We start from the raw sequence: 454639 nt of genomic DNA on the forward strand, positions 1-454639 counted from the left end.
GACTTCGACAAGCTGTTGAGCGTGGCGGTACGCTCGGCCATGCCTGGCAAGCTGCCGGGGCTGATGTGCTCGCCTTGATACAGCAGCTCGCTGTAGACCTCGTCGGAAATCAACCACAGGTCATGGGCAATACACAATTCGGCCAAAGCCTCCCAGGTCGCCCGGGGCAGGCTCGCGCCTGAGGGGTTGTGCGGGCTGTTCAGGGCCAGGGCGCGGGTACGCGGGGTAATGCGCTCGGCCACATCGCGCGGGCACACACGAAAGCCGTTCTCCGGCTTGACCGGCACCGGCACCACCGTGGCGCCGCAAGCGCCGAACACCGCCTCGTAGGTCACGTACATCGGTTCGGCGACGATCACTTCGTCGCCGGCTTCCAGCACACATTGGGCCACGCAGTACAACGCGCACTGCGCCCCCGCCAGCACCGTCACCTGGTCGGCATCGACGGCCTGGCCGCTGCGCTGCCGGTGGCGGTTGGCGATGGCCTGGCGCAGCGCCAGCTTGCCGCGTACATCGGCGTAGTGGGTATGGCCCGCGCGCAGGCTGTCGACGGCCGCCTCGACGATCGGCGCCGGGGTGTCGAAGTCCGGGTCCCCCACCGACAGCAGCAAGATGTCCTTGCCCTCGGCCTGCATGGCCAGGGCGCGGTAGTGGATGTCCCAGGCGGCAGCCCCGTCGCCGGCAATGCGTTGGGTAAGCTTGGCGTAGTGCATGGCAATCTCCCTTAAATGGCGGTTTCAGTCGACGAGGATCTTCGGGTTGGAACTGCCCCATACGGTGTACAGGTCGGCCAGCAGTGCGCCGTTGATTTCTTCCATCTCGGCCTGGGTAATTTCACCCCCGGCCTGCTTGCCGAACAGCACGGCTTCGTTGCCATCTTTAACGTCGGGGAAGTCGGTGACATCGACCATCAACGTGTTCATCGACACCTTGCCCACCACCGGCACCCGGTGGCCGTTGATCAGCACATGGCCTTTGTTGGTGAATGAACGGCGGTAGCCATCCGAGTAGCCGACGGTAATGTTGGCCAGGCGCGAATCGCGCGCCAGGGTCAGGGTGCGGTCGTAGCCGACGGTGTTGCCGGCCGGATAGCTGTGCACGGCGGCCACGTGCGATTTGAACTGCATCGCGCGCTTGTACTCGGTATGCGCCGGCACGGTATCGCCGAACAGGGCACCGCCGGTGCGGACCATGTCCAGGCGTGCTTGCGGCACCTCCAGGGTAGCGAACGAGTTGGCCGCGTGCAGGGTCAGCTGGCTGCGGTCGAGCCTGGCATGCTTGATCAGCCAGTCGGTCTGTTGGTTGAACGCCGCCAGGCCCTTGCGCACATCTTCCTTGTCTTCGACGGCAAAGTGGGTCATCAGCGCGACCAGTTTGAGGTGCTTCTGGTCGGTGATCTGCAGCGCCTCGCCACGCCCGGACCAGGTCGCCATCTCTACCCCGTTGCGGCTCATGCCGCTGGAGTTGAGCGCCATGTGGATACGCAGGATCTTGCCATGCCGCGCGGCGATCGCATCGGCCTGGCGGGCGAACTCGGCACTGCCGACCAGCTCTTCCATGTCGTACTGCAAGGCTTCTTCCAGCTCGCCGAGGCTGGCCAGGCGCACCCGCACCAGTTGCCCGGTGAAGCCGCTGGCGCGGACCACGCGGGCCTCCTCGTTGCTGGCCACGGCCACGCAAGGTACTCCCTGGGCGATGATCGACGGCATCACCAGGCCGATACCGTGGCCATAAGCATCGGCCTTGAGCACGGCACATAATCTGGACTTGCCGCCCAGCTCGGCCTGCAGGGTGCGGATGTTGTGTTGCAAGGCGCTGGCACTGACTTCGACCCAGGCGTTGCTGTTCTGCACGGTCATGGCGCTGGTGCCATTGTCCATTGATAGCGGCGGTGCAGCGTACAGCGGCGCCTGACCAGTGATCAGCAGGGCCAGGGAGGCGGCCAGAAGGGTACGGCGAAATGGCATGGTGTGTTCTCTTGTTATTGTCGTTGTGTGCGGCTTAGCAGACGCAGGTATGTTTGAGTTCGATAAAGGTCACCCCGGGGGTGGCAAAGCCACTGGCGAGGTCAGCCTGCAGGGCATCCAGGTCGCGTGGCTGGCGCACCGCACAGCCGAAGGCGCGGGCCAGGCCGATGAAGTCCGGGTTGCGCGGCAGCACGCCGACCGGCTCGATGTCCAGGCCGAGCATGTCGTCGCGGATCTGGCCGAGGGCGTCGTTGTTCCACAGCAGCACGACCAGCGGGCGATCCAGCTCTTCCACGGCAGTAGCGAGTTCCTGAGCGGTGTAGAGGAAACCACCGTCGCCCACCAGCACCAGGCCTGGGCGGTGATCTGTGGCGAACATGCCACCAATGCCGGCCGGCAAGCCGTAGCCGAGGGTGCCGTAGCCGGTGGGGTGCAGCCAACTGCGCGGCGCCCGGCTGGCGAAGGCATAGTTGCCGGTGTAGGCCAGCTGCGTCATGTCGCTGCTGATGAACGCGTTGTCGGGTAGCACGGCAGCAATGCGGTCGAGAATCGCCTGGTGCGTGGCCTGCAACGGCGCATGCCCATTGCGGATGGCCTGGCGCAAGTTGGCCACTGCTGCGCTGGCCTGGGCCGGGTCACGGTCGAGGTCTGGCAGCTGCTCGAGCAAGCCGGCCAGGGTTTGCCGGGCATCGCCGTGCAGGGCCATGGCACAGGGGTAGAAGTCGTTGAACTTGCGCGGGTCGATATCCACGCGCAGCAGTTCGCCAGTGAGCGGCAGGCGTTCGCGCCAGAAGTCGGTGTCGGCCATTTCGGTGCCCACGGCCAGCACCACGTCGGCCTGGCTGATCAGCTGCCAACCGGGCTCCACGCACAGGCTCGACCCGGCATTCAGCGGCGCATCCACTGGCAGCAGGCCCTTGCCGGCGACGCTGGTGAACAGCGGCGCCGCCAGCCGGGTACTGAGTTGCTGCAACTGCTCGGCGGCTTGCAATGCACCACCGCCGGCGATGATCATCGGCCGCTTGGCGGCTGCCAGCTTGCGCGCGGCCTGGTCAAGCAGCTCGCGGCATGGCTGACCCCGCCCAGGGCGGCGCACGACCTCGGCGCTCCAGTCGCGGCTGACCGGCGCCGCCAGCACGTCCAGCGGCACCGAAATATGCACCGGGCGTGGCCGCTCGCTGTCGAAAACCGCCCAGGCACGGGCGATCAGCTCGGGCAGGTCGTCGCCGCGCAGCGCCACGGCAGAAAACGCCGTGATCGGCGCAGTCATGGCGCGCTGGTCCTGGGTTTCGTGCAGGCAGCCCCAGCCCTTGCCCAGGCTGGCGGTGTGGTTGACGCTGGAAACCACCAGCATCGGGATCGAGTCGGCATAAGCCTGGCCGATAGCGGTGGCGGCGTTGGTCACGCCAGGGCCGGTGATGACAAAACACACCCCCGGCTTGCCACTGACGCGGGCATAACCGTCGGCCATGAAACCGGCACCCTGCTCGTGGCGGGTCAGTACATGGCGGATGCCACTGCCGGGCAGGCCGCGGTACAGCTCCAGGGTGTGCACCCCGGGGATGCCGAACACCGTTTCGACGCCGTAGTTGGCCAACAGGCGCACCAGCGCCTGGCCGGCGGTGAGGTTGTTGTCACTCATGTCGTTCTCCTTGCGCCTGGCCGAGGCGGATCAGCGCATCGACCGCGGTGGTGCCGTGGGCACCCACCATCAATGGGTTCACATCCAGTTCCAGCAGCTGCCCGGCGTTTTCGCAGGCGTAGTCGGCCACCGCACGGATGGCCGCCACCAGCCCATCGAGGTCGGCGGCCGGGCGGCCCCGAAAGCCTTGCAGCAGGCTGGCGCTGCGCAGGCTCAGCAGCGCCGCACGAATGGCGCTGTCGGTGGTGGGCAGCAACAGGTTGACACTGTCCTTGAGCAGTTCCACCAGCACGCCGCCGGCACCGATCACCAGGGCCAGGGCAAAGTCCGGCTCGCGCTTGATGCCGACGATCAACTCGGCCAGCGGCGGTGCGGCCATGGGTTCCAGTAATACCCGGTCGAACGCCACCTGCGGGGCGTAGGCGGCGATACGCTGGCGCATTTGCACCAGCGCGGCGTCGAGGGCGGCGGCATCGCGCAGGTTCAGGGCCACGGCACCGGCTTCGGTCTTGTGCGGCAACTGGGCGCTGACTGCCTTCAGTACCAGCGGGTAACCCACGCGAGCCGCGTCTGCCACAGCGCGCTCGGGGGTGCTCAGCACCCCGGCTGGTACCGGCAGGCCGAACGCGCGCAAGGCTTGCTTGGATTGCCATTCATCCAGCAGCTGACTTTCGCCCGCAAGCGCTTGCGGGCACAGCGGCAGCCGTACGGCCTCGCCCTGCTCCAGCAAGCGCTGGCGGTTGCGCTGGTAGGCGACAATGCGGCCCCAGGCCGCCAAGCCATCCTCGACACCCTGCAATGCGGCGATACCCCGTGCATGCAGGCGCTCGCGGGCGCAGGCGGGCAACAGCTCGGGGAACGCCGAGGTGACGAAACCGACCTTGCCGTGGCGTCCCAGCGCATCGCAGTACAGCGCCAGCAGCAGGTCGCATTCCTTGCGTTCGCCGGTAAACGCCGCCGGGTAGTCCAGCACCAGCATGGCCGCGTCGGCCGCCCCGCTGAGGGTGCTGTCGAGCATGCGTTGCAGGGCCGCTGCATCGCCCCAGATGGCAGTGGTGAAGTCCAGCGGGTTGACCAGGTTGGCGTAGGCCGGCAGCACCTCGGCCAGTGCGCTGACCTGGGCGTGCTCCAGCTTGGGCAGGCTCAGCTGGTTGCGCTCGGCATAGTCGGCGATCAGGCCGGCATCACCACCCGAACAGGCCAGCGCGATCAGCTCGCCGTCGGCAGGCAAACGCCCGCAGGCGGCAGCCTTGAGGGTCTCGACAAAACTCACCGGGCCGCTCACGCGGATCACCCCCAGGCGCTGGAACAGGCTGTCGTACAGGGCATCGGAGCCGGACAGCGAGCTGGTATGGCTGAGCGCCAGTTCGGCGCCGATCTGCGACACCCCGGTCTTCAGGGCGATGATCGGCGTGCCCTGCAGCAACGCCTTGTGGGCGGCGCGGGCGAAACCCGGCACGTTCTTCAGGCCTTCCAGGTGCAGGCCGATGGCGGTCACACGGGGGTCATCGAGCAGCACGTCCATCAGCTCGGCCACGCCCAGCTGCGCCTGGTTGCCGACCGAGGCCATGTAGGCGACCGGCAGCGAGCGGTCGCTCATGGACAGGTTGTAGGCGAAGTTGCCGCTCTGGGTAAGGATCGCCACGCCCTTCTCCACCTGCTTGCCGCCATGGGCCACCGGCCACAGGGCGGCGCCGTGCAGGTAGTCAAGCAGGCCGTAGCAGTTGGGACCGAGCAAGGCCATGCTGCCAGCGGCATCGAGCAGGCGCTGCTGCAGCTGGCGGCCTTCTTCACCGCTTTCGGCAAAGCCCGAGGCATAGCAGATGGCGCCACCGGCCCCGCGTGCGGCCAGCTCGGCAACGCACTGCAGGGTCAGCTCACGGTTGGTGGCGATGAACACCGCGTCCGGGGCGCAGGGCAAGTCGGCCACCCGCGCCACGCAGGGGATGCCTTCCAGGCTGTCATGCTGCGGGTTGACCAGCCACAGCTCGCCGCCAAAGCCGCCTTCGGCGCAGCGCTTGAGCGCCCGCGCCATGCTGCGCCCGCCAACGAACGCCAGGTGCCGGGGCGCCAGCAAGCGCTTGAGGTTGTCACGAATCGATTGCGACATAAGGGTTCTCCAGGGCGATCAACGCAGCAGCGGGCGCAGCAGTTCGCGGGCGATGATGTGCCGCTGGATTTCCGATGTGCCCTCCCAGATCCGCTCGATGCGCGCATTGCGCCAGATGCGCTCCACGGGCCCTTCATCCATCAGGCCCATGCCGCCGAATATCTGCACGGCTTCATCGGCCACCTTGCCCAGCACTTCACTGGCAAACAGCTTGGCCATGCCGGCCTCGCCATCGGTCATGCTGCCCTGGTCCATCTTCCAGGCAGTGTGCAGGGTAAGCATTTCTGCGGCGCGGATCTGCGTGGCCATGTCGGCGAGCTTGAACGATACGCCCTGGTAGCTGCCGATCGGTTGGCCAAACTGCTTGCGGTCGGCTGCCCATTGCAGCGAAAGGTCCAGGGCACGCTGCGCCTGCCCTACGCAGTTGGCAGCCACCATCACCCGGCCAGCGGTGAGCCAGGCATTGGCCACTTCCCAGCCCTTGCCGACCTCGCCCAGCACTTTGCTGGCCGGTACCCGGCAGTCGTCGAAGAACAGCTCGTAGGTGTGGTAGCCACGGTTGCTTACGCACTTGGGCCCGCGGCGGATGGTCATGCCCGGGGTGCCGCGGTCGACCAGCAACGCCGTCACGGCATTGCGCTTGCGGCCGTTGTGCTCGTAGGTGTCGGTGACCGCGAAGACGATGGCGAAATCGGCGTGGCCGGCATGGCTGATGAAGTGCTTGCTGCCATTGATGACAAAATCATCGCCCTGGCGCACGGCGCGGGTCTTGATGGCATTGGCGTCGGAGCCGGCACCCGGTTCGGTGAGGGCGAAGCAGTCGGTTTTCTCTCCCTGCACGCACGGCAGCAGGTAGTCGTTGATCTGCTCGTCCTTGCAGGCCATGAGAATTTTCGAAGGCCGCGCGACGAACACGTGCAAAGCCCAGGACACCTTGGACAGCTCGCGCTCGATCAGCGCCTGCGACAGGTAATCCAGGCCGCCACCGCCGACTTCCTCGGGCATGTTGAAGGCATAGAACCCGGCGGCGATGGCCTTGCCGCGGATGTGCGCGGCAAGCTCGGGCGACACGGCATCGGCGCGGTCCACCGCTTCCTCATGGGGCAGCAGCTCTTTGGCAACAAAACTGCGTACCGCTTCCACCAACATTTCTTGTTCTTGGGTCAGTTGGAAATTCATCTGCGAAGGTCCTGATAGGGTCGGGTATCGGGTTACTGGCCAGTGAAACGTGGTGCGCGGCGTTCCACCGAAGCCTGCAGCGCCTCGGCGCCGTCCTGGCTGCGGCCGCACAGCAGGCCGGCGTGGCGCTCGGCTTCCAGCTGTTCGGCCAGGGTGCGGCGGGCGCCGTCGCGGATCAGCCGTTTGGTCTGGGCGAAGGCGAAGGTCGGGCCGTTGGCCAGGCGCCCGGCCAGTTCGGCGGCCACTGCGGGCAGTTGCTCATCGGCACACACTTCGCTCACCAGCCCGGCGGCCAGGGCCCGTTCAGCGCCCCACAGTTCATCGAGGAACAGCAGGCGCTTGGCCTGCTCGCTGCCGATCAGCCGCGGCAGGTGCCAGCTGGCCCCGGCGTCGGGGCTGTAGCCCATGCTGGTGTAGCCGGCCTTGAACCGCGCCGAGGCGGCGGCTATGCGCAGGTCGCAGCACAGGCTGAGGTCCATGCCCCCGCCCACGGCGGTGCCGTTGATGGCGGCGAGGGTGGGTTTGTCGAGGCTGTGCAGGCGCAACATCACGGCGTGCGCGGTTTCGGTCCAGCCGTAGGTTTCCAGGGTGCCCTGGGCTTCGGCTGCCGCCCATTCGGCGAGGTCGGCGCCAGCGCAGAAGCTGCGGCCGCTGCCGGTCAGCACCACCACCCGCACGGCCGGGTCGGTGTTGCAGGTGTCGAGCAAGGCGTGCAGCTGCTTGAGGGTGGGAATGTCCAGCGCATTGCGCTGCTCGGGGCGGTTGAGGGTGATCCAGGCAACGCCGGCTTCGACCTTGCTCAACAGTGAGGGCGACGGGGTGGTCATGGGGGCCTCGGTGGTGTTGTGATGGTTTTGGGAGAGCTGGCAAGGGAGATACTAAACGAGTGTTCAACAAGCTGGGATGGGGTGTTACAACTTCGTACAAGTCGGGTTGGCGTTACAGGGTTGGGGTGGGAGGTGGGTTCAGGGGGTGTTCGCCGCAGCAGTGCAGCGCCTGAGAGAGACCAAGCGCCGCGCGGGCGGCGCTCGATCTCAGAGGCGATAAATATCCAGCGACGGACACTTCCGCCCACACCCCGCAACCTCAAACCCCCGGCGCACTCGGTGCAAAAGCCCCCTGCCGACGCCGGTTGACGACGTAATACGCCGCATAGCACAAGGCAATAAATCCGAAGCCCCAATACAACGAAGGCCGCTGGGTTTCATCCAACGCCAGGAACACGAACAGCGAGCTGCACAGGGTGATGCACAACAGCGGCACCAGTGGATACAGCGGCGCCCGGTATTTCAGGTCGTGCAATTGCCCACCCTCACGCAGATAAGCCTTGCGGAAGCGATACTGCGCCAGGGCAATAACGATCCACGTCACGGTACCGGACATGCCGCTAACCGCCATGAGCACCATGAACAGCGTGTCCGCCGCCACGAAACTGGTCATCAGCGAGATCAATGCGAAGCACAGGGTGATGCTCAACGCCCGCAGCGGCACGCCACGCTTGCTCAGCGGCGCCAGACTCTTGGGCGCCATGCCGGTCTTGGACATGGCCCAGAGGATGCGGGTCGAGGCATACAGCCCAGAGTTACCCACCGAAAGGATGGCAGTGAGAATGACGAAGTTCATCAGGTCGGCGGCGTAAGGTATGCCGACCAGATCGAACACCTGCACGAACGGGCTTTCCATCAACCCGGCCTGCTCGTAAGGCACGATGGCCGACAGCACGGCAATCGCCAGCACATAGAAGATCAGCACCCGGAACACCACGTTGCGCACCGCACGCGGGATGCTCTTTTCCGGGTGCTCGGTCTCACCCGCAGCCACACCCATGATTTCGCAGCCTTGAAAGGCGTACACCACGGTCATCATCACCGCGAACACCGCGGACAGGCCGTGGGGGAACAGCGATTCGCCCATCAGGTTGTTCAGCATCGGTGCCGGCGCCCCGCTATTCAGCGGGATGGCGCCGAAGATCACCAGCACGCCAATGACAATGAAACCGAGAATGGTCGCCACCTTGATGCCCGAGAACCAGTACTCGGCCTCACCAAAGGCGCGGGTGGCCAGGGCGTTGAGGCCGAACAGCACGACCACGAACAATGCCGACCAGTACCAGATCGGCACCTCCGGAAACCAGCGCGTCATCAGCATGCCGGCGGCGGTGAATTCCAGGCCCACGGTGGTAGCCCAGCTCATCCAGTACACCCAGCCGATCATGAACCCCGTGGCCGGGCCGATGAACCTGGTGGCGTGGGCCTGGAACGAGCCGGACACCGGCATCTGCACCGACAGCTCGCCCAGGCACACCATCACCAGGTACATCAGCAGGCCCGCCACCAGGTAGGCCAGGATCGCGCCCACCGGGCCGCCCTGGTTGATGGTCACGCCCGAGCCCATGAACAGCCCGGTGCCGATCACCCCGCCCAGCGACAGCATGAAGATATGCCGGCTTTTCAGGGCCCGGGTGAGCTGGATCTTTTCGCTGGAGTCAGTCATGGCGCACCTCGCCATCGCGGCCGGTGCAACGCCACGCGGGGGTGCCGCGTGGGGTGGTATCGAGGAGGGGCTGAGCGCTACGGCATGTCATTATTCTTGTCTCCAATAAGCCTCATGGACCGCGTGCAACACGGTTGCCATGGATTATTGAAAACGGATGTAAGGTGCCGTTGTACGAACGGATCGAAGATGTAAAAAGTCGTAAGTTTTTTGTACGTCAGCGCTGGATCAACTGTTCCAGGGTGATGCGGGCCTGGTCAAGCCGGGTGGCCAGCGGCTCGCCAAGCGCTTGCAGCGCCTGTGCATCATGCTGGCGGGCGGCGTCTTCCAGCCCTCGCAGCAATTGCGCCAACCCGGAAAAGCCCAGCGAATCGCAGCTGCCCGCCAGGCGATGAGCCAGGTGCAGCACTTCGGTAAAGTCCTGGGCCGGCAGCGCCTCGGCCAGCGCCACGGCATGCTGCTCCAGCGACTGGCGCAGCACTTTCAGCAGGCCTTGCAGCTTCTGTTCGCCCAACAGTGAACGGTGGGTGCCCAGCAGTGCCCAGTCCATGTTTGCATCAGCGCCGGCCACTTCAGCAGGCGACGCTTGGGCCAGTGCCTTGCGCAGGTTCTCCAGCCGCAGCGGTTTCGCCAGCACCCCCTGCATGCCAGCGTCCAGGTACTCCGGCACTTGCCCTGGTTGCACGCCGGCCGTCAGCGCCAGGATGCGACTGTGGCGATTAGGGCCAGGCCTGGCGCGAATCTGCCGGCACAGCTCCACGCCGCTCATGCCGGGCAGGTGCACGTCCAGCAGGATCAGGTCGAAGCGCCGCTGCGCGCAGCTTTGCAGCGCCTGCGCGGCGTCTTCGGCAAAACTGACCCGGTGGCCGTCACGCTGCAGCAACCCGCCAGCCACATCGCGGTTCAGCGCCACGTCCTCGACCACCAGGATCTCCAGGCTTGCCAGCGGCGACGGTGCGCCTGGACTGACCGGCAGGTGCTGCCCGCGGGCCATGTCGAGCTCGAACCAGAAGCGGCTGCCCTGCCCTTGCACGCTGTCCAGGCCAATGCTGCCGCCCAGCTTTTCCACCAGGTGCTTGCACACTGCCAGGCCCAGGCCGGTGCCGCCGTAGCGCCGGGTCACCGCCTCGCTGGCCTGGACGAAGCGGTCGAAGATCCTGGCCTGCACGGCCGGCTCGATGCCGATGCCATCGTCGATGACCGCGATGCGCAAGCGCTGGGAGGTTTCGCTGCTGGCGAGCACCTGCAGCGTGAGCCGCACCTGACCACGCTCGGTGAACTTGATGGCATTGGCCAGCAGGTTGCTCAGCACCTGGCGCAGGTATTGTTCGGCGCCGTGCTGGTATCCGGCCAGTTGCTCATCGATTTCCAATAGCAGCGTGTCAGCGTTTTCCATGGCCATGGGTTCGAGCAGCGCCAGCACTTCCTGGCACAGCTGGCGCAAGGAAAAACCGACCAGCTCGGCGCGGCTCTCGCCCTCCTCCAGCCGGGCGAAATACAGCACTTCGTTGAGAATCGCCAACAGCCCCTCACCGGCCTTGTACAGGGCCTCGACGCGCTGGCGGTCGGCGGCTTCCAGCCGGCCGCCGCGCAGCAGCTCGGCCATGCCGAGGATGCCGTTCAGCGGTGTGCGCAACTCATGGCTCATGGTCGCCAGGAAGCGCGACTTGGCCAGGTTGGCAGCCTCGGCCTCATCCTTGGCCCGGGCCAGGCTGGCCGTGCGCCGTTCGACCATGGCCTGCAGCTCGTCGCGTTTGTCCTGCAGCACCAGGCGATCGCGCTCGCGGCGTTCGATGTCGCTGAGGATAGCGCGGCGCATGTCGTCCAGGGCGTGCGCCACCGTGTCGATTTCATCGACGCGCGCCGAGCGCCTGCGGGCCAGGCGCAGCGGCTCCTGCCACTGGCCGGCGCCGATACGCCGGGCGAACTCGGCCATCACCTGCAGATGGCGGGTGACCAAGCGGTAGAAGAGCCCGGACAGCGCCACCGCCAGACCACAGAGGAACACCCCCATCCATAGCAGGCTGGCCAGGCCGGTGGCGTACAGCCGACGATGCACTGCACCGAGGTCGATGCTGACTTCCAGCTCACCCAGGTGCCTGGCCGGCCCGGAAGGCAGCTGGTAGTCGAGCGGAAAGCGTTCGATGCGCAGCGGGCCTTTGGGCTCGGCCTCACCGCGCAACAGCTGGAAATCGTCACTGACCAGGCGTACCCGCGCCACATCGGAAAAGTCCACCAGGCCGCGCAATTGCACATCCAGCTGCGCCTCGTCCAGGTCCCACAGGCTGCGCTCCAGGCTGGCCAGGTAGCCGGCGCGGATCAACGCCATGCGCGCCTCGATGTCGCGCATCTCGCGACGGTACTCGAAGTACAGCTGCACCGAGCTGGCCAGCACGGTGAAGCACAAGCTGAACAGCAGGATGAACAGCAGCAGGCGGCGCAGCAGGCCATCGGTTCGCAGGCGGATCATCGCGCATCCACCGGCAGCTTGATCATGTCGCGGTAGGTGACTTCGCTCTGCTCCAGCCAACGCTCGATCTCGCCAGCCTGGGTCATGCGCCGCAGTTGCATGTCGATTTCATCCATGTGCCGGCTCAACGGTGATTGCCGCGAGACCGCCACGCGCAGGTAGTCCACGCTCAGGGCCGTGGGCAAGACCCGGATGTCCTGCGCGCCGGGCAGGTGCTCGATGAACAGCTGGCCGGTGCGCCGCTCCTGGATCACGTAGTCGATGCGCCCGCGGATCAGCTTGCCGAAGTTCTGCTGGCTGGACGACACCCGTTCGATGTTCTGGTGGCGGGCGACGAAGCGGTCGAACTCGGCGCCATAGCTCTCGCCGTACAGCAAACCACCGCGGTAGCCGGCCAGGTCTTCCAGTTGCCGGAACTGCACGGGCCGCAGGCGGTTGTAGAACACGGCCACTTCCTCGCGCAGCACCGGCACTGTGGAAAAACGCATGCGCTGGTCACGCTGGTCGCTGTTGTAGGCCAGCACCACGTCCACCCGCCCGGCGGCGGCGTCCATCAGGCAGCGCTTCCAGTTGCCCAGCACCACGGTCTGCACCGGGTAGCCCATGCGTGCGAACAGCTCGCGCACCACCGTCGGCGCCAGGCCACGTACCTGGTGGCCGTCGCTCCAGGAAATTGGCGGGTACACCGGGTAGTCGCAATAGCGCACCGGCTCTGCGGCCCCAGCGGGCGCGGCGAGCAGCGCCATGGCCAAGGCCAGGGCCCAGGCACGATGGTTCATGCCGCCACGCTGGCGGTGAACAGGTAGCCGGTGCCGTGGATGGTAATGATCAGCTGCGGCTCGGCCGGGTCGTCGTGCAGCTTGCGCCGCAGGCGGCCGACCAGTACGTCGATGGAGCGGTCGTTGGGCACCCATTCGCGGTTGCGGATCTGGTCCATCAGCTGGTCACGGCTGAGGGTGTGACCACTGTTACGCAGGAACACGCTGAGCAACTGGAACTCGCCGTGGGTCAGCAGGGTCTGGCTGCCACGGGCGTCGATAAGGCGCCGACGGTCGGTGTCCAGCGCCCAGTCGGCGAACTGCTTCAGCGACTGCGCGCAGGCCGGCGTCGGCAGCACTTCGCGGGCATGGCGCACGCGGCGGATCAGGTTTTTCGCCCGCGATACCAGCTCACGCGGGTTGAGCGGCTTGATCACGTAGTCGTCGGCGCCGCATTCCAGACCGACGATGCGGTCGATGTCGTCGTTGCGCCCGGTGATGAGGATGATGCCGACCTCCGAGCGCACGCGCAGCTCGCGGGTCAGGGTAAGGCCGTCCTTGCCGGGCAGGCGGATGTCCAGCAGCACCAGGTCGACATCCTGGCTGCCAAGCAGGGCTTCGGCCTTTTCCGCCGTGTCGGCGCAGTGCACGTCATAGCCTTCCTGGGACAGGTAGGCCTGCAGCAAGTCACGAACAAGCGGATCGTCGTCGACGATCAATACTCGAGGCGTCATTGCGTGTTTCTCTTTTTTATTGGTGTTGTGCTACACACTCGCGACAGCAGCGTACTCGCTACTGAACGGGTGATCAACAGCCCTTGGGCAGGCTGAAGCGCAACCGGCCACCGGCCTGCAGGCCATCGACCCAGGCCTCGCAGATGATCACGCCCTGATCGGGGGTGAAGGTGCCGGGGTTGAGCCCCGACTCCAGCCACAGGCCATCGAGCAAGGCACTCAGGCTGATGGCCGCAAGGTCGGCATCGAAGCCTTGCCAGCCCTCCTCCTCGGCCAGCGTGGCCAGCAACCGGCTGAGTTCGTTGCGGTACTCGCCGTAGGAATGGTCGTGCACCTGGTTGATCGCATCGGCGGTCTTCACCGCGCCCCAGAACGCCAGCCACGCATCGAGCAATTGCGGGTCAAGCAGCTCGGCGCAGAACGACGCGCGAAAGAACGCCGACAGCCGCTCGCGGGCATTGGGTGCAGCCTGGGCCATGGCCTCGCGCAGCAGGCCCATCACCCGGCCGGTGACCGCCAGGTAAGCGTCGGCTACCAGCTCGTCCTTGCCCGCATAGTGATGGCTGATCAGCCCTACCGATACCCCGGCTTCGGCGGAGATCTTGCGAATCGACGCGCCCTGGAAGCCATGGCGCTTGAGGCACACCAGGGTCGCTTCGACCAGGTTGGCTTTGCGCAATTCCGGCAGCATGCGGTGGTAGCGGGCTTCCTGGTTCATCGGCGGCTCTCTGGTCGGGGGGTGGGGCCCAAGGCGGGACTGAACGACTGTACAACAAGCCGGACGGCATGATAAACCCTTGTCACCTGCCCCCATGGGCCCGACCACAACAACAAAAGCGGCTGCCATGAACGACCTGATCACACGCGACCTCGACCAGGGCCTGCTGACCCTGGCCTTCAACCGCCCCGACAAGCTCAACGCCTTGAACACCACCATGTACCAGCAACTGGGTGACCTGTTGCTGGCGGCCAGCGAAGACCCGCAGGTGGAGGTCGTCCTGATTACCGGCAACCCGCAGTGCTTTACCGCCGGCAACGACCTGCGCGACTTCCTCGACAACCCGCCCAGCGACCTGGACAGCCCGGTGTTCCGCCTGATGCGGGTGGTCATGGGCGTGGACAAGCCGCTGATCGCCGCGGTCAGTGGCGCGGCGATCGGCATTGGTGCGACCTTGCTGCTGCATTGCGACCAGGTGTTGGTGAGCCGGTCGGCCAAAGTGCGCATGCCGTTCGCGCCGTTGGGTGTGTGCCCGGAGTTTGGTTCCAGTCTGTTGCTGCCGCGCTTGCTCGGCCAGGCACGCGCGGCGCGGCTGCTGCTGGCTAACGAGTTGCTCGACGGCGAGCAGGCGGTCGCCTGGGGGCTGGCCAATGAACTGCACGAGGACGGTGAACAGTGCCTGGCTGCGGCGCGCAAGCTGGCGCGGCAGCTGCAGCGTTACCCGCAAGCTGCGCTGCGGATCAGCAAGCGGTTGTTGAAGGACAGCCAGCGGGCCGAGCTGGAGGCGACGGTGGCGCGGGAAAGCCAGTTGTTTATCGAGTGCCTGCGGACGGAAGAAGCGCGGGCGGTTTTGAGGGGGTTGATCAAGGATTGAAGAAACTCGGGCTGATTTTTGGTTTGTCGCCGGCAAGCCCGCAGGGAGCGCGTCAGGGACTGATAGGTGCTTGTCACAACCCCATCAAGGCTGACAGGTACTTGCCGCAAGATATGCAGCGCCCGTGAGATCGAGCGCCGCCCGCGCGGCGCTTCGCGGGTAAACCCGCTCCCACATTTGTTGCAACGTACCAAACCTGTCAGGCCATGGTTGCCAGCCTTGTCGGCTTGACTGGATTTCTCGGTTGGCCGCACTGCAGCCTCACCAGGCTCAAGCCATGCACCAAGACAGGCAACCCCTCTTCCACAGGCATGGCCACGTTGCAACAAATGTGGGAGCGGGTTTACCCGCGAAGCGCCGCGCGGGCGGCGCTCGATCTCACGGGCGCTGCATATCTTGCGGCAAGCACCTGTCAGCCTTGATGGGGTTGTTGTGGCGTGCACCTGTCAGCCCTGATGCGATCCCTATGGCCTTACCGACAACGAACCGCAAAATCGCCGAATCCCCCCCTAATACCCGGTCATCTCCAAATACCCCCGCCCACCCCCACTCCCGCTCAAACGCACCGGCCCCTCCCAATACGGAAACCGTGTCTCCATCCAGGCCTGTGGCTCCACTGCATCAACCTTCATATCCACGCCATGCCCCGGCACCCGCACCCGCCATTGCGTCGGCACCTTCTTGCCGTTCTTCTGCCGCGCCCAACCCAGTGCCTGCAGCTGTATCTGCGCCCCCTGCAGCGACACAACCTCGCCGTCCGGGCCAACCCAGGTCCCGGCCCGATACGCTTCACCCTGCGCCTCGCGTACCTGAAACAGCATCAGCTTCGCCCCACTGTCCAGGTGCAACGAAAACCAGTCCCAGCCGGTTTGCCCAGCAGCCAGCGGCTGGCTGCTCCATTCCCGGTCCAGCCACGCCTGACCGGTGACGGCTATGCACTGACCACCACGCTCCACCTCCCCGTGCACACGGTAAAAGGGCTGACTGTAATAGTACGAAGCCTGCCCCTTGCCGGACTTCTCGCTATAGCCCTTGTCACCATGCAACACCAGCGCAAGATCGCTGTGCAGTTGCAAGCGATAGCGAAAACCGGTGCCACCCGCGACCATCTGCAGGTGCTCGATCCCCGTGCCCTGCAGCGACCAATCGTTGATCCACGCCCGAACCGGTTGCGCCTGCACGCCGGCCTGGCCAATCCCGCCCCGCGCCAGCGTTTCAGCAAACTGGTGACCACCCGGGCCGGTCAGCGCCGCGTGCCCCATCCACAGGTTCGGGCTATCCCAGCCGCTGGTCTCCGGGCCAGGCCGCAGGGCCGAACGGAATAAAGTCCACTGCGCGCCCCAGTCACGCCCCTGGGCGTCCTTGAGATTGCTGGTGACATACCACCATTCGATGCGATAGCCATCGTGGGGGCCATGGTCGTGTGGAAATTGCAGCGTACGGCCGCGCGTCACCTGGCTGAACGCCCCCGCCTGCTGCCCAAGCCCGGCATAGCTCTGCGGTGCGGGCTGATCACAGCCGCACAACAACCCGCACAGCACCAGCCACGCATTACGCTTCATCGGCAAAGGGCCTCAACAGTTCACGGGGCTGGCGCCGCGCCAATTGCCACACGGGCCAGGCGCTGGCCAGCAGGATGGTCAGCATACCCATCACGGCCAGTTGCAACAGTTGCGCGGGGAACACGTAAAGCGGCAAACGCCAGCCGAACGCCTGCACATTCACTACCGCAACCAGGCACCAAGCCAGCAACAACCCCAGCGGAATCGCCAGCAGCACGGTAAGGCTGCTCAACATGAGCGACTGGCCCAGGCTCAACCAGACCAGATGGCTGCGGCGCACCCCCAGCGCCCATAACGGCGCCAGCTGGCCCAGGCGGGACTGGCCCAGGGTCAGCAGGTTGATGAACAGCGCCACGCCGGCCACGCCAAGCGTGAGGCTGTTGAGGGCGGCCGTGGCGGCAAAAGTGCGGTTGAACACCTCGGTCGACCAGCGTTTCAGGCGCGCTTGCTCCACCACTCGGTTGTCGTCCAGGGCAAAGCGTTGCTGCAGTGCCGCCTTCATGGCCTGCCGCTGCAGGGGAAGCAGGTCGACACTGACGCCACTCAGTGTTGCCTCTGGCCAATGGGCTCGCAGCCAACCTTCGTTGACCAGCACATGGCCTTTGGGGTTGCCATAATCCGCGTAGATCCCCACCACAGCCAGGCCCGGCGAGTCGCGGCCAGGCAGCCTCAGGCTATCGCCCAGTTGCACGTTCAGCCGCCTGGCCAGCTGTTCACTGAGCATCACGGCGTGCCCGCTGGCCAATTGCTCCCAGGCCTGCTTGTGCTGCGCCAGCAATGGCCAGCGGCTGCGATAGACGGGGTGATCGACAATGCCCTGAACCTGCACCGGCCAGTTTTGCAGCCTGGTTTCCACACGCCAGCCGGGCAGTACCATAGTGACCGCCGCTTGCTGCCCCAGCCACTCGATGATCTGCAAACCTTGGGCAGTGTCGCGAGGGGTCACATACAGGTCGGCCGACAATCGCTGGTCCAGCCAGCCGACAAAGGTCTTGCGAAAGCCCTCGGTCATACTGCCCACGCCGACACTGGCAGCCAGCGCCAGCAACAGCGCCATCAGTGCCAGGCTCAATGCCGGCAGTTGCTGGCGGCTGTCGGCGACGAACCATTGCGACAATGGCCGCCGACAACAGCGCGACAACCCGCCTAGCAGCCGATCGAGCAAGGCCGGCAGCAGCAGCGCCGCCGCCAGCAGCAAACCTGCCAACATGCCGAACGCGCTGGGCAGGCTGTCGCCCAGCATGCCGCAAGCCAAGGCCAACAGCAGCAACACGCCCGCCAGCATGGCCTGACGTTGCAACCAGGGCCCCTGCGCCAATCGCCACGCCTGGGGTTGCGCCAGCGCCAGCAACGGCAAGCGTGCTGCCCGCAACACGCTGCCCAGTCCCGCCAGCAACGCGCCCAGCACACTCACCAGCACACCGGCCAGCCACCAGCCTGCGGGCAGGCTCAGCGTGCCAGCGACTTGTGCGCCATAAAGGCCGCGCAAGCTGGCGGCCACATCGGGCAGCAACCACGCGGCCAGCCCATAGCCGCTGGCAACCCCGGCCAATCCACCCAGCAGCGCGAACAGGCCCAGCTCCAGCAGCAGGGCACACAGCAGCACCTTCAGGCTGACGCCACAGGCGCGCAGGTTACGGATCAGCCCGCGCCGCTGCTCCAGGGCCAAGCCAATCGCGGCATGGGTGATGAACAGACCGACGATGAATGCCAGCAAGCCAAGTGCGGTCAGATTGAGGTGAAAACTGTCGGTCAGGCGCTGCAACCCGCCGTCGTCCTGCCGAGGTTGCAGCTCGAGCAAGGGCGCGATATTCGCAGGGAGTGCCCCGGGTGCATCAGCCACCAGCAATCGGGACAATTGCCCAGGTGCGTGCAGCAGTGCCTGGGCGTGGCCGATATCGACCACGATCACCCCTGGCGCCAACGCTGGCTGCAAGCGCAAAGGTGGAAGCCGCTGCCCTTCGCTGTCGACTGCCGGATCGCCAGGTTTTGCATTCATTTGACGCAAGGTGTCCGGCCCGACCCAGGCTTGCCCGGGCGAGCCGATAAAGGCTTGCAGATCGAATGCCTGCGGCTGCACCCCAGCGATGCTGCTGGACGGCGGCAGGCTGAGTGGTTCGATGCCGATCAGCTGCACGTTGCGCGTCGGTTCGCCCGGCAGGCGCAAGCGCCCTTCCAGCACCGGCGACACCGTCCAGCCCAGCCTGCGCAGCTGCACATACAGCGCCTGGTCGAAGCGCTCGCCATTGCGCGGCAGCACTTGCGCCTGCAACGGCCCGGCCAACACTGCGCTGGCCCGGGCATAATCGCTGCGTGCCTGGCTGTTCAGCGCCTGCACTCCGGTCCACAGCGCCGTGGCCAGCCACAGCCCGGTAAAGATGCTGAAAAACTGCACCCGATGGCGCCGCCAGTGGCTGAGCAACGCCAACAATGCCAGCGACAAAAGCCTCATCAGCGCTGCTCGGCCCGCACGCGCCCGGCCTGCAGGTAACAACGCCGCTGCAACCGCGCCGCCAGCCGCGGGCTATGGGTAACCATCAGCACACCGCTGCCGGCTTCCGCGACCAGTTGCAGCAGCAGGTTCAGCACCTCATCGCTGCTGGCTTCATCCAGGCTACCGGTGGGTTCGTCAGCCAGCAGCCAGGCCGGGCGCCCGGCCAAGGCGCGGCCGATGGCGACCCGTTGCTGCTGGCCGCCGGAGAGTTGCTCCGGGTAACGCGAAAGCAGGTCCGCCAAGCCCAAGCGTTGGGCAAGATACGCAACCCAGTCGGGGTCCTGCCGCTCGGCCAGCCTGGCCTGAAAGGCAAGGTTGGCGCCCACATCCAGGCTACTGATCAGGTTGTACTGCTGGAACACCAAGCCAATCCCCTCCCGTCGCCACTGCGCAAGCGAGGCCTCGGAACGGCTGTCGAGCGGGACGTCGTCGATCAGGATGCGGCCACTGTCGGCACGGTCCAGGCCGGCCACCAGGTGCAACAAGGTGCTCTTGCCACTGCCAGACTCGCCCATCAGCGCCAGGCTGCTGCCGCGGGCCAGGCGCAAGTCGACACCTTGCAGCACCGGGAGCGGGCCTTGGGGGGTGGGGAAGGATTTGTGGAGGTTTTCGATGACCAGCATCGAGGGGCCTTGGTGGAATGCATGTCTTGTTAGGAATAGCAGGTTTGGAGCAACACGGGCGCCCTGTGAGAGCGGCAGCGGAACAATCGTGGGTGGAAATACAGGCAACCTATAATGGATCCACAGATAATTCGATAATCGCCCAAAAGGCGATTAAATCCCTGAATTATAGGTTGACCATCGGTGCAGCGGACCGCTCTAATGGATCCATTAAATAAAAACAAAACCCCGGAGAGCCTCCCATGTACCCCAAAAACACCTGGTACGTCGCCTGCACCCCCGAAGAAATCGCCAGCAAGCCGCTGGGCCGGCAGATCTGCGGCGAAAAGATCGTGTTCTACCGCAGCCACGAGAACCGAGTAGCCGCCGTGGAGGACTTCTGCCCGCACCGTGGCGCGCCGTTGTCGCTCGGTTATGTGGAGGACGGCAACCTGGTATGTGGCTACCACGGCCTGGTCATGGGCTGCGACGGCAAGACCGTGTCGATGCCAGGCCAGCGGGTCCGGGGCTTCCCTTGCAACAAGACCTTCGCTGCAGTCGAGCGTTATGGCTTCATCTGGGTCTGGCCCGGCGACCAGGCGCAGGCCGACCCGTCGCTGATTCCGCACCTTGAATGGGCGGTGAATGATGAATGGGCCTACGGCGGCGGCCTGTTCCACATCGGCTGCGACTATCGCCTGATGATCGACAACCTGATGGACCTGACCCACGAAACCTACGTGCACGCCTCCAGCATCGGCCAGAAGGAAATCGACGAAGCACCGCCGGTAACCACCGTCAGCGGCGACGAAGTGGTCACTGCTCGGCATATGGAAAACATCATGGCCCCGCCCTTCTGGCGCATGGCCCTGCGCGGCAACGGCCTGGCCGACGATGTGCCGGTGGACCGCTGGCAGATCTGCCGCTTCACCCCGCCCAGCCATGTGCTGATCGAAGTCGGCGTGGCGCACGCCGGCAAAGGGGGCTACCACGCCGAGGCCCAGCACAAGGCGTCGAGCATCGTGGTCGACTTCATTACCCCCGAGAGCGATACCTCGATCTGGTACTTCTGGGGCATGGCGCGCAACTTTGCCGCGCATGACCAGGCTTTGACCGACAACATTCGCGAGGGCCAGGGCAAGATCTTCAGCGAAGACCTGGAAATGCTCGAGCGCCAGCAGCAGAACCTGCTGGCCAATCCCCAGCGCAACCTGCTGAAGCTGAACATCGATGCCGGCGGCGTGCAGTCGCGCAAGGTGCTGGAGCGGATCATCGCCAAGGAAGGTGCGCCACAACCACAACTGATCGCCACCAGCGCAACCCCTGCCTGAGGATTCGCCAACATGATCGATGCCGTAGTGGTATCCCGTAACGATGAAGCGCTGGGCATTTGCAGCTTCGAACTGGCGGCGGCAGATGGCAGCCTGCTGCCGGCATTCACTGCCGGCGCGCATATCGATGTGCACCTGCCTGGTGGGCTGGTGCGCCAGTACTCCCTGTGCAATCACCCCGAAGAGCGCCACCGTTATCTGATCGGCGTGCTCAACGACCCGGCGTCACGCGGTGGTTCACGCAGCCTGCACGAGCAGGTGCAGGCGGGGGCACGGCTGCGCATCAGTCCGCCGCGCAACCTGTTCCAGCTGGCCGAAGGCGCGCGGCGCAGCGTGCTGTTTGCCGGCGGCATCGGCATTACCCCGATCCTGTGCATGGCCGAGCAGCTGTGTCACCGCGGCCATGACTTCGAGCTGCACTACTGCGCCCGCTCCAGCGAGCGCGCGGCATTTGTAGAACGCATTCGCAATGCGCCTTTCGCCGAGCGCCTGTTCGTGCATTTTGACGAACAACCGGAAACTGCCCTGGACATCGCCACGGTGCTGGCCAACCCGCAAGACGACGTGCACCTGTACGTGTGCGGACCGGGCGGTTTCATGCAGCATGTGCTGGACAGCGCCAAGGGGCTGGGTTGGCAAGAGGCCTGCCTGCACCGCGAGTACTTTGCCGCGGCACCGGTGGACGCCAGCACCGACGGCAGCTTCTCGGTGCAGATCGGCAGCACCGGGCAGGTGTTTGAAGTGCCGGCAGACCGCACAGTGGTACAGGTGCTGGAACAGCACGGCATCGAAATCGCCATGTCATGCGAGCAAGGCATCTGCGGCACTTGCCTGACCCGGGTACTGCAAGGCACACCGGAGCACCGCGACCTGTTCCTGACCGAAGAAGAGCAGGCCCTGAACGATCAGTTCACGCCTTGCTGCTCACGCTCGAAAACGCCGATGCTGGTGCTGGATATCTGAACCGCTCAGGACGAAGGCAGGATCACTTTCATGCCCGCGTCCGCCGCTGCCCCGCCGAAGGTTTCGGCATAGCGCAAGGTGGCATTGGCGTGCTCGCGCATGATCGCTTCGGCGCGGGCACCCTGGCCGTTGGCCAAGGCATCGAACACCGCATGGTGCTGCATGTGGGCAAAATTGAAGCGCCGGTATTCGCGGGCCAGGTCATGGCGGTCCACGGCCAGCGCGGTGACCGAGGCAAACGGCAGATGGTCGTTGCGCGCCAGGGCATCGGCGATGGCCGGGTTGTGGCTGGCCGCGACGATCACTTGGTGAAAACGCATGTTGAGGTCGTGGTAGGCCTGCAGGTCTTCTTCGGTCACAAAGCCTTTGTCGAACAGCTGGTCGCCATCCACCAGGCACTGTTGCAGTGCCGCGCGCGCTTGCACTGACAGCCCGCGTTCTGCCGCCTGGCGGGCAGCCAGACCCTCCAGTACGCCACGCACCTCCACCGCACCGGCGATGTCATCGGCGCTGACCGAACGCACCTGAAAGCCCCGGCCGCCAAAGCGCACCAGCAGGCCTTCCTGCTCGAGGGTACGAAACGCCATGCGCACCGGCATGCGCGAGACGCCGAACAGTTCGGCGGTGGGCACTTCCATCAGGCGCTCGCCAGCCGCCAGCTCGCCCGAGGCGATCATTTTGCGCAGTGCCACCAGCACCATTTGACCGGGTTTGCTCATCCAGGCAGCTTCCAGAGACATGAGCGGGCATCTTAGCGCAAGCCGGGGTGGTTGCCTTGCAGAAATAGCGTCAAGTCGACGGCCCTGCAGGAGCAGGCTCTTCGCAGCACAAGGCTGCTCCTACAGAAGGTACGCACTTGCCACGAGCACTCGTCGGCGTTGCTGAAGTTGCCGATGCGCGCCTGGACATCTCGGCACCGGGAGCGGGCCTGGGGGGGGGTGGGGAAGGATTTGTGCAGATGTTCGATGACCAGCATCGAGGGGCCTTGGTGGGATGCGTGTCCTCTTAGGAATAGCAGGTTTGGGGAAATACGGACTACCTGGGGACCTGGCATTTTTGCCAGGTGACAAAGTTTCCAGCTGCCCAGAGACTGGCACTAGCCCAATCAAACCACGCCACGCAATTGAGTCAGCCGCGAATTTCTGGAGCGCAAAATGAGCCATTTCTCAGGAATAACAGTTGAAGGCTACAACAGAAGCATTATTGAAAAGGCCGGGTTGAAAGCAGGACAGAAAATCAAGGTCAACAATGACAGTGCCTGGCTGATAAGCATCCACGACAACTACATTGAAGTTGACTATAGTCGCCAGGACGGTTCGCTGTCAGTTGTAATATTTTATGAGAGCCGTGACGAATTTAGGTTCATCGAATCCATCGAGGGGGTCGAGAAGGAAACAATTGCATTAACCAGCCAAAACAAGGCATATTACGACGCTCTCGAAGAAACACTCGACAACGCATTTGACATACTCATCAGCCAAGGCGCACGTGAGCTGCACGCAGAAGAAATACCGCCATTCCCGCTTGCACCATCACTGGTAATGATTGAGTACACGGATGGTCGCGGCTTCTTCGGTCCATATTCCAGCTGGGATGGGAGTCAACCCAAGCACCCCTGCGGGATCATATGTGCCGTTGAGAGCTCTGAGCTAATGAAGCACTCCGACAAACTGGTGGTCTCAAGGAGCACTGTGCTGGATGAAGTTCTGTGTTACCTGAACACCGAGCTCCAACGAAGCGCCCCCTTGGAACTCACCTGCTGGACGAATTATTTTACACAACCGTCACAGCTAAACTCAGGGTATATATCCAAGGATGCAATTCGCACCATTTATGACCTCACAGGGCTTGACATTGTAAAAGCCGCGTTTGAAAAAAACGACAGCCTGGCCAGCATCACGAAGAAGTTGGTTAACCATAATGCCCAGCGCATGGGAATTGACGCTATAGCAGATGCAGCAACCATCCCCACCGACCTTGTAATTATTGAGTTCAACAACCCAATTTCCAGAAATAACAACACCCTTGGATACGGCCTGATCTCAAATGACCAGTTTGGCAGTCTGACCATCACTTGCCCTGAGCAAACTCAGAATGACTTCAAAATCCTGAAAGAAAAGTTCGACTTTTTACCAGACCTTCCCCCGCTGGGAAATTCCAGTTTGTACGACAGCTCTATCAAAGCCATTTACACCACATCCGAGATGCTGGCCGAGCAACCTGTAGCCCTTCAGTTGCAATCGCCATCAACCCCGTACCTGATCTCCAACCAGCCCGACGGCGCCCTTCCCGACATGACCGACTTCTCGCTCGAGCGGGTGGGCAGCATCGACGGCGGCTGGAACACCAGCAGCACCATCAAGGCAGGCCGAGCCCTGGCCGAAGGGGAGGTATTGAGCGCCTTCCTCATCGATCGGCTGGATGGCGATATCCGCAGGCTCGATTATCCTGCGCAGAAGGGCCAACTCTCTGCCACGTCATGGCCAAAAGCCTTTGCCGATCATCTGGCGGCTGCGGGTGAGCCCATCTGCGCCGGAGCCTGGCAAGCTCACAACAGCTTTTCCACCACTGCCGAAACCCTCAGGCTGTGGAGCCCCACCCGCTATCGCACGTTCAGCAACGCGCCGTTTGCCGCCAACATCGTCCAGGCTCTGGCCTGTGACGAATCCTTCAGCCCTGTGGCGGACGAAACACTGTGCCTGCAAGTGCGCGACCTCACCTCCCAGGCGCTGTACGAACACCATTTCTTCACCCCCGCGGCGACGCAAGCCGGCACGCAGTGGGCCAAGGCACTGTGCGAGCAGATCAACCGTGACAGCCACGTGCTGCGTGCAGGCGTCCTCGATGGCAGCACCGTCACCCCTGCCGACAAAGACAATGCCTTCTGGGTGCCGCAGTGCGCCGAGCTGTCCGTGACCCTTACCCAGGTGAATTGGTGGCAAAGCCAGGCTGTAGAGGGTGAACATGCACTCGAAGCAGGGCACACGTTGCAGGCGTGGGTCTACGATGCGTTTTCCCATCGTTTGCTCGCACATCATGAGTGGGTGCCAGGCAAGGCTCAGCGCGCCGCAGGCAAATGGCTGGGCGCCTGGGCCACGGCCCTGAACGCCTCGCCGGTATCGCCCTACCTTCGAGCGGCCACACACAACCCACAGGCTGGGCCGGCCGATGCGAGCAACGACCTGCACCTGTGGCAACGCGGTGATGCGCTGCGTATTTTCACCACACTGCCCGGCGCAGCCAATTACCTGCCGGGGCCTACTCTGCAATCGGCCTGGAGAGCCGACACCGGGCATGCGGTGCTGGCCACAGTGCGGCACCCTTTCAGCCGAAAGTTGCTGCATCGCGCACTGTTCAAACCTCAGGATGCCGAAACGGTCAGTGACCGGGATAGCTGGTTACAGGCCTTGGCCGAATTCCTCAAGGCACAGGCCTGGCCGGAAGTGCAGGTCGGGGCAGCCGCCGAACCGCTCTCCGTGCTGCGCTTCAGCGAATTGCAGGTGCTGCTGGAAAACGTCGGCGATGGCGAGGCCTGGCGCGATGACGACTACGGGAAGTACTTACTGGAGACTGACGACTTGCCTAGTGGCAGGCTGGCTGAACAAGCCCGATTTACAGTGACCGCAGGTACTGCCAGCGTACAGGTCGATGTGCAGTCGTTGAACGGGGAGCTGGAATTCCGCCTGGACAATGTTGCATACGAAAACGGTTATCGGGTCACCGCCTGCGTACCACGCGCCGGTGAGCACCGGCAGTGGCCGGTCAGTGTGACCGACACCAGCATCACCTGGGCAGGGCCGATCGATAATGGCGTCTACGACCTGTACTTCACCTATCCGGGAGACGCTCGCGATGCTAAAGAACTCACTGTGGGTCATATAGGCGGTTTCAACTCGAACCGCTTCTGGCACGACGTGCAGGCCGTCAAATTCACCCCGCCTGCGCCCCTGAAAAAGTATACCGAGATCAGCTTCCTGTGCGAGGACTTCGGCAACACCAGTCACTCCGAACTGTTCGACACCAGCGGCCACGACCGCACGGGCGTGGATGAGCGCAGCGGCCTGTTCCATGCCCATTACCCGATCGCGACCCTGCAAGGCCTGCGTGGGCTGGGCCCGGTGTGCGACCTGACCTTGCACTACTCGGCGCTACGCGGCAACGAAGCGGGCCTGGGCGATGGCTGGGCCTGGCGCTTCTCAAGCATTATTACCAGCGCCATCGAGAAAAACGACCACCGCCGGCTCACTCTCGCCGATAGCACCCAGGTCATGCTGAGCGACGACGAGTGGACCCGGCTGGGCGCAGGCGAATCCATCAAGACCAAGTCCTGCCGGGTGAGCTGCAACAAGGATTACAGCCGGTTCACCCTTGAGTTTCCCAGTGGCCGCCAGGAGATCCTGAGTAAACCGGATGCGCCCGGTAGTGACACGGTTGAACCGAACGACGAGTTTCGCCGGGCCGTGCTCGAGTACTTGCAGGCGATCAAGTCCGGCAGCGCGCCGGACCCACTGCTGATTCCTGAACACTGGACGCAGTGGGCGCTGCTGGTGATTTCCCCCTATGGGTATCTTGTCGGGGGGATCATCGATTACAGAGAAGCCCGCAATGCCTGGAGAAAGCATTCCAACACCAAGGAACTGGACAGGCGTATCGCGCTGTTTCAGCGGCCGTTCGTGCAGCTATTGCCGTCACGCATCATCTCGCAGTTCGGCGAAGCGCTGGATCTACAATGGAAGCGCCAGAACGGTCAATTCCTGCTGATGAGCATCAAGAGCGGCGAAGCCGAGCTGTTCAGCGCGCAATATGTCGACCCTGAGCTCAAGGCCGAGAGCCGGGTAAACATGCACCTGTGGCATGGCACCGGCGATGCGTTCGAGGTCGAACTTACCCTTAAGCAGTACTTGCTGAGCACACTCAAGCGCGTGCAGAAGGGCATCGTTGTGCAGCAGGTGGATTGCGGCTACGACGATGATCCGACCTTGGACAGGGTATTGTGCCGCCTGCAGGAGCAGGACGGTTCTCTCGAATGCGTCCAGTACGTCAAGGAAAGTGCCTCGTTGAACGGACCGTACGCCCTGCCTCGGGTGGCGCTGCACGCACTGCTGCCAGGATGCGGGCAGCAGAATCATATAGACCGCTACAGCTACACGGGCAGCTATCAGTTCAGCGAAGACGCGGTGTTCATCGCAGCCGTGGAAAGCGGTATTCATGCCGCCATCGCGCACGACCTGCACGCTTTCGGGCTGGACCACAAGGGCATGCGCACAGTGCTGCTGCGAGGCTCAGGCTCCTCAGAGGACCATTGGCTTGAGTTCTATCTGGAACATGGGCAGGCCACGACCACCTTCCGCTATACAGGCTGGGGGGATGAGCTGGCCGAGATCACCAGGAGCATAATCGTCAAGCAGGACGGGGCCTCGATAAAAGTCACCGCAAATGCCCCGGCGACAGACCGCCGGCTGGCCGTATTGCAAAGGTTCTGGCGGCAAGATACCAAGAGGCGGAAGCAGCTGTCCCGAGCGATCATGAACATGCTCAGCCTGTCGCCAAAAACAAAGCGCGAACAGTTGGGCAAGACAGTGGACGCCACCACGATCGTGACTGACGCCCAAGGCAACCCCCTGCGCCTGTATACCAACGGTTCGCATTCGATTCATTACTGCTATAACCACGGTGATCAGACGCATAACCAGATCACGGTTGGCAATGTGCAAGCGCTTGGCGCAGTACCGACGCTGGAGTGCCCCTTCGTGCCGGCATACACCAGTGCGCCGCTGATGGCGGAGTACCAGTGTGACGACTATGGCAACCCTCAGGGCCTGAAGCTCTACGGCTATCGAAAAGTCACCCGCGACGACCGAGACTACCTGGAACTGGCCGAAATGGTGATGGTGGATAACATCCGCGGCACGCTGACCAACGACACCCTCGACAAGGACACCACCTGGGAGCTGACCGGCCAGGAAGCGCTGTGGCACCAGATCAGCACCAGCACTGCAGTTCCCGCCAGCAAGAAAACCCCCAGCGGGCAAAGCGAGGTTCAGGAATGGTCGATTACCAGCCGGCAGACGACGCATCGTGACGACCAGAGTATTACGCTGACCACTGTGCAGAAATTTATCGACAACCCCACCCAACCCGGTATCCAGGTGATCGTCAGTGCAACGACGCCTGCGGGCAGTGCCCAGGTCAGTAAGGAAGTCCGTTCGCGCTACAGTAGGCGCGCCCTGCAAAGGGTCGAGAATGGCGTCGAGACACACTGGGAGGAGCGCGATGCCTTGGGCCGGGTAACCAAAGAAACCCGCTACCAGCTGGCACCCGATAGCACCGGCAAGACAGCCAGGCAGGCGGCTGACGAACGCATCGAATCGGTCTACACCGACAGCGAAGTCAGCAGTACAACGGTACAACGCACCTTCAAGGATGGCAGCCAGAGCCTCTCGTGCCTGGATGGCCTGCAACGCGCCTGGCGCACCTCGTGGCGCAGAGCAGATACTGACAGCTATGTACCCCTGGAGGAACACTGCTTCTCAGACCTGGATGAATCGTCGGTATTGGGCAGTTGGGCGTGGGATTACCTGCCAGGTGGCCAGGCTGTGCGCAAAGACACACCTTTACGTGGGTCGCTGGGTAGTCAACCCTGGCTGGCCCAGGAAACGCGGGCGGTGACAGATGAGCCGGCTGCTGTTGAAGCGGACACGCTTATCGCCACGTACGACTATACCAAAGGGAGCTCTACGGGCGTCGAAGTATTTGCTCATCGTATAGTTGAAAAACTCACACGCATGGACACTAAAGATCCACTTTTGCATACCCGTCCAATATTTCCGCTCAAAGGGCACAACTCTACGGTCAATACCATACGAGGCACGTACGAGGACATTATCTTTATAGCAGAAGCACACGAAGTAACGATAGTTGACCACTTTGAGCTAATCAAACACATCCAACACCTTGCCGGACTTACCGACCTGAGCGGGATCGAGGATGCACACAACTGGCTTCAAGTTCCTGATACCTTAAGAGATCCTGAACACATCTCAGACAGCCTGTCGAACTTCGAAGTTTCCAGCGATGATTTTGACATCTTAAACTTGTTCGATTTAGCCAACATCGATGACAACGAAAAACTAAAGACGCATGCGAAATCTTTGTATCCAAATAAACTACCAACCGACAACTTCTGGGCTACCGCTGATTCGGCCGTGCAACTAACCGAACAGCAAGGCCTGGGCGCCCGGTGCCTGTCGAGGCGTACCAGCACCACCACTGCAAAAACCGACGGCACCTTCCAACGCTCGGTGCAATGGGCGGACCACCTCGGCACGCAGCACCTGCGCCTCGATCAGCGGTACGACCCCGCCGGCAATGTCATCAGCCACACCCGCACCTTGGGCGAGCAGACGCTGAACTACACGCTCGAACGCGATGTTCTCGGTAGGGTCACCAAGGTAACCCAACCCGATAACACAACCATCGAGCGCACTTACCACGGCTTCAGCAACCAGGTTTGCACGCTGACCGTGGACGGTAAGGTGGTCGCGAGCCAGGCGCTGAACGAACACGGCAAGCTCACCACACGCACGGTAGGCAGCCGCGAATACCGGTTTGCCGACCAGACCGTGACCTTGCCCGACAAGACCCGGTTGCAGAGGCTTCAGACTGCCAGCAGCGCGCGCTTTGCGGCAGATGACAACGCCCTGTACCGCGAGACAAACTATAACGGATCGACCGTGCTGAGCAGCGCGCCTGGCCCACTGTCCGGTTCAGGCTGGCAACAGCTGATCGCCAGCGCGCAGGTGCCCGGGTGCCGGCGAACCACTGAAAAAACACCGCGAGGTACTGTCAGGCGTGCCGAATGGCAGAGCCTGCGGGGGCAAAACCTTGCAGCGCGACGCGCTGACGGCCGCACGCGGCGGGTGTTCCTCGACAGCCAGGGACGGCTGTTGCGCACCTGCCAGGAGCACGAGGACGTGTTGTACCGCTACGACGAGCTTGATCGCCTGCAGGCGCGCCGGGTGCACGCGCTGACTGGCGCCGGGCAATGGCAGGTGCACAGCGAACATGACGGCTTCAACCGGGAAACCGCGCGCACCTTCCTGCGCAACGGAGCACCCTGCTTCAGCCAGCACATGACCTGGCGTGGCGACGGTCGCCTGGCCAGCAAGGCCAGCTGGCAGGACGGCGAATTGCTGCGCACTGAACACTTCACCTATGACCCGCTCGACCGCCTGGCAAGCTATGCCTGTGACACCTCGCATGCGGCACTCTGCCCGCAGGATGCCAACGGCACACCGGTCAAGGCCCAGACGTTCAGCTGGGACAGCCTGGACAATATGACCCGTTGCACCAGTACCCCATTCGAAGGCGATGCGGTGACGGAAACGTTCGACTATGCAATGGCCTCTGACCCTACGCGCCTGACCTCGATGAAAACCGGCAAGCAGACAACGGCCCTGACCTGGAACAGCAATGGCCAACTGCGCAAGGTCGGCCAGCAACGCACACTGGACTACAACGCCGCCGGCCAGCTCAACAGTGTCAAGGACAGTACCGGCGCCCTGCTCACCCGTTACGAATACGACGGCCTGCAACGTCTGGGGGCGCAATATGACCAGCAGCACCAGACCACCCATGAACTGCGCTACGACGGCGATGAACTGATCGGCCAGGTGTGTTTCGACCAGGCTGGCAAGCCCACCCGACACACCAGCATCTCTCCGGGGCTGGCGCAGTATGACGGCAACCAGGTGCGCTGGCTGATCGACGACCCCCAATCGGGGATCGTCGGCCAGGTCTGCGACGCCAACCTGCAACTCGCCCCGCTGCTACCCTTCGGCGAAGGCGCGGCACTGGAGGAGGTGATCAGCGGCTACAACGGCATGCGCCGCGACCCGGTGATCGGCCAGTATCATGCAGGCCATGGATACCGCTGCTACGTACTGGCCCTGCGTCGTTATGCCCAGCCTGACTGGCTTAGCCCATTCGGCGAAGGGGGTGTCAACGACTATGCCCACTGCCCGGACCCGGTCAACCTGCATGATCCCAGCGGCGCGATCATGATCAGCCGCGAGGAACAGAAACAGACCTTGCGCAGCTATAAAGAGGTCCTGCGTGAGACCAAGCCCATGCAGGTCGGTGGACGCTGGCGTGGCCTGGCGCTTTCGGCCACGCTGACAATATTGGGTATCGTCGCTTCGGTGATGACCGGTGGCGCCGCCTCGGTGCTCTTCGCCGCGATGACGGTCTGCTCGGTACTCTCGTTCAGCTTCGAGGTGGCCTCTGAATTGACGGAGGAGTCCCACCCTGAACTGTCCAGGAAGCTAGGCTATGCGTCGCTGGCGTTTGCGCTGGCGTCGCTTACTGAAAGTGCGGTGGGCCTGATCAAGAAGCTACCGGCCCTGGTCAAGAACGGGATGCGAGCGGTGCGCCAGGTCGGCAAAAGGGTCTTGCACGCCAAGGATCTTACCAGGCCTCCGACCAGCACCGCGCGCTTCAGCGAGTACGCGATGCAGAACCTTAAGGGCGCTCGCACTTCCACCGAGGCAGTGACACCTGCCCGCCGTGGCATAGGGAACACGCTCAAGGCCAAAGCCAGCCAATTGATCGACTACCTGGGCGAGGCAAACTTCAAGGACCTTCGAGAGGTGGAATATTGGAGTTTAAGGATAACGGGGAAAGCCCAGCACAAGCTTTATCTCCTGAACAACTTCGCGATCCTGCCTCGTCGCGGAACAGCAGCCGCCTTGCTAGTAGGTAAGGGGATCGAAACCTACATTGCAACCAGCTCCATCATCGCACTCTCAAGCAATGATGCGTCAGACCCCGTCACGCCATGGGGACGTTACACCGTAAAGGTAGAGCAGATGTACAGTTGGGGCCAAACAGGTCGTGGGCATCTGCTGCAATAATTCCAGGAAGATTATCGCTTGCTACCGATCATGCAACATGCGGCAGACGTGAAAAGCAACAGTACTAAAGTACATTTCAAATGGTCAGCCTTTTTATTGATACCTTAGCGTCAAATCCAACCAGGAGCGATAAACATGAGCGATATAAAGACGGCAAAAGTCAAGATGTACAATGCCTCACTGAAAGCGGGCTTCCTCGACTACGAGATCGAAGATGAAGATGTCATCCTGGCTGAGGAGGCAGTGGGATCGCTAAACTTGAAAAATGGTGACATGGTGAGATTCAAAGTAGTAAAAAAAGGCAACAGGCACTACGCCACCAACGTAGAACTTACGTAATTACGCAAAGCCAGTGTCAGAGGGCAGATCGGCGAACACGCTCGCCGAAGCGCCCGGGCCTGCATTGACAACGTCGCGGCTAATAGTCGCGAGCTGAGGTACCTGGTGTGGTGTTGCGCAAACACCTTGCCAGGTATCCTCGCTTACTCCCTGCCCATAGCCAGATTGTGTAGCCGGCCTACCTGGTCTGCTCCGTGCGATGTTTGCTGCATCTGGTCTCGCTCCCCGCCATGAACAAATCTTCATGTTGCCCGTCAGCGCCCTGATCACGGGCTACCCAGCCAATATCAGGCTGACGCCCCCCGCCACTCGCCTTGAGGGTGCAGTAGGTGTTGCGTAGCATCCCCGGCCCGATCGCGCGCCCGCACGGCGCGATACCTTGCAAAAACGAGCCACCGATGCCGCAACCCATCCCCCTCAAGGACCACGAAAAGGAAAAGCACCTGGTCAACCGCCGGCTTCTCGCCTGCGCCGCCCTGGTGTTCAGCCTGGTCTGTGTACTGGTGGGCCGGCTCTACGTGCTCCAGGTGCTGCAACACGACCAGCAGACCGCCGTGTCGGAAAACAATCGCGTGCACGTGCTGCCCATCGCCCCTGAACGCGGGCTGATCTACGACCGCAACGGCGTGGTGCTGGCCGACAACAAGCCCAGCTTCGACCTGACCATGACCCGCGAGCGGGCCGGCGGCGACTCGGCCAAGGTGCTCGATACCCTGGCGCAGGTGCTGGGCCTGAACGAAGATGACCGCAAGCAGTTCGACAAGGACCTGCGGCGCGGGCGCAAACCGTTCGAGCCGGTTACCTTGATGGTCGGGCTGAGCGAAGAGCAGATCGCCCTGGTGGCAGTCAACCAGTTCCGCCTGCCAGGCCTGGATGTCGAGCCGCAGTTCATTCGCGAATACCCGTTGGCCGAGCATTTTGCCCACTCGGTGGGGTATGTGGGGCGCATCAACGAGCGCGAAACCAAGACCCTCGACAGCACCGAATACCGCGGTACCCAGTCGATCGGCAAGACCGGCATCGAGCACTTCTACGAAACCCAGTTGCACGGCCATGTGGGCTACGAGGAAGTCGAGACCAATGCCCAGGGCCGGGTAATGCGCGTGCTCAACCACAAGGCGCCGACACCGGGGCAGGACATTGTCCTGACCCTGGACTCGCACCTGCAGGTGGCTGCGGAGAAAGCCCTGGGCGACCGCCGTGGCTCGGTGGTGGTACTGGACCCGGCCAACGGCGATGTACTGGCGATGGTCAGCAACCCCAGCTTCGACCCCAACCTGTTCGTCAAGGGCATCAGCTTCAAGCAGTACGCCGCCTTGCGCGACTCCATCGACCGCCCGCTGTTCAACCGCGTGCTGCGCGGCCTGTATGCGCCCGGCTCGACAGTGAAGCCGGAAGTGGCCATCGCTGGCCTCGACAGCGGCGTGATCACCCCGGGCAGCCGGGTGTTCGACCCGGGCTACTACGAACTGCCCAACTACGAGCACAAGTACCGCAACTGGAACCGCAGTGGGGACGGCTGGGTAGACATGTACACCGCGATCATGCGGTCCAACGACACCTACTTCTACGACCTGGCGCACAAGCTGGGCATCGACCGCCTGCACGACTACATGGCCGAGTTCGGCCTGGGCCAGAAGGTCTCGCTGGACATGTTCGAGGAGGCCTCCGGGCTGATGCCGTCGGCCCAGTGGAAGCGCGCCACGCGGCGCCAGGCGTGGTTCCCGGGTGAGACGCTGATCCTTGGTATTGGCCAGGGTTATATGCAGGTGACCCCGTTGCAGCTGGCCCAGGCCACCAGCCTGCTGGCGAGCAAGGGTGTGTGGCACCGCCCGCACCTGGCCATGACGGTGGGCGGCGATACGCCGGTGGACCCCAACCCGATGCCCAATATCGTGCTGCATGACAAGCATGCCTGGGACCAGGTCAGCCAGGGCATGCAGATGGTCATGCACGACCCGCGCGGCATCGCCCGCGCCGCTGCGGCCGGGGCGCAGTACCGGATTGCCGGCAAGAGCGGCACCGCACAGGTGGTGGCGATCAAGCAGGGCGAGCGCTACAACCGCAACAAGACCCTCGAACGGCACCGCGACAACGCCCTGTTCGTCGGATTTGCGCCGGCCGACCACCCCAGCGTTGTAGTGGCGGTGATGATCGAGAACGGCGAAGCCGGTGGCCGGGTGGCAGGGCCGGTGGTGCGCGAGGTCATGGATGCCTACCTGCTGGATGAACAGGGGCATCTGAAGCCGGAGTTTGCGGGCGGGGCAAGCGCAAAGGGCGTGCCGCACACCTAGGGGCGCTCCTCAAGCCGCCCCCCCCCAGCACCCAACCCCCAGCCAAAACATCCCATTCCCCGTCCCTCCCGTCATAGTCCCCCCGCCCCCCCAATGCCATAGTGGAGAAAACAACACGGATAAAAATCCCATGTACAGAAACACCGCTACCCCCGCGGACGACAACGGTTGCGGCTGGTTCCACCTCAGCCCCGAGCGCCAGCCCCGCGCCGCACACCGAGGGCGGAGCGAGGCACGCTGGGTGGTGCTGGGCGCGGGCTTCACCGGCCTTGCCGCAGCGCGGCAACTGGCGCTGCACCACCCCGACGACGAAATCATCCTGGTCGATGCCCAGGAGGTCGGCTTCGGCGCCTCGGGACGCAACTCGGGCTTCGCCATCGACCTGCCCCACGACATCGGTGCCCCCGACTACATCGGTGACCTGGCCACCGCCAGGATGAACCTCAAGCTCAACCTGCGCGCCCAGTCGATCCTGCGCGGGCTGATCAACCAGCACGGCATCGACTGCCAGATCCGCCCGGACGGCAAGTACCAGGCCGCCGTCGAAGACAAGGGCCTGGCCGTGCTGGAAGCCTACCGCAGCGGCCTGGAAAAACTCGGCCAGCCCTACCAGATGATCGATGCCCGCGACCTGCCCGGGCACGTCGGCACCCCGTTCTACCGCAAGGCGCTGTACACCCCGGGCACCCAGCTGTTGCAACCTGCCGCCCTGGCCAAGGGCCTGGCCGAAAGCCTGCCAGGCAACGTGACCCTGCACGAACGCACCACCATCACCCACATCGAGCAGGGCCGCCGCATCACCCTCAAGCACGCCAACGGCGAGATCATCGCCGACCAGTTGCTGCTGACCAACAACGCCTTCGCCTCGCACTTCGGCTTCCTGCCCGGCCGCCTACTGCCGATCTTCACCTACGCCAGCATGACCCGCCCGCTGACCGAAGCAGAACAGGCCCGTCTGGGCGGCAAGGCCACCTGGGGCATCATCCCCGCCGACCCGTTCGGCAGCACCCTGCGGCGCACGCCGGACCAGCGCCTGCTGGTGCGCAACAGCTTCAGCTTCAACGCCGATGGGCGCGCCCACCCGCGCCATATTGCCCGCGCCGGGCGCCAGCACCGCGACGCGTTCGAGCGGCGCTTCCCGATGCTGTCGGGCATACCATTCGAATACACCTGGGGCGGCTCGATGTGCCTGTCGCGCAACCACCTGTCGCACTTCGGCACCCTCGCCCCCAACGTGCATGCCGCGCTGTGCTGCAATGGCCTGGGCATCACCCGTGGCACCGCCACCGGCACCCTGCTGGCCGACTGGCTGTGCGGCGAGCGTGATGAGCTGATCGACTTTCTGCTGGGCTCCAAAGGGCCCAACCGCAACCCGCCGGAACCGCTGCTGAGCGTGGGCGTGAACCTCAACCTGCACTGGGGCCAGCGCCGCGCCGGCCTGGAAAGCTGACAAGGAGACACCATGCACAGCCTGGGCATTCTAGGGGTGGGCGAGCTCACCGAAAAAGTGGTCATCGGCCTGCGCCGCAGCGGTTTCGATGGCCCCATTCTGCTTTCTCCGCGCAATGCCGACCGGGCCGCCATGCTGGCCCGTGAACATGCTTGTCAGGTGCTGCCGAGCAACCAGGCCGTGGTGGACCAGGCCGAGCTGGTGCTGATCGGCGTACGCCCGCATTCGTTGGCCGAACTGGCCGAGGAAATCAGCCTGCGCCCCGGCCAGCGCCTGGTGTCGCTGGCCGCCGGGATCAGCCTGGCGCAGCTGGCGAGCGCGTTTCCCGGTGCGCTCTGCGTGCGTGCGATGCTGTCGTACGCAGCGCAATATAACCAGTCCACCGTCGTGGTCTGCCCGCCCGACGCACTCACCACCCAATACCTGGCGCCCTTGGGCAAGCTGGTGGTGCTGCACGGCGAGCCCGAGTTCGAGTTGGCCACGGTGGCGGCGTGCATGAATGGCTGGTTCTACTTCCTGCTCCACGACCTGCAGCAATGGCTGATGGACAAAGGCCTGCCAGCGGCCGAGGCACGGGCGCTGGTGCTGGGCAATCTGCAGGACTGCGTGGCCAGCGCGGGGCAGCAGCCGGAGTACACGCTCAAGGCCCTTGGACAGGCCATTGCCACCCCTGGCACCTTCACTGCGGATGGACTGGCGGTGCTGATGCATCAGCCGGTGAGCGCGACCTGGGGAGCCGCGTGCGAAGTGGTGCTGGATGCACTGTTGACCCGTTCGCAGTTGGCTGGATCGAAGTAGAGGCCAGCTCTCAGCCACGCAACTGGTACCAGGTGGTCTTGAGCTGCGAATACTTGTCGAACGAATGCAGCGACAGGTCGCGGCCGAATCCGGACTGTTTACCACCGCCAAACGGCACCGTGACATCCAGCGCATCGACCGTGTTCACCGACACGGTGCCTGCCTTCAGCGCCCGCGCCACCCGGTGCACCTGGTTGAAGTCGTCGCTCCACACCGAGGCCGCCAGGCCGTAGATGCTGTCGTTGGCCAGGCGCACCGCCTGCTCCTCGGTGTCGAAGGCGCTCACCGCCAGTACCGGCCCGAAGACCTCCTCTTGCGCCAGGCTCATGCAGCGCTCGACACCGGCAAAAATGGTCGGCTCGATGTAGTTGTCCGAACCGGCGATGGTCAGCCGCCGCCCACCGCACAGCAACCGCGCCCCTTCCTGCCCGGCTCGAGCGATGGCCGCTTCGATCCGGCCCGTCTGCCCGGCGTCGACGATGGCCCCGGCACGGCTCGCGGGGTCCAGCGGATTACCCGGCAGCCACTGGCGGGCCTTGGCCTGCAGGCGCTCGATGAACTCATCATGGATGGAGCGCTGCACATACAGCCGCGAGTTGGCCGAACACACCTCACCCTGGTTGAAGAAGATGCCGAACGCCGCCTTTTCCGCCGCCAGGTCCAAGTCCTGGCAGTTCTCGAACACCAGGTTGGGGCTTTTGCCGCCGCACTCCAGCCATACCTGCTTGAGGTTGGACTGGGCCGAGTACTGCATGAAGTACTTGCCCACCTGAGTGGAGCCGGTGAACACCAGGCAATCCACATCCGGGTGTAGCCCCAGCGCCTGCCCGGCCTGCTCGCCCAGGCCCGGCACCACGTTCAGTACCCCTTCCGGCAACCCGGCCTGCAGCGCCAGCTGGGCCAGGCGCAGGGCCGAGAACGGCGACTGCTCGGCGGGCTTGAGCACCACGCTGTTGCCGGCGGCCAATGCCGGGGCAAGCTTCCAGGCGGCCATGTCGAGCGGGAAGTTCCACGGTACCACCGCAGCGACCACGCCCAAGGCCTCCCGGGTGATGGTGGCGAGGGCATTGGCTGCGGTAGGCGCTACCTGGTCGTATAGCTTGTCCAGCGCCTCGCCGTACCAGGCGAACACATGTGCCGAGCCCGGTACGTCGATGTTGTAGGCGTCCATGACCGGCTTGCCCATGTTCAGCGAGTCCAGCAGGGCCAGCTCTTCACGGTGGGCCATGATCAGCTCGGCCAGGCGCAACAGTACTTTCTTGCGCTCGGTCGGGGCCATGCGCGGCCAGGGGCCTTGCTCGAAGGCCCGACGGGCGCTGGCGACGGCCAGGTCGACCTCGGCCTGGCCGCAGGCGGCGACCTGTGCCAGGACCTGGTTTGTGGCGGGGTTGATGGCGGCGAACGTTGCGCCGCCCTGTGCGTTGACGGCTTTGCCGTCGATCAGCGCGCAGGCGGGCAGATACAAGTCCGAGGCGCGTTGTTGCCAGAATTCGAGGGTGTACATTTGTACTCCAGGTAACCGCCATCGCGGTCTCTGTTGCTCATAAGGTGCAGTTTTCGTACAGCCCTGTGGAAGCGGGTTCACCCGCGGGCACCAGCAAAGCCGGTGCCACACACCGCGTCGCATTCTTCGCGGGTGAGCCCGCTCCCACAGGGGTGGCGGTGGGCTTGCGGATGGTCAGAGCCTGCCGACCAGGCGCGCGGTACGGTCCACGGCGATGCGGGTCTTTTCGACCAGCTCGTCCAGCTCGCCATGGCTGGCGATCAGCGCCGGGGCCATGATCATCCGGCCGAGGGTGGAGCGAATGATCACCCCTTCCTCGAAGCCGAAGGTGCGGCATTGCCAGGCCAGGTCGTTCTCGTTGGCAAAGCGCTTGCGCGTCGGCTTGTGTTCGGCAAACTGCAGCGCTGCCACCAGCCCGGCACCCTGCACCTGGCCGATCAACGGGTGATCGGAAAACACCTCGCGCAAGATGCGCTGCAGGTACGGCCCGGTGTCTTCCTTCACCTGGCGCACGATGCCTTCGTCACGCAGTGCCTTCAGGTTGGCCACCGCCACCGCCGCCGCCACCGGGTGCCCGGAATAGGTCAGGCCGTGGGCAAACACCCCGCCGCGCTCGACCAGCGCCTCGGCAATGCGCTTGCTCAGCACCAGCCCACCCATGGGCACGTAGCCGCTGGTCAGGCCCTTGGCGATCGACAGCGTGTCGGGCTCGAAGCCGAAGTACTCATGGGCGAACCATTCACCGGTGCGGCCAAAGCCACCAATCACCTCGTCGGCACACAGCAGCACGTCGTACTGGCGGCAGATGCGCTGGATTTCCGGCCAGTAACTTTCCGGCGGGAAGATCATGCCACCGGCACCCTGGAACGGTTCGGCGATAAAGCCTGCTACGTTCTCGGCGCCCAGTTCGAGGATCTTTGCTTCCAGCTGCAGCGCGCAGCGGCGGCCGAACTCGGCCGGGGTCAGCTCGCCGCCCTCGGCGTACCAGTACGGCTCGTCGATGTGCGCCACATCCGGGATCAGCCCGCCCATTTCGTGCATGAACTTCATGCCGCCCAGCGCCGTGGCCGCCAAGGTCGAGCCGTGGTAGCCGTTCCAGCGGCCGATCATGATCTTCTTGGTCGGCTGGCCGACGACTTGCCAGTAGCGGCGCACGGTACGGATCAGCACCTCGTTGGCTTCGGAGCCTGAGTTGGTGTAGATCGCGTGGCTATAGTGCCCGGGCAGCAAGCTGAACAGCAGTTCGGACAGTTCGATCACCGCCGGGTGAGTGGTGTGGAAGAACATGTTGTAGTAGGCCAGCTGGTCCATCTGCGCGGCAGCGGCGGCGGTCAGGTCGCGGCGGCCGTAGCCGAGCTGGGTGCACCACAGGCCCGACATGCCATCCAGGTAGCGCTTGCCCTCGCTGTCCCACAGGTGCAGGCGTTCGCCACCCACGATCACCCGCGGCCCTTCGGCGTTCAGCGCCTTCTGGTCGAGGAAGGCATGGATGTGGTGCGCGGCATCGGCTGCCTGGTAGTCACGGGTCTGGCGTTGCGGGGCGAAAGGCGCATTCATTGTTGGTTTTCCTTTGCGGTGGGGTTGCAGGGCAGCTGGCGCTCAGCGCAGCTTGCCCATGTAGCTTTCCAGCGGGTCCCTGCCCAGCACGCCCTGGGCATTGGCCAGCGCGTCGATGAACAGGGAAAACAGCTCGGACTGGGTACCGATGTCGAGCTTGGCGTAGACGTTCTTGCGGTGCGACTTGATGGTGTCTTCCGACACCCCCAGGCGCTCGGCCAGCGACCTGGTGGAGTGGCCACGCAGGATCAGCTGGGCGATACGGCATTCACGTTCGGTCAGCAGCGAGCTGCCAAAGTTGTTCAGGGCCGCGTGGATGCGTTGCTCGAGGATGTTCTCGAATCGCCCGGCACGGCTGTCGAGCCCGGCAAAGTGCTTGCCGAGCACCGCCAGCACCCAGGGCGTGATGCGCCCGAACAATTCGCGGCTGTGCCCGTCGAGCTTGTCGGTGAACGCCAGCGACACCGCCAGGCTGTGCCCTGGCGCCACCTGCAGGATGTAGTTGAGCTCATCCTCCAGGTGCGAGTGGCGGTAGAACGACTGGTAGTACTCACTGACCTCGAAATGGTCGGGCGCTATGTCGAACAGGCCGTAGCAGCCCGATTCGACCTGCTCCACGCAGGCACCGTAGAACGGGTCGAGCAGGTAGAAGCCGGACAGGTAGCGGCTGACATTGCCTTCGGGTTGCCAGGGCGCCTTGTCGTCCTGCTCGAACAGCGCGCTGGGCATGCCAGCCTGCGGGTACAGGTATACCGTGGTGGCCTGGATAGGCCGGATCACGCCAAGCGCCGCAAACAGGGTGGCGGCAAAGCCCGGCCGGCCGATGGCCTCGGTGACCTTGGCCAGGTGCTCGAACCACGGTTGCGAAAGCAATTGATCAGTCACTTTGGGCCTGCCGTATCAAGTAAGGCACCGCCGCCAGTGCGGTGCGTTGTTGGCCAGATACTCCCATGGCGCCGCGAACACCGAAATCACCCTTTGGGGTGAGCAGCTGCGCTGCTGCCTGGGGCTTCACACAGCTCACCCCAAAGGGTGATTCCGGGTGCCTGCGGGGTGTGGGAGCATCAAACCGCCCCAGCGCTGCGAGCCACCCGCTCGACCTCCTTGCACTACACCCACCGGTAGCGAGCCAGCTCGCGTACTGCGGTGTGCTGCATCCCTTTCCAGGAGCTAGCCATGCATACAACAACAAGTACAGCCCATACCGCCGCCCCGCATGCCCCGTCACTACCCGCCGCCAGCACCGGGCGCTTGCGCAAGTCCATGGGCATGACCGCCCTAGTCCTGTTCGGCCTCGCCTACATGGTGCCCCTGGCAGTGTTCACCACCTACGGGCTGGTCACCCAGATGACCAAAGGGCACTTGCCCACCGCCTACCTGCTGACCCTCGCCGCCATGCTGCTGACCGCCTACAGCTACGGCCGCATGGTCCAGGCCCACCCCTACTCCGGCTCGGTCTACACCTACACGCGCAAGGCCTTCGGCAGCCATATCGGCTTTATTGCCGGCTGGACACTGCTGCTCGACTACATCTTCCTGCCGCTGCTCAGCTACCTGCTGATCGGCATCTACATGTCGGAGTACTTCCCGTCCATCCACGCGTGGGTGTGGGTGGCGGGCTCGATTGCGCTGGTCACCTTGCTGAACCTGATCGGCATCGAGTCGATCACCCGGGTCAACTGGATCCTGGTGGTGGTGCAACTGGTGTTCATCATCGTGTTCGTCGCCTTGTCCATCCACAACCTCAGCGGACAGGCGGAGCCGGTGTCGCTGCTGGCGCCTTTCCATCACGACGGTTTCAGCGTGCCGTTGATCATGACCGGCGCTGCCGTGCTGTGCCTGTCGTTCCTGGGCTTCGATGCGGTGTCGACCATGGCCGAGGAAACCAGCAACCCGACCTACCGTATTCCCGTGGCGATCCTCGCCGTGTCGCTGATTGGCGGCTTGCTGTTCCTGGTGGTGTCGTACTGCGCGCAGATGGTGTTCCCCGACTGGGGCAGCTTCGCCGACCCGGACTCGGCCTCGGTGGACGTGATGCGCCGAGTGGGTGGCGAACTGCTGGTTACCGCCTTCACCGCCACCTACGTGGCCGGTTGCTTTGCCTCGGCCATGGTCTCGCAGGCCAGCGTGTCGCGGGTGCTGTTCGCCATGGGCCGCGACGGAGCGCTGCCTCGGGTGTTCGGCCAGCTGGCGACTAAAAAGCGCGTGCCGGCCACGGCTATCCTGCTGGTCAGCCTGCTGTCGCTGATCGCGTTGGTGATTACCCTGGACACCGTCGCCAACATGATCAGCTTTGGCGCGCTGTTCGCTTTCTCGGCGGTGAACCTGGCGGTGGTCAAGCACTACCTGGTCGACCAGAAGCTGCGTGGGGGCCGTAATGTGCTGCTGTATGGCGCGATTCCGGGCCTGGGTTTTCTCAGCACCCTGTGGCTGTGGAGCAGCCTGACCAGCCTGTCGTTCACCATTGGCCTGTGCTGGATGGGCATGGGCCTGGTGGTGCTGATGGGGCTGACCCGGGCGTTTCGGGTGAAGCTGCCGGAGCTGCAGCTGGCCGATTAGCGCCTGAATAATCCGGCCCTGGGTGTGCGGCGATAACGATTTGTTATCGCCTGATCGGCATTAATCATTATTCAGCCTCCCATGGGTGCCCTACAGTCCCAGCCCAACGACTGTCACTGCCCAAGGGAGACGAAATGTCCATCGAACATCGCCTGAACCACATCGCCGGCCAACTCCGCGGCAACGGTGAGGTGCTGCTGAACAGCGTCGACGCCCACACGGGCGCACCGCTGCCCTTCGCTTTCCATCAGGCCACCGGCGACGAAGTCGAAGCCGCCGTGTTGGCTGCGGAGGCCGCCTACCCGGCTTACCGCGCTACCGGCCCGGCCCAACGCGCCGCCTTCCTTGAAGCCATCGCCAACGAACTGGATGCGCTGGGCGATGACTTCATCCAGCACGTGATGCAGGAAACCGCCCTGCCGCAAGCGCGTATCCGCGGTGAGCGTGCCCGCACCAGCAACCAGCTGCGCCTGTTTGCCGAAGTGGTGCGCCGTGGCGACTTCTACGCTGCGCGCATCGACCGCGCCCTGCCCCAACGTGCCCCGCTGCCTCGCCCCGACCTGCGCCAGTACCGCATTGGCGTCGGCCCGGTGGCGGTGTTCGGTGCCAGCAACTTCCCGCTGGCCTTCTCCACTGCAGGCGGTGACACCGCCTCGGCGCTGGCCGCGGGCTGCCCGGTAGTATTCAAGGCGCACAGCGGGCACATGCTGACGGCCGCCCATGTGGCCGCAGCCATCGACCGCGCAGTCGCCAGCAGCGGCGTGCCGGCAGGCGTATTCAACATGATCTACGGCGCCGGGGTCGGTGAGGCGCTGGTCAAGCACCCGGCCATCCAGGCGGTCGGTTTCACCGGTTCGTTACGCGGTGGCCGTGCCCTGTGCGACATGGCCGCGGCCCGCCCGCAGCCGATCCCGGTGTTCGCCGAAATGAGCAGCATCAACCCGGTCATCGTCCTGCCCCAGGCGCTGCAGGTTCGTGGTGAGCAAGTGGCCAGCGAGCTGGCCGCTTCGGTGGTGCTGGGTTGCGGGCAGTTCTGCACCAACCCGGGCCTGGTGGTGGGCATCAAGTCGCCGCAGTTCGAGCACTTCGTGCAAACGCTGACAGCCCATATGGCCGACCAGGGTCCACAGACCATGCTCAACGCCGGCACCCTGCGCAGTTATCAGACCGGCGTGCAGCACTTGTTGGCACACCCGGGCGTCCAGCACCTGGCCGGGCAACCGCAAACCGGCCAGCAGGCCCAGCCGCAGTTGTTCAAGGCCGATGTAAGCCTGCTGCTGAACGGTGACCCGCTGCTGCAGGAAGAAGTGTTCGGCCCGACCACCGTGGTGGTGGAAGTGGCCGATGCACGGGCATTGGGCGAGGCGCTGCGCCACCTGCAAGGCCAGCTGACCGCCACCCTGATTGCCGGGCCTGAGGACCTGCAGGCATTCGCCTCGCTGGTGCCGTTGCTGGAGCGCAAGGCCGGGCGCCTGCTGCTGAACGGCTACCCGACCGGTGTCGAGGTCTCTGACGCGATGGTGCATGGCGGGCCTTACCCGGCCACCTCCGACGCACGTGGCACCTCGGTGGGGACCCTGGCTATCGACCGTTTCCTGCGGCCGGTGTGCTTCCAGAACTACCCGGATGCGCTGCTGCCGGATGCCCTGAAAAACGACAACCCGCTGGGGATCGCGCGGTTGCTGGATGGAGTGAGCAGCCGCGGGACTGTTTGATATGAGCTGACCTGTACCGGCCTCTTTACGGGTTCACCCGCGAAGAGGCCGGTACAGGAATAGGCCATTGATGAATTTTCCTGGTCGAGATTCAATATACAGCTCGAACACTGGAATCCAGTTCATCAAAAAGGCCGGCCATGTATTCCTCCGAACGCCTCAAAGGCATCGACGTCTTCGTCGCCGTTGCTGACCTGGGCAGCTTCACCGCCGCCGCCGAGCGGCTGAACCTGACCAGCTCGGCCGTCAGCAAGAGCGTGGCCCGCCTGGAGGCTCGCCTGGGTGCGCGCCTGTTCAACCGCACCACCCGCAGCTTGGCACTCACCGAAGCCGGCAGCGTCTTCTACCGCACCTGCACGTCGGTGCTGGCTGACCTGGAAGAGGTCGAACACGCCATCGTCGCCACCGACAACCAACCCCACGGCAAGGTGCGAGTCGAGCTGCCCGCCTCTTACGGGCGCCTGCATGTGCTGCCGCTGATCCTGGATTTCATGCGCCTGCACCCCCTGCTGCAACCGCATGTGTCGTTCTCCGACCGTTTCGTCGACCCGGTGCACGAAGGCATCGACATCGTGGTGCGCATCGGCGGCCCGGATACCTGGCCGGCAGCGCTTGGCCACCAGTATTTCGGGGCTCAGCGCCTGGTGTTCTGCGCCTCACCTGGCTACCTGGCAACGCAGGGTGTGCCGCGCACCGAACGCGACCTCGAGCACCACCACTGTGTAGGCTATGGGAACACCGACGGCGGGGTCAGCCCGTGGTTCTTCAAGGGCCGCCAGCCTGGGGAAATGGAGCGTCGCAGCGTTCAGCCACGGATCGCGGTGGGCGACGGCGAGGGCGAAGTGGCGGCAGTGCTGGCCGGCCATGGCATCGGCCAGCTGCCCACCTGGCTGACCCAGCAACACCTCGATCAGGGGCGCCTGGTCGAGGTGTTGCCAGCGCTGGCGACCGATGGCCTGCCCATGAACCTGGTGTGGCTGAAAAGCCGCGAAGGGCTGCCCAAGGTCCGCGCCTTGCTCGACTACCTGCTACCGCGCCTCGCCCCTCACGGGACGCGGGCCAGCGTACCCGGCTGACGGGTCAGCTTGCCGAGCACTGCCACCAGGCCCAGCCCCGACAGCGCCACGCCTGCGGCCACGTAGCCCAGGTACTCGATACCCAGGCCCGGGATGGTCACGCCACCGATCACCGCGCCCAGGCCAATGCCGGCGTTGGCCGCCGAAACATTGGTGCTGCCCGCCAATGCCTGGGAATGTGTCACCGCACTCATCACGCGCACCTGGCTGATCGGGTACAGCGCGGTATTGGCAATGCCCCACAGCGCCAGTGCCAGGCAGAACACCAGGCCGGCATGGGCCAGCGGCACGATCGCCGCCATGCCGATGGCCAGCAGCACCAGGAACAGCGCGGTTGCCCCGAGCGGCGAACGGTCCACCGCCCGCCCGCCGATCCAGTTGCCTGCCAGGCCGACCGCGCCAAAGCCCATCAGCCACCAGCCGGTATGCCCCGGGGCGACACCTGCAACGCGTTCCAGCATGTCGGCGAGGTAGGTGTAACCAGTGAACATGGCCGTGAATACCACCACCGACAGCAACACGTTGGCGAGGAAATTGCGCTCACGAAAAATACGCGCCTGTTGCTTGAAGTCGACCTTTGCCGTGCGGGTCACCGACGGCATCCACACCAGCATGGCCAGGGCCATGATCAGCGACAAGCCTGCCAACGCCCAGAATGCCGCGCGCCAGCCGATGGCGTTGGCCGCGACGGTACCCAGGGGGATACCCAGCAGCATGGCTGCCGAAATCCCCAGGTACACCTTGGACACGGCCTGCCCCGCCTTGTGCGGCCCGGCCAGCTGCCCGGCTGTTTCACTTGCCGTGCCCCAGAACACAGGCAGCGCCAACGCTGGCATGACCCGGGCGATGGCCAGCACCCAGAAGCTGGTCGAGGCAGCAGCCAGGGCATTGGCGCCGGCGAACAGCAGCAGTATGGCGATGAACAGCCTTTTACGGTCCAGGTGCGATAGCGCCGCCGTCAGGGGCGGGCCGGCAACCATCACCGTGAAGGCGAACAGCGTGACCAGTTGCCCGGCAGCCGAGATCGGGATGCCAAGGTCGCGGGCAAGCGCGGGCAACAGGCCGACGATGAGGAACTCGGTGGTCACGATCAGAAAGGCCGAGAACGCCAGGATGGCAATGCTGACGCCGGCGTTCTGCGCCGTCGCGTCCCCCGTGGCGGTAGGTTGATAAGCGGACATCAAGACAAACTCCAAAAATGATGCCGGCAGTCTATTCGTTATCCTGATTCCGATTACGGGCCAATTTTCCATTGTTTTAAGCCGCAGATTCACCAATTACCGGGCCCTGTATACAATCAAAAGCAACTCTGGTTACATGGCTCTGCGCCTACGACTCCGGCAAACGCCGCTGCGTATTGCGCAGGCACAGGTTATGCCCAAGACTTTATTGGTAAAGAACGCCGAACTTCTGGTGACCATGGACGGCGAACGCCGGGAAATCAAAAACGGCGGTATGTACATCGAAGACAACCTGATCAGGCAGGTCGGCCCCAGCGAAACCCTCCCCCAGCAGGCCGATGTCATTCTGGACATGGCCGGCAAGGTGGTCATCCCAGGCCTGGTCAACACCCACCATCACATGTATCAGAGCCTCACCCGCGTGGTGCCGGCGGCGCAGGACGGCGAGCTGTTCAACTGGCTGACCAACCTGTACCCGATCTGGGCACGGCTGACTCCGGAAATGATCGCGGTGTCGACCCAGACCGCCATGGCCGAACTGATCCTGTCCGGTTGCACCACCTCCAGCGACCACCTGTACATCTACCCCAACGGCTGCAAGCTCGACGACAGCATCCATGCCGCCGCGGAAATCGGCATGCGCTTCCACGCCGCGCGCGGCAGCATGAGCGTGGGCCAGAGCCAGGGCGGGCTGCCGCCAGACTCGGTGGTGGAGAAGGAAAGCGACATCCTCAAGGAATCCCAGCGCCTGATCGAGGACTACCACGATGCCAGCCACGGCTCGATGCGCCGCATCGTGGTGGCGCCCTGCTCACCGTTCTCGGTCAGCCGTGACCTGATGCGCGAAGCGGCGGTACTGGCACGTCAGTACGGGGTGTCATTGCACACCCACCTGGCCGAGAACGTCAACGACATCGCCTACAGCCGCGAAAAGTTCGGCATGACCCCCGCCGAATACGCCGAAGACCTCGGCTGGGTCGGCCACGATGTGTGGCACGCCCACTGTGTGCAGCTCGACCAGCATGGCATCGAGCTGTTCGCCCGTACCGGCACCGGCGTGGCCCATTGCCCTTGTTCGAACATGCGCCTGGCCTCGGGCATCGCCCCGGTGCGCAAGATGCGCGACCACGGTGTACCGGTGGGCCTGGGTGTCGACGGTTCGGCATCCAACGACGGCGCCAGCATGATCGGTGAAGTGCGTCAGGCCTTGTTGCTGCAACGGGTAGGTTTCGGCCCCGATGCGATGACGGCGCGCGAGGCCCTGGAGATCGCCACCCTGGGTGGCGCCAAGGTGCTCAACCGCAATGACATCGGCGCCTTGGCGCCGGGGATGGTGGCCGACTTCGTCGCCTTCGATCTGGGCCACGTGGCCTATGCCGGTGGCCATCATGACCCGCTGGCGGCGCTGGTGTTCTGTACGCCGACGCAGGTGCACACCAGCGTGATCAATGGGCGGGTGGTGGTGAAGGATGGGCAGTTGGCTACGGTCGACCTGCCGCGGGTGCTGGAGCGGCATAACCAGCTGGCGCGGCGGTTGGTTAGCGGCGAGTAGGCCGCCCTGTTGTCGGTAGGGCCCCACAGTGGAAAGCATCTGGGCTGACAGGTGCTTGCCAGCACAGATATACAGCGCCTGTGAGATCGAGCGCCGCCCGCGCGGCGCTTCGCGGGTGAACCCGCTCCCACATTTGTTGCAACGTACCAAACCTGTGTGGCCATGGTTGCCAGCCTTGTTGACTTGACTGGATTGCTCGGTGGGCCTCATTGCAGCCTCACCAGTCTACAGCCATGCACGAAGGCGGCAACCTGTGGCGGTGTTCATCCCGCTCAGTCGCCCAGCCAATCCGCTATCCTGAGCACTCCCCCGCCCCGGACCGCCCCATGGAACTGCACATCCGCCTGGAAGGCCGCAAAGGCCTCGCCGACCAGCTCTACCAGCAACTGCGCGCCGGTATCGACAGCGGCCACCTGGCTGCCGGCACCCAGCTGCCGCCAACCCGCCTGCTGGCCGAGCAACTGGGTGTGTCACGCAAGACCGTGGCCGAGGCCTACTCGCGCCTTACCTACGACAACCTGCTCAGCGGCGTGGTCGGCCGTGGCACCTTCATCACCCCGCGCCTGCCCCTGCGTAGCAGCGAATCTGCGGCCATCCCCCTGGCCGGTGCTGCGTCCCTCGAACGCTGGCAGCAACGCGCGACAGTGCTTGGCCGGCGCCAGCTGGAAGCGCCGTCGCGCTACGATTTCATCGGCGGCGCATCGAGCAAGGCGCAGTTCCCGTTCGACCAGTGGCGCAGCTGCCTGAACTACGCCCTGCGCCGTAGCCAGCGCCACCCCGATCGGCAGTTCCCGGCCCAGGGCCTGCCAGAGCTGCGCGAAGCCATCGCCCACCACATCGCCTATGCTCGCGGCGTGCACTGCAGCGCAGCCGACCTGCTGGTGTGCAACGGCGCCCAGCAGGCGCTGGACCTGATCGCCCGGGTGCTGGTCGAGCCGGGTTGCCAGGTGGCCATGGAAGACCCCGGCTACCCGCCAGCCCGGCAACTGTTCCTGGCCCTGGGCGCACGCCTGCAGTCGGTGCCGGTAGACGATGAAGGCCTGTGCGTGGAGCAGATTGCCGACGGCACCCGGCTGATCTACGTGACGCCGTCGCACCAGTTTCCGCTGGGCATGCCGATGAGCGAGCGGCGCCGGCACGCGCTGCTGGCGCGGGCCGCCGAACTGGGTGCGCTGATCATCGAAGACGACTACGACTGCGAGTTCCGCTACCACGGACCAGCCTCGGATGCGCTGCAGCGCCTGGACCGCCATGGCCTGGTGGCGTATGTGGGGACGTTTTCCAAGACGCTGCTGGCAGAGCTGCGCCTGGGCTACGCCGTGCTGCCCCCCGCCGTGCTGCAGGCCGCCTGCGTGGCCAAACACCTGAGTGACTGGCACAGCCCGACCCTGCTGCAGTGGGCGCTGGCGCGGTTCCTTGGCGAAGGCCACCTGAACAAACACATTCGTCGTTGCCACGAGGTCTACAGCGCCCGCCGCGACCGCATCCTGGCGCGCCTGGGCGGGGACTTGTCTGCCTGGTTCAGCCCCATCCCGGCCAGCGCCGGTTTCCACCTCAGCGCCCTGGCCAAACCTGGGGTCGATGTCGAACTGCTGGCCAACCTTGCGCGCAAGGTGGAGGTCGGCCTGTACTCGCTGGCGCCGTTCTACAGCGAAGCGCCGGTGCGCCCAGGGTTGCTGCTGGGCTTCGGCGCGATCGAGTTGCTGGACATCGACCCGGCGCTGGACCGGGTGCGCGACACCCTGCAACGCCTCAGCTGACCGGTGCGGCCTTGCCCACCAAGGCCGGGCGTGCGATGGCCGCCGCATAGCCGCGCGGGTTGAAGCACGCGGTCACCAGCAGCATCGCCAGCACTGTCACGGTCAGCAGTGCCCACGACGCCTGGAAGTCACCACTCACGTCACGCAGCCAACCGGTGATGTACGGCACGATGCCGGTGATGATGAAACCGATGCCCTGCACGAACGCCGCCAGGCTACCGGCCTGGGCAGGTGTTTTCAGATGCTCCAGGGTCAGCGTCAGGCTCTGGCTGAAGCAGGCGCCCAGGCCAAAACCGATCATCGCCACCCACAACCCTTGCGCCTGGGTCGGCGCCAGCAGCAAGCCGAGGAAGCCCGCCAGCTGGATCGCCAGCGCCAGCCACAGGCCGGGACGACGGTCGGTCCAGCGCCGCAGCAACAGCGGCAGGCCCAGTGCACCGGCCACCTGGAAGATCGTCATCAGGCCCACCAGGTCGGCGCCACCCTGGGCGCTGCCGCCGTGCTCGATGTGATAGGCCGGCAACCAGGCCACCATGCTGGTGTAGCCGCCGTTGATCAGGCCGAAGTACAGGGCCAGCAACCAGGCCCGGCGGGTGCCGAACCAGTGCCCGTCAGCCGCGCCGGCCAGCTTTGGCGGTTGCTGCCGGGGCCGCAGCACGGCCCAGGCGAGCACCGCCAGCAGCGCCGGGATCGCCCAAAGGCCCAGGCCGACCTGCCAGTGGCCAAAGTAGCCGCTGATATGTGGGCCCAAGACGGCAGCCAGGCCGCCGCCGCTCATCAATGCCGCCGAATACAGGCCCATCGCCCCTGCCAGACGCGCCGGGAACCAGCGGTTGACCAGCCCGGGCATCATGCCCTGGACCAGCGCCACGCCCAGGCCGGCGACTACTGCGCTGGCGATCAGCGCCCACGCGCTGTCCAGCTGCAGCCGCCACAGGCAGGCCAGGGCAATCGCGGCCAGGCCGCCCAGCATGCCGCCATGCTCGCTGATCCAGCGCCGCAGCCAGGGTTGCAGCAAGGGCACCAGGCCCATGCACAAGACCGGCAGCGCCGTCAGCAAGGCCGCCTGCTGGTAACCCAGGCCGGTGCTGGCGCGCATGGGTTCGAGTAACGGGCCGATGCTGGTCAGGATCGGCCGCAAGTTCAGCGCCAGCAGGATCACCAGCAACAGGTTCAATGCAGCTCTCATTGTGAATCGGTTCTCTGTGTCAGGACCTGGCCATTATCCGGGCTTGGCGAGCCGTGCAGAAATGAAGAGATTGGATGCGTGGCAGTGGGCAGCTGAATGCACGATTGGCCTCCCGCTTATGTGCGCGATTGGCTATCGGGGTGACCAACGGGCGGCGTTACAGTAACCCCATCCCATCCCACACCCCTTGGAGACAGCCATGTACAACCGTATCGAATGGGCCAAGCACGCCCCCGAAGCCTACAAAGCCATGGTCGGCCTGGAGCAGGCGTTGGCCAAGAGCGGCCTGGAGAACTCGCTGCTGGAGCTGGTGCGCCTGCGTGCGTCACAGATCAATGGCTGCGCCTACTGCGTCAACCTGCACGCCAACGATGCACGCAAGGCCGGTGAGACCGAAGCCCGCCTGCAAACCTTGTGCGTGTGGCAGGAAACCGCCTACTTCACCCCGCGTGAACGCGCCGCGCTGGCCTGGGTCGAGAGCCTGACCCGCCTGCCGGAGCATGGCGCGCCGCAGGGTCAGTATGAAGCGCTGCAGGAACATTTCGAACCGGCCGAGGTGGCCAACCTGACCTTGGCGATTGCCACCATCAATGCCTGGAACCGCTTCGGCGTGGGCTTTGCCATGGTCCCCGCCTGAAGCACGGATGGTGAGTTTTCATACAGCATGAGGTGAGCGCCCTGACTGCGCGGCAGCAGCGGCGTCACTAGGATCGGCACTCCCATCATCCCGTGAGTGCCCTCCAATGCCTGCAAGTCACCCCACCCGCTCTGCGTTGGCCCTTCTATGCGCAACCCTGCTGGCCAGCCCAACCCTGCTGGCCGCGCCGCTGACCCGTGACAACGGCGCTGCCGTTGGTGACAACCAACATTCGCAAACCGCCGGTGCCACTGGCCCGGTATTGCTGCAGGATGTGCACCTGGTCCAGAAACTCCAGCGGTTTGACCGCGAGCGTGTCCCCGAGCGCGTGGTACATGCCCGTGGCACGGGTGCCCACGGCCTGTTTACGGCCTCCGAAGACCTGTCCGGATTGACCTTGGCCCCGCTCTTCACCCCCGGCGAACAGACCCCGGTATTCGTGCGTTTCTCCTCGGTGGTGCACGGGCTGCACTCGCCGGAGACGCTGCGTGACCCGCGCGGCTTTGCCACGCGTTTCTACACCAGCACCGGCAACTGGGACCTGGTCGGCAACAACTTCCCCACGTTCTTCATCCGTGACGCCATCAAGTTCCCGGACATGGTGCATGCCTTCAAGCCCGACCCGCGCAACAACCTGGGCAATGACGCCCGGCGCTTCGACCTGTTGTCGCACATGCCGGAGGCCACCCGCACCCTGACCCTGCTGTACTCCAACCAAGGCACGCCCAAAAGCTATCGGCACATGGACGGCAACAGCGTGCATGCCTACAAGTTCGTCAATGCCAAGGGCGAAGCAACCTATGTGAAGTTCCGCTGGAAAAGCCTGCAAGGCCAGGAAAACCTCGACCCCAAGGCCGTTGAGCAGATCCAGGGCAAGCATTTCAGCCACATGACCGAAGACCTGGTAAGTGCCATCGCGCGTGGTGAACACCCCAAGTGGGACCTGTATATCCAGACCCTGCGCCCCGAGCAGCTGGCAAGCTTCGATTTCGATCCGCTGGACGCTACCAAGGTCTGGCCGGATGTGCCTGAGCGGCGGGTCGGGCAGATGGTGCTCAACCGCAATGTCGACAACTTCTTCCAGGAAACCGAACAAGTCGCCCTCGCCCCTTCCAACCTGATCGCCGGTATCGAGCCTTCCGAGGACCGACTGCTGCAAGGCCGGCTGTTTTCTTATGCCGACACCCAGATGTACCGGATCGGCGCCAACGCTGGCAGCCTGCCCATCAACCAGCCGCGGGCTGCGGTCAACAATGGCAACCAGGATGGCCTGCTCAATCCCGGCCGCACCCAAGGCATGGTCAACTACGAACCCAGCCGCCTGCAGCCACGCAGCAGCACCGAGTCGGCGCGCTACAGCCAGCTGACCTTGAGCGATACCACCCAGCAACAAGGCATCGCCAGGGAACAGAACTTCAAGCAGGCAGGCGACCTCTACCGCGCCTTTTCGAAAAACGAGCAGCGTGACCTGGTCAACAGTTTCGGTCAGTCACTGTCCGTCGCAGATGACCAGAGCAAGCACATCATCCTGTCGTTCTTGTACAAGGCCGATGCCGAGTACGGCAGCAGAGTGGCAAAAATCGCCAAGGGCGACCTGACCCGGGTCAAGGCACTGGCGGCGGATCTGCAGGACTGAAGGTGGCGCAGGTTGCCAGCTATCGCCCGGCCAGCCTGGCGCGATAGCTGCCCGGGCTCTGCCCGGTCCATTTCTTGAATGCCCGGTGGAAGGCACTGGGCTCCTGGAAACCGGCCTGCTCGGCAATCTCGGCAACGCTCAGTACGCCTTCGCGCAAATGCTCGAAGGCCATCGCCCGGCGCACCTCATCCTTGATCTGCTGGTAAGACCGCCCTTCCCGCTCCAGCTGCCGGCGGAAGGTACTGGCGCTGATCCCTTGCTGCTGCGCCAGCGCCGCCAGCGTCGGCCACTGCCCGTAGCGCCGGGCCCGCAAGTGCCGGTATACCTGGGCTACCAGCCCGTTCTGGTTGCGAAAACGGATCACCAGCCCCTGCGGTGCACTGCGCAGAAAGGTTTTCAGGGCCGCCACGTCCTGCACCACTGGCAAGCGCAGGTAAGCACTGTCGAACTCTACCTCGGTGCGCCCGCTGCCCAGACGCAGGTCCGGCCCCCACAACAGCAGGTCGTCTTCCTGGGCCGGGCGAGACACTGCCAGCTCGGTGCGGTCGATGGCGATGCGCCGCCCGGCCAGCCAGCAAAGCATGCCGATCATCAGCACCAGGTAGGTTTCCTCGGCGTACACCCGGGTCAGTGGGTCGGCAATACTCGACTGCACACTGATCAGCGCGCGCCCGCCGCGCAGCGTCAGGTTGCCACGCAGGTCACGCAGGAACAGGCTGAAACCACCCATGCACTGGCGCAGGGCCTTTTCCAGGTTCGGCTCGAGGATCAGGCCGCGGCAGATCAGGGCAAAACTGCCCAGCGGCATGCCATGGCTGTCGAGGCGGAAAAACTCGTCGTCCAGGCGTTGGATCAGCGCCAGCCACAGTGCGGCGAACGCCTTCGCCGGCACCCGTGCCTGGGGCTGCTCGAGCAGTTGCGGGTCGATGCCCACCGCGCGCAACTGGGCATCACGCTCGCCAGGGCTGTCGCGCAGGGCATGGAGCATGGCATTGAGGAAGTACACGGCGACCGAATCGCTATCGCGCATGGCGGTTTTCGCTGTCTATGCTGAGTGGCAAAAAGTGCCAGGTTGTTTGAACAGTTCCGGCATAGGCTGCAACAGAGCCTTTGCCTAGACTCGATCCCACTCCGGGACCGCCGGCCATTCTCGCAGAGCCTGCCCCGGTCCCGCCATGCCTTCGCAATCGGAGCCTCCATGAGCAGCCCAGAAATCTATGTCGTCAGTGCCGTCCGTTCAGCCATTGGTGGCTTTGGCGGTTCTCTCAAGGACCTGCCCCTGGCCGACCTGGCCAGCACCATTACCCGTGCCGCCATCGAGCGCTCGGGCGTGGCCGCCGAGCAGGTCGGCCACCTGGTAATGGGCACGGTGATCCCGACCGAGCCACGGGACGCCTACCTGGCCCGGGTAGCGGCGATGAACGCCGGCATCCCCAAGGAAACCCCCGCTTTCAACGTCAACCGCCTGTGCGGCTCGGGCCTGCAAGCCATCGTCTCGGCCGCCCAGGGCCTGCTGCTGGGTGATACCGACGTGGCCGTGGCGGCCGGCGCCGAATCCATGAGCCGTGGCCCCTACCTGCTGCCGCAGGCGCGCTGGGGCGCACGCATGGGTGACCTGCAAGGCATCGACTACACCGTCGGCGTCCTGCATGACCCGTTCGAACACTTCCACATGGGCATCACCGCCGAAAACGTGGCGGCCAAGCATGGCATTACCCGCGCGATGCAGGACGAACTGGCCCTGAGCAGCCAGCAACGGGCCGCCCGGGCCATCGCCGAAGGCCGTTTCGCCAGCCAGATCGTCCCTGTGGAGCTGAAAACCCGCAAGGGCAGCGTGCAGTTCAGTGTCGACGAGCATGTGCGTGGCGATGTGACCGCCGAACAACTGGCCGGCATGAAGCCGGTGTTCAAGAAAGACGGCAGCGTCACCGCCGGCAACGCCAGCGGCATCAACGATGGCGCGGCCGGCCTGGTGCTGGCCACGGGTGACGCGGTACGCCGGCTCGGCCTGAAGCCGCTGGCACGCCTGGTGGGCTACGCGCATGCCGGGGTCGAACCCGAGCTGATGGGCCTGGGCCCGATCCCGGCCACCCGCAAGGTGCTGGAAAAGACCGGCCTGAAGGTGCAGGACCTGGACGTGATCGAATCCAACGAAGCCTTCGCCGCCCAGGCCTGCGCCGTGGCCCGCGAACTGGGCTTCGACCCGGAAAAGGTCAACCCCAACGGCTCGGGCATTTCCCTGGGCCACCCGGTGGGGGCCACCGGTGCGATCATCGCCACCAAGGCCATCCATGAACTGCAGCGCATCCAGGGCCGCTACGCGCTGGCCACCATGTGCATCGGCGGCGGCCAAGGCATCGCCGTGGTCTTCGAGCGCGTCTGAGGGAACCTGAGAAATGAGCATTGAACAGATCGCCGTGATCGGCGCCGGCACCATGGGCAACGGTATTGCCCAGGTCTGCGCGGCAGCGGGCTACCAGGTGCTGCTGGTGGATGTGTCCGACGCAGCACTGGAGCGTGGCATGGCCACCTTGAGCAAGAACCTCGAGCGCCAGGTCAACAAAGGCACGCTCGACGCCGACAAGGCCACTGCGGCCAAGGCGAGGATCCGCACCAGCACCGACTACACCCAGCTCGGCAGCGCGCAGCTGGTGATCGAAGCGGCCAGCGAGAACCTGCAGCTCAAGCAGCGCATCCTGCAGCAGGTGGCGGCCAACGTTGCCGCCGACTGCCTGATCGCCACCAACACGTCGTCGCTGTCGGTCACCCAGCTGGCCGCCAGCATCGAGCACCCCGAGCGTTTCATTGGCGTGCACTTCTTCAACCCGGTGCCGATGATGGCGCTGGTCGAGATCATTCGCGGCCTGCAGACCAGCGACAGCACCTACGCCCAGGCGCTGCTGGTAACCGAAAAAGTCGGCAAGACCCCGATCACCGCAGGCAACCGCCCAGGCTTCGTGGTCAACCGCATTCTGGTGCCGATGATCAACGAAGCGATCTTCGTGCGCCAGGAAGGCCTGGCCAGTGCCGAGGACATCGACACCGGCATGCGCCTGGGCTGCAACCAGCCGATCGGCCCGCTGGCCCTGGCTGACCTGATCGGCCTGGATACCTTGCTGGCGATCATGGAGGCCTTCCATGAAGGCTTCAACGACAGCAAGTACCGCCCTGCCCCGCTGCTCAAGGAAATGGTCGCGGCCGGTTGGCTGGGGCGCAAGAGCGGCCGCGGTTTCTTCACCTATTGAGGAGCAGGCACCATGCCGCCGGTCAATGCCGCAATGCGCTGTGCCAACTTCGAGGAGCGACGCGACCGGGCCATGGCGCTATTCGCCGAAAAGGGCTTTGGCCAGGTGAGCATGCGCGAGCTGGCGGCCCATGTGGGGCTGACCGCCGGCTCGCTGTACCACCACTTCCCGAGCAAGCAGGACCTGCTGTACGACCTGATCGAGGAATTGTTCGAGGAACTGCAGGCGACCTTGGACCAGGGCCGTCGGGCCATGGCCCGTGGGGCGTCGGCGTTGAGCTGCCTGATTGCCGCACACTGGCAGTTGCATGCCGAGCGGCCGCTGCAGTTTCGCCTGGCAGAGCGGGACTTCTGTTGCCTGAGCGCAGCTCAGCAGGCGCACCTGGGCTTGTTGCGTGCGCGTTATGAGGCGGGGTTGCTGCGGTTGATTGCGCCACAGGCGAAATTGCAGGGCGAGGCCTGGGTGGCCACGGCGCATGTGGTGGCGACGCTGCTGAACCAGTTGCCGGGGTTGTTCAGGGCACTGCCCGAGGAGCAGGGGGTGGGGTTGATGGAGAGCATGCTGGTGGGGGGGCTGGAGCGGACCCTGGGCTAGCCTGTTCCGGTCTTTTCGCGGGTAAATCGGATCGCCGGACCGCTGCTGATGCGGGGGTTGCATCAGGGCTGACAAGTGTTCGCCTAGACATATTCAGCGCCTATGAGATCGAGCGCCGCGCGCGCGGCGCTCGATCTCATAGGCGCTGAAAACGTTGTGGCAAGCACCTGTCAGCCCTTATGCGATCCCCGTCTGGGCTTCACCCGCGATCAGCGCAACAGATCCTGAATCTTCTCATGCAAGGTATCCAGGTCAAACGGCTTGGCCAGGATCGGCGCCGTGCGGGCGATCGGGCTGCCGGACTCGAGAATTTCGGCCGGATAACCGCTGATGAAGATCACCTTCAGGTCCGGTCGCAGCTTCACCGCAGGTTCCGCAATCTCCACGCCGGAGATGCCACCCGGCAAGCGAAAATCCGTCACCATCAGGTCCAGGTGCGGCTTGCTCGCCAGAATGGCAAATGCCTGTTCGCCATCTTCCGCCACCAGCACGTGGTAGCCCTCGCCTGACAGGTAATCACGCAAAATCATCCGGATCGCTGGTTCGTCCTCGACCACCAGCACCACGTCTTGTGCATCTTCACTCATGTTAACGCCTTGAAATTCTTACAGTTGGCCATCAGACCCCAGGCTTACGCAGAGGTTGCCCGAGCCTGGTCGTTTTGTTGTTCACGTGTCGCCAGCGGCAATTGCAAGGTGAAGGTGGCCCCTTTACCCACTTCACTTTCAACCAGTATCCGCCCGCCGTGGGCGTTGACGATCTGTTCCGAAATATACAGCCCCAGGCCCAACCCGCCGCTGGCCTGCTGCGTCGCGACCCGCTCGAACTGCTGGAAGATCCGCTGCTGGTTGGCCGCGCAGATACCGATGCCGTGGTCCTGCACCTGTACGCAGGCCTGGTCGTCCTGGCGGAACACGCGCACGTGCACCGGCTGGCGTTCACCGTATCGCAATGCATTGGACAACAGGTTGGCCACCACTTGCTCAATCCGGAATTCGTCCCACTCACCGCGCAGCGGCTCGCAGCGCTGAATGGCGATGTGCGTGTCCAGCGCCGCGGCCTGGGCAGTGAAGTTTTCCACAAGCCCGCCAACCAGCTGGCTGAGGTCGAACACTTTTGGCCGCAACGATAACTTGCCGGTGCGGATGCGCGAAACGTCCAGCATGTCCTCGATCAACCTGATCAGGCTGTTGATCTGCCGCTCGTCGCGCTCGACCATGGCCTGCAGCTTTTCAGGCATGAACGCCTCCAGATTGCCCCGCGACAGGTGCAGCTTGCGCAGCTGGGTTTCCAGGATCAGGCCATTGAGCGGGGTGCGCACCTCATGGGACACAATCGACATGAAATCGTCGCGCATGCGCACGGCATGCTCCAGTTCGCCCCGCGCCGTCTGCAGCTGGGCCAGCAGCAGCTCCTGCTCCTGGCGGCTGCGTTCCAGCGCCTGCAACTGGCGGTCGAGCACTTTGCGCTGGCGGAACAGGTCGACGAACACCGACACCTTGCTCTTGACCGCCATGGTCTCCAGCGGCTTGTGCAGGAAGTCCACCGCGCCGCTTTCGTAGCCCTTGAAGGCATAGTTCATCTCGCGCCCGGCGGCGGTGACGAAGACGATGGGTATATTGCGGGTCTTTTCCGTGCCACGCATCAGTTCGGCCAGCTCGAAGCCGTTCATGCCTGGCATCTGCACGTCGAGAATGGCCAAGGCGAACTCGTGTTCGAGCAACAGCGACAACGCGGCTTCGGCAGACTGGGCCTGGTGCACCTCGCGGTCCTCGCCCTGGATCAGGGCGGCGAGGGCCAGCAGATTTTCCGGCAGATCGTCGACGATCAGCAGTTTGGCGATGGTGGGGCTTAGCATGCGCTGGGTTCCAGGGCCGCGAGCAACTGCCCGATGCCACTCAGAGAAAGAATATGGTCGGGCTGGTGCAGGGCCAGGGCGGCCTCGGGCATCAACGCCACCTGTGCGTCACGGGGGTCCTGGACGATGGTCCGGCCCCCATTGTTCTTGATATAGGCAAGCCCTTGGGCACCGTCTTCATTGGCGCCTGTGAGCAGCACGCCAAGCAGGCCGGCGCCGTAGGCATCGGCCGCGGATATGAACAGGTAATCGATCGCCGGCCTGGAGAAATGCAGCGCCGGCTCCTGGCTCAACGACAGGCTGAAATCGCGTTCCACAGACAGGTGGTAGCCCGGCCCGGCCACGTAGATCTGCCCGCCGCATAGCGCTTGCTTGTCGCGCGCTTCAACCACTGGCCGGCGCAAGCGGCGTTGCATTACCTCGGCCAGCTGGCTGTGGCGGTCATCGGGCAGGTGCAGCACGCACACCAGCGGGATGGCAAAATTGGCTGGCAGCGCGCCCAGCACGGTGAACAGGGCCGCCACCCCGCCCGCCGAGGCGCCGATCACCACCGCGCGTACACCGTTCATGACTTGCGGTAGATCCGTTCGGGCTTGACCAGCGGCTCGAAGCGCTCGCTGTAGGCGGAAAAGTCCACCGATTCCTTGCTACCCAACACCAGGAAGCCGCGGTGGCACAGCGACTCGTGGAACAGGCCCAGGGCGCGATCCTGCAGCTCCTTGTTGAAATAGATGAGCACGTTGCGGCACGACACCAACTGGGTTTCGGAAAACACGCTGTCGGTGGCCAGGCTGTGGTCGGCGAAGGTCACGTTCTCGCGCAGGGTGCTGTCCATGATGGCGTTGCCATAGGCTGCCGTGTAGTACTCGGAAAAGTCCCGGCGGCCGCCGGCAAGGCGATAGTTTTCGGCATACTCGTGCATGCTCTGCATCGAGTAGATGCCCTGCTTGGCCCTGTCCAGCGAGTGCGGGTTGATGTCGGTGGCATAGATGATGGTGCGCTCGAGCAGGCCTTCCTCACGCAGCAGGATCGCCATCGAGTACACCTCTTCGCCCGTGCTGCAACCGGCGATCCACACCTTGATCGATGGCCAGGTGCGCAGCAGCGGCACCACCTCGTTGCGCAGCGCCAGGAAGTGGCCCGGATCGCGGAACATCTCGCTGACCGGAATCGTCAGGTACTGCAGCAACTGCATGAACATGCCCGGGTCGTGCAGCACGCGCTCCTGCAGCGCCGACACCGTCAGACAATCGAACTGGCGCAGCGCATGCAGGATCCGGCGCTTGATCGAAGCGCCGGAATAATTGCGGAAATCGTAGCTGTACTTGAGGTAGATGGCCTCGATCAGCAAGCGGATTTCGATGTCGGTGTTACGTTCGCTAGTCAAATTCGCTCCAGTTGCGGCAACCATACACGGATCAACGAGAACAGGCGGTCCAGGTCGATCGGTTTGGCGAGGTAATCATTGGCACCGGCCTGCAGGCAACGCTGCTGGTCATCCTTCATGGCCTTGGCGGTCACGGCGATGATCGGCAGCTTGCGCCAGCGCGGTTGCTGGCGGATCAGGCGGGTAGCCTCGAAACCGTCCATTTCCGGCATCATCACATCCATCAGCACCAGGTCGATGTCGTCATGCTGTTCCAGGCGCTCGATGGCCTCGCGGCCGTTGCGGCCGATCTCGACGATCGCGCCCTTGTGCTCCAGGGCGCTGGTCAGGGCGAAGATATTGCGCACGTCGTCGTCCACCAGCAGTATCTTGCGGCCCTCGAACACTTTGTCGCGGCTGCGTGCGGTCTTGAGCATGCGCTGGCGTTCGTTGGACAGTTGCGATTCGACCTTGTGCAGGAACAGCGTCACTTCATCGAGCAGGCGCTCCGGTGAGCGCGCGCCCTTGATGATGATCGACCGCGAGTACTTGAGCAGGTCGGCTTCTTCTTCGCGGGTCAGGTTGCGCCCGGTATACACGATCACCGGCGGGAAGGCGCGGATATCTTCGGCGGTCATGCGCTTGAGCAGCTCGTTGCCGAGCATGTCCGGCAGCTTGAGGTCGATGATCATGCAGTCGTAGATGTTCTCGCGCAGCAGCGCCAGGGCATCCTGGGCCATGGCCACGGCGGTGATCTCGACGTCGTCGTCGCCGATCAGGCGGGCAATGCTCTCGCGCTGCAGGTCGTCGTCTTCCACCAGCAGGATGTGCTTGAGCTTCTGCGTCAGCTTGGCCTCCAGGCGGGCGAACACTTCCTTGAGCTGTTCACGGCTGGTGGGCTTGACCGCGTAGCCGACGGCGCCCATGTGCATGGCGGCCTCGACCCGGTCTTCGACAGAAATGATATGCACCGGAATGTGCCGGGTGCCGGCCTGCTCCTTCAGGCGCTGCAGCACGGTCAGGCCGGAATGGTCGGGCAGGCGCATGTCCAGCAGGATGGCATCGGGGATGTACTGGGCGGCCAGCTCGAAACCTTCATCGGCGCTGTGCGCTACCAGGCAGCTGTAACCCAGTTCGTGGGCCAGGTCGAAAAGGATGCGAGCAAAGTTCGGCTCGTCCTCGATCACCAGGATGCAGCGGTTATCGAACGGCGCGCGCTCACGGTCATCGACAAAGGCCAGCGCCGGGCGTTTCGGCGCCATCGCCACCGGCGACTGCGGCGCGGGTGGCAGGGTATCCACGGCCGGGCGCAGGCTCAGGGGCTCGACGTCTTGCCCGGCGGTCTCGTAGCGTTCTGGCAGGATCAGGCTGAACACGCTGCCTTTGCCCGGGCTGCTGTCCACATTGATCTGCCCGCCCAGCAGATGGGCCAGGTCGCGGGAGATCGACAGCCCCAGGCCGGTACCGCCATACCGGCGGTTGCTGGTGCCATCGACCTGGTGGAAGGCGCCGAAAATGGCCTGTTGCTGGTCGGCAGCGATACCAATGCCGGAATCGCGCACCTCAAACACGATACCGGTACCTGGCTGGTGGCCGATGTTCAGGCTGACCTGGCCACGCTCGGTGAACTTGATGGCGTTGGACAGCAGGTTCTTGAGGATCTGCTCCAGGCGCTGGCGGTCGGTGAACAGTGTGGCTGGCACCTTGGGCTCGGCTGTCACCTGGAAGCTCAGGCCCTTCTGCCCGGCCAGCGGCTCGAACATGCCGCGCAGGCCTTCGACCAGGCGTTCGACCTGGGTGGTCTCTGGCCGCACCTCCAGCTTGCCTGCCTCGACCTTGGCAATGTCGAGGATGTCATTGATGAGGTTGAGCAAATCGTTGCCGGCCGAATAGATGGACTCGGCAAACTTGACCTGCTCTTCGCTGAGGTTGCCGTCGCCATTCTCTGCCAGCAGCTTGGCCAGGATCAGCGAGCTGTTCAGCGGGGTGCGCAGCTCATGGGACATGTTGGCGAGGAACTCGGACTTGTACTTGCTCGAGCGCTGCAACTCGTCGGCGCGCGCCTGCAACTGCTCCTGGGCCTGGACCAGCTCGTCGTTCTTGCGGTCCAGGGCCTCGGTGCGCTCGGACAATTGCTCGTTGGTCTGCTCCAGCTCTGCCTGCTGGGTTTCCAGGTGGGCCTGGGACTCCTTGAGCACACGCGATTGCTCTTCGAGCTCTTCGTTGGCGGTTTTCAGCTCTTCCTGCTGCACTTGCAGCTCTTCGTTGAGCTGTTGAGTCTCCGCCAGCACCTCTTGCAGGCGTTGACGGTAACGAGCGCTTTCGATGGACATGCCGAGGTTGCCGGCGACGCGCTCCAGGAGCTCATCGTCGCGTTCGTGCAGCGGGCGCAGGAAGCCCAGTTCGACCACGCCGTTGATCTGCCCATCCTCGATGGCGGGCATCAACAGCGCGCTGCGCGGCAGGCCGCTGCCCAAGCCGGAGCTGAGCTGGTAGTAATCCTCGGGCAGGTCCTCCAGGCGCAGCAGGCGGCCCTCTCGCACCGACTGTGCCAGCAGGCCATGATGGTCACCAAGCACCTGCTCGCGCCCCTGCTCCTCGGCGCTCAGGCCATAGCAGGCTACCCGCACCAGGCGGCCATGCTCGTCGCGCACGTAAACCGCGCCGACCACACTGCCCAGGTATGTCGCAAAAAACCGCAGGATGTTGTCGCCCAGCATGGGCAGGGTGAGCTGGCCCAGCACCTGCTGTGCCAGCTGAGTCTGGCCATTACGCAACCAGGCCTGGTGCTCCAGCCGTTCGGCGGAGCGCTGCTGGGCCTTGAGGTTCTGGTCATAATTTTCGGACAACGCCAGCAGGTCTCGACGGCCCAGATAGGCCAGCAACGCACTGAGGCCCACAATCAACAGCACGAACGCAGAGATCGCGGTTACCGTGACGCTGCTGACCTTGTCGTTGCGGGCCATGCGCAGCTGCTGCTCGGTGGTGACGAAGCTGTCGAACTCCTTGCGAATTTCGTCGGTCAGGCGTTTGCCGCGGCCATTGCCCACCAGTTCGCGATAGGGCCCTTCATTGCGGCGCAGGGCAATCATGTCGTTGCCGAAATCATTCCAGGCCTGCTGCAGCGCAATCAGCCGGTCGATGCGGTCGACCTGCTGCGGGTTGTCTTCAACCATGCCGCGCAGGCCGTGCAGGCTGCTGAAAATGCGCGGCTTGGCTACTTCGTACGGGTCAAGAAAACTCTCGTCCCCGGTAATCAGAAACCCGCGCATGCCGGTCTCCATGTCGATCGACAGCTTGACCGTTTCGTTGGCATTGCCGATCACCCGGTCGGTGTGTTCGACCCACTGCATGGCCGAAAGCAGGTAGTTGATGACCGCGACAAACGCCACGGCCCCCAGCAGGCCCACGCCCAAGGGCAAGCCGATGTTGCGGCTCAACAGCTTGCGAAAGCTACGCTGGTCTATCGAGGCTGCTTGAATCATGTGAAAACGCCCGAGCAAGAAAAGTCCATTGAAAAGTGTGGCCGATCAATCGTTATTGTTATCTGCCACTGCCGTCCTGTTAAGCGAGTCTAACCAGCTTTGACGGGTCTGGCGGGGCATTTAGCCAGTATTTGAAGGTGGCAGGCGCCAATCGTTCCATCTGATTGCAGGGATCGGTATCCTCGGGAACTTCTGCTGCCATGCGGTGCACAGATTAAAGACATTCATTTTGCACAGGATCCCAACCATGCCCCTTCTGGTAGTCGAAGACGACGACATCGTACGTATGCTGATGGTCGAAGTGCTCGACGAATTGGGCTACGCGGTCATCGAGGCGGCAGACGCTAATGCCGCGCTGACGGTTCTCGAAGACCCGGCCCAGTCGCTGGAGTTGATGATGACCGACGTCGGCTTGCCGGACATGCCCGGCGAAGAACTGGCGCACAAAGCGCGCGAGCTGCGCCCGCTGCTGCCGGTGCTGTTTGCCAGCGGTTATGCCGAAAACCTGAATGTGCCCGAAGGCATGCACCTGATCGGCAAGCCGTTCAGCATCGACCAGTTGCGCGACAAGGTGGTGGCGATTCTGGGCGCACCGTAACAACGGTGCCGCCTGCTTCGCGGGGACTGGGAACAACGCTTACAGCTCCCTGCGAAGCAGGTAGGTATCCATGATCCACCCCTTGCGCTGCCGCTCCCGCTCGCGCACGGCCAGGATCTGCGCCTTCACCCCCTGCAACGGCCCGGCAATCAGCAGTTCATCCGCGGTCCCCAGATACGCGCCCCAGTAGATCACCAACGCCGGGTCATCCAGCTGCGCAAAGGCACACTGCCCGTCGAGCATGACCACCACATTGTCGATAGCCCCCAGCCCGGCCAGGCGCCGCCCGGGCAGCACGACCAGCGGCTCGCCGATACGGTTTAGCGGTACCTGATGGCGCGCCGCCAAGGCCTGCAGGCTGCTGATGCCAGGGATAACCTGCAAGCGCAGCGATACCCCGCGTTCGCGGACCAGGTCGAGGATGCGCAAGGTGCTGTCATACAGGCCTGGCTCGCCCCACAGCAGAAAGGCGCCGGTTTCGCCGGCGCCGACCTCCTGATCGATCAGCTGGGCATACAGCGCCGCACGTTGGCGGTGCCAGCCCTGCACAGCGGCCAGATAGTCAGCCGCCTGGCCATCGCGCGACGGGTCGGCCACCTGTATCAGGCGATAGCCGCCCTCTGGTCGGTAGCGTTGCAGGATGGCCTTGCGCAGGCCCACCAGTTCGTCCTTGTCAGGGCCCTTGTCGAGCACGAAGAACACGCTGGCCTTGCGCAGCGCATCGACTGCCTCATAAGTAATCTGCCGCGGGTCACCCGGGCCGATGCCGATCAACAACAGGTCTTTCATTGCCCTGCCCTTCCAGAACCAGCCGCCATTGTCAGGCGGCTGCCGGTATTTGGCAAAGCGCCCGGTTACAGGATCGAGAAGTTGTAGCTGACGATCACTCGGGTTTCGTCCATGTCCCGCGCCCACTTTTCATAGTTGCTGCGATAAGTGGAGTTTCGCAGGCGCACACTGACGTCCTTGAACGTGCCACTTTGCACCTGGTACTTGAACTCGGTGTCGCGCTCCCATTCTTTGCCTTCGGCGCTGCTGCCCGGCACCTGAATATGGTCACCGTTGATATAGCGGGTAAAGAAGGTGAGGCCGGGTACACCCAGTGCCTTGAAGTCATAGTCATAGCGCACTTGCCAGGAGCGCTCCTGGGCGGCAGCGAAGTCGTTGACCTGAGCGTAGTTGACCAGGTACGGGTTGCTGCCGTCCAGGTAAGGCATGGCGCTGTCGCCATACATGCGCTGCCAGCCTGCACTGAGCTTGTGGCCGCCCAGGCTGTAGCCAAGCATGCCGCTGAAGGCACGGTGGTCGATTGCACCGGCGCGGGCATTGCCGATATCGTCACTCTTGATCACACGCAGGTCGGCCGACAGGCTACCCACCGCCAATGGCTGGCTGGCCACCAGGCCGAGGAAGTGCTGACGGTAGATATTCTCCAGCTTGGCCACCTGGTACTGGGCACTGAAGCGCTCGTTGAAGCGGTAATCGACCCCGGCCAGGTCGAAGTGGTCGGCCTCGGTATCGCAGGCATAGCGCTTGTTCTTGCAATGCACGCGAATGTCCTGGCGGTCGGTGGAGTCCCGAGCAGTGTATTTGTCCAGGCGCCCCAGGGTGAACTTCAGGTCATGCAGTTCTTCGGAGGTTAGCATGGCGCCGTGGAACATGGTCGGCAGCAGACGACCGTCGTTATACTTGACCAGCGGCATATCCGGCATCATTGCGCCGTATTTGAGCACGGTGCTGGAAACCTTGATCTTGGCGGCAAGGCCCATCTTTGCGTACTGGTCGGCGGAGTGGCGTGGGTCGTGCCCGGAGGACGGCAACAGGCCGCTGTTACTGTCGCCGGGGCTGGAGTCGAGTTTGAAGCCGAACATGCCCAGCGCATCCACGCCAAAACCTATCGGCCCCTGGGTAAAACCAGACTGCACATTGAGGATGAAGCCTTGCGCCCACTCTTCGCGCTTGGAAGCGCCTTGGCTGGAACTGCTATGGCCGTCTCGGAAATCCCGGTTGAAATAGACATTGCGTGCTTCGACCTTGGCAGTGCTGTCTTGAAGAAAACCGGCAGCCTGGGCATTGACGCCGGCACACAACAGGAACAGGCCGGCAACACGACGCCCGGGGGCGAGAGGAAAAGGGGCAAACATGCGAGGAAACATCCAGAATCAAGGGCGAGTTAACAACCTGTGGCACACGCTGGCCACGGAACTGCGACAGGGCCGAACATTCGCCGGCCATTATCTGAAATTGTCGCGCAAGGCGTCTGCCACGGGCAATTGGACCATGGTCTAGATCCGCCCGTGGGTGATGCCGCGAAATTCCGAAAGTTACCGCCCGCAAAACTAGGAAAGTTCCCACCCTACTTGCAAAAAGTTAGCAGTTTACCCAGTACCGATGAATGACTACACTCGGTATCAGCGAACAGCGTAACCCACCCGCGTGGCCGGCGTTTTTTTATGCTTCTTCAATGTTCGTCACGCCCTGCCACGACTGACGTACAGGAGTGAATACAGTGTCCAGACTTGCAGAGTTTCGTGCTGCCGAGAAAGCGCTCCAGGAACAGATGGCGCAACTGGAAACGCTTAAAAAGGATGCCGGCCTCAAACGCGAAATCGAATTCGAGCAGAAACTAGTCGGCCTGATGAAAAGCTATGACAAGAGCCTGCGCGATATCATCGCCATCCTCGACCCGAAGGCGGTCAGCCGGGCCCCCAGCGCAGCGCCCAAGCAACAGCGCCGCCCGCGCGTGGTGAAGGTTTACCAGAACCCGCACACCGGCGAGCGGATCGAGACCAAGGGTGGCAACCACCGCGGGCTCAAGGCCTGGAAGGAAGAGTACGGGGGCGCCACCGTAGAAAGCTGGGTACGCTGATGAAACATGCACATGGGCTTCACACTTTTTTCACAACGGCTGGCTCAGTATCGAGACAGCTAAAGGACTAGCGACCCCACGCGCCCGCACATGCGGGCCTCTAATTCCAGCGCCCTGCCTTGTGCAGGGCGCTTTCGTTTGCGCAATCGGCGCACTGCCGTATCATGGCCAGCCTGTCTGTTTTGCCGGTGCCCTGCGCCCGGCCCTGCCTCAGGAGTTCCCATGAGCCTGCACGATCTGCAAACCCTGCCGGGTGTCACCGCACAACCGGATACCGCCACCGCCCAGTTCGTCTTCAACCACACCATGCTGCGGGTCAAGGACATCGAGAAGTCCCTGGACTTCTACACCCGCGTGCTGGGCTTCCGCCTGGTGGACAAGCGCGACTTCGCCGAAGCCGCCTTCAGCCTGTACTTCCTGGCCCTGGTCGACCCGGCGCAGATCCCCGCCGATGACGCCGCACGCCACCAGTGGATGAAATCGATCCCCGGCGTGCTGGAACTGACCCACAACCACGGCACCGAAAACGATGCCGAGTTTGCCTATCACAACGGCAACACCGACCCGCGCGGTTTCGGCCACATCTGCATTTCGGTACCTGACGTGCGCGAAGCCTGCGCACGCTTCGAGGCACTGGGCGTGCCGTTCCAGAAACGCCTGCAGGACGGGCGCATGAACCACCTGGCGTTCGTCAAGGACCCGGATGGTTACTGGGTCGAAGTGATCCAGCCGACCGAGCTCAAAGGCTAAGCGTCAGCGCGGCTCGCTCGTCGGCCCGGGAACTCCCGGCCGCTTGCTGTGGTATATGAAGGTAACTGCTTCACATGCCACAGCGAGGTAAGGACGATGCAATCTCTTCACTGTGAATACCGCAAGCACACCATCACCGCCAGCGTGATGCCCCATCCCGACTCCCCCCTGCCCTATGCCGCGGGCTGTCTTATCACCGCGCCGGACGGGCACACCAGCAAGCGCATGTCGATGCCGATGAAGTTCTTCTCCGACCTTGAGAATGCCCAGCATGTGTCGCTGGCCCATGGCCGGGCGTTGGTCGACCAGCAGCTGGATGACGGGCAGAAGGTATTCTGAGGCTGTTTTTGCCAGCGCTGGCTACTTCGCGGGCAAGCCTTAACTGACTGGCATTCAGGCTTGCCCGCGACAGGGCCAGCTCGGGTAAGTCAGATATCCCGGGCGTAGGCCACCGCCGCATCTACCTGCGCTGATGTCGGCCGCACCCCGGTATACAGCACGAACTGCTCCAGCGCCTGCAGCGCGATCACCTCGAGCCCGGTGATAACCGGCTTGCGCAACGCCTGCGCGCGGCGGATCAACGGTGTCTGCGCCGGCATGGCCACCACGTCGAACACCCGCTCCGCCGCGGCAATGGCGTTTTCGCAAAACGCCAGCTGGTCAGCCTCCGGCCCGCCTGCCATTCCCACCGGTGTCACATTTATCAGCATTGGCGGGCAGCGGTCACCCAGCTCCGCCACCCAACGGTAACCGCAGACATCCGCCAGCTGCCGCCCGGCCTGTTCGTTGCGCGCGACAATGATGCCCTCGGTGAAGCCCGCATCGCGCAAGGCGCTGGCCACCGCCTTGGCCATACCGCCACTACCGCGCAAGGCAAAAGCGGTGCCGGGGTCCACCTGGTGTTGCGCCAGCAATTGGCGCACTGCCAGGTAATCAGTGTTGTAGGCTTTCAGGTGACCATCGGTGTTGACCAGGGTATTGACCGACTCGATGGCCGCCGCAGACGGGTCGATTTCATCGACCAGGGCCATGCAGGCTTCTTTGTAAGGCATCGAGACTCCACAGCCGCGGATACCCAGCGCGCGGATGCCCCCTATCGCCGCCGGCAGGTCATCGGTGCGCATGGCCTTGTAGTAGAAATCCAGGCCCAACTGCTGGTACAGGTGATTGTGAAAGCGCACACCGAAAGTGCCAGGGCGCCCCGCCAGGGAAATGCACAGCACCGTGTCCCTGCTGGGAGTTGTCGACATAACCTGCTCCTTTGTCATGACTGAATCGTTTGTTCACCCTAACAGAGCTAACCGCTGGTCGTCCCTTACACAACCTTTACCGTTCCCCTGTGCTCAGCTTACAGAGACCGGAGTCATAGTAATGAGGCCCCGAGAGTGGGGTTTACTGCGAGGTTGTTCCATGAACCGTCACATTCCCGGAATCCTGCTGCTGGCCGGTGCCCTGGCCATCAGCGGGCCTGCTGCCGCCCACGGCGGCGGCCATGGCGGTGGTGGTTGGTATGGGCCGGGCCCTCTGCTGGGCGCGGCGGTGGTTGGCGCGGTGGTCGGGGCGACGGTTCATGGTGGGCATGACCGCACCGTCTACGTCGAGCGCCAGCCCGTTTATTACGCGCCGCCACCCGTGTACGTGCAGCCGCCACCCCAGCCGGTGTACTACCAGCCGTACTACGCGCCGGCGCCACCGCCGCCCGGCTACCGCCCTTACTATGGCCCGCCGCCGGTGTACTACGGCCCACCGCGCTGGTAACGGTTGATAGAACTAATGACCACTATCGACAGCGTTGATTTCAAACCCGTCCGGCTGCTGCGTATGGTAGGGCCATGTTCTACAGGAGGTCCCCATGGCCACTATCCATATCATGTCCGTTGTCGGCAGCGCTGTCCCCGTTTCATTGCGTGAGCAGGGCCTGCTGGCGTGCTGGTACCTGATGCGCAACGGCGAAGCCGTGAGCGGCCCGATGCCAACCCTGGCCTCGGCCCAGGCATTGGTTGAACAGTTGCAGCCAGGCACTATGGTTGCCTGACCCGAATTTGTTGTGTGTTGCTCCCCAAGCCCTTCTGGCCCGCCCTCTGGCGGGCTTTTTTTTTGCTGCTTGCCGGTAGCCGGTGGCGTGGCTTCAGGGCTGGGAACTGCGGCTCACCTGGCCGGTCAAGGCCACGACCTTGCCCTGCAACCGCCCCACCGTCAGCACCAGCTCGTTACGCTCCCTGGCCAACTGGTCAGCCCTGGCTTGCGCCTCCCGACGCGCGTCGCGCTCGATATCGAGCAGTTCAGTGAGGCGGCGCACCACGGCGATATCCGCAGCGTCCATCGCGCGCTCGGCGGCATCCCTCGACAGCCACTTGCGCAGCCACAAAAATGCACCCAGCAACACAGTGCCTGTACCGCCCAGCCAAGTAACCGTGCCCGGGCCGAGGTCAGTCGGGTCCATGTAAACCTCTTTGCGCATGATGATGTCAGCAGCCCTGGAGAAAAATGTCTCGATGGCTTTCCTTGTTTGCAGGTTTAATTTAGCCTACAGCTAATTTCACCACAACCACCATTTTAGCTTTGCGCCCATTTAGCAACGAGCTAAACACTGGCATGCTTCCACCTATGGATATCTACGAAATTCGCAAGCACAACCTGGTGAAGCTGATCGGCAGCCAGCGCAAGGGACTCTGCGCAGAGCGCTGGGGAATGGCGCCTGCGCACCTCAGCCAGATCCTCTCGGACAAGACCGCCAAGAACCTGGGCGATGACGTGGCGCGGCGCATCGAGGGCATCGAAGGCTTGCCGCGGGGCTGGTTCGACGCGATGACGCCCGCCGGCCAGGCACAGCCAGTGATCGAGGTCGACAGCAAGTTGTCTGCCGCCGACCTGGTCAAACAGATGCTGGCCAGAAGCGGCAAAGGCATTTCCGAGGTAACCCGACAAAGGCTGCTGGCCGCCGCAGAGGAACCGGGCGACGCTGCCCTGGTGAAGGCTGAGCGGGCTCGGCCCGGTCTGGTTGGTGACGAAGTGTGGATCGCGCACTACGACGTAAGGGCGGCCATGGGCGGCGGCCAGATCCCCCACGACTACCCCGAGATGTTCACCGATGTACGGGTCAGCCCAAGCCATCTGCGCGAACTGGGCGTGGCGTTCAGCGAGCACCATCACCTGAAGATGGTCACCGGCTGGGGCCAGTCGATGGAGCCGACCATCAAGCACCGCGACCCGCTGATCGTCGACGTGAGTATCCGCGAGTTCGTGGGTGACGGGATCTACTTCTTCTCCTGGGGTGACCATATCTACATCAAGCGGCTGCAGATTGCGGACGAGGATCACTTCGAGATGATTTCCGATAATACCCGCCACAAGGACCGCATGATTCGCCGTGAAGAGACGTATATCCAGGCCAGGGTGCTGCTGGTGTGGAATGCACACCTGGTCTAGTACGAAGCCCGCCAACCCGACGGGCTTTTGCTGATGATCAGAAAGGCGCCCCTTGGTCGCTGCCCTGCTCGACGATAACGTCGTCGCGCGCTTCTACGCTGCTGCGCTGCCAGCGCACCGTGACGCTGTCATCGTCGTTGAAGGTAAGGTCCAGTTCGGGCGTTTCCGACAGCAGGCCCATCACCTCGTCCCACTCCGCATCACCGTCGGTATCCAGGCGATGGACCAGCACCCAACGCTGTGTCTGTGCGAGCGGATGGTTGATCATCGACGACACCCGCAGACTCAGCCGCTCTATACCGGTCATTTCCTGGCGTAGCTCGGGCGCCGACTTCATGTGATATGACATAGCCTCATCCTGATATCTGTATATTTGTACAGTAGCCAGGGAAAGCTTATCTCACCGCCGAAACCAGCGTAAAGCCCCTATCAACAGAAAATTTGCCAGCGGGCGATTTATCGCCACGCGAAATTATTTTAGCTACGGGCTATTGACGATTATTTAGCGTACGGCTAACTTTTCTAACGCAGCCCGTCCGTGGCCGCTCGCACATTTCGTCGTCCATCCTCCGTATTTCGCAAGGAGCTCCCATGACCGTAGACATCAGCAAACTCACCATCGCCACCCCGGTGGCCGTATCCGCAACCAACCCTGTAGCCCTCGAGCTCAACGGTGCCGAAGCGGTCGTGCGGTTTCCTGGCATCGTCAAGGTGCTCGGCGATGGCTCGATCCAGTTCTCTGCCCCCACCAAAGGCGCTTCCAGCAAAAGCACGCACAGGACTCGCTGCGAGTGGACGGAAACGCAAGGCTGGACACTGTCCAGCGCCCGCGACCACTGGAATCGCCAGACCATGACGCTGACCAAGGTCAATGCAGCGCAGAAGGTGGTCATCGCCCAGATGCACGTGCGCGGGGACGACGGCCCGCCAGTGAAGGTGTTCTGGAACAAGGGCAATATCACCTTGGGGTTTCGGCGCATCTACAACCAGGCCGATCCGGTGAACTCCACGGTGCTGAAAGGCGTAGCGCTGGGGGCAGCGTTCAAGGTCAGCATCCATGTCACGGCCGCAGGTGTGGTCAACGTCACGGCCAGTTGCAACGGCGTGTCTGGCGCGTCTGGCGACCTGCAACTGGACAGCACCTGGGCGCCGCAGTTGTTCGAGTTTCATGGCGGGGTGTACAACCAGCTCGACTACACCGATACCACACCGGCTGATGACGGTTCGATCTGCATCATCAGCGAGCTCTCGCTGATGCATGCCTGAGCCCGGCAAAAGGGGCCGCTGCGCGGTCCCGATCCGGCGGGTATTTCAGGCCAGGATTAAATATCCTTCACCTTGCGCCCTTTAGTCATAAGGCATTCGACACCGTTTGGGCCATACTCCACAGATGTTTTTCGGGGTCTGCCGAGTTTTCGAAAGTGAGCAAAGTCCGTATTTACGGGCCTTCCAGCCCACCCCCACACACTGCTTCCCACTGGAAAACCCAGCCATTGGTACAAAAATTGGTACGAGATGAGCTGTACGTGCATACAGCTAAATTCTCCCCCATGAGCTCGACTGAAATTTATTTTCAGAACTGAGTAAAGAATTCGACCAACCTATCCGAATGGCTTCTTACGAGAAGAGTGTACCGAGAACCGGTCTGCGCTCGTTGTAAGGAGCTTTCATGAACATGATCATCGCGCTGGTTGCGATTTCGCTGTGGTTCGCTGTCACTGCGTGTGTCGCCCCTAAGCAGCGCTTTCTTGTTTGGGCGTTGGGCGCCATCTTGCTTGCCTGGACCCTGTGGCCGCACGTGATCTACCTGGGGGTGCATCCGTAACACCGTCGACGGTTTTCAAGACCGTGGTATGAGCGCCCGATCCCTGCGGCGGCAGCGGCGAAATCGATTCCACAACAAAGACGAAACGGCCCGGCTACAGGCCGCATACCGCAAAGGCCGCCGCTTCGGTTTTGGAATCGATTTTCGCTTAATTATCAGCTCAAAATCGCTATCCCGTGCCACGTAATCTTAAGGGATTAAGTGAATCGGGCGTGATGGCGCTTTAGACCTTTCTGCTGCCGTGGCTCTATATTAAAACGTGGCAAACTCGCCATCCGTCCGATGAAGAACGGTTTCACCAAGAGCTGGGCTGTTCGATCAACAGCGGTGTGCCAGAAAATTGCGGGTATTAGGTTTTAGGAGGGGCCAAGTCTGCGGAGCCGCTTAGGATCACTTCAAAGGTGGTCCCTGATTCGGCCGTTGACTGCACCGCAATCTTACCGCCATGGTTGGTGACGATCTCTGCGGCGATGAACAGCCCTAGGCCCAGACCTGCAGAAGGGCCACTTTCATTATGAGCGTACTCAGAATATCGGCCTTCCGGCTTGAAGAGATTAATCATTGCTTCTGGAGGAATGGGCTCCCCAGAATTGTGTACGCTGACACGGGGGCCATCGGCGTCCTTAAGGATGGTCACAACCACCGGCAGCGATGGGTTTCCATGACGAAGGGCGTTGCCTATGAGGTTAGAGAACACCTGAGCCATCCGTGCAGGATCATATAAACCTTTGACTTGTGCGGCTTCGCGGTAATCGATGTGACACAGCGGAAATGCTACGCGCATCTCTTCTACTACCGAACGACAGACAGTATTCAGATCGGTGCGTTCGAGCTGAACCGGAATGCCTGCGCCCAGATTGCACCGCGCGAGATCCAGTAGATCATGCACCATCGCGTTGGCTCTGCGAGCGCTAGTGCAAACCTGCGCGGCAAGCATTTTGCCTTTCTGATTATCCCCCAGCTGGCGGACTAGCAAATCGCCAGCCATCATAACTGCGCCCAGCGGGGAACGAAGGTCATGCCCCAACACACCTAGTACCCTTTTCCTCGTAGTCTCCACCGCTTTTCCGTAGGCGGCTATCGATTCAACGAGCGCTTGGTCTATCGCCTCATTAAAGCGGATCATGTCGTCAATGTGATAACGCTGATCCATGATTTCTTGCTTAAGCCAAAGCGTCAGCACGCTGGACCGCAATGCTCGGTATTCGGATACCATCTGATCCATGGTAAAACCAGCGATCAGACGAGTGATAGCATGGGTTTCAGCAGCGCTGTCGCTGGCCTCTCCGGGTCCCCTGCCCTGCGCCTTCTCGACCTGTTGAACATCACTCTGAGCCGTCCGCATGTCGGCAGCGACGGTACGCAAGATTTTTTCAGCGTGATTTCGGAGTCTTTCGGCATCCTGAACGGGAGGGTCTGTTTCGACGGACCGCGCAAAATCCTCCCAGGCCTGGAGTATCTGCTCCATGCTGCTTTCAATAAACTGATAAAGTCTCATAGCACTCACTGACTCCCGTCGCGTCTTGGACAGATTAGCGCATTAGCATCGCTGGCAAAGAAACGGCCGGTCAACCTTCGGTGAGCCTGTTGGAACTCCCTGTTATAAGGGCTTACTAATGTAGTTATCAGGAGAGGGTCGGACCATGGGCTCAGCGGTGTTGATTGTGGAGGATGACGATGTGCTGCGCTGGTTGATGGCCGAGGTCGTTACGCACTTAGGCCACACAGTGACCCAGTGCGCTAACGCTGATGAGGCATTTGCGCACCTAAGCCAGGCCGCGTCTCTCGAGCTGGTCATCACAGACGTTCGGATGCCAGGCAAAATGGATGGAGTGGATCTCGCCAAGGCCGTGTGGTCCACCCGTCCGGAACTACCGGTGATCATTGTTTCAGCCCACTGGGTGGTTGAGCCTGGCTTTCTCCCCGATAATGCCCGGTTTATCGCAAAACCCTGTACGGTCGATGCGCTAAGCGAGGCTATTGAAGATCTGATCTAGCCTGATTGCCAAAGGGTGAGCCCCTCCGCATGGGGACGTCTAATGTTCGGAGCACCTACTTGGCAGATGTTCAGGCTGAGTGGATCGACTGGGACGCCGTGGTGTGCCGAGATAGCTCCGCGTGATCGCTAGCAAGAGGTCCTATCCAAACGGAAATCCGCACCAACTGGGTCAGTACAGTTGCGCGGGCTGCGCGGATAGGTGACGAGGGGGCGAGTTGATCGAGGACGAGCTATGACACTTGATCGACACTGAAAGCGGCGTCTGAAAGCTCATGTTCCAATGCCCACATACGACCGGCCTCGGCGAATTCCAGCATGTCCGCCAACTGGTCGGCGTCAACGTCGCTGCGTCGGTGCGCAGACATCGCAAGCTCGGCGAGCACCGCAGCCCTGCCATCGGGATCGGCCACCAAGGCCGACTGGTCATTCAGCTCAGCCAGCCAGGCGGTCGGTATGCCGACCATCATTTTGACCTGCACCACCACGACTGCGCATAGAGCACACCGTCGATGTCCTCAACCCCGTTGATGTTAATCCCAAGCTGGGCCATGCCGTTTACCTTGGCATCATGCAGCCGCGGAATTACGTCCGGCCCAGGCGTCGGGTTAAACACCCAAGCCTGGGTGGCCACTCGGCCCAGTGGCTCGCTGTGGTGGTCGCCGATGTGGATGTCGGCCCGCAGAGGTGCGATCTTCCCAAGCTGACTCGAAGGGATGGCCACACCATTCACGCGGCGGCGCACGAGGAGGAAATACATAGGACACCAATTGCTGTATATCGATACAGTATCGTATAGACGGAGTCGACGTCAGGCAATCGCCGGTCAGCGGATCAATGCAGCGGTGGGAGCTTCTTGCCCCGCACCGTTGCAATCACCCGGAGTTGGTAATCCGATACCGCCTCGCACAGCGACTCAGCCAACAGTCGCAACCGCTCGATCTCTTCCGACGGCGCCCCGCGGTCCTGCGCTTGGTGATACTCCCGCATGGCGTCGACAGCCTGCTGAATCAGCGGCTCGCCGGCCTCGACCATGCCAGTGAAGGTGCACTTGTCCATTGACCGCTCTCGATCATTTGATGAGCGCATTATAGGACGCTTCGCAGAGCAGGCCGGCTATTCGGGCTTGGTCATAAGCTTTCGCCAGCTCTCCCGCTCGAGCATCAGCCCGTGTGAGCAGGTCGGAAAGCACCATGGAGGCGCGGGTGGCTGTCTCGCCTCTGGCGATAGCGGCGGTATCCGTGCTGGGGCAACCGACGCTGGCAACGAGCTGGGTGGCTTCACTGCGCAACCGCTGGCCAGCAGCATCGGCGCCAGCAGCGCCAGCATCAGCAATCGTTCTTTCTTCCTGGGCATGGGCTCTCGCCTCCTCCTGCGCCTTGGCGCGCCTTTGTTCCTCTTGGCGGGCGCCGCGCTCGCCGATAACCTCAGCCAAGCGGTCACCGCTGTCTCGTTCAGCCGATGCCTGGCCGGCTTCTGCCCGCTCTACCGAGCGGCCATGCTGGTAGGCGCCCCAGTGGGACGCCAGCAGCACAGCAACAGCCAATATCGCCCAACCCTTCACACCAGCGCCCTCCGCACGCCCTCATCAATGATTGCCGACGGATAGGGGTTACCGCCGTTCTCGTGGATGATAATGCTGAGCACCATCCCGCGAATCGTGTCCGGGTCCTTAATGTTGATCGGGTCGGTAGTGCGTACGCCCAGACGCTTGGCTACGGCTAAAGCGTACGCTTGGGTGTCGTTCTCGTTGCTCGGCGCCCAGCGGTTTATGGTTTCGAGCACGGTATCGATGCCCTTCCCACCCACGCCGGGCATGCCGTCCTTTCCCCGGTAGTTGATCAGCAGCTTGCCCAGGGCGCGAATGCCGTTTTCAGGATGATCGAAGCGCGCGAAGCGCGGCTTGGCCACGCCCACCTCTATGCCGAGTTGGCCCTGCCAGGCATTGCGCTGGTTGAAGTCGATGTTCCCGGGGTTGTTGTTCCGGACGCCGCGGGGTGCGCCATTCATGCCGGCTCCTCCACCTGCGTTTGTGGCTCGACCTCGGAAGGCTCCTGGGCCGTCACGGTGACTTCGGCCTTGAAGACCTTGAGTACCTTCGCAGTGGACAGGACAACCCTGGGGTTGCTCTGCAGCTCCTGGGTTGCAGCTGTTTCGGCCTCGCCCTCAGTAGCGAATTGGCGCTTGTTGATTGGGTTGTAGTCGTTTGTGGTGTCGATGACGATGAAAGGCATGGGTTTTCTCCAGGCAAAAAAATACCGCCAGGCGGCGGTCGGGTTTTCGGTAGCGCTTTGGCTCAGGCTGGTAGGGCCGGCCATTCAATCGATAATGGATAACCCGGCTGTTCGGGCAGGCGACTTAAAGCGATGCGGTAACGCTTCCATTCTCTGAGAGAGGCAGTTTCGGCCTCGGTGGCTTCGTCCAATTCAACTGCGTCCTGCAGCGGGGCAATTCTCATATCAGCCTCCATTCGCCGCTGTGCTATCTCAGACACTGCAGTTGCAGCCAACTCCTGCTCAGCCGCCTGGGCTTTGTCCTGCTGGGTGATCAACTGGCCCCAATCGATCGCGGCGTAACCCTGAAATGGTGGCGGAGCTTCAGCGTCAGGGATTGGAAGTGAGATGCGACCACCGCCAGTTGAAACAATGTCAGACGGAAACCTTGCCGCCTGAGAGGCATTTTCAGGGATCGGCAGCAACAGGGTTACAACCAGCTCGCCGCCAACTCGCTCTATTGGGCTTATCAGCCAAGGGCAGGAAGTGGCTTGTGCCGGAAGGGTTGCCCCTTCCGGCAGCTGACTGAAATCTAAAGTCAGACCGTTAATAACGAGGCTGTCACCCTGCGTAAAAACGCTCATAGGCTGCGCATCAAAATATACGGGAGACAACTTAATCTTCATCAATACCACCGCCCGATAACAATATAATTGACACTAAACTGTTGGGCGCCGCTAGGGCCATTTCTAAATCGAAGCATACAACCAGTTACAGATTGATTTGCAGCCGAAAGAAAGCCGTACATATCCCAATGATTGAGCGGCTGACCGCTAGCTAACACAACATAAGACGTACTAGGAAACGCAATAGGAAATATCACATTGACATCACCATAGCCGCTTGCAGGTGCGTTATTGGTGACACGCCCTATAGACCAGCACACCTGCGTCCCATCGGCAAATCTTACATACTCGCCGTTTGCGTTACTTCCCCGTTGCAATATCGAGCCACTTGGCACTCCTGCAGCCATAGCGACCGTGCCAACGATGTTTCCTTTCTGATACCCGCTTGCAATGAAAGAATAGATTTCGTCAAAATTTGCAATTGCTTTGAGCCAGGCGCTACGGCGATCGTCGCCGCCCGCACCGCTCGGCGCACTGCCAAGGCTGATTACTTGTTTTGCCATAGGTGCCTCAAAGTGCCTTCATGGGCCTCGACGCGAATAACGTCCGCCCATTGGCTGTAAGTGGATTGATGCCTGATCCGTTGTCGCAGTACATCTGCAGGATCGACCGGTTACCCGGCAGGAACCCCCCAAAGTTTGCGCGCAGTGGTTGGGTGGTCTGGCCAATGTTGGTCACCGAAAACAACGCATTGGCCAGCACATAATCTTGGTAGCTGCCTGTCCAAGGCATTTGCTGACTGGGGCAATAATAGGCGCCGCCGACGATCGGATCCCCCGCCTGAACAAATGAGCTTGAGGATGGCTGACCATTGAGCAGGGCCAAGTTAGCCGTAGTGACAAAGGTCCTACTGCCTGAGCTATTGCGGACCGAAGCCCCATACACTCCAGATGGAGAAGATGGGGTCAGGTAGCTCGCGCAATACCAGTTGATCATCATCGGATAGAGCGCGGTTTCGCCGTGTGCCACTTGATTGTTCCAGGCCTTCAGCCGAAACCCCGTCCAATTCCCAGGGCTACCCTTCACCGAGAAATTACCCACCATCATGTAGTTATCAGCGTTCAGAAAGACCAAAGGCCGCTCGTACGTAGTGATGGGTGCGGCAAAATCCACATCGGCCCATTGAACTTGGTTTTTACTGCCCGGCCCCTGAAATCCAATGTTGAATCGGCCGTTGTAACGGACCGTCAGCACCTGGTTGATCGAATCGATCTGCGTTCGAATATTGTTGTTCGAGGCGCGGATGCCATAGGACCCGGGGGCAGCGAACGGCTCGCCACCCAACGAGAGAATCATCACTTGCCAGGTACGGGTATAGGGCTGCCGCAATTGCAGCTGCCCCGTAGACGCCCAAGCTTGCGGGCTTGTCGTATTTTCACCTCCGTCATATAGCGCATCTACGACCACGAAGGACTGCGCCTGGATCTCCGGTATCGGGATGTACTGGTCGAATTCTCCGTTGCCGGTCACCTGCATCATCTTCAGCGATCGCACAGAGGTGATCGTGGTATCGAGGGTGATGACCCCGGACGCATCCCGCGTCCGAAGTCCATACAGATCAGCCATCAGGTAAGCCTCCCCACAGCCGTACGCTCGATGCCGTTAGCGTCGTAGACATACAGACCAGCGTTGTTCAGTAGCGTCGAGCCGTTGGCATCCTGCCCCCGGATACTCACCGCACCCGTCACAAAGTTCAGCTCCAGCAGCGGCAGCCCCTGCGAGTTCAATGCCTGGGACCGAATCGTCATACCAGCCACGATGTTCTGGATGAACGCCTGGTTGATCACCGCCTGGTTGATGAACACCTGCCCGTTCGAGACAACAAACGGCAGGGTCACCTGCCCAGACGACTCATCGACGATCGCGAAGCGTTGAGCGAAAGCCAGGATCTCCCCTGTCTGCCCATCACTTCCTATCGCAAGGCCGGCCATCACCTTGCGCCCACCCGTGATCGTTTCCGCCTTGATCGTAGTCATGGCTGAGACCCGCCCATCAACACCAGCGATCGTCTCGGAAACCTGCTGAACTGATGCGCTGACCAACTGGACCGAGCCTTGCACCCCATCAACTCGGTTTTGGACGCCTTCGACTTGGGATTGCACGGTATCGACCCGCCTGCCAGTTGCAATCCCGTCCTCTACCCGGCCGGACTGTTCGGCCCAAACGCCGACAAAACTCCCTGAAGCGCCAGCGAGGCCAGTTGAATCACCCTCCATTTCCGGGTTCACCTGGACATACAAGCCATCGAGGCGGCTAGCATGCGCGGTGATCGCCGTCCCTTGCTGGTTCACCGTGGTATTCAGCTGGCTGATGGCCGTGGCCTGGCCACTCACCGCGCGCGCGGAAGGCCCGGCCACGAACGGCGAAGGCATGTTGCTGTCCCCTACCCGCTTCTCGATCATCACCGAGTCGATGATGGCCGTGAGCCCGGAAACGGCGCTCAGGTTGAAGTAGATGGTGATCCCCACCTTCGCGCTGTCCGTGACGGTGACCGGGAAGGTCACCCGAGTACGCGTCGTCGGCAGGGCCAGCGTCGGCCCGTACCGGTGCGTGCCGTTGTACAGCGAGACGCGCCCGTTGGTGGCTGCACTGCATTGGATGTACATCGAGACCAGATACACACCGGGCTCGATACGCACGTTCCAGCCCGCCAGGTTATTGGTCGGGGTCAACATCAGGAAGCTGTTGCTGCTGCTCCCGACCAGGTAGCCAAAGCCGGAGTCCGCCTCGGGTACCGCCACGCCCTCTCGGGCTACACCGCTGCCCACGGCCGTTGCCGGCAGAGTGGCAGAGGTCAGCCAGCTGTAGTCATCCGCCAGCAGGTTTGAGCCACTGCCCCCAATCCCACTGATGGAGCTTTGCAGCTGCGTAACAGCCTGACCTTGCGAGCTCAGCGTGTTGCCCTGCTGGGTCACCGTACCCTGGAGGCTCTGCAGCGCACTGTTGTCCGCTTTGCCCGCCACGGCGTTGTTCAGCTGGGTGATGGCCGATCCCTGGCTGGAGACCGCCCCCTCCGTCACCGAAACGCGGGCGTCAACCGATTGAAGTGCGCTCGCCTGGGCATTGTCCTGGCCGGCGCGCTTGCGTGCGATCGGCGAGGACAGGAACACATCGGAGGCATCGCCTACCGACACGCGGAAGGTCATCGCCATCCGCACGCATCCGGCCGGGACGGTGGCCTGCCCTGTCAGCTTCGTCCAGGTTTGTGCAACGTTAGTGAGGCGAACCCCATCACCCGCAGCCACCACCCAGTTGTGGCCGACGCTTGCACCCTCGAGGTCGTAGAACTGAATCCACAACCCGTGCTGACGCGCCCCCGAGCTGTAGGCATACAGCTCGAAGTCATACACCTCGCCGGCCGCAACCGAGATTTGCGAGGTCACCGCATTCTCGGGAGGCCGGACGTTGAGGGCGCTCTGGAAACCCAGGTAGTTGTTGCCGGTAGACGTTGCCACAGGCCACTTCACCACCCGGGGCGACGGCGCCCCAGATGGCACCGAACTATCATTGCGCGCCAGTACGCTAAACCCTGGCGAACCAGAGAACACCGGACCGTCCGCGAATGCCGGGTTGAACAGCAGGTTTTCAGCCGAAACCACACCGACCGAAGCCTTGATGTTGGTGATCTCGCTTCCCTGCGCTGTGATTGTCGATCCCTGCTGGCTGACCGTGTTGCTCAGGGCCTGGACCGTTGAGGCGTCGGCTTTGGCCGCGACCTGGCTCAGTGCACTCGCTGCGGCGGTGGCGGCATCCGTTGCCACTTTGTCCGTCACAGCTACCCAGGCGCTGCCGCTCCACCGCTTGGGCGTGTTGGCATTGCCCGTGGTATCGATCCAGAGGTTCACCGCAGAACGGTCAGCCGTGGCCGGCGTCGAACTCTGGATGATCACCTTGCCCTTGCCCCCGGCCAAGTCCGAAGCTGCCTGCGCAGCCTGTTGCGCTGCAGTGACGTTCTGGTTGGTGGTAGACAGGCTGTTGGTCAGGTTGGTGATGGCCGACCCTTGCGAAGTCAGCCCTGTCTCAGTCTGCGACACTCTCGAGTCGAGCGCTTGGGTGGCCGAAGCCAGCGCCGCCTCACCCGCGCCCTGCCGGCTGACCTTGAGATTGGCGACCCACATCTTGAAGCCAGCCGGCGCGACCCCCTCAGGCACAACGTAGATCCTGAACCCAGACGCCCCAGCCGGAATCTTGTACTGAGCCGAAAGGAACTGCCATCCGCCAGTGGCTGCGACATACCCCAAGATCCGAATGTTGCCTACGCCCATGGTTTCACCGGCGGCATCGACCGGAGTGATTGCGATCTTCCCAGCGTTGGCCACCGCGTTCTCACAGAACATATGGCACGACAGGTTTATCACATCCCCAGCGTTTGCCCGACTGAAGATCTGGTAGGCATCACCGATTTTGTTGGCCGACAACAGGACATTACCACCCCAGCCGGTATCGGCCGCTTTCTTGAGCCGCCACAAAAGCCTATCTGCAGGAGCATTGGCGGGCACGCCAGAATCAGTGGCGTTCGCATAGTCCATCTGATAAGTCGCGCCGTTCTCAGTCTTGAGTTGCCCTGCCGCGTTCCAGGTCGGATTGAGCAGCACATCCTCTTGAGCCGAATTTCCTAGCGCTGCACTGATGTTGACGATGCTGCTACCTTGCGATGACAAGGTGTTGCCTTGCTGCGTCACCGTCGTTTGCAACGATTGAACCGCCGAGGCATCCGCTTTCGTGGCGGCTAGGGCGTTCGCAGCCGCAGCAGCGGCAGCCGCATCGGTAGCGACCTTATCGGTCACCGCGACCCACGCCGAGCCGTTCCAGCGCTTCGGTGTATTGGCATTGCCGGTCGTATCGATCCACAAGTTCTGCGCAAGGCGGTCAGCTGCGGCCGGGGCAGCAGACTGATACAGCACCTTGCCCTTCACTCCTGCCAGGTCTGAAGCAGACTGTGCGGCTTGTTGGGCCGAAGTCACGTTCTGATTGGTAGTGGTCAAACTGCTCTGCAGGCCTGTCAGGGCAGTGCCTTGGGAGGTCAGGCCAGTTTCGGTCTGAAGCACACGGGCGTCGAGCTGGTTGACCGCATTGGCCAAGGCGCCGACCTGGGCAGCACTGTTGCCAATGCTGAAGGTCGACGGTGTGGTGCCCGTCCCGACCTGCTCCTCGAGCATCACTCGATCGATCAGTACCGCGATACCATCCTTCGGGTTGGGCGACGCAGATATGCACACCACCATCCGGTCAGCCACAAAGGCCGAGCTGGTCAGGTCGAACACGACGCTGTACCGGCCCCACTGATCGGTAATGGCGACATCCTGCCCAGGTGCGAACCTCACGGCACCGTCGGTTGCAATAGTCCGCAGGCTGACCTGCATCTGCTTGGCCCCGGAAGTACTCTTGGCGTCCCAAGCCAGGATGTACTTCTTGTTTTTGAGGGAGATATTTGCCCCCGAGTAGATGTTGCTCGACGCAAAGTACGTGGTGCCACTGCCGGAGGTCTGAAGCAGGCGCAGCACGTAACCGTTGAAGCCATGCGGATCAGCTTCCACCGCAGCTGTCTGCCCGCCACCCATCACCAGCGCGGGAGGCGTGGGGCCAAATACGGCGTATTCCGCCGGCACCAGGTTGGCACCATTGCCGGCGATATTGCCCACCGCGGCCTGGACATTCGTCAGAGCCGTGCCTTGCGCCTCGATGTTGCCTTCCGCACTCGTCACCCGGGTACCCAGGTTGTTCACAGCAGTTGCGTCCGCCTTGGTCTGCGCCACTGCCAGCGCATTTGCCGCCGCGGCAGCCGCATCGGTGGCAACTTTATCGGTTACCGCCACCCAGGCAGAACCGCTCCACCGTTTGGGAGTGTTAGCCCCGCTGGTGGTGTCGATCCACAGGTTTTGCGCCAGGCGGTCAGCCGTCGCAGGGGCAGCCGATTGCACGATCACCTTGCCCTTGCTACCGGCAAAGTCGGACGCTGCTTGCGCGGCCTGCTGGGCCGCCGTGACATTTTGGTTAGTGGTCGTGAGGCTATTCTGCAGACCGGTAATTGCACTCCCCTGGCTACTAACACCTGATTCGGTTTGCGAGACTCGAGCGTCGATGGACTGTACAGTCGAAGCAAGTGCCCCAACTTGGCCAGCCGTTGGACCGGCGACATAGGGAGACGGCGTATTGCTCTCACCGATGCGAGCTTCGACCATTACCGAGTCGATGATCGCGACAATTCCAGCCAGCGCATCTGTGTTTGGATAAATGGTAAGTGATACCAGCGCGCTACCCGTTACCGTCACTGGGAATGTCACCCGGGTTCGCGTCGTGGACAGTGGCACCACCGGGGAGTAGCGGTGCGTCCCATCGTACAGCGAGACACGGCCACGACTCTCCGCACTGACCTGGATGTACATCGAAACCAAGTAGGTACCCGGCTCGATCCGGATGTTTCGCCCGTCCGCGTTGTTGCTTGCTGATAGCATCAAGTAAAGACTGGTGGTCACGACAGTTCCGGCATTGGTGCTGAATCTATAGCCAAATCCGGTATCAGCCTCAGGCACCGCAAGACCGGAAATTGTCGCATGCCCTCCCGACGCAACACCGGGCAGGAGAGCTGAGGTTAGCCAGCTATAAGGCGAAGGCAGCAGGTTGGACCCGCTCCCGGCAAGACTACCGACCGAAGCCTGCACGCTAGTCAGCGCCTGACCTTGCGCAGTGATAGTGTTGCCTTGTTGTGTAACCGTGTTGGATAGCGCGGTCACCGTCGAGGCATCTGCCTTGGTCTGCGCCAAGGCGCTTGCCGCAGCCGCTGCAGCCGCTGCATCCGTGGCCACCTTATCTGTCACAGCCACCCAAGTATTGCCGTTCCAGCGTTTCGGGGTGTTGGCGCTGCTGGTGGTGTCGATCCACAGGTTCTGGGCCACACGGTCAGCTACCACCGGTGCCGTTGCCTGGAACAGTACCTTGCCCTTGCCGCCGGCCAAGTCCGAAGCGGACTGCGCCGCCTGCTGCGCCGCGGTGACGTTCTGGTTGGTGGTGGTCAGGCTGTTGTTGAGGCCAGTGAGTGCCTGGCCCTGCGTCGTAATGGAGTTTCCCTGCTGAGTCACGGTCGTAGACAACGAATCAACCGCCGAGGCATCGGCTTTGGTCTGCGCGACCGACAATGCATTGGCCGCAGCGGCTGCCGCATCGGTCGCCACCTTGTCCGTCACCGCTACCCAGGCGGTACCGCTCCAGCGCTTCGGCGTGTTGGCGTTGCCAGTAGTATCGATCCAGAGGTTCTGCGCCAGTCGATCAGCGGCAGCCGGGGCAGCAGACTGAACAATCACCTTGCCCTTCCCGCCCGCCAGGGTGGACGCATCCTGCGCCGCTTGTTGTGCGGCGGACACGTTCTGGTTGGTCGTGACCAAACTGTTTTGCAGGCCGGTCATGGCTTGGCCTTGCGACGTAATTACGCCCTCGGCATCAGTGACCCGGGTCGACAGGTTGTTGACCACCGAGGCATCGGCCTTGGTCTGCGCCACGGTCAGCGCGTTCGCTGCCGCTGCCGCTGCATCTGTCGCGACCTTGTCGGTGACCGCTACCCAGGCAGTACCACTCCAGCGCTTCGGCGTGTTCGCATTGCCTGTGGTGTCGATCCAGAGGTTTTGCGCCAGGCGGTCAGCAACTGCCGGCGCTGCAGACTGAACAATGACCTTGCCCTTGCCACCCGCTAGGGTCGCCGCGTCCTGTGCTGCCTGCTGGGCTGCCGTGACGTTCTGGTTGGTGGTGGTCAGACTAGACTGCAAGCCGGTGATCTGGGAGGCCTGGGAGCTGGTGGTACCCTCCAGGTTGGTGACCTTGGTCTCCACGGTCTGAACGCGGGCAGCAAGCCCGTTGGCCGACTGAACGACCTGACCGACATCCGTCCAGTAGCTGGTATTGGGCGGCGCGGTGTTTTTCGGTACCGCTTTCGATGCTTGATACAACTTGCCGTCCGTGCCCAACACGGTCTGGCCCGCTGTGTAGGTTTTGTCGGCGTTGTACGGCAGCGACTTGGCGATCTGGCTAACGCCGTCGATCTGGCCCTGTAGGTCCTGGGTGGCCTCGTCGAGATCCTGCTGCACCTGCCGGGCTGCCTCGGCCACTTGGTCAATGGCCTGCTGAGCCTGCTGAGTGGCGGTGTCGAGGTTGGATTGAACCTGCGTGACCGCATCGCCCAACTGGTCAGTGATCTCGGTGACCTGCTCGTCCAGCTCTTCCAGGCGGCTGTTCACCGATCCGGGAAGGTCGGGCGGCCCGGAGATCAGGGCTATTTCTTCTCGCAACGCCGGGGCAAGCTGGCCGTTCTCGATCTTGTCTTTCAATGCATCCAGCATGTTGGCCACGTCACTTGACGTAGAGGCCACCACCTTCAGGAACGCACTTACCCCGTAGGCGTTCTTGGAGCGAACGGAGTAGGCATAGTTGGTCGCAAATGCCAATCCGGTGTGGGTAAGGGTCAAGCCCTGCCCCAGGTACTCGCCCTGCGTTGCCTGCGGGTTGGTCGAGAAGAAGTACTCGTAGGTGCCGCCGTTCAAGCCATGCAGAGTGTTACCCGGGATCAGTGTGATGGTGTCGATGGTGGCCTGAACCACGCACGACTCCGGAATCGGTGGCCCATCAATGCTCACGGCGATGCTGGCCTCACCGGAGCGGGTGAGCGGGCCGACGGCAGCAACGCTCATCGTGTAGCTGCCAGACGGCAGGCCGGAAAGGGGTAGCTGCAAGGTAGTAGCCGGCACTTGCTGGGCCTGAACCGCCGTCGCCCCTTGCCGTACCGTGATCGCATAGCCGGTAACCACGCCATTGGGTGCCAGCCACGACAGGGTACCCTGAACCACCTCAGCGTTGTCCTGGGTAGACCAGCTGAGCTCGGTTGGGCTGCCCAGGCCGCCTGTGGGCAGGCTGATGAAGCCGATAGGGTTGTATGGCTGACCCACGGCATCGTCGAAGATCGCCGGCTCGTTCTGCGAGACCGACACAGTGCAGCCGCTGTCAGCGCTCATGGACCAGTCGGTGACAATGAACTCGCCGACCATGTTCAGCGAAGGCAGGTTGACCTTCACAGATCGGCCCGGCCGGCAGTTGTACCCCGCGAAGTTCATGGGAATCGACAGGGTTCCCCCGGCCCGGCGGCGGCGCAGCTCAATGTTGGCCAGGCGCTGGGCCTGATAAGGGTCGCTGACATAGGAAAACGACAGGGTTTCTGCGGCCTCACCGCCGTCAGCAATCACCCACTCGCTGATCGACACTTCGGGGTAGTCCGTCTCGGCCCAGGCCTGCGTCGGATCAATGAAGGTGCCGCGCACGGTGTTGAGCGCCGAATCGTTGGACGGCTCAGAGCTGCCGGTAACAGTGCCGGTGACCATGTCTTCGGTGATCTCAAAATCATACGGGCCATAGTAGGCCCCGACCTGAAGCATCCAACGGCCACCTACACGGATCAGCTTGCCACCGCAAGCAGCCTCCAACTTCTGCATCACCTGAGTGCGCGACTCATCCGCGCCGATCACACAGCCAGAGCGGTACCGCGGGGCGGTGCTGCCGTCTGCGTTGGCCACCATCTCGTCACATACGCTGGCACTGTTGGCAAAGCTGGCGAACACGATCTCGTCGTCCGGCACACCGCAGCGGTTGCGGAGGAACCAGAGGATATGCAGCGCAGTGTTTTCGCTGTAGCCAGTGGCACCAATCCTCGGGTCGTAGATGTCCCGGCGGCCGCGGATCACGAAGCGCACATCCGGGATGCCGGACGGGTACTTCTCGGCGCTGTACTTGAACGAAACTCGCACGAACGACAGACCGCGACCGATCTGGTTGTCTCGCCAATCGGGGCTATTGGCCTTGAGGAAGGCGTTCACCTGGACAGGATTGGTGATCAACTCGTAGGACGCATGCGCGCCGTAGGCCGCGATCACCTCTTCGCCTAGGAAGATATCCTCCAGCCCGTCGATCTCACCCTCTGACAGCACATAGACCATGTGCAGCCACTCGCCATCGGCCTGATCACCCGCCTGCTCCTGGCCCCAGGCCAACACCCCCCCGGTGCTCACGCGGCCTAGCAAATACCGTGCAGCCGCCTTCGACGAGCGTAGGGTCTGACTGGATGGCTCACTGGCACGCAGCGAGCCGGTATCGAGCTTGTCCTGCTGCGATGACACGTAGAAGGCCAGGGCCGCACCGGCCACGGCCCCCCATGGCCCACCTTGAACGAAGCCGATCGCCGCACCGACAGCGATCTGGGCAACCTTGCTGACTGCTGAACTCATTCAACTCTCCACACCGTCAACGGCTCACACTCGATACGGCAGACTCCCTCGGGAGACACCGACCAAAACTCATCAGCCCAGAACACCGCCACACCCCGGCCGTTTGGCCCGTCGTACAGGGCGATATCGCCCCGCTGCAGCAGGCCTGGCTGAATGCGGGCAAAGCATGCGTCCCAGGCTCCCTCCAGCGAGCCATGCAGCTTCTTCAACAAGCGCTTCGCCCCGGCCTCGGACGAGTAGCGGCCGCGGTAGTCCTCGGCGGGGTCGACACCGCACACAGCCAGGGCGCAGTCGGCGGCAAACAAGCAGCAGTCGAATTCGCCCCATGAAAAAGGCCGCTCAATGGCGGCCTGGATCGTGTGGGCAAGCTGTGTCGTCCAATCGCGTTTACGCATAGCTATGTCTCGTAGGTGAACTTCGGCGCATCCTTCGACGCGCCCCAGTAAATGGGCCAGTCAGCGATCTGGGCGATCGCGAAGAAGAAACGGTCATCCTGGCGGCGCGCCCGGTGGTTTTCGTCGGTCCAGCGCTCGGTACCGGTTCGGTTCCATTCGGCCATCCGGTCGATCAGAGGAACCGTGATGCTGTTACCTGCCTCGCCGTTGCCGGCGTAGGAGAACTTGGCGGCATCCATGCGCCCGCTGAACAGAATGTCAGCCGCGTAGGTGCCATCCTCGTCAAACACAACGAACATCAGCTTGCCGTTGCGGCCGCGGCAGCCCTTCAGTGAGGTTTCGGTGATGATCTGGGTGTCCAGGCCGTTAAGCGTCAGGTCAACGGACATGGGCGATCCCGAGTTGCTGCTTTCCTGCGACTGGCCTACCGCACCGAAGCTGCCAACACCCTGATAGGTGATGCCGTCGATGACCAGGTCGCCGGTACCGGTGTGCGCAAAGACCATCCCATCAGGGAAGTCCAGCTGGCAGGCGTACACCGCCATAAAGTTGCCCTTGGCGATGATGTCGACAACGGTTTGGCTGAAAGGAAACACGCCACTGGCCATCAGAATGCCTCCCGGAATTGCAGGGTCGAGTTCGACACCACCGGCTGGGTGGTCCACTCGTTGGTGTCATCCATGCGGCGCATTTCGCAGTACGGATTCTTGTATTCGACTGGGCTGCCGGCCGGGATCAGCTTGCGAATGCGCTTGTTCACTGATATCACGGCCTTGCCGGCAGCGTTAGAAAGGGCGTTCTCCACCACCTCGAACATTTCGCCCCTAATGGTGATGAGGTCGCCCCGGCTGAACACCTTTCGGCTGGCCAGCAGGCCTTGCAACTGCATGCTGCTAGCCTGGGCGGTTGCTACAGCGACAGTCGGCGCGCCAATATTGTCGGAGCGCGTACGGGTGAGGTACGGGATGTTCACGGTGCCGAACATGCCATGCAGGCGGCCCAGCAGCGAAGTCAGCTCGCGTTCATCCTCCTCGTAAAGGAAGCCGAAGGTCATGGTGCACTTCCAGTAGGAGCCAGGCTGAGCCACGATCTGCTGGGCGTTCGACAGCGAGGAAGTGAACCCCCGATTGTTGTAGACGACGCCCCAGGTGACCTCTGTGGGCTCCAGGTCCTCGGGCCATTCCTCCGCCATTGGGTCACTCCAAAAAGAAAGCCCGCCGAAGCAGGCCAAGGATGGTTACCGCCGCTGCAGCATTTGCCGCCCGGCGCCGTTGGTCTTGAAGTCCCGCAGCATGAGTTCGTAGCCATCGCGGGCGCCCTGCTCTGCTGCCCGCCGAACATCGGCGATAGTGGCTGCATTGGCTTGTCCACCGACCTGGATGTGCTGCGTGATGCCACCGAATGAAAACGATGACTCCCCGACGCCGTCTCCAGCGCCAGCGCCAGCGCCAGCAGCCATGACCCCGAGCGAACCGTCCGGTCCACGGTGCAGAGGCAGAATTGCTTCTGGCCCAGCCTCGGCGAAGATGCCGGCGCCCTTGGCAAAGGCGAACATTTGAGGGCTGTCGTATACACCGCCGGAGTACGCAGACAGGCTGGGCGAGTCGTAAACCCCGCCCTTGGCGTTGGCCACGACTGGAGCAAATGAGCCTTCGCTGAAGCCGGTCATAGTCCCTTTCCCGAGCGCTGCGCTGCCACCGCTCAGGAACCCGAACGCAGAACTCAAGAAGCCGGCTGCGGCCTGGCGCACCTGGATGCGGATGAGGTCCTCGATGATCGCGTCGGCAAAATCTTTGAACGAAGCTTTACCTGTTTTTATGAACTGAACGACGCCATCTTCTAGGTTGTGGAAAGCATTGGTGAAGAGTTCCTGAGTCTGGCCGGCCACATCCGCCGCACTGTCGAGGTAGTTGTCCAGTGCAGTCGTAGCGCCATTCGACCAACTCGACTGCGCCTCATCGACCCTCTGAAAGTAATTTTGCTGGGCTGACAGGCGTTTGTTGAGTTCATCCGAGAGAACCTGGGTCTCTTTTTGGTAGAGCTCAGGTTCGATCTGCCCTGCGTTTCGCTGTTCAGTTAAGGCGTTGAGGTCTTCAACGTGCTTCTGGCGCAAGGCCAGCTCTGCCCGCATACGATCCCGAGACTTGTCGCCTCGTCCGATACCAGCCAAGTCTTGGTCGTAGCCATTGATTGATGCCTGAGTGCCGGTGGCTTGTGCCGCTTTGAAAGCGCTGAGTTTGAGATCGTCCTCGTTGGCCTTCTTGATCTTGTTTAGCGCATCCAGCTCAGCTGCCAAATCGAGCAGACGTTTCTGCTGGGCCTTCGACAAGTTACCGAGCTTGCCCTCCTGCAACTCGAAGGACAGCTTCGCGACTTCGGTCGCATCTTGCTGCTTGTCGCCGGTAGTGTTGATCAGCTGAATTTGCCGCTTGTAGCCTTCCTCGGTGGAATCGAAATCCTTCAGCTGTTTCTTGGCGGACTGCTCGGCCTCAGATGATCCCTTTCGGCGCGCCTTGGTGGCGTCGTCGTCCGCTTTCTTCTGGGCATCTCTTGCCGCCGCAACTGAAAGGATCGCCGCCTCTTCACCTTCCGTAAGGTCGGTTCTTTCAGCGATATAGCGCTTGGCAGCATCGGTATTGGTCTTGTCCTGTGCCGAGGCTAGCTGTTTGAGTTGCTGATCAAGGTACTTCTGGGTTTCCTGGGCGGCGGTCGCCCTGGCCGCCGCGTTCTGCCTTTCTGCCTTCGTATTGGCGTCAGTTTCACCCGTCAGCTCAGCCATGGCCTGCTTGAGCCGGTTGATTACCTCAGCCTTCTCAGTTGCTGCCCCACCACTTTCCTCAAGCGCATCAGCCATTTCGGAGGTGACACCAGGCACCTCCCTGATACGATCAGCGACTTCCTTCCAGTCGACAGCCATTCCAGCAGCCTGATCGGCCGAGGCTTTCTTCACGATGTTCATCGCCGCCTGGAACTCGGCCGGCAGCGGCGCGATGCCGCCCATGAACCCGGAAGCACCTGCTAGTCCCGCATTCGTAAGGCTGCTCTGAAATTCGAACGCAACTGATCCAGCAGCGGTCGCCAGTTCACTTTCTGCGTCCTCAATAGAAGCTTTCAGCTCCCGAAGAGTTACTGACTGGGTAGCACGATTGAGTTTGTTGAAACGCTCGACCAGCTTGTCTATTGGGTCGTTGAGGTCTCCGAGCTTCTCTTCAAGAACGCTCGTGTTATCGCGCAAAGTGAGGAACGCTGCCGCAGCGCCTATCGCCAGGGTAGCGATACCCGCAGGCCCTCCAAGCACGCCCCGGGCCGTCAGGGATGCGCGACTGAGGGTCGTCTGTGCTGCGGCAACCGCATTCGTCGCCCGAGTTTCGAGCATCCTCGCCTCAGCGAGCTGCAGCGACATCTGAGTCTGGACCGCTGTGCCGCGCGCAGCAATGGCCTCTTTCTCGGCCAGAAACACGGCTGTCTGAGCCTTCTGCTGCTCAGCCTGCGCGGCAAGCAACACAGCGGTCGCCTGAGCCTTCCGGGCTATTGCATCCGCTATAGCGCTCTTGGTTGCCGCAACCGACGCAGCTGCACTGCCGACTAGGGTCCTGACGAAGCCAGCGAGGGCCCCAACTGCCACTACACCGGCGATGTTGGCCAGCGACTCGAAGTTATCCCCGATAGTGCTAATACCCTGGGCTAGAACCCCCGTGCCATCTGTAGCTTCGTTGAGACGACCAATATAGACCGAGAAGGCATTGCTGAGGTTTTGCAACGCATCACGTACCGCAACACCCATACTGTCGGCCAGCTCACCATTTGCCTGTGCCGACTTCTGCAACCCCTCGGTAAGGATGTCCAAACTGAGCTTGCCGTCTGCACCGAGAGAGCGGATCTCCTCAGCGCTCTTGCCGGTCGCTTTGGCTAGGGTTTCTACGATGGTTGGCATCGCCGCTAGGATCGACTGCCAACCATCAGCCTCGACCTTACCAGTCTGCAGCGCTTTGGAATATGCATCGATCGCAGAGGCTGCTTTGTCAGTGCTGGCCGAGTTGGTCACAAGCAGGAAGCTGAAACTGTCCATCACATCCAGCGCTTCGCTGGTGTTGTACCCCATGGACTTGAGGCTGCCTGCCGTCCGGATGTAAAGCTCTTGGGCTTCATTGAGGGGGCGATAAGTGCGCTTCGCTGTATCTAGCAACCTGTCCTGCACCAGGTTGTATTCGTTGACGCTGGTGGTCGCCAGCCCCATTCGATCCGACATCTGAGAGTAGGAGTCGGCGACATCGATAATGGAACGGACCGAGGCAGCGCCCACCGCCACCGCTAGAGCATTCTTGATTAGTGCGCCTGCACTTTGGGCGCTCTCCCCCGCCCGATCAAAACTCTCGTCAATTCGAGCAAGGCCGCGGTCTATCGCCGTGGCGCCCTGGGCGACAGTAGACTCAGCTCTGGCAATTTCCGAGCGGAGCTGAGCAGTAGTCGCTTCAATACGGACCAGCATCCCCTGGATATCTGAGTCTGCCATATCGATCTCCAGGCAATAAAAAGCCCGGCATCGCCGGGCTCAAGAACAGTTATGACCGCAATCAATGAGGCCTTTTGTTGGCTCTATTTGCGGCATCGGTAATCTTTTTCACTCTCTTTTCATGGCGCTTCTGCTGCTTAACCGGATCATAGATATGGCGGAGCAGGAGGGTGGCAGAGCCAAGAACTAGAGCGGTTACAACACCAAAAACGACAAATGCAGCGCCTCCAGCGACTACAACAGTCGTAATTACCCCCAACATCCAGGGGGCAATCAAGACGATGATTACTAGAAGCGCCAGTAGAATAAGTAGCTGCATGGGTCCATCCCAAAAACCAAATCTAGGCATAGGATAACTCCCGACACGAACTCAAGCAGCCTTTCTGCCCGTTAGAGCCTGCCTGAGCTTCTCGGCAACCGTCGTAGGTTTCAGCTTTTCCTGTTGGCCACTTGCCTTTCCAGCGCCAAATGGATTGGTCATCTGCACCCACTCAAGCCTGGCGTCCATCGCCATGAATAGCTCCGGCAACGGGGTGACCCAAGCAACATCCGGGGCCCAACCCAGCCACCCGGTGGCGATTGCATACAGCCGGTCGACGTAACTGCCGTCCTCAACGACGCTTACGCCGTCCCGGCTTGATCCTTTCCCTTGTCGACGCCGCGAGGGTTATAGAGTGCGACGACGTATGCATTGAGCTGCGTCGATACCTCTAACACGCCAGCCTGCCAAACCTTCTCGACAATAGCTTCAGCGGCCTTGCCTTCCAGGCCGGCACCGGCGGCTAGGATAATTGCACAGCCCTCAACGCTCAGGGCGCTGATCGTCTGCGATGCGCCGCGCAAGCCACCGAAGCGGCTCTCAATTGCGCGAACTGCCTTGAGAGTGGGTTGCAAGGTGAACTCTTCGTCGCCCAGCTTCATGGTCATGGTGCCGTGCAAGGTGTTGTTCATAGATCAGATCCTGTGTTGCCGGGGCTACCGCCCCGAGCGATCAAGAGGTAGATGGGCCGGCTTCGATTTCCAGCACGTCGGAGTTGATGCCCATGGTGATGTTGCGGCGGACTACGTTGTCTGCGGCACCAGGTGCAACGGTGTTGTTCATCACCTTGACGCGCATGTAGAAAGTGGTCGGATTGATCGCCGGGGTGGCGGTCGGATCACCGTCATTCAGCGTGATCTTGACGTTGTAGTCGCCCTTGCTGCGATCTTTGTGTGCGGTCTTCACTGCACGCTGACCAGCATCGCCATTGTCCAGGCCGACAGTGATCGTCAGGTCACCAGCGTCTGCTGTGCCCTTGTACTTGCGCACACGCCCATTTTTCAGCGATGTGAAGTTCACGCTGCTGAAAGTGTCGCCGAACTCGCCCAGGTCCTCGATCTCGCCCACTTCTACGTAGGTGTCGGCCTTGTAGTCGGTCTCGGTGTCCGCGCCGGTCTTGCTGCCAATGAAGAATCGGCAGCCGGCGGCTGTGTTCAAATTGTCTTCTGCGGGCATGGGTGTTCCTCCAAAGCCACATTGGATAGAGGCCGCGGGGCGGCCGGTGGGTGATTCAGTGGGTGGTGATCACGCGGACGGTGATCGAGCCCTGGTAAGTGATGCCGTCGGCGTCGCGCTGGGCATCGGACTGTTCGACCCGAACGGAAACCGCGCGCCCCACCTCCAGCGGCAGCCGGCGCTCATTAAGGGCGGCGATGATTTCGCCGTTGATGCGTTTGACCTCGGCTTGGCCCACGGCATCGGACCAGACCGACAGGTACAGCAGGCGCGTTTCGCGCTTGCGGCCCGAGATCGGGCTGCTGTTGACCGAAACCTCTCGATCGATGGAGACGTACGGCATTTCGGCGTTCAGCGGCGCGCCGTCGTATATCGGGCAGCTAACCTCCGCCTGAAGCCTGGCAAAGATGGCCTCCTGCAGGGCCAGAGATGGATCAGCCATTGCCTACCCCTTGGCTTGCCTTGCGCAGCGTACGGTTCACGGCGGCTTTGATGTCAGCCATGACAAACTCTCGATTGACTTGGATGGAGGGCCGCAGCCAGGGGTGAGCCGGCCTAGCCGGGATATCTGGGTACTTGCCGAAGAAGTGGGTGCCATCACTTTTGTTGGTAACGCGCCGGTTGCGATCACCGGCCCGCTTGCCTCCGGTATAACCCTTGGTGCCATATTCGATGAAGCGCAGGTAAAAGAACCGACGGTTGTCGCGCTTGCCACGGATGCCGATCTGGGCATCTAAACCGCTGGGCGAAACGTAAACCCTGAGCGCGGCAGCAGCTGCTCCGGTGTCCTTGGGCATCAACTCACGCTGGGTCTCCAGGATGCGGTTAGCCGCCTCTAGCATCGCGGGCTGCAACTCGTTGTCCATCGTCTTGTGGATGTTGCGCAGCGTCCGGCGTAGCCGGATGTCACCGCGAAGGCTCGACCGGCGCGCCATACCCTACTCCTTGGCTGGATCAGCCTTTGCGGGCTTCGCGGCCTTCTCGGTGACCGCTTCGGCGTATCCACGGGCAATCAGGCCTTCGCCATAGGCCTTGTCGACCTCGAACTCTTCGCCCTTCTCCCGCTCACCAGATGCGCCCGTCAGCGGGCCTAGTGCTCGAATTTTCATCATTCACCTCATGGGTTAGGTATCGATGAGCAGAGAAGCCTCATCAAGGAGTTTTCGTTGTCCGGCAAAACGGCCTCAACCTGGTAGGTGATCCCCCTACGTGTCAGGCGCGATCCTGGGACGATATCTGGGCGCGGCCTGCCGATGATTTCGGCGGTTACAACAGCACTCAGCTTTTCAGCAACCGCAATGACCCGACCGCTTGGAGTGCGAACCTCACCCCACATGTCAGGGCGGGCAGCTGGCAACCACGTCACCGTGGCGCCCCCGGATTTATTCCTCACCTCGTGTCGATGAGCCACCTGCAGCCGATGACGCAACGGTCCGGCCCTCATACGCCCCACCCAATCCGGTGCGGGTTCAGGAGCACTTTCGACCCTTGCGGCAGTTCGGTGGCGATCGTCCCGATCACAACGTCCTCGCGGTTGGCGTAAAGATGGCCGAGGATCAACAAGCAGGCAGCCTTGATCTGCTTGTTGCAGACCATCGGCGACTCGCCGGCTTCATTGGCAGCTACAGCAACATCCAGCGCCTGCTGGTCGGCGTAAACGCGGCGGTTCAGGTAGTCCATCGCCTGCCCTTCGGCCGCCTCGATCAGGAGCTCCAGGTACTCGTCTTCATCATCGGGATCTCGAAGATGATGCCGGGCGATGGACATACTGATAACCGGCATCATCTACTCCTTCAGCGGTTCGAGTGATGCCAGATTCCGCTGCACCAGTTCCTCCGCATGCCGTCGCGGCACCGTATATGCGGGACCGCCGCGACGACGAAGCTCACCCTCGTCCATGTACGAACGCAGTGGATAGATCTGAAGAGTTGCAGGGTTGGAGTTGGCCCGATCATCTAGTGCCAACTCATCTGCGCCGGCGCCGATATCTGCCAAGACTGAGGCAGTTTGAGCGACGGCTTCGGCTTCGGATTCGGCGTCGGCAGCGCCCGCCGTGGAGATACCGGCACCCTGCTCGCCTGTGACACCATCCGGCCCAGTGCCAGCGGCTGCCTGCCCTTCTGCCGTCAACAGGCCCGAGTCCTCCGCCGAGCCTGGGGCAGTTACAGGGACGCCCGAATCAGCGGAGTCGCTAGCGTCTGGAACGATCGCTCGGCTAGGCGAAAGAGGCAACCCGGCAGCTTCAGCTGGCCCGCTGCTGGAATCAACGGTTGATATCGAATCCTTCGCATCAGCCGTGGAGGCTGGTGTTTCCTGTTTACGTGCCATTGGATTACTCCATTGCGGCGCCATTTCTGGCGCCGATCTGCGGGATGGTTAAGGCGTGACCAGCGGGCCAGTAACGAACGCTTCGTCGCGATAGATGGCAAAGGCCAGGCGCTCTTCAGCACGAATCGTTGCCATGTTTTTCTCGAAGTCATCACTGTTTTCGGTCGAGATCAGCACTTCAATTTCCATGCGGTCGAAGATCTGAGCTCCGAGCTTGAATGCACCAACCAGGAAGTCGTTCTGGGTCATGGCCTGGGTGGAAACCACCGGACGATTCCACAGCTTCGCGTTGGTGCCTTCTTGCGGTTGACCGATGATGTAGCGACCTTCCCCGTCCTTGGTCAGCTCAATGGCCGCCCAGTCAATCGGGTTGAGCACGATGCCGTCCGATGGAAACTCGGCCAGTTCGGCCTGCAGCAGTGCCAGGCGCAGGCGGTCGATGCGCTGCTCGCCCACCACAGCAACGCCAACCGGGGCGGCGTACAGTTGAGCAACGGTCACGAGGCCCTGCAGGTTGACACCGGTGCCGTTGCCGTAAAGCAACTGAGCCTCTTCAGCCATGTTGAGGCCGTAGCGTGCACGACCGTCGATGTAGCTTTGCAGGGCCTTGGCATCGTCCAGCATCTGCCGACTGGCTTTGAACAAATGGGCGACGGTCCGCACGTTCGCAGTGGTCAGGCCAAAGGTCAGATCGGAGTACGGCTTGGCAGTGGTCTCCGCCACGGTGCGGGCGTTGTTGGTGAAGCCAGTCTCACGGACGTACTCGATGGAGTTCGATTCGGTGGAACCCGGCGCGACCAGATCGCGAACGGTCAGTCGGCGTTGAGCCGGGGCAATGATCCCCGGCAGGCGCTGAGTCTGCACCAGGTCACCGCCGGTTGCGGTCGTGATGGCCGCACGCGGCACGGAGACACGACGAGAGCCGCGGAAGGACGAGTTCATGTCCTTCATTTCTTCGCTTTCGATCACGAGGGCGCCTACCGATTTCTGCGGCGCCTCCTGATGGTTACGATCCCGGCTTGCGTTCACGAGCTTCTGCTCGGCCTCGCCCAGTCGCGCCTGAAGCTCGCCCTGCTTGGTCAGCAGCTCATCAACCTTGGCGCGGGTTTCGGTATTCATTTCGCCGGAGGACTTGATCTGCTTCTCGGTCGCCTCGGCCTGGCTTTTGATCTGGTCGCCAATGCCTTTGAGGCTCGCGTTGAGTTCCTTGACTTGGGCTTCAAAGTCCATGGTCACTTTCCTTTCAGAGAATTGAGGAGATTGGTTGCCGCGCTCAGAGAGGCGGAGAGGTCTGGCGCGACAGCGCGGGGCTTATCGGGCGGGGCAGCGTTGTGCGTACCCCCGCCGGTAGCGCGAGGCATACCGGACTTAAAACTGGCGAATAGTTCGCGGCGCTCGGAGCGAGGCATTCCACCCTTGGCCAGCGCTACATCCATGGCCTTGAGCGCATTGGCCTGCGCGGCGTCTTCGGTTTCGCGCTCGGTTACCTCAGTGGACGACAACAGCCCGGTGGCCAGGCCAAGCTCCACGGCACGCTTGCCGCGAATGTAGGTTTCGTCGTCCATCAGCCCGGCCATATCTTCTGTCGACTGGCCACTGGTCTCTGCATAGAGGTCTGCCATCGCGGCGTCAAACTCCTCCATGTCGTCAGCGATATCGCGCAGGTAGTTGCGATTGCCGGCGAGCCAGGTCCAGCAGTTGTGGATCATGAGGAAGGCGCTGCTGGCCACCTCACGCTTTTTGCCAGCCAGGAAGACAATCGAAGCAGCGCTAGCCGCCATGCCGAGCACCTTGGTGGTGACCTGATGGCTGTGCTCCTGCAGGCGGTTGTAGATAGCAATGCCTTCAAACATGTCGCCGCCTGGCGAGTTGATGTAGACGGTGACATCTCGCTCGCCGATGGCCCGCAGAGCGGCATCGATTCGCTTCAGCGTGACGCCTTCGCCATACCAGTCCTCGCCGATCACTCCATAAACAGTTATGGTGTCCGGGGTGTTCTCGACGGCCGCCTGGATCGCGGGATTCCATTTTTCGAGCGCGCGCGGGCTCATCTCGCTGCGCAGGCCGCGAGACTGGATCTTGTGCTTCATGGATTGCTCCCGTGATTTACTTTTCCGGCTGTTGGAGCCAGTTCATCAGTGCGGCCCTTGCGGCCTGGCTATCGTTTTGCTTGCCCAGCTGGTCAAGTGGCACCAGGTTGGACTGCACGGTCAGTACATCGCCACCTGGCATGCTCGGAAGGTTTTCTTTCCGTCGGCCCTCGTTTCGGGTCATGTAGCCGTTCTGCCCCATCGTGCTGAGATAAGCCGCGCGACCGGTGCTGTCCGCACGCAGGAATGCTTCAAGTGAGTACTCTGCGTAGAACTTGATCCGGTCAACAGCCGTCATGCACCACTTGTTCACGCACTGCTCGATAGGCGCCGTGAAGGACATAATGCAGTAGGTAAGAAACGCGATCTGCTGCTGTTCCAAGCCCGTGCCCCAGTTGCTGCCCTTGTCGGTCTTCATCACCATCCAGGGCGGAACACCGAACCATCGGCAGATCTCTTCGATGCTGTGGCCTCTCGACTCAAGCAGCTGAGCATCGGCAGGGTTGATGCCGATCATCTCAGGCTTCACGCCTTGCTCGAGCACAGGGCTCTTGCCGGCATTCAGCGCCCCGGAAATGGTCTTCACGTATTCACGAAACTCAACGCGCTGGGCTGGGTTGAGCGTCTTGTCCACCGAAAATGCGACCGTGGGCATCATGCCGTTTCTGAACGTGCTGTTGGCGGCATCATCTGCTGACATCGCAGAACCGAACACATCTGCGCCGTAACGTATGGCGGACAGCCCAACCCGGCCATCCAGCGTAAAGGCCGGAATGTGCAGCATGTCCTGCCGCTGGATCTCTCGGCGGGCTCCCTTTCGGGGCCTGAAGAAATACCTGAGCCGCCCATCGTCGTCGAACTCAAGATCGACTCTCGACGGCATCAGGAAGTCCAAGGCGATGACGCGCCCAGCAGAGCGATGGATCTCGCAGTAGGCGTTGCCCCACAACAGCATCGAGGCGACGACTGCCTGCCAGAAATGGAAAGCAGCCATGTCTTCGTTGGGGCTGTTGTGCACAACGTCGTACAGCGGGAAATCGCGAGCACTCTCTCGGCTACCATCGGGCATCCGCCGGTAGATGCTCAACGGCAGGCCGGCTACCGAAGTCGAAATGATACGGACGCATGCCCACACTGTGGACAGGCGCATGGCCTTGTCGACGCTGACTGACTTACCACTACTGGACTGGGCGCCGTTAAAGGCACTCCAGAAACCGCCATCCGACAGTTTGATGGTCTTCCCCAGCCATTCACTCATGCTGGCTGAAGGTTTGGTGGCAGCTGCGCCCAATGCCTGGGATAGGGTTTTAATCACCGACAAGCCCTCTGCGGATGAAGCCAGCAATGCAGAAGAAGCTCAGCGACCCCGCCAGCAAAGCCCAGCCGGTACCAGCCAGCATCCAGACCCCGCTGCATGCCAAGCAGAAAGCGACCACTGCGCAGGCGATGAAAATATGAAATGCGTTCATGCGATCAGTGGGTCCCGAATGCCTGCCATGAAGTTGTCCATTCCCCCGCGGCCTTCAGGATTGAGGCTGATCAGAGAAACGGCGTTGAAAGTAGCCATGAGCGGATCGATCTTGGCCGTGCCCGAGGCCTGCTTGGTGATCAAGAAGGCGTTGGCCGACGGCACACCTTTGGCGTTCCCGCACGACCAGGCCATGAGCGGCTGGCCGCAGTGCAGCAGCGTGCCCTCGGCAAGCTTGCGCTCTGTCGTCTTGATTGCGCCGGTGAGCTTCCAGCCTTGGGAGATGCCGACGATCTTGTCTTCCTCGACCTCAGCATCCGCCAAGGCATCAAGAACGGAGCCAATCCCCGCTGGGTCCAGCCCCACCTTGTCCAGAAGACCTGTGGCATTGACCCGGGCGACAATAGCCGCGAACTGCGCTACGTCGTCACCGATACGCTCGACGATGGTGAGGTCGCCTGCTTTCTCCAAGTCTCTGAGTCGCGGCGCCTCAGATTTGCGCCGCTCAAGAACAGAAGGATGTGCCCAAGCGTGAGCCCAGTGGAACCACCTGCGGGTACCCGCCTCTCGCCCGATTACTGCCAGCCCGAGCAGGTCATCAAGGCCGCCTCCATCACCACCAACATCGATCACCTCGCACCTGGTGAGGATTTCATCAAGGTTCAGCCAAGTAGCAGCTTGAGCCTCCCAAAACTCCGCGCCGACCCATGCGTCCGACATCAGTGCGAGGCCGATCTCGATATTGAGATGCTTGGCTAAGAATCCGCGAAGCTCAGCCTCGCCATCCAGTTCAGCCTGCATGAACAGGCGTTCTAGGGTGGGGCGGTCGACCGAGTATTCAATGTTGGGGTTCACCAAGTGGAAGTTTTCAGGCTTCCGCGCCTCTCCGCTTTTGATCATCTCCTTCGAGAATTCGTAGATGATTGGCAGGAATCGATTGTCGTCGATTCGACCATCCCGCACGCCCCGGGCATAAGTCAGCTTCGACTTGAACACCCCAGCCGGCGGCTCGTTTGACTGGGTCGTGAGCCAGATGATGAAGCCCTCTGGTCGCGACAGCAGACCGCCGGTGGCCTCGCGGATCATGTCAGCCGCTTTCGGGTTCTTGCCGAACAACCAGGCTTCGTCGATCAGAACGCCAACAGCCTTCTTGCCGCCCACCACGTCACTGTCTGCGGCCACGACCTTCAAGGTCGCGCCGGTCTCACGGTGGGTGATCAACCGCAGGTGAGGCTGAACATGCAGCAGCGCTTTCAACTCGTCATCGTTATTGACCATGTCCTTGGCAGGGATGAACGAGTTGTCGGCAATCTCCTTGGTCGGCGCCAGGATTATGAACTCTGCCGAGAGCCGCCAATTGCGGATGAGTGCCGTCAGCATGATCCCTGCGGCAATTGTAGATTTGCTGTTCTTTTTGGGGATGCAGAGCATCACCTCGCGGATCAGACGCTCACCGGTCTCGCTGTTGTAGCTGCCGAAGATGGCTCCGGCGAAAGCCAGAACCCAGGGCGCGCAAGCGGCCTCGATCGTCGGGCTGCCTGGGGCATCGACAATCTTCAGCCCTTTGAACACCTCAAGGCTTGCCTCGGCCTCTTCGGGAAACAACGGCTCGGGGATAATTGATTCACCCGCAGCAAGACACCGCCACCAGTCAGGGCAGGCTGTAGTCCATTGCATAGGTCAGTTCTTCACTACGGTGAGAGGGGGCTTGCCTTGGGAATACTTGCCTTTACCGACCTGCTTGGCGGCCTCGGCCTTCTGTTCTTTCTTGCCCTGGTCGGCGACCTTGCCGTGCACATAAGGCATCAGCGTCTTTGCCGCTTCCAGCCGCATGCGCATGTCAGCGCCTTCTGCGTTCATCAGCTCAGTGAGGAAGGCTCGCGGGTCATCGGTCTCGGTTAACGACAGGTCGTCGGCCTGCTGCTCCTGGAGCTGTTCGGCTTTAACTTTTCGAGTAGGTTTAACCTCGGTGCTGGAAGCCTGCTTTTGCTTCAAGCGGCGTCCGATTTCTGCAAGGACATCGGGGTCCTTCGCAAGCTTGGAGCCCGCTTGGGACGCGGTCTTCTCGGAATATTCAGCGGCGAGCGCCGCCTCGCGATTTGTGGCACCCGACAACAAAGCGTCAACAAACCGCCGCTTCTTGTCGGTTAAAGCCATGGTTAACTTTTCCTGAAACGGGAAAAAATGTGTACGTGGGGTCGGAGGCGGTCTAGCTAGATGAGAATTGCTAGCTTTTGACCCCCTACCCCTTTCGAGGCACGTCACTGGGGTGCTTCTTCGTCGCTCCACCGAGTATCGACGATCCGCTGACACCTCAGGCACCCAGCCCCATTGCCTCCTCGGCCTGCTTGACGGAGTCGTGGCAAATCTTGCAGAGGCTCTGCCAGTTGGCCTGATCCCAGAAGAGAACCATGTCACCCCGGTGAGGAATAATGTGGTCGACTACCCGTGCCGCAGTTGTGCGGCCGTTGCGATCGCAGAAGACACAGAGCGGGTTGTCATGCAGGTACTGCTTGCGTGCCTTTTGCCACTTGTAGTCGTAGCCACGCTGGGAGCTGGTCATGCCAGTTCGCCAGCTCCCCGGCGATACCACTTTGACCCGGATACCGGTGCTTTCTTTGATTCGAGGACCGAGGGTCTTGAGCCGTCCTGCCATTCGTCGACCTTCTATGAGTCAGACTGCGCTTATTCATGATTGCATCTAATACTTAGGTCTCTGCCTGGGGAGGGTCAGACATGCAACCACGATTCGTTATCGTTCCAGCTGTGCCAATCGAAGGCGCATCCTTCCAAATCGGTAATCGGTTCTATGCCGCCACCACTTCGGGCGGCTTTGATATCTATGACAATCAGGAGAAGGAGAGGCGGAAATTCAGCTTTAAAACCAGATCTGCCGCCGCAGAGATGTGCAACAAGATGAATGCCGAGTCACGCAACCCAGCGGAACTGTTTCCCTTGCTGCGTACGGATTGAAGCACTGCGACCTGTCCAAGCCAAATCAATAACTAGGGCGACACTCGATTGAGAGCCTCGTCAGCCTTGTCGGCTGCCTGCGTTGCCGTGGTCGCTGCTGTGGACGCCTTAGTCGCAGCGCTCTCGGTCTTGCTGGTCAGATCGTCCAGACGCTTGTCCCGCTCAGCCATTGCCGCGTCGTAGGCCTTACGGATGTCGCCGACCTGGTTGGCTTGGGTGCTGGCCATAGCCCAGTAAGCTGATTGCCAGCCCAGAACAGCACCGCCCGCGATCAGAAGCGCGGCGATCACCCATACCTCAGCCCGACGCCACCAGCGGCGGGCGATGAATTCCAAAGCGCATTTGTCCATTAGGCTGTACCTCCAAGCTGTGCACGAAGCCGGGAGATCTCGGCGCTCTGCGTGGTCACCTTCTCGGTGAGCTGACCCACCTGACTGGTGAGAGCTTCGATCTTCCCTTCCATCCGGCCCACTGCTGCTGCAAGCTCATTGCGCTCCTTGGCGAACTGGTCTGCGCGAGCCTCGGCCAGCTTCCTGGCTTCACGCTCGGAATCGAGCAGCTCATTTAGGCGCCTGACCGTACCGATGTCGGCGTTGTCCATCGCGCGATCGGCCGCGTCTTTGGAAAGGAAGCGGCGGACCCAGAGAAGCGCTCCTGTAACAACGATGCCACTACCGCCCAGCCAGGTGGCCGTGCCCGGGCCGAGGTCGGTGGGATCCATAAATGCTCCAATTATTTTTGATGTTCAGCTGGCCCGTTACCAGCATTGCCACGCCTATACTTAACGCTTAGTAGGACGATTGATTTTCGGTCTTTAGGGGATACGGAATGTCGAATGGGTCACTTTATGTCGTTGTGTATCAACTACACGGCGAGGCGAAGCGTTTCATTATCCGGTCCGAGGGAATGGACAGCGCCAATGCATGGCACTGGGCTGCCTGTGATGCGGGAGTGGGTGTGATCCCAAAATTTGGCTCTTCCCACATCAAAAAAGTTTCGCGACCGTTGGCGGAGCGCTATGGCGTTACCAATGTTCAATGGAGCAAATCGAGCAGCTCATGAAATACAGAATCGATTACAACCTTAAAGGGCGGGCCCGGTTCTGGGTTTGCGATTGGCCGACGACATTTCGGCAGGATGATGCTTTAGCCGCGCTTATGCGGCTGCACGCTCCCACGGATGCTGTGACAGCGATGCGGGACTCGCTCCCTGCTTCTTATGCTGAGCTAACAGCGGCGGTTGTCGATTTAGGTATTTCCGATGTTCGGATCAAGGCGTCCGCATGACGCCAACAGCTACAAGTTGGTTCCTGCGGCTCGCCGCTTGTACTTGAACAGCTTGAGCAAGTACTTCTAGCGTGATGCACGTATTTTGATGTCCTCAAATGGCGTTGCCGGCCTAGCGATCGTGGGCCTCATCGATCATGCATAACGGTGTGCGACAGCGCCGAGACTGCAGTGCTTTCAGCCTTGCCCACAACCTATGCCTGCAACCCACCGCCCTCGGCGCGGAGACTGGCGATGGTGGCCTGAATTCTCGGGCATATCGTGCTCCAGGTACTAAAAAGGCCCGCCGAAGTGACGAGCCCTTGAATGGGTGCCGAGGGCCGGCGCTTCCCGGCTTGTTGGTCTGGATGGGGTCACATACCCCAGACTCTCATCGCGTAGCCGATCAGGGAGCGCACGGCTATGATCGACGCCACTACCGACTTAACCCAACTGCCTGGGCGGGTCATCCGCAGAAGCGAAAAACCCCAACACAATGGTCGGGGTTCGTCTGTGTCGCGTTGCTTGCAAGCTGGACACGCTGCTATGAAAACAGGTGTTTATCCGCGCGGAAAGCTTTTTATGCAGCCTCGCGCAGTTGTTCCATGGCGCAATCGATCCAGGCCACTCCAGTGTTGATCAGCTCGCGCGCCTTGGCTTCACCCATCTTGTGCTCCCGAGCGATCCGCAGCGCCGGCCACTTAGCACCGAAGTACAGCCAGACGAAGCCGCCCATCTGCGGATTGCGCTTGTTCAGCCTTGCTACGGCGCCGTCCACCGCAAGTGCCAGGTCGTCCGTGATCACGTATTGCTTGAGTCCTCCTTCCGCTGGAGCGTGCTCCTTCATAAGCGCATACAGCGGGCATACATACTGAGGCACACCCATACCATCCATGCGCCACCAGCCCCATTGCTCGAGCATGTAGGCGGTGTCACCAAGGGCCTTGTCTACGTAGGTGCGTTTTTTCATGTCCTTCCCCCTCAATCCCCGGTGTAGTTGGTGCCGCCAGCGCCGCGCTGGTTGCTTCCCTGATATGTAGCCTCAGGCCCGGATGCCTGAGGGTTCTTCAACTGCTCGATCTGCCGGTGCGCCGCCTGTAGCGCCATGCTGAGCTGGGTCACCAGCTCATCCAGGGCCAGGGCCTCGCCAGTTGCAGCCACTACCCAGCCCGAGGCGTTGCAGTGGTCGCATGGCAGTTCGTGAAACACACCCTGAGTGACCGCTCTCCCACGGCACAAAGGGCACTTGTCCAGCTCAATCACGGCCTTCTTGAATGATGGGCCGTGGCTTTTCCTCATGCCGGCACCTTGAACAGGTGACAGATCTCCTCGACCTCAATCTTCGGCGTAGGCACTCCCTTACCGCGGAGTGGCATGAGCTCGGCATCCCCATACGCAACCTTTGCGGACGCGCCCAGATGAGTCACGTACCAGCCAGCGGTTGGAGCTTTCATTTGGCGGGTTTTGCCACCCAATAGCTGCCCCCTCTGAATGCGCTCGACCAGCTCCACTTGGCTGCCCTGGGGGATCTCGGTGTCAAACACGAGGGTCAACGCAAGATCGCCCGACTGCATGTTCTGGCTCATTTCGAATCCTCGCTTATGGTGGATACCGGAAGTCCGTCGAAACCCGCACGCTCTGCGGCCCGCGAGAGAATCCATGAATCTGTTGATCTATCACCGGTCAAGCCGTGAACCCACTCGAAACCCTTCTGATCAAGGTGTGCGTGCCACTTCTCCAATGCCTCACGCTTGCGGGCCATCACGTCGGACTGGATGTACACCTTCACGTTGTGGCCCATGGCGTGGTTGATCAGCAGCTCACCCACCAAGTGGTCGACGCCTAGGTCTGCCCAGCCGGTACGGGCGAGCTTTCGAAGGTCATGGCTGGTCCACTCGCCCTGCCCCATCACGGTGAACACAGCAGATGCCTTTGCCTCGCTCATCGGCTTGCCCTGGCGCCCCGGGAACAGGAACTCGCCGTCATAGCCCTCGTTGCGCTGGATCTCGCGGTAAGCCATCAGCAGCCAGCGCACCTGGTCGGTCAGTGGCAGCCGGTGCTGCACGCTGGTCTTGGTGTGCTCGGCGGGAATGAACCACTCCCGCTCCGCGAGGCTGATGTGGCTCCAGCGGGCCAGCCGGGTCTCGCCCAGCCGGGTGCCATGGCACAGCATCATCAGGGCCAACACGCCATGCTGCGGGCGGTGCGCCAAGGTGCTCTTCATGCGGGTCATAAGGTCCTCAAGGTGCACACCACGCAGGCGCGACGGCTTGACCGTGACCTTGGCCTTGGAGAAGTCACCGAAACGGATGCCGGCCATGGGGTTGGAGCTGATCAGGCCGAGCTTGAAGGCCTGGCGGAACGACAGGGCCAGTAGCTGGAACACCAGTCGCACGTAGTCGATCGACAGCGACTCTTGCAATGGCCACATCAGCTCGCGGTCGAGCAGCGCCTTGTCGATCTGGGCCAGAGGGATCTGGCCAAGGCGCGGCACCAGGTGCTGCTTGATCGCCGACGCCGCCGTGCTCTTGCGTTTGGCCGACAGGTTGCGGTCACGGGACATGCGCTCAGCGAACCAGGCCAGCAACTCGCCGGTCAGCACCCAGCTCGACAGGCTCGATCCCTCACCGGCCTCCAGGCGCAGGCGAATGTCCGGTAGCGCGGCGGCCACCTTGGCAGCGCTCAGCTCGGGGTATGAGCCGATCAGGTTCCACTTGCCCTTGTGGATCAGGTACCAGGATCCGCGCTCGCGGGAACGGTGAAACCGGAAGTACAGGCCGTGGTTGCCCAGGGCGCGCAGGTCACGCACCTGGCCGGCGGCCTGCCGGCGTATCTCTGCATCGCTGATTTTCACAGCGGCGGTATTGGTCATGCTGCAACCTCCGTTTTTGGCAGGGCCAGGTACGCCCTCAGGCACTCCATGGCGTCGAAATGCCCCTGACACACAACGGCCAGGTAGCCTTGGTCGTTCAGCCAGCGAATGCACGCTTGCTGGCTGGAAGAGACAGGCGCCGGGTCTACGGTCGCCTTGAATTCGATGTACAGGCCGAAGTAACCGCCGCGAGCCATGGTCAGGACCAGATCGGGGATGCCGGCCTTCACGCCCTGGGCTTTGAGCTTGAGCGCCACGCCCTTGTGCCGATGGCCGCCATTCGGGACGTGGTAGATCAGCTCGTACACCTCCGGATAGCGCAGCTGGATCTCCTCGAGCAGGGCAGCCTGCTCCTGCCCTTCCCGGTCGACGGGCTTGGCGCGGGCCGGGTTACGAAACGGGGGGCGCTGATTGATCATGCGATCAGCACCCCTTCGTTGAGCAGCAGCGCCTGGGTGCGCATAACACCCTCGGCGTGATACTGGCGAGCGGTGGCGCGATCGACAGCCCGGCTGCGCCCGTCACAGGCGTCGTGGCAGGCGCTGCAGGACCAGGCGCCTTGCATGTCGTGTGGTTTCTTTCCGACGCCGCAGGTGCCCGCCAGGCGGTAGTGCGCAAGGACGGTGGTCTCGGGGTTGCCGTTGCACACGCCGGGAATGCGCACCTGACATTCCCGGCCGCGCGCAGCTTTGGTCAGTTTGGACTGGCGCATCAAACGCCCTCCCGACCACGGTGAGACGACCAATCGAACGGCAAGACGATCCCACCGCCCTCGCGCAAACGATCCGCCGAGCGCTCGCCCATGGCTGCGGGCAGCTCTTTCGCGCCCAGGTTGGAAATCACAATAGTCGGCATCATCCGCTCGTAGCGGCCATTGATGATTGAGAACAAGCGGCTCAGCTCGAAATCGCTTGGGGCCTCCTTGCTCGCCCCGACCTCATCCAAAACCAGCAGTGACGGGCGGATAAGCGCGTCGAGAATGCTCCCCTCAGTCTGTCCTGAAGTGCCGTCGAAAGTCGCACGGATAGCCTGAAGGATGCCTCCAAGCGTCCGGTATGCTGCCGTGTACTGGGTGTTGGCCATGACCGCTTGGGCGATAGATACCCCCAGATGCGTTTTGCCGGTGCCGGGGTTCCCCACCAGGATCAGACAACGGCCGGCGGACAGGTTGGTATCAAACTCGGTGGCGTAACGTTCGCAGCGCGCTTTGGCCTTTTGCTGGCCGTCGCAGTTCACTGCGTAGGTGTCGAACGTCTTGTCCTTGAACCGCTTTGGGATCAGCGAGTCTCCGAGCTTGTACGCCAGATCCACGCGCTGACGCTTGGTGTCTTCGGCCTGGTTTTTGGCGACCTGCGCCGCCTTGCAGCCCGGGCACGGCGAGCGGAAGGTGTGGCTGAGCACCTGGTGGGTGGTCGCCTCATACGGGCCATGCTCTTCGCATATCGCCATGGAGGTCACCTGCGGACCGGCAATGCTCGACAGGTGGACAACTTTTTCAGAACGCATACGAGCCATCCTCCCGTGGAATGAGGCCGTCGTGGTAGTCGCGGTCGTTGAAGCCGTGATGACGGCTGCTTGGCTTGCCTTGGGCGGGCGATTTGGCGATGAATCGTTTGGTGATCCATTCCACCTCGAAGCTGCGCCACCCGCTCTCGATGACGACCTCCATGACCTGGGCAGGCTGGATACCGAAGGTCAGGCACTGGCGAAGCTTGTCGTTCAAGCGCGTCCAAACCCGGGAGCTCATTGGTGCGCCCTTGGACTTGCGGACCGCCAAGTAATCAGCGATCAGGGACTCATCGAGTCCGTGAGGATTGTCGGCCAGCATGGCAGCTTTACCGAATGGCGCCTTGCGGTCGTCCTTGGCCGGAATCGGCTCCGAATCGCTGGGGGGGCATGTAACATCTTCCGAAGGAAGATTTACATAGGGGGTTTCTTTCTTAGAATAAAGAAGGGAGTCGGCGGTTTTGGTCTGTTTCGACTCTGAGCCGATTCGGACCACTTCAGCCGAATCGGCTGTTTTGGTCTGTTTCGGATCAGTCAGGTAAACCCAGTCTTTCGGGTCATTGACGCCAATATCACCCCGGGCACCACCTTCCCGGAACAGGACTCGCCGACGCAAAAGGCTTGAGACCGCCTTGGACACGGTGTCAGGGTGAGCGTGTATGGCTTTCGCGATGTCGGTAGCCGGGATGCGCTGGGCGCCCGCACCGAAGTTGATTGTGGCCTTGGCCACGTACAGCACAATCTTCATCTCCCGAGCTGGGAGATCGATAGCCAGCAGGCCATCCATGAGCTGGTTGTCCATCCGGGTGAACCCCCTGGACTTGTCAAGTGGGACGATGTTTGTCATGCTTAAACCCGTTATGAAGCTGTAGAGAAAGCCGCCCTGCCAGGCGGTTTTTTTTTCGTCTGCGATTCAGGTACTGGATGGATTCGCAGGTGTTTCGGTCATCTACTGGCGCAATGCCAGATCAGCGATGATTTAACTATCAGGCGGCTTCTGGATCTCGAGCCGTTGGCGGAAAGGCATCGTCAAGGCTGCACTCGGCGCCTAACCCGTTCAGCGCAGCGACAATCTTCCGAGCCGCATCAAGGCCGACACATCGTCGACCAGCCTCGTAATTGGCTAGGCGCGACTGGTTCCAGTCGAGCTCCCGGCAAAGGCGGGCTTGGCTTATCCCCGCCGCTACCCGGATCTTGCGGACGTTGTTCATTCGGGGCTCCTCAATGACTAGCAGTCAGGATAAACACGCACCGTGTTAATATCAATCACAATAAGTGAAAGCCGTGTATTTCATTTCGTGATGAAATCCCGCGCATGAATGAATCACTGAGCCAGCGCATTAAGCGCTTGAGAAAAGCGACGGGAATGTCCCAGGCCCAGCTGGCAGATGCTTGCGGCTGGAAATCGCAGTCACGAGTCGGAAACTATGAGGCCGGTACGCGAGAGCCGACGCTGGCTGATATTGCCGCTATGGCATCTGCTCTTGGGGTCGACCAATCCGAGCTACTCCTGAGCTCTGCGGTAGTGAATGAGGCTTCGGCGTCAGCCAAGAGTACGGCTGATCTCGTCAGGCTGATGCTCGCAAAGAGCGGGAAAGGAATTCCGGAGGAGGCCCGTCAACGCCTTCTGGCTGCGGCTGAGGAGCCGAGCGCCAGCAAAGTGGCCGCGGCTGACTTCGTTCGCCCAGGCCTAGTCGGCGATGAGGTGTGGATTGCCCACTATGACGTGCGCGGAGCAATGGGCGATGGGGAGGTAGCTCACGACTTCCCTGAAATGCTGCAAGACATCCGTGTGAGCCCTACCCACCTGCGTGAGATGGGGGTTGAGTTCAAAGAACATTTCCATCTGAAGCTCATAACGGGTGTCGGGCAGTCCATGGCCCCGACCATCAAGAGCCGAGACCCGCTGGTCGTGGACATCAGCATCCGAGAGTTCGTTGGCGATGGGGTCTACTACTTTTCCCACCAGGGTCACCAGTACATCAAGCGCCTGCAGAAGAAAGGCCGCGACCACTTCAAGATGATCTCGGACAACACCAATCATCCGCCTGAAGACATCCGGGTTGATGAGACCTATATCCAGGCCCGGGTACTGTTGGTTTGGAATGCGCACTTGGTGTGACTCGCGGTACAGGAACCGGATCACTGGCTAGGAGTTGGCGAGCCCTACCTAAAGGGGTTGGCGCCACTATCAAGGAAAAGATATGTCACGAAAGATTTTGGCTATTTTTAGCTTAGCGTTGGTCCCTGCGCTCTCGGAAGCTGCAACTCTCCATGTGCCATCCGACCCCAAAGCTACCTACACCATCTTGGCGCGGGATACCTCTGGTAATGAGCGTACGATCACAACTAAGCGTGTCGGATCAAGTGGCACCTCCTATTCTCGCCGTCTCTACAACTGCGCAGATCGCACAGTGAAGTACCTCGGCAGCGGTGAAACCCTGGAGCAAATGAAGGCCTCTCAGCCGGATCCTCGAATGGGGTCCATCGTCAGTGGTTCGATCGCCGATTACGTCGGCGCAGAAGCTTGCCGATAGGTTGAGGTCTTCCCATGCCCCTAACTAAGCCAAACCAGCAGCTGCGCCGAGACATGAAGGATGCTGCCTTCGCCCTGGAAAAGCGCCGCACTGGAGATCTTCCACAACGCCCAAGGCGGTGAGGAAGCCCAGTTCATGGAGGCGATCAAGCGCGTAGGCGAGCTGCATGAGCTGGCTGATCGGTTGGTGGGGTATGGGGATGAGGTGAAGGTGGGAACACTGCGCAAGAATTGAAAGCCCAACTCCGTTTATGCGTGCATTTAATTTTAATTGTTTGCCAATGCGTGCACTTTCAGAGTCTAATGCACGCATACCAACCGAGGAGTTGCACGCATGACTGAGCCAACGGGGAAAGCTAAGGGCGGGGCTGCTCGCGCCAAATCCATGTCAGCCGAGGAGCGCTCCGAGTCTGCCAAAAAAGCGGCCGATGCAAGGTGGGGGACACCAAAAGCACTGTACTCCGGCGAGCTTTCCATTGGCGAGTTGACTATTGATTGCGCAGTCCTTCCGGACGGAACTAGGGTTCTCTCGCAGCGAGGTATTGGTAGAGCACTAGGCAGAGGCTATGGCGGTAACAGCTGGCGGAAAAAGGACGATGAAGATGCCGCTGCAAAACTTCCCTTTTTCATGAATGCAAAACCTCTAATTCCCTTTGTTTCCAATGAGTTGGCGGCGCTGGCAAACTCTCCAATTGAGTATCGCCACGGCCAGGGCGGCGGCGTCGGACATGGGATCAACGCAACTGCCTTGCCGCAGATCTGTGAAGTTTGGCTGAAGGCCAGAGACGCGGGTGAATTGTCTGAGGTCCAGAAAAAAGTCGCTGCCAAGGCCGAGATCATCATGCGCGGCTTGGCTCATGTCGGCATCACGGCGCTTGTTGATGAGGCTACGGGCTACCAGGAGGTTCGCGACAAGCAGGCTCTCCAGGCAATTCTCGATCAGTACCTAAGAAAAGAGCTTGCCGCTTGGGCTAAGCGATTCCCGGATGAGTTCTACCAGCAGATGTTTAGACTTAAGGGCTGGCAGAGAAAAGATCTAAGCTCTCCTTCAAGAAGGCCTGGCGCAGCGGGTATGTACACTAACGACATTGTGTACGAAAGGCTGGCACCTGGGATAGTTCAGGAGCTGGAAGTGAGGAACCCAAAGAACGCTAAGGGTCACCGCAAGGGTAAGCATCACCAGCTTCTGACAGAAGATGTGGGCCACCCTGCGCTCGCACAGCATGTCCACGCTTTGATAGCTCTCATGCGTGCATCTTCTAGCTGGGAGCAGTTCATGCTGCTGCTGAACTCGGCCTTCCCCAAGAAAAACGACACAATGATGCTAGATCTCCAGGTCGAATCCTAACTTGAGTTTCTATCAAGCCCGCCTCGGCGGGCTTTTTTGTGCCTTCACGCTTTATTGACGACCTACCCTGCACAGTGAAGGCTCATCCGCTTCCCTACGTTAGCCCGCATAGCAGTGCGGGCTTTTCTTTGCCTGTGTTTTGCTGATGGCCGCAGGAGCTCTCTGCGGCCGTTCTTGCCTCTAATCAGGCGCGGATCACCTCAAGGCGATCCCGTCCAGCCGGTGTGATGGCGTTCTCCCCTTCATCGCTGATGCGATACCGTCCGGACACCATCTTGGTTATTGAGAACCGGACCAGCCCGCTTTGGGATAAGGCTTCGCCCGCTTCGAAGCTCATTGCCTGCTCCAAGTCGAAGATTTTGATTTCTCCGATTTTGTAGCGGGCGAAGGCTATCAGGACGTTATCCAATTCTTGTTGGCTGATCTTTCGAGCGACTTCCATTCGACCTCCCAGGTCATGAGAGTCCCGGTCCGTGGGATTGGAGGTAACGAACCGGGCGGGTTGTTGAAGGCGGACCGTACTACGCCACCATAGAAGTCGCTACTGGCTTTCCATCCATGATGGATGGGCGGGCAGGCCGTAGACATTTCCCAGTCAGAAAGGTGCCTCCTCCTCGACCCGCTCCTCCTGCCAATCCCTGTCCACGACTAGGTCGTCGCGATCTTCTGGTTTCTGCGCCTCCCACCTAACCGTGACGCTCTCGTCATCGTTGAACGTCAGGTCCAGCTCCGGCGTCTCGGCCAGCAGCCCCATCACCTCCTCCCACTCCATGTCTCCATCCGTGTCCAGGCGATGGATCGTCACCCAACGCTGTGACTGCGCGATCGGGTGATTGATCATCGACGACACCCGCAGGCTTAGCCGCTCTAGCCCGGTTACTTCTTGGCGTGCCCGAGGTGCAGCCTTGTTTTTGTTGGACATGTCGCTCTCCTTGTATATGTATATCCATACAGTATTTTTCCGAGAATACATCACGCCTTGTGAAAGGTGAATCCGCGTAAATGGAAAATTTCTCAACACAGTCTACGGAAAATAAATCACGCTTTGTGTTGACTTTAAAAACACATTACGTGATATTTGCATCCACACGCAGTCACACCGAGGACTGCAGAGGCTCTCACCGGCCGCCGCTCTTTACACAACCAGACGTGACCACCTCGACGCACCCAGGCCATCACCTGGGTCGGGACAAGCTAAGTCGTCGACCACGCAGCCTCTGGATAGCTGCCGGACTCCGTAATGGAGGACGCCAAACCATGCAGCCAGCCGGGAAGAACACCGAACACGAAATGTGTGACCCGGCCAGGTGGGGATAGCCGCGGCAATGAGCATGGTGCGGAGAACAGATTTCACTGGCTGGCCTTGGCGACAGGGCCAGACGGGAAATCAACCAAGGGCAGCGACATGCGTTCAAGACAGTACTACCTCACTCACGATTGCCCGCACTGCGGCGCCAAGGATGCCTTGGACGAATGGGGCGGCGCGCGCATGATGAGCTCGGCATGGGGGCACAGTTTCAGTTGTTGCAGTGACGAATGCGGTTTTGCGCTTGCGAAAACAGTGATCCCCGACCAGCAAACGAAAGCCGGCCGAAGGCGCCTGAAAGCTCTTTGGGAGAAGCTGGCCGGCCAGGCGCAGTACAGGCTTTCCGGCGAACCATATCCTGGTTACCCCTGGCGGTAGCAACAGAATCAACCAGCGCCACGTCAGCCTGACGTTAACTGCCCGATCCACCTGGTTCCCCATCACCAGGCTGCATCGGTGTGTGATCTGAATGCGCAGGCTGATGCGCGAACCGCACCTCGTTCGGCAGCTACTGAGGCACATCGAGTTAGGCGCCAACGCCGGGTATCAGCACCGGCCAGATCACACACCGATGCAGCCCGTAAGGCGCACGCCCGTGCGCTTTACAGCCCGTAACACTCACCACCATCAACCTTAAACGACTGCATTGGTCGTGGCGTTCGCCCTCCCCTGGTCCGGGAGGTACACGGCCGCGAGCGTCACGACCAATGCAGCCCACCGAGGACCCTTCATGGAAACGATCACTTGCGGCTCATGGATTGGCCAGCTCGGCAAGGCGCTGGCTCCTCGTGAGCTGGAAGCATTGTTGTGGGTGGCGCAAGGCCTCACCACCAAAGAAATCGCCCGCCAGATGGCTGTCAGCCCGGGCACCGTGGCCAACCGCATCGAGGCCGCGCTGTTCAAGCTGGAAGCCGGCCGCCGCATCGAGGCGGTCACCAAGGCGATGCGCCAACAGATCATCAGCCCCATCTGCATCGCCCTGGCCGCCCTCATCACCATGCACGCGGTAATCGACGACAGCGACCCAATGCGCCGCGACCGCCGCGCGCCGGAGCGCCGCACCGCCCAAGTTCGAATCGTTCGCAAGGCGGAAGCCTTGGAACTCCATGCCTGACCAACAAGGACCAACCCATGAACGCAGCCATCCGCAATAGCCGTGTGCAATACGCCCAGGTGCAGCAGCAGGCCGAAGCCGCCGCCGCCCAGTTCCGCAGCAACTCCCGGTTCTTCGTCCAGCAGGGCGAGAACAACAGCTGGGCCATCGTCGGCTCCGACGACAACCGTCTTTACGGCCAGCGCCGCCGCTACTTCGATGCGGTGACCTACGCCGAAAGCCTGGAGCGCGCGGTGAACGCAAAGTCGGTACCGGTGCTGAAGGTCAGCCCGCCTGATGACGCCCGCACCCGCTGGGCATCGCTGTGGGCCCTGGTGCTGATAGTCATGGCCGGAGCGTTCTCGTCATGAGCCGCGGGGTGAACAAGGTCATCCTGGTCGGCACCTGCGGCCAGGACCCGGAAGTGCGATACCTGCCCAACGGCAATGCCGTCACCAACCTCAGCCTGGCTACCAGCGAGCAGTGGACGGACAAGCGCTCGGGCGAGAAGGTCGAGCGCACCGAGTGGCACCGGGTTTCGCTGTTCGGGAAGGTCGCAGAAATCGCCGGCGAGTACCTGCGCAAGGGCGCCCAGTGCTACATCGAGGGCAAGCTGCAGACCCGCGAGTGGGAGAAGGACGGCATCAAGCGCTACACCACGGAAATCGTGGTCGACATCAACGGCGCGATGCAGCTGCTCGGAAGCAGGCCGCAGGGTCAGCAGCCCGGACAAGTGCCAGATCGGCAGCCAAGGCAACAACAGCGCCCGGCGCGCCAACAGCAGAACCAGCAGGCGGCGCCACCCGATCACGACAGCTTCGACGACGACATACCGTTCGCGCCCCTCCACCACCTCGCCGGTGCGTAGCCATGAAGCGCCGGCAGCTGGTCCACCCTACCGCGTACTACCTCGGGCGGGCCTGCCGATACAACAGCCAGTCACGCGATGCCCAGCCATACGGCTGGATGACCGTGGACTGCGGCTGGTGGCTTGCCGGCTGGCATGACCGAGACATGGAGCTTTCCGCTTGAAACGCATCACCGCGCGCGTCCGGCACGGCCGGCGCCAGCAGCACATAAATCTGCCGCCCAGCGGCTTGGGAGGTACTGGCGATGGCCGAGGAAAAGACCGGAGTCGCGAAGCACTCTGCGGATTACCGGGCCCGGAAGAAGGCTGTGGCCGAGAAGCTGGGCATCGAGAAGCTGTTCTTCAACATGCCCGCCGGGATCAAGGCTGCCATGGCCGCAGAGATCCAGCACCACGGCTACGACCAGGTGCAGGAGCTCTGGCAGGACCTGGCTCTGTCGTGGATTGCCCAAGACCCTGAAGAGCGCTCGCGTCGACTTGAACGACCTGACGCGCCAGCTTTTTACATCTCGCCAAACCTAGCGCGCCAGTTCGAAGAAGAGAGCTTGCGCGATATCCGTCGCAACCCAGGCGACGAAATCGTACCGCCCGACCTTTAACACCCTTATCTAAATGACGCCGCCATCCGGCCACCGGAGGATCACCCATGCCCATTCGCCACGCAGTGATGCACTTCATCGACAAGAAACCGGACGGCAGCCCAGCGGTCCTGCACCTGGCTAGCTCGGAGCTTCCGGCTAGCGCCGCCATCGACAACCTGCTGTTCGAAGTGAACGGCACCTACAACGCCAAGACCGGCAAAGGATGGGGCTTCTTTCACCCCGTGTCTGGTGCCTACCCACTCAGCGGGTGGTTGGGCAAGGCCATGATCGACGAAATGACGTTCCTTGACTTCACCCGTACTGCGGCGGAGCAACTGACTAAGCTGATGGAGGAGTCGAACCTGTCGGCCGGCGGTCACGTCTTGTTCGCGCTGTACACCCAGGGCATGACCGATTACCTGATGATCGCCGTCCTACAGCAGGTCGAGACGGTAGCCGTCGCCCATGACCTGACCGTGGCCACCTCGCGGCAGATCGATTCCCGAACCTTGCACTTCGCCGCTCGCATCAACCTGAGCGAGTGGAAGAACAACCCGGCGTCACGGCAATATGTATCCTTCATCAAGCCGAAGGGCGGTCGAAAATCCACTGCCTACTTCCGCGACTTCATTGGCGCGCAGGAAGGCGTCGATGCCCCGGGCGAGACTCGCACCCTGCTCAAGGCGTTCAGTGACTACGTCGAGCGTGAAGATCTGCCGGAAGACGTAGCCCGCGAGAAAACCCACACCCTGGTTGAATACGCAGCCGCTCAGACCAAGCTCGGTGCGCCGGTAGCCCTGCAGGAGCTCTCCGAAATGCTCGATGAGGATCGGCCACTGAACTTTGCCGAGTTCCTCCGCGACGCTGACTACGGCCTATCGCCGGAAATCCCAGCGGATAAGCGCACCATCAACCAATTCCGCCGCTTCACCGGCCGCGCCGAGGGCATGTCAATCAGCTTCGAGGCGCACCTACTTGGCAAGCTCGTCGAGTTCGATCAGGACCGCAGCAGCCTCACCATCAAGAACCTACCGACGCAGCTGATTGACCAGCTCAAGCGTTCATCTGCAGCCTGACATCAGCTCAGATTTGGGGGCTCGTCAAGCTCTTCATAGGCAGCAGAAACAGCGACCCGCAATGCGCCGCTAAGGCACAGAGCCTTGAGTTGTTCTTCGGCGCCACGCATAGCGTCGGCGCTGGTTCGGAAATTCTGGGTGGTTGGTATTTGTTTTGACCTGTACTCGGAGCCCGCCTTCACACGGACATTAGCCTCACCCTGCCAGGGGCCTTCGCCGAGTGAAGTTGCAGACAGGAAGTAGTGAACCCCGGCGAACACGCTATCGAACTTCATCCCCTTGCCCTCGCTATCTGGTCTTGATGGTTCTTCGTCATACCGCACCATCAAAGAAAACTCAACCATGCCGCATCCGGCCACGGAGGGCGGCGCATGCATGGAGAAGAACAATGCCACAGCTCAACCGCAGCGCCAGCGTCATCTTCGGTGATGCCGAGATCATTATCCGCGAGCCACACCCCGGTCGTCAGTCGTGGGACCAAGAGAAAGCCTGGGAGCGCGGGTACCGCAACCAGGTGCTGAAGCGCATCGTGCAGACGCTCAATCGCATGGGCTGGACCTGCTCCATGCCTGAGCTGCGCGAGCGCGACAAGCATGACCAGTACGGCATCGCTGAAAACTTCCGCCGCAACGAACGCCTTTGCAGCAAGGGAGACCTCAAGGCCGACCTGAAGCTGTCCGGTGCGACGATCACCTTCGAGATGTTCCAGAATGTGAACGCGCCCGATCGCCCTGACCATGATGGCCGGTACCAGAGCGACAAAGAGAAGCACATGCCCTACATCATGCGCCTGGAGATGGAGCGCACCCGCCGAAGGATCCGTACCTACCTCTGCAACATCTTCAGCGGCTACTACTTCGACACAGAGGCGATGAGGAAATTTGGGAACCAGAAAGTAGGGCCAGGCCACCTCACGGCACTCGCACGGATTCAGTTGTACTACGAGCAGTCTTGTCACTTCAAAGGCGAGAACTGGGAGAAGTACAAGACCGGCGCTGGCATGACCTACAACCTCGACTCAGCAGAGGGCGTGAATCTTGAGCACGGTCAAGCCGTATGGTTTACCGACCGTAAAGGCCGCTGGCAGCGGGGCCAGGCTCTCTACAACATCAACAATATGTGGTGGGTAATCACCGGGCCGTATAGCTACACCAACCTCTGCTGCAGCGAACTTCATACGATTCCGCCTGAACTGCCAAAGATCAAAGCGAACCTGGCTCGGCGGCGCAAGCGCCTTGAGTCGCTTATGTCCCAGGCCGCGGCCAAGATGGACTTCAAGCGCGCTGAAGTGCTGAAGAACATCCTATTCCCACCTCAGGAATCGCTCTACATGATCTGGACAGATCGACACGGTGGTGCCTACTTCGGGCCTAGCTACAGCGGCTACACCAGCGACACGAACAAGGCTGGCAAGTACACCCGCTCCGAACTCAAGCCTTACCTGGGGGACGCCGACGAGAAAGACAGCCTTCGCGCCGTTCCGGTTCACGTAGCAGCCTGACCCTCCCGCGCTGCCCGCCAGCGCCTTCCCCTATTCAACGATAACGCCTCCCCGGCGAGGGCGGCGCCTGCCTGCAAGGACCACAATATGACGTGTATGACCTCCCTCGCCCTGCCCTTCGAAAAGGAGCTGGTCGTCGATCTCTTCGCCGGTGGCGGCGGCGCCAGCAGCGGCATCGCTGCGGCCTACCGGGAGCCGGATGTGGCGGTGAACCACAACGAGATCGCGCTGGCCGTGCATCGCGCTAACCACCCGCAGACCGAGCACTATGTTGCAGACGTTTTTGAGGTCGACCCAATATTAGCCACCAAAGGACAGCCGGTAGCCATTCTGTGGGCTTCACCCGACTGCCGCCACCACAGTAAGGCTAAGGGTGGGAAACCCCGCGACACGAAGATTCGCGGCTTGGCCTGGGTGATCATCCGCTGGGCCTACCAGACGAGCCCGCGCTTGATCTTCTTGGAGAATGTCGAAGAATTCGCCGACTGGGGACCGATTGACGATGAAGGGAAGCCGATCAAGGCATTGAAGGGCAGGACGTTCCAGGCATTCGTCGATGTGCTGGGCAAAGGGATCGCTGAAGATCACCCGGACCTACCGGAAATCCTGGCGGAGATTGGGGAGTATGTTCCGAAGGAGGCCCTGGTGCGCGGGCTTCGGTACAACTTCGAGCACCAAGTGCGTGTTGCAGCGAATCAGGGAGCCCCAACTATTCGCAAGCGCCTATATGGGGTGGCCCGTCGCGACGGTAAGCCCGTGGTGTGGCCAGCGCCGAAGTTCCACAAGCAGCCGACGAAGAGCCAGCAACCTTGGCGCCAGGCGGCAGAGTGCATCGATTGGAGCCTCGAAGGGCGCACCATCTTCCGAGATGCGCCGCTGGTAGAGAACACAATGCAGCGGCTTGCCAAAGGCCTCTGGCGCCACACTCTGGCTTGCAATGATCCGTTCATTGTCCCGCTTCGTGGAACCTCGAAGTCACATACAAGCACCCATGGCATTGAAGACCCCGTATCCACGGTGAGCGGTGGCGGAACACACCATGCGCTGGTCAGTGCTCATGTCACGCATCTCACACACCATGGCGACCGATCAGGCTACCCGGTGACCGATCAGGTGAAGACTGTCACCGGCGCGAACCGCGGGGAACAAGCTTTGGTCTCGGCCTCCCTGGTCACTCTACGCAAAGGGTGCGTGGGCGCTGTAGCGAACGGCCCGCTCAGCTGTATCACGCAGAGCAGCGGCCATCATGCGATTGCATCGGCTCACCTCGAGCAAGCAAACGGCGGGTTCTACAAGGGCGACGGCCGTGCTGCAGATACCCCTTTCTCGACAGTGCTGGGCAAGGGCGCAAACCAGCGCGTAGCTACTGCCTACTTGGTTAAGTACTACGGCGCCGAGAAGGACGGCATCTCTGTCCGAGAGCCAGTGCACACTCTTCCGTCGAAAGATCGAATGGCCGTGGTAGAGGTTGTGCAACTGCACAGCCACACGCTGACGGACGAGCAGTTGGCAGGCGCCAGGAAATGTGCAGCGTTCCTGCGCAAATATCTTCCTCAGCACTTCAGCGAGTATGCCGACGTTGTAATGGTCGGCAGCTACGTGCTCATCGACATTACGCTGCGCATGCTGCAGCCGCACGAGCTCAAGCGCGCACAGGGATTCCGACCGGACTACATCATCGACCGGGGGCTATTCCTCGACATCGTCACCGGCCAGCTCTACTGGAAAGAGGTCAACAAGACCGACCAGGTGAAGCTGATCGGCAACAGTGTTTGCCCCCAGGAAGCAGAGGCGTTGGTCGCGGCCAACGCATCGGACCTTATCGAACTCTATCAGCGCCTGGCGGCCTGACGCCGCCAGCAGGAGACACCCATGCCCACAGAAAACCGATCCAGCAACACCGAGATTGTCAGCGTGCCGCGCGAACTGGCCGAACGCATCCAACTGCGCCTTGATCACGCGGCGTCGGCGTTCAAGGTTGCAAAGCCTGAGCGCGACCAGTTCCGCACCCTGTTGGCCAAGCCGGCCCCGCAGCCCCACGCCGAGCCGATAGCGTGGATGGTTGGTACTGCCTTCTGGTGGACCAAAGAAGAGGCAGACCGGGATGCGGCGGCTACTGGGCTGCCAATGATTCCGGTCGGACCGCTGAGCAGTAGCGCCGAGGCAGATCAACTGCGAGAGGTCATCAAGCACTCTGACGCGCAGATCATGCGGCAAAGCATGCGGACTTCGAATCAACGCGCCCAACTGGCCGAGCGGGATGCGCAACTGGATAGCGCCCTGGACGATATCGAAGGTCTGATTGGCGCCGTAAGGCACTACAACAAAGGTCACCAGCTGCACAACGAAGAAGGCACCCTGCGCAAATACCGTGCAGCCCTGTCCGCCAGCGCAGAGCCTAGCCAAGACCATGTTGTTGAAGCCGACGAAATGGTTCGGCTCGAAGAGCATGTTTGCAAAGGCGCCAATGAACTCGGGAACGCTTGCGGCAGATGCCGGCGCTGCATAGAAAACGCCTGGGCTCGCTAAGAGTACACCTGTACTCCTCCCAACTGTAACCCCGCCCCCTCTATTTCGAGCAGGCTACAAGCTTCTCCGTTTTAGCCAGGCCCTCGGCGGCGATTCGGCGAGCGCGCCCCACACCCCAGACCAGTGCCCTGGTCATCGATTCGCCTGGGCGGGAGTCGAATGCCTCCTCGTGGAGCGCAGCGCCAGCCGGCGCATAGACGCCGATAAACATCTGCGTGCTGCCCGTCCGCGACAGCCTCACCTGAACATCGATAAACGTCCCGTCATCGAGAGTTTCGTCATGCTCCCGGTGGTGGAGTGTGGGATCCGCCCACTGCCAATAAACGTTTCCGCGAATTCGCATGCCGCCTCCTATGACTGACGTCTTTTGTGTATGGCCAAAGACCACCATAGCGAAGCGGTGCAGCTGCACAACCGGAAAAGGCCGAACTGTGAACTGAATCGGACCACCGGCCGAAAAACCTCCACACATCCAATAATTTGTACAACTTATTGCCGCGATATAGCGGCTAAGGACGAAATCGTGCCTGAAGAAAAGCAACTGATTCAGCCGGTAGCCATTGCGCGTGATGAGCACGGCTTCTGGACTCACCCTGCATGGCCATCCACGGAAGATGAGTTGATTCCCTATGCCTGGTTCCATGATCGCGGCCTGGACATAAAGCAGGTTGATTTTGAGTACGACGCACCAGAAACCCTGCAGGGAGCCTGGTATCACGACGGAACGGCAGATTGCACCAGCTGGAACCCTACGCAACCGGCGGGTGATGGCTGGTTCATCTTTTCCATCCATGACACCGAGGACGGGCCGATCTGCGTGTGGGTACGCCACAAGGTGGCAGCATGACCCGCCTCGCCCTATGCCTCCTGCTGCTGGCCACCGGCGCCAGCGCAGATCCCCGCGAAACACGAGGCCTGCCCTATGCATTTCAAGTGTTTCACGACGACCAGCGCGCAGTGACGTGTTGGTCCTACTCAGGCGGCTTGAGCTGCATCCCCGACAGCCAGCTGCAGGGCGGCAACCAGCGCCAGCTCTCCCCGCACGAAACACAACCCGAACCTACACCCGCACTGGCGCCTGGGCGCTGGATTGATGAGAGGTATGAGCTGTGAACCGGACGAAAGAGCGGCTGCGTGCCGCGGTATCCGCAATGAGTCGAACCGGCAAGCGCGATCTTGGGCTTCACCTGTTCATGATTATCTTCTGCCTCATCGTGCTCGCCATCGGCCTCCCCTTCATTTGGCTGCTCCAGTTCTTGCCCGATTGGGCCTGGTATCCGCTCGGGATCGTGTTTCTGATCTGGATGCTTTTCGGCGACACAATAGCGGCAGGCTACCGAGCATACCGAGGTGATCAGCCATGACCGACCTGATCGAAGTGAGGGTATCCAACCTGATCGGCGCGCCGCTGGACTGGGCGGTGGCCATGGCAACCGACGCCGCTGAAATTGGGATCGGTGATCATGGCGTCATCTGCATCTACGACACCCCAGAAGGCGGCTGCTGGACGAACTTCTATCAGCCGTCCATTGACTGGAGCCAGGGCGGCCTGCTGATTGACAGTCATCGGGGCAGCGCACATCACAACCAGCACCTGCAGGACAGCAGCTGCCATTACAGCGCCGGCCCAGCAGGCGCCGGCATCTGGCTATACGGGCCGACAGCATTGGTTGCCTTCTGCCGAACCCTCGTGCTCACCAAACTCGGGGATACCGTCAAAGTTCCGAAGGAGCTGATGCCATGAGAACCCTTGGCGAGATCATAGAGGCCGCGCGATCCGGCGAACGCCCCGACTACGACGAGCTGCGCCTGGCCGTATGCGCCATGGACCTGCTCATGACATTCGATCGCCAGGCCATTTGGAAACTGGCCGAGGGCGAGCAAAAGGGCAAGAAACCGATTCTGGTCTGGAGCAGCCTCTGGCAGCGCGACGAGAACTTCACGCGAGTGAAAAGAGCCATGGCCAAAGATCCAAAGTCATACCTTGGACCCAACTACGACCCCGACAGCCCTGCGGCGCAAGAGCGACGGCGCATGTCGATCGCCATCATGGAAGGTGTTGCACGCCGAGCACAGGAGAAGAACCAATGATCCTGCCCCTGATGTACATGGCCTACCTGGTATGGAAGGCGCCGCGATGAGCAACATCTTCGGAATCACCGATGAGGAGTGCTTCGAGATCATGCGGGCGGCCGACGAAGCGCATACCCAGTACCTTATGGATCAGCAGGCGCGCAATTCCCCTGTGCTAGAAGTGGTAAAGGCGCTGGTAGGTGCTGAGGTGTTCGCCCAGGTCGAGGAAGAGATTGAAGCGGCCGAGAACACCTACGACTACGAGATTGTCGACGAGCCGGCCGGCGCACCTCAGGACAACGGCTTTGCCCTCGGCGACGTGTACGTCGATCAGGAGTGCGGCATGTCCGGCGATGACTTCTCCGGCACCGTAGCCCTCCCCCTGCCTGACGGCCGCTATTTCCAGTTCGCTTTCAACTGCTAACCCCTCCCCCTATAAATCAAGCCCGCCGGCACAGCTCGCGGACGAGGATGACCTATGTCCGCAACCGAACGATTCCACCACACCGCGAACGACTGCCTGGAGCGCCTGGCGGCCGATCTCTGGCCGGAGGCCAAGCTGGCTCTGGTCATTTACACCCCTGGTAAGCCTGAGCTCGACATCGTGTTCAAGGACAGCGGCCTCAACGCAGATGAGGTCGTGAGCACCCTGCGCCGGCGCGGCGGCCTCAGCCTCGATGGCGAGAACGCCTACAAACGGGCTAGATGTGATCGTCGGCGCCATGGCCGGCGGCAAGCACAACAGCAACCCGCCGCCTGCTGATCACTGGGGCCAAGAGTTTTGGGATATCGGCCGGGCCGAGGGCGCACTGCAGGAAGAGCTGATCCAGGCACTCCGCCTGGCTCGCAAAGAACTGGACGCGTGCCAGCGGGTTATCCACTACGCCGGCGGTCTCGATCCGGCGTACGTGAATGATGCCCAGGCCGCGATCAAGCTGGCCGACGCAGCGCTGTCTAAGACCCCGGCCTGACCACCAACCTGCCGCCACCGGCGGCGTGGAGACCATCATGCAAGACGAAGAGCGCCAGCCGGTGGCCTATGTATCTGACAAGGTCCCGGAAGAGAAAATGGCCGAGTTGGTCGGTACGACCAAGCGGGCCCTGGAAGGCAAGCGAAGCCGCGGCGTGATCCCTGAGGGGGTCTGGAAGAAGATCGACGGCCGCATTTTTTACAGCATCAGGAGATACGAAGCGTGGCTGGAAGGAAGCTGGGGCTACCCACTGGAGTCGAATTCATCGGCAAATCAATCCGGATCCGTTTTACTTGGAACGGTGAGCGTCGATCCGAAACTCTCGCGTACCCCCAGACCGTCAAGGGGATCAAAACGGCAGCCGATCTACGCGCTCAAGTAATCAGCCTGGCCAAGCATGGAGTTCTGGACGAAAAGCGGTACGCCGAGCTCTTCCCGACTTCGAGCTATACCGCCCCAGCCAATGAACTCATGTTTGGCGAGTATGCGCAGAGCTGGCTAAACAGCTTGGAAGTGGTGCATGACACCCGGGTCAACTACAAGGGCCTGATGAACAACTACTGGATGCCCCATCTGGCGACTCTGCCGATCAAGGCCGTAACGCCAATGGTGCTAAGGGATGTGGTCGCGAAGACCGAGTGGAAGAGTTCGACAGTCAAACGCGCCGCGATTGCCAGGGTCAAGGCAATGTTTCGAGCGGCGGTCTATGACGAAGTTGTGGATAGGAACCCAGCGGCATCAATCCAGCTGCCGCAGAAAAACAGAAAGCAGATCGACCCGTTCACGGTTCAGGAGGCTGACGCGCTGATCCAGTGGATGTATGCAAACTTCTCCCGAGCCAACCAGGTGTTCGCAGCTTTCTACGAGTTCGCACTCTTTACTGGCATGCGTACAGGCGAAATCATGGCGCTGCGCTGGGATGAGATCGACTTTGAGAAAAAGACCGCCCACATCTGCCGGATCGTGGTCGAGAACCAGGTGGTTGATCGCACCAAGACCAGGTACACCCGTACCGTGATGCTGAACAGCCGAGCCCTGGGCGCCTTGGCCAGAGCGCAAGAGGTGGCGCACTATCGGTCCAAGCAATCACGTCGGGTGTCTACAGAGTCGCCGTACATCTTCCAACCTGCCGGGAAGTCTCCCCACATGATGAGGCCTGAAACGCCGGCGTACCACTTCAATGAGGCGATCGCAGCCCTGAAAATTCCTGCCCGACCGCAGTACAACTGCAGGCATACCTATGCCACGATGTGCCTTATGTCGGGCATGAACCCTGCCTTCATCGCTGGCCAGCTCGGGCACTCGGTTCAGGTACTGCTCACGACCTACGCCAAGTGGTTGAATTCAGCCAACGACTGGACCGAACTGGCGAAGCTGGAGACGAACGTAATTGGTACAGAATTGGTACAGGATTAAATATCGTTCACCTTGCGCCCTTTAGTCATAAGGCATTCGACACCATTTGGGCCATACTCCACAATGCATCGGTTTTTTGGGGGAAAACCCTTGCACAGCCAACGACATACCAACCTTTAGTGAGCCTCAACGTGAAAACATCCCTGTCCATCCTCAGCCTGCTGCTGTTGCTCACAGGTACTGCGACCCTTCCGTCGACCGCTGCTGCACAACCCCCGGCCCAGGTCCAGCGTGACCCCTCCAAGCTGCACCTTGCTTCAGGCAGCGCCTTGCTGATCGACCTGAACAGCAACCAGGAGCTGTATTCGAGCCACGCCGACCGTGTGGTGCCGATTGCCTCGGTGACCAAGCTGATGACGGCAATGGTGGTGCTGGACGCCAAGCTGCCCATGGATGAGATGCTCACCATGACCATTGCCAACAACCCGGAAATGAAAGGCGTGTATTCGCGCGTGCGGTTGGGTAGCCAACTGGACCGCCGCGAAACCTTGCTGATTACCCTGATGTCGTCGGAAAACCGCGCGGCCAATACCCTGGCCAACGCCTACCCCGGCGGCTACCCGGCGTTCATCAAGGCAATGAATGCCAAGGCTCGCAGCCTGGGCATGGCACACACCCGCTACGTCGAGCCGACCGGCCTGTCGACCCAGAACGTGTCCAGCGCCCGCGACCTGGCCAAGCTGCTGATGGCCTCGCGCAAGTACCCGATGCTTAGCGAGCTGTCGACCACCCGCGAAAAGACCGTGGCGTTCCGCAAGCCCAACTACACCCTGGGTTTCCGTAACACCGACCACCTGGTGAACAAGAGCAACTGGGACATCAAGCTGACCAAGACCGGTTTCACCAACGAAGCCGGGCACTGCCTGGTGCTGCTGACCCGCATGGACAACCGTCCGGTGGCCATGGTGATTCTTGATGCCTTCGGCAAGTACACCCACTTCGCCGATGCCAGCCGTATGCGCCAGTGGCTGGAAACCGGCAGCGCCAAGCCGGCGCCGGCAGTGGCCATGCAGTACAAGTCGGACCGCCAGAGCAAGAGCCGGCTGGCGTCCGAGTAGTTGCCCGACATGGCGCCCCTTCAGGAGCGGGTTCGAACCCGCTCTCATAGAACTGCACATAACTTACTGATTTAGCAGGGACCCTGTGGGGTGGCCAGTCAATAGCTAGGCCGTGGCGCTGACCATTCCGCCCGCGCTGCTGCCGCCTTCCTGCTGCAACAGCTCCAGCAACTGCGCGGTCGCTGCGAGGATCAGCCCGTTGAGGGTGGCAATGCTCGCCTGCTTGGCCCCTATCGCGGCCGTCTTGGCAGCCTCGTCCATCTTGCTGTTCTGCAACGCAGCCAGCTGCTTCTGTTCCTCGGCCAGCTGCTTCTGCAAATCCTTGATCAGCTGACGCAGTTCCTTCATCGACTCCGATTCGCCGCTGTCTTCACTGTCTGCAGGTTGCGCCTGGCTACCCGCCGAAACCTTCATGCTGTCGCTACTCACGCTCAACGGGCCCAGTGCCTCACCGGCCTGTCTGGCCTGCTCGCGCTCGGTGGCGGCGGTGGCGCTCAGTGCCTGCGCTGAAACGCCGTTGATCATCAGGTTGCCTGCCGTAATTCCACTCATGTCGATTCCCTGCTTCGAAGTTGGGTCCCTGCCGTAACCCCCCTATCGGCCGCGCCACGCAGTTCTTTAGCCCCCTTAAATTCCCCCGCGGGTGGCTCGTTCCAATCTGTACTTGCGCAGGAGCCGGAGCCCCGGCGGGCGTCCACATTCGACCATTCAGGGAATCGCAGCCATGAGCCAGTCTGCACAGCAGGAAACCATCAAAGATCTGATCGGCGTGGGCTTCGGCCCTTCCAACCTGGCCTTGGCCATTGCCCTGGAGGAACTCGCCGAGTCCCAGGGCCATGCCCTCGACGCGCTGTTCATCGACAAACAGCAGGACTACCGCTGGCACGGCGAGACCCTGGCCACCCAGAGCGAGTTGCAGATCTCGTTCCTCAAGGACCTGGTGTCGCTGCGCAACCCCACCAGCCCGTACACGTTCGTCAATTACCTGCACCAGAAGCAGCGCCTGGCCGACTTCATCAACCTCGGCACCTTCTACCCCTGCCGCCTGGAGTACAACGACTACCTGCGCTGGGCCGCCGAGCATTTCGCCACCCAGGCGGTGTACGGCCAGGAAGTGCTGCGTATCGAACCTGAGCTGCACGGCGGCCGGGTCGAACACCTGCGCCTGGTATCGCGCGACGCACAGGGCCGCGAATACAGCCGCCGTACCCGTTCGGTGGTGGTCGGCAGCGGCGGCACGCCGAAAATTCCGGAAAAGTTCGGCGCGTTCAAGGACGACCCGCGGGTATTCCACCATTCCCAGTACCTCAGCAGCCTCAACAAGCTGCCGTGCAGCGCCGGCAAACCGATGCGCATTGCCGTGATCGGTTCTGGCCAGAGCGCCGCCGAGGCGTTCATCGACCTCAACGACAGCTACCCGTCGGTCAAGGTCGACATGATCCTGCGCGGCTCCGCCCTCAAGCCCGCTGACGACAGCCCGTTCGTCAACGAGATCTTCTCGCCGGACTACACCGACCTTGTCTACAACGAACCGGCCGACCAGCGCAGCAAGCTGCTGGGCGAATACCACAACACCAACTACTCGGTGGTCGACCTCAACCTCATCGAGCGCATCTACGGCATCCTCTACCGGCAGAAAGTCGCCCACCAGCACCGCCACAACGTGCTGTGCCGGCGCCAGGTAGAGGCGGTGGTGGCCACCCGCGACGGGCTGGAGCTGACCCTGCGCGACCTGGCCACCAGCCAGCAGCAAACCCACCGCTACGATGCGGTAATCCTGGCCACCGGCTACGAACGCCGCTCGCACCGCGACCTGCTGGCGCCGCTGGCCGGCTACCTGGACGATTTCAGCGTCGACCGCCATTACCGCGTGCTGGCCAGCCCCGACCTGCAGGCCTCGGTGTACCTGCAAGGGTTCTGCGAGAACAGCCATGGGCTGAGCGATACCCTGCTGTCGGTGCTGCCGGCGCGCGCAGCAGAAATCGGCCAGGCGCTGTACCACGACCTGGCGCAACTGCACGGCAGGCCGCAAGCCGCAGTGGCCATGACCCGCGCCTGACCCCTTCGCCAGCTACCGAAAAGCCGGCCTGACGCCTCGTGCGCAGGCCGGCTCTTGTCGTTTGAAACATTTGCTTGCATTTAAAAAGGCAGGTTTTCGATTCTCATTCGTCCTTATCAGTACAGCCCTCTTTGGTTGGGCACACGCTCGACCACCCATTGCAGAAGACCGTCTGATGGCCAAATCACCGAAAAAATCCAAATCCAGGCTGTGGTTCCTGGTCCACAGCTGGCTAGCCCTGCCGATCTGGTTCTTTGTGCTGATCGTCTGTTTTACCGGCATGCTCGCCGTGGTCAGCCAGGAAATTGTCTGGTTGGCCGACCCGGCCGTGCGTGCCAACAAGCCCGATACCGATGTCCAGCGCATGAGCTTCCAGCAGGTGCTGGAGGCCTTGAACAAGGCCGAGCCGGACATGGTGGTGGAACGGCTGAGCCAGCCGGATGGTTCGCACTTTGCAGTGAAAGCAAACGTGACCCTGCCCGACGGCACCAGCCCGACGCTTTATGTAAACCCCTACACCGGGGCCATCCAGGGCAAGACCCCGGACTTCAACTTCGAGGCTTTCACCCGCGCCCTGCACGGCTGGTGGCTGGTGCCGTTCACCAATGGCTTCAGTTGGGGCTGGTATCTGGTGTCACTGCTCGGCCTGCCCATGCTGGCTTCGCTGGTCACCGGGCTGGTGGTGTACAAGAAATTCTGGAAGGGTTTCTTCAAACCGGTGCGCACCGGCCATGGCGCGCGAATCTTCTGGGGCGACCTGCATCGCCTGGCCGGGGTCTGGTCGATCTGGTTCATTGCGGTCATTTCCATCACCGGCACCTGGTTCCTGATCCAGGCAATCCTGTTCGACAACCACATCACCATTTCCAGCCGGCCCATCGTGCCGGTGATCGCCCGTGAGGACGTACCGCAAACCGCGGACGGCAGCCCGGCACCGCGCATCGACCTGGATGAAGCGGCGCGCATTGCCGGCCTGGCCATTCCGGGGCTGGAAATCAACTTCATTTCGCTGCCAGCCACCGCCTACAGTCATGTCACCCTGGCCGGGCCGGGCTGGTACCCGCTGATGTTCCAGAGCGCCTCGGTGAACCCCTACACCCGTAATGTCGACAGCCAGTTCGAGATCAGCGACCGCTCCGCCCTGGAGTTCGTCACCGAGTCCATGCGCCCGCTGCACACCGGTGACTTCGGCGGTTTGCCGATCAAGCTGGTGTGGTTCTTCTTCGGTCTGGTCCTCACCATGATGGTGTTCAGCGGCTTGCTGATCTGGACCAGACGCACCGCCCAGGCCACCGCCGCCGCCATCAAGCGCAGCGAGCGGGCGCCGCGGGCGGCACGCAGTGAAACCACCGTGGAGATGCACCCATGAGCCAGGCCCAAGCCCTGCCCGCGAGCCCGCTGAAGCAGTTCTGGCTGAAGTGGCGGTTTCACCTGAACATTCTGCTGATCCTCATTCCGCTGGGCTTCATGCCCAAGTACTTCGCCGACGCCAGGCTGTTTCGCGGCGACGCCGGCCTGGGCGCCAACCTGATCAGCGACATCCAGGTCGGCCCCTATAGCCTGAGCCTTGCCGAACTGCGCGACGAGCCGCCACGCGCCGACGGCCCGGCCGGCAACTTCAAGTCGTTCAACGCTGCGCTGTGCAAGGCGTGCGTCAAGGACGTCAAGGCGGCCTACCTGCGCATCGGCAAACCGCGCAGCCTGCGAGCCGCCGGCACGATTTTTTTCGGCGCGCCGTACAACATGGGCACCTCGCTGCCGATCCCGCCGCGCACCAAGCCCGACGCACAGATCTGGATCACCCTGGAAGGCTGGGACGGCAGCATGCACCAGGCGTCGGTCCCGCTCGCCAAGGCATCGCCGGCCACCGTGGCCTGGCTCGAAAAACAAGGAGGCAAGAAATGAAACAGCTGCTACGCACCCTCGCCCTGCCCCTGCTGGCGCTGGCCGCCAGCCCCGCCCTGGCGCACAACCCGATGTGCGAGTGCGAAGAGCTGGCCAGCGGCCAGGTCAAATGCACCGGTGGCTTCTCGGACGGCAGCGGTGCCCCCGGAGTGACCCTGGATGTGATCGGTTACGACGAGCAAGTGCTGGTCGGCGGCAAGCTGGGCGACGATTCGACGTTGACCTTCAAGCGCCCTGACGGCGAGTTCTACGTGCTGTTCGACGCCGGCCCCGGGCACGTGGTGGAAGTCGACTACGCCGATATCCCGCAGCCATGAGCCGCGCCCAGGTGATTCGCCCGGCCGGCGCCGGGCACGAAACCCTGTATGTGCTGCTGGTCAGCCTGCTGATCGTGGTGCTCGCTGCCAGTGTGGTGCTGCTGCGCGGTGAGCGTGAGGATGAACAGGCCATTGCCAGCCACCAGATCGACGCCCGCCGCGACCTTACCGCCGCCGAGCAAGGCCTGTACACCGACCTGCGGGTAGCCTTCGACGAGATCCAGCTGCTGCGCGAAGAAACCGCCGCCACGCCCAGCGTGCCGGCCCTGGCCGAAGAGGGCCTGCCGCCGTTCGTGGTCGATGTCGGCAGCCAGAGCCGCGGCGGGCACCAGTGGTCATGGCTGGATGCCGGCGCCTACCTGGGGCGCAGCCAGGCCCCAGAGGTTGCCGGCAGCCTGCTGTTGATTCTGCCAGCCGACAGCAGCGGCCAAGCCGATGTCTGGCTGCGCCGCGACAGCGCCGCCGTGCCCCCGGACGACCTCGGCCAGGCCGCATTGATCGCCGCCGGCTGGCAACAGGTGGTCAGCCACTACGACGCCGGGGTTACCCGCGAACACCGTCACTGAACCGAAGGACTCTCCCATGTTCCGCTCCGCCCTCGCCCTGCTCGTGGCCCTTGCCCTGCCGACTCTGGTGCTGGCCGACAACGGCAAGCCGCTGCGTATCGGCATCACCCTGCACCCCTACTACAGCTACGTGAGCAACATCGTCGGCGACAAGGCCGAGGTGGTGCCGCTGATTCCGGCAGGCTTCAACCCCCACGCCTACGAGCCACGCGCCGAGGACATCAAGCGCATCGGCACGCTGGACGTGGTGGTGCTCAACGGTGTCGGCCATGACGACTTCGCCGACCGCATGATCGCCGCCAGCGAAAAGCCCGGCATCAACACGATCGAGGCCAACCAGAACGTACCCCTGCTGGCGGCCACCGGCATTGCCGCGCGTGGCGCCGGCAAGGTGGTCAACCCGCACACCTTCCTGTCGATCAGCACCACCATCGCCCAGGTCAACAACATCGCCCGCGAACTGGGCAAGCTCGACCCGGACAACGCCAAGCTGTACACGCAAAACGCCCGTGCGTATGCCAAGCGCCTGCGCGGCCTGCGGGCCGAGGCCCTGGCCAAGGTCACCGAAGCGCCAAGCGCCACGTTCCGGGTTGCCACCATCCACGCTGCCTACGACTACCTGGTACGCGACTTCGGCCTCGAGGTCACTGCAGTGGTCGAACCAGCCCACGGCATCGAACCCAGCCCGGCTCAGCTGAAAAAGACCATCGACCAGCTCAAGGCCCTGGACGTGCGGGTGATCTTCTCGGAAATGGACTTCCCGTCGGCGTACGTCGAAACCATCCAGCGTGAATCCGGCGTGCGCCTTTACCCACTGACGCACATTTCCTACGGCGAATACACCAAGGAAAAATACGAAGTGGAAATGAAGCGCAACCTCGACACCGTGGTCCGCGCCATCCAGGAGAACCGCGCATGACTGCCGCCGCCAACCTGGTAGCAGCCAGCGGGCCACGCATCGAGTTCGCCGACATCGACCTGACCCTGGGCCGCACGCGCATCCTCGAACAGGTCAGCTTCAGCGTGGCCGCCGGCAGCGTGCACGCCATCGTCGGGCCCAACGGCGGTGGCAAGAGCTCGCTGATCAAGACCCTGCTCGGTCAGATGCCCCACCAGGGCCAACTGACCCTGCACTGGCCGGGTGAACGCGAAGTGATCGGCTACGTGCCGCAGGCACTGGAGTTCGACCGTGGCCTGCCGATGACCGTCGACGATTTCATGGCTGCCATGTGTCAGCGCCGCCCGGCCTTTCTCGGCCTGTCCCGGCGCGTGCAACCGGCCATCGATGCGGCCCTGGCGCAGGTCGGTATGCTCGACAAGCGCGGGCGGCGCATGGGCGCGTTGTCTGGCGGCGAACGCCAGCGCGTGCTGCTGGCCCAGGGGCTGATCCCCGAGCCGCAGTTGCTGGTACTGGACGAGCCGATGTCGGCGCTTGATGAAGCCGGCATCCAGGTGTTCGAACAGCTGCTGCAACGCTGGCGCCAGGCTGGCACCACCGTGCTGTGGATCGAGCACGACCTGGAAGCCGTGCTGCGCCTGGCCGACCGAGTGACCGGCCTGAGCCGCAAGGTGCTGTTCGACGCCCCACCCGCTCAGGCCCTGACCCCGGAGCGCCTGCTGGGGCTGTTCTCCGTCCACCCGCGCAGCGAGAGCCTTGCATCATGAGTTTTGAAGCATTCCGCCAACTGGTCCAGGACTGGGCCACCGCCGGCTATCTGCCCGAGGCACTGGCCTATGGCTTCGTGGTCAATGCCCTGCTGGCCGGGCTGATGATCGGGCCGGTGCTGGGGGGCCTGGGCACCCTGGTGGTGGTCAAGCGCTTTGCCTTCTTCTCCGAAGCGGTGGGCCATGCCGCACTGACCGGCGTAGCCGTCGGCATTCTGCTGGGCGAGCCCTACACCGGGCCCTACGGCAGCCTGTTCGGCTATTGCCTGCTGTTCGGCATCCTGCTCAACTTCCTGCGCAACCGCACCGGGCTGTCGCCAGACACGCTGATCGGCGTGTTCCTGTCGGTGTCGCTGGCGCTGGGCGCCAGCCTGCTGCTGATGCTGGCAGGCAAGATCAACGTGCACATCCTCGAGAACGTATTGTTCGGCTCGGTGCTGACGGTCAGCGGCCAGGACCTGGTAGTGCTGGGTATCGTCGCGGTGCTGGTGCTGGCGCTGGCATTGCCGCTGTACAACCGCATCATGCTGGCCAGTTTCAACCCGCAACTGGCGGCCGTGCGCGGGGTGGCGGTAAAAACCCTGGACTACCTGTTCGTGGTGCTGGTGACCTTGGTAACCGTGGCCGCGGTGAAGGTGATCGGGGCGATCCTGGTGGGGGCGCTGCTGGTGATACCCGCCGCTGCCGCGCGCCTGGTCAGCCAGTCGCTCAAAGGTTTTTTCTTCGTCTCGGTGCTGATCGCCACGGTAAGCACCCTGTTCGGCATCCTGCTGCCGATCGTGTTCGACCTGCCGGTGCCGTCGGGCGCCGCGATCATTCTGGTCGCCGGTATCTGTTTCGCCCTGGCCGCGCTCGCGCGCGCCCTCGTCCCCCGCCTGCAAGGAAACCCGGCATGAACCTGAAACGCCTGACCCTGGCGCTGGCCCTGGCCGGCCTGCCGTCGCTGTCTTTCGCCACGCAAGTACTCACCACCCTGCCCGTCACCCACAGCCTGGCCAGCGCCCTGCTGGACGGCACGCCAGTGCAGCTAAAGCGCGCAGCGCCGGCCAACCTGCCAGCCAGCCGCCAGCCGTCCTATTTCAGCGGGCGTGGCGGGGCCAGCCTGGACAAGGCGGCGCTGCAGGCCGATGCGGTGATCGGCGTGCGCTCGATATGGCGTGACGACCCGTTGTACCCGATGGCCCGGCGCAGCAACATCCGCATTGTCGAGATCGATGCCGCACGGCCGGTAGACGGCGCACTGCCCGGCATTGCGGTGAGCGGTGACGATGCCTATGCTGCCTACCCGTGGCTCAACCCGACCAACCTCGGGCGCATGGCGGATGTGGTGGCCAACGACCTGGAGCGGCTGTCGCCGGACGACAAGCCGAAGATCCAGGACAACCTGGCGGGGCTCAAGCGCCAGTTGCTGGAGCTTTCGGCCAATAGCCAGACCCGTCTGGCGAAGGTCGACAACCTGACGGTGGTGAGCCTGTCCGAACGCTTGGGTTACCTGGCCAGCGGCTTGAACCTGGATGTGGTCGAGCAGGCGCTGCCGGCCGAATGGGACGCTGCTGCGCTCAAGGCGCTGGGGGAAAACCTGAAGGCACAGGATGTAGCCTTGGTGCTGGACCATCGCCAGCCGGAAGCAGCGGTGGCTGAGGTGATCAAGGCGGCCGGCGCGAAGCTGTTGGTGGTTGACAGTGACCCTGAGGATGCGTTTGCCGGTTTGAAGGCCAGTGTTGACCAGGTTGTCGGGGCATTGAGCGAAAGCTGATGGTGCCTGTGCCGGCCTATTCGCGGGCCGGCACAGGCAACATGAATCTAACGCTTCAAACACCGTCTATAGCGCTCATCCACCCGCCCGGCAAACCACGCCGTGGTCAGCTTGCGGGTGATCTTCGGGCTTTTCAGTTCAATGCCCGGCAGCACCGCCCTTGGCACCGGTTTGCCTGCCGCAGCATCGGCCAGGGCAAACACCCCGCTGTACAGTTTGCTGTCCTCGAAGGCCAAGCTGTCGCCCTCCTCCAGCTGGCTGCGAATCTGCGGGTGGCGCAGCCCCAACTTCACGCCCAGCTTGCGCGCCGCCAGTTCAGTGGTGCCGGGCATGATCGCTCCGGGTGCAATAAGGTCCCCGTCCAGCGCCAGCTGCACGCCGGTCGCCTTGCTCAGTGCTGCCTGAAACGCCGCATTACGGCTGGCGTACCAACCCGCGTTGAAATCGGCAAAGCGGTAGAGCTTGCGGTCATAGCTGACGGGGTAGCCCAGCAGGTGCGCGATGCCGAAATACAGGCCACCACGCCGGGAGAATACTTCCTGGCGAATGCTGCCTTCGTGGCTGTATGGGTAAGCCTGCGCATGCTGTTGCGCGAAGTCGATGCTGACCTGCATCGGCCCACCGGTGTGCACCGGGTTGAGCCCCCCGAGCAAAGTCTTGCCCAACGGCACACGGGCAATGACCTCGTCGTACAGTTCGCTTAGCTGCCTTTCGCTGCGCACCGCCTGCAAACGCTGCTGGTAGCTCTGGCCGTTGCCCGAAGGCGTTTTCAGCAAACCATCGACAAGCAGCCTGGGAATATTCAGACGCGCAGCGCGGCGGTCGATTTCCTCACGGGCGATACGCCCGAGGTTGGGCACCTGCGGGTCGGCGTTGAAGGTGGACTCCTGCTCGGTCACCGCCAGTACCGCGCACAGGTTGCTTTTGCTCGGGGCAAGGCGCTGGGCCTCGAACGCCACTTGGATGTCTCGCGCCCAGCCCTCGCGGTCCTTGGTTTGGGCAGGCAAAAGCCGCAGCAATTGCCCGCGGACCTTGGCCGGATCCGCTTCAGGGGCCTCCTCGCGACGCCCGGCGCAGCCTTGCAGCAGCGCCAGGGCGATCCAGCCGATAGCCAGTAACCGACCGTTCAGGGCTGTTCACCGACCAGGTAGGTTTTGCTGATGTGGCGGAACAGCGGGTGGCTGGCACTGCCCATCAGCTCGAACAGCACCATTTCGCGGGTCACCACTTGCGCACCTGCAGCACGCATGCGGGCCAGGCCCGCCGCTTTGCTCGCCGGGGTGCGGCTGTCGCAGGCATCCTCGACCACGAATACCTGCTTGCCCAGCGCCAGCAGGCCAAGCACGGTCTGCAGCACGCAGACGTGGGTCTCCATGCCGCAGACGATCACCTGATCACGTGCCATCAGGCTCGCCGGCAGGCACCCGGCGGCCACGCAGGAAAAATGGCTTTTCTCCACCACTTCGGCGGCCGGGGCTGCGGCCAGCAACTCCGCCAGGGTATGGCCAAGGCCTTTGGGGTACTGCTCGGAAATCACCGCCGGCAGTTCCAGCTCGGCGGTCGCCGCCAGCAACCAGCGGGCGCGCGCACGCGTGCCTTCGGCGTCGCTCATGGCGCCGATGAGTTTTTCCTGGATGTCGACGACCAGCAGCGTGGCCTTGAGTGGATCAATCAGCATTGTCAGCCCCTTGCCTGGGAAAAGCCCTAGCCTCCCCCAGGCAAGCGGTGACGTCAATCAGGCGGACAGCCGAAGCGGCTGCAGTGACGCGGTCAGCGCGTCGAGCACGTTGTCTTCATGCTCATGGATGAAGAAGTGGCCACCGGGGAACATCTGCAGCGAAAACGCGCCTTGGGTTTCCTTGCGCCAAGCCTGAAGCTGCTCGTCATTTGCCCGGTCATCGGTGCCGCCCAGTACATGCAGCGGGCACTGCAGCGCAGGCCGCTGGCGGTAGGCGTAGGTACCGCACAGCAGAAAGTCGGCGCGCAGGGTCGGCAGGGTCAGGCTCATCAGCTCGGCATTGCCCAGCACTTCCTCGGGCGTACCCTGCAGCTCGCGTAACTCACTGATGAGCTCCCCATCGCTTTTGGGCTCGCGCCAGTTCTTGCCGTCGTAGTCTTCACGTCGGGTCGGTGCCGCTGTGCCGCAGGCGAACAGCGCCAGCGGTGGCGGACAGCCCTGCGCCTGCAGCTCGTGGGCCAGCTCGAAGGCCAGCAGCGCGCCCAGGCTGTGACCCAGCAGCGCGTAAGGGGCACTGGCCGCCAGGCGCTGTTCGCTGGCCAGTTGCCGGGCCAGCGCCTGCATGTCGGTGTGCAACGGTTCGGCCATGCGCGCACCGCGCCCGGGCAGCTCCACCGGGCGTACCTGCAGCCACGCGGGTAGCTTGCGCCGCCAGCGGCTGTAGACCATGGCGCTGGCCCCGGAATATGGCAGGCACAGCAGGGTCACCGTGGTCACTGGGCGGCGGCTTCGGCCATTTTCTGGCGCAGGCTCAGCGGGCGCATGTCGGTCCAGACCTCGTCGATGTAGGCCAGGCAGTCCTTCTTCAGGCCGCTCTTGCCCACGGCACGCCAGCCGTTGGGGATGGTCTTGTAGTCGGGCCAGATCGAGTATTGCTCTTCGTGGTTGACCACTACCTGGAACTGGATATCGTCGCGGTCGAAAACGGAAGTCATTGCCTGTCTCCTTGAGTGATGAATGCCGCTGCGCGCACTGCGCAGAGGGGCTTTCAGATAGACGTGGGAGGCAGCAGGAAAATTAAGCCGATATGACCGGTTTCGGCCGCCAAGGGCAGGCCTTGCTGGTTCGTCAGGCATCACCCAGCAGGTCATGGCTATCGAGCAGGCGGAAGGCGACCTGCGGGTTGCGTTCCAGCCCACGACGGATCGCGGCGGGGATCGCTTGCCGGGTCTTTCGGCAAAGGCCGGGCTGGTCGTCCAGTTCGATGACGATGCCGCGCATGGTCCGCACTTCGTTGAAGCCGGGGGCGATGTGGACACGGATGCCAAGGTTCTCGTACAGCCGTTGCTGCAGGCGCTGCAAATCATTCAGGTCGCTGATATTTTCCAGGCGTTCGAGCAGGCGCTTTTCCTCCTGACGCGTCAGCAGGAGAATGCGTTGGGCCGCTTGCGGGTGATCGACCAGATGTTCACGGCCGCAATTGCAGGCACCCGGTGGGCAGGGTTGGCGCAGAGAGGGAGGTGTGCTCATGGAGCAAGCATAGCCTGAACACGTCGCGCCGCGATGATTGCAAAGCCCGTCCGCAGTGGCTTTATCCGCCGCCGGGCATGCAGTTCAAAGCTGCACCAGGCGCTCGCGCAGAAAATTCACAAAGCCCTGCACCGGCCGCGCCACCTGGCGGTGCTGCGGATACACCGCCGACAGCTGCAACGCCGGCGGCGTCCACGCGTCCAGCACGCGCAGCAGCCGCCCATCTGCCAACGCCTGGCCAACGATGAACGTCGGCAGATACGTTACCCCCATCCCGGCAATCGCGGCATCGCGCAACAACTCGCCATTGTTCGCCCGCATGCGCCCGGTCACCTGGATCGCCTGCACCTTGCCGCCCTGGCGGAACTGCCACTGCACCTGCCGCGCATGCCCATAGGGCAGGCAGGCATGTCCGGCCAGCTCATCCGGCGCGGCGGGCACGCCCTGGGCCTGCAGGTAGGCCGGGCTCGCACAGTACACTCGCTCGACACCGGCAATGCGCCGCGCGATCAGGCTGGAGTCCTCCAGCGCGCCAATGCGCAGCGCCAGGTCGTATCCCTCACCGATCAGGTCGACGGCGCGGTCACTCAGGTCTACCTCCACATCCACCTGCGGATGCAACTGCAGGAACTCGGTCATCAGGCAGCCCAGGTGCGCCATGGCAAACGACAGCGGTGCGCTGAGGCGCAACGTGCCGCGCAAAGCCTGGGCCTGACCGCTGATGTCGTGCTCCACCTGCTGCACCTCGCCCAGCAGGCGCAGGGCTGACTGATAGTAGTGCTGGCCCAGCGGCGTGGCGTCCAGCCGCCGGGTAGAGCGGTTGAGCAGGCGTACACCCAGGCGCTCTTCGAGTTGCATCAGGCGCCGGCTGACCGATTGCTTGGACATGCCCAGGCGGTCGGCCGCAGCGGTGAAACTGCCGGCCTCCATGACCTGAGCAAAGATGCGCATATCTTCGTAAGGGTTCATTGTCTCGCTCATGGTGACAGTCAAACGCTTTATAGCCGCTTTTTCCCGCAAGTGCATCTGCCTAATCTACGCACAAGTCGCAGCGATGGCCCTGTAGGCCAGGCAAGACGCCCACTTTCAATACTTGCATGAAAAAGGATTCGCTCATGAACATTGTCCACAAAACCCTTACCGCTTCCCTTCTGGCCCTGTCCGTTTCCAGCGCCTTCGCCGCTGGCAGCCCAGGTGTGGAACAACACACCCAGGCCTTCCTCGAAGCCCTGGAACAAGCGGGTGGCAAGCCGCTGGAACAACTCAGCCCGAAAGACGCCCGGGCAGTGCTGACAGGTGCCCAGGCTTCGGTCAAGGTCGACCTTTCTGGTATCGAGGTGAAAGAACACACCATCCAGGCCAACGGTGAGTCGATCAAGCTGCAAGTAGTGCGCCCGGCCAATGTGAAGGGTGACTTGCCGGTGTTCATGTTCTTTCACGGCGGCGGTTGGGTGCTTGGTGACTTCCCGACCCATCAGCGGCTGATTCGCGATCTGGTGGTCGGCTCTGGGGCGGTGGCGGTCTATGTGGACTACACCCCGTCGCCGGAAGCGCACTACCCCACGGCGATCAACCAGGCTTACGCGGCGACCCAGTGGGTAGCCGAGCACGGTAAGGAGATCGGCGTGGACGGCAAACGCCTGGCGGTGGCCGGCAACAGCGTCGGCGGCAACATGGCGGCGGTAGTGGCGCTGAAGGCCAAAGAGGCCGGCACTCCGGCCTTGCGCTTCCAGCTGCTGCTGTGGCCGGTAACCGATGCCAGCTTCGAGACTGCATCGTACAAGCAGTTTGCCGAAGGGCACTTCCTGACTACCGGGATGATGGAGTGGTTCTGGGACAGCTACACCACGGATGCCAAGGCGCGGGAACAGATCTACGCCTCGCCCCTGCGGGCCAGCAGTGCACAGTTGAAAGGCTTGCCGCCGGCGCTGGTGCAAACGGCAGAGTTCGATGTGCTGCGCGATGAGGGTGAGGCGTATGCCCGCAAGTTGAATGCAGCGGGCGTGACGGTGACCTCGGTACGGTACAACGGGATGATTCATGACTATGGGCTGCTCAACCCGTTGAGCCAGGTGCCGGCCGTGAAGGTGGCGATGCGTCAGGCCGCCACGGAGCTGAAAGTACACCTTCAATAACTGTATCTACCCATGCGGCACCGCCATAAACAGGTCTGGCCCTTTCGCGGGTGAATCGGATCGCCGCACCGCCGCTCCCACAGGTTTTGCGTCGCCCACAAGGCTACGCGCTACCTGTGGGAGCCGGCTTGCCGGCGATAGGGCCTTCAGCCATTACCTCAGGGCTCGAACCCTTCGACGATGATCACCTCGGCCTTCGCCACCCCTCGCCGATGGCTGCACGCTTCCTGGTACAACTCGGACTGGTAACACGCCACCGCCTGCTCGTACGAATCGAACTCGATCACCACGCTACGCTGAGGGGTAGGCCGCCCTTCCATCGCCTCGCTGCGCCCGCCACGGGCCAGGAAGCGCCCGCCGAATGCCTTGAACGCAGCCGGGGCGCGCTGGGTGTACTGCTGATATTGCTCGGGGTCGGTCACGTCCACATGGGCGATCCAATAGGCCTTCATGCGCGGGTCTCCTGCTACGGCGATAATTGTGTATGATGGTATACCATAATAATCACCCCACCACAGTGAGCGTGCAACATGGCTTTCAACACCATCGAGGAACTTCTCGAGGACTACCGGCAAGGCAAGATGGTCCTGCTGGTGGATGACGAAGACCGGGAAAACGAAGGCGACCTGCTGATCGCCGCCGAGCGCTGCGACGCCCAGGCCATCAATTTCATGGCCCGCGAAGCGCGCGGCCTGATCTGCCTGACCCTGACCGATGATCACTGCCAACGCCTGGGCCTGGAGCAGATGGTCCCGGCCAACGGCAGCGTGTTCAGCACCGCGTTTACCGTGTCGATCGAAGCCGCCAGCGGCGTCACCACTGGCATTTCTGCCGCCGACCGGGCGCGCACCGTCGCCGCTGCCATGGCCCGCGACGCCCGCCCCGAACACCTGGTGCAACCCGGCCACATCTTCCCCCTGCGCGCCCGCGAAGGCGGCGTGCTGACCCGTGCCGGCCACACCGAAGCGGGTTGCGACCTGGCGCGCCTGGCCGGCTTCAGCCCGGCGTCGGTGATCGTCGAAGTGCTCAACGACGACGGCACCATGGCCCGCCGCCCTGACCTGGAAGTGTTCGCCGCCCGGCATGGCATCAAGATCGGCACCATCGCCGACCTGATCCACTACCGCCTGAGCACCGAGCAGACCATCAAGCGCATTGGCGAACGTGAGCTGCCGACCGTGCATGGCACTTTCCGCCTGGTTACCTATGAGGACCGCATCGAAGGGGGCGTGCACATGGCCATGGTCATGGGCGACATCCGCCGCGAGCAGCCGACGTTGGTGCGGGTTCACGTGATCGACCCGCTGCGCGACCTGGTGGGTGCCGAATATGCCGGCCCGGCCAACTGGACTCTATGGGCGGCGCTGCAGAAGGTGGCCGCAGAAGGTACCGGCGTGGTGGTGATCCTGGCCAACCACGAATCTTCCCAGGCATTGCTGGAGCGCGTGCCGCACCTGACCCAGCCGGTGCGGCCTTACCAGCGAGGGCAGTCGAAGGTGTATTCGGAAGTGGGCACCGGGGCGCAGATTCTGCAGGACCTGGGCGTGGGCAAGTTGCGCCATCTGGGGCCACCGCTGAAATACGCAGGACTCGCTGGATATGAGCTGGAGGTGGTGCAGAGCATTCCGTTCGAGCCCGCGATCCCGGACTGAGCGCCCTGCAGGGACGGAGTGATGGCCGGTCGCCTCGTCCCTCTTGCGAAAAGTTTGGAATACCATAATATGATATCCCGTAGACCTTAGATTTTCTGGCCGGCACCTACAATCACAGACGGCCCCACGACACTTTGTTTTAGCTGCTCCCCGAATACTGTTGGCGGGCGCACCCCAGCCCCGCCTCGAATAACAAAAGCAACGAGGGCGTAACCATGCTGTTGAGCAAACGTGTAACCGCAGTGCTGTCCGCCAGCCTGCTGACCCTGGCATGCCAGGCCGCCCAGGCCGCCGACAGCCTCAACTTCGTCAGCTGGGGCGGTACCACCCAGGACGCCCAGAAAGAAGCATGGGCCGTACCCTTCACCAAGGCCACCGACATCAAGGTCGTCCAGGACGGCCCCACCGACTACGGCAAGCTCAAGGCCATGGTCGAAAGCGGCAACGTGCAGTGGGACGTGGTCGACGTGGAAGCCGACTTTGCCCTGCGCGCCGCCAGCGAAGGCCTGCTCGAACCCCTGGACTTCAACCAGATCAAGCGCGACAAGATCGACCCGCGGTTCGTCTCCGACCATGGCGTCGGCTCGTTCTTCTTCTCCTTCGTGCTCGGCTACAACGAAGGCAAGCTGGGCGCCAACAAGCCGGTCGACTGGACCGCGCTGTTCGACACCAAGACCTACCCCGGCAAGCGCGCCCTGTACAAATGGCCCAGCCCCGGCGTGCTGGAACTGGCCCTGCTGGCCGACGGCGTAACGCCCGACAAGCTCTACCCGCTGGACCTGGACCGCGCCTTCAAGAAGCTCGACACCATCAAGAAAGACATCGTCTGGTGGGGCGGTGGCGCCCAGTCGCAGCAACTGCTGGCCTCGGGTGAAGCCTCGCTCGGCCAGTTCTGGAACGGCCGCGTCTACGCCCTGCAGCAAGATGGCGCCCCGGTGGGCGTGAGCTGGAAGCAGAACCTGGTCATGGCCGACTTCCTGGTCATTCCCAAGGGCGCCAAAAACAAGGACGCGGCAATGAAGTTCCTGGCCAATGCCAGCAGTGCCGAAGGCCAGGCCGAGTTCGCCAACAAGACAGCCTATGCGCCGGTGAACGTGGACAGCGTGGCCAAGCTGGACAAAGACCTCGCCCCCAACCTGCCGACCGCCTACGCCCAGGACCAGGTCACCCTGGACTTCGCCTACTGGGCCAAGAACGGCCAGGCCATCGCCGCGCGCTGGAATGAGTGGTTGGTCAAATGAAAGTCGCCATCAACGCCCTGCATAACGCGCAAGGTGCCCCCAGCGGCACCGGCGCCCCGGGAACGGCCCCTCGCCGCGTCAGCCTGAGCCAGCGCTGGAAAGGCAGCCGCAACCTGCTGCCGGCACTGCTGTTCCTGGGACTGTTCTTCTTCGCCCCGCTGGTCAGTCTGTTGCTGCGCGGGGTATTGGAACCCACGCCAGGGCTGGGCAATTACGAGCAGCTGTTCGCCAACTCGGCCTACGCACGGGTGCTGTTCAACACCTTCTCGGTGGCCGGCGTGGTCACCCTGATCAGTGTGCTGCTGGGCTTCCCGCTGGCCTGGGCCATCACCCTGGTGCCCAAGGGCTGGGGCCGCTGGCTGCTGAACATCGTGCTGCTGTCGATGTGGACGAGCCTGCTGGCACGCACCTATTCGTGGCTGGTGCTGCTGCAAAGCTCGGGGGTGATCAACAAGGCGTTGATGGCAATGGGCATCATCGATGCGCCGCTGGAAATGGTGCACAACCTGACCGGCGTGGTGATCGGCATGAGCTACATCATGATCCCGTTCATCGTGCTGCCGCTGCAGGCGACCATGCACGCGATCGACCCGATGGTGCTGCAGGCCGGCTCCATCTGTGGCGCCAGCCCGTGGACCAATTTCTGGAAGGTGTTCCTGCCGCTGTGCCGTTCGGGGCTGTTCTCCGGGGCGCTGATGGTGTTCGTGATGTCGCTCGGTTACTACGTCACCCCGGCGCTGCTGGGCGGTGCGCAGAACATGATGCTGCCCGAATTCATCATCCAGCAGGTGCAGTCGTTCCTTAACTGGGGCCTGGCCAGCGCCGCTGCCGCACTGTTGGTGTTGATCACCCTGGTGCTTTTCTACCTGTACCTGAAGCTGCAGCCGGAATCCCCGGTCGGCAACGCGAGGTAAACCACCATGCTCCTGTCTCCCAATGCCATGGGCCGCCCGCTGCGTACCGGCCTGTACCTGACCACCGGGGTCATCGCGGCCTTCCTGCTGCTGCCGGTGGTGTTCATCGTGTTGCTGTCGTTCGGCTCGTCGCAATGGCTGGTGTTCCCGCCGCCGGGCTGGACCTTCAAATGGTACGGCCAGTTCTTCTCCAACCCGGAGTGGATGGACGCCGCACTGGCCAGCCTGAAAGTGGCCGTGCTGACCACCATCGCCGCCGTGCTGCTGGGCCTGCCCAGCGCGTTCGCCTTGGTGCGTGGCCGCTTCCCCGGCCGCGAGCTGCTGTACGGGCTGTTCACCATGCCGATGATTGTGCCGCTGGTGATCATCGCGGTGGCGGTGTACGCGCTGTTCCTCAAGCTCGGCTACACCGGCACGCTGTTCGCTTTTGTGGTCAGCCACGTGATCGTCGCCCTGCCCTTCACCATCATCTCGATCATCAACTCGCTGAAGCTGTTCGACCAGTCGATCGAAGATGCTGCGGTGATCTGCGGCGCTTCGCGGTTGCAGGCGATCTTCAAGGTGACATTCCCGGCCATTCGCCCGGGCATGATCGCCGGCGGCCTGTTCGCCTTCCTGGTGTCGTGGGATGAGGTGGTGCTGAGCGTGATGATGGCCAGCCCCGACCTGCAGACCCTGCCTGTGAAGATGTGGACCACCCTGCGCCAGGACCTGAGCCCGGTCATCGCCGTGGCCTCGACCCTGCTGATCGGCCTGTCGCTGCTTGTCATGTTCATTGCCGCCGCCTTGCGCCGGCGCACCGAAGTCAACGCCTGAGCGCGCGGAGAAAACAACAATGAGTGCAGTGATCAACGACAACGCGCACGGCAAGACCCTGGTCAGCCTGCGCGGCCTGAACAAGCACTACGGCGACTTTGCCGCCGTGGACAACCTCGACCTGGAGATCCAGGACGGCGAGTTCCTGACCTTCCTGGGTTCCAGCGGCTCGGGCAAATCCACCACCCTGTCGATGCTGGCCGGTTTCGAAACCCCCAGCAGCGGCGAGATTTTGGTAGAGGGCCAGTCGCTGGTGAACGTGCCGCCACACAAGCGTGATATCGGCATGGTGTTCCAGCGCTATTCGCTGTTCCCGCACCTGAACGTGCGCGACAACATCGCGTTCCCCCTGGCTATCCGCAAGCTGAGCAGCGCCGAGACCAACAAGCGTGTCGAGGCGATGCTCAAGCTGGTGCAGCTGGACAAGTTCGCCCACCGCAAGCCCGCGCAAATGTCCGGCGGCCAGCAGCAGCGCGTGGCGATTGCCCGGGCCCTGGTGTACGAGCCGCGCATCCTGCTGATGGACGAACCGCTCGGCGCGCTGGACAAGAAGCTGCGTGAAGACCTGCAGGACGAACTGCGCCAACTGCACCGCCGGCTGGGCATCACCATCGTCTACGTCACCCACGACCAGGAAGAAGCCATGCGCCTGTCCCAGCGCATCGCCATCTTCAGCCACGGCAAGATCGTTGGCCTGGGCACTGGCTACGACTTGTACCAGAACCCGCCGAATGCCTTCGTGGCCTCGTTCCTGGGCAACTCCAACTTCCTGCGGATCAAGGCCAGCAGCAATGGCGCGGGCAGCTTCGAGGGCCAATCGGTGGCCATTCGCCTGACCGCAGGCCTGGCCGCTGCGCAGGATGCCCTGATCATGGTGCGCCCGGAAAAGGCCTTGGCCCTGACCGTCGAACAGGCGGCGCGCGAGCCGCTGCCGGCGGGTTGGAACGAGGTCAGTGCCAAGGTGGGCGAGGTGCTGTTCCTGGGTGAGAGCCAGACCTGCCATGTGGTGACTGCGGGCGGTACCGAGCTGACGGTGAAGGCGCTGTCGGCTGCGGGGATGCCGATGCAGCCGGGCGATAGCGTGAAGGTGCGCTGGGCGGTGGCGGATGCCTGCATTTATACCGAATGGGCCGAGAGTGACCTGAGCAAATCGGCCGGGGCGCATTGAGATCGCCGGGGCCGCCTTGCGGCCCTATCGCCGGCAAGCCAGCTCCCACAGGAGTAGCGCATGGCTGCTATTCCTGCTGCCTCATCGCTGGCAAGCCAGCTCCCACAGTGTAGCGCATGGCTGAAGGGTAATGCGGTCGAGGTGGGAGCTGGCTTGCCGGCGATAGGGCTGCGCAGCAGCCCCACTAACGCCACTGACGGGCATCAGGCCAAGCCGTCACATTATCATCACGCGACTGTCGTAATCTGCCGGCCAACTCTATGCCACAGGGCCACCCGACATGCCCCGCCTGCTTGTCTTGCTGCTCACCCTGATACCGCTAGCGACCTTGGCCGAACCCAGCCATTTGCGCGTGCAAGGCTCCAACACCATCGGCGCAGCGCTGTTGCCTGCCCTCGTGCAAGGGCAACTCCGGGCGCAACAAGCCACTGCCATCGAACAGCAGCCAGGCAAGCTGGCCAACGAAACCGTGATCACCGCGCGCGATGCGCTTGGGCAGCCGATGCGCATCGATATCGCCGCCCACGGTTCCAGCACCGGCTTCGTCGCCCTCGGCCGTGGCGAGGCCGACCTGGCGGCCGCCTCGCGGCCGGTCAATGACCGCGAAGCACGCCAGCTGCGGGCCCTGGGCGACCTGCGCGCAGCGGCCGCCGAACAAGTCATCGGCCTGGATGGGGTGGCAGTCATCGTCCACCCCGACAACCCGCTGCCGCAACTCACCACAAGGCAACTGGCGCAGATTTTCTCTGGGCAGATCCAGCGCTGGGAGCAATTGGGCATCGCCGGCGGGGCTATTCATCTGTACGCCCGTGACGATCGTTCCGGCACTTATGAAACCTTCAAGGCGCTGGTGCTGGAGCCTCAGCATGAGGAACTTTCGGCCGTGGCACGGCGTTTCGAGTCCAGCGACGATCTGGCTGCAGGGGTGAGCACCGACCGCCAGGCCATCGGCTTCAGCAGCCTGGCCGCAGTGCACGGGGCCAAGGTACTGGCGGTAGCCGAAGGCGACGCGCCGGCCATGTTGCCGCAGCGGGCGCTGGTGGCCAGCGAGGACTACCCGCTGTCGCGGCGCCTGTATTTCTACCTGCCAGCCAACCCCAGGCCGCAGGCCAAGGCCCTGGCCGAGTTTGCCCAGAGCCCCGCAGGCCAGGCGATCGTCGCCCAGCATGGCTTCGTTTCGCAGCAGATAAAGGCGCAGCCTGTGCCGCCCCAGGCCAGCATGCCGCCGCGCTATCGCACCCTGGCGCAACAGGCGCAGCGTTTGAGTGTGAACTTCCGCTTCCAGGAAGGCAGTGCCAGCCTCGACAACAAGGCGCTGCGTGACGTGCAGCGGGTCGCCGAGTACCTGCGCCAGGCCGGCAAACTGCAGAGCAAGACCGTGCTGGTGGGGTTTGGCGACCCCAAGGAAACACCCGGCCGCGCCGCCCTGCTCTCGCGCCTGCGCGCCCAGGCAGTGCGCCGCGAACTGGCACGCGATGGTGTGGCCGTACTGGAGGTGACAGGCATGGGCGATGAGCTGCCGGTCGCCGGGAATGAATTGGAGCAAGGGCGACTGCGCAACCGGCGGGTCGAAGTGTGGGTGTACTGATTTACAAGCCTGCGCACATTCCTGTGTAGGAGCGGCCTGGCAAAGAAATGTAACAGCTCCCCATTCGGCATCATCGGCAAACGGGTCTAGGCTCAAGCTCATGTGATACCGGGCCCCTCTGACGGCTGCCACGCCGTGATGTCGGATCACTGTTGCCATGCAACGTCGACATTCAAGGAGGGGCTCATGACAGCTCTGCAGGCATTCCTCACCACCCCGTTTCTCGGTACCAGCGCCTGGTTGTGGCTGGTGTTCATGGCCATCGTCGTCGGTTTGCTGGTGCTCGACCTGGGCGTGCTGCACCGCCAGGACCGGGAAATCGAAATGCGCGAAAGCCTGCTGCTGTATTCGGGCTATTTCAGCGTCGGCGTGCTGTTCGGCGCCGGAGTGTGGTATCAGCTCGGGGCGCAGTCGGCGCTGGAGTTCTACACCGGTTTCCTGGTCGAACAGTCGCTGTCGATGGACAACGTGTTCGTCATGGCGATGATCTTCAGCTACTTCGCCATCCCCCGCCGCTACCAGCACCGGGTCCTGTTCTGGGGCATCCTCGGCGTCGTGTTCCTGCGGGCGATCATGATTGGTGTAGGCGCTGCGCTGGTGCAGAATTTTGCCTGGGTGCTGTACATCTTCGGCGCCTTCCTGCTGTTTACCGGGGTGAAAATGGCGCTGTCGAAGGAAGACAGCCACCCGGACCTGGCCAACAACCCGATCCTGAAGTTCGTGCGCCGGCACATGCGGGTCACCGACCAGATACACGGCTCGCACTTCTTCGTGCGCCAGACGCCGCCCGGGCACAGCAAGGCGCTGCGCTATGCCACCCCACTGTTCCTGGCGCTGGTGCTGATCGAGCTGGCCGACCTGGTGTTCGCCGTCGACAGCGTCCCGGCGATCTTCGCCATTACCCAGGACCCGTTCATCGTCTATACCTCGAACATCTTTGCCATTCTTGGCTTGCGCTCGCTGTACTTCGCCCTGTCGGCGCTGATGCACCGCTTCGTTTACCTCAAGTATGCGTTGGCGCTGGTGTTGATCTTCATTGGGTGCAAGATTTTCTATCACGGCATGGTGGGCAAGGTGCCAGCATTGCTGTCGTTGGGGGTGACGTTCGGGCTGTTGCTGGGTGGAGTGGTGGTTTCGTTGGTCAAGACGCGGGGGGAGAAGGTGGCTGTCGTAGATCAGGCGCTCGGGCAAGCTACAAATGCCGATCGTAAAGCCGGCCAGAAAGAGGAAGACCCGCAGATGCGGGTCTGATTACCCCTACTTGAACTTGAATAACGCCCATACAATCACCATCCATATGAGTCCGGTCATGTTTAGCCAGGCAGAAATCTTCAACCTGCGTTTAAGCTTTTGCGGAAACGCATTTAACTCACCAGCATCCAGTTGACCCATTCGCAGCGCTAGCCATGGAAATGCCACTAGCCCACTTACCGTACATAGCGTCATCCAGCGCCACTTGAATGACCCAGAACCCCAATAGCACTTGATGCTTTCAAAATAGGGGTTACTGGTGATGGCCGAGCACGCGACATCATAATCTTTGGTCAATGTCGAGACAGCACTAAGGACTAGTCCAGGTATGCTGATAGCAAACGGACTTAATAGAATCGCGACTTTAGCAAGTGGTTGCCAGCCAGTAATGTCAATCACTGGTTGCCTCGTAAATAAACTCGCCTACGGACTCACCGAGCTTCCCGCCCAGCACTCCCCCAGCCATGCCGCTGGCGCCCACCAGCACTATGCCGCATACCGGTGCAGCCAGACCTGCCGAGCCCATGGTAACAGCGGCACAAATTGTTCCGGATACGAGGTTTGCTCCTAAGGTGGCAACTATCGCTCCGGCGGTTCCAGTAGCAAAACCTCCCGTCTCGGTTAGTCTGACCTTTTTACAGTCTTCAGTCTCACCAGCGCGACAAACCTCTTGCACTTTTAAATATGAAGAAGCACCCCCCAACCCAATCGCAGCATACCCACCATATTGAAGGTACTTGCTAAGCCGCGCCACCTTGTCCAGATGCGTTGCATACCCCGGAATCTGCCCCGGCCCGCCGGCCTTCGACCAGTGGTGTACAAGGCTCTTGGTCGAAATGTTCAAACTCTTCTTCAGCCTTTCATAGCTTCCCAGGTTCAGTTGCTTGTTAAGGAATGCCACTTTCAACTGGCCCATCCAGCTGCTGCAGCAACTGTCGACACTCGGGGATAACCACGACTATTCAGTTGGCCGCAGTGCATAAACTCGCGCCAATTCGGACTACTCACCTCTTATAATGAAGTAACCAATCAGCGTCCAGAAAACAGCAAAGAAATTCAGCCACAACCCCACAACCATTTTTCGCTGCAAATATGAAGGAAAGCTCTTTAGCTCGTTTTGGTCAAGCCAGCCCATGTAAATATGGAACGTAGGGAACGTGACCAAAGCGCTCACCACGCTTATAAGCAGGCATCGAGATCTCAAGCCTCCCTTTCCCCAAATGGGCTTCATTTGCTCTAAGTAGGGGTTGCTTTGAATAGCTGACAAGGCAATTTTGAAATCTTGTGACATTGCAATTTGCGCGTTCAGAGCAAGCCCTGCGAACCCACTGACGAACGGGACGATAAGAAATAATAATTTCAAAGCGGGCGGCCAGCTATCGAAGTCAATCATCTGTAATCTCATAAATCTGCTCACCAGCCTTCGTGGTTGCATCACCGTCGACTGCCTGACCTTTTCCTTCCAGGATGACGCGCATGTTCAAGCTCCCTTTGCATGATTCAGGTTGGAAAACCTAACATCACCAAGGGCGCTTCAAGTGCCTGTAAAAGAAATTCAGATGTTTCCTACAAAATTGTTGAGCTTACACTTTAATGCATATCCGTTGGTCAAGATGCGAGCGGAGGAGGCAACATCAAGGACGCTCAACCCAGACAGCCCGCTAATTCCAATGTTGCGTTCAGTAACGAGGCAGATCCGCAAATGCGGGGCTGATCGAATTCGCGCAGAGATCACTTCTTTAGAGGCGTATGCCACCTAGAAGCCGCCCGGATCGAGATTGACCATTCCGCTACGCTCTGGACAGTTCGACTACTGCGGCTGCAACCGCAATCCAGACAAACCCGATAATTGACAACCACGCCGAAATTCCAAGCTTTCGTTTCAGCTTTGAAGGAAATGCCCTCAACTCATCGACATTCAGATTGCCAGAGCGCAAAGCTAGCCCCGGAAATGTGACAAGACCGCCGATACTGCAGACCAACATCCAACGCCATTTCAGGTTTGACGTCCCCCAGGATATTTTTAGCCGTTCCATATACGGATTGCTGGTAATCGCAGAGCAGACGACATGGAAGTCGCGCGATAACGTAATAGAAAGATTAATCAATACACCAAGGAGAGAGACGACAAATGGGGTAATTACAAATAGCAACTTCATTACCACCGGCCAGCTCTCAAATTTCATCATTAGATACCTCATAGATGAATTCGCCGAACGACCCACCCAGCAATTCTCCAAGTTTTCCACCTGCTAGACCACCTGTTCCCGCAACCACGAGACCACAAACTGGCAGACCTATTCCTGCTGTACCTGCGGTAAATACGGCACATAATGTACCCACCGCAGTACCAGCCAATGCCGCCCCCGCTGATGCGCCCCCGACCGCCAAACTGAACGATCCGGTTTCAACATATCGAATCTTTGCACAGGCTTCCGCGTCCCCACTTCGACAGACCTCTTGTACTTTCAAATAGGACGAGGTCCCACTCAGGCCAATTGCAGCGTACCCCCCATATTTCAGGAAATTGCCAAGCCGCGCCACCTTGTCCAGATGCGTTGCATACCCCGGAATCTGCCCCGGCCCGCCGGCCTTCGACCAGTGGTGTACAAGGCTCTTGGTCGAAATGTTCAAACTCTTCTTCAGCCTTTCATAGCTTCCCAGGTTCAGTTGCTTGTTAAGGAATGCCACTTTCAACTGTCCATCCAGCTGCTTCAAGAGCTGCCGCCGTTCAGCGAAGAACCCTGGACTGTTCAGGTGGCCATGGCGCATGAATTCCCGCTGATGCAACTGCTCGATCCTGGTCAACGTGCCACTGACCTGCTTCAAACCCTGGTCCAGCATATCCTTGCCCACGCCCATAGACTGGCTGGCATTGCTGAGCAACCCCGCAATCTCGGCCTGGTGCGCCATCATGAAATCCGCTTCGGCGAAATCCAGCACCGCCAGCGCACGGCGTGCGTGCTGCGCCGCCGCCATCAGCTGGCCTTCCTCGCGAGTGCAGGCGTCACCGTTGTCAGGGTCACCGATGACGAAAATTTCCCCTGCCTTGAACCCCTGTTCGAACGTAGGATTGAGCCGCTGCAGCCGGGAAATTGGTAACGTGGCATCGTGTTCGGCCAGTTCAAGCAGCACCTGCGGGAACGACATGCGCCGCGGAATAACGTAGAACCCAGGCTCCAGAGTACCGGGCATCGCACCTACCGCGGACTGAGAAAAACGTTCGGGGTAGACGGGGGTTGATGCCTCGGCAAAATGGGTAGGCGCATGTCGGGCAACGGAGCGCATCGGCACAAATGCTCCACTCAACGGTGCGACCACGCGATTACTGCCCGGCGGGCAGCCACAGAGGACCAGAGCACCATCCATGGCGACATGCCGGCCGTCAGAGATGACGAAATCCGCCCCTTCGGCGATGATCCCTTCCTGGCCACACAGGGGGCATGGCGTGGTGTGATCACCTTCGCGCAGCACCATTCGGCCCTCGTCGAGATAGCCTGCATCCGTGGCAATACACACCGCCCCCGTTGTGGTTACATCGCCATCTACTGCCTGACCTTTTCCCTCTAGACTGGTGCGCATATGCAAACTCCCCGTGCACGAAGTTGAGGTTAAAACCTAACATCAGCATGGGAGATACAAGTGGCCTGAGTCGAAAATCAGATGTTTCCTACAAATGGGCCAAAGTATGTTTTGCAGAACAAGCCGGGGGTTTTCTTGGCGGAGAAAATCAAATTTCCTACATCACAAATATAATTCATCCGACTGCAGCCAGACGCATACGGCAAGGCCGAAATACGCTCACCTGTAAGAGCGCATGGCTTCAGTCTGACAATGAAGTCAGTAATTCATCGCCCGCTTCGCAACATCTCCACCGGCACATACTTGCCAAGCTCGTACTTGCCAATCGCCGCCCGGTGTACCTCGTCAGGTCCGTCGGCCAGGCGCAAGGTGCGCTGCATGGCATACATGTAGGCCAGCGGGAAGTCGCCGCTTACCCCTGCCCCGCCATGTATCTGGATGGCGCGGTCGATCACCTTCAACGCCACGTTCGGCGCCACCACCTTGATCTGCGCGATCTCGCTGCGGGCGACCTTGTTGCCGACCGTGTCCATCATATAGGCGGCTTTCAGTGTCAGCAGCCGGGCCATGTCGATCTCCATGCGCGAGTCGGCGATCTTGTCGACGTTGCCGCCCAGGCGTGCCAGTGGCCGGCCAAACGCGGTGCGTTCCACCGCCCGCTTGCACATCAGCTCCAGCGCGCGCTCGGCCATGCCGATCGAGCGCATGCAGTGATGGATACGGCCCGGGCCCAGGCGCCCCTGGGCAATCTCGAAACCGCGGCCCTCGCCCAGGAGCACGTTTTCGTACGGTACCCGCACGTTCTCGAACAGGACTTCGGCATGGCCGTGAGGGGCATCGTCATAGCCGAACACCGGGAGCGGGCGGACAATCTTCACGCCGGGCGCATCGGTGGGCACCAGCACCATCGAATGCTGCTGGTGACGCGGCCCCTCAGGATCGGACAGGCCCATGAAAATCATCACTTTGCAGCGCGGATCGCAAGCGCCGGAGGTCCACCATTTGCGGCCGTTGATCAGCCATTGGTCGCCGTCACGCACGGCCGTGGCGGCCATGTTGGTAGCGTCCGAGGAAGCCACGTCCGGTTCGGTCATGGCGAACGCCGAACGGATCTCGCCCCGCAGCAGCGGCTCCAGCCACTGGCGCTTTTGCGCCTCGCTGCCATAACGCACCAGTACTTCCATGTTGCCGGTGTCCGGCGCAGAGCAGTTGAACGGTTCCGGGCCGAGCAACGAACGGCCCATGATTTCCGCCAGCGGGGCGTATTCCAGGTTGCTCAGGCCGGCGCCGTATTCCGATTCGGGCAGAAACAGGTTCCACAGCCCCTCGGCACGGGCCTTGGCCTTGAGCTCTTCCATGATTGCAGTGGGCTGCCAGCGGTCGCCCTCGGCGACCTGGCGCTCGAACACCGCTTCGGCGGGGTAGACATGGGCGTCCATGAACGCGCTGACGCGCTCGCGCAGTGCCTGGACCTTGGGCGAATAGGCGAAATCCATCGGGGCTACCTTCACGGTTCGGAGTACATGGGCCAGAGCCTAGAGCAGCCAGCCCCCATCCACCTAGTCTATTTTCCGCGTGTATAAACATTCATAACCGATATATGATCGGCCGATAATTCCAACAAAGAGCGGCGCCCATGAACCTCAGCAAGGTCGACCTCAACCTGTTCATCGTGTTCGACGCGATCTACACCGAAGCCAACCTGACCCGCGCCGGGCAGATTGTCGGCATCACCCAGCCAGCGGTGTCCAACGCCCTTTCGCGGTTGCGCGAAACCTTCAACGACCCGCTGTTCGTACGCACTGCCCAAGGCATGGTGCCCACACCCATGGCGCAGAACATCATCGGCCCGGTGCGCAACGCCCTGGCGCTGCTGCGCACCTCGGTGCAGGAAAGCCGCATCTTCAACCCCCAGCAGGCCAACAAGACCTTCCGCATCAGCATGACCGACCTGACCGAGGCGGTGATCTTGCCGCCGCTGTTCCAGCGCCTGCGCCGCCTGGCACCGGCCGTGTTGATCGAGAGCTTCCTGTGCAAGCGCCGCGAGACCACCAAGGAACTGGCCGCCGGCAGGCTGGACTTCGCCATCGACGCGCCGCTGAACACCGACCCGCAGGTACGCCACGTCAAATTGATGCAAGACCGCTACGTCTGCGCCCTGCGCCAAGGCCACCCGCTGGCCGACAGCAAGCTGACCCTCGACAGTTATCTGGGCATGACCCATATCCATATTTCCAGCCGGCGCAACGGCCTGGGCTATGTGGACCTGGCGCTGGGCAAGATGGGTGTGCAGCGCAAGGTCGCCCTGCGCTCGCAGCATTACCTGATGGCCTCGCAGGTGCTGCAGCAGACCGACATGGCGATGACCGTCCCGGAACGCTTCGCCCGCCGTCACCAGTTGCGTTACCACCCATTGCCAGTCGAGGTTCCCGCCCTGGAAACCCACCTGTACTGGCATGAAAGCACTGATCAGGACCCCGCCAACCGCTGGATGCGCGAGCAGATCATCGAGTTGTGCGAACGCGTGGTTGCGGAGGAAGAGCGAGTTCTGGAATCAGCATGAGCATACGAGTGAGGGACTTGGCATACCTCTCACCCTCTAGAGAAAAATATTCTACAGAGGACCAGATAAAGGGAATTATTTTTCAAGTCATTTGACGAATTGGCGACGGGTAGTAAAAAACATCTTCAAAGCGGCGGGTACGCTTACTTCGACGATCGCCCCTTTCACGGCGACAGACACGGACCCGCCCCAATGCCCAGCGCCCCGCTCTACTTCGATTACGCCGCCACCACTCCAGTCGATGACCGGGTCATCGAAACCATGCTCGCCTGTCTGGGCAGCCAGGCCAACTTCGGCAACCCGGCGTCCAGTGGCCATGCCTTCGGCCAGGCCGCCCGTCACGCCGTGGAACAGGCCCGCGAGCAGGTAGCCGAATGCGTTGGCGCGCAGGCCGATGCGCTGGTGTGGACCTCGGGGGCGACCGAGTCCAACAACTTGGCACTCAAGGGCATTGCCCAGGGCCTCGGCCAGCCCGGGCACCTGATCACCAGCCAGCTCGAACACAAGGCGGTGCTCGACACGGTTGCCGAACTGGAGCGCCAGGGCTGGGCCGTGACCCGCCTGGCACCCGATGCGGCTGGCCTGATCCAGCCCGCAAACGTGCAAGCAGCACTGCGCGCCGATACGCGCCTGGTCTCCCTGATGGCGGTGAACAATGAACTGGGTACGCTCACAGACGTTGCCACTATTGGCGAACATGTGCGCGCCCACGGTGCCCTGCTGCACGTGGACGCCGCGCAGGCGGTGGGCAAGGTGGCCATCGACCTGAGTACGATGGCCGTAGACCTGATGTCCTTTTCAGCGCACAAGGTATACGGGCCAAAAGGCATCGGAGCGCTCTACATCGGGCCTCGGGCGCGCGCGCTGATGCGTGCGCAGATGCACGGCGGCGGCCATGAGCAGGGCCTGCGCTCCGGCACGCTGGCGACGCACCAGATCGCCGGCATGGGCAGCGCTTTTGCCCTCGCCGGCCAACCTGGCGATAGCGAACATGTGCGCGTTGAACAGTTGGCCAAGCGGCTTTGCGAAGGCCTGCTGGGCTTGCCCGGCGTCTCTCTGAACGGCTGCGCCAGCCAACGCATCGCCCATACCCTGAACCTGTGCATCGACAGCCAGGGGTTCAACAGTGCGGCGCTGGCCAGCGAGCTGGCGCTGTCGACCACCTCGGCCTGCAACTCGGCCAGCAACGCAGCCTCGCATGTGCTGCTGGCGCTGGGCCTGGATGAGCGCCAGGCACGCAACAGCCTGCGCTTGAGCATCGGCCGCTACACCACCGAGGCCGAAGTGGACAAGGCGCTTGAAGTGTTTACCCGAGTACTGGCTTCGGCGTCGGCGGCATTGTGGTGAACAGGCGCTGGAACCGCCGGCTATACGAGGTGTAGCCCCCGCCGCACGTCGGCTTCAGAGGAAAGTGAACACCTGCGAAGCCGGCAACCGCGACTTGCTCAAGCCGGCGTTGAAGTCCGTCTGGCTGCGATAGCCCAGGCTGAGGATCACAACGCTGGTGAAGCCACGCTCGCGCAAGCCAAGCTCGGCATCGAGGATCTGGCTGTCGAAGCCCTCGATGGGCGTGGCATCCAGCCCATGTGCTGCCGCACCCAGCAGGGCAGTACCCAGGGCCAGGTAGGTCTGCTTTTCCATCCAGTGCTGCGCGTCTTTCTGGTCAAAGCGGTGCAGGTCGACATAGTAGCGTCGGCTCTGGTTCTGCGCAGCACGCGCTTGCTCATCGCGGAAGCGGCCATCTGCGGCCTCCTGGTCAAGCACGCCGTTCAGGTGCGCTTCGGTCATTTCGGTGCGGGTGCAAAACACGATCACATGCGAGGCATCGAGCAATTTCGGCGAGTTGTAGGCAAACCGCTCCGCCGTGCTCTTGGCCAGGCGGGCCTTGCCTTCGGCGCTGTCGGCGACGATGAAGTGCCAGGGTTGCGAGTTGACTGAAGACGGGCTGTGGCGCAGTTGTTCGAGCAAGGCATCGACGGTGGCCTGGGGAATGCGGCGCGAGGCATCGTAGGCTTTGGTGGTATAGCGGCGCTTGGCCAGCGAGACGGTATCCATGCAGCAACTCCGGGAATGAACAATAGATGTGCCGCGCATCTTATCTTTCCTGCGGAAAAGAAAAAGCGGCACAATGCAGCAACACTTTCATCGCCGGAGTGAAAATGCTGCGCATCGCTGACCTCGAACTGTTCGCCCGCAGCAGCGTGCTGGGCAGTTTCACCGCCGCCGCTCATGAGGCTGGGTTGCTACCGGGCCAGGTGGCCGCCGCGATCAAGCGCCTGGAGCGCGACCTGGACGTACGCCTGTTCGCCCGCACTACCCGCAGCCTGCGCCTGACCGCCGAAGGCGAGCGCTACCTGCCCACCGCCCTGAATGTGCTGGAGAGCCTGCGCCAGGGCCATGAAGACCTGCATGGCAACCCGGGCACACTGCGCGGCACGCTGCAGGTTTCGGCACCTTCCGACATGGGTCGCAACATGCTGCTGCCATGGCTGAGCGCCTTTCGCCGCGAGCACCCGGCCCTGCAACTGCGGTTTTTTTTGTCCGACCAGATCGCCGACCTGAACCGCGACCCGGTGGACGTGGCCATCCGTTATGGCCTCAACCAGGATGCCAACTACATCGCCCTGCCCTTGGCCGACTGGAACCGCCGGGTACTGGTGGCCTCGCCGGACTACCTGGCACGCCGCGGCCATCCGCTCACCCCCGACGCATTGCAGCAACACGACTGCCTGCTGTACCTGCAGCACAACCGGGTGTATGACAAGTGGCGAGTCGGCAACCGCACCGTGCAGGTGCGCGGGCCGCTGGTCAGCGACGATGCCGATGTCATCCGGCGCCTGGCCCTTCAGGGCGAAGGCATCGTCTACAAGTCGTGGCTGGATGTCAGCGCCAACATCGCGGCCGGCGAGCTGCAAATCGTCCTGCCCGAGTTGCTCGGCGAGCCCACGCCGGTCACCCTGGTGTGCCCGCATCGCAAACAGCTGACGCCTGCCGTGGCGCAGTTGCACCTGTGGCTGCGCGAGCGCTTCGAAGCCTTGCGCAGCCGGGCGCTGAGCAACGGCTGCACAATCGTTCCAGACTGAGCCGGACCATTACGCTAAGGTAGCCATTTACCCCAATGGCACACCCGCATGAGCAACTGGATCGACTTCAAGCAAGACGCCGACACTGGCATCGAGTCGGTGCGGGCGCATTTCGTCGGGCATGCCTATGACCCGCACTGGCACGACAGCTTCCTGGTCGGCGTGACCGAACAGGGCGTGCAGCAGTTCAACTGTCGCCGGGTACGCCACCGCAGCACGCCAGGCCAGGTGTTCCTGCTCGAACCCGGCGACATTCACGATGGACTGGCGCCGACCGACGAAGGCTTTACCTATTCGACGCTGTACCTTGAGCCTGCCTGGCTCGACCAGCAGCTACGGGCGCTGTTCGAGCACGCACCAGGCAGCAGCCTGCCCAGCTTTGCCGATACCCTGTGCCATGACCAACGCCTGGCGCGTGCCACCGCCCTCGCCTTCCGGGCCGTGCATGAGCAGGACTTGCGCATGGTCAGGCAAACAGCCATGGACGACCTGTTGGCCTGCCTGACCCGTCACCTGCACTGGCGCCGGCGTATCAACCCAGACCCGCGTCTGCCGCTGAGCGCGCAACGCGCACGTGATTACCTGCATGCCAACCTTGAACGCGACATTGGCCTGGAGGATTTGGCCCAGGCTTGCGGCATCGACCGCTTCCGCCTCACCCGCGCGTTCAAGGCCGCATTCGGCCTGGCGCCGCATGCCTACCTGATCCAGCTGCGCCTGGCCCGGGCACGGCGCCTGCTGGCCCAGGGCCAGACCCCGGCCGAAGTGGCCGTGGCCCTGGGCTTTGCCGACCAGAGCCACTTGGGGCGCTGGTTCCGCCGCGCCTACCAGCTGACCCCGGCCGACTACCGCAGGCGCTGCTCAAACCTTCCAGACTGACGGGCTGTGGGCAGCGAGCATGGTACTTCGATTTCCGGAGCCCTTGATCATGTCGCACTCGCTGTTGCCCTTCATCCTTTTCGCCCTGGTGTCCAGCATCAGCCCGGGGCCGACCAACCTGCTGATCCTCGCCCACGGTGCCCGCCTGGGCCTGCGCGCGAGCCTGGCGCCCATCGCTGCGGCCTGCGGGGCAGCTGCGGCGATCGTGCTGCTGGTCGGTCTGGGGCTGGGTGAGGTGCTGCTGCGTTACCCGTTGGCGCAACAGATGATGAGCTGGGCCGGGGTGCTGTGGCTGAGCTGGCTGGCGTGGAAGATGCTGCGCAGCGCGGCAGCACCGCTTGAGGCCGCCACGGCGCACGGCTTCAGCGCCGTGAGCGCGGCGGCGTTGCAGGTGGTGAACCCCAAGGTGTGGCTGATGGCCGTGGCGGTGGTCGGCGTATTTGCAGCACCGTCGCTGCCGGTGTGGCAGCTGGCGTTGGTGTTTCTGCTGATTGCCCTGCCGTGCATGGCGGCGTGGGCGGCATTGGGGGTAGGCAGCGCGCGGTGGTTGCAGGGGGTGCAGCGGTTGCGGGTGTTCAATCAGGTATTGGCGGGAGTGTTGCTGGTGTCGGCCTGGGTGGCCATGCTGAGCTGAAGCCGCAGAGGTGAGCCCCCTCCCCAAAAGACCAAGCCAGCCCCCGCCAGCAGGCGGGGAGACCGGCCCCCATCCGCGTACTACTTTAGTACTACCTTTGCTGTCTATCGTCGCATTCACAAAGCACCGCCACTGGCATGTAATGGCTCCATAACAAAAAGGAAAAAACCCATGCCACGTGCCCTGCCCCGGCTCCCATGCCCTCTGCTGGTGGCCCTTTCACTCAGCCTGTCACTGAGCGTGGCCCAGGCCGACACGGCGCCGATGTTCTCCCCCGAAGGCTATCGCACCACCCTCTATCGCAGCCCGACCCCACAGCAAGTCGACGGCGGCCAGGTCATCGATACCGCTGCCCTGCAAACGCTGCTGAGCCAGCAACCCCGGCCGGTGCTGATCGACGTCTACCGCAGGCAATGGCTGCAAGGCCGCTTCATCGAGGACGAACCCCACAGCAACCTCCCCGGGAGCCTGTGGCTGGCCAATACCGGCGACGGCGAATTGAGCCCGGCCTGGCAGGCCTACTTCGTGCGTAACCTGCAGGCAGCCAGCGCCGGGCAGCCGGGGCAAGCGCTGGTGTTTTACTGCCGCGCCGATTGCTGGTTGAGCTGGAACGCGGTAAAACGCGCAAAAGCCCTCGGCTATCACAACCTGTACTGGTACCGCGACGGTCTGGACGCCTGGCAGCAGGCCAACCTGCCGCTGCAGCCGGCCCAACCGGTGCCTTTCCCCTGAATACACTGCCTGCGAACACGTGCCCGCCCTATCCAATAAAAACGAGGTGAAAAGGCCATGTACAAAATTCTGATTGCCGACGATCACCCACTGTTTCGCGAAGCCATCCACAATGTCATCAGCGATGGCTTCCAAGGCAGCGAGGTCATGGAAACGGCCGACCTGGACAGCGCCTTGGCATTGACCCAGGCGCATGAGGACCTCGACCTGATCCTGCTCGACCTGAACATGCCCGGCATGCACGGGCTCAATGGCCTGATCACCCTGCGCAACGAGGCGCCGACCACGCCCGTGGTGATCGTCTCGGCCGAGCAGGAAAAGCAGGTCGTGCTGCAGGCCATTACCTACGGCGCCGTGGGGTTCATCACCAAATCCTCGCCGCGCTCACAGATGATCGAAGCGATCGAGCAGATCCTCAACGGTAACGTGTACCTGCCGCCCGACATCATCCGCGCCCAGAAAAGCAGCACCAGCCGGCGCCTCAACGACACCCCGAGCTTCCCGCCCGAGATGCTCCAGGCGCTGACCCGCAAACAACTGCTGGTGCTCGAGCGCATGACCAAGGGCGAGTCGAACAAGCAGATCGCCTACACCCTGGATATCGCCGAAACCACAGTCAAGGCACACGTTTCGGCGATCTTGCGCAAGCTGAACGTGCACAACCGCGTGCAGGCCATCCTCAGTGCTGGCGATATCGATTTCGCTGACTACCTGCGGCGCTGAGCTGGACCGGCGTACCGGCAAGGCAGCGCCTACATTGGCATGGCCAGCAGGTGGCTCATCGCGGTCTTGAGCTTCATCGGCCGCACCGGTTTGTGCATGAGGGTGTGACCCAGCTCGCGGATCTGCTGCTTGAGTTCGTTGCTGTAGTTGGCGGTGATCATCAACGCCGGTAGGGGCTGGGCGCGGCGAGCATTGATCCGGGCCACGGCGTCGATACCATTGCAGTCATTGTCCAGGTGGTAGTCGGCGATCAGAAGGTCTGCCCTGGCGTGGTAGTTGTCCACCTGGCGCGCCAGGTCTTCTTCCGACAGCGCGGTGACTACCTGGCACCCCCAACCCTCAAGCAATGTGCGCATGCCGGCGCAGATTGCCGCATCGTTATCCAGCACCCACACCCGCGCACCACGCAGGCGTTCGAGTGTGCGTGCGCAGGTCGCCTGGCTTGGCTGGGGGCTGGGTGCTACTGCGCTCAGCGGCACTTCGACGGCGAACACCGAGCCCTTGCCGAGCCACGAGCGCACCCGAATGCGATGGCCGAGAATGCCGGCGATCTTTTCCACGATCGCCAGGCCCAGACCCAGGCCACGGTCCTGGTCCGGGCGCTGTACATCACCGCGCCTGAACTCCTGGAACATCTCTTCCAGATGCTCTTCGGCGATGCCGATACCGCTGTCCCACACTTCGATCCGCAGACCGCCGCGCAGGCGTCGGCAACCCAGCACCACGCGCCCGCTGCGGGTGTAGCGGATGGCATTGCTGAGCAGGTTGCGCAGAATGCGCGCGAGCAGCTGGATATCACTGCGCACCACGGCAGAACAGCCCACGAAGTGCAGTTCAAGCCCTTCGCTGCGCGCCATCTGGGCATATTCGGCGGCGAGGTTGTCGATCAGCTCGCTGAGGGCGAACGGGGCGACATCGGCCTTGATCACCCCGGCATCGAGCTTGGAAATATCTACCAGGGTGCCAAGCAGGTTCTCCACGTCCTCCAGCGAGTTGCTGACGTTGCGTACGAGGTGGGCGCTGTTGTGTGGTTCCCCGCGCTCGAGCAAGGCGCTGGTAAACAGCCGCGCCGCGTTCAACGGTTGCAGCAGGTCATGGCTCACCGCAGCGAGAAACTTGGTTTTCGACAGGTTGGCCTGTTCGGCCTCGCGCTTGGCCTCTCGCAGGCGCGACTCGACCCGGCTGCGTTCTTCGATTTCGCGCAGTAGCTGGTCGTTGAGGGTGGTGAGTTCGGCGGTACGTTCGCGCACCCGCAGTTCCAGGTGCTGATAAGCCTGGTGCAGCGCCTGCGCAGTGTTACGGCGCTCGGTGATGTCGCGGATCAGCACGAAGATACCCACCACCTCGCCACTGGCCAGCCGGTTGGGAACGTAGGAACGCAGCATGTAGCGCTCCTGGCCGTTGCTGTTGGTTTCGGCAAATTCGAAGGTTACGCTCTCCCCCGCCAGCGCTTGCGCCACGTAGCCTTCCAGGCGCCGGTAATGCTGCTCGCTGTGGGCCTGGCGCAGGCTCTGGCCAAGCATCACGCCGCGCGGCCAGCAGTACCATTCTTCATACACCTTGTTGGTGAATTCATAGACCAGGTCGGCGTTCAGGTAGGCGATCAGCGCCGGGACATTGTCGGTGATCAGTCGGATCTGGTGCTGGTGGGCAGTTTCGTCCCGCTGCCGGGCCTCACTGAGCAGCCGGTTGAGGGCCTTGAGCTCAGCCATGGCCTGGCTCAGGGCATCTGTGCGTTCGCGCACCTGTTCCGCCAGCACCACGGAATGCTGGAACGCTGCATAGGGGTCGTTGCCGCGGGTGACGCCGGACTCGATGCGTTCGATCAGCGCGCCATTGATGCGCTGCAGCTTGTGGTTCTGGCGCTGCAGGCCGGTGACCTCGGCCTGCAGTTCAGCGACCGACGGCAGGCCGGGGGCGGGCAATGGCGACCCCGGTGAAGGTCTGGTTGATGTGCATGCCATTGAACTGCTCTCCGTAGGTGTTGAAGCCGATCACCCGCTGCTCGCGCAAGCACGCACCAACTGGCTCCAGGCCATTGCGGCCCTCCAGTTCCAGGCGCCGCAGGAAGCAGTCGCAGCCGATGGTCAGCAGCAGCTGGCCCAGGCGCTGGCGCAGGCCATCGAACAACTGTTGCAGGTTCGGCAGCAGCGGCCCTGGGGTCATGGCCGTGAGCACGATGCCGTTTTCCACCGCGCAATAGAAACTCAGGCTGAGGTCCGGGTGCACCTGCTGGATTGCCCGCACGTAGTACTGGTCGTGTATGCGCACGGCCAGCGGGTGGGCGGCGAACACCCGGTAATCAAGCGCATGCACCGGCACACCGATGTGGCGGGCGTATTCCTCGGCAGCGGGCTCGGCATTCAGTTCGAAAACCCGGCGCTGGGCACTGTCGGCGCCGGTGACCACCAGCTTTTCGTGACGCGGCAGGATGTGGTGCGTGGTGAACACTTCGAAGTCGAGCCAGGTATTGACCAGCACCACCACTGCCGCGCCGTGGTGAAACGCGCCGCCGAAATACACGTGGGTGCGGGTGAGGTAGTTGTCGTCGCCGGCCGAGCCGCCGAAATGCGGGATGTCCCCCAGTGCCGCGCTGAGCGCGGCAAGCACCATTTCCTCGCGGCTGGACAAGCCGTCGAGCAGGGTCAGGGCAAAGGTGTGGCCCTTGATCGGTGCCAGGGTATTGCTGCGGCAGGTGCCAACCAGGCGTTCGACCATCTGCTGCGCGTCGATCAGGCTGAAGCGCTCCATTTCATCGATCAGCCCGGTGGCGATGGAAAAGTGCCGATGATCGAAGCCCACCGCCGTCACGCAATTACGCCCATAGCCCAGCGGGGTGATCTCGCCGGCGCTGGTGCAACCGACCAGGCGGATGCCGCCGAACCCCTGCTCCAGGGCCTCGGCAAGCTCGCGCAAGTCATATTCGGCAGAGCAGAAAAACAGCACGAAGCCCAGGTGCGGGTGCAGCAGCTGCCGCGCCAGCTCCTGGGCTGCCAGCCGCGCGTCGCTGGCCTGGGACATGGCACTGACCACGCCGTCATTGTGAGCCTGCTGCATGGGGGTCTCCGGCGCGGGGTGGCTGAAAGGTCAGTGTACGAAGGCGGGTATGGGCGGCGAATGCTACTTGGGTAGCGGGTGGCCAGTTCCATGGTCCTGATTTCGCCGACCTGTGCACGGCCCTGCCCCCCCGCCACGGCTCACCAGGTCAGCACCGCCCCCACCGCAAAGGTGTCGGTGTCTTCGTTCTGCGCGCTAGTGTCATGCCCGTCGATGGAAAACTGGTTGTACTCCGCGACCAGCTTGAGGTTGTCGTTGACGTCATGGAACAACGCCACCCCGCGGGTCTCGTAGTCGGCACCACTGCCCACCGCGCCGTTGCCATCGTCCTTGGTCTTGCCATAGGACAGCGCCACGCGGTTCTTGCCAACCTTGTACGACCCCTGCAACAGGTAGCCGTCACTGTCGACATTGCGCAACACCGGTTCACCGGCATTGTTGGTGAAGAACGGGTTGATGCCCTTGGCCTGAAACCCCGAACCGGTCAGCGACAACCCGCCCATCTTCGCCTGCACGCCATAACCGACCCCTTTCGAGGTCACCGACTGCACGGTCGGGTCGGTATTGTCGGAGGTCTGGTAGCTGCCGTTGACCCAGCTGTAGACCTGCGCCCCGCCCAGGTCGAACTGGTAGGTGATTTCGCTCTCGGTACGCGGGTTTTCCTGGTAGGCCTTGCCGGTCGGGCTGCTGTCGTTGGTGTCCACCGGGTCCATGATGCCCACCGCCACCCGCAGCCCATCCATCACCGGCGTGCGGTAGGTGATCTGCGAGGTTGGGAACGGGTACGGGTAGCCGCTGCCGATGTTGCCGAAAGACACACCGCCGCCGTCCACCAGTCCCAGGGTGTCACTGACCTGGCCATAGCCTGCCAGCAGCTCGTCGAGCAGGATGTTGGAGCGGGCGAACAGGCCGAAGTCCTTGCCGATCAGCACCTCGCCCCACTCGGGGTTGGCCACGGTGCCGTAGAACTGGCGCACGTCGATGGCGGTGTCGGTACCGTTGGTTTCGCTGTCGTTGATGGTCACCCAGAACGAGGCACGCGCGCCAAGTTTCAGGTCATCCACCTGCTTGCCCATGTTGAAGCCCAGGTAGTTGGGTAAAAAGCCCATCTTCACCCGCGACTGGCGGCGATCGAACTGCTCGCCCTCGCGGTCGACCTTGCTGTTGACATAGAAAGCGTTGATGTAGCCGTCGGTGGAGAACGTCGTCTGGTCCTTGTCGTACAGCATGATCTCGGCTTCGGCAACGCCGCTCAGGCCAAGGGCCGAAAGGCTGGCAATGGCGGCTGCGAGGAAACGAGGCGGCAGGTGCTTATTGTTTTTGTGCATGGCGCGCTCCAAACGGGGACTGGATGTCGGAGGCGATTATCAGAAGCGCGCAGACAACCAGGTACGCTGCTTTGGCGCGGGCTTGCCGGTGCTTTGGGCCGGTGCAGGTGGCGCGATGATTTGGGCGCAACACCGGCTTGGGCCCGGTGCCGGCACTTCGGTTGTAAGCCGCACGGGCGGCCACGGCTCGAGACGTTGGCAGGCGTACGCCGCGCAAACGCTAGTCGAAATGGACGATCCGCAATCACACCGCCGCGCTTATTGTCGTTACAAGGTGGGCAGCTGTCCGCCTCCCGCAGATCGAGGGAGAGCCTATGAAAGTGCTGGTAAGTGTCAAACGAGTCGTCGACTACAACGTCAAGGTGCGCGTCAAGGCGGACCACAGCGGTATCGACCTGGCCAACGTGAAGATGGCCATGAACCCCTTCTGCGAGATTGCCGTGGAACAAGCCGTGCGCCTCAAGGAGCAAGGCATCGCCAGCGAAATCGTGGTGGTATCGGTGGGCCCGGCTGCCGTTCAGGAGCAACTGCGTACTGCCCTGGCCCTGGGTGCCGACCGTGCCATCCTGGTCGAAGCCGCTGACGAACTGAACTCCCTGGCCGTGGCCAAGGCGCTGAAAGCCGTTGTCGACAAGGAGCAGCCGCAGCTGGTCATCCTCGGCAAGCAGGCCATCGACAGCGACAACAACCAGACCGGCCAGATGCTGGCGGCGCTGACGGGCTTCGCCCAAGGCACCTTCGCCTCCAAGGTCGAAGTGGCGGGCGACAAGCTGAACGTCACCCGTGAAATCGACGGCGGCCTGCAGACCGTGGCTTTGAACCTGCCCGCCATCGTCACCACCGACCTGCGCCTGAACGAGCCACGCTATGCGTCGCTGCCGAACATCATGAAGGCCAAGAAGAAGCCGCTGGAGACCGTCAAACCTGACGATCTGGGCGTTTCCCTCGCCTCCACCAACAAGACCCTGAAGGTTGAAGCCCCGGCTGCCCGCAGCGCGGGTATCAAGGTCAAGTCGGTGGCCGAACTGGTCGAGAAGCTGAAGAACGAAGCGAAGGTGCTTTAATTATGAGGAGCCAGAAATGACTATCCTGGTTGTCGCCGAACACGAAAATGGTGCCGTAGCCCCGGCCACCCTGAACACCGTAGCTGCTGCCGCCAAGATCGGTGGTGATGTAAACGTGCTGGTCGCTGGCCAGAACGTCGGTGGTGTTGCCGAATCCGCTGCCAAGATCGCTGGCGTGGCCAAGGTGCTGGTAGCTGATAACGCCGCCTACGCCCACGCTCTGCCGGAAAACGTTGCGCCGCTGATCGTCGAGCTGGCCAAGGCCTACAGCCACGTGCTGGCCCCGGCCACCACCAACGGCAAGAACATCCTGCCACGCGTTGCCGCGTTGCTGGATGTCGACCAGATCTCCGAGATCATCGCGGTCGAGTCCGCCGACACCTTCAAGCGCCCGATCTATGCCGGTAACGCCATTGCCACCGTGCAATCCAGCGCTGCGGTCAAGGTCATCACCGTGCGTACCACCGGCTTCGACGCTGTCGCTGCCGAAGGGGGTTCCGCTGCCGTTGAAGCGGTAGGGGCCGCGCACAACGCTGGCATCTCGGTATTTGTTGGTGAAGAGCTGGCCAAGTCCGACCGCCCAGAGCTGACCGCTGCCAAGATCGTCGTTTCCGGCGGCCGTGGCATGGGCAACGGTGACAACTTCAAGCACCTGTACAGCCTGGCCGACAAGCTCGGCGCTGCCGTCGGTGCCTCGCGCGCTGCGGTCGACGCAGGCTTTGTGCCCAACGATATGCAGGTCGGCCAGACCGGCAAGATCGTGGCCCCACAGCTGTACATCGCCGTCGGTATCTCCGGCGCGATCCAGCACCTGGCCGGCATGAAGGACTCCAAGGTGATTGTTGCGATCAACAAGGACGAAGAAGCGCCGATCTTCCAGGTAGCCGACTACGGTCTGGTCGCTGACCTGTTCGAGGCCGTGCCGGAGCTGCAACAACAGCTCTGAACGTACAGCCCAGACGACAAAAAACCCAGGCCCTCCCCGCACGGAAAGGCCCAGGCAAAAACCAACTCGCAGTCAGGTCATACGCAGGCGCTGCCGTAGCGTTCAGGCATCCTGCAACGCACGTGGGCGGTGGCTGCGCGCTTCGGCGTCCGGCGCCTGGGCTGCCTGCAGATGGAAGTCGAACGCCAGCTCGGCAAAACGCTCGCCTTGCACGCCGCGGTCATGCGCTGCCGCCGCGTCCTCGATAAAGCGCAGGTCGCCGATCAGTCCGTCGCGGGTGGCGTAGGCAAAGTCGTCCCACAGGTACTGGTCACCGGCGAAGTTGATCTGCGTGGTCAGGTGGCGGTGCCCCGGCGCCGAGATGAAGAAATGCACATGCGCCGGGCGCTGGCCGTGGCGGCCGAGCAGGTCCAGGCATTCCTGGGTTGGACCCTGCGGGTCGCAGCCATACCCCGACGGCACGATCGAGCGCGCACGGTAGCGGCCTTCGGCGTCAGTGATGATGCGCCGGCGCAAGTTGTACTCGGACTGGGTCGAGTCAAAGTACGAATAGGTGCCCTGGGTATTGGCGTGCCACAGGTCAACGGTAGCGCCGGCCAGTGGCTTGCCATCGGCATCGAACACCTGCCCCTGCAGGAACATCACCACGCCCGGGTCGGTGCCGTCGTCCATGCGTACCTCGCCTTGCGCCAGCGGCGCCCCGGCAACGTACAGCGGGCCCTCGATGGTGCGTGGGGTACCGCCGCTCAGGCCGGCTTCTGCATCCTTGGCGTCCTGCAGCAGGTCGAGGAAATGCTCGATGCCCAGGCCGGCGGCCAGCAGGCCGGCTTCGTTGCGGCCACCCAGGCGGTTGAGGTAATCAACGGCCTGCCAGAACTCGTCCTCGGTGATTTCCAGGTCTTCGACCAGGCGCGCGGTGTCCTGCAGCACACGCAGGATGATCTGCTTGAAACGCGGGCTGCCTTCGGTGTGGTCCAGGCCAGCCACTTCGTTGAAGAAGGCTTGAATGTCGGCAGTGTGGGAAATTTTCACGGTCATCGCGCTTACCTCATATTGTTCTTGTCGGGTCGACAGGTGCGTCTCAGCGGTCGTCGCTGTGGATCGACGAGGGGTGCCGGCACAGGCCGTCGACCTCGATGTCCATGTACGGGAACAGCGGCAGCTGCATCAGGGTATCGTGCAGCGCTTCGACGCTGGGCACGTCGAACACGCTGTAGTTGGCGTAGTGGCCGGCGATGCGCCACAGGTGTCGCCAGGTGCCTTCGCGCTGCAGGCGCTGGGCCAGTTCCTTTTCGTCGGCCTTGAGCCGGGCGGCCTTGGCCGGGTCCATGTCGACCGGCAGTTTCACGGTCATCTTCACGTGGAACAGCATGATTGTCTCCTTGCTATTGAATCAGCGGCGGGCGAAGCGCGCCAGGCGCTGTTCGTCCAGGGTCAGGCCCAGGCCTGGGGTACGGGGGATGTGCAGCTGAAAGTCGTGGTATTGGGGCGGCTCGTTGACGATTTCTTCGGTCAGCAGCAGCGGCCCGAACAGCTCGGTGCCCCAGGTCAGCTGGCGCAGGGTGAGGAAGGCATGGGCCGAAGCCAGGGTGCCGATCGAGCCTTCGAGCATGGTCCCGCCATACAAGGCGATACCGGCCGCCTCGGCGATTTGGGCGGTGCGCAGCACGGCACGCGGACCACCGTTCTTGGCGATTTTCAGGGCAAAGATGCTGGCCGCGCCGTCAGCGGCCAGGCTGAAGGCGTCTTCGACGCTTTCGATCGACTCATCCGCCATGATCGGCGCCGGGCTGCGCTGGTTCAGGCGCACCTGGCCGCCGCGGTTGATACGTGAAATCGGTTGTTCGATCAGGTCGATGCCATTGTCGCCAAGCACCTGGCAGGCGCGCAGGGCCTGGGACTCGTCCCAGTACTGGTTGACGTCGACGCGCACACTGGCGCTGTTGCCCAGTTCACGCTTGATCGCCACCACGTGCTTGAGGTCCTGCTCCACCGGGTTGGCGCCGATCTTCAGTTTGAATACGCGGTGGCGGCGAATTTCCAGCATGTGCTGGGCTTCGGCGATATCGCGGGCGGTGTCGCCGCTGGCCAGGGTCCAGGCCACTTCCAGGCTGTCGCGCACGCGCCCGCCCAGCAGTTCACTCACCGGCAGGCCCAGGCGCTTGCCTTGGGCGTCGAGCAAGGCGCTTTCGATACCCGACTTGGCAAAGGTGTTGCCCTTGGCCAGCTTGTCCAGCTTGAGCATGGCCGCGTTGATGTTGTCTGCCGGCAGGCCGATCAGCACGGGGGCCAGGTGTGCCTCGATATTGGCCTTGATACCTTCGGGGCTTTCGTAGCCGTAGGCCAGGCCGCCGATGGTGGTGGCCTCGCCAATGCCTTCCACGCCATCGCTGCAGCGTACGCGCAATACCACCAGGGTCTGCTGCTGCATGGTGTGCATCGCCAGTTTGTGTGGGCGAATGGTCGGCAGGTCGACGATAATTGCCTCGATACGTTCAATCAACGCGCTTGTCATTGTTGCCAGGTCCCGTCAGGTCGGGCTGCCAGCAGCAGGCCCGAATGGTGCATTTACTTGATTGGTCAAGGATTGCGCGAGACCCTGAAGCAGTCCAATATCAAATGAATCTCCCACCATACCCTGGAGGTCTGATGGAACTGCGCCACCTGCGTTACTTCAAGGTTCTGGCCGAAACCCTGAACTTCACCCGCGCCGCCGAGTTGCTGCACATTGCCCAGCCGCCGCTGAGCCGGCAGATCAGCCAGCTCGAGGACCAGCTCGGCACGCTGCTGGTGGTGCGCGAGCGCCCGCTGCGGCTGACCGAGGCTGGCCGCTTTTTCTATGAGCAGACCTGCACCGTGCTGCAGCAGTTGCAGAACATCAGCGACAACACTCGCCGCATCGGCCAGGGCCAGCGCCAGTGGCTGGGCATCGGCTTTGCCCCTTCGACCCTGTACGCCGTGCTGCCAGAGCTGATCCGCGAGCTGCGCCAGGACAGCGAGCTGGAGCTGGGCCTTAACGAGATGACCACCTTGCAGCAGGTGGAAGCGCTGAAAAGCGGGCGCATCGACATTGCCTTCGGACGCATTCGCATCGACGACCCGGCCATTCACCAGCAGGTGCTGTGCGAAGACCCATTGGTTGCGGTACTGCCCAAGGGGCACCCGTTGGCGGGCAACCCGCTCAGCCTTGCCCAGCTGGCCGGGGAAGCGTTCATCCTCTACCCTGCCAACCCCCGGCCCAGCTATGCCGACCATGTGCTGGGGCTGTTCGCTCACCATGGCATGAGCATTCGCGTCAGCCAGTGGGCCAATGAGTTGCAGACCGCTATCGGCCTGGTGGCAGTCGGGGTGGGCGTGACCCTGGTGCCGGCGTCGGTGCAGCAGCAGCATCGCACCGATATCGAGTATGCAGGCTTGCTGGACAGTGGCGCGGTCAGCCCGATCATCCTCAGCCGGCGCAAGGGGGATGTGAGCCCGATCGTTCAGCGCTGCCTGGCATTGATTGCGCAGCAGGCTGGATGAGCAGACCCCGCCAGTGGCAGGGGTCTTTGGGGGATTTCATGATTTTTGGTGAATTGCATCAGGGCTGACAGGTGTACGCCGCCGGTAAGCCAGCAGCAGAAACACAAACCACAACGGCATCACGCACAACGCCAGCCGGGTATCCGGCTGCAGCGCCAGCAACACCAGCACAAAGCCGAGGAAGCCAAGGGTAGTCACCGCCATCGGCACCCCGCCCGGCAGCTTGAACAACGAGGCCTGGTGCGCAGCCGGGTTGCGTTTGCGGTAGGCAATGTACGCTGCCAGGATCATCGACCAGGTAAAAATCACCAGAATCGCCGAAACGGTCGATATCAAGGTGAACACGGTCATCACTTCGGGAATGATGAACAAGAGGCTCAACCCGATCAGCATGCACACTCCCGAAAACAGCAGGCTGTACAGCGGTACGCTGAGCCTCGACAGCCGGGCGAAGATGGCCGGTGCGTTACGCCGCTCCGCCAGCCCGAACAGCATCCGGCAACCCGAATACACCCCGCTGTTGGCCGACGAGGCCGCCGACGTCAGCACCACGAAGTTGATCATGCCAGCCGCTGCCGGGAAGCCGGCCAGCAGGAACAGTTCCACGAACGGGCTGCGGTTGGCCGGCACTTCGGCCCAGGACACCACGCTGATGATGCATACCAGCGCCAGGATGTAGAACAACAGGATACGCAGGGGAATGGTGTTGATGGCCTTGGGCAGCGAGCGATGCGGGTTTTTCGCTTCTGCGGCAGTGGTGCCGATCAACTCGATGCCAGCAAAGGAGAACACGGCAATCTGGAAACCGGCAAAGAAGCCGCTGATGCCATGCGGCAGCACCGCACCGGGCGCAACCACGTTGGACAGCGAGGCGACTACGCCATTGGGCGAGGTATAGGAGGTGGCGATCATCACCGCCGCCGTGATGATCAGCAGGACGATGGCGACGATCTTGATGATGCCGAACCAGAACTCCACCTCGCCAAAAATGCGCACCGCCAGCATGTTCAGCCCCAGCAACACGAACAGGGTGAAGAACGCCGGCAGCCAGGCCGGTGCATCGGGGTACCAGTACTGGAAAAACCCGGAGACCACCACCACGTCGCCCACCACCGCCACGCTCCAGCTCAGCCAGTACGACCAGCTCAGCACAAAGCCGGCACGCGGGCCCAGGTAATGGGCGACGATGTCGGCGAACGACTTGAAGCGCAGATCGGACAACAGCAGTTCGCCCATGGCGCGCATGACGAAAAACACAAAGAACCCGAGAATGGCATACACCAGCAGGATCGAGGTGCCGGACAGCGCTATCACCTTGCCCGAGCCCATGAACAGGCCGGTGCCGATGGCGCCACCGATGGAAATCAGCTGGATATGGCGGTTTTCCAGCGTGCGTTGCAGGTGCCCGTCACGGGCGGGCTCTGCCGGTTTGCTTTGCTCAAGGCTTGCGGACATGTCTTGCATGGGCGACCTCTTGTTATTGTTGGTCTGGCTAGTCGTGGTGCGCCGGGCCAGGCCCATGTAAGGCCTGGCCACGGTGTGTGGCGCGGGTCAGCGTGCGGCTTCGAAACCTTGCAGGGTGTTCACGGCATTGATGCCGATTTCATCGACCATGTAGCCGCCTTCCATCACGAACAGGGTCGGGATACCGGCGCTGGCGATTTCGGCGCCCATGCGCAGGAAGTCTTCGCTGGTGAGCTTGAAGTGGCTGATCGGGTCGTCCTCGAAGGTGTCGACACCCAGCGACACCACCAGGAATTCGGGCTGGTGCGCGACGATGCGCTTGAGTGCGTCCTGCAGGGCTGGCTGGTACTGCGCCCAGACCGTGCCTTTGCCCAGCGGGTAGTTGGCGTTGAAACCTTCACCCGCGCCCGCGCCGCGCTCATGGGCATAGCCGGAGAAGTACGGGTAGGAAACATGCGGGTCGCCATGCAGGGAGGCGAAGAACACATCAGGGCGATCGTAGAAGATGTTCTGCGTGCCGTTGCCGTGGTGGAAGTCCACATCCAGCACGGCAACGCGCTTGGCGCCCTGGCCCAGGCAGCGCTCGGCGGCGATGGCGGCGTTGTTCAGGTAGCAGTAACCACCCATGTATTCGCGGGCGGCATGGTGCCCCGGCGGGCGGCACAGGGCAAACGCACTGTCGGCGCCGTCGAGGATGCGTTGCATGCCGGTCAGGGCGACGTTGGCGCTGCTGCGCACCGCCTCCCAGGTGCCAGAGGTGATCGGCGCCCCGGCGTCCATGGCGTAGAAGCCCAGCTTGCCGTCGATGAATCCCGGCTCGCGGTCAATGGCCAGGTCACGTACCGGCCACACCAACGGCAGGGCATCGTGGGTCTTGCCGGTGGCGGCCCATTCGCTCCAGGCGTTTTCCACAAAGCTTACATAGCGCTCGCTGTGCGCTGCCACATAACAGGCGCGGTCGAAGGCCTGTTCGGCAATCACATCGCCCAGGCCGCTGCTTTGCACCCGCGCCAGCACGGTGTCGGCTCGCCGGGGGTTTTCGAACGAGGGTGTGATCGCCCCGTCCTTGAGTTCCGAGCCATGGTGCAAGCGGTGGTTGTTGCTGAAGACAGTGAGCACGCGAATGTCCTTTTCCAAGGGGTTGGCGGATAACCAATTTTCGCGAGAGAGTGCTGAAAATGCTTTGCTTTATGCTCAGCCAAACCGGATGCTTGAGCAAAACATTCACTGGATTGTGCATTCATGAGCAAAGCCTTTGCTATCGAACAGCTGGACGAGACCGACCGCGAACTGCTGCGCCTGTTGCAGGAAGACGGCACCCTGTCCAGCGCGGCCTTGGGCGAGCGCCTGTCGATGACCGTGACGCCCTGCTGGCGCCGGCGCAAGCGGCTGGAAGAGCTGGGCATCATCAAGGACTACCAGGCCAATCTCGACCGCCGCAAGCTGGGCTACGACGTGATGGCGTTTGCCCAGGTGCGCTTTGGCAACCACTCGGCCGAGGCGCCGGACGAATTCGAGCAGGTGATCCTCAAGCTGCCGCAGGTGCTCTCGTGCCACAAGGTGACTGGTGAGGCCGACTATGTGCTGACGGTGCTGGCAAGTGACCTGGAGAGCTATGGCCGATTTGTCGAGGACGTGTTGCGCCGCCAGCCGGGCATCGCCTCGATTCAGTCGAGCCTGGCCCTGCGCGAAGTGAAGGCGGTGTCGCGGATACCCGTACCCTGAAAGGCTGACGCTGATGTTGGAGCGGCCTTGCGTCGCGAAAGGGGCGCAGCGCCCCCGGCTATCGCAAGGCGGACACTGCGATTGGCGCCATCGGCGACCCTGCACTAGCGTTGTGCTACCAGCCAGCCCCTACGTTCATGCGGAGCCTTCACCCATCATGCCGGACCTGCGCCCGAACCCGACGCTGTGCCTGGAGTACCGTGCCGAGCAGCCGATTTTCCACGCTTTTCTAAAGCAGGCGAGCCGCTGCCCGGATGCCACCGCCATCATTGCCCAGCACACCACCTGCAGCTACGCCCAGCTGGAGCAGGTCAGCCGGGGCATTGCCGCCTTTCTGCTGGCAACCGCGGCCAGCAGCGCCGATCGTGTGCTCATCGTCTCCAACCGCAGCCCCGCCCTGATTTATGCCATGCTCGGCTGCCTGCGCGCCGGGCTGGCGTTCAGCGTGGCAGATGCCGCCTACCCCGCCGCGCGCATACAGCAGATCGTCCGCACCCTGACGCCGGCCGTGGTGCTGGGTTGTGGTGACGCTACAATCGACGCCGACCACCCCCTTGCCGTTGCAGTGCCAGAAGGGCCTGCCGAGGCACTGCAGGCGTTCCCCTGCCAGCAAGCCCCGCTGCCGCCGATAGAGCCCGAGCAGCCGGCATACATCACCTTTACTTCGGGCAGCACCGGCGAGCCCAAGGGTATCGTCACCCATCACGCGCCGCTGGTGCACTTCATCGATTGGCATGTACGCCAGCACGGTTTTACCCCGGCCGACACCTTCTCGTTGCTCTCCGGCCTGGGCCACGACCCGGTCTACCGCGATGTGTTCACGCCCCTTTCGATTGGCGCGACCATCGCCTGCCCTACCCAGCCGACCCTGACCGACCCTTCGCAACTGGCCAGCTGGATTCACCGGCACGGCGTAAGCGTTATCCACCTGACCCCGCCGCTGGGCAAGCTGATCGAAACCGGTGCGCGGCTCAATGGCCTGGTGTTCGAGCAACTGCGTTGGCTGTTCTGGGGTGGCGATGCGCTCAGCCCGGCGCTGTACCGGCAAGTCCGCGCCATCGGGCCGAATGCCAGCAACGTCAACTTCTATGGCACCACCGAAACACCGCAAGCAATGGCCTTCCACAGGCTCGATCCGGCCACCGACATTGCCAAGGTGCCCTTGGGCAAAGGCATCGCCGATGCCCAGTTGCTGATCGTCAACCCGGCCCAGCAACTGGCCAGCGAGGGTGAAACCGGTGAAATCCTGATCCGCAGCCCTTACCTGTCGCATGGCTACTGGGGCGACCCGGAGTTGACCGCAGCCAAGTTCATTGCCAACCCGTTCACCGACAACCCGGACGACCGCTGTTATCGCACCGGCGACCTGGGCACCTACCTGGCCGATGGCAGCGCCAGCTTCCTGGGGCGCGTAGACACCCAGGTAAAGATCCGCGGCCATCGCATCGAACTGGCGGAAATCGAGAACGCCATCGGCCGTCACCCGCACATCAGCCAATGCGTGGTAGTGGCCAACCACGACAGTGCGGCGACCCGGCTGGTGGCCTATTGCGTGGCGACATCGCCTGTTACAGCTGAAAAGCTGCGCCGGGCGCTGAGCGGCCAGTTGCCGGACTACATGGTGCCGGCACTGTTCGTATTCCTGCCTGCCATCCCCCTCACCCCCAACGGCAAGGTCGACAAACGCGCCCTGCCGGTGCCATTCGCGCAAAGCGCCGAGCAACCCTTGTCGCCGGTCGCCGAGAAGCTCAGCACAGCTTGGGCGCGGATCCTTCAGGTAACGCACCTGGACGCCAGGTTGAGCTTTGTCGAGCTGGGCGGCGATTCGCTGTCGTTCGTGCAGGCCTCACGGGTGCTGGAGGAGCTGATCGGCCACCTGCCGGAGCGCTGGGAAACCCTGCCGGTGAACCAGCTGGCCGAACTGAGTGCGCCAGCCAAGGGCGCATGGCGGGTGATGGAAATGCCGGTATTCGTGCGCATGCTCGCCATCCTGCTGATTGTGGTCGGGCACATGAGCGAATTCGACCACTGGCTGATCGTTGGCGAAACCTCGGTGCTGTTCCTGGTCTCCGGCATCAGCCTGGCCCGGTTTCAGTTGCAGGCCATCGAAACGCGTGGCGATGCGCGCACACTGCTGCCGTCGCTGGCGGCCATCGTGGTGCCGACCCTGTTGTACACCGCCCTGGTGCAGCTGCTGTTCGACCGGCTGCACTGGCAATCACTGCTGCTGGTGTCCAACTGGTTTCCGGCCAGCGAGGTCAACCTGTTCAACTACTGGTACATCGAAGTACTGGTGCAGATGCTCCTGGTGATCGGCCTGCTGCTGTCGATCAGGCGGGTGCGCCAGGTGCTCGCTGCCGACCCGTTCCGTTGCCTGATCATTGCCAGCTGCGCCATGGTGGCGCTGGATGTCCTGCTGAACCGTTTCGTGTTCGACGCCGGCGCCTTGCTCAATCGGGTACCGCAACACTTCCTGGCAGTGATGCTGCTGGGCATGGCCGTGCACCATGCCACCACCACCGCGCGCAAATGGGTGGCCAGCGCGGTTGCCGTGCTGGTGGTCGGCGAGCTTGACCTGATGGCGATTGCCGGCGTGGGCTGGGAGGCCTTCACCCTATATGTCGACATCGCCCTGCCAGCGATGCTGGCGCTTATCTGGTTCCGCTCGGTGCCGGTGCCCGCGCTGGTGGCAAGGGCCGGCGCCGTGATCGCCTCGTCAACCTTGTATATCTACCTGACGCATTTCCAGTTCCAGTCGCTGGCAAACCGCTTCTACCATCATCCGCTGTTCGAGGTGGCCTTGGCCGTCACCGGCGGGGTGCTGGTGAGCTACTGCTGGAATGCCCTGACGCGCCGGCTGCTGACGCGCTGGAGCACGCGCAAGCAGGCCGCCGGCACAGGAGCCGTGATTGTAAAGCCGGAAGTACGCTGAAAAGGCGGGTTGTAACAAACCTTGTCATAAAACTGTCGTGTTGCCGTCATAGGATTGACCCCAACCTGACATTTTTATTTCATGGAAGAACGTCTCATGCGTCGTGTGGTTTTCAATCAGAAGGGTGGCGTGGGCAAATCCAGTATCGCCTGCAACCTCGCCGCCGCCAGTGCCGCCGAGGGCTACCGCACCCTGTTGGTCGACCTCGACCCGCAGGCCAATGCCACCTACTACCTGACCGGCCTGGTCAATGACGCCATCCCTGCCGGCATCGCCGACTTCTTCCGCCAGACCTTGTCGCCGGTCACCGCCGCCGGCAAGAAGCACCGCGTGGCAATTACCGAAACCCGCTACAGCAACCTGCACCTGGTCACCGCCAGCCCCAACCTCAGCGACCTGCAGAGCAAGCTGGAGAGCAAGTTCAAGATCAACAAGCTGCGCAAGCTGCTGGTTGAGCTGGGCGAGGACTACGAGCGGATCTACATCGACACCCCGCCCGCGCTCAATTTCTACACCTTCAGCGCCCTGGTGGCAGCCGAGCGCCTGCTGATTCCGTTCGACTGTGACAGCTTCTCGCGCCAGGCCTTGCACAGCGTCATGGCCGAGGTCGAGGAGCTGCGCCAGGACCATAACCCGGCCTTGCAAGTCGAGGGCGTGGTGGTCAACCAGTTTGCCGGGCGCACCGCGCTGCACCAGACCCTGATCGAGCAGTTGCGCAGCGAAGGCCTGCCGGTACTGCCGGTGTACCTGAGCAGCTCGATCAAGATGCGTGAATCACACCAGGCCTCGGTCCCCCTGGTGCACCTGGCGCCCCGGCACAAGCTGGCGCTGGAGTTTGTCGACCTGCTGGATGCGCTGGAGCGCGCGGCCTGACAGCAGCTGAGCGACCAGGGATATGCAGATCACCCCATTGCGGGAAAACAGACGACCCGGCTACCATTGAGAACGATTCACACTCACAACCGGATGCCAGGCGTTGGACAGCACCTCGACCCGTAAACTGGGCTTTTTCTTCAGCGACCACCATCGCTGGTTGCTGCAGCACATCCACAAACGCCTGCGCAACCACGCCGACGCCGAGGACACCGCTGCCGAAACGTTCTGCCAGATGCTCGGGGCACGGGTCGACCCGGACAGCATCCAGCAACCGCGTGCCTACCTCACCGTCATCGCCCGCCGGTTGATCTTCGACCGCCATCGCCGCCGCCAGCTCGAGCAAGCCTACCTCGAGCACCTGGCACGGCTGCCTGAAGCGGTAGCGCCCTCGGTCGAGGAACAACTGCTGTTGATCGAGGCCCTGGTGACCATCGACCAAGTGCTGGACGGCTTGCCAGCGGCGGTCAAGGCCACCTTCCTTTATAGCCAGCTCGACGGCATGAACTACGCCGACATCGCCGTCAAACTGCAGATCAGCGAACGCTCTGTGAGTCGCTACATGAAGCAGGCGTTGCGCCAATGCTACCTGAGCGAGATGCAGCCATGAGCCGACCCGCCCTGGACCGCGTCGGCGAGCAGGCCATCGACTGGATGGTTGCACTCAGGGCCGCCACGCCTGACGACGCCCTGCTGCAGCGCGTCAGGCAGTGGCTGCAGCAGGACCCGGCTCACCAACAAGCCTGGAACCGCCTGGAACAGCGCCTTGGCCAGCCGCTAGCCGCCTTGCACGGGCTCAACCAACGGGCCCCCGGCCAGGCCGCAGAGGCGCGCCGCTTGCTGTTGCAGCCGACCCGGTCGCGGCGTGAGGTACTCGGAGCCATGGCCAGCCTGGGCCTGTTTGGCTCTGCCCTGTGGGGCGGCTGGCGCAGCGACACGGCGCAGGGCTGGCTGGCCGACCTGCATACTGCCCGCGGGGAACGGCGCAGCTTTACCCTCTCCGATGGCAGCCGCCTGAGCCTGAACAGCGCCAGCGCAGTCGACGTGCAGTTCGATGCCGGGCAACGGCTGCTGGTGTTGCGTCACGGCGAGCTGCAGATCCAGGTCGCGCGCGACCGGCAGCGGCCGCTGCGGGTGCGCACGGCGCAGGGGCAGGTGCAGGCGCTGGGGACGCGCTTTCTGGTCAGCCAGGAAGATGCCGCCACCCGGGTGGTGGTGCTGCAGCACAGTGTCCGCGTCAGCCTGGTCGATGGCCAGTCAACCGAGTTGCAGCAGGGTCAGGCAGCCCTGCTGCAGGGTCACCACATCGAGCGCCTGACCGACGAACAGCAGCAGCGCGCTGCCTGGCTGGAGGGTCGGCTTGAGGTACTCGACCAGCCGTTGCATAGCGTGATCGACGCGTTGCGCCCCTACCAGCGTGGCTACATCCGGCTGGCCCCGGCAGCGCGAGATCTGCGGGTACAGGGCGTATTTGCGCTGGATCAGCCCCTGCAGGCATTGGCGGCGTTGGCCGAAGCGCTGCCAATCAAGGTCGAGCACTTCGGCCCGTGGCTGATGCTGATCGACCTGAAAACCGCCTGATGCAAATATTTGTAAAAATCATTCGCATTTCTGGCAAGTTTTCCGCGCTCGTCCCACATACCTCCTGACAGCCATCTCATTCGGGAGTAATCCGTGTACAACCCTTGGCCCCGCGCCCTGCCCCTCGTCGCCGCCGTGACCAGCTTCAACGTGCTCGCCCAGGCGCAAACCCTGGCGTTCGACCTGCCAGCCGCCAGCCTGGCGCATACGCTCAACCGGATTGCCAGCCAAAGCGGCCACATCATCGCCCTGGAGCCTGGGCTGGTGCGCGGCAAGCAGGCGCCTGCCGTGGTCGGCCAGATGAGCGCCGAACAGGCGATGCAAGCTGCCCTGGCCGGCAGTGGCCTGGCGTTGCGGGTGTCCGCCGACGGGCATTTCAGTGTGGCGCCCGCCAGCCTGGGGGGCGATGTCATGGAGCTGGGCAGCACCAGCATCACCGACAATTACCTGAATGCCACCAGCGAGGGCAGCGGCTCGTATGCCGCCCGCGCCGTCACCCTCGGCAAAGGCACCCATACCCTCAAGGAAATCCCCCAGTCCGTCACCGTCATCACCCGCAAGCAACTGGACGACCAGGGCATCACCGACCTGCAGGACGCGCTCAACCACACCACCGGCATCGTCGGCGCACAAGGCATCGGCCCTGGCGTGGTGGTGACCTCGCGAGGTTTCCAGATCGATGACTGGCAGTACGATGGCGTGCCGATCCAGCGCAACAACTACTCGCTGGGCAACTGGGCGACGCAAGACCTGGTGTTTTTCGACCGCGTCGAAGTGTTACGCGGTGCCTCCGGCCTGCTGCAAGGCACCGGCAGCCCGGGCGGCGCGATCAACCTGGTGCGCAAGCGTGGCCAGGTGGCGCCGACAGTTACGCTGACGGGTAAAGCCGGCTCCTGGGACCACTACGGCCTGCAAGTGGATGCCGGCGGCCCGCTGACCAGCGATGGCCGGGTGCGCGGACGGGTTGTCGCGGACGAAGACCAGAGCGACAGTTTCATCGATTATGTCTGGAGCAAGAACCATTCGCTGTATGGGGCACTGGACATCGACCTCAGCGACGCAACCACCGTAGGCGGCGGTATCAGTTACAGCCGCCAGCAGTCCAGGCCGATGCTGCGCGGCATTCCACGCTACGCCAGTGGCAAGGCGGTTGACCTGCCTCGGTCGACTTATACCGGGGCCCGCTGGAGCCGTGCAGAAAACGACGTCACCACCTACTACCTGGACCTCGAACACCGCTTCAACGATGACTGGGCCTTCAAGGCTGCTGCCGTGCGCATGGATGAAACCAACACGTCCACCCACCAGCGCGTGCAAAGCACCGGCCAAGGCATTGCAGCAGATGGCAGCGGCATCACCTACGCCGACTGGCTCACCGATTTTCACTCGACCAAGCTGGGCCTGGACATGAACGTGGTCGGCCACTTCGACACTGGCCCCCTGGCCCATGAGATCACCGTGGGCGGCAACTACGCCAAACTGACCTCGGACGACGCCTACTGGCGCAACTTCGACGCCGGCGGCAACATCTTCGATATCGATCATGACCGCCCCGAGCCCAGCCGGGACAGCGTCTTCGACGGCGACCTTGCACGTTCCAACCGGGCCAGCTACGACATTCGCCAGAAAGGCCTGTATGGCGCCTGGCGCGTCAAACCGACCCAGGACCTGACGTTGATTCTGGGCTCGCGCGTGAGCTGGTTCGACTACCGCTGGGACTCGATCGACTTCGACAGCCTGAGCGACCCAGGTACCCGTTACCCGACCAGCCGCATGACCGAATCGGGGCAAGTCACGCCGTATGCCGGGTTCGTTTATGACCTGACGCGCGAATGGGCTTGGTACGCCAGCTACACCGACGTGTTCGTCCCGCAGACCGAACGCGCCGTGGGCAATACGCCACTCAAACCGGTAATCGGTAGCAACTATGAAACAGGCCTGAAAGGCGAGCTGCTCGATGGCCGGGTCAATGCGTCGCTGGCGCTGTTCCGTTATGACCAGGAAAACCGCGCGGTCACCGATGTGGCGTCGGGCTTCGCCTGCGATGACTGGTACTGCTCCACCGCTGCCGGCAAGGTGCGCAGCCAGGGCGTCGAGGCCGAGATCAGCGGCGAAGTGCTGAGCGGCCTGCAACTGTTTGCCGGTTACACCTACAACACCACCAAGTTCCTCGATGACCCGGAGAACGAAGGGCGCACGTTCAGCCAGTGGACACCCAAGCACATGCTGCGCGCCTGGGCCGACTACACCCTGCCGCTGGACGGCCAGCGCTGGAGCACCGGCCTTGGTTTCACCACCCAGAGCCACACCCTGGGCTACGAGCGCACCTATACCGTGCCCGGGTATACCGTATGGAGCGCGCGGCTGGCCTATCAGCTGACCCCGGAAGTGAACGTTGCCGTCAACGCCAACAACCTGTTTGACAAGAAGTACTGGGTTGCCGGGTTCAACCAGCTTAATGGCAGCAACAATTGGGGCGAGCCGCGCAACTTCCTGCTGACGGTGAAGTACACCCCGGAACTCTGACCGGGTTCAGTCCGACAGCGGCCATTGCGCCAGCGGCCAGTACGCGCCCTTGCGCGACTCGTACAGGGTGAAATGGCGGGCCGCGAGGTAGAACTCCGGCGCGCTAGCAGCCTCTGGCGGCTGGCCGTGGTAGTCCCGGGAAAGCGTGAGGTGCGGGCGGTATTCACGGCTGGCCGGTTGCACGCCCAACGGTAGCAAGGCCTGCTGCAGGGCGTAGACCAGTTGCAGCAGGGCCGGTGGTACCTGCTGCGCCTCCAGCACCAGGGCGCTGGCCCGCTGCCACACCTGCAAACGGTCGAGCAGCAGCCGGGGGGGCTTGGCCGGCAGCGCCAACTGGTCGACCGCAGCGCATATCGCTGGCACCTGGGCGGCATCCACATCGCCGAGAAACAGCAGGGTCACGTGGAAATTGGCGGCCGCTACCGGCTTGCCGCTGCGCATACCCAGGCTGCGCCGCCAGTCGGCAAGCGCACGGCGCTGGGCATCACTGACCGGCAAGGCAAAAAACAGCCGCTTGAAGGGGGCGCCGCTGGGGCGGACATCCTGAACCATGTGAACTCCCGTACATGAATCGTTTGCGCAAGACTGTAGGGCATTACACCTAAGTCGCCCCGCACTTTCGTAACAATAAGTACAAACTGCCCCCATGATTGTTTATGCTGGCGGGCTTATGCCATGGCGCATGGCCATTTTTCGACAAGTAAACGTCCATGAAAATTGCACTCGTACTTATCTTCGTTTTCTCGATCGCCTATGTTCACCTGCGCGGCCGGGTGCGTCACAAGCTGACCCGCCAACTGGGTGACCACTCCAGCTTCCTGGCGCCGGTCAACGCCTTCCTTTACCTGTTTTCCAGGCACCCGGCCAAGCCTTACCTGCCGGTCGAAGCCTTTCCCGAACTGAAGCCGCTGCAGGACCACTGGCAGGAAATCCGCGAGGAGGGCCGCCAGCTGCTGCACGTGGGCGCAATCAAGAAGTCCGACAATTACGACGACGTCGGTTTCAACTCGTTCTTCAAGACTGGCTGGAAGCGCTTCTACCTGAAGTGGTATGGCGAAAGCCACCCGTCGGCAATGGCCCTGTGCCCGCGTACCACCGAATTGCTGCAAGACATCGGCACGGTCAAGGCCGCCATGTTCGCCACCTTGCCGCCAGGCGCCAAGCTGGTGCGCCACCGTGACCCGTACGCCGGCTCGTACCGCTACCACCTGGGCCTGGACACGCCGAACGACGATGGCTGCTATATCGACGTTGACGGCGAGAAGTACTCCTGGCGCGATGGCGAGGGGGTGATCTTTGACGAGACCTATATCCACTACGCGGCCAACAACACCGAACACAACCGCATCATCCTGTTCTGCGACGTCGAACGCCCGCTCAAGTACCGCTGGGCCACGGCGTTCAACCGCTGGTTCAGCCGCAAGGTCATGGCCGCCGCAGCAGCGCCCAACGGTGCCGGCGACAAGACCGGCGGCATCAACCGGCTGTTTACCCGCATCTACAAGATCCGTGAGCGCGGCAAGGCGATGAAAAAGCGCAACCGCACACGCTACTACCTGGAAAAGTGGGCAGTGGTCGCCGCGCTGCTGCTGGTGTTCATCTACATCTGACCGGCAACGCAGGCCGTTTTGCCTACGACCTGCGTACACCCACCAAAGTACAAGCCTCACACCTGCCACTCTTCGACTAGCCTGAAAGCTCCACTCGCAACCACCCCAAGGTGAAGACGATGAGCATGATGGACTGGGACGCCTACCGTAAGCAGTTGATGGCCGGCATCGGCGATCTCAAGCAACTCTCCCCCGACACCGTGGCCGGCTACATGACCGCCAGTGGTGCGGGGGCCAAGACCAACCACCTCGACGCCAAGACCCGCGAGCTGATTTCCCTCGCCGTGGCCGTGACCACCCGCTGTGACGGCTGCATCGCCGTGCACTCGCAGCAGGCGGTCAAGCATGGCGCCAGCCGCGAGGAAATTGCCGAGGCGCTCGGCGTGGCCGTGGCGATGAACGCCGGGGCCGCACTGGTCTACTCGGCGCGGGCCATGGATGCAGTGGGCAAGGCCAACGGCTGAGCACAAACGGCGCCGCCACCCTTGCGCGACGGCGCCGCGCCGCCCAGACTGGGCGGCCCAGCCCGCGCAGGAACCCGCATGATCCACATTCGCCCCATGACGCCGGAAGACTTCGAACGTTTCTGGCCGACCTTCCAGGCCACCGTCCAGGCCCGCGAAACTTACGCATTCGACCCCGCCCTGAACGCCGAACAGGCCCGCCAATTGTGGCTGGAGCTGCCATTGCACACGCTGCTGGCAGAGGAGGATGGCGAGCTGCTGGGTTCGTATTACCTCAAGGCCAACGCGGCCGGCCCTGGCGCGCACGTGGGCAATTGCGGCTACATGGTCTGCGAGAGCGCCCGCGGCCGGGGCGTGGCACGCCTGATGTGCGAACATTCGCAGAAGCTGGCACGCCAGGAAGGCTTTCTGGCCCTGCAGTTCAACTCGGTGGTGGCCAGCAACGAGGTGGCGGTGGCGTTGTGGCACAAGCTGGGCTTCGAAACGGTTGGCCGGCTGCCCAAGGCCTATCGCCATGCCCGCCTGGGGCTGGTGGACTGCCTGGTGATGTACAAGTGGCTGGCCGATGAGCCGGTGACAGAGAAACCGCCGCTGCTGATCGGGCGCAAGAACATCGAAGCACGCGTGTCGCGGCGGCGCGGTCGGTAAAGGCCCTGCAGGTGCGTTTGCAGGGCCGCCGGATCAGAAGGCCAGGCCTATCTTGAAGCCGTACTCGTCGCGCTTGAGCTCGGTGTTGTCGGCCAACAGCGTCTCGTCGTCGAGCCGGTATTCGGTGCGGGTGTAGTACACGCCCGCCTGGATCGGCAGGTTGCCTTGCTGGTTCATCAGCAGGGTCACCTCGGCATAAGGGTTGGTGCGGTCTTTCATGTCCGCACTGTCACTGCCAAAGTCTTCCACCTTCAGTTTTACCCGGCCATCGAGGGTTCGCCGTACACCGGCTTCCACGCGCAAGGTGGCCGCATCGAACTGGTGGTTGTAACCCAACGCCGCCTTGGCGAACGGCGCCTTGTAGGTGAGTTCGCTTTCGATCCTGCGGTGCTCGGTTTCAAACCGTGACCACATGTAGCCGCCGCCCACGATCACATCGACGAAGTTGCGCGCATCCACCGCCGCACGCCAGCCCAGGTCCAGCCCTGCCTGCCCCTCCTTGAGTTTGTTGTCGTGCTTCTCGGCATACTTGCCTTCGGCACCCAGCTGGTAAATGAAACCGGACTCTGCGGTCATCTTGTTGCCAAAGCCGGCAAAGATGCCGCCTTCGTCAACGTGTTCGGTCTGGGTTTCACTGCCGCCCTGAAACTTGAATTCGTCGTAGGCGCCGAGAATGCCGACGGTGAACAGAGGGTCGGTGCTGGGTGCGGCATGGGCTGCCAACGGGGTGCCCATCAGGGCAAGGATGCAGGTGTGGCGGAGCAGGTTATGAGTAGGCATGCATCTATGTCTCCATGACATGTAAACGGGTAGCTAGCCCACATTCCGAAACGCCCGGCGGCGCGATAGTTCGAAAAAGCTTCAGCAAATATTCAGGAATTTGCCGTTCATCACGCGATTGCCTGTCAGCCCGATGGTTGACGACCGTGCTGTGCAGTGGTCATATGCGCGCCAGTTTCAGGTGCCCTGCGCCGCCGCGCGCAAGGTGAAACGGGAAGCCGGTGCATCGTGTTGCCCACGACAAGTCCGGCGCTGCCCCCGCAACGGTAAGCGAGCGAACCCTTCGAGATACCACTGTGCTCAGGCATGGGAAGGTGAAGGTTTCATGCCCCTCGCAAGCCCGGAGACCGGCCTGAAGCCTTGTTTGGCAACCCGCGGTGGGCGGGCGCAGGCCGGAATCCGTGCGCGCGCTCGCCTGCACGGCAAGCCTTTGCGTGTTTTCCACCGGGATGCATTCATTCCTGCAGCAGTGGAACGACATGTCCCGTATCTTCAAGCTTCACCCCCTGGCGGCCTGCCTGGCCGTCGCCCTGCCGGCCCAGGCCGATGACTTCGACCCAAAGCCTCTGGCCCTGCCGTCAACGGCCATCACCGACACGTTCGACAACCGCATCCTCGACCTCGCCACCCCGACGACGGCCGGGTCGCGCCTGGGCCTCAGTGCCCTGGAAACACCCGCCAGCACCAGCAGCATCAGCGCCGAGCAGATCCAGCAGCGCAACAACCTCAGCGTGCAGGATGCGGTAACCCGTTCACCGGGCATTACCTACATCGGCTCGCCAGGCGATGGCGGGACGGGGCTTGCAGCTCGCGGCTTCACCGGGCACGGCTCGGTGATGACGCTGTTCGACGGCGCGCGCATGTATGCCGGCGCGGGCACCCAGACATTCCCGGTCGACCCGTGGATGGTGGAGCGCATCGACGTGCTGCGTGGCCCGGCGTCGGTGCTGTATGGCGAGGGTGCAACCGGTGCGGTGGTCAATGTGATCCCGAAAAAGCCCTTCAGCGGCGACATCCGCAATCACCTGCGCCTGGGTTACGGTTCATGGGACCGCCAGCAGCTCGGGCTGGACAGTGGCGGTAGCCTGGACGAACGCCTGAGCTACCGGCTTACGCTGAACCAGCAAGCCGGCAATGGCTGGGTTGACCGCACCCCCTCGCACAGCCTGGCGCTCAGCGCCGCGTTGCGCTTCGACGCCACTGACGACCTCAGCTTCACCCTCGCCCACGAGCGCGGCGATGCCAAGCCTGCCAATTACTACGGCACGCCGCTGATCGACGGCCACTACCGCAGCAGCCTGCGCTACAAGAACTACAACGTGCAGAACGACAAGCAGCACTACGTCGATGAGTGGACCCGCCTGACCACGGACTGGACGCTGAGCGACCAGGTCAGCGCCAGCAACCAGCTGTACTACATGAAAAGCCGCCGCCACTGGCGCAATGCCGAGGCGTACAGCTGGGACGCCGCGCGCCAGCAGCTGCTACGCGGCAGCTACCTGGAGATCAAGCACAACCAGGAGCAGTTCGGCGACCGTCAGACGTTCGCCTTCGATCACAGCCTGTTCGGGCTGGCCAGCAAGACGGTGGTGGGTGCCGAGTACAACAAGGTCCGTTTCAACATCGACAGCAATGCGCCGTACGACGATGTGGGCGGCGACTACATCGACCCGTGGCAGCCGCAACCGGGCGACTTCCACAGCGCCTCGCCGCTGCGACCGCAATCGCTCGCCACCACCGGCACCTTCGCGCTGTTTGCGGAAAACCGCCTGCAACTCACCGATCGCCTGTCGCTGGTGACCGGCGTGCGCCGTGACCAGAACCATATCGACCGCGACAACCTGGGCAATGACAGCCGCAGCGACCGCAGCCTGCAAGGCGGCAACTGGCGCGCCGGGCTGGTTTTTGCGCTGACGGAGGATCTGTCGTTGTACGGCCAGTATTCCACCAGCGAGGACGGGGTAGACAACCTCATCAGCCTGAGCCCGGCACAGATGCACTACGACCTGACCGAAGCGAAGCAGACCGAAGTGGGCCTTAAGCAGCGCTTTTGGGAGGGGCGCGGCGAATGGACATTGGCGGCCTACCATATCGTCAAGAACAAGCTGCTGGTGGACGACCCGCTCACCCACGACAAGCAGCAGGCCGGCCAGCAGACCTCGGATGGCCTGGAGGCGACCCTGGAGCTGGCGCTGGCGCATCAGTGGCAGGTGTCGGTAAACGCGTCGCTGGTGCGCGCCAGGTATGACGACTTTGACGAGACGGTGGGTGGTGTAGCCCAGGACCGCGCGGGCAACCGGCCGGCAAACGTGCCCCGGCGCACGGCCAACCTGTGGTTGAGCAAAGGCTTTGGCCAGCAGGTCGAGGCCGGCGTGGGTGCGCGCTACGTGGATGAGCGTTATGCCGACACCGCCAATACCCAGAGCGCCCCCGGGTATACCGTGGTCGATGCCAATATCGCCTGGCGGGTGTTGCCGGATGTGCGTTTGGGCTTGCAGGTGAACAACGTGTTTGACAGGGAGTATGTGGTGTCGGCGTTCAGTGGTGAGCAGTGGTTGATGGGGATGCCACGGGCCTGGTTTGCGACGGTGGATTATAGGTTTTGAACTGGGTTGCCTGGGTCGGCTTGTTTGGGGCAGGGCTGGCATAGGGATCGCATCAGGGCTGACAGGCGCTGCATATCTGGTGGCAACCACCAGGCAACACAAAAACCCCTACCCATCAAACCCCAATAAGTTATAAGATAACATTCCATTTGACATCCATTCTTGCCAGCGATCCCCCATGACAAGCGCCAGCGCCACCCCTACCCTGCTTACCCAGCGCCTGCAGAGCATCGACGCCCTGCGCGGCCTGGTGATCCTGTTCATGCTCCTGGACCATGTCCGCGAAACCTTCTTCCTGCACCATCAGGTCGGCGACCCGATGGCCATCGACACCACCGAACCGTCGCTATTCGTCAGCCGCACCCTGGCGCACCTGTGTGCGCCCGTGTTCGTCCTGCTGACCGGCCTGTCAGCCTGGCTGTACGGCGAGAAGTACCAGGGCCGTAGCGATGTCTCGGCGTTTCTGTTCAAGCGCGGGCTGTTCCTGGTGGTGCTGGAGTTCACCCTGGTCAACTTCGCCTGGACCTTCCAACTGCCGCCCAGCGTGATCTACCTGCAAGTGATCTGGGCGATCGGCGTCAGCATGATCGCCCTGTCGCTGCTGGTGTGGCTGCCACGCGCAGCCCTGATCGCCGTGGGCGCGATGATCATCGCCGGCCACAACCTGCTTGATGGCCTGCACTTCGGTGTGGAGTCGGCCCTGCACGTGCCATGGGCGATCCTGCATGACCGCGGCTGGCTGGAGTTCTCCGACAACCTGCGCCTGCGCACCTCCTACCCGGTGCTGCCGTGGATCGGCGTGATCGCCCTGGGTTACGGCCTGGGCCCCTGGTTCGCGCGCGGCAGCGAAGCCGGTCGACGCCAGCAGCGCTTGCGGGTGGCCGGGCTGATCGCACTACTGGGCTTTGTCGTGCTGCGCATGCTCAACGGCTACGGCGAGGCGCCCTGGAATGGTTACCCGACCCTCACGCAAACCCTGATGAGTTTCTTCAACATCACCAAATACCCACCGTCGCTGCTGTTCCTGGCCCTGACCCTGGGCTGTGGCCTGCTGCTGCTGCGCGCCTTCGAGCGTGCCGGGCAGGCGCGCTGGATCAGCGCCCTGGCGGTGTTCGGTGCGGCGCCGATGTTCTTCTACCTGCTGCACCTGTATGTGTTGAAGCTGCTGTACCTGGCCAGCGTGGCGCTGTTCGGTCTCAACCAGGGCGACTACTTCGGCTTTGACGGCATCGCCGCGGTATGGCTGGCCGCGGTATTGCTGGCGGTTTCGCTGTACCTGCCGGTGCGCGGGTTCGCCCGCCTGAAGGCGCGGCGGCGCGACATCACCTGGCTGAAGTACTTCTGAAAAGCGTTTTAACCGGCGGCGTGATGGTCTACCATGCGGGCCGCCGGTTTCCACCACGGAAATAATAGGGAATCCCAGGCCTGCCAACACGGGCCAAACGGAACTGCCCCCGCAACTGTAGATGCCGAGCCTGCTCCATCGATGCCACTGGGTGACCGACCCGGGAAGGCCGGAGCCGGGCCATGACGCATCAGTCAGGAGACCTGCCGGCCTGCATTCACCAACCGGCGGGGTGTCCGGGATTGGCTATCAGTGTTGCCCCTGCCGCCAGCGGGGGCTCGGCGATGCCTGTCCGTGCGTTCCTCACCAGAACTGTCCGATAGGAGATCGCCCCGCATGCTGCCCCGCATCGCCACCCTGCTCGCCGGCCTTGGTTTTACCGGCCTGGCCCAGGCCGCCGCCACTCACTACCCGCTGACTGTCGATAACTGCGGCCAGCCGCAGACCTTCGCCCAGGCACCGGAACGCGCCGTCACCATCGGCCAGGCCGGCACCGAAATGCTCTACGCACTGGGGCTTGGTGACAAACTGGCGGGTACCTCGCTGTGGTTCAACAACGTGCTGCCCGAATACCAGGCACAGAACGACAAAGTGCCGCGCCTGGCCGACAACGACCCCAGCTTTGAGGCGGTAGCAGGCAAGCGCCCGCAACTGGTGGCGGTGCAGTTCGAATGGATGGTCGGCGCCCAGGGCGTGGTCGGCACCCGTGAACAGTTCGACGAACTGAACATCCCCACCTACCTGCTGCCCTCGGACTGCGAAGGCAAGGACAACCTGGTGGGCGCAGACGGCACTCGCCTGCAGGCGTTCCAGGTCGACAGCATCTACAAGAGCGTCAGCCAGCTGGCCGAGATCTTCGACGTGCAGGACCGCGGCACCGCGCTGAACACCGAACTGAAAGGCCGCCTGGACAGCGCCAGGGCGCAATTGGCCGGCAAGGACCTGTCGGCGACCTCGGCGCTGTTCTGGTTCTCCAGCGCCGACCTGGACATCGACCCCTACGTGGCAGGCCGCCAAGGGGTCGCCGACTTCATGCTGCGCAGCCTCGGCGTGCGCAACGTGGTCGAGTCCAGTGAGGAATGGCCAACCGTGGGCTGGGAAACACTGGCCAAGGCCAACCCGACCTGGCTGATCATCGCGCGCATGGACCGTCGCCGCTTCCCCGCCGATGACTACCAGAAGAAGCTTGAATTCCTGCGCAGCGACCCGGTTACCCGCAACATGGACGCGGTCAGGCACGACCGCATCATCATCCTCGATGCCGACGCCATGCAGGCGGGTATCCGCCTGTTCCGCGGTGTGCAGACGTTGGCCAGTGCCTTCGCCAGCGGTAAAGCAGCGCCGTGATGAGCCGCCTGCTACCCAGCCTCGCAGTTGCCCTGGCAGCCCTGCTGGCGGCGCTGCTGGCCGGCACCGTAATCGGCGAAACCAGCCTGTCGCCGAGCGCGGTCGGCCAGGTCCTGGCCAACCATTTGTGGCAGGCCGGCTACCCGGTCGACCCGATCGACGCCGGCATCGTCTGGAACTACCGCCTGACCCGCACCCTGGTCGCCGCAGCCTGCGGTGCCGGCCTGGCCACCTGCGGGGTGATCCTGCAGGCGCTGTTGCGCAACCCGCTGGCCGAACCGTACCTGCTCGGGCTGTCGGCCGGCGCCTCGACTGGCGCGGTGCTGGTCGGCCTGCTGGGGCTAGGCAGCCTGGCACTGAGCATGTCTGCCGGCGCCTTCATCGGCGCCGTGGCGGCATTCGCCCTGGTGCTGGTGCTGGCCCGCGCGGCCGGGCCCAGCAGCAACAACGCGCAGGTGATACTCGCCGGTATCGCCGGCTCGCAACTGTTCAACGCCCTGACAGCGTTCCTGATCACCAAGTCGGCCACTGCCGAGCAGGCGCGCGGCATCCTGTTCTGGCTGCTGGGCAACCTCAGTGGTGTGCGCTGGCCCTCGGTGTGGCTGGCGGTGCCGGTGGCGCTGTGCGGTTTGCTGGTGTGCCTGTGGCATCGCCGCGCGCTGGATGCCTTCACTTTTGGCGTCGATTCGGCTGCGTCGCTGGGCATCCCGGTGCGCCGTACCCAGTTGCTGCTGATCAGCTGCGCGGCGCTGGTGACGGCGGTGATGGTGTCCATCGTCGGCGCCATCGGCTTTGTCGGCCTGGTAATCCCGCATGCCCTGCGGCTGATCCTCGGCCCCGGCCACAGCCGTCTGCTGCCGGCCAGCGCCCTGGGCGGCGCGCTGTTCCTGATTGCCGCCGACATCCTTTCGCGCACGCTGATCAGCGGCCAGGTAATCCCGGTTGGTGTTGTCACCGCACTGATCGGCGCACCGGTCTTCGCCTTGATTCTGGTCAGCCGTCGAGGGCGCCCATGACAGTCATGACCGCGCTACAGCTCGCTCCCTTGAGCTGCCAGGGCCTGGGGCTGCAACTGGCCGGCAGAACCGTGCTCGAGGCTATCGACCTCGATGTGGTGAGTGGCGAAACCCTGGGCATCGTCGGCCCCAACGGCTCCGGCAAATCCTCGCTGCTGAAGTTGCTGGCGGGGCTGCGCAAACCGGCCAGCGGCAGCGTGCAGCTACTGGGCGAACCCCTGGCGCGGTTGCCGCGCCGTCGTGTTGCTCAGGCCCTGGCACTGGTCGAGCAGCAGGCCGACACCCTCGATGCGATCAGCGTATTCGACGCCGTGGCCCTTGGCCGTACACCCTGGCTGTCGGCACTGGCACCGTTTGCCTCGCACGACCGCGCCATCGTCGAGCAAGCCTTGGCCGACCTCGATGCCCTGCACCTGCGCACACGCCTGTGGGGCTCGCTGTCCGGTGGCGAGCGCCAGCGCGTGCACATCGCCCGCGCCCTGGCGCAGCGGCCGCAGGTGTTGCTGCTGGACGAGCCGACCAACCACCTGGATATCCAGCACCAGCTGAGCCTGCTGCAACAGGTGCAGGCGCTGCCGGTAACCACCCTGGTGGCCCTGCACGACCTCAACCAGGCGCTCACCTGCGACCGCATCGCGGTACTCGACCAAGGCCGCCTGGTCGCCCTCGGCAAACCGTTCGAGGTACTCACCCCCGAACGCCTGCTGAGCACCTTTGGCGTCCATGCCCGCTACCTCACCGACCCTTTCGACGGCGCGCGCATCCTGCGTTTCCGCGCCCCCTGAACCAGGAAGTTCTGCCCATGCTGTTGCGCCCTGTCGCCCTGCTGCTCGCCAGCGCCCTGCTTGCCCCGGCCGCGCTGGCCGAGGTGCATGAAGTGAAAATGCTCAACCGTGGCAGCGAGGGGGCAATGGTCTATGAGCCGGACCACCTGCACATCGCCCCCGGCGACAGCGTGCGCTTCCTGCCCACCCAGAGCGGCCACAACGCAGCCAGCGTCGCAGGGTTGCTGCCCGCCGGCGCCGAACCGTTCAAGAGCAAGCTGAACCAGCCGTTCGAGCAGACGTTCAGCGTGCCCGGGGTGTACGGCATCCAGTGCATTGCGCACCTGGCGATGGGCATGGTGATGCTGATCCAGGTGGGTGACGCGCCGGCTGCAGAACTGCCCGCCAGCTTGCCGGCACGGGCCAAAACGCGCTTTGCAGCACAACTGCAAAAGCTTGGGGCCGGGCAATGACCCGACTGCTGCTGGCCCTACCGCTGCTGGGCCTTGCCCCCTTCGCCCAGGCCGAATCCGCCCAGTCGCAAAGCAATGGTTTTGTCGAGGATGGCAGCTGGAATATCCTCAACCGCAGCGTGTTCGACCAGCGCGACTTCAAGCATGGCGGGCGCAACAGCGCTGCGCGCAATGCCTACAAGCCACGTAGCGAGCGCAACGGCAAGGCCGAGGAATGGGCCTATGGCTTGATGGGCAGCGTGCAGTCCGGCTTCACCCAAGGGCTGATCGGTGTCGGCGTGGATGCCCATGCCTATCTGGGCGTGCAGCTCGACAGCGGCGGCGGCCGCGCGGGCAAGGCGCGCCTGCTGGGGGTGGACAACGCTGGCCACCCAAAAAACCAGTACAGCCGCGCAGGGGCTGCGCTGAAGCTGCGCCTGTCCAATACCGTGCTGTCTTATGGTGAGCAACGGATCAAGACCCCGGTGTTCAGCTCGTCCGACAGCCGCCTGCTGCCCGAGACCGCCACCGGCTTCTTCCTCACCAGCAACGAGTTCGACACCCTCAAGCTGGTGGCCGGGCATTTCAACGAAAGTACCGACCGCAATGCGTCCAGCCACGACCAAGGCTTTGTGGTGAACTATTCCAACGGCCGCCAGGGCAACAGCTTCGACCTGGCGGGCGTAGTCTGGAACCCCGCCCCCGCCTTCAGCGGCAGCCTCTACAGCTCACGCTACGAGGACAGCTGGAACCAGCACTACCTGGGCAGCACGCTCAGCCATGCCCTGGATGATCGCCGCAGTATCAGCCTGGACCTCAACCTGTACCGCACCACCGACACCGGCAAGGCGCTGTCAGGGCGTATCGACAACACCACCTGGAGCCTGGTCTCGCGCTACAACCAAGGGCCGCACGGTTTCAGCCTGGGCTGGCAGCAGGTGGACGGCAATACGCCTTTCGATTACGTGACCCGAGGGGCGATCTTCATTGCCAACGCGGTGCAGATGTCGGACTTCAACGCGCCGAACGAAAAGTCGTGGCAGGCCCGCTATGACCTGAATATGGGCGCCTACGGCGTGCCGGGGCTGAACCTGACGGCGTTGTACGTGCGCGGGTTCGATATCGATGGCAGCCACGTCGACCCTGCGGGCGGTTATGCGTACCTGGGCTACGGCAAGGGTGGCAAGCATTGGGAGCGGGACCTGGAGGCGCGCTATGTGGTGCAGAGTGGCAAAGCCAAGGGCACCACGTTTTCGCTGAGGCATAACGTGCACCGGGGCAATACGGCGCAGGCAGAGCTGGATGGGGACCAGATACGCTTGGCGGTGGAATGGCCGTTGTCGGGGGCGTTCTGACACCCCCGCGTTGCTTGAGTCGGGGCTGATGCGCTGATCCGTGTATTGGCTGGACCGGCCCTTTCGCGGGTAAACCCGCTCCTACAGGGTCCCTGCTAAATCAGTCAGCTATGTGCAGTTCCAGGAGCGGTTTAGCCGCGAAGAGGCCAGCGCGGCGCTTTGTCATTGTCAGCCCAGGCGCAACTGCATGTGGGTGGTCTGCCAGACCGGGTCCTGCTCCACATCCACCACCGCGAACCCTTGCCGCTGCCAGAACGCGATCGCCCCCGGCAGGAACGGGTGGGTATGCAGGTACAGGCAGTCGACACCCGCCTGCTCCGCTCGCTCGCGCAATGCCGCAAACAACGCCGCGGCCAGGCCATGCCGACGGTAGGCCGGCGAGACGAACAGGCGCACCACCTCGACCACCCGCCGGGCGTGGTAATCGAGCTGGGCAAAGCGGTGGTCATAAGGCAGATAGCCGATCACCGCCACCAGCTGCCCGTCATCACGGGCCTCCAGAAAGCAGCCCGCGCCGTCCAGGTAGGTCTCGGCGAACTGCGCCAGGTCACGCGGCAACGGTGCATTGGCCAGCATCGGGAACAGCTCGCGGCGGGCGCTGTCGACAAACGCCACGACTTCGGCAATGGCGTCGCGCGCCACAGGTTGCAGGGTGCAGTTCGGCATGTGGCTCATGGCAGTGGTCGAAAGGCCAGAGTTCTACCCCAGTGTGCCGCGCAAGGCAAATCACAGGGCTCGTCGTGGCCCGCTGGACATCGGTATAATCGGCAGTCTTCACTGCCCGACCAGGCCACCTCATGCCTCGCTTCCAGACGTTGCTGTTGCCCCTGCTGCTGACTGCCGCCCTTGCCGCCTGCGACCAGAAACCCTCTCGTGAACAACAGATCCTTGCCCAGTTGCCGCTGCAGGATGCCTACACGCACAACATCGAACGCATGGCCGTGCTCCTGCGCCGCACCCACCCCCAGTTGCCGCAAGCGACCATCGAGCAAGTGCTGCGCAAGCACCTGACCGTCGAGGACCAGCGCCAGGACCTGTTCCGGCTGTACAGCGAAAAGAACTTCAGCGACGCCGAGTTCGCCACCATCGTGGCCGCCACCCAGGACCCGGCCAAGGCCCGCGCCCTGGAGGACACCGAAGCCGGCAAACGCCTGAGCGAGAAACTCACCGCACTGATGCGCGAAAGCGCCCGCGACGTGAAGGTGCAAGCCCTGGTAGAACAGCGTATGCAGCAGGTGGAAGACGAGCTGAGCGCGCTGCAAAAAGCCGGTTCCTGAGCGCCGCTGCCCACACCACCCACCGCATCGACCGAGGTCAGGATTGCCACACGCCAAGCACGGATTGCGCCTGGATCTACGCACACTCATTCTGGTGCTGTGCGCCTTTACCGCCCTGGTCATGCTGTGCGCCAGCTATTTTGCCAGCTACCGGGTGCAGCGCCAGCTGCTGATCGACCACGCCCTTGAAGCCAACCGGGTGTATGCATCAAAGCTGGCAGCCATCACCGAAACCTTCATCGGCAACGCCTTGCAGCAGCTGTCGTTCAGTGCCGGTGTGCAAAGCCGGCAGCTGGGCGACGGCGCAGCCCTGCAAGGGGAAACCGACCGCGTCCTGGGCCAGAGCATGGCCTTCAACTCAACGTTCGTGATCGATACCAACGGCGTGCTGCTGGCGATTTCACCGGCGCCGCTGCGGCACCTGGTCGGTAGCCGTATGCAGTCGCCCGGCGTGCAGGAGGCGCTGCAGGCGCGCAGCCCGCTGGTTTCCACTCCTTACGTGTCGGCGGCCAGCAACCTGGTGGTGGCGCTGTCGCACCCCATGTTCGACAGCAACGGCCGCTACCTCGGGTACGTTGGCGGCAGCTTGTACCTGCGTGAGCGCAACATTCTCAACAGCCTGCTGGGCGAGCACTTCTACAAGGACGGTTCATACCTGTATGTGGTCGACCGTAACCGGCGGCTGTTGTATCACCCCGACAGTCAGCGGGTGGGCTCGGTGGTGCAAGGCAACGCCCTGATCGACCAATTGACCACACTGGGCAGCGGCACCCGGCAACTGACCAACAGCCAGGGCGTGGAAATGCTCGCCGGTTTCGCCAACGTGCCCAGCGCTGGCTGGGGCGTTGTGGCGCAGCAGCCGTTGGCGCAGACAGTAGCGCCACTGAGCCACCTGATACTCAACGTGGTTGGCACCTCGGCCCCCTTCGCGCTGGTGGGCAGCCTGCTGCTGTGGTGGCTGGCGATGACCATTGCCCGGCCACTCTGGCAACTGGCCGCAGGCGCCCGTTCGATGGACCGCGCTGGCACTGCCGAGCGCCTGCACCGAGTGGCGGCCTGGTACTACGAGGCGGCCGAGCTCAAGCGCGCCTTGCTGTTCGGGCTGAACCTGCTGCAGGAGCGCATCGGCCGGCTCAATCGTGACGCCCAGACCGACCCGCTCACCGGCCTGGGCAACCGTCGCGGCCTGGATTTCAGCCTGTCGCTGCTGGAAGCCGAGGGCCGGGCGTTTGCGGTAATCGCGCTGGACATCGACCATTTCAAGCGGGTCAATGACAGCCATGGCCACGAGGTCGGCGACCAGTTGCTGCGGCGTCTGGCAGAACTGATGCGCCGCTGCTGCCGCGAGGGTGACCTACTGTGCCGCACCGGCGGCGAGGAGTTCCTGATGCTGCTGCCGGGGGCGAGCCTGGAGGCGGCGGCAGCGGTCGCCGAACGGCTGCGGGCGACGGTTCAGGCCACGCCGATGCCGCCGGTAGGCGCGGTGACTGTATCGCTGGGCGTGGCACGCTGGAGCGGCGAAACCGGCGAGCCCGGTGATGCCTTGAGTGATGCCGACCGGGCGCTCTACCAGGCCAAGCAGCAGGGGCGCAACCGGGTAACGGTTACTTGATCCCCTGCCGGCGTTGGGCTGCACAGCAGCCCTGGCAGGTTGACCAGGTTTTCCGTGCGCCCGTCGGCGCCGGGCCAGCTCGGTGATCTGTGGCGTGACCTCGACCGTGGCCCTGGCCTGATAGGCCCGGGCGAAGTCCTTGAAGCCGGAGAAGGTCGAAACTGCCAGGTAATGGCCATAGTCCGGGTACGAGACTGGCCCTGTCTCGATCCGTGCCCGCGCGCCCGGTTGAGCATTGGCGTCGCCTGACGGCAAGGTGATTACATGCCTGTGGATGACTCCGCCAGCTCGGCCAGTACCGCTGCCGAGGTGGTGACCTGGCGGAAGTGATGCTGCCACAGCTCGATGCCCAGCTTGCCCGAGCGGTCCAGCGACGAGCCAACCGTCATGTCGGTGACCAAGGTCGGCATCAGCCCCGCATCGAACAGCGCGAAGCCTGCGGCCAGCACGCAGGTTTCGGTCTGCAGCCCACACACCAGCACCCGCTCCACGCCCAGTTGGCGGATGTACTCGATGGCCTCGGCGCTTTGCCCGTAGCCATGCTTGACGAACACCTGGTCGGCCTCGATCAGGCTCTCGTCTTCGGCCGCCGGGTGCCAGCCAAGCTGACGCTCGAACGGGGTGACCTGCTCGTCGTGCAGCTCGACCGAGGCGATGGTGGGAATGTTCGCCGACAACCGTCGCAAGCCATCGACCAACCATTCCGGCGGGCTGAAGGTGGACTGGACATCGACGATGAGCAAAACCTGGCGCATGGGCGGATTCCGGCACGGGCAAAAGCCGCGGAGTATAGCGCGACGCTGATAACGCAGTCGCCCCGTGAACTAGGGCTCGATACTCCTGGCCAACCCCGAGGCCCATGCAGCGGCCATCTTCGCCCCTACCTCATCGAATTGCGGATGGCTGATGCGGTAATCCGAAAGCTCGCCCATCGCACGCTTCATCCCGGTCGCCACTCTGGCGAGCAACTCGTTGCAGCGTGCTTCGGTGAGGTTGCATGCCGTACGCCCGAACTGTACCAGCATCTTGCGCTTGGGCCAGGCTTTCGAACCGCCCAGCAGTAGCCCCATGATGTCGCGGCTGCTGTAAACCGTCGTGGTTACCAGGTCGTACACGGGTGCGAGCCAGATGTCGGCGTCCTCTGCACAGTTTTCGTAAAGCAGGCCAAAATTCTTCAGGTGGGCATCGCCGTTCTGGATGCCGGCGCACAGCGCAACCATCATGAAAAAGTGTTCCAACGCGGCAGGAATCCGAGCGGGCGTGACATACAGCTTTATCAACTGGGCGCAGCCCTGATAACTGCCGTCATACTTCTTGCGCGCTTCCCATCCCGAGAGCACGCACATGTCTTCGAATCCAAGATAGGCGTCGTCACCGATATCGAAGCGTTTCACAACCAGAAATTTGCCGTGCTGGCTGAGCTCGAAATCAGGTACTTCGAGCCCGCAATGCAACGCCGCCCGCATGCAGAAAAACTCGTTGGCGGCCAACTGGGGAAAGTCGGATTCATTGAAGGCTTTCACCAGATGCGTGGCACCTCTATGGGTCAGCCGATCCACATCGGGGGAAGTCTGCTCGATGTCCCGCACCAGGACCTTGGGTTGCACACCGGAGACGCCCGAGTACGCCGCGTAGGTGTCCATGAGTTCAGCAAACAGGCCTTGCGCCCCGTCATGCACCAGCAGGTTGGACAGTTTGATCCCTGGCAGAACATCCTTACCGGGATGCTGGGCAATGCTGATACGCCCAAGCTGATGCGGGCCGACAATCGCCAGCAGCGCGAAGTCGTCAAAGCCGCGCACCGACTTGCCGAACCGCCGGATGAGCTCAGCCTTGAGGTGGCCTTCTGGCAGGTTCATTTCAAACAAGGGGTGGATGCCGTATTCCCACTTGTAACTCTCCAGGCGCGTTGGCATGGTCAAGGAGACGGCCTGGTCTTCGGTAGCCGATGAGTTGTAGGTAAAAACAGTGTCGCGCGGGTTCTCTTCACTGCGCCCCAGGGTCCCGGCAGTCGTACCACCTGCTCCGATATACAAGCGGTCACTCTGCCGGATCATGAATGCCCCCGCCCTTCAACTCGTCGAGTGTACGCCGCCGCCGCTTGGGCATTGCAGTCAGTTCGTAGCCCAGGCCCTCGAGGATCGCGGCAACCTTGCGAATACCGACCTCGGGTATCGAATTGTTTTCGATCCCCGAGATGGTAGCGCGGCTCATGCCGTGACGTAGCGCGAGCTGGGCCTGGGAAAGCCCGGCTGCTTTGCGCAGTTTCTTGATCAGAGCACCAAGGTCGTTCATGTGTCCTGCACTGTATGCGATGCATATCTATATAAACACGATAAATGCATCGTATTTGATTCATAATTAGCTGTACAGGCGTTTCTCCATCCTCTAGCGGTAAGGCGACCAGGAAGTAATTGGGTCGCAACAGGGCTGACAGGTGCCTGCCACAGCATATGCAGCGCCTGTCAGCCCTGATGCGCTTCCGCCCGCGAAGGGCTGCAAAGCAGCCCCCCGCCACCCACCTCACCCCGCCAGGATGAAGTCCGCCACCGTCACCGTGGTCGCATCCGCCACCCCCACCAGGCGAATGGAGTCGGCAGCGCCGATGCTGACCAGCGTATCCGCGCCGACATCGGCGATGGTGACGCTGGCGGCAAAGGTTGCCGCAGTGATATTGAGGCCAGTGATATCCAGCCGGTCCTGGCCGCCCGCCGCAATGGCATCGAAGCTGATGATCAGGTCGTTGCCAAAACCGGCAGCGAACTGGAACACATCGTTGCCGTCAGTGGCGATCATGGTGTCGTTGCCGGCACCCCCCACGACCGTATCGTTACCCGCCGCACCGTTGAGGAAGTCGTTGCCGGCGCCCCCCAGCAAGGTGTCGTTGCCAACGTCACCAAACAGCGTGTCGTTGCCATCGCCCCCCTGCAGCAGATCGACGCCGTTGCCGCCGTCCAGGCTGTCATCGCCCGCCCCGCCGAGCAAGGTGTCGTTGCCGGTATCGCCCAGCAGCGTGTCGTTGCCGTCACCGCCGTCGAGGCTGTCGTCACCGCCACCACCGTTCAGGCGGTCCGCACCCAGGCCGCCGAACAGCTGGTCGTTGCCGGCGTCGCCATTGAGGGTGTCGTTGCCGGCATTGCCGTTGAGGATGTCGTTGCCGCCGTCCCCCCCAAGCGTGTCATTGCCTGCCGCGCCGTTGATGATGTTGGCCAGGCCGTTGCCGATAGCGGTGAAGTTGCCCACCCCGGTATACGTCAGGTTCTCGACGTTGGCAGCCAGGGTGTAGCTGGCCAGTGTGGTACGCACCAGATCGGTACCGGCCCCGGTGGCCTCCACCACCACGTCCCCGGCGTCATCCACCGTGTAGGTGTCATTACCCACGCCACCCACCAGCCGGTCGGCCCCCGCACCGCCGTTGAGCACGTCGTTGCCGGCGCCACCGGTCAGGGTGTTGGCCAGCGCGTTACCGGTACCGGTGAAGGCGCTGCTGCCGGTGTAGGTCAGGTTTTCGACGTTGGCACCCAGGGTGTAGCTGGCCAGGCTGGTCTGCACCAGGTCAGTGCCGCCATTGAGTGCCTCGATGACCGTGTCACCGGTGTTGTCGACCACGAAGGTGTCGTTGCCGGCGCCCCCGTTCATGGCGTCGGCACCCAGCCCGCCGTTGAGTGTGTCGTTGCCGTCCTCGCCATTGAGGATGTCGTTGTCGTCACCGCCGTTGAGGATGTCATTGCCGACACCCCCGAACAGCTGGTCGACGCCGCCCAGGCCATTGAGCGTGTCATTGCCGCCCAGGCCCGAGATCACATCGTCGCCCACCGTACCGGTCAGGGTGTTGGCGGCGTTGGTGCCGGTCAGTACCACGCCCGGCGGAACCACCACGGCTGCTGTCGCCGCCGAGGTCAGCGACTCCAGCGTGCCAAAGCCATCGGTGTAGCGCACGACCACCCGCAGTTGCTGGTTGCCTTGGGCAACGCCCGGGGTGAAGGTCGCCGCGGTTGCACCGACGATATTGCTGAAGGTGCCGCCCGTGCCCTGTTGCCACTGGAAGCTGAAGGCGCCTAGCCCGTCCACGTCGGCTATGCCGGCTGTAAGCGCGGTCAGCGTCTGGCCCCGGTCTGGCGTGGTGTCGCTGATCAGCACGGCACCGGTGGGTGCATCGTTGACGTTGGCCACCGGGTCGAGGATGTCGGAGGCGACGCTTTCGTGTACGCCAAAGTCATCCACGTAGCTGACCACCACGCGCATGTTCTGCCCTACTTGCGCCTGGGTCAGGACAAAGGTGCTGCCGATGGCCCCGGCGATGTTGACCCAGCCAACCCCCCGGTTGGACTGCCACTGGAAACTGAACTGCGGGTTGCTAAGGCCGTCGGCATCGACAATGGTCGCGGGGTTGGCGGTAAGCGTCTGGTTCTGCACCAGCAGCCCGGTCACGGCCGGCCCGGCACTTGGCGCGCTGTTTGGCGACGAATCGACGATTTCCAGCGTGCCCTTGGCGTCCTGGTACACCGCGCGAACGCGGATGCTCAGCCCGGCCACATCATCGGTAACCCGGTAGGTGCTGCCGATGGCCCGCGACACTTCACCTGCGGCAACGAAGGTGATGTCTTCATACACCCCGGAACCCGGCAGTTGCTCGACCTGCCAGTAATAGGCTACCGGGCCGGTGACCGCACCGCTGGGGTTGGCCGCGCTGGCGTTGTCCGCGTCATGCACTGCCAACGGGGTCACCCGCAGCAGCTGGCCGCTGACCGGGGTGTCGTCCCGCACGCCGGTGGTATCGTCGAGGATCACCAGGTGCCCCGTGGGCCCCGCGTTGACGGCGGTACCCACACCAGAGGCCTGGGCGCGGTCAGAGAACTGCAGGCGCTCGATACCGGTCAGGTGGTCGACACCATCACGCCCGGCCACCAGGTCGGTGACGATCACCGAATTGCCATCGACCACCACGCTATAGTCGGTGGCAACCCCCGAGAACAGCGCCGTGTCATAGCTGTCGGTGCCGCTCAGGATTTCCCGGACAATCACCAGCTGGCCCGGGTTGTAGGTGCCGTTGAGCATCAGTGGCACCATCGGCTCCATGCTGTCGAAGCTGGCGATTTCCGGGCCGCTGCCATCGTGGTTGGCGCGTACGCTAATGCGTACGTTCAACCATTTGTCGCCGTCGAGGATATCGTCGCCACCACGCCCTTCGATCAGGTCGCTGCCGCTGCCGCCAAGGATGATGTTGCCGCCGTCGTAGAACGTCGCCCCGGCTGCCAGCAGGCTGGACAGGCCGTTGATCAGGCTGATGTTGGTGAGCACGCTGCCGGTGGCGCCAGCCGTCGGCAGGCTGGTGGCATCTTCGTTGTCACCGCGCAGGAAATCGCCATGCGCCGACCCCGACAGGCCCTCCATGATGTCGAATCGCGCCAGCGTCGAGGCGCCCGAACCCGGTACCGGCGGTACATCGAAGAAGCGGTCGCTCATGTCGATGGACACGCCCTGGGCCAGGCCCTTGAAGGTTGCCCAGTCATAGCCCGAGCCACCGATGTAGCGGTCGCCGAAGCCCAGGCTGCCGACCATGATGTCGTCGCCGCCTTCACCGTTGAACTTGTCGTTCTCGTTACCGCCGATGAACACGTCGTTGCCGATGACCGGGTCGTTGCCCAGCGGGTCGAAGTTGTCACCAGGCGCACCGTCCGAGGTGCCCTTTTCGATCCAGTCGTCGCCCTCGTTACCCATGTCCTGTTCGTTGGCCTTGCTGCCGAGGATAAAGTCGTTGCCCTGGCCACCAATGGCTTCGGAGGCATCTTCCCCGGTCACGATGAAGTCGTTGCCGAAGCCGCCGATGATCAGGTTGACGCCATTACCGCCGTGCAGCACATCGTTGCCGTCGCCGCCCTGGATGTTGTCGTCACCACCCATGTCGCTGATGATGTCGTCGCCGGCCCCACCGCGCAGCTGGTCGTTGCCGTCGCCGCCTTCGATGCGGTCGTTGCCGGCATCGCCCCACACCGTGTCGTCACCCTCGCTGGAGACCAGGATGTCATCACCGTTGGTACCGCCCAGCACGATGTGCTCGCCACCGGCATAGCGGATGTAGTTGGTGTCCGGGCCAGCCGTCAGCGGGCTGTCGCGGAACACCACCTGCTGGCCGTTTTCGCCCAGCGGGTCGGCGTTGCCCAGGCCATCGTTGTACTGCTTGCTCTGGTCCAGCTCCAGATAGAAGCCCGGGTCGGAGAACACCAGGCCCGGCAAGTGGGTGGCCGAGGTGTTGGCCATGATCAGCTTGGCGAACGAGTTGCTTTCCAGCTCGGCGTTCATCGACAGCCCGGCGGTACGCTCCAGGTAGTAGAAGCGGTCGCCGTCCTGCAGTTTCTCCATCTGGTTTTCGAACACGAAGTTGAAGGTACTGCCGAGCATGCCGCCGAACGGGGTCTTCTCTTCGGCCAGGCCGCCGATCCACAGGTCGATGGCGTCGACGCCGGTGAGGGTGACCCCCTTCAGGTCATCCGCGGTGTTTGCCAAGCCATCCTTGCCGACCAGGGTCACGTTGGCCCAGGCACCGCTGCCGTTGAGGAAGTCCATGCGGTCGGCCGGCGCGCCATTGCCGCCGAACACCAGGGCCATGGCCGCCGCGCGTTTTTCCAGCAGCGTGGTAGCGCCGGTGATGGTGCTGTGGGTGCCGTAGGCGGCGATGAAGTTGATCAGCGACTCTGGATGCTTCAGGTGCTGCACCAGGTCGACCCAGCTGGTGTACGGCTTGAGCTGGGTATCGCCGGTTTGCCCGTAGATGTCCCGACGCAGGGCGTTCAGCGAAGGGATGCCCACGTCGCGGCCACGGGCGATGTTGATCGCCGGCAGGTCCAGCGGCAGGCCCAACAGGTTATTGCGCAGCGCCTCGGTGACGAACTCGTCGATTTCGTTACCGCCCTGACGGGTGACCCCGCGCACGATGGCGCTGGTGGCATCCTCGGGGGTGACGCCACTGGCGGCATACGCCAGCGGGTTGAGGAACGCAGCAATCAACCCCAGTTGCTGGTCGGGGTTGGCGCTGGCCGGGTCCTTGATGACGTTGAAGTCGATGTCGAAGCGGTCGACGGTTTCGGTCAGCATCGAGTGGCCGAAGCGGTACACGGTGTGGGCGAACTCGGCCACGATCGACGCATCGAGGTCGACGTCATAGACCTGGGTTGGCGCGAAGAACAGGTCGACCCGCGGCTGTACGGTACGGGCGAATTCCTCGAACACCAGGTGCTGGTACTGCATCTCGGTGCCGAACTTGGCCGCCTGGAACAGGCGCTCGCCGTTCCACACCAGTGCATCGATCTCGGGTTGGGTGACCGGCAATGCACTCACCGGGTTGAGCAGCCACTCGTTGAGGAAGACCAGGTCGTGCGCGTCCAGCACCGTGTCCTTGGTCTGCGCCACCAGCCGGTTGTGCTCGGCATGGAAGATCGCATGCACGGCGGTCAGGCCGATGTTCTCGTTGACCCGGCCATCGCCGGCAATGTAGTGCGCATCCAGCAGTTCGTTGTCGTAGGCCAGGTTGGCACCGGTCTGCGGGTTGACGGCTACGGCGTTGCCGGCGACGTTGTCGGCATCCGGCGCCAACACCCCGGCGCTGAACACCGGCACGGCATTGTGGGCGATGTCGGCGAGGAACTGGTGGCCGGTGCGCACGGCGTTGGTCAGGCTGATCGGCGCCAGCGGGTTGCCTTCCACCTGCTGGTCATCGGCCGTACCGGCAATACCGTCCAGGCCTTTCATCACCACCATCGGGTAGCCATGCGGGCCTTTGATGAAGTTGCCATAGGCATCGGTTGCCAGCAGCGGCACGTTGTCGACGTCGGCATCGGTCAGATTGATGCCGAGCAGGTCGCGGGCCTGGGCCTTGACCACTTTCCAGGTGGCCATGCCGCCGATTTCGTGATCGTCGCCGGTGCCGAACTTGCCATCGGCGCCCAGGTCGCGGTTGGTGATCAGCCGGCCCGTGGCGACCGGACCATCGGCAGTCATCATGTACGCGCGCAGGAACACCTGGTGCGAGGGGTGCGAGCTGTAGGTCTGGTTCTGGTCCACGAACGGTGTGGTGGTGTTGCTGTGCTCGTGAATGTCGTCGGCGTTGCCCAGGATGCCATCCGGCCCAGGCAGGTTGGTGGCGCGGGTCACCACCATGAAGTTGGTGAAGCCGCCCGGCACATACAGCGGGTCGTCCGCTTGCAGCGGGATGTAGATAGTGCCCGAGCCGCCCTTGGTGACCAGGTCCAGGCCGTGGTCGAAAAACTGCCCGAAGAAGGTCATCCAGGCGTTGAACGGCGCCGACAAGCCGGCATCGGCAGCGGTGTTTTCGAACAGGTACACGTCGTGGTCGTCGCCGGTGCCGAACTGGCCGTCCAGGCCCGGGCTGGCAACCACGCGCACGCCGTCCTTGAGCACATCGTCGTTGCCCGGCGTGCCGAAGTTGAGCACGCCATCCGCGCCAGGGTCGTAGGCAGTGGCGTAGGCGGCCGGGTTGTTGGAGGTCTGGTCGACGATCAGGTTGCTGATGGTGCGCGGCTGCGAGTCGAACACTGCACCACTGGTCTGCTGGTACGACGAACCCGGTATGGCGGGCGAGCCTGGGCCGAAGAAGCCGGCGGGTGCACCCTCGGCCGGGTTGAATACCGGGTCGCTCAGGCGCGGGAATACAGCGTCGGCAGCACCGTACTGGGTGTGGTTGTTGCCGTTGAGGTTCATCAGGTTGTTGTTCGAGCCATCCACCGCCCGCAGGCCCAGCGGCGCGCGGATGTTGGGGATCAGCGAGAGGATGTCCTGCCCATGGGCATCGGCTTCGGCGATCTTGATCTGCTCAAGAATGAAGTTGAGGTCGGAGCGCACCATGTGCAGGCCGGCGCCACCGTCAGCCGCGTCCACCACCGGCGTGGCCGGCGTCGGCAGCACAGGCGCACCGGGCTGGACCACGCCGGTGGGCTGGGAGAACAGCACTTCCGTGGTGCCATGGGCGTCCTGGTAGATCGCCTTGACCCGCAGGCTCAGCCCCGCCAGGTCCGGCGACACCTTGAACGCGGTGCCATCGGCGCTCTGGAACGCCAGGTCACCGGCTGGCAGCAGGATGATGTCTTCGAACACACCGCTGCCAGGGTCGGCTTCGAACTGCCAGTAGTACGACACCGAACTGTTGGCCAGCGTGCCGAGCGGGTTGCCTGCAGCAATGTTGTCGGCATCACGCACACCTGCCACGCTCACTGTCAGCATGTCGCCCACGGTGATCGCCCCGCCGTTGCCATCGGTGACCGTGGGGCTGCCGGTAGCCTGCGCGTTCAGCCCGGTCACCAGCACGCGCTGGCTGTCGGCAAACTGCAGGCGTTCGACATGCAGCAGGGTATCGATGCCGTCACGGCCGGCCACGGTATCGGTCACCGTCCAGACGTCATCGGAAACGTCAAGCGTACCCTTGGTGTTCTGGGTCACCACGTACTCGCTCTGCACACCCGAGAACACCGCCGTGTCGAACGCAGCCCCGCCCGTCGAGGTGCCGGGCAGGATTTCGCGTACTGCCTTGAGCTGCCCAGGGTTGTAGGTGCGGTCAAGCATGAACGGGATCATGTCGACCATGCTGTCGAAACTGGCGATCTCGGGGCCGCTGTGGTTGACGTCGCCTGCGGCATACACCGCGATGCGCACGTTGATCCACTTGTCACCGTCGATCAGGTCATCGCCGCCACGGCCTTCGATCAGGTCGCTGCCATTGCCGCCGAGCAGGATGTTGCCGGTGGCAAAGCCGGTGGTGGGCAGCCCGGCATCGCTGAGGAACTGCTGCAGGCCGCGTATCAGCGCGACGTTGGTCAGCGCACTGCCGGTGGCACCGCCGTGGTTGAGGATGGTCACGGCATCGACGTCATCGCCCTTGAGCACGTCGGCGAATTTCGAGCCTGATACGCCCTCGACTTCGGCGAAGCGGTCAAGGATGGAAGCCGGCGAGGCGCCGACCGGGTTGAACACACCGGCGTTCTGGTTGGGTGCGTTGCCATGGGGCTGCGCAAGGGCGGCCAGGCTCAGGTCGACGGTGACGCCAACCTGGTCATTCTTGTAGGTCACCCAGTCGAACCCGGACATGCCGTCCATCTTGTCCTGGGCATCACTGCCGACAAAGATGTCGTCGCCCCCTTCGCCGATCATTTCGTCAAAGCCGCCGCCACCGACGAAGATGTCGTTGCCGACCACTTCGTCACCCAGCAGCGGCGCGAAGTTGTCGCCAGGCGCACCGTCCTGGGTGCCCTTCTCGATCCAGTCGTCGCCCTCGTTGCCGGTAGGTGGCAGGTTGGTCTTGGCGCCAAGGATGAAGTCGTCGCCCTGGCCGCCGAAGGTGGTGCTGATGTCCTCGGTGGTGATGATGAAGTCCTGGCCGTCACCGCCGAGAATCAGGTTGCCGGCAACCCCCATGCTACCGGCGACGATCACGTCGTTGCCGGCATTGCCTTCCAGGCGGTTGTCGCCAAACGAATCGGTGATGATGTCGTCGCCCGCGCCACCCAGCACCGCGTCGTTGCCAGCGCCGCCTTCCAGCACATCGTCGCCTGCATCACCATAGACGGTATCGTCACCGTCACCGGAGATGATGATGTCGTTGCCGGAAGTACCGCCGAGCACCACGTGGTCTTCACCGGTGTAGTGCAGGTAGTTGCTGTCTGGCCCGACGGTATCGGGGTTGTCGCGAATCACCAGCGGGACGATCTCTACCCCGTTGATCTCGATGCCGCCAGTCGGGTCGGCCCTGCCGTCCGTACCCAGCCCGGTGAACTGGTTGGCCTGGTTCACCTCAAGGGTAAAGGTCGGCGTGAGGAACACGGTGTTGGACAGGTGGGTGACGTCGGAGTTGAGCATGATCAGCTTGGCGAAGGAGTTGTTTTCCAGCTCCGTGCCGAAGTTCATGCCCGCCGTGCGTGACAGGTAGTAGAAACGGTCGCCGTTCTGCAGCGCTTCCAGCTGGGTTTCGAAGACGAAGTTGAAGCTGGAGCCGAGCATGCCGCCGAACGGCATTTTCTTCTCGGCCAGGCCGCCGACCCAGAAGTCGATGGCATCGACGCCCGTTACGGTAACCCCGCTGATGTCGTCGGCCGTGCCGGCGATGCCGTCCTTGCCCGCCAGCGTCACGTTGGCGTAGGCGCCGGTGCCGTTGAGGAAGTCCAGACGGTCAGCCGGTGCACCGCTGCCGCCAAGCACAAGGGCCACTGCGGCGGCGCGCTTGGCCGCTTCGGTGGTAGCCCCGGTAATGCTGCTGTGGGTGCCGTAGGCGGCAATGAAGTTGATCAGCGACGCCGGATGCTTGAGGTGGTCGGCAAAGTCGGCCCAGCTGATGTAGGCCTTCAGCTGGCTGTCGCCGGTGGCGGCGTAGAACTCGCGGCGCGCCTCGTTCAGGCTGGGGATGCCGGTGTCGCGGCCACGGGCGATGTTCAGTGCGGGCAGGTCCAGCGGCAGGCCGAGCAGGTTATTGCGCAACGCCTCGGTGACGAACTCGTCGATCTCGTTGCCCAGCTGGCGAGTGACGCCACGGATGATCGCCCCCGCCGCTTCGTCGGCGGTGGCACCGCTGCCGGCGAACGCCAGGGGGTTGAGGAAGGCGGCGATCAGGCCCAGTTGCTGGTCGGGATTGTTCGGGTCGCCCGATACCGGGTTGAACGCCGGGTCGAAGCGGTCGACGGTTTCGGTCAGCATCGAGTGGCCGAAGCGGTACACCACATGGGCGAACTCGGCCAGGATCGCCGGGTTGATCGACGTGTCGTAGCCGTTGGGGGCGAGGAATGCGTCGATCTGCGGCTGGATGGTGCGGGCGAACTCTTCGAACACCAAATGCTGGTACTGCATTTCGGTGCCGAACTTGGCAGCCTGGAACAGCCGCTCGCCGTCCCATACCAAGGCGGCGATGCCGGCGGGCGTGGTGGGGATGGCGGTGACATCGTCGATCAGCCATTCGTTGAGAAATGCCACGTCGCCTGCGGCCAGCAGGGTGTCCTTGGTCTGCTGCACCTGGCGGTTGTGTTCGGAGTGGAACACGTGGTGAACGGCAGTAAGGCCGATGTTCTCGTTGACCCGGCCGTCACCGGCAATGTAGTGGGCATCGAGCAGCTCGTTGTCGTAGGTCAGGTTGTTGCCGCCCTGCCCCACAGGCTGCGCATTGCCGACCAGGGTATCGGCGTCGGCCTGCAACACCCCACCCACCACCACCGGCTCGGCGTTGTGTGCAATGTCGTCGAGGAAGGCATGCCCGGTGCGCACGGCATTGGCCAGGCTGATGGGCGCGGCACGGTCGCCTTCGACCAGCGTGGTGACGTCGTCAGCGGTGCCGGCAATGCCGTCGGCGCCATTGTTCACGCGCATCACCACCTGCGGCATGCCGTTGGGGCCACGCAGGAAGTTGCCATACGCATCGGTGGCCAGAAGCGGCACGCTGTGCACATCGGCGTCGGTCAGGTTGATGCCGAGCAGGTCGCGGGCCTGGGCCTTGACCACTGCCCAGGTGGCCATGCCACCGCCTTCGCCATTGCCGTCGTCGCTGGTGCCGAACTTGCCATCGGCGCCCAGGTCGCGGTTGGTGATCAGCCGCCCGGTGGTTACCGGGTCGCCTGCGGCGTCGAGCATGTACTCACGCAGGAACACCTGGTGCGAGGGGTGCGAGCTGTAGGTCTGGCTCTGGTCGACAAACGGCGAGGTGGTGTTGGGCTGGCCATCGTCGGCGGTACCCACCACACCATCGGCGCCGGCAGTGCGTACGGCGCGCGACAGCACCATGAAGTTGGTCGGGCTGTTGGCGTTGTACAACGGATCGTCCGGGCGCAACGGGATGAACACGATGTCGCTGCTGCTCTTGGTGACCAGGTCCAGGCCATGGTCGAAGAACTGGCCGAAGAAGGTCATCCAGGCGTTGAAGCCGGCGGTAAGGCCGGCATCTGCCGAGACGTTGGGGATGAAGAACACCGGTTTGTCGTCAGCCGTGCCGAACACCCCGTCGATGCCGGGGCTCATCATCGGGGCGGCGCCACCGTTGGCCTCTACCGCAGCCGGGTTGTTGGCTGTCTGGTCGACGATCAGGTTGCTGATGGTGCGCGGTTGCGCATCGACGACCGTGCCGGTGCCTGCATAGCTGGCACGGTACGAGGCGTCGAGCAGGCGCAGGAACGCGTTGTCGGCTGCGCCGAACTCGCTCTGCCCGGCGACCAGGTTGTTGTAGCTGCCATCGACGGTGCGCAGGCCGAACGGCACCTGGCCGTTGGGCAGCAGGTCGATCAGGCTGGCGCCGGCAGCGTGAGCTTCGGCGATGAAAATCTGCTTGAGGATGAACTCCAGGTCCGACTTGCTGAAATTGGCCATTGCAATTGCCCTCGATCAATCGGGAGAAATCTCAGGGCAACAGGGTCCGTCCCGCGCCCAGTCAGTGTTGACGTGCGCAGTTTCTGTATGAGGGTTCTGGGGACCGGTGGGCGGTGTCGTAATGACGCCCCTGGCCTCATCGCCGGCAAGCTGGCCCCCGCCGAAACGGCGGAAACCCTGTTAACTGTGCGATACAGCGGTGTAACGCACATGCATCGCCCCCGACTCGCACAGGGTCCGAATACATCAGACTAAAGTCGTAGGCGAAAAGCTTGTCAATATCCCGTCAAAAAAATCGTCCACCGATGGTAATGCGATGCAACTAGCTGTTTTCCCGGTACTTATGAAAAGTTCAAAGAATTTATAGAGCGAAAAGATATTACTGGATGTTTCATTGCAACCTACGCTGCTGCATGTGGGAGCGACGCAGCGTTCTGGATTATTCGCCCTGAGAGCGACCCGTCTGCGAGCCGACCAAGAAGCCACAACTACCGCCGTACGGGGCGCCGCAAGGGCTTCCCGATTTGCGATGAAGGGAGGCCCCCGATGCCCAAGGCACCGCGCACCCGTTCCGAACTGGCCGATGCGCTGTTTCGCCTGCGCCGCAGCTTTTACGCCCTGGGCGCCTTCAGCGGCGTGATAAACGTCATGATGTTGACGCCAGCCGTTTACATGCTGCAGGTGTACGACCGCGCTCTGGTAAGCCGCAACGTCACCACCCTGGCCATGCTCACGCTGTTGGTAGTGGGGCTGTTCCTGCTGATGTCGGCACTGGAGATGATGCGCACCCGCGTGCTTATCCGCGTCGGCAACTGCCTGGACATGGACCTCAACCGCCGCATCTTCAGCGCCGCCTTCGAGCGCAACCTGAGCCGCGCCGGCGGCAACCCGGCCCAGGCCCTGCAGGACCTGGCGCAGGTGCGGCAGTTTCTCACCGGCAACGGCCTGTTCGCCTTCTTCGACGCGCCGTGGACACCGATCTACCTGCTGGTCTGCTACCTGATCCACCCGCTGCTGGGGCTGGTCACGATGATCGGCTCGCTGATCCTGGTGGGGCTGGCCTACCTGACTGAAAAGGCCACGCAAAAGCCATTGGCCGAAGCCAACCAGGCAGCCCTGTCATCGGCCAGCTACGCCAACAACAACCTGCGCAACGCCGAAGTGATCGAAGCCATGGGCATGCTGCCGTCGATCGGCAAGCGCTGGTTCCAGGGCCACTTGCGGATCCTGCAGATGCAGACCCTGGCCTCCGACCGCGCCGCGCTGATCAGCAGCACCGGGCGCTTTGTGCGCATCACCTTGCAATCGGTGATCCTCGGTACCGGCGCGCTGCTGGCGATCGAGGGCAAGATCACCCCCGGCATGATGATCGCCTGCTCGATCCTGACCGGCCGCGCCCTGGGGCCGGTGGAACAGGTGATCGCCTCGTGGAAGCAGCTGCTGGGTTGCCGCCTGGCCTGGGGCCGGCTCAACGACCTGCTGCAGGACTACCCACAGCGGCCACCGAGCATGTCCCTGCAGCGGCCGATGGGCATGTTGGCGGTGGAAAACGTGATTGCCGGCGCCCCGCGCACCAACACCACCATCGTGCGCGGGGTGAGCTTCAGCCTGGCCGCGGGTGACAGCCTCGGCATCATCGGCCCGTCGGCTTCGGGCAAGTCCACCCTCGCCCGCCTGCTAGTGGGCGTGTGGCCCGCCCAGGCCGGCAAGGTGCGCCTGGATGGCGCCGACATCTTCACCTGGAACAAGGCCGAGCTCGGCCCGTGGCTAGGCTACCTGCCGCAGGACGTGGAGCTGTTCGAGGGCACCATCGGCGAAAACATTGCGCGCTTCGCCGAGGTGGACAGCGATGCGGTGATCCGCGCCGCACGCAGCAGCGGCGTGCACGACATGATCCTGCGTTTCCCGCAGGGCTACGACACCCGCCTGGCAGCCGATGGCAGCCCGCTGTCTGGCGGCCAGAAGCAACGCATCGCCCTGGCCCGCGCCCTGTATGGCGAGCCCAACCTGGTAGTGCTGGACGAGCCCAATGCCAACCTTGACGACCTTGGCGAGAAGGCCCTGGTGGATGCATTGACCGAGCTCAAGGCGCGCGGGGCCACGGTAGTGCTGATTTCCCACCGCCCCAATGTGCTGTGCGCAGTCGACCAGGTGCTGATGCTGCGTGACGGTGGGGTACACATGCTGGGCAGCCGCGATGAAGTGTTCGCGGCGCTGCGCAAGGCCAGCGTGATCCCCGCAGGCGCTGCGACGCCGTTGGCTTCGGTAAAGGTACGGGAGTAGCCGATCATGCAGATGATTCAACACAGCGAACTGATTCCCGCCGATGCCAGCAAGCTGATCGACCTCGATGCCGGTCGGCCGGCACGCTGGGGCTTGTGGATGGTGGTCGCAGGCTTTGGCGGCTTCTTGCTGTGGTCGTGCCTGGCGCCCCTGGACGCCGGCATCGTCGCCACCGGCACGGTCAAGGTCACCAGCAACCGCAAGGCGGTCCAGCACCTGACCGGTGGCACCGTCGAGGCGATTCTGGTCCGCGAAGGCGATGTCGTGAACAAAGGGCAGGAGCTGGTACGCCTCGACGCCCTGCGCGCAGTGGCCGAACAGGGCGCGCTCAGCGCCCAGTACATTGTCAGCAAGACCGTGGAAAACCGCCTGGAAGCCGAGCGTGACGACCGCGACACGGTCGCCTTCGACCCCGCCCTGCTCCAGCACTACGGCAGTGACCCCAGGCTGCTGGCGGCCATGGACCTGCAGCAACGCCTGCTCGACACCCGCCGTGCGGGCCTGGCCGGCGAGCTGAGCATTCTCGAGGAAAACCTTACCGCCTCGGCAGTGCAGCTTAAAGGCCTGCAGCAGGTGTACGGGGCTCGCGCCTCGCAAATCGGCTTTCTCAACCAGGAACTGCAAGGCACCCGGGTGCTGGCAGCCGAGGGCTATGTGCCGCGCAACCGCCTGCTGGAGCTGGAGCGCAGCAACGCCGACCTGTCCGCTGGCCAGGCGGAAAACCTCAACAACATTGCCCGAGCGCGCAGCCAGGCCACCGAGATCAAGCTGCGCATGCTGCAGCGTCAGCACGACTACCTGAAGGAAGTGGAGTCGCAACTGACCGACACCGCCAAGGAAAACACCACCCTGGCCGACCGCCTGCGCGCGCTGGACTACGAAGTGAGCCACACGGTTATCCGCTCGCCGATCGACGGCATGGTCCAGGCGCTGAGCATCGCTACCGTCGGCGGCATCATCCAGCCTGGGGCCAAGATCATGGAAGTCGTGCCGCTGGGCGAGCCGCTGCAGGTCGACGCAATGATCCCGGTGCAGGCCATCGACAAGATGGTCCCGGGCCTGGCCGTGGACATTGCCTTCCCGGCCTTCAACCATGCGCAGACGCCGAATATTCCTGGCAGGGTCAAGACCATCTCCGCCGACCGCCTGCTCGATGAAGAAAGCAAGCAGCCGTTCTACCTGGCCCAGGTTGAAGTGACACCAGCCGGCATGGGCCTGCTGGGCAGCAACCACATCCGCCCCGGCATGCCTGCCACCGTCACCATCAAGACCGGCGAGCGCAACCTGCTCAGCTACCTGCTCAAACCGATGCTCGAACGCGTGGACGCCGCGTTCAAGGAGCAATGACATGAAACGCCCGTGCCTGATGTTGTGCCTGCTGGGTTTGTCGGTACAGGCCAGTGCCATGGACCTGAAACAAGCCTGGGACCTGCTGCAGTACCAAGGCCCGATCTACCGCGCTGCGGTGCATGAAAAACAAGCCGGCGGCGAGAATCGCGCCATCGGCGAGGCCGGCCTGCTGCCGCAGATCAACGCGGCAGCCTACTTCAACAAGGTCGATGGCAGCCAGCGCCAGAATGGCCAGGACAACGACCTGAATTACGATTCGAAAGGCGCCAACGTGCGCCTGCGCCAACCGCTGTTCAACAAGCAGAAGATGGCCGAGTACCGCCAGGGCCAGCAACGCGCCGACTACAGCGTGGCGGTGTTCGACGCCAAGAGCCAGGACGCCGCCGTGCGCCTGGCAGATGCCTACTTCGACGTGCTGCTGGCCAGCGAAACCATCACCCTGGCCAAGGCCAAGCTGAGCGCCTTCGAGGAACAGATGGCTTCGGCGAAGCGGCGCAAGGAGCTGGGTGCCGGCACCATCACCGATATCGACGAGTCGGTGGCCCGCCGCGACCTGGCCGAGGCCGACCTGATCGATGCCCAGGACAACCTGGTCAACACCCGCCGCAAGCTGGAGGAGTACATCGGCGAAACGCCCCAGGCCCTGACCACCCTGCAGCCAGGCTTCAGCACACCGCCGCTGCTGCCAGGCAACCTGCAGGACTGGCTGGTAAAAGCCCAGGCCGACAGCCCGCTGATTCATGCGCGGCGGCACAACTACGAGCTGGCCGAGGAAGAAGTGCATCGCGCCCGCGCGGGGCACTGGCCGACCCTGGATTTCGTCGCCGGCTATAACGCCGGCAGCAGCCAGTCGATTTCCGAGCTGAACCAGCGCAACCACTACAGCTCGATCGGCCTGGAGCTGAACATCCCGCTGTACAGTGGTGGCAGCACCAGCGCCCTGACCCGCCAGGCCAGCGCCAACAGCTCCAAGGCCCTGGACGAGCTGGACGCCACGCGCCAGGAGGTGATTTCCGACACCACCCGCGAGTACCGCGGCGTGCAAAGTGGCGCCCTGCGTGTTCATGCACTGGAAAAGGCCGTGGCCTCCAACGAACGCTCGCTGACCTCGACCCGCAAGGGTTTCAAGGAAGGCGGCACCAGCACCAACTCGGATGTGCTCAATGCCGAAGAGCTGCTGTACGACGCGCGCCACGACCTGTTCGAGGCCAAGCTGAACTACCTGATGTCACGGCTGCGCCTGGCCTCGTCGGTGGGCAGCCTGGGGGATGACGATATCGAGCAGATCAACGGCTATCTAGGGCCGGAGTTGATGGTCAGCAACTGATGGGTGGATCCACGCAGGCATGTCACTGCACCGTAGCTGCCCGTTCCACCTTCAGGCTATGATCGGCCATCCTGCCGAGGACGCCCTGACCCATGCCCGTCGACCTGCAAGCGTTGTACCCCAGGCTGATCCACCTGATGCTGGACACGGTGTTCGTGGTCGACCGGGACAACCAGATCGTCTTCGTCAGCGATGCCTGCGAGGCCCTGCTGGGCTACCGGGCCTGCGAACTGGTCGGCACGCCGATCACCGCCTACATGCACCCTGACGACCTGGCTGCCACCCGCGCATCGATCGTGCGGGTGATGAACGGCCAACCGCATTACGACTTTCGCAATCGCTACATCCGCAAGGATGGCGGCATCGTGCACATCCTGTGGGCGGCATCGTGGTCCGAGGAGGCCGAGGCCCGCATCGGCGTGGCGCGCGACGTGACTGCCCAGCGGCAAGCCGAGGACGCGCTGCGCTTCCTGGCTCATCACGACCCGCTGACCCGGCTGGCCAATCGGGCCATGTTCAATGAGCAGCTGGACGCCGCCCTGCACGATGCACACCGCCGGGGTGGCAGGCTGGCACTGCTGTTTGTCGATATCAACGACTTCAAAAGCATCAACGATGTTCACGGCCATGCCGTGGGAGACCGTGTGCTGTGCACGCTGGCCCGGCGCCTGGAGGCCTGCATGCAGGCGACCGACACGGTGGCCCGAATTGGCGGGGATGAATTCACCGTGCTGCTGAACGACATGGCCTCGCAGGATGCCGTTGCCGAGAAAGTGGCCTGTGCCCTCGCTGCCATGGCAGCGCCGCTAGAGGGAGAACTGTCCGGCATCAAGGCGCCCACCTGCAGCATCGGGGTGGCCTGCTACCCTGAAGACGGCAGAGATGCCGACGCACTGTTGCGCCATGCCGATGGCGACATGTACCGGGTCAAGCATCTTTACTCCGCGAAACGGTGACACGCATGCCCAACTCCGACAACGCCCTGCTGGATAGCTGGCAGCATAATGCCAAGGCCTGGATCGACGCGGTGCGCAGCGGCGCCATCGAAAGCCGGCGCCAGGTCACCGACCAGGCCATCCTGCTGGCTATCCTCGGCCGCATGCCCGCACGTGTACTCGACCTGGGCTGTGGTGAGGGCTGGTTGCTGCGGGCGCTGGACGACCGGGGTATTGAAGCCGTGGGCGTCGATGGCGACCGGACGCTGGTGGATGCTGCGCGCGCAGCCGGCTCGGCCGAGGTGCACCTGGCCAGCTACGCACAGTTAGCCGATGGGCAGGCCTTTGTGGGTAAAGACTATGACCTGATCTGTGCCAACTTTGCCCTGTTGCAACAGGACATCATCCCGTTGCTGGCTGCGCTGAAAGGTTTGCTGCGGCCCGGTGCTGCGCTGGTAATCCAGACCCTGCACCCTTGGAGCGTGGCGGGCGGGGATTACCAGGATGGCTGGCGGGAGGAGTCGTTTGCCGGGTTTGCCGGGGCCTGGCAGGTGATGCCCTGGTACTTCCGCACCCTGGCCAGCTGGCTGACTGCGCTGGACATGGCGGGGTTGCGACTGGTCAGCCTGCAGGAACCGCAGCACCCGCAGAGTGCGGTGCCGCAGTCGTTGCTGATGGTGGCTGAACACCTCTGAGAAGCTGCTCCTACAGCAGAAATGGCGCCTTGAGGCCTACAGCACCGGCTTGCGCGCCGCGCCGCTGCGGGCCTTGGCCATGGCGGCCAGGCGCACCGCGACGTTGGCCGCGCCGTAACCGGCATAGCCACCTTTGCGCTGGATGATCTCGAAGAAGAAACGCTCTTCGAACGGCTCGGTGTACACGTGGAACAGCTCGCCACCCTGGGCATCGCGGTCGTACAGCACGTTGTAGTACGCCAGTTCGCTGAGGAACTCGTCATCGAAGTCGAACCGCGCCGCCAGGTCGTCGTAGTAGTTCAGCGGGATCTCCAGCAACGGCACACCGGCCAGCTTGGCCCGCGCCACTTCACGGAAGATGTCGTCGCAATCAAAGGCAATGTGGTGCACCCCTGAACCGCGGTAGCTGGACAACGCATGGGCGATGGCGGTGTTGCGGTTTTCCGAGATGTTCAGCGGCAGGCGCAAGGTGCCGCACTGGCTGCGCAAGGCGCGGCTCTTGACCAGACCATAGGGGTCGGGGAGCACCACCTCGTCATCGGCGGCGAAGTCGAACAGGCTTTTGTAGAACAGCACCCAGCTGTCCAGCGACTCGGCCGGCAGAGCCAGGGCCATGTGGTCGATGCGGCGCAGGCCACCCGTGGCAGTGGCGGCCTGGTCCAGGCTGAAGTCGGTGTCGTACAGGGTCTGGCCGGCAGTGCCCGGCTCCACCAGGTACAGCAGGCTGCCATCCGGCGCGCGGACCGCCGGCACTTCGCACTCGTTGGGGCCGACCAGGCCGCGGAATGGCTGGCCGCGGAACGCCGTGGCGCGCTTCAGCGCGGCCTGCTGGTCCTTGACCCGCAGCGCGGTGGCGCACAACGACGGGCCATGGGCCTCGAAGAAGTTGTGGCCAAAAGAATACGGTTCGGCGTTCAAGACAATGTTGATATCGCCCTGGCGCAGCAGCTGCACATCTTTGCTACGGTGCTTGCCCGCTTCGGCAAAGCCCAGGCGCTTCAGCCAGCTGCCCAGGCGCGCGCCGACGGCTTCGTCGACGGCAAATTCAAGGAACTCCACGCCGTCATAGGTACTGGCTGCAGGGGGGGTGAACAGCACGCCGGGTTCGATTGGCGTGCCTTCCTGCTCCAGGCGCAGGCGGGTGTGCTCTTCGAGGTACAGCAGAGAGCGCAGGCCGTCAGCGGCATTCTGCCGGGGTGGTGCGGCGCGGAAGCCGTCGTTGAAGATTTCCAGCGACAGCGGGCCACGGTAGCCGGTGGCGAGGATCGGCGCGAGGAAACCGGCCATGTCCATTTCGCCCTGCCCCGGGAAGCAGCGGAAGTGGCGGCTCCATTCCAGCACATCCATGGCCAGGATCGGTGCATCGGCCATTTGCACAAAGAAGATCTTGTCGCCGGGTATGTCGCGGATCGCGCTCGGGTCGCCCTTCAGCGACAAGGTATGGAAGCTGTCGAGAATCACACCCAGGGCCGGGTGGTCGGCCTGGCGCACCAGGTCCCACACTTGCTGGTAGGTGTTGACGTGGCGGCCCCAGGCCAGGGCTTCGTAGCCAATGCGCAGGCCACGCTTGCCGGCGTGCTCGGCCAGCAGGCGCAGGTCGTCTACCAGCAGTTGCTCCTCGCCCAGGGCGTCGGCCTGGACGTTGCTGCACACCAGCACCAGGTCGGTGCCCAGTTCCTGCATGAGGTCGAACTTGCGCTCGGCGCGGTCGAGGTTTTTCTGCAGGCGCTCGCGGCGGCAGCCTTCAAAGTCGCGGAACGGCTGGAACAGGGTAATGGCAATGCCCAGATCGGCGCACATCTGGCGTACCTGACGCGGGCTGCCAGCGTAATAAAGAAGGTCGTTTTCGAAGATCTCGACGCCGTCAAAACCGGCGGCGGCGATGGCTTCGAGCTTTTCCGGCAGGGTGCCGCTCAAGGACACGGTAGCGATCGAACGCTGCATGGCGGGAGTTCCTTATTGTTGGAAAATGACGGTGCCAGGCAGGTAAAAACCCCTGTCACAGTTTATGGCACGATCGATTATTCGCAGGTAAAGTCGTCGCTTCAATCCCTTTGTACGGAATGGTTAGTTTTGCGTTCGATTATCGCACAAAACCCGTTTTAACGAATTGCTAGACCGCTGGCCCGTGGTCAACATGAACCACAGACGCAGGCACACCGACCACCGCCTCCTGCCGTGGCGAGAACACCGGCGGAACCTGCGCAAACAACAATAACAACGGAGACAACGATGGCTCACTCCAGCTCGCAAGCCAAGAAAGCGACCGCCAGTGGATGGATAGGCTCGGCACTCGAGTACTACGACTTCTTCATCTATGCCCAGGCCGCTGCACTGATTTTCCCGCAGATCTTCTTCCCCAACACCGACCCTAAAATGGCCATCATTGCCTCGCTGGCCACCTACGGCGTGGGCTACCTGGCGCGCCCGGTCGGCGCCTTCGTGCTGGGCCACTGGGGTGACACCCGCGGTCGCAAGAACGTACTGCTGCTGTGCATGTTCCTGATGGGCCTGTCGACCATGGCAGTGGGCCTTCTGCCCACCTACCACGACATCGGCTTCCTCGCCCCTGCCCTGCTGGTGGTACTGCGCCTGATCCAGGGCTTTGCCGTAGCCGGGGAAATCTCCGGGGCCAGTTCGATGATCATGGAGCACGCGCCCTTCGGCCGACGCGGCTACTACGCCAGCTTCACCCTGCAAGGCGTGCAGGCCGGCCAGGTGATGGCGGCGGCGGTGTTCCTGCCACTGGCCTACTTCATGCCCAGCGAAGCCTTCAACGACTGGGGCTGGCGCATTCCGTTCCTGATGAGCGCCATCGTGCTGATCGCCGGTTTCATCATTCGCAAGGAAGTGCACGAAACCCCGGCGTTCGTGAAGGAAGAGAAGCAGGACAAAGTTGCCAAGTCGCCGATCAGCGAGGCCTTCCGCCACAGCTGGAAGCACATGGTGCTGGTGATGTTCATGGCGTTGATGAACGTGATTCCGGTGGTGGCCACCATCTTCGGAGCGGCCTACGCGGTGCAGCCAGCCTACGGCATCGGCTTCGACAAGAGCGTGTACCTGTGGATTCCGGTGGTCGGCAACATCGTTGCGGTACTGGTGATCCCGTTTGTCGGCAACCTGTCGGACAGGATCGGCCGTCGCCCGACCATGATCGCTGGCTGCCTGGGCTCGGGTCTGCTGGCGTTCGTCTATCTGTATGCGATCAGTATCCAGAACGTACCGCTGGCGTTCGCCGCCTCGATCGTGATGTGGGGCATGGTTTACCAGGGTTACAACGCGGTATTCCCAAGCTTCTACCCAGAACTGTTCCAGACCCGCTACCGGGTATCGGCCATGGCCATCGCGCAGAACGTCGGCACCATGCTGACTGCCATGCTGCCAGCGCTGTTCGCCCTGGTGGCGCCACCCGGCTCGGACAACATCCCGCTGGTAGTGGGTGGGCTGGCATTCTTCATCACTTGCGTGTGCGCCCTGGCGGCCTACATTGCCCCGGAAACTCATCGACTGGCGATGGAAGACCTGGGTAATCCGCAGGCCAAGCCGATGGAGAAAGAGGCGTATGAGGCCAGCCGTAAAGGCAGCTTTCAGGCAGTGAGCCACTGACAGGTTGCACGGGGCTGTCCTGCAGCCCATCGCCGGCAGGCCAGCTCCCACAGGATCGCATCACGCCTGAGGCAGATGCGGTCGTTGTGGGAGCTGGCTTGCCGGCGAATGGGCCGCGAAGCGGCCCGGGCGATTTCAGCTTTTGACAACTTCCTGCAAGTGAGCCCAAAGCCTTTCGACATCCCCGCGCTCGGTCGGCAACGCGCCGATCGACACCCTCACCATCCAGCGCCCGTCCAGCGTCGCTGGCGTCACATAGGCCTCCCCGCTGGCATTCAACCGCTCTGCCCAGCCCCTGGTATGCGCATCCAGCGCCTCCCCTTCCAGCCCTGCCGGCCGGTGGCGAATGCACAAGGTCTGCAACTGCACCGGCGCCAGCACTTCCCACTCTGCCGCCGAGCCAACCTGCCCCGCCAACCACTGGGCATTGTCCAGGTCACGGCGCAACCGCGCCTGCAACGCCTCAACCCCCTCGCTGCGCAACATGAACCACAGCTTCAGCGCACGGAACCGGCGACCCAGTGGGATGCCCCAGTCACGCAGGTTCTTCACCTCGCCATCCACGGCCGACTGCAGGTAGCTGGGGTTGGTGCTCATCACCCGGATCAGGTGCTGCGGGTCGCGTACGTAATAAATGGAGCAATCGAAAGCCACACCCAGCCACTTGTGCGCATTGACCACCACCGAATCGGCCAGCTCGATGCCGTCCCACATCCAGCGGCATTCAGGCAGGATCATCGCCGAGCCGGCCATGGCCGAGTCCACATGCAGCCACAGGCCGTTGGCCTGGGCGATTTCGCCGATCGGGCGCAGCGGGTCGAGGGCGGTCGTGGTCGTGGTGCCGGTGGTGGCGACGACGGCGCACGGCTGGTTGCCAGCAGCCAGGTCCTGCTCGATGGCCGCCTGCAGCGCTTGCGGCTGCAGGGCGTAGCGTGTGTCGGTGGGGATCAGGCGGATATTGTCGCGACCAAAGCCGGCCAGCAGCGCCGCCTTGTCCACCGAGCTGTGGGCGTGGGCACTGACATACACGATCAACGGTTTGGGCTGGGCCTGCAGGCCACCGCGCACCAGGGCGTAGTCACTGGCGCGCTCGCGGGCACTGATCAGCGCCACCAGGGTGCTGGTCGAGGCGGTGTCCTGGATCACCCCGCTCCATTGGCCAGACAGGCCGAGCAGCTGGCGCAGCCAGTCAAGCGTGGTTTCTTCCAGTTCGCTCAAGGCCGGGCTGGATTGCCATGACAGGCCAAGAACGCCCAGGCCGGTGCTGAGGAAGTCGCCGAGTACCGACGACAGGGTGCCGTTGGAGGGGAAGTAGCCGTAGAAATCCGGGTGCTGCCAATGGGACAGGCCGGGCATGACCAGCTGGTTGACGTCGGCGAGGATCGCTTCGAATGGCTCGCCTTGCCGGGGGGCAGCTGCAGGCAAGGCAGACTTCAGGTACCCGGGCTCGACCTGGGCCATGACCGGGCGTTCGCCGACGGTTGTGCGGTAGTCGGCGATCATGTCGATCAGTTGGTGGCCGTACTGGCGGAATTGTTCTGGGGTCACGTGGGGGCTCCTGAGGTTAGTCCGCTGCCTGTGCCGGCCCTTTCGCGGGTGAACCCGCTCCCACAAGCGCCCGCTGATGTGGAAGCGGGTTCACCCGCGAAAGGGCCGGTACAGGCAACACAATGCCCCCAGTCTAGGCACCTGTGCCCAGACTATTAACCCCGCATCACGCATACCTGCTATGGCAAACCCGCATGCCCACCCTGCACGCCGAACTGCGACTGGCGCCACAACTCGAATACCCGGTTGCGCAACCAGCGGTGCTCGGCCGAAGCCTGCAGGCGCTGGTGCCACACCACCCAGTAGCGCTGGCTGTGGTCGATGAAGCCCAGCGGCCGCCAGGCCAGGTGATGCAGGCGGCTCAGTTGCCGGGCAATATGTTCGGGCACCGTAGCCACAGCCAGGCTGTTGGCGATCACCTGCACAGTGGCCGAGAAGAACGGCACCTCCAGGCTGACCCGCCGCTGCAGGCCCTGAGCGCGCAGGTGGCGGTCGATGAAGCTGTCTTTGTCACCCCCGCCGGAGATACGCACATGCTTGTGCGCCAGGTAATCGGCCTGGCTGAGCGTGGTGTGAGCGGCCAACGGATGATCCTGGCGCATCAGGCACACCGCGCGGTCCTCGCCCAGCAAGCGCCCGTGCAGGTTGGGCGGCGACTCGTCGAACAAGGTGGTGGCCAGGTCGATCTCGCCACTGGCCAGCAAGGCATACTGCCCGGCCTGCCAGGTACGGTATTCCAGCGACACACCGGGTGCTTCACGCTCCAGTGCGGCGACCAGCAACGGCAGCATGTGCTCGGCCACGTAATCCGAGGCGGCCAGGCAGAAGCGCCGCTCGCAACGCGCCGGGTCGAACACCGCGGGCTGGCGCAGGGCGTGCAGTTCTTCAAGGACTTGCCGCAGGGGTTCGACCAGCGCTTCGGCGTACTCGCTGAGTACGTAGCCACGGCCCTGGCGTACCAGCAACGGATCATCGAAGGCTTCGCGCAGGTGGGCCAGCTGACGGCTCAGGGCGGACTGGCTGACGCCCAGACGCTCAGCGGCGTGGCTGAGGTTTTTCAGCTGCAACAGGTGGTCGAGGGTGCGCAGGTGGGCAAGGCTGAGGGAGGCGAAAGCGGGGTTCATGCAGGCTCCCTGCGGTGAAATTCAGAAGCCCGCTCCTACAAAATACCTGTGGGAGCGGGCGAGCCCGCGAAGGGCCGCAAGGCGACCCCGGAATTTACGCGGTCAGACCGACGTACACGTTCTGCACGTCATCGTTCTCGTCGATGGCCTCGAGGAACGCTTCAACCTCGGCCAGCGCCTCGGCACTGAGGCTGGCCGCGCTTACCGGGTTTTTCGGGGTGTAGCCGATCTTCGCCGAGGTCACGGTGAAGCCATGCTCCGGCAGGGCCTTCTGCACCGCGTCGAGGTCGGTGGTGTCGGTGATGAACAGGGTCGAGCCCTCTTCTTCACCTTCCTCGAAGTCCTGGGCGCCGGCTTCGATGGCGGCCATTTCCGGGTCGGCATCGCCTTCGGCAGTGGCTTCGATCAGGCCGACATGGTTGAAGTCCCAGGCCACCGAACCGCTGGCACCCAGCTGCCCCTTGCGGAACAGCACGCGGATCTGCGCGACGGTACGGTTGATGTTGTCGGTGAGGCACTCGACGATCAGCGGCACCTGGTGCGGGGCGAAGCCTTCGTAGCTGACCGCGTGGTACTGCACGGCATCACCGTCCAGGCCGGCACCCTTGCGGATTGCCCGGTCCAGGGTCTCGCGGGTCATCGAAGCCTTCTTGGCCTGCACGATGGCCAGGCGCAGGCGCGGGTTCATGTCGGGATCGGCGCCCGATTTGGCCGCGATCTGGATTTCCTTGGACAGCTTGCCCATGATCTTGCCCTTGGCGTTGGCAGCTGTTTCTCTATGCTTGGCTTTCCACTGTGCGCCCATGTCGACTCTCTTGTTTCAGCGGCCGGTTCCGGAAGCGACCGGCCAAAAGTGGGTGCAGTTTATACGCCCTCAGGCACGGGATCGACAAGAAATCGCATCAGCCTTTATCGGCCTTGCCCGCCGCCGCGGCAAACCGCGCCAGGCGCACATCCAGCCTGCGCGGGCGCAAGCCGTGGTCTTCGGCGCGCTCCTTGCGACGGATGGCATTGCGCACCATCAGCGAGCCCAGGTAGCGGATCGGCTCGGGCGGGAACAGCCCCAGCGGCCCCTTGACCAGCGGTGAGCGGGTCCACGGGTTGTCCAGCCCCAGTGCCAGCGACGAGAGAATCTGCCCGCCCATATGGCACGGCCCGACGCCGCTGCCGGAATAGCCAAAGCCGTAGAACACATTGCCCTGCCCGTCCAGCCGGCCAAAGAATGGCAGGCCGGTTACCGAGCGGTCCGACGGCCCGTTCCAGCTGGCCGCCAGCGGCACGTCGGCCAGCGCCGGGAAAAACCCGCCCAGGCTTTCGCGCAGCAAGGGCCGGTACGGCGATGGCTGGTCGAACACCGGCAACATGCGCCCGCCATAGGCAAAGGTATTACCGCCCTTGCCGAGCATCAGCCGGCCATCGGAGGTGTTATGGTAGTAATGCACGAAGATGCGCGAGTCGAGCACGCTGATGCCGCTGTCCAGGCCGACCTGGCTCAGCAGGTCGGGGCACGGTTCGGTGATCACCATGTCGCTGGAGACAATCGCCACGCTGCGCTCGAACTGCGGGAAGGCCCGCGCCATCCAGGCATTCAGGCCCAGCACCACGCGATCGGCACGCAGCGTGCCATGGGCGGTGCGCACCTGCACCGGGGCGCCGTGCTCCAGGCCGGTCATGGCGGTGCCCTCATGGATGCGCACGCCGCGCTGCAAGGCCACACGGCGCAGCCCGCGCACCAGCTTGCCTGGCTGCACAGTGGCTGCCGCGGGTGAAAACCAGCCCTCCAGGTGCCGCGCCGACCCTGCCAGGCGCTGCACCTGCTGCAACGGCAGACGGCTGAAGGAATTGATGCCCTTGTGCTCCAGCGCGGCGATTACTGCGTCGGTCGCCCCGATCTGGGCCGCGTTGGTGGCGGTGTACAGCGTGCCGTCCAGGCGATAGTCGCAGTCGATGCCATTGGCCGTGCAAAACGCGCCGATGTCACCGATGCTGCGCTCCGACTCCTGCACCAGGCGCACAGCCTCTGCCGGTCCGAACAAGCGCTCGAGGGTGAAGTACTTGGCCGACCAGGACAGCGCACACCCACCGTTGCGGCCACTGGCACCGGCACCGCAGATATCGGCCTCGATCAGCACGATATCCAGGGCCGGCGCTGCCTCCTTGAGCATCAATGCAGTCCACAGACCGGTGTAGCCGCCGCCGACGATGCATACATCGCAACGGGCATCGCCTTGCAGGGGCGGGCACACCGCCTCCTGCGCCGAATCCAGGGCCTGTTGCAGCCAGAACGGTCTCATTCGCTCGCTTTCCTTTCAGGTACGCAGTGGCTTGATTGCCATGCTGGTGTTCGGCGCCACATCGGCACTGTGCGCAGCGCTGGCGGGGCGGCTGTTCCAATGCGGCAGCAGCACCAGTGCCGAGAACAGCGCGCAGCCGGCGAACACGATGAACACCGTAACGCCATCGAAGTAACCCGGCAGCAGCCCGCCCAGCACCGCCCCCACCGAACCGCAACCGTTGACGAAGCCCGCCGCGGTGGCACCGGCCTTGGCCGTGCCGAAGTCGATCGCAGCAGCACCACTGATCATCGAGTCTGGCCCGTAGAGGGTCAGGCCCATCACGAACAGCAGGGCCACCACCAGCATCACGCTGCCGGTGTCCATGGCGGCCATGAACAGCGCCAGGGTCACGGTCAGCAGCACCAGGCTGATGACACACGCCGGCATGCGCCTGGCGCCGAACAGCTTGTCCGAGGCCAGGCCGATGATGATCGGGCCAAGCAGTCCGGCCAGTTCGAAGGCTGTGGGGATGATTGCCGCGCCAACCTTGCCCACCGACGGCATCTGCTCGAAGACGATCACCGGCCCCCACAGCAGGATCGCGTAGCGCGCCGGCTTCAACAGGAAATACGCCAGGCCGAGGGTCAGTACCGTGCGGTTGCGCATGATCTCCTGCAGCGGTGCCCACACACTGCACAGGTTGCCGGCCGGGGCCATGCTCTGCGGCTCGGGCTCCACCGCTGGCAAACCGACGTCTTCAGGCTTGTTGCGCTGCAGGAAGAAGAACAGCACGGCCACCAGCGCCACCACCGCGGCACTGGAGAAGAACGCCGCATGCCAGGTGCCGACCAGGGTATAGGCCCACCAGCCGGCAAACGGCGAGGCCACCAGGCCGCCAAAGGCGTAGCAGGAGCTCCACAGGCCCAGCACCCGGCCACGCTGCGAGGCAGGGAAGAAACTGCCGATGTTCTTGCACAACCCGGCCCAGCCAGTGGATTGCGCCAGCCCCTGAACCAGCATGCAGGTGGCAAAAATCGGGAAGGTGGCATAGCTGCCCATCACCACCGCCGCCACTGCCGATATCAGCAGGCCGCCAAGCACCACCACGCGCGGCCCGAAGCGGTCGGCGAGCATGCCCCAGGTAAACTGGCCAACCGCATAGGCGGCCAGGTAGATGGCGTCGAGGTTGGCCATGGCGGCCTTGTCGAGCATGAAAGCCGGGTCTTCGGCGATGCCCAGCTTGGCCACCGAAAACGCCTTGCGGGTGAAATAGAAGGCGGCGTAGGCCAGCCAGGTTATCGCAAAAATCTGCATGCGCCAGCGTTTGAACGTGGCTAGGGAATTATTCATATGAGTCTGACCTCTTGCTCAAGTGTGCCGGCAGAATGTGAAAAAACGCCTGTCTTGTTGTTGTGTTGCGCACAGCGATGACGAGGCTGTCATCGGGTCAGATGGCGCCGTGTGAGCGCCATGGCCCTGGCGGGCACTTGTGGTGTTCGCGTCGGGCTGAACGGTATGGAAACAGTTGCTGACTGATAAATAAAATCGATTTATCGTATTTCACACATAAGCCCAGCTTGTTACTGAGGTCGTCATGTCGGTTTCCCACGCACAACTCAAGGCCTTTCACGCAGTGGCCGTGCACGGCAGCTTTACCCGCGCTGCACAAAAGCTGTTTCTTACCCAGCCGGCGGTGTCGGACCAGGTACGCAAACTGGAGGAACGGTTCGGTGTATTGCTGTTCCACCGCAACAAGCGCTCGGTGCAACTGACCGACCTGGGCGAGCGCCTGTTGGGCATCAGCCAGCGCCTGTTTGCCTGCGAAGCCGAGGCCCATGAGCTGCTGCAGGACTCACGCGCCCTGCACACCGGCAGCCTGGTGCTGGCGGTGGATGCGCCGGTGCACGTGCTGCCGCAGATCGCCCGCTTCTGCCAGCGCTACCCGGGCATCCAGGTGAAGATCGAGACCGGCAACACCGATGAATCGCTGGCCAGGCTGTTCAGCTACCAGGCCGACCTGGCCCTGCTTGGCCGGGATGTCGATGATCAGCGCCTGCATTGCCTGCCGCTGCGCCGCGACCCGATGGTGGCGTTCGTTTCGCACAACCACCCGTGGGCCAGCCGCGGCTCGATCAGCCTTGCCGACCTGGACGACACGCCACTGGTGCTGCGCGAGCCGGGCTCGGTGACGCGGCAGACTTTGGAAGAAGAGATGCAGCGGGCCGGGTTGCGGATACGCCCGGCCATCCAGGTGGAGGGCCGGGAGGCGGCGCGTGAAGCGGTAGTGGTGGGGATTGGCGTGGGCGTGGTGTCGGCGGCAGAGTTTGGTGCCGATGCGCGGGTGTGTGCGTTGCCGATCATTGACTGCCAGCGGCACCTGACCGAAACACTGGTATGCCTGCGCGAACAGCGAACGCGGCGGGTGGTGGCGACCTTTTTGCAGATGGTCGAGGAAGGGGTGCAAGTCTGGGCTGGGCCTATTGCCGGCACTGCCAGCCCGGCTATGCTGGAATAACCTCACCCCGCAAACCGATCACCCATGCTCTACCGCCTCGCCGCCGACAGTCTGGTCCTGCTGCACCTGGCCTTCATCCTGCTGGTCCTGTTCGGCGGGCTGCTGGTGCTGCGTTGGCGCCCTACCCTGCTGCTGCACCTGCCAGCCCTGGCCTGGGGCCTGGCGGTGGAATGCCTGCAGTTGGGCTGCCCGCTCACCCGCTGGGAAAACCGAATGCGCGAAGCTGCGGGTGACGCGGGCTACGAGGGCGGTTTCGTCGAGCATTACGTTTGGCCACTGATCTACCCCACAGGGCTTACACCGCAGATCCAGTTGCTGATGGGCGGTTTCGTGCTGCTGCTCAACCTTGGCATCTACAGCTACGCGGCCCGGCGCTGGCACCGCCCTAGCGGGTAGCGATCAGGAACAGGCGCGGGAACGGCAACAGCACCTTGCCGTCGGTGGCTGGCGGGTAATCGCGCTGCATGGCCTGCAGGTACATCTGCAGGAAAATGGCCTGTTCCGCCGCGTCCAGGCGTGCCAGGTAGGGCCGAAGGGCCGAACCCTTGAACCACTCCACCACCGCTTCCGCGCCACCGGGCAGCGGGTGGTGATAGGTGGTACGCCACACATCCACGCGAGTGCACAGCGGGCTGAGCAGGTCATAGTAGAACGCCGCGCTGTGCCGTGGCGGCAGCTGGAAGTCTGCAAACTTCGCCGCCCAGGGGCCTTGGCTGGCGATTTCGCGCAGCTGACGGTGAGCCGGTTCGTCGAGGTTATCAGGCGTTTGCACGGCCAGGCTGGCACCTTCACTGAGTTGGCGCACCAGGTGCGGGTACAGCGAGGCGTGGTCGGCTACCCACTGCAGCGAGGCATTGGCCAGGATCAGGTCCTGCGGCTCAGGCGCGGACCAGCCGGCAATGTCAGCCACGGCCGTGCGTACCCGGGGGATACACAGGCGTTTGCGCTGGCGGGCCTTGTCAATCATGTCCGGGTCGCTGTCCAGCGCGGTTACCTGGGCATCTGGGTAACGTTGCAGCAGCACTTCGGTGGAGTTGCCAGGGCCGCAGCCCAGGTCGGTGGCGTGGCGCACCGGGCGCGCTGGCACGGCGGCAAGCAGGTCGCGCACGGCGCGGGTGCGTTCATCTTCGAACAGGGAATACTGGGTGGCGGACCAGGCCATGTGTGGCTCCTTTGGGCAGGCAATGTGCACAGCATATGCTATCTGCCGGCTGTGAGGGCCTTACTCCTGCTCCGCCAGCAATGCCTGTATCACCTGCTCCTGCCCCGCATAATCCCCCTCGCCAAAGTGCACATGGCGCACCTGCCCCTTGCGGTCGACGAAGTAATGCGCCGGCCAGAACTGGTTGCCCCAGGCATTCCACACTTTGTAGTCATTGTCGGCCGCAACCGGATAACCGATCCCCAGCTTGGCCACCTTGTCGCGCAGGGTATCCAGATCATGCTCGTAGTCGTACTCCGGCGTATGCACCCCGACCACCACCAGCCCCTGGTCGGCATAACGCCGCGCCCAGTCGTTGACATGCGGCAGGCTGCGCTGGCAGTTGATGCAGTCCCAGGTCCAGAAGTCCACCAGCACAACCTTGCCTTTGAGCGCCGGAGCATCCAGTGGCGCGGAGTTCAGCCAATGGCTGGCGCCCGACAGCGCCGGCATGGCGCCGTAGCTGTCACGGGGCATCAGCTGCCCGGCCAGGCCCAGACCGGCTGCGACCAGGGCAATACCTCCTACTAGCAACAGCAGGCGTCGATCAGTTCTCATGGCAACCGCCGGTGGCGTAGCTGCGGTACTGCACGCTCTGCTGCTGACCCTTGGAATCGAGGTAGTCCATGCGGGTATTCACCAAGCCGCAAGCGTTGCTCTGGTCATCCTGAACCGACAGTACTTTTTTCACATCCAGCTGATCGCCGTAGCGGTACTGCATGGGGCTGCCTTCATGCATTGGGGCGGTGGCGGCCTGGGCGGCGATAGCGCCGCAGCCGAGCACGGCGAACAGGCTGGCGCTGGCGAAGGTCTTGAAGTTCATGGCATCTCTCCTGTGTAGCACTGGGTATGGGGAGTGTTGCTCCCCGGTCGAGAGCCATTTGACGCCTGCCAGGTATCCCATATGTGTCGCCCGAAGCGTGATGTGCTTCCTGCTGTATCCATGCCCAGGCCAGATACACTGCAATACAAAACCCCGCAGGCACGCGCGAGCGTGCTCTGTACACTGCGGCAAAGCCCACTTACACAGGAACGCTGCGCATGGAACACGTCGATCACATCCTGATCGTCGACGACGACCGCGAGATCCGCGAACTGGTCGGCAACTACCTGAAAAAGAACGGCCTGCGCACCAGCATCGTCGCCGACGGCCGGCAGATGCGCGCCTTTCTCGAAGCCAACAGCGTCGACCTCATCGTCCTCGACATCATGATGCCCGGCGACGACGGCCTGCTGCTGTGCCGCGAATTGCGCGCCGGCAAGCACCGCAACACCCCGGTGTTGATGCTGACCGCGCGCAACGACGAAACCGATCGCATCATCGGCCTGGAGATGGGCGCCGACGATTACCTGACCAAGCCGTTCTCGGCACGCGAACTGCTGGCTCGCATCAACGCCGTGCTGCGCCGCACGCGCATGCTGCCGCCCAACCTGACCATTAGTGAAAGCAGCCGCCTGCTCGGTTTCGGCCAGTGGCGCCTGGACACCACCGCGCGTCATCTGCTCGACAGCGAAGGTACCCTGGTAGCCCTGAGTGGCGCCGAGTACCGCCTGCTGCGGGTGTTTCTCGACCACCCGCAGCGGGTGCTCAGCCGGGAGCAGCTGCTGAACCTGACCCAGGGCCGTGAAGCCGACATCTTCGACCGCTCCATCGACCTGCTGGTCAGCCGCCTGCGCCAGCGCCTGGGTGACGATGCCCGCGAGCCAAGCTGCATCAAGACCGTGCGCAGCGAGGGCTATGTGTTCTCGCTGCCGGTGCAACTGCTCGAGTCGCCCGCATGAAATGGCCACGGACGCTGGCCTCGCGCCTGGCACTGATCTTCTTCACCGGCCTGGTGCTCGCCTACGGCCTGTCGTTCGGCCTGCAGGCCTACGAACGCTATATCAGCAGCCGCTCGATGATGCTCAGCAACCTGGAGCAGGACGTGGCCACCTCAGTGGCCATCCTCGACCGCTTGCCCGCCGCCGAACGCGCAGCCTGGCTGCCGCGCCTGGAACGGCGCACCTACCGCTACCGCCTGGACCAGGGCCTGACGGGCGAGGCCATGCCCAGCAGCGACCCACCCATGGCTGCCGAGTCGATCGTCAAGGCCATCGGCAGTGACTACCGCCTGACCTTCGAGGAGATCCCCGGCCCGAATGCGCACTTCCAGGCCCACCTCACCCTGGCCGACGGTACGCCGCTGACCATCGACGTGACCCCGACCCCAGTCCCGGTGGCCCGTTGGCTGCCAGTGGTATTGCTGATCCAGCTGGCGGTGCTGTTACTGTGCACCTGGCTGGCGGTACGCCTGGCCATCGGCCCGCTTACCCGCCTTTCCCGTGCGGTGGATAGCCTCGATCCGGACAAGCCCGGCGTGCAACTGGATGAAACCGGCCCGCGCGAGGTGCGCTACGCCGCTGCGGCCTTCAACGCCCTGCAGGCACGAATTGCTGCCCATCTCAAAGAGCGCATGCAGCTGCTGGCGGCCATTTCGCACGATCTGCAAACGCCGATCACGCGGATGAAGCTGCGTGTCGAAGTGATGGATGATGGCCTCGAGAAAGACAAGTTGTGGAGCGACCTGGGCGAGATGGAGCACCTGGTGCGCGAAGGCGTGGCCTATGCCCGCAGCATGGACACCAGCACCGAGGCCCCGTGCCGGGTCAACCTCGATGCCTTCCTCGACAGCCTGGTGTTCGACTACCAGGACAGCGGCGCCCAAGTCCAGCGCCGCGGCAGCAGCGTAAGCCTGCTTCAAACCCGCCCGCACGCCCTGCGCCGGGTACTGGTGAACCTGGTCGACAACGCACTCAAGTTTGCGGGCGCCGCGGAGCTCGAAGTGTGCAGTGAGGGCGGCACTACAGTGATCCGCGTGCTCGACAACGGGCCAGGCATACCGGGTGGCGAGCTGGAAGACGTGCTCAAGCCGTTCTACCGGGTAGAAGGGTCACGCAACCGCAGCACCGGAGGCACCGGGCTGGGGCTGGCCATCGCTCATCAATTGATCCAGGCGATGGGTGGGCGGTTGACCCTTAGCAACCGCAAAGGTGGCGGGCTTTGCGCTCAGATCGAGCTCAACTGACTGGCAGGTCCGCTTCAAAAATCCAGCATTCTCTGAAGGGTTTCTACAATCCGATACACAATCCGTCTCTCCCGACACACTGCCGATACCCGCCCCCTTCACACTCCCGGTCATCCAACCACACCCGGCCTGCAGCGCCGCTGCGCCGGTGCACTTTACCTGGAAGAGACCACCCACATGACAACCTTCACTCGCACCCTTGCCCACTTCGACCGTTTCGGCACGTGGAGCGCCGACCTGCCTCTACGACTGTTTCTGGCGTGGGAGTTTTTTGAGTCAGGCCTGGAGAAGTTCAATGGCAGCAACTGGTTCGCCGACCTGCAATCCAGCTTTCCCTTCCCCTTCAATCTGCTGCCCGCCGAGCTGAACTGGCAGCTGTCGATGTGGGCGGAATTGATCCTGCCGTTGCTGCTGTTGCTTGGGCTCGGTACCCGGCTGGCATCTTTGGGACTTGTGGTGGTGACGGTAGTGGCTATAGCGGCAGTGCACTGGCCGGCGCATTGGTCAAGCGTGGCCGAATTGGCCCAGGGGTATGCGATCACCGACCAGGGCTTTGGCAACTACAAGCTGCCGTTGATCTACCTGGTGGCGTTGCTGCCACTGCTGCTCAAGGGGGCTGGGCGCCTGAGCCTGGATCATTGGCTAAGGGCGCGGTTCTACAGCTGAAATCGCTGGGGCTGCTGCGCAGCCCATCGCCGCGCGCCCCAATACGTGCAGTCAGCAGGTACCGATGATGACGCCTTGCCCGCGCAGTCCCTCCAGCAACGCCAGCCCCTGCTCTACATCCCCACCCACAGCCGCCAGCCGCGCCCGTCCACTGCCCTGCTCCACCAGCAGCCGATAGGCCATCGGCGCCAGCCGCGCAAAGCGCACCTGCAAGCCGGCATCGCGATACACCAGCAGCAAGGTCGGCGCGTCTGGCGCAACCGTTGGCTGGTAATCCACACCAATACGCTCCACCGGCCAACGATAAGCCAGCACTCGCGCCACACACGACAACAGCGGCTCGCCATCCAGCAAGTCGCCCGCCGGCTCATGCTGCGCATCCTCGGCATCACTCAGGTACAACTGCGCCTCGATCCATTCATAGTGCGCCAGCTCCAGCTGCCAGGGCGCGTCCAGCTCCACCCCCTGCAGGTAATCGACGAAGGCCTGGGCAATTTCGGTAAACAACGGCGTCTGGCTACGGTAGTTGGCGTAGAAGTCACGCACGCGGGCATGCCAGCACTGTTCCCCTAATGCCTGGCGCATCACCGGGAAGCTGCCAGCCAGCAAGCCTTCGATAGCGCCGTAGAACAACTCGCAGTAAACCTTCAGGCGCCGCGCCTCCAGGCCGGGCGGCGGGGCATGGCGCTGAGGATCGCGCAGGTGGCGGGCCAGGGTGTATTGCTGTTCGCGCAGGGTCTCATTCATGGATTGAAGCTCCCCAGGCACGCTGTACAGTGCGGATACGTGCCGTTTCGGCGAGCAGCTCGGCCAGTGGCGGGTAGTTGAAGTCGCGTTCGAGCACCGTTGGCAGCACGCCAAAACGGGCACAAGCGAAGGCATACAGGGCCCAGACATCTTCCCTGACCGGCGCCCCGTGGGTGTCGACTTTCAGATCGGGCGCCTCGTCAAAATGCCCGGCCACATGCATACCGGTCACGCGTTCCCTGGGTAAGCCGTTGAGGAATGCCCTGGCGTCGTAGCGATGATTGCAGGCGTTGACGAATACGTTGTTGACGTCCAGCAGCAGGTCGCAATCGGCTTCATCAAGAACCGCGCGAATGAATTCGAGCTCGCTCAGCGCCTGGTACGGTGCGGCATAGTAGCTGATGTTTTCCACGGCAATGCGCCGTTCAAGGTATTCCTGTGCCTGGCGTATGCGCGCGGCCACATGGCGTACGGCTTCATCGGTGAACGGCATAGGCATCAGGTCGTACAGGTGCCCGTCATCGCTGCAATAGCTCAGGTGCTCGCTGTACAAGCGCACCTGGTGGCGATCAAGAAACTGACGGGTCTGGTCGAGGAAATGCAGGTCCAGTGGCTCGCTGCCACCCAGCGACAACGACAGCCCATGGCAGGTGATAGGGAAGCGCTCAGCCAATTGAGCCAGACCCTTGCCATAGGCACCGCCCACGGCAATCCAGTTTTCCGGTGCGCATTCGAGAAAGTCCACTGTGCCGGCCTGCATCTCCAGCAGGTCGGGCAACAGCCCGCGACGCAGGCCGAGCCCTGTCTGCAGAGGCAGAGCGTAAGAAGGTGTGCAGTGCATTGGCAGGTCTCCAACAGGCACAACGCCCCGCCTGATCAGCAGGAGGGGCGTGGCGGCGTTTCATGGGAAGAAGATCAGCCCTTGGCAGTCAGGGGACTGAACAGGCCGTAAGCCATGGCAGCGTGAAGCCTGGCAAGCTACGCGCCGGCATGCTTGCCTTCAGCCCCAGCCTTGGCGCTGGCTCCGCACTTGCCTTCACCGCATTTGCCTTCGCTGTTGGTGGCCTTGTCGCTGCCGCCGCATTTGCCTTCGCCCTGCGTGGCCTTGCCACTGCCGCCGCACTTGCCTTCACCACATTTGCCCTCGCCGGCCACTTTGGCTTGCGCCAGCTGATAACCCTGAGCCAGCGGTTCGACGGCAAACGCGCTGCTGCCCAAGGCCATGCTGCCGATCAGGGCGGCACCCAGAATGCCGAAGGTGCTTCGTACTTGAGTCATGGTGATGCTCCACTTTGGTTTGGAAAGTGGAGCCATTAGGCCGGGCGGAGTTGTCGTGGATGTATCAGGCGATGCGCTGTTTTGTAGGGAAATGGGTCTGTACGCTTGCCAGATACAGACCGATACATGCCGCGCAGATGGCCCTGGGCATGCCAGGGCCATTACCGGGGATCAGTCTTCCAGCGGTTTGGGAGGTGCCGCCGGCTTGGCGGGTTTGGCAGGCTTGGCGGCTTTGCTGTCCTTGGGTTTGGGTTCAGCGGCGGCCGCAACGGGCTCGGGCGCTGTAACGGCCTTCTCGGTGGCGGGCAGCTCATCGACCGCCTTGAAGATGTCCTCTGGCTCGATCGTACCGCCGCTGTCGTCATCCTTGAGCATGTGCCGCTCACCATCCTTGCCGATCAGAATCACCTTGGTACCTTTGCTGGCACCCAGCTTGAGTTCGCGGATAAGCGCCATGGTGGTCTGCTGCTCCAGGTTCTTGTCCTCACGCTTGCCGATCATCTGGGCAACGCTGTACAACACCAGATTACGCTCCTTGAAACCCGCCTGAGTGGCAGGGTCCTTGAGCGCCTCGTTCAACCCGCGCAGGGTCGGGTCGGCGCTACTGGGCGCAATGACCACCAATGGCCTGGCTTTGCCCAGTTCCTTGGCCAGCGGCGCATCACTGTCGGCCGCAATAACAGGCCCTGTGATAGCGAGCAGGGCGGCGAAGGTCAGTGACCGGACGAGCATGCGTATCTCCTTATTCTCTCGATAAACCAGAAGACTACAGATCAGGGAGAAAGATCCGACGAACGAGCGTAAACCAACCGGGGGCATCGGTGTGTCAACGAAAAGTAACCGAGCATTACCGTTTGCGACAACCTGCCCAAGCCCCCACAAAGTCCATACGCCCGCCTGTCAGATGAGCATAGTCCAACGCGCCCTTTGCACACCGTAGTAACGCATCGCATCCAGCTGCAGTACGGCTTCGCTCAGCCATGGGGTGCAGGGGGTGCCAATACTACGGCGGGCAAATGCGTGGCGATCGCTTCGCGGGTCAGTTGTAACTGCAGGTTGCGCTCCCTGCGTTGCACACTGTCATTGAGCCGATTGATTTCCTCAGCGGGCGCGTTACGCTCCATCATTGCCTCGAGGTCGTCGTGCATGGACTGCGGAACTTGCAGGCGCACACCGAAAGCCTTCTGCAGATACGCTTTCCAGAACCGTTGCGACACCAGGTATTCCGCCAGCGCGTCCGGCGACTGCGCATTGCGGACCTGCCGTGCTGCGACGACGAGGTCCAGGTCGGAAAGCAAGGCGACTCCTGGGTTGAGCATTTCGTCGTGCTCGATGGGCAGGTCGAGATTCTCGATCAATGCCAGGCGGTACGCCAAGGCGAACTCCAGCGATTCATCGGCCCTGCCCACGCGTGCCGCGTGCAGCGCCGCCAGGCTATCAAGCGCTGCCAGCCGCCAGCATTGAGCGCCAATGGAAAGCAGCGCCTGCTCTGTGTCGACAACGCTGTGTTCGTTCAGCGCCTTCCAGACCTTCACCCGGATCTCCAGATCGCTGAAGCGCAGCGTCGCATTGTCTTCGCAATACTCGCTCAAGGCGTGCCTGAACACTTCTGCTTGCAGCTCCGGGCGCTTCACCAGGTACATCAGCATCCGCTGTACGCGCAAGGCCAGATACCGGCTGGTGAATGCCTGGCGAAAATCGGCGGAAGTCGTGAGCCTCTTCAACAGATGAAAAAAGTCCTGCGAACCCGCCCGGGCTTCAAGCGTGCCCCATGCATCGGCCAGGCGGTCGCGCTCGCTGCTGGTGACAAGGTCTAGCCAACGGAGCATGGTCGGAACCGGGTCATCATTCAGTTCATGCCATTGATCGCGTACGCCCTGTAGCGGGTTACCTGATAGCCGCACCCTGCCGTCGAGCCACAAAATGGAACGGTAGAAACCAAAGGGCAAGGTCCGGATGGCGTTGTCGGCAAGATCGAGCGTCCTCAGCCGTGCGGCTTGCAGAAGACCACCGGGCACCTCTGTCAACTGGGTGTTGCCCAACATCAACGTCCGAAGGCTCTGCATTTCGACGATGGAAAACGCCAGGCGTAATGGATTGTGCGACAGGTTCAAATAGACAAGCGAGCGGGATCGGGCCAGCAGGTCTGTGGCGCGCCCATCCAGACTGATCTGGTTACCGGACACGTCCAGCACTTCCAGCTGTGAAGCCAACTCGCGGGACAAAGGCAGACTGCGCAGTCGGCAATTGGTGACGCACAGCACAGTCAACCTGGCAAACACGTGGAGGAAGTCCTCCGGCACCCTGCGCAGCTGCAGGTTTCTCAAGTTGATCCGGGAAACGTGGGCAAAATCCACTTGCTGCGGTATGGCCGGCAGTTCATCCAGGTTGCTGGTGTAACTGCTGAGCTCAAAGGAGACACGCCCTTCGCCCGACGAGCGTGGGCCCAGGCGACGCCAACAGTGCTCTAGCGTCACCGCAAACTGGCGACGCGCATTCCAGGCCCAGATTCGGGCAGTAGACCGCTGCCAGCTACGCAGCTGGCGGGTCAGCATCCGCAACTGCTGCTCAAGGTCGACCAGCATCATCGTGGGATCAAGCTGCGAGGCCCGCGCGCGCGTAAGCCAGTCGTCTACCTGCTGCTCACCGAACCCCGGATACAGGTCTCGCAGCTGGGCAGCAAGACCCGCTGGCCGTCGCCTCGTGCCGCGGGCGCCGATACAAGAGCGGCAACCACTCAATGGGTATCCTGTCAGCCCTTGACCAAAGCGTTGTGGGGGAAGGAAGAAACCGGTAGGCCGCCTGATCCCCAGTACGTTCGCAATGACCAGCTGTCCTCGCGCCACATGCTCGGCGAGCCGTGCACGTAATTGCGCAGCGAACGGCTGCCCGATACCCATCGCCGCATGCGCTTCGTCGCTATACCCGGTGGCAACGAGATCGAACAGATCACCCGGTCCATGTTGTTCATTCAGATAAAAAGCACCGCCCTGAAACCTCAACCGCAGCAATCCCGCCCCCCCTTCGGTACTGGCCAGCGGCTGGCCTGCATCGCCGTCGAACAGCTGCCACCCGGGCCCTGCAGCTGCACCTGGCAGCTGGCTCATGCCTGCCAGCACAACGCGCGCCAGATTCAGGTCCTGTGGCAGGTCGAACAACAGCGCCTCATGCGCGCGCACGCAACGAATGTGCCTTGCCAGGTCGGCGGCATGGTAGGCAAGGCGCTGGTCCGTAGCGCCCAGCAGTTCCTCGGCTGCCAGGCGGTGCAAGCTTTCGAAGTCGCGCTGCAGCTCGTAAGTGGCCGGCGTCACGGGATACCGTTCATAGTACAGCTGCAGTAGCAGTGCATGCCGCGTGCCCCAGACCCGGTCCGCAAGCTCGGCGTCCGACAGCGCTTCGGTCTCCGCCCCTTGCCGGACCCTGTTCAGCAAAGCGCTGTCTCGAACCGTCTGGGTGCTGCGCAGCTGGCTGATCAGCGCCTGGATACGGTTCATCACCGCCACGCGATTCACCGTGTCCACCAAGCAGGCATGGGGCGCACCGCTACACACGTGCAACCCCCTCAGATGCTCTGCTGTCATGTCGTGGATCGCCAACACGTGGTCTATCTGCACAGGCGCCAGCTCGGTGAACGGGCCACCCAGGCGTTGGAACATCTTGTAGGTGTCATCCCACTCGACAGGCTGTTCGCACCAGACTCGCCATGCCCCGGAAGCGTTATGCCGAAGCAGGGGGCCATAGCCGTCGACGGGCTTGATCTGCCAGAGGTCGTCCGGGCGCTGCAGGACCTCGAAAAAGCTACCCTCCATGTTGACCCAGCAGCGTTCGCCCTGACGGTAGACCCCTGCGGCATCGGCCAGTGCCTGTACAGGGGGGGCAGCACTGCGAAACGGCGCCAGGTCGAACTGCCACAGTTTTTCAGACCCGTCCTCCAGACGTGCCACTACCATAGGGTCTACCCTCTGCCACGCTCGGCTGACGGTGCGCATGACCACTGCCGTAACCCCCAGCTCAACCAGCTGTGTGAACACGTCCAGCACATGGTCCAGCGCTGCTCGGGCATCGCCCTCACGCCAGGCGCCTACCGCATGGAACACGTCCTCGAGCAAGCCCCAGGCTGCAATGCCCAGCAACACGGCATTGAGCTGCGGCACGAATAGGCCCATCACGCCGGCAGTCATCCAGGCGCTGTTGACCAGCCGATTGTGCCGCTGCTGCTCAACCCTGGCGTCGATGTCCTTCACTGGCACCGCAATGAACGCCGCGTCGTCCTTGACCTGGTCAACCCATGCCTGGGCCAGGTGGGCGAACAATGGTTGCGGGTAATCGGACAGGTGCTGGTCCATGTCGCGGGTTGCCCAGTCAGCGACGTCCTTGAGGGCGCCGGCTACCTGGGCAAAGAACGCCTGACGGTCGCGGCGGCGGATGAACCGGCGGAAAAACCGCTGATACGGCTGTTTGGCAAGACGCTTGCCCAAGGTGCTGCGGATGAATGCATCCAGATCAGTCGCTACATTCCACGGGCTGACCGGGTCGTCCGGGATGTACACCAGTACCCGCGCGCTGGATTTGAACCCGATAAAGTCATCAGTGATGTCCAGCACCAGTATCTGCTCGAGCCTGCAAGCGTAGGCTGTCAGCTGCCGGGCATGCACCGCCCGGGTGCCTAAAGCGCCAAGCCGGCCGTGGTGACACAAGCCAACTACCAGTTCAAGCTCTTCGGCAGTCAGCGTGCCGTCGTTTCTGGCGCGACAGGCGTCGACCAGCATCGATGAGGCCAGCAGCGCTGCCAGGGACGATGCGACCGTATGCCCGCTGGGCGTGCGCTCAGCCGGCGCATCGAGCGCAGCCTGAAGGTGCTCCTGATAGCGCGCTCCCAGGTCGAGATTGCGGCAGCAACCGGCAAAAGCAGCCGCCGTCATGCCGGCAACTGTAGCGCCATCCCCGGCGACCACGCGATCCTTGCGCGATAGCCCACGCCCCTGCGCTTCGTGCTCGGTAAAATTGGCAAGCGCTGCGGTGACAAGCGGAATGTCGAAGTCGTTTTGTTGCTGCTGGGGCAATCGGCCAAGCGCCCAGTCGGGCCTGGGCGCAATAGTGAAATAATGGTGGCGCAGGTAGAGGGTGCTGCAGTCGACCAGCACTGAAAAATCGTCGCGCAAGGCGCGCTGCAGCAGCGGCCGGCAGTACTGCTCGATACCCTGAATATCCCGCAGGTCAAGACTCAGCCGTTGCTTGCACTGCAAGCCGGTTTTCAACGCTCGGACCAATGCCGTGAGTTGTATCGGCGACAATGCCGGTTGCTGCCCTGCACCGGCGGCGCTCAAGTTGCGCATCCAGGCCGGCAGTGCCCGCACGATCACGCCATCCTGATACCCCTGCTCCAACGCCAGGCTATCGCCCGCCTCACTATTGCTCATGAAATGCCCCTTTTTCATCGAAAGGTGCAACGCTAAGCAGTAGCAGTGGCCAAAGGGACTATGGCGTTACCACCGGCTCAGAACAGCTTCAGCTGGCTGCCTGTCAGGGCACTGAAGTCATCCCCGACAAAAGGCAGGATGGCATCGGCGACCGGTTGCAACTGACGGCTCAGGTAGTGCTCGTAGTCAATCGGTGATTGCAGGTTTTCCAAAGGTTCGGGACCCGCAGTTGTGATGATATAGCTGATCCAGCCACCCTTCTGGTACTGCGTGGGGCGGCCGATGCGCCGGTTGTAGTCGTCCGCCAGCCGTGCGGCGCGCACATGCGGTGGCACGTTGCGTTGATAGTCCGCCAGCGGGCGCCGCAGGCGCTTGCGATAGACCAGCTGCGCATCCAGCTCGCCAGCCAGGGTGCGCTGCACGTAATCACGCACATATTCGCGATAGGGCTCATTGCGGAACACCCGGCCATACAACGCCTGCTGGAACTCCCGCGCCAGTGGCGACCAATCGGTACGCACCGATTCCAGGCCTTTGTAGACCATGGTCTGGCTGCCATCGGGCTGCTGCACCAGGCCCGCATAGCGCTTCTTGCTGCCTTCTTCGGTGCCGCGGATGGTCGGCATCAGAAACCGCCGGAAATGCGTTTCGAACTGCAGCTCGAGCGCGCTGTGCAGGCCCAGCGTGTCGCCCAGGTGCTGCTGCCACCAGTGATTGACTTCGGCGACCAGTTCTCGACCAATGCGTGCCGCTGCGTCCTCGCCGTGGGCCCCCTTGAGCCAGACGAATGTCGAGTCGGTATCGCCATAGATCACGTCATAGCCGCGCGCCTCGATCAGCAGGCGGGTCTGGTGCATGATCTGGTGGCCGCGCATGGTGATCGACGACGCCAGGCGCGGGTCGAAGAAGCGGCAGCCGCTGGAGCCGAGCACCCCGTAGAAGGCATTCATGATGATCTTCAGCGCCTGGGACAACGGTGCATTGCCCTCGCGCTTGGCCGCTTCCCGGCCCTGCCACACCCGCTCGACGATGGCCGGCAGGCAATGCCGGGTACGCGAGAAGCGGCCACCGCGGAAGCCTTCCACCGAGTGCACGTCGTCCGGCTGGCGCAGCCCCTCGACCAGGCCAACCGGGTCAATCAGAAAGGTACGAATGATCGACGGGTACAGGCTCTTGTAGTCCAGCACCAGCACCGAGTCGTAGAGGCCCGGGCGCGAATCCATGACAAACCCGCCAGGGCTGGCTTCGTCCGGGCGGCTGCCAAGGTTGGGGGCGACAAAGCCCAGGCGGTGCATTTGCGGAATGTACAAATGGCAGAACGCCGCCACCGAACCGCCGCTTCGGTCCACCGCAAGGCCGGTCACCGAGGACCGCTCCAGGAGGAATTCGAGCAGGCGGGTGTGGGCGAAAATACGCGTGACCAGTTCGCAGTCCTTGAGGTTGTAGCGTGCCAGCGCCGGTTTGTCTTCGGCGAAGCGGCGGTTGATTTCGTCCATACGCTGGTAGGGCGTGTCGATGGCCTTGCCTTCGCCGAGCAGGGTCTGGGCGACATTTTCCAGGCTGAACGAAGGGAAACTCCAGGTCGCCGAGCGCAGCGCCTCGATACCGTCGATCAGCAGTCGCCCCGGTGCATCGGCAAACACATGGCCGCCACCGGCCTGGCTGCGCAAGGTCATGGGCGCGCCATTGCGGCCCAGTGCCAATGGCACCTGTAGTTGCCCGCCATGCTCATGCAGCAGACGCAGGTCGAACTGGATCAGGTTCCAGCCGATGATCGCATCGGGATCGTGTTCGGCCATCCACTGGTTGAGGCAGTTCAGTAGCGCGGCACGATTGGTGCAATAGTGCAGGTCGAAGTCGATGTCAGCAGGATCGCCGTTGGCCGGGCCAAGCATGTATACCTGGCGCTGGCCGCAGCCTTCCAGGGCAATGCTGTACAACTCGCCGCGCTCGCTGGTTTCGATGTCCAGCGACACCAGGCGCAGAGGCGGGCGATACCCCTTCAACGGCTTGAGCTGCGCATTGCAGAGCACGCCGTGGGGATCCGGTTGGCCGGTGAACTGTACCGGGGCAGTGATGAACCGCTCCATCAGGTAGCGCTCGGGCGGCCGGATATCGGCTTCGAACACCTCGATGCCGGCAGTACGCAGGCGTTGCTCCAGCTGCATCAGCTGGCGGTGCTGGCGGCAGTACAGGCCCAGCACCGGCCGGTGGTCGAAATCCTGGAGCTGCAGGGGGCGCAGCTCGACGCCAGGCTCGTTGCCGAGCAATACCCTGGCATGCGCCTCCTGCGCCTGAGGGATGAACGCCACCGACACCTGCGGTGCCAGGCGCAGCTGGCGCGGGCCTTGGTCGGTGGCTAGCCACAGCTCCACGCAGGTGCCGTCGGGCGTGTCGTGCCAATGCCGGGTCAGGACAAAGCCCTGTTGCAACTCCACCGCGCCAACCTCTTACCTGTCTGTTGAATGGGTGATTCTACCGCTGTCGGGTCTGGCGTGAGGCTTTTAGTGGCGCTGAAAACCTCAAGCCTGGCGCTCCCCCTTCACAAAACCGCCGCGTCGCCCGGCCCAGGCCAACAACCAGGCCACCACAATCAATGCCAGAACCACCGCGCCAAACGACCCGACACCTGCCCCCGTCAGCAGCACCCCGCCGATGATCCCGCCCAAGGCAATGGCGCTGTTCCACACCGTCACCAGCATCGACTGCGCCACATCACCGCCCTCGCCCGCCGCGTCGGCGCAGGCGGTTTGCAGCAGGGTCGGCGCGCCACCGTAGGTGACGCCCCACAACGCAACGCTCAGGTACACCAGCCATGACGACGCCTGCCCCAAGGCCAGGGTAGCCAGCGCGAAACCCGCCAGGCTCAGCAGCACCAGTGTGCGCAGATGCCGGTCGACCAGTAGCCCCACCAGGCCGATCCCGGCCAGTGCCGCCACGCCGAACACCATCAGTACCGGACCGATGTCGGCCGCCATGCCGGCCGCCGCCAGCAGCGGCACGATGTAGGTGTAGAGAATATTGTGGCCCAGCACCCACGTCAGGATCACCAGCAGCACAATGCCTACCCCCGGCGTGCGCAGCACCTGCATGGCCGACGGGCGCTTGCCAGCGGCATGCCCGGGGTAGTCTGGTACCGACAGCAACACCCAGATCACCAGCAACAGCGCCGCCAGGGTGATCACCACGAAGGTGGCGCGCCAACCCAGCCATGCCCCCAGCCATGTGGCGATCGGCAACCCGAGCGACAAGGCAATCGGTGCGCCGAGCATGGCCACCGCCATGGCTTTACCCTGCTGCGCCACCGGCACCATGCGCCGCGCGTGGCCTGCAATCAGCCCCCAGGCCAGCCCCGCTGCAGCGCCGGTGAAAAAACGCAGGAGCAGCGTCAGGGTATTGGAGGTCGACAAGGCGGTCAGCCCGTTGAACAGGACGAAACCGACGATTGCCAGCAGCAGCGCCCGGCGGCGATACCACCCTTGGGTCAGGGTCACCAGCGGAATGGCCGTCAACAGCGAGCCAAGCGCGTACGCCGTCACCCACTGCCCGGCCATGGCCTGGCTGATGTGCATGCCATCGGCGATCTGGTCGAGCAAGCCCGCAGGCAAGGTTTCGCTGAGGATGGCGATGAAGCCGGTCAGCGCCAGCGCCAGCAAGCCGCTTAGCGGCAAGCGCTCGGTGCTGGCTGCAGGTAGCGCAGCAGATGAGGTCTGGGTCATTGCGGAGGCCTTGAAATGAAGAGAGGCGCACAGTCTGCCGGGGGGCGGCATTAGGGAAAAAGATGGGTACAATGCCGCTCAGCCAGGACATTCATGTCCGTAATCAGGAAAATGCAATGGACAGCCTCAGCGGCTTCGTGGTGTTCAACCGGGTGGCCGAGACCCGCAGTTTCGTCGCCGCCGGGCAGTCGCTGGGTGTCAGCGCGTCAGCCGTGGGCAAGCGCGTGGCGCGGCTTGAAAGCCGCCTGGGGGTGCGCCTGTTCCACCGCAGCACTCGCAGCATCACCTTGACGGCCGAGGGCATGCTGTTTCTGGAGCGCAGTCGGCGCATCCTGGCCGAGATCGAGGCCACCGAGCAGGCGCTGTCGCAAGCCAGCGAAACCCCGCGTGGCCGCCTGCGGGTGAGCATGCCGCAGGTTACCGGGCTGGTGATGCCGGCGCTGGCCGAGTTCATGGCGCTGTATCCGCAGGTGGAACTGGACCTGGACTTTTCGGACCGCATGGTGGATATCGTCGGCGAAGGCTTCGACGTGGTTATGCGCGGCGGGCAGCCGCTGGACTCGCGGCTCAACGCCAAGTTCCTGGGGCACTTCCAGCACCGCCTGGTAGCCTCGCCCGACTACTTGCGCGAACGCGGCACACCCTTGCACCCGCGTGACCTGGCGGCGCATACCTGCCTGCACTACCGCTTCCCCAGCACCGGCAAGCTGGAAACCTGGCCGCTGCGCCAGGAGCACCCCGAACATGCCTACGACATCCCCATCTCGATGGTCTGCAACCACGTCGAAACGCGCGCCTGCTTTGCCGTCAACCACCGTGGCATCACCTGCCTGCCCGATTTCAACGTGCGCCGCGAACTTGGCAACGGCACGCTGGTCAGCGTGCTCGATGACTTCATGGAGCGGCGCGGCAGCTTCTACCTGCTGTGGCCATCCGGGCGACAGGTGCCGCCGAAGTTGCGGGTGTTCATCGACTTCATGCTCGAACGCGTGTTCAACCGTAAAGGTAGTTGATGTCCTTGTGCGCCAGCGGCGCGACCTGGCCAAGCAGGAAGTCGCGTAGCTTGTGCATCTGCCGCGCCTTGGGGCTGGCCTTGAGCCAGGTCATGTAGTAACCGTCGCCGGTGGCCACTGCGTGCTTGAACGGGGTCACCAGCCTTCCTGCCGCCAGGTCGGCACTGGCCAGCACCAGGTCGACCACCGAAATGCCCAGGCCTTGCTGGGCAGCCGAAATGCCTTGGTCGAGGGTATCGAACACTTGCCCCTGGTCGATGCTGACGTGCAGCGCGTCCATGCGCGTCAGCCAACGCCGCCAGTCGCGCCGGTCCGGGGACGGGTGAAGGAACTCGCACTGGCTCAGGTCGGACAGCGCCGGTTGCGCCTGCGGCAGGTAATCGGGGTGGCACACCGGAATCAACCATTCATCGAACAGCTTGCAGCTGTCGATATCGGCGGGGAAACGCCCGTTGGCCAGGAGAATGGCGCAGTCGTAGGGCTCGGAGTAAAAGTCCACGCTGTCGATGTCCATCCACACGCTCGACAGCTGCACGCTGCAGTTGTCCTCGATCTTCTTGAACCCGTCCAGCGCGCGTAGCAGCCAGCGCACGGTGAGCGTTGACGGCGCCTTGAGGCGCAAGCCATAGCGGTCCTGGCGCAGCAATGCACAGGCATTCTCGATGATCTTGAAGCCTACCTTCAGCTCCTGCGAGAGCAGCCGGCCGTGCTCGGTCAGGCTCAGTTTGGGGCCGCGACGTTCGAACAGGTCGCAGCCGAACATGGCTTCGAGGGTTTTGATGTGATGGCTCACTGCACCCTGGGTCAAGGCCAGTTCTTCCGCAGCCCGGGTAAAGGAGCCGTAACGAGAGGCCACCTCGAAGGCACGCAGGGCGTGCAAGGCCTGAATCCGTTCTGACATGGCGGCGCCTTAAGCATGAGCAAGACTAATAGTAGGTCATAGTTCCACGCGTTTTACAACGTCAGGTTCGTCTCGGAAAATGCAGGTAAATAACAAACATAACCAAGATCCTGCCTGCATATGACTGGAACGTTCAATTTAATTAACGCCTGGGGAAATCCATGTTTACGGGATATGGAAATTGCTATCGCCTGGATGCGCTAGAGCTGGCCGCTGAACATGGTTGCAACATGCAACACTGGACGTACAAGACCATAGAACATTTTCGCAGTATTCTCGCCAACCCTGAATTCCCTTGCCTGTTCGGCCGCAAGGCGGTGAACGGTGAAACCTGCCACATCCTGTTCGCCCGCGCCGAGCAACTGGCCGATGATATTGCACAGGGCCTGGCCGACTATGTCAGCACCGTCGCCCCGATCAAACCCAAGCAGCGTATCGGCAGCCCACTGGTGGTGTTTCTCGAAACCGCCGCCAGCTGCACCCTGGCCGAACAGCAGGCGCTGGCCTGGAAGGTGCTGCGCGGCGTGCATGCCCGCGACCCGCACCCATGGCCGCAGGGCATCCCTACCGACCCCGACGACAACGGCTGGTCGTTCTGCTACGCCGGCATGCCGCTGTTCATCAACATGAATTTCCCCGGCCACCAGCAGATGAAAAGCCGCAACCTGGGGCAGCACATCACCTTCGTCATCAACCCGCGGGAAAACTTCGACGAAGTGGCCAATGCCAACACTGAAAGTGGCAAACGCATCCGTGAACGCATCCGCGACCGCGTGCGCCACTACAACAACGGCGTCATGCCGGAAACCCTGGGCTTTTTCGGCGATACCGACAACTACGAGTGGAAGCAGTACCAACTGCAGGAGGCAGGGTCGCTCAACCCGTCCCGCTGCCCGTTCCACGCCCATGCCGCACACCAGGCGACCCCCGACATACTGATCGAGAACTGACCGTGAATACCGCACTTACCGCCACCTATGCCCTCACCGTCCTGCTGCTTATCGCCACCCCCGGCCCGGTGGTGGCGCTGATCGTCAACACTGCGGCTGCCTCTGGCTCGCGCAAGGCCATGTTCACCGCCGTCGGCACCAACTGGGCGTCACTGGTGCTGATCGGTGCTGCCGCGTGGATCATCCTTACCAGCGCCGCCATCGACAAGGCCTGGCTCAGCACCATGAGCCTGCTTGGCTGCCTGTTCATCGGCTACATCGCCATGGGCACGCTGAAGGATGCCTTGCAAGCGCCCGCGGGCGATGCGCCGGCCGAGTCCGCCAAGCCGGACCGTGGCGGCCTGCTGCAAGGTTTCATGGTGGGCATCTCCAACCCCAAGGACATCATTTTCTTCATCGCCTTCTTCCCGCAGTTCATCCAGATCACCGAATCGTTCGGCAAAAGCATGGTGGTGCTGTCACTGCTGTGGGTGGCCATCGATTTCGCCGTGCTCAGCCTGTACATATTCGCCATCGGCAAGCTTGCCTCGCAGCGCAGCAACCGCTTCATCAGCCTGGCCTCGGGGGTCGCCCTGCTGCTGATCGCCTCGGGCGGGCTGCTGTACAACCTCAAGGAACTGGCGGCCTGAACCTGCTGCGGAGCAGCCGATGCAACAGAAGGAAAGACCATGACCGCAACTGATATGAGCCCGGCTCCTTCGCCGTTGCAACAGGACTACCAGCGCTTTCTGCTGCTGGGCAGCCGCCGTGCCCCGCACACCGTGCATGTGCACGAAACCGGCTACCGCTCCGGCACCATCAACACCGATGCCTTGGGCCTGCGCTACAGCCATTGCGCCGGCAAGCGTTTTTCGGCGGCCGAGCGCGGCGGTGCATCGCGCATCAACCTGTTGGTCGGCGGCTCCACCGCCCTGGGCATCGGCGCCAGCTCCGACGAACACACGGTGGCCTCGCACCTGTCCATGCTCACCGGCGAGGTCTGGCTGAGCCTGGCCGGCTGCGGGCTCAATGCCAGCCAGGAACTGCTGATGTTCCTGACTCACCAGCACCGGTTTGGCCAGCTCGGCCATGTGGTCGTGCTGAGCGGCCTCAACAGCCTGGCCCACGAAGCCCTGTGCGAAGTCGTCGCCGGCCCCGGCGACGCGCAGCAGGCCAAGGCCTACCAGGACTTTCTCAACAGTTTCAGCGAAGGCATGCAACCTGCCGCGCCGCCGCGTCGCCAACCGCTGTGGCGGCGCATCGGCCAGGCACTGACAGCCCCTCCGGTCAAGGCGCCGCTGAACTGGGCGTTGTCCCCTCCGGAAAAGCGACTGGCCCGCGCGGCGGACAGCATCGGCCGTACCTTGCGCCAATGGGACAGGTTGCTGGCAGACAGCCACGCCACCCTCACTTTCATCCTCCAGCCGCTGCTGCCCTGGTGCCGGGATACCCTGCCCAGCGGCGAGCAGGCCATGCTGGCAGCGCTGGAACAACAACCGGCGAACTTCGACCGGCTGCTGGAAGGCGCATTCGACAGCCAGCTGCACTCGGCCTTCTTCCGCCGCATCAAGAGCCAGGCCGACCCGGTGCCCTGCTACGACATGAACGGCATGCTCAGCAGCTCGCCGGTATTCGGCGCCGACCTGTTCATCGACCGCCTGCACCTGAACGACCTGGGCAACAATGCCTTGGCCAAGGTGATCACTGCCAAGCTTGGCCTGGCCCAGGAAAAACACGCCCAGCGCAAGGTCACGCCGATCAAGCTCGTCTGAGAGTTGCCGGATGCTCTTCCGACAACCCCCCTTGGGTGGCTAGAATACGGCGTCGTTCCGATCTGCCCGAGGCGCACGCTTGACCGCCATGAACATCGAAGCCGTCCACCCGCCTATGCTCGCCCATAGGGTGCGCCCGTGAGCCGCACGCGTAGCCTGCTCCCGTTGTTGGTCGCGCTGATGCCGCTGGCCGGGCACGCGCTGGAGGTGAACATCGACCCACATGCCGACCTGCTGTACCGTCAGGCCTTGCCGCTGCTGGAGCAGGCCGACAACCAGGAAGACGGCGCCAGCACGCTGCGCACCTCCATAGGCGGCGACCCCGAACTCAGCCGCCAGGGCCAGGCCTTGGCGCACACCTTGCCGACAGCGGTCGCCTTACTGAAAAAGTCGGTGGACCTGGGCCATCCGGTCGCGCAGTACCGCCTGGCGCTGTACTACATGACTTACCTGCCCGCCGGGCAAATCGCCGATGCTGCCTGCCCATTACTCGAAGCCAGCCTCAAGCAGGGCTTTGCCGCACCGGCGCCCGCCATCGCCACGTGGTGCGCGCCCTACAACGCCAGCAGCGAGTACCGCGCAGCACTCGAAGCTATCCCCAACATGGCCACCGTGTACGCTGCCTACTACCCGCAACCGGCGCCGCGTCTTGTCTGCAACCGTAGCCGTCCGCAAGGTCTGGAAATGTTGTGGGGGCGCCAGCGTGACTATCAGGCCGAATTGTACCGCCTGCTCGGTGACCTCGACCCGCAGCACCGCCAGAGCCTGCTGCAGAAGGCGGTGGACACCAACGGCTGCGTGACGGCGCAGCGGCAGCTCACCAGCCGCCCCTGAACGGCTACCTCACACGCCTGCAGCAGCAAGATCGTTCAAGCCATGCCCTGCCCCGTCTGGCATGCTGCTCTACCACGTCCACGCATTGCAGCCATCATGCCCCACATCGCCCGCCAAGCCTTTCTCCACGGCGCCATCGCCATCCTGCCGCTGTCCCTCGCCGTCGCCCCCTGGGGCTTGCTGGCCGGGTCCATGGCCATCGAGGCCAACCTCAGCGCCTGGCAGGGCCAAGGGCTGTCGGCCATCGTCTTCGCCGGGGCCGCGCAGCTGGTGGCCATCGGCATGCTCAAGGGCGGCGCCAACCTGGCGTCGATCCTGCTGACCACCCTGCTGCTGACCTCGCAGCACCTGCTGTACGGTCTTTCGATGCGTCCGCTGCTGTCCGGCCAGCCGCTGCGCTGGCGCCTGGGCCTGGGCTTTCTGCTGACCGACGAGTTCTTTGCCCTGACCAGCCATTACGACCAGCAGCAGTTCAACCGCTGGTACGCCCTGGGCGTGGGCCTGACCTTCTACGTGGCCTGGAACCTGTTCACCCTGGCAGGCATCTTGCTGGGCCAGAACATCCCGCACCTGGACCAGTACGGCCTGGACTTCTCCATCGTTGCCACCTTCGTCGCCCTGATTGCACCGTTGGTGCGCAACCTGGCCACGCTGGTGTGTGTGGCGGTATCGCTGTTCTGCTCGGTGCTGTTCAGTTACTGGCACTGGGAAACCGCCCTGGTGGCCGCAGGCCTGCTGGGCATGAGCGCCGGTTTCGTCTGCCAGAAATTTGCCGGAGCACGCGCATGACCTGGATCCTGATTTTTGCCATGGGCGCCATCGTGTTCCTCAACCGCTATGCGTTCCTGGAGCCGCGCCTGCCCCTGCGCCTTAGCTCCAATGCCCGGCAGTTCCTGGGTTTTGCAGTGCCGGGCATGCTCACCGCCATCTGCGGCCCGATCATCTTCATGCCCGACCACCAGCTTGACCTGAGCCTGCTCAACCCCTACCTGCTGGGCTCACTGGTAGCGATTGCGCTGGTACTGTTGACCCGCAGCGTGTTGCTGAGCATGCTGGCGAGCATGCTGATCTTCTTCTTCCTGCGCAGCTGGCTGGCATGAGCACGCGCCTGCGCGAACAGACACACCTGTGGCAGGCGCCGGCACTAGGCCACGTCGAGATGCTGCACGCGCGCTACTTCCAGCAGCGCTTCGCCCCCCATGTGCACGAAGGCTATGTGTTCACCGTGATCGAATCGGGCGCCCAGCGCTTCTGGCACCGTGGCAGCGAGCACCTGGCACCGGTCGGCAGCATGGTGCTGATCAACCCTGACGAGCTGCACACCGGCGCGACCGCCCACGAAGCAGGCTGGCGTTATCGCGGTTTCTACCCCGAGCAGCAGCGCGTCACCGGCGTGCTCGACGAGCTGGAACTGGGCGGCCACGGCATGCCAGGGTTCAAGGACAGCGTGATTCACGACCCCGCCCTGGCCCTCGCCTTCAGCCAACTGCACCAGTTGTCCGAAGGCGGCGCCAGCGCCTTGCAGCAACAGACCGCCTGGCGCCAGGCGGTGCTTGCCCTGGTGCAACGGCACGGGCAGTGCGCCGAACCTGCGGCCCCCGGCCACGAGCCACTGGCCGTGGCCCGCGCCCGGGAATTACTGGAAACCCAGCTGGCCGACCCGCCTTCGCTGGAGGCCCTGGCAGCGGCGGTCAATCTGTCGCCGTTCCACTTCGCCCGGGTGTTCCGCCAGGCCACGGGGCTGCCGCCGCATGCCTGGCTGAAGCAGCGGCGCCTGGCGCGCGCCCGGGAAATGCTCAAGCGTGGGCTGGCCGCCGCGCAGGTGGCGTTCGACCTGGGTTTTGCCGACCAAAGCCATTTTAGCCGGCAGTTCAAACAGGCATACGGGGTGACGCCCGGGGCCTACCGCAGTGCCTGCCTGCCCGGATGAAGGGTGCGGCACCCGGCCTCAGGCAAGCTGCTCAGGCGCTGCTACACTGACAGGGCTGAATGGAGGATCCTGCCATGTCCGAAAGAGAGTTCACCACCCTGCTGTCGCTGATGAACCAGCGCCAAGCCTGCCTGAGCAGCGCCTGCAAGGAGATTGCCGACTGGATCGACCGGCAGGGCGATGTGCCCGCCGCCGGCAAGATCCGCGCGAGCCTCAGGGCGCTGGAGGCCGACGAGGCCCAGGTTCGCAAAACGCTGACCTCGCTGACACTCGACAGGCCGCTGCCGCGCTTTCGCAGCTGAGCGCCGCAGCTGAAAAGAAAAGGGCCGCTAAATGCGGCCCTTTGGTCTGTCAGTGTTGCATGTGCATGTGGTCATGCCCACCGCCAGCGTCGGCGTTGAGCGGACGCACGTCGGCTTGTACGTCGAGGGTTTCCTTGGCCCCAGTGGCATCTTCGATGGTCAGGGTCAGCGGCACTTTGTCGCCTTCTTTCACCTGGCCGTTCAAGCCCATCAGCATCACATGCAGGCCATTCGGGTCCAGGGTCACCGGTTTGCCGGCCGGCAGTTCCACGGCCTTTACCTCACGCATGCCCATCACGTCACCGTTCATGGTCATCTCGTGCACCTGCACGGTCTTGGCCACGGGCGAAGCCACACTCACAAGCTTGCTGTCGCTGCTGGCGGTCAGGGTCATGAAGGCACCGGTGGACTGCTGGTGCGGCACGCTGGCACGCGCCCAGGCATCGCTCACAGTGGTCTGAGCCAGGGCCGGCAGGGCCAGGCCCATGAGTACCAGGGCAGCCAGGCCGCGTTTTATCGGTTGCATCGACATTCAGCAGATCTCCATCAAGGTGACCAGGTCTTCGGCGCATTCCTTGGCGTTCAGGGAATGGCCCAGGCTCAGGCGCAGGGTGCCACGCGTATCGTAGACGTAGCTGGTGGACGAATGAGAGATGGTGTACGTATCGCCGGCCGGGACCTTTTCGTAGAACACCTTGAACTCCTTGGCCACCGCAGCGATTTCCTCGGGGGTGCCAGTGAGCGCGGTGAACGACGGGTCGAAGGCCTTGACGTAGGCGTCGAGCACTTCGGGGGTGTCGCGCTCCGGGTCCAGGGTAATGAACACCACCTGGAACAGGTCGCGGTCACGGCCGCGCAGCAACTTGCGGATTTGCGCCGCACGCGCCAGCGCGGTCGGGCAAACTGCCGGGCACTGGGTGAAACCGAAGAACACCATCGGCATGCTGCCGTAGAAACTCGACAGGGTTCGCACGTTGCCTTGCGGGTCCTTGAGGCTGAACTTGCGCCCCAGGATTTCGTTGCTCATGTTCTTGCCGTACTTGAAGTCGAGCCCCCGGGCCGGGCTGCAGCCAGCCAGCAAACCAAGCCCGAGAACGCCCATCCCGGCGACAACTGCGCGCCGGGTATATAGATCATTCATGAAACCATCCTTTACAGGGAAGGTGCCGACCCTTGGGACGGGCCGACCGAAAAACCGGGGCATTCTGGCATGACACCCCCAGGGGTTCTACCCGACCATGGCGGTGATGGGCTACAGCCCTTTGAATACGGGCTGCGGCCTGTTGTCGCAGGGGTTGAAACCGTAACAGTTTGTTGCTAAGGGAAGGCTTTGTGAGGGCGGCTTTTCACGGCTGAAGGCCACCCCACACAAACCGCGCCTGCATCAGTAGTAGGCGTTTTCTTTCTGGGTATGGTCGGTCACGTCACGCACGCCCTTGAGCTCCGGGATACGCTCAAGCAGCGTGCGCTCGATGCCTTCCTTCAGGGTCACATCGGCCTGGCCACAACCCTGGCAACCACCGCCGAACTGCAGCACGGCGATGCCGTCGTCGACCACATCCACCAGGCTGACCTGGCCACCGTGGCTGGCGAGACCGGGGTTGATCTCGGTTTGCAGGTAGTAGTTGATGCGCTCGTTGATCGGGCTGTCTTCGTTGACCATCGGCACCTTGGCGTTCGGTGCCTTGATGGTCAGCTGGCCACCCATACGGTCGGTGGCATAGTCCACCAGTGCGTCTTCCAGGAACGGCACGCTGACCGCGTCCAGGTACGCCGTGAAGCTCTTCAGGCCCACGGCGGTGTCGTCAGGCTTTTCTTCGCCCGGCTTGCAGTAGGCAATGCACGTCTCTGCGTACTGCGTGCCCGGCTGGGTGATGAAAACGCGAATGCCGATGCCAGGCGTGTTCTGCTTGGAGAGCAGATCGGCCAGGTAGTCATGGGCGGCGTCGGTAATGGTTATAGCGCTCATGTAGGTTCCTCACAGACTTGCGGCCAAGTGTACGCCAACCCGGCCTTTGTACAAAGTCCTAGTATTTGACTCGGGAAAGCGCGTATTCCGGGGCCTGCCCCCGTGGCGCCGCCAGCCACGCCTGCATGCGCCGGTACAGGCCGCGTTCCAGCCACTGGTAGCTGAACCACGACATTAGTCCAATGGACGGCACGCACAGGGCGAACACCAGGTAGGGGTTCAGGTGCAGGCGCTGGCTGGCGAACCAGCCGGCATACAGCACCAGCACATGGATGAGGTACACCGAGTACGAACAATCGCCCAAAGCCTTGAGCAGCCGGTTGCCCTGGAACATCGGCTCCAGGGCAATGAATGCCAGCACGATCATCGCGCTGGGCACGCCCCAGTGGAGCAGGCGCAGGGACGCATCCAGGTGATAGATGGCAAGGCCCGCCGCAGCCAGCAATACCAGCGGCAGCCAGCGCCCCTGGCGGATCAGCCCGCGGCGGTACAGCACACCCAGGCCGATACCGAGCAAAAACTCGTAGATGATGCCGTTGTTGTAGAAGTGGCTGAGCAGGCCCAGCCGACCCAGGACCTCGCTAAGCAGTAACAACAAGGCGGTCACCAGCAACTGGTGATGACGCTGACGCACCAGGAAGGCCAGGCCGAACAGCAGGTAGAAGAACATTTCGAAGTTCAGCGTCCAGCCCACGTTCAAGGTCGGGTAAAGGCCATAGCCACCGGGGTTTTCCGCCGGTATGAACAGCAACGACAGAAGCAGGTGATGCCAGTCGAATTCCTGGTGTGGCATCCACTGGCTGAAGGCCAGCAGCAGCAGCGCCATCAGCGCCGTGTAGAACCAGTAGGCCGGGACGATGCGCAAGGCGCGGTTGAGCAGAAACTGGCGCGGTTCGATGGTTTTGTCGCAGGTCGACAGGTAGATGACCAGCCCGCTGATGACGAAGAAAATATCGACGCCGACAGCGCCGCGGTCAGTGAGCAACTGGCCGATCGGGCCGGTTGCGTGGAAGTCGAAGAATATCTGCATGAAATGGTGGCAAACCACCACCCAGGCGGCGAACGCCCGCAGTGCCTGAAGCGAATACAGCATGGAATACCCTGCAATTGCCGGTGCATTGAGGTCTTCGGGAGCGCAGTGCGCTCCATCACCAGCAAACCAGCGCCCACAGGGACCGCGTCAACCGAAAGCAACGCGGCCCCTGTGGGAGCTGGCTTGCCGGCGATTGGGCTGCAGCGCAGCCCCCGGACCACCCACTATTTCCGACCGCAGGTTGATCGGAAAGGTCAGCCACCCCGATCAGAGGTTCTCGTAGCGGTTCATGTCCAGCACCCCGGCCTCGACCGGCTGGGTTTCCTTGATGAAGCTGTTCAGGTCATGGAAGTAATGCCAGAACTGCGGATGGCTACGGCGCACGCCCCAGCGCATGACAATGCGTTCAAATCTCGCCGCATCATCCTTGGCATACTCCATGTCTTCGACAAACTCCGGCACATCGTCGGTCGGGATGTTGAAGATGAAGTTGGGGTAGCTGCTGAGCACGCCTGGGTACAGGGTCAGGGAATCCAGCCCCGGCTGGTAGCGGTACGCCTCACCCAGCAGGAACGCCACGTTGCTGTGCGCGCGGTTGCGCAGCAGGCTGTAGACCTGGCGCTGGCCGCCCGGCGCCTCGATGCGCAGCAGCGTCGCCTCGGGCAACTGATTGATCACCTTGAGCCCTGCGGCCGGGCGCGACACCAGGCGGCTGAGCGACTGCTCGGCATTGCGGAACGCTTCGTTCATCTGCGGCCGTGAGCAGAACGCACCCTGGCAGCGGTTGATCGGGTCGGGCGCGGCGTTCAGGCTGCCGGTGCGCTCCACCAGCTTCAGGCCAAAGTCGCGCTTGGGGTTGCGCGGGTCGAGCTTGATGCCGCTCGGGGTGTCGGTGTCGATGTTTTCATAATCCATCCACATCTTCACCTTGCCGCTGTTCTGGTACCAGTCACTCAGGATTGCCTGGCGCTGATCGGCCGGCATCAGGCGCAGGAAGTTGACCTCGGCGCCATTGCGGATCAGGTCGAAGTACAGGCGCGTCTGCAACTGGTGCGAAACATTGCCGTACACGTCGAAGTTGACCGCCAACTGATAATAAGTGCGCTCGAACAGCGGGTAGTCGAACAGCCACATGGTCAGCGGCACATCGCCGATCAAGCCTTTGCTCACCGCGGCGCTGTCGAAGTGACGGAAAATGCTCAGCAGTGCATTGTCGTTACCGGCCCACAGCGTCGCCCAACCCGGTGCCGGCATTTCGGCATAGGCTTCACGGCGCAGCTTCTCGTACTCGTTGCGCTTGTCGCGGTAGGCATGCCACAGGCCCAGCACGCTGCCCACATCATCGATCTGCCCGGGCATGGCCAGCAACGGCGTGGCCTCGCCCCGGTACTTGGCATCGGTGATGTAGCGGTCATGCGCCGGTTCCTGGAACAGCGCCCAGAAATTGTCGCGGATCACGTCCGTGGCGATCTGCCCACGGCACACCGGGCCACGGATGAAGGTGCGCACGAAGTATTCAGCGTTATCCAGCATGAACTGGTAGCGCGCCACTGCCGGGATCGCCTCGAAGGTTTCGAACGGGTTGGCCCGGTGACGCGGGCCATAGCCCGGCAATGCAGCAGCATGCCAGTCGCCGGCGTAGAACAGTTGCTTGACCCGCTTGAGCTTCTGCGGCCCCATCGGGTAGGTGATGTGCGTCTTGTGCACGATCACCCCCTGCGCCGGGATCAGCCGGTAATAGAAGTCGGTGCCTGGCGGGTCGTTGGGCCGGCGCGTGGCGATCAGGTCGACCGCCTTGCCGCTCGGCGTGCGCGAGCGCACCCACTGGAAGAAGTGGCCCTGCTCGCCACCCACGAAATAGATGTGCGCAAGGAACAGGTGCTCGTACAGCCAGCGGCCAACCAGCGCCTCGGTGGAACCCGGGCGGTTGAGCAGCTCCTCCCAATCGGCAATCTGCCGGGCCTCGGCCGCGTTCGGTTTGATCGGCTGATATTCCACCGGCGCGCCGGCCGCCAGCCAGCGGCGCATGGTGTCGTATTCCTGGTCGGTCAACCCGGTAACCGCCAGTGGCATGCCTTCCTTGGGGTGGGCGCCAGCGTAGGCGTCGAATTCGTGGGGCAAGGGGCACATGTTGTTGCGGTTCAGGCCCAGGACGATGTCCTCGGGCAGCTTGGCGTTGGGCGTAAGCGGGGTCTTGTGCCCAAGCTCCAGCATGCGCGCCATCAGGGCGGCCTGGCTGCCCTGGTTGTCGAGCACCGAATAGAAGCCTTTCTTGCGCCATTCCCCTTCGCTGTGGGCATCGTAGAACAGCCGCGTGGTGGGCACCGCCTTGCTCCGTTCACCCTGGTACACAGGTACCTTGGTTGCACCGCGCAGCGCACCCTCGGGACTTTCCAGCTTCAGCTGGCAGGCAGCGTCGTTGCAGGCGTGGCAGGCCACGCACTTCTCGGTGAAGATTGGTTGAATGTCCCGGGTGTAGGAAATGGCCGGGCTCGACTGGGGGGCTTGCCCGAACGCCAGGCCACTGATCAACAGGGCGAAGGCGCCAGCAAGAAAACGATGCACCATGTGCGAAATGTCCTGGTTCTTGAAAGCAATCACGATTTATCTGGTCGTCCCTGGTGCTCTTGCCAGCATGAAACCAACATGAGCAGTTTTCATGCAAATGGCCTATGCGCCTAAAAACCGCGCAGCTTTGTTATGATTCGGCACCTTCTGAAATTTGCCCGACCAGGTAGTTCCTATGTCCGACCGCAGCGCTCGTCTCCAAGCACTCCAGCACGCACTCAATGAGCGCATCCTGATCCTCGACGGCGGCATGGGTACTATGATCCAAAGCTACCGGCTCGAGGAACACGACTATCGTGGCACGCGCTTCGCCGATTGGCCAAGCGATGTCAAGGGCAACAATGACTTGCTGCTGCTCAGCCGCCCCGACGTGATCGCCGCCATCGAGAAGGCCTACCTGGATGCCGGCGCGGATATTCTCGAAACCAACACCTTCAACGCCACGCAGATTTCCCAGGCTGACTACGGCATGGAGTCGCTGGTCTACGAGCTGAACGTCGAGGGTGCGCGCATCGCCCGCCAGGTGGCCGACGCCAAGACTCTGGAAACCCCCGACAAGCCGCGCTTCGTCGCCGGCGTGCTCGGCCCTACCAGCCGCACCTGCTCGATCTCCCCGGACGTCAACGACCCCAGCTACCGCAACGTCACCTTCGACGAACTGGTGGAAAACTACATCGAGGCCACCCGTGGCCTGATCGAGGGCGGCGCCGACCTGATCCTGATCGAGACCATTTTCGACACCCTCAACGCCAAGGCTGCGATCTTCGCCGTGCAACAGGTGTTCGAGGACGACAACGTCGAACTGCCGATCATGATCTCCGGCACCATCACCGACGCCTCCGGCCGTACCCTGTCGGGCCAGACCACCGAAGCGTTCTGGAACTCGGTGCGCCACGCCAAGCCGATTTCGGTGGGCCTGAACTGCGCCCTCGGCGCCAAGGACCTGCGCCCCTACCTGGAAGAGCTGTCGACCAAGGCCGACACCCACGTTTCGGCCCACCCCAACGCCGGCCTGCCAAACGCCTTTGGCGAGTACGACGAAACCCCGGCAGAAATGGCCGCCGTAGTAGAAGAATTCGCCGCCAGCGGCTTCCTCAACATCATCGGCGGTTGCTGCGGCACCACCCCTGGGCACATCCAGGCGATTGCCGAGGCCGTGGCCAGGTACAAGCCCCGCGAGATCCCGGAAATCGCCAAGGCCTGCCGCCTCTCGGGCCTGGAACCATTCACCATCGACCGCCAGTCGCTGTTCGTCAACGTCGGCGAGCGAACCAACATCACCGGCTCCGCCAAGTTCGCCCGGCTGATCCGTGAAGAGAACTACACCGAAGCCCTGGAAGTCGCCCTGCAGCAGGTCGAGGCCGGCGCCCAGGTGATCGACATCAACATGGACGAAGGGATGCTCGACTCCCAGGCGGCCATGGTGCGTTTCCTGAACATGATCGCCGGTGAGCCGGACATCTCCCGCGTACCGATCATGATCGACTCCTCGAAATGGGAAGTGATCGAAGCGGGCCTGAAGTGCATCCAGGGCAAGGGCATCGTCAACTCCATCTCCATGAAGGAAGGCGTCGAGCAGTTCAAGCACCACGCCCGCCTGTGCAAGCGCTACGGCGCCGCCGTGGTGGTGATGGCCTTCGACGAGCTTGGCCAGGCCGACACCGCCGCGCGCAAGAAGGAAATCTGCCAGCGCAGCTATGACATCCTGGTCAACGAAGTGGGCTTCCCGCCAGAAGACATCATCTTCGACCCGAACATCTTCGCCGTCGCCACTGGCATCGAGGAGCACAACAACTACGCCGTCGATTTCATCGAAGCCTGTGCCTACATCCGCGATCATCTGCCCCACGCCCTGAGCTCGGGCGGTGTGTCCAACGTATCGTTCTCGTTCCGTGGCAACAACCCGGTGCGCGAGGCGATCCACTCGGTGTTCCTCTACCACGCGATCCAGAACGGCCTGACCATGGGTATCGTCAACGCCGGCCAACTGGAGATCTACGACGAGATCCCGGCCCAACTGCGCGAGAAGGTCGAGGACGTGGTGCTCAACCGCACCCCGGAAGGCACCGACGCCTTGCTGGCCATCGCCGAAGACTACCGGGGCGGCGGCGCCACCAAGGAAGTCGAGAACGAAGCCTGGCGCTCGCTGCCGGTTGGCAAGCGCCTGGAACACGCGCTGGTCAAGGGCATAACCGCGCATATCGTCGAAGACACCGAGGAGTGCCGCCAGCAATGCGCGCGCCCCATCGAGGTCATCGAAGGCCCGCTGATGAGCGGCATGAACGTGGTCGGCGACCTGTTCGGCGCAGGCAAGATGTTCCTGCCGCAGGTGGTCAAGTCGGCCCGCGTGATGAAGCAGGCCGTGGCCCACCTGATCCCGTTCATCGAGGCCGAAAAAGGCGACAAGCCGGAAGCCAAGGGCAAGATCCTGATGGCCACGGTAAAAGGTGACGTGCACGACATCGGCAAGAACATCGTCGGCGTGGTGCTGGGCTGCAACGGCTACGACATCGTCGACCTGGGCGTGATGGTGCCCGCCGAGAAGATCCTGCAAACCGCCCGCGACGAAAAGTGCGACATCATCGGCCTTTCAGGCCTGATTACCCCGTCGCTGGACGAGATGGTTCACGTGGCCCGCGAAATGCAGCGCCAGGGCTTCCAGCTGCCGCTGATGATCGGTGGCGCCACCACTTCCAAGGCACACACGGCGGTCAAGATCGAACCCAAGTACAGCAACGATGCAGTCATCTACGTTACCGACGCTTCACGCGCCGTAGGCGTTGCCACCCAGTTGCTGTCCAGGGAGCTGAAGCCCGGCTTTGTCGAAAAGACCCGCCAGGACTATGTCGAAGTTCGCGAGCGCACCGCCAACCGCAGCGCCCGCACCGAGCGCCTGAGCTACGCCCAGGCCATCGCCGCCAAACCGAAGTACGACTGGGCCGGCTACCAGCCTGCGGTGCCCTCCTTCACCGGCGTCAAGGTGCTGGAAGACATCGACCTGCGCACCCTGGCCGAGTACATCGACTGGACCCCGTTCTTCATCTCCTGGGACCTGGCCGGCAAGTTCCCGCGCATCCTCACCGACGAAGTGGTCGGCGAGGCGGCCACGGCGCTGTACCAGGACGCCCGTGAAATGCTCGACAAGCTGATCAATGAAAAACTGATCAGCGCCCGCGCAGTGTTCGGCTTCTGGCCGGCCAACCAGGTCGCAGATGACGACATCGAGGTGTATGGCGAGGACGGCCAGGCGCTGGCCACCCTGCACCACCTGCGCCAGCAGACCATCAAGCCGGACAGCAAACCGAACTGGTCGTTGGCCGACTTTGTCGCGCCAAAAGACAGCGGTGTGACCGACTACGTGGGCGGGTTCATCACCACCGCCGGCATCGGCGCCGAGGAAGTGGCCAAGGCCTACCAGGACAAGGGCGACGACTACAGTTCGATCATGGTCAAGGCCCTGGCCGACCGCCTGGCCGAAGCCTGCGCAGAGTGGCTGCACGAGCAGGTGCGCAAAGAGCACTGGGGCTACGCCCGCGACGAGCACCTGGACAACGAGGCGCTGATCAAGGAGCAGTACAGCGGTATCCGCCCTGCCCCTGGCTACCCGGCCTGCCCCGACCACACCGAGAAGGAAACCCTGTTCCGCCTGCTGGACGGCACCGGCATCGGCGAGACCGGCCCGAGCGGCGTGTTCCTTACCGAGCACTTTGCGATGTTCCCGGCGGCGGCGGTCAGTGGCTGGTATTTTGCCCACCCGCAGGCGCAGTACTTTGCCGTGGGCAAGGTCGACAAGGACCAGATCGAGCGCTACAGCGCGCGTAAAGGGCAGGACATCAGCGTCAGCGAGCGCTGGTTGGCGCCTAACCTGGGTTACGACAACTAAGACCTTGCTGGCTTCTTCGCGGGTAAACCCGCTCCCACAGGTACGGCGCAGGCCTCAAGGGCAATGCGGTCCCTGTGGGAGCGGGTTCACCCGCGAATAGGCCGGCACAGGCAACCTCATGTCAATTGCCTACACTGTCCCTGATTGCCTCTGATTCCCTCAGGAGCCACCATGGACGATTCCAGCCAGGGCAAACCCCCGACCTTCTGGCAGATGCTGCACAGCATCCTCGCCGCCGCCTTCGGCGTGCAAAGCGGCAAGAACCGCGCCCGCGACTTTACCCACGGCAAAGCCAGCCATTTCATTGCGCTGGGGACGCTGTTCACCCTGGTGTTCATTGCCGTGCTGATCGGCCTGGTGCAACTTGCCCTGCACCTTACCCGTTAGCCTGCAAGGGCCTCATCGCCGGCAAGCCAGCTCCCACAGGCCCACCACAGTTTTTAAGGCCTGTGGTGAACCTGTGGGAGCTGGCTTGCCGGCGACGAGGCCCTGACAGGCAAAATAAAAGCGCCCGCGAGATTCCCTCCCGCAGGCGCTTTGGCTGCATCACGGTCTTGAGTTTCAAGTCACTGGTGGCTGACCCAATACACAGCGGTCACTACAACCAGAACGATCAGACAGAGGATCGCCCAGGCATCGACACTGCTGTCAGCTTTGCGGACCTTGGTTGAGTTTCCCATTGCATTGCCTCTTGTAGTGGTTATGGGAATGCACTTCACCACCAGCAGTTAAGACGAGCAATGCCCTTCCCTCAAGCAGGGTCTTTCAATATTCGACAGGTGACGCAAGAAACGGATACCGATAGCTCGCTGGCCGCCCTTCAGCGCTGTAATGCTGGAAGTCGACGCCATAGTCGGCCCGTTCAAGCAGCTTCAACCAGCGTCTGGCCTTGGCCGGGTCGATTGCCTGCAACACTGGCACTCGGTGCTCGCGCAGGCCGTCGCGGTTCACCGCCAACCCCAGGGCGTCATCGTGGAGCATCACCATGGCCCAGCCGCCGAGGGTGAAATGCCCGCCCATCAGCGCACTCAGGCGGCCATCGAGGCGCGCACGCAAGGCCTCGGGCGAGCTGTTGACGGCGCTGAACAGCACATCGCCGCCGGGCTTGCGCCCCGCCTCCTCGAACGCCTGCATGGCCCCGAAGGCCATCTCGTCGTTGGCCGACCATACCAGCCGGGTAGCCGGGTAACGCTCCAGCAACTGCTGCGCCTGCTCGTAGGCACGCTGGCGGCTCCAGCCGCCGTAGACCACCTGACGCAGGCGCACTTGGGGAAAGTCGGCCAGGGCGCGACGCATGCCCTCCTCGCGCAGCTGCGAGGCCGGTGTGGTCTTGACCCCGGCAAACGCCACCAGGTCCACCGGCCCGCTGTCGCGCGGCAACTGCCTGGCCATCTGCTGCAACATCTGGAAGCCCGCCTGCTCGTCGTTGGCGGTCAAGGACCCCAGCAGCTCGGCGTACTTCCCGGGCTGGGCCTCGATACTGCGCGCCTGGCTGGAGGTCAGGCCGTTGTTGACCAGAAACAGCTTGACCCCGCTGCCCCGCGACAGGCGAATGATCTCGGGCGCCACGTACTGTTCATTGACCAGCACCAGATAGTCTGGCCGTTGTGGGCCTTGCAGGATCGCCCTGGCCTGGGTCAGGGCCAGGTCGGCACGGCGCTCGCTGTATTCTATCCGCAGGGTCATGCCCAGCTCATCCGCTGCCGCCTGCATGAAGCTGGCATAACTGGTCCAGAACGTTTCATTCGACAGCCCCGGGTTAAGGAAAACCACCGATGGCTGCGCGCTTGCCGCCAATGGCACGGCAAGGCAAAAGCTTTGGCACAAGGCCTTGAGCATGGGCTGACATCTCTGCGAAGCAAACGCCAGATTATAACCGCCAGGGCTGGCCTGGCGCACAAATGGCAGTCAGTCTCACATAGTCCATTTGGTTCTTTTCATATGCTAAAACATCACTTTAGCGCATAACCGCAACCTGCTATCTTTCCCCCGCTCCGTACCGGAGTGCGCGGCCGTGCGCGCGAATAGCTGCATGCCTGAGACAGGACTTTTATGTACGTATACGACGAGTACGATCAGCGGATCATCGAGGACCGCGTCAAGCAGTTCCGGGATCAGACCCGCCGCTACCTGGCCGGTGAGCTGAGCGAAGAAGAATTCCGCCCTCTGCGCCTGCAGAACGGCCTTTACATCCAACGTTTCGCGCCGATGCTGCGTGTCGCCGTGCCGTACGGCCAGCTGAACGCCACCCAGGTCCGCACCCTGGCCAAGATCGCTCGCGACTACGACAAGGGCTACGCCCACATTTCCACCCGCCAGAACGTGCAGTACAACTGGCCGGCGCTGGAAGACATCCCGGACATCCTCGCCGAGCTGGCCACCGTGCAGATGCACGCCATCCAGACCAGCGGCAACTGCCTGCGCAACACCACCACCGACCAGTTCGCCGGTGTCGCCGCAGACGAAATCATCGACCCGCGCCCATGGTGCGAGATCGTCCGCCAGTGGACCACCTTCCACCCGGAATTCGCCTATCTGCCGCGCAAGTTCAAGATCGCCATCAACGGCTCGCAGGAAGACCGCGCCGCCATCGAAGTGCACGACATCGGCCTTGAACCGGTGCGCAACGCTGCCGGCGAGCTGGGCTTCCGTGTTCTGGTCGGCGGCGGCCTGGGCCGTACCCCGGTGGTGGGCTCGTTCATCAACGAGTTCCTGCCGTGGCAGGACCTGATCAGCTACCTGGACGCGATCCTGCGCGTGTACAACCGTTACGGTCGCCGTGACAACAAGTACAAGGCGCGGATCAAGATCCTGGTCAAGGCCCTTACCCCGGAAGTGTTTGCCGAAAAGGTCGAGGCCGAAATGGTCCACCTGCGTGGCGGCGACACCACCCTGACCGAGGCTGAAGTACAGCGCGTGTCGCGCCACTTCGTCGACCCGGAATACCTGGCGCTCGAAAACATCGACTACGCCGCGCAGGACGCCGAGACTCCAGGCTTCGCCCGCTGGCGCTCGCGCAACACCCGCGCCCACAAGCGCCCTGGCTACGTCGCCGTGACCCTGTCGCTGAAACCTACCGGCGTTGCGCCGGGCGACCTCACTGACAAGCAGCTGGACGCCGTAGCGGACCTGGCCGAGCGCTACAGCTTCGGCTTCCTGCGCACCTCGCACGAGCAGAACATCATCCTCGCCGACGTCGAGCAGCGCCAGTTGCACGCGCTGTGGATGGAACTGCGCGAGAGCGGCTTCGCCACGCCGAACATCGGCCTGCTGACCGACATCATCTGCTGCCCGGGCGGTGACTACTGCTCGCTGGCCAACGCCAAGTCGATCCCGATCGCCGAGTCCATCCAGCGCCGTTTCGACGACCTGGACTACCTGTTCGACATCGGTGAAATCGACCTCAACATCTCCGGCTGCATGAACGCCTGCGGCCACCACCACGTGGGTCACATCGGCATCCTCGGCGTGGACAAGAAGGGTGAGGAGTTCTACCAGGTGTCGCTGGGCGGCAACGCCGCACGCGGCGCGAGCCTGGGCAAGATCCTGGGCCCGTCCTTCGCCCAGGATGCCATGGCCGATGTGATCGAGAAGCTGATCGCCGTGTACGTCGAGCAACGTACCGAGGAAGAGCGTTTCATCGACACCTACCAGCGTATCGGCATCGACCCCTTCAAGGAACGCGTCTATGCAGCGAATCATTAAGAACAACCAGATCGTCGACGAAACCTGGCACCTGCTGCCAAAGGAAACCTCGTTCGACGAGCTGACCAACTGCGACGACTACATCGTCCCGCTGCAAATGTGGCGCGACCATGCCCACGTGCTCAAGGTCCGCGACGGCGGCCTGGGCGTGTGGCTGGACAGCGACCAGGAAGCGGAAGAAATCGGCGAGGACGTGCAGCACTTCCAGGTCATCGCGCTGAACTTCCCGGCCTTCACAGACGGGCGCAGCTACTCCAATGCGCGCCTGCTGCGGGACCGCTACAAGTTCAAGGGCGAGCTGCGCGCCATTGGCGACGTGCTGCGCGACCAGCTGTTCTTCATGGCACGTTGCGGCTTCGATGCATTCGCCATCCGTGCCGACAAGGACCCGGAAGACGCGCTGCAAAGCCTGAAGGACTTCTCGGTGACCTACCAGGCCGCCACCGACGAGCCGCTGCCGCTGTTCCGCCGCCGCTGATCGTTACCCGACTGGCCCACCGCCCGGTGGGCCAGCCTGCTCTCTTGCAGGCGTCACTGCCGCCCGTATCAACCGCCCCTGCTCGGGGATTTCATGCTTGGCTCTGGCTGCTGGTCTTCTCTGGCCTGCTCCTCACGTAACCGCATCAAAGCCTCATGGATGCGCGCCATGGTCGCCTCGCTCAGGTGATTCTGAGCAAGGTCGGCTGCCCACGGGTGCGCCTCGATCCACTCCATGGCTTCTGCGCTCAGGGTCGCGATCCGGTTCTCCCGCAAATCCACGATCATGTCGGGGTAACTTTGCAGTAGGCGAAGCGGAACCCTGCGCAGGCCGGTGGCGCGCAACGACACAAAGCGCAGGTGCACATTGAAGCGCAACTGCGGCGCGGCACCCAGCGGGTTGCGGCCCAGGCCAAGGACTTCCAGACGGGAAAACCACTCCAGCCGTGATTGCCCTTCAGCGTCCAGGGTGATGAGGTTGTCGTAAAGTGACAGCTGGGTCAGCCTGCCCAGTTGATTCAGGTTGGCCGGTACCGTTGTCAGACGGTTGCCCCCAAGGTCGAGCGTTCGCAAGCCGGTAAGCTGGCCAAGGCTACCCGGCAGGCTGACCAGCACGTTGCCGCGCAGGTGCAGGCTCTCCAGGTTTGACAGCTGCGCGATGCGGTCGTCCAGCACCGATATCCGGTTGAAGGACAGGTCCAGGTTGCTCAGTTGCGCCAACTGCTCGACTGCGGCAGGCAGCTCACCGAGCTGATTGCCACTGAGGTCCAGGTCCGTCAGCAGGTTCAGATGCTGCAGGCCCGCCAGGCTCCCTAGCTGATTGCCACCCAGGTTCAGGCGGCGCAGCTGCGGCAGATGCTCGAGCCCGTCCAGTTCGGCCAGGCAGTTGCCGGACAAATCCAGGTCTTCCATGTTGGGAAAACGCCGCAGGAAGTCCGCTTCGATGACCGACAGCTGCTGGTTACATATCGAGAAGGCACGCAGCCGATCGAACATGATGCCCGCTGGCAGTTCTGGCAGGGTACTTAGCAGTACCCCTTCGATACTGGTATCAAGTGGCGCGGCATTATCGTGATAATGCGACTGCCATAACTGGCGGAGCAGGTCAGCGAGATGTTTTCGCCCTGCATACTCAGGGTCCCCAGGCTGCCCGTGCCACGCTTCAAGGCTCTGCTCCAGCGCCCGCGACAGATGAGCGAAAGCACGGATCCCAGGGCCATAAGGGGGTTGCAGTCGATACCAGGTCCAGTAGTTGCCGCGGGCCAGGCTCAGCGTCAACGCCTGCTCCTCAGCGCTGCGCCGAGCTGGATCGAGCTGGCTCATACCCGCAAACCGATCGGCATACGCGCTTCGCACGTGGTCCTGCCAGAACTGTTGCCGGGCCAGAAACCCGCCGAGTACTTCGGCCGTCTCCGCCTCGTAGACTGCAGCTTCGGCCTCGATCAGTTCGGCCGACGTCACGCTCTGGACATGCTCCAGGTTCATGTATTCGGGCTGGCCGAACAGCCCTAACGGTTCGGCAAGCGCGGTCCTGAAGGCCAGGTACACCTCGTTTTCATCGAATTGCTCAGCCCGCTGGCGCAGGCGCTCGATGTGAGCGGCAGCATATCGATCGACCTGTTCGAGCCTGAACAGCTCACGCCCAAGGTCACGTAGTTCACGCTCCAGGGGCCTTCCACGCAGCCCCGCTGTTCGCAAAGCCAGCTTCATGCCGACGATCATTTCATCGAGGCTGGTGATGCGGCGCGGCATGGTCGCCAGCTCGAACAACGTCTGCCGAACAGTCTCATGGCGATACATGCCCCAGAGCAACTCGTTGACCTGGCGCCTGATATCCCGCGGGTTGCGGGCGTATGTGTCTGACCCGCGCAGCTCCTCGAGGAAGGCAAAGAAACCGCTGCCGCCGCCCTCCAGCTGAAGCACCTGCCACTCGGTCCTGCAATCTGCGACGAACTGTTCAGCGATATCTTCGAACCAGGGGTCACCCGCCATCGCCCGGGGCTCGGCAGGTGGCAAGGCTTCGACAGCCAATCGCTCAAGCGCAACCGGTGACAGCGGGTTGCCTTGCAAGCGTACCGAGGCAGGGTTGGCGCGTATCCGCCTGGCCTGCGCTTCGGTCACCTCGACGATACGGTTGTTGCTCAGGTCGGTCAGCCCGAGCACGGCCATGTGTGAGGTGTCGGGGGCCGCCGTCAAGTGGTTGCCCGACAAATCCAGCCGCAGCACATTTGGAAACCGACCCAGGAAGCGCTCGCTGACTGTCGCCAGGCCCAGGTCACGCAGCGTCAACCGGGTTACATGGTCGAAACTCACCGTCTCGGGCAGTGCTGGCAGCGACCCTGACCTTGAGCCATCCAGCACCAGTTCGCACTCGCCGCTTGCATCGGCAATGCGGCGCTGCCACGCCTGGCGAATGCGCCGGGCCATGCGCGCCCGCCGGATCAGTTGCAGCGGCCCTGTCGACTGGCGCCGCCAGCGCCCCAGCGCCTGGTCCAGCGCCTGCAACTGCTCGCAGAGCTGCAAGTAGCGGTTCCAGGGCGTAAGCCCCAGCCCACGGGCAGCATCAGCGAAGTGGTCCACATCGATTTCGTCATGCGGGAACAACCGCTGAAGCCCCCGGCGCAGCGCAGCGTTGCTGCTCTCTGCGCGGCCGCTCAGGGGATAGCCCAGGCGACCATCACCTAGCCGCAGCGGCGGCCTGAAGCCGAGGCCTACGGGCGCCATACCCAATAGCGCGGGGAGCCTGTCGCGCTGCTCGCGAGCCCACCCAGCCAAAGCATCAGCGAGCGCTTCAGGGTCTTCACCAGCCTCGCCCAACACGCGCTGCTGCCAAGGGTCCAGCTGCAGCTGCAGCGCCCTGAACAGACTGTCCTGGGCCTGGGCACCGGGCAACGCCTGCCCATGAGCATCCAGAGCTTGATAACCCACGGCGGTTTTCAGCAGGGTACGCACCTCACCGGCTGACTGTGCGCCGGCCGATGCCCTCATCTCGCCCCTGACAGACTCGCTGCGCAGTTCGATCCGAACGTTTCGCCAAGGCGCCCTGGAAGCGATCAGGCCCAAGGCCAGTTGCTCGGTGTCGCTGTTGATCGCCGCGACTTGCACCAGCCCTGCACAGGCGCGATCCAGTCGCGCATCGCGCAGGTACCAGCGGGCCTGCTCGGCCAGGGACAGCGGCACGCGTTGCTGCGCATGCAGGGTATCGACCAGGGCCTCGGGGGATTGCCCGATGATTTCGCGGGCGCCGTTTACCGACAGGCCGGGGAAGTCCCGAAGCAACAAGGCTTCGGCCTCGGTCGCCGCTGGCTGCAATGCCTGCAACTGTCGCTCGAAGGCCTCACCGCGTAACCCGGGCGAGCGGGCATGCAGCTGATGCCGCTGCACGGCATCCTGCAGGCGCGCCGGGGGCGGGGCATGGTCGACGTGCAAGCGGCGAAGCTGATCCTCACCAAGGCCGGTGGTGCGCAGCACCTCAGCCACCGCCTGCGGGTCAAGTTGCGCCCAATCGTGCCCCAGCCCCTGAAACAGTTCTACGCTGCCCTCCCAGTGTTGCGGGCGCTCAAGTTCATGCCGCCAGCCACCTGCCTGGTTATCCTCCAGAAGTGGCGTGAAGGCATCGGAGCGCACCGGATGGCGAATGCGCCGCTGTTGAGTGTCGGGGTCCAGCGATGTCAGGTAGCTCGCCACCTGCGTGCGCACATAGTCGCCCTCCTGCGTGTTGACGAGCTGGCCGATCTCCCCCCGGTGCTCGACGCTATAGCCTGGCAGCGCAGGGTCACACAGTTTCAATCTGCCGGGAGCCGTGTGCACCGGTACCAGCTCATCAACATGGACTGCACGGGCCAGCCTGTTCACGGCGGCCCCGCCCCCTCCATTGACAGCCGTCATGATCACGGTCTGCGCCACTGCGTACAAGTGTTCCAGCGCCGCCTGACGGTCGCCCAGCTGCCAGTCGGCATAGCCTTCATACACTTCCTCCGCTACCTGCAATGCGGTGATCCCCAGCAAGGGCAAGGCCAGTACCGGCAAGGCAAAGCTCGCCAGGCCCAAGGCGTCCAAAGCAAAGCTCAGGTAGAAATGCAGGCGCTTTTCACGCACCTGCGCGTCTACCTCGGCGGTAGGCACCGCGTGTACCTTGGCGTTGTCCAGCAGGGTATCCACCTGCTGTTGCCGCAAGTGCTCGAACAACGGCGTTGCAATAGGTTCATGACGCCCATCCAGCATCACTGGCGCATCCGCCGCGAGCTTGCTCAACGCATTGGCCAAGGCACGCGTGTAGGCCTCCCGGTCCCGCTCGCCGATGAAGCGCTGGAAGAATTCGACATAGCCGGGCAAACGGAACTGTTTGCCCAGGGTCTGGTACAACACACCCCAGGACGCGTACCAGGTCAATGGGCCTTCAGGGTCATCGGGGATCCAGCACAGGACCCCTTCGCAACGTTCACCGTCTGCTGGCTGATGGGCTATTTCAAACGCTACTGCGCCGCGCACCTTCTGGCCGAATACCCGCAGCTGCATTGGGCGGACCCAAGCGGGCAAAGCAGCGCCCGTCGCGCACAGGGCAAGCAACGGCGCACAATGACCATGGGCCTGTTCTGCGATTTCACCGTTGACGAGCGACAGCCGCAACGCCGCTTCAAGGTTCGTCCGGGCAGCTTGCGCAATCAGCGAGTCGGCCTCGCCTCCCGGCACCAGATGTGCCTGCAGGTACCGCTGGTACTGGCCACCCACGTCGAGTGACCGACACAACTTGAAAAATGCCGACGCTGAAATGGCACACACCTTACCGTCACCATCCAGCACGTCAGCCCTTGGCACTAGCCCGCTGGCGAAGGTGTCAGCTTCGGTAAAGTTGTGCAGCGCCGATTGCAACAGGCTGTGCTGGTAGACCTGCCTTCTGAGCGCATCTGGAATATGCGCGATATAGGAAGGAAAGCGCTGCAGGACGCTGCGTCGCAACTGGGCCTGGCGCACGTCCAGGTTCAACTGATGTTGTGCTTGCAGTGCCTGCTGCAGCAATGGCTGGGCAAACGCCGCCACCGGGGTGATGCGCGCCAGGCTGTCGTGCAGACGTTGCTGTAGCTGCTGTTGCCGTTGCTGGCTCTCATGCAGTGTGCCAAGGCGCTCAAGCGAGGCATTGGTCAGCCAGGCTGGCAGGCCTCTGGCGATCAGGGCATCGGCAGAGTGTGGGGAAAATGTCGAATTGGGCATCGCTGGCTGTTCTCGGCGAAAGCAGCGATTGCACCACTCCAGAGGCCTGAGAACTGGATAGGTATTGCACCACCCGGCCGGCTGCTTTTAGCTTAGCGGCTTCGACCTTTGTCTTCAGGTCAAAAGACCTTGCGCGCCACTCGCCTTAATCAATCCCGATAAAACCCGCACACTGGCCGTCATTCGAACTGGCACCGGGCTACACCTGAGTGCGGTTTATTCTCAGCCAACCAGCAGGAGCACTTCCATGAGCATTCCATCGTTCGGCTTAGGCACCTTCCGCCTCACCGGCCAGGCCGTCATCGATTCGGTCAAGTCGGCCCTGGCGCTGGGCTACCGGGTCATCGACACCGCGCAGATCTACAAGAACGAAGCCGAAGTTGGCCAGGCCATCGCCGAAAGCGGCGTGCCGCGCAGCGACCTGTTCATTACCACGAAGATCTGGGTCGACAATTATGCGGCCGACAAGCTGGTGCCCAGCTTGCGTGACAGCTTGCAAAAGCTGCGCACCGACCATGTCGACCTGCTGCTGATCCACTGGCCAGCGCCAGGCAACGGCGTGGACCTGCCTGAATCCATGGCAGCCCTGGCCGAAGCCAAGCAGTTGGGGCTGACCCGTCAAATCGGTGTTTCCAACTTCACTATCGAGCTTACGCGCCAAGCCATCGACGTGGTCGGCAAAGGCGAAATCGCCACCAACCAGATCGAACTCAGCCCTTACCTGCAAAATGCCAAGCTGAGCGCGTTCCTCAAGGAACAAGGCATCACCGTCACCTCATACATGACCCTGGCGTACGGCAAGGTCTTGAAAGACCCGGTACTGGCCGAGATCGCCGCCAAGCACAAGGCCACGGTCGCCCAGGTTGCCCTGGCCTGGGCCTTGCAGCTGGGTTATGCGGTAATCCCGTCATCGACCAAGCGCGAAAACCTGGCCAGCAACCTGCTTGCCCGGGACCTGAAGCTGGATGCCGACGACATGGCACGTATTGCCACGCTGGAGCGTAATGGCCGTGAAGTCAGCCCAGACGGCCTGGCGCCTGCCTGGGATTGATAGCCCTTTTTCCTGTGAGCACGGGTTAGCCGGCCACTTCGCGGGCGAGCCTGCTCCCGGATTGCGCCATTTCGGTGAGGGCGCCTTCAGTTCGGGTGCCGGTCATAGGCTTGCCGGGTCAGTTCCAGGTACAACGCCCGCTCAGCCGCCGACTGATCGGTTCTCACCGCCTCGATCGCTTCGGTGAACACCCGGTCGGTCAACTGTTCGGACTGCTCGAAAAGAAGCGCCAGCCGCTCATGAAATGGCGCGTTCATGGACTCGAACCAGTCGGCATGCAGGGTTTGCAGGTACTGTTGCCAGAATTCACGCTCAGCCAGCGAACGGCTTAGGGCTCCTCGGCTTTCGGCGGCCCAGACTTCACGCTCGGCCAGCTCCAGGTCAACTTTGCTCACGCCGCTGGCGTGTACGTAGTTCATTTCCGAGGGCTGCCCCGGTAGGCCGAGGGGTATCGACAGGCCGACCCGGTAGGCCAGATGCACCTCTACATCATCAACCTGCGTGGCTGGACTGCGCGTGCGCGCCTGCTGGATATGCCGGCTGGCAATGCGATCGACCTGATCCAGACGGAACAGCTCCCGCCCCAGCTGCAGCAAAGGCCGCATCGCGTAGGCGCCCTGCAACCCCGCGGTACGCTGGGCGGCCAGCGTGCGCACCTCGAGGGTACTGAGGATCAACAGCATCTGGTCCGCGCAGGTACGCGGGCCGGCGGCTTGGCGAAACACGGCTTCACGTACTTCCCCGTTCAACTCGCAGGCTTCGATGATGCCCCACACCCTGCGGCACATTTCATGAGGTTGGCGCTGGAAATCGTTGGAGCGTGAAAAGTCGGCAAAAAAACGGAACAGGTCCTGTGCGCCCTCTTCCTCCGCCAGACGGCTCCACTGTGCCATACGAATCGGCTGGTCTGCCGGGCTGACCCCGTAGAGCCAACGCAGGCGCTCATCTTCCAGCACGTCTTCATGATCACGGGCCGGCATCACATCTGTCGCCCGTCGTGCGAGTCGCGCGTGCAACTGCATCGAGGCTTGTGGGGACAACGGATTGCCATGCAGATGGACCAAGCCAATGTGGGTTTGCAACAGGTCGAGCACCGGCTCCGATAGTTCACTGATGGCGTTTTCGCGCAGGTCGAGAACCACAAGCATGGGCGACTCCAGTAACGCCTGGGGCAGTGCCTGCAACCCCGTCATGCGCAGGTTCAGGCTGCGCAGGCGGCGCAGCGTACGAACGTCCGGGGCCTGGCCAAGCAGATTGCGATGCAAGTCCAGTGACTGCAGGCGCTGCAACGCAGCGATGCGTTGGCTCCCCTCACGGGTCAGGGCGATATGGTTGTCGGAGAGGTTGAGTTCCACCAACTCGACCAGTTGCTCGATGCCGGGTGGTATTGCGGTCAGCAGGTTGCCACGCAAGTCCAGGCCCTGCACCCGACCGAAGCGCTGCAAGAAACCAGGCTCGATATCCAGCAGGCTCATGTTGCGCAGGCTCAAGCGTGCAATGTGGCTGAAGTCGACCGCGTCAGGCAAACGCGGTAGCGCGCCGATCCGCCAGCCATGGATGAATAGCTGGAGGTTGCCGTGGGCGTCCCGATTCTGCCGCTGCCAGGCGCGTCGAATGACCCTTGCCACCCAGGCACGCCGCACCGCCTGAACCGGGCTGGCAGACTCGCGACGCCAGGCGTGCAAGGCGTTCTCCAGCAAGCGCAGCTGGTCATGCACGTGGAAATACCGCCCCCAGGGCGTCATGCCATGGCGGCCCGCTGACGCCATGAACTCCTCGACATCGTCATCGGTGAATGTGGGTAGCACGCGCCTGATTGCCTGGCGCAGCGACTCGGTGCTGCTTTCTCCACGGCCATTGAGCGGGTATCCAAGCCGGCCATCGCCCAAACGTACGGGCGGGCGGACGCGGCCAGGAACGGGCGCCATGCCCAGCAAACTGGCCAGCTCATCACGCCGTGTGAAGGCTCGCTGGGCCAACGCCTGCGCCAGTTCACCGGCCGATTGCCCCGCAGCACCCAGCGCCTGCCGCTGCGTGTCGCTCAATTGCTGCAGTAACGCCGCCATCAAGCTGCCATGCTTGTTCGCCTCCTCCAGCGGCGCCGCAGGATTGTCCAACGCCTGGTAACCGAGTTGGCCCTTGACGATGACACGCACATCAGTGGCGCAGGGACTGCCCACCTGCGCCAGGAGTGGCCCTCCTCGCGCGGCGTCGTGCAGTTCAACCCGTAAGGTATCGGGCCAGCTCACCGATTGCCCCAACAACGCGAATGCCAGGCGCTCGCTGTCGGCGTTGATCGCCTCGGCCATGGTCAGGCCGGCACATGCTCGGTCCAGTCGGCTGTCCCTCAACAGCCAGCGCGCTTGCTCGGCCAAGCCCAGTGGTACCCGTTGCCGGTCGATCATGCGCTGCACCAGCAACTCGTCAGCCTGCTGCACGATTTCCGTTGCCCCGCGGGCCGTCAGACCGGGAAAATCACGCTGCAACAGCTGTGCGCCAGGCGACAGCACCCGCTGCTTTTCGATGAAATGCTGTTCGAACGCCGCCCCTTGCAGCCTGGGGTATCGTGCGTGCAGCTGGCGGCGCTGCAGGGCATCGCGCAAACGTGCCGGCGCCGCACTCTCTTCCAGGTGCAAACGGCGCAGGCGATCGTCATCGTAGCCCGTCGCCTGCAGTACATCGTGAGCCGCCTGCTCATCCACCTCCGCCAGGTCACCGGCAAAACGCCTGAGCAACTCGACGCCCTGCCAGGCCTGCGGCGTGTCCAGTTCATGGCGCCAGGCTCCATCACCCAAGTGTCGCAGCCTGGGCGCATAAGCCCCTTCACGCTGGGGATGCCGGATATGCAACTGGTCCTCGAACGCGTCGCCGATCACCTGAAAAGCGGCCTGATGCGTGCGCAATCGGGCCTGGCCGTCGACCCTGGCGTACTGGCCGACGGCGGTGTGGTCATCGCTCAGCGCATAGGCCGAGAGGCCGGGATCGAACAATTGATAGTGGCCCTCTGCGGTTTGCACAGGCGCCAACCCATCGACAAACAACGCGCGGCGCAGCAGGCGCTCCGAAGCTGCGCCAGTGCCGGCAGCCAGCGCCGCTTGCGCCACATTCACCGCAACGCTGAAGGCATGTTCCAAGGCGCCTTGACGATCTCCCAAGCGCCAGTCGAGATACCCTTCATAGACGTCATCCACCACCTGCAGCGCGGCGATGCCCAGCAGCGGCAGGCCCAGGCCGGGCACGAAGAAACTGGCCAGCCCCAGCAGGTCCAGACCGGTGTCGGCATAGAAATGCAGGCGCCGATCACGCTCGGCGCTGTCCTGCACCGCCGTCGGCACAGCCAGCACCTGCGCATCGTCGAACAGGGTGTCGAGCTGGGTCTTGCGCAGGAACAGGAATAACGGCTCGCTGATGACCTCGTGACGCCCATCAAGCTCCACGGCCCCCTGCGCCAGGGCTCTGTTCAATGCCACGGTGTAGCTCGCACGGTCACGCTCGCTGATGAAGCGCTGAAAATACCCGGGGTAGCCTGGCGATCGATAGCGCTGGCCCAGGGTCTGGAACAGCCCGTCCCAGGAAGGGTGCCAGCTTATCGGGCCGTGTGGGTCGTCGGGCAGCCAGCACAACACGCCCTCAAGACGCCCCAGGCCCAGGCCGTCGCGGTGCAGTTCGAAGGCCGCTGCGCCACGCACACGCTTGCCAAGCACACGCAGCGCTGCCGGGCGCATGCGCGAGACCGTCCCTGACGCAGCAGTGATCATCGCCAGGCATTGCACCAACGCTTCCTCGTGGATCTCGCCCTTCAGGGCTGCCAGGCGCAGGGCCGCTTCAAATGCATGACGCTGGCCTTGCTCCAGCAGCGTCGCAACGCCGCCCCCCGGCGCCTTCAAGTGCGCCTTGAGATAGGCCTGGTAGAGCCCGCCAAGGTCAAGTGTGCGGCAGAGCTCGGCGAAGGCCCTGGTCGTCATGGGCAGGGCTTTGCCGTCGGCGCCCAGCAGTATCGATTGGTCTGTTACACCCAGCGACCTGGCTTCGCCATCGCTGAAGTTGTGCAGCGCGGCGGCCAGCAAGCTGTGTCGCAGCGTGCGCCTTTGGACGGTACCCGGTGCTTCCGGGCGAGCGGCAGGAACATGCTCGATCAGTTGAAACTGCAGCGTGGCCTTGCGTACATCCAGTGCCCGCGCAATCTGCCCGAGAAGCGCTTTCTCGAGCAAGGGCGCCGCAAATGCGTCCAGCGGCGTCAGGCCGGCAAATAGCGCCTTTACCCGTTGCTGCACGATCTGCTGCTCATGCAGGCAGTCATGCAGTTCGAGCAGGCGGGTGGCTGATGCCTGCTTCAGCCAAACGGGCAGTCGGCTGGCGATCAGGTTGTCGATGGAAGTATCGGAATGTGTGGGGCGTACGGGGATTGGCATGCTCGGCCTCTGTTTTTGGCAAAGGCACCATCACACCCTGCCAGGCAAGACTGCGGCGGTAGATACGTCTGCGCACCTATTCCCACCGGGCACGCATCCAGAAAAACGCACAGGCACAGCAACCCTGCCAATCGGTGTACAGTACCCCTACAACAACGCCCGCAAAGGAGCCCTGCACATGACCGTGACGCTGTCCCCCCTGCAGATCGACTGCGATTTCGACTCTGGCAATATCCAGGTGCTGGATGCCAGCAACCCGGCTGATGTGCACCTGAACATCCGCCCGGACACGCACAGCGGCCACTACCAGTGGTTTCACTTCAAGGTCAGCGGGCTCACACCGGGGCAGGTCCATCGCTTCAGCCTCGACAATGCCTCCGGCTCGTCCTACAAGAACGCCTGGAGCGGCTACAACGCCGTGGCCAGCTACGACCAGCAGCGCTGGTTCCGCGTGCCCAGCCAGTTCGACGGCAACGCCCTGTCGTTCGAGGTAACGGCAGAACAGCCGCAGATCTGGTTCGCCTACTTCGAACCCTACCCACGCGCCCGTCACAACCAGCTGATCGAACGTGCATGCCAGTTGCCAGGGGTCGAGTTGCTGGCCAGCGGCCGTAGCGTCCAGGGTCGCGACATCCCGCTGCTACGCGCCGGCGACGGCGCTGCAGGCAAGCGCAAGCTGTGGCTGATTGCCCAGCAGCACCCGGGCGAACACATGGCCGAATGGTTCATGGAGGGCGTGATCGACCGCCTGCAAGCCAACGATCCGCTGATCCAGGGTCTGCTGGCCAAGGCCGACCTGTACCTTATCCCCAACATGAACCCCGATGGCGCCTTCCTCGGCCACCTGCGCACCAACTTCAAGGGCAAGGACCTCAACCGCGCCTGGCAGGACGCCAGCGTCGAGCTCAGCCCGGAGGTGTTCTTCGCCCAGGCGCAGATGAAGCAATACGGCGTGGATGCGTTCATCGACGTGCATGGCGACGAAGAAATCCCCCATGTGTTCACCGCCGCCTGCGAGGGCAACCCGGGTTACACGCCGCGGCTGGCAAAGCTGGAGGAGCAGTTCCGCAGCACCCTCTGCAGCCTGACCCGCGACTTCCAGACCGTGCATGGCTACACCCGCGATCAGCCGGGGCAGGCTAATACGACCCTGGCCTGCAACGCGGTGGGGATGGCTCATGACTGCCTGTCATTGACCCTGGAAATGCCGTTCAAGGACCATGATGATGCGCCTGATGCGGTTGCCGGTTGGTCCGGAGCACGCTCCAGGGCACTGGCCGGTGCGGTGCTGGAGACCTTGGCGAAGATGGTTGGCGATTTGCGCTGAGCCTGCCTGGCGCGGTCGTTGCGAGCCCGCGGTGAACGCTGTTCAGAACTGCACATCCAGAATCACGCTGTCGGTATAGCTCGCCGCCGGCGGCGTAGCCTGGTCGGTGTAGACCTTGGCGTTGTAGTTGAATACCTGGCTGCCCGTGCCGGTACCCAGCCCCGGATTGACATCGGCATCCGTGCTCGCGCGTCGCGCCGCCCCTGACGCCCCCCAGCGCACCGTCCCGGCACTCTTGAATATGTCATAGGCCAGGTAATTGCTGGCCGCCGACTTCATTCGCCTGCGCCCAGCGCTGACGTTCTGGCCGTCATCCAGCCCCACCGTATAGTTGCTGCCCTTGGTACACGAAACGCTCAGGCTCTGGTTGACCGTGGCAAAACCTGCCACCACCGGCGCGCTGCCGAAGCTGATATTGGGCGTAGTGATCTGACAGTCGTTGGTCACCGTCAGGCTTACCGTAAGGGGTTGTGACCCTGAACTGTTGTCACGCCCGATGCACAGCCCGCCGATGGCAATCCCTTCGCAATAATTCCACGCCCAGCTCATCGTCAATGTTTCCGAGTACACCCCGGCAGCGACGTTACTGCCTATCTGGGTGCGCATATACAGCGGCACCGCCTTGGGTGTGCCATTGAGCAGCCCAAGCAGGTCGAGGATACCAGTGCGACCAAATTCAAAGGCTACGCCGCGGGTAATCGGAAAGTTGGTGGTGGCGTCGGCATACAGCGTGTAAGGGATGACATCGCCGGTGGGCCCGACCAATCCACCGGTTGTCGGCGCCACGGTCAACTTGAACGAGTCGCCGCTACTGAGCACGCTCAGTATCGTACCGTTACACTGCAAGCCTGCATTGGTGGTAGACGCCGTCTGGGACACAGTGCGCACCTGAGTCGAGTTGAGTGTGCCAAATGCCACAGGCAGGGTCGGCACCGCCAGGCACTTGGCCCAGGTCGAGCCCGCCGACAACAGCAAGACACACGCCCACACCCCGCCCCACCAGGTCTTCATTTGCACACCAACGGGCCAACCAGGGGGATCGAACCTTCAGCCTTGGGCAGGTCGAATTCCACTTGGCATTGGCCGCCCCCTTCAAGCTCCACCTGCAGGCGGTTGTGGGGCGAGAGGTTTTCCAGGTACACCAGCCCGTCCCAGCCGACGACGGCCTGGCTCCCGGACTGTTCGTGGGTCACACGGCTGCCCAGCTTGAGCACGTGCTGGCTGGTGTCGACCAGTTCGATGCTGGCCGCCAGCACGCGCTTGAGCGGAAACTCCAGCAGATAGCCGCTGCCCCGGCGTACCGCTACCCGCTGCTCCACCTCCGGTGCGAGGATATCCGGCGGCAGGTCCATCGGGTCGATCTCATACTTGCCGCGGTAATAACCACTGCTGTACGGCACCAGCAGGTGCCCGTCAGCATCGGTGCGGCCGACCTCCTGGTTTTCGTAGCGAACCGGTATATCGCCGTAGCCTTCGGTGCTGACCACCACGAACGCGTCATCGATACGGTTGGCGGCGAACAGCCCGGCATCCATCCACACCAGCGACCCGCTGGCATCGGCCCAGCGGGTCATCTCGCCGCTGCTGCCATACACCCCGGCCTGCAACTGCACCGACTGCAGCCGCCACGTGGCATCCGCCTGGCGATAGGCATCGCGATCGCTGCCCGTTGCATAGCCCAGGTTGTAACCCACGCCGGTACCCACCGGCACCGCACGGCTGTAGTTGACGCGCTGCAAGCTCTGGCCTTCCTTGCTGCGCTCGATGCCCAGGGCAAGGGTGCCGTGCAGGTCGAACGGGATCACCAGTTGCGCCTGCACCGCCCACTGGCTGTCGCCGACTTCGCGGTTGGCCGACAGGTAGACGCTGCTGTTGCCCCACAGCGGCCGGCTGTAGCTCAGGTTGATCAACCGGGTGCGGGTGCCATCACCAGTACGTACGTCGAAGTAACCGGCGCCAAGATTGCCGTACTCGTTGAGGTTGACGCTGACGGTGACCTGCTCGCTGCTTTTGCTCAGCTGAATGTCCGGGGTATCGACCCGGGTCAGGTCGGCGTATTCACCGTGGCGTTGCAGGCGCTGATAACTGAAGCCGATACGCTGGCTGTTGTACTGATAGCCCAGGGCGACCTGGTGGCCCTTCTCGCCATCGAACTCACTGTGCGCCAAGGCCGCGTTGAGCACGCCGAAGTTGCCCAGGCGCATGTTGCCGCCCAAGCCACCCAACATCAGCGATTCGGCGGTTTCGGCATGGGTCTCCAGGGTAAAGGTGTCGCTCACCCCATAGCGCAGGTTGCCCGAGGCTACGCCCGGGCCATAGGCGAAATCGCGCACGCCGTAGTCACGGCGCAGGCTGCCCGCCGCCAGCGAATAGTCCGAAAGGCCTTTCTGCAGCAGGCTGCTGGTGACGTAGAACGGTAATGTGGTCGACACCTGCCGGCCCAGGGCATCGGTGGTGACCACCACCGCCTCCCCTGCACCATTGATGAACGGCACGTTGGTCAACGTGTAAGGGCCTGGTTGCAGCTCAGTAGTGCTGGACTTGTAGCCGTTGATGAACAAGTCGAGAGAGGTCGGTACCGCTGCTTCGCCGGCAAATGCCGGCAATGGGTAGGTGACCAGGTCCGGCCGTGCCGCAAAGTCGCGTGACAGCTGCAGGCCCCCCACCCGCACCGAGCTGGTCCAGGGCAAGGCACCGGTCACGAAGTCACCGGCTTCGTAGGTCAGCAGGCGCTGCTCGTCGGAAAACCGCCAGGTGCTGTCGTAACGCAGGAACCCCTGCCGCGTTTCGGCGGCCTGCGCACCGTTGAACGATTGGCGCCACTGCCCGGTGCTGGAGAACGTGCCCCAGCTGTCGAACAGGCGCAGTTCGTTCCAGGCCGCAAGGTAGGTGCCACCCTCATCGGTATCGTTCAGGTACAGGTCGTAGTTGAACAGCGCACCGAAGCTGCTGCGCGCCTCGCTGGGCGGGTAAAGGCTGCGGTCACCCACTTGCTGATCGGGCAGCCAGGCCGGCGGCACCTGCAGCAGCAGGCGCTGGTTCTGGCTGTCGTAGTCGGTGTGCAACCCGGGGATGCCATCGAGAGCCACTTCGCCAAGGGGGTTGCCCGGCACCGACACGCCGGCAGCGCGCAGCACTTCGCTGTCCAGGTACAGCTGCCCGGCGCGTTGCTGCACCGGTACCAGCTCAGCCTTGGGCATCTGGTTCACCAGCAGGTCGAGGTACAGGGTGGCGTCGGCGATGGCGGAGATCTCCGTGGGCGGTGGGGGCAGGTCGTCGGCCAGCGCCAGCCCCGGGCCAACCATGGCCAGCCCCAGGCACCAGCGGCGCGTCGTCGCCGTCAGCCATTTCACACACGGTTTCCAACCATTGCCGGGTCCTCCCTGGCCCATGCGCTGCATTCAGTCGCTGGCTCATTGGCCTTGGCGGATCGCGTCCGCGTTGCTTTGCCCGTTCACCCGCCCTTTGAGCACGCTGCCACTGTTCGGGGCCACCGGTGCAGGCCAGCGCATGCTGGCACCCGGCAGCACGTAGCCCAGCAGCCCCTCGGCCAGCGGCTTGGCCTGGCTGCCCTGCTGCACCACTACATCGGTCAGGCGCGCATGCACCGGACCGGTATTGCGCAATTCCACATAAGGCTTGCCCTGCACCGTCACCGGCTGCCAGCTGAGCTGCGGCTTGCCCACGCCTTCGGCATTGCGATTGCCCTCGGGGTCGGCCTTGCCCCACAAACCCTCGCCATAGACGAACAGCGGCACCGAATAGCGCATCTGCAGGCGAATGGCGGCGGTGGTGCCAGGCTCGGCCTTGTCGACCGGGATGGCGGGCGGGATTTCGTCGATGATGATCCGGTAGGCCTGCTCCTGACCGGCCGGCGAAGGGCCGGTGCGGGTCAGGCGGATCAGCTGCTTCTGCCCGGGGGCGATGTTGGCCATCGGGGGGCTGCCGATGATCTCGCGCTGTGCCTGGAACTGTTCCTGGTAATCACCCTGGCGCCAGGCGAACACCCGCACCTGCAAGTTGGCCGGCGCGGTGCCGCGATTTTCCAGCCACAGGGCCCCGGCTTTCTGGTCGGCCTCCAGCACCGGGTCGATCGGCCAGATCAGCACCGAGGTAGCCGCCCCGGCTGGCAGGCTTGCCAGCCACAACAAACCGATCAATCCACGCGCCCACTTCGCGCCTGCCCCCATGAAGCTCTCCTTAGACTCTTGTCATTGGTGGCGCTGGCTTCACCAGGTCACCGTCACTTGGACCACATCGGTGTAGGTCCCTGCCGGCAGCGTGCCCGTCAGTTGAACCCGCCCGTACACCGGCAGCCTGATGGCCGTCGGGTCGGAATAGCTGACGGCCACGCTCTGCCCTATGCCCAGGGTCTGGCTGTAGGCCGCGTCCCGGTACAACTGGTACGCCAGCACCTGGGTACCGCTGGAGCGTTTGAGGTTGCGCGTGCCGCTCGCGCTGTTCTGGCCACCGTCCACGCTCATGCTCATGGCCACGCCCGGCGTGCACTGGAAGGTCACCATGCTGCCGCCCAGGGCGGTGCTGAGAATGCCGGTGGACAGCGCCGACTGCGAGCCGTAGTTGAGCACCCCGTAACTGGTCACACCGCCGACCACCAGGCAGCCGGCGGCAATCTGCGCCGTCACCGTGAAGGTGCTGGTGGTTGCCGCGTCCAAGGGCGCGGCCAGCAGTACGCCAAGGCCGGTCAGGCCACCTGCCAGCCAGGCACGCATGGCTCAGAAGGACAGCTCGACGGCTACCGTGTCGGTGTAGACCCCGGCCGGCAGCCCCGCCTTGCCCCGTGCCTGGCCGTACAGGTTGACGGGCTGCGCCACACCGGTGCTGGTCGGTAGGGTGATGGTGGCGTCAATATTCAGCACCTGCGTGTGCCCGGAGTCGGTGTAGAAGTCGTACGGCACGAAGTTGCCGGCGCCATCTGCCAGCGCGCGGGTGCCGCCGGTCGACTGGCCATCGTGGGCCCCGGCGCGCACGCGAATCGCCGGTATCGTGCCGGCCGAGCAGAGAATGCTCATCGCCGCGCCGGTACCGCCCAGCACCTGGGCGTCGGCAGTGCCGAACAAGGCGTCCTGGGTACCGAAGTTCAAGCTACCGAAATTCAGCCCCGAGGTACCCGAGCTGCCATTGACCTGACACGCTGCAATCAAGGTCAGCGTCGAGCTGATGGTCCCGGTCACCGTGGCGGCCTGGGCCTGAGAGGCCAGGGCCAGGCCCAGACCGGCGAGGATGCAGCGTGAGAGGTTCGTTCGCATCGGAGTCTCCTTGCGTTGTTACCAGTCCAGAGTCACCCTGAGGGTGTCGCGGTACAGCCCGGCCGGCAGCGCGCGCGGTTGCGCCACTACCACACCGTAGATGGGGATCGGTATCTGCTGGGTGCTGTTGATGGTGAAGGCACGTGCCTGGCCGATGCCGTAGCGGCTGTTGCCGCCGGGGTCGACCGCCAATTGGTAGGGGATCAGTTCACGACCATTGCTCAGGCGGCGGACGCCATCGTCGCCATTCTGGCCGCCATTGATGCGCACATTGAAAGCCCGCACCTCAGGCGTGCAGCTGATCTGCAGGCTGCCCTCCCCACTCACTTCATCGACCCGGCTGCGCAAGGGCTGATCCCAGTTCGGGCCACGCTCGCCAAAGTCCAGCAGGCCAGGGTTGCCCAGGGTGGCCGGTTGCGTCTCGTTGCTGCTGATCTGGCAAGCCGCGCTGATCACCAGCCGCGCCTGGATGAACCCGGTGCTGGTGCCATGCGCCGCACCGCCGGGGACCAGCAGCGGGCCGAGGGTAAGCAGCAGGATCGAGGTACGATTCATGGCGTCGCATCCTTGTGCATGGTGACGTCCCTACCAGGTGACCGTGACTTTGAGCAGGTCGGCATACCGGCCGGCGTTCGGCACCCAGGCCAGCTTGTCGATACGGGCATACAGCGGCAGCTCGACCGAGCCGCTGTCCGGAACCCGCGCCGACTGCGCCACGTTCACCGCCAAGGGCTCGCGCCAGGCGGCGTCACGGTACAGGCGATAAGGGATCGGCCGGGCCTTGGCGTCATCGCTGGCCAGGAAGCGTACCTCACCGACACCGCCATGCTGGCCGCCGTCGACGCGCACTTGGTAGGGGGTGTCGGGGTTGCATTCCAGGCGCGGCGGGCGCTGACCAAGCAACGCACCCGCAAGCGGCGCATCCGGGCCATCCAGCCGTGCGGCGGCGCCCAGGTCGATCTGCCCCAGCGCCTGCGCACCGGCATCGCGAGTCTGGTTGACCAGCATGCAGCCGCGCTGCACCAGTACCCGTACTTCCACCAGGAAGTCTGCCGCCATGGCACTGCCGCTCAACAACAGGCCCAACAGCGCGGCCAGGAAGCGTTCCGTCACCTCGTTATCCTTATCACTTTATGCTGAATTTGAGCGTAGCAGCGAGACGCCAGTATTGCGGCGGCGCCAAGCCGTTTTTTTGTGCTAGCAACAAAGCGATAGCCCCTTCGAAAAAAAAACCGCAACGCGCCGAACCCCTCTGCCTCCTCGTGCCTCCAATAGCCAAAGGCCGGTGTCCGCGTGGATATTCTGGTAGGGTGTATCACCATCATCCTGCCTCAGACTCATGCGGCAAGCATGGACCGACATGACAGGAGCGTTTTCATTGATGACCGCAGACAGCACGCTTGCCCAAGCCGTGGAGCGTTGTGCCCTGGAACCGATCCAGGTGCCAGGCAGCGTCCAGCCGCATGGCTTCCTGCTGGTGCTGGACGAAACCGATTTGCGCGTGCTGCAGGCCAGCGAGAACGTCGAACAGTGGTTGGGCATACCCGCCAGGGAACTGATCGGCTACCGCTTCGCCGATCTGGTCAGCGACGCCTTCGACCTGCGCGGGCACCTTGCGCGGCTACCGGAAGACGAAGCGTTCCCGTTCCATATCGGCGACGTGCACCTGCGCCAGGGCGCGCCATTCAGCGCCCCGCTGCATCTGCTGGCGCACCGTCACGACCAGGTCCTGATTACCGAATTCGAACCCCCGCGCCTGCCGGCAGACCTGGCCGGGCAAGGTGACTACTACCCGCTGGTGCGCAGCTTTGTCAGCACCGTGCACCTGGCGGGCAGCCTCGAAGAACTGCTGCAGCAGACGGTGGTGCAACTGAAGCGCATCACCGGCTTCGGCCGGGTCAAGGCCTACCGCTTCGATGCCGAGGGCAACGGCCAGGTGCTGGCCGAAGTGGCCGACCCAGGCTACCCCAGCTATCTGGGCCTGTGCTTCCCGGCCTCGGACATCCCGCGCCAGGCGCGCGAGCTGTACCGGGTCAACCGCATCCGCGTAATCGAGGATGCCAACTATCAGCCTTCCCCACTGCTGCCCGCCGCCAACCCGCGTACCGGCAAGGCCCTGGACATGAGCTTTGCCGCACTGCGCAGCGTGTCGCCGGTGCACCTGCAGTACATGCGCAACATGGGCACCCTGGCTTCGATGTCGCTGTCGATCGTGGTCGACGGCAAGCTGTGGGGGCTGGTGTCGTGCCACCACCAGCAGCCGCGCACCGTGGACTTGCGCACGCGCACCGCCAGCGAACTGCTGGCCAGCGTGCTTTCGTTGCAGATCGAATCGCGAGAAGCCCACGCCAGCACACGCAAGCTGCTGGACCTGCGCCAGCACATCGTGCGCATGATCTCGTCCATGGCCGACCACGACAGCGTCGGCGACGGCCTGCGCGAGCTGCCCGACGTGCTGCTGGCCTTCGCTGGCGCCCAAGGTGCTGCGGTGATCTCGGCCGAGCGTTGCGACCTGTTCGGCAAGACCCCGCCCGCTGCGCAGGTGACGGCACTGGTGCACTGGCTGGGCCAGCGTGGCGAAGAAGGCGTGTTTCAGAGCGACAACCTGCGCCGCGACATCGACGAGCTCCCCGAGCTCGCGCGGCATGCCGGCGGCGTGCTGGCGGTGGCCATCTCGCAGATCCACTCGCACTACCTGCTGTGGTTCCGCCCCGAGCAGGTGCGCACGGTGAACTGGGCCGGCCAGCCAATCAAACAGGCCGGCCCGCAGGGCCAGCTCGACCCCCGGCACAGTTTCGAGCGCTGGCAGGAACAACTGCACGGCTACTGCGAACCCTGGCACCCACTGGTCGTCGAAGGCGTGCAGGAACTGCGCACCGCCGTGCTCGGCATCGTCCTGCGCAAAGCCGAGGAGCTGGCCCAGCTGGCCGGCGAACTGCGCCGCTCGAACAAAGAACTCGAAGCGTTCTCCTACAGCGTGTCCCACGATCTGCGTGCGCCGTTGCGGCACATTGCCGGCTACACCGAACTGCTGGGCGAGATCGAAGGCCAGGGGCTGAGCGAGCGTGGCAGGCGCTTCTTGCACCATATCGGCGAAGCCGCACAGTTCGCCGGCAGCCTGGTGGACAACCTGCTCAATTTTTCGCAAATGGGCCGCTCCGCCCTGCGCATGTCGGACGTCGACCTCAATGCCCTGGTCGAGGCGATCCGCAACGAACTGGCACCGGACTACCAAGGCCGCGAGATCATCTGGGAGATCGCCCCGCTGCCTAAAGTGATCGGCGACCCGGCGTTCATCAACCTGGCATTGCACAACCTCATTGCCAATGCCATCAAGTACACCCGCGGCCGCGAGCCCGCGCGCATTACAGTGAGCGCGGTGGAGCATCCGGGCGAAACCGAAATCTGCATCCGCGACAACGGCGTAGGTTTCGACATGGCCTATGCCGGTAAACTGTTCGGCGTGTTTCAGCGCTTGCACCGCATGGAAGACTTCGAAGGCACAGGGATTGGCCTGGCAAGTGTGCGCCGCATCATCGAGCGCCATGACGGCCGCGTCTGGGCCGAGGGCCAGATCGACCAGGGCGCCAGTTTTCACTTTTCCCTACCGCGCCAACCCGTAACTACCTGAGGCACCGAAATCCCATGCTCAAACCCATCCTGCTGGTCGAAGACAACCCACGGGACCTGGAGCTGACGCTCCTGGCCCTGGAGCGTAGCCAGTTGGCCAACGAAGTCATCGTGCTGCGTGACGGGGCCGACGCACTCGATTACCTGCTGCGCCGCAATGCCTACGCCGAACGTGACGACGGCAACCCCGCCGTGTTATTGCTGGACCTGAAGCTACCCAAGGTCGACGGCCTGGAAGTGTTGAAGGAAGTGCGCGCCACCGCCGACCTGCGCAGCATCCCGACCGTGATGCTGACGTCCTCGCGCGAAGAGCCCGACCTGTTGCGCGCCTATGAACTGGGGGTGAACGCGTACGTGGTCAAGCCCGTGGAATTCAAGGAATTTGTCGCCGCCATCTCCGACCTCGGGGTATTTTGGGCGGTGCTCAACGAACCACCACCCGGCTCCCTGCGTCTGAACCGTCGCGGTAGCAACTGAGGCTCCCGCAACGATGCAGCAAACGCCACTGAAACTACTGATGGTCGAAGACAGCTCGATGGACGCCGAGCTGACCCTCATGCGCCTGGAGCGCAGCGGGCTGCATGTGCAGGCGCAACTGGTGTTCGACCATGTCGGCGTCGAGCATGCCCTGCGCGAGGCCGGCTACGACCTGATCCTGTGCGACTGCGTGCTGCCGGGCTCGTCCGGTACCGAAGTGCTGGCCATCGCCCAGCGCCTGGCACCGGACACCCCGTTCATCTTCCTGTCCGGCATCTACGGCGAAGAACACGCGGTGGAAATGATCCGCCTGGGCGCTACCGACTATGTCCTGAAGAAAAACCTGCCGCTGCTGCCCAAGGCCGTGCGCCGCGCCTTGACCGAGGTGCAGGAGCGCCAGCGCCGGCGCCGCGCCGAAGAGGCCCTGGCCGATGTCGAGGCACGCGCACGCATTGCCATCGACGCCGCCGGCATGGGCACCTGGGACCTGCGCCCGCAAGAAGGTCTGTTGCTCTGGGATGACCGCTGCAAGACGTTGTTCGGCCTGCCCACCGGCACCGACATGACGCTTGAGGTGTTTTACGCCGGCATCTACCCCGACGACCTGCAAATGGTCCGTGAGGCGGTGGAATACGCCATGCGCCCCGAGAGCGGTGGCCAGTATCGGGTCGAGTTCCGCATCGCCCAGCCTGCAGGCCTGGACCCACACTGGTTGCTCAGCAGTGGCCAGAGTCAGTTCGTCGACGGCCAATGCGTGCGTTTTTCCGGGGTGCTGCAGGACATCCACAGCCAACGCCTCGCCACCCAGGCGCTGCGCCAGCTGAACGAAATGCTTGGCGAGCGGGTCGAGCGACGCACCCGCGAGCGTGACCGCGCCTGGGAGCTGTCACAGGACTTGCTGGCGGTGCTGAACAAGGACCTGACCCCGGTCGCGCTCAACCCCGCCTGGGAAGCCAGCCTGGGGTTCTCACGCGAGCGCTTGAGCCAGTCGTCCTTGCTGCATCTGCTGCCCGAGCCTGACCAGGAACTGCTGCTCACCGAACTGGCCGCCCTCTCCCACGGCCGCACCAGTGTGCGCTTCGTCGGGCGCATCCTGCATGCCGGTGGCCAGCAGCGCTGGTTGTCCTGGGTGGTAGTGCCGGAGGACACCCTGCTGTACGTGGTGGCGCGTGATATCACCAGCGAGCGCGAAGCCGCCCTGGACTTGGCCGAAGCCAACGCGCGCCTGCGCGAGCAGATCAACGAGCGCGAGCGTATCGAGGCTGCGCTGCAGCAGATGCAACGGCTGGAAGCGGTCGGCCAGCTGACGGCTGGCGTGGCCCACGACTTCAACAACCTGCTGACGGTAATTCTCACGGGTGCCAGCTTCCTCGAACGTGACCTGAACAAGGGCGACCTGGACAAAGCCCGCACCCGCCTCACCCACGTCCGCGAAGCCGGCGAACGCGGGGCCAAACTCACCTCGCAGCTGCTGGCCTTCTCCCGGCGCCAACGCCTGGAACCGGTAGCGCTGAACCTGAACCGCACCCTTGCCGGGCTGGAAGAGCTGCTGCGCCGCACCCTGGGCGGTAACGTGTCGGTACGCCTGGATCTGGACCAGACGCTGTGGCAGGCGCTGACCGACCCGACCCAGACCGAGATGATCATCCTCAACCTGGCGATCAATGCCCGCGACGCCATGCCGGACGGCGGCCAGCTGACCCTGTCGACCCGCAACACCTCCATCGACGCCCGACCGCAGCGCCCGGAAGACCCGGACCCCGGTGAGTACGTGATGCTGAGTATCCGCGATACCGGCTGCGGCATGAGCGAAGAGGTGCTGGGCAAGGTGTTCGAGCCGTTCTTCACCACCAAGGACATCGGCAAGGGCTCGGGCCTGGGCCTGGCCCAGGTGTTCGGTTTTGCCAAGCAGTCCGGGGGGGGCGTACGGATCGATACCACCCCGGGGCGCGGCACGCAGGTGGCGGTTTACCTGCCGGCAGTGAAAGGTGAGATCGTCAGCGAAGCCGTGGCGCCGGTACTTAGCCAGCCGCTCAGCGAAAGCGGCGGTAACCGCACGGTACTGCTGGTGGATGACGACCACCTGGTGCGCGACATGCTTGGCGATGTGCTGCGCCAGTACGGCTACCAGGTGCTGCAGGCACACAGCGGCGAACAGGCCCTGGCACTGCTGGATGACGAGATCGACCTGCTGCTTACCGACTTTGCCATGCCCGAGTTCAACGGCGCACAACTGGCGCTGGCGGCACGCGATCGCTACCCGCACCTGCCGGTGGTATTTCTGACCGGGTATGCCGAGCTCCAAGGGTTGGAGTTACCGGGCAGCCTGGTGATCCAGAAGCCGGTGCAGGCCGATGAGCTGGCCCGGGTGCTGAACGAGATGCTGGGGATTTCCGGCTAGCCCAGGGTAGACTCACCGTGCAGTGGGGCTGCTGCGCAGCCCTTCGCGACACAAGGCCGCTCCTACAGAGGTTGCGGAGAAATGACAGAAACGACAAAGCCCAGTGCTTATCTTTCCAAGCACCGGGCTAAATACGTTTGAATCTGGAAAATGGCAGGGGCGGCTGGATTCGAACCAACGCATGGCAGGATCAAAACCTGCTGCCTTACCGCTTGGCGACGCCCCTGTATCGGATACAGCGCTTGGCTGCTCTGACAATTCCAACTGAGTGACAACTGGGTTGTTGTCTTGGAATGCGCGGCACTTTAACAACAAAGTTTCGATCTGTGAACCCCCTGATGAAAAAAATTGCCAAAAAACAGCGGGTTAGTCATCTGCGCCCTGCGCGCCGCTACCATCCGTCGCTTTCCCCCCGCTCCGCTTTAACAGAATCGCATTCCTCCCTTCCAATCAAGTGAGCCAACTGCATTGACCAAGGAGGAACCCATGCCTGTCTCCCACGACCTCTACCAGGACCTGCACTACCCGCGCGAAATCGTCCAGCAGCGCCGCCAACAGGACCAGAAGCTCGACCGCCTGCTGGACGAGTACATGGACATCGACAACCAGGTGCTGGCCGCCGAGTCGATATCGGCCGGCAACTTTGTCGACGAAGACCTGCGCCACCTGAAGGAACGCCGGTTGGCGGTGAAGTACATGATCGAACGCCAGCTGGAGCGCAAGGCTTAGCGCGCGGGCGTAGGCAGGTGACCGGACCTATCGGGTGAGGTGATGATTGCCGGGCACTTTCTGTATTGGTCAAAATGGCCGCCGTCGGGCAAGCTGCGCACTCCCCCGTCATCGCCCAAGGAGCGTTGCCTTTGTCTGCCTGGATCCCAGCCCCGCTACGCCAGCTCGGCCAACGCCTGCGCGGCGCCGCCAACCACCAGAGCGAACTGCTCGGCTGGTTCGAGGACAAGGCGCAAAGCCGTGGTTACCAGCTCAGCCAAGGCCAGCGCCGGGTGATCGAGTGCATGGCTGAGCAACTGGCGCAGCTGGAGCAAGGGCAGCCCCGCAGCCTTTACCTGTATGGCTCGGTGGGCCGGGGCAAAAGCTGGCTGCTCGATGGCTTTTTCCAGGCGGTGCCGGTCGAGGCCAAGCAGCGGCTGCATTTTCATGACTTCTTTGCCCGCCTGCACCAGGGCATGCATCGCCACCGTGCGCTGGATGATGCGCTGGGCGCAACCCTGGACGAGCTGGTGGGCGACTGCCGGGTACTGTGCTTCGACGAGTTCCATGTGCATGACATTGGCGATGCCATGCTGCTCACCCGCCTGTTCAAGGCCCTGTTCGCGCGCGGGGTATTCCTGCTGGTGACCTCCAACTATGCCCCCGAAGGGCTGTTGCCCAACCCGCTGTACCATGAGCGCTTCCTGCCGGTGATCCGCCTGATCAACAGCGCCATGCAAGTGCTGGAAGTGGGCGGCGACACGGACTTTCGCAGCCTGCCGGCCAACCGTGAGCATCAGCGTTTTACCCAGGGCCACTATGTCTGGCCAGGGAATGCGGAGCAGCGCCAGGCCCTGAACGTGCCTGCGCAATGCCCGGTGATGCTGGAGGTGAACAAGCGCCCGTTGCGCGCGTTGGCCACCGATGGCCGGCGGGTGGTGCTGGCCTTTGACGACCTTTGCGAGAAGGCCACGGCGGTGATCGACTACCTGGTGCTGGCCGGGCAGTACGACGAGTGGATCATCGATGGACTGGATGACCTGTCTGAGTGCTCGCTGGCCGCTCAGCAGCGCTTCGTCAACCTGGTGGACGTGCTGTATGACCAGGACCGGCAGCTGACACTGATCGGTACACGGCCGCTGGAAGAGAGCCTGGGCGGGCCGCTGGCCGACCTGATGCGTACGCGCAGCCGGCTGGGACAACTGCACCAGACAGGGCTTTAGTACTGGTCGGGCCGTACCGGCCTCTTGGCGGGCAGGCCCGCGAAGAGGCCGGCGGGGTCAATCAGCCCGCCCTGGGCAAATCCGCCAGCACCGCCTCGATCTCGCCCAGCACCGCCGGATCATCCAGGGTCGATGGCGGCACATAGTCCTGCCCGTCGGCAATCTTGCGCAGCACCGCGCGAAGAATTTTCCCCGAGCGGGTCTTGGGCAGCCGCTTCACCAGCCGCACCCGGTTGAAACACGCCAACGGGCCAATCTCCTCGCGCACGCTGCCTACCAGGTCGACCAGCAACTGCGCCTCGGCAATGCCCTCCCCATCCTTCAGCACCACCAGTGCCAACGGCACCTGCCCCTTGATTTCATCATGTACGCCAATCACCGCGCATTCCGCCACTGCCGGGTGCCGCGCCACCAGGTCCTCCATTTCGCCGGTAGACAGCCGGTGCCCGGACACGTTGATCACGTCATCCGTGCGCCCCATGATGTAGACGAACCCGTCATCGTCCAGATAACCGCCATCGCCCGTGTGGTAATACCCCGGGTAGGTGCGCAGGTAAGCCTGCAGGTAACGCTCGTGGTCGCCCCACAGCGTCTGGCTGCACCCGGGCGGCAATGGCAGCGCGATGACGATAGAACCCTGGTGGTTGGGGCCCACCAGGTGTCCATCGTCATCCACCACCTGCACGTGATAGCCCGGCACGGCGCGGTTGCTGGAACCCGGTTTCGCCGCGCTGCCGTCCAGCCCTACGCAAGGCGCGGTAACCGGCCAGCCGGTCTCGGTCTGCCACCAATGGTCGTGTACCGGTTTGCCGCTGACACGTTGCAGCCATTCGTGGGTACTGGAATCGAGCTTTTCCCCAGCCAGGAACAGCTGGCGCAGCGAGCTGAGGTCGTGCCTGCGGATCAGCTCGCCCTCCGGGTCTTCCTTGCGGATCGCGCGCATGGCGGTGGGCGCGCAGAACAGCGCGTTGACCTTGTACTGCTGCACCACCCGCCAGTAGGCCGAGGCGTCCGGGGTGCGGATTGGCTTGCCTTCGTAGAACACCGTGGTGCAACCGCTCATCAACGGCCCGTACACGATCAGTGAATGGCCAACTACCCAGCCCACATCGGAGATTCCCCACCACACATCGCCAGCCTGCATGCCGTAGATATGACGCATGGCATAGCACAGCGCCACGGCATTGCCGCCGTTTTCGCGGACGATACCCTTGGGTTTCCCGGTGGTACCCGAGGTATACATGATGTACAGCGGGTCTGCGGCATCCAGCTCGACCGGCGCTACAGGCCTGGCACTGGCCATCGCCGCCTGCCAGTCCAGATCGCGGCCTGGCTGCAGGTCTGCAGGCGCTTGCGGCCGTTGCAGCAGCAGCACCTTGCGCGGCTGGTGGCGGGCCAGTTGCAGCGCGCGGTCGACCAGCGGCTTGTATTCGATCACCCGGTCGAACTCCACCCCGCAGGACGCCGTCAGCAGCAGCGTCGGCCGGGCGTCGTCGATGCGCAACGCCAGCTCGTTGGCAGCAAAGCCGCCGAACACCACCGAGTGCACCGCGCCAATCCGCGCGCAGGCCAGCATGGCCATGGCCGCCTGCGGCACCATGGGCATGTAGATGATCACCCCGTCACCCTTGTTCACCCCCAGCTGGCGCAGCAAGCCGGCCAGGCGTGCCACCTCGTCGCGCAGCTGGTGGTAGGTGTAGGTCTGCTGCATGCCGGTTACCGGCGAATCGTAGATCAGCGCCAACTGCTCGCCACGGCCCTGTTCGATCTGGTGATCGAGGGCCAGGTAGCAACTGTTCAGGCGACCATCGGCGAACCAGCGATGGGTACCGTCGGCGTTTTCCTGCAGTGTGAGGGCAGGCTTGCGGTGCCAGGCCAGGTGCGCGGCCTGTTCCGCCCAGAATGCGGCAGGGTCGGAAATGGAGTGGGCGTAGCTGTGCTGGTAGCTCATATCGAAGGGGACCCGGTACTTGTTGTTATTGAAGGGCGAATCTTGAGTATGGACCGCTACACCCGCGTCGCCATGGGACTAAAGTCACAACCGACCTGCAAATTTGCAGACAACGGCAAAAACGCCCCACAACAGTGCAAAGCCTCTAGAATAGGCCACCCCTCAGCCACCGAGCAGCTCATGGATATCGATCAGGCCCGTACTTTTCTGGAAGTCGTGCGTTGCGGCAGCCTGGTCGCCGCCGCCGAACGCCTGTTCGTGTCACAGACCGCAATCACCGCCCGTGTACAACGCCTGGAGCAGCAACTGGGCTGCCAGCTGTTCGTGCGCAGCCGCAGCGGCGCCAGCCTGACCAGCGACGGCGAGGCGTTCGTCAGCTATGCCAACCAGCTGGTACAGACCTGGGAAGCAGCGCGCCGCGATCTGCCACTGCCCGAAGGCTGCCAGCAGGTGCTGCATGTGGGGGGTGAGGTGAGCCTGGGCAACCCGATGATGCTCGACTGGGTCAGCGCCCTGCACCGCGAGCTGCCCACCCATGCCATTCGCAGTGAGGTCAGTGACGGCGAGTCGTTGCTGCGCAAGGTCGAAATGGGCCTGCTGGACGCTGCGCTGGTCTACCAGCCGACCTACGGGCCAGGCTTGCAGGTGGAGCAGTTGATGGAAGAGAAACTAATCCGCGTGCGCCGGGTCGACCAGCCAGACCCTTATATCTACATCGACTGGGGCGAAGCCTTCCGCCGCCAGCACGATGCCGCCCTGCCCGACTGCGCACGCCCGGCGCTGAGCTTCAACCTGGGGCCGCTGGCCCTGCAGTTCATTCTCGACCAGGGCGGCAGTGGCTACTTCCGCACCCGGGTGGTGCAGGCCTACCTGGACCGTGGGGTGTTCGAGCGCGTACCGCAGGCGCCGGAGTTCACCTACCCGACTTTCCTGGTTTACCCGCGCAAGCGCGACAGCGGCGCCCTGCAACAGGCCTTTGCCATCCTGCGCCGGCTAGTGGCCGCCGGCGCCAGCGACTGGTCACAGCGTTGGGACCCGGCTATCTGAGGCTTCGGCCTTGCTGAGCAACTGGCGCTTGAGGCCGGCAATCAGGTCGGTCTGGGTGATCACCCCGACCAGCGTGTCACCCTCGAGCACCGGCAGGCAATGCAGACCCTGCTCACACAATAGCGGCAGCAGGTGGTCCAGCGGGTGCTGACTGCTGACACTGATGACCCGCCGGCTCATCACCTGCTCCATGCGCACCACCTTGCGGCCAAACAGCCCGCGCCAGCCGCGACCACCACGCTGCATGGCCGGGCCGACCAGGTCGCTGAGGCTGACGATGCCGACCAGTTTGCCCTGCTGCAGCACCGGCAGGGTTTTCAGGTGGTGGCTGGCCAGCATTTTCCAGGCCTGCTCCAGGGTGGTATCGGGCGAGGCGAACTGTACATCGCGGGCCATCACCGAGCCCGCAGTGATGCCGCCAAGGCTGCGCTGCAGGGCGTGCTGCTCGGTGGCCAGGATGATGCGCTCCAGTTCATCGCGGGTGACGTCGACAAATTCACCCAGCTCCTCCAGGGCCTGGTCCAGGTCTTCGCTGCGGATGCCGACCCGCTCGCTGGGCAGCGGGTCATGGGTGTGGTGCAGGTCTTTGCGCGGCAGCGCACCTTTGGGGTAACGCACGCCCGTCAGCCGGTTGTAGATGATCGCCACCACCACCAGGATCAGCGCATTGAGCAGCACAGGCTCGAGCAGGTGATCGCCCATCGCGGTCAGGCCCGGGTCGGCAAGCACCGCACTCACCGCCACCCCGCCACCGGGCGGGTGCAGGCAACGCAGCAGGCACATCACCAGCAGCGAGATGCCCAAGGCAGCAGCGGCCACCCATAGCTCGGCGCCGAAACCCTGGCGCATGGCCAGGCCGACCGCGCCAGCCAGGGCGTAGCTGCCGAGCACCGGCCAGGGTTGCGCCAACGGCCCGGAATGCACCGCGAACACCAGCACAGCCGACGCCGCCAACGGGCCCAGCAGGTGCAAGGCGATGCTCGGCCCATAGGCCATGCTGGTCAGCCAGCCCGCGAGGAACAGACCGAGCAGCCCGCCAATACCGGCACGCAACCATTCTTTTGGGGGGATATTCAGGGGCGCGGGCAACAGCCGCTGCAGACGACTTTCGGAACGCGAGGCAGACATGTAGGTAATCGGGATCTGTGGTTATGCTGGTTAAAAAAGAAAGCCCAGCCGCGCTGGCCTGGGCCTTGTATTGCGAGCGCAATATCTTCAAGGGGGCTCCGTCCGTGGAGAGATGGAAACCGCAGGGTTTCATGAGGGGGATTTTGCCGGGTGGTGCGGGTTTGGGCTAATTCAAAAAAATGCGCCTGTACTGCAATATTATTGCAGTGGCGCTAGCGAGCCTTGCGCGGCAATTCGATACATATCCGCAACCCGCCCAGCGGGCTTTGCAGAAGCGCCAACTGCCCGCCCCAGGCCTCCACGATATCGCGCACGATGCCCAGCCCCAGGCCGTGCCCGTCAACCTGCTCATCCAGCCGCGAACCCCGCTCCAGCACCTGCTGTCGCTGGCCCTCCGGGATACCCGGCCCATCGTCATCGACCCACAGTCGATAACCGTCGGCATCCGCCGTGATGCCCAGGCGCACTTCGCTGTCAGCCCACTTGCAGGCGTTGTCCAGCAAGTTGCCCATCAGCTCCAGGACGTCCTCGCGGTCCCACGGCAGCAGCAAGCCGGCCGGTACATCCCTGGCCAGCAGCAGGCCTTCGCCATGAATCATGCCCAACGTCCCCAGCAGCCCGGGCAATTCGGCGTCACAATCGAACTGCGCGCCGGGCAGCGCGTCACCCGCCAGGCGCGCCCGGTTAAGTTCACGCGCCAGGCGCTGCTGGATCTGCTCCAGTTGCCCACGCATCTGCGCGCGCACCTCGGGCAAGTCTTTCAGGCGCTCGCTGGAGGCCAGGCTGAGCAACACCGCCAGCGGCGTCTTCAGCGCATGGCCAAGGTTGCCCAGGGCATTGCGCGAACGCCGCAGGCTGTCCTCGGTATGGCTCAGCAGGTGGTTGATCTGCCCCACCAGCGGCGCCAGCTCGCTGGGCACCTCGGCATCCAGCTGCGAGCGCTGGCCCTGCTGCAACTGGGCGATCTGCTGGCGCGCCCGCTCCAATGGCCGTAGCGAGCGGGTCACGGTAATGCGCTGCAGCACCAGCACCAGGATCAGCGCCACCAGGCCCATGCCCAGGCCGATCTGCTGCAGGCGCCGAAAGCCTTCGCGCACCGGTGAATAGTCTTGCGCCACAGTGATCGAGATATCCTGGCCCAAGCGTCGATAGTCCGCTCGCAACGCCAGCAACTGCTGCCCTTCCGGGCCCAGCTCATGGCTGTCGGAAAGGCCCGGCGCAGAGGGCTTGGACATGTCCAGGTCCCATAGCGAGCGCGAGCGCCAGGTGCCGTTATCGAAATCGATACGGAAGTAGTAGCCGGAAAAAGGCCGCTGGTAGGCCGCCGAAATACGCCGCTCGTCCAGCTGCAGCCCGGACGGGCCACGTACCAGGGCCACCAGCAGGTTCTCGCTTTCCTTGCGCAGGCCGTTTTCCAGGTAGCGCTGCAGTCCGGCCTCGAACAACCACAAGGTCAGTTGCGCCAGCACCACGCCGACCACCACCAGCACCGCCACCAGGCCAAGGCTGAGGCGCGCCTGGATCGACTTCACCCGGTACTCCCCGCGTAGATGTAACCTTGCCCACGGCGGGTTTCGATGACACTGCGGCCAAGCTTGCGCCGCAAGTGGTTGACGTGCACTTCCAGCACATTGGAGTCGCGCTCGGTTTCGCCGTCGTACAGGTGTTCGGCCAGGTGGCTCTTGGACAGGATCTGCTGCGGATGCAGCATGAAGTAGCGCAGCAGGCGAAATTCGGCGGCGGTCAGCTGAATATCCACGCCCTCGCGGCTGACGCACTGGCGACTTTCATCCAGGTGCAGGCCAGCGGCTTCCAGCGTCGGCTGGTTGGCCAGGCCGCGGGCCCGGCGCAACAGTGCCTGGATGCGCAGCTGCAGCTCCTCGGGGTGAAAGGGTTTGCTCAGGTAATCGTCGGCACCGGCCTTCAGCCCTTCGATACGCTCGGCCCACGAGCCGCGGGCAGTGAGGATCAGCACCGGCGTGGCCAGGCCGGCGGCGCGCCACTGGGCCAACACTTCCAGGCCGGGCAGGCCCGGCAGGCCAAGGTCCAGGATGATCAGGTCGTACGGTTCGCTCTGGCCTTGATACACCGCATCACGGCCATCGGCCAGCCAGTCCACGGCATAGCCCTGGCGCTGCAGGCCGGCAGTCAGTTCATCAGCCAGCGGCACATTGTCCTCGACAAGCAACAGGCGCATTCAGTCGTCTTCCTCGTCTTTGAGCAGGGCGCCGGTGCTGGCATCGAGCTTGATCTCGCGCACCACACCTTCAGCCGTGAGCACCTCTACTTCGTATTCGTAGCGGTCGTCGTCTTCTTCCAGCTCGGCCTCCAGCAAACGCGCCCCGGGGTGACGTGCCAGGGCGGTTTGCAGCAGTTGTTCGAGCGGCAGGATGATGCCCTTCTGACGCAGCTTCAGCGCTTCGTCCTGGTCAAGGTCGCGGGCCGCAGCAAGGGAGCATACGGCCAGCAGCGCCAGCGCCAGGTAGCGCGCCGGGCGTGGTAGGTGGATCATCAGTTGTCCCGCTCGTCCTTCAGGACTTCACCGGTCTTGGCGTCCAGCGCCACGTCCCACTCCAGGTTCTGGGTGTCGCGCAGTTCGACCTTGTAGATGTAGCGGCCGTACTCGTCTTCAAGCTCCGAGTCGGTGACAGTAGCGCCAGGGTGCTTGGCCACGGCGGCGGCCTTGAGTTCGTCCAGCGACTTGATGGTCTTGGCGTTGACCAGTTTGACCACTTCGTCGGGCTGTACGTCCTTGGCGAATGCGGCATTGGCGCCCAGGGCAAGGGCAGCGGCGGTGAACAGGGCAGTCAAGGTTTTCATCGGCATTCTCTCCTGAGAACTGTGCAAGTTGTCTACGGGGTTAAGATTAACCAGCGGTCCTTAATTCAACCTGAAAACAGCTGGCGGGATGATAGCGCAGCCGCGTGGCGATGGGGGCTTGGCGATGGGCCTGGCTTGAGGCATGAGGGGCGGCGGTCGATCTGATAGGCGCTGAAGATGCCAAGGCGAACTGTTAGACTGCACACACTATTGATTCATACAGAGCAAACCCGCGTGGAAATCTTCAAGGAATTTACTTTCGAATCCGCACACCGCCTGCCCCACGTCCCTGCCGGGCACAAGTGCGGCCGCCTGCACGGCCACTCGTTCAAGGTCGGCCTGCACCTGACCGGCCCGCTGGACCCGCACACCGGCTGGATCCGCGACTTCGCCGAGGTCAAGGCAATCTTCAAGCCGATCTACGAGCAACTGGACCACAACTACCTGAACGACATCCCGGGCCTGGAAAACCCCACCAGCGAAGTGATCGCCAAGTGGATCTGGGAACAGGTCAAGCCGCTGATGCCAGAGCTGTCCAAGGTGCGCATCCACGAGACCTGCACCAGCGGTTGCGAATACACCGGCGACTGACGTCGCTGCCGGCTAGCCCAAAGGCCTGGGGTGCGGCGGGACAGGCACGGTCATCACTTCCAGGCTTAGCGCCCCCCGCACGCCTTGGTGCGTAGCCAGATAGGGGCGGCCGAACTGTCGGTAACGCCTGACAGTCCGGCCCGACGGATCGATCAGCTGCAGATTGCTCAGCCGTTCACCCACCTCCAGCTGCCGCGGGTCGAGGCCCTCCACCCCCCACTGCGGGGCGTTGTGAGTACCGGCTGGCTGCGGGCTGCCCGACATGCCCAGATAGCCGAAATCCTTGGTCATCGCATATTCAAGTCGCGGCCAGAGGTAAACCGTCTTGCCGAAATAGGCGGGTCTGATTTCGTACGTGAATTGCCCGTATATCTGGTAAACGCCAAACCACAGGACGTCGCAGAGAATGCCAGGCCTCTTCACCCGCAGGCTGGAGGAAGGCTCGAGCGCGCCCTCCGGCTCCGCCCTTAACCAGCCATCCTCGCCATCGCCACTCTCGAAGCGCACCCACAGCGGCGCCAGGTGGTCGACAGCAGCGCCCCACTCCCCTTCAACCCGAACACCTCCCAGCTGCCACCAGCACCGCGCGTTGAAGCACAGGTCGGGCTTGAAGTTGTAGTTGCCCACGGAAGCGCTCCTCATTCGTTCACGAGGGCGCCAAGCTAGCCAGCCGGCTAACGGGTAAACAGAGGGAAAGGGCCTACTCGAACGCGCTTTTGAGGAAAGCCGGAGCGATGTACCGCTGGTAATGCGCTTCGGACAGCAGGAAGAATTCCCGGTCGATGGCGTCACGCAACTGCGGCAGCTCCCAGTCACGGAATTCCGGCAGCAACACCATGCCATACGCCTCCAGCTCTCGGATCATCCGCGCACCGCGGGCAATCAGCTGGTAAGCCCAGCAATATTCCGACTGCTGCTCGACAAAGCGGATGGAACGCTGCTCGAGTTGCTGGCGCAGCAGGCCTTTGTCGAACACTTCCAGTTTGGCCATCATCACCTGCACCAGCAGTTGCTCAAGGCGCAGCCACACCGCGCGCTTCTGCGCGTCGTCATAGCCGTTCCAGTTGATCACTTCGTGGTGAAAACGCTTGCAGCCACGGCACACCGTGTCTCCGTAAACCGTGGAGCACAGGCCGACACAAGGGGTCTTGATGGACTTGTTGGACATGAAAAACAACAGCTTGGCGGTGGGACACGCCCCCATGTTAGCCCTTTGTCTAACCAGGGTCACTGCTTAAAGTCATCTTTGCCGCCTTACCTTCGGGCGTTTTTTACCGTAGAATCATCCGGCCTTTTCGAAGGCAACAATGTCCGTTGGAAGCTGTTTTCAAAGCGTCACGAGCACAGTTAATCCGGTAGAACGGCGTTGGCCCGGGCCATGCACCCCTCGCATGCCCGCGCCAGCCCTCATCAGCTCCCCGTTCTGCAGGCGTAAAACTTTGAAAGCAGCTTCTGTAAGGATTCTTTGCGACCCTGGCTGGGCGGCCCACAAAGCCGTGGCAGCGCATGGGTGCATCGAATGCTGGATAAGCGTCCCGGACCCCCTTTAGGGACCACTGATGAGGGAAATAACTGTGCTTGAAGCCTACCGCAAACACATCGAAGAGCGTGCCGCCCTGGGTATCGTGCCCCAGCCGCTGAACGCCGAACAAACTGCAGGCCTGGTCGAGCTGCTGAAAAACCCGCCGGCCGGCGAAGAAGCCTTCCTCGTAGACCTGATCACCAACCGCGTACCGCCAGGGGTCGACGAAGCTGCCTACGTCAAGGCCGCATTCCTCTCCGCCGTCGCCAAGGGCGAAACCCAGTCGCCACTGATCGACCGCAAGCACGCCACCGAGCTGCTGGGCACCATGCAAGGCGGCTACAACATCGAAACGCTGGTCGCACTGCTGGATGACGCCGAACTGGGCGCCGTCGCGGCCGAGCAGCTCAAGCACACCCTGCTGATGTTCGATGCCTTCCACGACGTGGCCGAAAAAGCCAAGGCGGGCAACGCCCACGCCAAGGCCGTGCTCGACTCCTGGGCTGCCGGCGAGTGGTTCACCACCCGCCCGGCCATCGCCGACAAGTACACCCTGACCGTGTTCAAGGTGCCTGGCGAAACCAACACCGACGACCTGTCCCCTGCCCCGGATGCCTGGTCGCGCCCTGACATCCCGCTGCACGCCCTGGCCATGCTGAAAATGGCCCGTGACGGCATCGAACCTGAGCAACCTGGTTCGGTCGGCCCGCTGAAGCAGATCGAAGCAGTCCGCGCCAAAGGCTTCCCGGTTGCCTACGTCGGCGACGTGGTTGGTACCGGTTCGTCGCGTAAATCCGCCACCAACTCGGTGCTGTGGTTCTTCGGCGACGACATCCCGTACGTGCCGAACAAGCGCGCCGGTGGTTTCTGCTTCGGCACCAAGATCGCTCCGATCTTCTACAACACCATGGAAGACGCCGGCGCCCTGCCGATCGAATTCGACTGCACCAACCTGAGCATGGGCGACGTCATCGACGTCTACCCGTACAAAGGTGAAGTGCGCCGTCACGAAAGCGACGAGCTGGTTACCACCTTCGAACTGAAGACGCCTGTACTGCTCGACGAAGTCCGTGCTGGCGGTCGTATCCCACTGATCGTAGGCCGCGGCCTGACCGACAAGGCCCGCGCCGAGCTTGGCCTGGGCCCAGTCGACCTGTTCAAGAAACCTGAGCAGCCTGCCGCGTCCGACAAGGGCTTCACCCTGGCGCAAAAAATGGTCGGCCGTGCTTGCGGCTTGCCAGAAGGCCAAGGCGTGCGCCCAGGTGCCTACTGCGAGCCGAAGATGACCACCGTCGGCTCCCAGGACACCACTGGCCCGATGACCCGCGACGAGCTGAAAGACCTGGCGTGCCTGGGCTTCTCCGCCGACCTGGTAATGCAGTCGTTCTGCCACACTGCGGCCTATCCGAAGCCGATCGACGTCACCACTCACCACACCCTGCCAGACTTCATCCGCACCCGTGGCGGCGTGTCGCTGCGCCCAGGCGACGGCATCATCCACAGCTGGCTGAACCGCATGCTGATGCCTGACACCGTAGGTACCGGTGGCGACTCGCACACTCGCTTCCCGATCGGCATCTCGTTCCCGGCCGGTTCCGGCCTGGTAGCCTTCGCCGCTGCCACCGGCGTCATGCCGCTGGACATGCCAGAGTCGATCCTGGTGCGCTTCAAGGGCAAACTGCAGCCAGGCATCACCCTGCGTGACCTGGTGCATGCCATCCCTTACTACGCCATCCAGAACGGCCTGCTGACCGTCGAGAAGAAGGGCAAGAAAAACGCCTTCTCCGGACGCATCCTGGAAATCGAAGGCCTGGACGAACTGACTGTCGAGCAAGCGTTCGAACTGTCCGACGCCTCGGCCGAGCGCTCCGCTGCCGGTTGCACCATCAAGCTGCCGGAAAAGGCTATTGCCGAGTACCTGACCTCCAACATCACCCTGCTGCGCTGGATGATCGGCGAAGGCTACGGCGATGCCCGCACCCTGGAGCGTCGCGCCCAGGCCATGGAAGCCTGGCTGGCCAACCCTGAGCTGCTGTCGGCCGACGCCGATGCCGAATACGCCGAAATCATCGAAATCGATCTGGCCGACGTCAAGGAGCCTGTGCTCTGCGCGCCGAACGACCCGGACGATGCCCGCCTGCTGTCTTCGGTACAGGGCGAGAAGATCGACGAAGTGTTCATCGGTTCGTGCATGACCAACATCGGCCACTTCCGCGCTGCCGGCAAGCTGCTGGAGAAGGTCAAGGGCGGCATCCCGACCCGTCTGTGGCTGGCTCCGCCAACCAAGATGGATGCTCACCAGCTGACCGAAGAAGGCTACTACGGCATCTACGGCAAGGCCGGTGCGCGCATGGAAATGCCAGGCTGCTCGCTGTGCATGGGTAACCAGGCACGTGTGCAGACCGGTTCGACCGTGGTTTCCACTTCGACCCGTAACTTCCCGAACCGTCTGGGCGACGCCACCAACGTGTACCTGGCATCGGCCGAGCTGGCTGCTGTCGCTTCGATCATCGGCAAGCTGCCGACTGTCGAAGAGTACATGCAGTATGCGAAAGACATCGACAGCATGGCTGCCGACGTTTACCGCTACCTGAGCTTCGACCAGATCGCCGAGTTCCGCGAAGCGGCAGCCAACGCCAAGATCCCGGTGGTTCAGGCGTAAGCTGAGCAGCAAGTTGTAAGCTACAAGCTACAAGCTACAAGCAAAAGCCCCGGCAGAAATGCCGGGGCTTTTTTGTGTCTCCTGTGCTGGCCTCTTCGCGGGCAAGCCCGCGAAGAGGCCGGCACAGACAACCTCAAATCACAAACAACTCCACAAACCTGTGCACCGCCATCTGCTCCAGCCCTTGCTGGTCCTTGCACAGCTCGAAAATCTGCTGGCACCGCTGCCGCGCAAAGCGCGTCGCCAGGTTGGCCCTGAACTTGGCCTCCAGCAACGGTATCCCCTCTTCCCGCCGCCGCCGGTGGCCGATCGGGTATTCCACCACCACCTGATCGGTACTGCTGCCGTCCTTGAAGAACACCTGCAGCGCATTGGCGATCGAACGCTTGGCTGGCTCCAGGTACTCGCGGCTGAAGCGCGGGTCCTCCACTACCTCCATCTTCTCGCGAAGCCGATCGATGCTCGGGTGGTTGGCATGGAAGGCGTCTTCATAATGCTCGGCCACCAGATGCCCGAAAATCAGCGGCACAGCCACCATGTATTGCAGGCAATGGTCGCGGTCGGCGGCATTGGCCAGCGGCCCGCTCTTGGAAATGATGCGAATGGCCGACTCCTGGGTAGTGATGACGATGCGGTCTATTTCATGCAGGCGATTGCGCACCAACGGGTGCAGGGCTACCGCCGCCTCGCAGGCAGTCTGCGCGTGGAACTCGGCAGGGAAACTGACCTTGAACAGCACGTTCTCCATCACATAGCTGCCCAGTGCCTGTGGCACGCGCAGCTCCTGCTGGCCCGCCGGTTTGAGCGCCAGGTCCTTGTTGGTATGGCTGAACAGCACGTCGTAGAAGCCCCACTGTGGCGCCGTCAGCACACTGGGCACGCCCATCTCGCCGCGCAGGGCGATGTCGGCCAGGCGTACGCCACGGCTGGACGCATCGCCAGCGGCCCAGGACTTGCGCGAACCGGCGTTGGGCGCGTGGCGGTAGGTGCGCAGCGCCTGGCCATCGACAAAGGCGTGGGACAAGGCCGAGAGCATCTGCTCGCGGCTGGCCCCCATCAGCCTGGCGCACACGGCGGTGGAAGCCACCTTGACCAGAATCACATGATCGAGGCCGACGCGGTTGAAGGCGTTTTCCAGCGCCAGCACACCCTGGATCTCGTGAGCCATGACCATGGCTTCGAGCACATCGCCCATCAGCAACGGCGCCTCACCGGCAGCCACCCGCTTCTGCGACAGGTGGTCGGCAACCGCCAGGATGCCGCCGAGGTTATCCGAGGGGTGCGCCCATTCGGCGGCCAGCCAGGTGTCGTTGTAGTCCAGCCAGCGCACCGTGCAGCCGATGTCCCAGGCGGCCTTGACCGGGTCGAGACGGTAGGCGGTTCCGGGGACGCGGGCACCATTGGGCACCACGGTGCCTTCGACCAGGGGGCCAAGCAGTTTGGTGCATTCGGGAAACCGCAGGGCCAGCAGGCCGCAACCGAGGGTGTCCATCAGGCAGTTGCGCGCGGTGTCCAGCGCCTCGGGGGATTCGACCCGGTAGCTGAGGGCGTAGTCCGCCAGGGTTTGCAGTACCCGGTCGTAGTCCGGGCGGTCGTTGAGGTCTGCGTTGGCGCTCATATCCAGCTCCCTTCAAAAGTGCTGGGGCTGCCGTGCAGCCCATCGCCGGCAAGCCAGCTCCTACGGGGATCGCACAGCTCTGGAGACTTGTGCAGTACCTGTGGGAGCTGGCTTGCCGGCGATGGGCCGCACAGCGGCCCCGCTTGAAGCCGAGCGCCAGTGGTGCGTTAGAAGCTATCGCCAGGCACGCGAACCCAGCCCTCCATCAGCACGCGAGCACTGCGGCTCATGATTGCCTTGGTCACTGTCCACTGGCCATTCACCTGGCGCGCCTCAGCCCCCACTCGCAGGGTGCCCGAGGGGTGGCCGAAACGCACGGCGCTGCGCTCGCCCCCGCCAGCGGCGAGGTTGACCAGCGTGCCCGGAATGGCCGCTGCGGTGCCAATGGCCACCGCAGCCGTCCCCATCATTGCATGGTGCAGCTTGCCCATCGACAAGGCCCGAACCAGCAGGTCGATATCCCCCGCCTGCACCGCCTTGCCACTGGACGCAGTGTAGGCGCTCGGCGGCGCCACGAATGCGACTTTTGGCGTGTGCTGACGCCCGGCAGCCTGGTCGACGTTGTCGATCAGCCCCATGCGTACGGCGCCATGGGCGCGGATCGTCTCGAAACGCAACAGGGCCTGCGGGTCGCCGTTGATGGCGTCCTGCAGCTCGGCGCCGGTGTAGCCGAGGTCCGCAGCGTTGATGAAGATGGTCGGGATGCCGGCATTGATCAATGTCGCCTGGAACGTACCGACACCTGGCACCTCAAGGTCATCGACCAGGTTGCCGGTGGGGAACATCGCAGCGCCTGCGCCGTCTTCGTCGGCTGCTGGGTCGAGGAACTCCAGCTGTACCTCGGCGGCCGGGAACGTCACCCCGTCCAGCTCGAAATCGCCGGTTTCCTGCACCTCACCCTCGGTGATCGGCACATGGGCGATGATGGTCTTGCCGATATTGGCCTGCCAGATACGCACGGTGGCGATGCCGTTGCGCGGAACGCGCGCAGGGTCGACCAGGCCGCTGCTGATGGCGAATGAACCGACTGCCGCAGACAAGTTGCCGCAGTTGCCGCTCCAGTCGACGAAGGCCTTGTCGATGCTGACCTGGCCGAACAGGTAGTCGACATCATGTTCGGGCTTGATGCTGGGCGACAGGATCACGCTCTTGCTGGTGCTTGAAGTAGCACCCCCCATGCCGTCGATCTGCTTGCCATAGGGGTCGGGGCTGCCGATTACCCGCAGCAGCAGCGCATCGCGCGCCGGGCCGGGGATTTGCGCTCGCTCGGGCAGGTCTTGCAGGCGGAAGAACACGCCCTTGCTGGTGCCGCCGCGGATATAGGTGGCGGGGATTTTTACTTGCGGTACGTGAGCCATTGCGTTGCTGTCCTGTCTGATAATCATGAACCCCCGGGGCTGCCTTGCAGCCCAGCGCCGGCAAGCCAGCGCGATCCCTGTGGGAGCTGGCTTGCCGGCGATGGGCCGCACAGCGGCCCCGCTCTCATGGTTAGGCGGTCGCTTCGAGGAAGTCCTGGGCAAAGCGCTGCAGCACCCCGCCCGCTTCGTAGATCGACACTTCCTCGGCGGTGTCCAGGCGGCAGGTCACCGGCACTTCCAGGCGTTCACCCTGGCGGCGGGTGATGACCAGGGTCAAGGTCGCCCGCGGCGTCCGCGCACCCAGCACGTCATAGGTCTCGCTGCCATCCAGGCCCAGGGTCTTGCGGTCGGTGCCCGGCTTGAATTCCAGCGGCAACACGCCCATGCCCACCAGGTTGGTGCGGTGAATACGCTCGAACCCTTCGGCCACGATCGCCTCGACACCTGCCAGCCGCACCCCCTTGGCCGCCCAGTCACGGGACGAGCCCTGGCCGTAGTCGGCACCGGCGACGATGATCAGCGGCTGCTTGCGCTGCATGTAGGTTTCAATCGCTTCCCACATACGGGTGACCTTGCCTTCCGGCTCGATCCGCGCCAGCGAGCCTTGCTGCACGCTGCCGTCTGCCTTGCGCACCATTTCGTTGAACAGCTTGGGGTTGGCAAAGGTGGCGCGCTGGGCGGTCAGGTGGTCGCCACGGTGGGTAGCGTAGGAGTTGAAGTCCTCTTCCGGCAGGCCCATCTTCGCCAGGTACTCACCGGCGGCGCTGTCGAGCATGATGGCGTTGGACGGCGACAGGTGGTCGGTGGTGATGTTGTCGGGCAGCACCGCCAGCGGGCGCATGCCGCGCAGGGTGCGCTCACCGGCCAGGGCCCCTTCCCAGTATGGCGGGCGCCGGATGTAGGTGCTCATCGGACGCCATTCATACAGCGGGGCGACCTTCGGCCCGCGGTCTTCCTCGATGGCGAACATCGGGATGTACACCTTGCGGAACTGCTCAGGCTTCACTGCGGCACGCACCACGGCGTCGATTTCCTCGTCGCTGGGCCAGATGTCCTTGAGGCGGATTTCCTTGCCATCGACCACACCTAGCACATCTTTCTCGATGTCGAAGCGGATGGTACCGGCAATGGCGTAGGCGACCACCAGCGGCGGCGAAGCCAGGAAGGCCTGCTTGGCATACGGGTGAATACGGCCGTCGAAGTTGCGGTTGCCCGACAGCACGGCCGTGGCGTACAGGTCGCGGTCAATGATCTCCTGCTGAATCACCGGGTCAAGGGCACCCGACATACCATTGCAGGTAGTGCAGGCGAAGGCGACGATGCCGAAGCCGAGTTGCTCCAGTTCCTTCTCCAGGCCGGCCTCTTCAAGATACAACTGCACGGCCTTGGAGCCCGGCGCCAGCGACGACTTGACCCACGGCTTGCGGGCCAGGCCCAGCCTGTTGGCATTGCGCGCCATCAGGCCGGCAGCGATCACGTTGCGCGGGTTGCTGGTGTTGGTGCAACTGGTGATGGCGGCGATGATCACCGCGCCGTCAGGCATCTGCCCCGGCACGTCCTCCCAGCTGCCGGCGATGCCTTTGGCCGCCAGGTCGCTGGTTGCGACGCGGGCATGCGGGTTGGACGGCCCGGCCATGTTACGTACCACGCTCGACAAGTCGAAGCTCAGGGTGCGTTCGTAGACCGCCTCGGCCAGGCTGTCGGCCCACAGGCCAGTAGCCTTGGCGTAGGTTTCCACCAGCTTTACCTGATGCTCTTCGCGGCCGGTCAGGCGCAGGTAGTCGATGGTCTGCTGGTCGATGGCGAACATCGCTGCCGTGGCGCCGTATTCCGGCGCCATGTTGGAAATGGTCGCGCGGTCACCCAGGGTCAGGGCACGCGCGCCCTCGCCGTGGAACTCCAGGTAGGCGCCGACGACTTTCTGTTTACGCAGGAATTCGGTCAGGGCCAGCACCAGGTCGGTGGCCGTGATGTTCGGCGCCAGCTTGCCAGTCAGCTCGACGCCGACGATTTCCGGCAGGCGCATCCACGAGGCACGGCCGAGCATCACGTTCTCGGCTTCCAGGCCGCCAACGCCAATGGCGATCACGCCCAGGGCGTCGACATGCGGGGTGTGGCTGTCGGTGCCGACGCAGGTGTCGGGGTAGGCCACGCCGCGGTCGCTGTGGACCACCGGTGACATCTTCTCCAGGTTGATCTGGTGCATGATGCCGTTGCCTGGCTGGATCACGTCGACGTTCTTGAACGCCTTCTTGGTCCAGTTGATGAAGTGGAAACGGTCTTCGTTGCGGCGGTCTTCGATGGCGCGGTTCTTTTCGAAGGCTTGTGGGTCGAAGCCACCGCATTCCACGGCCAGCGAGTGGTCGACGATCAGCTGCACCGGCACCACCGGATTGACGGCGGCCGGGTCGCCGCCTTTGTCGGCGATGGCGTCCCGCAGGCCGGCAAGGTCGACCAATGCCGTCTGGCCAAGGATATCGTGGCACACCACGCGCGCCGGGAACCACGGGAAGTCGAGGTCGCGCTTGCGTTCGATCAGCTGGGCCAGCGAGGCGTCGAGGGTGGCCGGGTCGCAGCGGCGCACCAGGTTTTCGGCGAGCACGCGGGAGGTGTAAGGCAGGCCAGCGTACGCGCCGGGCTTGATCGCCTCGACCGCTGCGCGGGCATCGAAATAGTCCAGGTCAGTGCCTGGCAGGTGCTTGCGGAATGCAGTGTTCATAATTATCAGGCTCGGTCACGGTACGGTCGTGGATAGCTTTCCAATCGCTGTCATGTGTCGGCTGCTCCGGCCTCATCGCCGGCAAGCCAGCTCCTACAGGTACAGCGCAAGCCTCAAGGGCGGTGCAACACCTGTGGGTGTTGGCTGCTCCGGCCCGTTGCCGGCAAGCCAGTTCCCATAGGCACAGCACAAGCCTCGAGGGCGGTGCAACACCTGTGGGAGCTGGCTTGCCGGCGATGAGGCCGGAACAGGCCACCCCACAGGTTCGGTCGGTCAGCGCTGCTCGATCGGCACGAACTGGCGCTGATCGACACCGACATACTCGGCGCTTGGGCGGATGATGCGGTTGTTGGCGCGCTGCTCGAAGACGTGCGCCGCCCAGCCGGTCAGGCGCGAGCAGACGAAGATCGGGGTGAACAGCTTGGTCGGGATGCCCATGAAGTGGTACGCCGAGGCATGGTAGAAGTCGGCATTGGGGAACAGGCGTTTCTGCTCCCACATGGTCTTGTCGATGGCTTCGGATACCGGGTACAGCACTTTGTCGCCCACCTGATCAGCCAGTTGCTTCGACCAGCCCTTGATCACCTCGTTGCGCGGGTCGGACTCTTTGTAGATGGCATGGCCAAAGCCCATGATCTTGTCCTTGCGCTCGAGCATGCGCAGCAATTCGGCGGTGGCTTCCTGCGGGCTCTGGAAGCGCTCGATCAGCTCCATCGCAGCCTCGTTGGCACCACCGTGCAGCGGGCCGCGCAGCGAGCCGATGGCGGCGGTGACGCAAGAATACAGATCGGACAGGGTCGAGGCGCAAACACGGGCAGTGAAGGTGGAGGCGTTGAATTCGTGCTCGGCATAGAGGATCAGCGACACGTTCATCACTTTCACGTGCAGCTCGCTCGGCTTCTTGCCGTGCAACAGGTGCAGGAAGTGGCCACCGAGGGTGTCTTCGTCGCTGCTGCAGTCGATGCGCACACCATGATGGGTGAAGCGGTACCAGTAGCACATCACTGCCGGGAACAGCGCCAGCAGGCGGTCGGTCTTGTCGCGCTGGGCCTCGAAGGTGAGCTCTGGCTCCAGGGTGCCGAGCACCGAGCAGCCGGTGCGCATCACGTCCATCGGGTGGGCGTCACGCGGAATACGCTCCAGCACTTCTTTCAGTGCCTGGGGCAGGTCGCGCAGGCCCTTGAGCTTGTGTTTGTAGTCGGCAAGCTCGGCCTGGGTCGGCAGCTCGCCATACAGCAGCAGGTAGGCCACTTCCTCGAATTCGGCAGCGGCTGCCAGGTCACGCACGTCGTAACCCCGGTAGGTCAGCCCGGCACCGGCCTGGCCCACGGTCGACAGCGCGGTCTGGCCAGCCACCTGACCGCGCAGGCCTGCGCCACTGAGTACTTTTGCTTCGGCCATGGTGTTTCTCCTTTCTTGAATTTGTTATGGAAATCTGGCTAATAATTGAAACCTGGGCGGGCCCCTTCGTGGATTCACCCGCGAAAGGGCCGGTCGCAGCAGCGACAAACGGAACTGTCAGCCTTTCTTCTGGGCAAACAGCGCATCGAGGCTCTGCTCGAAGGCGTGGTAGCCAATGGCATCGTAGAGCTCCATGCGGGTCTGCATGGTGTCGATCACGTTCTTCTGCGTGCCGTCGCGGCGCAGCGCGGTGTACACGTTGTCGGCGGCCTTGTTCATGGCGCGGAACGCCGACAACGGGTACAGCACCAGTGACACGTCGACCGAGGCCAGCTCTTCGGTGGTGTACAGCGGCGTGGCGCCGAACTCGGTGATGTTGGCCAGGATCGGTGCCTTCATCCTGTCGGCAAAAGTCTTGTACATCTGCAGCTCGGTGATGGCTTCCGGGAAGATCATGTCGGCGCCCGCTTCGATGCAGGCGGCGGCGCGGTCCAAGGCGGCGTTCAGGCCTTCGACGGCCAGGGCGTCGGTGCGCGCCATGATCACGAAACTGTCGTCGGTGCGGGCATCGACGGCGGCCTTGATACGGTCGACCATCTCCTGCTGGGTGACGATCTCCTTGTTCGGGCGGTGCCCGCAACGCTTGGCACCAACCTGGTCCTCGATATGGATCGCGGCAGCGCCGAACTTGCACATCGAGCGCACCGTACGGGCAACGTTGAAGGCCGACGCGCCAAAGCCGGTGTCGACGTCCACCAACAGCGGCAGGTCGCACACGTCGGTGATGCGACGCACGTCGGTCAGCACGTCGTCCAGGCCACTGATGCCCAGGTCTGGCAGGCCCAGCGAGCCTGCGGCCACACCGCCGCCGGACAAGTAGATGGCCTTGAAGCCCGCGCGCTTGGCCAGCAGGGCATGGTTGGCATTGATGGCGCCAACCACCTGCAGCGGATGTTCAGCGGCAACGGCATCGCGGAAACGCTGACCGGGGGTGCTCTTCAGAGTCATTTCTCACCTCGTGGGCTGTTGTTGTGGGCGTCCATGTAGTGACGCTCGATATTGCGCTTGGACGCGCCGATGTGGCGGCGCATCAGGAGTTCGGCCAGTTCGCCATCACGGTCGGCAATGGCATCGAGAATGCGGTGGTGCTCGGCAAAGGCCTGGCGCGGCCGGTTGGGCGTAGCGGAGAACTGGATGCGGTACATGCGCACCAGTTGGTAAAGCTCGCCGCAGAGCATCTTGACCAGGGTCTGGTTGCCGCTACCCTGGATGATCCGGTAATGAAAATCGTAGTCGCCTTCCTGCTGGTAGTAGCCCAGGCCGGCCTGGAAGGCGGCATCGCGTTCGTGGGTGTCGAGCACCCGGCGCAATTCGTCGATGTCGGCCTGGCTCATGCGCTCGGCAGCGAGGCGGCAGGCCATGCCCTCCAGCGACTCGCGGATCTCGTACAGCTCGATCAGCTCGGCGTGGTCGAGCGACACTACCCGCGCACCGACATGCGGCACGCGCACCAGCAGGCGCTGGCCTTCGAGGCGGTGGATGGCTTCGCGCAACGGGCCACGGCTGATGCCATAGGTGCGCGCCAGCTCCGGCTCGGAAATCTTGCTGCCGGGGGCGATCTCACCCTTGACGATAGCCGCCTGAATGCGTCGGAAGACGTTTTCGGACAACGTTTCCGTTTCGTCTGTCAGCACCGGGGTGGGGGTAGAAAGGCCCTGCATATTGTCGACACCTTGAAAATCTCTTTGCCAGAAATTAGCGAAAACGGCGGCCGCAGTCAAAGAAAAAATGAATATTGTCGACAATCGTCTAAGGGCGAACTAACGCCACGGTTGCGCTGTCAGATCGCGCACCGCTGGCGTCAAGACGTCGGCGTGATAGAATGCCGCGCCTCCGACGGAGTATGGATAGCCTGTCTGTCATCCAGCCATGATTGTTGACAGATGAACGAGGAAGCTTGCGCAGTAGTTGCCAGTCGCCTTGCCCTGAACCTTGCACAGCACCGCGCCCGGAATATGAGACTTACACCCGTTTTAATGCTGCTATGCCTCACCCTGCTGCCGGCCCTTGGCCAGGCTGCGGGCAAGACCGTGTACGGTCTCAACGAATACGCCCGCCTGGGCGACCTGGACCTGGAAGTGGCGGCCAAGCTCGACACTGGCGCCAAGACCGCCTCGCTCAGTGCCCGCGACATCAAGCGTTTCAAGCGCAACGGCGAAAGCTGGGTGCGCTTCTACCTGGCCATCGATGCCGCCCATTCGCACCCGATCGAGCGCCCGCTGGCCCGCGTGAGCAAGATCAAGCGCCGCGCCGGCGACTATGACGCAGAATCCGGCAAGGCCTACACGGCGCGCCCGGTCATCGAACTGGAAATCTGCATGGGCCAGGCCATGCGCACCATCGAAGTCAACCTCACCGACCGCAGCGCGTTCCAGTTTCCGCTGCTGATCGGCTCCGAGGCGCTCAAGCACTTCGACGCGCTGGTCGACCCAAGCCTTAAATACGCGGCCGGCAAACCTGCCTGTGCCACCGACGCTCCCAAAGCAGAGTAACCCCGATGCGCTCTCTTACCCTCCATCTGAAAGTCCTGATCACCGTACTGGTGTTGCTGGGCGTGGCGGTCACGGCTTATCAGATCTTCTTCCTCGGCATCCCGGTGACCGAGGACGAGACCGACGACCTGTGGAACATCGACGCCAAGGTCGAGTTCGTGGCCAGCACCAAGGACCCGGTCAAGGTGCAGATGTTCGTGCCGCCGCTGAACCGCGACTACGTCAGCCTCAACGAGAGCTTCATCTCCAACAACTACGGGGTCAGCGTCAATCGTGCCGACGGCAACCGCAAGGTGACCTGGTCGGCGCGCCGCGCCAACGGCAACCAGACCCTCTACTACCGCCTGGTGCTGACCAAGCGCTACAGCAACGAGAAGACCACGGTCAAAGGCGCCACATTCCGCGACAGCCTGGCCGTCGAGGGTCCTGAGAAGATCGCCGCCGAGGCCCTGATGGCGCCGATCCGTCAGCACTCCGCCGACGTCGAGACCTTCGTCAGCGAGACCATCAAGCGGGTCAACAACCTCAACGACGACAACGTCAAGCTGCTGCTGGCCGGCGACACCTCGGCCATGAAGAAGGCCCAGGTCATCGACCTGCTGCTGTCCATCGCCCATGTGCCGATGGAGAAAGTGCACACCATTCGCCTGGTCGCCGATACTCCGCAAACCCCGGAACTGTGGCTGCGCAGCTTCAACGGCAACGACTGGCTGTACTTCAACCCGGACACCGGCGAGCAGGGCCTGCCCAGCGACCGCCTGCTGTGGTGGACCGGTGACGACAACCTGATCACCGTCGATGGCGGCAAGAAGGCCAACGTCACCTTCAGCATGAACAACAGCGAGATGAACGCCATCCGCCTGGCCAAGCTGACCGACGAGAACACCGACGCCGACTTCCTCGAGTACTCGCTGTACAGCCTGCCGCTGCAAACCCAGCAAACCTTCATGATCATGGTGATGATCCCGATCGGCGTGCTGGTGATTCTGGTACTGCGCAACCTGATCGGCCTGCAGACCTTGGGTACGTTCACCCCGGTGCTGATCGCCCTGGCCTTCCGCGAGACCCAGCTGGGCTTCGGTATCGTGCTGTTCACGGTGATCACCGCCCTGGGGCTGTCACTGCGATCGTACCTGGAACACCTCAAGCTGCAGATGCTGCCGCGCCTGTCGGTGGTGCTGACCTTCGTCGTGGTACTGATCGCCGCCATCAGCCTGTTCAGCCACAAGCTGGGCCTTGAGCGCGGGTTGTCGGTGGCACTGTTCCCGATGGTGATCCTGACCATGACCATCGAACGCCTGTCGATCACCTGGGAAGAGCGTGGTGGCGGCCATGCCATGAAAGTTGCCATCGGCACCCTGTTCGCCGCCTCCGTGGCGCACCTGCTGATGATGGTGCCGGAGCTGGTCTACTTCGTATTCACCTTCCCGGCGGTGCTGTTGATTCTGGTGGGCTTCATGCTGGCGATGGGTCGCTACCGCGGCTACCGCCTGACCGAGCTGGTGCGCTTCAAGGCATTCCTGAAGAAGGCTGACGCCTGATGTTTGGCCTGATCAAGACGTGGAAAGCCCTGGAGGCCCGGGGCATCATGGGTATCAACCGGCGCAACGCGGACTACGTGTTGAAGTACAACAAGCGCCACCTGTACCCGATCGTCGACGACAAGATCATCACCAAGGAGCGAGCCCTGGCGGCCGGCATCCATGTGCCGGAAATGTACGGCATCATCGAGACCGAAAAAGAGATCGAAAAACTCGACCAGATCATTGGCGGGCGCAACGATTTCGTCATCAAGCCGGCGCAGGGCGCTGGCGGTGACGGCATCCTGGTGATCGCCGACCGCTTCGAGGACCGCTACCGCACGGTGTCGGGCAAGATCATCAGCCACGAGGAAATCGAGCACCAGATCTCCAGCATCCTCACCGGCCTGTACTCGCTGGGCGGCCACCGCGACCGCGCGCTGATCGAGTACCGCGTCACCCCCGACCAGATCTTCAAGAGCATCAGCTACGAAGGCGTGCCGGACATTCGCATCATTGTGCTGATGGGCTACCCGGTCATGGCCATGCTGCGCCTGCCGACCCGCCAGTCCGGGGGCAAGGCCAACCTGCACCAAGGTGCCATCGGCGTGGGTGTCGACCTGGCCACCGGCGTGACCCTGCGCGGTACCTGGCTGAACAACATCATCAGCAAGCACCCGGACACCACCAACGCAGTAGATGGCGTGCAGCTGCCGAACTGGGACGGCTTCATGAAGCTGGCCGCCGGCTGCTACGAGCTGTGCGGCCTGGGCTACATCGGTGTCGACATGGTGCTGGATCAGGAAAAAGGCCCATTGATTCTGGAGCTGAACGCCCGCCCGGGGCTGAACATCCAGATTGCCAACGACTGCGGGCTGACCCAGCGCACCCATGCCGTCGAGGCGCACATCGAAGCGTTGGCCAAGGATGGGGTAACCGAGGATGCCGAGCAGCGGGTACGGGTAGCTCAGGGCTTGTTCGGGCACGTGCCTGGCCGCTGAATTGCCGGGGCTGCTTTGCAGCCCATCGCCGGCAAGCCAGCTCCCACAGGGACCGCATGCCCCTGAGAGCTCCGCCGCACCAGTGGAGCTGGCTTGCCGGCGATGGGCCGCACAGCGGCCCCTCGGGGCAAACACAATGTTGAATGTCGCGCCCAGTGCTAGGCGCTTTTCCTGCACAGGTCTACAATCGCCCTCCTCGCTTTTACATCGCCGTCCACACTGATGCCGACCTGTACGCTCTACCCCCTGCCCTACCAGCCCGACCCTGCCGCCTATTTCGCTCGCCTGCGCCAGGCCCCCGGCGCGATCCTGCTCGACAGCGCCCGCCCCGGCGCCGAGCGCGGCCGCTTCGACCTGCTCAGCGCCTGGCCGCTGCAACAACTGCAAGCGCAACCCGATGAAAGTGGCCGCGTTTTTCTCCAGCGCCTGCGCGCCGGCCTGGCGCAACTGGGCCACGCGCAACTGCCCGAAGGCTGCGAACTACCGTTCGCCGGCGGCCTGATCGGCTACCTGAGCTACGACTTCGGCCGCCGCCTGGAGCAGTTGCCAAGCCTGGCCGTGGACGACCTCGGCCTGCCGGACGCACAGTTGGGGCTGTATGCCTGGGCACTGGTCAGCGACCACCTGTACGGCACCAGCCAACTGGTGTTCCATCCAAGCCTGGCAAGTGAAGAACGCGACCGCCTGATCAATCTGTTCCAAGCCAGCGACCAGACGCAGAGCGGCGCCTTCCGGCTGCTCGCCCCGATGGCGGGCGACCTGCAGCCCGAGCAGTACAAGGCTGCATTCGACCAGGTACAACGCTACATCGAGGCTGGCGACTGCTATCAGATCAACCTTACCCAGCGCTTTCGCGCCCGCTGCCAGGGCGACCCGTGGCAGGCCTACAAGGCACTGCGCCACGCCTGCCCTACGCCGCTCTCGGGCTACCAGCAACTGGCCGACGGCAGCGCCTTGCTGAGCTTTTCTCCCGAGCGTTTCATCCGCGTCAGCCAGGGCCAGGTGGAAACCCGGCCGATCAAGGGCACCCGCCCGCGCGCCAGCGACCCGGGGGAAGACACCCGCAATGCCCAGGAGCTGCTACGCAGCCCCAAGGACCGCTCGGAAAACCTGATGATCGTCGACCTGCTGCGCAACGACCTTGGGCGTACCTGCGAGATCGGCTCGGTGAAGGTACCAGAGCTGTTCAGCCTGGAAAGCTACCCCAATGTGCACCACCTGGTCAGCAGCATCACCGGCCGGCTGGCCCGCGACAAGGACGCCCTGGACCTGATCGGCGATAGCTTCCCCGGCGGCTCGATCACCGGTGCGCCGAAGATCCGCGCCATGCAGATCATCGACCAGCTGGAGCCTGCGCGCCGAGCGCTGTACTGCGGCTCGCTGCTGTATGTGGACGTGCGTGGCGAAATGGACAGCTCGATTGCCATTCGCAGCCTGCTGGTCAAGGACGGGCAGGTCAGCTGTTGGGGTGGCGGTGCAGTAGTGGCCGACTCCGAGTGGCAGGCCGAGTATGAAGAATCGATCGCCAAGGTACGGGTGCTGATGCAGACGCTGCAGGGCCTGTGAGTCCGTCTGGCCCGCGTTTTTTTGTTACCATCACCCCACTACGAGCGCACAGCGCCACAGCCAAGATGGAAACCGCCTGATGAGCCTACCCTTCGACGTCGCCGCCCTGGCCGCGACCTATGCCAACAAGTCCCCGCAGGACATCCTCAAGCTCGCCTTCGAGCACTTTGGCGATGACTTGTGGATTTCCTTCAGCGGCGCCGAGGATGTGGTGCTGGTCGACATGGCCTGGAAGCTGAACAAGCAGGTCAAGGTGTTCAGCCTTGACACCGGCCGCCTGCACCCGGAGACCTACCGGTTCATCGATCAGGTGCGCGAGCAGTACAACCTGCCCATCGAAATCCTCAGCCCCGACCGCGCCAAGCTTGATCCGTTCGTCAAGGAAAAAGGCCTGTTCAGCTTCTACAAGGATGGCCATGGCGAGTGCTGCGGCATCCGCAAGATCGAGCCGCTGCGCCGCAAGCTGTCCACCGTGAGTGCCTGGGCCACCGGCCAGCGCCGCGACCAGAGCCCGGGCACCCGCAGCCAGGTGGCAGCACTGGAAATCGACAGTGCGTTCTCCACGCCTGAACGGACCTTGTACAAGTTCAACCCACTGGCGCAGATGACCAGTGCAGAGGTGTGGGGTTATATCCGGATGCTGGAGCTGCCCTACAACAGCCTGCATGAGCGCGGCTTTATCAGCATTGGCTGCGAGCCATGCACCCGGCCGGTACTGCCGAACCAGCATGAGCGCGAGGGGCGCTGGTGGTGGGAAGAATCTACGCAGAAGGAATGCGGGTTGCACGCGGGCAACCTGATCAGCAAGGCCTGAAATTGTCGGGGGCGCTTCGCGCCCCCCTGCGATTCTGAATCAGTGCACCGGCAGTTCGACACCTGCGAACAACTCTTCCAGTTCCTGCTTGTTGTGGCACTGGATAGCCTTGGCCATTACTTCACGGGTCAGGTGCGGGGCGAACTTCTCGATGAAGTCGCACATGAAACCACGCAGGAAGGTACCACGGCGGAAGCCGATCTTGGTGATGCTGGCCTCGAACAGCTCGCTGGCATCCAGGGCCACCAGATCATTGTCGAGCTTGGCGTCGACGGCCATGCCGGCAACGATACCCACGCCCAGCCCGAGGCGTACGTAGGTCTTGATCACGTCGGCATCCGCCGCCGTAAACACCACTTTCGGCGTCAGGCCGCGGTGGTTGAAGGCTTCGTCCAGCTTCGAGCGACCGGTGAAACCGAAGACGTAGGTCACGATCGGGTATTCGGCGACCGCTTCCAGGGTCAGCTTCGGTAGCTTGGCCAGCGGGTGACCTTGCGGCACCACCACGCAACGGTTCCACTTGTAGCAGGGCATCATGATCAGGTCGCCGAACAGCTCCAGCGCCTCGGTGGCGATGGCGAAGTCGACGGTGCCGTCTGCGGCCATCTCGGCAATCTGCATCGGCGAGCCCTGGTGCATGTGCAAGGACACTTCCGGGTACTGCTTGATGAAGCTGCTGATCACCGGCGGCAAGGCATAGCGCGCCTGGGTGTGGGTGGTGGCGATGGACAGCGTGCCCTTCTTCTCGTTGGAAAATTCCTGGGCGATCTGCTTGATGCTCTCGACCTTGCGCAGGATTTCGCCAGCGGTATTGATGATGCGCTCACCGGCCGGCGTGACGCGGGTCAGGTGCTTGCCGCTGCGGGCAAAAACTTCGACACCCAGCTCGTCTTCGAGCAGGCGGATCTGCTTGCTGATCCCTGGCTGGGAGGTGTACAGGCTTTGCGCCGTCGCGGAGACGTTGAGGTCATGGTGCGCCACTTCCCAGATGTAGCGCAGTTGTTGAAGCTTCATAGATTCCCCTCGGTTCAGCGATGAGTCCGCGGCAGCAGGCAGCGACGATATATAACTATATTAGTGGTTCTGGAAATAAATCTAGAACTATTTTGTTACATACCGCCACAAATGGCCTACGGCCATCTTCATGTTTTCCTACGTCCTAAATGCTGCGCCAACGGCACCATGTACACCGGCACCGTCGACAACTGGAGCAGCCTCACCGCCGTACGCCCCAGCGGCACATCCACCCCGGCGCCGGCGCTGTGGCTACCGAAAATCAGCAGGTCCACACTCAACCGCTGCGCCTGGTCGAGGATCACCTGTGCCGGGTCGCCCTGGCGTACCCGCACCGCCTTGATCACCGCCAGGTCAGCCTCCTCACCCAGCTCTTCACGAAAGTTTTCCAGCACGCGCTGCTCGATATTGGCCATCACCGTGTTTACCCCCTGGCTGTGCAACTGGTCGAGGGTCTGTTCATCGAGGTAACTTTGCAGGAGGGATTCGGCGAACTGGCCCATCGGTTCCACCGCATGGATCACATACAACTCGGCATTGAAAGTACGCGCCAGCGCCAGCGCGTGCTGCATGACAAAAGGGGCGTAGACACCGAGGTCGGTGGCGTACAGCATGGAGCGAATCATTCGACCTCCTCGACTGCCGCTGCGGCAGAGCAAGCTTCAGCTTAGCAGCGCGCCAGCCCCACGCCTGCCCGTCCGGCGCACTGCGGACGCGGGCTGCAGCGCCACCCCGGCGAGCCCGACGCCGCCCTCAGCGGGGCTGTGCAGCGTTATCGATGAAGGCCAGCGCCTGGTACAGCATCTCAATGCGCGGCAAGCTGCAACCTGCCGCCCGCGCCCGGGCCAGCGGCTCGGCATAGATGGCCTGCAGTTCCAGCGGGCGCTTGCAGACATGGTCGTGGTACATGCTTGGCCAGTAGTCGGGCATACGCTCGGTCACCTGGAACAGGTGCTCGGCATAGCCCTCGGGCAATGCATGGCCACACGCCGCCGCGCCAAGTACCACCTCGGCCATCAACGCCTGGATCAAAGCGCGGCTATGCCTGTCGGCCATAAGCGGCGTGGTGCTGGCACCGAGCAGCACCGACAGCCCGTTGTAGGGCACGTTCCACACCAGTTTCTGCCAGCGTGCCAGGGCCAGGTTCGGCATTGCCTGCGAGTCGATGCCCGCCGCCTGGAACAATCCCGCGCCTGCGCTGACCAGCGCAGCACCGCCATCAGCGGCCGGCCCACTGTGATAGCCCAGGTTGATTGCACCCAAGGCCTGGTGGCGGATTACGCCGGGCGCCTGCCGGTTGACACAGATAAAGCACAGGCCACCGAGCAGGTGCATGTCGCTGCGCAGGGCCGGGCGCAGCTGCTCTTCCACGCCCAGGCCATTCTGCAACAGCAGCACCTTGGCGCCAGGCGCAGCCGCTTGCACGATCAACGGTGCCAGCTGGTCGTTGCTGGTGGCCTTTGCACCGATCAGCAACCAGTCGCAGGGCGGCATGTCGGTGGCATCGGCATAGGCCTGCACCTTCATCTGCAGCGCACCGTGCACCGCACTGTCCACGGCCAGCCCGTGCTCACGAACGGCCTGGTAATCGCTGCGCAACAGAAAATGCACATCGAAGCCGGCCCGAGCCAGCATCAACCCATAAAAGCCGCCGATTGCGCCACTGCCGATGATGCCGATGCGCGGTGCGTGCAGATGCATGCCGATCTCCAGGTATAAAGTCAGCCCCCTTTTTACACAGGTTGCGCAGTGCTGGGCAGCCCATGCGTGGCAAACCCGCGCCATCAGGGAAAAACCCCACGCTGACGGGGCAAAGCCCATTGTCGCGCCACCTGTAACGCGCTAAGGTTCTGCTCCCCGCTGCGATTATTCTTGCTGCTGGGCCGCACGGGGATAGTTGGCGGCCGGCACCCGTGACCTGACGAGTAACACGATGGCTGATTTACCGATCGATGACTTGAACGTTGCCTCCAACGAGACCCTGATCACCCCCGATCAGCTCAAGAAGGAAATCCCCCTCAGCGCCAAGGCCCTGCAGACCGTGACTGCCGGCCGTGAAGTGGTGCGCAATATCCTCGACGGCAAGGACCATCGCCTGTTCGTCGTGGTCGGCCCCTGCTCCATCCACGACATCAAGGCTGCCCACGAATACGCCGAGCGCCTGAAGGTGCTGGCCGCAGAAGTGTCCGATACGCTGTACCTGGTCATGCGTGTGTATTTTGAAAAGCCGCGCACCACCGTTGGCTGGAAAGGCCTGATCAACGACCCGTACCTGGATGACTCCTTCAAGATCCAGGATGGCCTGCACATTGGTCGCCAGCTGCTGCTGGACCTGGCCGAGATGGGCCTGCCGACCGCCACCGAGGCGCTCGACCCGATTTCCCCGCAATACCTGCAAGACCTGATCAGTTGGTCGGCGATCGGCGCCCGCACCACCGAATCGCAAACCCACCGCGAGATGGCCTCGGGCCTGTCCTCGGCGGTCGGCTTCAAGAACGGCACCGACGGCGGCCTGACCGTTGCCATCAACGCCCTGCAGTCGGTTTCCAAACCGCACCGCTTCCTGGGTATCAACCAGGAAGGCGGCGTGTCGATCGTCACCACCAAAGGCAACCCGTACGGCCACGTGGTATTGCGCGGCGGTAACGGCAAGCCGAACTACGACTCGGTCAGCGTCGCCCTGTGCGAACAGGACCTGGCCAAGGCCAAAATCAAGGCCAACATCATGGTCGATTGCAGCCACGCCAACTCCAACAAGGATCCGGCGTTGCAACCACTGGTGATGGAGAACGTTGCCAACCAGATCCTCGAAGGCAACCAGTCGATCATCGGCCTGATGGTCGAGAGCCACCTGAACTGGGGCTGCCAGTCGATTCCGAAAGACTTGAACGAACTGCAGTACGGTGTTTCCATCACCGACTCGTGCATCGACTGGTCCGCGACCGAAAAGACCCTGCGCAGCATGCATGCCAAGCTCAAGGATGTGCTGCCGCAGCGTAAACGCGGCTGAATAAAAAGCGGGGCCGCAACGCGGCCCCGCTTTTTATTTCAAATCCGGAATTACCGATTCAAGCCTTGCTCGAATGCCGCTGCTGGCGCTCCATGTAGCGCTCTACATAGGAGCATGACGGGATCACCGTGTAACCCATCTGCTCGGCGTATTCCAGCGCCCGCTCGGTCAATGCGGCAGCGATTCCGCGGCCGCGCAAGGCATTGGGCACGAAGGTGCGATAGATATCCAGCGTCTGCTTGCCCAGATCCATATACGTCAGATAGGCACGATGACCGTCCACGGTGGTCTCGAACTGATGACCGGCCTGGTCATGGTGGATGGTCAGCGCTTCGCTCATCACTACTCCTCGCAGGTCTTCTCGGCAGACCCATACCTTAACCGATGGTGATTTATCCGGCACAGAATCCTCTACGCCACCTGTTGCCCCTTCGACCACTCAACGATTGCAATGGTTCGGATCTGCGGCACTGACAAGATAGTAGGCGCCGCAAGCGTGATTGCTCAAGGTGGCAGCGCTTAAAAATGGCGAAAACGCCATCAGCACTGATCTTCCCTGCGCGCGCAACAGCCGCCGGATGTTGTAGGGCTTAAGACGCTGAAGGACAGTTAAAGTCACCCTTAGTTCAACAAAAAAGTTTCTGTACTACAAGCGCTTGCGAACCCTGCACGATTTTTTCACAGCGGAGTAGCAAATCTTGTCGGCGCGACGTCAAGCAACATTTTTTTTGCAGTTCTTGCGCTGAGTCAGTTTACTTACTACAAGTAATGGGTACTATGTACGCCGGCCAGTTTCTCTTTTCCGAGAGATGGCTATTTAATAGAAAGTCCTTGAAGGGGAACACGATGAACAACGTTCTGAAATTCTCTGCTCTGGCTCTGGCCGCAGTTCTGGCTACCGGTTGCAGCAGCGTATCCAAAGAAACCGAAGCTCGTCTGACTGCGACTGAAGACGCAGCAGCTCGCGCTCAAGCTCGTGCAGACGAAGCCTACCGTAAGGCTGACGACGCACTGGCTGCCGCTCAGAAGGCTCAGCAGACCGCTGACGAAGCCAACGAGCGCGCTCTGCGTATGCTGGACAAAGCCAGCCGCAAGTAATAATCCTCACGGATTGTTATGAAGCCGACCCACTTGTGGGTCGGCTTTTTTATTGCCTGCGCAACACCCGGATGCACCGGCCAGATACGAAAAGGCCTGCACTAAGGCAGGCCCGGATGTGTCGCAAAAAACCTTACTGCAGTTCTGCCGGGATGCTCGAAACCATCGGCGCGCCACCCTGGTTTTCCACCGGCACGGCAATCTCGACTGGCATGCCGTCTTCTGCAGCCACCACGTCACGCACCATGTCCCAGTTCATGCGCAGGTTATTGGCCAGGTCTTCGCGCTTGAGCAAGGCGTTGATAACAGCGGTGTGCTTGTCGACCACCGACGGGTTGCCCTGGTCATCCAGCGGCGTGTGCGCTTCCAGATAGACCTTGCCAGCGCTGATGCCGAACTTGTACGGCTCGTTGATGATGCGCACCGGCGTACCGACCGGCACCATCTTCGACAGTTCCAGCACGTTGTTGTTGAGCATGCGGAAGCAACCGTGGCTGGTACGCATGCCAATGCCGAACTTCTTGTTCGAGCCATGGATCAGGTAGCCCGGCACGCCCAGGGTGAACTTGAACGGCCCCAGCGGGTTGTCCGGGCCGGCCGGCACCACGGTCGGCAGGATGTCACCCTCTGCGGCGTGCTCGGCACGGATCGACGCAGGCGGCGTCCAGGTAGGGTTCGGGGTCTTCGCGGTAATCTTGGTATTGGCGATCGGCGAACCCCAACCCTCGCGCCCAATGCCCAGCGGGAAGGTATGCACCACGCTCTGCCCTTTCGGGTAGTAGTACAGGCGGTACTCGGCCAGGTTGATGACCACGCCTTCACGTGGCCCCGGAGGCAGGACGTAGCGGGTCGGCAGGATGATTTCGGTGCCCGCGCCTGGCAGCCAGGGGTCGACCCCAGGGTTGGCGGCGATCATTTCCAGGTAGCCAAGGTCGTTGGCAGTGCCGATGTCGGCGAAGGTATCTTCGTACTTCGCCTTGATCACCTGCACCTGGCCGACGATGTCTTCACCGGGCGGTGGCAGTGGCAGCTCCAGCGCAGCAGCGGGGCCCGCTACCAGCAGAGCGGCCAGGGACAGGCTACGGGTGACGGCAGGAAAGCGCGGCAACATCCGGTAAATCCTTCGAAAGGTGGGTCAAGAGGATCGATTGTACACCCGCACCGATGCAAGCGGGAGGCATTGGCGCATTGCAAGCGTTTCAGATGATGAAAGGTGCCTGTCGTTCAGTTGCCGTGCAGCTCTGGCCAGACCGGGCGCATGCCGCGTCGTTGAGCATCGAGGATGGCACGGCACAGGTCACACAGGCGGCCATCGCGATAGATCGAGCGTGACACCCCCGACCAGCGCGGCTGCGCTGGCAGCAGGCCACCGCACAAGGTACGGTCGACAGGCACACCCAGCTCAAGCTGACGGGCCACCAGGTGAACGCGGATTTCCTGGCAGGCGAACAGGTCGAGCTGCTCGTCGGGCTCGATCAGTTGGTAGGCAAACAGGGACCAGGCAGGGCGCGGCATCGGGGGCACTCGAAACGGGGGGCGCAACATTATCCGAAAGCCGCCCTCGTTAAAAGCGTCACAGCAAGGGTTTTATCGCCGGCCAGGCATTTTCCAGCAAGCGCTGCTGGGCACCCTGGGCCGGATGGATACCATCGGCCTGCATCAATTCCGGCACGCCGCCCACGCCTTCCAGGAAAAACGGCACCAGGGGCACCTGCTTGTCCGCTGCCAGCTGCTCATACACCTTGGCAAACGCCGTGGTATAGCGCACCCCGTAATTGGGCGGCAGGCGCATGCCCAGCAACACTACCTTGGCGCCGGCCTGGCGCGCGCTTTCAATCATCGAGGCAAGATTTTGTTGCAATTGCGCGGGCGGCTGCCCGCGCAGCCCATCGTTGCCGCCCAGTTCCAGCACTACCAGGCTTGGTTTATGCGCTGCAAGCAGCGCCGGCAACCGCGCCTGGCCACCTGCGCTGGTGTCGCCGCTGATCGAGGCATTGACCACTTTTTCATCGAAACCTTCATCGCGCAGCCGGGTCTGCAACAGAGAGACCCAGCCCTGGCGGGTATCCAGGCCAAAACCGGCGCTGATACTATCGCCCACAACCAGCAGTGTTCCCGCCACCGCGCTCTGGGCCAGGCAATACAAGGCCAGACCGGCACTCAACCACCACACTCGCATCGGATTCTCCATGGGCCCCAGCATTCTCGTTGCGCAGCACCTTAGCAAAGTGGTCCCCAGCGCGGAAGGTGACCTGACCATCCTTCATGCGCTCTCGCTCGACCTGGCCCAGGGCGACAGCCTGGCCATCGTCGGTGCGTCGGGCTCAGGCAAGTCGACCCTGCTTGGCCTGCTCGCCGGCCTCGACCAGCCCAGCGCCGGCAAGGTCATCCTGGCCGGCCACGAACTGGGGCCGCTGGATGAAGACCAGCGCGCCCGCGTACGCGCCGAACATGTCGGCTTCGTGTTCCAGTCGTTCCAGCTGCTCGACAGCCTCAATGCACTTGAAAACGTCATGCTGCCACTGGAGCTGGACGGCCGCCGCGACGCCCGCGAACACGCCCGCACCCTGCTCGAACGCGTCGGCCTGGGCCAGCGCCTGAGCCACACGCCGCGCCAGCTGTCGGGGGGCGAACAGCAGCGGGTGGCCATCGCCCGCGCCTTCGCCGCGCAGCCAGCGGTACTGTTCGCCGACGAACCCACCGGCAACCTCGACAGCCACACCGGTGAGCGCATCAGCGATTTGCTGTTCGAGCTGAACAAGGAGCGCGGCACCACCCTGGTACTGGTCACCCACGATGAACGCCTGGCCCGGCGCTGCCGGCGCCAGATTCGCCTGGACGCAGGCCGCCTTGTGGCGCCGGTGGTGGCCTGATGAAGCACATGCCACTGTCCCGCCTGTGCGGCCTGGCGCTGCGCCAGTTGCTGCGCGACATTCGCGCCAGCGAAGTGCGCGTGCTGTTCTTCGCCTTGCTGGTCGCGGTGGCGGCCAGCACCGCGATCGGCTATTTCGGCGCCCGCCTCAATGGCGCCATGCAGCTGCGCGCCAGCGAGTTCCTCGGCGCCGACCTGGTGCTGCAGGGCAGCGCTGCAGCTCGCGAACAGCAGCTTGATGCCGGCAAGGCGCTTGGCTTGCGCCACGCCCAGGTGGTCGAGTTCACCAGCGTTGTGGGCGGTGACAATGGCATCCAGCTGTCCAGCGTCAAGGCGGCGGATGGCGCCTACCCATTGCGCGGGCAAGTGCGCAGCGCGCCGGCACCCTACGCCAAGGAAACCCCAGGCGGCGGCCCGGCACCGGGCGAGGCATGGGTCGAACCGCGCCTGCTGGCGGCACTGGGGCTGTCGGTAGGTGACAGCATCGACGTGGGCCTGAAGACCCTGCGCATGAGCCGCGTGCTGACCTACGAACCGGACCGTGCCAACAATTTCTACAGCCTTACCCCACGGGTGATGATGAACCTGGCTGACCTGGAGGCCACCGGCGTTATCCAGCCGGGCAGCCGGGTTACCTACCGTGACCTGTGGCGCGGCGATACCGAGGCGCTGGCCAGGTACCGCCAGGCCGTGGAAAAAGACCTCGCCGCCAACCAGCGCCTGCGTGACACCCGCGATGGCAACCAGCAGATTGGCGGAGCCTTGGGCAAAGCCGAACGCTACCTGAACATGGCCAGCCTGGTGGCCGTGCTGCTGGCCGGGGTCGCCGTGGCCTTGTCGGCCAGCCGTTATGCTGCACGCCGCCTGGACGCCAGCGCTCTGCTGCGCTGCCTGGGCCTCTCGCGTCGCCAGGCGCTGGGCCTGTACTGCCTTCAACTGGCCATGCTCGGGCTGGTCGCAGCGCTGGCCGGCGCCCTGCTCGGCTGGCTGGCCCAGCTGGGCCTGTTCCGCCTGTTGCACGGCCTGCTGCCCAGCGAGATACCCGCTGGCGGCATCGTCCCCGCCCTGGCCGGTATCGGTACCGGGCTGGTGGCCCTGGCCGGCTTCGCCTTGCCGCCCATTGCCGCACTGGGGCAAGTACCACCGCTGCGGGTGCTGCGCCGCGACCTGCTGCCAATTCCGCCCAGCAGCTGGGTGGTGTATGGCGCCGCCCTGTTTGCCCTGGGCCTGATCATGTGGCGCCTGAGCCTTGATCTGCTGCTCACCTTCGCCCTGCTGGGGGGGGGCCTGGTCGCCGCGCTGCTGCTCGGCGGGCTGCTGCTGCTCGGCTTGCGCAGCCTGCGCCAGCTGTTGGCCGGCGCCCCACTGGCCTGGCGCCTGGGGCTGGGCCAACTGCTACGCCACCCTACGGCCGCCGCCGGCCAGGCCCTCGCCTTCGGGCTGATCCTGCTGGCCATGGCACTGGTCGCCCTGCTGCGCGCCGAACTGCTGGACACCTGGCAAGCGCAACTACCCAAGGATGCGCCCAACCACTTCGCCCTGAACATTCTGCCGGATGACCGCGAGCCGTTTGCCCAGCGCCTGCACCAGGTCAACGCCGCCTCCGCCCCCTTGTACCCGGTAACCCCCGGCCGCCTGGTGCAAATCAACGATCAACCGGTGCAACAGCTGGTCAGCAAGGATTCGGCGGGCGAGCGCGCGGTGCAGCGCGACCTCAGCCTGACCTGGGCCGCCGAGCTGCCGGCTGGCAACGCCCTCACCGCCGGCAACTGGTGGCAGGCGCTGCCATCAGGCGAGGAGACTCCCGGTGTGTCGGTAGAGGCGGAGCTGGCCCGCAGCCTTGAAGTCCAGCTGGGTGACGTGCTGACTTTCGACATCGGCGGCCAGCAACGCCAGGCACGGGTCAGCAGTCTGCGCAGCGTGCACTGGGACAGCTTCCAGCCGAACTTTTACATGATCTTCCAGCCCGGCACGCTGCAGGGGCTGCCGACCACCTACCTGACCAGCTTCTACCTGGCGCCGGGGCATGACGTGGACGTGGTGGCGCTGTCGCGGGCGTTCCCGGCGGTGACCATTCTGCAAGTGGATGCGCTGCTCGATCAGTTGCGCAGCATCCTCGCCCAGGTGACGTTGGCCGTCGAATACGTATTGCTGTTCGTGCTGGCGGCCGGGCTGGCGGTGCTGTTCGCCGGCCTCCAGGCAACGCTGGACGAACGCATTCGCCAGGGCGCACTGTTGCGCGCGCTGGGGGCGGCACGGCCATTGCTGGTCAAGGCCAGGCGTATCGAGTTCGGTTTGCTGGGCGCGGCCAGCGGGCTGTTGGCTGCCGTGGGCTGTGAGCTGATTACCCTGGTGCTGTACCGCTATGCCTTCGACCTGCAATGGAGCCCACATCCGTGGTTGCTGGTACTGCCATTGGCAGGAGCGCTGCTGGTGGGTGGTGCGGGGGTGCTGGGCACGCGACGGGCGCTGAATGCCAGCCCGCTGGCGGTGTTGCGGGAAAGTTGAGGGCTGCCTGTGCCGGCGAACAGGCCGTCACAGGCGGCATCAATTCACTGATCGTAACTGACGCCGCTCACATACCAGGTTGCTTCACCGGTAGGCGTCTGCACCACCACCTCATCGCCCTCCGCCTTCTTCAGCAAGGCACGGGCCATGGGCGAGTCGATCGAGATGTAGTCGTTGCGCCCGTGAATCTCGTCATAGCCGACGATGCGAAACTTCTTGGTATCGCCCTCGTCGTTCTCGATCTCTACCCAGGCACCGAAAAACACCTTGCCCTCCTGCTGCGGCGAATAGGCAACCACCTTCACGTCCTCGAGACGCTTGCGCAAGTAACGTACCCGGCGGTCGATTTCGCGCAGCAGCTTCTTGTTGTACTGGTAGTCGGCGTTCTCGCTGCGATCACCCAGCGACGCCGCCCAGGCGACCTTCTGGGTGATTTCCGGGCGATACACCCGCCACAGGTGGTCCAGCTCTTTCTTCAGCGCCTCATGGCCTGCGGTGGTGATGATATTGGTGCTCAACGGCGCGCTCCTCAGGGGCGGGTGATCAGGCCTTGGCGCGCAATGCGGGTCAGATGACCGATGACATCGGCGGCCACCTCCGGCGCCGGGGCCTGGATCACCGCCAGGTCAAAACGGTCATTGCCGTACTGCGCAAGGTGGCAGCAGGCATCGGCGAACTGGATCAGGAATGCACGCGCCTGGCCCTTGCGCCGGGACAGACCTTCGAGGTGACGCAAAAGGGTGGGCTGATGCTGGCCGCCGAGCAGGATGCGCGGTGTGCGGGACGCCTGGCTGGCAGGCAAAGGGCTCAAACAGACACTGGTACGTGGGCAACTCATGGTGCTTCTCTCCGCCTCGCGAATCCCGCTGGGCAGCGGTGGGAGGCGTCACCGAACCAGCGCTTTAGCGGTATTTCGGAGACCTTGGGAGGGCCATCCTGCGCCCCGCAAGTAGCTGTTTAAATCGGCGCAGGCGGTATGCTAGAGCGAGGAGCTGCAAGTTGCAAGCTACAAGCTGCAAGCACAAAGCAAGAGCGGGCAACACGCGGCCAGCTCTCGCTTGGGGCTTGCAGCTATGACTTGCAGCTCATCAACGGGCGATCAGGCGGTCCAGCGAGAAGCGCCCTGCCCCTTCGATCATGACCGCGACGGTGCCGGCCAGCAGGGCCAGGGCGAATTCATAGCCATTGTTGGACATGAACAGGCCATTGCCGATGTGCACGGAGAAAATCGCCACCACCAGGGTGGCACTCAGGGCCAGGGCCGCCGGGCGCGCCAGCAAACCGATCACCAGAGCCACGCCGCCGAAGAATTCGGCACTGCCAGACAGCAGCGCCATCAGGTAGCCCGGGGCCAGGCCAATGCTTTCCATCCACTGGCCGGTGCCTTCCAGGCCGTAGCCCCCGAACAGGCCGAACAGCTTTTGTGCACCATGCGCCATGAAGATCAGGCCAACCAGGATGCGGATAAAACTGAGGCCAGCGCCAGCACGGGTAGAGAAAAGGGCGTTGAGGGTAGCGTTGTTCATGTCAAAGCGTCCTTGAAACGGAGAGTCTGTGTTGGAATGGACGTCATGATAATCGATTAGTCAGATATGAAAATCGCGAAATATCTAACATAAGAATCGAATAAATCGATTTGTCAGCGCCTCGCTACGCGCTCCAGCACGGCGCGCTCGCGATTGAACGCCAAGAAGTACTTGTTGACGCTGTTGACGAAATTGACCGGTCCCATGCCCACCTGCTCCATGGCAACGCGCTCGGTCTGGAAGAACCACTGGTTACCGTTGAGGCCGCGCCGCCGCGCTTCGGCGCGCATGGCCTGAACGCGCTCAGGGCCAAGGTTGTAGGCCGCCAGCACAAAGGCCATGCGCTCACGCTCGTTGATCCTGGGGCTGGCAAAGAACTTGCGCCGGATCAGGGCCAGGTAGCGGGCGCTGGCCTGGACATTGCCATCTACCGTGGCGGTGTTGCTCACGCCCACGCGCTGGGCTGCAGACGGGGTGATCTGCATCAGGCCATGGGCCCCACCACTGCCGCGCGCAGCAGGGTTGAGCGTCGACTCCTTGAAGGCCAGCGCAGCCAGGTTGAGCCAGTCGATCTGCTGCGCCGCGCCATGCTTCTGCAGCACCGCACGCACCGATGCCAAGCGCTGGCGGTCCTTGCTGGCCAAAGGGTTGTGCACCCGATACTGGCGGCGGTAGATGCGCTCGAATGCAGCGTCCTGATTGTCCGGCGCACGATAGCCCTTGAGGAAGCGATCAACGCTGGCGAGCAATTGCGGCGCATCTTTTCCCACATACCAGCGCATGGCCTGCGGCGCCCCAAGGTGCACGCGGCTGTCCAGGCGCAGGCGCGGCATGACCCGCGCCCAGCGCCGGGCGATCGGCTGCTCGACCACAGTCAGGTGATAGATGCCGGCCTGCACCATCTCCAGCACATCCTCTACTGCCAGCGTCGAGTCCACCCACTCCACCTTGATCGGCGCACGCTTGCGCAGCGCCAGCTGCTGGTTGACCTGCTGGATCAGCGGGCCGGCGGCGCTGGCGCTGGTCAGGGCCACGGTACGCCCGGACAGCTGTTCAACCTTGCTGAAGCTACGTTCACCTTTACGCCCCACCAGCATCAACGGCACCTGGTCGAGTATCGGCGCAGTGCTGCTGACGCCGCGCACCACGCTGGGGTCGAGCAGCTCGCCTGGCGCAGCCAGGTCACCCTCGCCCCGTTGCAAGGCGCCCAGCAACTGCTCCTTGGCCCGCGGAATGAGTTTCAGCTGGATATGCTGGCCATCCTCGGCGCGGGCGTTCAGGTAATGTTCCAGTGCGCGCAGGCGATAGTACTCGACACCCACCGGCTCGCCCTTGACCTCGCCCGAGCTGTTGCGGCTCTGATTGACCAGCACCCGCAGCACCTTGCTGGTGCGGATCTGTTGCAGGTCAAGGACCTTGGCAGGCGGAATGTTCTGCTGCGGCCCTGGCAAGCGCGCATAGGCCGGACCGGTCAGGGCCAGCCCGAGCGTGAGCAGCAAGATGAGCCAGCATCGCAGCATGGGAGAACGTGTCCGTGGTCGGTGGGCAGCATCCATGGTTTGCACCGCCAAGTGATAAATGACAGTAAAAGACCACGGCAACAGCATGAAGTTCTTGGTTTTTTCAGAAAAACGAGATGTTTGCTATGCTGGCCGCCCCGCGGCACGAGGTAGCACCATGCAACTGATCGATATCGGCGTCAACCTGACCAACAGCAGTTTCCGCGACCAACAGGCGGCTATCGTCGAGCGCGCGCTCGAAGCCGGGGTAACGCAAATGGTGCTTACGGGCACCAGCCTGGACGTCAGCGAACAGGCGCTGGAACTGTGCCAGCAACTGGATCCGTGCGGCGCGCACCTGTTCGCCACGGCGGGGGTACACCCGCACGATGCCAAGGCCTGGGATGCCGGCAGTGAGGGCCGGTTACGGCAACTGTTGAACGAACCCCGTGTGCGCGCCGTGGGTGAATGCGGCCTGGATTTCAACCGCGACTTCTCCCCTCGCCCACTGCAGGAAAAAGCTCTGGAAGCACAGCTGGCCCTGGCGGCCGAACTGCGCCTGCCGGTGTTCCTGCATGAACGCGACGCCAGCGAGCGCTTGCTGGCGATCCTCAAGGCGTACCGTGATCACCTGACCGGCGCAGTGGTGCATTGCTTTACCGGTGAGCGCGACGCGCTGTTTGCCTACCTGGACATGGACCTGCATATCGGCATTACCGGCTGGATCTGCGACGAACGCCGCGGTACCCACCTGCACCCGCTGGTAGGCAACATTGCCGAGGGGCGGCTGATGCTGGAGAGCGATGCGCCTTATCTGCTGCCGCGTAGCCTGCGGCCCAAGCCGAAGAGCGGGCGCAATGAACCGGCGTTCCTGCCCGAGGTGTTGCGCGAGGTGGCCTTGCACCGGGGTGAGTCGATCGAGCACACGGCGGCGCATACCACTGCCACTGCGCGGGCGTTCTTCCAGATCTGAAATCTGAGCCGCCCTGCATACGCGGGTTCACCCGCGAATGGGCCAGACCCGGCGGTCAGTTTCTCCTGGCCGTTCACCGCTGCCGCCGCCACCGCATTCGCGGGTAAACCCGCTCCCACAGGGATCACGCACGCTTTTTAAATTTTGCGCAAGACAGTTGTTCCTACAAGCTTTTGATGCATATCAACAAAGCCTCTGAATTGGACAGGCACAATGATGGCACCTTGCCAATATTGTTTCCGCTCAACTCAGAGAAGACCTGCCCATGGGTGCCTGGCTTAGCAATGTTTCCCTGAAGTACAAGTTCTGGGCCGTCAACGCGGTGGCCTTTGTCACGACCTTGCTGCTGGTGCTCTACGCCGTGCACCTTGAGCAACGCGCCCGCGCCGAAGCCGCCCAGGCACAGGCGGCGGCACAAGCCCAGCTGCTGGCGGCCTGGCCAGCTGGGCAAGCACTGCCGCAGCCGGCCAACGTCATCCGATGGTCCGCCGGGCAAACGCCGACCTTCGCCGGCAATGCCCTCGACGCCCTGCGTAACGGCCAGGGTTGGGTCGAACTGCCTGGCCCCTGGATCCTTGGCGACAATCCGCTGCGCGGCGCGCAGGTGCTACGCAACGGTGATCAGCAAATCGCCGTGCTGGCCCAGTCGCCAAGCCTGCGCCAGGTCTTCCTCAAGCGCTTCAGCAACTACGCGGTGTGCGTGCTGATCCTGATGCTGGCCATGCTTGGCGCCTCGCAGCTGCTGATCCGCTTCCTGCTCAGCCAGCTCAACACCCTCAAGGACGTGATGCTGCACGTGGAAAAAACCGGTGACCTGGCTGCCCGGGTACCCCTGGCCTGTGGCGACGAGGTCGGCCAGATGGCCGGGGCGTTCAACGCCATGCAGGCCACCTATCACCGCGTGGTCAGTACCGTCGCCCACACCGCAGCACAACTGGACTCGGGCGCCGCACGCCTGGCTGCCAGCATGAGCGACGTGCGCCACGGCATGCTCGGCCAGCAGAGCGAGACTGACCAGGCCGCCACAGCCATCAACGAAATGTCCGCGACGGTGCACCACATTGCCCAGCACGCCGGCGCCACCCGCGACCTGTCGCAAACCGCTGACACCCTGGCAGGCAGTGGCCAGGAGGTCGTCAGCCGGGTGCAGGATTCGATTTCCGGGCTGTCCAGCGGCGTGCAGCAAACCGCCGAAATGATTCGCCAGCTGGCCGAAGACAGCCAGAAGATCAACAGCGTGGTCAGCGTGATCCACAGCATCGCCGAACAGACCAACCTGTTGGCGCTCAACGCCGCCATCGAAGCGGCGCGCGCCGGTGACCTGGGCCGCGGCTTTGCAGTGGTGGCCGATGAGGTGCGTAACCTGGCCAGGCGCGTGCAAACCTCCACCGACGAGATCACCACAATGGTCTCGGCCTTGCAGTCGGGCACCCGCGATGCGGTGGAATTCATGCAGGAAAGCTCGTACAAGGCTGACGACTGCGTCAGGCAGGCCCAGGAAGCCGGTGCAGCGCTGGCTGAAATCACCGGCGCGGTGGCCCAGATGCGCGAAAGCAATACCCAGATTGCCGTGGCCGCCGAGCAACAAAGCCAGGTGGCCGAGGAAATGAACCGCGCCGTGGTGAGTATTCGCGACGTGACCGAGCAGACCGTGCAGCAGACGGTGGGCTCGGCAAACACCAGCAGCGAACTGGCGACCTTGGCGGGACAGCTGAACAAAGTCATTGGCCAGCTCAAGCTATAGTCGCGATAGGCCGGCTTGATTGGCCCCAGGCCGGCGGCAGCACTAAGCTTTGGGCATGACCGAGAGGATATGCCCATGAGCAAACGCCTGCCCAACCTGCGCGCCTGGCAATGGCGCGGCTACCACCATAATCACCGTCACCCGGCCAACCTGGTATTGCACCTGATTGCCGTGCCACTGTTCATCCTGGGTGCGTTGCTGGTGCTGTCCGGTCTGTTCGGCCTCGATCTGGGCCAACTGGCCGTTGGCATCATCGCCCTGATCGCCGGCCTGGGCCTGCAGCGCCACGGTCATCGCCTGGAGGCCGAGCAGCCCGAGCCGTTCGCCAATCGCCAGGACGCCGTGAAGCGGCTGCTGACCGAGCAGTTCATCACCTTTCCGCGCTTCGTGCTGAGCGGGAGCTGGTGGAAAGCCTGGCGGGAGCGGCACAAGCACCGCGATTGACTGCAGCAGTAGCGGGCTCAGGCAAATACGGTCACAGTCTGCCGGCTCAAGGCCAGCAACTCGCCCTCGGCCGTCCACAGGGCTGCTGCAGCATGTCCATAGCCGTCTCGCGCATGCTCCGTTTCTACGCAATAACGGCACCAGTCCAGTGTGGACAGCGTCGGCGTGGGCTGGATGAACTCGATGGTCCAGGTCAGTGTGCTGCCCGCCGCAGGCTGCTTCAGAAATGGCATCAGGCTCGGCGGCCAGGCATCGACCAGCGCCAGCAGGTGGGCCTCCGTGACCTGTTCCTCGGCTACGTCGCGCAAGCGCACCCAGCCGCCCATCTTGCGCGACTGATTGCCACTGAATGGTAACCCGCCCACCGCCCAGCGTAACGCCACATGCCGCATGAACTCCGGGGTTACGCCTTTGATATAGGGCAGTTCGGGGGCCGCCTCGTCGAGGGCTTTCATGTCCATGGCCGGCAGCGCCGGTACCTCAACCGTGGAAGGCCGCCCTGCCCCGAAGTTACCCTGTACCAGGGTCACCACCTGGCCTTCCTGAACGGCGCGGCCCAGCAAGGTACTGACCGCCTTGCCTTCACGCAGCACCTCCACCTCGAAACGGATTGGCACATCGGCCGCAGCCGGCGCCACGAAACTGATGGCCAGCGAGCGCACAGGGCGGCTGTCGGAGAGTTTCAGGCGCATGGCTTCATAGACCATGGCCGCCATCAGCCCGCCAAAGGCCGCCCGGCCCTGAGCCCAGCTGGGTGGAACGCTGACCGACTCGGGGTTGGCGCGCACGGCGTCGAGCAGTTGATTGAAGTTCATAGGCCGGCTCCTGCCTGCAGCGAAAAAGGTCTGCCCATCCTAGCCAGCAAACGCCTGGCGATCAGCCCGCATATCGGTCATTTGTCGGGCTGGCGCCGCGCCAGTGCCTGCTGCAGGGCATCCAGCGTCACATCCGACTGACGCTCGGCTTCGTGCAGTTCTCGCTCCCAGGCCACTTTGCACGGCGCCAGGTCGGCATGGTCGCGCACTTGCAGCAACCATTGCAGGCGGTCATGCCAGTCACCCAGGTCACCCTGAGCCTTTTTCAGTAATCGCTGCAGCTTATTGCCGGCATGGTCGAGCTGCGGGTAGGCCTCATCACCATAACGCGCGCGCTTGATCAACAACCGCAAGCGGTGGCGATCGTGGGCCGGGTCCTGCAAGGCGTGGTGCAATTTGCGCCACTGCTTGACCAGGCGTTTGTCGATACGCTTGTCGAGTGACTTGACCAAGCCCTCGCGGCCCGCCGCACGCAGGAACAGCGGAAACGCGTCGACGATTGCCAGCACCTTGGTAAGTTGGGGGCTGGCAGCAACACTGGCAAAGGTCCTGCCACGCCCTTCCAGGCGTCGCTGTCCGGCTCCGGTGTAACCACGCCCCAGTAGCTCGGCCGCGAGCACCTCGCGGTCACGCAACGGCGTGGTCAGGGTACCCAGCGAACTGGCGGCTTCCTCCAACTGCTCCACCCCGGGCAACCCGCGCAATGGCCGCAGCAGGCTGCGCAGGCGCCGCAGGGTGGTGCGCAGATCGTGCAAGGCCTCGCTGTCAGTATCGGCGGCCAGGCGCTCCCTGCAGGCCAGCAGACGGACTTGCAGGGCCAGTACCTGGGCAACCACGTGATCGAGCATGGCAGACATCAGACGCTCCTTGGTCAGCGCCCGGCGCGCGATTCACGAATGTAGAAACGCGCCTTCTCGGCCTTGCGGGTACAGCTTTCGTAACCTTCGAACTGCTGCTGGGTCTTGGCCCCGGTCAACAGCGACAACGCCTTGGAGTAACTCACGGCACCGGCAAAGCCTTCGGACTTGGCCAGGTCCAGCTCCTTCCAGGCGGCATCCAGCTGGGTTGCGCAACTGTCCCGGTAGGCCGTCTTGCCCGCACAGCCAGCAAGGGCCAAGGCAATCAGTGGAAGGCAGATCCAAGCTTTCATCGGTGACACCTCAAAGGTAAAAAGTTGGCGATTTGACGCCCCTGCTGTTGAAAAGTGCCCTGATCGGCTGCTTCACTTGGCCAGCATTATCACAGTAGCTCAGTGCGATCTACATTGAAGCACAGGTGGCGATAGGTGCATTGTAGGACCATGGTTGCACTGGCCGGGGAATGTTCATGAGTAAACGCGTTGCACTGGTACTGGGGTCGGGCGGTGCCCGGGGGTATGCACACATTGGCGTGATCGAAGAAATCGAGCGACGCGGCTATGACATTGCCTGCGTAGCGGGCTGCTCCATGGGCGCGGTGATTGGCGGCATCTATGCCGCGGGCAAACTGGAGCATTACCGCAACTGGATCGAGAGCCTCGACTATCTGGATGTACTGCGCCTGGTCGATGTCAGTTTTCGCCTTGGCGCCATCCGCGGCGACAAGGTGTTCGGGCAGATCCGCAAGATCGTCGGCGAGATCAACATCGAGCAACTGCGCATTCCCTACACGGCGGTTGCAACCGACCTTACCAACCAGCAGGAAATCTGGTTCCAGGAAGGCTGCCTGCACCAGGCCATGCGTGCCTCGGCAGCCATTCCCAGCCTGTTCACGCCGGTCATGCAAGGCAACCGCATGCTGGTCGACGGCGGCATCCTCAACCCGTTGCCGATCGTGCCGGTGGTGTCCAGCCATTGCGACCTGATCATCGCGGTCAACCTCAACGCCACCAACCAGAAGCAGTATCAGCTGCCGGTGATCGAACGCCCGGCGGCGTTCAAGATGCGCTTCGATGCCTTGCTCAGCTCGCTGGGTTCGCGCTTGCCGTTCCGGCGCAAGCCGGCAGAGGAACTGATTCGCATCGAACAGGAAATCGTCGCCGAAGGGCTGGCACCGCCCAGCCCCTGGTTGAGCGATGCCACCGACCCGGACACTCAGCAGCCGGCGGCGGCACCCGAGCGCGAGGGCGCGCCGAAATCGGCGACCGGCTCGTTCATCATCGACAACGTCGGGCCCGCCTCACTGCTGGACCTGATCAACCAGAGCTTCGAGGTCATGCAGACCTCGCTTGCGCAGTACAAGATTGCCGGCTATCCACCGGATGTGCTGATCAACGTGCCCAAGCGCGTGTGCCGGTTTTTCGAGTTCTACAAGGCACCGGAGCTGATTGCCCTGGGGCGGGAGATTGCGCGGGATACGCTGGACAGTTATGAAGGGGTGAAACGCTAGAGCCAGCCTGCACTGGCGACAGAAACGAAACAGGCCGCACTGGGCGGCCTGCTTCTTCATGCAACGATCACCTTAGTAACGGGTGATGTCCGCATTGGCTTCCAGCTGTTTGCGGAAGGCCGCAAAGTCTTGCTGGCCAGCACGCGACGCGAGGTAGCGGCGGATCTGCTGCTTCTCTTCGTCGGGGGCGGTTGCGCCTTCGTTGACACCCTTGAGCTGCAACACCACCAGGCTACCGTCACGCAGCACGACGCTGCCGTACACCGGCTTGTCCTTGGCTTGCGGCTTGTTCAGGCGGAACAGCGCCTGCAGTTCGGCCGGGTCGATACCGTCCTCGCCCCGGGTGACGGCTTCATAAGCCTTCCAACCCTGCCCTTCGTGCACGCTACCTGGTGCGATGGAGCCATCACGCAGGCCGGCAATCAGCTTGTCCGCCTTGGCCTTGAGCTCGGCTGTCGCCTTCTCCTTGGCCAGGTGTTCGCGGATGCTGCTGGCCACGGCTTCCAGCGGCAGTTGCTCAGGCTTGCGGTGCTCCTTGACGCGCAGCACCACGGTGGTCTCCGGGTCGAGCTCGATGGCGGTGCTGTTGGCAGCCTCATCCAGCACTTCTTCGGAGAACGCCGCCTGCACCACCGAACGGTTGGCAGTGATGCCTTCACCACCCTCGCGGCCGAAGGCTGCAGAGGTGTGCACTTTCAGGTTCAGGTCCTGAGCCGGCTGGCCCAGGTCGGAAGCCTCGTAGGCGGCATCCTGCAGCTGCTTGCTGGCGTCGACGTAACGCTGCTCGACCAGCGGGGTTTTCAGATCGCGGGTCAGCTTGTCCTTGAGGCTGGCGAAGCTTGGCACTTCCGGCGCCTGCACGCCCAGCAGCTTGATCAGGTGGTAGCCGAACTCGGTGCGTACCGGCGCCGATACCTGGCCATTTTGCAGCGTGTACAGGGCATCTTCGAACGCCGGGTCGTAGACCCCCGGGCCGGCGAAGCCGAGGTCACCACCGCTATTGGCCGAACCTGGATCCTGGGAGAACTCCTTGGCCAGTGCGGCAAAGTCTTCACCTTTGGCCAGGCGCTGCTCGATCTCTTCGGCGCGGGCTTTGGCCTGGGCGTCGGTGACCTTGTCGTTGACCTCGATGAGGATGTGCGCCGCATGGCGCTGCTCGGCGAGGTTGGCGATTTCCTTCTCGTACTGGGCCTTGAGTTCCTCGTCGGTCACCTTGACCTGGTCGAAGAACGCCGACTTCTTCAGTTCGATGTAGTCGATCACCACCTGGTCAGGCGACATGAACTCCTTGGCGTGCTGGTCGTAGTGCGCCTTGATCTCTTCGTCGCTGACCTTGACCGCAGCCGGATCGGCCTTGAAGGTCAGCGATGCGAAGTCACGGGTCTGCTTTTCCAGGCGGGCAAAGGCATCGACCTGCTGGTCGGTGACAAAGCTGCTGCCAGCCAGGCCGGTGCGCAGCTGGCCGATGAGCATTTCTTCAGCGAGCATGTCGCGGAACTGCATGCGGCCATAGCCCATCTGGCGGATGACCTGGTCGAAACGGTCGGCACTGAACTTGCCGTCCACCTGGAATTCCGGCGTCTGCAGAATCACCTGATCCAGCGCAGCCTCGGAGAAAGCGAACTTGGCATCTTCGGCGCCTTGCAGCAGCAACTTGCGGCTGATCAGCCCCTTGAGTGCCTCTTCGCGCAGCAATTTGTCATCCAGCAGCGCCGGATCGAAGTCCTTGCCCAGTTGTTGTACAAGCTGGCGGCGCTGCATGTCGGCCGCCTGGCTCAGCTCATTCTGGCTGATGGTCTGGCCGTTCACCTTGGCGGCGTCCTGGCTATGGGTGGCGGCCTGGAAAATAGCTTCGAAACCGGTCAACGCCATCAATACGACGATAAGGCCGATGATGGTCTTGGCAATCCAACCTTGTGAATTGTCCCTGATATTTTGCAGCATGCGTCCCCCAGAAACGGCTGTACCACTGCGTCGACAACCGCGGAGCGTGGGTAGAAACCTGATAAAAGAAAGGCGCATCCGAGGATGCGCCTTTACTTAGCAAACGTGTCAGGCGGGAACGTTTGCGCCCCGCCTTCACCGTGCTCGGACCTGGCCAGGCCGGGTCCGGCTGAAAGACGACTTAGTTGACGGCGTCTTTCAGGCCTTTGCCTGCCTTGAAACCTGGAACCTTGGCAGCTTCGATCTTGATGGCCTTGCCGGTTTGCGGGTTACGGCCAGTGCGCTCGGCGCGATCCTTGACCGAGAAGGTACCGAAGCCAACCAGTACGACGTCGTCGCCTGCTTTCAGGGCACCGGTCACGGAGTCAATTACTGCGTCCAGCGCACGGCCAGCTACAGCTTTCGGGATGTCAGCAGATGCGGCGATAGCGTCAATCAGTTCCGACTTGTTCACTCTAAGTCCCCTTATTTCTCTATTGAGTTTGTTTCTAAGTATGTAATGAAAAGCTTATGAAACGTGCGCTGGGTGGCTTGAAGACAATAGCGTGCCGCTTTATAGCAAGGCCCCGAAAAAACTGTCAAGGAAAGCCCCCCAGCCAAAAACTACTAATGCGTGCTGATTCTTTCCTTAGCATCGCCGTCGCGCTTTTCATCTTTCGCGACAATCTCCGGAGCCACATCTGGCAAGGGCTCCGGGGCGTATTGCAGCGCAATTTGCAGGACTTCGTCAATCCATTTGACCGGTTTGATCTGCAGATCCTGTTTGATATTTTCCGGAATCTCCTTCAGATCGCGAACATTCTCCTCCGGAATGATCACCGTCTTGATCCCGCCACGGTGTGCCGCCAGCAGTTTTTCCTTCAACCCGCCAATGGCCAGGACTTGGCCACGCAAGGTGATTTCGCCGGTCATGGCCACGTCGGCACGTACCGGAATCTGCGTCAGCGCCGACACCAGCGCGGTGCACATGCCGACACCGGCACTTGGACCGTCCTTCGGCGTGGCGCCTTCGGGCATGTGGATATGCACGTCGCGCTTCTCATGGAAGTCGGCGGCGATGCCCAGGCTGCGTGCGCGGCTGCGCACCACCGTCTGCGCGGCAGTGATCGACTCCACCATCACATCGCCCAGCGAACCGGTCTTGATCAACTGGCCCTTGCCGGGGATGACCACGGCTTCGATGGTCAGCAGTTCGCCGCCCACCTGGGTCCACGCCAGGCCGGTGACCTGGCCGATCTGGTCCTGCTGCTCGGCCAGGCCGTAGCGGAACTTGCGCACGCCCAGCAGGTGTTCAAGCTGCTCGCTGGCGACCTTGACCTTGACCTGCTTCTGCCCGGTGTGTTCCTTGACCACCTTGCGGCAGACCTTGGCGATTTGCCGCTCCAGGCCACGCACACCGGCTTCGCGGGTGTAGTAGCGGATGATGTCGCGGATGGCCGATACGTCGACCTCCAGCTCTTCCTTCTTCAAGCCGTTGGCCTTGACCTGCTTGGGCACCAGGTACTTGACCGCGATGTTGATCTTCTCGTCCTCGGTGTACCCCGGCAGGCGGATGACCTCCATCCGGTCGAGCAGCGCCGGCGGGATGTTCATCGAGTTCGAGGTGCACAGGAACATCACGTCCGAGAGGTCGTAGTCGACTTCCAGGTAGTGATCGTTGAAGTTGTGGTTCTGCTCCGGGTCGAGCACTTCGAGCAGCGCCGAGGCCGGGTCGCCACGCATGTCGCTGCCCATCTTGTCGATTTCGTCGAGCAGGAACAGCGGGTTGCGCACGCCAACCTTGGTCATCTTCTGGATCAGGCGACCTGGCATCGAACCAATGTAGGTGCGGCGGTGACCACGGATTTCGGCCTCGTCACGCACACCGCCCAAGGCCATGCGCACGAACTTGCGGTTGGTGGCGGCAGCGATCGACTCGGCCAGCGAGGTCTTGCCGACACCAGGTGGGCCGACCAGGCACAATACCGGGCCACGGATCTTCTTGACGCGCTTCTGCACCGCGAGGTACTCGAGAATGCGCTCCTTGACCTCTTCCAGCCCGTAGTGGTCGGCGTCGAGGATTTCCTCGGCCTTGGTCAGGTCCAGGCGTACCTTGCTCTGCGCCTTCCACGGCACCTGCACCAGCCAGTCCAGGTACGAACGCACCACGGTGGCTTCGGCCGACATCGGCGACATCTGCTTGAGCTTGTTCAGCTCCGCCTGGGCTTTGGCCAGGGCATCCTTCGGCAGGCCGGCGGTTTCGATGCGCTTTTTCAGCTCTTCGACTTCGTTGTGGCCTTCGTCGCCATCGCCGAGTTCCTTCTGAATGGCCTTCATCTGCTCATTCAGGTAGTACTCGCGCTGGCTGCGCTCCATCTGCTTCTTGACCCGGCCACGAATGCGCTTTTCAACCTGCAGCAGGTCGATTTCGGCATCCAGCAGCGCCAGCACGTGCTCGACACGCGTCGACAGGTCGACGATTTCGAGAATTTCCTGCTTCTGCTCGATCTTCAGGGCCATGTGCGCGGCCATGGTGTCGACCAGGCGCCCGGGCTCATCGATGCTGTTCAGCGAAGACAGGACTTCGGCAGGCACTTTCTTGCCCAGCTGAACGTACTGTTCGAATTGCGAAAGCAAGGTGCGTACGAACACTTCCGACTCGCGCTCGGCGGCGTCAGTTTCGTCGATCAGGGACACTTCGGCACGAATGTGTCCTTCTACTTCGGTGAAATTTTCGACGGCGCCACGCTGCTCGCCCTCGACCAGCACCTTCACGGTGCCATCCGGCAGCTTCAGCAGCTGCAGCACGGTGGCAATGGTACCGACGCGATACAGGGCGTCCTCGCCCGGATCGTCATCGGCCGGGTTCTTCTGGGCCAGCAGAAGAATCTGCTTTTCGCCCGTCATCGCTGCCTCGAGGGCTTCGATGGATTTTTCGCGCCCCACGAACAGCGGGATAACCATGTGCGGGTAAACAACGACATCGCGCAATGGCAAAAGAGGCAAGTCGAGGGTTGTCTTCATGATTTCGCCTCTACAACGGCCCTATGGCCGGAAACCGGTGGAAATGATGCTTGGACCTAATGTGGGGGCACGCCTGGGAAATTACAAGCGCTAGCGCAGGAAAAGCAGAAAGGGGCCCGTAGGCCCCTTCTTGCTTGCAACCGGAAACCGGCCATTGCCTGAATCAGGCGTCTGGCGCGGCCTTGGCTTGTGGCTCGCTGTTCTCGTAGATCATCAACGGCTGCGAGGTGCCTTCGATGACGCTCTCGTCGACCACCACCTTGCTGACATCCTTCTTCGAAGGGATCTCGTACATGGTGTCGAGCAGCACGCCTTCAAGGATCGAACGCAGGCCACGGGCGCCGGTCTTGCGCTCCAGGGCCTTGCGGGCAACGGCCTTGAGTGCATCGCTGCGGAACTCGAGGTCGACGCTTTCCATCTCGAACAACTTGGCATACTGCTTGGTCAAGGCGTTTTTCGGCTCGGTGAGGATCTGCATCAATGCAGCCTCGTCCAGCTCATCGAGGGTCGCCAGTACCGGCAGACGGCCGACGAATTCCGGAATCAGGCCAAACTTGACCAGATCGTCCGGTTCGACCTCACGCAGGGACTCGCCGACCTTCTTGCCTTCTTCCTTGCTGCGCACTTCAGCGCCAAAGCCGATGCCACCTTTGGTGGAACGGTTCTGGATGACCTTTTCCAGGCCCGAGAACGCACCACCGCAAATGAACAGGATATTGCGGGTATCAACCTGCAAGAACTCCTGCTGCGGGTGTTTGCGGCCACCTTGCGGCGGCACCGAGGCGACAGTGCCCTCGATCAGCTTCAGCAGCGCCTGCTGCACGCCCTCGCCCGAAACGTCACGGGTGATGGACGGGTTGTCCGACTTGCGCGAAATCTTGTCGATCTCGTCGATGTAGACAATGCCCATCTGGGCCTTTTCCACGTCGTAGTCGCACTTCTGCAACAGCTTCTGGATGATGTTCTCGACGTCCTCCCCCACATAACCGGCTTCGGTCAGGGTGGTGGCGTCAGCAATGGTGAACGGTACGTTCAACAGGCGTGCCAGGGTTTCGGCGAGCAGGGTCTTGCCCGAGCCGGTCGGCCCGATGAGCAGGATGTTGCTCTTGCCCAGTTCGACTTCGTCACCCTTCTTGTCACGCTGGTTCAGGCGCTTGTAGTGGTTGTACACCGCTACGGCCAGCACCTTTTTCGCGCGCTCCTGACCAATTACATACTGGTCCAGGATGCCGCTGATTTCTTTCGGCGAAGGCAATTTGTGCGCGCTGCTCTCGGCCTGGGCTTCCTGCACCTCCTCACGGATGATGTCATTGCACAGGTCGACGCACTCGTCGCAGATAAATACCGAGGGCCCGGCAATCAATTTGCGCACTTCGTGCTGGCTTTTGCCGCAGAAGGAGCAATAGAGCAATTTGCCGCTGTCCTCGCCGTTACGGGTGTCAGTCATTCGATCGATCCAATCCGGTAGGCTTGCAACACAAGATGAAGGCAATTGCGGGCTTTTTCAAGTCCGCAGGTAGGCGCTTTCGGCGCCTGCCTGCTCTGGCACCCCGGTTCAGGAGGCCAGTTGCCGCTTGTCGTAGACCGAGTCGATCAGGCCGTACTCGGCCGCGCGCGAGGCGCTCATGAAATTGTCACGCTCGGTGTCGCGCTTGATGGTCTCGAGGTCCTGGCCGGTGTGGTAGGCCAGCAGCTCGTTCAGACGCGCCTTGATATTGAGGATTTCCTGGGCGTGGATCTCGATATCGGTGGCCTGACCCTGGAAGCCGCCCAGCGGCTGGTGGATCATCACGCGCGAGTTCGGCAGGCAGTGACGCTTGCCTTTGGCACCGGCAGTCAGCAGGAAGGCGCCCATGCTGCAGGCCTGGCCGATGCAGATGGTGGAGACGTCCGGTTTGATGAACTGCATGGTGTCGTAGATCGACATGCCAGCGGTAACGGAACCGCCCGGCGAGTTGATGTACAGATGGATATCCTTGTCCGGGTTTTCCGCCTCGAGGAACAGCATCTGCGCAACGACGAGGTTGGCCATGTAGTCTTCGACCGGGCCAACCAGGAAGATCACTCGCTCCTTCAACAGGCGCGAGTAGATGTCGTAAGCGCGTTCGCCACGGGCGGACTGCTCGATAACCATCGGGACCAGGCCGCCTGCGGCCTGGATGTCAGAGCTCTGCTGAATATAAGAATTGCGGGACATGTCCTGCGCTCACTCCCAAATAGTCATGGCTTGAATACGCACAAGCCAGCGCGAAGGCTGGCTTGTGGAGTTTCCTACGAGAGAAACGTATTACTCGGCTTCGGCAGGTGCCTGGGCTGGTTTTACGGCTTCTTCGTACGAGACCGACTTGTCGGTCACAGTCGCTTTCTGCAGAACAGTATCTACAACTTGTTCTTCCAGCACAACCGAACGGACTTCGTTCAGCTGCTGGTCGTTCTTGTAGTACCAGGAGATGACCTGCTCAGGCTCCTGGTAAGCCGAGGCCATTTCTTCGATCATCTCGCGAACCTTGGCGTCGTCCGGCTTCAGCTCGAACTGCTTGACCACTTCGGCAACGATCAGGCCCAGCACCACACGGCGCTTGGCTTGCTCTTCGAACAGCTCGACTGGCAGCTGTTCTGGCTTGATGTTGCCGCCGAACTGCTGAACAGCCTGCACGCGCAGACGGTTGACTTCATTTTCCAGCAGGGCTTTCGGCACTTCGATCGGGTTGGCGGCCAGCAGACCGTCCATGACCTGGTTCTTGACCTTGGTCTTGATCGCCTGGCGCAGCTCACGCTCCATGTTCTTGCGAACTTCGGTGCGGAAACCTTCCAGGGTCGATTCCTTGATGCCGAACTGGGCGAAGAATTCTTCGTTCAGCTCTGGCAGCACAGGCGCCGAAACGCTGTTGACGGTGATGGTGAACTCGGCAGCTTTGCCCGCCAGGTCCAGGTTCTGGTAGTCCTCTGGGAAGGTCACGTTGACAACGCGCTCTTCGACAGCCTTGGCGCCAACCAGGCCATCTTCGAAGCCAGGGATCATGCGGCCGGAACCCAGCACCAGCTGGGTACCCTTGGCCGAACCACCGGCGAACACTTCACCGTCGACCTTGCCGACGAAGTCGATGTTGACCTGGTCGTCGATCTGCGCAGCACGCTCGACGGCCTCGAAGCGGGTGTTCTGCTTGCGCAGGACTTCGAGCATGTTGTCCAGGTCGGCGTCAGCCACTTCAGCGCTCAGGCGCTCGACGTTGATCGACTCGAGGCCGGCAACGGTGAACTCCGGGAACACTTCGAAGATGGCGACGAATTCCAGGTCCTTGCCCTTTTCGAAGGACTTCGGCTCAACGGCCGGGGCACCTGCCGGGTTCAGCTTCTGCTCGACGATGGCTTCGTAGAAGGAAGCCTGGACCAGGTCACCGAAAGCCTCTTGACGGGCGTCAGCTTCGAAACGCTGACGGATCACGCTCATCGGTACCTTGCCAGGACGGAAGCCTGCAACCTTGGCGCGACGGGCAGTCTGCTGCAGACGCTTGTTGACTTCGTTCTCGACGCGCTCGGCCGGAACGGCGATGGTCATGCGGCGCTCGAGAGCGGAAGTGTTTTCAACAGAAACTTGCATGGATATTCCTCGTTGCACAGACGTTAGCCGGCGTTAGCCCGACTCCAGAATCAAGGGCAAGCATTCTAGTGAGTCGCGCTGCAGAAGTCACCCCACTCGGGACGACGGGAAACTACGCCGGTCGATTAACTTTCAAGGCCCGCACGGGATGCCGCCGAGCCTGCCTCAATTGGGGCTGCAGGCCGCGCCGGGCGGCCTGTCGCCGAAATACCTTGTCAAACAACTGCCAACCCCGAATTCGCCTCCTTTATTGAGGGTCGATTTCGTTGAACTGGCAGTATTCTTCCCACTCCATCCCCAGCGCCTCGGCCACCTCGCGGTGGGTCTCCAGGCGCATGGCCTGCAGCTGTTCCGGGGTTTCGGCGATCAGTTGCAGCGCCAACTCCCAGGGCTGCAGGCCCTGCTCATCGGCCGCATCCTCGAACGCCCACTCGATCTGCCGGGCCTGCTCACGCGCATCCAGCCCGCTGATTTCCTCGAGCAGCTGCGGGTTGGCTTCGGCAAAACGCTGCAGTGCCAGGGCCTGGCGGGCTTCTTTTGCGATCATTGGGCGGTTCCTCTGCCGGGCAACTGGGCCGGTGTTTCAACCGGCTGAAATCTATCAGGTTTTATTGGGGTGCCACTAGGGGATTGCAAGGGGGAAATGATGCGTTTGGGCTTACAGGGGATCGGCTTGGGTTTGGCAGCACCTGTGAGATCGAGCGCCGCCCGCGCGGCGCTTCGCAGCACAAGGCTGCTCCATTTGTTTCGGGCCAATGCGGCCTGTGCCAATTGCGCGCGACCGCCTTGTCATTCCAACTCGATATCTCGACGGGCGCCAGGGGCCGAGCCCCACTTCAACCACCCAAAATCCAAAACAAAAAGGCGCCCGGTCTTTCGACCAAGGCGCCTTCTAAAAATATGGGGTGGACGATGGGAATCGAACCCACGACAACCGGAATCACAATCCGGCGCTCTACCAACTGAGCTACGCCCACCATATTGCAGTGCTGCGGTGTTGCGGTACAACCTTACAGAAGCATGGTGCGGACGAAGAGACTCGAACTCTTACAGCTTGCGCCGCTGGAACCTAAATCCAGTGTGTCTACCAATTTCACCACGTCCGCGTAACGCTTAAAACAAAGGCGCCAGATACTATCGAGGCGCCTTTGAAGAATATGGGGTGGACGATGGGAATCGAACCCACGACAACCGGAATCACAATCCGGCGCTCTACCAACTGAGCTACGCCCACCATATTGCATTACCGCCTACTTGCTTGCCAATGCCGCCTAATGGCGCACCCGGCAGGACTCGAACCTGCGACCATCCGCTTAGAAGGCGGATGCTCTATCCAGCTGAGCTACGGGCGCTTAAGCTTGAAGTCTAACCGAACAAGAACTTGGCAGATAACTGCCAAACCACTCATTCTGCCCGACTTAGCCAACCAGTGCTAGGCTGTGCCCGACAAGTGCGGCGAATCTTATAGGCGACCCCGAAAGTCGTCAACACCTTTTTCAAAAAAATTTAAATTATTTAAGGGGTTAGGGGATTTGCCCGACCACCCGCCTTTGCCCTTGGCGCGGGTCGTGCGAGAATACGCCCTCTTTATTGTTTCCTTCTCGATGGTTAATCACGCGTCTATGACTGCACACCTAATCGATGGCAAGGCGATCGCCGCCAGCCTGCGCCAGCAGATCGCTCAACGTGTCGTGGAGCGTCGCCAGCAAGGCCTGCGTACGCCGGGCCTGGCGGTGATCCTGGTCGGCACCGACCCCGCCTCCCAAGTCTATGTCTCGCACAAGCGCAAGGACTGCGAAGAGGTCGGCTTCATTTCGCAGGCGTTCGACCTGCCCAGCGAAACCACGCAGCACGCCCTGACCGAGCTGATCGATCGCCTCAATGATGACCCGGCCGTCGACGGCATCCTGCTGCAACTGCCCCTGCCCGAGCACCTCGATGCCTCGCTGCTGCTCGAGCGCATTCGCCCGGACAAGGACGTCGACGGTTTCCACCCGTACAACATCGGCCGCCTGGCCCAGCGCATCCCGCTGCTGCGCCCGTGCACCCCGAAAGGCATCATGGCCCTGCTGGAAAGCACCGGCCAGGACCTGTACGGCATGGACGCGGTCATCGTCGGCGCCTCCAACATCGTGGGCCGGCCGATGGCCATGGAGCTGCTGCTGGCCGGTTGCACCGTGACGGTATGTCACCGCTTCACCAAGGACCTGGCCGGCCACGTAGGGCGCGCCGACCTGGTGGTCGTGGCTGCCGGCAAGCCGGGGCTGGTCAAAGGTGAGTGGGTGAAGGAAGGCGCCATCGTCATCGACGTGGGCATCAACCGCCAGGAAGATGGCAAGCTGGTCGGCGACGTGGTCTACGAGACCGCCCTGCCGCGCGCGGGCTGGATCACGCCGGTGCCAGGCGGCGTCGGGCCAATGACCCGGGCGTGCCTGCTGGAAAACACGCTGTATGCGGCGCAAGAGCTGCACAAGTAATACCGCGTGAAGTGAAAACGGCACCTCTGGCAGGTGCCGTTTTTTTTGCCCGTTTTTTTTGCGTGGTTGCGCCGGCCTCTTCGCGGGTAAACCCGCTCCCACAGGGATATCACTGTGGGAGCGGGTTTACCCGCGAAGAAGCCAGCGCGGTATTCAGCCGATCACTTCCTGGCCGCCTCCCACGACTTCAGCAGTTCGTTGTAGCTGACCGTCTCGCCTTTGGGCTTCTCGTTGGCCAGCTTGGGCTTCGGCGCACCGGGCTGGTCGAACCAGTACTGGGCATCCTTCTCCGGGTTCAGCTTGGGCGCACAGGTGGCCTGGGCGTTGGACCGCTGCAGGCGCTCCATCATACGGTCCTGGTCGCGGGCCAGGCCATCCAGGGCTTCCTGCGGGGTCTTCTCGCCACTGGCCACCTCGGCGATGTGGCTCCACCACAGCTGCGCCAGGCGCGGGTAATCCGGCACGTTGGTGCCGGTGGGCGTCCACTGCACCCGCGCCGGGCTGCGGTAGAACTCCACCAGCCCACCCAGCTTGGGCGCCAGGTCGGTCATGGCCTGGGAGTTGATGTCCGACTCGCGTATCGGGGTGAGACCGACGATGGTCTTTTTCAGCGATACGGTCTTCGAGGTGACGAACTGGGCATACAGCCACGCCGCCAGACGCTGCTTCTCGGGCGTGGACTTGAAGAAGGTCCACGAGCCGGTGTCCTGGTAGCCCAGCTTCATGCCCTCCTCCCAGTACGGGCCCTTCGGCGACGGCGCCATGCGCCATTTCGGCGTGCCGTCGGCATTTACCACGGGCAGCCCAGGCTTGGTCATGTCCGCGGTAAAGGCGGTGTACCAGAAGATCTGCTGGGCGATGTTGCCCTGGGCCGGCACCGGGCCGGCCTCGGAGAAGGTCATGCCCTGGGCTTCCTTGGGCGCATAGGCGCGCATCCAGTCCACGTACTTCTGGGTGGCATAGACGGCGGCCGGGCCGTTGGTGTCGCCGCCCCGGGTCACGCTGGAGCCCACCGGGTGGCAGTCCTCCACGCGAATACCCCATTCATCCACCGGCAACCCATTGGGCAGGCCCTTGTCGCCTCCGCCGGCCATCGAGAACCAGGCATCGGTGAAGCGCCAGCCCAGCGATGGGTCTTTCTTGCCATAGTCCATGTGACCATAAACACGCTTGCCGTCGATTTCCTTGACGTCTTCGCTGAAGAACCTGGCGATGTCCTCGTAGGCCGACCAGTTCACCGGTACGCCCAGATCGTAGCCGTACTTCTCCTTGAACCTGGCTTTCAGCTCGGGCCGTTCGAACCAGTCGGCACGGAACCAGTACAGGTTGGCAAACTGCTGGTCGGGCAGTTGGTAGACCTTGCCGTCAGGTGCTGTGGTAAAGGAAATGCCGATGAAGTCCTTCAGGTCCAGGGTCGGCGAGGTGTAGTCCTTGCCTTCGTTGGCCATCAGATCGGTGATCGATTCCACCTTCCCGTAGCGAAAGTGCGTACCGATCAGGTCGGAGTCATTGACCCAGCCGTCGTAGATGTTCTTGTCCGATTGCATCTGGGTCTGCAGTTTTTCCACCACGTCGCCTTCCTGCAGCAGGTCGTGGGTCAGCTGGATGCCGGTGATCTCGCTGAACGCCTTGGCCAGCACCTTGGACTCGTATTCGTGGGTTGTAATGGTTTCCGAGACCACGTTGATCTTCATGCCACGGAACGGCTCGGACGCCTTGATGAACCACTGCAACTCGGCCAGCTGCTGTTCAGGGGTAAGGGTCGATGGCTTGAACTCGCTGCCGATCCATTTTTTTGCCGCATCTTCGTACTGGTCGGCCCAGGCAGTGCCCTGCACGCTGGCCAGTACCAGCAATGCGGCCAGGGTCAAATGTCGCCTGTTGTGCTTGTTATCGAACATTGTGATCTCCCGTTTCAGTTATCCCACAGGGCCATTCGCTCAGCCCCAGCGCAGCACCACCAGCAGCCAAGCCAGCGACAGCAGCGAGGCCACCCACAATGGCCACTCGCTGACACCGACCACCAGCAGATGCAGGTAGGCGCTGGCCAGCAGGCCGATGAACAGACGATCACCCCGGCTGGTGACCAACGGCAGAAAGCCCCGCCGCTGCACACAGGGTCGGCGCAGTTCGAGCAGGGTCATGCCCAGCAGCAGCATGCCAACGGCGGCAAAAAACAGCGCCGTCGGCAGGGTCCAGGCCATCCACTCCATGGGTTTCCCTCCTCACACCCGGCCCAGGGCAAAGCCCTTGGCCACATGGTTGCGTACAAACCAGATCACCAGCATGCCGGGCAGAATGGTGAGTACCCCCGCCGCTGCCAGCACGCCCCAGTCGATGCCCGAAGCCGACACCGTGCGGGTCATCACTGCGGCAATCGGTTTGGCATTCACCGAAGTCAGGGTGCGCGCCAGCAGCAGCTCGACCCAGGAGAACATGAAGCAGAAAAACGCCGTGACGCCGATGCCGGAGCCAATCAAGGGAATGAAGATCTTCACGAAGAAGCGCGGAAAGCTGTAGCCGTCGATGTAGGCCGTTTCGTCGATTTCCTTGGGTACGCCGGACATGAATCCTTCGAGGATCCACACCGCCAGGGGCACGTTGAACAGGCAGTGGGCCAAGGCTACGGCGATATGGGTGTCGAACAGGCCAATCGACGAGTACAGCTGGAAGAACGGCAACAGGAACACCGCCGGCGGCGCCATGCGGTTGGTCAACAGCCAGAAGAACAGGTGGCGGTCACCCAGGAAGCGGTAGCGCGAAAAGGCATAGGCCGCCGGCAGCGCCACCAGCAGCGAAATCAGCGTGTTCAGGCACACGTAGTACAGCGAGTTGAGGTAGCCGTTGTACCAGCTGGCATCGGTGAAGATCACCCTGTAGTTGTCGAGGGTAAACGCCTGCGGCCATAGGGTGAGGCCGCCGAGGATCTCGGTGTTGCTCTTGAACGACATGTTGAGCAGCCAGTAGATCGGCACCAGCAGGAAGAAGAAATACAGCAGCAGCGCCAGCGATTTTCGTGTGCTCACGGCCTACTCCTTGTCGGCATGGGTCATGGCTGTGTAGAACAGCCACGACACCAGCAGGATGATCAGGAAGTACACCAGCGAAAACGCCGCCGCCGGGCCCAGGTCGAACTGCCCCACGGCCATGCGCGTGAGAGTCTGGCTGAGGAAGGTGGTGGCGTTGCCGGGCCCACCGCCGGTCAGCACGAAGGGCTCGGTGTAGATCATGAAGCTGTCCATGAAGCGCAGCATCACCGCGATCAGCAGCACGTTCTTCAGCTTGGGCAACTGGATGTGGCGGAACACCGCCCAGCCCGAGGCGCGGTCGATGCGCGCGGCCTGGTAGTACACGTCGGGGATCGCCCGCAGCCCCGAGTAGCACAGCAATGCCACCAGCGAAGTCCAGTGCCACACGTCCATCACCAGCACGGTGAGCCAGGCGTCGAAGGGGTCGCCGGCATAGTTGTAGCTGACCCCGAGCTTGGCCAGGGTGGCGCCGAGCAGGCCGATATCAGCGCGGCCGAAGATCTGCCAGATGGTGCCCACCACGTTCCACGGGATCAGCAACGGGATGGCCATGACGATCAGGCACACCGAGGCCATACGCCCTCTGGTGGGCATGGTCAGGGCAATGCCGATGCCCAGTGGAATCTCGATCAGCAGCACGCAGGCGGAATAGATGAACTGGCGCAGCAGCGCGTCGTGCAGCGCCGGATCGCGCAGCACCTGGCGGTACCAGTCGGCGCCGACGAAATAGCGGTTGGACTGGTCGAAGATGTCCTGCACCGAATAGTTGACCACCGTCATCATCGGCACCACGGCACTGAATGCCACCAGCAGGAACACCGGCAGCACCAGCCACCAGGCTTTGTTGTTGTGCACCTTGTTCATGGCCCTGGCTCCAGCAGCAGGTCATCGACATACAGCATCAGCCACTGCGCCGGCAGGCTGACCCAGGCCCGCCCCTCCGGCAGCGGGCGGTCTTCGTTCAAGCGCGCTTTCAGCGCCACACCGCCCAGTTCCAGCGTGACGATGCGGTAGGTGCCCAGGTCCTCGACATCCAGCACCTGGGCCGGGTAGGTGTTGTCGAGCGGGCTGTCCCACAGCTGCACGAACTCGGGCCGGATACCGACCTGCAAGCGCCCGCCTGCAGTGCTCGCCAAGCGTTCTCGCAGGCCGTCGGGCAGCGGCAGATGAACATCGCCGAACACCACCCCTTGGGCGTCGGCGCGTACCTCGATCAGGTTCATTCCCGGGCTGCCGATGAAGTAGCCAACGAAGGTGTGCCGCGGCCGCTCGAACAGTTCGCGCGGCGTGCCGAACTGGACGATGCGCCCGCCGTGCATCACCGCAATCTTGTCGGCGAAGGTGGAGGCCTCCAGCTGGTCGTGGGTGACATAGATCATGGTGATGTTGAACTGCTCGTGGATCTGCTTCAGCTTGCGTCGCAGCTTCCACTTCAGGTGCGGGTCGATCACCGTCAGCGGCTCGTCGAACAGGATCGCCGACACATCGTCGCGGACCAGGCCACGGCCCATGGAAACTTTCTGCTTTTCATCAGCGCTGAGGTTGCGCGCCTTCTTGCGCAGCACGGCTCCCAGGTCGAGCACCTCGGCAATTTCCGCTACCCGGGCTCGCACCCGGGGTTCGTCCAGCCCCTGGTTACGCAACGGGAACGCCAGGTTGTCGAACACCGTCATCGTGTCGTACACCACCGGGAACTGGAAAACCTGGGCAATGTTGCGCGCCTGCGGCGACAGCTGATTGACCGGCTTGCCGTCGAACAACACCTCGCCATGGGACGGGGTCAGCAGGCCGGAGATGATGTTGAGCAAGGTGGACTTGCCGCAGCCCGACGGCCCGAGCAAGGCATAGGCACCGCCCTGCTCCCACACATGTTCCAACGCATGCAAGGCATAGTCCGCCTCGCTGGCAGGGTGGCGGCTATAGCTATGGGCCAGTTGGCGCAGGCGAATTTCGGCCATCACCCTCTCCTTGTCTGGCGCAGGCCGGGTGCCTGCACCAGCGCACCGGTGCTGTCGAAGACGAACAGCTTGTGGGTGGGGATGAACACGCGGATCGCCGTGTCCACCTGGTATTCGTGAACCCCTGGCAGGTGCAGGATCATTCGCCAGTGTTCGTTGCGCACATGCAGGAAAGTCTCCGAGCCACTGATCTCGGCCAGCTCAACCGACACCGCCAGTTCCAGGTCGTCGTCGTGGGCCGGCACCAGGGTGATATGGCTGGGGCGCACGCCAAAGCGGTAGTCGCCCTCGCCAAGCTGCTGCAAGTCGGCACTGCGGGCAAAGTGCACCGCCTGGGCCAGGCTCACCTCATTACCGCTGATTCGGCCAGGCACCAGGTTGATCGGCGGCTCGGAAAACAGCTCGGCGGCCAGCACGCTGCCAGGGCGCTGATAGACCTCGGCGGTGGGCCCGCTCTGGACGATACGGCCCTCGTGCACCAGGGTGGTGGTGCCACCCAGCGCCAGCGCCTCGTTGGGCTCGGTGGTGGCGTACACGGCGATGCAATGGCGCGCCGCAAACAGCTCGCGCAATTCCTGGCGCAGGCCCTCGCGCAACTTGTAGTCGAGGTTGACCAAAGGCTCGTCGAAGAGGATCAGCGAGGCATCCTTGACCAGCGCCCGGGCCATCGCCGTGCGTTGCTGCTGACCGCCGGACAACTCCAGTGGCAGGCGCTGCAGGTAGGCTTCGATACGCAGCATCTCGGCGGTTTCCTGCACCCGCCGGCGAATCTCCGCTTCGGCCATGTGCGCCTGGCGCAACGGCGAGGCAATGTTCTCGTAGACACTGAGGGTCGGGTAGTTGATGAACTGCTGATACACCATCGACACATTGCGCTGGCGCACCGGCACGCCGGTCACGTCCTGGCCATCCATCAATACACGCCCGCAGTCCGGGCGGTCGAGCCCGGCCATCAGGCGCATGAGGCTGGTCTTGCCGGCCAGGGTGCGGCCCAGCAGCACATTGAACGACCCAGGCTCGAAACGCAGTGAGGCATCGACGACCCAGGCCTGGTTGTCGACGCTGCGGCTGACTTGCTCCAGCACCAGGGACATGGCGTGGCCTTTCTGTAGTTGTTGTCTGCCGGGCACAGCCAGTTCCGTGCCAGTTGCGCCGCGCCGCTCTGGCCCGGGGCGAACGCGGCAAGCCCGGCAAATCAGCGGTTCACAAGTGAACACAATGGCTGCACAACTGAACACTCGCCGGTTTGACAATGAACACTCGTGCACAACACTGAACAGCGGTCGGCCCATGACAATAACCACACAGGACAGGCCCATGGACGCATCCGCTTCGACCCATGCCCAGCTGATCCAGGCCTCCTGGGCCCGCTGCCGTGAACACGGTCTGCAACCCCAGCACGCACCGGACTTCGACTGCCTGAGCCGCGCCGAACTCGGTGCCCTGCTGGAGCGGCGTCAGGCACTCCTGCGTCTGACTCGCGAGGAGGTGCTGCCGCAATACACGCACCTGCTGGGCAACGCCAGCTACCTGGTGATGCTGGCCGACGCCAGCGGCTGCCTGCTCGACACCTGGGGTTCGCGGCGGTTCATCGAGCCACGCCAGCAGCATGGGTTCAGCGCCGGCGCCCATTGGCACGAGCGTGGCGTGGGCACCAACGCCCTGGGCACCGCATTGGTCTGCGCCGAAGCGATCCACGTTGGCCACGACGAACACTTCCTGCGGCAGAACCGCTACCTGTCCAGCGCCGCCGCCCCGCTGTTCGACGCCGCCCGGCGATTGGTGGGGGGGCTGGACGTGGCCAGTGACGGCTACCTGCCGGCCAGCCAGACACTGGGCCTGGTGCGCATGATGGGCCAAAGCCTGGAAAACCGCCTGATCCTCGCCGAGCACGCCGACCAGCACGCGCAACTGCTCTTCAACAGCGCCTCCGACAACCTCGACAGCCCTTGGGCCGGCCTGCTGGTGTTCGATGAGCGCGGGCAGGTGCTGGCCGCCAATCACCGGGCCGACAGCCTGCTGGGCAGCAACCCGCTGCAGCAGAACATCGAGCAGTTGTTCCAGTTGCCCCTGCAGCAATTGCTCAGCCATCCGCGGCAACAGGCCTTCGCCCTGCAGGCCACCGGGCGCAACCGCTTTCATTGCCTGTGGCAGCCCCCACGCACGGCCACTTCCCGCTGCAAAGGCGAGCCGCGCCTGGAAAAGGCACTAACCCAGGCCGGACTGCTGCTGGAAAAGGACATCCCGGTGCTGGTACAGGGTGAAACCGGCGTCGGCAAGGAAGTGTTCGTCAATGACCTGCACCGCGCCAGCAGCCGCGCCAACCAGCCCCTGGTCGCCGTCAACTGTGCGGCAATCCCGGCCGAGCTGGTGGAGTCGGAGTTGTTTGGATACGACAAAGGGGCATTCACCGGTGCCCACCACAAGGGCAATCCGGGGCTGATCCGCAAGGCCGACCACGGCATCCTGTTTCTCGACGAGATCGGCGACATGCCACTGCCCACCCAGGCCCGCCTGCTGCGCGTACTGCAGTCGCGCAGCATCCAGCCGCTGGGCAGCGGCGAACCGGTGACGGTGGATATCCGGGTGGTGTCGGCAAGCAACCGCGACCTGGCCGACGAGGTGCGTGCCGGGCGCTTCCGCCAGGATCTGTACTACCGCATCGCCGGCCTGGCGCTGGTGTTGCCGCCACTGCGCGAGCGCGCTGACCGGCGGGCATTGATAGAGCAGCTGCATGCGCGCTACCGCGACCCAGGGCAACCTGCGCGGCTGCCAGCGGGCATTATCGACCTGCTCGACCAGCACCCTTGGCCGGGTAACCTGCGTGAACTGGGGAGTGTGCTGCAGGTAGCGCTGGCCTTGGCCGGCAACGCCCCGGTCGGGCTGGAACACCTGCCCGCGGGTTTTCTGGCCGAGTCGCAGGTGCCGGTGGTGGTTGCGACCGAGGGTGAGGACTTGCAGGTGCTGGTGGCACAAGCCGATGGCAACCTGTCGGCGGTGGCACGCAGGCTGGGGATCAGCCGTACCACGCTTTACAAGCGGCTGCGTGGGGGCTGATGATCTGGCGGCAAGCCCGGCAACTCAACACTCGCGCCATTGCGCCGGCTGCCGGTAAGCCTGCGCCCAGGCCTCCACCTCAGACGCCGGCATCGGCCGGGCTATGCAGTACCCCTGCGCCAGCTCGCAACCCTGGCCCATCAGCACCCGGCCGTGCTCGACACTCTCCAGCCCCTCGGCAATCACCTCACGGCCAAATGCCCGGGCCAGGCCGATCACCGCTGCAGTCAGCGCCAGGTCGTCCTGGTCATGCAGGATGTCGCGCACGAACGACTTGTCGATCTTGATCGTCTGGGTCGGCAAACGCTTCAGGTAGCTCAACGACGAATAACCGGTGCCGAAGTCATCCAGCGAAAAGCACACGCCCAGTGCACGGCAGGCATCGAGGCAGCGGCTGACGTGCTGCAGGTTGTCGATGGCCACCGACTCGACGATTTCCAGATCCAGCCGCGCCGGCGCCACCTCGGGGTACGCCGCCAGCAGTTGCTGCAAACGTTCGGCAAAGTCGCTGCGCTGCAAATGCCGTGCAGCAATATTCACGCTCAGTGACCAAGACCGGCCCTGGCGCTGCCAGGACTGCAATTGGTGCAGCGCCTGTTCGAGCACCCACTCGCCGATTTCGACGATCAGGTCGGTCTGCTCGACCCAGGGCAGGAAGTCGCCGGGTAGCACCAGCCCATGGCCGGGCCGTTGCCAGCGCAGCAGGCCCTCGAAGCCGAGGACCTGGCCCGTGCGCAGGTTGACCTTGGGCTGGTAGTACACGCACATCTCACCGTTGTTCAGCGCCCGGCGCACATGCGCCACGGTCTGGTGGGTGGCCTTGAGCTCCAGCTCCTGGGACACGTCGAACAGGTGATAGCGGTTGCGCCCGCGCTGCTTGGCCACGTACATCGCCTGGTCGGCATGGCGCACCAGGGTGTCAGCGTCTTCGTCATCCTGGGGGTACAGGGTAACGCCGATGCTGGCACTTAGCGCCAAGGTCTGTTCACGCACCTCATAGGGCGCCGCCAGTGCGCGCAGCACCCGACGCAGGGCCCCATGCAGATGGCGGTCGTCATTCATATCGCGCAGGATCAGCACGAATTCATCCCCCGACAGCCGGGCCACGGCATCACCGCCACGCAGGATGTTCTTCAGCCGCTGCGCCACCTCCATCAGCAGCAAATCCCCCATGGCATGCCCATAGCCGTCATTGACCGCCTTGAAACCATCAAGGTCCAGCATGCATACCGCCAGCGGGCTGTGCTCCTGGCGCGAGTATGCCAAGGCCTGGTTCAGCAGTTCGGACAGGTAGGCACGATTGGGCAGACCGGTGAGCACATCATGGCCCACCCGCCACTGCAAGGTATGCAGCAGCTGGCGCTTCTCGGTGACGTCGAAGCGGATCGACACGTACTTGCGCACCTGGCCGGTGGCTGGGTCGACCAGCGGCACCATGGTGCTGTCCACCCAATACAGCGACCCGTCCTTGGCGCGGTTGCAGATCTCGCCCTTCCATACCCCGCCCGCAGCCAGCGCCCGCCACATGCCAACGAAAAACGCCGGCTCGTGCAGGCCGGAGTTGAGGATGCGGTGGTTGGCGCCCAGCAGTTCTTCGCGGCTGTAGCCCGAGATGCTGCAGAACTGCTGGTTGACGTAGGTGATGTTGCCCCGCAGGTCGGTTTCGGAAAAAATCGCAGCCGCATCCACGGCCGCGCGGTAGTTGTCATCCATAAAGCATCCTGCCTTAGCGGTTGAAGCGCTCCACCAGGGCACGCAATCCGGCGCACACCTGCTCCAGTTCGGCGCCACGCGAAGCGGCGGCGTTGGCGCTGCTGGCGCTGTGCCGGGCAATGCCGGCCACGCCATTGATCTGCCGCGAAACGTCTTCGGCCACTGCCGATTGCTGCTGCGAGGCCGTGGCCATCTGCTGGCTCATGTCGCTGATACGCTGCACCGCGTCACGAATGCCATGCAGTGCCTGCCGGGCCTCCTGCACCTGGGCAACGCCCTGCTCGGCCCCGATGATACCTTGGGTGGCAATTTCCACAGCCTCCTCGGCACCACTGCGCAGGGCGTCGATGATGGCCTGGATGTGCAAGGTCGACTGGCGGGTCTTGTCGGCAAGTGCCCGCACCTCATCGGCGACCACGGCAAAACCGCGGCCATGCTCGCCCGCACGCGCGGCCTCGATGGCCGCGTTGAGCGCCAGCAGGTTGGTCTGCTCGGCAATGCTGCGGATCATCCCGGCGGCGTCGGCGATGGCGCCGGTCTGACCAGCCAGGTGGCTGACCGCCTGGTTGATCTGGGTCACGGTGCTGGCCAGGGTGCGGATGGCCGCGCCACTGGCATCGGCCACCTGGCTGCCCTGCGCCGCCAGCAGGTGCGCGGTGTGCGCCTCGGCGGCAGTCAGCTGTACGTGGTTGGCCACCTGGCCGATGGAAACAGCCATCTGGTTCATCGCCGTGGCGCTGAGGTCGGTTTCGGCGCGCTGGTCCAGCAATGCCGCTTCGGTGCCGCGTGACAATTGCCCGGCATCATGGGCGGCCACGGCCATTTGCCCGGCCAGGTCGCTCAAGCGGGTCAACGCGGTTTTCAGCCGTGCCTCCTCACTGATCAGCATCACTTGCAGTTGCCCCGCAGCACCTGGCAAGTCGCTGTAGGTCAAGGCTGCGACCGGGTCGGCGAAGGTGCCCTCGGCGCCCTGCACAACCTGCTGCAACTGCCGTCCGACGGCGTTGCGCGCCCACAAGCCGTAGGCCAGGAACAGGCCCGCTGTAAGGCCCTGCCCCGGCAAGCCGGGCCACAGCTGGTTGGCACCCACCGCCAGCAGCCCACCCGCCAGTGGCAAGGCCAGGGCCTGAGCCAGCGAGCCCAGCCGGTGCGCTGCCGACAAGGCCGGTTGGCCGTTGCGCAGCCGAGCATACAGGGCCTCGGCGCGGGCCACCTGCTCACGTGTGGGGCACACCCGCACCGACTCGTAGCCAACCACCCGCCCGCCTTCGAGGATGGGGGTGACGTAGGCGTTGACCCAGTAGTAGTCGCCGTTGCGGCAGCGGTTCTTGACGATGCCCATCCAACTCTTGCCGGCCTTCAGGTAACGCCACATCAGCGCATACACCGCCGGTGGCATGTCCGGATGGCGCACCAGGTTGTGCGGGCTGCCGATCAGTTCGGCCTCGCTGTAACCGCTGATGGCAGTGAATTCGGGGTTGCAGTAGGTGATCAGGCTGGCGGTATCAGTGGCGGAAATCAGCCGCTGACCAGGGGGGAAACGTTGCTCGACCGGGGTGACCGGGAGGTTGAGGCGCACGATGAGACTCCATTCATTTGAACGCCAGGCGCCAGCTTGGGGCGGGGTCGGGAGGATTTTCCCGCAAACGGCCCGTTGCTGACTGCCCGGTCGGGCGCGGATTCTACGATTTCAGCCACATAATGCAAATAAACCTTACGAATCATGGCGTTATCAAAAAAGTCGAGGCTGGCTCGGCGATTGGCAAGCGGATTGCTAGAAGCGGATTGCAAACTGTAACCAGGCACCGGCCATGCCCTGAACTGTTTTCTGTGCATTCCGATTGCGGTGCGCACCGAACTAGAGCCTGGTGGGCCGAGTTGCCCCACAACTGGTCAGACCGGTAAGGCCAAAAAGCCTTGCAATCTGGGATTTTTCGCGCTTTTATGGCCTGGCGCTGAACAAACCGGTAAGACCACAATAATTAAGTCCTGCGCTCTTTCGCCCCGTGCGGCTACCGAAGCAAGGACACCGATCAGAGATCACTTCCATGCTCAAATGGTGCTCGCGTTCGATATTCCTGCAAGTCGTGCTCGGCCTTGCCCTCGGCATTGCCTGCGGCCTCAGCTTCCCCGACCTTTCCTTGCAACTCAAACCCCTCGGCGACGGCTTCATCAAGCTGATCAAGATGTTGATCGGCCTGATCGTGTTCTGCGTGGTGGTCAGCGGTATTTCCGGCGCGGGTGACCTGAAAAAGGTCGGGCGCATCGGCTTGAAATCGGTGATCTACTTCGAAGTGCTGACCACCATCGCCCTGGTGATCGGCTTGATCTTCGCCTTCAGCAGTGGCATTGGCAGTGGTGCCAACATCCACCTGGAGCAGCTGTCCAGCGCCGATGCCAGCAGCCTGGCCGAGCGTGGCCAGCACATCCACGGTGCCACGGCGTTCTTCATGGACCTGATCCCCACCTCGGTGATCGGTGCCTTTGCTGACAACAACATTCTGCAGGTGCTGCTGTTCTCGGTGCTGTTCGGCAGTGCGCTGAACCTGGTCGGGGACTCGGCCGCCGGGATTTCGCGGTTGATCAACGAACTGAGCCATGTGATCTTCCGGATCATGGGCATGATCGTGCGCCTGGCGCCGATTGGCGTATTCGGCGCCATCGCCTTTACCACCAGCAAGTACGGCCTGGAGTCGCTGCAGCACCTGGGTGGCCTGGTGGCACTGTTCTACCTGACCTGCGCCGGTTTCGTCCTGGTCGTGCTGGGCACGGTGATGCGCCTGTCGGGCCTGAAGCTGTTGCCACTGATCAAGTACCTGCGTGAAGAGCTGACCATCGTCCTTGGCACCGCGTCCTCCGACGCCGTGCTGCCACAAATCATGCGCAAACTGGAGCACCTGGGCATCGGCAGCTCCACTGTCGGCCTGGTTATCCCTACCGGCTACTCGTTCAACCTTGACGGCTTCTCCATCTACCTGACCCTGGCCATCGTGTTCATTGCCAACGCCACTGGCACGCCGCTGGAAATGACCGACCTGCTGACCATCCTGCTGGTGTCGTTGGTGACTTCCAAGGGTGCTCACGGCATCCCAGGCTCGGCCTTGGTGATTCTTGCCGCCACCTTGACCGCGGTACCGGCGATTCCGGTGGTCGGCCTGGTGCTGGTGCTGGCGGTGGACTGGTTCATGGGCATTGGCCGTGCGCTGACCAACCTGATCGGCAACTGCGTCGCCACCGTGGCCATCGCCCGCTGGGAGAAGGACATCGACCTTGAACGTGCGCAGAACGTGCTCGACGGCAAGCTCGGCTTCGCCCCCACGCCGCGCAAACAGCCCAATGTCCATCAACAGGAATTCTGAGTGAACGTGGCCGGCACTGATGCCGGCCCTTCCAGGAGCGAACCGTGATCAGCTCATCGACCGTCGTCAACTCAGTGGTGGAAAAGCTCCGCCAGGCCCTGGCCCGTGGCCAATGGCGCAGCGGCGACATGCTGCCGGGCCAGCGCGACCTGGCCGAGCAACTGGGTATCAGCCGCCCAAGCCTGCGCGAAGCGGTGACCGTGCTGGAAACCCAGGGCCTGGTGCGCTCGTTGCCGGGCAAAGGCGTGCTGGTGCTGGATGCCGACGCCGCCGCCCAGGAGCCGGGCCTGGAAACCAGCGCCGCAGCCAGCCTGGCCGATGTGCTGGAGCTGCGCTACACCCTTGAACCGTTCATCGTCGGGCTGGTGGCGCAATCAGCCAATAGCCAGGATATCGGCCAGTTGCGCCTGACCCTGATGGACATGCGCGAAGCGCTGGAGGCCGATGACAGCGAAGCCGGGGTCTCGGCCTACATCGCCTTCCATCAGGCGCTGTTCGCCCTGACCACCAACCCGATCTTCCAGAGTGTGGTGCAGCAGACCGGCAATGCCCTCAAGCAAAGCGCCGACATGCTGCGCAACTCGCCCGAACACCTGGCGGCCCGGCTGAAAGAAAACGAAGCCGTGGTACGTGCCATACGTGAACGCAACAGCGCCCAGGCCAGTGCCCAGATGCGCCAGCACATCCTGGCCGAAGGGCTGCGCATGGGCATAGCGCTGAACATCCCGGACGAACACCCGCATCCATGACCCCAGGAGAGCGACCATGAACGCCGCCCCCCACTTGCCTGCCCTGCTTGCGGCAGGCGAAACCCGCCTGTCGGCCGAGCAGATCTACCCGCGGCTGTTCGATGCCATTCTCGAACAACGCCTGCCGCCTGGCAGCCTGCTGCCCGAACAGGCGCTGGGCCATGCCTTTGGTGTCAGCCGCACCGTGATCCGTCGCGTGCTGGGGCGCCTGTCCGACCAGCAGGTGGTGGTGCAGCGCCCCAGCCACACCGCACACCTGGCCGCACCCGACCCGGACCAGGCGCGCCAGGTGCTCAGCGCCCGGCGCCTGGCCGAAACCACGCTGATCACCCTGGCAACCCAACGCGCCCGGCCGGCGCAGGTACGCCAGCTACGGCAACTGGTGGAGCGTGAGCGCCAGCATCATGAGAGCGGCGAGCGTTGCGCGGCGATCCGCCTGGGCGGGGAGTTTCACCTGAAACTGGCGCAGGTGGCCGCCAATGCGCCACTGGCGCGGTTTCTGAACGGTTTGGTGCCGATGACCTCGCTGATCATCGCGCGCTATGAGTCACCGTGCTGTGACCACTGCGCGTGGGAAGAGCATGCGGCAATCATCGATGCTGTGGAGCAAGGCGACGCCGAAGCGGCATTGGGGCTGATGCACAGGCACCTGGACCGCCTGGAAGAAAAGCTCGACCTGGGATGACCCATTCACAATCCAGCTACTTGTGTAGGAGCGGCCTTGTGTCGCGATGGGCCGTAACGCGGCCCCGGCAATATCTGCTGCGCAGCTGAGAGTCTGGGGCCGCTTTGCGGCCCATCGCGACACAAGGCCGCTCGGGCAGGCGATGGGCTGCGCAGCGGCGACTGCAACCCCACCCTATACTCCGAGAACCACCCCAGCCTCTACCAGGGAGGCGGTTGCGTGAGTTCTCGTATCCCTCTGCTATTGTGCCTGCTGCTGGCGCTTGGCGCCTGCGCGGGCAAGCGCCCGCCCGCCCCACCACCGCCGGCGGTGCTCACCCCCGACGCCTGGCAACGCATCGACCAGGATCTGATCGATGCCTCGGCCGGCGCTGCGGGCTCGGCCAGCGACTATGCCCGGCGCTCGATGCGGGTGTGGAAGGAGCAGGTGCAGCAACGCACCGAAAGCGACTTCATCCCTTGGTTCACCGGCTACTGGACCCAGCAGTGGCTGACCTTGAAAGTAGCCTGGTACAAGCTTGACAGTGGCAAGGGCCGGGAGCCTGCAGAAAAGCGCCTGGCGCTGTACCTGCAGGAGCAGTACCACGAGCGGGTGATCGAGCCGGTGGCCGAGCAGATCAACCCGGAGGGTATTCGCGACCGTGCCTGCGAGCTCTATTTGCAACTGCTCGGCCAACAGCTACCGGCCATCATCAGCCGCTACAACGCGCCGCCCGAGCAGTTCAGCCAGCGCCTCAACCGCATCCCCGCCATCAACCTGGGGCCGCCGGACGCACGCAATGCCAGCCTGTATCAGCTGCTGCGGGCCCAGTCGCTGGACCAGCAACCGGCCTGGCAAGCCATGCGCCAGCATTTGCATCAGCAGGCCAGCAAAGGCCCGGGTAACACCGATGTGGGTTTGAGTTCGGTGGCCACCCAGGCCAGTGAAAAGCTTGGGGCTACCCTGGCCCCGCGGGGCATCGCCAGTGCCGTGGCGTCAGCGGTGGGCAAGGTGGCGGGTGCTATGATCTCGATTGCGGCGGCGGGCTACGGGATGATGACCCATGATCGCGAGCAGCCGCAGATGGTCGAGCAGCTGCGGGTGATCCTCAACGTGGCGTTGAACCAGGAATGGCAAGAGCTGATGGAAAACCGCCAGAGCGGGGCCATGGCGGGCGTGTATTACCTGTCGGGGCAGGTTGAGGACAGTTTGCTGGCCAGTGCACCACGGCCGCTTGAGCAACGTGTGGAGCAGCCGGTGAAGCAGCGGCAGGAACCCTTGATCATCCGCCTGCCTTAGCGGTTGCCTGTGCCGGCCCGATCAGGCCGAGGCCAGGGCCGAATTTGGCAACCCGAACATCCGGTCGAACGCCCAGTTGTAGGCAAAGGTGTAGCAAGGGATCAGCACAATGAACGCCATGTCCACCAGCAACGCCTCGACCAGCGTCATTCCGAGCCACCAGGCGATCAGCGGGATCAGATACACCACCAGGGTCAGCTGAAAGCCGATGGCATGCGCCACCCTCCGCGCCACGCTGCGCCCACGCTTGGCCTGGCGGCTCTCCCAGTACTCGAAGAGGGTGTTGTAGATCAGGTTCCAGAGCATGGCGATGGTAGTGATCATCACCGCCAGCGGCCCGGTATGGGAGGCCTGGGTATCCGCCAGGTAGGCCAGCCCGAGGGTCGACATGCACAGCCCGATCAGTTCATAGAAAGTCACGTAGACCAGTTTGCGTTTCATTCCCTGCATCGGGAGTTTCCTCTGAATGACAAAAGCGGTGCGATAATGCTTCACGCTGCTTGACAGCAAAAGTCAGCAGCTGTCAGATCTACTGACAGGAGCCTGACATGAATTTTTCCAGCGACAACATCCAGCTGTTTCTCGCCGTGCTTGACCGCGGTTCGTTTTCTGCCGCCGCACGAGCCCTGCAGCGGGTGCCGTCCGCCGTGAGCATGGCTATTGGCAACCTTGAGGCCGAACTGGGTTACAGCCTGTTCGAGCGTGGCTCGCGTGAAGTTCGGGCTACAGCACAAGCGCTGGCCCTGGAGCCACACGCCCGACTGATTGCCGAACAGCTGGGGCTGCTGCAGGCACATGCCCTGGAATTGTCGCAGGGGCTGGAAAGCAGTCTGACGCTGGCCGTGGTGCCAGACATCGACCACCGCCCGCTGCTGGCAGCCATTGCCCGCCTCGGTGAGCGTCACCCGTTGCTGGACATCGCCCTGCTCAGCGCCCCGCAAGAGGAAGCCTTGCAGTTGCTGGACAGCGGACGCGTAGACCTTTGTGTAGCCTTTGCCGGCCTGCAGGTCGATGCCCGGCGCGGCTTTCAGCACATCGGCATGGAGTCGCTGGTGGCAACTCTGTCGCCGGCCCACCCCGCCCTGCGCGAGGGGCGAATCCAGTACCTGGAGGACCTGACCCGGGTGCGGCAGATCCTGGTACGCAGCCGTGACCTGCCACTGACTGACCCGCGCCCGTTGATCGGCGCCACGCACTGGTCTACCGACAGCTTCGACCTGGCCCTGCAGATGGTCGAAACCGGCCTGGGCTGGGGCGACCTGCCGTTGTCGCGGGTAGCGCCGCTGATCGCCAGCGGGCGCCTGGTACGTCTGGATTTTCGCAATACACGCAATGAACTCCAGTTACCAGTGCACATCCTCTGGCGCAAACAACAGCCGCTGCAGCAGGCCGCACGCCTGTTGATCGAACAACTGGGCAAGCCATGATTACCGTCTGTCGAAACGACTGTAAGAAATTTCTGTAGGCGCTTCAATATTTTACCCCTTGAGCCGATATCCCGGTCGATAGGCCCCGCAATGCGTCATGAGCGCGCTGCGCCCTCCCCTCATTGGCTCAAGGTCTCGAAACATGAACCTGAAATTTCGCCACAAGATCCTGCTCAGCGCCTGCGGCGTCGTGGTCCTGGCATTTGCCCTGTTCACGCTCTACAACGACTACCTGCAACGCAACACCATCCGCCAGAACATCGAAGCCTCGGTGGAGCAATCCGGTGCCCTGACCGCCAGCAGCGTGCAGAACTGGATGAGCGGGCGCATCCTGGTGCTGGAAAACCTGGCCCAGGACATCGGCCAGCAAGGCGCCGGCGACACCTTGGCCGGCCTGATCGAGCAGCCTTCCTACACGCGTAATTTCCTGTTCACCTACCTGGGCCAGGCCAACGGTGTGTTCACCCAGCGCCCGGATACCCAGATGCCCGCCGGTTACGACCCGCGCCAGCGCCCTTGGTATGGCGCCGCAGCCAGCGCCGGGCAGACGGTGCTGACGGCCCCCTACCAGGGCGCGGTCGGCGGCCTGATGGTAACCATCGCCACGCCGGTCAAGAGCAGCGACAATGGCCAGCTGATCGGTGTGGTCGGTGGCGACGTGACCCTCGACACCCTGGTCGAGATCATCAACTCGGTCGATTTCGGCGGCATCGGCCACGCCTTCCTGGCCGACAGCAATGGCCAGGTGATCGTCAGCCCGAACAAAGACCAGGTGATGAAAAACCTCAAGGACATCTACCCGGGCAGCAACCTGCGGGTTGCCGCCGGCATGCAGGATGTCACCCTCGATGGCCAGGACCGCATCATCTCCTTCGCCCCGGTGGCCGGCCTGCCATCGGCGCAGTGGTACATCGGCCTGTCGATCGACAAGGACAAGGCTTACGCCGCGCTCAGCCAGTTCCGCACCTCGGCGATCATTGCCATGTTGATTGCCGTCGCGGCCATCGCCGGCCTGCTCGGCCTGCTGATTCCGGTACTGATGAGCCCGCTGACCACCATGGGCCGCGCCATGCGCGACATCGCCGAGGGCGAAGGCGACCTGACGCGTCGCCTGGCCGTGCAGAACAAGGACGAGTTCGGCGAACTGGCGACCTCGTTCAACCGCTTTGTCGAACGGATCCATGCGTCCATCAGCGAAGTGTCATCCGCCACCCGCCTGGTGCATGACCTGTCGGAGAAAGTGGTCAGCGCCTCCAACGCGTCGATCAGCGGCTCTGAAGAGCAGAGCATGCGCACCAACAGCGTGGCTGCGGCAATCAACGAACTGGGTGCCGCCACCCAGGAAATCGCCCGCAACGCCGCCGATGCCTCCCAGCATGCCAGCGGCGCCAGCGAACAGGCCCATGGTGGCCGTGAAGTGGTCGAAGAAGCGATCAGTGCCATGACTGCCCTGTCGCAGCGCATCAGCGAGTCTTGCGCGCAGATCGAAACGCTCAACGCCAGCACTGACGAGATCGGCAAGATCCTCGACGTGATCAAGGGCATCTCGCAGCAGACCAACCTGCTGGCGCTGAACGCCGCCATCGAAGCGGCCCGTGCCGGTGAAGCCGGCCGTGGCTTTGCGGTGGTGGCTGATGAAGTGCGCAACCTGGCGCACCGCACCCAGGAATCGGCGGAAGAAATCCACCGCATGATCACCAGCCTGCAGGTGGGCTCGCGCGAAGCGGTGCACACCATGAACACCAGCCAGGTTTCCAGCGAACAGACCGTGCAAGTGGCCAACCAGGCCGGTGCGCGCCTGGCCAGCGTTACCCAGCGCATTGGCGAGATCGATGGCATGAACCAGTCGGTGGCCACCGCCACCGAAGAGCAGACTGCCGTAGTCGAAAGCCTCAACCTGGACATCACCCAGATCAACGCCCTGAACCAGCAAGGGGTGGAGAACCTCAACGACACCCTGCGCCACTGCGACCAGCTGGCGCAGCAGGCCGGGCGCTTGAAGCAGTTGGTGGGCAGCTTCAGGATCTAATCGCTGGCATCAGGCGGCAGCGGCCAATGGCTGTTGTCGCCGGTACAGGCCCGTTGATATCGCCCCGTTTCAAGCCACAGCTGCTTCCCGCACCCGAGCCCGTCGCACCCAGGCCAGCAACACGGCCGCCATCAGCACAAAGCCCAGGTAACCGAACAACGGGTACACCTCGCCCACCAGGCTGATGAACCCCACCAGGCTGCAGCCAAACGCCACCACCCCGGTGACCACCGACCCCCAGCGAAACTTGGCCGTGCCCGCTGGCAACAGCCGCGACAGAAACGAGAACATGGTGCCGACAGCAGTGTTGACGATCATCCCGAAGATGATCAGGCACATCACAAGGCCCAGCAAAGGCGATACTTCACTGGCAATCGACAGCATCGGCATCGGCAGGTCGGCCACGCTGTCCAGGCGCGACAACAACCCGGCACTCATCACCAGCATCAGGCCACCCAATGCCGCACCACCGAGCAAGCCACCCCACACGGCGGTTTTCTCACCCTGGGCCGAGCCACCCAGAATGGCCAGGATCGGCGCACCCGCGACGATGTTGTAGGACACATACAGAAACGCCCCCAGCAACCAGTGGCGGGTGCCGGCCTGCTGCTGGCCGGCCAGCTGATCGAGCGCGGCGAAACTCTGTTCACGGCTGAACACCGCGTACAGCGCAATTGCCGACGCCACCAGGATCAGCAGTGGCGTGATGGCGCCAATGGCCAGGATCACCTTGCGCACGTCCAGGCACACGATGCCCACCACCACCAGCGTCATCAGCACGCTGCCGGTCAGTGCCGGGATGCCGAACTGCTGCTCCAGCAATGCACCACCGCCCGCCAGCATGACGACGGTGACCGCGAACATGAAGAAGGTGATCAACCAGTCGACGAACCGGCCCAGGTGCCGGCCGCAAATGGCCTGGATCACATCCTTGTGCGAGGTCGCCTGCTGGCGGTTGCCCAGCCCGGCCAGGGCCATGCCGAGGAAGGTGAACAAGGCGGCGCTGACCAACGCACCGGCCAGCCCCCACAGGCCGAAATCGACAAAGAACAACAGCAGTTCCCGCCCCGAAGCGAACCCCGCCCCCACAATCACACCGACAAATGCGCCGGCAATCTTCAGCTGCTCTTTCATGTGCACCTCTGATTTATTGTTGTTGTGCCTTTGAGGGCCTTTTCGCGGGCAAGCCCGTTCCTGCACCGCTGTTTCAGGAGTCGCCGACAAACGCCTGCACTTCAATCTCCACGTCCACGCCCAGCGCCAACGCCGAGGCGACGGTGGAACGCACTGGCAGCGCGGCACCGAAGAACGCCTTGTACACCTCGTTGAAACCGGCGAAGTGGCTCATGTCCGATAGCCACACCGTGGCCTTGACCACTTGGTCGAAGCTGGCACCGCAGGCCGCCAGGCTGTCGGCGATGCGCTCGCAGGCGGCGCGGGTCTGGGTCTGGATATCACCGCGCACAACTTCGCCAGCGCTGCTCATTGGCACCTGGCCGGAGAGGAACAGAAAACCACCGGCCTTGACCGCGCGGGAAAACGGGAACGGCAGGCTGCTGGGGAAACGCTGGATGTCATTGCTCATGGGAAGCTCCTTTCACGGTTGTTGAAAACGGGCCGGGGACAGGCGCTCGGGGGCCACCCCCTGGCGGACAAGACTGGGACACAGCGGTTGGCCGAGCAGCAGGTCGGCTGCCAGCCGTGAGGCGCCTGCAGCCGACTGGATACCATAGCCGCCCTGGGCCGCCAGCCAGAAAAACGCGGGGACGTGCGGGTCAAACCCGATCACCAGGTCACCATCGGCGACGAACGAACGCAGCCCGGCCCAGGTGTGGCTGGGGCGGCGGATCGCCAGGGTGGTCATGGCTTCGATGTTGTAGATGCCCAGGGCCACATCCAATTCCTCCGGTGCGGCGTCCTGGGGTTCGACCGGGTCGGCATTGGCTGGCGACCCGAGTAGCTGGCCGGCATCGGGCTTGAAGTAAAAGCTTTCATCGACGCCGATCACGGCCGGCCAGCGGGCGAAGTCGTGGTCCGCCGGGCCGGGGAAGGTGAAGGCGCTGCGTCGGCAGGGTTGCAGGCCGACCGGTGCCACGCCGCACTGCTCGGCCACGCGGTCGGCCCAGGCACCTGCGGCATTGACCAGCTGGCGCGCCTGCACGTGGCTGCCATCGGCCAGCTCGATTTGCCAAAGGTCATTCTGGTAGCTGGCCCTGAGCAGCTCGGCATTGCAGCGCAGTTCACCACCGGCAGCACGGTAGCCGCGCAAGAAGCCCTGATGCAGCGCATGCACGTCCAGGTCCATGGCACCCGGCTCGAGCACCGCGCCGGCCAAGGTCTCGCTTCGCAGGCTGGGCACCAGGGCCAGCGCGGCGTCGCGGTCAAGCAGGCTGACTTCGGTGCCATTGGCCACGTTCTGCGCGTGGGTCTGCTCGAGCAGCTCGCGCTGCTCCACGCTCGCCACATACAGGCAGCCACGCGGTTCCAGCAGCGGGTGCTCGCAGAAACCCGCCGGCGGGGCGTGGTAGAACGCCCGGCTGGCGCGGGTCAGGGCCTGGATCTGCGGGGTGCCGTATGCCTCCATGAACATCGCCGCCGAGCGCCCGGTGGCATGGTAGCCAGGCTGCGACTCGCGCTCGAGCAACAGCACCCGCTGTTGACCCCCCAGGCGATAGCCCAGCGACGCACCGGCAATGCCGGCACCGATGATAAGGGTGTCGTAGATCGGGATCATGCACGCTCCTGCCAGCTTAATTATCATTTATGAGAATTCTAATATATGAGAATTTAGAAATGCGCAAGGGTCCAAGGTAAGATGCCCGACCAACGCCGCATGCCGAGAGCCCTGAATGCCCGCTGCCCTTCCCCTGCTAGACCGCGCTGTAGTCGGCCAGCGCCTGCGCCAGGTGCGCAAGGCACGCCAGATGACCCTCAAGCAATTGTCCGAAGCCAGTGGCGTGCCGCTGTCCACCTTGTCGAAAATGGAACTGGCGCAGGTGTCGGTCAGCTATGAAAAACTTGCCGCTGCCGCGCGGGCACTGAATGTCGATATCGCCCAGTTACTACGCGCCAGCGGTACGGTGAGCACCCCGGTGCCGGTGACCGTGGTGGTCGATTCATTGCCGGCAGCGGCGGGTTATTCGACCGGCACCTATGATTACTATCCGATTGCCGGCGACTTTCCCGAACGGCGCATGACGCCGGCCTATGCCCGCATCATCGCCAGGGAACGCGGCCAGTTCGACGATTTTATCCGCCATCCCGGCCAGGAGTTCGCGCTGGTGCTGAGCGGGCGTGTGCGCATCGAGTTCGAGACCGGTGAGGCGGTGAGCATCGGGCCACAGGAGACGGCGTATTTTGACAGCCAGGTGGGGCACATCTACCTGTCGGAAAGCGACGACGGCGGCGATGCCCACGTGATGGTGGTGATGACTGATCGCTGATCGGCCGCGGTTATAACCTAATAACGAACAAGTCTATTTGGCTATAAAAAAATCTATATGCTGGCTGCATCCGATAACGGGCAAAGTTGGGCAGTCGAGTAGCGTATGGATGTAGGTTCTTTCGGTTTCACCATTGCGGGCCTGGTCGTGGGTTTCATCGTCGGCATGACCGGCGTCGGTGGCGGCTCGCTGATGACCCCTATCCTGCTGTGGTTCGGCATCAGCCCGGCCACCGCTGTCGGCACCGACCTGCTGTACGCCGCCATCACCAAAGCCAGCGGCGTATGGGTGCATGCCCGACACAAGAACATCGACTGGAAGATCACCGGCTATCTGAGCCTGGGCAGCGTGCCCGCCGCTGCACTGACCCTGTGGTTCCTCAGCACCCTGCACACCGATACCTCGGCGCTCAACGCCATTATCAAGCAAGGCCTTGCCGTGGTGCTGATCCTCACTGCGCTGGCCATCCTGTTCAAATCGCGCCTGCAGGCCTTCGCCAACCGCCATGCCGGTGACCACTACCACCTCAGCGACCGCAGCCTGAACACCCTGACCGTGCTGACAGGCGTGGTGCTGGGGGTGATGGTCACGCTCACCTCCATCGGTGCAGGCGCACTCGGTACCGTGGCACTGTTCCTGCTGTACCCGTTCCTGGTCACCCGCCGCCTGGTCGGTACCGAAATCGCCCACGCCGTGCCACTGACCCTGGTAGCAGGCCTGGGCCATGCGGGCATGGGCAACATGGACTGGTCGCTGCTGGGCTATCTGCTGCTGGGCTCGCTGCCGGGCATCTATCTGGGCAGCCACCTCACCGGGCGCATCTCCGACCGTGTGCTGCGCCCGTGCCTGGCGGCGATGCTGTTGCTGATCGGCTACAAGCTGGCTTTCTGAAGGCAGAGCGCGCCTTATACGATGCGCAATCGCCAACGGCCTGCACGGCTCAGTTGCAACCGGGAAAGCGGCAGTACGTCAATCGCAGGGAAGGCTGAAAGTGGGCAGTCCATCAGGTTCATGAGCACTGCCCGGATGACCAAAGGGTGTGTGACGCAACACCATTCCCCTGGCTGATCGAAGCCTCCCAACCAGCCAGCGAGACGCCGGCGCAGCTCGACAAACGTCTCGCCGCCGTGCACATCGCTGGCTGGATTTTCCAGCCACTCGGCCAACGCCTGCGGTTGCTCGGCCTGCAAGTGCTTCAAGGTCAAACCCTGCCAACGCCCCAGGTCGCAATCGGCCAATGCCGGCTCGACCTGCGCCGGCCCGGCCATCCATGCTGCAGTCTCGCAGGCCCGGCGCTCTGGGGCCGTCAGCAGTTGCATGCCTGCCAGGTTGAGGCATGGCGCCCCGGTCAACGGCAGGATGCCATCATCCACACAGTGCAGGCGCCCGGTCTTCTGGGCCTGGGTCAGGGCATGGCAGATCAGGGTCAGGCGGACGGCTTTCACCGGTATTCTCTCGCGCGTGCTGGGGGAGCATGGTTTAGCACGCTGCTGCAGCAATGTCGAAGCTGGCCGCGATGAGCGCAGATCAGGCAACTACTGACACCAACCCCCATCCCGGCACCGCCAGCACCAACCCCACCGCCAACCGCGGCCAGTACGGCAGTAGCATCACCAGCACCACCCCCGCCAAAGACAGCACTGCAAACCAGGCCACCGGCCCCATGGCCCAGCCCCAAGCCTGGGCACAGAGCACCAGGCTGGCCAGCAGCGCCAGCCATCCCGCGCCTCGCAAGCCAATACGCAAGGCACGTGGGCAGGGCCGGTTCCATACCTGCTTGTAATGCCGCTCAAGCCCTTGGCAAAGCCCGAGCATGCCAGCGTACGCGAACACCACGCCGCCTGTGATCCACAGCATCATGCTTCAGCCTCCATCTGCCGACCCGCCGTTGCCTTCAACGCCTCCGGCTGAGTCTGGCTTATCCGCCAGGCCACCAGCCCAAGCAATACCCCCAGCACCAGCGCACACGCCGCTACGCCCAGGCGCATCGCATCTTCAAGCCCGCCAAACACACCCAGGCCAATGCACAGCAATGCCGTCAGCAGCAGCTGCTCGACCCACGCCTGGCGTGCCGGCCTGATGCCGGCATGCAGCAGGCCCAGCAGCCATGCGCCGAAGAATACCCGCACCTCCCAGCTTTCCCGTTGCAGCAGCTCCACGGGCAGCAGGCGGCTGGCCCATAGCAGCCCAACGCACGCCAACAACAGGCCGCTGACGAAGCCGACGTTGCACACCTCGGCCAGCCGGTACCAGCGCCGTGCCGAAGCGTCGGCACTGGCATTGGCATACTTGCGCCCGCGCTTTACGCAGAACAGCACCAGGCCGCTGGCGATCATCAGGCAGCTGACCAGCCCGCAGATGAAGTACAGCCAGCGCATCGGGTAGCCGCCAAACTGGGCAAAGTGCAGGCCGACCATGACCCGCTGGGTCAGGGGCGCCGCACGCCACTCGGGAACGTCGCTCAGCAATTGCCCGCTGATGCCATCGAAGACCATCGCCTGGCCCTTGGCCAAGGCGATGCGGTTGCCAAGCGCGGGGCGGATCTCGACACGCGCCGCTGCCGTATTAGGGTTGCGGATGTTCAGGCCGCCCAGCGGGCCCAGCCGCGCCTCGGCCTGGGCTAGCAGCGGCGCCACATCGACCAGTGCCGCCGGCTGCCTGGCCAGGCCACGGGGCTGCTCCAGGCGGGTATTGCCCTGAGCCTTGAAGTAGGCGCGGGTGTCACCGGCGAATAACGCATCCACCCCCGCAGGGATGTAGATGAGCATGAAGATCACCAGGCCGGTGTAGGTAATCATCAGATGAAACGGCAGCAACAGCACGGCGCTGGCGTTGTGGAAATCCAGCCACGAGCGCTGGCCCTTGTTCGGCCGGAAGGTGAAGAACTCCTTGAAGAACTTCTTGTGCACCACGATGCCGGTCACCAGCGCCGCGAGCATCACCAACGCCAGTGCGCCGACCACGAAGATACCCCAATTGCGCGGCAGGTCGAGGGTGAAATGGAAGCGGAAGAAGAAGTTGCCGCCGACGCTGTCGCGTACCTCCACCACCTCGCCAGTGTTCGGATCGAGCTGTACCCCGCCAGCGTGGCGTCGTTCGCCGGTGGATACGCGCAACCCCGGCGAACGCTCGCTCGGCAGGCTGATGCCCCAGTTCGCCGCCTGTGGCTCGTGGGCCTGCAGGTAGGCGATGGCACGCCCGGCAGCGTCGGCCTGCGACACCTGGCTGGCCGGGATTTCCGGCTGCATCCAGTGGTTGAGTTCCTTGTCGAACACCGCCAGGGTACCGGTGACGAAGATGGCGAACAGCAGCCAGCCGAAGATCAGACCGGACCAGGTGTGCAGCCAGGCCATCGATTGGGTGAAGGTATTCTTCATGCCAGCCACTCCAGTACCTGCGGCCAGAAGCCGATCAGGCTCAGGGGCGCCGCCAGCACCAGTGGCGCCCAGGCGCGCAGGGCATCACGGCAGGCAAACGCCCAGAGGATCGCGGCGGTGTAGAACAGGAACGCCGGCAGAGTCGCGACAATGACTGCATCGGTGGCAGTCAGCGGCAGGATGCGGGCCAGGCAAGCGCTGGCGGCATAGCTGAGGGCGTAGCCGCCGAGCAGTGCGGCGCTGCTGCGGGAGAGAATCTGCAGCCAGGCGGGGGATCGAGTCATTTCGCTTCCTTGAACAATGTGTAGGCCCATTCGCGGATAAAGCCGCGAATGGGCCGCGCAGCGACCCCTGGCTCAGAAGTTGATATTCAGCGCAGCAAACACCGCCCTGCCCGGCTGGTTATAGGTGTTGGCACCCGAGCTGCTGGCGTTGCCACCGCGCAGGATCTGCTTGTCGAACACATTGTTCACCCCCACCCGTACGTCGTAGTTGGCGTTGAACTTGTACCCGGCACTCACGTCCACCAGGCCGTAGGCCTCGACGTCCTGCTGCGCAGCCTCGTCGTAGTTTTCCTGGGTACGGTAGTTGTAGGTCGGCGACTTCTGCTTGCCGAAGTAAGTACCCGCCACCTGGAACGCCAGCTGCTCGGTGGCGCGCCAGTCGAGGGTGGTGTTGACGGTGTACTGCGGAATCACCGACAGCGGCTCGCCGGTCTCGCGGTTGTCGTTGTCGAGCATCCAGGTCAGGTTGGTGTTCCAGTCCAGGGTGGGCGTCAGCTCGATGAAGAAGTTGCCTTCGATGCCCTCCACCCGCGCCTTGCCGGCGTTGTCCCATTGGGTCACGCGGCTGCCGGTACCGATGGTGTAGAGCACATCGGTATCACCGATGATCTTGTTCTTGTAGTCGTTGCGGAAGTAGGTGGCACTGGTGCGCCAGGTGCCGCGGTCGTACAGCAGGCCGATTTCCTTGTTGACGCTGATCTCGGGCTTGAGGTCGGCGTTACCCTGCAGGTAGCAGCCACCGTTGTTGGTCTGCTGCACACTGCACCCGTTGCCGCGGCTGTAAAGCAGGTAGTTGGGGTTGGACTGGTACAGGTTCGGGGTCTTGTAGGCGCGCGCGATACCGCCTTTGACCGACAGTGCTTCGGTCAACTTGTGCGACAGGTTCAGGCTGGGGCTGAAGTTGTCGCCGAACATTTCGTGATGGTCGAAACGCAGGCCTGGCGTAATGGTGGTGTCGCCGACGATGATGTTGTCTTCGGCGAACAGCGCATAGCTGCGCGCGGTCATCTTCGAGCTGCTGCGATCGAAGCCGACCAGCCCAGCGTCGCCGGCAGGGTCCGAACTCTGCGGGCGCAACGAACCCTGGTCGTTGAGGGTTTCGTACAGGTATTCCCCGCCCAGAGTCAGGACATGCTCGGTATTGCCGGTGGCGAACGGCAGGTTCACTTCGCTGCTGAGGCGGGTATTGCGCAGGCGTGACATGGCCGCGCCCTCTGCGTTCGGGGCGCCTTCGGTGCGGCCTGCCAGGCCTTCGTTGAGGCGCCAGTTGCGTACGTATTCATACGCCAGCGAGGTCTTGCTGGTACCCCAGCTGAAATCGCCCAGGTGGGTCAGGTCGTAGGTACTGCGCTGCATCACGTTGGTTTCATGGCCGTAAAGGCTGGAAACGAAGTCAACGTCGCCACCGCCGTTGCTGTTCATGGTGTCGCCGGCAAAGATGTTGCCTTGGCGGCTATAGCCAGCGCTGGCTTCGAGCCGGTGCTCGTCGTTCAGCTTCCAGCTCAGCAGCCCGTTGAGGTCCTTGTTGCGTACCCCTTCGCGACCTGCCACCAGTGCACTGGTCGCGTGCCCGGCATTGATGTCCAGGTCGTCGGCGTCGGTCTTGGCCATGCCGCCGTACAGGCGGAAACCGAGGCTATCGGTCAAGCCACCACCCAGGTTGAAGTTGGCACGGCGGCTGGCACCCTCGGCGCTGTCTTCCGGCAACTGCGTGTACAGGCTGATGCTGCCCTTGAGCTCGTCCGTGGGGCGCTTGGTGATGATGTTGACCACCCCGCCCATGGCCCCGGAGCCATAGCGCGCGGCCGCCGGGCCACGCAGGATCTCGATGCGCTCGACCGCTTCGGCTGGTACCCAGTTGGTCTCGCCACGGGTGTCGCGGTCGCCGTTCCAGCCATAGCGTACGGCGTTGCGCGCGCTGGACGGCTTGCCGTCGATGAGGATCAGGGTGTTTTCCGGGCCCATGCCGCGCAGGTCGATCTGGCGGTTGTTGCCTCGTGCGCCACTGGCGCTGTTACCGGTGAGGTTGACCCCCGGCTCGCGGCGGATGATGTCGGACAGGTCATTGGCCGGCGGGTGGCGCTTGATGTCCTCGGCGGTAATGACCGAAGAGCCCAGTGCCTGGCGCGCCTCGCGCTCAGCGGTGATAAGGGTGTCCTGGATCAACAGAGCATTGTCCGCGACCGGTACCTCCAGCACCTCACCCACGGGCCGTTCATCAGCCTCTGCTGCAGTGGCCATCATGGCCGGCGACGCCAGCGCGACAAACGCCAGGGCGAGGCTGTTGGGTGAAGTTCTGCACTGCATGGGTACATCTCCTGCGAATCATGAGCGAAAAGGCACATCCCTGTCGGAAACCGGGAGCCCTTCGCCCACCGGCCCCGCAAACACAGTTTGGCGGCCAACAGGGATGGTAAATATAGGGATTCTCAAATGAGTTTAAATCTTATTTACGAAGTTTACATGTTTGTAACGGAACTTTGCTAAACGCGCGGCCTTTGGCACCACCGCGAGCTGGGTATCGCAGTCTGCAGACCACGATGGGCCGCATGGCGGCCTGTGGCCCTGGTGATTTGCATCCAGCACGTTGCCACCTACAGTTTCGAACGTGGCAACTGTTCAGAGACCCCTGATGCGCAGCAATGAAGAAAGCAGCCCGGCGAGCACCGCCCGAAGCGTGGCCAAGATCCCCCGAAGCGTCTGGGCGCTGGGTTTCGTGTCGATGTTCATGGACATCTCCTCGGAGATGATCCACGCCCTGCTCCCCCTGTACATGGTCACCGTGCTCGGCACATCAGTGCTGGCGGTGGGTGTCATCGAAGGCATTGCCGAGGCCACCGCGTCAATCACCAAGGTGTTCTCGGGCGCGCTTAGCGACCGAATGGGCAAACGCAAGCTGCTCACGGTAGTGGGCTATGGCCTCGGTGCGCTGACCAAACCGGTATTTCCCCTGGCCTCCGGCCTGGAGTGGCTGACTGCGGCGCGCTTCGTCGACCGGGTCGGCAAAGGTATCCGTGGCGCGCCGCGCGATGCGCTGGTGGCCGATATCACGCCCGCCGAATTGCGCGGCGCCGCGTTCGGCCTGCGGCAGACGCTCGACACTGTGGGCGCCTTCCTCGGACCGTTACTGGCTATAGGGCTGATGTGGCTGACCGCAAGCCATTTCCAGACGGTGTTCTGGGTGGCGGTGATACCGGCATGCGTGGCGGTTTACATTCTCGTTGCCTTCGTTCGCGAACCTGAAACACCGACCATGACACGGCCGGTGCGTGCGCCGCTGGCACTGCGCGAACTGGTCCGTCTGGGGCCAGCCTACTGGCGCCTGATCAGCCTGGCCACGTTGTTTACCCTGGCCCGCTTCAGTGAGGCGTTCCTGCTGCTACGCGCCCAGGACATGGGCCTGGCACCGTTGTGGGCGCCGGCGGTCCTGGTACTGATGGCCCTGGCCTATTCACTGTCAGCCTACCCTGCCGGGGTCCTTTCCGATCGGGTCGGCCGCCGCGGTGTATTGGTGGCCGGGCTGGGGTTGCTGATGGCCGCCGACCTGTTGCTGGCCCTGCTGCCGGGCTGGGCCGGGCTGACCTTGGGGGTTGCTGCCTGGGGCCTGCACCTGGGCTTCAGCCAGGGCATATTCGCGGCGATGATCGCCGACAGTGCACCCGCCAACCTTCGCGGTACTGCCTTCGGTGTGTTCAACCTGTTGACCGGTGTGGCGCTGCTGGCAGCCAGCGTGGTAGCCGGGTTGTTATGGGACGGTGCAGGGTTCCAGGCCACCTTTCTGGTCGGCGCAGGGTTCGCCAGCGCCACGCTGTTGGGAGTGACGCTGTTGCGCACAAAGGTACGCTAGGCCAATGCGGGTCGCTGTTCAAGCAAAGACCAGCCGCCATCCCCATCGACCTCGAGCCGATGTGTATGGAACCCTGCGAGTGTGCTGCGATGGCCAACACTGACCAGCAACGCACCCGGCATTTCCGAGCGCAGCAACGAATACAACGTGTGCTCGAGCCCTTCATCCATTGCCGAGGTGGACTCGTCGAGGAACACTACCTGAGGCCGGTTGAACAGCACCCGGGCGAACGCCAGGCGCTGCTGCTCACCCACCGAAAGGATATGTGACCAGTCGCAACTGACGTCGAGACGCTCAGCCAGGTGGGCCAGGTTGACCTGGCGCAACGCCTGCTGCATGCGCGCGGCATCCTCAGCCTTGCTGGCTGCCGGATAGGCAATCACCGTACGCAAGTCACCCAGCGGCAAGTACGGGCGCTGCGACAGGAACATCGCCTGATGACCCGTCGGCCGGTTGACCTGGCCCTCTGCGTACGGCCAGAGGCCCGCCAACGCACGCAACAGCGTGGTCTTGCCACTGCCCGACGGCCCCTTGATCAGCAACGCCTGACCGGCGTGCAGGCGTAGATTCAGGTCGGCGATAAGGGCGTGCCCATCAGGGCGCAGCACCTGCAAGCGGGCGATATCCAGGGCATGAGCCTGCTCGTGCGTGAGGACACGCGGCAAGGCGCTCGCCTGCGCGTTCGCATCAAGGAACCCGGTGAGACGGTCAAGCGTGGCGCGGTACTGGGCAAAAGCATCATACGACTCACGGAAGAACGACAACGAGTCCTGCACCTGGCCGAATGCCTGGGACGTCTGCATGACATCGCCCAGCTTGATTGCCCCGCTAAAAAAGCGTGGCGCCTGCAAAATGAACGGGAATACCACGGCGACCTGGCTGATGCCCAGGTTGAAACCGCTGAACTTCAGGTTTCGGAATACCAGCGCCCAGGCATTGATGATCAACGCGCCAAAGCGGCCCAGCAGCGTACTACGCTCAACCTGGGCCCCTTGGTAGAACGCGATGTTTTCGGCATTCTCGCGCAGGCGCATCAGCGCGTAACGGAAGTTGGCGGTGAGTTTTTCATTGAGGAAGTTCAAGCGGATCAACGGCCGGCCGAGACGGAAGGCAATCCAGGTGGCGACGATGACATACAGGTAAACGGCAAACACCATCGCTCGGGGGATTTCAATCCCGGCCACCGCCAACGGTGCCGAAAGCCCCCAAAGGATCCCGGTAAACGCCACCAGCGATACCAACGCGCTGACCGCCCCCAGGGCCAGCGTCACCGAGTTGTTGACGAAGGCGTTGACGTCCAGCTCGATGCGCTGGTCAGGGTTATCCACCGGCTCGGCGAGGAACTGGCCACGGTAGTAGGCATCGCCGTGCATCCAGTCGCGGGTAAGACGCTTGGTAAGCCAGACCCGCCAGTGAATGCTGAACGCCTGGCTTACGTAGAACGTGAACAGCGAGCGCAGCACGTGGATGCTGGCCAAGACCGCGAACACCCCGAGAAGGTACCAAAACGCCGCCTGGTCAAGCGCCTGCAAGGCGCTGTAGAAGCCGTTGTACCAGAACGAGAACAGCACATTCAGGCGTACCGAGAACAGCGTCAGTATCAGCAGCAACGCAAACACCAGCAACGGCCGCCAACTGCGCCTGAAACTGAAATAAGGCCCCGCAAGCTGCCAGAACTGGCTGCCCCAGCGCGTGCAACGTACGGCCAGGGTGGCGGCTGCAGTGAAGCAGACAAGGGTGATGAACGAGGCGATCGCCAGCCAGCTCAGGCTTTCTTGGAGGGCCTGGTGCCAGTTCATTTCCATGGTGATTATCCGTGCAGAGTGTTTTCGCGAGCGTAGCACTGTGGTGTGCTGCAGCAGGCATACATGACGGACATTTCATGATGGCTCGGTTGCGCGAATGCTGTAGGAGCGGCGTACGGCTGATGTTTGAGCGGCAGAAAGACAAAACCCCTACCTGCATGCGCAGATAGGGGTTTTGCGAAATGAATCTTGACGATGACCTACTCTCACATGGGGAGACCCCACACTACCATCGGCGATGCATCGTTTCACTACTGAGTTCGGGATGGGATCAGGTGGTTCCAATGCTCTATGGTCGTCAAGAAATTCTGTAGCCAGAATGTCCAGATGGACAGCCCAGCGAATTCGGATATGTGATGTTTGTGATGCTTTGTGAACAGTGCGAACTTTCGGTTCGTGTCATCTTCACCACCGCAATCTGCATGAGCAAATTGCTTGGGTGTTATATGGTCAAGCCTCACGGGCAATTAGTATTGGTTAGCTCAACGCCTCACAGCGCTTACACACCCAACCTATCAACGTCGTAGTCTTCGACGGCCCTTCAGGGGATTCTAGATCCCAGTGAGATCTCATCTTGAGGCAAGTTTCCCGCTTAGATGCTTTCAGCGGTTATCTCTTCCGAACATAGCTACCCGGCAATGCCACTGGCGTGACAACCGGAACACCAGAGGTTCGTCCACTCCGGTCCTCTCGTACTAGGAGCAGCCCCTCTCAAATCTCAAACGTCCACGGCAGATAGGGACCGAACTGTCTCACGACGTTCTAAACCCAGCTCGCGTACCACTTTAAATGGCGAACAGCCATACCCTTGGGACCGGCTTCAGCCCCAGGATGTGATGAGCCGACATCGAGGTGCCAAACACCGCCGTCGATATGAACTCTTGGGCGGTATCAGCCTGTTATCCCCGGAGTACCTTTTATCCGTTGAGCGATGGCCCTTCCATACAGAACCACCGGATCACTAAGACCTACTTTCGTACCTGCTCGACGTGTGTGTCTCGCAGTCAAGCGCGCTTTTGCCTTTATACTCTACGACCGATTTCCGACCGGTCTGAGCGCACCTTCGTACTCCTCCGTTACTCTTTGGGAGGAGACCGCCCCAGTCAAACTACCCACCATACACTGTCCTCGATCCGGATAACGGACCTGAGTTAGAACCTCAAAGTTGCCAGGGTGGTATTTCAAGGATGGCTCCATGAGAACTGGCGTCCCCACTTCAAAGCCTCCCACCTATCCTACACAAGCAAATTCAAAGTCCAGTGCAAAGCTATAGTAAAGGTTCACGGGGTCTTTCCGTCTAGCCGCGGATACACTGCATCTTCACAGCGATTTCAATTTCACTGAGTCTCGGGTGGAGACAGCGCCGCCATCGTTACGCCATTCGTGCAGGTCGGAACTTACCCGACAAGGAATTTCGCTACCTTAGGACCGTTATAGTTACGGCCGCCGTTTACCGGGGCTTCGATCAAGAGCTTCGCTTGCGCTAACCCCATCAATTAACCTTCCGGCACCGGGCAGGCGTCACACCCTATACGTCCACTTTCGTGTTTGCAGAGTGCTGTGTTTTTAATAAACAGTCGCAGCGGCCTGGTATCTTCGACCGGCATGGGCTTACGGAGCAAGTCCTTGACCCTCGCCGGCGCACCTTCTCCCGAAGTTACGGTGCCATTTTGCCTAGTTCCTTCACCCGAGTTCTCTCAAGCGCCTTGGTATTCTCTACCTAACCACCTGTGTCGGTTTGGGGTACGGTTCCCAGTTATCTGAAGCTTAGGAGCTTTTCTTGGAAGCATGGTATCAACCACTTCGTCGCCTAAAGGCAACTCGTCATCAGCTCTCGGCCTTGAAATCCCGGATTTGCCTAAGATTTCAGCCTACCACCTTAAACCTGGACAACCAACGCCAGGCTGGCCTAACCTTCTCCGTCCCTCCATCGCAATAACTGGAAGTACAGGAATATTAACCTGTTTTCCATCGACTACGCTTTTCAGCCTCGCCTTAGGGACCGACTAACCCTGCGTCGATTAACGTTGCGCAGGAAACCTTGGTCTTTCGGCGTGCGAGTTTTTCACTCGCATTGTCGTTACTCATGTCAGCATTCGCACTTCTGATACCTCCAGCAAGCTTCTCAACTCACCTTCACAGGCTTACAGAACGCTCCTCTACCGCATCATCATAGATGATACCCGTAGCTTCGGTGCATGGTTTGAGCCCCGTTACATCTTCCGCGCAGGCCGACTCGACTAGTGAGCTATTACGCTTTCTTTAAAGGGTGGCTGCTTCTAAGCCAACCTCCTAGCTGTCTAAGCCTTCCCACATCGTTTCCCACTTAACCATGACTTTGGGACCTTAGCTGACGGTCTGGGTTGTTTCCCTTTTCACGACGGACGTTAGCACCCGCCGTGTGTCTCCCATGCTCGGCACTTGTAGGTATTCGGAGTTTGCATCGGTTTGGTAAGTCGGGATGACCCCCTAGCCGAAACAGTGCTCTACCCCCTACAGTGATACATGAGGCGCTACCTAAATAGCTTTCGAGGAGAACCAGCTATCTCCGAGCTTGATTAGCCTTTCACTCCGATCCACAGGTCATCCGCTAACTTTTCAACGGTAGTCGGTTCGGTCCTCCAGTCAGTGTTACCTAACCTTCAACCTGCCCATGGATAGATCGCCCGGTTTCGGGTCTATACCCAGCGACTAAACGCCCTATTAAGACTCGCTTTCGCTACGCCTCCCCTATTCGGTTAAGCTCGCCACTGAATATAAGTCGCTGACCCATTATACAAAAGGTACGCAGTCACCTAACAAGTAGGCTCCCACTGCTTGTACGCATACGGTTTCAGGATCTATTTCACTCCCCTCTCCGGGGTTCTTTTCGCCTTTCCCTCACGGTACTGGTTCACTATCGGTCAGTCAGTAGTATTTAGCCTTGGAGGATGGTCCCCCCATATTCAGACAAAGTTTCTCGTGCTCCGTCCTACTCGATTTCATTGATAAGAGATTTTCGTGTACGGGGCTATCACCCACTATGGCCGCACTTTCCAGAGCGTTCCACTAATCTCAAACCAACTTAAGGGCTGGTCCCCGTTCGCTCGCCACTACTAAGGGAATCTCGGTTGATTTCTATTCCTCAGGGTACTTAGATGTTTCAGTTCCCCTGGTTCGCCTCTTGCACCTATGTATTCAGTACAAGATACTCAGCTTGTGCTGAGTGGGTTCCCCCATTCAGAGATCTCTGGATCACAGTCTGTTTGCCGACTCCCCAAAGCTTATCGCAGGCTACCACGTCTTTCATCGCCTCTGACTGCCAAGGCATCCACCGTATGCGCTTCTTCACTTGACCATATAACCCCAAGCAATCTGGTTATACTGTGAAGACGACATTCGCCGAAAATTCGCACGTCGCTCTTTCGAGCAGAACTCACAAATTTTACCTTAGCCTGATCCACCAGCAGTGAAACTGGTGTTCAGTCTATTTCTATCACATATCCGAATTTTTAAAGAACGATCTGACAAAAGTCAGAAATCAACATTCATTCACGAATGTTCATTTCTAAGTTCTGACAAGTGACTGTGTACAGCGAAAGTGGTGGAGCCAAGCGGGATCGAACCGCTGACCTCCTGCGTGCAAGGCAGGCGCTCTCCCAGCTGAGCTATGGCCCCGTATTCTGCGGCTAAACCATGTAATGGTAGGTCTGGGCAGATTTGAACTGCAGAAGAGCCGTCCTCACCTCTCTTTATCCAGAGGCATGGGGTGCTCACCATTCCAATCAAAATGGTAGGTCTGGGCAGATTTGAACTGCCGACCTCACCCTTATCAGGGGTGCGCTCTAACCAACTGAGCTACAGACCTAACGGTACAACTTTGGGTCTTGATCGTCTTTTACAATGAATCAAGCAATTCGTGTGGGTGCTCATCAGCAGGCTGATGTCGTCGATTAAGGAGGTGATCCAGCCGCAGGTTCCCCTACGGCTACCTTGTTACGACTTCACCCCAGTCATGAATCACACCGTGGTAACCGTCCTCCCGAGGGTTAGACTAGCTACTTCTGGTGCAACCCACTCCCATGGTGTGACGGGCGGTGTGTACAAGGCCCGGGAACGTATTCACCGCGACATTCTGATTCGCGATTACTAGCGATTCCGACTTCACGCAGTCGAGTTGCAGACTGCGATCCGGACTACGATCGGTTTTGTGAGATTAGCTCCACCTCGCGGCTTGGCAACCCTCTGTACCGACCATTGTAGCACGTGTGTAGCCCAGGCCGTAAGGGCCATGATGACTTGACGTCATCCCCACCTTCCTCCGGTTTGTCACCGGCAGTCTCCTTAGAGTGCCCACCATAACGTGCTGGTAACTAAGGACAAGGGTTGCGCTCGTTACGGGACTTAACCCAACATCTCACGACACGAGCTGACGACAGCCATGCAGCACCTGTGTCAGAGTTCCCGAAGGCACCAATCCATCTCTGGAAAGTTCTCTGCATGTCAAGGCCTGGTAAGGTTCTTCGCGTTGCTTCGAATTAAACCACATGCTCCACCGCTTGTGCGGGCCCCCGTCAATTCATTTGAGTTTTAACCTTGCGGCCGTACTCCCCAGGCGGTCAACTTAATGCGTTAGCTGCGCCACTAAAATCTCAAGGATTCCAACGGCTAGTTGACATCGTTTACGGCGTGGACTACCAGGGTATCTAATCCTGTTTGCTCCCCACGCTTTCGCACCTCAGTGTCAGTATCAGTCCAGGTGGTCGCCTTCGCCACTGGTGTTCCTTCCTATATCTACGCATTTCACCGCTACACAGGAAATTCCACCACCCTCTACCGTACTCTAGCTTGCCAGTTTTGGATGCAGTTCCCAGGTTGAGCCCGGGGCTTTCACATCCAACTTAACAAACCACCTACGCGCGCTTTACGCCCAGTAATTCCGATTAACGCTTGCACCCTCTGTATTACCGCGGCTGCTGGCACAGAGTTAGCCGGTGCTTATTCTGTCGGTAACGTCAAAACAGCAAGGTATTCGCTTACTGCCCTTCCTCCCAACTTAAAGTGCTTTACAATCCGAAGACCTTCTTCACACACGCGGCATGGCTGGATCAGGCTTTCGCCCATTGTCCAATATTCCCCACTGCTGCCTCCCGTAGGAGTCTGGACCGTGTCTCAGTTCCAGTGTGACTGATCATCCTCTCAGACCAGTTACGGATCGTCGCCTTGGTGAGCCATTACCCCACCAACTAGCTAATCCGACCTAGGCTCATCTGATAGCGCAAGGCCCGAAGGTCCCCTGCTTTCTCCCGTAGGACGTATGCGGTATTAGCGTTCCTTTCGAAACGTTGTCCCCCACTACCAGGCAGATTCCTAGGCATTACTCACCCGTCCGCCGCTGAATCCAGGAGCAAGCTCCCGTCATCCGCTCGACTTGCATGTGTTAGGCCTGCCGCCAGCGTTCAATCTGAGCCATGATCAAACTCTTCAGTTCAATACTGCTTGGGTTTTTAAGAAACCCTAAACTTGGCTCAGCAATCTCAAATGACTATGTGATTTCTCGCATGGTCACTTGTGATGCTGATAATCTTTCTGACTATCAGTCCGTACTCACAAGCACCCACACGAATTGCTTGATTCAATTTGTTAAAGAGCGTTTGGTTAAGAGCTTTTCGCCTCAACCGAGGCGCGCATTCTACGCTTTCCTCAGAGCCTGTCAAGCGTTTATTTTGAAGTTTTCCCGATAAACTCGTTTAGCTTCAAACACTTGGCTCGCTGCGATCACTCGTAGCGGGAGGCGAATAATACAGCGTTTAAATCCGCTGTCAACTGCCTTTATCACCGCTGCCGATCTTTCGATCGAAGCCCTTACAGCATCTTCTGAACTACCTAACTCGTTGAATATCAAGGAGTTTGTCGTTCCGTTGTCGCTGGAAGTGGGGCGCATTATAAGGGGATTCGAAAGGGCGTCAACCTTTAATTTCAAGAAAGTAAAATATACGGGGAAAAGACCATATCAAGACCGCCAGGTGCCCGCCACAACCCCCTTGCACCACCCAACCACCTTTGCGCACTATACTGCGCACACCCCCAAGCCCGCCCAAGGATTCCCCCACCTAAATGAACACCCAGCCCCGCAGCCTGGCCGCTACCCTCTTCCCGATCGGCCTGCTGCTCATCGCCATGGCCTCGATCCAGACCGGCGCCTCCCTGGCCAAAAGCATGTTCCCCATCATCGGCGCTCAAGGCACCACCACCCTGCGCCTGATCTTCGCCAGCATCATCATGCTGTTGATCCTGCGGCCATGGCGAGTGCGAATGACTGCCAGCGCACTGCGCAATGTCATCATCTATGGGATGGCCCTGGGCGGCATGAACTTCCTCTTCTATATGGCGCTGCAAACCGTACCGATCGGTATCGCCGTTGCGCTGGAGTTCACCGGCCCGCTGGCAGTGGCGATCTTTTCCTCGCGGCGGGCGATCGACTTCGTGTGGATCGGCCTGGCCATCGCCGGCCTGCTGCTGTTGCTGCCAGCAGGCCACAGCGGCCAGGCACTCGACCCGGTGGGCGCTGCCTACGCCCTGGGCGCTGGTGTCTGCTGGGCGCTGTACATCCTGTTCGGGCAGCGTGCCGGCGCCGAACACGGCATCCAGACTGCGGCGCTAGGGGTAGTGGTCGCCGCCCTGTTCGTCGCCCCCATCGGTATTGTCCACGCCGGCGCCGCACTCCTGACGCCCGCCGTGATCCCGATGGCGATTGGAGTCGCAATACTCTCCACCGCCCTGCCCTACAGCCTGGAAATGGTTGCCCTTACGCGCATTCCGGCGCGCACCTTCGGCACCCTGATGAGTATCGAACCGGCGTTCGGTGCGCTGTCCGGGCTGCTGTTCCTCGGCGAGGTGCTGACGGTTACCCAGTGGCTGGCGATTCTGGCAATCATTACCGCCTCGGTCGGTACGACCCTGTCCATGCGCAAGGAGCCGAGCCCGGCCATCGCCGCAGACTGATATGAGAAATATTTTCATTTGAGACGGGAATAGTGATTGAAGCGACCCGTCTCGCTGATTAAGCTGTCACAGAATCATCATCTTTACGCTATCTACTGAGCCGACCACGGACGCTGGGGAACTTTCAGGAAGATTCGAAGCGATAACGACAGGGCCAGACACTGGACCGCCCTGCATTTAAGGACAGGAATGAAACGTATTTTGCTCATCCTGGCCATCTTGGCAATTGCTGGATGTGCCGCCACGGCCAAGACTGAGGTCAAACGCGGGAAGAAGGGGCTGCATATCAATTGCTCTGGCCTCTCCTCCTCATGGGACAAGTGCTACAGCAAGGCCGCGAGTTCGTGCAGCGCACGAGGCTACAGGGTCATCGCCCGCTCAGGTGACACCGACGAAGAGCAGGGTGACTACCTGTTCGGGATCAACCCGGCGGGCTACACCAGCCGCAGCATGATCGTCGTCTGCAAGTAGCAACAGGGCAGCGCTGAAGCTGCCCTTTTAATTTGCTCCTTAGAGGGGTGCGGTACGCGCCTCCAGCCAGGCCAGCGCTTCGCCATTGAGCAGGGGCGCCAGGCGCTCGCGCACCGTGGAGTGATAGTCGTTCAACCACTGCAGCTCTTCCTCGGCCAGCAACTTGGGCAGCAAGCAGCGGGTGTCGATCGGGCACAGCGTCAATGTCTCGAATTTCAGGAAGTCGCCGAAGGCACTCTTGCCCGCCTCACGGTTGACTACCAGGTTTTCGATGCGCACGCCCCACTGGCCGGGGCGATACGTGCCCGGTTCGATCGAGCTGATCATGCCCGCCTGCATCGCGGTCTGCGGCGTGGCTGCCGCCTGGTAGGCAATCACTTGCGGCCCCTCATGAACGTTCATGAAATAGCCCACCCCATGCCCCGTGCCGTGACCATAATCGACCTGGTCAGCCCACAGCGGAGCCCGGGCGATGGCATCGAGCAACGGCGACAGCACCCCGCGCGGGAAGCTGGCGCGCGACAACGCGATCATGCCCTTGAGTACGCGCGTGCAATCCTGCTTCTGTTCAAGGCTGGGCTCGCCCACCGGCACCATGCGGGTGATGTCGGTGGTACCCCCCAGGTATTGCCCACCCGAATCGATCAGCAGCAAACCATCGCCCTCGATGACCGCATGTGCGTGCTCGGTGGCACGGTAATGCGGCATCGCGCCATTGCCATTGAAAGCGGCGATGGTCGAGAAGCTCAACGAAACGAAACCTGGGCGGCGTGCACGCGCAGCGCTCAGTTGCTCGTCGATGGTCAACTCGGTGATGACTTCCCGCCCCAGGCTGGCCTCGAACCAGGCGAAGAATTCGCATAGGGCAGCGCCGTCCTGCTCCATCACCTGACGAATGTGCACCAGGTCTTCGCCACCTTTGCATGACTTGCTCAGGGTAGTGGGGTTGACCCCCTCGACCAGCTCCACCTCTGCAGGCAGGTTATCCAGCAAGCCGCAGGTGACCCGCGCCGGATCCACCAACAGCCGGCCGCTGGCCGGTACCGCACCCAGCGCCTGGCCTGCTTCGTTATAGTCGCGCACCTCGATGCCGTCGGCCGCCAGCACCTGACGCAGGTGCGCATCGAGCTTGTCCGGGCCGACAAAAAGGATGGCCTGTTGCTGATTAATCAGGGCGAATGCCAAGAACACCGGATTATAGGAGACGTCGCTGCCCCGCAAGTTGAACAGCCAGGCAATGTCATCGAGGGTAGCGATGAAGTGCCAGTCGACCGCCTTGGCGTGCATGTCCTTGCGCAGCTGCGCGAGCTTTTCCGCCCGGCTCACCGTGGCGTGTGGCGGCAAGTGCTGGTACACCGGGTTACCTGGCAGACCCGGGCGCCCTTCCCAGGCCTGCCCAAGCACGTCCTGGTCCGTCACCAGTCGCGCCCCACGGGCCTTGAGCCGTTCGCCCAACTGGCGTGCCGACGCCAGGGCCATGACCGCACCATCCACCGCGACGCTACCCTCCAACTTGACGTTTTCACCCAGCCATTCCAGCGCACCGGGTTTGCCCGGCACAAGCTTCATCAGTTCGATGCCGCTGCCGGCCAGCTCATGCTCCGCCTGCTCCCAATAGCGGCTGTCGACCCACAAGCCGGCAAAGTCAGGGGTGACCACCAGCGTGCCCACGGAGCCGTGAAACCCCGACAGCCACTGGCGCCCCTGCCAGTAACCGGGCAGGTATTCGGAAAGGTGCGGGTCAGCCGAAGGCACCAGCAAGGCATCGATGCCGCCGGCGGCCATGGTCTGGCGCACGCGCGCCAGTCGCTGCGGTACGCTTGGCTCAAGGGTGGTCTGAACGTTCATGCGCTCTCCTGCGGCTACATCACGGTTGGTCCAATGCTCCGATAATGGAACAGCCGCCCAGCCCCTGCAATCACGTCGACCAAGACAAGGCATGTATTGCCCGCCATGCCTTGTGCAATCAGACGCTTCCTACAACCGGGCGAGGACCACCGATCACGTCCTACTGAACTTCCGCAAGATGCCGGCTTCACACGCAGTACATTCACTGCACACAGGCAAATGACCATGCCCAGTGTCTGCAAGCCGAAAACTGCCGTGGTGCTGCTCGACACCCGCGCCAGCACACCCGATCACGAGCGTGCCGTACACCAGAAGCTTGCCGATGGCCTGGCGCGCCTGCTGGGTTGCCCGCACATGAAACCGGCCGACCCGCCAACCGCCGACGACGGCTACTACTACTTGCCCACCGAAACGCTGATCGACCCCCAGCGACAGGCCACCATCGGCATCTGCGACGAGCAGGACCTGTTCGGCGGCGTGGTCACCAGCCCCTATATGGCGACCAAGGCGATCTCCCACCCCCTGCCCGCCAATGCAAGCTTCCCGCCTGGCTGGACCGATGCCTTCGCCCGGCAGGCCAGCGACGCCCTGCTGCGCGGCTATACCGTGTTCAACAAGGCCGACGCCCGTACCGCTGCTCAGCTGTTGCTGATGGACGGCCCGTTGCGGGTCAAGCCTGTGCTGGCCTGTGCCGGCCGCGGGCAGCAGGTTATCGACAGCGCGGATGCGCTGGAGCCCCTGCTGGCCAGCATGGACGACCAGCAGCTGGCATTGTGGGGACTGGTGCTTGAAGAAGACCTGAGCAAGGTCGAAACCTTCAGTGTCGGCCAGGTGCGCGTTGCCGGCCTGACCTGCAGCTATCACGGCACCCAGCAGCTGACCCACGACCATCAAGGAGCCGAGGTCTATGGCGGCTCGGACCTGGTGGTGGTACGTGGCGACTATCAGGCGCTGCTGCAACTGCCACTGGAAGACCACCTGCGCCTGGCGATCAACCAGGCCATTGCCTACGAGCAGGCTGCCGAGCAGCACTTCCCGGGCTTCATCGCCTCACGCCGCAACTACGACATTGCTCGCGGCCGCGACCCTCAAGGCCACCTGCGCAGCGGTGTACTCGAGCAGTCCTGGCGCCTGGGCGGCGCCAGCAGTGCCGAACTGCTGGCCCTGCAGGCGTTTGCCGACGACCCTGCATTGCAACGAGTGCACGCGTCCACCCATGAAGTGTTCGGCACCCCTGACCTCCCCTCTGATGCCACCCTCTTCTATCAAGGAAACGACAGTGAACTCGGACAACTCAGCAAATTTGCGCGGATTCGCGAGCATGGCCATTCAGAGTGAAACCGTTGAACTGCAAGTTGAAAACGACAGCATCGTTGGCACCCTGGTCAGCCCCGGCAGCCAGATGCCGGGCATTCTCTTCGTGCACGGCTGGGGCGGCAGCCAGCAACGCGACCTGGCCCGTGCCCGGCACATCACCGGGTTGGGTTGCGTATGCATGACCTTCGACCTGCGCGGCCATGAAAAAACCGCAAGCCAGCGGCTGACCGTCACCCGCGAGCAGAACCTGCAGGACCTGATGGTGGCGTACGACCGGCTTGCCGGCCACCCCGCGGTCGATCCGCAGGCGATCGCCATCATCGGCAGCAGCTATGGTGGCTACCTGGCGACTTTGCTGACCCGCGAGCGGTCGGTCAGATGGCTGGCCCTGCGGGTACCCGCCATGTACTGGGACGATGAATGGGATATGCCCAAGCAAACCCTCGACCGGCAACGGCTGAACGCCTACCGCCAGCGACCGCTGGGCCCGGCCGACAACCGTGCGCTGGCGGCCTGTGCCGAATTCAGCGGGGATGTGTTGCTGGTGGAGTCCGAGCAGGACGACTATGTGCCGCACAGCACGCTGATGAGCTACCGTTCGGCTTTCATCAGCGCCCATTCGCTGACCCATCGTATTGTCGACGGTGCCGACCACGCATTGTCCAGCGAGGAGAGCCAGAAGGCCTACAGTTCGATCCTGGCGGCCTGGGTCAGCGAAATGGTCATCGGCGCCCGACTGGACCGCTATCCGCACTATGCACCTTGGTACGCCTGAGGGTTGCCCACCTGGCAATGCAGGCCGCCATCTTCACCCCGTACCAGGCTGCGTACCGCCTGGTACGCGGCAAAGTTGACGCCACGCGCCTGGTGCCGGGCAAGCAGTTCAAGGAACGGCTCCTCGACAAAGCAGGCAGCCGCCGCAGCCCACGTCTGACGCGACTGCCACTGCAGGTACTGGAGTACCCGGCTGCCGTCGTCGCTGGCCTGGATGCTGACACCTTGCAGCCCTTCGCAGCGGTTAGCCAGCGCCTCGCTGCGGGCTACCAGGGCCTGGACCAGGGCGTGCTGGTATATGCTCGGCACTTGGTATTCGATCATCTGTGTGAACCACAGGGCATGAGGGCTTGCCGTCATCAACGGTCTCCTGGTCAAGGACGCATGCAGCGCGATGCACGGCAGGGTAAAACCTCAAGCAAGGTCAAGGTCAAGTGGTTTCCGAGCCCTACCCTGTCACCGCAAACCGCCGCCGGTAATCGCTCGGCGTCAGTCCGGTGATGCGTTGGAACACTTTGCGAAACGCACTTGCGTCCTGGTAACCCACGCCCCAGGCGATCTGCTCGACATTGCGCCGGGTGAATTCCAGCAAGCGACACGCCCGCCCCACCCTGACCTGCTGGCAGTACTCGGTCGGGCGCAAACCCGTGGCTGCCCGAAAGCGCCGCAGGAAGGTGCGTTCCTCCAGCCCGGCGCACGCCGCCATTGCAGCAAGGCCTGCATCCTGCCCGCGATCGCCCTGCAGCCAGTGCTGCACTTTCAGCACAGCCTCGTCGCCGTGGTCCAGGCGCGGGTTGAACACCGCACCAGGTAACGGCGTCGCGACCGGATCGACCGCGAGGTAGCGGGCCGTCTCCCGCGCCACCGTTGCTCCCTGAAACCGTTCCAGCAAACGCAGACCCAGGTCGGTCCAGGCCATCAGCCCGGCCGAAGTGACAATGTCACCGTCATCGAGCAACGGCTGCTGAGCCTCTACCCGCACTTTTGGATAACGCTGGGCGAGTGCATGCACGTAGTTCCAGTGGGTACAGGCCGGGCGGCCATCGAGCAGGCCGCTGGCGGCGATGAAGAACACCCCGATACACACCGACGCCAGCACTGTGCCGCTCGCGTGGAGCTGACACAAAGACGCGCGGTGGCGCTGGAGCAACTCGCCCGGTGGTGCCGATTCCAGGCTTGGCGGAATGATCAGTACGCGCAGGCCCGGTACAACGACTGGCGAGCTATCAACAGCTGGCAACAACTGCCCTGCCGCATCTGCCTGCCAATAGCTGATGCGCACCGGCGGCAAGTCGACGGCGCCCAGCTCGGCAGCAACCCGGTTGGCCACCAGGAACAGGTCGGCCAGGCCATGCACGGCGGCGCGCTGCACGCCGGGATACAACAGCAGGCCAATGTCCAGGTTGGCAGAGGTGTCAGTTTTTGCCCGCATAGTGTCGGTCACGCCAATCGTCAGGTCGGTGCACACAGCCTATAACTAACCTCACACAACGACTACTGCCACAGGAGGCAGCATGAGCAAGCAAGCGCTGATCATCATCGACATCCAGAACGACTACTTCCCGGGCGGCAAGTGGGCCCTGGAGGGTGCCGACCAGGCGGCCGACAATGCCGCCAGGCTGCTGGCAGCGGCGCGCCAGCGCGGTGACCTGGTGGTGCATGTGCGCCACGAGTTCGACAGCGCCGATGCGCCATTCTTCGCGCCTGAGTCGCCTGGCGCGGCCATCCACCCCAAGGTCCAGCCACTGCAGGATGAACCCGTGGTGCTCAAGCACAAGGTGAATGCGTTCCTTGGCACCAACCTCAAGCAGACACTGGACCAGCACGGCGTCGAGGCCCTGACCATCGCCGGCAGCATGAGCCACATGTGCATCGACGCCGCCACCCGGGCCGCGGCCGACCTGGGCTATGAGGTGACCGTGGCGCACGATGCGTGTGCGACGCTGCCGCTGGAGTTCAACGGCAAACAGGTGCCGGCAGCGCAGGTACATGATTCGGCGATGGCGGCGCTGGCGTTTGCCTATGCCAAGGTGGTGAAGACTGACGATTTGATGAAGGACTGACACAGGTCCCGAGTGGCCGATGAGACTCGATCAGATCACAACATTGCGCACGAACCGGACTGCCACCGTCGCATCGTTGCGATAGGCATACCGGCAATTGCTGGGGAACACATGAAACTGCCCCTCAAGCAGGCGAAACTCGATGTCCTCGATGACTAACGTCAGTTGCCCTTCAGCCACGTAGATCTGCTCGCTCCAGCCCTCCGCATCGGCCTCGCTGGAATAGCACTCGCCCGGCGCCAGCGTCCATTCCCAAAGCTCCACCTCGCGGCGGGCCGGGCTGGTGCCGAGCAGCACTGCCCGGCTCTGCGGACACTCGCCGGCCCAGGCCAGTTCGTCGATACGCCCCGGATCACGCTGGTCAGGTGCCTGAATCAACGTACTGAAGGCCACGCCCAAGGCTTCGGCAATCAGGTCAAGAGTGGTCAGGCTGACATTCTTTTCCCCTGCCTCGATGGCCACCAGCATGCGCCTGCTGACCCCGGAGCGTTCGGCCAGCGCCGTCTGGCTCAGGCCGCAAGCGTTACGCAGGCGGCGGACGTTGTGGCTGACATGTTGCAGCACGGATGCGCGGTGCGAAGAATCTTTGTGCACTATATTGCTCACTGGTCGATATTGCGCAGTATACTGCCCACTTTGCGGCGATTGTGCGCCGCCCCCTCCGAGTGCGCAAGAGCATGAGCCAGCCCAGCAACAAGTCGACCCCCGCCATTACCTTTCGCCTGAGCAAGGCCGAACTGGTGCTGGTGTTCATCACCATGTTGTGGGGCGGCACTTTCCTGCTGGTGCATAACGTGATGACCGTGAGTGGCCCGATGTTCTTCGTCGGCCTGCGTTTTGCTGCGGCCGCGCTGTTCGTTGGCGTGGTGTCGGCGCGGGCGTTACCCGGGCTGACCTTCACCGAACTGAAGGCCGGCATGCTGATCGGCGTAACCATCATGCTTGGCTATGGCCTGCAGACCATGGGCCTGCAAACCATCAGCAGCAGCCAGTCTGCATTTATTACCGCGCTCTACGTCCCCTTCGTACCACTGCTGCAATGGCTGGTCCTGGGCCGGCGCCCTGGCCTGATGCCCAGCATCGGCATCTGTCTGGCCTTTGTCGGCCTGATGCTGCTGGCCGGGCCGGAAGGCGGCAGCCTGCACTTCAGCGAGGGCGAGATGGTGACGCTGGTCAGCGCGGTGGCCATCGCTGCCGAAATCATCCTGATCAGCCGCTACGCCGGCCAGGTCGATGTGCGCCGGGTGACCGTGGTGCAACTGGCGACTGCCTCGCTGCTGGCATTCCTGATGATCGTACCGACCCAGGAGCGCATTCCCGACTTCTCCTGGCTGCTGCTGGCCAGTGCCGTGGGCCTGGGCGCCATGAGCGCGGTCATACAGGTGGCGATGAACTGGGCGCAGAAGTCGGTCTCACCCACTCGCGCCACCCTCATCTATGCCGGAGAACCGGTGTGGGCCGGGATCGTCGGGCGCCTCGCCGGCGAACGCCTGCCGGGCGTGGCGCTGCTCGGCGGCTTGCTGATCGTGATTGCCGTAGTGGTCAGCGAGCTCAGAATACGCCGCCCACGCGAAGCTGCCGACGCGCGTGAAGTGCAAGCAGAAGGCGAACGCCAGGCCGGGCTGTAAAGCGGTAAACAGCAGCTATGCTTTGTAAAGAAATGTTATAAAAAAACAGCTTGTCACAGCCTCTTTGTAGGATCCTGCGACAGCTTGCGTGTTGGTGATCATCCCCTCGGCACGTATGATCCTTGGCAAACTTCTCAGAATAGAACGCTATGTCATTGATAGTGCTATTGCTTCTGCCGTTCGTGGGCAGTTGCCTGGCAGCCGTGCTGCCGCACAACGCACGTAACGCCGAGTCCGTGCTTGCCGGGCTCGTGGCCCTGGTCGGCACTGTCCAGGTAGCACTGCTGTACCCCCAGGTTGCCGATGGCGGTGTGATTCGCGAAGAATTCCTGTGGCTGCCCAGCCTGGGGCTGAACCTGGTGCTGCGCATGGACGGCTTTGCCTGGCTGTTCTCGTTGCTGGTACTGGGCATCGGTACGCTGGTGTCGCTGTATGCGCGCTACTACATGTCGCCGCAAGACCCGGTACCGCGCTTCTTCGCCTTCTTCCTCGCGTTCATGGGCGCCATGCTGGGCCTGGTGATCTCTGGCAACCTGATTCAGCTGGTGTTCTTCTGGGAGCTCACCAGCCTGTTCTCGTTCCTGCTGATCGGCTACTGGCACCACCGCGCCGACGCCCGCCGCGGCGCCTACATGGCGTTGATGGTGACCGGCGCGGGGGGGTTATGCCTGCTGGTGGGGGCGCTTCTGCTCGGCCATGTGGTCGGCAGCTACGACCTGGACAAGGTCCTGGCTGCCGGCGACACCATCCGCCAGCACGCGCTGTACCCGGTGCTGCTACCGCTTATCCTGCTCGGTGCGCTGACCAAGAGCGCACAGTTTCCCTTCCACTTCTGGCTGCCCCATGCAATGGCAGCGCCTACTCCGGTATCGGCCTATCTGCACTCGGCGACCATGGTCAAGGCCGGGGTGTTCCTGCTGGCACGCCTATGGCCGGTGCTTTCCGGTAGCGAGGAATGGTTCTGGATCGTCGGCGGCGCCGGCGCCCTTACCTTGCTGCTCGGCGCATTCGCGGCGATGTTCCAGAACGACCTCAAGGGCCTGCTGGCCTATTCGACCATCAGCCACCTGGGCCTGATTACCCTGCTGCTTGGCCTGAACAGCCCTCTGGCTGCCGTCGCCGCGGTGTTCCACATTCTCAACCACGCCACCTTCAAAGCCTCGCTGTTCATGGCTGCCGGCATCATCGACCACGAAAGCGGCACCCGTGACATCCGTCGCCTCAGTGGCCTGATACGCCTTGTCCCGTACACCGCCACCCTGGCCATGGTCGCCAGCGCCTCGATGGCCGGCGTGCCATTGATGAACGGTTTTCTGTCGAAAGAAATGTTCTTCGCCGAGACCGTGTTCATCAGCAGCACCGCCTGGGTCGAAGCGACATTGCCGGTGATCGCCACTCTGGCCGGCACCTTCAGCGTCGCCTACGCCTTGCGATTTACCGTCGATGTATTCTTCGGCCCCCCCGCCCAGGACTTGCCCCACACCCCGCACGAGCCGCCGCGCTGGATGCGCGCCCCGGTCGAGCTGCTGGTGCTGACCTGCCTGGTGGTAGGGATATTCCCTGCGCAATCCGTCGGCCCCTTGCTGGCCGCTGCGGCCATGCCGGTAGTCGGCGGCACCTTGCCGGAATACAGCCTGGCCATCTGGCATGGCTGGAATGCCCCGATGATCATGAGCCTGGTAGCCATGAGCGGCGGTATCCTCCTGTACCTGTTGCTGCGCAAGCAGCTACAGCTGGGCCGATTCCCCTATCCACCGCTGATCGGACGGTTCAACGGCAAGCGCCTGTTCGAGCATGGCCAGGTCCTGCTGATGGTAATGGCACGGCGCATAGAGCGCCTGCTCACCACCCGTCGCCTGCAGTCGCAGCTGTTCATGCTGGTGGTAGCCGCATTCCTCGCTGGCCTCACGCCCATGCTCTACAGCGGCCTGACCTGGGGTGAGCGGCCGAAGATTCCGGGTTCGGGGGTGTTCGTCGCGCTGTGGCTGATTGCCATTGCTTGCGCTATCGGTGCCGCTTACCAGGCCAAGTATCACCGTCTGGCAGCACTGATCATGGTCAGCGTTTGCGGCCTTATGACCTGTATCACCTTTGTCTGGTTCTCCGCGCCCGATCTGGCGCTGACCCAACTGGTGGTGGAAGTGGTCACCACCGTACTGATCCTGCTAGGCCTGCGCTGGCTGCCGCGACGTATCGAAGGCGTGTCGCCGCTGCCCGGCAGCCTGGAGCGCGCGCGCATGCGCCGCCTGCGCGACCTGCTGCTGGCGGTGTTGGTGGGTGGTGGCATGGCCGTGCTGTCCTACGCCATGCTGACCCGGCCAACACCCAACGACATTTCCTCGTTCTACCTGAGCCGGGCGCTGCCACAGGGCGGCGGCACCAATGTGGTCAATGTGATGCTGGTGGACTTCCGTGGCTTCGACACCCTTGGTGAAATCACCGTGCTGGTGGCCGTGGCCGTGACGGTGTTTGCCCTGCTGCGGCGCTTCCGCCCACCGAAAGAGAGCATGCAACTGCCGGCACAGCAACGCCAGCTGGCACCGGACGTGGTTACCGACCTGATCAACCCGCGGCATGCCACCGACACTGCGCTGGGCTTCATGATGGTGCCCGCAGTGCTGGTGCGCCTGCTGCTGCCGATCGCCCTGCTGGTGTCGATGTACCTGTTCATGCGCGGCCACAACCAGCCAGGTGGCGGCTTTGTCGCCGGCCTGGTGATGTCGGTGGCGTTCATCCTGCAGTACATGGTGGCCGGCACCCAGTGGGTCGAGGCACAGATGAGCCTGCGGCCGCTGCGCTGGATGGGCACCGGGCTGCTGTGCGCGACCCTGACCGGGGTTGGCGCCATGCTGCTCGGTTACCCGTTCCTCACCACGCACACCGCCCACCTGCACCTGCCGCTGCTCGGCGACGTGCACGTGGCCAGCGCGCTGTTCTTCGATGTCGGCGTGTACACCGTGGTGGTCGGCTCGACGCTGCTGATCCTCACTGCCCTGGCGCACCAGTCGGTGCGTGCCTACCGCCCGGGCACCCCGTCGAAAACCAGCCAAGCAGGAGCCGTCTGATGGAAGAAGTGATTGCAGTCGCCATCGGCGTGCTGGCCGCCTCGGGGGTGTGGTTGATCCTGCGCCCGCGTACCTACCAGGTGATCATGGGCCTGTGCCTGTTGTCGTACGGGGTCAACCTGTTCATCTTCAGCATGGGCAGCCTGTTCATCGGCAAGGAGCCTATCATCAAGGACGGGGTTACCCAGGACCTGCTGCACTACACCGACCCCCTGCCGCAGGCGCTGGTGCTCACTGCCATCGTCATCAGTTTCGCCATGACCGCGCTGTTCCTGGTGGTGTTGCTGGCCTCGCGCGGCTTGACCGGCACCGACCATGTGGACGGTCGGGAGCGTGACGAATGAGCGGCATGAGCCAACTGATCGTCGCGCCTATCCTGCTGCCACTGGTCACCGCAGCCGTCATGTTGCTGCTGGGCGAGAAAAATCGGCAGCTCAAGGCCCGACTGAACCTGCTGTCGACCTTCGCCGGCCTGGGCATCGCAGTCAGCCTGCTGATGTGGGTACGCACCCAGGGCCAGGCAGAGTCGATTGGCGTCTATCTGCCGGGCAACTGGCCGGCCCCATTCGGTATCGTGCTGGTAGTGGACCACCTGTCGGCCCTGCTGCTGACCCTGACCGGCATCATCGGTTTCAGCGCCCTGCTGTTTGCCCGCGCCCGTTGGGACGGCGCCGGGGCCAGTTTCCATGCGCTGTTCCAGATCCAGCTGATGGGCCTGTACGGGGCCTTCCTCACCGCCGACCTGTTCAACCTGTTCGTGTTCTTCGAGGTGCTGCTGGCGGCCTCCTATGGCCTGCTGCTGCACGGCTCGGGCCGCGCCCGGGTCCGCGCCGGCCTGCATTATATCGCTATCAACCTGTTTGCCTCTTCGCTGTTCCTGGTAGGCGCGGCGATGCTGTATGGCGTCACCGGCACCCTGAACATGGCCGACCTGGCACTGAAGATTCCGCTGGTGCCAGAGGCCGACCGTGGCCTGCTGCACGCTGGTGCGGCGATCCTGGCCATGGCATTCCTGGTCAAGGCCGGTATCTGGCCGCTGAACTTCTGGTTGGTGCCTGCATACGCCTCGGCCAGCGCACCGGTGGCCGCCCTGTTCGCCATCATGACCAAGGTCGGCCTGTATGCCGTGCTGCGCCTGTGGACGCTGCTGTTTTCCGGACAGGCCGGGGCCTCGGCCCACTTTGGCGGTGAGTGGCTGGTGTACGGTGGGCTGGTCACCTTGGCGGTAGCGGCCGTTTCGATCCTGGCCGCGCAACGCCTGGAGCGCATGGCGGCCCTCAGTATCCTGGTCTCGGCCGGCACCCTGCTCGGCGCTGTCGGCTTCGCCCAACCGGCGCTGACCGGTGCCGCGCTGTTCTACCTGGTCAACTCGACGCTGGCGCTGTGCGCGCTGTTCCTGCTTGCCGAACTGGTCGAACGCTCACGCTCGGCCAACGAAGTGCCGCTGGAGGACGAGGAAGGCGCCTTGCCGCCGCTGCTGGAATCGCTGCACCCGCCCAAAGGCATCAACCTCGACGATGAACAAAAAGCCGTAATCGGCCAGATCATTCCGTGGACCATGGCCTTCCTTGGCCTCAGCTTCATCGCCTGCGCACTGCTGATCATCGGCATGCCGCCGCTGTCGGGCTTTGTCGGCAAGCTCAACCTGATCAGTGCACTGTTCAACCCGCAAGGGCTTGGGGTACCCCCCGAGCAGCCGCTGAGTGCAGCGGGCTGGGGCCTGGTGGCGTTGCTGATTCTGTCCGGCATGGCCTCGCTGATCGCATTTGGCCGCGTCGGCATCCTGCGCTTCTGGAAACCCGAGGAGCGCCAGTCACCGGTGCTGCGCCGCTACGAGTGCCTGCCTATCGTCATCCTGCTCGGCCTGTGCATCATCCTCAGCCTCAAGGCCGAGCCGTTGCTGCGCTACACCCAGGACACCGCCGCCAGCCTGCAGGCCCCCGACGCCTATATAGAGGCCGTGATGTCCGCGCGGCCGATTCCTGGCCCCACCTCGCTCGACGTACAGGTGCAGCCATGAACCGACTGTTCCCCGCCCCGCTGTTATCTGTCTCGCTGTTTGGCCTGTGGTTGCTGTTGAACCTGTCGCTAAGCCCGGGCAACCTGCTGCTGGCTGCGGCATTTGGCGTGCTGGCGCCGCTGCTGATGGCGCCACTGCGCCCACAGCATGCCCACGTGCGGCGACCACTGGTCATCGCCCGGCTGATCGGTCGGGTAGGCCTGGATGTAATCCGGTCCAACTTGCTGGTAGCCCGTGGTGTGCTGTGTGCCGGCAAGCAGCCGCCACGCTCGGCATTCGTGCACATCCCGCTGGCCCTGCGCGATGCGCACGGCCTGGCGGCGCTGTCGATGATCACCACGGTAGTGCCTGGCACGGTCTGGTCCGAACTGGCGCTGGACCGCAGCGTACTGCTGCTGCACGTGTTCGACCTGGATGACGAAGCCGCTTTCATCAAGCACTTCAAAGACACTTACGAACGCCCGCTGATGGAGATTTTCCAATGACAGGCCTGCTCGCCAACGCTGTTCTTGCCAGCCTGTTCATCTTCGCCCTCGCCATGGGCCTTGCGCTGATCCGGCTGTTCCGTGGCCCGTCCGCCCAGGACCGGGTATTGGCGCTGGACTACCTGTATATCCTGGCCATGCTGACCATGCTGGTACTGGGCATCCGTTATGCCAGTGACACCTACTTCGAAGGTGCCTTGCTGATTGCCCTCTTCGGCTTTGTCGGCTCGTTTGCCCTGGCCAAGTTCCTGCTGCGCGGTGAGGTGATCGAATGACTGAAAACATGGTATTGCCGTTCTGGTTGGAGCTGATCACCGCTGCACTGCTGTTGACCGGCAGCCTGTTCGCCCTGATCGGTGCGATAGGCCTGCTGCGCCTGAAGGATTACTTCCAGCGCATGCACCCACCGGCACTGGCTTCGACCATTGGCGCCTGGTGCGTGGCACTGGCCTCGATCATCTATTTTTCGTGGCTCAAGGATGCACCCGTGCTGCACGCATGGCTGATTCCGATCCTGCTGTCGATCACTGTGCCGGTAACCACGCTTTTGCTGGCGCGGGCGGCGCTGTTCCGCAAGCGCATGTCGAAAGAACCAGTACCCGAAGAGGTCAGCAGCGGCCGCGACCGCGGCCACTGAAGCGTTGCCGGCTCACCCCTGGCTGAGGCGCTGTAGCTCCCGCCGGACCATGGCGACATAAGCTGGCGGGCCGAGCCGGTACAATTCACCGGCCACCCAACTCAACCAGGCGCCTTGCAACTGCTCGCGCCTGGCCAGCAAACGCGCAGCCTCAGCCATTGCACCAGCCTGGTGCTGCTGATGAAACTCGGCCCGAGATGGCGCCCGGTCAGCGTGGGTCATTCGCTGGCCTTGAAGGTGGTCAGTTCGCCCTTGCGCCATTTCGCAACCTTGCCGGTCACTGCCTTGAGCAACTTGCCCAGGCCTTCCTGCACCTGCTGCTGCGCGGCGAACACCAGCATTACCCCGTGGCCTTCACGGAACACGATGCCGTCCCCTTCGGGCACCGAGACGAAGGCGTAATCGCCCACGCCATAAACATTCAGTTTGATTTCGCGAAAACGCATTTCCAGCTTGCCGCCTTCGCGGCTGGGCAATACGGCGGCGCGGAAGTGGTCGCCGACCTTCAGTTCCAGGCGCTGCTTGTCGTCGACCACCAATGCACTTTCGGTGTCGATTTCAGCCATGTACAAGCCTTCGGGGCTTTGTTCGGTGACATAGATAAAGCGGCCCTGAAACAGTTGGGCCAATTTACCGCGCAAGTCGCCCAAGGCGAACAACGCATGGGTATCAAGAGTGCTGACTGCCAATGAAGTAATCCTCAACCGGTTACAACCCGCCCTCAACTCTGTTCGGTGAGGCACGGCCATTTCTTGTCGATAGGCGAAAAGAGTAATAAAGCGATATGCGAAATGTCTGTGCTCGCTGGCGATGCAGCGCGCAGGAATCTTTACTCTGGCTTGCCAGATCTGGCCTCAAGACAGGCTTTCGGCATATTCCCGATGCGGGAAGCGTAATGCCTGATAGCAAACCGGCCAGCAAAAAGGCGGCAGATTATGCCGGAGCTCGCACGAGAACGGGCTCTGTAATCCATCAACACATTACTGGGAGAAGAATATGCACGAAAACACTGAAATCCGTCGAGAGGCAAAGCATATTTCTTACACTGTAGCGGCCACTGCAACACGCTGCATCATCACCTGCAAGCCCTGAGACGGTCAGGCGGCCAGGCCCTTCTTCAGCTGTTGCTGCCAGGCAGCCTGGCACTCCAGCGCCTCTGCACGCGTGGCGAAGGCGGTACCACGGCGCTCGCCATTGACCAGCACCACCCAGCAAACACGCTTGCCCAGTGCCTGCAGGATGCCCGGCACACCCGAACCAATCATCACCGCGACATCGACTCGGCTATTCATCATTCCCTCCGGAATTAATTAGCACCCTAACGATAGCGCCATGATACGCGTGGTTGCGTAGAGAAAACAGCAGATCCCGGTACAGCAGTATTACGCCCGCAGCAACAAAACCGACCGCCCGCAACCAACAGCAAAAGCCCCAGGGATTGCTCCGAGGGGCTTGGCACCGCGCGCGGGGTTACACCTGGCGCTGGTGGCGGTCGAGCTGCTCGTGGCGCTCTTGGGCTTCGATGCAGTACTTGGTGGTCGGGCTGATCAGCAAGCGCTTCAGGCCGATAGGCTCACCACTGTCATCGCACCAGCCAAAGCTCTCGTCAGAGATGCGGTCCAGGGCCATCTCCAACTGTGGCAGCAGGCGCTGGTCGCGGTCGATGGCATTTACCAGCCAGCTCCGCTCTTCCTCGACCGAAGCCACGTCGGCCGGGTCCGACGGGGTGTCCAGGCCCTCGATGGTGGTACGGCTGAGCTCGATGCGTTCATGGGTGTCGACTTTCATCGCCTGCAGCAAGCCAGTGAAGAAGGCCAGCTGTTCAGCGTTCATGTAGTCATCGGCCGACATGGCCAGCAACTGTTCCTTGGTCATCGATTTCTCTATGAAAAAATGTGCATTTAGGCGATTCAGGTGCCGCCGAGGCCGGAGCATCGGCAGCGGAATTTTTCAAGCGCCAATCGGCACTCTTTTACAGGGGGCGGCAGTCTAAGGCGCCACGTCGCCATGAGCAACAGCAATCACGGGCTAATTTGCCGGAAACGGCCAGGATTCCGACAAGGCGGTAACAAAGTAATGCCGGGGTTCCCCGCAGGCGGACTTGATGGTGTACCTACCACTTACCAGGCGCTACGTGACGCAATGCCGCTCATGCAGGCCCTCGCCGAGCATGGGGAAAGGTACCTGCCCGCTATTGAAAGGCTCGATACGCTTGAAGGCAGCAGCATAAACTTCAAGGCGAAGAGGGCGAGATGCTGTATCCGGCGGCGATGACTCGGCAATCGGTACACACAGGGCGTGGAACAAGACCTGAGCGCACTGCCTGACTACGCGCCCCGACTGCCCGTGCAAGGTGAATGGGCGCTGCCTTTGCAGCGCCCTCGCTGTTCAGCGGTCCTTGAACTGCGCCTCACGTTTGGCAACAAACGCAGCCATGCCCTCCTTCTGATCGTGCGTGGCAAACGCTGCATGGAACACGCGACGCTCAAAACGCACACCCTCGCTGAGGGACACCTCAAAGGCACGGTTGACGCTTTCTTTGACCATCATGCTGACCGGGATCGACTTGCTGGCGATGGTCGCCGCGACTTTCAGCGCCTCTTCAACCAGTTCGGCCTGCGGCACGATGCGCGCCACCAGGCCAGCACGCTCGGCTTCCTCGGCACCCATCAAGCGGCCGGTCAGGCAGAGTTCCATCGCCTTGGCCTTGCCCACTGCGCGGGTCAGGCGCTGGGTGCCGCCCATGCCAGGCAATACACCCAGGTTGATTTCCGGTTGGCCGAACTTGGCATTGTCGCCGGCCAGGATGAAGTCACACATCATAGCCAGCTCACAGCCGCCGCCCAAAGCGAAGCCCGCGACTGCAGCAATGATCGGCTTGCGGCGATTGGCCACCCGGTCGGCGTCGCTGAACAGGTCGTCGACGTAGATCTGCGGGTACTGCAGGTCGGCCATTTCCTTGATATCGGCGCCAGCGGCAAACGCCTTGGCAGAACCGGTCAGCACCACGCAGCCGATGTTCGGATCACGCTCAAGCTGGTCCAGGGCCTGGTTGATCTCGCCAACGATCTGCGCGTTCAACGCGTTCAGGGCCTGGGGGCGGTTCAAGGTGATCAGGCCGACCTTGCCGTGGATGTCCAACAGGATGGTTTCGAATGCCATGCAGTCTGCTCCTTCAAAGATTGCGCGCAATAACCATGCGCTGAATGTCGCTGGTGCCTTCGTATATTTGGCAAACCCGGACGTCGCGGTAGATCCGCTCCAGCGGGAAGTCGCTCAGATAGCCATAACCGCCGAGGGTCTGCAAGGCATCCGAACAGACCTTTTCGGCCATTTCCGAGGCAAACAGCTTGGCCATCGACGCTTCCACCAGCGCCGGCCGCCCGGCATCGCGCAGCGCGGCGGCGTGCAACACCATCTGCCGGGCCACGGCAATTTTCGTCGCCATGTCGGCCAGGCGGAAGGCCACTGCCTGGTGCTCGATCAAGGTCTTGCCAAAGCTCTGCCGCTCGTTGGCATAGTCACGGGCCACCTCGAACGCCGCACGGGCCATGCCCACCGCCTGCGAAGCGATACCGATCCGCCCGCCTTCGAGGTTGGCCAGGGCGATCTTGTAGCCTTCGCCTTCGCCGCCCAGGCGGTTGGCGACCGGGACGCGCACGTTATCGAAGACGATCTGGCAGGTGTCGGAGGCGTGTTGGCCAAGCTTGTCTTCGACACGTGCCACTTGATAGCCCGGCGAATCCGTCGGCACGATAAAGGCACTGATGCCGCGCTTGCCAGCATCGGGGTCGGTCACGGCGAACACGATCACCACCCCGGCGTTCTGCCCCGAAGTAATGAATTGCTTGCTGCCGTTGAGCACATAGTGGTCGCCATCCAGGCGCGCGCGGGCCTTCAGGCTGCTGGCATCGGAGCCGGCCTGCGGTTCGGTCAGGGCGAAGGCGCCGAGCATGGCGCCGCTGGCCAGCGGCGTGAGAAACCGCTCTTTCTGCTGCTCGGTGCCGAACCGCAGGATGGGCACGCAGCCCACCGAGTTGTGCACGCTCATGATGGTCGAGCAGGCGCCGTCACCGGCGGCGATTTCTTCCAGGGCCATGGCGTAGGCCACATACCCGGTGTCGCTACCGCCCCACTGCTCCGGCACCAGCATGCCGAACAGCCCCAACTCGGCCATCTCGGCGATGGCCTCCTTGGGGAAGCGGTGCTCCTTGTCCCACTGTTCAGCAAAGGGTTTGAGACGCTCCTGGGCAAAGCCGCGTACCGCATCGGCGATCTGTTGTTGCTCGTCAGTTACCAGCATGGTTCACCTCAGTACAGGCATTCGACAGCCATGGCCGTGGCCTCGCCACCGCCGATGCAGATGGCCGCCACGCCACGGCGCAGGTTGTTCTGGCGCAGGGCCGAGAGCAGGGTCACCAGGATGCGCGCACCCGAGGCACCAATCGGGTGGCCCAGCGCACAGGCACCGCCATGGATATTGACCTTGTCGTGCGGCAGGTCGAGGTGCTTCATGGCCGCCAGGGTGACAACGGCGAAGGCCTCGTTGATCTCGAACAGGTCGACCTCGGCGAGGTTCCAGCCGGTGCGTTTCAACAGCTTGTCGATGGCACCGATCGGTGCGGTCGGGAACAGCGCCGGGGTGTCGGCGAAGGCCGCGTGGCCGTGGATCACCGCCAGCGGCTTGAGGCCGCGCTTGTCGGCTTCAGAGCGGCGCATCAGCACCAGCGCCGCGGCACCGTCGGAAATCGAGCTGGAGTTGGCGGCCGTCACAGTGCCGCCTTCACGGAAGGCCGGTTTAAGCTGCAGGATTTTGTCCAGGCGTGCCTTTGGCGGTTGCTCGTCATCCTTGATGGTGCGTTTCTCTTTGCCTTCAGTAACCTCAACCGGCACGATCTCGGCGGCAAAACGGCCGCTGCTGATGGCCTGCTGGGCGCGGGTCAGCGAGGTAATCGCGAACTGGTCCTGGGCTTCGCGGCTGAAGGCGTCGGCCTGTGCGCAGTCCTCGGCAAAAGTGCCCATCAGGCGGCCTTTGTCATAGGCGTCTTCCAGGCCGTCCATGAACATGTGGTCGATGATTTTGCCGTGGCCCATGCGGTAGCCGCCACGGGCCTTGTCCAGCAGGTAGGGGGCGTTGGTCATGCTCTCCATACCGCCAGCCACCACCACGTCGGCCGTGCCGGCCAGCAGCAGGTCATGGGCCATGATCGCGGCCTGCATGCCCGAGCCACACATCTTGTTCAGGGTGGTGCAGGTGGTGTGCTTGTCCAGCCCGGCGCCCAGCGCGGCCTGGCGCGCCGGGGCCTGGCCCTGGCCGGCAGGGAGTACGCAGCCGAACAGCACCTGTTCGACGCTGGCGGCATCGATGCCGGCGCGTTCCACGGCGCCACGAATGGCCGCGCTGCCCAGCTGTGGTGCAGTCAGGCTCTTGAGGTCGCCCTGCAGGCCGCCCATGGGCGTGCGCACGGCGCTGACGATGACGACCGGGTCGTTGGCGAGGGTCATGAGGGTTCTCCTTACTTGGCAGCCATGCGCAGCGCACCGTCGAGGCGGATCACCTCACCGTTGAGCATGCTGTTCTCGATGATATGACGGGCGAGTGCGGCGTATTCCTGCGGGCGACCCAGGCGCGGCGGGAACGGCACCCCGGCGGCCAGCGAAGCGCGCACTTCATCGCTCATGCCGGCCATCATCGGGGTTTCGAAGATGCCCGGGGCGATAGTCATCACACGGATGCCAAAACGCGCCAGCTCACGCGCGGCCGGCAAGGTCAGGCTGGCGATGGCGCCCTTGGAGGCTGCGTAGGCGGCCTGGCCGATCTGGCCATCATAGGCAGCGATGGACGCGGTGTTGATGATCACGCCACGTTCCCCGCCCTCCTCGGGCTGCCCTTCGGCCATGGCCGAAGCGGCCAGGCGCAGCAGGTTGAAGCTGCCGATCAGGTTGACGTTGATGACCTTGGAAAAGCTGGCCAGGCCATGCGGCCCTTGCTTGCCCAACACCTTCTCGGCACCGACGATGCCGGCGCAGTTGACCAGCCCGTGAATGCTGCCAAAGGCGTTCACGGTCGCATCCACCGCCGCCTGGGCAGCCTGCTCGTCACTGATGTCGGCCACCGCGAAGCGGGCGTTGTCACCCAGCTCGCGAGCCTTGGCCTCGACGGCCTGGGCATTGAGGTCGACCAGCATGACCTTGGCGCCAGCTTCGACCAGCATCTGCGCGGTGGCAGCACCCAGCCCGGATGCAGCGCCGCTGACGATGAAATGCTTGTTAGCTATTTGCATGATCGGTTTCCTTTCAGGCGCTGGCAGGGGTGGCCTGCTGCGCTTGTTGTTTGGCGACTTCCTGATTGCGCAGGATGAAGCGTTGCAGCTTGCCGCTCGGGGTCTTGGGCAGCTCGCTGACGAATTCGATTTCTCTGGGGTAGGCGTGGGCGTACAAACGCTGGCGCACGTGCTGACGCAGGGTTTCTTCCAGCTCGGCGCTGCCTGCAAACCCGCTGGCCAGCACCACGAAGGCCTTGATCAGCTCGGTGCGGTCCGGGTCTGGCTTGCCGATCACCGCTGCTTCGACTACCGCCGGGTGCTCGATCAGCGCGCTCTCCACATCGAACGGGCCAACCCGGTAGCCCGAGGTGGTGATCACATCGTCGCTGCGCCCGACGAAGCTGATGCTGCCGTCGTGGTTAAGCTCGACGGTGTCACCGCTGAGGTAGTACTTGCCGACGAAGGCCTTGGTCGACAAACCGTGGTAGCCGCCGAACCAGCACAACGGCGACTGCTCGCGGTCAACGGCGAGAATGCCCGGCTGGCCGGCAGGCAGTTCTCTGCCCTGCTCGTCCAGCACGACGATGCGGTGGCCGGGAATGGCAAAGCCGGCAGAGCCCAGATGCACCGGGTGCTGCAAACCATGGTGGTTGCACAGCACCATGCCCAGTTCGGTCTGGCCATAGTGATCATGAATGGTCACACCCAGCTCATCGGCGAACCAGCGGATCACTTCCGGGTTGAGCGGCTCGCCCGCACTGCTGACCACCCGCAGGCGGCCCTTGACCGGCGCGGCAAAGTCTTTGCCGGCCGCGATCAGCAGGCGATACGCGGTGGGCGAGCCGGCCAGGTTGGTGATGCCAAGCTTGTCGATTACCCGGGCGCAGCTTTCGACGCTGAACGGGCCATCGTAGAAGGTGGTGGCGTGGCCCAGCGACAGCGGGCCGGTAACGGCATAGTAAAGGCCATAGGCCCAACCCGGGTCGGCCAGGTTCCAGTAGTTGTCTTCAGGCCGCAGATCGATGGCGTCACGCATGTAGCCCTGGAAGGCGACAATAGCGCGCAACGGTACTTCAAGCGGCTTGGCCGGGCCGGTGGTGCCGGAAGTGAACATCAGCAGGAACGGGTCGTTGCCCGAACGCATGACAGGCTCGCATTCGTCCGAGGCGCTGCGCAGGCACTGCTCGAAATCCAGCTCGCCGCTGCGCGCCTTGACCGTGATAACAGTCGGGCAGGCATGCACGTCGTCCAGTTTGCTGCGGTTATTGCTGTCGGTGACGACCACCCGGGCGTGCGACTGCTCCAGTCGGTGTTCGATGGCCTTGGGCCCGAACGCCGTGAACAGGGGCTGGTACACCGCCCCGAGGCGCCATGTGGCGAGGATGGTGACAAGCAGCTCGGGCGTACGCGGCATCAACCCGGCGACACGCTCGCCGGGGCCCACGCCCTGCGCCTTGAGCACATTGGCAAAGCGGGCCGCTTCGACCTTGAGTTGATCGAAGCTGTAACAGGCACTGTTGCCGTCCCGGTCTTCATATACCAGCGCCGGCTTGCCCCCACCGGCATGGCGGTCACAGCATTCGACACAGGCATTGAGGGCATCTAGGTGATCATGCAGCGCCGCATTGGCGGCCTGGGCATGATCGAACGCTCGAGCGGCCTCGGCGTAATCGCGCATCGTCGGACTCCTGGTTTCTTGTTTTTGGAGTGGTCCGACGATGTTCGCGCCGCACGGGCATTGCGGCAATGGCCAAAATTGTCAAACTGGATGACTGGTTTGGCCGCTGCCCTCCTCAGCCCAGGGCACGGTCCATGCTTATCAGGTAATTTCGGGTCAATTGACGTTGCAAGGCTACCCGGTCAACCTGCAATTGCACATCCAGTACACGTACCTCGTCCAGGTATTGCGCTTCGCTCAGTTCAGCTCGCCGGCCTGACAGCACCGAACGCTGCTCGGCTGCGAGCTGATCCAGATTGTTGAAGGGTTGGGCAAAATTATGTTCAAGAAAGCGCTGCCAGAATGCGCGCCTGCACAGGCTTGCTGTCAGCGGGTCAAGCTGTTCAGCCTGGCGCACAAAGTCCTCAGCCAACTGCAGCCGTAGTCCCGTCAGCGGTATCACGTTGGGATCGGGCGGCAGCCGGGCGGGCTGGAAAGGCAACTTGAGCCTGGCTCGCAAGCGCGTCCTGTAACGCAAGCCAAGTGACGCCAATACCTGAGGCTCGACCGTTTCAGCAAGCCTTAGCCGCTCCTCGCTCACGTATGTACTCAGACTATCGAGGCGTTGCAGGGCGCGGCCCAACGCCAGTAGCCCTGGGCCTTTGTGTAGCCGTAAATCGGCCACCGCATCGTGTTGCGCTTGAAGCTGCAGCGTGTTGCTGTACATGTCCAGCACGCCGGGCTTATCCAGGCCCGCAGATTCGGCAGCTCTTTGTACCTTTGCGGCAAACTCCGGGTCGCTGTCCATGGTTGCCATGAACTTCCAGGTCATGGAGACCAACTGGGATTTCGGCCAACTGAAATCGGACAGCTCCTGCAAGAGATCCAGCATATCGAAAAACCGAGCATTTTCTGTATCAGCGTTCAAGCGATCCCACAGCCTCCCACGCTCAGGGCTCGCGGAGTCGCTGTCTACCCACCAGCCTCGGCCAACCTCGGCGTGAGGTTCCTCCAGTAACGTGTCCAGTGCATTGAGCTTGCCGAAGTCTGTCATTGTCAGGCGATTGCCACTGACCAGGAGGTTCTTGCGGAACTCCAGTGGCATCGCAAGTATGTTTGTGGGGACACCTTGCAGAAAATTGTCCCGCAGGTCTGCCTTTTCCAGAAAACCGCACAGTTCCAGACCTTTGGGCCACTCGCTGAGGCCGCAGCGGCGCAGGTTCAGCTCCACCAGTTGGGGCAGCAGATGGAAGCGCATCCCATACGCGCCGAGTGGGCTGTTGTGGCTCAGGTCCAGATGGCTGAGCCGGGGCAGCCCGTTCAAGGCGTCCAGGCTTTGGGCGTCCAGTCGAATCTGGTTATGCCCCAGACGCAGCCGGCGCAGATTGGTCAGGTAACTCAGTTCACGAGGGCAACGCAGCAACTGGTTGTCGCTAAGGTCCAACTCCTGAAGATAGGTGAAAGACTGCAAGAAGCCGTTTGCAATTTCACGCAACGTGGCGCCTTTCAACACCAGCGCGGTTACATGGTAGAACTCGATGTGCCCAGGTAGCTCGGGGAGTGTGCCGGCTGACAGGTCACTCAAATGCAACCGCAGCCCCGGGTGTTGGCCGCTGGAACCGACCGAGAGCTGATCACCCGAGCCTTGCCAGGCACGCAGCAACCTTTCCCCGATCAAGCGCCGCCTGCGCGACTGGTCGCTCAGGTCAGCCGACACCCAGCGGTCTATTGACCGGGTCAACTGCGTCAGGTCGTCTTCCAGCGCCATGAGTACCTCGGCAACCGGAATCTGTTGCAACAGCCATCGGTCCACCTGCTGTTCTATCGACCCGGCAAGGCCAGGGAAAAACCTGATCAAGCCGGCCCGCAGCTGCTCCCTGGGTGTCACGGGTAGCGCAGGGCGGTCGCTGAGCGGATAACCGACTCGGCCATCCGGTAGCCGTTGCCCTGGGTTGAACCAGCGGTCTTGTGCTGCCCAGCCCAGCAGCCGCGCGATTTCTTCGTGGGTGCCCAGGCGGGCCACAAGCTTCTCGCGCAGCTGCTGCGCCGTGGCGCCAGTGGTCAAGCCCACTTCGGGCAGCATGTCGCGCGAATCGAGTGCCGCCAGCACTGCGTCAAAAATATCCGGCGAAGCCGGAGGGTTGGTTGCAAGTGCCCTGCCTTGCCCGTCATACAGGTTGAAGACCCCTCGCTGTCGCACCAGCACTCGAAGGTCGGCAACTTGCCCGGCAGCCCCGATGGTTTTCAACGTTGCAGCGTCCGCCACACTTTTCTTCAGCGACAAGCTAAACGAATCGGTACTTTCGCCATCGAGCAGGGCTAGAACCAGCATTCCCGTTTCGTCGCAATACGCACTGGGCACATAAATACCGGTCAGCGCCTTGCTCACCTTGGCTACCGTCCGCAGAGACCTGGCTTTTTCCGCCAAGGCCAGCGGCAGCTGGCCGCTGTCCAGGAACTGCTGGCGTGCCTGGTTGCTGGCGACCTCGGCCAGATCACAGGCATAGGGTTCAGGAAGCCCCAGCGCCATCAGCGGTTTTAGCAACGGTTGCGTGGAAACAGGCTGGCGAGTCAGATGGCTGAACATGGAGTCACTCAGTTGCCGCCTGCTGGCAAGCACGTTGGTGCGCCCGTGTCCCACCCCTGGCTGGTTTTCACACCATTGAAACAGCTCCAGATCCTCGTCCGAGGCAATGTCCAGCGCCAGGCGACTGAAGAAACTGTCGATCCGTGCATTGGCATCAAAGGCCTTCAGGGCTTCGCGCAAACTGGTCGGCGCCCGCCTGTTTTCCATAAGCAGGCCGCGCAGTTCGTCCTGATCGATGCCCGCCATGCGCATGATCCGCTGCGCGTCTGCGTTATCGACAGGCGGGTTGTGTGGCCATAGGGTCTCGAGCATCTTCGCGCTGTCGTCCCACTGTTGTGGTGCTTCGAGCATCAAGCGCCAGCAGCGTTCGCCATTGTGCAGCACAATCGGCCCATAGGCGTCCGCCCTTCCTGGGTGAAGAAGGCGCCAAGGGCCTTCAGGGTCGGGACGATGAACTTCGTAGAAGCACCCACCCGCCTTGATCCAGCGGTGCTCGCCATCCCCGTAGGTGCCATCCTCGCGCAAAGCCATCTTGTCAGGCGTACAGATATAGGGCTCCAGGTCGCTTGACCACAGACGCCCGGCGCCATTGGCGAGCCGCACCGGCTCCAGCGCAGCGACGAATGCGCTGCGTGCCAAGGCGACGCCAGCCACTGTCAAAGCAGTGCTCGCGAGGGTCTCGGCCACCCCAAGCATGTGCTCCAGCGCCTCATGTTGATGCCCTCTGGACCAGTCCACCGCGCCCTCGAAAACCTCGCCCAGGGTCTGGGCCACCAGTTGCCCGAGCAGCAGCCCGCCGACCAGCGGAATGAACAAACCCGCAAAGTTGAGTACCTCGAGCCCTGCACGCTGCCAGGCTTCATGTCGCTCACGCACTGCGGCGCTGTCTGCATCGGCAGTAGTGACCAGCAGCAGCTTGCCGTTCTCCTTCAGGCGCTCTATCTGCTGCACGGCCAGCGCCTCGAACACATCATCGTGCTGCACCCTGCCTTCCAGGGCCAGGTCGGTTTGCTCATCCGCGAGGCGCGCCTTCAACGTGCCCATGAACGCCGCTCGCTGCTCCAGGCCAATCAGTTGGGCAAATGCCTGGCGGTATGACGCATGACTCAATTGGGTTGCCAGGGTGTGGTTGATGGCGGTATGGGAATCGAAGTAGCGCAAGACTTGTACGGGGTCACTGGGAAGGTAAAGTACCCCCCCTTTGGCAGTGCCCTGGTCGTCACGCAGTTGTACCCATATGCCATCGGCAACCTCGCAACCCAGCGCTTCGAACAGCCCGGGGTAAGCTGCCAACTGCGCGGTTTGTGGTTCTGAAGGTTTGTCTACCAGGGCATGCAGGGCATCCTTGACCGGCTCGGTGATTTCGCCTTTGAGCACTGCAACGTCTGCAGCCAATCGCAGGCCGGTACGTTTGTCATCACGCAGCAGGCGCTGAGCCTTTGTATCGAACAGCGTTGCCAGTTCATCCTGATAGCGTTGCCCCGCATCCAGCGTACGGCATGCCACGACCAGTTTTTCGCTCGCCCCCGAAAGGACCTGTTCCTGCCCAGGTGCAACCAACCCCGTTCCCAGATAGAAACGCGAACCCTCAGCAAAGTTGCGCATCAGGCGCAACACCCCGTTCTCGCGTTTCTGTCCATACCTTGGGAGCGGCAGCACGCCCCCCGGGAAGGCGGGGAAACGAGGATAGACCTGTAGCCACTCCAGCTGCGAGAGCGACGTGCCTTCAGGCAACGTTTCACTCAACAAACTGGCAAACTGCTGCTCGGCATACTGCATGGGCGACTGCAGCTTCAAGGTGATACCGCGTAACCGCGCCTGGCTTGCATGATGCGCGTTGAGGCTATCGCGGAGTACGCGTATCTGGCTTTGGGTGGCTTGCTTGAGCCAGGTCGGCAGCCTGCTGCCGATGAATTCATCGTGCAGGCCGTCAAGGGGAACATTTACAGACCGTGAAGGGCGACGATCGTACGTCATGGCAATTCCTGAAAAGGCGGTCGGGAGCTGCTCATGGTCTGCTCACCCGTGCAACGCGAGCAGAGGGAAAGCCTGCGGTTGAACGGGGTGGCACAGTGCGTGCCACCTCGGTCCGAGGCACTCAGGGGGTTTGCATGGCCGCTACGGTCAGCCGTTGCGCAAGGTTGCCCAAGGCACGGTCACGTTCGTCGCGCAGGCTATTGGCTTGACGCATGTACTGCTCGCTGGAGAGCACATTCTTATGCTCCTCCAGCGCTGCCATCAGGGTGCTGTAGTGATCGTCAGCCTCATCGAAGTCGTCAGGCTGTTCGGCGCGCAACACGTCCACCCAGAAATCTAGCTGACTGATGAAAATGGTACGTTGTGCGGTCATTTCGGTTTGCAGCACCTCGGTGTAAGCGTCGTCGATCTGGCTCGCCGAAACCTGGGCAAAGTTTTCAAACTGCATGTACCGGGGTTGCCCCAAAAGGTCCAGGCGTTGGGCCAGTCGGCTCAGATAGGCAAGATTGACCTCGACTTCTTCCTCGTCTCGCTCCCCTCTTGCCCAGCGCCCGTCGTTGTACCGGGCCTCCATATCGCGTCGGGCAATTTTTTCAACCAGGTGTACGCGAAACAGCCGCTTGGCCAATTGCAAGCGGGCAACGCGCGTTACCAGTGGGCCGCCGCCATGTATGGCTTGTTCAACATGCATACGTACTTCGACACGGCTGAACGTGGTAGCGACGCTGTCAACGCAGGTAGTGGGTTCCGCAGCCAGGTGGAACAGCGCCATACGTGTCGCAGTATTGTCGTGGCAGGCCTGTAGCACGGTCCAGACCCTGCGCCCGATTTCAGTTGGCGTTTTCCTGAATTCGGCGGTTCCCGTAAGATTGGCAAGCAGGTCAAACAGTTCACGACTGTCGGGTTCGGCAACCAGCGCATCCCACACGGTTGCATGGGCCTGCTGCTTCAGAGGCCCCAAGGTCCCAAGCCACAAATCCCTCACCGGATCGCGACGTTCCAGGCGCGGCGTCACCAACAGGCGCTCCACTGTATACAAGCGCTCGAGCGTGCCGGCTGGCAGTACGTTGCCATCCAGCTGCAACGCCCGGCGCAGTTGCAAAGGGGCCTGGAACAATGCATCAGGCAGATTGGCGATCTGGTTGTTGCGCAGGTCAGCGAATACCAGCAGTCCGCACCATTGCAGGCCTGGCGGCAACGCCAACAACCGGGCATTGTTCAGCCGCAGAAACCGTAAACCGGAAAGCTGGTTGAACTGCAGGTTGATACCACCCAAGAAGTTGCTGCTCAGGTCCAGCGAACGCAAGTTCGACAGGTGAGCCAGCACGCTGACCTGGTCAGCAGGGATTCGGATGCGGTTGCGCGGCATCAACAACTGCCGCAATTCGGTCAACCGCTCAAGCCCGGGTGGCAGCTCGGTCAAAGCATTATTGCTCAACTCCAGTCTTCGTAAACGCGGGAAGCAGGCGAGAAATCCCCGTGGGACGTCGCTAAGCTCAAGCCCCGCGAGGGTGAGCTCTGATACATGGGAAAAATCCGTCCCGGCTGGCAGGGCAGGAAGACTTCCCACAGGCGCGGCGACGATGCTTACGCTGAGCATTGCGTGATGATCAATGCTCCGGGAAAACCGATCGCTGCGCATTTGCCAGGCACGGCAAAGCGAGTCCGCGACCTGCTGGCGAGCTCGGGGATTGCCGGGTGTCTCACGGGCCCACGCATGCAAGCGGCCCTCGAGCTGTCGGTACTCCTGTTCTGCGCGCAGCAGATTGTCGTACACAGTCCCTGGCTGAAGCAGCAGAGCCTGGATGTAGTGCTCGGTGCCTTCATCGCCGATACCGGGGTACAACGCCCGAACCCGCTGTCGTAGCACGCGATCCGGGCTACTGATGCACGACTGACAGCCACCCAGCAAATAGCCTGCTCGCCCATCCTCCATGCATTGCATGGTCGATGCCTGGGGCCTGGCCTCACGCCATCCAAGCAAGCGCAGCAACGGCCCACGCTCGTCGGGGAGCCATGCCTGCATCTGCCTGCGGATAGCTGCCGGCGCATCGGCGCCAGCCCACCCCGGATGCGACCGGTAAGTATCAGGCAAGCAGGCCGCCAGCACTTCGAAGAGCCCTTGAGGTTCGGCAATTTCACGCTCATACGCCAGGCTTCCGGCGTAAAGCTGGAAACCGCCGCTTCGCCGGACCAGCACCAGTTCCTGTTTCATTCCCCGCTCCGGGAACAGCTGCGCCAGCGCTTGCCCGGCATAGCGATCCTGGCGTAACACCAGGTTGAAATCCGCTGCGGCTGGCCCGTGCAGACGCAACAAGGCAAACACCAGGGCCACCAGCTCGGGTCGATAGCTGTGTGGTAGATACAGGGCCTCACGCATACGGGTCAGACGTGCCAGTTGAAGCGTTGCCCGGAGACGTTCAGCGAGTGCCAGCGGAATGCGTGATTCAGCCTGCATGCGCAAGCGCATAGCTGCGGTCGCGTGGTCAAGAGCATCGAGAGCATAGGCGTCTGGCAACGCTGGGAAGTCCCGTTGTATCAGCGCCTGCAAAGGGTCTTTCACCAGGTAGCGGCTTGAAAAATGCTCGAACATCGCTTCGCGGACCCTTGCCGCCTCTTGGCGTATGGAAATCACCTGCTCGTCAAGCGGCTGCCCCTGCAATTGCAAATGGTCGATACACCACTGCCATAATTCGGTATCGGCGTCGCCTGCCTCCAACTGGGCGAAAAACGCTTCCATGCGCGCATCAACGGCGAAGCGCTCCAAGGTATCGCGCAGCTGCACGGGCAGGCGCCGCCTCTCTACCAGCAGACCACGCAGGTACTCCTCGTCGACATCCGCCACACTCAGCATCTGGGCCACACGCCCAGCACTCACTGTGCGCGCCGACGGCCATAGGCGCCCCAGCAACAGTGCCGCGCCCTGCCATTCCAGTGGCCGCTCACCACCGAGCAACCAGGCACGCTCTGCGTTGCTTCGCACGACCGGCCCGTATGCCTCGTGGTCACTGGCATGGCGCAAGCGCCATCCTCCCCTGGCATCCTGCCGCACCCCGTACAGTGCCTGTTCAAGCCGCAGCCAATGGCGCTTGCCATCCGTAAGCAAGCCATTGTCAGTTTCAGCTACCTCAGCGGGTAACGGGTCAGCTTGATAGGGTTGCAGGTCGTTGCGCCACAGCCGTGCCCGGCCATCTTCGGTAGTCACAGGCTCCAGTGCCTCGACAAAGGCGCTACGGGCCAAATGCGTGCCCATGACAATCGCTCCGGTGGTGGCCAGGCTGACTGCCACCTGAAGCATATGCTGCAGTGCTTCGTGCTGATGACCTGACTGCCAATCACGTACACCTTCGAAGACATCGCTGAGCAGGTGCCTGCCAAGGTCCGCCAACAGCAGTGCACCAATGGCCGGCACAAACAGACCTGCAAGGTTGAGCAACACCAACCCGGTGCTTTCCAGATCGCGTAAGCGCTGCGCCGAGGCCTTGCCATCAGCCTGCGAGGTAGGAACCGCGAGAAAGCCTGCATCGGCCTTGACGCGCTGTATGTGCCACGCTGCCGACAACGCAAAGACATCGCCGGTGGCGCGCACCCTGCGGGGTTCCAGATCAGGCTGCTTATCCTGCAAACGGTTAGCCAGGCCACGTTCATATTGCGCTCGGTCGTTCAGGGCTATACGGCGCGCGAACGCTGCCCTGTATGCCTTGTCAGCCAACCCAGTGGCGAGTACACGGTTCGCCTCGTTCCAGTTGGCAAATACGCGCAGGGGTTGCGCATGGTCATCTGGCAGATACAGCACTACTTGCTTCAACCGTTCAGGGTCACCAAAGGGGAAGGTCGACTGACTGCGTGCCGGCACGATCAGCTCAAAAGCCAATGCACCGTCAACCTGGCAACCCAGCACTTGCAGCGCACCACCGCGCAGCTGCAGAGGGTGCCCGAACGTGGGCTGCTGGCCCCTGCAGAGCTGGCGCAGCATGTGCACATCGTTGGCCATGAGTTGCTTTTTGATTGCGGCCACTTCCAGCGCTACTGCAAGCGCCAGGCGCTTGTCCTTGGCCAGCGCCTGGCTGAAACCGGTGCTCATCACCTCTCCCAGATGTCGTTGATAGGCTGCACCCACGTCCACCTGCCGGCACAGGCTGACAAGCCGGTCCACATCACCGCTCACCACTTGCTCAGGCTGCTCGCCTTTCGGGCAAGTCAGCGCGGTCCCCTGGAAAAAGGACTCACCCGCCTTGAAGTTCTGCAGGAGCTTCTGCAGTGCTGGCACTCGTACGAAGTACGACTGGTAATCGGGCAACACACCCAGGCTGACCTCCAGCCGCGCACGCTCCTCGCGCCACTCCAGCTTGTCCAGATCGACCTTCAGGTGCAGTTGGCTGTCCTGGCTGAGCGCGCTTTCCAACCGTTGCCTGGCAAAACCATCCAGCGGCAGCAGGCGACTGGCAACGCTTGCCATTTGCTTCTGGCTGGCCAGGTGAGCCTTGAGGCAGCTCTGCAACCTGGCAAGTTGCTGAGGGGTGGCGGCTTTCAGCCAACCCGGCAACTGCCGGGCGATAAAATCTTCAGCGGGGTGAAGCAGCTTGCTGGGGGAGGCAGCTGGAGACATGGCGACATCCTGGTTAGTGACCGGCTTGTCAACATGAGCGCTGTTCACGGATCAGGGCAGCGGGAAGGTGTCGCAGGCTAGCCACCACTACCACGCTTGTGAATCAGGGCACGGTAGTGGCCCGGATTACAGGCAAACCATTTGCGGAACGCTTTGTAGAACGAGCTGCTGTCAGCAAACCCCAGGCCCACTGCAATATCGTCCAGGGCAGGCTCGGGCTGGCTCAGCCAGGCGATGGCCAGCTCACGGCGAACGCTGTCCTTGAGGCCCTGATAAGTCTGCCCTTCCTCCGCCAGGCGGCGGCGAAAGGTGGAAGGCGACAGGTTCAACTGCCGTGCAAGCGTGTCACCGTCCGGCCAGTGGCCAGGTGACAGGTGCAGCAAGTCGGTACGGATCCGCCGCCCCAGGCTGGCAGGATCACGGTATTTCACCAGGATATTGCCCGGTGCTTCAGCCAGAAAACGCTGCAGCTCGGCCTGCGTGCGCTTGAGCGGCAGGTCGAGGCAGTCGGCACTGATGATCATGCGCGTACGCGGTCGCTGGAACTGCAGGTTTTCCGAAAACATCACCCGGTAGTCGTCACAGAACGGCGGCTCGGCGCAGCGCAGGTCGATAGCCAGAATCGGGATACGGCGGCCGGCCAGCCAACAGGCCACGCCGTGCACGATCATCCAGAAGGTGAAATAGGTGAACGCCCGACGCGGCGCGTCACATGGCTCGTTGATGACAATTTCGGCCAGCCCCTGCTGGCGCACCAGGCCCGGTTGCAGGTCTTCCAGCATCAGCGACAGAAATGCCAGTGCGGTGTCCAGGCCATCCCCCAGCGTCGGCTGCGTCATGCTCGCCCGGCACATGAACGCTAGGCTGCCACTGCGCAGGCCGCGTGGGTCCATGGCGAAGAACTCGTCGTTGCAGCGGCGCGCCAGCAGGCGCCACAGGCGTGCATAAGCCTCGGCGCTGACCCGCGCCTCGGGCAGGTCGAGTTGGGCACTGTCGATGCCGGCACGCACCAGCAGGGCATGGTCGGGCTGCCCGGCCGGGCAAGTCTGCAACAGGGCCTCGCGCACCAGTTGCATGGAGATGGTGTCTTTCTCGCTCATTGGCCACCCAGCCTGCTCTGTGCCGGCCATCTTAAGCCGCACTGGAAAAAACACCAGTCATGCTTCATGCGCCGGCCGCCAAGCCGAGGAACGCCTGGATCAGGCGCAATTCGCGGCGGCGCTCCAGGCAGCCAATCAGATGCTGGTTGACCAGGCCTTCGCCGGCCAGTGGCCGCGCCACCACCCTTGGATCGTGGGCAACTTCAGTGGAGGACACCACGCCGATGCCAAGCTCGGAAGCCACCGCTTCGGTCACCGCCTCACGGCTGTCGAGCTCCAGCAGTACCCGCGGCTGGACCGCAGCCTGGCTGCAGGCCTTGTCAAAGGTGCGGCGGGTGGTGGAGCTCGGCTCTCGCAATACCATGATCTGCTGATGCAGCGAGGCCAACGGCAAGTCCCCTGCTCCGCTAGCCCAGGCGTGCCCGGCCGGCAGCAACGCACACAGCCGCGACTCGCAGAGGTTTTGCAGGTGCAGGCCCTTGCGCGGCTCGATTTCGGTCAGCACGGCCACATCGGCATGCTCGCCGAGCAGTGCAGCAAGGGTTTCCTGGGCATTGCCCAGCCGCAGGTTGACGGTAATGCCCGGGTAACGCTCACGCAGTTGCGCCAGCATCGGCATGACCCGGTGCGGGCCGTCCGCTGCCACTTCCAGGCGGCCGGTGAGCAACTGCCGGTTGGCCTCGAGCATGGCCTGCGCCTCGTCGGCCAGGCCAAACATGGCGCGGGTGATGGCCGCCAGCCGCGTGCCCTCTTCAGTCAACTCCACCCGCCGCGCGGTGCGCCGCAGCAAGGTGATCTGGTAATGCTCTTCCAGCGCCTTGACGTGGCCGGTCACAGCCGGCTGGCTGATGAACAAGCGCTGCGCTGCACGGGTAAAGCTGCCCTCGCGGGCGACGGCATCGAAGGCGCGCAACTGGAACAGGTTCATATCTATCGGCCTGACTTATAGCTGAGATAACAACAAACAATTTGATTGATGGCAGCGCGAATTGCAACCTAGGCCTCGTAGTTTCAGCCCACCGCTTGCGAGGAATAACGGCATGAGCAACGCCCCGATCCTGCTGACCCCCGGCCCTCTGACCACATCGATCCGCACCCGCCAGGCCATGCTGGTGGACTGGGGCTCCTGGGACCGTGACTTCAACCAACTGACCGCCAGCGTTTGCGAACAGCTGCTGGCGATCATCGACGGCAGCGCCAGCCATCACTGCGTGCCCCTGCAGGGCAGCGGCACCTTTGCAGTGGAAGCCGCCATCGGCACCCTGGTGCCACGCGATGGCAAGGTCCTGGTGCTGATCAACGGTGCTTACGGCCAGCGCCTGGCGAAGATCTGCAAAGTGCTGGGCCGCAGCTACACCACCTTCGAAACCGCCGAAGACCGGCCGACCACCGCTGCCGATGTCGACCGCCTGCTAACCGCCGACCCGACCATCAGCCATGTGGCGCTGATCCACTGCGAAACCAGTACCGGCATTCTCAACCCGCTGGCGGAAATCGCCCAGGTGATAAAATGCCACGGCAAGCGCCTGATCATCGACGCCATGAGCTCCTTCGGCGCATTGCCGATCGATGCCCGGGAAATCCCCTTCGAGGCACTGATCGCCGCTTCCGGCAAATGCCTGGAAGGCGTGCCGGGCATGGGCTTCGTCTTCGCCGAAAAAACCGCACTGGCCGCCGCCGAAGGCAACGCCCACTCGCTGGCCATGGACCTGCATGACCAGCACGCCTACATGGCCAAGACCGGCCAATGGCGCTTCACCCCGCCTACCCATGTGGTTGCCGCCTTGCACGAAGCGTTGCAGCAGTACAACGAGGAAGGCGGCCTGCCGGCGCGCCACCAGCGCTACGCCGACAACTGCAAGACGCTGCTCGACGGCATGGCCGCCATCGGCGTGCGCAGCTTCCTGCCTGCCGAAATCCAGGCGCCGATCATTGTCACCTTCCACGCGCCGAACGATACCCGTTACCAGTTCAAGGACTTCTACGAACGGGTCAAGGCCAAAGGCTTCATCCTCTACCCGGGCAAGCTGACCCAGGTCGAAACCTTCCGCGTCGGCTGCATCGGCGTGGTCGGGCCGGACGGCATGCAAGCCGCCGTCAATGCCGTGGCCGACGTGCTGCGGGAAATGGAAGTGCTGGACATCTGACCCTCCGCCCACCCGAATCCAGGAATTAGCGCACATGAACTACAGCAACCCTACCCAGCTGCAAGCCGCCATCCTCGACTGGGCTGGCACCGTGGTCGACTTCGGCTCCTTCGCCCCGACGCAGATATTTGTCGAGGCGTTTGCCGAGTTCGATGTGCAGGTGTCCATCGAAGAGGCCCGAGGCCCGATGGGCATGGGCAAGTGGGACCACATTCGCACCCTGTGCGACGTGCCGGAAATTGCCGAGCGCTACCGCAAGGTGTTCGGCCGCACCCCCACCGACGACGACGTCACCGCCCTCTACAACCGCTTCATGCCCCTGCAGATCGAGAAGATCGCCGTGCACTCGGCGCTGATCCCCGGCGCGCTGGACACCCTCACCGGGCTGCGCCAGGGCGGCCTGAAGATCGGTTCGTGCTCCGGCTACCCCAAGGTGGTGATGGACAAGGTGGTGGCGCTGGCGGCGCAGAACGGCTATGTGGCCGACCATGTGGTGGCCACCGATGAAACCCCGAATGGTCGCCCTTGGCCGGCCCAGGCCCTGGCCAACGTGATTGCCCTGGGAATTGACGATGTGGCGGCCTGCGTGAAGGTTGACGACACCGTGCCGGGCATTCTCGAAGGCCGCCGGGCCGGTATGTGGACCGTGGCCCTGGTGTGCTCGGGCAACGCCCTGGGGCTGAGCTGGGAAAGCTATCGGGCGCTGAGTGCCGAGCAGCTGGAAAGCGAGCGCAAGCGCATCCATACGCTGTTCGCCGGCTCGCGCCCGCACTACCTGATCGACACCATCAACGAACTGCCCGAAGTGGTTGCCGACATCAACCGGCGCCTTGGCAGGGGTGAGATGCCACAGGCCTTTTGAGCTAGCCAGGTTCGCTACAATATCTACACCGCCTGTGAGACCGAGCGCCGCCCCTCGCGGCGCTCGGTCTCACAGGCACTGAAAATACCAAGGCAACCCCCTACTGCGGCAACTGCACCTGCGGTTTACTCGCCGCAAAGATCGCCCAGCTGGACACGAACAGCGCCGCGATCAACGGCCCGATCACAAAGCCGTTGAGCCCGAATACCGCCAGCCCGCCCAGCGTCGACACCAGGATGAGATAGTCTGGCATGCGCGTGTCCTTGCCCACCAGGATCGGCCGCAAGAGGTTATCCACCAGGCCGATCACCAGCACCCCGAACGCGGACAGGATCACCCCCGGCAGTATCGCCCCGGTCAACAGAAAGTACGCGGCCACCGGTGCCCACACGATACCCGCGCCCACCGCCGGCAGCAGCGACAGAAAGGCCATCAGCACCGCCCACACCAGCGCACTGGGGATATCCAGCACCCAGAAAATGAAGCCGCCCAGCGCCCCCTGGGTGATGGCCACCAATACGTTGCCTTTCACCGTGGCCCGCACCACGCGGTTGAACTTCAACTGCAAGCGCCGTTTCTGGTGCTCGGGCAGCGGCACCGCCAAGCGTACCCGTCGGGCGACCTCGGCGCCTTCACGCAGGAAGAAGAACAACAGGTACATCATGATGCCGAAACTGATCAGGAACTCGAACGTGCCCTGGCCAAAGTTGAACGCCTGGCTGGCCAGCACCTGGCTGCCCTGGGTGGCCCACTTGGTGATCTTGTCGCGCAGCCCGTCCAGGTTGCCCATGCCCATGTTGTCCAGGCCATGCTGGGCAAACGCCGGGAGCATGTCCTTGCCGCGCTCGACAAAGCCGGCAATGTCCAGTTCCCCGCTCTCGATGCGCTGGTACAGCGTGGCGCCCTCCTGTACCAGCAGCGCGCTGGTGATGATCACCGGCAGGATCGCCACCAGCAGGCACACCAGCATGGTGGTGGCGGCGGCCAGGTTGCGTCGGCGGCCGAAACGGATCAGCAGATGCCGCTGCAGGGGGGCAAACAGGATGCCAAGTATCACCGCCCAGAAGATCGCACCGTAATACGGCAGCAGAATCCAGACGAAGGCAATCGTCACCAGCGCCAGGAGCACCGCCAGGGCCTTGTTCTGCAGTGCGGTTTCGTTCATTTCACATCCTCGAATGGCTTCTGGGATATTAGTGCCTGCCGCTTGGGTAAAAGTGCCGCCACTCCCTTGATGCAAATCAATACGCGGGTTTTCTGTCGGCCCTAGCATCCGGGCCTTTTGCCCCGGTGCGCACATGACCCCTACTGCCAAGCCCGAACTGCTGGCCCCCGCCGGCACCCTCAAGAGCATGCGCTACGCCTTTGCCTACGGCGCCGATGCGGTCTATGCCGGCCAGCCGCGCTACAGTTTGCGGGTGCGCAACAACGAATTCGACCACGCCAACCTGGCCCAGGGCATCGACGAAGCGCATGCCCTGGGCAAGCGATTTTATGTAGTGGTCAACATCGCCCCGCACAATGCCAAGCTCAAGACCTTCCTCAAGGACCTGGCGCCGGTGGTCGAAATGGCGCCAGACGCGTTGATCATGTCTGACCCCGGGCTGATCATGCTGGTGCGCCAGCACTTCCCGCAGATGCCGGTGCATCTGTCGGTGCAGGCCAATACGGTCAACTGGGCCAGCGTGCAGTTCTGGCAGCAGCTTGGCCTGAGCCGGGTGATCCTGTCGCGCGAACTGTCGCTCGAAGAAATCGGGGAAATCCGTCAGCAGGTTCCGGACATGGAGCTTGAAGTGTTCGTCCACGGTGCCCTGTGCATGGCCTATTCCGGCCGCTGCCTGCTGTCGGGCTACCTCAACAGACGCGATGCCAACCAGGGCAGCTGCACCAACGCCTGCCGCTGGAAGTACGACGCCATGCCCGCCAGCGAAAATGCCAGCGGCGACATCGTGCGCGAAGTGCAGCCCACCCTGGGCTCAGGCGCCCCCACAGGGCAGGCTTTCCTGCTGCAGGAAAGCAACCGCCCTGGCACTGAAATGCCGGCGTTCGAGGATGAACACGGCACCTACATCATGAACGCCAAGGACCTGCGCGCCATCCAGCACGTCGAGCGCCTTGCCGCCATGGGCGTGCACTCGCTGAAGATCGAAGGGCGCACCAAGTCGCACTTCTACTGTGCCCGTGCGGTGCAGTCGTACCGCCAGGCCATCGACGACGCCGCAGCCGGGCGGCCGTTCGACCGCGGGTTGATGGACAACCTCGAGTCCCTGGCGCAGCGTGGCTACACCGAGGGCTTCCTGCGTCGCCATGTGCACGACGAATATCAGAACTACCAGCGTGGCAACTCGGTCTCCGAGCGCCAGCAGTTCGTCGGCGAACTCACCGGTGTGCGCATCGATGGCCTGGCCGAAGTCAAGGTCAAGAACCGCTTCGCCGTGGGTGACCATCTGGAGCTGATGACCCCGCGCGGCAACTACCACTTCGACCTGCACCGCCTGTGCAACCGCCAGCAGCAGGCCATCGAGGTGGCGCCAGGTGACGGCCATGTGGTGTACCTGCCGATCCCCGAGCAGGTTGCCCTGGAGTACGCCCTGCTGATGCGCGACATCGGTGCCAGCGAAGCCGCCAGCTGACAACGCTGTAATGTGCACCTCAGCTGCCTGACAGGCGCCAGCGGCGAACATCGCGGCTCACCCGCATGAGGCTACGCCATGTTGCGCAACCCCTCCCGCCGTACTTTTGTCAAAGGCCTGGGCGCCGCCACCACGCTGACGGGCCTGGGGCTGTGGCGCCCGCTGGCCCAGGCCGCAGCCGGCCAGGACCTGGCCGGCCAGCACTTCGAGTTGTTCATCGGCCTGACACCGGTGAACATCACCGGTCGCCCGCGCACCGCACTGACCATCAACAACAGCCTGCCCGGCCCGCTGCTGCGCTGGCGTGAAGGCGACAGCGTGACTCTGCGTGTGCGCAACCGCCTGGCGCAGGATACCTCGATCCACTGGCACGGCATCATCCTGCCGGCCAACATGGACGGCGTACCTGGCCTGAGTTTTGCCGGCATCGAACCCGGCGGCGACTATTTGTACCAGTTCACCCTGCGCCAGAGCGGCACCTACTGGTACCACAGCCATTCAGCGCTGCAGGAGCAGGCCGGGGTCTACGGGGCGATTGTCATCGAGCCGCGCGAACCTGAACCACACCGCTACCAGCGCGACCATGTGCTGCTGTTCAGCGACTGGTCGGACCAGGCGCCGGAGCAGCTGATGGCCACGCTGAAGAAACAGTCCGATGCGTACAACTACCACAAGCGCACGGTCGGCGATTTCATCGATGAGGTGGCCGACGACGGTTGGCGGCAGACCGTTGCCGAGCGCACGGCCTGGGCGCGCATGCGCATGAGCCCCACCGACCTGGCCGATATCAGCGCCGCCACCTATACCTACCTGCTCAACGGCCAGCCGCCGGAGGGCAACTTCACCTGCCTGTTCCAGCCGGGCGAAACCGTGCGCCTGCGGCTGATCAATGCCTCGGCCATGACCTACTTCGACTTCCGTATCCCGGGGCTGAAACTGACGGTGATCGCTGCCGACGGCCTGCCGGTGACGCCGGTGAGCGTGGATGAGCTGCGCATTGCCGTGGCCGAGACCTACGACGTGCTGGTGACCGTGGGCGACCTGCCCGCCTATACCTTGTTCGCCCAGAGCATGGACCGCACCGGCTTCGCCCGTGGCACCCTGGCCCGCACTGCCGGGTTGCAGGCAGCCGTGCCTGTACCTGACCCACGGCCGGTGCTGAGCATGGACGACATGGGCCACGGCGGCATGGCAGGCATGGACCATAGCAACATGGCCGGCATGGACCACGCGGCCATGCCGGCGATGCAGCAACACCCTGCCAGCGAAACCGGCAACCCGCTGGTGGACATGCAGACCATGGCCCCGCGCCCCAACCTGGCCGACCCGGGCATCGGCCTGCGCAACAATGGCCGCCGGGTGCTGACCTACGCCGACCTGCGCAGCCCCTACCCCGACCCGGACGGCCGCGCCCCCTCCCGCGACATCGAGCTGCACCTGACCGGCCACATGGAGCGGTTCGCCTGGTCGTTCGACGGCATCAAGTTCAGCGATGCCGAGCCGCTGCGCCTGACCTACGGCGAGCGGGTACGCATCACCCTGGTCAACGACACCATGATGACCCACCCCATCCACCTGCACGGCATGTGGAGCGACCTGGAGGACGAACATGGGCAGTTCCTGGTGCGCAAGCACACCATCGACATCCCGCCTGGCAGCCGCCGCTCGTACCGGGTGAGCGCCGATGCCCTGGGCCGCTGGGCCTATCACTGCCACCTGCTCTACCACATGGAGACCGGCATGTTCCGCGAGGTACGCGTCGATGAATGACACCCGCAACCGCAGCCTTGTGGCAGGCGCGACGCTGCTGGCCCTGTTGGCCAGCGAACGCGCACTGGCCGCCGGCATGCAGCACATGAATCATGGCCAGATGAACCATCAAGGCATGGGCCATGCGCCAGTCCCCCCCGTCCGGCCACGCACGCCCCTGCCCGCCCTCACCGACGCCGACCGCCGTGCCGCCTTCCCGCTGCTGCCTGGGCATCAGGTACACGACCGGGCAATGAACTGGGCCGTGACCGTGGACAAGCTCGAATACCAGAACTTCGAAAACAGCCATGCCCTGAACTGGAATGCCACGGCCTGGGTCGGCGGCGATATCGACCGGCTGTGGCTACGCAGCGAAGGCGAACGCGAGCAGGGCAAGACCCACAAGGCCGAGCTTCAGGCACTGTGGGGGCATGCCGTCAGCCCGTGGTGGGAGCTGGTGGCGGGCGTGCGCCAGGACTTAAAGCCCGCCAGTGGCCAAACCTGGGCCGGCTTCGGCATCCAGGGCACGCCGCTGTATGGCCTGGAGCTCCAAGCCACCGCCTACGCTGGCGAGCGGCAACAGACCGCGCTGCGCCTGGAAGCCGCTTACGCTATGCTGCTGACCAACCGCTGGATACTGGAACCGACCCTGGAAGCCAACCTCTACGGCCGCAACGATGCCGGGCGCGAGCAAGGCGCGGGGCTGGCCGACAGTGAGGTCGGCCTGCGCCTGCGCTACGAGGTCACCCGCGGCTTTGCGCCGTATCTGGGGGTCAGTTTCAATCGCCTGCACGGTAACCGTGCCGACCAGGCCCGCGAAGACGGCGAGGACCTTGGCCAGACCCGCCTGGTCGCCGGTATTCGCCTGCGTTTCTAAAGGAGTGCTTCACCATGCTGCGCAAACACCTGCTGACCCTCGGCCTGCTGGCTGTCACCGGCCTGGCCCAGGCCGCCGAGACCATCGATGTCTACCGCGACCCCAACTGCGGCTGCTGCAAGGCCTGGATCAGCCACCTGCGCGACAACGGGTTTACCGTCAACGACCACGTCGAGCCGAACATGAGCGCGGTCAAGCAACGCCTGGGCGTGGCGCCGCGCCTGTCGTCGTGCCACACCGGTGTGATCGACGGCAAGTTCGTCGAAGGTCACGTGCCCGCCGAGCAAGTGCGCCTGCTGGCCAAGCGCAGCGACCTCAAGGGCCTGGCCGTACCGGGCATGCCCATGGGCTCGCCCGGGATGGAAATGGGTGATCACAAAGACGCCTATCAGGTTATCGGCGTGACTGAGGATGACCAGGACACCGTGGTCGCCAACTTCTGATGCTCAGCCTGTGGGCGCTGTTCCTCAGCGCCTTCGGCGCCGCCACGCTGCTGCCGCTGCAATCGGAAGCCGTGCTGGTCGGCCTGCTGCTGCGCCAGCCTGAAGCCTGGGCAGCCCTGCTGCTGGTGGCAACCCTGGGCAATGTGCTGGGCTCGGTGGTCAACTGGCTGCTGGGCCGGGCCATCGAGCACCTGCGTGACAAGCGCTGGTTCCCGTTCAGCGCCGCGCAACTGGAACGTGCACAGCAGCGCTACCAGCGCTGGGGGCAGTGGTCGCTGCTGCTCAGCTGGATGCCGGTGATCGGCGACCCGCTGACCTTGATCGCCGGGATCATGCGTGAACCGTTCTGGCGCTTTCTGCTGCTGGTGACCCTGGCCAAGGCGGGCCGCTATGCGGTACTGGCGATGATCACCCTGGGCTGGCATCACGCCTGGTAACACCTTTCACGCTCCGCGTGGTCCAGTGGCTGGTAAAGTCGCCGTTTCCTACATGGTCCTACACGGAGTTCCCCCATGCTGCGCGCAACCGCCCTGGTCCTGGCCTGCCTCGCCGGCAGCCCGGCCATCGCCGCCGAGTCGGCCACCTACGGCCCCCAGCTCGAAGGCTTCAGCTACCCGCACCCGCTCAAGCATTTCGACTTCAAGTCCCAGGGCCAGGCCCTGCAGATGGGCTACATGGACGTGCCCGCCCAAGGCCAGGCCAACGGCCGCAGCGTGGTGCTGATGCATGGCAAGAACTTCTGTGCCGCGACCTGGGAAACCACCGTCGACGCCCTGAGCAAAGCAGGCTACCGGGTCATCGCCCCGGACCAGATCGGGTTCTGCACCTCCAGCAAGCCGGCGTATTACCAATACAGCTTCCAGCAACTGGCAGACAACACCCATGCCCTGCTGGAACACCTGGGCGTCAGGCAAACCATTGTGCTTGGCCACTCTACCGGCGGCATGCTCGCCACCCGCTACGCGTTGATGTACCCGCAGCAGGTGGAGCGCCTGGCGATGGTCAACCCCATCGGCCTGGAAGACTGGAAAGCCCTGGGCGTGCCCTACCGCAGTGTGGACCAGTGGTACGCCCGTGAGCTCAAGCTGAGCGCCGAAGGCGTGCGCGAGTATGAGCGCAAGACCTATTACGCCGGGCGCTGGAAGCCGGAGTACGAGCGCTGGGTACAAATGCTGGTGGGCCTGAACCAAGGGCCGGGGCATGAAGCGGTGGCGTGGAACTCGGCGCTGATCTACGACATGATCTTCACCCAGCCGGTGTACCACGAGTTCAAGGACCTGCAGATGCCGACCCTGTTGCTGATCGGCGACAAGGACAGCACGGCCATCGGCAGCGACATCGCCCCGCCGGAGGTCAAGGCCCGGCTGGGCAACTATGCGGTGCTCGGGCCGCAGGTGGCCAAGATGATTCCCAAGGGCGAGCTGATCACCTTCGAAGGCATGGGGCATGCGCCGCAGATCGAAGAGCCGGTAAGGTTCAACCGCACGCTGGTCGAGTGGCTGGGCAACTGAGCAAGCGTGCGCGATCCCAGTGGGCGCGGGCTTGCCCGCGAACACCGGCAAAGCCGGTGCCATGACCGTGTGGGATTCTTCGCGGGTAAACCCGCCCTCACAGGGTACGCGCCAGCTTCCAGATTTTGAGCACGGCAGTTGCTCCGACAGGAATCGCTACACTTTCCAGACCTGCTGCTCCGTCCAGCCCAGCTCGGCAAAATCAAGCGCCCGCAACCCCGCTTCTTCCTCGCAGAAAAACTCATCCAGCTGAGGCGGCCTCACCGCCGTGTCGCTCAGCATCGCATGCACCTGCCCTCGGTGATGCACCTGGTGCTCGAACAGGTGCGCCAGCAACCGCAGCCGCTGCTCGCGCTGCACCCGCTCGGGTCGCACGATGCTCACATAGCGCCCCAGCTCACCATCGCGCAGCCCACGGCAATAGGCAATCAGCCGGTGATCGGCCTGAGTTTGCTCGGCATGCAGCTGTGTACTGGTGGCAAACGGTTGCTCGGGGTCAAAAAAGCGCTCGCTGTCCGTATCAGGCTGCTCCCCCCGCTGCTCACACTCCAGCATGTGCAGATAGAACCAGTCCACCGTCAGCAGGTGATTGAGAGTGGCCTTGATCGAAGGGAAGAAGCTGCAGCGCGGCGCGACGAATTCGTCCTGGGTAAGTTGCAGGCAGGCCTTGTACAGACGGTGGTTGGCCCAGCCATTGTTGTAGGCCTGGGTCAGCAGGTGATGCGACAACGGCTCCATGGCTTGGCTCCTTTTCAGGCGAAGCGTTGCAGTTGCATCTCCCGTAGCCGGCTCAGGGTCCGTTGGTACGGGAACGCCAGATACCCTTGAGTGTAGAGGTCATCGAGCGGCACCTGCGCCTCAAGGTACAGCGCCACCCGGCGGTCATAGCATTCGTCGACCAGGGCAATGAAACGGCGCACCGCATCGTCCTTGGGTGACAGTGCAGGTAGTTGGCGATCACCCGCCACTACCCTGGCTGCACCATCCTCGGTACCGCGAGCGATGCGCCCGGCGCGCTGCTCGCCACCCAGTGCAGGAATGCCGGATACCAGGATCGCAGGGAAACGGTCGCACAAGGCCATGAACTCCATGGCGGCGAGGGGTTGCTCGCACAGGTCGGTGAAACGGCACCAGATCGCCTGTTCACTGCGCCGCACTACCTGCACCTGCCTGGAACCGATGAGCAACGGCTCAGCAGTGCCAGTGTGGTCCGGGCTGAGCTGGGCAAACACCTCGCCAAGCGGGCTGGGCTGCCCCGCTTGCTGTACCCAATAGCGTTGCCGCTCGGCGCCAGGGTGCAGGCGATGGTCCTGTTCACCCGCTACGGGCAGCACCTGCATGTGCCGCTGGATGGCAGCAATGGCGGGCAGGAACCGATCGCGGTTGAAGCCGTCGCGGTAAAGCAGCTCGGGTGGCTGGTTGGAGGTGGCCACGATCACCACGCCCTGGTCGAACAGCACCTGGAACAGGCGGCCGAGAATGATCGCGTCGCCGATATCGTTGACGAACAGCTCATCGAAGCACAGCACGCGGATCTCGCCCGCCAGTTCCCGGGCCAGGGCCAGCAACGGGTCGGCGGTGCCGTTGAGCTGGAACAGGCGCTGGTGCACCCAGGCCATGAAGTGGTGAAAGTGCTGGCGCCGGCTCGGCACGCGCAAGCAGCGGTGGAATTGGTCCATCAGCCAGGTCTTGCCACGGCCGACCGGGCCCCAAAGGTAGATGCCCTGGGTGGGGCAGGCCTGTTCGATGGCCTGGAAGCAGGCTTGCAAGGCCTCGACAGCACAAGCTTGCGCGGGGTCGGCGGCATAGCCTTGGGTGGTAAGGGCTTGTTGATACAAGGATTGGGGGTCGATAGACATGCGTCATTATCTGCACCGGGCTTATTGCCGGCAAGCAGAGCATGGGGGTTGCGTCAGGGCTGGCAGGTGTTTGCCACAATATATTCAGCGCCTGTGAGATCGAGCGCCGCGCGGGCGGCGCTCGATCTCACAGACGATGCATATCTAGCGGCAATCACCTATCAGCCCGATGCGATCCCCCACATCACCTCAGCCCTCGCCCAATCCAACCTTCAGCAGCGCGCCGTCCTTGTCATCGGTCAGCACATACAAAAAACCGTCCGGCCCCACCCGCACATCGCGAATACGTGCCTTCAGGTCGCCCAGCAGGCGCTCCTCATGCACCACTTTGTCACCCTCCAGCTGCAAACGAATCAGCTCCTGGCTCGCCAGCGCGCCAATGAACAGGTTGTGGTCCCAGGCTTTGAATGTCGGGCTGTCATAGAACGCCATGCCACTGATGCCCGGTGATTTTTCCCATACATGGTGCGGTTCGACCATGCCGTCCACATGCTTGCCCTTGGCTTCGGGGATGGGCAGCATCGAGTAGTTGATGCCATGGGTCGCAATGGGCCAGCCGTAGTTCTTGCCGGGCTCGGGGATGTTGATTTCGTCACCGCCACGCGGGCCGTGCTCGTGGGTCCAGAGCTTGCCGGTCCAGGGGTTCAGCGCAGCGCCTTGCTGGTTGCGGTGGCCGAACGACCAGATTTCCGGCCGCACCTTGTCCCTGCCGACGAACGGGTTGTCCTTGGGCACTTCACCGTCCGGGAGAATGCGCACGATCTTGCCCTGCAGCTTGTCCAGGTCCTGGGCGGTGGGGCGCTGGTTGTTCTCGCCCAGGGCAATGAACAGGTAGCCGTCGCGGTCGAACACCAGGCGCGAACCGAAGTGGTTGCCCACCGAAAGCTTGGGCTGCTGACGGAAGATCACCGTGAAGTTCTCCAGCCGGGCGCGGTCTTCGGACAACTGGCCACGGCCAACCGCTGTGCCGGCCTTGCCGTCACTGCCTTCCTCTGCATACGACAGGTAAACCGTGCGATCCTTGGCAAACGCCGGCGACAGCAGCACATCCAACAGGCCACCTTGCCCCTCGGCCCAGACCTTGGGTACGCCGCTGATCGGCGGGCCGACCTTGCCCTCGGCGTTGACCACCCGCAGGTTGCCCATGCGCTCGGTGACCAGCATGTCCTTGCCACCGGGCAGGAACGCCAGCGCCCAGGGGTTGCGCAAGCCGTCGGCCACGGTGCTGACGGTCAACGTGCCTTGTTCACTGCGAAACTTTTGCTCGGATGCCGCCTGTGCCAGCACGGGCATGAGGACGGCGGCGGTCAGGGTGGCTAGCCAGTGTGCTCGGAGCATGCAGGATTCCTTTCGTACAGAGGTCACGGCGCACGCGGGTTGTCACGCGGTGGCCGGGTCGGTTCCAGGTTCGGGGTTTGCTGCTGGCGACGCAGGTTGTCGCCGTTGCCGATACCGCGGTTGTCCAGGGTCGGCGGGCGCTGGTAGGGGTCGGTGGACGGGCCGCGCACTGGCGGCGTGGCCGGCATGCTGCCCTGGCGGCTGTTGGGGTTGGCGCGCTGGATCGGGCTGTTGTAGGGGTTGTTCCGGTCGGCAGCGAGCTGCAACGGTTGAGCGAAAGCAGCTTGCGCGGGCAGGCACAAGGCCAGGCCGAGGGCCAGGATGGGCAGTGTCCGGGTCATGCTTCACCTCCTGTACGAAAATGCCGCGCCTGGTGGGTTTGATAGCCTAAGGCGCGAAGGGTTCGCGGCAAAAGTGTGAATGCGCGTGGAGATAATTCCTGATGTTTCAGTATGGGCCCAGGGGGCCGCTGTGAAGCCCTTCGCGACACAAGGTGGCTGCTGCATGAACACGCAGCAGCCTCGACGTTGGGGCGCAGGTTACCGAGCTTTGTCCACCTTGTGCCGCGCCGCGTACAGGCACAGCATCTCCATCGCCAGGGTCGCCCCGGCCAGCGCAGTGATATCGGCATGGTCATAGGCTGGCGCCACCTCCACCAGGTCCATGCCCACCAGGTTGATGCCACGCAGCCCGCCGAGGATCTCCAGCGCCTGCAACGTGCTCAGCCCGCCGCATACTGGTGTGCCGGTGCCAGGCGCATAGGCGGGGTCGAGGCAGTCGATATCGAACGTCAGGTACACCGGCCGCTCACCCACCCGCTGGCGAATCGCTGCGATTACCGCCTCGCTGCCCTGGCGGTGCACCTGGCGGGCGTCGAAGATGGCGAAGCCCTGGCTGTCGTCGTTAGTGGTGCGCAGGCCGATCTGCACCGAGCAGGCCGGGTCCACCAGGCCTTCGCGGGCGGCATGCCAGAACATCGTGCCGTGATCGATGCGCTTGCCCTCCTCGTCCGGCCAGGTGTCGCTGTGGGCATCGAAGTGGATCAGCGCCAGCGGGCCATGGCGCCGGGCGTGGGCCTTGAGCAACGGGTAGCTGATGAAGTGGTCGCCGCCCAGGGTGAGCATCGCGCAACCCGCCTCCAGTATGTGCGTGGCGTGTGCCTCGATGCTGTCCGGCACCGACTGCGGGGTGCCGCTGTCGAAGGCGCAGTCGCCGTAGTCGATCACCGCCAGGTGGTCGAAGGGGTCGAACGCCCACGGCCAGTGGCGGGCCCAGGCCTGCTGCACCGAGGCCGCGCGGATCGCCCGCGGGCCGAAGCGCGCGCCGGGGCGGTTGCTGGTGGCGGTATCGAACGGCACACCGCTGACCACCACATCGACGCCGCGCAGGTCGCGGCTGTAGCGGCGGCGGGCGAAACTGGTAATGCCGGCGTAGGTACTTTCTGCGGCGGTGCCATACAGGCTGTCGCGGGTCATGGCCTGGTCGTTGTTTGCGGCTTGCTCCACGGTCGGGCTCCTTTGTCGTTATGGGTTACTGACGGCTGCGGAAGGCGGTCCACAGGCGGTTGCGCTGACGCAGGTCGGCCAGGGCCATGCTGCGGTCGGCGTACAGCCGCTGGCGTACCTCGGCAGGCGGGTAGATGTCCGGGTCATTGCGCACCGCCTCGTCCACCAACGGTGTGGCCGCCTGGTTGGCATTGGCGAAGAACAGCGTGTTGGTCAGCGCCGCCACCGATTCGGGCTTGAGCATGAAGGCGATGAATGCCCGCGCCGCTTCGGGGTGCGGGGCGTCCTTGGGGATGACCAGGTTGTCCTGCCACACCAGCGTACCCTCGCGGGAGATGCGATAGATCAGGTCGAACGGCTTGCCGGCCCGGCGCGCCTGATCGGCGGCCATCGCGGCATCGCCGTTGTAGGTCAGCGCCAGGCACACGCTGCCGTTGGCCAGGTCGCTGATCTGCCGGCCGTTGGCGACGTAGCTGATCGACGGCTGCAACTGGTTCAGCAGGTTCTGCGCTGCGGCCAGGTCGTCCTTGTCCTGGCTGTAAGGATCCTTGCCCAGGTAATTCAGGGCCACCCCGATCACCTCCTGTGGCGAGTCGGGCATGGCGATGCCGCAGTCCTTCAAGCGGCTGGCGTACTCAGGCTTGAACAACAGGTCAAGGCTGTCCAGCGGCACATCGCCCAGGCGCTGGCGCACCGCCTCCACATTCACCCCCAAGCCCAGGGTACCCCAGGTGTACGGCACCGCATGGCGGTTGCCCGGGTCGGCCTCGGCCAGCTTGGCTAGCAGGTCCTTGTCGAGGTTGGCGTAGCCAGGCATGCCCTGGGCGTCCAGCGGCTGCAGGGCATTGGCCTTGAGCGCCCGGGCCAGCACGGTCGATGACGGCACCACCACGTCGTAGCCACTGCCGCCCGTCAGCAGCTTGGTTTCCAGCACTTCGGTGGTATCGAAGGTGTCGTAGCGCACCTTGTAACCGGTTTCCCGTTCGAACTGCTGCAGGGTTTGCGGGGCGACATAGTCGGCCCAGCTGTAGAGGTTGACGACCTTTTCTTCGGCTTGCAGCGGCAAGGCCAGGACCAGGGACAACAGGCACAACGATCGACGCATGACGGACACCTCGGCAAATGGGTGGATGCCGCCAGCATGCCAGCCGGGTTACATTGCAGGAATGGCAAGTTTGCAAAGCTGACATTCATCAGGAGCAATGTAATGCTCGGACAAGTGCACGATCCCGACCTGCACCTGCTGCGGCTGTTCGTCACTGTAGTCGAGGCCGGTGGCTTCAGCGCTGCGCAAGGTGTGCTGGGCCTTGCCCAGCCCACCATCAGCCAGCGCATGGCACAGCTGGAGGCGCGCCTGGGCTACCGCCTGTGCAGCCGCGGCAAGGGCGGGTTTCGCCTGACGGAAAAAGGCGGGCTGTTGCTGGACGCGGCCCGCGCGCTGCTGCTCAACATCGAGCAGTTTCGCCAGCAGGCCAATGGTGCTGCCGGGCGGTTGCTGGGGACCGTGCGTATCGGCATGGCGGAAAACCAGGACAAGACGGTGAGCCTGAAGCTGGCAGCGGCCATTGCCGCGTTTCGCTCGCGGCAAGAGTCGGTGCAGCTGGAGCTGATCAGTGCACCGCCGGCGGAGCTGGAGCGACTACTGCTGGAGCAGCGGCTGGATTACGCCATCAGCTACTTTTCCGGCAGCCAGGCCGCCTTCGACTACCAGCCGCTGTTCGAGGAGCGGCAGCGGCTGTTTTGCGGCAAGGGGCACGTGCTGTTTGGCGAGGCGGACGTTGAGCTTGAGCGCTTGCTGGAGCTCGACCAGGTGCGCCATCCCTACCGGCTTCTGAAAAGCGGCGAGCCGTTCCAGAGCCGGCGCAGCATGGCGGTGGCGGAACAGATCGAGAGCGTGCTGACGTTGATTCTGTCGGGGCGGCATATCGGCTATCTGCCGTGTCATTGCGCACGCGCGTGGGAGGCCGACGGGCTGTTGTGGGCGCTGGATGCGGGACTGGACTTTGTCGTGCCGTTCACCCTCGCCCGGCACCGGGCGCAGGTGGTCGGCGAAGCGCAACAGGCGTTTGCGCAGGATTTGCTGGCAGCGTTTGCCTGAACCGGCCTCTTCGCGGGTAAACCCGCTCCCACAGGGATCGCGCACGCTTCAAAAATTTTGCGCGAGACAGTTGCTCCCACAGTGACGGCGCCAGTGGCCGGGTCAGGCAGCAACCATCAGTAAGCCATGCTCCAGGTCAGCGTGTAGGTACGCCCGCGGCCTTGGTAGTCATACAGGTACGCCGGCCCATATGTCGGGGCATAGAACAGCGTCGCGCGCTGCCCCCAGACCGTGCTGTATTGCTTGTCCAGCAGGTTCTGGACGCCGGCGCTGAGGGTGCCGAAGCCGGTGTCCTGGCTGGCCAGCAGGTCGAAGGTGGTATAGCCGTCGATCTCGTGGTCGGCATCGTCCTTCAGGCTGAATGCGTGGTTGGCCTGCAGCCGCGCGCTGCGGCCATCGCCCTTCCAGCCGACGAACGCGGTGGCTTTGGACAGCGACGCATAGCGGGCGTCACGCTTGATCCAGCCGCCATCCACAGCCTCTTCCTCGGAGCGGGTCAGGTGCAGCGTGCCACCGGCTTCCCAACCGGTCTGGAAATGCCGGGTCAGCGCCCCTTCAAAGCCGAAGTCGCGGCTTTTCTGCTCTTCCACGTTGATGGTCAGGGTCTGCGAATCGACGTTGATGATCTTGTCCGACCAGATGTAGTACAGCGCCGCCTGGGCATCCCAGTCCAGGTCAGCATAGCGCCAGCCCAGTTCCACCTGGCGACTCTTGATGCCGGTCAGCGGGTTGTCGGCCACGCTCAAGCCTGGCTTGCCGTAGTACTTGGCCGGGTCCGGCAGGTCGAAGCCTTCGCCGTAGTTGGTCCAGACCTGGTGGCCGTTCTTGAAGTCGTAGATGGCGCCGAGGTTGAACAGGTTGACCTGGTAATCGTTGCTGCCGCCGGGCACGCCCTTGAAGTCGCTGACGTCTACGTCCATCTGCTGGCGCCGGGCACCGCCGGACAGAGTCAGGTTGTCGCTGGCATGCCAATCGAGCTGGGCGTACACCGACACGCCGTCGACCCGGTAGCTTGGGTAACGCGCGGCCTTGCTCTCCTTTTCCATGTCAAGGCCACCCGACGCCGACGAGGTCAGGGCGTTGAAGGTGGTCTGCTCGGCGTTGAAGCGCTCGCGGTCCAGATCGACGCCGTAGGTCAGCTTCAGCGTGTCCCACTGCTTGGCGAACAGGCCCTTGAGGCTGGTGACCTCGAAGTTCTGCTGCGAGGCGGCGAAGTACACGCCGCGCGAGCCGGTGGGCGTGGCGCGGTTGTAGTACGGGAACGGGTAGAAGTTGTCGTCTTCCTTGCGGTAGGACGCCTGCAGGTAGAAGTCCTGGCCCAGCACATCGGTGTGGTGGTAGTTGGCGTTCAGCAGCAGGCGACGGGTACGCGGCTCCAGGTCGGACGAATAACCACTGCGCAGCTCAGCGTCTTCCAGGTCAGACGGCGCGTTGTAGTTCAGGTTGGGGAAGTAGATGCCGGTGCTGCCATGGTTGCCCGAGTCATAGTACTGGGCCAGCAGGTCGAGGCTCTGCTGGTCGTTCAGCTGCAAGCCCAGGGTGCCCAGTACGTCGATGGTGCGGTTGTACTGCAGGTCGGTCTGGGTATTGTCGATGAAGATCTGGTCGCCAGCACCGTCGTAGAAGGCTTCGTTCTGCTCGCCGGAGATACCCAGGCGGGCATTGACCCGCTCGTTGCCGCCACTGATCGACTGGGCAAAGCGCGTGGCCAGGTCGTCGCTGTTGTTGAAGCCGCTGCTGGCGCCTAGCTGGGTCTCGAAGCGCGCCGGGCCAGGCTCGCCCTTTTTAGTCACGATATTGATGATGCCGCCGGTGGCGCCGCCGCCATAAATGGCACTCGCGCCGGACAGCACCTCAACCCGCTCGACGTTGAACGGCGAAATGCTGTCGAACTGGCGCGACAGGCCGCGCGAGCTGTTCTGGCTGACCCCGTCGATCATCACCAGCACGTTGCGCCCGCGCATGTTCTGGCCGTAGTTGGTACGTCCTTCCGGGGCCAGGTCGAGGCCCGGCACCAGCTTGCCGATAGCTTCCTTCAGGCTGACGCCGCTGTCGATCTGCTCACGCAGCTGCTGCTGGTCGACCACCCAGACCGTGCCGGGGATTTCGCTGATCGCGGTGCTGGTACGCGAGGCGACGCTGACCTGAATCGGCTTTAGGTTGACCGCCTGCGGCGCTGGCTGGGCCGTGCGCAGGGTGACCGTGCGGGCGTCGCTGAAATGCCAGCGCATGCCACTGCCGGCCAGCAGCTGCTGCAGCGCCTGCTCGATGCTGTAGCTGCCTTGCAAGGCGGGGCTGACCTGGCCGGCGACATCGCCGGTGGTGTACAGCAGGTGCAGCCCAGCCTGGTCGGCAAACGCGGTCAGGGCCTGGTCCAGGGGCTGGGCTGGCAGGTCGAGCTGGACCTGGCGGGCCTGAACCTGGGCCGGCTCGGCCGCCGGGGCGGCCCAGGTCGGCAGCGGGCCGGCCAGCATGGCCAGGGCACTGCAGGACATCAGGGCATGGTGGACAGGGCTGCGGCGGTGGTGCAAGGGCTTGAGCATCAGAGGCACGAATGAGCTTCCAGACAAGTCGTAGATGAGAATGGGTTGCTGATCAGTCCCACTACGACGATCTGGCTTGCAGGAACTTGCAGTGCTGGATGAATTTTTTTCGCTTCGGCCTCTTTGCGGCTTCTACATGCCGATCAATGCACCACGGCCAACCACGGCAGGTAGGTGACCTTCAGGCCATAACGCTGCTCCAAAGTACGCAGCAAGGCCTCAGGTTCATCCAGGTCGAACACCCCGCTCACCTCCATCGCCGCCAGCTGGCGGTCGGACAGCACGATATGCCCGTGCCGGTAGCGCTCAAGCTCGGCCAGCACCTGGCCCAGCGGCTTGCCATTGAAGATCAGCTTGCCGCGTTGCCAGGCCATCTGCACGCTGGCATCGGCCGCTATCGCCAGTTCATGCTCGCCGACCTTGGCTTCGCCTTGCGCCAATACCACGCGGCCATCGCGGCGCACGCTGAAGGTGGCGGCACTGCCCTGCACCCGCTCACCCGCGCTATCGACCACGAAAGGCCGTGCATCATCAGCGGTCTCGAACAGGGCCTCACCAGACGCCAGCACCACCCGCCGCTCACGGTCAGTGTATGTGACGCTCAAGGCACTGGCGCTGTTCAACGTGACGCGTGTGCCATCGGCCAAGGTAATCACCCGCCGCTCACCCACTCCGGTGTGGTAATCGGCCAACAGCATCGGCGCCTGCTGCCAGCCCGCTACTGCCGCGACCAGCAAGACTACCGAGGCCGCCACGCCCGCCTGTTTCAGCCAGCCGCGGCAATGGCGCAGGGCCTGGCCAATGTATTTGGCCACCATGCTCTCGGAAACGCCCAGGCGCAGTGCGATCTGCGCCTGGGTCAGGCCCTCGATGCGGTTGAGCAACAGCGCTTGGCGGGCATTGGCAGGCAGTTGCAACAGCGCTTGATCAAGAATCTGCAGCCGCTCGCGAGCCAGCAGTGCCGCCTCAGGTGCCGGCGCCGGGCACGCCAGCTCGCTTGCCCCGTCGCTGTCGTCGTGGCTGGCGGCAATGCGCCGTTCGCGGCGCAAGGTATCGATGGCCAGGTTGCCAGCCACACGGAAGATGAAACTGCGCGCATGCAGCACCGGCACCGCCTGCTCATCGATGTGCAGCAGTTTCAGGTAGGTTTCCTGTGCCACGTCGGCCGCACGCTGGCGGTCGCTCATGCGCCGGGTCAGAAACTGCAGCAGGTCGTCGTAGTGCTCCTGGAAACTCGCCAGCAGGCTCGACACGGGAGACGTCAGCATGGGTTGGGAAAGGCCAGTAGGAGAAATTATCGGGCGTTAATGAGAAACAGTATCTTTCATCTCGACGATCACTTTCAACGCCGACCCGTATTTGCCACACTGCCAGCGTGTTTTCTCTGGCAAGGCCGCCCCCATGACTGCCCTTCTGCACCGCTCTACCCGCTGGCTTCTGGTCCTGTTGATGGCTTACGGCCTTGGGGCCTGTGCACTTTTACAGCCACGCGACCCGCTGAACATCAGCGTGATCGGCATCGAGCCGCTGCCCGGGCAGGAGCTGGAAATGCGCATGGCAGTGAAAATGCGGGTGCAAAACCCCAACGAGGCCGCCATCGACTACAACGGCATCGCCCTGAACCTGGAGGTTAACGGCCAACCGCTGGCCGCCGGGGTCAGTGACCAGCAAGGCCATATTGGCCGTTACGACGAAGCAGTAATTGTGGTGCCGGTAAGCATCACGGCATTTTCCTTCCTGCGCCAGGCCTATGGGCTGGGCCAGGTGAACTCGCTGCAGGGCCTGCCGTACAAGCTTCGCGGCAAGCTGGCCGGTGGGCCGCTGGGCACCGTACGCTTTACCGACGAGGGCAAGCTGGACTTGCCCAAGGGCACGTACTGACAAGCGCCCGACGGGTTGCAATCAGCGGCTGGCGCTGGCGGCAGCCATCAGCTTGTTGACTTCGCTGCGCACCATGCTGGCGTATTCGGGCGGGGTCATGCCCTCCAGCTCGGCGCGCACCCACTCGGCCCATTTGCCCTTGCGCCGCGGTTTTTCGGCAATCAGCCGGGCAGCGTCGCCCTTGGCCTTGCCCAGGTTGCTCTGCCACATCGCGAACAGCCGGGCCTTTTCAGCCTCGATCTGCGCCCGTTCCTCGAAGCTCATGTTGGCCAGATTGAAACTCATGACTCACCTGCCTGATCCGTAAATGGCGGCTATCTTACACCAGCGTGCCGCCGTCACGCCGACGCAACTTTTCCGGTGCACAAGTATCCATTGTTCAAACCACCCCATCGACGAGGACGAGTTCATGGCCCGCAAAAACGCCGCACAGGCTGACAGCGATCAGATCAAGGACCAGGTATTCAGCGAGTTGCAGTCGCTGATCGAAGAATCGGAGAAGCTGCTGACCGAGAGCGCCGCCCTGGTTGGCGAAGAGGCAGATAACCTGCGCGCGCAGGTCAGCCTCAAGCTCAAGCAGGCGCGCCAGGCCGCCGGTAACATGCGTGACAAGGCGCAGCCAGTGGTGGACGCCACCCAGGACTACATTGGTGGCCACCCGTGGCAGACGGTGGCCATTTCTGCAGGTTTCGGCCTGGTGGTCGGCCTGCTGCTGGGGCGGCGCAACTGAACGCCGGGCCGCCTGGTGCGATCAGGCGGCCTGCGCCAAGGGTATGCCACTGTGAAAGCGCAGCTCCTGGTCCGGTGACTGGATCAGCTCCACTTCTGCTGCACGAACCAGCTCCACCCGGCAGGCGATGTCCGCCTCATCGCCATAGTTGTGCGCCAGTTTCAGGTAGCCCTGGTAGTGGCGCGCTTCGCTTTTCAGCAGGCCGTGGTAGAAGCGGCCCAGCTCCTCATCCAGGTGCGGTACCAGTGCGGCGAAACGCTCGCAGCTGCGCGCCTCGATGAACGCCCCCACCACCAGCGTGTCCACCAGCTTGACCGGCTCGTGGGACCGCACCAGGCGGCGCAAGCCCGAGGCATAACGCCCGGCCGAGACCGGGCGCAGTGGCACGCCGCGGCGCTTCATCAGGCGCAGCACCTGCTCGTGGTGCACCAGCTCTTCGCGGGCCAGGCGCGACATCATATTGATCAGGTCGAGGTGGGTATTGTACTTGGCCATCAGGCTCAAGGCGGTGCTGGCGGCCTTGAATTCGCAGTTCTTGTGGTCGATCAGCAGGGTTTCCTGGTCGGCGAGCGCCGCTTCGATCCAGGCGTCTGGCGTCGGGCAGCCAAGAAAGGCGTCGATTTCGGGGATCAGGGACATAGGGTGCGACCACACAGAACAGGCAGGGTCGGCGATTATACCGGCGGCGGCCGTCGGCGCCAGTGACTATGCTTGATGTACATCAAGCGCCAGCCAGGGTAGCACCGGCTATAGTCAAGCACCGGTGCCACCTTTGAAGGGAGTTGCCCCCATGCAAGCCGTCCGCAGCATCCTCGTCGTCCTCGACCCCGACCACGCCCACAGCCGGGCGCTGACCCGGGCCAAGCTGATTGCCGGCGTCACCGGCGCACGCCTGCACCTGCTGATGTGCGACAAGCGGCATGACCACAGCGCGTTGCTGAGCCTGCTGAGCAGCCAGCTGCATGATGACGGTTATGACAACGTCACCCATGAACAGGCCAGGCATGACACCCTGCATGAATCCATCATTGCCGTGCAGCAGGCCGAAGGCTGCGAGCTGGTGATCAAGGAGCACCGCCCGGACAACCCGCTGAAGAAGGCCCTGCTCACCCCCAGTGACTGGAAGCTGCTGCGCCAGTGCCCGTGTGCGGTGCTGATGGTCAAGAGCGAGCGGCCCTGGACCGCGGGCAAGGTGCTGGCCGCAGTGGACGTGGGCAACCAGGACGAAGACCACCGCCGCCTGCATGCCAGCATCATCGACCATGGCTTCGAGATCGCCAAACTGGCCAAGGGTGAGCTGCACGTCATCAGTGCCCATCCGTCGCCAATGCTGTCGGCCTCGGACCCGACGTACCAGCTGAGCGAGACCATCGAACAGCGCTACCGCGAAGCATGCAACGCGTTCCAGGCCGAGTACGGCATCAGCGACGAGTGCCTGCATGTGGCTGAAGGGCCGGCGGATGTGCTGATCCCGCATACCGCACAGAAGCTCGATGCGGTGGTAACGGTGATTGGCACCGTGTGCCGTACCGGGATTACCGGGGCGTTGATCGGCAATACCTCGGAAGTGGTGCTGGACAAGCTGGAGGGTGATGTACTGGTACTCAAAAGCGAAGAAGCCATCGCCCACCTGGCCGAACTGGCCCGCGGCTGAGTTCGACCTGCCAGGGCCCTATCGCCGGCAAGCCAGTTCCCACATCGACCGCATTGACCTGAAGCCATGCACAGCACCTGTGGGAGCTGGCTTGCCGGCGATGGGCTGCGAAGCAGCCCCAAAAAGCACCAGCCGCTACGCCAATGCTTCGCGCACTTTCGGGTCCACCCCCTCCCCTTCGTTAGCCGCAACCCAGGCTGCCAGCTGCTGGCGCATGGCCGGCGTCCAGAAGCTCTGCAAATGCTGCCGCACCCCTTGCACCGCCAGCGCACGGTCTGGCTCGCTGTCGAAGTAATGGGCAATCTGGTTGGCCATCTTGACCAGGTTGTCGCTGCTCATCGGCGTACCTCGGCTTGCTCCGCTGTACGGCGTTCCTGCAGCAGGCGCCGCTGTTCATCACTGAAGTCCTGGTAACGCTGCTGCCATTGCGACGGCTGGAACACCTTCACCACCTCCACCGCTGTGACCTTGTACTCGGGGCAGTTGGTGGCCCAGTCCGAGTTGTCGGTAGTGATCACGTTGGCCCCCGACTCGGGGAAGTGGAAAGTGGTGTACACCACCCCCGGCGCCACCCGCGCACTGACTTTGGCCCGTAGCACGGTCTGCCCGGCGCGGCTGCCGATGCCGACCCAGTCACCGTCCTGGATGCCACGGCTTTCGGCGTCGGTCGGGTGGATTTCGAGGCGGTCGGCATCATGCCAGGCGACGTTGCCGGTACGCCGGGTCTGGGCGCCGACGTTGTACTGGCTGAGGATGCGCCCGGTGGTCAGCAGCAGTGGGTAACGGTTGTTGACCTTCTCGTCGGTGGGCACATAGCCGGTCAGCATGAAGCGCCCCTTGCCGCGCACGAACTGGTCGATGTGCATGGTCGGCGTGCCGTCCGGCGCGGCGTCGTTGCAGGGCCATTGCAGGCTGCCCTGGCGGTCGATTTCGGCGTAGCTGACGCGGCGGAAGGTGGGCGTCAGGCGGGCGATTTCCTCCATGATCTGGGACGGATGCTGGTAGTTCATCGGATAGCCCAGCGCGTTGGCCAGGGCCACGGTGGCCTCCCAGTCGGCCTTGCCGGCCAGCGGCTCCATGACCTTGCGCACCCGCGAGATACGCCGCTCGGCGTTGGTGAAGGTGCCGTCCTTTTCCAGGAACGAACTGCCCGGCAGGAACACATGGGCGAACTTGGCGGTTTCATTCAGGAAGATATCCTGCACCACCACGCACTCCATGGCGCGCAAGGCAGCAGTGACGTGCTGGGTATTGGGGTCGCTCTGGGCGATGTCCTCGCCCTGGCAGTACAGGGCCTTGAAGCTACCGTCCAGCGCCGCCTCGAACATGTTGGGAATGCGCAGCCCCGGGTCAGGCTGCAAGGTCACGCCCCAGGCCCGCTCGAACTCGGCGCGTACCCCTTCGTTGGAAATATGCCGGTAACCGGGCAGTTCGTGGGGGAACGAGCCCATGTCACACGATCCCTGCACGTTGTTCTGCCCGCGCAACGGGTTTACCCCTACCCCTTCGCGGCCGATGTTGCCGGTGGCCATGGCCAGGTTGGCGATGCCCATGACGGCGGTACTGCCCTGGCTGTGCTCGGTCACGCCCAGCCCGTAATAGATGGCCGCGTTGCCGCCGGTGGCGTAGAGCCGGGCAGCGGCGCGAATCTGCTCGGCGGGTACGCCGCAGACCGGGCCGAGCAGCTCGGGGGCGTTGTCCGCCAGGCTGACGAAATCGCGCCAGCGGGCGAAGTCTGCGGTTTCGCAGCGGGCATCGATGAAGCGCTGGGCCAGCAGGCCCTCGGTGACGATCACATGGGCCAACGCGTTGAGCATGGCCACGTTGGTGCCCGGGCGCAGTTGCAGGTGCAGGTCTGCACGGGCGTGCGGCGAATCGACCAGGTCGATGCGCCGGGGGTCGATCACGATCAGCCGTGCGCCCTGGCGCAGGCGGCGCTTGAGCTGCGAGCCGAACACCGGATGGGCGTCGGTAGGGTTGGCGCCGATCACCAGCACCACGTCGGCCTGCATCACCGAATCGAAGCTTTGCGTGCCGGCCGATTCGCCGAGGGTCTGCTTCAGGCCATAGCCGGTGGGTGAATGGCACACCCGCGCGCAGGTATCGACATTGTTGTTACCGAAGGCAGTGCGCACCAGTTTCTGCACCAGGTAGGCTTCTTCGTTGGTGCAGCGGCTGGAGGTGATACCACCGATGGAGTCGCGCCCGTACTTGAGCTGAATGCGACGGAACTCGCTGGCGGCGTAATTCACCGCCTCGTCCCAGCTGACCTCCTGCCACGGGTCTTCCAGCCGCTTGCGGATCATCGGTCTGGTGATGCGGTCCGGGTGGGTGGCGTAGCCCCAGGCGAAGCGGCCCTTGACGCAGGCGTGGCCGTGGTTGGCACCGCCGTTCTTGTCGGGGACCATGCGCACCAGCGTGTCACCCTTCATTTCAGCGCGGAACGAGCAGCCGACACCGCAGTACGCGCAGGTAGTGATGACCGAACGCTCAGGCTGGCCAAGCTGGACCAGGCTCTTTTCGGTCAGGGTTGCGGTCGGGCAGGCCTGCACGCAGGCGCCGCAGGACACGCACTCCGAGGCCAGGAAATTTTCACCACCCGCAGCCGCCACCCGCGACTCGAAGCCACGCCCGGTGATGGTCAGGGCAAAGGTACCCTGGATGTCCTCGCAGGCGCGTACACAGCGGCTGCAGACGATGCACTTGCTCGGCTCATAGTCGAAATACGGGTTGGAGACGTCCTTTTTTTCGGCCAGGTGGTTGGCCCCGTCATAGCCGTAGCGCACCTCGCGCAGGCCGACCTGGCCGGCCACGGTCTGCAGCTCGCAGTTGCCGTTGGCCGAGCAGGTCAGGCAGTCCAGCGGGTGGTCGGAGATGTACAACTCCATCACGTTGCGGCGCAGGCCCGCCAGGCGCGGGGTTTCGGTACGCACCTGCATGCCTTCGCTGACCGGGGTGGTGCAGGACGCCGGGTAGCCGCGCATGCCCTCGATTTCCACCATGCACATGCGGCATGAGCCGAAGGCTTCAAGGCTGTCTGTGGCGCACAGCTTGGGAATGCTGGTGCCGAGCATGGCTGCGGCGCGCATTACCGACGTGCCGGCGGGCACGCTGATGGCGCGGCCATCGATGTGCAGGCTGACCTGTACCTCGCTGTCACGGGCCGGGGTGCCGAGGTCGCTGCTTTTATCAAAATCGGGGTCGAAGTAATTGATCACTGCGCGGCCTCCGTGGTGGTCAGCCCAAAATCGGCGGGGAAGTACTTGAGGGCGCTGGCCACAGGGTACGCGGTCATGCCGCCCATGGCGCACAGCGAGCCATATTGCAGGGTGTCGCACAGGTCGCGCAGCAACAGCGCCTGGTCGTGGCGCTCGGTGAAATCGCTGCTGGCGATCAGCCGGTCGACCACTTCCATGCCGCGGGTGGAGCCGATGCGGCACGGGGTGCATTTACCGCAGGACTCTTCGGCGCAGAACTGCAGGGCGAAGCGCGCCATGCTGGCCATGTTCAGGGTGTCGTCGGCCACCACCACGCCGCCGTGACCGAGCATCGCGCCCATGGCCGCGAAGGCTTCGTAGTCCAGGGGCGTATCAAAGTGGCTGGGCGGCACCCAGGCACCCAGCGGGCCGCCGACCTGCGCAGCCTTCAGCGGCCGGCCACTGGCAGTGCCGCCGCCGTAGCCTTCGACCAGCTCACGCAGGGTCAGGCCGAAGGCGCGTTCCACCAGGCCACCCTGGCGGATGTTGCCGGCCAGCTGGAACGGCATGGTGCCCAGCGAACGGCCCATGCCGAAATCACGATAGAACGCTGCGCCTTTGGCCAGGATGATGGGCACCGAAGCCAGGGTGAGCACGTTGTGCACCAGCGTCGGCAGCCCAAACAGCCCCTGCAGTGCCGGCAGCGGTGGTTTGGCGCGGACAATGCCGCGCTTGCCTTCGATGGATTCGAGCAGCGCGGTTTCTTCGCCACAGATATAGGCGCCCGCCCCCACCCGCACTTCCAGGTCGAACGCCTGGCCGCTGCCGGCGACATCGCTGCCCAGGTAGCCGGCATCACGCGCCAGGGCGAAGGCCTGGTTCAGCACGCGAATGGCGTCGGGGTATTCAGAGCGCACATAGATGTAGCCCTTGTCGGCGCCCACTGCCAGGCCGGCGATGATCATGCCTTCGATCAGCAGGAAGGGGTCGCCTTCCATCAGCATGCGGTCGGCGAAGGTGCCGGAATCGCCTTCGTCGGCGTTGCAGACCACGTACTTCTGCCCGGCCCCCGCGTCCCGCACCGTACGCCACTTGATGCCGGCCGGGAACGCTGCGCCGCCCCGGCCGCGCAGACCGGAATCGAGCACGGCAGCGACCACTTCGGCCCCGTCCAGGGCCACCGCCGCTGCAAGACCGGCAAAGCCGCCGTTGGCGCGGTAGTCGTCCAGCGACAGTGGCCGGGTAATGCCGGCTCGGGCGAACAGCAGGCGTTGCTGGGTCTTGAGATAAGGTATTGCCTCGACTGGCCCCAGCGCCAGCGAGTGGCCGCCGGGTTCGCCGGCTAAAGCATCGAGCAACGATGGCACGTCCTGCGGGGTGACCGGGCCGAAACCCAGGCGACCCTGGACGCTGTCGCACTCCAGCAGCGGCTCCAGCCAGTAGAGCCCGCGCGAACTGGTGCGCTGGATCTCCACCGGCAACTGGCGGCGCGCAGCCTCGCGCTGCAAGGCATCGGCAACCTGATCGGCGCCGACGGCACGGGCGATCGAATCACAAGGGATGTACACCTTCAGCATGCTGCGTCCTCCCGGCAACCGTTCACCAGGGCGCGCAAGCGCTCCGGGGTGAGCCGTGCGTGCACCTGGCCGTCCAGTTCCAGCGCCGGCGAGCAGGCGCAGGCGCCCAGGCAGTACACCGGGCGCAGGCTGATGGCGCCGTCGGCGCTGGTGCCGTGGTCGTCCAGTGCCAGCTGCTCGCGCAGCTGCGCGGCCAGGGCCTCGGCGCCACGGCTCTGGCACGACTCGGCGCGGCACAGGCGCAGGGTGTGGCGTGCTGGCGCAGCGGTGCGGAAGTCGTGGTAGAAGCTGATTACCCCGTGCACCTCGGCCAGGCTGAGGTTCAAGGCATGGGCGATTTCGGGAATGGCGGCTTCCGGGATGAAACCGATGTCGTGCTGGATGGCGTGCAGGATCGGCAGCAGCGCGCCAGGGGTATCCTTGTCGCGCGCCAGGATGCGCTGGATCACGGGCAGGTGGAGCAATTCATCAGGCATACAGCGGACCTCGGAATCACGGACCCCGCCTGAATTGTTGTAAGGGCAGGTATCCGGCGTGTTCTGCTGCGGCGCGCCGGCCACGTCACGGTTGCGTGGTGCTGGCGGCCTCCTCGCCCACGGCCGCGCGTCTGCGCGCACTGGTCCCTAGGCATCCTGCAAGCATGGCACTTGTAGCGTTTGAGGGTTGCGTGCGAGCGACCAGGCGCATTCTGAAACCGACCTGCGGTGGTTCTGGCTGCGGGAGGGGCATGTACAGGGGTTGCAGTAGCAGGTGCCCTGCCCTGGCAGCGCGGCAAAAGCCTGCACCATCGAGGAAACAGAGCGGCCCGTGGACCTAGAGAACCCGGTTTCCCCGGTTTCAACGCATGCCGACATCAACCTCTGGCCCGTTCAAGCGGCGCCTTTGGCCTGCTGTTCCAGCTGCAGTTGCAATGCCGGATCGAGCTGCAGTGCGGCGGCCAGTTCGTCCAGGTAGGCGCGCTCTGCGTCCTGCTGGTCGTCCACCAGCATTACGCTGGCCAGGTACATTTCCGCAGCCATGGCCGGGTCCTGGGCCGACCGGGCCACCTCGGCAGCATCGAGTGGCTTGCCGACTTCCTCATCCAGCCATTGCTGCAGTTGCGGGTCGCTGGTTTGCCGTTTGATCTCTGCGTAGATCAACTGTTGTTCCTGCTCGTCGACACGGCCGTCAGCCTTGGCTGCCGCAATCAGCGCACGCAGGATTGCATGGCTGTGGCCCTCGGCCTCGGGGCCGGACAATTGATCGACCGTACGAAGTGCCGCCTGCGGGGCTGCCGCCTGACTGCGCTGCCAGCTTTGATAGGCCTGGAACGCCATCATCCCCAACGATGCCAAGGCCGCGTAGTTGCTGCCACCCGCGGAGCGCCCCTGGGCAAAGCCGCCAGCGCTGCCGCCACTGCCACCCAACAGACCGCCCAGCAGACCACCAAGGCCGCCACCGCCGCGCGTGGCACCGCCGCCACCGAGCAAGCCGCCAAGCAACCCGCCCAGGGTGTCCTGCGATGACGGGCCGGCACTTCCTTGTTGCGCTTGCGAGCCTTGCCCGGCCCTGAGTAACTGTTCAAGCAGATCACTGGTGTTCATGGCTCCGCCCTCGGCTGGTAGTCGTTGCCCAGACAAGCAACGATAGTCCCCTCAAAGCGATACGCCATGACCGTCTGGCGCGATAGCCACGCGGATGACTGTGGTGCGCCCTCGCCTCAGCTGAACACCCAGAGCACCCGGGTGGGCTTGTCGGTGAGGTTGGCGTAGCGAAACCTTGCGTGAGGTTGCAGCTGGAAACTGTCACTGGCCTGCAGCGTTACCGGCTCGCCGCCATCCAGCCAGACGGTCAGCTCGCCTTCAAGCACGAAACAGCCTTGTTCCGAACTGTCGTCCAGGTACGCCTCGCCGCTGCTGGCGCCCGGCTGCAGGTGGCTGTCAAGCATGGAGAAGGCGCCGGATATGCTGGGCGATGCCAGCACATCGGTGATACCGCCGGCCAGGTGCAGCGTGCGACGCTCGTGAGGGCGGGTGACCCAGTCGAGTTCGCGGGGCTTTTCCAGCTTGTAGAAATAGGCCGTCGACACGCCAAGCTCTTCACTGATGGCCGTGAGGTCGGCCACGGTCGGGCGCGATACGCCGCGCTCGACCTGGGACAGAAAGCCCACCGAACGGCCGATGCGCTGGGCCAGTTCGCCCAAGGTGAGGCCTTTGAACTTGCGCAGGTCGCGAATCAGTACTGCCAGGCCTTCGACTTCTTCATGCACTTTCATAGTTGAATCGCGACTTTCGGACGGGAAATTGATGCCCTGAAAAGTACATGATTCACCTGACAAAGCAAAATGCCTTGGCGCGGCTGCCTCAGGAATAATTGTCCCGAAACAAATGTAGCAGCCTTGTGCTGCGAAGCGCCGCGCGGGCGGCGCTCGATCTCACAGGCGCTGAATATGGACAGCCAGGCCCTCTATCCTTAACGAACCGCCTCGTACGTCAAATCCAGGCACGTGCGCGCTTTTGCCACCAGTTCGTCGATTTCCTCGATGCTGATCACCAGCGGCGGCGCGATGATCATGGTGTCGCCCACGGCGCGCATGATCAGGCCGTTGTCGAAGCAGTGCTGGCGACAGATCATGCCGACACCTTTGCCTTCATGACGGGCACGGGTGGCCTTGTCTTTCACCAGCTCGATCGCACCGAGCATGCCCAGGCCGCGCACTTCGCCTACCAGCGGGTGGTCGGCCAGCTCGCGCAGGCGTTGTTGCAGATAAGGCGCGGTTTTTTCCCGGACCTGCTCGATGATCTGCTCGTCCCGCAGGATCCGCAGGTTCTCCAGGCCCACCGCAGCCGCCACCGGGTGCCCGGAATAGGTGAAGCCGTGGTTGAAATCGCCGCCTTCGCTGATGACCTTGGCCACGTCGTCCCGCACGATCACACCGCCCATGGGAATGTAGCCAGAGGTAAGGCCCTTGGCGATGGTCATCAGGTCGGGCTTGAGGTCGTAGTAATCGGTACCGAACCACTCCCCGGTACGGCCGAAGCCGCAGATCACTTCATCGGCGACGAACAGGATGTCGTATCTGGCGAGGATTTCCTTGATCTTCGGCCAGTAGGTCTGCGGCGGGATGATCACGCCACCGGCGCCCTGGATGGGTTCGGCGATAAACGCGGCGACATTGTCCACGCCCACTTCCAGGATCTTTTTCTCCAGCTGCTCGGCCGCCCACACGCCGAAGTCGGCCTCGGTCATGTCGCCGCCTTCGCCATACCAGTAGGGCTGCGGGATGTGCACGATATCCGGGATCACCCCCCCCTGCTGGTGCATGCCGCTCATGCCGCCCAGGGCCGCGCCTGCCACGGTGGAGCCGTGGTAGCCGTTGATGCGGCCGATGATGACCTTCTTGCTGCTCTGGCCCTTGATCGCCCAGTAGTGGCGGACCATGCGCAGCACGGTGTCGTTACCTTCCGAGCCGGAGCCGGTGAAAAACACATGGTTCATGCCTTGCGGCGCCACATCGGCGATGGCCTTGGCCAGCTCCAGCGCCGGTGGGTGCGCGGTCTGGAAAAACAGGTTGTAGTACGGCAACTGTTTCATCTGCTGACTGGCAACCTCGGCCAGCTCATCGCGACCATAGCCGACCGCCACGCACCACAGGCCGGCCATGCCATCGAGGATCTTGTTGCCCTCGCTGTCCCAGAGGTATACGCCCTTGGCCGAGGTGATGATGCGCGGGCCTTTCTCGGCCAGTTGCTTCACGTCGCTGAACGGGGCCAGGTGATGGTCACGGCTCATGGCCTGCCAGGCGAGGGTTTGCGAATTCTGTTCACGCATTGACTTCACTCCATCAAGTTGCGCAGCCGTGCTGCGCGGGTATTTTTGCAGTGGGGACGGTCGGTATTCAGGCCGACTTCAACAGCGTCTGGCGCAGTACCGAACGATGCCGACAGGCCTTGCCGAAGGCCTGGAAGATGGCCAGGTAATGGGGGTTGTCCATCACCTGAAACTCGGGGTGCCATTGCACGGCCAGGGCAAAACCCTTGCTGTTGCGTACCGAAATTGCTTCGACCAGGCCATCGGGCGCCAGCGCCTCCACCCGCAGCCCGTGCGCCAATACGTCGATGCCCTGGGCATGAATGGAATTGACCTCGATGATCGCCGGCAAGCCCATGCGCTCGAGCATGCCGCCCGGCTCGATATGCAAGGCGTGACGCGGGCCATATTGCTTGTCGATGGGCTCGTCCTTGCCTTCGCGGTGGTCCATGAACACGCCGGTCTGGTGAACGTTCTGGTGCAGGGTGCCGCCCAGCGCCACGTTCATTTCCTGAAACCCACGGCAAATGCCCAGCACCGGCACCCCGGCGGCAATGGCCGCACGCATCAGCGGCAAGGTGGTGGCATCACGCAAAGGGTCGTGATGGGTGCCTGCGGCACTCGCCGGCCCGTTGTAGTGGAACGGTTCGATGTTGGACGGCGAACCGGTGAAGATCAGCCCATCCACCACGTCGAGGATATCGGCGCTGTCCATCAGCTCTGCCAGGCTGGGAATCACGATCGGCAAGCCGGACGCGGCCTTGGCTGCCGCACGCGCGTACTTCTCGCTGATGGTCTGGGTTGCATGCTGTTCAATCATGCTGGTGCATGCGGTAATGCCGATAACGGGCACACGGGGCATATCTTCCTCCGGCAAATCCATATTGCGCGTTGTATTGAAACGCTAGAAAGAAAGGGCGCAGCGTCGCTGTTCGAGCGCCGGCACCTACAAGAACCAGCGGTACTCGCGGGCATCGATGTGCTGCATGAAGTCCAGTTGTTCCTGGTATTTGTTTTCGCAATAGACCATCACGAACTCACTGCCCAGGCCCTCGTTCAGGACCGGGTGGTGCCGCATGGCGGCCAGGGCGCTGAGGGCATCCTTGGGGAAATCGATGCCGCTCTGGCGGTTGTCGTTCAGCGGGGCGATAGGTTCGACGCCGCGATCCAGGCCATGCTCCATGCCGGTGAGGATGGCG

General features: G+C 63.1%; 406 protein-coding genes, 7 tRNA genes, 3 rRNA genes, 6 pseudogenes and 2 riboswitches (2 of these 424 running past the window's edge). Of the genes and pseudogenes, 182 read left to right on the forward strand and 240 right to left on the reverse strand.

The window, feature by feature from the left end:
- The 11 genes from AC5O5R_RS16770 to AC5O5R_RS16820 form a co-directional block, all read right to left on the reverse strand.
- Positions 1-713 carry the 5' portion of a pyridoxal phosphate-dependent aminotransferase gene (locus tag AC5O5R_RS16770; protein ID WP_172218828.1) on the reverse strand. Its footprint begins 478 nt before the window's first position, so only the first 713 of its 1191 coding nucleotides appear in the window; it begins with the start codon at positions 711-713; the stop codon falls past the left edge of the window.
- 24 nt (positions 714-737) lie between these two features.
- Positions 738-1967, reverse strand: coding sequence for an alanine racemase (alr, locus tag AC5O5R_RS16775; RefSeq protein WP_172218830.1), 1230 nt, complete (start codon positions 1965-1967; stop codon positions 738-740).
- Positions 1968-2001: 34 nt separating this feature from the next.
- Positions 2002-3609 (reverse strand): 5-guanidino-2-oxopentanoate decarboxylase, encoded by a 1608-nt coding sequence (locus AC5O5R_RS16780; protein WP_172218832.1) that lies wholly within the window; start codon positions 3607-3609, stop codon positions 2002-2004.
- Positions 3602-5719 carry an acetate--CoA ligase family protein gene (locus AC5O5R_RS16785; protein WP_172218834.1) on the reverse strand — a complete coding sequence of 706 codons (2118 nt, stop codon included), beginning with the start codon at positions 5717-5719 and terminating at the stop codon, positions 3602-3604. The genes AC5O5R_RS16780 and AC5O5R_RS16785 overlap by 8 nt, the downstream gene beginning before the upstream one ends.
- An 18-nt stretch (positions 5720-5737) precedes the next feature.
- Positions 5738-6898 (reverse strand): acyl-CoA dehydrogenase family protein, encoded by a 1161-nt coding sequence (locus AC5O5R_RS16790; protein ID WP_172218836.1) that lies wholly within the window; start codon positions 6896-6898, stop codon positions 5738-5740.
- A gap of 32 nt (positions 6899-6930) precedes the next feature.
- Entirely contained in the window at positions 6931-7725 is a 795-nt protein-coding gene (locus tag AC5O5R_RS16795) for an enoyl-CoA hydratase/isomerase family protein (RefSeq protein WP_172218838.1), read from the reverse strand.
- 259 nt (positions 7726-7984) lie between these two features.
- Positions 7985-9391 carry an amino acid permease gene (locus tag AC5O5R_RS16800; protein WP_172218848.1) on the reverse strand — a complete coding sequence of 469 codons (1407 nt, stop codon included), beginning with the start codon at positions 9389-9391 and terminating at the stop codon, positions 7985-7987.
- Between the two features lie 217 nt (positions 9392-9608).
- On the reverse strand, positions 9609-11861 hold the full coding sequence (locus AC5O5R_RS16805) for an ATP-binding protein (RefSeq protein WP_172218850.1): 2253 nt from the start codon (positions 11859-11861) through the stop codon (positions 9609-9611).
- Positions 11858-12640, reverse strand: coding sequence for a substrate-binding periplasmic protein (locus AC5O5R_RS16810; protein ID WP_172218852.1), 783 nt, complete (start codon positions 12638-12640; stop codon positions 11858-11860). The genes AC5O5R_RS16805 and AC5O5R_RS16810 overlap by 4 nt, the downstream gene beginning before the upstream one ends.
- Positions 12637-13353: a response regulator gene (locus tag AC5O5R_RS16815; protein ID WP_172218854.1), complete on the reverse strand. Its 717-nt coding sequence runs from the start codon at positions 13351-13353 to the stop codon at positions 12637-12639. Before AC5O5R_RS16815 ends, AC5O5R_RS16810 begins: the two co-directional genes overlap by 4 nt.
- 73 nt (positions 13354-13426) lie before the next feature.
- The gene (locus tag AC5O5R_RS16820) at positions 13427-14071 is read right to left on the reverse strand and encodes a TetR family transcriptional regulator C-terminal domain-containing protein (RefSeq protein ID WP_172218856.1); all 645 of its coding nucleotides are present in this window, start codon (positions 14069-14071) and stop codon (positions 13427-13429) included.
- Positions 14072-14198: 127 nt separating this feature from the next.
- Here AC5O5R_RS16820 and AC5O5R_RS16825 point away from each other — a divergent pair, with 127 nt between their 5' ends.
- Positions 14199-14945 (forward strand): enoyl-CoA hydratase, encoded by a 747-nt coding sequence (locus AC5O5R_RS16825; protein WP_172218858.1) that lies wholly within the window; start codon positions 14199-14201, stop codon positions 14943-14945.
- Between the two features lie 509 nt (positions 14946-15454).
- Here AC5O5R_RS16825 and AC5O5R_RS16830 read toward each other — a convergent pair.
- The 3 genes from AC5O5R_RS16830 to AC5O5R_RS16840 are packed head-to-tail and all read right to left on the reverse strand — an operon-like array spanning position 15455 to position 19624.
- Positions 15455-16507: a lipocalin-like domain-containing protein gene (locus tag AC5O5R_RS16830; RefSeq protein WP_172218860.1), complete on the reverse strand. Its 1053-nt coding sequence runs from the start codon at positions 16505-16507 to the stop codon at positions 15455-15457.
- Positions 16497-18959: an ABC transporter permease gene (locus AC5O5R_RS16835; protein WP_494514540.1), complete on the reverse strand. Its 2463-nt coding sequence runs from the start codon at positions 18957-18959 to the stop codon at positions 16497-16499. Before AC5O5R_RS16835 ends, AC5O5R_RS16830 begins: the two co-directional genes overlap by 11 nt.
- Positions 18959-19624, reverse strand: a complete 666-nt coding sequence (locus AC5O5R_RS16840) for an ABC transporter ATP-binding protein (RefSeq protein ID WP_172218864.1) — start codon at positions 19622-19624, stop codon at positions 18959-18961. The genes AC5O5R_RS16835 and AC5O5R_RS16840 overlap by 1 nt, the downstream gene beginning before the upstream one ends.
- Positions 19625-19866: 242 nt before the next feature.
- On the opposite strand from AC5O5R_RS16840, the gene AC5O5R_RS16845 reads away from it, so the two are divergent.
- Entirely contained in the window at positions 19867-20934 is a 1068-nt protein-coding gene (locus AC5O5R_RS16845; protein WP_172218865.1) for an aromatic ring-hydroxylating dioxygenase subunit alpha, read from the forward strand.
- A 12-nt stretch (positions 20935-20946) separates the two neighbouring features.
- The gene (locus AC5O5R_RS16850; protein ID WP_172218866.1) at positions 20947-21897 is read left to right on the forward strand and encodes a PDR/VanB family oxidoreductase; all 951 of its coding nucleotides are present in this window, start codon (positions 20947-20949) and stop codon (positions 21895-21897) included.
- 5 nt (positions 21898-21902) lie between these two features.
- Here AC5O5R_RS16850 and AC5O5R_RS16855 read toward each other — a convergent pair whose 3' ends face one another.
- Positions 21903-22616 (reverse strand): GntR family transcriptional regulator, encoded by a 714-nt coding sequence (locus tag AC5O5R_RS16855; protein WP_172218867.1) that lies wholly within the window; start codon positions 22614-22616, stop codon positions 21903-21905.
- A 435-nt stretch (positions 22617-23051) separates the two neighbouring features.
- Between AC5O5R_RS16855 and AC5O5R_RS16860 the strand changes: the two genes are divergently transcribed.
- The 5 genes from AC5O5R_RS16860 to AC5O5R_RS16880 all read left to right on the forward strand — a co-directional run bounded on the left by AC5O5R_RS16860 (position 23052) and on the right by AC5O5R_RS16880 (position 36689).
- Positions 23052-31808, forward strand: coding sequence for an RHS repeat-associated core domain-containing protein (locus AC5O5R_RS16860; RefSeq protein ID WP_494514541.1), 8757 nt, complete (start codon positions 23052-23054; stop codon positions 31806-31808).
- A gap of 135 nt (positions 31809-31943) precedes the next feature.
- Positions 31944-32147 (forward strand): cold shock domain-containing protein, encoded by a 204-nt coding sequence (locus tag AC5O5R_RS16865; RefSeq protein ID WP_172231991.1) that lies wholly within the window; start codon positions 31944-31946, stop codon positions 32145-32147.
- A 398-nt stretch (positions 32148-32545) separates the two neighbouring features.
- The gene (gene mrdA, locus AC5O5R_RS16870; RefSeq protein WP_494514542.1) at positions 32546-34441 is read left to right on the forward strand and encodes a penicillin-binding protein 2; all 1896 of its coding nucleotides are present in this window, start codon (positions 32546-32548) and stop codon (positions 34439-34441) included.
- A 130-nt stretch (positions 34442-34571) separates the two neighbouring features.
- Positions 34572-35891: an NAD(P)/FAD-dependent oxidoreductase gene (locus tag AC5O5R_RS16875; RefSeq protein WP_172231462.1), complete on the forward strand. Its 1320-nt coding sequence runs from the start codon at positions 34572-34574 to the stop codon at positions 35889-35891.
- A gap of 12 nt (positions 35892-35903) precedes the next feature.
- On the forward strand, positions 35904-36689 hold the full coding sequence (locus AC5O5R_RS16880) for an NAD(P)-binding domain-containing protein (protein WP_172231465.1): 786 nt from the start codon (positions 35904-35906) through the stop codon (positions 36687-36689).
- 10 nt (positions 36690-36699) lie between these two features.
- Here the strand turns inward: AC5O5R_RS16880 and AC5O5R_RS16885 are convergent, their stop codons facing one another.
- From AC5O5R_RS16885 to AC5O5R_RS16895, 3 genes are all read right to left on the reverse strand, one after another.
- Positions 36700-38193, reverse strand: coding sequence for an aldehyde dehydrogenase (locus AC5O5R_RS16885; protein ID WP_172286763.1), 1494 nt, complete (start codon positions 38191-38193; stop codon positions 36700-36702).
- A 174-nt stretch (positions 38194-38367) separates the two neighbouring features.
- Positions 38368-39750 (reverse strand): aspartate aminotransferase family protein, encoded by a 1383-nt coding sequence (locus tag AC5O5R_RS16890; RefSeq protein WP_172233082.1) that lies wholly within the window; start codon positions 39748-39750, stop codon positions 38368-38370.
- Positions 39751-39792: 42 nt separating this feature from the next.
- Positions 39793-40635 (reverse strand): helix-turn-helix transcriptional regulator, encoded by an 843-nt coding sequence (locus AC5O5R_RS16895; RefSeq protein ID WP_172232971.1) that lies wholly within the window; start codon positions 40633-40635, stop codon positions 39793-39795.
- Between the two features lie 291 nt (positions 40636-40926).
- On the opposite strand from AC5O5R_RS16895, the gene AC5O5R_RS16900 reads away from it, so the two are divergent.
- From AC5O5R_RS16900 to AC5O5R_RS16910, 3 genes are all read left to right on the forward strand, one after another.
- Complete coding sequence (locus tag AC5O5R_RS16900; RefSeq protein ID WP_172286762.1) at positions 40927-42309, forward strand: APC family permease; 1383 nt, start codon at positions 40927-40929, stop codon at positions 42307-42309.
- A 134-nt stretch (positions 42310-42443) separates the two neighbouring features.
- Positions 42444-44024 carry an aldehyde dehydrogenase (NADP(+)) gene (locus tag AC5O5R_RS16905; RefSeq protein ID WP_494514543.1) on the forward strand — a complete coding sequence of 527 codons (1581 nt, stop codon included), beginning with the start codon at positions 42444-42446 and terminating at the stop codon, positions 44022-44024.
- Positions 44025-44164: 140 nt separating this feature from the next.
- Complete coding sequence (locus tag AC5O5R_RS16910; RefSeq protein ID WP_172232330.1) at positions 44165-45100, forward strand: LysR family transcriptional regulator; 936 nt, start codon at positions 44165-44167, stop codon at positions 45098-45100.
- On the opposite strand, the gene AC5O5R_RS16915 is transcribed toward AC5O5R_RS16910, so the two are convergent.
- Positions 45070-46281, reverse strand: coding sequence for an MFS transporter (locus tag AC5O5R_RS16915; RefSeq protein WP_172232327.1), 1212 nt, complete (start codon positions 46279-46281; stop codon positions 45070-45072). The two genes, AC5O5R_RS16910 and AC5O5R_RS16915, sit on opposite strands and share 31 nt — an antisense overlap.
- A gap of 193 nt (positions 46282-46474) precedes the next feature.
- On the opposite strand from AC5O5R_RS16915, the gene AC5O5R_RS16920 reads away from it, so the two are divergent.
- On the forward strand, positions 46475-47833 hold the full coding sequence (locus AC5O5R_RS16920) for an 8-oxoguanine deaminase (protein WP_494514544.1): 1359 nt from the start codon (positions 46475-46477) through the stop codon (positions 47831-47833).
- Positions 47834-48159: 326 nt separating this feature from the next.
- Entirely contained in the window at positions 48160-49593 is a 1434-nt protein-coding gene (gene pdxR, locus AC5O5R_RS16925; protein ID WP_172224733.1) for a MocR-like pyridoxine biosynthesis transcription factor PdxR, read from the forward strand.
- Here pdxR and AC5O5R_RS16930 read toward each other — a convergent pair.
- On the reverse strand, positions 49586-50782 hold the full coding sequence (locus AC5O5R_RS16930) for a CynX/NimT family MFS transporter (protein WP_172224730.1): 1197 nt from the start codon (positions 50780-50782) through the stop codon (positions 49586-49588). The two genes, pdxR and AC5O5R_RS16930, sit on opposite strands and share 8 nt — an antisense overlap.
- A gap of 199 nt (positions 50783-50981) precedes the next feature.
- Here AC5O5R_RS16930 and AC5O5R_RS16935 point away from each other — a divergent pair, with 199 nt between their 5' ends.
- Together AC5O5R_RS16935 and AC5O5R_RS16940 are read left to right on the forward strand one after the other, a co-directional pair.
- The gene (locus AC5O5R_RS16935; protein ID WP_172224727.1) at positions 50982-51419 is read left to right on the forward strand and encodes a carboxymuconolactone decarboxylase family protein; all 438 of its coding nucleotides are present in this window, start codon (positions 50982-50984) and stop codon (positions 51417-51419) included.
- A gap of 106 nt (positions 51420-51525) precedes the next feature.
- Positions 51526-53055 carry a catalase gene (locus AC5O5R_RS16940; RefSeq protein ID WP_172224724.1) on the forward strand — a complete coding sequence of 510 codons (1530 nt, stop codon included), beginning with the start codon at positions 51526-51528 and terminating at the stop codon, positions 53053-53055.
- A gap of 19 nt (positions 53056-53074) precedes the next feature.
- On the opposite strand, the gene AC5O5R_RS16945 is transcribed toward AC5O5R_RS16940, so the two are convergent.
- Positions 53075-54085: an AraC family transcriptional regulator gene (locus AC5O5R_RS16945; RefSeq protein WP_172224721.1), complete on the reverse strand. Its 1011-nt coding sequence runs from the start codon at positions 54083-54085 to the stop codon at positions 53075-53077.
- Positions 54086-54253: 168 nt separating this feature from the next.
- Between AC5O5R_RS16945 and AC5O5R_RS16950 the strand changes: the two genes are divergently transcribed.
- Genes AC5O5R_RS16950 through AC5O5R_RS16960 form a run of 3 tightly spaced genes read left to right on the forward strand, consistent with a single transcriptional unit; the run spans position 54254 to position 56894 of the window.
- Positions 54254-55438 (forward strand): acetyl-CoA C-acyltransferase family protein, encoded by a 1185-nt coding sequence (locus AC5O5R_RS16950; RefSeq protein ID WP_172224718.1) that lies wholly within the window; start codon positions 54254-54256, stop codon positions 55436-55438.
- Between the two features lie 13 nt (positions 55439-55451).
- Positions 55452-56300, forward strand: coding sequence for a 3-hydroxybutyryl-CoA dehydrogenase (locus AC5O5R_RS16955; protein ID WP_172224715.1), 849 nt, complete (start codon positions 55452-55454; stop codon positions 56298-56300).
- A gap of 12 nt (positions 56301-56312) precedes the next feature.
- Complete coding sequence (locus AC5O5R_RS16960) at positions 56313-56894, forward strand: TetR/AcrR family transcriptional regulator (protein ID WP_172224712.1); 582 nt, start codon at positions 56313-56315, stop codon at positions 56892-56894.
- A gap of 209 nt (positions 56895-57103) precedes the next feature.
- On the opposite strand, the gene AC5O5R_RS16965 is transcribed toward AC5O5R_RS16960, so the two are convergent.
- The 5 genes from AC5O5R_RS16965 to AC5O5R_RS16985 are packed head-to-tail and all read right to left on the reverse strand — an operon-like array spanning position 57104 to position 63603.
- A complete protein-coding gene (locus AC5O5R_RS16965) occupies positions 57104-57481 on the reverse strand; it encodes a response regulator (protein ID WP_172224709.1) in 378 nt (125 codons plus the stop codon).
- Positions 57482-57525: 44 nt separating this feature from the next.
- Complete coding sequence (locus AC5O5R_RS16970) at positions 57526-58752, reverse strand: hybrid sensor histidine kinase/response regulator (protein ID WP_172224706.1); 1227 nt, start codon at positions 58750-58752, stop codon at positions 57526-57528.
- Complete coding sequence (locus AC5O5R_RS16975) at positions 58746-59321, reverse strand: chemotaxis protein CheB (RefSeq protein WP_172224703.1); 576 nt, start codon at positions 59319-59321, stop codon at positions 58746-58748. Before AC5O5R_RS16975 ends, AC5O5R_RS16970 begins: the two co-directional genes overlap by 7 nt.
- The gene (locus AC5O5R_RS16980) at positions 59318-60139 is read right to left on the reverse strand and encodes a CheR family methyltransferase (RefSeq protein WP_172224700.1); all 822 of its coding nucleotides are present in this window, start codon (positions 60137-60139) and stop codon (positions 59318-59320) included. Before AC5O5R_RS16980 ends, AC5O5R_RS16975 begins: the two co-directional genes overlap by 4 nt.
- A complete protein-coding gene (locus tag AC5O5R_RS16985) occupies positions 60136-63603 on the reverse strand; it encodes a response regulator (protein ID WP_494514545.1) in 3468 nt (1155 codons plus the stop codon). The genes AC5O5R_RS16980 and AC5O5R_RS16985 overlap by 4 nt, the downstream gene beginning before the upstream one ends.
- A gap of 247 nt (positions 63604-63850) precedes the next feature.
- Between AC5O5R_RS16985 and AC5O5R_RS16990 the strand changes: the two genes are divergently transcribed.
- A complete protein-coding gene (locus AC5O5R_RS16990) occupies positions 63851-64201 on the forward strand; it encodes a response regulator (RefSeq protein WP_172224694.1) in 351 nt (116 codons plus the stop codon).
- A gap of 39 nt (positions 64202-64240) precedes the next feature.
- Here the strand turns inward: AC5O5R_RS16990 and cobF are convergent, their stop codons facing one another.
- Both cobF and AC5O5R_RS17000 read right to left on the reverse strand, forming a co-directional pair.
- Positions 64241-64990, reverse strand: coding sequence for a precorrin-6A synthase (deacetylating) (cobF, locus tag AC5O5R_RS16995; RefSeq protein ID WP_494514546.1), 750 nt, complete (start codon positions 64988-64990; stop codon positions 64241-64243).
- Between the two features lie 65 nt (positions 64991-65055).
- On the reverse strand, positions 65056-66345 hold the full coding sequence (locus tag AC5O5R_RS17000) for an OprD family porin (RefSeq protein WP_494514547.1): 1290 nt from the start codon (positions 66343-66345) through the stop codon (positions 65056-65058).
- A gap of 365 nt (positions 66346-66710) precedes the next feature.
- Here AC5O5R_RS17000 and AC5O5R_RS17005 point away from each other — a divergent pair, with 365 nt between their 5' ends.
- From AC5O5R_RS17005 to AC5O5R_RS17015, 3 genes are all read left to right on the forward strand, one after another.
- Positions 66711-67070, forward strand: a complete 360-nt coding sequence (locus tag AC5O5R_RS17005) for a histone-like nucleoid-structuring protein, MvaT/MvaU family (protein ID WP_172230408.1) — start codon at positions 66711-66713, stop codon at positions 67068-67070.
- Positions 67071-67292: 222 nt separating this feature from the next.
- Entirely contained in the window at positions 67293-67820 is a 528-nt protein-coding gene (gene gloA, locus AC5O5R_RS17010) for a lactoylglutathione lyase (protein ID WP_172230403.1), read from the forward strand.
- 96 nt (positions 67821-67916) lie between these two features.
- The gene (locus AC5O5R_RS17015; protein WP_172230400.1) at positions 67917-68159 is read left to right on the forward strand and encodes a hypothetical protein; all 243 of its coding nucleotides are present in this window, start codon (positions 67917-67919) and stop codon (positions 68157-68159) included.
- A gap of 89 nt (positions 68160-68248) precedes the next feature.
- Here AC5O5R_RS17015 and AC5O5R_RS17020 read toward each other — a convergent pair whose 3' ends face one another.
- Positions 68249-69070 carry a shikimate 5-dehydrogenase gene (locus tag AC5O5R_RS17020; RefSeq protein ID WP_494511238.1) on the reverse strand — a complete coding sequence of 274 codons (822 nt, stop codon included), beginning with the start codon at positions 69068-69070 and terminating at the stop codon, positions 68249-68251.
- A 160-nt stretch (positions 69071-69230) separates the two neighbouring features.
- On the opposite strand from AC5O5R_RS17020, the gene AC5O5R_RS17025 reads away from it, so the two are divergent.
- Together AC5O5R_RS17025 and AC5O5R_RS17030 are read left to right on the forward strand one after the other, a co-directional pair.
- Entirely contained in the window at positions 69231-69578 is a 348-nt protein-coding gene (locus AC5O5R_RS17025) for a hypothetical protein (RefSeq protein ID WP_494514548.1), read from the forward strand.
- Between the two features lie 94 nt (positions 69579-69672).
- Positions 69673-69855 (forward strand): hypothetical protein, encoded by a 183-nt coding sequence (locus AC5O5R_RS17030; RefSeq protein ID WP_172230376.1) that lies wholly within the window; start codon positions 69673-69675, stop codon positions 69853-69855.
- A 93-nt stretch (positions 69856-69948) separates the two neighbouring features.
- On the opposite strand, the gene AC5O5R_RS17035 is transcribed toward AC5O5R_RS17030, so the two are convergent.
- On the reverse strand, positions 69949-70263 hold the full coding sequence (locus tag AC5O5R_RS17035; protein WP_172230374.1) for a chemotaxis protein: 315 nt from the start codon (positions 70261-70263) through the stop codon (positions 69949-69951).
- 164 nt (positions 70264-70427) lie between these two features.
- On the opposite strand from AC5O5R_RS17035, the gene AC5O5R_RS17040 reads away from it, so the two are divergent.
- Entirely contained in the window at positions 70428-71249 is an 822-nt protein-coding gene (locus AC5O5R_RS17040) for a S24 family peptidase (RefSeq protein ID WP_172230414.1), read from the forward strand.
- A 37-nt stretch (positions 71250-71286) separates the two neighbouring features.
- Here the strand turns inward: AC5O5R_RS17040 and AC5O5R_RS17045 are convergent, their stop codons facing one another.
- Positions 71287-71598, reverse strand: coding sequence for a DUF1654 domain-containing protein (locus AC5O5R_RS17045; protein WP_172230372.1), 312 nt, complete (start codon positions 71596-71598; stop codon positions 71287-71289).
- Positions 71599-71840: 242 nt separating this feature from the next.
- Here AC5O5R_RS17045 and AC5O5R_RS17050 point away from each other — a divergent pair, with 242 nt between their 5' ends.
- Positions 71841-72515: a polysaccharide lyase family 7 protein gene (locus AC5O5R_RS17050; protein ID WP_494514549.1), complete on the forward strand. Its 675-nt coding sequence runs from the start codon at positions 71841-71843 to the stop codon at positions 72513-72515.
- Between the two features lie 403 nt (positions 72516-72918).
- On the forward strand, positions 72919-73074 hold the full coding sequence (locus AC5O5R_RS17055; RefSeq protein ID WP_494514550.1) for a hypothetical protein: 156 nt from the start codon (positions 72919-72921) through the stop codon (positions 73072-73074).
- 349 nt (positions 73075-73423) lie between these two features.
- On the opposite strand, the gene AC5O5R_RS17060 is transcribed toward AC5O5R_RS17055, so the two are convergent.
- On the reverse strand, positions 73424-74572 hold the full coding sequence (locus AC5O5R_RS17060) for an ATP-binding protein (protein WP_494514551.1): 1149 nt from the start codon (positions 74570-74572) through the stop codon (positions 73424-73426).
- Between the two features lie 145 nt (positions 74573-74717).
- Here AC5O5R_RS17060 and AC5O5R_RS17065 point away from each other — a divergent pair, with 145 nt between their 5' ends.
- Positions 74718-75071, forward strand: a complete 354-nt coding sequence (locus tag AC5O5R_RS17065) for a response regulator (protein WP_494514552.1) — start codon at positions 74718-74720, stop codon at positions 75069-75071.
- A gap of 232 nt (positions 75072-75303) precedes the next feature.
- On the opposite strand, the gene AC5O5R_RS17070 is transcribed toward AC5O5R_RS17065, so the two are convergent.
- The 30 genes from AC5O5R_RS17070 to AC5O5R_RS17215 form a co-directional block, all read right to left on the reverse strand.
- Entirely contained in the window at positions 75304-75540 is a 237-nt protein-coding gene (locus AC5O5R_RS17070) for a hypothetical protein (protein ID WP_494514553.1), read from the reverse strand.
- Positions 75537-75830: a hypothetical protein gene (locus AC5O5R_RS17075; RefSeq protein WP_494514554.1), complete on the reverse strand. Its 294-nt coding sequence runs from the start codon at positions 75828-75830 to the stop codon at positions 75537-75539. Before AC5O5R_RS17075 ends, AC5O5R_RS17070 begins: the two co-directional genes overlap by 4 nt.
- A gap of 74 nt (positions 75831-75904) precedes the next feature.
- Positions 75905-76129 (reverse strand): hypothetical protein, encoded by a 225-nt coding sequence (locus AC5O5R_RS17080; protein ID WP_494514555.1) that lies wholly within the window; start codon positions 76127-76129, stop codon positions 75905-75907.
- Between the two features lie 13 nt (positions 76130-76142).
- Positions 76143-76634: a DUF2514 domain-containing protein gene (locus tag AC5O5R_RS17085; RefSeq protein WP_494514556.1), complete on the reverse strand. Its 492-nt coding sequence runs from the start codon at positions 76632-76634 to the stop codon at positions 76143-76145.
- On the reverse strand, positions 76631-77080 hold the full coding sequence (locus AC5O5R_RS17090; RefSeq protein WP_494514557.1) for a structural protein P5: 450 nt from the start codon (positions 77078-77080) through the stop codon (positions 76631-76633). Before AC5O5R_RS17090 ends, AC5O5R_RS17085 begins: the two co-directional genes overlap by 4 nt.
- On the reverse strand, positions 77077-77304 hold the full coding sequence (locus AC5O5R_RS17095; protein ID WP_494514558.1) for a hypothetical protein: 228 nt from the start codon (positions 77302-77304) through the stop codon (positions 77077-77079). The genes AC5O5R_RS17090 and AC5O5R_RS17095 overlap by 4 nt, the downstream gene beginning before the upstream one ends.
- Before the next feature lie 62 nt (positions 77305-77366).
- The gene (locus tag AC5O5R_RS17100; protein ID WP_494514559.1) at positions 77367-77969 is read right to left on the reverse strand and encodes a tail fiber assembly protein; all 603 of its coding nucleotides are present in this window, start codon (positions 77967-77969) and stop codon (positions 77367-77369) included.
- Entirely contained in the window at positions 77969-78472 is a 504-nt protein-coding gene (locus tag AC5O5R_RS17105; RefSeq protein WP_494514560.1) for a gp53-like domain-containing protein, read from the reverse strand. The genes AC5O5R_RS17100 and AC5O5R_RS17105 overlap by 1 nt, the downstream gene beginning before the upstream one ends.
- A 7-nt stretch (positions 78473-78479) precedes the next feature.
- On the reverse strand, positions 78480-79535 hold the full coding sequence (locus tag AC5O5R_RS17110; protein WP_494514561.1) for a hypothetical protein: 1056 nt from the start codon (positions 79533-79535) through the stop codon (positions 78480-78482).
- Positions 79535-88231, reverse strand: coding sequence for a phage tail tip fiber protein (locus AC5O5R_RS17115; RefSeq protein ID WP_494514562.1), 8697 nt, complete (start codon positions 88229-88231; stop codon positions 79535-79537). Before AC5O5R_RS17115 ends, AC5O5R_RS17110 begins: the two co-directional genes overlap by 1 nt.
- Complete coding sequence (locus tag AC5O5R_RS17120; RefSeq protein ID WP_494514563.1) at positions 88228-88626, reverse strand: DUF6950 family protein; 399 nt, start codon at positions 88624-88626, stop codon at positions 88228-88230. The genes AC5O5R_RS17115 and AC5O5R_RS17120 overlap by 4 nt, the downstream gene beginning before the upstream one ends.
- A 2-nt stretch (positions 88627-88628) precedes the next feature.
- Positions 88629-89234: a hypothetical protein gene (locus AC5O5R_RS17125; protein ID WP_076402815.1), complete on the reverse strand. Its 606-nt coding sequence runs from the start codon at positions 89232-89234 to the stop codon at positions 88629-88631.
- Positions 89234-89818 (reverse strand): hypothetical protein, encoded by a 585-nt coding sequence (locus tag AC5O5R_RS17130; RefSeq protein WP_494514564.1) that lies wholly within the window; start codon positions 89816-89818, stop codon positions 89234-89236. The genes AC5O5R_RS17125 and AC5O5R_RS17130 overlap by 1 nt, the downstream gene beginning before the upstream one ends.
- A gap of 45 nt (positions 89819-89863) precedes the next feature.
- The gene (locus tag AC5O5R_RS17135; RefSeq protein WP_494514565.1) at positions 89864-93139 is read right to left on the reverse strand and encodes a phage tail tape measure protein; all 3276 of its coding nucleotides are present in this window, start codon (positions 93137-93139) and stop codon (positions 89864-89866) included.
- A 61-nt stretch (positions 93140-93200) separates the two neighbouring features.
- Positions 93201-93458, reverse strand: coding sequence for a hypothetical protein (locus tag AC5O5R_RS17140; protein ID WP_494514566.1), 258 nt, complete (start codon positions 93456-93458; stop codon positions 93201-93203).
- A 51-nt stretch (positions 93459-93509) separates the two neighbouring features.
- Positions 93510-93653: a hypothetical protein gene (locus AC5O5R_RS17145; RefSeq protein WP_494514567.1), complete on the reverse strand. Its 144-nt coding sequence runs from the start codon at positions 93651-93653 to the stop codon at positions 93510-93512.
- Between the two features lie 107 nt (positions 93654-93760).
- Positions 93761-94090: a hypothetical protein gene (locus tag AC5O5R_RS17150; protein WP_494514568.1), complete on the reverse strand. Its 330-nt coding sequence runs from the start codon at positions 94088-94090 to the stop codon at positions 93761-93763.
- 40 nt (positions 94091-94130) lie between these two features.
- Entirely contained in the window at positions 94131-94634 is a 504-nt protein-coding gene (locus AC5O5R_RS17155) for a hypothetical protein (protein WP_494514569.1), read from the reverse strand.
- A 55-nt stretch (positions 94635-94689) separates the two neighbouring features.
- Positions 94690-95076 carry a DUF3168 domain-containing protein gene (locus AC5O5R_RS17160; protein ID WP_494514570.1) on the reverse strand — a complete coding sequence of 129 codons (387 nt, stop codon included), beginning with the start codon at positions 95074-95076 and terminating at the stop codon, positions 94690-94692.
- The gene (locus tag AC5O5R_RS17165; RefSeq protein WP_060709074.1) at positions 95069-95569 is read right to left on the reverse strand and encodes an HK97 gp10 family phage protein; all 501 of its coding nucleotides are present in this window, start codon (positions 95567-95569) and stop codon (positions 95069-95071) included. The genes AC5O5R_RS17160 and AC5O5R_RS17165 overlap by 8 nt, the downstream gene beginning before the upstream one ends.
- 3 nt (positions 95570-95572) lie before the next feature.
- Positions 95573-95743 carry a hypothetical protein gene (locus AC5O5R_RS17170; protein ID WP_494514571.1) on the reverse strand — a complete coding sequence of 57 codons (171 nt, stop codon included), beginning with the start codon at positions 95741-95743 and terminating at the stop codon, positions 95573-95575.
- An 8-nt stretch (positions 95744-95751) separates the two neighbouring features.
- Positions 95752-96078 carry a head-tail adaptor protein gene (locus AC5O5R_RS17175; protein WP_494514572.1) on the reverse strand — a complete coding sequence of 109 codons (327 nt, stop codon included), beginning with the start codon at positions 96076-96078 and terminating at the stop codon, positions 95752-95754.
- Positions 96075-96416 carry a head-tail connector protein gene (locus tag AC5O5R_RS17180; RefSeq protein ID WP_494514573.1) on the reverse strand — a complete coding sequence of 114 codons (342 nt, stop codon included), beginning with the start codon at positions 96414-96416 and terminating at the stop codon, positions 96075-96077. Before AC5O5R_RS17180 ends, AC5O5R_RS17175 begins: the two co-directional genes overlap by 4 nt.
- A 3-nt stretch (positions 96417-96419) precedes the next feature.
- Positions 96420-96962, reverse strand: coding sequence for a hypothetical protein (locus AC5O5R_RS17185; protein ID WP_494514574.1), 543 nt, complete (start codon positions 96960-96962; stop codon positions 96420-96422).
- Between the two features lie 48 nt (positions 96963-97010).
- Positions 97011-98192: a phage major capsid protein gene (locus AC5O5R_RS17190; RefSeq protein WP_494514575.1), complete on the reverse strand. Its 1182-nt coding sequence runs from the start codon at positions 98190-98192 to the stop codon at positions 97011-97013.
- 2 nt (positions 98193-98194) lie between these two features.
- On the reverse strand, positions 98195-99052 hold the full coding sequence (locus AC5O5R_RS17195) for a head maturation protease, ClpP-related (protein ID WP_494514576.1): 858 nt from the start codon (positions 99050-99052) through the stop codon (positions 98195-98197).
- 16 nt (positions 99053-99068) lie between these two features.
- Positions 99069-100367, reverse strand: a complete 1299-nt coding sequence (locus tag AC5O5R_RS17200) for a phage portal protein (RefSeq protein ID WP_494514577.1) — start codon at positions 100365-100367, stop codon at positions 99069-99071.
- Between the two features lie 150 nt (positions 100368-100517).
- Positions 100518-102197 carry a terminase large subunit gene (locus tag AC5O5R_RS17205; RefSeq protein ID WP_494514578.1) on the reverse strand — a complete coding sequence of 560 codons (1680 nt, stop codon included), beginning with the start codon at positions 102195-102197 and terminating at the stop codon, positions 100518-100520.
- Positions 102198-102200: 3 nt separating this feature from the next.
- Complete coding sequence (locus tag AC5O5R_RS17210; RefSeq protein WP_494514579.1) at positions 102201-102677, reverse strand: terminase small subunit; 477 nt, start codon at positions 102675-102677, stop codon at positions 102201-102203.
- A 157-nt stretch (positions 102678-102834) separates the two neighbouring features.
- Positions 102835-103176, reverse strand: a complete 342-nt coding sequence (locus tag AC5O5R_RS17215; protein WP_494514580.1) for an HNH endonuclease — start codon at positions 103174-103176, stop codon at positions 102835-102837.
- 80 nt (positions 103177-103256) lie between these two features.
- Here AC5O5R_RS17215 and AC5O5R_RS17220 point away from each other — a divergent pair, with 80 nt between their 5' ends.
- The gene (locus AC5O5R_RS17220) at positions 103257-103493 is read left to right on the forward strand and encodes a hypothetical protein (RefSeq protein WP_494514581.1); all 237 of its coding nucleotides are present in this window, start codon (positions 103257-103259) and stop codon (positions 103491-103493) included.
- Positions 103494-103525: 32 nt separating this feature from the next.
- On the opposite strand, the gene AC5O5R_RS17225 is transcribed toward AC5O5R_RS17220, so the two are convergent.
- Both AC5O5R_RS17225 and AC5O5R_RS17230 read right to left on the reverse strand, forming a co-directional pair.
- Entirely contained in the window at positions 103526-103843 is a 318-nt protein-coding gene (locus tag AC5O5R_RS17225) for a hypothetical protein (RefSeq protein WP_494514582.1), read from the reverse strand.
- Positions 103843-104214 (reverse strand): chemotaxis protein, encoded by a 372-nt coding sequence (locus AC5O5R_RS17230; RefSeq protein ID WP_494514583.1) that lies wholly within the window; start codon positions 104212-104214, stop codon positions 103843-103845. Before AC5O5R_RS17230 ends, AC5O5R_RS17225 begins: the two co-directional genes overlap by 1 nt.
- Positions 104215-104321: 107 nt before the next feature.
- Between AC5O5R_RS17230 and AC5O5R_RS17235 the strand changes: the two genes are divergently transcribed.
- Complete coding sequence (locus AC5O5R_RS17235; RefSeq protein WP_494514584.1) at positions 104322-104555, forward strand: DUF6555 family protein; 234 nt, start codon at positions 104322-104324, stop codon at positions 104553-104555.
- Positions 104552-104779, forward strand: coding sequence for a hypothetical protein (locus tag AC5O5R_RS17240; RefSeq protein ID WP_494514585.1), 228 nt, complete (start codon positions 104552-104554; stop codon positions 104777-104779). Before AC5O5R_RS17235 ends, AC5O5R_RS17240 begins: the two co-directional genes overlap by 4 nt.
- Before the next feature lie 559 nt (positions 104780-105338).
- Here the strand turns inward: AC5O5R_RS17240 and AC5O5R_RS17245 are convergent.
- The 9 genes from AC5O5R_RS17245 to AC5O5R_RS17285 all read right to left on the reverse strand — a co-directional run bounded on the left by AC5O5R_RS17245 (position 105339) and on the right by AC5O5R_RS17285 (position 110347).
- Positions 105339-105728, reverse strand: coding sequence for an antiterminator Q family protein (locus AC5O5R_RS17245; RefSeq protein ID WP_449432334.1), 390 nt, complete (start codon positions 105726-105728; stop codon positions 105339-105341).
- An 11-nt stretch (positions 105729-105739) separates the two neighbouring features.
- Positions 105740-106057, reverse strand: a complete 318-nt coding sequence (locus AC5O5R_RS17250; protein ID WP_494514586.1) for a hypothetical protein — start codon at positions 106055-106057, stop codon at positions 105740-105742.
- A complete protein-coding gene (locus AC5O5R_RS17255) occupies positions 106054-106344 on the reverse strand; it encodes a hypothetical protein (protein ID WP_494514587.1) in 291 nt (96 codons plus the stop codon). Before AC5O5R_RS17255 ends, AC5O5R_RS17250 begins: the two co-directional genes overlap by 4 nt.
- Positions 106341-107630: a tyrosine-type recombinase/integrase gene (locus tag AC5O5R_RS17260; RefSeq protein ID WP_494514588.1), complete on the reverse strand. Its 1290-nt coding sequence runs from the start codon at positions 107628-107630 to the stop codon at positions 106341-106343. The genes AC5O5R_RS17255 and AC5O5R_RS17260 overlap by 4 nt, the downstream gene beginning before the upstream one ends.
- A complete protein-coding gene (locus tag AC5O5R_RS17265; protein ID WP_494514589.1) occupies positions 107627-108049 on the reverse strand; it encodes a VRR-NUC domain-containing protein in 423 nt (140 codons plus the stop codon). The genes AC5O5R_RS17260 and AC5O5R_RS17265 overlap by 4 nt, the downstream gene beginning before the upstream one ends.
- On the reverse strand, positions 108046-108342 hold the full coding sequence (locus tag AC5O5R_RS17270) for a DUF1364 domain-containing protein (RefSeq protein ID WP_494514590.1): 297 nt from the start codon (positions 108340-108342) through the stop codon (positions 108046-108048). Before AC5O5R_RS17270 ends, AC5O5R_RS17265 begins: the two co-directional genes overlap by 4 nt.
- Positions 108342-109079 carry an ATP-binding protein gene (locus AC5O5R_RS17275; protein ID WP_494514591.1) on the reverse strand — a complete coding sequence of 246 codons (738 nt, stop codon included), beginning with the start codon at positions 109077-109079 and terminating at the stop codon, positions 108342-108344. Before AC5O5R_RS17275 ends, AC5O5R_RS17270 begins: the two co-directional genes overlap by 1 nt.
- A gap of 46 nt (positions 109080-109125) precedes the next feature.
- Positions 109126-109983 (reverse strand): replication protein, encoded by an 858-nt coding sequence (locus tag AC5O5R_RS17280; protein WP_494514592.1) that lies wholly within the window; start codon positions 109981-109983, stop codon positions 109126-109128.
- Between the two features lie 139 nt (positions 109984-110122).
- Positions 110123-110347 (reverse strand): helix-turn-helix transcriptional regulator, encoded by a 225-nt coding sequence (locus AC5O5R_RS17285; protein ID WP_494514593.1) that lies wholly within the window; start codon positions 110345-110347, stop codon positions 110123-110125.
- A 104-nt stretch (positions 110348-110451) separates the two neighbouring features.
- Between AC5O5R_RS17285 and AC5O5R_RS17290 the strand changes: the two genes are divergently transcribed.
- From AC5O5R_RS17290 to AC5O5R_RS17300, 3 genes are all read left to right on the forward strand, one after another.
- Positions 110452-111258, forward strand: coding sequence for an XRE family transcriptional regulator (locus tag AC5O5R_RS17290; protein ID WP_494514594.1), 807 nt, complete (start codon positions 110452-110454; stop codon positions 111256-111258).
- Positions 111259-111733: 475 nt separating this feature from the next.
- Positions 111734-111907: a hypothetical protein gene (locus tag AC5O5R_RS17295; protein ID WP_494514595.1), complete on the forward strand. Its 174-nt coding sequence runs from the start codon at positions 111734-111736 to the stop codon at positions 111905-111907.
- A gap of 99 nt (positions 111908-112006) precedes the next feature.
- Positions 112007-113020, forward strand: coding sequence for a P63C domain-containing protein (locus AC5O5R_RS17300; RefSeq protein WP_494514596.1), 1014 nt, complete (start codon positions 112007-112009; stop codon positions 113018-113020).
- 184 nt (positions 113021-113204) lie between these two features.
- On the opposite strand, the gene AC5O5R_RS17305 is transcribed toward AC5O5R_RS17300, so the two are convergent.
- On the reverse strand, positions 113205-113462 hold the full coding sequence (locus tag AC5O5R_RS17305; RefSeq protein WP_494514597.1) for a hypothetical protein: 258 nt from the start codon (positions 113460-113462) through the stop codon (positions 113205-113207).
- 153 nt (positions 113463-113615) lie between these two features.
- Entirely contained in the window at positions 113616-113942 is a 327-nt protein-coding gene (locus AC5O5R_RS17310) for a DUF1654 domain-containing protein (RefSeq protein WP_494514598.1), read from the reverse strand.
- Positions 113943-115056: 1114 nt separating this feature from the next.
- On the opposite strand from AC5O5R_RS17310, the gene AC5O5R_RS17315 reads away from it, so the two are divergent.
- The 6 genes from AC5O5R_RS17315 (at position 115057) to yejK (ending at position 117944) form a co-directional block, all read left to right on the forward strand.
- Positions 115057-115440 carry a response regulator transcription factor gene (locus tag AC5O5R_RS17315; RefSeq protein WP_276217342.1) on the forward strand — a complete coding sequence of 128 codons (384 nt, stop codon included), beginning with the start codon at positions 115057-115059 and terminating at the stop codon, positions 115438-115440.
- A 17-nt stretch (positions 115441-115457) separates the two neighbouring features.
- Entirely contained in the window at positions 115458-115790 is a 333-nt protein-coding gene (locus AC5O5R_RS17320; RefSeq protein ID WP_494514599.1) for a hypothetical protein, read from the forward strand.
- On the forward strand, positions 115787-116287 hold the full coding sequence (locus AC5O5R_RS17325; protein ID WP_494514600.1) for a single-stranded DNA-binding protein: 501 nt from the start codon (positions 115787-115789) through the stop codon (positions 116285-116287). The genes AC5O5R_RS17320 and AC5O5R_RS17325 overlap by 4 nt, the downstream gene beginning before the upstream one ends.
- A gap of 2 nt (positions 116288-116289) precedes the next feature.
- Positions 116290-116451, forward strand: a complete 162-nt coding sequence (locus tag AC5O5R_RS17330) for a hypothetical protein (RefSeq protein WP_494514601.1) — start codon at positions 116290-116292, stop codon at positions 116449-116451.
- 81 nt (positions 116452-116532) lie between these two features.
- The gene (locus tag AC5O5R_RS17335; protein WP_494514602.1) at positions 116533-116886 is read left to right on the forward strand and encodes a hypothetical protein; all 354 of its coding nucleotides are present in this window, start codon (positions 116533-116535) and stop codon (positions 116884-116886) included.
- Positions 116887-116933: 47 nt separating this feature from the next.
- Positions 116934-117944, forward strand: a complete 1011-nt coding sequence (gene yejK / locus AC5O5R_RS17340; protein ID WP_494514603.1) for a nucleoid-associated protein YejK — start codon at positions 116934-116936, stop codon at positions 117942-117944.
- 2 nt (positions 117945-117946) lie between these two features.
- Here the strand turns inward: yejK and AC5O5R_RS17345 are convergent, their stop codons facing one another.
- Complete coding sequence (locus AC5O5R_RS17345) at positions 117947-118288, reverse strand: hypothetical protein (RefSeq protein ID WP_494514604.1); 342 nt, start codon at positions 118286-118288, stop codon at positions 117947-117949.
- Between the two features lie 44 nt (positions 118289-118332).
- Between AC5O5R_RS17345 and AC5O5R_RS17350 the strand changes: the two genes are divergently transcribed.
- The 3 genes from AC5O5R_RS17350 (at position 118333) to AC5O5R_RS17360 (ending at position 121974) form a co-directional block, all read left to right on the forward strand.
- The gene (locus AC5O5R_RS17350; protein ID WP_494514605.1) at positions 118333-119445 is read left to right on the forward strand and encodes a hypothetical protein; all 1113 of its coding nucleotides are present in this window, start codon (positions 118333-118335) and stop codon (positions 119443-119445) included.
- 87 nt (positions 119446-119532) lie between these two features.
- Complete coding sequence (locus AC5O5R_RS17355) at positions 119533-121296, forward strand: DNA cytosine methyltransferase (protein WP_494514606.1); 1764 nt, start codon at positions 119533-119535, stop codon at positions 121294-121296.
- A gap of 21 nt (positions 121297-121317) precedes the next feature.
- Positions 121318-121974 (forward strand): hypothetical protein, encoded by a 657-nt coding sequence (locus AC5O5R_RS17360; protein ID WP_494514607.1) that lies wholly within the window; start codon positions 121318-121320, stop codon positions 121972-121974.
- A gap of 40 nt (positions 121975-122014) precedes the next feature.
- Here the strand turns inward: AC5O5R_RS17360 and AC5O5R_RS17365 are convergent, their stop codons facing one another.
- On the reverse strand, positions 122015-122317 hold the full coding sequence (locus tag AC5O5R_RS17365) for a hypothetical protein (protein WP_494514608.1): 303 nt from the start codon (positions 122315-122317) through the stop codon (positions 122015-122017).
- 180 nt (positions 122318-122497) lie between these two features.
- Here AC5O5R_RS17365 and AC5O5R_RS17370 point away from each other — a divergent pair, with 180 nt between their 5' ends.
- The 10 genes and pseudogenes from AC5O5R_RS17370 (at position 122498) to pbpG (ending at position 127492) form a co-directional block, all read left to right on the forward strand.
- Positions 122498-122821: a hypothetical protein gene (locus AC5O5R_RS17370; RefSeq protein WP_494514609.1), complete on the forward strand. Its 324-nt coding sequence runs from the start codon at positions 122498-122500 to the stop codon at positions 122819-122821.
- Entirely contained in the window at positions 122818-123087 is a 270-nt protein-coding gene (locus AC5O5R_RS17375; RefSeq protein WP_494514610.1) for a hypothetical protein, read from the forward strand. Before AC5O5R_RS17370 ends, AC5O5R_RS17375 begins: the two co-directional genes overlap by 4 nt.
- Positions 123084-123338 (forward strand): hypothetical protein, encoded by a 255-nt coding sequence (locus AC5O5R_RS17380; RefSeq protein WP_494514611.1) that lies wholly within the window; start codon positions 123084-123086, stop codon positions 123336-123338. The genes AC5O5R_RS17375 and AC5O5R_RS17380 overlap by 4 nt, the downstream gene beginning before the upstream one ends.
- Positions 123335-123718: a phage protein NinX family protein gene (locus AC5O5R_RS17385; RefSeq protein WP_494514612.1), complete on the forward strand. Its 384-nt coding sequence runs from the start codon at positions 123335-123337 to the stop codon at positions 123716-123718. Before AC5O5R_RS17380 ends, AC5O5R_RS17385 begins: the two co-directional genes overlap by 4 nt.
- Positions 123715-124065, forward strand: coding sequence for a hypothetical protein (locus tag AC5O5R_RS17390; protein ID WP_494514613.1), 351 nt, complete (start codon positions 123715-123717; stop codon positions 124063-124065). The genes AC5O5R_RS17385 and AC5O5R_RS17390 overlap by 4 nt, the downstream gene beginning before the upstream one ends.
- 46 nt (positions 124066-124111) lie before the next feature.
- Positions 124112-124471 carry a hypothetical protein gene (locus AC5O5R_RS17395; RefSeq protein WP_494514614.1) on the forward strand — a complete coding sequence of 120 codons (360 nt, stop codon included), beginning with the start codon at positions 124112-124114 and terminating at the stop codon, positions 124469-124471.
- 54 nt (positions 124472-124525) lie between these two features.
- A pseudogene (locus AC5O5R_RS17400) lies at positions 124526-125018 on the forward strand (hypothetical protein).
- A gap of 222 nt (positions 125019-125240) precedes the next feature.
- A pseudogene (locus AC5O5R_RS17405) lies at positions 125241-125405 on the forward strand (Arm DNA-binding domain-containing protein); the annotation flags it as partial.
- Positions 125406-125489: 84 nt separating this feature from the next.
- Positions 125490-126434, forward strand: a complete 945-nt coding sequence (locus tag AC5O5R_RS17410; RefSeq protein WP_494515470.1) for a tyrosine-type recombinase/integrase — start codon at positions 125490-125492, stop codon at positions 126432-126434.
- 131 nt (positions 126435-126565) lie between these two features.
- A complete protein-coding gene (gene pbpG / locus AC5O5R_RS17415; protein WP_172226984.1) occupies positions 126566-127492 on the forward strand; it encodes a D-alanyl-D-alanine endopeptidase in 927 nt (308 codons plus the stop codon).
- Positions 127493-127597: 105 nt separating this feature from the next.
- On the opposite strand, the gene AC5O5R_RS17420 is transcribed toward pbpG, so the two are convergent.
- On the reverse strand, positions 127598-128044 hold the full coding sequence (locus AC5O5R_RS17420) for a hypothetical protein (RefSeq protein ID WP_172226981.1): 447 nt from the start codon (positions 128042-128044) through the stop codon (positions 127598-127600).
- A gap of 172 nt (positions 128045-128216) precedes the next feature.
- Between AC5O5R_RS17420 and AC5O5R_RS17425 the strand changes: the two genes are divergently transcribed.
- The 9 genes from AC5O5R_RS17425 (at position 128217) to AC5O5R_RS17465 (ending at position 135760) form a co-directional block, all read left to right on the forward strand.
- Entirely contained in the window at positions 128217-129551 is a 1335-nt protein-coding gene (locus AC5O5R_RS17425) for a lysine N(6)-hydroxylase/L-ornithine N(5)-oxygenase family protein (RefSeq protein ID WP_494514615.1), read from the forward strand.
- A 175-nt stretch (positions 129552-129726) separates the two neighbouring features.
- A complete protein-coding gene (locus tag AC5O5R_RS17430) occupies positions 129727-130920 on the forward strand; it encodes a PepSY-associated TM helix domain-containing protein (protein ID WP_494514616.1) in 1194 nt (397 codons plus the stop codon).
- Entirely contained in the window at positions 130917-131456 is a 540-nt protein-coding gene (locus tag AC5O5R_RS17435; RefSeq protein WP_172226972.1) for a PA2404 family protein, read from the forward strand. The genes AC5O5R_RS17430 and AC5O5R_RS17435 overlap by 4 nt, the downstream gene beginning before the upstream one ends.
- Entirely contained in the window at positions 131453-131773 is a 321-nt protein-coding gene (locus tag AC5O5R_RS17440; protein ID WP_172226969.1) for a hypothetical protein, read from the forward strand. The genes AC5O5R_RS17435 and AC5O5R_RS17440 overlap by 4 nt, the downstream gene beginning before the upstream one ends.
- On the forward strand, positions 131770-132339 hold the full coding sequence (locus AC5O5R_RS17445; protein WP_172226966.1) for a DUF6162 family protein: 570 nt from the start codon (positions 131770-131772) through the stop codon (positions 132337-132339). The genes AC5O5R_RS17440 and AC5O5R_RS17445 overlap by 4 nt, the downstream gene beginning before the upstream one ends.
- 16 nt (positions 132340-132355) lie before the next feature.
- Entirely contained in the window at positions 132356-133258 is a 903-nt protein-coding gene (locus AC5O5R_RS17450) for a metal ABC transporter substrate-binding protein (RefSeq protein WP_172226963.1), read from the forward strand.
- Entirely contained in the window at positions 133255-134004 is a 750-nt protein-coding gene (locus tag AC5O5R_RS17455) for a metal ABC transporter ATP-binding protein (RefSeq protein ID WP_172226960.1), read from the forward strand. Before AC5O5R_RS17450 ends, AC5O5R_RS17455 begins: the two co-directional genes overlap by 4 nt.
- Entirely contained in the window at positions 134001-134900 is a 900-nt protein-coding gene (locus AC5O5R_RS17460) for a metal ABC transporter permease (RefSeq protein WP_172226957.1), read from the forward strand. Before AC5O5R_RS17455 ends, AC5O5R_RS17460 begins: the two co-directional genes overlap by 4 nt.
- Positions 134897-135760 (forward strand): metal ABC transporter solute-binding protein, Zn/Mn family, encoded by an 864-nt coding sequence (locus AC5O5R_RS17465; protein ID WP_494514617.1) that lies wholly within the window; start codon positions 134897-134899, stop codon positions 135758-135760. Before AC5O5R_RS17460 ends, AC5O5R_RS17465 begins: the two co-directional genes overlap by 4 nt.
- Before the next feature lie 47 nt (positions 135761-135807).
- On the opposite strand, the gene AC5O5R_RS17470 is transcribed toward AC5O5R_RS17465, so the two are convergent.
- From AC5O5R_RS17470 to AC5O5R_RS17495, 6 genes are all read right to left on the reverse strand, one after another.
- Entirely contained in the window at positions 135808-136890 is a 1083-nt protein-coding gene (locus AC5O5R_RS17470; protein WP_494515471.1) for a DUF1615 domain-containing protein, read from the reverse strand.
- The gene (locus AC5O5R_RS17475; protein WP_494514618.1) at positions 136887-137438 is read right to left on the reverse strand and encodes a hydrolase; all 552 of its coding nucleotides are present in this window, start codon (positions 137436-137438) and stop codon (positions 136887-136889) included. Before AC5O5R_RS17475 ends, AC5O5R_RS17470 begins: the two co-directional genes overlap by 4 nt.
- Positions 137439-137495: 57 nt before the next feature.
- Positions 137496-138215 (reverse strand): thioesterase II family protein, encoded by a 720-nt coding sequence (locus tag AC5O5R_RS17480; RefSeq protein WP_172285230.1) that lies wholly within the window; start codon positions 138213-138215, stop codon positions 137496-137498.
- Complete coding sequence (locus AC5O5R_RS17485; protein ID WP_172285231.1) at positions 138212-138433, reverse strand: MbtH family protein; 222 nt, start codon at positions 138431-138433, stop codon at positions 138212-138214. The genes AC5O5R_RS17480 and AC5O5R_RS17485 overlap by 4 nt, the downstream gene beginning before the upstream one ends.
- Before the next feature lie 133 nt (positions 138434-138566).
- Positions 138567-138968, reverse strand: a complete 402-nt coding sequence (locus tag AC5O5R_RS17490) for a hypothetical protein (protein WP_172285232.1) — start codon at positions 138966-138968, stop codon at positions 138567-138569.
- A gap of 84 nt (positions 138969-139052) precedes the next feature.
- Complete coding sequence (locus AC5O5R_RS17495) at positions 139053-139937, reverse strand: LysR family transcriptional regulator (RefSeq protein ID WP_172226926.1); 885 nt, start codon at positions 139935-139937, stop codon at positions 139053-139055.
- Positions 139938-140083: 146 nt separating this feature from the next.
- Here AC5O5R_RS17495 and AC5O5R_RS17500 point away from each other — a divergent pair, with 146 nt between their 5' ends.
- The gene (locus AC5O5R_RS17500) at positions 140084-141103 is read left to right on the forward strand and encodes an alpha/beta hydrolase (RefSeq protein ID WP_494514619.1); all 1020 of its coding nucleotides are present in this window, start codon (positions 140084-140086) and stop codon (positions 141101-141103) included.
- A gap of 158 nt (positions 141104-141261) precedes the next feature.
- Here the strand turns inward: AC5O5R_RS17500 and AC5O5R_RS17505 are convergent, their stop codons facing one another.
- Positions 141262-141555, reverse strand: a complete 294-nt coding sequence (locus AC5O5R_RS17505; protein ID WP_172228809.1) for a DUF1330 domain-containing protein — start codon at positions 141553-141555, stop codon at positions 141262-141264.
- A 78-nt stretch (positions 141556-141633) separates the two neighbouring features.
- On the opposite strand from AC5O5R_RS17505, the gene ribBA reads away from it, so the two are divergent.
- The 7 genes from ribBA (at position 141634) to AC5O5R_RS17540 (ending at position 149733) form a co-directional block, all read left to right on the forward strand.
- Entirely contained in the window at positions 141634-142755 is a 1122-nt protein-coding gene (gene ribBA / locus AC5O5R_RS17510) for a bifunctional 3,4-dihydroxy-2-butanone-4-phosphate synthase/GTP cyclohydrolase II (protein WP_172228807.1), read from the forward strand.
- A 215-nt stretch (positions 142756-142970) separates the two neighbouring features.
- Positions 142971-143996, forward strand: coding sequence for an ABC transporter substrate-binding protein (locus AC5O5R_RS17515; RefSeq protein ID WP_172228805.1), 1026 nt, complete (start codon positions 142971-142973; stop codon positions 143994-143996).
- Positions 143993-144910 (forward strand): ABC transporter permease, encoded by a 918-nt coding sequence (locus AC5O5R_RS17520; RefSeq protein WP_172228804.1) that lies wholly within the window; start codon positions 143993-143995, stop codon positions 144908-144910. Before AC5O5R_RS17515 ends, AC5O5R_RS17520 begins: the two co-directional genes overlap by 4 nt.
- Before the next feature lie 6 nt (positions 144911-144916).
- Positions 144917-145726 carry an ABC transporter permease gene (locus AC5O5R_RS17525; protein WP_172228802.1) on the forward strand — a complete coding sequence of 270 codons (810 nt, stop codon included), beginning with the start codon at positions 144917-144919 and terminating at the stop codon, positions 145724-145726.
- 19 nt (positions 145727-145745) lie between these two features.
- Positions 145746-146894: an ABC transporter ATP-binding protein gene (locus AC5O5R_RS17530; RefSeq protein WP_172228800.1), complete on the forward strand. Its 1149-nt coding sequence runs from the start codon at positions 145746-145748 to the stop codon at positions 146892-146894.
- 280 nt (positions 146895-147174) lie between these two features.
- Positions 147175-148482 carry a substrate-binding domain-containing protein gene (locus AC5O5R_RS17535; RefSeq protein ID WP_172228798.1) on the forward strand — a complete coding sequence of 436 codons (1308 nt, stop codon included), beginning with the start codon at positions 147175-147177 and terminating at the stop codon, positions 148480-148482.
- A gap of 186 nt (positions 148483-148668) precedes the next feature.
- Positions 148669-149733: a TerC family protein gene (locus tag AC5O5R_RS17540; RefSeq protein ID WP_172287181.1), complete on the forward strand. Its 1065-nt coding sequence runs from the start codon at positions 148669-148671 to the stop codon at positions 149731-149733.
- Positions 149734-150124: 391 nt separating this feature from the next.
- Here the strand turns inward: AC5O5R_RS17540 and AC5O5R_RS17545 are convergent, their stop codons facing one another.
- The 5 genes from AC5O5R_RS17545 to AC5O5R_RS17565 form a co-directional block, all read right to left on the reverse strand.
- The gene (locus AC5O5R_RS17545) at positions 150125-150649 is read right to left on the reverse strand and encodes a hypothetical protein (protein WP_494514620.1); all 525 of its coding nucleotides are present in this window, start codon (positions 150647-150649) and stop codon (positions 150125-150127) included.
- 84 nt (positions 150650-150733) lie between these two features.
- Positions 150734-151126, reverse strand: a complete 393-nt coding sequence (locus tag AC5O5R_RS17550) for a hypothetical protein (RefSeq protein ID WP_172232406.1) — start codon at positions 151124-151126, stop codon at positions 150734-150736.
- 397 nt (positions 151127-151523) lie between these two features.
- Entirely contained in the window at positions 151524-151919 is a 396-nt protein-coding gene (locus AC5O5R_RS17555) for a hypothetical protein (RefSeq protein WP_172232403.1), read from the reverse strand.
- On the reverse strand, positions 151909-153315 hold the full coding sequence (locus tag AC5O5R_RS17560) for a PAAR domain-containing protein (protein WP_494514621.1): 1407 nt from the start codon (positions 153313-153315) through the stop codon (positions 151909-151911). Before AC5O5R_RS17560 ends, AC5O5R_RS17555 begins: the two co-directional genes overlap by 11 nt.
- 266 nt (positions 153316-153581) lie before the next feature.
- On the reverse strand, positions 153582-154811 hold the full coding sequence (locus tag AC5O5R_RS17565; RefSeq protein ID WP_494514622.1) for an acyl-CoA dehydrogenase: 1230 nt from the start codon (positions 154809-154811) through the stop codon (positions 153582-153584).
- 140 nt (positions 154812-154951) lie between these two features.
- Between AC5O5R_RS17565 and AC5O5R_RS17570 the strand changes: the two genes are divergently transcribed.
- Both AC5O5R_RS17570 and AC5O5R_RS17575 read left to right on the forward strand, forming a co-directional pair.
- Positions 154952-155878, forward strand: a complete 927-nt coding sequence (locus AC5O5R_RS17570; protein WP_172230959.1) for a LysR family transcriptional regulator — start codon at positions 154952-154954, stop codon at positions 155876-155878.
- Positions 155879-156070: 192 nt separating this feature from the next.
- Positions 156071-157225, forward strand: a complete 1155-nt coding sequence (locus AC5O5R_RS17575; RefSeq protein ID WP_172230962.1) for a cysteine desulfurase family protein — start codon at positions 156071-156073, stop codon at positions 157223-157225.
- 54 nt (positions 157226-157279) lie between these two features.
- Here AC5O5R_RS17575 and nfsB read toward each other — a convergent pair whose 3' ends face one another.
- Positions 157280-157933 carry an oxygen-insensitive NAD(P)H nitroreductase gene (gene nfsB, locus AC5O5R_RS17580; RefSeq protein ID WP_172230965.1) on the reverse strand — a complete coding sequence of 218 codons (654 nt, stop codon included), beginning with the start codon at positions 157931-157933 and terminating at the stop codon, positions 157280-157282.
- A gap of 104 nt (positions 157934-158037) precedes the next feature.
- Here nfsB and AC5O5R_RS17585 point away from each other — a divergent pair, with 104 nt between their 5' ends.
- The 5 genes from AC5O5R_RS17585 to AC5O5R_RS17605 all read left to right on the forward strand — a co-directional run bounded on the left by AC5O5R_RS17585 (position 158038) and on the right by AC5O5R_RS17605 (position 161929).
- Complete coding sequence (locus AC5O5R_RS17585) at positions 158038-158961, forward strand: LysR family transcriptional regulator (RefSeq protein ID WP_172230968.1); 924 nt, start codon at positions 158038-158040, stop codon at positions 158959-158961.
- A gap of 48 nt (positions 158962-159009) precedes the next feature.
- Positions 159010-159840: an AraC family ligand binding domain-containing protein gene (locus AC5O5R_RS17590; RefSeq protein ID WP_494511248.1), complete on the forward strand. Its 831-nt coding sequence runs from the start codon at positions 159010-159012 to the stop codon at positions 159838-159840.
- A gap of 49 nt (positions 159841-159889) precedes the next feature.
- On the forward strand, positions 159890-160474 hold the full coding sequence (locus AC5O5R_RS17595; protein WP_172231489.1) for a LysE family translocator: 585 nt from the start codon (positions 159890-159892) through the stop codon (positions 160472-160474).
- 171 nt (positions 160475-160645) lie between these two features.
- Positions 160646-161206 carry a PQQ-dependent catabolism-associated CXXCW motif protein gene (locus AC5O5R_RS17600; RefSeq protein WP_172231492.1) on the forward strand — a complete coding sequence of 187 codons (561 nt, stop codon included), beginning with the start codon at positions 160646-160648 and terminating at the stop codon, positions 161204-161206.
- Between the two features lie 57 nt (positions 161207-161263).
- Positions 161264-161929: a response regulator transcription factor gene (locus AC5O5R_RS17605; RefSeq protein WP_172231495.1), complete on the forward strand. Its 666-nt coding sequence runs from the start codon at positions 161264-161266 to the stop codon at positions 161927-161929.
- Positions 161930-161958: 29 nt separating this feature from the next.
- Here the strand turns inward: AC5O5R_RS17605 and AC5O5R_RS17610 are convergent, their stop codons facing one another.
- The 3 genes from AC5O5R_RS17610 to AC5O5R_RS17620 form a co-directional block, all read right to left on the reverse strand.
- Positions 161959-163893: a PAS domain-containing hybrid sensor histidine kinase/response regulator gene (locus AC5O5R_RS17610; protein WP_494514623.1), complete on the reverse strand. Its 1935-nt coding sequence runs from the start codon at positions 163891-163893 to the stop codon at positions 161959-161961.
- Positions 163823-164986 carry a nitric oxide-sensing protein NosP gene (nosP, locus tag AC5O5R_RS17615; protein WP_172288192.1) on the reverse strand — a complete coding sequence of 388 codons (1164 nt, stop codon included), beginning with the start codon at positions 164984-164986 and terminating at the stop codon, positions 163823-163825. Before nosP ends, AC5O5R_RS17610 begins: the two co-directional genes overlap by 71 nt.
- 140 nt (positions 164987-165126) lie before the next feature.
- A complete protein-coding gene (locus AC5O5R_RS17620) occupies positions 165127-166314 on the reverse strand; it encodes a porin (RefSeq protein ID WP_172232772.1) in 1188 nt (395 codons plus the stop codon).
- A gap of 314 nt (positions 166315-166628) precedes the next feature.
- On the opposite strand from AC5O5R_RS17620, the gene AC5O5R_RS17625 reads away from it, so the two are divergent.
- Together AC5O5R_RS17625 and AC5O5R_RS17630 are read left to right on the forward strand one after the other, a co-directional pair.
- On the forward strand, positions 166629-167378 hold the full coding sequence (locus AC5O5R_RS17625) for an electron transfer flavoprotein subunit beta/FixA family protein (protein WP_172288190.1): 750 nt from the start codon (positions 166629-166631) through the stop codon (positions 167376-167378).
- A 16-nt stretch (positions 167379-167394) separates the two neighbouring features.
- The gene (locus tag AC5O5R_RS17630) at positions 167395-168324 is read left to right on the forward strand and encodes an electron transfer flavoprotein subunit alpha/FixB family protein (protein ID WP_494514624.1); all 930 of its coding nucleotides are present in this window, start codon (positions 167395-167397) and stop codon (positions 168322-168324) included.
- A gap of 102 nt (positions 168325-168426) precedes the next feature.
- Here AC5O5R_RS17630 and catA read toward each other — a convergent pair whose 3' ends face one another.
- From catA to AC5O5R_RS17645, 3 genes are read right to left on the reverse strand one after another with little or no spacing between them, the layout of a single operon-like run.
- Complete coding sequence (gene catA / locus AC5O5R_RS17635; RefSeq protein WP_172288001.1) at positions 168427-169362, reverse strand: catechol 1,2-dioxygenase; 936 nt, start codon at positions 169360-169362, stop codon at positions 168427-168429.
- Between the two features lie 43 nt (positions 169363-169405).
- The gene (gene catC / locus AC5O5R_RS17640; RefSeq protein ID WP_013973066.1) at positions 169406-169696 is read right to left on the reverse strand and encodes a muconolactone Delta-isomerase; all 291 of its coding nucleotides are present in this window, start codon (positions 169694-169696) and stop codon (positions 169406-169408) included.
- A 21-nt stretch (positions 169697-169717) separates the two neighbouring features.
- Positions 169718-170839 carry a muconate cycloisomerase family protein gene (locus AC5O5R_RS17645; protein ID WP_172220229.1) on the reverse strand — a complete coding sequence of 374 codons (1122 nt, stop codon included), beginning with the start codon at positions 170837-170839 and terminating at the stop codon, positions 169718-169720.
- 134 nt (positions 170840-170973) lie between these two features.
- Here AC5O5R_RS17645 and catR point away from each other — a divergent pair, with 134 nt between their 5' ends.
- The gene (catR, locus tag AC5O5R_RS17650; protein WP_172220232.1) at positions 170974-171846 is read left to right on the forward strand and encodes an HTH-type transcriptional regulator CatR; all 873 of its coding nucleotides are present in this window, start codon (positions 170974-170976) and stop codon (positions 171844-171846) included.
- Positions 171847-171882: 36 nt separating this feature from the next.
- Here the strand turns inward: catR and AC5O5R_RS17655 are convergent, their stop codons facing one another.
- The gene (locus AC5O5R_RS17655) at positions 171883-173310 is read right to left on the reverse strand and encodes an amino acid permease (RefSeq protein WP_494514625.1); all 1428 of its coding nucleotides are present in this window, start codon (positions 173308-173310) and stop codon (positions 171883-171885) included.
- An 87-nt stretch (positions 173311-173397) separates the two neighbouring features.
- Positions 173398-174429: a histone deacetylase family protein gene (locus AC5O5R_RS17660; RefSeq protein WP_172220238.1), complete on the reverse strand. Its 1032-nt coding sequence runs from the start codon at positions 174427-174429 to the stop codon at positions 173398-173400.
- Positions 174430-174552: 123 nt separating this feature from the next.
- On the opposite strand from AC5O5R_RS17660, the gene AC5O5R_RS17665 reads away from it, so the two are divergent.
- The 6 genes from AC5O5R_RS17665 to AC5O5R_RS17690 all read left to right on the forward strand — a co-directional run bounded on the left by AC5O5R_RS17665 (position 174553) and on the right by AC5O5R_RS17690 (position 182947).
- Complete coding sequence (locus AC5O5R_RS17665; protein ID WP_172220241.1) at positions 174553-175035, forward strand: Lrp/AsnC family transcriptional regulator; 483 nt, start codon at positions 174553-174555, stop codon at positions 175033-175035.
- A 157-nt stretch (positions 175036-175192) separates the two neighbouring features.
- Positions 175193-177967, forward strand: a complete 2775-nt coding sequence (locus AC5O5R_RS17670; protein ID WP_172220244.1) for an amino acid adenylation domain-containing protein — start codon at positions 175193-175195, stop codon at positions 177965-177967.
- A 96-nt stretch (positions 177968-178063) separates the two neighbouring features.
- Positions 178064-178840, forward strand: a complete 777-nt coding sequence (locus tag AC5O5R_RS17675) for a ParA family protein (RefSeq protein ID WP_172220246.1) — start codon at positions 178064-178066, stop codon at positions 178838-178840.
- 103 nt (positions 178841-178943) lie between these two features.
- Positions 178944-179450 carry a sigma-70 family RNA polymerase sigma factor gene (locus AC5O5R_RS17680; RefSeq protein ID WP_172220249.1) on the forward strand — a complete coding sequence of 169 codons (507 nt, stop codon included), beginning with the start codon at positions 178944-178946 and terminating at the stop codon, positions 179448-179450.
- Positions 179447-180421 (forward strand): FecR domain-containing protein, encoded by a 975-nt coding sequence (locus AC5O5R_RS17685; protein ID WP_172220252.1) that lies wholly within the window; start codon positions 179447-179449, stop codon positions 180419-180421. The genes AC5O5R_RS17680 and AC5O5R_RS17685 overlap by 4 nt, the downstream gene beginning before the upstream one ends.
- Before the next feature lie 93 nt (positions 180422-180514).
- Positions 180515-182947: a TonB-dependent siderophore receptor gene (locus AC5O5R_RS17690; RefSeq protein ID WP_494514626.1), complete on the forward strand. Its 2433-nt coding sequence runs from the start codon at positions 180515-180517 to the stop codon at positions 182945-182947.
- 6 nt (positions 182948-182953) lie between these two features.
- Here the strand turns inward: AC5O5R_RS17690 and thpR are convergent, their stop codons facing one another.
- Entirely contained in the window at positions 182954-183499 is a 546-nt protein-coding gene (thpR, locus tag AC5O5R_RS17695; RefSeq protein ID WP_172220257.1) for an RNA 2',3'-cyclic phosphodiesterase, read from the reverse strand.
- Between the two features lie 158 nt (positions 183500-183657).
- Between thpR and lpxO the strand changes: the two genes are divergently transcribed.
- The 3 genes from lpxO to AC5O5R_RS17710 all read left to right on the forward strand — a co-directional run bounded on the left by lpxO (position 183658) and on the right by AC5O5R_RS17710 (position 185669).
- Positions 183658-184557, forward strand: a complete 900-nt coding sequence (lpxO, locus tag AC5O5R_RS17700; RefSeq protein ID WP_494514627.1) for a lipid A hydroxylase LpxO — start codon at positions 183658-183660, stop codon at positions 184555-184557.
- Between the two features lie 119 nt (positions 184558-184676).
- Positions 184677-185021 (forward strand): carboxymuconolactone decarboxylase family protein, encoded by a 345-nt coding sequence (locus tag AC5O5R_RS17705; protein ID WP_013973174.1) that lies wholly within the window; start codon positions 184677-184679, stop codon positions 185019-185021.
- A 78-nt stretch (positions 185022-185099) separates the two neighbouring features.
- Positions 185100-185669 carry a GNAT family N-acetyltransferase gene (locus AC5O5R_RS17710; RefSeq protein WP_172220277.1) on the forward strand — a complete coding sequence of 190 codons (570 nt, stop codon included), beginning with the start codon at positions 185100-185102 and terminating at the stop codon, positions 185667-185669.
- 33 nt (positions 185670-185702) lie between these two features.
- On the opposite strand, the gene AC5O5R_RS17715 is transcribed toward AC5O5R_RS17710, so the two are convergent.
- Positions 185703-186449, reverse strand: coding sequence for an outer membrane beta-barrel protein (locus tag AC5O5R_RS17715; RefSeq protein ID WP_172220280.1), 747 nt, complete (start codon positions 186447-186449; stop codon positions 185703-185705).
- A 163-nt stretch (positions 186450-186612) separates the two neighbouring features.
- Positions 186613-186819, forward strand: a riboswitch (cobalamin riboswitch).
- A gap of 109 nt (positions 186820-186928) precedes the next feature.
- On the opposite strand from AC5O5R_RS17715, the gene AC5O5R_RS17720 reads away from it, so the two are divergent.
- The 7 genes from AC5O5R_RS17720 to AC5O5R_RS17750 all read left to right on the forward strand — a co-directional run bounded on the left by AC5O5R_RS17720 (position 186929) and on the right by AC5O5R_RS17750 (position 195334).
- Positions 186929-189055 carry a TonB-dependent receptor gene (locus AC5O5R_RS17720; protein ID WP_172220283.1) on the forward strand — a complete coding sequence of 709 codons (2127 nt, stop codon included), beginning with the start codon at positions 186929-186931 and terminating at the stop codon, positions 189053-189055.
- A gap of 178 nt (positions 189056-189233) precedes the next feature.
- The gene (locus AC5O5R_RS17725; protein ID WP_172220286.1) at positions 189234-190400 is read left to right on the forward strand and encodes an acetyltransferase domain-containing protein; all 1167 of its coding nucleotides are present in this window, start codon (positions 189234-189236) and stop codon (positions 190398-190400) included.
- 27 nt (positions 190401-190427) lie between these two features.
- Positions 190428-190625, forward strand: a riboswitch (cobalamin riboswitch).
- 111 nt (positions 190626-190736) lie between these two features.
- Positions 190737-191747 (forward strand): ABC transporter substrate-binding protein, encoded by a 1011-nt coding sequence (locus AC5O5R_RS17730; protein WP_172220289.1) that lies wholly within the window; start codon positions 190737-190739, stop codon positions 191745-191747.
- Entirely contained in the window at positions 191747-192763 is a 1017-nt protein-coding gene (locus tag AC5O5R_RS17735) for a FecCD family ABC transporter permease (RefSeq protein ID WP_494514628.1), read from the forward strand. Before AC5O5R_RS17730 ends, AC5O5R_RS17735 begins: the two co-directional genes overlap by 1 nt.
- Positions 192760-193548 carry an ABC transporter ATP-binding protein gene (locus AC5O5R_RS17740; protein WP_172220295.1) on the forward strand — a complete coding sequence of 263 codons (789 nt, stop codon included), beginning with the start codon at positions 192760-192762 and terminating at the stop codon, positions 193546-193548. The genes AC5O5R_RS17735 and AC5O5R_RS17740 overlap by 4 nt, the downstream gene beginning before the upstream one ends.
- Before the next feature lie 17 nt (positions 193549-193565).
- Positions 193566-194000 carry a pseudoazurin gene (locus AC5O5R_RS17745; protein WP_172220298.1) on the forward strand — a complete coding sequence of 145 codons (435 nt, stop codon included), beginning with the start codon at positions 193566-193568 and terminating at the stop codon, positions 193998-194000.
- Positions 193997-195334, forward strand: coding sequence for an OprD family porin (locus tag AC5O5R_RS17750; protein WP_172220301.1), 1338 nt, complete (start codon positions 193997-193999; stop codon positions 195332-195334). The genes AC5O5R_RS17745 and AC5O5R_RS17750 overlap by 4 nt, the downstream gene beginning before the upstream one ends.
- A gap of 168 nt (positions 195335-195502) precedes the next feature.
- Here AC5O5R_RS17750 and AC5O5R_RS17755 read toward each other — a convergent pair whose 3' ends face one another.
- A complete protein-coding gene (locus AC5O5R_RS17755; RefSeq protein ID WP_172220334.1) occupies positions 195503-196000 on the reverse strand; it encodes a GNAT family N-acetyltransferase in 498 nt (165 codons plus the stop codon).
- Positions 196001-196131: 131 nt separating this feature from the next.
- Here AC5O5R_RS17755 and AC5O5R_RS17760 point away from each other — a divergent pair, with 131 nt between their 5' ends.
- Together AC5O5R_RS17760 and AC5O5R_RS17765 are read left to right on the forward strand one after the other, a co-directional pair.
- Positions 196132-196611, forward strand: a complete 480-nt coding sequence (locus AC5O5R_RS17760) for a hypothetical protein (RefSeq protein WP_172220304.1) — start codon at positions 196132-196134, stop codon at positions 196609-196611.
- A 43-nt stretch (positions 196612-196654) separates the two neighbouring features.
- A complete protein-coding gene (locus AC5O5R_RS17765; RefSeq protein ID WP_172220322.1) occupies positions 196655-198223 on the forward strand; it encodes a sensor domain-containing diguanylate cyclase in 1569 nt (522 codons plus the stop codon).
- 260 nt (positions 198224-198483) lie between these two features.
- Here the strand turns inward: AC5O5R_RS17765 and AC5O5R_RS17770 are convergent, their stop codons facing one another.
- The 4 genes from AC5O5R_RS17770 to AC5O5R_RS17785 all read right to left on the reverse strand — a co-directional run bounded on the left by AC5O5R_RS17770 (position 198484) and on the right by AC5O5R_RS17785 (position 211573).
- On the reverse strand, positions 198484-198978 hold the full coding sequence (locus AC5O5R_RS17770) for a cysteine hydrolase family protein (RefSeq protein ID WP_172220325.1): 495 nt from the start codon (positions 198976-198978) through the stop codon (positions 198484-198486).
- Positions 198979-199047: 69 nt separating this feature from the next.
- Positions 199048-200280, reverse strand: coding sequence for a type II toxin-antitoxin system HipA family toxin (locus tag AC5O5R_RS17775; RefSeq protein ID WP_172220328.1), 1233 nt, complete (start codon positions 200278-200280; stop codon positions 199048-199050).
- Positions 200264-200518: a helix-turn-helix domain-containing protein gene (locus AC5O5R_RS17780; protein WP_172220331.1), complete on the reverse strand. Its 255-nt coding sequence runs from the start codon at positions 200516-200518 to the stop codon at positions 200264-200266. The genes AC5O5R_RS17775 and AC5O5R_RS17780 overlap by 17 nt, the downstream gene beginning before the upstream one ends.
- A gap of 228 nt (positions 200519-200746) precedes the next feature.
- On the reverse strand, positions 200747-211573 hold the full coding sequence (locus AC5O5R_RS17785; RefSeq protein ID WP_494514629.1) for a peroxidase family protein: 10827 nt from the start codon (positions 211571-211573) through the stop codon (positions 200747-200749).
- A 546-nt stretch (positions 211574-212119) separates the two neighbouring features.
- Here AC5O5R_RS17785 and AC5O5R_RS17790 point away from each other — a divergent pair.
- The 5 genes from AC5O5R_RS17790 to AC5O5R_RS17810 all read left to right on the forward strand — a co-directional run bounded on the left by AC5O5R_RS17790 (position 212120) and on the right by AC5O5R_RS17810 (position 218163).
- Positions 212120-213856: a type I secretion system permease/ATPase gene (locus AC5O5R_RS17790; RefSeq protein WP_494514630.1), complete on the forward strand. Its 1737-nt coding sequence runs from the start codon at positions 212120-212122 to the stop codon at positions 213854-213856.
- A gap of 6 nt (positions 213857-213862) precedes the next feature.
- Entirely contained in the window at positions 213863-215203 is a 1341-nt protein-coding gene (locus AC5O5R_RS17795; RefSeq protein ID WP_172232859.1) for an HlyD family type I secretion periplasmic adaptor subunit, read from the forward strand.
- Position 215204: 1 nt separating this feature from the next.
- A complete protein-coding gene (locus AC5O5R_RS17800; protein WP_494514631.1) occupies positions 215205-216533 on the forward strand; it encodes a TolC family outer membrane protein in 1329 nt (442 codons plus the stop codon).
- Between the two features lie 92 nt (positions 216534-216625).
- Positions 216626-217489: a sensor domain-containing diguanylate cyclase gene (locus AC5O5R_RS17805; protein WP_172218804.1), complete on the forward strand. Its 864-nt coding sequence runs from the start codon at positions 216626-216628 to the stop codon at positions 217487-217489.
- 5 nt (positions 217490-217494) lie between these two features.
- The gene (locus AC5O5R_RS17810; protein ID WP_172218803.1) at positions 217495-218163 is read left to right on the forward strand and encodes a class I SAM-dependent methyltransferase; all 669 of its coding nucleotides are present in this window, start codon (positions 217495-217497) and stop codon (positions 218161-218163) included.
- Positions 218164-218199: 36 nt separating this feature from the next.
- On the opposite strand, the gene quiC is transcribed toward AC5O5R_RS17810, so the two are convergent.
- The gene (quiC, locus tag AC5O5R_RS17815) at positions 218200-220107 is read right to left on the reverse strand and encodes a 3-dehydroshikimate dehydratase QuiC (RefSeq protein WP_172218801.1); all 1908 of its coding nucleotides are present in this window, start codon (positions 220105-220107) and stop codon (positions 218200-218202) included.
- A gap of 288 nt (positions 220108-220395) precedes the next feature.
- Here quiC and AC5O5R_RS17820 point away from each other — a divergent pair, with 288 nt between their 5' ends.
- Entirely contained in the window at positions 220396-221769 is a 1374-nt protein-coding gene (locus tag AC5O5R_RS17820) for an MFS transporter (RefSeq protein ID WP_172218799.1), read from the forward strand.
- A gap of 135 nt (positions 221770-221904) precedes the next feature.
- Here AC5O5R_RS17820 and AC5O5R_RS17825 read toward each other — a convergent pair whose 3' ends face one another.
- The 5 genes from AC5O5R_RS17825 to AC5O5R_RS17845 all read right to left on the reverse strand — a co-directional run bounded on the left by AC5O5R_RS17825 (position 221905) and on the right by AC5O5R_RS17845 (position 228067).
- Positions 221905-223317, reverse strand: coding sequence for a DOPA decarboxylase (locus tag AC5O5R_RS17825; protein ID WP_172218797.1), 1413 nt, complete (start codon positions 223315-223317; stop codon positions 221905-221907).
- Positions 223318-223496: 179 nt separating this feature from the next.
- On the reverse strand, positions 223497-224441 hold the full coding sequence (locus AC5O5R_RS17830) for a LysR family transcriptional regulator (RefSeq protein WP_172218795.1): 945 nt from the start codon (positions 224439-224441) through the stop codon (positions 223497-223499).
- A 94-nt stretch (positions 224442-224535) separates the two neighbouring features.
- Positions 224536-225246: a YebC/PmpR family DNA-binding transcriptional regulator gene (locus tag AC5O5R_RS17835; protein ID WP_172218793.1), complete on the reverse strand. Its 711-nt coding sequence runs from the start codon at positions 225244-225246 to the stop codon at positions 224536-224538.
- A gap of 97 nt (positions 225247-225343) precedes the next feature.
- Complete coding sequence (locus tag AC5O5R_RS17840) at positions 225344-226735, reverse strand: FAD-dependent oxidoreductase (protein WP_172218791.1); 1392 nt, start codon at positions 226733-226735, stop codon at positions 225344-225346.
- A gap of 15 nt (positions 226736-226750) precedes the next feature.
- Positions 226751-228067 carry an MFS transporter gene (locus tag AC5O5R_RS17845; RefSeq protein ID WP_172218789.1) on the reverse strand — a complete coding sequence of 439 codons (1317 nt, stop codon included), beginning with the start codon at positions 228065-228067 and terminating at the stop codon, positions 226751-226753.
- Between the two features lie 244 nt (positions 228068-228311).
- On the opposite strand from AC5O5R_RS17845, the gene AC5O5R_RS17850 reads away from it, so the two are divergent.
- Positions 228312-229232 carry a LysR substrate-binding domain-containing protein gene (locus AC5O5R_RS17850; protein WP_172218787.1) on the forward strand — a complete coding sequence of 307 codons (921 nt, stop codon included), beginning with the start codon at positions 228312-228314 and terminating at the stop codon, positions 229230-229232.
- Between the two features lie 24 nt (positions 229233-229256).
- Positions 229257-229628 carry a DUF2784 domain-containing protein gene (locus tag AC5O5R_RS17855; RefSeq protein WP_172218785.1) on the forward strand — a complete coding sequence of 124 codons (372 nt, stop codon included), beginning with the start codon at positions 229257-229259 and terminating at the stop codon, positions 229626-229628.
- On the opposite strand, the gene tam is transcribed toward AC5O5R_RS17855, so the two are convergent.
- The 3 genes from tam to AC5O5R_RS17870 are packed head-to-tail and all read right to left on the reverse strand — an operon-like array spanning position 229618 to position 231256.
- The gene (gene tam, locus AC5O5R_RS17860) at positions 229618-230394 is read right to left on the reverse strand and encodes a trans-aconitate 2-methyltransferase (protein WP_172218783.1); all 777 of its coding nucleotides are present in this window, start codon (positions 230392-230394) and stop codon (positions 229618-229620) included. The genes AC5O5R_RS17855 and tam overlap by 11 nt on opposite strands.
- Positions 230395-230454: 60 nt before the next feature.
- Positions 230455-230991 carry a thioredoxin family protein gene (locus AC5O5R_RS17865; RefSeq protein WP_172218781.1) on the reverse strand — a complete coding sequence of 179 codons (537 nt, stop codon included), beginning with the start codon at positions 230989-230991 and terminating at the stop codon, positions 230455-230457.
- Positions 230981-231256 (reverse strand): DUF2790 domain-containing protein, encoded by a 276-nt coding sequence (locus AC5O5R_RS17870; RefSeq protein ID WP_172218779.1) that lies wholly within the window; start codon positions 231254-231256, stop codon positions 230981-230983. The genes AC5O5R_RS17865 and AC5O5R_RS17870 overlap by 11 nt, the downstream gene beginning before the upstream one ends.
- A 218-nt stretch (positions 231257-231474) precedes the next feature.
- Between AC5O5R_RS17870 and AC5O5R_RS17875 the strand changes: the two genes are divergently transcribed.
- The 3 genes from AC5O5R_RS17875 to AC5O5R_RS17885 all read left to right on the forward strand — a co-directional run bounded on the left by AC5O5R_RS17875 (position 231475) and on the right by AC5O5R_RS17885 (position 234164).
- Positions 231475-232215 carry a response regulator gene (locus AC5O5R_RS17875; protein ID WP_172218777.1) on the forward strand — a complete coding sequence of 247 codons (741 nt, stop codon included), beginning with the start codon at positions 231475-231477 and terminating at the stop codon, positions 232213-232215.
- A complete protein-coding gene (locus AC5O5R_RS17880; RefSeq protein WP_172218775.1) occupies positions 232212-233498 on the forward strand; it encodes a sensor histidine kinase in 1287 nt (428 codons plus the stop codon). Before AC5O5R_RS17875 ends, AC5O5R_RS17880 begins: the two co-directional genes overlap by 4 nt.
- 177 nt (positions 233499-233675) lie before the next feature.
- Complete coding sequence (locus AC5O5R_RS17885; protein ID WP_172218773.1) at positions 233676-234164, forward strand: HvfX family Cu-binding RiPP maturation protein; 489 nt, start codon at positions 233676-233678, stop codon at positions 234162-234164.
- A 51-nt stretch (positions 234165-234215) separates the two neighbouring features.
- Here the strand turns inward: AC5O5R_RS17885 and AC5O5R_RS17890 are convergent, their stop codons facing one another.
- The 7 genes and pseudogenes from AC5O5R_RS17890 to AC5O5R_RS17920 all read right to left on the reverse strand — a co-directional run bounded on the left by AC5O5R_RS17890 (position 234216) and on the right by AC5O5R_RS17920 (position 245328).
- The gene (locus AC5O5R_RS17890; protein ID WP_172218771.1) at positions 234216-234911 is read right to left on the reverse strand and encodes an HvfC family RiPP maturation protein; all 696 of its coding nucleotides are present in this window, start codon (positions 234909-234911) and stop codon (positions 234216-234218) included.
- Positions 234904-235752 carry an HvfB family MNIO-type RiPP peptide maturase gene (locus tag AC5O5R_RS17895; RefSeq protein WP_172218760.1) on the reverse strand — a complete coding sequence of 283 codons (849 nt, stop codon included), beginning with the start codon at positions 235750-235752 and terminating at the stop codon, positions 234904-234906. The genes AC5O5R_RS17890 and AC5O5R_RS17895 overlap by 8 nt, the downstream gene beginning before the upstream one ends.
- 143 nt (positions 235753-235895) lie before the next feature.
- Positions 235896-236189: pseudogene (locus AC5O5R_RS17900) on the reverse strand (HvfA family oxazolone/thioamide-modified RiPP metallophore); the annotation flags it as partial.
- A 171-nt stretch (positions 236190-236360) separates the two neighbouring features.
- A complete protein-coding gene (locus AC5O5R_RS17905; protein WP_172218758.1) occupies positions 236361-236921 on the reverse strand; it encodes a DUF4174 domain-containing protein in 561 nt (186 codons plus the stop codon).
- 242 nt (positions 236922-237163) lie between these two features.
- Positions 237164-241609 carry an NEL-type E3 ubiquitin ligase domain-containing protein gene (locus tag AC5O5R_RS17910; protein WP_172218756.1) on the reverse strand — a complete coding sequence of 1482 codons (4446 nt, stop codon included), beginning with the start codon at positions 241607-241609 and terminating at the stop codon, positions 237164-237166.
- A 77-nt stretch (positions 241610-241686) separates the two neighbouring features.
- Positions 241687-244047 (reverse strand): DNA polymerase II, encoded by a 2361-nt coding sequence (locus AC5O5R_RS17915; protein WP_172218754.1) that lies wholly within the window; start codon positions 244045-244047, stop codon positions 241687-241689.
- A gap of 84 nt (positions 244048-244131) precedes the next feature.
- The gene (locus AC5O5R_RS17920; protein WP_172218752.1) at positions 244132-245328 is read right to left on the reverse strand and encodes an MFS transporter; all 1197 of its coding nucleotides are present in this window, start codon (positions 245326-245328) and stop codon (positions 244132-244134) included.
- 116 nt (positions 245329-245444) lie between these two features.
- Between AC5O5R_RS17920 and AC5O5R_RS17925 the strand changes: the two genes are divergently transcribed.
- The gene (locus tag AC5O5R_RS17925; RefSeq protein WP_172218750.1) at positions 245445-246341 is read left to right on the forward strand and encodes a LysR family transcriptional regulator; all 897 of its coding nucleotides are present in this window, start codon (positions 245445-245447) and stop codon (positions 246339-246341) included.
- On the opposite strand, the gene AC5O5R_RS17930 is transcribed toward AC5O5R_RS17925, so the two are convergent.
- Positions 246322-247242, reverse strand: a complete 921-nt coding sequence (locus AC5O5R_RS17930; protein ID WP_172218748.1) for a LysR substrate-binding domain-containing protein — start codon at positions 247240-247242, stop codon at positions 246322-246324. The two genes, AC5O5R_RS17925 and AC5O5R_RS17930, sit on opposite strands and share 20 nt — an antisense overlap.
- A 161-nt stretch (positions 247243-247403) precedes the next feature.
- Here AC5O5R_RS17930 and AC5O5R_RS17935 point away from each other — a divergent pair, with 161 nt between their 5' ends.
- The 8 genes from AC5O5R_RS17935 to AC5O5R_RS17970 all read left to right on the forward strand — a co-directional run bounded on the left by AC5O5R_RS17935 (position 247404) and on the right by AC5O5R_RS17970 (position 253009).
- Positions 247404-248192, forward strand: a complete 789-nt coding sequence (locus AC5O5R_RS17935) for a YqcI/YcgG family protein (RefSeq protein WP_172218746.1) — start codon at positions 247404-247406, stop codon at positions 248190-248192.
- Between the two features lie 2 nt (positions 248193-248194).
- Complete coding sequence (locus AC5O5R_RS17940; protein ID WP_172218745.1) at positions 248195-248821, forward strand: LysE family translocator; 627 nt, start codon at positions 248195-248197, stop codon at positions 248819-248821.
- 39 nt (positions 248822-248860) lie between these two features.
- A complete protein-coding gene (locus AC5O5R_RS17945; protein ID WP_172218744.1) occupies positions 248861-249943 on the forward strand; it encodes a hypothetical protein in 1083 nt (360 codons plus the stop codon).
- Positions 249944-250081: 138 nt separating this feature from the next.
- Positions 250082-250777, forward strand: coding sequence for a sel1 repeat family protein (locus AC5O5R_RS17950; protein ID WP_172218743.1), 696 nt, complete (start codon positions 250082-250084; stop codon positions 250775-250777).
- Positions 250778-250873: 96 nt separating this feature from the next.
- Positions 250874-251566, forward strand: coding sequence for an AzlC family ABC transporter permease (locus AC5O5R_RS17955; protein ID WP_172218742.1), 693 nt, complete (start codon positions 250874-250876; stop codon positions 251564-251566).
- Positions 251563-251877 carry an AzlD domain-containing protein gene (locus AC5O5R_RS17960; RefSeq protein WP_172218741.1) on the forward strand — a complete coding sequence of 105 codons (315 nt, stop codon included), beginning with the start codon at positions 251563-251565 and terminating at the stop codon, positions 251875-251877. The genes AC5O5R_RS17955 and AC5O5R_RS17960 overlap by 4 nt, the downstream gene beginning before the upstream one ends.
- On the forward strand, positions 251874-252707 hold the full coding sequence (locus AC5O5R_RS17965) for an AraC family transcriptional regulator (protein WP_172218740.1): 834 nt from the start codon (positions 251874-251876) through the stop codon (positions 252705-252707). Before AC5O5R_RS17960 ends, AC5O5R_RS17965 begins: the two co-directional genes overlap by 4 nt.
- Before the next feature lie 74 nt (positions 252708-252781).
- On the forward strand, positions 252782-253009 hold the full coding sequence (locus tag AC5O5R_RS17970; RefSeq protein ID WP_172218739.1) for a hypothetical protein: 228 nt from the start codon (positions 252782-252784) through the stop codon (positions 253007-253009).
- 49 nt (positions 253010-253058) lie between these two features.
- Here AC5O5R_RS17970 and AC5O5R_RS17975 read toward each other — a convergent pair whose 3' ends face one another.
- The 5 genes from AC5O5R_RS17975 to AC5O5R_RS17995 all read right to left on the reverse strand — a co-directional run bounded on the left by AC5O5R_RS17975 (position 253059) and on the right by AC5O5R_RS17995 (position 258579).
- Complete coding sequence (locus AC5O5R_RS17975) at positions 253059-253541, reverse strand: copper chaperone PCu(A)C (protein WP_172218738.1); 483 nt, start codon at positions 253539-253541, stop codon at positions 253059-253061.
- Complete coding sequence (locus tag AC5O5R_RS17980) at positions 253542-254150, reverse strand: SCO family protein (protein WP_172218737.1); 609 nt, start codon at positions 254148-254150, stop codon at positions 253542-253544.
- Positions 254151-254393: 243 nt separating this feature from the next.
- Entirely contained in the window at positions 254394-254978 is a 585-nt protein-coding gene (nfuA, locus tag AC5O5R_RS17985) for a Fe-S biogenesis protein NfuA (protein WP_172218736.1), read from the reverse strand.
- A 58-nt stretch (positions 254979-255036) separates the two neighbouring features.
- On the reverse strand, positions 255037-256071 hold the full coding sequence (locus tag AC5O5R_RS17990; RefSeq protein ID WP_172218735.1) for an acyltransferase family protein: 1035 nt from the start codon (positions 256069-256071) through the stop codon (positions 255037-255039).
- 207 nt (positions 256072-256278) lie between these two features.
- Positions 256279-258579 (reverse strand): fatty acid cis/trans isomerase, encoded by a 2301-nt coding sequence (locus AC5O5R_RS17995; protein ID WP_172218806.1) that lies wholly within the window; start codon positions 258577-258579, stop codon positions 256279-256281.
- 175 nt (positions 258580-258754) lie between these two features.
- On the opposite strand from AC5O5R_RS17995, the gene metH reads away from it, so the two are divergent.
- A complete protein-coding gene (gene metH, locus AC5O5R_RS18000; RefSeq protein ID WP_172218734.1) occupies positions 258755-262462 on the forward strand; it encodes a methionine synthase in 3708 nt (1235 codons plus the stop codon).
- A gap of 171 nt (positions 262463-262633) precedes the next feature.
- A complete protein-coding gene (locus AC5O5R_RS18005) occupies positions 262634-262849 on the forward strand; it encodes a DUF2970 domain-containing protein (protein WP_043201995.1) in 216 nt (71 codons plus the stop codon).
- Positions 262850-263227: 378 nt separating this feature from the next.
- Here AC5O5R_RS18005 and AC5O5R_RS18010 read toward each other — a convergent pair whose 3' ends face one another.
- Entirely contained in the window at positions 263228-264301 is a 1074-nt protein-coding gene (locus AC5O5R_RS18010) for an ABC transporter substrate-binding protein (RefSeq protein WP_172218730.1), read from the reverse strand.
- A 213-nt stretch (positions 264302-264514) separates the two neighbouring features.
- Between AC5O5R_RS18010 and AC5O5R_RS18015 the strand changes: the two genes are divergently transcribed.
- Positions 264515-266167 carry a nitrite/sulfite reductase gene (locus AC5O5R_RS18015; protein WP_172286010.1) on the forward strand — a complete coding sequence of 551 codons (1653 nt, stop codon included), beginning with the start codon at positions 264515-264517 and terminating at the stop codon, positions 266165-266167.
- Complete coding sequence (locus AC5O5R_RS18020; protein ID WP_172232303.1) at positions 266151-266645, forward strand: DUF934 domain-containing protein; 495 nt, start codon at positions 266151-266153, stop codon at positions 266643-266645. Before AC5O5R_RS18015 ends, AC5O5R_RS18020 begins: the two co-directional genes overlap by 17 nt.
- A 68-nt stretch (positions 266646-266713) precedes the next feature.
- On the opposite strand, the gene AC5O5R_RS18025 is transcribed toward AC5O5R_RS18020, so the two are convergent.
- Positions 266714-271855: an NEL-type E3 ubiquitin ligase domain-containing protein gene (locus tag AC5O5R_RS18025; RefSeq protein WP_494514632.1), complete on the reverse strand. Its 5142-nt coding sequence runs from the start codon at positions 271853-271855 to the stop codon at positions 266714-266716.
- Between the two features lie 247 nt (positions 271856-272102).
- Between AC5O5R_RS18025 and dkgB the strand changes: the two genes are divergently transcribed.
- Positions 272103-272906 (forward strand): 2,5-didehydrogluconate reductase DkgB, encoded by an 804-nt coding sequence (gene dkgB / locus AC5O5R_RS18030; RefSeq protein WP_172226113.1) that lies wholly within the window; start codon positions 272103-272105, stop codon positions 272904-272906.
- An 86-nt stretch (positions 272907-272992) separates the two neighbouring features.
- Here dkgB and AC5O5R_RS18035 read toward each other — a convergent pair whose 3' ends face one another.
- On the reverse strand, positions 272993-277318 hold the full coding sequence (locus tag AC5O5R_RS18035; RefSeq protein ID WP_172226116.1) for an NEL-type E3 ubiquitin ligase domain-containing protein: 4326 nt from the start codon (positions 277316-277318) through the stop codon (positions 272993-272995).
- Between the two features lie 178 nt (positions 277319-277496).
- Here AC5O5R_RS18035 and AC5O5R_RS18040 point away from each other — a divergent pair, with 178 nt between their 5' ends.
- Positions 277497-278645 (forward strand): M14 family metallopeptidase, encoded by a 1149-nt coding sequence (locus AC5O5R_RS18040; RefSeq protein ID WP_172226119.1) that lies wholly within the window; start codon positions 277497-277499, stop codon positions 278643-278645.
- 42 nt (positions 278646-278687) lie between these two features.
- On the opposite strand, the gene AC5O5R_RS18045 is transcribed toward AC5O5R_RS18040, so the two are convergent.
- The 7 genes from AC5O5R_RS18045 to AC5O5R_RS18075 all read right to left on the reverse strand — a co-directional run bounded on the left by AC5O5R_RS18045 (position 278688) and on the right by AC5O5R_RS18075 (position 285028).
- Positions 278688-279656 (reverse strand): Csu type fimbrial protein, encoded by a 969-nt coding sequence (locus AC5O5R_RS18045; protein WP_172226122.1) that lies wholly within the window; start codon positions 279654-279656, stop codon positions 278688-278690.
- Positions 279653-281950 (reverse strand): fimbria/pilus outer membrane usher protein, encoded by a 2298-nt coding sequence (locus AC5O5R_RS18050; RefSeq protein WP_172226140.1) that lies wholly within the window; start codon positions 281948-281950, stop codon positions 279653-279655. The genes AC5O5R_RS18045 and AC5O5R_RS18050 overlap by 4 nt, the downstream gene beginning before the upstream one ends.
- 108 nt (positions 281951-282058) lie before the next feature.
- Entirely contained in the window at positions 282059-282835 is a 777-nt protein-coding gene (locus tag AC5O5R_RS18055; RefSeq protein WP_172226125.1) for a fimbrial biogenesis chaperone, read from the reverse strand.
- A gap of 39 nt (positions 282836-282874) precedes the next feature.
- Positions 282875-283378 carry a Csu type fimbrial protein gene (locus tag AC5O5R_RS18060; protein WP_172226128.1) on the reverse strand — a complete coding sequence of 168 codons (504 nt, stop codon included), beginning with the start codon at positions 283376-283378 and terminating at the stop codon, positions 282875-282877.
- Between the two features lie 3 nt (positions 283379-283381).
- Positions 283382-283915, reverse strand: coding sequence for a Csu type fimbrial protein (locus AC5O5R_RS18065; RefSeq protein WP_172226131.1), 534 nt, complete (start codon positions 283913-283915; stop codon positions 283382-283384).
- An 18-nt stretch (positions 283916-283933) separates the two neighbouring features.
- Positions 283934-284470, reverse strand: a complete 537-nt coding sequence (locus AC5O5R_RS18070; protein ID WP_172226134.1) for a Csu type fimbrial protein — start codon at positions 284468-284470, stop codon at positions 283934-283936.
- 30 nt (positions 284471-284500) lie between these two features.
- The gene (locus tag AC5O5R_RS18075; RefSeq protein ID WP_172286018.1) at positions 284501-285028 is read right to left on the reverse strand and encodes a Csu type fimbrial protein; all 528 of its coding nucleotides are present in this window, start codon (positions 285026-285028) and stop codon (positions 284501-284503) included.
- A gap of 268 nt (positions 285029-285296) precedes the next feature.
- On the opposite strand from AC5O5R_RS18075, the gene AC5O5R_RS18080 reads away from it, so the two are divergent.
- Genes AC5O5R_RS18080 through AC5O5R_RS18090 form a run of 3 tightly spaced genes read left to right on the forward strand, consistent with a single transcriptional unit; the run spans position 285297 to position 290423 of the window.
- On the forward strand, positions 285297-287546 hold the full coding sequence (locus tag AC5O5R_RS18080) for an ATP-binding protein (RefSeq protein ID WP_494514633.1): 2250 nt from the start codon (positions 285297-285299) through the stop codon (positions 287544-287546).
- A gap of 14 nt (positions 287547-287560) precedes the next feature.
- A complete protein-coding gene (locus tag AC5O5R_RS18085) occupies positions 287561-288022 on the forward strand; it encodes a response regulator (RefSeq protein WP_172228813.1) in 462 nt (153 codons plus the stop codon).
- 13 nt (positions 288023-288035) lie between these two features.
- Positions 288036-290423 carry a hybrid sensor histidine kinase/response regulator gene (locus AC5O5R_RS18090; protein ID WP_172228815.1) on the forward strand — a complete coding sequence of 796 codons (2388 nt, stop codon included), beginning with the start codon at positions 288036-288038 and terminating at the stop codon, positions 290421-290423.
- Between the two features lie 151 nt (positions 290424-290574).
- On the opposite strand, the gene AC5O5R_RS18095 is transcribed toward AC5O5R_RS18090, so the two are convergent.
- Positions 290575-290649: transfer RNA gene (locus AC5O5R_RS18095), tRNA-Gln, on the reverse strand.
- A 260-nt stretch (positions 290650-290909) separates the two neighbouring features.
- Between AC5O5R_RS18095 and AC5O5R_RS18100 the strand changes: the two genes are divergently transcribed.
- Together AC5O5R_RS18100 and zapE (AC5O5R_RS18105) are read left to right on the forward strand one after the other, a co-directional pair.
- A complete protein-coding gene (locus AC5O5R_RS18100; RefSeq protein ID WP_172228817.1) occupies positions 290910-291152 on the forward strand; it encodes a hypothetical protein in 243 nt (80 codons plus the stop codon).
- Positions 291153-291283: 131 nt separating this feature from the next.
- The gene (gene zapE, locus AC5O5R_RS18105) at positions 291284-292354 is read left to right on the forward strand and encodes a cell division protein ZapE (RefSeq protein WP_172228819.1); all 1071 of its coding nucleotides are present in this window, start codon (positions 291284-291286) and stop codon (positions 292352-292354) included.
- A 61-nt stretch (positions 292355-292415) separates the two neighbouring features.
- Here the strand turns inward: zapE (AC5O5R_RS18105) and AC5O5R_RS18110 are convergent, their stop codons facing one another.
- Positions 292416-294305, reverse strand: a complete 1890-nt coding sequence (locus AC5O5R_RS18110) for a propionyl-CoA synthetase (RefSeq protein WP_172228821.1) — start codon at positions 294303-294305, stop codon at positions 292416-292418.
- 180 nt (positions 294306-294485) lie between these two features.
- On the opposite strand from AC5O5R_RS18110, the gene AC5O5R_RS18115 reads away from it, so the two are divergent.
- Positions 294486-295352: a LysR family transcriptional regulator gene (locus AC5O5R_RS18115; protein ID WP_172228823.1), complete on the forward strand. Its 867-nt coding sequence runs from the start codon at positions 294486-294488 to the stop codon at positions 295350-295352.
- Here AC5O5R_RS18115 and AC5O5R_RS18120 read toward each other — a convergent pair.
- The 5 genes from AC5O5R_RS18120 to AC5O5R_RS18140 form a co-directional block, all read right to left on the reverse strand.
- Positions 295326-296480, reverse strand: a complete 1155-nt coding sequence (locus AC5O5R_RS18120; protein ID WP_494514634.1) for an HPP family protein — start codon at positions 296478-296480, stop codon at positions 295326-295328. The two genes, AC5O5R_RS18115 and AC5O5R_RS18120, sit on opposite strands and share 27 nt — an antisense overlap.
- Positions 296481-296692: 212 nt before the next feature.
- Positions 296693-298012 carry an ATP-binding protein gene (locus AC5O5R_RS18125; protein WP_172228392.1) on the reverse strand — a complete coding sequence of 440 codons (1320 nt, stop codon included), beginning with the start codon at positions 298010-298012 and terminating at the stop codon, positions 296693-296695.
- Positions 298009-298677, reverse strand: a complete 669-nt coding sequence (locus AC5O5R_RS18130; protein ID WP_172228394.1) for a response regulator transcription factor — start codon at positions 298675-298677, stop codon at positions 298009-298011. Before AC5O5R_RS18130 ends, AC5O5R_RS18125 begins: the two co-directional genes overlap by 4 nt.
- Positions 298678-298992: a PepSY domain-containing protein gene (locus AC5O5R_RS18135; protein ID WP_172228396.1), complete on the reverse strand. Its 315-nt coding sequence runs from the start codon at positions 298990-298992 to the stop codon at positions 298678-298680.
- Positions 298992-299300 (reverse strand): PepSY domain-containing protein, encoded by a 309-nt coding sequence (locus AC5O5R_RS18140; RefSeq protein WP_172228398.1) that lies wholly within the window; start codon positions 299298-299300, stop codon positions 298992-298994. The genes AC5O5R_RS18135 and AC5O5R_RS18140 overlap by 1 nt, the downstream gene beginning before the upstream one ends.
- Before the next feature lie 234 nt (positions 299301-299534).
- Between AC5O5R_RS18140 and queD the strand changes: the two genes are divergently transcribed.
- Positions 299535-299891, forward strand: coding sequence for a 6-carboxytetrahydropterin synthase QueD (gene queD / locus AC5O5R_RS18145; protein WP_016392794.1), 357 nt, complete (start codon positions 299535-299537; stop codon positions 299889-299891).
- Between the two features lie 12 nt (positions 299892-299903).
- Here the strand turns inward: queD and AC5O5R_RS18150 are convergent, their stop codons facing one another.
- Positions 299904-300518: a hypothetical protein gene (locus AC5O5R_RS18150; protein WP_172228400.1), complete on the reverse strand. Its 615-nt coding sequence runs from the start codon at positions 300516-300518 to the stop codon at positions 299904-299906.
- 73 nt (positions 300519-300591) lie between these two features.
- A complete protein-coding gene (locus tag AC5O5R_RS18155) occupies positions 300592-301059 on the reverse strand; it encodes a DUF1289 domain-containing protein (protein WP_172228402.1) in 468 nt (155 codons plus the stop codon).
- A 406-nt stretch (positions 301060-301465) separates the two neighbouring features.
- On the opposite strand from AC5O5R_RS18155, the gene acnB reads away from it, so the two are divergent.
- Complete coding sequence (gene acnB / locus AC5O5R_RS18160) at positions 301466-304075, forward strand: bifunctional aconitate hydratase 2/2-methylisocitrate dehydratase (RefSeq protein WP_172228406.1); 2610 nt, start codon at positions 301466-301468, stop codon at positions 304073-304075.
- Positions 304076-304208: 133 nt separating this feature from the next.
- On the opposite strand, the gene prpD is transcribed toward acnB, so the two are convergent.
- The 6 genes from prpD to AC5O5R_RS18190 form a co-directional block, all read right to left on the reverse strand.
- Positions 304209-305693, reverse strand: coding sequence for a 2-methylcitrate dehydratase (prpD, locus tag AC5O5R_RS18165; RefSeq protein WP_172228404.1), 1485 nt, complete (start codon positions 305691-305693; stop codon positions 304209-304211).
- A gap of 167 nt (positions 305694-305860) precedes the next feature.
- A complete protein-coding gene (gene prpF / locus AC5O5R_RS18170; RefSeq protein ID WP_494514635.1) occupies positions 305861-307051 on the reverse strand; it encodes a 2-methylaconitate cis-trans isomerase PrpF in 1191 nt (396 codons plus the stop codon).
- Positions 307052-307181: 130 nt separating this feature from the next.
- On the reverse strand, positions 307182-309770 hold the full coding sequence (gene acnD / locus AC5O5R_RS18175; RefSeq protein ID WP_172285669.1) for a Fe/S-dependent 2-methylisocitrate dehydratase AcnD: 2589 nt from the start codon (positions 309768-309770) through the stop codon (positions 307182-307184).
- 273 nt (positions 309771-310043) lie between these two features.
- Positions 310044-311171: a bifunctional 2-methylcitrate synthase/citrate synthase gene (gene prpC / locus AC5O5R_RS18180; protein WP_172228869.1), complete on the reverse strand. Its 1128-nt coding sequence runs from the start codon at positions 311169-311171 to the stop codon at positions 310044-310046.
- A 117-nt stretch (positions 311172-311288) separates the two neighbouring features.
- Entirely contained in the window at positions 311289-312179 is an 891-nt protein-coding gene (gene prpB / locus AC5O5R_RS18185) for a methylisocitrate lyase (protein WP_172228871.1), read from the reverse strand.
- Positions 312176-312892, reverse strand: coding sequence for a GntR family transcriptional regulator (locus AC5O5R_RS18190; protein WP_172228873.1), 717 nt, complete (start codon positions 312890-312892; stop codon positions 312176-312178). Before AC5O5R_RS18190 ends, prpB begins: the two co-directional genes overlap by 4 nt.
- Positions 312893-313186: 294 nt before the next feature.
- Between AC5O5R_RS18190 and rloA the strand changes: the two genes are divergently transcribed.
- The 5 genes from rloA (at position 313187) to AC5O5R_RS18215 (ending at position 318624) form a co-directional block, all read left to right on the forward strand.
- Positions 313187-313723, forward strand: a complete 537-nt coding sequence (rloA, locus tag AC5O5R_RS18195) for a retropepsin-like aspartic peptidase RloA (protein ID WP_019470703.1) — start codon at positions 313187-313189, stop codon at positions 313721-313723.
- Positions 313724-313728: 5 nt separating this feature from the next.
- A complete protein-coding gene (gene rloB, locus AC5O5R_RS18200) occupies positions 313729-315264 on the forward strand; it encodes an osmotic stress tolerance membrane protein RloB (protein WP_172228875.1) in 1536 nt (511 codons plus the stop codon).
- On the forward strand, positions 315264-316244 hold the full coding sequence (locus tag AC5O5R_RS18205; protein ID WP_172228877.1) for an alpha-L-glutamate ligase-like protein: 981 nt from the start codon (positions 315264-315266) through the stop codon (positions 316242-316244). Before rloB ends, AC5O5R_RS18205 begins: the two co-directional genes overlap by 1 nt.
- 222 nt (positions 316245-316466) lie before the next feature.
- Positions 316467-317810, forward strand: coding sequence for an aminodeoxychorismate synthase component I (gene pabB, locus AC5O5R_RS18210; protein WP_172228879.1), 1344 nt, complete (start codon positions 316467-316469; stop codon positions 317808-317810).
- Between the two features lie 79 nt (positions 317811-317889).
- The gene (locus tag AC5O5R_RS18215; RefSeq protein ID WP_172233260.1) at positions 317890-318624 is read left to right on the forward strand and encodes a phosphoadenylyl-sulfate reductase; all 735 of its coding nucleotides are present in this window, start codon (positions 317890-317892) and stop codon (positions 318622-318624) included.
- A gap of 39 nt (positions 318625-318663) precedes the next feature.
- Here AC5O5R_RS18215 and cysB read toward each other — a convergent pair whose 3' ends face one another.
- The 3 genes from cysB to AC5O5R_RS18230 form a co-directional block, all read right to left on the reverse strand.
- The gene (cysB, locus tag AC5O5R_RS18220) at positions 318664-319638 is read right to left on the reverse strand and encodes an HTH-type transcriptional regulator CysB (protein ID WP_016485905.1); all 975 of its coding nucleotides are present in this window, start codon (positions 319636-319638) and stop codon (positions 318664-318666) included.
- A gap of 128 nt (positions 319639-319766) precedes the next feature.
- Entirely contained in the window at positions 319767-320264 is a 498-nt protein-coding gene (locus tag AC5O5R_RS18225; protein ID WP_172233833.1) for a universal stress protein, read from the reverse strand.
- A 127-nt stretch (positions 320265-320391) separates the two neighbouring features.
- On the reverse strand, positions 320392-321339 hold the full coding sequence (locus tag AC5O5R_RS18230) for a putative 2-dehydropantoate 2-reductase (RefSeq protein ID WP_172233424.1): 948 nt from the start codon (positions 321337-321339) through the stop codon (positions 320392-320394).
- 232 nt (positions 321340-321571) lie between these two features.
- Here AC5O5R_RS18230 and AC5O5R_RS18235 point away from each other — a divergent pair, with 232 nt between their 5' ends.
- Positions 321572-322648, forward strand: a complete 1077-nt coding sequence (locus AC5O5R_RS18235) for a 3-deoxy-7-phosphoheptulonate synthase (RefSeq protein WP_172285672.1) — start codon at positions 321572-321574, stop codon at positions 322646-322648.
- Between the two features lie 58 nt (positions 322649-322706).
- Here the strand turns inward: AC5O5R_RS18235 and AC5O5R_RS18240 are convergent, their stop codons facing one another.
- Positions 322707-322988, reverse strand: a complete 282-nt coding sequence (locus AC5O5R_RS18240) for a GNAT family N-acetyltransferase (protein WP_016500542.1) — start codon at positions 322986-322988, stop codon at positions 322707-322709.
- A 506-nt stretch (positions 322989-323494) separates the two neighbouring features.
- On the opposite strand from AC5O5R_RS18240, the gene oprI reads away from it, so the two are divergent.
- Positions 323495-323746: an outer membrane lipoprotei OprI gene (gene oprI / locus AC5O5R_RS18245; RefSeq protein ID WP_003259780.1), complete on the forward strand. Its 252-nt coding sequence runs from the start codon at positions 323495-323497 to the stop codon at positions 323744-323746.
- A 133-nt stretch (positions 323747-323879) separates the two neighbouring features.
- Here oprI and AC5O5R_RS18250 read toward each other — a convergent pair whose 3' ends face one another.
- The 3 genes from AC5O5R_RS18250 to AC5O5R_RS18260 all read right to left on the reverse strand — a co-directional run bounded on the left by AC5O5R_RS18250 (position 323880) and on the right by AC5O5R_RS18260 (position 325925).
- Positions 323880-324857: a L,D-transpeptidase family protein gene (locus AC5O5R_RS18250; RefSeq protein WP_172231733.1), complete on the reverse strand. Its 978-nt coding sequence runs from the start codon at positions 324855-324857 to the stop codon at positions 323880-323882.
- A 113-nt stretch (positions 324858-324970) separates the two neighbouring features.
- Positions 324971-325261 carry a hypothetical protein gene (locus tag AC5O5R_RS18255; RefSeq protein ID WP_172231730.1) on the reverse strand — a complete coding sequence of 97 codons (291 nt, stop codon included), beginning with the start codon at positions 325259-325261 and terminating at the stop codon, positions 324971-324973.
- Positions 325262-325319: 58 nt separating this feature from the next.
- Complete coding sequence (locus tag AC5O5R_RS18260; RefSeq protein WP_172231727.1) at positions 325320-325925, reverse strand: arylesterase; 606 nt, start codon at positions 325923-325925, stop codon at positions 325320-325322.
- 10 nt (positions 325926-325935) lie between these two features.
- On the opposite strand from AC5O5R_RS18260, the gene AC5O5R_RS18265 reads away from it, so the two are divergent.
- Both AC5O5R_RS18265 and AC5O5R_RS18270 read left to right on the forward strand, forming a co-directional pair.
- Positions 325936-326619, forward strand: coding sequence for an ABC transporter ATP-binding protein (locus tag AC5O5R_RS18265; protein ID WP_172285674.1), 684 nt, complete (start codon positions 325936-325938; stop codon positions 326617-326619).
- Complete coding sequence (locus AC5O5R_RS18270; RefSeq protein WP_494514636.1) at positions 326619-329126, forward strand: ABC transporter permease; 2508 nt, start codon at positions 326619-326621, stop codon at positions 329124-329126. The genes AC5O5R_RS18265 and AC5O5R_RS18270 overlap by 1 nt, the downstream gene beginning before the upstream one ends.
- A gap of 44 nt (positions 329127-329170) precedes the next feature.
- Here AC5O5R_RS18270 and greB read toward each other — a convergent pair whose 3' ends face one another.
- The 4 genes from greB to AC5O5R_RS18290 all read right to left on the reverse strand — a co-directional run bounded on the left by greB (position 329171) and on the right by AC5O5R_RS18290 (position 332172).
- Positions 329171-329644 (reverse strand): transcription elongation factor GreB, encoded by a 474-nt coding sequence (greB, locus tag AC5O5R_RS18275; protein ID WP_172220743.1) that lies wholly within the window; start codon positions 329642-329644, stop codon positions 329171-329173.
- An 11-nt stretch (positions 329645-329655) separates the two neighbouring features.
- Entirely contained in the window at positions 329656-329964 is a 309-nt protein-coding gene (locus tag AC5O5R_RS18280; protein ID WP_172220740.1) for a hypothetical protein, read from the reverse strand.
- A gap of 250 nt (positions 329965-330214) precedes the next feature.
- Entirely contained in the window at positions 330215-330652 is a 438-nt protein-coding gene (locus tag AC5O5R_RS18285; protein WP_172220737.1) for a DoxX family protein, read from the reverse strand.
- A 113-nt stretch (positions 330653-330765) separates the two neighbouring features.
- Complete coding sequence (locus AC5O5R_RS18290; protein ID WP_172220735.1) at positions 330766-332172, reverse strand: MltF family protein; 1407 nt, start codon at positions 332170-332172, stop codon at positions 330766-330768.
- A 157-nt stretch (positions 332173-332329) separates the two neighbouring features.
- Here AC5O5R_RS18290 and AC5O5R_RS18295 point away from each other — a divergent pair, with 157 nt between their 5' ends.
- The 3 genes from AC5O5R_RS18295 to AC5O5R_RS18305 all read left to right on the forward strand — a co-directional run bounded on the left by AC5O5R_RS18295 (position 332330) and on the right by AC5O5R_RS18305 (position 335312).
- Complete coding sequence (locus AC5O5R_RS18295; protein WP_172220718.1) at positions 332330-333124, forward strand: TatD family hydrolase; 795 nt, start codon at positions 332330-332332, stop codon at positions 333122-333124.
- Positions 333125-333389: 265 nt separating this feature from the next.
- Positions 333390-334868: a methyl-accepting chemotaxis protein gene (locus AC5O5R_RS18300; protein WP_172220715.1), complete on the forward strand. Its 1479-nt coding sequence runs from the start codon at positions 333390-333392 to the stop codon at positions 334866-334868.
- 75 nt (positions 334869-334943) lie between these two features.
- Positions 334944-335312 (forward strand): Mpo1-like protein, encoded by a 369-nt coding sequence (locus AC5O5R_RS18305; protein WP_172220712.1) that lies wholly within the window; start codon positions 334944-334946, stop codon positions 335310-335312.
- 17 nt (positions 335313-335329) lie between these two features.
- Here the strand turns inward: AC5O5R_RS18305 and AC5O5R_RS18310 are convergent, their stop codons facing one another.
- From AC5O5R_RS18310 to AC5O5R_RS18320, 3 genes are all read right to left on the reverse strand, one after another.
- Positions 335330-336127, reverse strand: a complete 798-nt coding sequence (locus tag AC5O5R_RS18310; protein ID WP_172220710.1) for an acyl-CoA thioesterase — start codon at positions 336125-336127, stop codon at positions 335330-335332.
- Positions 336128-336204: 77 nt separating this feature from the next.
- Positions 336205-336984, reverse strand: coding sequence for a CHAD domain-containing protein (locus AC5O5R_RS18315; RefSeq protein WP_172220707.1), 780 nt, complete (start codon positions 336982-336984; stop codon positions 336205-336207).
- Between the two features lie 14 nt (positions 336985-336998).
- Positions 336999-337277 carry a hypothetical protein gene (locus AC5O5R_RS18320; protein ID WP_172220705.1) on the reverse strand — a complete coding sequence of 93 codons (279 nt, stop codon included), beginning with the start codon at positions 337275-337277 and terminating at the stop codon, positions 336999-337001.
- A 176-nt stretch (positions 337278-337453) separates the two neighbouring features.
- On the opposite strand from AC5O5R_RS18320, the gene AC5O5R_RS18325 reads away from it, so the two are divergent.
- A complete protein-coding gene (locus AC5O5R_RS18325; protein ID WP_172220702.1) occupies positions 337454-338494 on the forward strand; it encodes a patatin-like phospholipase family protein in 1041 nt (346 codons plus the stop codon).
- 72 nt (positions 338495-338566) lie between these two features.
- Here AC5O5R_RS18325 and AC5O5R_RS18330 read toward each other — a convergent pair whose 3' ends face one another.
- The 11 genes from AC5O5R_RS18330 to AC5O5R_RS18380 all read right to left on the reverse strand — a co-directional run bounded on the left by AC5O5R_RS18330 (position 338567) and on the right by AC5O5R_RS18380 (position 348394).
- Entirely contained in the window at positions 338567-340438 is a 1872-nt protein-coding gene (locus tag AC5O5R_RS18330; RefSeq protein WP_494514637.1) for a SurA N-terminal domain-containing protein, read from the reverse strand.
- 181 nt (positions 340439-340619) lie between these two features.
- Positions 340620-340892 (reverse strand): HU family DNA-binding protein, encoded by a 273-nt coding sequence (locus AC5O5R_RS18335; protein WP_172220696.1) that lies wholly within the window; start codon positions 340890-340892, stop codon positions 340620-340622.
- A 152-nt stretch (positions 340893-341044) separates the two neighbouring features.
- Positions 341045-343441 carry an endopeptidase La gene (gene lon, locus AC5O5R_RS18340; protein ID WP_172220693.1) on the reverse strand — a complete coding sequence of 799 codons (2397 nt, stop codon included), beginning with the start codon at positions 343439-343441 and terminating at the stop codon, positions 341045-341047.
- A 163-nt stretch (positions 343442-343604) separates the two neighbouring features.
- Positions 343605-344888, reverse strand: a complete 1284-nt coding sequence (gene clpX, locus AC5O5R_RS18345; protein ID WP_172285616.1) for an ATP-dependent Clp protease ATP-binding subunit ClpX — start codon at positions 344886-344888, stop codon at positions 343605-343607.
- Between the two features lie 108 nt (positions 344889-344996).
- Positions 344997-345638 (reverse strand): ATP-dependent Clp endopeptidase proteolytic subunit ClpP, encoded by a 642-nt coding sequence (clpP, locus tag AC5O5R_RS18350; protein WP_027593952.1) that lies wholly within the window; start codon positions 345636-345638, stop codon positions 344997-344999.
- 90 nt (positions 345639-345728) lie between these two features.
- Positions 345729-347042 (reverse strand): trigger factor, encoded by a 1314-nt coding sequence (gene tig / locus AC5O5R_RS18355; RefSeq protein WP_172220687.1) that lies wholly within the window; start codon positions 347040-347042, stop codon positions 345729-345731.
- A 247-nt stretch (positions 347043-347289) separates the two neighbouring features.
- The gene (locus AC5O5R_RS18360; RefSeq protein WP_172220684.1) at positions 347290-347589 is read right to left on the reverse strand and encodes a DUF6388 family protein; all 300 of its coding nucleotides are present in this window, start codon (positions 347587-347589) and stop codon (positions 347290-347292) included.
- A gap of 354 nt (positions 347590-347943) precedes the next feature.
- Positions 347944-348019: transfer RNA gene (locus tag AC5O5R_RS18365), tRNA-His, on the reverse strand.
- A 44-nt stretch (positions 348020-348063) separates the two neighbouring features.
- Positions 348064-348148: transfer RNA gene (locus tag AC5O5R_RS18370), tRNA-Leu, on the reverse strand.
- Positions 348149-348200: 52 nt separating this feature from the next.
- A tRNA-His gene (locus AC5O5R_RS18375) sits at positions 348201-348276 on the reverse strand.
- 41 nt (positions 348277-348317) lie between these two features.
- Positions 348318-348394: transfer RNA gene (locus tag AC5O5R_RS18380), tRNA-Arg, on the reverse strand.
- 270 nt (positions 348395-348664) lie between these two features.
- Here AC5O5R_RS18380 and folD point away from each other — a divergent pair.
- Entirely contained in the window at positions 348665-349519 is an 855-nt protein-coding gene (gene folD / locus AC5O5R_RS18385; RefSeq protein ID WP_172220681.1) for a bifunctional methylenetetrahydrofolate dehydrogenase/methenyltetrahydrofolate cyclohydrolase FolD, read from the forward strand.
- A 161-nt stretch (positions 349520-349680) separates the two neighbouring features.
- On the opposite strand, the gene AC5O5R_RS18390 is transcribed toward folD, so the two are convergent.
- From AC5O5R_RS18390 to AC5O5R_RS18415, 6 genes are read right to left on the reverse strand one after another with little or no spacing between them, the layout of a single operon-like run.
- A complete protein-coding gene (locus AC5O5R_RS18390; protein WP_172220678.1) occupies positions 349681-351420 on the reverse strand; it encodes an ABC transporter substrate-binding protein in 1740 nt (579 codons plus the stop codon).
- A gap of 39 nt (positions 351421-351459) precedes the next feature.
- Positions 351460-351732: a DUF2160 domain-containing protein gene (locus AC5O5R_RS18395; protein ID WP_172220675.1), complete on the reverse strand. Its 273-nt coding sequence runs from the start codon at positions 351730-351732 to the stop codon at positions 351460-351462.
- A 12-nt stretch (positions 351733-351744) separates the two neighbouring features.
- Positions 351745-352545 (reverse strand): carbohydrate ABC transporter permease, encoded by an 801-nt coding sequence (locus tag AC5O5R_RS18400; protein ID WP_172220672.1) that lies wholly within the window; start codon positions 352543-352545, stop codon positions 351745-351747.
- Positions 352546-352548: 3 nt separating this feature from the next.
- On the reverse strand, positions 352549-353412 hold the full coding sequence (locus tag AC5O5R_RS18405; protein ID WP_172220669.1) for a carbohydrate ABC transporter permease: 864 nt from the start codon (positions 353410-353412) through the stop codon (positions 352549-352551).
- Positions 353409-354506: an ABC transporter ATP-binding protein gene (locus AC5O5R_RS18410; protein ID WP_172220666.1), complete on the reverse strand. Its 1098-nt coding sequence runs from the start codon at positions 354504-354506 to the stop codon at positions 353409-353411. Before AC5O5R_RS18410 ends, AC5O5R_RS18405 begins: the two co-directional genes overlap by 4 nt.
- A complete protein-coding gene (locus AC5O5R_RS18415) occupies positions 354506-355600 on the reverse strand; it encodes an ABC transporter ATP-binding protein (protein ID WP_172220662.1) in 1095 nt (364 codons plus the stop codon). Before AC5O5R_RS18415 ends, AC5O5R_RS18410 begins: the two co-directional genes overlap by 1 nt.
- A 223-nt stretch (positions 355601-355823) precedes the next feature.
- On the opposite strand from AC5O5R_RS18415, the gene AC5O5R_RS18420 reads away from it, so the two are divergent.
- Positions 355824-357563, forward strand: coding sequence for a sigma-54-dependent Fis family transcriptional regulator (locus AC5O5R_RS18420; RefSeq protein ID WP_172220659.1), 1740 nt, complete (start codon positions 355824-355826; stop codon positions 357561-357563).
- A gap of 24 nt (positions 357564-357587) precedes the next feature.
- Here the strand turns inward: AC5O5R_RS18420 and AC5O5R_RS18425 are convergent, their stop codons facing one another.
- The 3 genes and pseudogenes from AC5O5R_RS18425 to AC5O5R_RS18435 form a co-directional block, all read right to left on the reverse strand.
- Complete coding sequence (locus tag AC5O5R_RS18425) at positions 357588-359276, reverse strand: putative bifunctional diguanylate cyclase/phosphodiesterase (protein WP_172220656.1); 1689 nt, start codon at positions 359274-359276, stop codon at positions 357588-357590.
- Between the two features lie 13 nt (positions 359277-359289).
- The gene (locus tag AC5O5R_RS18430; RefSeq protein WP_494515472.1) at positions 359290-360165 is read right to left on the reverse strand and encodes a methyl-accepting chemotaxis protein; all 876 of its coding nucleotides are present in this window, start codon (positions 360163-360165) and stop codon (positions 359290-359292) included.
- Positions 360166-360573: 408 nt separating this feature from the next.
- Positions 360574-360855: pseudogene (locus AC5O5R_RS18435) on the reverse strand (PAS domain-containing protein); the annotation flags it as partial.
- Between the two features lie 469 nt (positions 360856-361324).
- On the opposite strand from AC5O5R_RS18435, the gene AC5O5R_RS18440 reads away from it, so the two are divergent.
- The 4 genes from AC5O5R_RS18440 (at position 361325) to AC5O5R_RS18455 (ending at position 365347) form a co-directional block, all read left to right on the forward strand.
- Complete coding sequence (locus AC5O5R_RS18440) at positions 361325-362635, forward strand: C4-dicarboxylate transporter DctA (RefSeq protein WP_172230613.1); 1311 nt, start codon at positions 361325-361327, stop codon at positions 362633-362635.
- 44 nt (positions 362636-362679) lie between these two features.
- A complete protein-coding gene (locus AC5O5R_RS18445; protein WP_172230616.1) occupies positions 362680-363384 on the forward strand; it encodes a FadR/GntR family transcriptional regulator in 705 nt (234 codons plus the stop codon).
- A 16-nt stretch (positions 363385-363400) separates the two neighbouring features.
- The gene (locus AC5O5R_RS18450) at positions 363401-364069 is read left to right on the forward strand and encodes a GntR family transcriptional regulator (RefSeq protein WP_172230619.1); all 669 of its coding nucleotides are present in this window, start codon (positions 363401-363403) and stop codon (positions 364067-364069) included.
- Between the two features lie 219 nt (positions 364070-364288).
- Positions 364289-365347, forward strand: a complete 1059-nt coding sequence (locus AC5O5R_RS18455; protein WP_494514638.1) for a hypothetical protein — start codon at positions 364289-364291, stop codon at positions 365345-365347.
- 21 nt (positions 365348-365368) lie between these two features.
- Here the strand turns inward: AC5O5R_RS18455 and AC5O5R_RS18460 are convergent, their stop codons facing one another.
- Entirely contained in the window at positions 365369-365797 is a 429-nt protein-coding gene (locus tag AC5O5R_RS18460) for a PACE efflux transporter (protein ID WP_172230627.1), read from the reverse strand.
- Between the two features lie 98 nt (positions 365798-365895).
- On the opposite strand from AC5O5R_RS18460, the gene AC5O5R_RS18465 reads away from it, so the two are divergent.
- From AC5O5R_RS18465 to AC5O5R_RS18475, 3 genes and pseudogenes are all read left to right on the forward strand, one after another.
- Positions 365896-366774 carry a LysR family transcriptional regulator gene (locus AC5O5R_RS18465; protein WP_494514639.1) on the forward strand — a complete coding sequence of 293 codons (879 nt, stop codon included), beginning with the start codon at positions 365896-365898 and terminating at the stop codon, positions 366772-366774.
- Positions 366775-366916: 142 nt separating this feature from the next.
- Positions 366917-367948: pseudogene (gene mcpA, locus AC5O5R_RS18470) on the forward strand (methyl-accepting chemotaxis protein McpA); the annotation flags it as partial.
- A 114-nt stretch (positions 367949-368062) separates the two neighbouring features.
- Complete coding sequence (locus AC5O5R_RS18475; RefSeq protein WP_374045940.1) at positions 368063-368803, forward strand: methyl-accepting chemotaxis protein; 741 nt, start codon at positions 368063-368065, stop codon at positions 368801-368803.
- Positions 368804-368872: 69 nt separating this feature from the next.
- On the opposite strand, the gene AC5O5R_RS18480 is transcribed toward AC5O5R_RS18475, so the two are convergent.
- From AC5O5R_RS18480 to AC5O5R_RS18490, 3 genes are all read right to left on the reverse strand, one after another.
- Complete coding sequence (locus tag AC5O5R_RS18480; protein ID WP_494514640.1) at positions 368873-369937, reverse strand: YkvI family membrane protein; 1065 nt, start codon at positions 369935-369937, stop codon at positions 368873-368875.
- 73 nt (positions 369938-370010) lie between these two features.
- Entirely contained in the window at positions 370011-370388 is a 378-nt protein-coding gene (locus AC5O5R_RS18485) for a RidA family protein (protein ID WP_172230986.1), read from the reverse strand.
- 12 nt (positions 370389-370400) lie between these two features.
- Entirely contained in the window at positions 370401-371537 is a 1137-nt protein-coding gene (locus AC5O5R_RS18490) for an NAD(P)/FAD-dependent oxidoreductase (protein WP_172230983.1), read from the reverse strand.
- Between the two features lie 115 nt (positions 371538-371652).
- On the opposite strand from AC5O5R_RS18490, the gene AC5O5R_RS18495 reads away from it, so the two are divergent.
- Positions 371653-372246: a helix-turn-helix domain-containing protein gene (locus AC5O5R_RS18495; protein WP_172230980.1), complete on the forward strand. Its 594-nt coding sequence runs from the start codon at positions 371653-371655 to the stop codon at positions 372244-372246.
- Between the two features lie 105 nt (positions 372247-372351).
- Positions 372352-373137 carry a sulfite exporter TauE/SafE family protein gene (locus tag AC5O5R_RS18500; RefSeq protein WP_172230977.1) on the forward strand — a complete coding sequence of 262 codons (786 nt, stop codon included), beginning with the start codon at positions 372352-372354 and terminating at the stop codon, positions 373135-373137.
- Positions 373138-373151: 14 nt separating this feature from the next.
- Here the strand turns inward: AC5O5R_RS18500 and AC5O5R_RS18505 are convergent, their stop codons facing one another.
- The 5 genes from AC5O5R_RS18505 to AC5O5R_RS18525 form a co-directional block, all read right to left on the reverse strand.
- Entirely contained in the window at positions 373152-373691 is a 540-nt protein-coding gene (locus AC5O5R_RS18505) for a histidine phosphatase family protein (RefSeq protein ID WP_494514641.1), read from the reverse strand.
- A gap of 82 nt (positions 373692-373773) precedes the next feature.
- On the reverse strand, positions 373774-374106 hold the full coding sequence (locus AC5O5R_RS18510; protein WP_172229308.1) for a DUF3325 domain-containing protein: 333 nt from the start codon (positions 374104-374106) through the stop codon (positions 373774-373776).
- Positions 374103-375623: a PepSY-associated TM helix domain-containing protein gene (locus AC5O5R_RS18515; RefSeq protein ID WP_172229306.1), complete on the reverse strand. Its 1521-nt coding sequence runs from the start codon at positions 375621-375623 to the stop codon at positions 374103-374105. The genes AC5O5R_RS18510 and AC5O5R_RS18515 overlap by 4 nt, the downstream gene beginning before the upstream one ends.
- Positions 375620-375907: an iron transporter gene (locus tag AC5O5R_RS18520; RefSeq protein WP_172229304.1), complete on the reverse strand. Its 288-nt coding sequence runs from the start codon at positions 375905-375907 to the stop codon at positions 375620-375622. The genes AC5O5R_RS18515 and AC5O5R_RS18520 overlap by 4 nt, the downstream gene beginning before the upstream one ends.
- Positions 375908-375979: 72 nt before the next feature.
- Positions 375980-378214: a TonB-dependent siderophore receptor gene (locus AC5O5R_RS18525; protein WP_172229302.1), complete on the reverse strand. Its 2235-nt coding sequence runs from the start codon at positions 378212-378214 to the stop codon at positions 375980-375982.
- 325 nt (positions 378215-378539) lie between these two features.
- Between AC5O5R_RS18525 and AC5O5R_RS18530 the strand changes: the two genes are divergently transcribed.
- Positions 378540-379754, forward strand: coding sequence for an MFS transporter (locus AC5O5R_RS18530; RefSeq protein WP_172229300.1), 1215 nt, complete (start codon positions 378540-378542; stop codon positions 379752-379754).
- On the opposite strand, the gene AC5O5R_RS18535 is transcribed toward AC5O5R_RS18530, so the two are convergent.
- The 6 genes from AC5O5R_RS18535 to AC5O5R_RS18560 form a co-directional block, all read right to left on the reverse strand.
- The gene (locus tag AC5O5R_RS18535) at positions 379751-381559 is read right to left on the reverse strand and encodes an ABC transporter ATP-binding protein/permease (protein WP_172229298.1); all 1809 of its coding nucleotides are present in this window, start codon (positions 381557-381559) and stop codon (positions 379751-379753) included. The genes AC5O5R_RS18530 and AC5O5R_RS18535 overlap by 4 nt on opposite strands.
- A gap of 187 nt (positions 381560-381746) precedes the next feature.
- Positions 381747-381862, reverse strand: a 5S ribosomal RNA gene (rrf, locus tag AC5O5R_RS18540).
- A gap of 143 nt (positions 381863-382005) precedes the next feature.
- A 23S ribosomal RNA gene (locus tag AC5O5R_RS18545) occupies positions 382006-384896 on the reverse strand.
- A gap of 244 nt (positions 384897-385140) precedes the next feature.
- Positions 385141-385216 (reverse strand) — tRNA-Ala (locus AC5O5R_RS18550).
- Positions 385217-385329: 113 nt separating this feature from the next.
- Positions 385330-385406 (reverse strand) — tRNA-Ile (locus AC5O5R_RS18555).
- A gap of 86 nt (positions 385407-385492) precedes the next feature.
- Positions 385493-387029: ribosomal RNA gene (locus tag AC5O5R_RS18560) — 16S ribosomal RNA — on the reverse strand.
- The 16S, 23S and 5S rRNA genes sit together here with 2 tRNA genes alongside, the layout of an rRNA operon.
- Before the next feature lie 626 nt (positions 387030-387655).
- Here AC5O5R_RS18560 and rhtA point away from each other — a divergent pair.
- The gene (gene rhtA, locus AC5O5R_RS18565) at positions 387656-388543 is read left to right on the forward strand and encodes a threonine/homoserine exporter RhtA (RefSeq protein WP_172228296.1); all 888 of its coding nucleotides are present in this window, start codon (positions 387656-387658) and stop codon (positions 388541-388543) included.
- A 189-nt stretch (positions 388544-388732) separates the two neighbouring features.
- Positions 388733-389014 carry a hypothetical protein gene (locus AC5O5R_RS18570; protein WP_172228298.1) on the forward strand — a complete coding sequence of 94 codons (282 nt, stop codon included), beginning with the start codon at positions 388733-388735 and terminating at the stop codon, positions 389012-389014.
- Positions 389015-389053: 39 nt separating this feature from the next.
- On the opposite strand, the gene AC5O5R_RS18575 is transcribed toward AC5O5R_RS18570, so the two are convergent.
- Positions 389054-390862, reverse strand: coding sequence for an aminopeptidase P family protein (locus AC5O5R_RS18575; RefSeq protein ID WP_172228300.1), 1809 nt, complete (start codon positions 390860-390862; stop codon positions 389054-389056).
- A 219-nt stretch (positions 390863-391081) separates the two neighbouring features.
- Here AC5O5R_RS18575 and AC5O5R_RS18580 point away from each other — a divergent pair, with 219 nt between their 5' ends.
- Together AC5O5R_RS18580 and AC5O5R_RS18585 are read left to right on the forward strand one after the other, a co-directional pair.
- Positions 391082-392200, forward strand: a complete 1119-nt coding sequence (locus AC5O5R_RS18580) for a DUF3182 family protein (RefSeq protein WP_172228302.1) — start codon at positions 391082-391084, stop codon at positions 392198-392200.
- Positions 392184-392954, forward strand: coding sequence for an alpha/beta hydrolase family protein (locus AC5O5R_RS18585; protein WP_172228304.1), 771 nt, complete (start codon positions 392184-392186; stop codon positions 392952-392954). Before AC5O5R_RS18580 ends, AC5O5R_RS18585 begins: the two co-directional genes overlap by 17 nt.
- Here the strand turns inward: AC5O5R_RS18585 and AC5O5R_RS18590 are convergent.
- Together AC5O5R_RS18590 and AC5O5R_RS18595 are read right to left on the reverse strand one after the other, a co-directional pair.
- Positions 392933-393313, reverse strand: coding sequence for an antibiotic biosynthesis monooxygenase (locus AC5O5R_RS18590; protein WP_172228306.1), 381 nt, complete (start codon positions 393311-393313; stop codon positions 392933-392935). The genes AC5O5R_RS18585 and AC5O5R_RS18590 overlap by 22 nt on opposite strands.
- 88 nt (positions 393314-393401) lie before the next feature.
- Positions 393402-394385: a GlxA family transcriptional regulator gene (locus tag AC5O5R_RS18595; RefSeq protein ID WP_172228314.1), complete on the reverse strand. Its 984-nt coding sequence runs from the start codon at positions 394383-394385 to the stop codon at positions 393402-393404.
- A gap of 82 nt (positions 394386-394467) precedes the next feature.
- On the opposite strand from AC5O5R_RS18595, the gene AC5O5R_RS18600 reads away from it, so the two are divergent.
- Entirely contained in the window at positions 394468-395016 is a 549-nt protein-coding gene (locus AC5O5R_RS18600; RefSeq protein WP_172228308.1) for a cysteine hydrolase family protein, read from the forward strand.
- 30 nt (positions 395017-395046) lie between these two features.
- Here AC5O5R_RS18600 and AC5O5R_RS18605 read toward each other — a convergent pair whose 3' ends face one another.
- Complete coding sequence (locus AC5O5R_RS18605) at positions 395047-395610, reverse strand: helix-turn-helix domain-containing protein (RefSeq protein WP_172228310.1); 564 nt, start codon at positions 395608-395610, stop codon at positions 395047-395049.
- 83 nt (positions 395611-395693) lie between these two features.
- On the opposite strand from AC5O5R_RS18605, the gene AC5O5R_RS18610 reads away from it, so the two are divergent.
- The 7 genes from AC5O5R_RS18610 to AC5O5R_RS18640 all read left to right on the forward strand — a co-directional run bounded on the left by AC5O5R_RS18610 (position 395694) and on the right by AC5O5R_RS18640 (position 402851).
- Complete coding sequence (locus AC5O5R_RS18610; RefSeq protein WP_172228312.1) at positions 395694-396644, forward strand: DMT family transporter; 951 nt, start codon at positions 395694-395696, stop codon at positions 396642-396644.
- 149 nt (positions 396645-396793) lie between these two features.
- Entirely contained in the window at positions 396794-399709 is a 2916-nt protein-coding gene (locus AC5O5R_RS18615; protein WP_172287075.1) for a monovalent cation/H+ antiporter subunit A, read from the forward strand.
- Entirely contained in the window at positions 399709-400053 is a 345-nt protein-coding gene (locus AC5O5R_RS18620) for a Na+/H+ antiporter subunit C (RefSeq protein WP_003250128.1), read from the forward strand. The genes AC5O5R_RS18615 and AC5O5R_RS18620 overlap by 1 nt, the downstream gene beginning before the upstream one ends.
- The gene (locus tag AC5O5R_RS18625) at positions 400050-401729 is read left to right on the forward strand and encodes a monovalent cation/H+ antiporter subunit D (protein ID WP_494511321.1); all 1680 of its coding nucleotides are present in this window, start codon (positions 400050-400052) and stop codon (positions 401727-401729) included. The genes AC5O5R_RS18620 and AC5O5R_RS18625 overlap by 4 nt, the downstream gene beginning before the upstream one ends.
- Positions 401726-402214 (forward strand): Na+/H+ antiporter subunit E, encoded by a 489-nt coding sequence (locus tag AC5O5R_RS18630; RefSeq protein ID WP_172286981.1) that lies wholly within the window; start codon positions 401726-401728, stop codon positions 402212-402214. Before AC5O5R_RS18625 ends, AC5O5R_RS18630 begins: the two co-directional genes overlap by 4 nt.
- Positions 402211-402489: a K+/H+ antiporter subunit F gene (locus AC5O5R_RS18635; protein ID WP_003250109.1), complete on the forward strand. Its 279-nt coding sequence runs from the start codon at positions 402211-402213 to the stop codon at positions 402487-402489. The genes AC5O5R_RS18630 and AC5O5R_RS18635 overlap by 4 nt, the downstream gene beginning before the upstream one ends.
- Complete coding sequence (locus AC5O5R_RS18640; RefSeq protein ID WP_172233724.1) at positions 402486-402851, forward strand: Na+/H+ antiporter subunit G; 366 nt, start codon at positions 402486-402488, stop codon at positions 402849-402851. Before AC5O5R_RS18635 ends, AC5O5R_RS18640 begins: the two co-directional genes overlap by 4 nt.
- Positions 402852-402863: 12 nt before the next feature.
- Here the strand turns inward: AC5O5R_RS18640 and AC5O5R_RS18645 are convergent, their stop codons facing one another.
- The 10 genes from AC5O5R_RS18645 to AC5O5R_RS18690 form a co-directional block, all read right to left on the reverse strand.
- Entirely contained in the window at positions 402864-403073 is a 210-nt protein-coding gene (locus AC5O5R_RS18645) for a hypothetical protein (protein ID WP_172229033.1), read from the reverse strand.
- The gene (locus tag AC5O5R_RS18650) at positions 403070-403540 is read right to left on the reverse strand and encodes a hypothetical protein (RefSeq protein WP_172229035.1); all 471 of its coding nucleotides are present in this window, start codon (positions 403538-403540) and stop codon (positions 403070-403072) included. Before AC5O5R_RS18650 ends, AC5O5R_RS18645 begins: the two co-directional genes overlap by 4 nt.
- A 408-nt stretch (positions 403541-403948) precedes the next feature.
- Positions 403949-404143: a hypothetical protein gene (locus tag AC5O5R_RS18655; protein ID WP_172229037.1), complete on the reverse strand. Its 195-nt coding sequence runs from the start codon at positions 404141-404143 to the stop codon at positions 403949-403951.
- A gap of 178 nt (positions 404144-404321) precedes the next feature.
- Positions 404322-404726, reverse strand: coding sequence for a TraR/DksA family transcriptional regulator (locus AC5O5R_RS18660; RefSeq protein ID WP_172229039.1), 405 nt, complete (start codon positions 404724-404726; stop codon positions 404322-404324).
- A gap of 513 nt (positions 404727-405239) precedes the next feature.
- A complete protein-coding gene (locus AC5O5R_RS18665) occupies positions 405240-406013 on the reverse strand; it encodes an enoyl-CoA hydratase (protein ID WP_172229041.1) in 774 nt (257 codons plus the stop codon).
- Between the two features lie 13 nt (positions 406014-406026).
- Positions 406027-407154: an acyl-CoA dehydrogenase gene (locus tag AC5O5R_RS18670; protein WP_172229043.1), complete on the reverse strand. Its 1128-nt coding sequence runs from the start codon at positions 407152-407154 to the stop codon at positions 406027-406029.
- Between the two features lie 8 nt (positions 407155-407162).
- A complete protein-coding gene (locus tag AC5O5R_RS18675; protein WP_172229045.1) occupies positions 407163-408356 on the reverse strand; it encodes an acetyl-CoA C-acyltransferase in 1194 nt (397 codons plus the stop codon).
- Positions 408357-408367: 11 nt separating this feature from the next.
- The gene (locus AC5O5R_RS18680; RefSeq protein WP_172229047.1) at positions 408368-409135 is read right to left on the reverse strand and encodes a 3-hydroxyacyl-CoA dehydrogenase; all 768 of its coding nucleotides are present in this window, start codon (positions 409133-409135) and stop codon (positions 408368-408370) included.
- A 13-nt stretch (positions 409136-409148) separates the two neighbouring features.
- Positions 409149-410795: an acyl-CoA synthetase gene (locus AC5O5R_RS18685; RefSeq protein ID WP_172229049.1), complete on the reverse strand. Its 1647-nt coding sequence runs from the start codon at positions 410793-410795 to the stop codon at positions 409149-409151.
- 115 nt (positions 410796-410910) lie between these two features.
- Positions 410911-414330: an NEL-type E3 ubiquitin ligase domain-containing protein gene (locus AC5O5R_RS18690; RefSeq protein ID WP_494515473.1), complete on the reverse strand. Its 3420-nt coding sequence runs from the start codon at positions 414328-414330 to the stop codon at positions 410911-410913.
- Between the two features lie 6 nt (positions 414331-414336).
- Here AC5O5R_RS18690 and AC5O5R_RS18695 point away from each other — a divergent pair, with 6 nt between their 5' ends.
- Positions 414337-414459, forward strand: coding sequence for a hypothetical protein (locus tag AC5O5R_RS18695; RefSeq protein WP_494515484.1), 123 nt, complete (start codon positions 414337-414339; stop codon positions 414457-414459).
- A 30-nt stretch (positions 414460-414489) separates the two neighbouring features.
- On the opposite strand, the pseudogene AC5O5R_RS18700 reads toward AC5O5R_RS18695, so the two are convergent.
- The 4 genes and pseudogenes from AC5O5R_RS18700 to AC5O5R_RS18715 all read right to left on the reverse strand — a co-directional run.
- Positions 414490-415338, reverse strand: a pseudogene (locus AC5O5R_RS18700) (dermonecrotic toxin domain-containing protein); the annotation flags it as partial.
- Between the two features lie 121 nt (positions 415339-415459).
- Complete coding sequence (locus AC5O5R_RS18705; protein ID WP_172228566.1) at positions 415460-419947, reverse strand: NEL-type E3 ubiquitin ligase domain-containing protein; 4488 nt, start codon at positions 419945-419947, stop codon at positions 415460-415462.
- A gap of 77 nt (positions 419948-420024) precedes the next feature.
- Complete coding sequence (locus AC5O5R_RS18710) at positions 420025-421047, reverse strand: AraC family transcriptional regulator (RefSeq protein ID WP_172228564.1); 1023 nt, start codon at positions 421045-421047, stop codon at positions 420025-420027.
- Positions 421048-421111: 64 nt separating this feature from the next.
- Positions 421112-421975 (reverse strand): LysR substrate-binding domain-containing protein, encoded by an 864-nt coding sequence (locus AC5O5R_RS18715; protein ID WP_172228562.1) that lies wholly within the window; start codon positions 421973-421975, stop codon positions 421112-421114.
- Positions 421976-422087: 112 nt separating this feature from the next.
- On the opposite strand from AC5O5R_RS18715, the gene AC5O5R_RS18720 reads away from it, so the two are divergent.
- Positions 422088-423194 (forward strand): 2-aminoethylphosphonate--pyruvate transaminase, encoded by a 1107-nt coding sequence (locus AC5O5R_RS18720; RefSeq protein WP_172228560.1) that lies wholly within the window; start codon positions 422088-422090, stop codon positions 423192-423194.
- Positions 423195-423228: 34 nt separating this feature from the next.
- A complete protein-coding gene (gene phnX / locus AC5O5R_RS18725; protein WP_172228558.1) occupies positions 423229-424056 on the forward strand; it encodes a phosphonoacetaldehyde hydrolase in 828 nt (275 codons plus the stop codon).
- Positions 424057-424156: 100 nt separating this feature from the next.
- On the opposite strand, the gene AC5O5R_RS18730 is transcribed toward phnX, so the two are convergent.
- Positions 424157-425221 carry an AI-2E family transporter gene (locus AC5O5R_RS18730; RefSeq protein WP_172286365.1) on the reverse strand — a complete coding sequence of 355 codons (1065 nt, stop codon included), beginning with the start codon at positions 425219-425221 and terminating at the stop codon, positions 424157-424159.
- A gap of 133 nt (positions 425222-425354) precedes the next feature.
- On the opposite strand from AC5O5R_RS18730, the gene trhP reads away from it, so the two are divergent.
- The 6 genes from trhP to AC5O5R_RS18760 all read left to right on the forward strand — a co-directional run bounded on the left by trhP (position 425355) and on the right by AC5O5R_RS18760 (position 431269).
- A complete protein-coding gene (gene trhP / locus AC5O5R_RS18735; RefSeq protein WP_172286366.1) occupies positions 425355-426689 on the forward strand; it encodes a prephenate-dependent tRNA uridine(34) hydroxylase TrhP in 1335 nt (444 codons plus the stop codon).
- Between the two features lie 81 nt (positions 426690-426770).
- A complete protein-coding gene (locus AC5O5R_RS18740; protein ID WP_372242401.1) occupies positions 426771-428459 on the forward strand; it encodes a copper resistance system multicopper oxidase in 1689 nt (562 codons plus the stop codon).
- A complete protein-coding gene (locus AC5O5R_RS18745) occupies positions 428452-429315 on the forward strand; it encodes a copper resistance protein B (RefSeq protein WP_172218445.1) in 864 nt (287 codons plus the stop codon). The genes AC5O5R_RS18740 and AC5O5R_RS18745 overlap by 8 nt, the downstream gene beginning before the upstream one ends.
- 14 nt (positions 429316-429329) lie before the next feature.
- Positions 429330-429758: a DUF411 domain-containing protein gene (locus tag AC5O5R_RS18750; protein WP_172218447.1), complete on the forward strand. Its 429-nt coding sequence runs from the start codon at positions 429330-429332 to the stop codon at positions 429756-429758.
- A complete protein-coding gene (locus AC5O5R_RS18755) occupies positions 429758-430195 on the forward strand; it encodes a YqaA family protein (RefSeq protein ID WP_172218449.1) in 438 nt (145 codons plus the stop codon). Before AC5O5R_RS18750 ends, AC5O5R_RS18755 begins: the two co-directional genes overlap by 1 nt.
- Positions 430196-430270: 75 nt before the next feature.
- Positions 430271-431269 carry an alpha/beta fold hydrolase gene (locus AC5O5R_RS18760; protein WP_172218451.1) on the forward strand — a complete coding sequence of 333 codons (999 nt, stop codon included), beginning with the start codon at positions 430271-430273 and terminating at the stop codon, positions 431267-431269.
- Between the two features lie 156 nt (positions 431270-431425).
- Here AC5O5R_RS18760 and AC5O5R_RS18765 read toward each other — a convergent pair whose 3' ends face one another.
- From AC5O5R_RS18765 to AC5O5R_RS18790, 6 genes are all read right to left on the reverse strand, one after another.
- Positions 431426-432007, reverse strand: a complete 582-nt coding sequence (locus AC5O5R_RS18765) for a DinB family protein (RefSeq protein WP_172218453.1) — start codon at positions 432005-432007, stop codon at positions 431426-431428.
- Between the two features lie 14 nt (positions 432008-432021).
- Positions 432022-433128, reverse strand: a complete 1107-nt coding sequence (gene zapE, locus AC5O5R_RS18770; RefSeq protein ID WP_172218455.1) for a cell division protein ZapE — start codon at positions 433126-433128, stop codon at positions 432022-432024.
- A gap of 189 nt (positions 433129-433317) precedes the next feature.
- Positions 433318-434466: a PQQ-dependent sugar dehydrogenase gene (locus tag AC5O5R_RS18775; RefSeq protein ID WP_172218457.1), complete on the reverse strand. Its 1149-nt coding sequence runs from the start codon at positions 434464-434466 to the stop codon at positions 433318-433320.
- Between the two features lie 23 nt (positions 434467-434489).
- Positions 434490-434807, reverse strand: a complete 318-nt coding sequence (locus AC5O5R_RS18780) for a hypothetical protein (protein WP_172218459.1) — start codon at positions 434805-434807, stop codon at positions 434490-434492.
- A 198-nt stretch (positions 434808-435005) separates the two neighbouring features.
- On the reverse strand, positions 435006-435971 hold the full coding sequence (gene speB / locus AC5O5R_RS18785) for an agmatinase (protein WP_172218461.1): 966 nt from the start codon (positions 435969-435971) through the stop codon (positions 435006-435008).
- 25 nt (positions 435972-435996) lie between these two features.
- A complete protein-coding gene (locus AC5O5R_RS18790) occupies positions 435997-437076 on the reverse strand; it encodes an extracellular solute-binding protein (RefSeq protein ID WP_494514642.1) in 1080 nt (359 codons plus the stop codon).
- A gap of 102 nt (positions 437077-437178) precedes the next feature.
- Between AC5O5R_RS18790 and AC5O5R_RS18795 the strand changes: the two genes are divergently transcribed.
- Entirely contained in the window at positions 437179-438069 is an 891-nt protein-coding gene (locus AC5O5R_RS18795; protein ID WP_172218465.1) for a LysR family transcriptional regulator, read from the forward strand.
- A gap of 116 nt (positions 438070-438185) precedes the next feature.
- On the opposite strand, the gene AC5O5R_RS18800 is transcribed toward AC5O5R_RS18795, so the two are convergent.
- Both AC5O5R_RS18800 and AC5O5R_RS18805 read right to left on the reverse strand, forming a co-directional pair.
- Positions 438186-440612 carry a TonB-dependent receptor gene (locus AC5O5R_RS18800; RefSeq protein WP_172218538.1) on the reverse strand — a complete coding sequence of 809 codons (2427 nt, stop codon included), beginning with the start codon at positions 440610-440612 and terminating at the stop codon, positions 438186-438188.
- Positions 440613-440755: 143 nt separating this feature from the next.
- Positions 440756-441880: a sigma-70 family RNA polymerase sigma factor gene (locus AC5O5R_RS18805; protein ID WP_172218467.1), complete on the reverse strand. Its 1125-nt coding sequence runs from the start codon at positions 441878-441880 to the stop codon at positions 440756-440758.
- A gap of 133 nt (positions 441881-442013) precedes the next feature.
- Between AC5O5R_RS18805 and AC5O5R_RS18810 the strand changes: the two genes are divergently transcribed.
- Positions 442014-442493, forward strand: coding sequence for an LEA/WHy family protein (locus tag AC5O5R_RS18810; RefSeq protein ID WP_172218469.1), 480 nt, complete (start codon positions 442014-442016; stop codon positions 442491-442493).
- A 21-nt stretch (positions 442494-442514) separates the two neighbouring features.
- Here the strand turns inward: AC5O5R_RS18810 and AC5O5R_RS18815 are convergent, their stop codons facing one another.
- On the reverse strand, positions 442515-442778 hold the full coding sequence (locus AC5O5R_RS18815) for a hypothetical protein (protein WP_172218471.1): 264 nt from the start codon (positions 442776-442778) through the stop codon (positions 442515-442517).
- Between the two features lie 124 nt (positions 442779-442902).
- Between AC5O5R_RS18815 and AC5O5R_RS18820 the strand changes: the two genes are divergently transcribed.
- Positions 442903-443223 carry an ElaB/YgaM/YqjD family protein gene (locus AC5O5R_RS18820; protein WP_172218473.1) on the forward strand — a complete coding sequence of 107 codons (321 nt, stop codon included), beginning with the start codon at positions 442903-442905 and terminating at the stop codon, positions 443221-443223.
- A 21-nt stretch (positions 443224-443244) separates the two neighbouring features.
- On the opposite strand, the gene AC5O5R_RS18825 is transcribed toward AC5O5R_RS18820, so the two are convergent.
- Positions 443245-443862: a MiaE family protein gene (locus tag AC5O5R_RS18825; protein WP_172218475.1), complete on the reverse strand. Its 618-nt coding sequence runs from the start codon at positions 443860-443862 to the stop codon at positions 443245-443247.
- Positions 443863-444013: 151 nt separating this feature from the next.
- On the opposite strand from AC5O5R_RS18825, the gene AC5O5R_RS18830 reads away from it, so the two are divergent.
- Complete coding sequence (locus AC5O5R_RS18830) at positions 444014-444877, forward strand: universal stress protein (RefSeq protein WP_172218477.1); 864 nt, start codon at positions 444014-444016, stop codon at positions 444875-444877.
- 135 nt (positions 444878-445012) lie between these two features.
- On the opposite strand, the gene AC5O5R_RS18835 is transcribed toward AC5O5R_RS18830, so the two are convergent.
- From AC5O5R_RS18835 to AC5O5R_RS18875, 9 genes are all read right to left on the reverse strand, one after another.
- Positions 445013-445216, reverse strand: a complete 204-nt coding sequence (locus AC5O5R_RS18835; protein ID WP_172218479.1) for a formate dehydrogenase subunit delta — start codon at positions 445214-445216, stop codon at positions 445013-445015.
- The gene (fdhF, locus tag AC5O5R_RS18840) at positions 445213-448095 is read right to left on the reverse strand and encodes a formate dehydrogenase subunit alpha (RefSeq protein WP_172218481.1); all 2883 of its coding nucleotides are present in this window, start codon (positions 448093-448095) and stop codon (positions 445213-445215) included. The genes AC5O5R_RS18835 and fdhF overlap by 4 nt, the downstream gene beginning before the upstream one ends.
- A complete protein-coding gene (locus tag AC5O5R_RS18845; protein ID WP_494511335.1) occupies positions 448092-449651 on the reverse strand; it encodes a formate dehydrogenase beta subunit in 1560 nt (519 codons plus the stop codon). The genes fdhF and AC5O5R_RS18845 overlap by 4 nt, the downstream gene beginning before the upstream one ends.
- Positions 449645-450127: a formate dehydrogenase subunit gamma gene (locus tag AC5O5R_RS18850; protein ID WP_172218485.1), complete on the reverse strand. Its 483-nt coding sequence runs from the start codon at positions 450125-450127 to the stop codon at positions 449645-449647. Before AC5O5R_RS18850 ends, AC5O5R_RS18845 begins: the two co-directional genes overlap by 7 nt.
- A gap of 393 nt (positions 450128-450520) precedes the next feature.
- Entirely contained in the window at positions 450521-451234 is a 714-nt protein-coding gene (locus AC5O5R_RS18855) for a tellurite resistance TerB family protein (RefSeq protein WP_172218487.1), read from the reverse strand.
- A 116-nt stretch (positions 451235-451350) separates the two neighbouring features.
- Positions 451351-451905: a helix-turn-helix domain-containing protein gene (locus AC5O5R_RS18860; protein ID WP_172218488.1), complete on the reverse strand. Its 555-nt coding sequence runs from the start codon at positions 451903-451905 to the stop codon at positions 451351-451353.
- 197 nt (positions 451906-452102) lie between these two features.
- Entirely contained in the window at positions 452103-453461 is a 1359-nt protein-coding gene (locus tag AC5O5R_RS18865; RefSeq protein WP_172218490.1) for an aspartate aminotransferase family protein, read from the reverse strand.
- Between the two features lie 67 nt (positions 453462-453528).
- Positions 453529-454302 carry a gamma-glutamyl-gamma-aminobutyrate hydrolase family protein gene (locus tag AC5O5R_RS18870; protein ID WP_172218492.1) on the reverse strand — a complete coding sequence of 258 codons (774 nt, stop codon included), beginning with the start codon at positions 454300-454302 and terminating at the stop codon, positions 453529-453531.
- Between the two features lie 84 nt (positions 454303-454386).
- On the reverse strand, positions 454387-454639 hold the 3' end of the coding sequence (locus AC5O5R_RS18875) for a glutamine synthetase family protein (RefSeq protein ID WP_172218494.1). Its footprint extends 1094 nt past the window's final position; only the last 253 of its 1347 coding nucleotides appear in the window; the start codon falls outside the window, past its right edge; the stop codon is at positions 454387-454389.

It is taken from the genome of Pseudomonas sp. 8_5_2 (genome assembly GCF_059295255.1).

Excerpts from the sequence above, each read along its gene's own strand:
- AC5O5R_RS16940 (WP_172224724.1), top strand. The coding sequence starts at position 51,526 with ATGCCTGCAAGTCACCCCACCCGCTCTGCGTTGGCCCTTCTATGCGCA.
- AC5O5R_RS17105 (WP_494514560.1), bottom strand. The coding sequence starts at position 78,472 with ATGGCAAAACAAGTAATCAGCCTTGGCAGTGCGCCGAGCGGTGCGGGC.
- pdxR (WP_172224733.1), top strand. The coding sequence starts at position 48,160 with ATGGAACTGCACATCCGCCTGGAAGGCCGCAAAGGCCTCGCCGACCAG.
- AC5O5R_RS17355 (WP_494514606.1), top strand. The coding sequence starts at position 119,533 with ATGACGTGTATGACCTCCCTCGCCCTGCCCTTCGAAAAGGAGCTGGTC.
- AC5O5R_RS17260 (WP_494514588.1), bottom strand. The coding sequence starts at position 107,630 with ATGACCAATACCGCCGCTGTGAAAATCAGCGATGCAGAGATACGCCGG.
- AC5O5R_RS18485 (WP_172230986.1), bottom strand. The coding sequence starts at position 370,388 with ATGAGCAATGACATCCAGCGTTTCCCCAGCAGCCTGCCGTTCCCGTTT.
- AC5O5R_RS16930 (WP_172224730.1), bottom strand. The coding sequence starts at position 50,782 with ATGAGAGCTGCATTGAACCTGTTGCTGGTGATCCTGCTGGCGCTGAAC.
- AC5O5R_RS16780 (WP_172218832.1), bottom strand. The coding sequence starts at position 3,609 with ATGAGTGACAACAACCTCACCGCCGGCCAGGCGCTGGTGCGCCTGTTG.
- AC5O5R_RS18490 (WP_172230983.1), bottom strand. The coding sequence starts at position 371,537 with ATGATCCCGATCTACGACACCCTTATCATCGGTGCCGGCATTGCCGGT.
- AC5O5R_RS18780 (WP_172218459.1), bottom strand. The coding sequence starts at position 434,807 with ATGACCCGGACACTGCCCATCCTGGCCCTCGGCCTGGCCTTGTGCCTG.
- AC5O5R_RS16860 (WP_494514541.1), top strand. The coding sequence starts at position 23,052 with ATGAGCCATTTCTCAGGAATAACAGTTGAAGGCTACAACAGAAGCATT.
- AC5O5R_RS18055 (WP_172226125.1), bottom strand. The coding sequence starts at position 282,835 with ATGGGGGCAGGCGCGAAGTGGGCGCGTGGATTGATCGGTTTGTTGTGG.
- AC5O5R_RS18475 (WP_374045940.1), top strand. The coding sequence starts at position 368,063 with ATGCGCACCAACAGCGTGGCTGCGGCAATCAACGAACTGGGTGCCGCC.
- AC5O5R_RS18610 (WP_172228312.1), top strand. The coding sequence starts at position 395,694 with ATGAGCCAGCCCAGCAACAAGTCGACCCCCGCCATTACCTTTCGCCTG.
- AC5O5R_RS17865 (WP_172218781.1), bottom strand. The coding sequence starts at position 230,991 with ATGAGAACTGATCGACGCCTGCTGTTGCTAGTAGGAGGTATTGCCCTG.
- AC5O5R_RS17490 (WP_172285232.1), bottom strand. The coding sequence starts at position 138,968 with ATGAGCACACCTCCCTCTCTGCGCCAACCCTGCCCACCGGGTGCCTGC.
- AC5O5R_RS17225 (WP_494514582.1), bottom strand. The coding sequence starts at position 103,843 with ATGGACAAATGCGCTTTGGAATTCATCGCCCGCCGCTGGTGGCGTCGG.
- AC5O5R_RS18630 (WP_172286981.1), top strand. The coding sequence starts at position 401,726 with ATGAACCGACTGTTCCCCGCCCCGCTGTTATCTGTCTCGCTGTTTGGC.
- AC5O5R_RS17755 (WP_172220334.1), bottom strand. The coding sequence starts at position 196,000 with ATGCCGAACTGCACCCTGCAACCTGTGGCGCGCGACGCCATTGCCGAA.
- AC5O5R_RS17175 (WP_494514572.1), bottom strand. The coding sequence starts at position 96,078 with ATGAGGGCCGGACCGTTGCGTCATCGGCTGCAGGTGGCTCATCGACAC.
- AC5O5R_RS18460 (WP_172230627.1), bottom strand. The coding sequence starts at position 365,797 with ATGCAGGGAATGAAACGCAAACTGGTCTACGTGACTTTCTATGAACTG.
- AC5O5R_RS16800 (WP_172218848.1), bottom strand. The coding sequence starts at position 9,391 with ATGACTGACTCCAGCGAAAAGATCCAGCTCACCCGGGCCCTGAAAAGC.
- AC5O5R_RS18015 (WP_172286010.1), top strand. The coding sequence starts at position 264,515 with ATGTACGTATACGACGAGTACGATCAGCGGATCATCGAGGACCGCGTC.
- AC5O5R_RS17120 (WP_494514563.1), bottom strand. The coding sequence starts at position 88,626 with ATGCGTAAACGCGATTGGACGACACAGCTTGCCCACACGATCCAGGCC.
- AC5O5R_RS18070 (WP_172226134.1), bottom strand. The coding sequence starts at position 284,470 with ATGAATCGTACCTCGATCCTGCTGCTTACCCTCGGCCCGCTGCTGGTC.
- AC5O5R_RS18525 (WP_172229302.1), bottom strand. The coding sequence starts at position 378,214 with ATGCAGTGCAGAACTTCACCCAACAGCCTCGCCCTGGCGTTTGTCGCG.
- AC5O5R_RS18330 (WP_494514637.1), bottom strand. The coding sequence starts at position 340,438 with ATGCTGCAAAATATCAGGGACAATTCACAAGGTTGGATTGCCAAGACC.
- AC5O5R_RS16815 (WP_172218854.1), bottom strand. The coding sequence starts at position 13,353 with ATGACGCCTCGAGTATTGATCGTCGACGACGATCCGCTTGTTCGTGAC.
- AC5O5R_RS18535 (WP_172229298.1), bottom strand. The coding sequence starts at position 381,559 with ATGGAAATGAACTGGCACCAGGCCCTCCAAGAAAGCCTGAGCTGGCTG.
- AC5O5R_RS17965 (WP_172218740.1), top strand. The coding sequence starts at position 251,874 with ATGAGCACGCGCCTGCGCGAACAGACACACCTGTGGCAGGCGCCGGCA.
- AC5O5R_RS18080 (WP_494514633.1), top strand. The coding sequence starts at position 285,297 with ATGACCGCAGACAGCACGCTTGCCCAAGCCGTGGAGCGTTGTGCCCTG.
- AC5O5R_RS16900 (WP_172286762.1), top strand. The coding sequence starts at position 40,927 with ATGCATACAACAACAAGTACAGCCCATACCGCCGCCCCGCATGCCCCG.
- AC5O5R_RS18500 (WP_172230977.1), top strand. The coding sequence starts at position 372,352 with ATGGATGTAGGTTCTTTCGGTTTCACCATTGCGGGCCTGGTCGTGGGT.
- AC5O5R_RS17620 (WP_172232772.1), bottom strand. The coding sequence starts at position 166,314 with ATGCACAAAAACAATAAGCACCTGCCGCCTCGTTTCCTCGCAGCCGCC.
- AC5O5R_RS16910 (WP_172232330.1), top strand. The coding sequence starts at position 44,165 with ATGTATTCCTCCGAACGCCTCAAAGGCATCGACGTCTTCGTCGCCGTT.
- AC5O5R_RS17610 (WP_494514623.1), bottom strand. The coding sequence starts at position 163,893 with ATGGCATGCACATCAACCAGACCTTCACCGGGGTCGCCATTGCCCGCC.
- AC5O5R_RS18600 (WP_172228308.1), top strand. The coding sequence starts at position 394,468 with ATGAGCAAGCAAGCGCTGATCATCATCGACATCCAGAACGACTACTTC.
- AC5O5R_RS17165 (WP_060709074.1), bottom strand. The coding sequence starts at position 95,569 with ATGGCGCGCCGGTCGAGCCTTCGCGGTGACATCCGGCTACGCCGGACG.
- AC5O5R_RS18060 (WP_172226128.1), bottom strand. The coding sequence starts at position 283,378 with ATGCGTGCCTGGCTGGCAGGTGGCCTGACCGGCCTTGGCGTACTGCTG.
- AC5O5R_RS17810 (WP_172218803.1), top strand. The coding sequence starts at position 217,495 with ATGCCCAACTCCGACAACGCCCTGCTGGATAGCTGGCAGCATAATGCC.
- AC5O5R_RS17970 (WP_172218739.1), top strand. The coding sequence starts at position 252,782 with ATGTCCGAAAGAGAGTTCACCACCCTGCTGTCGCTGATGAACCAGCGC.
- AC5O5R_RS17925 (WP_172218750.1), top strand. The coding sequence starts at position 245,445 with ATGGACAGCCTCAGCGGCTTCGTGGTGTTCAACCGGGTGGCCGAGACC.
- AC5O5R_RS16975 (WP_172224703.1), bottom strand. The coding sequence starts at position 59,321 with ATGAACGGTGTACGCGCGGTGGTGATCGGCGCCTCGGCGGGCGGGGTG.
- AC5O5R_RS18465 (WP_494514639.1), top strand. The coding sequence starts at position 365,896 with ATGAATTTTTCCAGCGACAACATCCAGCTGTTTCTCGCCGTGCTTGAC.
- AC5O5R_RS17360 (WP_494514607.1), top strand. The coding sequence starts at position 121,318 with ATGCCCACAGAAAACCGATCCAGCAACACCGAGATTGTCAGCGTGCCG.
- AC5O5R_RS16865 (WP_172231991.1), top strand. The coding sequence starts at position 31,944 with ATGAGCGATATAAAGACGGCAAAAGTCAAGATGTACAATGCCTCACTG.
- lon (WP_172220693.1), bottom strand. The coding sequence starts at position 343,441 with ATGAAGACAACCCTCGACTTGCCTCTTTTGCCATTGCGCGATGTCGTT.
- AC5O5R_RS17725 (WP_172220286.1), top strand. The coding sequence starts at position 189,234 with ATGACAAGCGCCAGCGCCACCCCTACCCTGCTTACCCAGCGCCTGCAG.
- AC5O5R_RS17800 (WP_494514631.1), top strand. The coding sequence starts at position 215,205 with ATGAAACGCCCGTGCCTGATGTTGTGCCTGCTGGGTTTGTCGGTACAG.
- AC5O5R_RS17630 (WP_494514624.1), top strand. The coding sequence starts at position 167,395 with ATGACTATCCTGGTTGTCGCCGAACACGAAAATGGTGCCGTAGCCCCG.
- AC5O5R_RS17530 (WP_172228800.1), top strand. The coding sequence starts at position 145,746 with ATGAGTGCAGTGATCAACGACAACGCGCACGGCAAGACCCTGGTCAGC.
- AC5O5R_RS17750 (WP_172220301.1), top strand. The coding sequence starts at position 193,997 with ATGACCCGACTGCTGCTGGCCCTACCGCTGCTGGGCCTTGCCCCCTTC.
- AC5O5R_RS17295 (WP_494514595.1), top strand. The coding sequence starts at position 111,734 with ATGCTGCCTTCGCCCTGGAAAAGCGCCGCACTGGAGATCTTCCACAAC.
- AC5O5R_RS17145 (WP_494514567.1), bottom strand. The coding sequence starts at position 93,653 with ATGGCGATGGACGCCAGGCTTGAGTGGGTGCAGATGACCAATCCATTT.
- AC5O5R_RS18130 (WP_172228394.1), bottom strand. The coding sequence starts at position 298,677 with ATGCGCCTGTTGCTTGTCGAGGACAATGTGCCGCTGGCTGATGAACTG.
- AC5O5R_RS18590 (WP_172228306.1), bottom strand. The coding sequence starts at position 393,313 with ATGACGGCAAGCCCTCATGCCCTGTGGTTCACACAGATGATCGAATAC.
- AC5O5R_RS17220 (WP_494514581.1), top strand. The coding sequence starts at position 103,257 with ATGCAACCACGATTCGTTATCGTTCCAGCTGTGCCAATCGAAGGCGCA.
- AC5O5R_RS18255 (WP_172231730.1), bottom strand. The coding sequence starts at position 325,261 with ATGCCGCGCCCTGCCTGGTCCCTGTTTGCCTACCAACTGATCGAGCCC.
- AC5O5R_RS17205 (WP_494514578.1), bottom strand. The coding sequence starts at position 102,197 with ATGCAATGGACTACAGCCTGCCCTGACTGGTGGCGGTGTCTTGCTGCG.
- AC5O5R_RS17840 (WP_172218791.1), bottom strand. The coding sequence starts at position 226,735 with ATGAGACCGTTCTGGCTGCAACAGGCCCTGGATTCGGCGCAGGAGGCG.
- AC5O5R_RS17590 (WP_494511248.1), top strand. The coding sequence starts at position 159,010 with ATGAGCAACTGGATCGACTTCAAGCAAGACGCCGACACTGGCATCGAG.
- AC5O5R_RS17135 (WP_494514565.1), bottom strand. The coding sequence starts at position 93,139 with ATGGCAGACTCAGATATCCAGGGGATGCTGGTCCGTATTGAAGCGACT.
- AC5O5R_RS17850 (WP_172218787.1), top strand. The coding sequence starts at position 228,312 with ATGTCGGTTTCCCACGCACAACTCAAGGCCTTTCACGCAGTGGCCGTG.
- AC5O5R_RS17980 (WP_172218737.1), bottom strand. The coding sequence starts at position 254,150 with ATGAATGATCTATATACCCGGCGCGCAGTTGTCGCCGGGATGGGCGTT.
- AC5O5R_RS16880 (WP_172231465.1), top strand. The coding sequence starts at position 35,904 with ATGCACAGCCTGGGCATTCTAGGGGTGGGCGAGCTCACCGAAAAAGTG.
- AC5O5R_RS17240 (WP_494514585.1), top strand. The coding sequence starts at position 104,552 with ATGAAATACAGAATCGATTACAACCTTAAAGGGCGGGCCCGGTTCTGG.
- AC5O5R_RS18270 (WP_494514636.1), top strand. The coding sequence starts at position 326,619 with ATGAAGCACATGCCACTGTCCCGCCTGTGCGGCCTGGCGCTGCGCCAG.
- AC5O5R_RS17605 (WP_172231495.1), top strand. The coding sequence starts at position 161,264 with ATGTACAAAATTCTGATTGCCGACGATCACCCACTGTTTCGCGAAGCC.
- AC5O5R_RS18855 (WP_172218487.1), bottom strand. The coding sequence starts at position 451,234 with ATGAACACCAGTGATCTGCTTGAACAGTTACTCAGGGCCGGGCAAGGC.
- AC5O5R_RS16950 (WP_172224718.1), top strand. The coding sequence starts at position 54,254 with ATGAGCAGCCCAGAAATCTATGTCGTCAGTGCCGTCCGTTCAGCCATT.
- AC5O5R_RS16805 (WP_172218850.1), bottom strand. The coding sequence starts at position 11,861 with ATGATCCGCCTGCGAACCGATGGCCTGCTGCGCCGCCTGCTGCTGTTC.
- AC5O5R_RS17385 (WP_494514612.1), top strand. The coding sequence starts at position 123,335 with ATGACCGACCTGATCGAAGTGAGGGTATCCAACCTGATCGGCGCGCCG.
- AC5O5R_RS18660 (WP_172229039.1), bottom strand. The coding sequence starts at position 404,726 with ATGACCAAGGAACAGTTGCTGGCCATGTCGGCCGATGACTACATGAAC.
- AC5O5R_RS18430 (WP_494515472.1), bottom strand. The coding sequence starts at position 360,165 with ATGCTGATCAGTGAGGAGGCACGGCTGAAAACCGCGTTGACCCGCTTG.
- AC5O5R_RS17330 (WP_494514601.1), top strand. The coding sequence starts at position 116,290 with ATGAAGCGCCGGCAGCTGGTCCACCCTACCGCGTACTACCTCGGGCGG.
- AC5O5R_RS18805 (WP_172218467.1), bottom strand. The coding sequence starts at position 441,880 with ATGCTGACGTCTCCCGTGTCGAGCCTGCTGGCGAGTTTCCAGGAGCAC.
- AC5O5R_RS18260 (WP_172231727.1), bottom strand. The coding sequence starts at position 325,925 with ATGCGAGTGTGGTGGTTGAGTGCCGGTCTGGCCTTGTATTGCCTGGCC.
- AC5O5R_RS18310 (WP_172220710.1), bottom strand. The coding sequence starts at position 336,127 with ATGAACTTCAATCAACTGCTCGACGCCGTGCGCGCCAACCCCGAGTCG.
- AC5O5R_RS18845 (WP_494511335.1), bottom strand. The coding sequence starts at position 449,651 with ATGCTGAAGGTGTACATCCCTTGTGATTCGATCGCCCGTGCCGTCGGC.
- AC5O5R_RS17055 (WP_494514550.1), top strand. The coding sequence starts at position 72,919 with ATGAACATGATCATCGCGCTGGTTGCGATTTCGCTGTGGTTCGCTGTC.
- AC5O5R_RS17545 (WP_494514620.1), bottom strand. The coding sequence starts at position 150,649 with ATGGGCCAGTTGAAAGTGGCATTCCTTAACAAGCAACTGAACCTGGGA.
- AC5O5R_RS17945 (WP_172218744.1), top strand. The coding sequence starts at position 248,861 with ATGACCGCAACTGATATGAGCCCGGCTCCTTCGCCGTTGCAACAGGAC.
- AC5O5R_RS17625 (WP_172288190.1), top strand. The coding sequence starts at position 166,629 with ATGAAAGTGCTGGTAAGTGTCAAACGAGTCGTCGACTACAACGTCAAG.
- AC5O5R_RS16790 (WP_172218836.1), bottom strand. The coding sequence starts at position 6,898 with ATGAATTTCCAACTGACCCAAGAACAAGAAATGTTGGTGGAAGCGGTA.
- AC5O5R_RS17975 (WP_172218738.1), bottom strand. The coding sequence starts at position 253,541 with ATGTCGATGCAACCGATAAAACGCGGCCTGGCTGCCCTGGTACTCATG.
- AC5O5R_RS17110 (WP_494514561.1), bottom strand. The coding sequence starts at position 79,535 with ATGGCTGATCTGTATGGACTTCGGACGCGGGATGCGTCCGGGGTCATC.
- AC5O5R_RS17665 (WP_172220241.1), top strand. The coding sequence starts at position 174,553 with ATGAGCAAAGCCTTTGCTATCGAACAGCTGGACGAGACCGACCGCGAA.
- AC5O5R_RS17870 (WP_172218779.1), bottom strand. The coding sequence starts at position 231,256 with ATGAACTTCAAGACCTTCGCCAGCGCCAGCCTGTTCGCCGTGCTCGGC.
- AC5O5R_RS18410 (WP_172220666.1), bottom strand. The coding sequence starts at position 354,506 with ATGGCCGAAATTCGCCTGCGCCAACTGGCCCATAGCTATAGCCGCCAC.
- AC5O5R_RS17250 (WP_494514586.1), bottom strand. The coding sequence starts at position 106,057 with ATGAGGAAAAGCCACGGCCCATCATTCAAGAAGGCCGTGATTGAGCTG.
- quiC (WP_172218801.1), bottom strand. The coding sequence starts at position 220,107 with ATGCAGCGTTCGATCGCTACCGTGTCCTTGAGCGGCACCCTGCCGGAA.
- AC5O5R_RS17075 (WP_494514554.1), bottom strand. The coding sequence starts at position 75,830 with ATGTATTTCCTCCTCGTGCGCCGCCGCGTGAATGGTGTGGCCATCCCT.
- AC5O5R_RS18815 (WP_172218471.1), bottom strand. The coding sequence starts at position 442,778 with ATGAGTTTCAATCTGGCCAACATGAGCTTCGAGGAACGGGCGCAGATC.
- AC5O5R_RS16840 (WP_172218864.1), bottom strand. The coding sequence starts at position 19,624 with ATGCTGGTCATCGAAAACCTCCACAAATCCTTCCCCACCCCCCAAGGC.
- AC5O5R_RS17855 (WP_172218785.1), top strand. The coding sequence starts at position 229,257 with ATGCTCTACCGCCTCGCCGCCGACAGTCTGGTCCTGCTGCACCTGGCC.
- AC5O5R_RS18320 (WP_172220705.1), bottom strand. The coding sequence starts at position 337,277 with ATGAAAGCTTGGATCTGCCTTCCACTGATTGCCTTGGCCCTTGCTGGC.
- yejK (WP_494514603.1), top strand. The coding sequence starts at position 116,934 with ATGCCCATTCGCCACGCAGTGATGCACTTCATCGACAAGAAACCGGAC.
- AC5O5R_RS18005 (WP_043201995.1), top strand. The coding sequence starts at position 262,634 with ATGGACGATTCCAGCCAGGGCAAACCCCCGACCTTCTGGCAGATGCTG.
- AC5O5R_RS18530 (WP_172229300.1), top strand. The coding sequence starts at position 378,540 with ATGCGCAGCAATGAAGAAAGCAGCCCGGCGAGCACCGCCCGAAGCGTG.
- AC5O5R_RS18825 (WP_172218475.1), bottom strand. The coding sequence starts at position 443,862 with ATGTCCCTGATCCCCGAAATCGACGCCTTTCTTGGCTGCCCGACGCCA.
- AC5O5R_RS17600 (WP_172231492.1), top strand. The coding sequence starts at position 160,646 with ATGCCACGTGCCCTGCCCCGGCTCCCATGCCCTCTGCTGGTGGCCCTT.
- AC5O5R_RS18860 (WP_172218488.1), bottom strand. The coding sequence starts at position 451,905 with ATGAAAGTGCATGAAGAAGTCGAAGGCCTGGCAGTACTGATTCGCGAC.
- AC5O5R_RS17790 (WP_494514630.1), top strand. The coding sequence starts at position 212,120 with ATGCCCAAGGCACCGCGCACCCGTTCCGAACTGGCCGATGCGCTGTTT.
- AC5O5R_RS18730 (WP_172286365.1), bottom strand. The coding sequence starts at position 425,221 with ATGAACGAAACCGCACTGCAGAACAAGGCCCTGGCGGTGCTCCTGGCG.
- AC5O5R_RS18675 (WP_172229045.1), bottom strand. The coding sequence starts at position 408,356 with ATGACCCTCGCCAACGACCCGGTCGTCATCGTCAGCGCCGTGCGCACG.
- prpB (WP_172228871.1), bottom strand. The coding sequence starts at position 312,179 with ATGACTCTGAAGAGCACCCCCGGTCAGCGTTTCCGCGATGCCGTTGCC.
- AC5O5R_RS18290 (WP_172220735.1), bottom strand. The coding sequence starts at position 332,172 with ATGCTGCGATGCTGGCTCATCTTGCTGCTCACGCTCGGGCTGGCCCTG.
- AC5O5R_RS16795 (WP_172218838.1), bottom strand. The coding sequence starts at position 7,725 with ATGACCACCCCGTCGCCCTCACTGTTGAGCAAGGTCGAAGCCGGCGTT.
- AC5O5R_RS18615 (WP_172287075.1), top strand. The coding sequence starts at position 396,794 with ATGTCATTGATAGTGCTATTGCTTCTGCCGTTCGTGGGCAGTTGCCTG.
- AC5O5R_RS17570 (WP_172230959.1), top strand. The coding sequence starts at position 154,952 with ATGAACCTCAGCAAGGTCGACCTCAACCTGTTCATCGTGTTCGACGCG.
- AC5O5R_RS17655 (WP_494514625.1), bottom strand. The coding sequence starts at position 173,310 with ATGCAAGACATGTCCGCAAGCCTTGAGCAAAGCAAACCGGCAGAGCCC.
- prpC (WP_172228869.1), bottom strand. The coding sequence starts at position 311,171 with ATGGCCGAAGCAAAAGTACTCAGTGGCGCAGGCCTGCGCGGTCAGGTG.
- AC5O5R_RS17795 (WP_172232859.1), top strand. The coding sequence starts at position 213,863 with ATGCAGATGATTCAACACAGCGAACTGATTCCCGCCGATGCCAGCAAG.
- AC5O5R_RS17720 (WP_172220283.1), top strand. The coding sequence starts at position 186,929 with ATGTCCCGTATCTTCAAGCTTCACCCCCTGGCGGCCTGCCTGGCCGTC.
- AC5O5R_RS17115 (WP_494514562.1), bottom strand. The coding sequence starts at position 88,231 with ATGAGTTCAGCAGTCAGCAAGGTTGCCCAGATCGCTGTCGGTGCGGCG.
- AC5O5R_RS17265 (WP_494514589.1), bottom strand. The coding sequence starts at position 108,049 with ATGATCAATCAGCGCCCCCCGTTTCGTAACCCGGCCCGCGCCAAGCCC.
- AC5O5R_RS16915 (WP_172232327.1), bottom strand. The coding sequence starts at position 46,281 with ATGTCCGCTTATCAACCTACCGCCACGGGGGACGCGACGGCGCAGAAC.
- AC5O5R_RS17465 (WP_494514617.1), top strand. The coding sequence starts at position 134,897 with ATGAACCTGAAACGCCTGACCCTGGCGCTGGCCCTGGCCGGCCTGCCG.
- AC5O5R_RS17775 (WP_172220328.1), bottom strand. The coding sequence starts at position 200,280 with ATGATCCGGCAGAGTGACCGCTTGTATATCGGAGCAGGTGGTACGACT.
- AC5O5R_RS17275 (WP_494514591.1), bottom strand. The coding sequence starts at position 109,079 with ATGGCGATATGCGAAGAGCATGGCCCGTATGAGGCGACCACCCACCAG.
- AC5O5R_RS17210 (WP_494514579.1), bottom strand. The coding sequence starts at position 102,677 with ATGGCTTTAACCGACAAGAAGCGGCGGTTTGTTGACGCTTTGTTGTCG.
- AC5O5R_RS17445 (WP_172226966.1), top strand. The coding sequence starts at position 131,770 with ATGAGCCGCGCCCAGGTGATTCGCCCGGCCGGCGCCGGGCACGAAACC.
- AC5O5R_RS18570 (WP_172228298.1), top strand. The coding sequence starts at position 388,733 with ATGAAACGTATTTTGCTCATCCTGGCCATCTTGGCAATTGCTGGATGT.
- AC5O5R_RS17270 (WP_494514590.1), bottom strand. The coding sequence starts at position 108,342 with ATGCGCCAGTCCAAACTGACCAAAGCTGCGCGCGGCCGGGAATGTCAG.
- clpP (WP_027593952.1), bottom strand. The coding sequence starts at position 345,638 with ATGTCCCGCAATTCTTATATTCAGCAGAGCTCTGACATCCAGGCCGCA.
- AC5O5R_RS17090 (WP_494514557.1), bottom strand. The coding sequence starts at position 77,080 with ATGAATGGCGCACCCCGCGGCGTCCGGAACAACAACCCCGGGAACATC.
- AC5O5R_RS17455 (WP_172226960.1), top strand. The coding sequence starts at position 133,255 with ATGACTGCCGCCGCCAACCTGGTAGCAGCCAGCGGGCCACGCATCGAG.
- AC5O5R_RS18790 (WP_494514642.1), bottom strand. The coding sequence starts at position 437,076 with ATGCGTCGATCGTTGTGCCTGTTGTCCCTGGTCCTGGCCTTGCCGCTG.
- AC5O5R_RS16955 (WP_172224715.1), top strand. The coding sequence starts at position 55,452 with ATGAGCATTGAACAGATCGCCGTGATCGGCGCCGGCACCATGGGCAAC.
- AC5O5R_RS18250 (WP_172231733.1), bottom strand. The coding sequence starts at position 324,857 with ATGTTGCCGCGCTTTCCTGCCGTCACCCGTAGCCTGTCCCTGGCCGCT.
- AC5O5R_RS18390 (WP_172220678.1), bottom strand. The coding sequence starts at position 351,420 with ATGTTCGATAACAAGCACAACAGGCGACATTTGACCCTGGCCGCATTG.
- AC5O5R_RS17155 (WP_494514569.1), bottom strand. The coding sequence starts at position 94,634 with ATGCCCGCAGAAGACAATTTGAACACAGCCGCCGGCTGCCGATTCTTC.
- AC5O5R_RS18205 (WP_172228877.1), top strand. The coding sequence starts at position 315,264 with ATGTTTGGCCTGATCAAGACGTGGAAAGCCCTGGAGGCCCGGGGCATC.
- AC5O5R_RS18510 (WP_172229308.1), bottom strand. The coding sequence starts at position 374,106 with ATGATGCTGTGGATCACAGGCGGCGTGGTGTTCGCGTACGCTGGCATG.
- AC5O5R_RS17880 (WP_172218775.1), top strand. The coding sequence starts at position 232,212 with ATGAAATGGCCACGGACGCTGGCCTCGCGCCTGGCACTGATCTTCTTC.
- AC5O5R_RS18580 (WP_172228302.1), top strand. The coding sequence starts at position 391,082 with ATGACCATGCCCAGTGTCTGCAAGCCGAAAACTGCCGTGGTGCTGCTC.
- AC5O5R_RS18705 (WP_172228566.1), bottom strand. The coding sequence starts at position 419,947 with ATGTCTCCAGCTGCCTCCCCCAGCAAGCTGCTTCACCCCGCTGAAGAT.
- AC5O5R_RS17395 (WP_494514614.1), top strand. The coding sequence starts at position 124,112 with ATGAGCAACATCTTCGGAATCACCGATGAGGAGTGCTTCGAGATCATG.
- AC5O5R_RS17315 (WP_276217342.1), top strand. The coding sequence starts at position 115,057 with ATGGAAACGATCACTTGCGGCTCATGGATTGGCCAGCTCGGCAAGGCG.
- AC5O5R_RS17550 (WP_172232406.1), bottom strand. The coding sequence starts at position 151,126 with ATGATTGACTTCGATAGCTGGCCGCCCGCTTTGAAATTATTATTTCTT.
- AC5O5R_RS16850 (WP_172218866.1), top strand. The coding sequence starts at position 20,947 with ATGATCGATGCCGTAGTGGTATCCCGTAACGATGAAGCGCTGGGCATT.
- trhP (WP_172286366.1), top strand. The coding sequence starts at position 425,355 with ATGACCCCTACTGCCAAGCCCGAACTGCTGGCCCCCGCCGGCACCCTC.
- pabB (WP_172228879.1), top strand. The coding sequence starts at position 316,467 with ATGCCGACCTGTACGCTCTACCCCCTGCCCTACCAGCCCGACCCTGCC.
- AC5O5R_RS16885 (WP_172286763.1), bottom strand. The coding sequence starts at position 38,193 with ATGTACACCCTCGAATTCTGGCAACAACGCGCCTCGGACTTGTATCTG.
- AC5O5R_RS17805 (WP_172218804.1), top strand. The coding sequence starts at position 216,626 with ATGCCCGTCGACCTGCAAGCGTTGTACCCCAGGCTGATCCACCTGATG.
- AC5O5R_RS16890 (WP_172233082.1), bottom strand. The coding sequence starts at position 39,750 with ATGAATGCGCCTTTCGCCCCGCAACGCCAGACCCGTGACTACCAGGCA.
- AC5O5R_RS18625 (WP_494511321.1), top strand. The coding sequence starts at position 400,050 with ATGAGCGGCATGAGCCAACTGATCGTCGCGCCTATCCTGCTGCCACTG.
- AC5O5R_RS17430 (WP_494514616.1), top strand. The coding sequence starts at position 129,727 with ATGGCCAAATCACCGAAAAAATCCAAATCCAGGCTGTGGTTCCTGGTC.
- mrdA (WP_494514542.1), top strand. The coding sequence starts at position 32,546 with ATGCCGCAACCCATCCCCCTCAAGGACCACGAAAAGGAAAAGCACCTG.
- AC5O5R_RS18640 (WP_172233724.1), top strand. The coding sequence starts at position 402,486 with ATGACTGAAAACATGGTATTGCCGTTCTGGTTGGAGCTGATCACCGCT.
- rhtA (WP_172228296.1), top strand. The coding sequence starts at position 387,656 with ATGAACACCCAGCCCCGCAGCCTGGCCGCTACCCTCTTCCCGATCGGC.
- thpR (WP_172220257.1), bottom strand. The coding sequence starts at position 183,499 with ATGGTTCAGGATGTCCGCCCCAGCGGCGCCCCCTTCAAGCGGCTGTTT.
- AC5O5R_RS17185 (WP_494514574.1), bottom strand. The coding sequence starts at position 96,962 with ATGGCACGTAAACAGGAAACACCAGCCTCCACGGCTGATGCGAAGGAT.
- AC5O5R_RS17565 (WP_494514622.1), bottom strand. The coding sequence starts at position 154,811 with ATGGATTTCGCCTATTCGCCCAAGGTCCAGGCACTGCGCGAGCGCGTC.
- lpxO (WP_494514627.1), top strand. The coding sequence starts at position 183,658 with ATGAAAATTGCACTCGTACTTATCTTCGTTTTCTCGATCGCCTATGTT.
- AC5O5R_RS17585 (WP_172230968.1), top strand. The coding sequence starts at position 158,038 with ATGCTGCGCATCGCTGACCTCGAACTGTTCGCCCGCAGCAGCGTGCTG.
- nosP (WP_172288192.1), bottom strand. The coding sequence starts at position 164,986 with ATGCAGCAGGCTCACAATGACGGCGTGGTCAGTGCCATGTCCCAGGCC.
- AC5O5R_RS17100 (WP_494514559.1), bottom strand. The coding sequence starts at position 77,969 with ATGAAGATTAAGTTGTCTCCCGTATATTTTGATGCGCAGCCTATGAGC.
- AC5O5R_RS17475 (WP_494514618.1), bottom strand. The coding sequence starts at position 137,438 with ATGCTGATTGATCCACTCAAGGCCACGCTGCTGGTCGTCGACATCCAG.
- AC5O5R_RS18830 (WP_172218477.1), top strand. The coding sequence starts at position 444,014 with ATGCAAGCCGTCCGCAGCATCCTCGTCGTCCTCGACCCCGACCACGCC.
- AC5O5R_RS17015 (WP_172230400.1), top strand. The coding sequence starts at position 67,917 with ATGCAATCTCTTCACTGTGAATACCGCAAGCACACCATCACCGCCAGC.
- folD (WP_172220681.1), top strand. The coding sequence starts at position 348,665 with ATGACTGCACACCTAATCGATGGCAAGGCGATCGCCGCCAGCCTGCGC.
- AC5O5R_RS18800 (WP_172218538.1), bottom strand. The coding sequence starts at position 440,612 with ATGCTCAAGCCCTTGCACCACCGCCGCAGCCCTGTCCACCATGCCCTG.
- AC5O5R_RS17890 (WP_172218771.1), bottom strand. The coding sequence starts at position 234,911 with ATGAATGAGACCCTGCGCGAACAGCAATACACCCTGGCCCGCCACCTG.
- AC5O5R_RS18595 (WP_172228314.1), bottom strand. The coding sequence starts at position 394,385 with ATGCGGGCAAAAACTGACACCTCTGCCAACCTGGACATTGGCCTGCTG.
- AC5O5R_RS17575 (WP_172230962.1), top strand. The coding sequence starts at position 156,071 with ATGCCCAGCGCCCCGCTCTACTTCGATTACGCCGCCACCACTCCAGTC.
- catC (WP_013973066.1), bottom strand. The coding sequence starts at position 169,696 with ATGCTGTTCCACGTGAAGATGACCGTGAAACTGCCGGTCGACATGGAC.
- AC5O5R_RS18360 (WP_172220684.1), bottom strand. The coding sequence starts at position 347,589 with ATGATCGCAAAAGAAGCCCGCCAGGCCCTGGCACTGCAGCGTTTTGCC.
- tam (WP_172218783.1), bottom strand. The coding sequence starts at position 230,394 with ATGGCCTGGTCCGCCACCCAGTATTCCCTGTTCGAAGATGAACGCACC.
- AC5O5R_RS18050 (WP_172226140.1), bottom strand. The coding sequence starts at position 281,950 with ATGGTTGGCCCGGGGCTGGCGCTGGCCGACGACCTGCCCCCACCGCCC.
- AC5O5R_RS18035 (WP_172226116.1), bottom strand. The coding sequence starts at position 277,318 with ATGCCAATCCCCGTACGCCCCACACATTCCGATACTTCCATCGACAAC.
- ribBA (WP_172228807.1), top strand. The coding sequence starts at position 141,634 with ATGGCTTTCAACACCATCGAGGAACTTCTCGAGGACTACCGGCAAGGC.
- AC5O5R_RS18585 (WP_172228304.1), top strand. The coding sequence starts at position 392,184 with ATGGCCATTCAGAGTGAAACCGTTGAACTGCAAGTTGAAAACGACAGC.
- AC5O5R_RS17820 (WP_172218799.1), top strand. The coding sequence starts at position 220,396 with ATGGCTCACTCCAGCTCGCAAGCCAAGAAAGCGACCGCCAGTGGATGG.
- AC5O5R_RS16835 (WP_494514540.1), bottom strand. The coding sequence starts at position 18,959 with ATGAGGCTTTTGTCGCTGGCATTGTTGGCGTTGCTCAGCCACTGGCGG.
- AC5O5R_RS18635 (WP_003250109.1), top strand. The coding sequence starts at position 402,211 with ATGACAGGCCTGCTCGCCAACGCTGTTCTTGCCAGCCTGTTCATCTTC.
- AC5O5R_RS17285 (WP_494514593.1), bottom strand. The coding sequence starts at position 110,347 with ATGAACAACGTCCGCAAGATCCGGGTAGCGGCGGGGATAAGCCAAGCC.
- AC5O5R_RS16855 (WP_172218867.1), bottom strand. The coding sequence starts at position 22,616 with ATGAGCAAACCCGGTCAAATGGTGCTGGTGGCACTGCGCAAAATGATC.
- AC5O5R_RS17515 (WP_172228805.1), top strand. The coding sequence starts at position 142,971 with ATGCTGTTGAGCAAACGTGTAACCGCAGTGCTGTCCGCCAGCCTGCTG.
- AC5O5R_RS17310 (WP_494514598.1), bottom strand. The coding sequence starts at position 113,942 with ATGTCCAACAAAAACAAGGCTGCACCTCGGGCACGCCAAGAAGTAACC.
- AC5O5R_RS17770 (WP_172220325.1), bottom strand. The coding sequence starts at position 198,978 with ATGCGCCAGGTTTTGCTCATCGTCGATGTCCAGTCCACCTTCAGCCCG.
- AC5O5R_RS17910 (WP_172218756.1), bottom strand. The coding sequence starts at position 241,609 with ATGAGCAATAGTGAGGCGGGCGATAGCCTGGCGTTGGAGCAGGGGTAT.
- AC5O5R_RS16875 (WP_172231462.1), top strand. The coding sequence starts at position 34,572 with ATGTACAGAAACACCGCTACCCCCGCGGACGACAACGGTTGCGGCTGG.
- AC5O5R_RS18300 (WP_172220715.1), top strand. The coding sequence starts at position 333,390 with ATGGGTGCCTGGCTTAGCAATGTTTCCCTGAAGTACAAGTTCTGGGCC.
- AC5O5R_RS18020 (WP_172232303.1), top strand. The coding sequence starts at position 266,151 with ATGCAGCGAATCATTAAGAACAACCAGATCGTCGACGAAACCTGGCAC.
- AC5O5R_RS17000 (WP_494514547.1), bottom strand. The coding sequence starts at position 66,345 with ATGTTTGCCCCTTTTCCTCTCGCCCCCGGGCGTCGTGTTGCCGGCCTG.
- AC5O5R_RS17485 (WP_172285231.1), bottom strand. The coding sequence starts at position 138,433 with ATGACTTCCGTTTTCGACCGCGACGATATCCAGTTCCAGGTAGTGGTC.
- AC5O5R_RS18315 (WP_172220707.1), bottom strand. The coding sequence starts at position 336,984 with ATGTCTGCCATGCTCGATCACGTGGTTGCCCAGGTACTGGCCCTGCAA.
- AC5O5R_RS17160 (WP_494514570.1), bottom strand. The coding sequence starts at position 95,076 with ATGGCTGATCCATCTCTGGCCCTGCAGGAGGCCATCTTTGCCAGGCTT.
- acnD (WP_172285669.1), bottom strand. The coding sequence starts at position 309,770 with ATGAACACTGCATTCCGCAAGCACCTGCCAGGCACTGACCTGGACTAT.
- AC5O5R_RS17595 (WP_172231489.1), top strand. The coding sequence starts at position 159,890 with ATGTCGCACTCGCTGTTGCCCTTCATCCTTTTCGCCCTGGTGTCCAGC.
- AC5O5R_RS18305 (WP_172220712.1), top strand. The coding sequence starts at position 334,944 with ATGAGCAAACGCCTGCCCAACCTGCGCGCCTGGCAATGGCGCGGCTAC.
- AC5O5R_RS17280 (WP_494514592.1), bottom strand. The coding sequence starts at position 109,983 with ATGACAAACATCGTCCCACTTGACAAGTCCAGGGGGTTCACCCGGATG.
- AC5O5R_RS18820 (WP_172218473.1), top strand. The coding sequence starts at position 442,903 with ATGGCCCGCAAAAACGCCGCACAGGCTGACAGCGATCAGATCAAGGAC.
- AC5O5R_RS16785 (WP_172218834.1), bottom strand. The coding sequence starts at position 5,719 with ATGTCGCAATCGATTCGTGACAACCTCAAGCGCTTGCTGGCGCCCCGG.
- AC5O5R_RS17645 (WP_172220229.1), bottom strand. The coding sequence starts at position 170,839 with ATGACAAGCGCGTTGATTGAACGTATCGAGGCAATTATCGTCGACCTG.
- AC5O5R_RS18685 (WP_172229049.1), bottom strand. The coding sequence starts at position 410,795 with ATGCGCGATTACGCCGAGGCCGCTCGAGCGTTCGATCATGCCCAGGCC.
- AC5O5R_RS17760 (WP_172220304.1), top strand. The coding sequence starts at position 196,132 with ATGCCTCGCTTCCAGACGTTGCTGTTGCCCCTGCTGCTGACTGCCGCC.
- AC5O5R_RS17715 (WP_172220280.1), bottom strand. The coding sequence starts at position 186,449 with ATGCCTACTCATAACCTGCTCCGCCACACCTGCATCCTTGCCCTGATG.
- AC5O5R_RS17745 (WP_172220298.1), top strand. The coding sequence starts at position 193,566 with ATGCTGTTGCGCCCTGTCGCCCTGCTGCTCGCCAGCGCCCTGCTTGCC.
- gloA (WP_172230403.1), top strand. The coding sequence starts at position 67,293 with ATGAGCCTGCACGATCTGCAAACCCTGCCGGGTGTCACCGCACAACCG.
- AC5O5R_RS16985 (WP_494514545.1), bottom strand. The coding sequence starts at position 63,603 with ATGATTCAAGCAGCCTCGATAGACCAGCGTAGCTTTCGCAAGCTGTTG.
- AC5O5R_RS17125 (WP_076402815.1), bottom strand. The coding sequence starts at position 89,234 with ATGGCCAGTGGCGTGTTTCCTTTCAGCCAAACCGTTGTCGACATCATC.
- AC5O5R_RS17435 (WP_172226972.1), top strand. The coding sequence starts at position 130,917 with ATGAGCCAGGCCCAAGCCCTGCCCGCGAGCCCGCTGAAGCAGTTCTGG.
- AC5O5R_RS18215 (WP_172233260.1), top strand. The coding sequence starts at position 317,890 with ATGAGCCTACCCTTCGACGTCGCCGCCCTGGCCGCGACCTATGCCAAC.
- AC5O5R_RS17420 (WP_172226981.1), bottom strand. The coding sequence starts at position 128,044 with ATGAGTGGAATTACGGCAGGCAACCTGATGATCAACGGCGTTTCAGCG.
- AC5O5R_RS17495 (WP_172226926.1), bottom strand. The coding sequence starts at position 139,937 with ATGAACCCTTACGAAGATATGCGCATCTTTGCTCAGGTCATGGAGGCC.
- AC5O5R_RS18575 (WP_172228300.1), bottom strand. The coding sequence starts at position 390,862 with ATGAACGTTCAGACCACCCTTGAGCCAAGCGTACCGCAGCGACTGGCG.
- AC5O5R_RS17845 (WP_172218789.1), bottom strand. The coding sequence starts at position 228,067 with ATGAATAATTCCCTAGCCACGTTCAAACGCTGGCGCATGCAGATTTTT.
- AC5O5R_RS17875 (WP_172218777.1), top strand. The coding sequence starts at position 231,475 with ATGGAACACGTCGATCACATCCTGATCGTCGACGACGACCGCGAGATC.
- AC5O5R_RS18395 (WP_172220675.1), bottom strand. The coding sequence starts at position 351,732 with ATGGAGTGGATGGCCTGGACCCTGCCGACGGCGCTGTTTTTTGCCGCC.
- AC5O5R_RS18240 (WP_016500542.1), bottom strand. The coding sequence starts at position 322,988 with ATGAGCGAAGCGCTGACCATCCACCATGACCAGGCCGGTCATCAGTTC.
- tig (WP_172220687.1), bottom strand. The coding sequence starts at position 347,042 with ATGCAAGTTTCTGTTGAAAACACTTCCGCTCTCGAGCGCCGCATGACC.
- clpX (WP_172285616.1), bottom strand. The coding sequence starts at position 344,888 with ATGACTGACACCCGTAACGGCGAGGACAGCGGCAAATTGCTCTATTGC.
- AC5O5R_RS17045 (WP_172230372.1), bottom strand. The coding sequence starts at position 71,598 with ATGTCATATCACATGAAGTCGGCGCCCGAGCTACGCCAGGAAATGACC.
- AC5O5R_RS18155 (WP_172228402.1), bottom strand. The coding sequence starts at position 301,059 with ATGTCCAACAAGTCCATCAAGACCCCTTGTGTCGGCCTGTGCTCCACG.
- AC5O5R_RS18280 (WP_172220740.1), bottom strand. The coding sequence starts at position 329,964 with ATGAGTTGCCCACGTACCAGTGTCTGTTTGAGCCCTTTGCCTGCCAGC.
- AC5O5R_RS17535 (WP_172228798.1), top strand. The coding sequence starts at position 147,175 with ATGCCCCGCCTGCTTGTCTTGCTGCTCACCCTGATACCGCTAGCGACC.
- AC5O5R_RS17065 (WP_494514552.1), top strand. The coding sequence starts at position 74,718 with ATGGGCTCAGCGGTGTTGATTGTGGAGGATGACGATGTGCTGCGCTGG.
- AC5O5R_RS17195 (WP_494514576.1), bottom strand. The coding sequence starts at position 99,052 with ATGAAGCACAAGATCCAGTCTCGCGGCCTGCGCAGCGAGATGAGCCCG.
- AC5O5R_RS17060 (WP_494514551.1), bottom strand. The coding sequence starts at position 74,572 with ATGAGACTTTATCAGTTTATTGAAAGCAGCATGGAGCAGATACTCCAG.
- AC5O5R_RS18520 (WP_172229304.1), bottom strand. The coding sequence starts at position 375,907 with ATGACTCGATCCCCCGCCTGGCTGCAGATTCTCTCCCGCAGCAGCGCC.
- AC5O5R_RS17095 (WP_494514558.1), bottom strand. The coding sequence starts at position 77,304 with ATGCCTTTCATCGTCATCGACACCACAAACGACTACAACCCAATCAAC.
- AC5O5R_RS17905 (WP_172218758.1), bottom strand. The coding sequence starts at position 236,921 with ATGCTCGTCCGGTCACTGACCTTCGCCGCCCTGCTCGCTATCACAGGG.
- AC5O5R_RS17705 (WP_013973174.1), top strand. The coding sequence starts at position 184,677 with ATGAGCATGATGGACTGGGACGCCTACCGTAAGCAGTTGATGGCCGGC.
- oprI (WP_003259780.1), top strand. The coding sequence starts at position 323,495 with ATGAACAACGTTCTGAAATTCTCTGCTCTGGCTCTGGCCGCAGTTCTG.
- AC5O5R_RS18795 (WP_172218465.1), top strand. The coding sequence starts at position 437,179 with ATGCTCGGACAAGTGCACGATCCCGACCTGCACCTGCTGCGGCTGTTC.
- AC5O5R_RS18295 (WP_172220718.1), top strand. The coding sequence starts at position 332,330 with ATGCAACTGATCGATATCGGCGTCAACCTGACCAACAGCAGTTTCCGC.
- AC5O5R_RS17035 (WP_172230374.1), bottom strand. The coding sequence starts at position 70,263 with ATGGACCCGACTGACCTCGGCCCGGGCACGGTTACTTGGCTGGGCGGT.
- AC5O5R_RS18110 (WP_172228821.1), bottom strand. The coding sequence starts at position 294,305 with ATGAGCTACCAGCACAGCTACGCCCACTCCATTTCCGACCCTGCCGCA.
- AC5O5R_RS16935 (WP_172224727.1), top strand. The coding sequence starts at position 50,982 with ATGTACAACCGTATCGAATGGGCCAAGCACGCCCCCGAAGCCTACAAA.
- AC5O5R_RS17460 (WP_172226957.1), top strand. The coding sequence starts at position 134,001 with ATGAGTTTTGAAGCATTCCGCCAACTGGTCCAGGACTGGGCCACCGCC.
- AC5O5R_RS18040 (WP_172226119.1), top strand. The coding sequence starts at position 277,497 with ATGACCGTGACGCTGTCCCCCCTGCAGATCGACTGCGATTTCGACTCT.
- AC5O5R_RS17780 (WP_172220331.1), bottom strand. The coding sequence starts at position 200,518 with ATGAACGACCTTGGTGCTCTGATCAAGAAACTGCGCAAAGCAGCCGGG.
- AC5O5R_RS17245 (WP_449432334.1), bottom strand. The coding sequence starts at position 105,728 with ATGAAAAAACGCACCTACGTAGACAAGGCCCTTGGTGACACCGCCTAC.
- AC5O5R_RS17080 (WP_494514555.1), bottom strand. The coding sequence starts at position 76,129 with ATGGACAAGTGCACCTTCACTGGCATGGTCGAGGCCGGCGAGCCGCTG.
- catA (WP_172288001.1), bottom strand. The coding sequence starts at position 169,362 with ATGACCGTGAAAATTTCCCACACTGCCGACATTCAAGCCTTCTTCAAC.
- AC5O5R_RS18285 (WP_172220737.1), bottom strand. The coding sequence starts at position 330,652 with ATGAACAACGCTACCCTCAACGCCCTTTTCTCTACCCGTGCTGGCGCT.
- AC5O5R_RS18225 (WP_172233833.1), bottom strand. The coding sequence starts at position 320,264 with ATGATTCGCTCCATGCTGTACGCCACCGACCTCGGTGTCTACGCCCCT.
- AC5O5R_RS17555 (WP_172232403.1), bottom strand. The coding sequence starts at position 151,919 with ATGAAATTTGAGAGCTGGCCGGTGGTAATGAAGTTGCTATTTGTAATT.
- AC5O5R_RS16920 (WP_494514544.1), top strand. The coding sequence starts at position 46,475 with ATGCCCAAGACTTTATTGGTAAAGAACGCCGAACTTCTGGTGACCATG.
- AC5O5R_RS18415 (WP_172220662.1), bottom strand. The coding sequence starts at position 355,600 with ATGTCCCTGGTGCTGGAGCAAGTCAGCCGCAGCGTCGACAACCAGGCC.
- AC5O5R_RS17995 (WP_172218806.1), bottom strand. The coding sequence starts at position 258,579 with ATGGTGCATCGTTTTCTTGCTGGCGCCTTCGCCCTGTTGATCAGTGGC.
- AC5O5R_RS17830 (WP_172218795.1), bottom strand. The coding sequence starts at position 224,441 with ATGAACCCCGCTTTCGCCTCCCTCAGCCTTGCCCACCTGCGCACCCTC.
- rloA (WP_019470703.1), top strand. The coding sequence starts at position 313,187 with ATGAGACTTACACCCGTTTTAATGCTGCTATGCCTCACCCTGCTGCCG.
- AC5O5R_RS18115 (WP_172228823.1), top strand. The coding sequence starts at position 294,486 with ATGGATATCGATCAGGCCCGTACTTTTCTGGAAGTCGTGCGTTGCGGC.
- AC5O5R_RS16965 (WP_172224709.1), bottom strand. The coding sequence starts at position 57,481 with ATGAGTGAAGATGCACAAGACGTGGTGCTGGTGGTCGAGGACGAACCA.
- AC5O5R_RS17350 (WP_494514605.1), top strand. The coding sequence starts at position 118,333 with ATGCCACAGCTCAACCGCAGCGCCAGCGTCATCTTCGGTGATGCCGAG.
- dkgB (WP_172226113.1), top strand. The coding sequence starts at position 272,103 with ATGAGCATTCCATCGTTCGGCTTAGGCACCTTCCGCCTCACCGGCCAG.
- AC5O5R_RS17885 (WP_172218773.1), top strand. The coding sequence starts at position 233,676 with ATGACAACCTTCACTCGCACCCTTGCCCACTTCGACCGTTTCGGCACG.
- AC5O5R_RS17020 (WP_494511238.1), bottom strand. The coding sequence starts at position 69,070 with ATGTCGACAACTCCCAGCAGGGACACGGTGCTGTGCATTTCCCTGGCG.
- AC5O5R_RS17325 (WP_494514600.1), top strand. The coding sequence starts at position 115,787 with ATGAGCCGCGGGGTGAACAAGGTCATCCTGGTCGGCACCTGCGGCCAG.
- AC5O5R_RS18645 (WP_172229033.1), bottom strand. The coding sequence starts at position 403,073 with ATGACCCACGCTGACCGGGCGCCATCTCGGGCCGAGTTTCATCAGCAG.
- AC5O5R_RS18010 (WP_172218730.1), bottom strand. The coding sequence starts at position 264,301 with ATGCTCAAGGCCTTGTGCCAAAGCTTTTGCCTTGCCGTGCCATTGGCG.
- AC5O5R_RS17180 (WP_494514573.1), bottom strand. The coding sequence starts at position 96,416 with ATGCCGGTTATCAGTATGTCCATCGCCCGGCATCATCTTCGAGATCCC.
- AC5O5R_RS17960 (WP_172218741.1), top strand. The coding sequence starts at position 251,563 with ATGACCTGGATCCTGATTTTTGCCATGGGCGCCATCGTGTTCCTCAAC.
- AC5O5R_RS17525 (WP_172228802.1), top strand. The coding sequence starts at position 144,917 with ATGCTCCTGTCTCCCAATGCCATGGGCCGCCCGCTGCGTACCGGCCTG.
- AC5O5R_RS17710 (WP_172220277.1), top strand. The coding sequence starts at position 185,100 with ATGATCCACATTCGCCCCATGACGCCGGAAGACTTCGAACGTTTCTGG.
- AC5O5R_RS16905 (WP_494514543.1), top strand. The coding sequence starts at position 42,444 with ATGTCCATCGAACATCGCCTGAACCACATCGCCGGCCAACTCCGCGGC.
- AC5O5R_RS17560 (WP_494514621.1), bottom strand. The coding sequence starts at position 153,315 with ATGCGCACCAGTCTAGAGGGAAAAGGTCAGGCAGTAGATGGCGATGTA.
- AC5O5R_RS17140 (WP_494514566.1), bottom strand. The coding sequence starts at position 93,458 with ATGCAGCTACTTATTCTACTGGCGCTTCTAGTAATCATCGTCTTGATT.
- AC5O5R_RS17935 (WP_172218746.1), top strand. The coding sequence starts at position 247,404 with ATGTTTACGGGATATGGAAATTGCTATCGCCTGGATGCGCTAGAGCTG.
- AC5O5R_RS17670 (WP_172220244.1), top strand. The coding sequence starts at position 175,193 with ATGCCGGACCTGCGCCCGAACCCGACGCTGTGCCTGGAGTACCGTGCC.
- AC5O5R_RS18760 (WP_172218451.1), top strand. The coding sequence starts at position 430,271 with ATGCTGCGCGCAACCGCCCTGGTCCTGGCCTGCCTCGCCGGCAGCCCG.
- AC5O5R_RS17440 (WP_172226969.1), top strand. The coding sequence starts at position 131,453 with ATGAAACAGCTGCTACGCACCCTCGCCCTGCCCCTGCTGGCGCTGGCC.
- AC5O5R_RS18450 (WP_172230619.1), top strand. The coding sequence starts at position 363,401 with ATGAACGCCGCCCCCCACTTGCCTGCCCTGCTTGCGGCAGGCGAAACC.
- AC5O5R_RS17235 (WP_494514584.1), top strand. The coding sequence starts at position 104,322 with ATGTCGAATGGGTCACTTTATGTCGTTGTGTATCAACTACACGGCGAG.
- AC5O5R_RS18665 (WP_172229041.1), bottom strand. The coding sequence starts at position 406,013 with ATGGCATTCGAAACCATCCTGTTGGACATCCACGGCAAGGTCGGCCTG.
- AC5O5R_RS17190 (WP_494514575.1), bottom strand. The coding sequence starts at position 98,192 with ATGGACTTTGAAGCCCAAGTCAAGGAACTCAACGCGAGCCTCAAAGGC.
- AC5O5R_RS16845 (WP_172218865.1), top strand. The coding sequence starts at position 19,867 with ATGTACCCCAAAAACACCTGGTACGTCGCCTGCACCCCCGAAGAAATC.
- AC5O5R_RS17050 (WP_494514549.1), top strand. The coding sequence starts at position 71,841 with ATGACCGTAGACATCAGCAAACTCACCATCGCCACCCCGGTGGCCGTA.
- AC5O5R_RS17450 (WP_172226963.1), top strand. The coding sequence starts at position 132,356 with ATGTTCCGCTCCGCCCTCGCCCTGCTCGTGGCCCTTGCCCTGCCGACT.
- AC5O5R_RS18480 (WP_494514640.1), bottom strand. The coding sequence starts at position 369,937 with ATGAAAGAGCAGCTGAAGATTGCCGGCGCATTTGTCGGTGTGATTGTG.
- AC5O5R_RS17735 (WP_494514628.1), top strand. The coding sequence starts at position 191,747 with ATGAGCCGCCTGCTACCCAGCCTCGCAGTTGCCCTGGCAGCCCTGCTG.
- AC5O5R_RS16970 (WP_172224706.1), bottom strand. The coding sequence starts at position 58,752 with ATGCTAAGCCCCACCATCGCCAAACTGCTGATCGTCGACGATCTGCCG.
- AC5O5R_RS18325 (WP_172220702.1), top strand. The coding sequence starts at position 337,454 with ATGAGTAAACGCGTTGCACTGGTACTGGGGTCGGGCGGTGCCCGGGGG.
- AC5O5R_RS17230 (WP_494514583.1), bottom strand. The coding sequence starts at position 104,214 with ATGGATCCCACCGACCTCGGCCCGGGCACGGCCACCTGGCTGGGCGGT.
- AC5O5R_RS18025 (WP_494514632.1), bottom strand. The coding sequence starts at position 271,855 with ATGCCCAATTCGACATTTTCCCCACACTCTGCCGATGCCCTGATCGCC.
- AC5O5R_RS17930 (WP_172218748.1), bottom strand. The coding sequence starts at position 247,242 with ATGTCAGAACGGATTCAGGCCTTGCACGCCCTGCGTGCCTTCGAGGTG.
- AC5O5R_RS17520 (WP_172228804.1), top strand. The coding sequence starts at position 143,993 with ATGAAAGTCGCCATCAACGCCCTGCATAACGCGCAAGGTGCCCCCAGC.
- AC5O5R_RS18425 (WP_172220656.1), bottom strand. The coding sequence starts at position 359,276 with ATGGATGACAACTACCGCGCGGCCGTGGATGCGGCTGCGATTTTTTCC.
- AC5O5R_RS18515 (WP_172229306.1), bottom strand. The coding sequence starts at position 375,623 with ATGAAGAATACCTTCACCCAATCGATGGCCTGGCTGCACACCTGGTCC.
- AC5O5R_RS17500 (WP_494514619.1), top strand. The coding sequence starts at position 140,084 with ATGAACATTGTCCACAAAACCCTTACCGCTTCCCTTCTGGCCCTGTCC.
- AC5O5R_RS18750 (WP_172218447.1), top strand. The coding sequence starts at position 429,330 with ATGCTGCGCAAACACCTGCTGACCCTCGGCCTGCTGGCTGTCACCGGC.
- AC5O5R_RS17320 (WP_494514599.1), top strand. The coding sequence starts at position 115,458 with ATGAACGCAGCCATCCGCAATAGCCGTGTGCAATACGCCCAGGTGCAG.
- AC5O5R_RS18755 (WP_172218449.1), top strand. The coding sequence starts at position 429,758 with ATGCTCAGCCTGTGGGCGCTGTTCCTCAGCGCCTTCGGCGCCGCCACG.
- AC5O5R_RS17305 (WP_494514597.1), bottom strand. The coding sequence starts at position 113,462 with ATGGAAGTCGCTCGAAAGATCAGCCAACAAGAATTGGATAACGTCCTG.
- AC5O5R_RS18190 (WP_172228873.1), bottom strand. The coding sequence starts at position 312,892 with ATGCAGGGCCTTTCTACCCCCACCCCGGTGCTGACAGACGAAACGGAA.
- AC5O5R_RS17070 (WP_494514553.1), bottom strand. The coding sequence starts at position 75,540 with ATGATGGTCGGCATACCGACCGCCTGGCTGGCTGAGCTGAATGACCAG.
- AC5O5R_RS17740 (WP_172220295.1), top strand. The coding sequence starts at position 192,760 with ATGACAGTCATGACCGCGCTACAGCTCGCTCCCTTGAGCTGCCAGGGC.
- AC5O5R_RS16825 (WP_172218858.1), top strand. The coding sequence starts at position 14,199 with ATGAACGACCTGATCACACGCGACCTCGACCAGGGCCTGCTGACCCTG.
- AC5O5R_RS17730 (WP_172220289.1), top strand. The coding sequence starts at position 190,737 with ATGCTGCCCCGCATCGCCACCCTGCTCGCCGGCCTTGGTTTTACCGGC.
- AC5O5R_RS18235 (WP_172285672.1), top strand. The coding sequence starts at position 321,572 with ATGGCTGATTTACCGATCGATGACTTGAACGTTGCCTCCAACGAGACC.
- AC5O5R_RS18775 (WP_172218457.1), bottom strand. The coding sequence starts at position 434,466 with ATGCTCCGAGCACACTGGCTAGCCACCCTGACCGCCGCCGTCCTCATG.
- AC5O5R_RS17375 (WP_494514610.1), top strand. The coding sequence starts at position 122,818 with ATGACCCGCCTCGCCCTATGCCTCCTGCTGCTGGCCACCGGCGCCAGC.
- AC5O5R_RS18680 (WP_172229047.1), bottom strand. The coding sequence starts at position 409,135 with ATGCAAATAGCTAACAAGCATTTCATCGTCAGCGGCGCTGCATCCGGG.
- AC5O5R_RS18100 (WP_172228817.1), top strand. The coding sequence starts at position 290,910 with ATGCCTGTCTCCCACGACCTCTACCAGGACCTGCACTACCCGCGCGAA.
- AC5O5R_RS17130 (WP_494514564.1), bottom strand. The coding sequence starts at position 89,818 with ATGGCGGAGGAATGGCCCGAGGACCTGGAGCCCACAGAGGTCACCTGG.
- AC5O5R_RS18230 (WP_172233424.1), bottom strand. The coding sequence starts at position 321,339 with ATGCATCTGCACGCACCGCGCATCGGCATCATCGGCAGTGGCGCAATC.
- AC5O5R_RS17685 (WP_172220252.1), top strand. The coding sequence starts at position 179,447 with ATGAGCCGACCCGCCCTGGACCGCGTCGGCGAGCAGGCCATCGACTGG.
- AC5O5R_RS18120 (WP_494514634.1), bottom strand. The coding sequence starts at position 296,480 with ATGTCTGCCTCGCGTTCCGAAAGTCGTCTGCAGCGGCTGTTGCCCGCG.
- AC5O5R_RS18405 (WP_172220669.1), bottom strand. The coding sequence starts at position 353,412 with ATGAACAAGGTGCACAACAACAAAGCCTGGTGGCTGGTGCTGCCGGTG.
- AC5O5R_RS17170 (WP_494514571.1), bottom strand. The coding sequence starts at position 95,743 with ATGAAAATTCGAGCACTAGGCCCGCTGACGGGCGCATCTGGTGAGCGG.
- AC5O5R_RS18085 (WP_172228813.1), top strand. The coding sequence starts at position 287,561 with ATGCTCAAACCCATCCTGCTGGTCGAAGACAACCCACGGGACCTGGAG.
- AC5O5R_RS17040 (WP_172230414.1), top strand. The coding sequence starts at position 70,428 with ATGGATATCTACGAAATTCGCAAGCACAACCTGGTGAAGCTGATCGGC.
- cobF (WP_494514546.1), bottom strand. The coding sequence starts at position 64,990 with ATGAAAGACCTGTTGTTGATCGGCATCGGCCCGGGTGACCCGCGGCAG.
- AC5O5R_RS18745 (WP_172218445.1), top strand. The coding sequence starts at position 428,452 with ATGAATGACACCCGCAACCGCAGCCTTGTGGCAGGCGCGACGCTGCTG.
- AC5O5R_RS16810 (WP_172218852.1), bottom strand. The coding sequence starts at position 12,640 with ATGAACCATCGTGCCTGGGCCCTGGCCTTGGCCATGGCGCTGCTCGCC.
- AC5O5R_RS17150 (WP_494514568.1), bottom strand. The coding sequence starts at position 94,090 with ATGAACAACACCTTGCACGGCACCATGACCATGAAGCTGGGCGACGAA.
- AC5O5R_RS17785 (WP_494514629.1), bottom strand. The coding sequence starts at position 211,573 with ATGGCCAATTTCAGCAAGTCGGACCTGGAGTTCATCCTCAAGCAGATT.
- prpF (WP_494514635.1), bottom strand. The coding sequence starts at position 307,051 with ATGGCTCACGTACCGCAAGTAAAAATCCCCGCCACCTATATCCGCGGC.
- rloB (WP_172228875.1), top strand. The coding sequence starts at position 313,729 with ATGCGCTCTCTTACCCTCCATCTGAAAGTCCTGATCACCGTACTGGTG.
- AC5O5R_RS16960 (WP_172224712.1), top strand. The coding sequence starts at position 56,313 with ATGCCGCCGGTCAATGCCGCAATGCGCTGTGCCAACTTCGAGGAGCGA.
- AC5O5R_RS17345 (WP_494514604.1), bottom strand. The coding sequence starts at position 118,288 with ATGGTTGAGTTTTCTTTGATGGTGCGGTATGACGAAGAACCATCAAGA.
- phnX (WP_172228558.1), top strand. The coding sequence starts at position 423,229 with ATGAACTACAGCAACCCTACCCAGCTGCAAGCCGCCATCCTCGACTGG.
- nfsB (WP_172230965.1), bottom strand. The coding sequence starts at position 157,933 with ATGGATACCGTCTCGCTGGCCAAGCGCCGCTATACCACCAAAGCCTAC.
- AC5O5R_RS17335 (WP_494514602.1), top strand. The coding sequence starts at position 116,533 with ATGGCCGAGGAAAAGACCGGAGTCGCGAAGCACTCTGCGGATTACCGG.
- AC5O5R_RS18715 (WP_172228562.1), bottom strand. The coding sequence starts at position 421,975 with ATGAACCTGTTCCAGTTGCGCGCCTTCGATGCCGTCGCCCGCGAGGGC.
- AC5O5R_RS17990 (WP_172218735.1), bottom strand. The coding sequence starts at position 256,071 with ATGCTGTATTCGCTTCAGGCACTGCGGGCGTTCGCCGCCTGGGTGGTG.
- AC5O5R_RS17365 (WP_494514608.1), bottom strand. The coding sequence starts at position 122,317 with ATGCGAATTCGCGGAAACGTTTATTGGCAGTGGGCGGATCCCACACTC.
- AC5O5R_RS18835 (WP_172218479.1), bottom strand. The coding sequence starts at position 445,216 with ATGAGCAGCGACAACCTGGTCAAGATGGCCAACCAGATTGCCCATTAC.
- AC5O5R_RS18135 (WP_172228396.1), bottom strand. The coding sequence starts at position 298,992 with ATGATCCACCTACCACGCCCGGCGCGCTACCTGGCGCTGGCGCTGCTG.
- AC5O5R_RS18265 (WP_172285674.1), top strand. The coding sequence starts at position 325,936 with ATGGGCCCCAGCATTCTCGTTGCGCAGCACCTTAGCAAAGTGGTCCCC.
- AC5O5R_RS18810 (WP_172218469.1), top strand. The coding sequence starts at position 442,014 with ATGACTGCCCTTCTGCACCGCTCTACCCGCTGGCTTCTGGTCCTGTTG.
- AC5O5R_RS17300 (WP_494514596.1), top strand. The coding sequence starts at position 112,007 with ATGACTGAGCCAACGGGGAAAGCTAAGGGCGGGGCTGCTCGCGCCAAA.
- AC5O5R_RS18420 (WP_172220659.1), top strand. The coding sequence starts at position 355,824 with ATGGACGCATCCGCTTCGACCCATGCCCAGCTGATCCAGGCCTCCTGG.
- nfuA (WP_172218736.1), bottom strand. The coding sequence starts at position 254,978 with ATGAGCGCTATAACCATTACCGACGCCGCCCATGACTACCTGGCCGAT.
- AC5O5R_RS18440 (WP_172230613.1), top strand. The coding sequence starts at position 361,325 with ATGCTCAAATGGTGCTCGCGTTCGATATTCCTGCAAGTCGTGCTCGGC.
- AC5O5R_RS16990 (WP_172224694.1), top strand. The coding sequence starts at position 63,851 with ATGCCCCTTCTGGTAGTCGAAGACGACGACATCGTACGTATGCTGATG.
- AC5O5R_RS18090 (WP_172228815.1), top strand. The coding sequence starts at position 288,036 with ATGCAGCAAACGCCACTGAAACTACTGATGGTCGAAGACAGCTCGATG.
- AC5O5R_RS17895 (WP_172218760.1), bottom strand. The coding sequence starts at position 235,752 with ATGCACTGCACACCTTCTTACGCTCTGCCTCTGCAGACAGGGCTCGGC.
- AC5O5R_RS16820 (WP_172218856.1), bottom strand. The coding sequence starts at position 14,071 with ATGAACCAGGAAGCCCGCTACCACCGCATGCTGCCGGAATTGCGCAAA.
- AC5O5R_RS18865 (WP_172218490.1), bottom strand. The coding sequence starts at position 453,461 with ATGCGTGAACAGAATTCGCAAACCCTCGCCTGGCAGGCCATGAGCCGT.
- prpD (WP_172228404.1), bottom strand. The coding sequence starts at position 305,693 with ATGAGCGCCAACGCAGACCTCAACGACCGCCCGGACTACGACCGGGTA.
- AC5O5R_RS18620 (WP_003250128.1), top strand. The coding sequence starts at position 399,709 with ATGGAAGAAGTGATTGCAGTCGCCATCGGCGTGCTGGCCGCCTCGGGG.
- AC5O5R_RS18045 (WP_172226122.1), bottom strand. The coding sequence starts at position 279,656 with ATGAAGACCTGGTGGGGCGGGGTGTGGGCGTGTGTCTTGCTGTTGTCG.
- AC5O5R_RS17675 (WP_172220246.1), top strand. The coding sequence starts at position 178,064 with ATGCGTCGTGTGGTTTTCAATCAGAAGGGTGGCGTGGGCAAATCCAGT.
- cysB (WP_016485905.1), bottom strand. The coding sequence starts at position 319,638 with ATGAAGCTTCAACAACTGCGCTACATCTGGGAAGTGGCGCACCATGAC.
- AC5O5R_RS17920 (WP_172218752.1), bottom strand. The coding sequence starts at position 245,328 with ATGACCCAGACCTCATCTGCTGCGCTACCTGCAGCCAGCACCGAGCGC.
- AC5O5R_RS18670 (WP_172229043.1), bottom strand. The coding sequence starts at position 407,154 with ATGCTGGTAACTGACGAGCAACAACAGATCGCCGATGCGGTACGCGGC.
- AC5O5R_RS18065 (WP_172226131.1), bottom strand. The coding sequence starts at position 283,915 with ATGCGAACGAACCTCTCACGCTGCATCCTCGCCGGTCTGGGCCTGGCC.
- AC5O5R_RS18720 (WP_172228560.1), top strand. The coding sequence starts at position 422,088 with ATGAGCAACGCCCCGATCCTGCTGACCCCCGGCCCTCTGACCACATCG.
- catR (WP_172220232.1), top strand. The coding sequence starts at position 170,974 with ATGGAACTGCGCCACCTGCGTTACTTCAAGGTTCTGGCCGAAACCCTG.
- AC5O5R_RS18495 (WP_172230980.1), top strand. The coding sequence starts at position 371,653 with ATGCCCGCTGCCCTTCCCCTGCTAGACCGCGCTGTAGTCGGCCAGCGC.
- AC5O5R_RS17955 (WP_172218742.1), top strand. The coding sequence starts at position 250,874 with ATGCCCCACATCGCCCGCCAAGCCTTTCTCCACGGCGCCATCGCCATC.
- AC5O5R_RS17410 (WP_494515470.1), top strand. The coding sequence starts at position 125,490 with ATGTTTGGCGAGTATGCGCAGAGCTGGCTAAACAGCTTGGAAGTGGTG.
- AC5O5R_RS17255 (WP_494514587.1), bottom strand. The coding sequence starts at position 106,344 with ATGAGCCAGAACATGCAGTCGGGCGATCTTGCGTTGACCCTCGTGTTT.
- AC5O5R_RS18765 (WP_172218453.1), bottom strand. The coding sequence starts at position 432,007 with ATGGAGCCGTTGTCGCATCACCTGCTGACCCAGGCCTACAACAATGGC.
- AC5O5R_RS17835 (WP_172218793.1), bottom strand. The coding sequence starts at position 225,246 with ATGGGCGCACAGTGGAAAGCCAAGCATAGAGAAACAGCTGCCAACGCC.
- AC5O5R_RS18140 (WP_172228398.1), bottom strand. The coding sequence starts at position 299,300 with ATGAAAACCTTGACTGCCCTGTTCACCGCCGCTGCCCTTGCCCTGGGC.
- AC5O5R_RS17290 (WP_494514594.1), top strand. The coding sequence starts at position 110,452 with ATGAATGAATCACTGAGCCAGCGCATTAAGCGCTTGAGAAAAGCGACG.
- AC5O5R_RS17390 (WP_494514613.1), top strand. The coding sequence starts at position 123,715 with ATGAGAACCCTTGGCGAGATCATAGAGGCCGCGCGATCCGGCGAACGC.
- AC5O5R_RS17425 (WP_494514615.1), top strand. The coding sequence starts at position 128,217 with ATGAGCCAGTCTGCACAGCAGGAAACCATCAAAGATCTGATCGGCGTG.
- AC5O5R_RS16945 (WP_172224721.1), bottom strand. The coding sequence starts at position 54,085 with ATGCGCGATAGCGATTCGGTCGCCGTGTACTTCCTCAATGCCATGCTC.
- metH (WP_172218734.1), top strand. The coding sequence starts at position 258,755 with ATGTCCGACCGCAGCGCTCGTCTCCAAGCACTCCAGCACGCACTCAAT.
- AC5O5R_RS17215 (WP_494514580.1), bottom strand. The coding sequence starts at position 103,176 with ATGGCAGGACGGCTCAAGACCCTCGGTCCTCGAATCAAAGAAAGCACC.
- AC5O5R_RS18710 (WP_172228564.1), bottom strand. The coding sequence starts at position 421,047 with ATGAGCGAGAAAGACACCATCTCCATGCAACTGGTGCGCGAGGCCCTG.
- alr (WP_172218830.1), bottom strand. The coding sequence starts at position 1,967 with ATGCCATTTCGCCGTACCCTTCTGGCCGCCTCCCTGGCCCTGCTGATC.
- AC5O5R_RS16830 (WP_172218860.1), bottom strand. The coding sequence starts at position 16,507 with ATGAAGCGTAATGCGTGGCTGGTGCTGTGCGGGTTGTTGTGCGGCTGT.
- AC5O5R_RS17025 (WP_494514548.1), top strand. The coding sequence starts at position 69,231 with ATGAACCGTCACATTCCCGGAATCCTGCTGCTGGCCGGTGCCCTGGCC.
- zapE (WP_172218455.1), bottom strand. The coding sequence starts at position 433,128 with ATGTCTATCGACCCCCAATCCTTGTATCAACAAGCCCTTACCACCCAA.
- AC5O5R_RS17540 (WP_172287181.1), top strand. The coding sequence starts at position 148,669 with ATGACAGCTCTGCAGGCATTCCTCACCACCCCGTTTCTCGGTACCAGC.
- AC5O5R_RS18850 (WP_172218485.1), bottom strand. The coding sequence starts at position 450,127 with ATGCCTGATGAATTGCTCCACCTGCCCGTGATCCAGCGCATCCTGGCG.
- AC5O5R_RS17030 (WP_172230376.1), top strand. The coding sequence starts at position 69,673 with ATGGCCACTATCCATATCATGTCCGTTGTCGGCAGCGCTGTCCCCGTT.
- AC5O5R_RS17505 (WP_172228809.1), bottom strand. The coding sequence starts at position 141,555 with ATGAAGGCCTATTGGATCGCCCATGTGGACGTGACCGACCCCGAGCAA.
- AC5O5R_RS18655 (WP_172229037.1), bottom strand. The coding sequence starts at position 404,143 with ATGAATAGCCGAGTCGATGTCGCGGTGATGATTGGTTCGGGTGTGCCG.
- AC5O5R_RS18870 (WP_172218492.1), bottom strand. The coding sequence starts at position 454,302 with ATGCCCCGTGTGCCCGTTATCGGCATTACCGCATGCACCAGCATGATT.